This is a genomic window from Burkholderia plantarii, assembly GCF_001411805.1.
In the GTDB taxonomy this organism is placed as follows: domain Bacteria; phylum Pseudomonadota; class Gammaproteobacteria; order Burkholderiales; family Burkholderiaceae; genus Burkholderia; species Burkholderia plantarii.
Genome location: NZ_CP007212.1, coordinates 2,513,407 through 2,970,181, shown reverse-complemented (window position 1 = coordinate 2,970,181; position 456,775 = coordinate 2,513,407). Strand labels below are relative to the sequence as shown.

At 67.9% G+C, this 456,775-nt stretch carries 397 protein-coding genes, 8 tRNA genes, 1 other RNA gene and 6 pseudogenes (1 of these 412 cut by a window edge); 259 read left to right on the top strand and 153 right to left on the bottom strand.

The genetic code is table 11. The annotated features are described in order from the left end of the window. The 3 genes from mutS to bpln_RS12645 form a co-directional block, all read right to left on the bottom strand. Positions 1 to 908, bottom strand: the beginning of a protein-coding gene (gene mutS, locus bpln_RS12655; protein ID WP_055138978.1) for a DNA mismatch repair protein MutS. The gene continues 1,783 nt to the left of window position 1, outside the view; 908 of the gene's 2,691 nt are visible here — the first part of the coding sequence; the start codon lies at positions 906 to 908; the stop codon falls past the left edge of the window. Positions 909 to 1,147: 239 nt separating this feature from the next. Further along, on the bottom strand, positions 1,148 to 1,384 hold the full coding sequence (locus bpln_RS37740) for a DUF4823 domain-containing protein (protein WP_158512030.1): 237 nt from the start codon (positions 1,382 to 1,384) through the stop codon (positions 1,148 to 1,150). 478 nt (positions 1,385 to 1,862) lie between these two features. Next, on the bottom strand, positions 1,863 to 2,147 hold the full coding sequence (locus bpln_RS12645; RefSeq protein WP_055138976.1) for a hypothetical protein: 285 nt from the start codon (positions 2,145 to 2,147) through the stop codon (positions 1,863 to 1,865). A gap of 185 nt (positions 2,148 to 2,332) precedes the next feature. Between bpln_RS12645 and bpln_RS12640 the strand changes: the two genes are divergently transcribed. Continuing rightward, positions 2,333 to 3,160, top strand: a complete 828-nt coding sequence (locus tag bpln_RS12640; RefSeq protein WP_055138975.1) for a c-type cytochrome — start codon at positions 2,333 to 2,335, stop codon at positions 3,158 to 3,160. Between the two features lie 47 nt (positions 3,161 to 3,207). On the opposite strand, the gene bpln_RS12635 is transcribed toward bpln_RS12640, so the two are convergent. Further along, positions 3,208 to 4,038, bottom strand: a complete 831-nt coding sequence (locus bpln_RS12635) for an SDR family oxidoreductase (protein WP_055138974.1) — start codon at positions 4,036 to 4,038, stop codon at positions 3,208 to 3,210. Between the two features lie 111 nt (positions 4,039 to 4,149). Here bpln_RS12635 and bpln_RS12630 point away from each other — a divergent pair, with 111 nt between their 5' ends. Next, positions 4,150 to 5,076, top strand: coding sequence for a LysR family transcriptional regulator (locus bpln_RS12630; RefSeq protein ID WP_055138973.1), 927 nt, complete (start codon positions 4,150 to 4,152; stop codon positions 5,074 to 5,076). 67 nt (positions 5,077 to 5,143) lie between these two features. On the opposite strand, the gene bpln_RS12625 is transcribed toward bpln_RS12630, so the two are convergent. The 3 genes from bpln_RS12625 to bpln_RS12615 form a co-directional block, all read right to left on the bottom strand. Then, positions 5,144 to 6,187, bottom strand: a complete 1,044-nt coding sequence (locus bpln_RS12625; protein WP_055138972.1) for a hypothetical protein — start codon at positions 6,185 to 6,187, stop codon at positions 5,144 to 5,146. A gap of 270 nt (positions 6,188 to 6,457) precedes the next feature. Continuing rightward, a complete protein-coding gene (locus bpln_RS12620; protein ID WP_042626677.1) occupies positions 6,458 to 7,396 on the bottom strand; it encodes a response regulator in 939 nt (312 codons plus the stop codon). Positions 7,397 to 7,430: 34 nt separating this feature from the next. Continuing rightward, positions 7,431 to 11,123 (bottom strand): response regulator, encoded by a 3,693-nt coding sequence (locus tag bpln_RS12615; RefSeq protein WP_082465279.1) that lies wholly within the window; start codon positions 11,121 to 11,123, stop codon positions 7,431 to 7,433. A 177-nt stretch (positions 11,124 to 11,300) separates the two neighbouring features. Here bpln_RS12615 and urtA point away from each other — a divergent pair, with 177 nt between their 5' ends. The 8 genes from urtA to bpln_RS12575 all read left to right on the top strand — a co-directional run bounded on the left by urtA (position 11,301) and on the right by bpln_RS12575 (position 19,237). Further along, the gene (gene urtA / locus bpln_RS12610; protein WP_055139522.1) at positions 11,301 to 12,572 is read left to right on the top strand and encodes an urea ABC transporter substrate-binding protein; all 1,272 of its coding nucleotides are present in this window, start codon (positions 11,301 to 11,303) and stop codon (positions 12,570 to 12,572) included. A gap of 82 nt (positions 12,573 to 12,654) precedes the next feature. Next, positions 12,655 to 13,572: an urea ABC transporter permease subunit UrtB gene (gene urtB / locus bpln_RS12605; protein WP_042625436.1), complete on the top strand. Its 918-nt coding sequence runs from the start codon at positions 12,655 to 12,657 to the stop codon at positions 13,570 to 13,572. 46 nt (positions 13,573 to 13,618) lie between these two features. Further along, complete coding sequence (gene urtC / locus bpln_RS12600) at positions 13,619 to 14,836, top strand: urea ABC transporter permease subunit UrtC (protein ID WP_055138971.1); 1,218 nt, start codon at positions 13,619 to 13,621, stop codon at positions 14,834 to 14,836. Positions 14,837 to 14,838: 2 nt separating this feature from the next. Further along, complete coding sequence (urtD, locus tag bpln_RS12595; protein ID WP_042625434.1) at positions 14,839 to 15,582, top strand: urea ABC transporter ATP-binding protein UrtD; 744 nt, start codon at positions 14,839 to 14,841, stop codon at positions 15,580 to 15,582. 38 nt (positions 15,583 to 15,620) lie between these two features. Next, positions 15,621 to 16,310, top strand: coding sequence for an urea ABC transporter ATP-binding subunit UrtE (urtE, locus tag bpln_RS12590; RefSeq protein ID WP_042626674.1), 690 nt, complete (start codon positions 15,621 to 15,623; stop codon positions 16,308 to 16,310). A 118-nt stretch (positions 16,311 to 16,428) separates the two neighbouring features. After that, positions 16,429 to 17,667, top strand: coding sequence for a formamidase (gene fmdA, locus bpln_RS12585; protein ID WP_042625433.1), 1,239 nt, complete (start codon positions 16,429 to 16,431; stop codon positions 17,665 to 17,667). 47 nt (positions 17,668 to 17,714) lie between these two features. Continuing rightward, positions 17,715 to 18,089: an FmdB family zinc ribbon protein gene (locus bpln_RS12580; protein ID WP_042625432.1), complete on the top strand. Its 375-nt coding sequence runs from the start codon at positions 17,715 to 17,717 to the stop codon at positions 18,087 to 18,089. Positions 18,090 to 18,190: 101 nt separating this feature from the next. Further along, positions 18,191 to 19,237 carry an aliphatic amidase gene (locus bpln_RS12575; protein WP_042625431.1) on the top strand — a complete coding sequence of 349 codons (1,047 nt, stop codon included), beginning with the start codon at positions 18,191 to 18,193 and terminating at the stop codon, positions 19,235 to 19,237. Positions 19,238 to 19,567: 330 nt separating this feature from the next. Here the strand turns inward: bpln_RS12575 and kdgR are convergent, their stop codons facing one another. The 3 genes from kdgR to kduI all read right to left on the bottom strand — a co-directional run bounded on the left by kdgR (position 19,568) and on the right by kduI (position 22,100). Beyond that, the gene (kdgR, locus tag bpln_RS12570) at positions 19,568 to 20,401 is read right to left on the bottom strand and encodes a DNA-binding transcriptional regulator KdgR (protein WP_055138970.1); all 834 of its coding nucleotides are present in this window, start codon (positions 20,399 to 20,401) and stop codon (positions 19,568 to 19,570) included. Positions 20,402 to 20,464: 63 nt separating this feature from the next. Next, positions 20,465 to 21,226: a 2-dehydro-3-deoxy-D-gluconate 5-dehydrogenase KduD gene (kduD, locus tag bpln_RS12565; protein ID WP_042625429.1), complete on the bottom strand. Its 762-nt coding sequence runs from the start codon at positions 21,224 to 21,226 to the stop codon at positions 20,465 to 20,467. 37 nt (positions 21,227 to 21,263) lie between these two features. Then, the gene (gene kduI, locus bpln_RS12560; protein WP_055138969.1) at positions 21,264 to 22,100 is read right to left on the bottom strand and encodes a 5-dehydro-4-deoxy-D-glucuronate isomerase; all 837 of its coding nucleotides are present in this window, start codon (positions 22,098 to 22,100) and stop codon (positions 21,264 to 21,266) included. Positions 22,101 to 22,374: 274 nt separating this feature from the next. Here kduI and kdgT point away from each other — a divergent pair, with 274 nt between their 5' ends. After that, positions 22,375 to 23,403, top strand: coding sequence for a 2-keto-3-deoxygluconate transporter (kdgT, locus tag bpln_RS12555; RefSeq protein WP_042626673.1), 1,029 nt, complete (start codon positions 22,375 to 22,377; stop codon positions 23,401 to 23,403). 370 nt (positions 23,404 to 23,773) lie between these two features. After that, entirely contained in the window at positions 23,774 to 24,394 is a 621-nt protein-coding gene (locus bpln_RS12550) for an HAD family hydrolase (protein ID WP_055138968.1), read from the top strand. 128 nt (positions 24,395 to 24,522) lie between these two features. On the opposite strand, the gene bpln_RS12545 is transcribed toward bpln_RS12550, so the two are convergent. Further along, positions 24,523 to 25,344 carry an inositol monophosphatase family protein gene (locus tag bpln_RS12545; RefSeq protein ID WP_042625426.1) on the bottom strand — a complete coding sequence of 274 codons (822 nt, stop codon included), beginning with the start codon at positions 25,342 to 25,344 and terminating at the stop codon, positions 24,523 to 24,525. Here bpln_RS12545 and bpln_RS35515 point away from each other — a divergent pair. The 3 genes from bpln_RS35515 to cysE all read left to right on the top strand — a co-directional run bounded on the left by bpln_RS35515 (position 25,339) and on the right by cysE (position 27,522). Next, a complete protein-coding gene (locus bpln_RS35515) occupies positions 25,339 to 25,665 on the top strand; it encodes a hypothetical protein (RefSeq protein WP_148654013.1) in 327 nt (108 codons plus the stop codon). The two genes, bpln_RS12545 and bpln_RS35515, sit on opposite strands and share 6 nt — an antisense overlap. Before the next feature lie 41 nt (positions 25,666 to 25,706). Continuing rightward, positions 25,707 to 26,564: an RNA methyltransferase gene (locus bpln_RS12540; RefSeq protein WP_082465278.1), complete on the top strand. Its 858-nt coding sequence runs from the start codon at positions 25,707 to 25,709 to the stop codon at positions 26,562 to 26,564. 193 nt (positions 26,565 to 26,757) lie between these two features. After that, positions 26,758 to 27,522 carry a serine O-acetyltransferase gene (gene cysE, locus bpln_RS38175; RefSeq protein WP_042625424.1) on the top strand — a complete coding sequence of 255 codons (765 nt, stop codon included), beginning with the start codon at positions 26,758 to 26,760 and terminating at the stop codon, positions 27,520 to 27,522. Positions 27,523 to 27,713: 191 nt separating this feature from the next. Here the strand turns inward: cysE and bpln_RS12530 are convergent, their stop codons facing one another. The 4 genes from bpln_RS12530 to bpln_RS12515 all read right to left on the bottom strand — a co-directional run bounded on the left by bpln_RS12530 (position 27,714) and on the right by bpln_RS12515 (position 30,472). After that, the gene (locus tag bpln_RS12530; protein ID WP_055138966.1) at positions 27,714 to 28,517 is read right to left on the bottom strand and encodes a UDP-2,3-diacylglucosamine diphosphatase; all 804 of its coding nucleotides are present in this window, start codon (positions 28,515 to 28,517) and stop codon (positions 27,714 to 27,716) included. A 22-nt stretch (positions 28,518 to 28,539) separates the two neighbouring features. After that, complete coding sequence (locus bpln_RS12525; RefSeq protein WP_042625422.1) at positions 28,540 to 29,031, bottom strand: peptidylprolyl isomerase; 492 nt, start codon at positions 29,029 to 29,031, stop codon at positions 28,540 to 28,542. An 86-nt stretch (positions 29,032 to 29,117) separates the two neighbouring features. Continuing rightward, positions 29,118 to 29,693, bottom strand: a complete 576-nt coding sequence (locus bpln_RS12520) for a peptidylprolyl isomerase (RefSeq protein ID WP_042625421.1) — start codon at positions 29,691 to 29,693, stop codon at positions 29,118 to 29,120. Between the two features lie 62 nt (positions 29,694 to 29,755). Beyond that, a complete protein-coding gene (locus bpln_RS12515) occupies positions 29,756 to 30,472 on the bottom strand; it encodes a tetratricopeptide repeat protein (protein WP_055138965.1) in 717 nt (238 codons plus the stop codon). Between the two features lie 228 nt (positions 30,473 to 30,700). On the opposite strand from bpln_RS12515, the gene cysS reads away from it, so the two are divergent. The 6 genes from cysS (at position 30,701) to bpln_RS12485 (ending at position 37,488) form a co-directional block, all read left to right on the top strand. Further along, on the top strand, positions 30,701 to 32,095 hold the full coding sequence (gene cysS, locus bpln_RS12510) for a cysteine--tRNA ligase (RefSeq protein ID WP_055138964.1): 1,395 nt from the start codon (positions 30,701 to 30,703) through the stop codon (positions 32,093 to 32,095). Between the two features lie 47 nt (positions 32,096 to 32,142). Continuing rightward, positions 32,143 to 33,054 carry a DNA-3-methyladenine glycosylase family protein gene (locus bpln_RS12505; protein ID WP_042625418.1) on the top strand — a complete coding sequence of 304 codons (912 nt, stop codon included), beginning with the start codon at positions 32,143 to 32,145 and terminating at the stop codon, positions 33,052 to 33,054. Between the two features lie 104 nt (positions 33,055 to 33,158). Next, complete coding sequence (locus bpln_RS12500; RefSeq protein WP_042625417.1) at positions 33,159 to 34,130, top strand: acetyl-CoA carboxylase carboxyltransferase subunit alpha; 972 nt, start codon at positions 33,159 to 33,161, stop codon at positions 34,128 to 34,130. Positions 34,131 to 34,173: 43 nt separating this feature from the next. Then, entirely contained in the window at positions 34,174 to 35,619 is a 1,446-nt protein-coding gene (gene tilS / locus bpln_RS12495; RefSeq protein ID WP_055138963.1) for a tRNA lysidine(34) synthetase TilS, read from the top strand. A gap of 351 nt (positions 35,620 to 35,970) precedes the next feature. Then, a complete protein-coding gene (locus tag bpln_RS12490) occupies positions 35,971 to 37,221 on the top strand; it encodes an aspartate kinase (RefSeq protein WP_042625416.1) in 1,251 nt (416 codons plus the stop codon). A 173-nt stretch (positions 37,222 to 37,394) separates the two neighbouring features. Beyond that, positions 37,395 to 37,488 (top strand) — tRNA-Ser (locus tag bpln_RS12485). 197 nt (positions 37,489 to 37,685) lie between these two features. Here the strand turns inward: bpln_RS12485 and bpln_RS36685 are convergent. Beyond that, positions 37,686 to 38,720 (bottom strand): hypothetical protein, encoded by a 1,035-nt coding sequence (locus bpln_RS36685; RefSeq protein ID WP_158512028.1) that lies wholly within the window; start codon positions 38,718 to 38,720, stop codon positions 37,686 to 37,688. Between the two features lie 1,204 nt (positions 38,721 to 39,924). On the opposite strand from bpln_RS36685, the gene bpln_RS12475 reads away from it, so the two are divergent. From bpln_RS12475 to bpln_RS12455, 5 genes are all read left to right on the top strand, one after another. Then, positions 39,925 to 40,818: a transporter substrate-binding domain-containing protein gene (locus bpln_RS12475; protein WP_244486964.1), complete on the top strand. Its 894-nt coding sequence runs from the start codon at positions 39,925 to 39,927 to the stop codon at positions 40,816 to 40,818. Positions 40,819 to 40,929: 111 nt separating this feature from the next. Further along, the gene (locus bpln_RS12470) at positions 40,930 to 42,465 is read left to right on the top strand and encodes an amino acid ABC transporter permease/ATP-binding protein (protein ID WP_055138960.1); all 1,536 of its coding nucleotides are present in this window, start codon (positions 40,930 to 40,932) and stop codon (positions 42,463 to 42,465) included. 75 nt (positions 42,466 to 42,540) lie between these two features. Then, positions 42,541 to 43,311 (top strand): maleate cis-trans isomerase family protein, encoded by a 771-nt coding sequence (locus tag bpln_RS12465; RefSeq protein ID WP_055138959.1) that lies wholly within the window; start codon positions 42,541 to 42,543, stop codon positions 43,309 to 43,311. 5 nt (positions 43,312 to 43,316) lie between these two features. Further along, a complete protein-coding gene (locus bpln_RS12460; protein WP_244131921.1) occupies positions 43,317 to 44,456 on the top strand; it encodes a M20 family metallopeptidase in 1,140 nt (379 codons plus the stop codon). A 97-nt stretch (positions 44,457 to 44,553) separates the two neighbouring features. Then, positions 44,554 to 45,426, top strand: a complete 873-nt coding sequence (locus bpln_RS12455) for a LysR substrate-binding domain-containing protein (protein WP_042625411.1) — start codon at positions 44,554 to 44,556, stop codon at positions 45,424 to 45,426. Positions 45,427 to 45,462: 36 nt separating this feature from the next. Here the strand turns inward: bpln_RS12455 and bpln_RS12450 are convergent, their stop codons facing one another. From bpln_RS12450 to bpln_RS12440, 3 genes are all read right to left on the bottom strand, one after another. Beyond that, entirely contained in the window at positions 45,463 to 46,563 is a 1,101-nt protein-coding gene (locus bpln_RS12450) for a porin (RefSeq protein ID WP_055138957.1), read from the bottom strand. Positions 46,564 to 46,742: 179 nt separating this feature from the next. Next, positions 46,743 to 48,044, bottom strand: a complete 1,302-nt coding sequence (locus bpln_RS12445; protein ID WP_055138956.1) for a dicarboxylate/amino acid:cation symporter — start codon at positions 48,042 to 48,044, stop codon at positions 46,743 to 46,745. A 204-nt stretch (positions 48,045 to 48,248) separates the two neighbouring features. Next, positions 48,249 to 49,112 (bottom strand): amidohydrolase family protein, encoded by an 864-nt coding sequence (locus tag bpln_RS12440; protein WP_055138955.1) that lies wholly within the window; start codon positions 49,110 to 49,112, stop codon positions 48,249 to 48,251. A 162-nt stretch (positions 49,113 to 49,274) separates the two neighbouring features. Here bpln_RS12440 and bpln_RS12435 point away from each other — a divergent pair, with 162 nt between their 5' ends. Continuing rightward, positions 49,275 to 50,213, top strand: coding sequence for a LysR family transcriptional regulator (locus bpln_RS12435; protein ID WP_042625407.1), 939 nt, complete (start codon positions 49,275 to 49,277; stop codon positions 50,211 to 50,213). A 50-nt stretch (positions 50,214 to 50,263) separates the two neighbouring features. Here bpln_RS12435 and bpln_RS12430 read toward each other — a convergent pair whose 3' ends face one another. Continuing rightward, complete coding sequence (locus tag bpln_RS12430) at positions 50,264 to 50,728, bottom strand: GNAT family N-acetyltransferase (protein ID WP_055138954.1); 465 nt, start codon at positions 50,726 to 50,728, stop codon at positions 50,264 to 50,266. Between the two features lie 170 nt (positions 50,729 to 50,898). Then, positions 50,899 to 51,807, bottom strand: a complete 909-nt coding sequence (locus bpln_RS12425; RefSeq protein WP_080937203.1) for an AraC family transcriptional regulator — start codon at positions 51,805 to 51,807, stop codon at positions 50,899 to 50,901. A 102-nt stretch (positions 51,808 to 51,909) separates the two neighbouring features. On the opposite strand from bpln_RS12425, the gene bpln_RS12420 reads away from it, so the two are divergent. The 12 genes from bpln_RS12420 (at position 51,910) to bpln_RS12365 (ending at position 65,896) form a co-directional block, all read left to right on the top strand. Then, positions 51,910 to 52,311 carry a hypothetical protein gene (locus bpln_RS12420; protein ID WP_055138953.1) on the top strand — a complete coding sequence of 134 codons (402 nt, stop codon included), beginning with the start codon at positions 51,910 to 51,912 and terminating at the stop codon, positions 52,309 to 52,311. Positions 52,312 to 52,659: 348 nt separating this feature from the next. Beyond that, positions 52,660 to 53,685: a porin gene (locus tag bpln_RS12415; protein WP_055138952.1), complete on the top strand. Its 1,026-nt coding sequence runs from the start codon at positions 52,660 to 52,662 to the stop codon at positions 53,683 to 53,685. 205 nt (positions 53,686 to 53,890) lie between these two features. Further along, positions 53,891 to 54,616 carry a GntR family transcriptional regulator gene (locus tag bpln_RS12410; RefSeq protein WP_042625403.1) on the top strand — a complete coding sequence of 242 codons (726 nt, stop codon included), beginning with the start codon at positions 53,891 to 53,893 and terminating at the stop codon, positions 54,614 to 54,616. Next, positions 54,616 to 55,668, top strand: coding sequence for an ADP-ribosylglycohydrolase family protein (locus bpln_RS12405; RefSeq protein WP_042625402.1), 1,053 nt, complete (start codon positions 54,616 to 54,618; stop codon positions 55,666 to 55,668). The genes bpln_RS12410 and bpln_RS12405 overlap by 1 nt, the downstream gene beginning before the upstream one ends. Positions 55,669 to 55,700: 32 nt before the next feature. After that, on the top strand, positions 55,701 to 57,149 hold the full coding sequence (locus bpln_RS12400) for a purine-cytosine permease family protein (protein ID WP_055138951.1): 1,449 nt from the start codon (positions 55,701 to 55,703) through the stop codon (positions 57,147 to 57,149). Further along, entirely contained in the window at positions 57,146 to 58,075 is a 930-nt protein-coding gene (locus bpln_RS12395; RefSeq protein WP_055138950.1) for a PfkB family carbohydrate kinase, read from the top strand. The genes bpln_RS12400 and bpln_RS12395 overlap by 4 nt, the downstream gene beginning before the upstream one ends. 489 nt (positions 58,076 to 58,564) lie before the next feature. Continuing rightward, positions 58,565 to 58,909 carry a hypothetical protein gene (locus tag bpln_RS12390; protein WP_055138949.1) on the top strand — a complete coding sequence of 115 codons (345 nt, stop codon included), beginning with the start codon at positions 58,565 to 58,567 and terminating at the stop codon, positions 58,907 to 58,909. A 314-nt stretch (positions 58,910 to 59,223) separates the two neighbouring features. Further along, on the top strand, positions 59,224 to 61,140 hold the full coding sequence (locus bpln_RS12385) for an extracellular solute-binding protein (protein ID WP_055138948.1): 1,917 nt from the start codon (positions 59,224 to 59,226) through the stop codon (positions 61,138 to 61,140). 85 nt (positions 61,141 to 61,225) lie between these two features. Next, a complete protein-coding gene (locus tag bpln_RS12380) occupies positions 61,226 to 62,266 on the top strand; it encodes a microcin C ABC transporter permease YejB (RefSeq protein ID WP_042625397.1) in 1,041 nt (346 codons plus the stop codon). 1 nt (position 62,267) lies between these two features. Further along, positions 62,268 to 63,365 carry an ABC transporter permease gene (locus bpln_RS12375; protein ID WP_055138947.1) on the top strand — a complete coding sequence of 366 codons (1,098 nt, stop codon included), beginning with the start codon at positions 62,268 to 62,270 and terminating at the stop codon, positions 63,363 to 63,365. Beyond that, positions 63,362 to 65,098 (top strand): ABC transporter ATP-binding protein, encoded by a 1,737-nt coding sequence (locus bpln_RS12370; protein ID WP_244131922.1) that lies wholly within the window; start codon positions 63,362 to 63,364, stop codon positions 65,096 to 65,098. Before bpln_RS12375 ends, bpln_RS12370 begins: the two co-directional genes overlap by 4 nt. 114 nt (positions 65,099 to 65,212) lie before the next feature. Continuing rightward, positions 65,213 to 65,896 carry a C40 family peptidase gene (locus tag bpln_RS12365; RefSeq protein ID WP_042625395.1) on the top strand — a complete coding sequence of 228 codons (684 nt, stop codon included), beginning with the start codon at positions 65,213 to 65,215 and terminating at the stop codon, positions 65,894 to 65,896. A 451-nt stretch (positions 65,897 to 66,347) separates the two neighbouring features. Here bpln_RS12365 and bpln_RS12360 read toward each other — a convergent pair whose 3' ends face one another. Then, on the bottom strand, positions 66,348 to 67,280 hold the full coding sequence (locus bpln_RS12360) for a patatin-like phospholipase family protein (RefSeq protein WP_042625394.1): 933 nt from the start codon (positions 67,278 to 67,280) through the stop codon (positions 66,348 to 66,350). 683 nt (positions 67,281 to 67,963) lie between these two features. Here bpln_RS12360 and bpln_RS12355 point away from each other — a divergent pair. From bpln_RS12355 to bpln_RS12315, 9 genes are all read left to right on the top strand, one after another. Beyond that, positions 67,964 to 69,589 (top strand): c-type cytochrome, encoded by a 1,626-nt coding sequence (locus bpln_RS12355; protein ID WP_055138946.1) that lies wholly within the window; start codon positions 67,964 to 67,966, stop codon positions 69,587 to 69,589. After that, positions 69,586 to 70,278 carry a TorD/DmsD family molecular chaperone gene (locus tag bpln_RS12350; protein WP_055138945.1) on the top strand — a complete coding sequence of 231 codons (693 nt, stop codon included), beginning with the start codon at positions 69,586 to 69,588 and terminating at the stop codon, positions 70,276 to 70,278. Before bpln_RS12355 ends, bpln_RS12350 begins: the two co-directional genes overlap by 4 nt. Then, positions 70,262 to 72,727, top strand: a complete 2,466-nt coding sequence (torA, locus tag bpln_RS12345; RefSeq protein WP_055138944.1) for a trimethylamine-N-oxide reductase TorA — start codon at positions 70,262 to 70,264, stop codon at positions 72,725 to 72,727. The genes bpln_RS12350 and torA overlap by 17 nt, the downstream gene beginning before the upstream one ends. Positions 72,728 to 72,971: 244 nt before the next feature. After that, positions 72,972 to 74,372, top strand: a complete 1,401-nt coding sequence (gene gltX / locus bpln_RS12340) for a glutamate--tRNA ligase (protein WP_055138943.1) — start codon at positions 72,972 to 72,974, stop codon at positions 74,370 to 74,372. Positions 74,373 to 74,545: 173 nt separating this feature from the next. Next, positions 74,546 to 74,621 (top strand) — tRNA-Ala (locus bpln_RS12335). A 176-nt stretch (positions 74,622 to 74,797) separates the two neighbouring features. Then, positions 74,798 to 74,873 (top strand) — tRNA-Ala (locus bpln_RS12330). Between the two features lie 160 nt (positions 74,874 to 75,033). Beyond that, positions 75,034 to 75,109: transfer RNA gene (locus bpln_RS12325), tRNA-Glu, on the top strand. A gap of 74 nt (positions 75,110 to 75,183) precedes the next feature. Further along, positions 75,184 to 75,260 (top strand) — tRNA-Asp (locus tag bpln_RS12320). A gap of 387 nt (positions 75,261 to 75,647) precedes the next feature. Further along, positions 75,648 to 76,115 carry a GNAT family N-acetyltransferase gene (locus bpln_RS12315; protein ID WP_055138942.1) on the top strand — a complete coding sequence of 156 codons (468 nt, stop codon included), beginning with the start codon at positions 75,648 to 75,650 and terminating at the stop codon, positions 76,113 to 76,115. Positions 76,116 to 76,143: 28 nt separating this feature from the next. Here bpln_RS12315 and bpln_RS12310 read toward each other — a convergent pair whose 3' ends face one another. Continuing rightward, the gene (locus tag bpln_RS12310) at positions 76,144 to 77,049 is read right to left on the bottom strand and encodes an AraC family transcriptional regulator (protein ID WP_055138941.1); all 906 of its coding nucleotides are present in this window, start codon (positions 77,047 to 77,049) and stop codon (positions 76,144 to 76,146) included. 279 nt (positions 77,050 to 77,328) lie between these two features. Here bpln_RS12310 and bpln_RS12305 point away from each other — a divergent pair, with 279 nt between their 5' ends. Then, positions 77,329 to 77,733: a gamma-glutamylcyclotransferase family protein gene (locus bpln_RS12305; protein ID WP_042625387.1), complete on the top strand. Its 405-nt coding sequence runs from the start codon at positions 77,329 to 77,331 to the stop codon at positions 77,731 to 77,733. Between the two features lie 93 nt (positions 77,734 to 77,826). Here bpln_RS12305 and bpln_RS12300 read toward each other — a convergent pair whose 3' ends face one another. Then, complete coding sequence (locus bpln_RS12300; protein WP_055138940.1) at positions 77,827 to 78,603, bottom strand: haloacid dehalogenase type II; 777 nt, start codon at positions 78,601 to 78,603, stop codon at positions 77,827 to 77,829. A 155-nt stretch (positions 78,604 to 78,758) separates the two neighbouring features. Between bpln_RS12300 and bpln_RS12295 the strand changes: the two genes are divergently transcribed. After that, complete coding sequence (locus bpln_RS12295; RefSeq protein ID WP_055138939.1) at positions 78,759 to 79,661, top strand: LysR family transcriptional regulator; 903 nt, start codon at positions 78,759 to 78,761, stop codon at positions 79,659 to 79,661. A 125-nt stretch (positions 79,662 to 79,786) separates the two neighbouring features. Then, a complete protein-coding gene (locus tag bpln_RS12290) occupies positions 79,787 to 80,224 on the top strand; it encodes a universal stress protein (RefSeq protein WP_042625384.1) in 438 nt (145 codons plus the stop codon). 292 nt (positions 80,225 to 80,516) lie between these two features. Here the strand turns inward: bpln_RS12290 and aceA are convergent, their stop codons facing one another. The 3 genes from aceA to bpln_RS12275 all read right to left on the bottom strand — a co-directional run bounded on the left by aceA (position 80,517) and on the right by bpln_RS12275 (position 84,549). After that, on the bottom strand, positions 80,517 to 81,824 hold the full coding sequence (aceA, locus tag bpln_RS12285; RefSeq protein WP_042625383.1) for an isocitrate lyase: 1,308 nt from the start codon (positions 81,822 to 81,824) through the stop codon (positions 80,517 to 80,519). 402 nt (positions 81,825 to 82,226) lie between these two features. Next, a complete protein-coding gene (locus bpln_RS12280; protein ID WP_055138938.1) occupies positions 82,227 to 83,819 on the bottom strand; it encodes a DEAD/DEAH box helicase in 1,593 nt (530 codons plus the stop codon). Positions 83,820 to 84,279: 460 nt separating this feature from the next. Then, complete coding sequence (locus bpln_RS12275) at positions 84,280 to 84,549, bottom strand: acyl-CoA-binding protein (protein ID WP_042625381.1); 270 nt, start codon at positions 84,547 to 84,549, stop codon at positions 84,280 to 84,282. Positions 84,550 to 84,695: 146 nt separating this feature from the next. On the opposite strand from bpln_RS12275, the gene tsaB reads away from it, so the two are divergent. Genes tsaB through bpln_RS12255 form a run of 4 tightly spaced genes read left to right on the top strand, consistent with a single transcriptional unit; the run spans position 84,696 to position 88,108 of the window. Then, the gene (gene tsaB / locus bpln_RS12270; protein WP_055138937.1) at positions 84,696 to 85,514 is read left to right on the top strand and encodes a tRNA (adenosine(37)-N6)-threonylcarbamoyltransferase complex dimerization subunit type 1 TsaB; all 819 of its coding nucleotides are present in this window, start codon (positions 84,696 to 84,698) and stop codon (positions 85,512 to 85,514) included. Further along, positions 85,511 to 86,008, top strand: a complete 498-nt coding sequence (gene rimI, locus bpln_RS12265; protein WP_055138936.1) for a ribosomal protein S18-alanine N-acetyltransferase — start codon at positions 85,511 to 85,513, stop codon at positions 86,006 to 86,008. Before tsaB ends, rimI begins: the two co-directional genes overlap by 4 nt. Further along, complete coding sequence (locus bpln_RS12260; protein ID WP_055138935.1) at positions 85,995 to 87,152, top strand: uracil-DNA glycosylase; 1,158 nt, start codon at positions 85,995 to 85,997, stop codon at positions 87,150 to 87,152. The genes rimI and bpln_RS12260 overlap by 14 nt, the downstream gene beginning before the upstream one ends. After that, positions 87,149 to 88,108 carry a DUF1853 family protein gene (locus bpln_RS12255; RefSeq protein WP_055138934.1) on the top strand — a complete coding sequence of 320 codons (960 nt, stop codon included), beginning with the start codon at positions 87,149 to 87,151 and terminating at the stop codon, positions 88,106 to 88,108. Before bpln_RS12260 ends, bpln_RS12255 begins: the two co-directional genes overlap by 4 nt. Positions 88,109 to 88,349: 241 nt before the next feature. Here bpln_RS12255 and thiD read toward each other — a convergent pair whose 3' ends face one another. Both thiD and lplT read right to left on the bottom strand, forming a co-directional pair. Beyond that, on the bottom strand, positions 88,350 to 89,159 hold the full coding sequence (gene thiD / locus bpln_RS12250) for a bifunctional hydroxymethylpyrimidine kinase/phosphomethylpyrimidine kinase (protein WP_042625376.1): 810 nt from the start codon (positions 89,157 to 89,159) through the stop codon (positions 88,350 to 88,352). A 145-nt stretch (positions 89,160 to 89,304) separates the two neighbouring features. Next, positions 89,305 to 90,612, bottom strand: coding sequence for a lysophospholipid transporter LplT (gene lplT / locus bpln_RS12245; RefSeq protein WP_042625375.1), 1,308 nt, complete (start codon positions 90,610 to 90,612; stop codon positions 89,305 to 89,307). Positions 90,613 to 90,824: 212 nt separating this feature from the next. Between lplT and alr the strand changes: the two genes are divergently transcribed. The 3 genes from alr (at position 90,825) to bpln_RS12230 (ending at position 93,683) form a co-directional block, all read left to right on the top strand. Then, positions 90,825 to 91,895: an alanine racemase gene (gene alr, locus bpln_RS12240; RefSeq protein WP_042625374.1), complete on the top strand. Its 1,071-nt coding sequence runs from the start codon at positions 90,825 to 90,827 to the stop codon at positions 91,893 to 91,895. Positions 91,896 to 91,905: 10 nt separating this feature from the next. Then, entirely contained in the window at positions 91,906 to 93,282 is a 1,377-nt protein-coding gene (gene radA, locus bpln_RS12235) for a DNA repair protein RadA (protein ID WP_042625373.1), read from the top strand. A 137-nt stretch (positions 93,283 to 93,419) separates the two neighbouring features. Next, positions 93,420 to 93,683 carry a DUF2866 domain-containing protein gene (locus tag bpln_RS12230; RefSeq protein WP_042625372.1) on the top strand — a complete coding sequence of 88 codons (264 nt, stop codon included), beginning with the start codon at positions 93,420 to 93,422 and terminating at the stop codon, positions 93,681 to 93,683. 245 nt (positions 93,684 to 93,928) lie between these two features. On the opposite strand, the gene bpln_RS12225 is transcribed toward bpln_RS12230, so the two are convergent. Then, positions 93,929 to 95,863: an ATP-binding cassette domain-containing protein gene (locus bpln_RS12225; protein ID WP_055138933.1), complete on the bottom strand. Its 1,935-nt coding sequence runs from the start codon at positions 95,861 to 95,863 to the stop codon at positions 93,929 to 93,931. A gap of 229 nt (positions 95,864 to 96,092) precedes the next feature. Here bpln_RS12225 and bpln_RS12220 point away from each other — a divergent pair, with 229 nt between their 5' ends. Next, positions 96,093 to 96,572, top strand: coding sequence for a glutathione peroxidase (locus tag bpln_RS12220; protein WP_055138932.1), 480 nt, complete (start codon positions 96,093 to 96,095; stop codon positions 96,570 to 96,572). 36 nt (positions 96,573 to 96,608) lie between these two features. Here bpln_RS12220 and cls read toward each other — a convergent pair whose 3' ends face one another. From cls to dapC, 6 genes are all read right to left on the bottom strand, one after another. Beyond that, positions 96,609 to 98,048 carry a cardiolipin synthase gene (cls, locus tag bpln_RS12215; protein WP_055139520.1) on the bottom strand — a complete coding sequence of 480 codons (1,440 nt, stop codon included), beginning with the start codon at positions 98,046 to 98,048 and terminating at the stop codon, positions 96,609 to 96,611. A 203-nt stretch (positions 98,049 to 98,251) separates the two neighbouring features. After that, positions 98,252 to 99,187 carry a 50S ribosomal protein L3 N(5)-glutamine methyltransferase gene (gene prmB, locus bpln_RS12210; protein ID WP_042625369.1) on the bottom strand — a complete coding sequence of 312 codons (936 nt, stop codon included), beginning with the start codon at positions 99,185 to 99,187 and terminating at the stop codon, positions 98,252 to 98,254. 10 nt (positions 99,188 to 99,197) lie between these two features. Then, the gene (gene dapE / locus bpln_RS12205; RefSeq protein ID WP_042625368.1) at positions 99,198 to 100,337 is read right to left on the bottom strand and encodes a succinyl-diaminopimelate desuccinylase; all 1,140 of its coding nucleotides are present in this window, start codon (positions 100,335 to 100,337) and stop codon (positions 99,198 to 99,200) included. 165 nt (positions 100,338 to 100,502) lie between these two features. After that, on the bottom strand, positions 100,503 to 100,859 hold the full coding sequence (locus bpln_RS12200) for an ArsC family reductase (protein WP_042625367.1): 357 nt from the start codon (positions 100,857 to 100,859) through the stop codon (positions 100,503 to 100,505). Beyond that, entirely contained in the window at positions 100,859 to 101,686 is an 828-nt protein-coding gene (dapD, locus tag bpln_RS12195; RefSeq protein ID WP_042625366.1) for a 2,3,4,5-tetrahydropyridine-2,6-dicarboxylate N-succinyltransferase, read from the bottom strand. The genes bpln_RS12200 and dapD overlap by 1 nt, the downstream gene beginning before the upstream one ends. 47 nt (positions 101,687 to 101,733) lie before the next feature. Next, positions 101,734 to 102,951, bottom strand: a complete 1,218-nt coding sequence (dapC, locus tag bpln_RS12190) for a succinyldiaminopimelate transaminase (RefSeq protein WP_055138931.1) — start codon at positions 102,949 to 102,951, stop codon at positions 101,734 to 101,736. A gap of 233 nt (positions 102,952 to 103,184) precedes the next feature. Here dapC and bpln_RS12185 point away from each other — a divergent pair, with 233 nt between their 5' ends. The 5 genes from bpln_RS12185 (at position 103,185) to def (ending at position 112,054) form a co-directional block, all read left to right on the top strand. Then, positions 103,185 to 104,117, top strand: coding sequence for a DMT family transporter (locus tag bpln_RS12185; RefSeq protein ID WP_055138930.1), 933 nt, complete (start codon positions 103,185 to 103,187; stop codon positions 104,115 to 104,117). A 130-nt stretch (positions 104,118 to 104,247) separates the two neighbouring features. Further along, entirely contained in the window at positions 104,248 to 107,766 is a 3,519-nt protein-coding gene (smc, locus tag bpln_RS12180; RefSeq protein ID WP_042625363.1) for a chromosome segregation protein SMC, read from the top strand. Positions 107,767 to 107,823: 57 nt separating this feature from the next. Continuing rightward, positions 107,824 to 109,155, top strand: a complete 1,332-nt coding sequence (locus bpln_RS12175) for a cell division protein ZipA C-terminal FtsZ-binding domain-containing protein (RefSeq protein WP_055138929.1) — start codon at positions 107,824 to 107,826, stop codon at positions 109,153 to 109,155. A 134-nt stretch (positions 109,156 to 109,289) separates the two neighbouring features. Beyond that, entirely contained in the window at positions 109,290 to 111,524 is a 2,235-nt protein-coding gene (ligA, locus tag bpln_RS12170; protein WP_055138928.1) for an NAD-dependent DNA ligase LigA, read from the top strand. Then, complete coding sequence (def, locus tag bpln_RS12165; protein ID WP_055138927.1) at positions 111,521 to 112,054, top strand: peptide deformylase; 534 nt, start codon at positions 111,521 to 111,523, stop codon at positions 112,052 to 112,054. Before ligA ends, def begins: the two co-directional genes overlap by 4 nt. Positions 112,055 to 112,180: 126 nt before the next feature. On the opposite strand, the gene bpln_RS33995 is transcribed toward def, so the two are convergent. The 3 genes from bpln_RS33995 to map all read right to left on the bottom strand — a co-directional run bounded on the left by bpln_RS33995 (position 112,181) and on the right by map (position 117,895). Then, positions 112,181 to 114,088, bottom strand: coding sequence for a pseudouridine synthase (locus tag bpln_RS33995; protein ID WP_432705487.1), 1,908 nt, complete (start codon positions 114,086 to 114,088; stop codon positions 112,181 to 112,183). A gap of 248 nt (positions 114,089 to 114,336) precedes the next feature. Next, on the bottom strand, positions 114,337 to 116,913 hold the full coding sequence (locus bpln_RS12150) for a [protein-PII] uridylyltransferase (protein ID WP_042625357.1): 2,577 nt from the start codon (positions 116,911 to 116,913) through the stop codon (positions 114,337 to 114,339). 172 nt (positions 116,914 to 117,085) lie between these two features. Then, positions 117,086 to 117,895: a type I methionyl aminopeptidase gene (gene map, locus bpln_RS12145; protein WP_042625356.1), complete on the bottom strand. Its 810-nt coding sequence runs from the start codon at positions 117,893 to 117,895 to the stop codon at positions 117,086 to 117,088. A gap of 447 nt (positions 117,896 to 118,342) precedes the next feature. On the opposite strand from map, the gene rpsB reads away from it, so the two are divergent. The 16 genes from rpsB to bpln_RS12065 all read left to right on the top strand — a co-directional run bounded on the left by rpsB (position 118,343) and on the right by bpln_RS12065 (position 134,030). Next, positions 118,343 to 119,083: a 30S ribosomal protein S2 gene (gene rpsB / locus bpln_RS12140; protein WP_042625355.1), complete on the top strand. Its 741-nt coding sequence runs from the start codon at positions 118,343 to 118,345 to the stop codon at positions 119,081 to 119,083. A 173-nt stretch (positions 119,084 to 119,256) separates the two neighbouring features. Beyond that, on the top strand, positions 119,257 to 120,138 hold the full coding sequence (gene tsf / locus bpln_RS12135; RefSeq protein ID WP_042626667.1) for a translation elongation factor Ts: 882 nt from the start codon (positions 119,257 to 119,259) through the stop codon (positions 120,136 to 120,138). A gap of 167 nt (positions 120,139 to 120,305) precedes the next feature. Further along, positions 120,306 to 121,019, top strand: a complete 714-nt coding sequence (gene pyrH / locus bpln_RS12130; RefSeq protein ID WP_042625354.1) for a UMP kinase — start codon at positions 120,306 to 120,308, stop codon at positions 121,017 to 121,019. Between the two features lie 86 nt (positions 121,020 to 121,105). Then, a complete protein-coding gene (frr, locus tag bpln_RS12125) occupies positions 121,106 to 121,666 on the top strand; it encodes a ribosome recycling factor (RefSeq protein ID WP_042625353.1) in 561 nt (186 codons plus the stop codon). Between the two features lie 55 nt (positions 121,667 to 121,721). Continuing rightward, positions 121,722 to 122,504 (top strand): polyprenyl diphosphate synthase, encoded by a 783-nt coding sequence (gene uppS, locus bpln_RS12120; protein ID WP_042625352.1) that lies wholly within the window; start codon positions 121,722 to 121,724, stop codon positions 122,502 to 122,504. Continuing rightward, a complete protein-coding gene (locus tag bpln_RS12115) occupies positions 122,498 to 123,331 on the top strand; it encodes a phosphatidate cytidylyltransferase (protein ID WP_055138925.1) in 834 nt (277 codons plus the stop codon). The genes uppS and bpln_RS12115 overlap by 7 nt, the downstream gene beginning before the upstream one ends. 16 nt (positions 123,332 to 123,347) lie before the next feature. After that, positions 123,348 to 124,544 carry a 1-deoxy-D-xylulose-5-phosphate reductoisomerase gene (locus bpln_RS12110; RefSeq protein WP_042625350.1) on the top strand — a complete coding sequence of 399 codons (1,197 nt, stop codon included), beginning with the start codon at positions 123,348 to 123,350 and terminating at the stop codon, positions 124,542 to 124,544. A gap of 13 nt (positions 124,545 to 124,557) precedes the next feature. Then, complete coding sequence (rseP, locus tag bpln_RS12105; protein WP_042625349.1) at positions 124,558 to 125,940, top strand: RIP metalloprotease RseP; 1,383 nt, start codon at positions 124,558 to 124,560, stop codon at positions 125,938 to 125,940. Between the two features lie 67 nt (positions 125,941 to 126,007). Next, entirely contained in the window at positions 126,008 to 128,314 is a 2,307-nt protein-coding gene (gene bamA / locus bpln_RS12100; protein ID WP_042625348.1) for an outer membrane protein assembly factor BamA, read from the top strand. Positions 128,315 to 128,381: 67 nt separating this feature from the next. Continuing rightward, entirely contained in the window at positions 128,382 to 128,885 is a 504-nt protein-coding gene (locus bpln_RS12095) for an OmpH/Skp family outer membrane protein (RefSeq protein ID WP_042625347.1), read from the top strand. Between the two features lie 16 nt (positions 128,886 to 128,901). After that, positions 128,902 to 129,987: a UDP-3-O-(3-hydroxymyristoyl)glucosamine N-acyltransferase gene (gene lpxD / locus bpln_RS12090; RefSeq protein WP_055138924.1), complete on the top strand. Its 1,086-nt coding sequence runs from the start codon at positions 128,902 to 128,904 to the stop codon at positions 129,985 to 129,987. Positions 129,988 to 130,110: 123 nt separating this feature from the next. Further along, positions 130,111 to 130,578, top strand: coding sequence for a 3-hydroxyacyl-ACP dehydratase FabZ (fabZ, locus tag bpln_RS12085; protein WP_042625345.1), 468 nt, complete (start codon positions 130,111 to 130,113; stop codon positions 130,576 to 130,578). A gap of 51 nt (positions 130,579 to 130,629) precedes the next feature. Further along, positions 130,630 to 131,418 carry an acyl-ACP--UDP-N-acetylglucosamine O-acyltransferase gene (gene lpxA, locus bpln_RS12080; RefSeq protein ID WP_055138923.1) on the top strand — a complete coding sequence of 263 codons (789 nt, stop codon included), beginning with the start codon at positions 130,630 to 130,632 and terminating at the stop codon, positions 131,416 to 131,418. A gap of 4 nt (positions 131,419 to 131,422) precedes the next feature. Then, entirely contained in the window at positions 131,423 to 132,592 is a 1,170-nt protein-coding gene (gene lpxB, locus bpln_RS12075; RefSeq protein ID WP_055138922.1) for a lipid-A-disaccharide synthase, read from the top strand. Then, on the top strand, positions 132,589 to 133,236 hold the full coding sequence (gene rnhB / locus bpln_RS12070) for a ribonuclease HII (RefSeq protein WP_042625342.1): 648 nt from the start codon (positions 132,589 to 132,591) through the stop codon (positions 133,234 to 133,236). The genes lpxB and rnhB overlap by 4 nt, the downstream gene beginning before the upstream one ends. A gap of 11 nt (positions 133,237 to 133,247) precedes the next feature. After that, a complete protein-coding gene (locus tag bpln_RS12065) occupies positions 133,248 to 134,030 on the top strand; it encodes a TrmH family RNA methyltransferase (protein ID WP_055138921.1) in 783 nt (260 codons plus the stop codon). Between the two features lie 94 nt (positions 134,031 to 134,124). On the opposite strand, the gene ppsR is transcribed toward bpln_RS12065, so the two are convergent. Beyond that, positions 134,125 to 134,940 (bottom strand): posphoenolpyruvate synthetase regulatory kinase/phosphorylase PpsR, encoded by an 816-nt coding sequence (gene ppsR, locus bpln_RS12060; RefSeq protein ID WP_042625340.1) that lies wholly within the window; start codon positions 134,938 to 134,940, stop codon positions 134,125 to 134,127. A gap of 469 nt (positions 134,941 to 135,409) precedes the next feature. Here ppsR and ppsA point away from each other — a divergent pair, with 469 nt between their 5' ends. The 3 genes from ppsA to bpln_RS12045 all read left to right on the top strand — a co-directional run bounded on the left by ppsA (position 135,410) and on the right by bpln_RS12045 (position 139,368). After that, positions 135,410 to 137,812: a phosphoenolpyruvate synthase gene (ppsA, locus tag bpln_RS12055; protein ID WP_042625339.1), complete on the top strand. Its 2,403-nt coding sequence runs from the start codon at positions 135,410 to 135,412 to the stop codon at positions 137,810 to 137,812. 140 nt (positions 137,813 to 137,952) lie between these two features. Continuing rightward, positions 137,953 to 138,387, top strand: a complete 435-nt coding sequence (locus bpln_RS12050; RefSeq protein ID WP_055138920.1) for an NfeD family protein — start codon at positions 137,953 to 137,955, stop codon at positions 138,385 to 138,387. Between the two features lie 48 nt (positions 138,388 to 138,435). Continuing rightward, positions 138,436 to 139,368: an SPFH domain-containing protein gene (locus tag bpln_RS12045; protein ID WP_055138919.1), complete on the top strand. Its 933-nt coding sequence runs from the start codon at positions 138,436 to 138,438 to the stop codon at positions 139,366 to 139,368. A 119-nt stretch (positions 139,369 to 139,487) separates the two neighbouring features. Here bpln_RS12045 and smpB read toward each other — a convergent pair whose 3' ends face one another. Beyond that, positions 139,488 to 139,943, bottom strand: a complete 456-nt coding sequence (smpB, locus tag bpln_RS12040; RefSeq protein ID WP_042625336.1) for an SsrA-binding protein SmpB — start codon at positions 139,941 to 139,943, stop codon at positions 139,488 to 139,490. A gap of 94 nt (positions 139,944 to 140,037) precedes the next feature. Between smpB and bpln_RS12035 the strand changes: the two genes are divergently transcribed. Together bpln_RS12035 and bpln_RS12030 are read left to right on the top strand one after the other, a co-directional pair. After that, the gene (locus bpln_RS12035) at positions 140,038 to 140,475 is read left to right on the top strand and encodes a type II toxin-antitoxin system RatA family toxin (protein WP_042625335.1); all 438 of its coding nucleotides are present in this window, start codon (positions 140,038 to 140,040) and stop codon (positions 140,473 to 140,475) included. 2 nt (positions 140,476 to 140,477) lie between these two features. Then, positions 140,478 to 140,801: an RnfH family protein gene (locus tag bpln_RS12030; RefSeq protein WP_042625334.1), complete on the top strand. Its 324-nt coding sequence runs from the start codon at positions 140,478 to 140,480 to the stop codon at positions 140,799 to 140,801. 208 nt (positions 140,802 to 141,009) lie between these two features. Here the strand turns inward: bpln_RS12030 and bpln_RS12025 are convergent, their stop codons facing one another. Then, on the bottom strand, positions 141,010 to 142,002 hold the full coding sequence (locus bpln_RS12025) for a DMT family transporter (protein ID WP_055138918.1): 993 nt from the start codon (positions 142,000 to 142,002) through the stop codon (positions 141,010 to 141,012). A gap of 357 nt (positions 142,003 to 142,359) precedes the next feature. On the opposite strand from bpln_RS12025, the gene guaB reads away from it, so the two are divergent. The 4 genes from guaB to bpln_RS12005 all read left to right on the top strand — a co-directional run bounded on the left by guaB (position 142,360) and on the right by bpln_RS12005 (position 147,835). Continuing rightward, positions 142,360 to 143,820, top strand: coding sequence for an IMP dehydrogenase (gene guaB, locus bpln_RS12020; RefSeq protein ID WP_042625332.1), 1,461 nt, complete (start codon positions 142,360 to 142,362; stop codon positions 143,818 to 143,820). A 6-nt stretch (positions 143,821 to 143,826) separates the two neighbouring features. Further along, positions 143,827 to 144,495 (top strand): hypothetical protein, encoded by a 669-nt coding sequence (locus tag bpln_RS12015; protein ID WP_055138917.1) that lies wholly within the window; start codon positions 143,827 to 143,829, stop codon positions 144,493 to 144,495. Positions 144,496 to 144,647: 152 nt separating this feature from the next. Beyond that, positions 144,648 to 146,267 carry a glutamine-hydrolyzing GMP synthase gene (guaA, locus tag bpln_RS12010; protein WP_042625330.1) on the top strand — a complete coding sequence of 540 codons (1,620 nt, stop codon included), beginning with the start codon at positions 144,648 to 144,650 and terminating at the stop codon, positions 146,265 to 146,267. 311 nt (positions 146,268 to 146,578) lie between these two features. Further along, positions 146,579 to 147,835, top strand: a complete 1,257-nt coding sequence (locus bpln_RS12005) for a tyrosine-type recombinase/integrase (protein WP_055138916.1) — start codon at positions 146,579 to 146,581, stop codon at positions 147,833 to 147,835. Positions 147,836 to 147,859: 24 nt separating this feature from the next. Here bpln_RS12005 and bpln_RS33985 read toward each other — a convergent pair whose 3' ends face one another. The 3 genes from bpln_RS33985 to bpln_RS11990 form a co-directional block, all read right to left on the bottom strand. Next, positions 147,860 to 148,219 carry a helix-turn-helix transcriptional regulator gene (locus bpln_RS33985; RefSeq protein ID WP_082465274.1) on the bottom strand — a complete coding sequence of 120 codons (360 nt, stop codon included), beginning with the start codon at positions 148,217 to 148,219 and terminating at the stop codon, positions 147,860 to 147,862. Between the two features lie 73 nt (positions 148,220 to 148,292). Beyond that, positions 148,293 to 149,111 (bottom strand): hypothetical protein, encoded by an 819-nt coding sequence (locus bpln_RS11995; RefSeq protein WP_055138914.1) that lies wholly within the window; start codon positions 149,109 to 149,111, stop codon positions 148,293 to 148,295. Between the two features lie 81 nt (positions 149,112 to 149,192). After that, a complete protein-coding gene (locus bpln_RS11990) occupies positions 149,193 to 150,686 on the bottom strand; it encodes a glyoxalase superfamily protein (RefSeq protein WP_055138913.1) in 1,494 nt (497 codons plus the stop codon). A 327-nt stretch (positions 150,687 to 151,013) separates the two neighbouring features. Between bpln_RS11990 and bpln_RS11985 the strand changes: the two genes are divergently transcribed. Next, entirely contained in the window at positions 151,014 to 152,330 is a 1,317-nt protein-coding gene (locus bpln_RS11985) for a DUF5623 domain-containing protein (protein ID WP_055138912.1), read from the top strand. Between the two features lie 12 nt (positions 152,331 to 152,342). Next, a complete protein-coding gene (locus bpln_RS11980; RefSeq protein ID WP_055138911.1) occupies positions 152,343 to 154,727 on the top strand; it encodes a type I restriction enzyme HsdR N-terminal domain-containing protein in 2,385 nt (794 codons plus the stop codon). Between the two features lie 78 nt (positions 154,728 to 154,805). On the opposite strand, the gene bpln_RS11975 is transcribed toward bpln_RS11980, so the two are convergent. From bpln_RS11975 to bpln_RS33980, 4 genes are read right to left on the bottom strand one after another with little or no spacing between them, the layout of a single operon-like run. Beyond that, entirely contained in the window at positions 154,806 to 155,468 is a 663-nt protein-coding gene (locus bpln_RS11975; RefSeq protein ID WP_055138910.1) for a hypothetical protein, read from the bottom strand. Positions 155,469 to 155,508: 40 nt separating this feature from the next. Continuing rightward, positions 155,509 to 156,528 carry a DUF4917 family protein gene (locus tag bpln_RS11970; protein WP_055138909.1) on the bottom strand — a complete coding sequence of 340 codons (1,020 nt, stop codon included), beginning with the start codon at positions 156,526 to 156,528 and terminating at the stop codon, positions 155,509 to 155,511. Positions 156,529 to 156,546: 18 nt separating this feature from the next. Continuing rightward, positions 156,547 to 157,539, bottom strand: coding sequence for a hypothetical protein (locus tag bpln_RS35495; protein WP_148654009.1), 993 nt, complete (start codon positions 157,537 to 157,539; stop codon positions 156,547 to 156,549). A 24-nt stretch (positions 157,540 to 157,563) separates the two neighbouring features. After that, positions 157,564 to 158,223: a CPBP family intramembrane glutamic endopeptidase gene (locus bpln_RS33980; protein ID WP_158512027.1), complete on the bottom strand. Its 660-nt coding sequence runs from the start codon at positions 158,221 to 158,223 to the stop codon at positions 157,564 to 157,566. Between the two features lie 598 nt (positions 158,224 to 158,821). Between bpln_RS33980 and bpln_RS11965 the strand changes: the two genes are divergently transcribed. From bpln_RS11965 to bpln_RS11955, 3 genes are all read left to right on the top strand, one after another. Then, complete coding sequence (locus bpln_RS11965) at positions 158,822 to 159,646, top strand: DUF932 domain-containing protein (protein ID WP_055138908.1); 825 nt, start codon at positions 158,822 to 158,824, stop codon at positions 159,644 to 159,646. Positions 159,647 to 159,725: 79 nt separating this feature from the next. After that, positions 159,726 to 161,780, top strand: coding sequence for a ParB/RepB/Spo0J family partition protein (locus bpln_RS11960; protein ID WP_055138907.1), 2,055 nt, complete (start codon positions 159,726 to 159,728; stop codon positions 161,778 to 161,780). Between the two features lie 761 nt (positions 161,781 to 162,541). Then, entirely contained in the window at positions 162,542 to 162,859 is a 318-nt protein-coding gene (locus bpln_RS11955; RefSeq protein WP_055138906.1) for a DUF736 domain-containing protein, read from the top strand. Positions 162,860 to 162,908: 49 nt separating this feature from the next. Here the strand turns inward: bpln_RS11955 and bpln_RS11950 are convergent, their stop codons facing one another. Next, positions 162,909 to 163,199: a helix-turn-helix domain-containing protein gene (locus bpln_RS11950; protein ID WP_027806971.1), complete on the bottom strand. Its 291-nt coding sequence runs from the start codon at positions 163,197 to 163,199 to the stop codon at positions 162,909 to 162,911. A 298-nt stretch (positions 163,200 to 163,497) separates the two neighbouring features. Between bpln_RS11950 and bpln_RS11945 the strand changes: the two genes are divergently transcribed. From bpln_RS11945 to bpln_RS11905, 9 genes are all read left to right on the top strand, one after another. After that, on the top strand, positions 163,498 to 163,848 hold the full coding sequence (locus bpln_RS11945) for a DUF2958 domain-containing protein (protein ID WP_027806972.1): 351 nt from the start codon (positions 163,498 to 163,500) through the stop codon (positions 163,846 to 163,848). 317 nt (positions 163,849 to 164,165) lie between these two features. After that, on the top strand, positions 164,166 to 164,921 hold the full coding sequence (locus bpln_RS11940) for a DUF2285 domain-containing protein (RefSeq protein WP_055138905.1): 756 nt from the start codon (positions 164,166 to 164,168) through the stop codon (positions 164,919 to 164,921). A gap of 125 nt (positions 164,922 to 165,046) precedes the next feature. After that, positions 165,047 to 165,328, top strand: a complete 282-nt coding sequence (locus bpln_RS11935) for a helix-turn-helix transcriptional regulator (RefSeq protein WP_027806974.1) — start codon at positions 165,047 to 165,049, stop codon at positions 165,326 to 165,328. A 14-nt stretch (positions 165,329 to 165,342) separates the two neighbouring features. Beyond that, complete coding sequence (locus bpln_RS11930; protein WP_027806975.1) at positions 165,343 to 166,188, top strand: replication initiator protein A; 846 nt, start codon at positions 165,343 to 165,345, stop codon at positions 166,186 to 166,188. 241 nt (positions 166,189 to 166,429) lie between these two features. After that, on the top strand, positions 166,430 to 167,068 hold the full coding sequence (gene parA, locus bpln_RS11925) for a ParA family partition ATPase (RefSeq protein WP_055138904.1): 639 nt from the start codon (positions 166,430 to 166,432) through the stop codon (positions 167,066 to 167,068). Next, on the top strand, positions 167,065 to 167,316 hold the full coding sequence (locus tag bpln_RS11920; protein ID WP_034196465.1) for a hypothetical protein: 252 nt from the start codon (positions 167,065 to 167,067) through the stop codon (positions 167,314 to 167,316). The genes parA and bpln_RS11920 overlap by 4 nt, the downstream gene beginning before the upstream one ends. Next, the gene (locus bpln_RS11915) at positions 167,313 to 167,846 is read left to right on the top strand and encodes a DUF2840 domain-containing protein (RefSeq protein ID WP_055138903.1); all 534 of its coding nucleotides are present in this window, start codon (positions 167,313 to 167,315) and stop codon (positions 167,844 to 167,846) included. Before bpln_RS11920 ends, bpln_RS11915 begins: the two co-directional genes overlap by 4 nt. Then, positions 167,843 to 168,430, top strand: coding sequence for a S26 family signal peptidase (locus bpln_RS11910; RefSeq protein WP_027806979.1), 588 nt, complete (start codon positions 167,843 to 167,845; stop codon positions 168,428 to 168,430). The genes bpln_RS11915 and bpln_RS11910 overlap by 4 nt, the downstream gene beginning before the upstream one ends. 436 nt (positions 168,431 to 168,866) lie before the next feature. Further along, positions 168,867 to 170,828, top strand: coding sequence for a relaxase/mobilization nuclease and DUF3363 domain-containing protein (locus bpln_RS11905; protein WP_055138902.1), 1,962 nt, complete (start codon positions 168,867 to 168,869; stop codon positions 170,826 to 170,828). Between the two features lie 40 nt (positions 170,829 to 170,868). Here the strand turns inward: bpln_RS11905 and bpln_RS11900 are convergent, their stop codons facing one another. Continuing rightward, entirely contained in the window at positions 170,869 to 171,303 is a 435-nt protein-coding gene (locus tag bpln_RS11900; RefSeq protein WP_027806981.1) for a winged helix-turn-helix transcriptional regulator, read from the bottom strand. A 109-nt stretch (positions 171,304 to 171,412) separates the two neighbouring features. Here bpln_RS11900 and bpln_RS11895 point away from each other — a divergent pair, with 109 nt between their 5' ends. The 19 genes and pseudogenes from bpln_RS11895 to bpln_RS11820 all read left to right on the top strand — a co-directional run bounded on the left by bpln_RS11895 (position 171,413) and on the right by bpln_RS11820 (position 187,897). After that, positions 171,413 to 172,030, top strand: a complete 618-nt coding sequence (locus bpln_RS11895; RefSeq protein WP_055138901.1) for an FMN-dependent NADH-azoreductase — start codon at positions 171,413 to 171,415, stop codon at positions 172,028 to 172,030. Between the two features lie 4 nt (positions 172,031 to 172,034). Continuing rightward, on the top strand, positions 172,035 to 172,688 hold the full coding sequence (locus bpln_RS11890; protein WP_027806983.1) for an SDR family oxidoreductase: 654 nt from the start codon (positions 172,035 to 172,037) through the stop codon (positions 172,686 to 172,688). A gap of 29 nt (positions 172,689 to 172,717) precedes the next feature. After that, positions 172,718 to 173,629: an oxidoreductase gene (locus bpln_RS33960; protein WP_082465272.1), complete on the top strand. Its 912-nt coding sequence runs from the start codon at positions 172,718 to 172,720 to the stop codon at positions 173,627 to 173,629. Positions 173,630 to 173,658: 29 nt separating this feature from the next. Then, complete coding sequence (locus bpln_RS33955; protein WP_244131923.1) at positions 173,659 to 174,294, top strand: DsbA family oxidoreductase; 636 nt, start codon at positions 173,659 to 173,661, stop codon at positions 174,292 to 174,294. A 51-nt stretch (positions 174,295 to 174,345) separates the two neighbouring features. Then, positions 174,346 to 175,281: a LysR family transcriptional regulator gene (locus tag bpln_RS33950; RefSeq protein WP_080289154.1), complete on the top strand. Its 936-nt coding sequence runs from the start codon at positions 174,346 to 174,348 to the stop codon at positions 175,279 to 175,281. Positions 175,282 to 175,401: 120 nt separating this feature from the next. Further along, positions 175,402 to 175,521: pseudogene (locus bpln_RS38380) on the top strand (entry exclusion lipoprotein TrbK); the annotation flags it as partial. A 238-nt stretch (positions 175,522 to 175,759) separates the two neighbouring features. Next, on the top strand, positions 175,760 to 177,763 hold the full coding sequence (locus bpln_RS11880) for a conjugal transfer protein TraG (RefSeq protein ID WP_055138900.1): 2,004 nt from the start codon (positions 175,760 to 175,762) through the stop codon (positions 177,761 to 177,763). Then, positions 177,760 to 178,224 (top strand): CopG family transcriptional regulator, encoded by a 465-nt coding sequence (locus bpln_RS11875; protein WP_027806987.1) that lies wholly within the window; start codon positions 177,760 to 177,762, stop codon positions 178,222 to 178,224. Before bpln_RS11880 ends, bpln_RS11875 begins: the two co-directional genes overlap by 4 nt. Further along, entirely contained in the window at positions 178,221 to 179,225 is a 1,005-nt protein-coding gene (gene trbB / locus bpln_RS11870) for a P-type conjugative transfer ATPase TrbB (RefSeq protein WP_055138899.1), read from the top strand. The genes bpln_RS11875 and trbB overlap by 4 nt, the downstream gene beginning before the upstream one ends. Further along, a complete protein-coding gene (locus tag bpln_RS11865; RefSeq protein ID WP_027806989.1) occupies positions 179,222 to 179,590 on the top strand; it encodes a TrbC/VirB2 family type IV secretion system protein in 369 nt (122 codons plus the stop codon). The genes trbB and bpln_RS11865 overlap by 4 nt, the downstream gene beginning before the upstream one ends. Next, entirely contained in the window at positions 179,587 to 179,856 is a 270-nt protein-coding gene (locus tag bpln_RS11860; RefSeq protein WP_027806990.1) for a VirB3 family type IV secretion system protein, read from the top strand. Before bpln_RS11865 ends, bpln_RS11860 begins: the two co-directional genes overlap by 4 nt. A gap of 20 nt (positions 179,857 to 179,876) precedes the next feature. Further along, positions 179,877 to 182,303 (top strand): conjugal transfer protein TrbE, encoded by a 2,427-nt coding sequence (trbE, locus tag bpln_RS11855; RefSeq protein WP_027806991.1) that lies wholly within the window; start codon positions 179,877 to 179,879, stop codon positions 182,301 to 182,303. Continuing rightward, positions 182,300 to 183,028 (top strand): P-type conjugative transfer protein TrbJ, encoded by a 729-nt coding sequence (trbJ, locus tag bpln_RS11850; RefSeq protein ID WP_055138898.1) that lies wholly within the window; start codon positions 182,300 to 182,302, stop codon positions 183,026 to 183,028. The genes trbE and trbJ overlap by 4 nt, the downstream gene beginning before the upstream one ends. Before the next feature lie 5 nt (positions 183,029 to 183,033). Beyond that, positions 183,034 to 183,324 (top strand): hypothetical protein, encoded by a 291-nt coding sequence (locus bpln_RS11845; RefSeq protein WP_027806993.1) that lies wholly within the window; start codon positions 183,034 to 183,036, stop codon positions 183,322 to 183,324. After that, positions 183,321 to 184,676, top strand: coding sequence for a P-type conjugative transfer protein TrbL (trbL, locus tag bpln_RS11840; RefSeq protein WP_055138897.1), 1,356 nt, complete (start codon positions 183,321 to 183,323; stop codon positions 184,674 to 184,676). The genes bpln_RS11845 and trbL overlap by 4 nt, the downstream gene beginning before the upstream one ends. Positions 184,677 to 184,688: 12 nt before the next feature. After that, positions 184,689 to 185,396: a conjugal transfer protein TrbF gene (gene trbF, locus bpln_RS11835; RefSeq protein ID WP_027806995.1), complete on the top strand. Its 708-nt coding sequence runs from the start codon at positions 184,689 to 184,691 to the stop codon at positions 185,394 to 185,396. Further along, positions 185,393 to 186,400 carry a P-type conjugative transfer protein TrbG gene (trbG, locus tag bpln_RS11830; RefSeq protein WP_051656996.1) on the top strand — a complete coding sequence of 336 codons (1,008 nt, stop codon included), beginning with the start codon at positions 185,393 to 185,395 and terminating at the stop codon, positions 186,398 to 186,400. Before trbF ends, trbG begins: the two co-directional genes overlap by 4 nt. Next, positions 186,387 to 187,679 carry a TraB/TrbI/VirB10 family type IV secretion system protein gene (locus bpln_RS11825; RefSeq protein ID WP_148654008.1) on the top strand — a complete coding sequence of 431 codons (1,293 nt, stop codon included), beginning with the start codon at positions 186,387 to 186,389 and terminating at the stop codon, positions 187,677 to 187,679. Before trbG ends, bpln_RS11825 begins: the two co-directional genes overlap by 14 nt. Next, the gene (locus bpln_RS11820) at positions 187,676 to 187,897 is read left to right on the top strand and encodes a DUF2274 domain-containing protein (protein ID WP_027806998.1); all 222 of its coding nucleotides are present in this window, start codon (positions 187,676 to 187,678) and stop codon (positions 187,895 to 187,897) included. Before bpln_RS11825 ends, bpln_RS11820 begins: the two co-directional genes overlap by 4 nt. Positions 187,898 to 188,136: 239 nt before the next feature. On the opposite strand, the gene bpln_RS11815 is transcribed toward bpln_RS11820, so the two are convergent. From bpln_RS11815 to bpln_RS11785, 7 genes are read right to left on the bottom strand one after another with little or no spacing between them, the layout of a single operon-like run. Further along, positions 188,137 to 188,637: a hypothetical protein gene (locus bpln_RS11815; RefSeq protein ID WP_208453461.1), complete on the bottom strand. Its 501-nt coding sequence runs from the start codon at positions 188,635 to 188,637 to the stop codon at positions 188,137 to 188,139. A gap of 31 nt (positions 188,638 to 188,668) precedes the next feature. Next, complete coding sequence (locus tag bpln_RS11810) at positions 188,669 to 190,252, bottom strand: hypothetical protein (RefSeq protein ID WP_148654007.1); 1,584 nt, start codon at positions 190,250 to 190,252, stop codon at positions 188,669 to 188,671. Positions 190,253 to 190,266: 14 nt separating this feature from the next. After that, positions 190,267 to 193,230 carry a TrlF family AAA-like ATPase gene (locus tag bpln_RS11805; RefSeq protein WP_027807003.1) on the bottom strand — a complete coding sequence of 988 codons (2,964 nt, stop codon included), beginning with the start codon at positions 193,228 to 193,230 and terminating at the stop codon, positions 190,267 to 190,269. Beyond that, positions 193,227 to 194,279, bottom strand: a complete 1,053-nt coding sequence (locus bpln_RS11800) for a hypothetical protein (protein WP_063900147.1) — start codon at positions 194,277 to 194,279, stop codon at positions 193,227 to 193,229. Before bpln_RS11800 ends, bpln_RS11805 begins: the two co-directional genes overlap by 4 nt. A gap of 2 nt (positions 194,280 to 194,281) precedes the next feature. Beyond that, entirely contained in the window at positions 194,282 to 194,704 is a 423-nt protein-coding gene (locus tag bpln_RS37715) for an AAA family ATPase (protein ID WP_244131924.1), read from the bottom strand. A 50-nt stretch (positions 194,705 to 194,754) separates the two neighbouring features. Then, on the bottom strand, positions 194,755 to 195,777 hold the full coding sequence (locus bpln_RS11790) for a nucleotidyl transferase AbiEii/AbiGii toxin family protein (protein ID WP_027807005.1): 1,023 nt from the start codon (positions 195,775 to 195,777) through the stop codon (positions 194,755 to 194,757). After that, complete coding sequence (locus bpln_RS11785; protein WP_027807006.1) at positions 195,770 to 196,366, bottom strand: DUF6088 family protein; 597 nt, start codon at positions 196,364 to 196,366, stop codon at positions 195,770 to 195,772. Before bpln_RS11785 ends, bpln_RS11790 begins: the two co-directional genes overlap by 8 nt. Before the next feature lie 903 nt (positions 196,367 to 197,269). Here bpln_RS11785 and bpln_RS11780 point away from each other — a divergent pair. The 4 genes and pseudogenes from bpln_RS11780 to bpln_RS11770 form a co-directional block, all read left to right on the top strand. Next, a pseudogene (locus bpln_RS11780) lies at positions 197,270 to 197,766 on the top strand (tyrosine-type recombinase/integrase); the annotation flags it as partial. A gap of 255 nt (positions 197,767 to 198,021) precedes the next feature. Further along, a pseudogene (locus bpln_RS35485) lies at positions 198,022 to 198,136 on the top strand (nucleotide-binding protein); the annotation flags it as partial. A 50-nt stretch (positions 198,137 to 198,186) separates the two neighbouring features. Continuing rightward, positions 198,187 to 198,990, top strand: coding sequence for a nucleotidyl transferase AbiEii/AbiGii toxin family protein (locus bpln_RS11775; protein WP_055138893.1), 804 nt, complete (start codon positions 198,187 to 198,189; stop codon positions 198,988 to 198,990). 10 nt (positions 198,991 to 199,000) lie between these two features. Further along, positions 199,001 to 200,368 carry an AbiJ-related protein gene (locus bpln_RS11770; RefSeq protein WP_055138892.1) on the top strand — a complete coding sequence of 456 codons (1,368 nt, stop codon included), beginning with the start codon at positions 199,001 to 199,003 and terminating at the stop codon, positions 200,366 to 200,368. Positions 200,369 to 200,449: 81 nt separating this feature from the next. Here the strand turns inward: bpln_RS11770 and bpln_RS11765 are convergent, their stop codons facing one another. Then, positions 200,450 to 201,061, bottom strand: coding sequence for a TetR/AcrR family transcriptional regulator (locus bpln_RS11765; RefSeq protein ID WP_055138891.1), 612 nt, complete (start codon positions 201,059 to 201,061; stop codon positions 200,450 to 200,452). Between the two features lie 84 nt (positions 201,062 to 201,145). On the opposite strand from bpln_RS11765, the gene bpln_RS11760 reads away from it, so the two are divergent. The 7 genes and pseudogenes from bpln_RS11760 to bpln_RS38275 form a co-directional block, all read left to right on the top strand. Next, positions 201,146 to 202,153, top strand: coding sequence for an SDR family NAD(P)-dependent oxidoreductase (locus bpln_RS11760; protein ID WP_055138890.1), 1,008 nt, complete (start codon positions 201,146 to 201,148; stop codon positions 202,151 to 202,153). A gap of 159 nt (positions 202,154 to 202,312) precedes the next feature. After that, the gene (locus bpln_RS11755; protein ID WP_055138889.1) at positions 202,313 to 203,059 is read left to right on the top strand and encodes an SDR family oxidoreductase; all 747 of its coding nucleotides are present in this window, start codon (positions 202,313 to 202,315) and stop codon (positions 203,057 to 203,059) included. 14 nt (positions 203,060 to 203,073) lie between these two features. Further along, on the top strand, positions 203,074 to 203,604 hold the full coding sequence (locus bpln_RS11750; protein WP_055138888.1) for a cupin domain-containing protein: 531 nt from the start codon (positions 203,074 to 203,076) through the stop codon (positions 203,602 to 203,604). A gap of 16 nt (positions 203,605 to 203,620) precedes the next feature. Next, complete coding sequence (locus tag bpln_RS11745; RefSeq protein ID WP_208459452.1) at positions 203,621 to 203,842, top strand: SDR family oxidoreductase; 222 nt, start codon at positions 203,621 to 203,623, stop codon at positions 203,840 to 203,842. A gap of 48 nt (positions 203,843 to 203,890) precedes the next feature. Further along, complete coding sequence (locus bpln_RS11740) at positions 203,891 to 204,097, top strand: hypothetical protein (RefSeq protein ID WP_055138886.1); 207 nt, start codon at positions 203,891 to 203,893, stop codon at positions 204,095 to 204,097. 11 nt (positions 204,098 to 204,108) lie between these two features. Continuing rightward, entirely contained in the window at positions 204,109 to 204,855 is a 747-nt protein-coding gene (locus bpln_RS11735) for an SDR family NAD(P)-dependent oxidoreductase (RefSeq protein WP_055138885.1), read from the top strand. 55 nt (positions 204,856 to 204,910) lie between these two features. Continuing rightward, a pseudogene (locus bpln_RS38275) lies at positions 204,911 to 205,045 on the top strand (LysR family transcriptional regulator); the annotation flags it as partial. A 100-nt stretch (positions 205,046 to 205,145) separates the two neighbouring features. Here bpln_RS38275 and bpln_RS11730 read toward each other — a convergent pair. Genes bpln_RS11730 through bpln_RS11715 form a run of 4 tightly spaced genes read right to left on the bottom strand, consistent with a single transcriptional unit; the run spans position 205,146 to position 208,253 of the window. Beyond that, the gene (locus tag bpln_RS11730) at positions 205,146 to 205,778 is read right to left on the bottom strand and encodes a glutathione S-transferase family protein (protein ID WP_042625329.1); all 633 of its coding nucleotides are present in this window, start codon (positions 205,776 to 205,778) and stop codon (positions 205,146 to 205,148) included. A 38-nt stretch (positions 205,779 to 205,816) separates the two neighbouring features. Then, positions 205,817 to 206,563, bottom strand: coding sequence for an SDR family NAD(P)-dependent oxidoreductase (locus bpln_RS11725; RefSeq protein ID WP_055139518.1), 747 nt, complete (start codon positions 206,561 to 206,563; stop codon positions 205,817 to 205,819). A gap of 32 nt (positions 206,564 to 206,595) precedes the next feature. Then, positions 206,596 to 207,456 carry an alpha/beta fold hydrolase gene (locus bpln_RS11720; RefSeq protein WP_055138884.1) on the bottom strand — a complete coding sequence of 287 codons (861 nt, stop codon included), beginning with the start codon at positions 207,454 to 207,456 and terminating at the stop codon, positions 206,596 to 206,598. 47 nt (positions 207,457 to 207,503) lie between these two features. Then, positions 207,504 to 208,253 carry an SDR family NAD(P)-dependent oxidoreductase gene (locus bpln_RS11715; RefSeq protein ID WP_042625327.1) on the bottom strand — a complete coding sequence of 250 codons (750 nt, stop codon included), beginning with the start codon at positions 208,251 to 208,253 and terminating at the stop codon, positions 207,504 to 207,506. Between the two features lie 159 nt (positions 208,254 to 208,412). Between bpln_RS11715 and bpln_RS11710 the strand changes: the two genes are divergently transcribed. Beyond that, on the top strand, positions 208,413 to 209,327 hold the full coding sequence (locus bpln_RS11710; RefSeq protein ID WP_042625326.1) for a LysR family transcriptional regulator: 915 nt from the start codon (positions 208,413 to 208,415) through the stop codon (positions 209,325 to 209,327). A 362-nt stretch (positions 209,328 to 209,689) separates the two neighbouring features. After that, positions 209,690 to 210,460: a DUF72 domain-containing protein gene (locus tag bpln_RS11705; RefSeq protein ID WP_055138883.1), complete on the top strand. Its 771-nt coding sequence runs from the start codon at positions 209,690 to 209,692 to the stop codon at positions 210,458 to 210,460. 217 nt (positions 210,461 to 210,677) lie between these two features. Here bpln_RS11705 and bpln_RS11700 read toward each other — a convergent pair whose 3' ends face one another. Next, on the bottom strand, positions 210,678 to 211,760 hold the full coding sequence (locus tag bpln_RS11700; protein ID WP_055138882.1) for an alkene reductase: 1,083 nt from the start codon (positions 211,758 to 211,760) through the stop codon (positions 210,678 to 210,680). Positions 211,761 to 212,100: 340 nt separating this feature from the next. On the opposite strand from bpln_RS11700, the gene bpln_RS11695 reads away from it, so the two are divergent. The 3 genes from bpln_RS11695 to bpln_RS11685 all read left to right on the top strand — a co-directional run bounded on the left by bpln_RS11695 (position 212,101) and on the right by bpln_RS11685 (position 215,064). Next, entirely contained in the window at positions 212,101 to 213,546 is a 1,446-nt protein-coding gene (locus bpln_RS11695; RefSeq protein ID WP_055138881.1) for a purine-cytosine permease family protein, read from the top strand. A 63-nt stretch (positions 213,547 to 213,609) separates the two neighbouring features. Then, entirely contained in the window at positions 213,610 to 214,191 is a 582-nt protein-coding gene (locus bpln_RS11690) for a TetR/AcrR family transcriptional regulator (protein ID WP_042625322.1), read from the top strand. Between the two features lie 135 nt (positions 214,192 to 214,326). Then, complete coding sequence (locus tag bpln_RS11685) at positions 214,327 to 215,064, top strand: SDR family NAD(P)-dependent oxidoreductase (RefSeq protein WP_148654006.1); 738 nt, start codon at positions 214,327 to 214,329, stop codon at positions 215,062 to 215,064. Positions 215,065 to 215,203: 139 nt separating this feature from the next. Here the strand turns inward: bpln_RS11685 and zwf are convergent, their stop codons facing one another. Together zwf and bpln_RS11675 are read right to left on the bottom strand one after the other, a co-directional pair. Next, entirely contained in the window at positions 215,204 to 216,679 is a 1,476-nt protein-coding gene (gene zwf / locus bpln_RS11680; RefSeq protein ID WP_042625321.1) for a glucose-6-phosphate dehydrogenase, read from the bottom strand. Positions 216,680 to 217,207: 528 nt separating this feature from the next. Continuing rightward, positions 217,208 to 217,792, bottom strand: coding sequence for a helix-turn-helix domain-containing protein (locus bpln_RS11675; RefSeq protein ID WP_042625320.1), 585 nt, complete (start codon positions 217,790 to 217,792; stop codon positions 217,208 to 217,210). Positions 217,793 to 217,897: 105 nt separating this feature from the next. Here bpln_RS11675 and bpln_RS11670 point away from each other — a divergent pair, with 105 nt between their 5' ends. From bpln_RS11670 to bpln_RS37705, 6 genes and pseudogenes are all read left to right on the top strand, one after another. After that, a complete protein-coding gene (locus bpln_RS11670; RefSeq protein ID WP_055138880.1) occupies positions 217,898 to 218,686 on the top strand; it encodes an aldolase in 789 nt (262 codons plus the stop codon). 163 nt (positions 218,687 to 218,849) lie between these two features. Beyond that, on the top strand, positions 218,850 to 219,428 hold the full coding sequence (locus bpln_RS11665; protein WP_042625318.1) for a TetR/AcrR family transcriptional regulator: 579 nt from the start codon (positions 218,850 to 218,852) through the stop codon (positions 219,426 to 219,428). A gap of 156 nt (positions 219,429 to 219,584) precedes the next feature. Then, positions 219,585 to 220,460, top strand: coding sequence for an SDR family NAD(P)-dependent oxidoreductase (locus bpln_RS11660; RefSeq protein WP_055139517.1), 876 nt, complete (start codon positions 219,585 to 219,587; stop codon positions 220,458 to 220,460). A 44-nt stretch (positions 220,461 to 220,504) separates the two neighbouring features. Next, positions 220,505 to 221,398, top strand: coding sequence for an SDR family oxidoreductase (locus bpln_RS11655; RefSeq protein WP_162492377.1), 894 nt, complete (start codon positions 220,505 to 220,507; stop codon positions 221,396 to 221,398). Positions 221,399 to 221,422: 24 nt separating this feature from the next. Then, positions 221,423 to 221,602: pseudogene (locus bpln_RS38270) on the top strand (FAD-dependent monooxygenase); the annotation flags it as partial. A 738-nt stretch (positions 221,603 to 222,340) separates the two neighbouring features. Continuing rightward, positions 222,341 to 222,847: a DUF1993 domain-containing protein gene (locus bpln_RS37705; protein WP_042625317.1), complete on the top strand. Its 507-nt coding sequence runs from the start codon at positions 222,341 to 222,343 to the stop codon at positions 222,845 to 222,847. Between the two features lie 200 nt (positions 222,848 to 223,047). On the opposite strand, the gene bpln_RS11645 is transcribed toward bpln_RS37705, so the two are convergent. After that, positions 223,048 to 223,263: a hypothetical protein gene (locus bpln_RS11645; protein ID WP_226993555.1), complete on the bottom strand. Its 216-nt coding sequence runs from the start codon at positions 223,261 to 223,263 to the stop codon at positions 223,048 to 223,050. Positions 223,264 to 223,375: 112 nt separating this feature from the next. Between bpln_RS11645 and bpln_RS11640 the strand changes: the two genes are divergently transcribed. The 10 genes from bpln_RS11640 to bpln_RS11595 all read left to right on the top strand — a co-directional run bounded on the left by bpln_RS11640 (position 223,376) and on the right by bpln_RS11595 (position 232,241). Next, the gene (locus bpln_RS11640; protein WP_042625316.1) at positions 223,376 to 223,777 is read left to right on the top strand and encodes a DnaJ family domain-containing protein; all 402 of its coding nucleotides are present in this window, start codon (positions 223,376 to 223,378) and stop codon (positions 223,775 to 223,777) included. Between the two features lie 101 nt (positions 223,778 to 223,878). Continuing rightward, positions 223,879 to 224,415, top strand: a complete 537-nt coding sequence (tadA, locus tag bpln_RS11635; protein WP_244131936.1) for a tRNA adenosine(34) deaminase TadA — start codon at positions 223,879 to 223,881, stop codon at positions 224,413 to 224,415. 70 nt (positions 224,416 to 224,485) lie between these two features. Then, positions 224,486 to 225,427: a muramoyltetrapeptide carboxypeptidase gene (gene ldcA, locus bpln_RS11630; protein WP_042625315.1), complete on the top strand. Its 942-nt coding sequence runs from the start codon at positions 224,486 to 224,488 to the stop codon at positions 225,425 to 225,427. A gap of 317 nt (positions 225,428 to 225,744) precedes the next feature. Beyond that, entirely contained in the window at positions 225,745 to 226,440 is a 696-nt protein-coding gene (locus bpln_RS11625) for a GntR family transcriptional regulator (protein ID WP_042626661.1), read from the top strand. Positions 226,441 to 226,591: 151 nt separating this feature from the next. Next, positions 226,592 to 228,085 (top strand): NCS1 family nucleobase:cation symporter-1, encoded by a 1,494-nt coding sequence (locus bpln_RS11620; protein WP_055138879.1) that lies wholly within the window; start codon positions 226,592 to 226,594, stop codon positions 228,083 to 228,085. Between the two features lie 14 nt (positions 228,086 to 228,099). Continuing rightward, a complete protein-coding gene (locus bpln_RS11615; RefSeq protein ID WP_055138878.1) occupies positions 228,100 to 228,975 on the top strand; it encodes an aspartate/glutamate racemase family protein in 876 nt (291 codons plus the stop codon). A 159-nt stretch (positions 228,976 to 229,134) separates the two neighbouring features. Beyond that, positions 229,135 to 230,088: an allantoinase PuuE gene (gene puuE / locus bpln_RS11610; protein ID WP_042625312.1), complete on the top strand. Its 954-nt coding sequence runs from the start codon at positions 229,135 to 229,137 to the stop codon at positions 230,086 to 230,088. After that, positions 230,085 to 230,606 (top strand): 2-oxo-4-hydroxy-4-carboxy-5-ureidoimidazoline decarboxylase, encoded by a 522-nt coding sequence (gene uraD / locus bpln_RS11605; RefSeq protein WP_042625311.1) that lies wholly within the window; start codon positions 230,085 to 230,087, stop codon positions 230,604 to 230,606. The genes puuE and uraD overlap by 4 nt, the downstream gene beginning before the upstream one ends. A 112-nt stretch (positions 230,607 to 230,718) precedes the next feature. Continuing rightward, positions 230,719 to 231,732, top strand: a complete 1,014-nt coding sequence (alc, locus tag bpln_RS11600) for an allantoicase (protein WP_055138877.1) — start codon at positions 230,719 to 230,721, stop codon at positions 231,730 to 231,732. Continuing rightward, positions 231,729 to 232,241 (top strand): ureidoglycolate lyase, encoded by a 513-nt coding sequence (locus tag bpln_RS11595; RefSeq protein WP_042625309.1) that lies wholly within the window; start codon positions 231,729 to 231,731, stop codon positions 232,239 to 232,241. Before alc ends, bpln_RS11595 begins: the two co-directional genes overlap by 4 nt. Positions 232,242 to 232,331: 90 nt before the next feature. Here bpln_RS11595 and bpln_RS11590 read toward each other — a convergent pair whose 3' ends face one another. The 3 genes from bpln_RS11590 to uraH form a co-directional block, all read right to left on the bottom strand. After that, a complete protein-coding gene (locus bpln_RS11590) occupies positions 232,332 to 235,529 on the bottom strand; it encodes an EAL domain-containing protein (RefSeq protein ID WP_055138876.1) in 3,198 nt (1,065 codons plus the stop codon). Between the two features lie 453 nt (positions 235,530 to 235,982). After that, positions 235,983 to 237,176, bottom strand: coding sequence for a urate hydroxylase PuuD (locus tag bpln_RS11585; protein WP_042625307.1), 1,194 nt, complete (start codon positions 237,174 to 237,176; stop codon positions 235,983 to 235,985). A gap of 71 nt (positions 237,177 to 237,247) precedes the next feature. Then, entirely contained in the window at positions 237,248 to 237,601 is a 354-nt protein-coding gene (gene uraH / locus bpln_RS11580) for a hydroxyisourate hydrolase (protein ID WP_042625306.1), read from the bottom strand. A gap of 486 nt (positions 237,602 to 238,087) precedes the next feature. Here uraH and bpln_RS11575 point away from each other — a divergent pair, with 486 nt between their 5' ends. After that, positions 238,088 to 239,515, top strand: coding sequence for an 8-oxoguanine deaminase (locus bpln_RS11575; RefSeq protein WP_055138875.1), 1,428 nt, complete (start codon positions 238,088 to 238,090; stop codon positions 239,513 to 239,515). An 87-nt stretch (positions 239,516 to 239,602) separates the two neighbouring features. On the opposite strand, the gene bpln_RS11570 is transcribed toward bpln_RS11575, so the two are convergent. The 6 genes from bpln_RS11570 to bpln_RS11545 form a co-directional block, all read right to left on the bottom strand. Continuing rightward, positions 239,603 to 240,532: a LysR substrate-binding domain-containing protein gene (locus bpln_RS11570; protein WP_042625304.1), complete on the bottom strand. Its 930-nt coding sequence runs from the start codon at positions 240,530 to 240,532 to the stop codon at positions 239,603 to 239,605. A 213-nt stretch (positions 240,533 to 240,745) separates the two neighbouring features. Further along, positions 240,746 to 240,955 (bottom strand): dodecin, encoded by a 210-nt coding sequence (locus bpln_RS11565; protein WP_042625303.1) that lies wholly within the window; start codon positions 240,953 to 240,955, stop codon positions 240,746 to 240,748. Positions 240,956 to 241,344: 389 nt separating this feature from the next. Continuing rightward, positions 241,345 to 241,782, bottom strand: coding sequence for a hypothetical protein (locus bpln_RS11560; protein ID WP_141755165.1), 438 nt, complete (start codon positions 241,780 to 241,782; stop codon positions 241,345 to 241,347). A 412-nt stretch (positions 241,783 to 242,194) separates the two neighbouring features. Next, the gene (mscL, locus tag bpln_RS11555; RefSeq protein WP_042625301.1) at positions 242,195 to 242,647 is read right to left on the bottom strand and encodes a large conductance mechanosensitive channel protein MscL; all 453 of its coding nucleotides are present in this window, start codon (positions 242,645 to 242,647) and stop codon (positions 242,195 to 242,197) included. Between the two features lie 243 nt (positions 242,648 to 242,890). Further along, positions 242,891 to 244,144 carry a tetratricopeptide repeat protein gene (locus bpln_RS11550; protein WP_055138873.1) on the bottom strand — a complete coding sequence of 418 codons (1,254 nt, stop codon included), beginning with the start codon at positions 244,142 to 244,144 and terminating at the stop codon, positions 242,891 to 242,893. Positions 244,145 to 244,233: 89 nt separating this feature from the next. Continuing rightward, entirely contained in the window at positions 244,234 to 244,914 is a 681-nt protein-coding gene (locus tag bpln_RS11545; protein ID WP_042626660.1) for a PspA/IM30 family protein, read from the bottom strand. Between the two features lie 641 nt (positions 244,915 to 245,555). On the opposite strand from bpln_RS11545, the gene bpln_RS11540 reads away from it, so the two are divergent. Beyond that, complete coding sequence (locus bpln_RS11540; protein ID WP_042625299.1) at positions 245,556 to 248,066, top strand: penicillin-binding protein 1A; 2,511 nt, start codon at positions 245,556 to 245,558, stop codon at positions 248,064 to 248,066. An 87-nt stretch (positions 248,067 to 248,153) separates the two neighbouring features. Here the strand turns inward: bpln_RS11540 and bpln_RS11535 are convergent, their stop codons facing one another. From bpln_RS11535 to mfd, 4 genes are all read right to left on the bottom strand, one after another. Further along, entirely contained in the window at positions 248,154 to 248,555 is a 402-nt protein-coding gene (locus bpln_RS11535) for a DUF3574 domain-containing protein (RefSeq protein WP_055138872.1), read from the bottom strand. A gap of 554 nt (positions 248,556 to 249,109) precedes the next feature. After that, a complete protein-coding gene (locus bpln_RS11530; protein WP_042625298.1) occupies positions 249,110 to 250,138 on the bottom strand; it encodes a pyridoxal-phosphate dependent enzyme in 1,029 nt (342 codons plus the stop codon). A 49-nt stretch (positions 250,139 to 250,187) separates the two neighbouring features. Beyond that, complete coding sequence (argE, locus tag bpln_RS11525) at positions 250,188 to 251,402, bottom strand: acetylornithine deacetylase (protein ID WP_055138871.1); 1,215 nt, start codon at positions 251,400 to 251,402, stop codon at positions 250,188 to 250,190. 254 nt (positions 251,403 to 251,656) lie between these two features. Further along, positions 251,657 to 255,130, bottom strand: a complete 3,474-nt coding sequence (mfd, locus tag bpln_RS11520; protein ID WP_055138870.1) for a transcription-repair coupling factor — start codon at positions 255,128 to 255,130, stop codon at positions 251,657 to 251,659. Between the two features lie 114 nt (positions 255,131 to 255,244). Here mfd and ispD point away from each other — a divergent pair, with 114 nt between their 5' ends. Further along, positions 255,245 to 255,955, top strand: a complete 711-nt coding sequence (gene ispD, locus bpln_RS11515; protein ID WP_042625295.1) for a 2-C-methyl-D-erythritol 4-phosphate cytidylyltransferase — start codon at positions 255,245 to 255,247, stop codon at positions 255,953 to 255,955. Between the two features lie 28 nt (positions 255,956 to 255,983). Further along, positions 255,984 to 256,469: a 2-C-methyl-D-erythritol 2,4-cyclodiphosphate synthase gene (gene ispF, locus bpln_RS11510; protein WP_055138869.1), complete on the top strand. Its 486-nt coding sequence runs from the start codon at positions 255,984 to 255,986 to the stop codon at positions 256,467 to 256,469. Positions 256,470 to 256,635: 166 nt separating this feature from the next. Here the strand turns inward: ispF and bpln_RS11505 are convergent, their stop codons facing one another. The 3 genes from bpln_RS11505 to ompR form a co-directional block, all read right to left on the bottom strand. Further along, complete coding sequence (locus bpln_RS11505; protein ID WP_055138868.1) at positions 256,636 to 257,184, bottom strand: redoxin domain-containing protein; 549 nt, start codon at positions 257,182 to 257,184, stop codon at positions 256,636 to 256,638. Between the two features lie 151 nt (positions 257,185 to 257,335). After that, positions 257,336 to 258,700 (bottom strand): ATP-binding protein, encoded by a 1,365-nt coding sequence (locus tag bpln_RS11500; protein ID WP_042625292.1) that lies wholly within the window; start codon positions 258,698 to 258,700, stop codon positions 257,336 to 257,338. Between the two features lie 85 nt (positions 258,701 to 258,785). Next, positions 258,786 to 259,520, bottom strand: coding sequence for an osmolarity response regulator transcription factor OmpR (ompR, locus tag bpln_RS11495; protein WP_015875381.1), 735 nt, complete (start codon positions 259,518 to 259,520; stop codon positions 258,786 to 258,788). 259 nt (positions 259,521 to 259,779) lie between these two features. Here ompR and bpln_RS11490 point away from each other — a divergent pair, with 259 nt between their 5' ends. The 3 genes from bpln_RS11490 to bpln_RS11480 all read left to right on the top strand — a co-directional run bounded on the left by bpln_RS11490 (position 259,780) and on the right by bpln_RS11480 (position 263,179). After that, complete coding sequence (locus tag bpln_RS11490) at positions 259,780 to 260,076, top strand: hypothetical protein (RefSeq protein ID WP_042625291.1); 297 nt, start codon at positions 259,780 to 259,782, stop codon at positions 260,074 to 260,076. Positions 260,077 to 260,434: 358 nt separating this feature from the next. Then, entirely contained in the window at positions 260,435 to 261,907 is a 1,473-nt protein-coding gene (locus bpln_RS11485) for a DUF1800 domain-containing protein (protein WP_148654004.1), read from the top strand. Positions 261,908 to 261,964: 57 nt separating this feature from the next. Continuing rightward, on the top strand, positions 261,965 to 263,179 hold the full coding sequence (locus bpln_RS11480) for a DUF1501 domain-containing protein (protein ID WP_042625289.1): 1,215 nt from the start codon (positions 261,965 to 261,967) through the stop codon (positions 263,177 to 263,179). Between the two features lie 86 nt (positions 263,180 to 263,265). Here bpln_RS11480 and hpnD read toward each other — a convergent pair whose 3' ends face one another. After that, positions 263,266 to 264,099 (bottom strand): presqualene diphosphate synthase HpnD, encoded by an 834-nt coding sequence (gene hpnD / locus bpln_RS11475; protein ID WP_042625288.1) that lies wholly within the window; start codon positions 264,097 to 264,099, stop codon positions 263,266 to 263,268. A 238-nt stretch (positions 264,100 to 264,337) separates the two neighbouring features. Here hpnD and bpln_RS11470 point away from each other — a divergent pair. After that, positions 264,338 to 264,424, top strand: a tRNA-Leu gene (locus tag bpln_RS11470). 216 nt (positions 264,425 to 264,640) lie between these two features. Here the strand turns inward: bpln_RS11470 and motB are convergent. Together motB and motA are read right to left on the bottom strand one after the other, a co-directional pair. Next, positions 264,641 to 265,576, bottom strand: coding sequence for a flagellar motor protein MotB (gene motB, locus bpln_RS11465; protein WP_055138866.1), 936 nt, complete (start codon positions 265,574 to 265,576; stop codon positions 264,641 to 264,643). 12 nt (positions 265,577 to 265,588) lie between these two features. Continuing rightward, positions 265,589 to 266,458, bottom strand: coding sequence for a flagellar motor stator protein MotA (gene motA, locus bpln_RS11460; protein WP_042625286.1), 870 nt, complete (start codon positions 266,456 to 266,458; stop codon positions 265,589 to 265,591). 428 nt (positions 266,459 to 266,886) lie between these two features. Between motA and bpln_RS37350 the strand changes: the two genes are divergently transcribed. The 9 genes from bpln_RS37350 (at position 266,887) to bpln_RS11425 (ending at position 279,593) form a co-directional block, all read left to right on the top strand. After that, positions 266,887 to 267,648 carry an MCP four helix bundle domain-containing protein gene (locus bpln_RS37350; RefSeq protein ID WP_208459453.1) on the top strand — a complete coding sequence of 254 codons (762 nt, stop codon included), beginning with the start codon at positions 266,887 to 266,889 and terminating at the stop codon, positions 267,646 to 267,648. Then, positions 267,555 to 268,595 carry a methyl-accepting chemotaxis protein gene (locus tag bpln_RS37345; RefSeq protein WP_208459454.1) on the top strand — a complete coding sequence of 347 codons (1,041 nt, stop codon included), beginning with the start codon at positions 267,555 to 267,557 and terminating at the stop codon, positions 268,593 to 268,595. Before bpln_RS37350 ends, bpln_RS37345 begins: the two co-directional genes overlap by 94 nt. A 297-nt stretch (positions 268,596 to 268,892) precedes the next feature. Further along, positions 268,893 to 270,785 carry a hybrid sensor histidine kinase/response regulator gene (locus tag bpln_RS11450; protein ID WP_244486963.1) on the top strand — a complete coding sequence of 631 codons (1,893 nt, stop codon included), beginning with the start codon at positions 268,893 to 268,895 and terminating at the stop codon, positions 270,783 to 270,785. After that, positions 270,782 to 274,354 carry an ATP-binding protein gene (locus bpln_RS11445; RefSeq protein ID WP_055138865.1) on the top strand — a complete coding sequence of 1,191 codons (3,573 nt, stop codon included), beginning with the start codon at positions 270,782 to 270,784 and terminating at the stop codon, positions 274,352 to 274,354. The genes bpln_RS11450 and bpln_RS11445 overlap by 4 nt, the downstream gene beginning before the upstream one ends. Further along, positions 274,347 to 275,579, top strand: a complete 1,233-nt coding sequence (locus bpln_RS11440) for an EAL domain-containing response regulator (RefSeq protein ID WP_055138864.1) — start codon at positions 274,347 to 274,349, stop codon at positions 275,577 to 275,579. Before bpln_RS11445 ends, bpln_RS11440 begins: the two co-directional genes overlap by 8 nt. 76 nt (positions 275,580 to 275,655) lie before the next feature. Then, a complete protein-coding gene (locus tag bpln_RS11435) occupies positions 275,656 to 276,420 on the top strand; it encodes a response regulator (RefSeq protein WP_244131926.1) in 765 nt (254 codons plus the stop codon). Positions 276,421 to 276,693: 273 nt separating this feature from the next. Next, on the top strand, positions 276,694 to 277,113 hold the full coding sequence (locus bpln_RS35475) for a hypothetical protein (protein ID WP_148654003.1): 420 nt from the start codon (positions 276,694 to 276,696) through the stop codon (positions 277,111 to 277,113). A 240-nt stretch (positions 277,114 to 277,353) separates the two neighbouring features. Then, a complete protein-coding gene (locus bpln_RS11430) occupies positions 277,354 to 278,394 on the top strand; it encodes a hypothetical protein (protein ID WP_209444925.1) in 1,041 nt (346 codons plus the stop codon). Between the two features lie 311 nt (positions 278,395 to 278,705). Next, on the top strand, positions 278,706 to 279,593 hold the full coding sequence (locus tag bpln_RS11425) for an alpha/beta hydrolase family protein (protein ID WP_042625282.1): 888 nt from the start codon (positions 278,706 to 278,708) through the stop codon (positions 279,591 to 279,593). A gap of 71 nt (positions 279,594 to 279,664) precedes the next feature. On the opposite strand, the gene bpln_RS11420 is transcribed toward bpln_RS11425, so the two are convergent. The 5 genes from bpln_RS11420 to bpln_RS11400 form a co-directional block, all read right to left on the bottom strand. After that, positions 279,665 to 280,801: an ABC transporter permease gene (locus bpln_RS11420; protein ID WP_244131927.1), complete on the bottom strand. Its 1,137-nt coding sequence runs from the start codon at positions 280,799 to 280,801 to the stop codon at positions 279,665 to 279,667. Positions 280,802 to 280,803: 2 nt separating this feature from the next. Further along, positions 280,804 to 281,790: an ABC transporter permease gene (locus bpln_RS11415; protein WP_052498334.1), complete on the bottom strand. Its 987-nt coding sequence runs from the start codon at positions 281,788 to 281,790 to the stop codon at positions 280,804 to 280,806. Between the two features lie 105 nt (positions 281,791 to 281,895). Then, positions 281,896 to 283,569, bottom strand: coding sequence for a sugar ABC transporter ATP-binding protein (locus tag bpln_RS11410; protein WP_055138862.1), 1,674 nt, complete (start codon positions 283,567 to 283,569; stop codon positions 281,896 to 281,898). Positions 283,570 to 283,615: 46 nt separating this feature from the next. Continuing rightward, positions 283,616 to 284,647 (bottom strand): ABC transporter substrate-binding protein, encoded by a 1,032-nt coding sequence (locus bpln_RS11405; protein ID WP_042625280.1) that lies wholly within the window; start codon positions 284,645 to 284,647, stop codon positions 283,616 to 283,618. Between the two features lie 244 nt (positions 284,648 to 284,891). Continuing rightward, complete coding sequence (locus bpln_RS11400; RefSeq protein WP_055138861.1) at positions 284,892 to 286,019, bottom strand: LacI family DNA-binding transcriptional regulator; 1,128 nt, start codon at positions 286,017 to 286,019, stop codon at positions 284,892 to 284,894. A gap of 312 nt (positions 286,020 to 286,331) precedes the next feature. Here bpln_RS11400 and bpln_RS11395 point away from each other — a divergent pair, with 312 nt between their 5' ends. Further along, complete coding sequence (locus bpln_RS11395) at positions 286,332 to 287,327, top strand: aldose 1-epimerase (protein ID WP_244131928.1); 996 nt, start codon at positions 286,332 to 286,334, stop codon at positions 287,325 to 287,327. A gap of 270 nt (positions 287,328 to 287,597) precedes the next feature. Here the strand turns inward: bpln_RS11395 and bpln_RS11390 are convergent, their stop codons facing one another. The 5 genes from bpln_RS11390 to bpln_RS11375 form a co-directional block, all read right to left on the bottom strand. Continuing rightward, positions 287,598 to 287,795 carry a CsbD family protein gene (locus bpln_RS11390; protein WP_015875389.1) on the bottom strand — a complete coding sequence of 66 codons (198 nt, stop codon included), beginning with the start codon at positions 287,793 to 287,795 and terminating at the stop codon, positions 287,598 to 287,600. A 99-nt stretch (positions 287,796 to 287,894) separates the two neighbouring features. Next, the gene (locus bpln_RS11385; protein WP_042625278.1) at positions 287,895 to 288,254 is read right to left on the bottom strand and encodes a BON domain-containing protein; all 360 of its coding nucleotides are present in this window, start codon (positions 288,252 to 288,254) and stop codon (positions 287,895 to 287,897) included. 60 nt (positions 288,255 to 288,314) lie between these two features. Beyond that, complete coding sequence (locus bpln_RS37135; protein ID WP_167352306.1) at positions 288,315 to 288,479, bottom strand: hypothetical protein; 165 nt, start codon at positions 288,477 to 288,479, stop codon at positions 288,315 to 288,317. A gap of 695 nt (positions 288,480 to 289,174) precedes the next feature. After that, positions 289,175 to 289,624 carry a MarR family winged helix-turn-helix transcriptional regulator gene (locus bpln_RS11380; protein ID WP_042625277.1) on the bottom strand — a complete coding sequence of 150 codons (450 nt, stop codon included), beginning with the start codon at positions 289,622 to 289,624 and terminating at the stop codon, positions 289,175 to 289,177. A 54-nt stretch (positions 289,625 to 289,678) separates the two neighbouring features. Further along, positions 289,679 to 290,833 carry a glycerate kinase gene (locus bpln_RS11375; RefSeq protein WP_055138860.1) on the bottom strand — a complete coding sequence of 385 codons (1,155 nt, stop codon included), beginning with the start codon at positions 290,831 to 290,833 and terminating at the stop codon, positions 289,679 to 289,681. A gap of 481 nt (positions 290,834 to 291,314) precedes the next feature. Between bpln_RS11375 and tig the strand changes: the two genes are divergently transcribed. The 6 genes from tig to bpln_RS11345 all read left to right on the top strand — a co-directional run bounded on the left by tig (position 291,315) and on the right by bpln_RS11345 (position 298,122). Next, complete coding sequence (gene tig / locus bpln_RS11370) at positions 291,315 to 292,661, top strand: trigger factor (RefSeq protein ID WP_042625275.1); 1,347 nt, start codon at positions 291,315 to 291,317, stop codon at positions 292,659 to 292,661. A gap of 132 nt (positions 292,662 to 292,793) precedes the next feature. Then, positions 292,794 to 293,447: an ATP-dependent Clp endopeptidase proteolytic subunit ClpP gene (gene clpP, locus bpln_RS11365; protein WP_015875394.1), complete on the top strand. Its 654-nt coding sequence runs from the start codon at positions 292,794 to 292,796 to the stop codon at positions 293,445 to 293,447. 155 nt (positions 293,448 to 293,602) lie between these two features. Next, the gene (gene clpX, locus bpln_RS11360; protein ID WP_042625274.1) at positions 293,603 to 294,874 is read left to right on the top strand and encodes an ATP-dependent Clp protease ATP-binding subunit ClpX; all 1,272 of its coding nucleotides are present in this window, start codon (positions 293,603 to 293,605) and stop codon (positions 294,872 to 294,874) included. Between the two features lie 198 nt (positions 294,875 to 295,072). Next, a complete protein-coding gene (gene lon / locus bpln_RS11355) occupies positions 295,073 to 297,490 on the top strand; it encodes an endopeptidase La (RefSeq protein WP_042626652.1) in 2,418 nt (805 codons plus the stop codon). A 214-nt stretch (positions 297,491 to 297,704) separates the two neighbouring features. Next, entirely contained in the window at positions 297,705 to 297,977 is a 273-nt protein-coding gene (locus tag bpln_RS11350; RefSeq protein ID WP_015875397.1) for an HU family DNA-binding protein, read from the top strand. Between the two features lie 69 nt (positions 297,978 to 298,046). Continuing rightward, positions 298,047 to 298,122 (top strand) — tRNA-Val (locus tag bpln_RS11345). Positions 298,123 to 298,272: 150 nt separating this feature from the next. Here the strand turns inward: bpln_RS11345 and bpln_RS11340 are convergent. From bpln_RS11340 to bpln_RS11320, 5 genes are all read right to left on the bottom strand, one after another. Then, positions 298,273 to 298,944 (bottom strand): alpha/beta hydrolase, encoded by a 672-nt coding sequence (locus bpln_RS11340; RefSeq protein ID WP_055138859.1) that lies wholly within the window; start codon positions 298,942 to 298,944, stop codon positions 298,273 to 298,275. A 144-nt stretch (positions 298,945 to 299,088) separates the two neighbouring features. After that, a complete protein-coding gene (locus bpln_RS11335; RefSeq protein WP_055138858.1) occupies positions 299,089 to 300,288 on the bottom strand; it encodes an aminotransferase class V-fold PLP-dependent enzyme in 1,200 nt (399 codons plus the stop codon). After that, the gene (locus bpln_RS11330) at positions 300,285 to 300,797 is read right to left on the bottom strand and encodes a RidA family protein (protein ID WP_055138857.1); all 513 of its coding nucleotides are present in this window, start codon (positions 300,795 to 300,797) and stop codon (positions 300,285 to 300,287) included. Before bpln_RS11330 ends, bpln_RS11335 begins: the two co-directional genes overlap by 4 nt. A gap of 62 nt (positions 300,798 to 300,859) precedes the next feature. Then, entirely contained in the window at positions 300,860 to 301,879 is a 1,020-nt protein-coding gene (gene gcvA, locus bpln_RS11325) for a transcriptional regulator GcvA (protein WP_082465268.1), read from the bottom strand. A gap of 206 nt (positions 301,880 to 302,085) precedes the next feature. After that, positions 302,086 to 303,018 (bottom strand): LysR family transcriptional regulator, encoded by a 933-nt coding sequence (locus bpln_RS11320; protein ID WP_055138856.1) that lies wholly within the window; start codon positions 303,016 to 303,018, stop codon positions 302,086 to 302,088. A gap of 274 nt (positions 303,019 to 303,292) precedes the next feature. Here bpln_RS11320 and bpln_RS11315 point away from each other — a divergent pair. After that, positions 303,293 to 303,369: transfer RNA gene (locus bpln_RS11315), tRNA-Asp, on the top strand. Between the two features lie 315 nt (positions 303,370 to 303,684). On the opposite strand, the gene bpln_RS11310 is transcribed toward bpln_RS11315, so the two are convergent. The 4 genes from bpln_RS11310 to bpln_RS11295 form a co-directional block, all read right to left on the bottom strand. After that, entirely contained in the window at positions 303,685 to 305,316 is a 1,632-nt protein-coding gene (locus bpln_RS11310) for a methyl-accepting chemotaxis protein (protein WP_055138855.1), read from the bottom strand. Positions 305,317 to 306,043: 727 nt separating this feature from the next. Next, positions 306,044 to 307,603 (bottom strand): methyl-accepting chemotaxis protein, encoded by a 1,560-nt coding sequence (locus tag bpln_RS11305; protein WP_055138854.1) that lies wholly within the window; start codon positions 307,601 to 307,603, stop codon positions 306,044 to 306,046. A gap of 67 nt (positions 307,604 to 307,670) precedes the next feature. Next, positions 307,671 to 308,870, bottom strand: coding sequence for an EAL and HDOD domain-containing protein (locus bpln_RS11300; protein ID WP_042625267.1), 1,200 nt, complete (start codon positions 308,868 to 308,870; stop codon positions 307,671 to 307,673). A gap of 253 nt (positions 308,871 to 309,123) precedes the next feature. Beyond that, a complete protein-coding gene (locus bpln_RS11295) occupies positions 309,124 to 310,848 on the bottom strand; it encodes a methyl-accepting chemotaxis protein (RefSeq protein WP_055139513.1) in 1,725 nt (574 codons plus the stop codon). A gap of 642 nt (positions 310,849 to 311,490) precedes the next feature. Between bpln_RS11295 and bpln_RS11290 the strand changes: the two genes are divergently transcribed. Next, on the top strand, positions 311,491 to 313,434 hold the full coding sequence (locus bpln_RS11290) for a SurA N-terminal domain-containing protein (protein WP_055138853.1): 1,944 nt from the start codon (positions 311,491 to 311,493) through the stop codon (positions 313,432 to 313,434). Positions 313,435 to 313,570: 136 nt separating this feature from the next. On the opposite strand, the gene bpln_RS11285 is transcribed toward bpln_RS11290, so the two are convergent. Beyond that, positions 313,571 to 314,272: an arylesterase gene (locus bpln_RS11285; protein WP_055139512.1), complete on the bottom strand. Its 702-nt coding sequence runs from the start codon at positions 314,270 to 314,272 to the stop codon at positions 313,571 to 313,573. On the opposite strand from bpln_RS11285, the gene bpln_RS11280 reads away from it, so the two are divergent. Continuing rightward, positions 314,256 to 314,981, top strand: coding sequence for an ABC transporter ATP-binding protein (locus tag bpln_RS11280; RefSeq protein WP_055138852.1), 726 nt, complete (start codon positions 314,256 to 314,258; stop codon positions 314,979 to 314,981). The two genes, bpln_RS11285 and bpln_RS11280, sit on opposite strands and share 17 nt — an antisense overlap. A 136-nt stretch (positions 314,982 to 315,117) precedes the next feature. Here bpln_RS11280 and pgi read toward each other — a convergent pair whose 3' ends face one another. The 3 genes from pgi to bpln_RS11265 form a co-directional block, all read right to left on the bottom strand. Then, the gene (gene pgi / locus bpln_RS11275) at positions 315,118 to 316,740 is read right to left on the bottom strand and encodes a glucose-6-phosphate isomerase (RefSeq protein ID WP_055138851.1); all 1,623 of its coding nucleotides are present in this window, start codon (positions 316,738 to 316,740) and stop codon (positions 315,118 to 315,120) included. Between the two features lie 129 nt (positions 316,741 to 316,869). Continuing rightward, entirely contained in the window at positions 316,870 to 318,474 is a 1,605-nt protein-coding gene (locus bpln_RS11270; RefSeq protein ID WP_123863526.1) for an NAD(P)H-hydrate dehydratase, read from the bottom strand. A 55-nt stretch (positions 318,475 to 318,529) separates the two neighbouring features. Then, positions 318,530 to 319,834 (bottom strand): FAD-dependent oxidoreductase, encoded by a 1,305-nt coding sequence (locus tag bpln_RS11265; protein WP_055138850.1) that lies wholly within the window; start codon positions 319,832 to 319,834, stop codon positions 318,530 to 318,532. Positions 319,835 to 320,155: 321 nt separating this feature from the next. Between bpln_RS11265 and purL the strand changes: the two genes are divergently transcribed. From purL to bpln_RS11245, 4 genes are all read left to right on the top strand, one after another. Further along, positions 320,156 to 324,223 carry a phosphoribosylformylglycinamidine synthase gene (purL, locus tag bpln_RS11260; RefSeq protein WP_055138849.1) on the top strand — a complete coding sequence of 1,356 codons (4,068 nt, stop codon included), beginning with the start codon at positions 320,156 to 320,158 and terminating at the stop codon, positions 324,221 to 324,223. A 188-nt stretch (positions 324,224 to 324,411) separates the two neighbouring features. Next, positions 324,412 to 326,271: a dihydroxy-acid dehydratase gene (gene ilvD / locus bpln_RS11255; protein ID WP_055138848.1), complete on the top strand. Its 1,860-nt coding sequence runs from the start codon at positions 324,412 to 324,414 to the stop codon at positions 326,269 to 326,271. Positions 326,272 to 326,532: 261 nt separating this feature from the next. Continuing rightward, complete coding sequence (locus bpln_RS11250) at positions 326,533 to 326,991, top strand: SRPBCC family protein (protein ID WP_244131929.1); 459 nt, start codon at positions 326,533 to 326,535, stop codon at positions 326,989 to 326,991. Between the two features lie 98 nt (positions 326,992 to 327,089). Beyond that, on the top strand, positions 327,090 to 327,662 hold the full coding sequence (locus bpln_RS11245; RefSeq protein ID WP_055138846.1) for a GNAT family N-acetyltransferase: 573 nt from the start codon (positions 327,090 to 327,092) through the stop codon (positions 327,660 to 327,662). A 116-nt stretch (positions 327,663 to 327,778) separates the two neighbouring features. Here bpln_RS11245 and bpln_RS11240 read toward each other — a convergent pair whose 3' ends face one another. The 5 genes from bpln_RS11240 to bpln_RS11220 all read right to left on the bottom strand — a co-directional run bounded on the left by bpln_RS11240 (position 327,779) and on the right by bpln_RS11220 (position 331,579). Continuing rightward, on the bottom strand, positions 327,779 to 328,558 hold the full coding sequence (locus bpln_RS11240) for a peptidylprolyl isomerase (protein WP_042625259.1): 780 nt from the start codon (positions 328,556 to 328,558) through the stop codon (positions 327,779 to 327,781). Between the two features lie 25 nt (positions 328,559 to 328,583). After that, on the bottom strand, positions 328,584 to 328,892 hold the full coding sequence (locus bpln_RS11235) for a BolA family protein (protein ID WP_042625258.1): 309 nt from the start codon (positions 328,890 to 328,892) through the stop codon (positions 328,584 to 328,586). 2 nt (positions 328,893 to 328,894) lie between these two features. Then, positions 328,895 to 329,425 (bottom strand): septation protein A, encoded by a 531-nt coding sequence (locus bpln_RS11230; RefSeq protein ID WP_042625257.1) that lies wholly within the window; start codon positions 329,423 to 329,425, stop codon positions 328,895 to 328,897. A 122-nt stretch (positions 329,426 to 329,547) separates the two neighbouring features. Continuing rightward, positions 329,548 to 329,976, bottom strand: coding sequence for a peptide-methionine (R)-S-oxide reductase MsrB (msrB, locus tag bpln_RS11225; RefSeq protein WP_042625256.1), 429 nt, complete (start codon positions 329,974 to 329,976; stop codon positions 329,548 to 329,550). A gap of 37 nt (positions 329,977 to 330,013) precedes the next feature. Then, positions 330,014 to 331,579 (bottom strand): protein adenylyltransferase SelO, encoded by a 1,566-nt coding sequence (locus bpln_RS11220; protein WP_055138845.1) that lies wholly within the window; start codon positions 331,577 to 331,579, stop codon positions 330,014 to 330,016. 152 nt (positions 331,580 to 331,731) lie between these two features. On the opposite strand from bpln_RS11220, the gene bpln_RS11215 reads away from it, so the two are divergent. The 6 genes from bpln_RS11215 (at position 331,732) to bpln_RS11190 (ending at position 339,534) form a co-directional block, all read left to right on the top strand. Continuing rightward, positions 331,732 to 333,435, top strand: coding sequence for a 3-(methylthio)propionyl-CoA ligase (locus tag bpln_RS11215; RefSeq protein ID WP_226993645.1), 1,704 nt, complete (start codon positions 331,732 to 331,734; stop codon positions 333,433 to 333,435). A gap of 235 nt (positions 333,436 to 333,670) precedes the next feature. Beyond that, a complete protein-coding gene (locus bpln_RS11210; RefSeq protein WP_055139511.1) occupies positions 333,671 to 335,755 on the top strand; it encodes a 3-hydroxyacyl-CoA dehydrogenase NAD-binding domain-containing protein in 2,085 nt (694 codons plus the stop codon). 17 nt (positions 335,756 to 335,772) lie between these two features. Continuing rightward, positions 335,773 to 336,399, top strand: coding sequence for a bifunctional nicotinamidase/pyrazinamidase (gene pncA, locus bpln_RS11205; RefSeq protein ID WP_055138844.1), 627 nt, complete (start codon positions 335,773 to 335,775; stop codon positions 336,397 to 336,399). Between the two features lie 55 nt (positions 336,400 to 336,454). Beyond that, positions 336,455 to 337,633 (top strand): acetyl-CoA C-acyltransferase, encoded by a 1,179-nt coding sequence (locus bpln_RS11200; RefSeq protein ID WP_042625252.1) that lies wholly within the window; start codon positions 336,455 to 336,457, stop codon positions 337,631 to 337,633. A gap of 266 nt (positions 337,634 to 337,899) precedes the next feature. Beyond that, positions 337,900 to 338,382, top strand: a complete 483-nt coding sequence (locus bpln_RS11195; protein WP_042625251.1) for a PaaI family thioesterase — start codon at positions 337,900 to 337,902, stop codon at positions 338,380 to 338,382. Positions 338,383 to 338,574: 192 nt separating this feature from the next. Next, entirely contained in the window at positions 338,575 to 339,534 is a 960-nt protein-coding gene (locus bpln_RS11190) for an alpha/beta hydrolase (protein WP_055138843.1), read from the top strand. Between the two features lie 224 nt (positions 339,535 to 339,758). Here bpln_RS11190 and bpln_RS11185 read toward each other — a convergent pair whose 3' ends face one another. After that, positions 339,759 to 340,604 (bottom strand): NRDE family protein, encoded by an 846-nt coding sequence (locus bpln_RS11185; RefSeq protein ID WP_055138842.1) that lies wholly within the window; start codon positions 340,602 to 340,604, stop codon positions 339,759 to 339,761. An 88-nt stretch (positions 340,605 to 340,692) separates the two neighbouring features. Continuing rightward, positions 340,693 to 341,724 carry a CAF17-like 4Fe-4S cluster assembly/insertion protein YgfZ gene (ygfZ, locus tag bpln_RS11180; protein ID WP_055138841.1) on the bottom strand — a complete coding sequence of 344 codons (1,032 nt, stop codon included), beginning with the start codon at positions 341,722 to 341,724 and terminating at the stop codon, positions 340,693 to 340,695. 78 nt (positions 341,725 to 341,802) lie between these two features. Here ygfZ and mltG point away from each other — a divergent pair, with 78 nt between their 5' ends. The 9 genes from mltG to bpln_RS11135 all read left to right on the top strand — a co-directional run bounded on the left by mltG (position 341,803) and on the right by bpln_RS11135 (position 350,472). After that, entirely contained in the window at positions 341,803 to 342,819 is a 1,017-nt protein-coding gene (gene mltG / locus bpln_RS11175) for an endolytic transglycosylase MltG (protein ID WP_055138840.1), read from the top strand. Then, the gene (gene tmk, locus bpln_RS11170) at positions 342,819 to 343,439 is read left to right on the top strand and encodes a dTMP kinase (protein WP_042625246.1); all 621 of its coding nucleotides are present in this window, start codon (positions 342,819 to 342,821) and stop codon (positions 343,437 to 343,439) included. The genes mltG and tmk overlap by 1 nt, the downstream gene beginning before the upstream one ends. Positions 343,440 to 343,494: 55 nt before the next feature. After that, positions 343,495 to 344,523 carry a DNA polymerase III subunit delta' gene (locus bpln_RS11165; RefSeq protein ID WP_042625245.1) on the top strand — a complete coding sequence of 343 codons (1,029 nt, stop codon included), beginning with the start codon at positions 343,495 to 343,497 and terminating at the stop codon, positions 344,521 to 344,523. Positions 344,524 to 344,565: 42 nt separating this feature from the next. Beyond that, positions 344,566 to 345,345: a TatD family hydrolase gene (locus tag bpln_RS11160; RefSeq protein ID WP_042625244.1), complete on the top strand. Its 780-nt coding sequence runs from the start codon at positions 344,566 to 344,568 to the stop codon at positions 345,343 to 345,345. Positions 345,346 to 345,388: 43 nt separating this feature from the next. Further along, positions 345,389 to 346,120 (top strand): ankyrin repeat domain-containing protein, encoded by a 732-nt coding sequence (locus bpln_RS11155; RefSeq protein WP_055138839.1) that lies wholly within the window; start codon positions 345,389 to 345,391, stop codon positions 346,118 to 346,120. A gap of 79 nt (positions 346,121 to 346,199) precedes the next feature. Next, positions 346,200 to 346,556 (top strand): Rap1a/Tai family immunity protein, encoded by a 357-nt coding sequence (locus tag bpln_RS11150; RefSeq protein WP_042625242.1) that lies wholly within the window; start codon positions 346,200 to 346,202, stop codon positions 346,554 to 346,556. 194 nt (positions 346,557 to 346,750) lie between these two features. Then, positions 346,751 to 347,932, top strand: coding sequence for a mechanosensitive ion channel family protein (locus bpln_RS11145; RefSeq protein ID WP_042625241.1), 1,182 nt, complete (start codon positions 346,751 to 346,753; stop codon positions 347,930 to 347,932). A 77-nt stretch (positions 347,933 to 348,009) separates the two neighbouring features. Further along, positions 348,010 to 349,185, top strand: coding sequence for an AAA family ATPase (locus bpln_RS11140; protein WP_148654061.1), 1,176 nt, complete (start codon positions 348,010 to 348,012; stop codon positions 349,183 to 349,185). A 222-nt stretch (positions 349,186 to 349,407) separates the two neighbouring features. Next, positions 349,408 to 350,472, top strand: coding sequence for a glycosyltransferase family 4 protein (locus bpln_RS11135; protein ID WP_042625240.1), 1,065 nt, complete (start codon positions 349,408 to 349,410; stop codon positions 350,470 to 350,472). A gap of 126 nt (positions 350,473 to 350,598) precedes the next feature. Here bpln_RS11135 and bpln_RS11130 read toward each other — a convergent pair whose 3' ends face one another. The 4 genes from bpln_RS11130 to bpln_RS11120 all read right to left on the bottom strand — a co-directional run bounded on the left by bpln_RS11130 (position 350,599) and on the right by bpln_RS11120 (position 352,520). Then, on the bottom strand, positions 350,599 to 351,186 hold the full coding sequence (locus bpln_RS11130; protein WP_042625239.1) for a BPSL1445 family SYLF domain-containing lipoprotein: 588 nt from the start codon (positions 351,184 to 351,186) through the stop codon (positions 350,599 to 350,601). Between the two features lie 64 nt (positions 351,187 to 351,250). Next, the gene (locus bpln_RS35470) at positions 351,251 to 351,538 is read right to left on the bottom strand and encodes a hypothetical protein (RefSeq protein WP_148653999.1); all 288 of its coding nucleotides are present in this window, start codon (positions 351,536 to 351,538) and stop codon (positions 351,251 to 351,253) included. Between the two features lie 13 nt (positions 351,539 to 351,551). Beyond that, positions 351,552 to 352,001, bottom strand: coding sequence for a hypothetical protein (locus bpln_RS11125; RefSeq protein WP_055138838.1), 450 nt, complete (start codon positions 351,999 to 352,001; stop codon positions 351,552 to 351,554). A gap of 234 nt (positions 352,002 to 352,235) precedes the next feature. Then, positions 352,236 to 352,520, bottom strand: a complete 285-nt coding sequence (locus bpln_RS11120) for a PsiF family protein (RefSeq protein WP_042625237.1) — start codon at positions 352,518 to 352,520, stop codon at positions 352,236 to 352,238. Between the two features lie 225 nt (positions 352,521 to 352,745). Between bpln_RS11120 and bpln_RS11115 the strand changes: the two genes are divergently transcribed. After that, entirely contained in the window at positions 352,746 to 353,789 is a 1,044-nt protein-coding gene (locus bpln_RS11115) for an asparaginase (protein ID WP_123863621.1), read from the top strand. 315 nt (positions 353,790 to 354,104) lie between these two features. Here the strand turns inward: bpln_RS11115 and bpln_RS11110 are convergent, their stop codons facing one another. The 3 genes from bpln_RS11110 to gcl are packed head-to-tail and all read right to left on the bottom strand — an operon-like array spanning position 354,105 to position 357,641. Continuing rightward, a complete protein-coding gene (locus tag bpln_RS11110) occupies positions 354,105 to 354,992 on the bottom strand; it encodes a 2-hydroxy-3-oxopropionate reductase (RefSeq protein ID WP_042625235.1) in 888 nt (295 codons plus the stop codon). A gap of 39 nt (positions 354,993 to 355,031) precedes the next feature. Beyond that, positions 355,032 to 355,829 carry a hydroxypyruvate isomerase gene (gene hyi, locus bpln_RS11105; RefSeq protein WP_055138837.1) on the bottom strand — a complete coding sequence of 266 codons (798 nt, stop codon included), beginning with the start codon at positions 355,827 to 355,829 and terminating at the stop codon, positions 355,032 to 355,034. Between the two features lie 36 nt (positions 355,830 to 355,865). Continuing rightward, a complete protein-coding gene (gcl, locus tag bpln_RS11100) occupies positions 355,866 to 357,641 on the bottom strand; it encodes a glyoxylate carboligase (protein ID WP_042625233.1) in 1,776 nt (591 codons plus the stop codon). 163 nt (positions 357,642 to 357,804) lie between these two features. On the opposite strand from gcl, the gene bpln_RS11095 reads away from it, so the two are divergent. From bpln_RS11095 to bpln_RS11060, 8 genes are all read left to right on the top strand, one after another. Continuing rightward, entirely contained in the window at positions 357,805 to 358,716 is a 912-nt protein-coding gene (locus tag bpln_RS11095; protein WP_042625232.1) for a LysR family transcriptional regulator, read from the top strand. 187 nt (positions 358,717 to 358,903) lie between these two features. Next, the gene (rpsF, locus tag bpln_RS11090; protein WP_042625231.1) at positions 358,904 to 359,278 is read left to right on the top strand and encodes a 30S ribosomal protein S6; all 375 of its coding nucleotides are present in this window, start codon (positions 358,904 to 358,906) and stop codon (positions 359,276 to 359,278) included. A 38-nt stretch (positions 359,279 to 359,316) separates the two neighbouring features. After that, complete coding sequence (gene priB / locus bpln_RS11085; RefSeq protein WP_042625230.1) at positions 359,317 to 359,616, top strand: primosomal replication protein N; 300 nt, start codon at positions 359,317 to 359,319, stop codon at positions 359,614 to 359,616. A 3-nt stretch (positions 359,617 to 359,619) separates the two neighbouring features. Beyond that, positions 359,620 to 359,895, top strand: a complete 276-nt coding sequence (gene rpsR, locus bpln_RS11080; protein WP_006486248.1) for a 30S ribosomal protein S18 — start codon at positions 359,620 to 359,622, stop codon at positions 359,893 to 359,895. Between the two features lie 27 nt (positions 359,896 to 359,922). After that, entirely contained in the window at positions 359,923 to 360,375 is a 453-nt protein-coding gene (gene rplI, locus bpln_RS11075) for a 50S ribosomal protein L9 (RefSeq protein ID WP_042625229.1), read from the top strand. 194 nt (positions 360,376 to 360,569) lie between these two features. After that, positions 360,570 to 361,952, top strand: coding sequence for a replicative DNA helicase (locus bpln_RS11070; RefSeq protein WP_042625228.1), 1,383 nt, complete (start codon positions 360,570 to 360,572; stop codon positions 361,950 to 361,952). A gap of 136 nt (positions 361,953 to 362,088) precedes the next feature. After that, on the top strand, positions 362,089 to 362,715 hold the full coding sequence (locus bpln_RS11065; RefSeq protein WP_042625227.1) for a DUF47 domain-containing protein: 627 nt from the start codon (positions 362,089 to 362,091) through the stop codon (positions 362,713 to 362,715). A gap of 10 nt (positions 362,716 to 362,725) precedes the next feature. After that, positions 362,726 to 363,736, top strand: coding sequence for an inorganic phosphate transporter (locus tag bpln_RS11060; RefSeq protein ID WP_042625226.1), 1,011 nt, complete (start codon positions 362,726 to 362,728; stop codon positions 363,734 to 363,736). A 150-nt stretch (positions 363,737 to 363,886) separates the two neighbouring features. Here the strand turns inward: bpln_RS11060 and bpln_RS11055 are convergent, their stop codons facing one another. The 12 genes and pseudogenes from bpln_RS11055 to bpln_RS11005 all read right to left on the bottom strand — a co-directional run bounded on the left by bpln_RS11055 (position 363,887) and on the right by bpln_RS11005 (position 377,110). Beyond that, complete coding sequence (locus bpln_RS11055) at positions 363,887 to 365,089, bottom strand: C40 family peptidase (protein ID WP_055138836.1); 1,203 nt, start codon at positions 365,087 to 365,089, stop codon at positions 363,887 to 363,889. A gap of 287 nt (positions 365,090 to 365,376) precedes the next feature. Further along, positions 365,377 to 366,356 (bottom strand): annotated as a pseudogene (locus bpln_RS33925) (transposase domain-containing protein). A 120-nt stretch (positions 366,357 to 366,476) separates the two neighbouring features. After that, positions 366,477 to 368,300 carry a PhoH family protein gene (locus bpln_RS11050; protein ID WP_055138835.1) on the bottom strand — a complete coding sequence of 608 codons (1,824 nt, stop codon included), beginning with the start codon at positions 368,298 to 368,300 and terminating at the stop codon, positions 366,477 to 366,479. Positions 368,301 to 368,623: 323 nt separating this feature from the next. Continuing rightward, positions 368,624 to 369,085 (bottom strand): peroxiredoxin, encoded by a 462-nt coding sequence (locus bpln_RS11045; protein WP_055138834.1) that lies wholly within the window; start codon positions 369,083 to 369,085, stop codon positions 368,624 to 368,626. A gap of 75 nt (positions 369,086 to 369,160) precedes the next feature. Next, positions 369,161 to 370,057: a polysaccharide deacetylase family protein gene (locus tag bpln_RS11040; RefSeq protein WP_042625222.1), complete on the bottom strand. Its 897-nt coding sequence runs from the start codon at positions 370,055 to 370,057 to the stop codon at positions 369,161 to 369,163. Positions 370,058 to 370,061: 4 nt separating this feature from the next. Next, positions 370,062 to 371,117 (bottom strand): bifunctional UDP-4-keto-pentose/UDP-xylose synthase, encoded by a 1,056-nt coding sequence (locus tag bpln_RS11035; RefSeq protein ID WP_052498333.1) that lies wholly within the window; start codon positions 371,115 to 371,117, stop codon positions 370,062 to 370,064. Then, the gene (locus bpln_RS11030) at positions 371,114 to 372,070 is read right to left on the bottom strand and encodes a formyltransferase (protein ID WP_042625221.1); all 957 of its coding nucleotides are present in this window, start codon (positions 372,068 to 372,070) and stop codon (positions 371,114 to 371,116) included. Before bpln_RS11030 ends, bpln_RS11035 begins: the two co-directional genes overlap by 4 nt. Next, on the bottom strand, positions 372,067 to 373,083 hold the full coding sequence (locus bpln_RS11025) for a glycosyltransferase (RefSeq protein WP_042625220.1): 1,017 nt from the start codon (positions 373,081 to 373,083) through the stop codon (positions 372,067 to 372,069). The genes bpln_RS11030 and bpln_RS11025 overlap by 4 nt, the downstream gene beginning before the upstream one ends. A gap of 6 nt (positions 373,084 to 373,089) precedes the next feature. Then, the gene (locus tag bpln_RS11020) at positions 373,090 to 374,241 is read right to left on the bottom strand and encodes a DegT/DnrJ/EryC1/StrS family aminotransferase (protein ID WP_042625219.1); all 1,152 of its coding nucleotides are present in this window, start codon (positions 374,239 to 374,241) and stop codon (positions 373,090 to 373,092) included. Positions 374,242 to 374,411: 170 nt separating this feature from the next. Further along, positions 374,412 to 374,783, bottom strand: coding sequence for an EamA family transporter (locus tag bpln_RS11015; RefSeq protein WP_042625218.1), 372 nt, complete (start codon positions 374,781 to 374,783; stop codon positions 374,412 to 374,414). A gap of 13 nt (positions 374,784 to 374,796) precedes the next feature. Then, the gene (locus bpln_RS11010) at positions 374,797 to 376,491 is read right to left on the bottom strand and encodes a glycosyltransferase family 39 protein (RefSeq protein ID WP_055138833.1); all 1,695 of its coding nucleotides are present in this window, start codon (positions 376,489 to 376,491) and stop codon (positions 374,797 to 374,799) included. A gap of 238 nt (positions 376,492 to 376,729) precedes the next feature. Next, the gene (locus bpln_RS11005; RefSeq protein WP_042626644.1) at positions 376,730 to 377,110 is read right to left on the bottom strand and encodes an Mth938-like domain-containing protein; all 381 of its coding nucleotides are present in this window, start codon (positions 377,108 to 377,110) and stop codon (positions 376,730 to 376,732) included. 335 nt (positions 377,111 to 377,445) lie between these two features. On the opposite strand from bpln_RS11005, the gene bpln_RS11000 reads away from it, so the two are divergent. The 7 genes from bpln_RS11000 to bpln_RS10970 all read left to right on the top strand — a co-directional run bounded on the left by bpln_RS11000 (position 377,446) and on the right by bpln_RS10970 (position 385,143). Next, positions 377,446 to 378,684 carry a pyridoxal phosphate-dependent aminotransferase gene (locus tag bpln_RS11000; protein ID WP_042626643.1) on the top strand — a complete coding sequence of 413 codons (1,239 nt, stop codon included), beginning with the start codon at positions 377,446 to 377,448 and terminating at the stop codon, positions 378,682 to 378,684. Between the two features lie 53 nt (positions 378,685 to 378,737). Beyond that, entirely contained in the window at positions 378,738 to 380,063 is a 1,326-nt protein-coding gene (locus bpln_RS10995) for a homoserine dehydrogenase (protein WP_042625216.1), read from the top strand. A gap of 7 nt (positions 380,064 to 380,070) precedes the next feature. Next, complete coding sequence (gene thrC / locus bpln_RS10990) at positions 380,071 to 381,522, top strand: threonine synthase (RefSeq protein WP_042625215.1); 1,452 nt, start codon at positions 380,071 to 380,073, stop codon at positions 381,520 to 381,522. A gap of 272 nt (positions 381,523 to 381,794) precedes the next feature. Next, positions 381,795 to 383,078 carry a molybdopterin molybdotransferase MoeA gene (locus bpln_RS10985; RefSeq protein ID WP_055138832.1) on the top strand — a complete coding sequence of 428 codons (1,284 nt, stop codon included), beginning with the start codon at positions 381,795 to 381,797 and terminating at the stop codon, positions 383,076 to 383,078. A 19-nt stretch (positions 383,079 to 383,097) separates the two neighbouring features. Then, positions 383,098 to 383,355 (top strand): molybdopterin converting factor subunit 1, encoded by a 258-nt coding sequence (moaD, locus tag bpln_RS10980; RefSeq protein WP_042625213.1) that lies wholly within the window; start codon positions 383,098 to 383,100, stop codon positions 383,353 to 383,355. A 9-nt stretch (positions 383,356 to 383,364) separates the two neighbouring features. Beyond that, complete coding sequence (moaE, locus tag bpln_RS10975) at positions 383,365 to 383,847, top strand: molybdopterin synthase catalytic subunit MoaE (protein WP_055138831.1); 483 nt, start codon at positions 383,365 to 383,367, stop codon at positions 383,845 to 383,847. Positions 383,848 to 383,937: 90 nt separating this feature from the next. Then, positions 383,938 to 385,143 carry a J domain-containing protein gene (locus tag bpln_RS10970; RefSeq protein WP_055138830.1) on the top strand — a complete coding sequence of 402 codons (1,206 nt, stop codon included), beginning with the start codon at positions 383,938 to 383,940 and terminating at the stop codon, positions 385,141 to 385,143. 60 nt (positions 385,144 to 385,203) lie between these two features. Here bpln_RS10970 and bpln_RS10965 read toward each other — a convergent pair whose 3' ends face one another. Continuing rightward, positions 385,204 to 385,770 carry a group III truncated hemoglobin gene (locus bpln_RS10965; RefSeq protein WP_148654060.1) on the bottom strand — a complete coding sequence of 189 codons (567 nt, stop codon included), beginning with the start codon at positions 385,768 to 385,770 and terminating at the stop codon, positions 385,204 to 385,206. 188 nt (positions 385,771 to 385,958) lie between these two features. Here bpln_RS10965 and bpln_RS10960 point away from each other — a divergent pair, with 188 nt between their 5' ends. Next, positions 385,959 to 386,429, top strand: a complete 471-nt coding sequence (locus bpln_RS10960; protein WP_042625210.1) for an Rrf2 family transcriptional regulator — start codon at positions 385,959 to 385,961, stop codon at positions 386,427 to 386,429. A 337-nt stretch (positions 386,430 to 386,766) separates the two neighbouring features. Then, positions 386,767 to 389,364, top strand: a complete 2,598-nt coding sequence (clpB, locus tag bpln_RS10955; protein ID WP_042625209.1) for an ATP-dependent chaperone ClpB — start codon at positions 386,767 to 386,769, stop codon at positions 389,362 to 389,364. A gap of 98 nt (positions 389,365 to 389,462) precedes the next feature. Here clpB and bpln_RS10950 read toward each other — a convergent pair whose 3' ends face one another. The 3 genes from bpln_RS10950 to bpln_RS10940 form a co-directional block, all read right to left on the bottom strand. Next, positions 389,463 to 389,885, bottom strand: coding sequence for a YidB family protein (locus bpln_RS10950; RefSeq protein ID WP_055138829.1), 423 nt, complete (start codon positions 389,883 to 389,885; stop codon positions 389,463 to 389,465). Between the two features lie 110 nt (positions 389,886 to 389,995). Further along, positions 389,996 to 390,628: a ComEA family DNA-binding protein gene (locus tag bpln_RS10945; RefSeq protein WP_055139508.1), complete on the bottom strand. Its 633-nt coding sequence runs from the start codon at positions 390,626 to 390,628 to the stop codon at positions 389,996 to 389,998. 547 nt (positions 390,629 to 391,175) lie between these two features. Then, positions 391,176 to 393,119 (bottom strand): sigma-54-dependent Fis family transcriptional regulator, encoded by a 1,944-nt coding sequence (locus bpln_RS10940; RefSeq protein ID WP_055138828.1) that lies wholly within the window; start codon positions 393,117 to 393,119, stop codon positions 391,176 to 391,178. 445 nt (positions 393,120 to 393,564) lie between these two features. Here bpln_RS10940 and bpln_RS10935 point away from each other — a divergent pair, with 445 nt between their 5' ends. The 4 genes from bpln_RS10935 to bpln_RS10920 all read left to right on the top strand — a co-directional run bounded on the left by bpln_RS10935 (position 393,565) and on the right by bpln_RS10920 (position 397,929). Then, positions 393,565 to 394,620, top strand: a complete 1,056-nt coding sequence (locus bpln_RS10935) for an ATP-NAD kinase family protein (protein ID WP_055138827.1) — start codon at positions 393,565 to 393,567, stop codon at positions 394,618 to 394,620. Between the two features lie 130 nt (positions 394,621 to 394,750). Then, positions 394,751 to 395,734 carry a thiamine pyrophosphate-dependent dehydrogenase E1 component subunit alpha gene (locus tag bpln_RS10930; RefSeq protein WP_042625205.1) on the top strand — a complete coding sequence of 328 codons (984 nt, stop codon included), beginning with the start codon at positions 394,751 to 394,753 and terminating at the stop codon, positions 395,732 to 395,734. A gap of 58 nt (positions 395,735 to 395,792) precedes the next feature. Then, positions 395,793 to 396,803, top strand: coding sequence for an alpha-ketoacid dehydrogenase subunit beta (locus bpln_RS10925; RefSeq protein WP_055138826.1), 1,011 nt, complete (start codon positions 395,793 to 395,795; stop codon positions 396,801 to 396,803). 4 nt (positions 396,804 to 396,807) lie between these two features. After that, entirely contained in the window at positions 396,808 to 397,929 is a 1,122-nt protein-coding gene (locus bpln_RS10920) for an acetoin dehydrogenase dihydrolipoyllysine-residue acetyltransferase subunit (protein ID WP_055138825.1), read from the top strand. Positions 397,930 to 397,969: 40 nt separating this feature from the next. Here bpln_RS10920 and bpln_RS10915 read toward each other — a convergent pair whose 3' ends face one another. From bpln_RS10915 to trxA, 8 genes are all read right to left on the bottom strand, one after another. Continuing rightward, entirely contained in the window at positions 397,970 to 399,325 is a 1,356-nt protein-coding gene (locus bpln_RS10915) for an MATE family efflux transporter (protein ID WP_042625202.1), read from the bottom strand. Positions 399,326 to 399,327: 2 nt separating this feature from the next. Next, the gene (locus tag bpln_RS10910) at positions 399,328 to 401,160 is read right to left on the bottom strand and encodes an ArnT family glycosyltransferase (protein ID WP_148653997.1); all 1,833 of its coding nucleotides are present in this window, start codon (positions 401,158 to 401,160) and stop codon (positions 399,328 to 399,330) included. A 112-nt stretch (positions 401,161 to 401,272) separates the two neighbouring features. Next, positions 401,273 to 401,533: a type B 50S ribosomal protein L31 gene (locus bpln_RS10905; protein WP_055138823.1), complete on the bottom strand. Its 261-nt coding sequence runs from the start codon at positions 401,531 to 401,533 to the stop codon at positions 401,273 to 401,275. Positions 401,534 to 401,699: 166 nt separating this feature from the next. Further along, complete coding sequence (locus tag bpln_RS10900) at positions 401,700 to 402,545, bottom strand: M90 family metallopeptidase (RefSeq protein ID WP_042625200.1); 846 nt, start codon at positions 402,543 to 402,545, stop codon at positions 401,700 to 401,702. A gap of 38 nt (positions 402,546 to 402,583) precedes the next feature. Further along, positions 402,584 to 404,143: an MFS transporter gene (locus bpln_RS10895; RefSeq protein WP_055138822.1), complete on the bottom strand. Its 1,560-nt coding sequence runs from the start codon at positions 404,141 to 404,143 to the stop codon at positions 402,584 to 402,586. Beyond that, the gene (locus tag bpln_RS10890; protein WP_055138821.1) at positions 404,140 to 404,640 is read right to left on the bottom strand and encodes a MerR family transcriptional regulator; all 501 of its coding nucleotides are present in this window, start codon (positions 404,638 to 404,640) and stop codon (positions 404,140 to 404,142) included. The genes bpln_RS10895 and bpln_RS10890 overlap by 4 nt, the downstream gene beginning before the upstream one ends. Positions 404,641 to 404,802: 162 nt before the next feature. Continuing rightward, on the bottom strand, positions 404,803 to 406,065 hold the full coding sequence (gene rho / locus bpln_RS10885; protein ID WP_006402347.1) for a transcription termination factor Rho: 1,263 nt from the start codon (positions 406,063 to 406,065) through the stop codon (positions 404,803 to 404,805). Between the two features lie 202 nt (positions 406,066 to 406,267). After that, positions 406,268 to 406,594, bottom strand: a complete 327-nt coding sequence (gene trxA / locus bpln_RS10880; RefSeq protein WP_042625197.1) for a thioredoxin TrxA — start codon at positions 406,592 to 406,594, stop codon at positions 406,268 to 406,270. Between the two features lie 396 nt (positions 406,595 to 406,990). On the opposite strand from trxA, the gene ffs reads away from it, so the two are divergent. The 10 genes from ffs (at position 406,991) to bpln_RS10835 (ending at position 416,802) form a co-directional block, all read left to right on the top strand. Beyond that, an RNA gene (gene ffs, locus bpln_RS33355) (signal recognition particle sRNA small type) lies at positions 406,991 to 407,089 on the top strand. 268 nt (positions 407,090 to 407,357) lie between these two features. Continuing rightward, the gene (locus bpln_RS10875) at positions 407,358 to 409,982 is read left to right on the top strand and encodes a DNA polymerase III subunit gamma/tau (protein WP_055138820.1); all 2,625 of its coding nucleotides are present in this window, start codon (positions 407,358 to 407,360) and stop codon (positions 409,980 to 409,982) included. Between the two features lie 84 nt (positions 409,983 to 410,066). After that, positions 410,067 to 410,393 (top strand): YbaB/EbfC family nucleoid-associated protein, encoded by a 327-nt coding sequence (locus tag bpln_RS10870; RefSeq protein ID WP_013698260.1) that lies wholly within the window; start codon positions 410,067 to 410,069, stop codon positions 410,391 to 410,393. 42 nt (positions 410,394 to 410,435) lie between these two features. Further along, positions 410,436 to 411,032: a recombination mediator RecR gene (recR, locus tag bpln_RS10865; protein WP_042625195.1), complete on the top strand. Its 597-nt coding sequence runs from the start codon at positions 410,436 to 410,438 to the stop codon at positions 411,030 to 411,032. A gap of 46 nt (positions 411,033 to 411,078) precedes the next feature. After that, positions 411,079 to 412,284: a CaiB/BaiF CoA transferase family protein gene (locus bpln_RS10860; RefSeq protein WP_055138819.1), complete on the top strand. Its 1,206-nt coding sequence runs from the start codon at positions 411,079 to 411,081 to the stop codon at positions 412,282 to 412,284. A 71-nt stretch (positions 412,285 to 412,355) separates the two neighbouring features. After that, positions 412,356 to 413,117, top strand: a complete 762-nt coding sequence (gene surE, locus bpln_RS10855) for a 5'/3'-nucleotidase SurE (RefSeq protein ID WP_042625193.1) — start codon at positions 412,356 to 412,358, stop codon at positions 413,115 to 413,117. After that, entirely contained in the window at positions 413,114 to 413,992 is an 879-nt protein-coding gene (locus bpln_RS10850; RefSeq protein WP_055138818.1) for a protein-L-isoaspartate(D-aspartate) O-methyltransferase, read from the top strand. Before surE ends, bpln_RS10850 begins: the two co-directional genes overlap by 4 nt. 11 nt (positions 413,993 to 414,003) lie before the next feature. Further along, positions 414,004 to 414,906, top strand: coding sequence for a peptidoglycan DD-metalloendopeptidase family protein (locus tag bpln_RS10845; RefSeq protein WP_175937919.1), 903 nt, complete (start codon positions 414,004 to 414,006; stop codon positions 414,904 to 414,906). An 11-nt stretch (positions 414,907 to 414,917) separates the two neighbouring features. Then, positions 414,918 to 416,012: an RNA polymerase sigma factor RpoS gene (gene rpoS / locus bpln_RS10840; RefSeq protein WP_042625190.1), complete on the top strand. Its 1,095-nt coding sequence runs from the start codon at positions 414,918 to 414,920 to the stop codon at positions 416,010 to 416,012. Positions 416,013 to 416,019: 7 nt separating this feature from the next. Continuing rightward, positions 416,020 to 416,802 (top strand): 3'-5' exonuclease, encoded by a 783-nt coding sequence (locus tag bpln_RS10835; RefSeq protein WP_042625189.1) that lies wholly within the window; start codon positions 416,020 to 416,022, stop codon positions 416,800 to 416,802. A 78-nt stretch (positions 416,803 to 416,880) separates the two neighbouring features. On the opposite strand, the gene bpln_RS10830 is transcribed toward bpln_RS10835, so the two are convergent. Then, a complete protein-coding gene (locus bpln_RS10830) occupies positions 416,881 to 417,738 on the bottom strand; it encodes an endonuclease/exonuclease/phosphatase family protein (protein WP_055138816.1) in 858 nt (285 codons plus the stop codon). A 72-nt stretch (positions 417,739 to 417,810) separates the two neighbouring features. Between bpln_RS10830 and rlmD the strand changes: the two genes are divergently transcribed. Continuing rightward, positions 417,811 to 419,205, top strand: coding sequence for a 23S rRNA (uracil(1939)-C(5))-methyltransferase RlmD (gene rlmD, locus bpln_RS10825; RefSeq protein WP_055138815.1), 1,395 nt, complete (start codon positions 417,811 to 417,813; stop codon positions 419,203 to 419,205). A gap of 116 nt (positions 419,206 to 419,321) precedes the next feature. On the opposite strand, the gene bpln_RS10820 is transcribed toward rlmD, so the two are convergent. After that, positions 419,322 to 420,017 (bottom strand): Bax inhibitor-1/YccA family protein, encoded by a 696-nt coding sequence (locus bpln_RS10820; RefSeq protein ID WP_042625186.1) that lies wholly within the window; start codon positions 420,015 to 420,017, stop codon positions 419,322 to 419,324. A 282-nt stretch (positions 420,018 to 420,299) separates the two neighbouring features. Here bpln_RS10820 and ndk point away from each other — a divergent pair, with 282 nt between their 5' ends. The 17 genes from ndk to bpln_RS10735 all read left to right on the top strand — a co-directional run bounded on the left by ndk (position 420,300) and on the right by bpln_RS10735 (position 439,046). Beyond that, a complete protein-coding gene (gene ndk / locus bpln_RS10815) occupies positions 420,300 to 420,725 on the top strand; it encodes a nucleoside-diphosphate kinase (protein WP_042625185.1) in 426 nt (141 codons plus the stop codon). A gap of 40 nt (positions 420,726 to 420,765) precedes the next feature. Continuing rightward, positions 420,766 to 421,902: a dual-specificity RNA methyltransferase RlmN gene (gene rlmN / locus bpln_RS10810; RefSeq protein WP_055138814.1), complete on the top strand. Its 1,137-nt coding sequence runs from the start codon at positions 420,766 to 420,768 to the stop codon at positions 421,900 to 421,902. Between the two features lie 144 nt (positions 421,903 to 422,046). Then, positions 422,047 to 423,072 carry a helix-turn-helix domain-containing protein gene (locus bpln_RS10805; protein WP_042625183.1) on the top strand — a complete coding sequence of 342 codons (1,026 nt, stop codon included), beginning with the start codon at positions 422,047 to 422,049 and terminating at the stop codon, positions 423,070 to 423,072. A gap of 88 nt (positions 423,073 to 423,160) precedes the next feature. Then, a complete protein-coding gene (gene ispG, locus bpln_RS10800; protein WP_042626640.1) occupies positions 423,161 to 424,465 on the top strand; it encodes a flavodoxin-dependent (E)-4-hydroxy-3-methylbut-2-enyl-diphosphate synthase in 1,305 nt (434 codons plus the stop codon). Between the two features lie 15 nt (positions 424,466 to 424,480). Next, positions 424,481 to 425,821 (top strand): histidine--tRNA ligase, encoded by a 1,341-nt coding sequence (gene hisS / locus bpln_RS10795; protein WP_042625182.1) that lies wholly within the window; start codon positions 424,481 to 424,483, stop codon positions 425,819 to 425,821. A gap of 52 nt (positions 425,822 to 425,873) precedes the next feature. After that, a complete protein-coding gene (locus bpln_RS10790) occupies positions 425,874 to 426,503 on the top strand; it encodes a tetratricopeptide repeat protein (protein ID WP_042625181.1) in 630 nt (209 codons plus the stop codon). A 44-nt stretch (positions 426,504 to 426,547) separates the two neighbouring features. Beyond that, complete coding sequence (gene bamB, locus bpln_RS10785; RefSeq protein ID WP_042625180.1) at positions 426,548 to 427,693, top strand: outer membrane protein assembly factor BamB; 1,146 nt, start codon at positions 426,548 to 426,550, stop codon at positions 427,691 to 427,693. Between the two features lie 269 nt (positions 427,694 to 427,962). Then, positions 427,963 to 429,309 (top strand): ribosome biogenesis GTPase Der, encoded by a 1,347-nt coding sequence (gene der, locus bpln_RS10780; protein WP_042625179.1) that lies wholly within the window; start codon positions 427,963 to 427,965, stop codon positions 429,307 to 429,309. Between the two features lie 120 nt (positions 429,310 to 429,429). Beyond that, a complete protein-coding gene (hfq, locus tag bpln_RS10775; protein WP_026051467.1) occupies positions 429,430 to 429,672 on the top strand; it encodes an RNA chaperone Hfq in 243 nt (80 codons plus the stop codon). Between the two features lie 72 nt (positions 429,673 to 429,744). Then, positions 429,745 to 430,926: a GTPase HflX gene (gene hflX, locus bpln_RS10770; protein ID WP_175937920.1), complete on the top strand. Its 1,182-nt coding sequence runs from the start codon at positions 429,745 to 429,747 to the stop codon at positions 430,924 to 430,926. A gap of 48 nt (positions 430,927 to 430,974) precedes the next feature. Next, positions 430,975 to 432,384 (top strand): FtsH protease activity modulator HflK, encoded by a 1,410-nt coding sequence (gene hflK / locus bpln_RS10765; protein ID WP_055138812.1) that lies wholly within the window; start codon positions 430,975 to 430,977, stop codon positions 432,382 to 432,384. Positions 432,385 to 432,399: 15 nt separating this feature from the next. Continuing rightward, positions 432,400 to 433,302, top strand: a complete 903-nt coding sequence (gene hflC / locus bpln_RS10760; protein ID WP_055138811.1) for a protease modulator HflC — start codon at positions 432,400 to 432,402, stop codon at positions 433,300 to 433,302. A 41-nt stretch (positions 433,303 to 433,343) separates the two neighbouring features. Next, entirely contained in the window at positions 433,344 to 433,535 is a 192-nt protein-coding gene (locus tag bpln_RS10755; RefSeq protein WP_042625175.1) for a DUF2065 domain-containing protein, read from the top strand. A gap of 168 nt (positions 433,536 to 433,703) precedes the next feature. Then, complete coding sequence (locus bpln_RS10750) at positions 433,704 to 434,852, top strand: ATP phosphoribosyltransferase regulatory subunit (protein ID WP_042625174.1); 1,149 nt, start codon at positions 433,704 to 433,706, stop codon at positions 434,850 to 434,852. 136 nt (positions 434,853 to 434,988) lie between these two features. Continuing rightward, positions 434,989 to 436,335: an adenylosuccinate synthase gene (locus bpln_RS10745; protein WP_042625173.1), complete on the top strand. Its 1,347-nt coding sequence runs from the start codon at positions 434,989 to 434,991 to the stop codon at positions 436,333 to 436,335. A gap of 7 nt (positions 436,336 to 436,342) precedes the next feature. After that, complete coding sequence (locus bpln_RS10740) at positions 436,343 to 436,939, top strand: phosphoribosyltransferase (RefSeq protein WP_042625172.1); 597 nt, start codon at positions 436,343 to 436,345, stop codon at positions 436,937 to 436,939. Positions 436,940 to 437,153: 214 nt separating this feature from the next. Next, positions 437,154 to 439,046: a potassium transporter Kup gene (locus bpln_RS10735; protein WP_055138810.1), complete on the top strand. Its 1,893-nt coding sequence runs from the start codon at positions 437,154 to 437,156 to the stop codon at positions 439,044 to 439,046. A gap of 181 nt (positions 439,047 to 439,227) precedes the next feature. On the opposite strand, the gene bpln_RS10730 is transcribed toward bpln_RS10735, so the two are convergent. Then, a complete protein-coding gene (locus bpln_RS10730; protein WP_042625170.1) occupies positions 439,228 to 441,558 on the bottom strand; it encodes a Tex family protein in 2,331 nt (776 codons plus the stop codon). A gap of 141 nt (positions 441,559 to 441,699) precedes the next feature. Between bpln_RS10730 and bpln_RS10725 the strand changes: the two genes are divergently transcribed. The 3 genes from bpln_RS10725 to bpln_RS10715 all read left to right on the top strand — a co-directional run bounded on the left by bpln_RS10725 (position 441,700) and on the right by bpln_RS10715 (position 445,101). Next, the gene (locus bpln_RS10725) at positions 441,700 to 442,434 is read left to right on the top strand and encodes a hypothetical protein (RefSeq protein ID WP_055138809.1); all 735 of its coding nucleotides are present in this window, start codon (positions 441,700 to 441,702) and stop codon (positions 442,432 to 442,434) included. Positions 442,435 to 442,556: 122 nt separating this feature from the next. Further along, positions 442,557 to 442,772: an HP1242/YdcH family protein gene (locus tag bpln_RS10720; RefSeq protein WP_015875506.1), complete on the top strand. Its 216-nt coding sequence runs from the start codon at positions 442,557 to 442,559 to the stop codon at positions 442,770 to 442,772. 58 nt (positions 442,773 to 442,830) lie between these two features. Next, entirely contained in the window at positions 442,831 to 445,101 is a 2,271-nt protein-coding gene (locus tag bpln_RS10715; RefSeq protein WP_055138808.1) for a DNA repair helicase YoaA, read from the top strand. 132 nt (positions 445,102 to 445,233) lie between these two features. Here the strand turns inward: bpln_RS10715 and bpln_RS10710 are convergent, their stop codons facing one another. Beyond that, a complete protein-coding gene (locus tag bpln_RS10710; RefSeq protein WP_042625167.1) occupies positions 445,234 to 446,061 on the bottom strand; it encodes an outer membrane protein assembly factor BamD in 828 nt (275 codons plus the stop codon). A gap of 51 nt (positions 446,062 to 446,112) precedes the next feature. On the opposite strand from bpln_RS10710, the gene bpln_RS10705 reads away from it, so the two are divergent. The 6 genes from bpln_RS10705 (at position 446,113) to phaR (ending at position 453,430) form a co-directional block, all read left to right on the top strand. Continuing rightward, positions 446,113 to 447,324, top strand: a complete 1,212-nt coding sequence (locus bpln_RS10705; RefSeq protein ID WP_055138807.1) for an RluA family pseudouridine synthase — start codon at positions 446,113 to 446,115, stop codon at positions 447,322 to 447,324. Further along, on the top strand, positions 447,325 to 448,206 hold the full coding sequence (pgeF, locus tag bpln_RS10700) for a peptidoglycan editing factor PgeF (protein WP_055138806.1): 882 nt from the start codon (positions 447,325 to 447,327) through the stop codon (positions 448,204 to 448,206). Between the two features lie 459 nt (positions 448,207 to 448,665). After that, a complete protein-coding gene (gene phaC, locus bpln_RS10695) occupies positions 448,666 to 450,579 on the top strand; it encodes a class I poly(R)-hydroxyalkanoic acid synthase (RefSeq protein WP_082465266.1) in 1,914 nt (637 codons plus the stop codon). A 112-nt stretch (positions 450,580 to 450,691) separates the two neighbouring features. Continuing rightward, positions 450,692 to 451,873, top strand: coding sequence for an acetyl-CoA C-acetyltransferase (locus tag bpln_RS10690; RefSeq protein WP_055138804.1), 1,182 nt, complete (start codon positions 450,692 to 450,694; stop codon positions 451,871 to 451,873). A 100-nt stretch (positions 451,874 to 451,973) separates the two neighbouring features. Continuing rightward, entirely contained in the window at positions 451,974 to 452,714 is a 741-nt protein-coding gene (locus tag bpln_RS10685; RefSeq protein WP_042625162.1) for a 3-ketoacyl-ACP reductase, read from the top strand. A gap of 143 nt (positions 452,715 to 452,857) precedes the next feature. Continuing rightward, the gene (gene phaR, locus bpln_RS10680; RefSeq protein ID WP_042625161.1) at positions 452,858 to 453,430 is read left to right on the top strand and encodes a polyhydroxyalkanoate synthesis repressor PhaR; all 573 of its coding nucleotides are present in this window, start codon (positions 452,858 to 452,860) and stop codon (positions 453,428 to 453,430) included. 180 nt (positions 453,431 to 453,610) lie between these two features. Here the strand turns inward: phaR and bpln_RS10675 are convergent, their stop codons facing one another. Further along, positions 453,611 to 454,684: a response regulator transcription factor gene (locus tag bpln_RS10675; RefSeq protein WP_042625160.1), complete on the bottom strand. Its 1,074-nt coding sequence runs from the start codon at positions 454,682 to 454,684 to the stop codon at positions 453,611 to 453,613. Between the two features lie 391 nt (positions 454,685 to 455,075). After that, positions 455,076 to 456,530 carry a hypothetical protein gene (locus bpln_RS10670; protein ID WP_055138803.1) on the bottom strand — a complete coding sequence of 485 codons (1,455 nt, stop codon included), beginning with the start codon at positions 456,528 to 456,530 and terminating at the stop codon, positions 455,076 to 455,078. Between the last annotated feature and the right edge of the window lie 245 nt (positions 456,531 to 456,775).

Sequence of the window (456,775 nt, the reverse complement as noted above, 5' to 3'; positions counted from 1 at the left end):
GAGTAGAGCGTGGGCGACTCGGTGCCGCGCAGCGTTTCGGTCAGTTCGAGATTGCGGCGCGTGGCTGGATCGAGGCCGATGTATTCCGATTCCGTCTCGACCTTGAGGCTGCGCACGTGGCGCAGTTGCTGGCCCTGGGTGGACGCCGCGTAGAGCAGCAGCGCGCCGGCCGAGCCGCAGGCGCTCGTCAGCGAGTGCGCGCCGAAGCCTTCGAGGCTGGCCACGTCAAGCTGGCTGCAGAGCCGCTGGGTGCCCGAGGCGACGTCGAAATGCCAGACCGGCACGCGCGTGACCGCGCCGGCGCCGGGCGGCACCGTCTCGATCGCGCCGTCGGCCGCGAGGATTTCGGCCGGGCGGATCCGTTCGAGCGCCGCACCGAGTTCGTCCGGCGCGATCTCGGCGAGCCGCAGCGCGCCGCTCGCGAGGTTCAGCCAGGCCAGGCCGATGTTGCTGACCACGCCGCGCTTGTTGTGGCCGAGGCTCAGCGCGAGCAGGAACACGTCGGCCTTGTCGGACAGCAGCGCCGCGTCGGTCAGCGTGCCGGGCGTGACGACGCGCACCACCTTGCGCTCGACCGGGCCTTTCGAGGTGGCCGGATCGCCGATCTGTTCGCAGATCGCCACCGATTCGCCGAACTTCACGAGCTTCGCCAGATATTGCTCGACCGCGTGATGCGGCACGCCCGCCATCCGGATCGGATTGCCGCCCGAGGCGCCGCGCTGCGTCAGCGTCAGGTCGAGCAGTCGCGCGGCCTTTTCTGCGTCGTCGTAGAACAGCTCGTAGAAGTCGCCCATCCGGTAAAAGACGAGCGTGTCCGGGTGCTCGCTTTTGATGCGCAGGTACTGCTGCATCATTGGCGTGTGGTTCGCTGTCGAGATATCGGCTGGTGCGGCGGATGAGGCGGTCATGAGCTTCCGGAAAGAGAGTGCTTTGCGTGGCGAGTTTACCAGTGCGGCGGCGGGGCGGTGCGGCGACTGGCCGTGTGGGCGAGGGGACGCTTGTCGCGGGGCGGACGCGCATTTTCGCGCATCACCCGTTCCGGCGGGTGGCGCAGGACACTGCGCGGATTCGTGGCCCGGGATGTTTGGCGGGCCCCGGTGACGCCCTTCGTCGGCCCTCCGGGGTGGGGCGACCGGGCACGGTGTGCCTATCGGGCGTCCAGGCTGTCGATGTACTTGCCGATCGGCTCGCGCAGCAGGCTGTCGGGCGACGCGCTCGTGAAGGAGACGATCCGGCTGCGGCCGGTCAACTCGACGTTACTTACGACGATGCCGCTCGGCACGTCGATCATCGCCAGCGAGATCGACATGCGGCTCGGGCGGCCGGACCACTCGGTGGCGCGCGCTTCCCGATGCGAGATCGCGGATGCGTCGGCAATCGTCACGGCGCGAACCGTGGCGCGCGAACGCGGCGGCAATCGCCTGCGTCGTCGTCCGGCCGGATCTCGAATACACCTTCGACTCGTAGGCGCCGTCGGCAGGCAGTGCGACGTACACGCTCGAACTGGCGGAGAGATGAGTTGGGATCGCGCCCGCGCCGGCCAGGTCGTGATTCTGACAGGACGTGGTGCAGGCGGAGAGTGCTGCGCAAAGCGCGACGATGGCCTTTTCATGGTTCTCCCGATTGCCTTCGTTTTCGACAACCAGGCACGTTATCGGCGCTTGCGATGCCTGAGGCGGATCGATGCCGCCGAAGCCGGGTCGCGCCGGCAGCGCACGGATTCGTCCAGGCTTGCGCCTTCCCCGGGATGGGCCGCGAGACTCGCGCGAAAGGGATCGTAGCCCGCTTGCCACCGGCTGCATGGCCGTCCCCTCCTTGGAATCATCCGTCGACATCACGGCCACCAGCGACCGGATAACCCGTCACCGCGCAGTCGAGCGCGAGCCCGGGGCGCATGTTGCCGAAGGCCAGCTCGACCACGGCCGGTCCGGGCACTGCGAGCCATCGCGCTCCGCCGCTTCGATGATGCCGCGCGCGGCGCGGTCATTTTTCGAAGAACCGGGATTGAGGTAGTCGGGCTTCGCGAGCAGGGTAGCGCTCGCGCGATGGGCGCAGATCAGGCGATCGAGGCGCATCAGGGGCGCGTTGCCAATCGCATCGATGGCGGAATCGAGGATTTTTTCATGACGGCGGCCGTTCAGGTTCACGGGATCCGGGGGGAACGCCTTGCCAGCCTTCGGCGCGGCGATATCGGATAATCCAGACTTCGCGATCGAGGCGCCGGCCGCATCGACGCGCTGACATGGTCGGCCAGCGGCGTACCCGAGGAGGTCTGCCGCCGGCAACCCGGTGCCCTCGCAAGTCGCGAGCGCCCACCCACGGAGACCCTCGAGTGCTGAAACGCGCCTTGCTTTCGCTCTGGCTGCTGCTGCTCTGCGCGCTCGCCCACAGCGCGCCCGCTCAACCCGCGATCACGATCGCGACCGGCGGCAAGCTGCTGAGGTTCACCGCCCAGGCCCTGCTGGCGCGCCGCGACGTGGCGGACATCCACGTCGCCCGCGACGTTTCCTACAGCAAGCCGATGACCTACCGCGCGGTACCGCTGGCCGACCTGATCGACGGCACATCGCTGCCGCCCGACACCGTGATCGAGACGCGCGCCACCGACGGTTTCGCCGCGCAGCTGCCGATGGATCTGGTCCGCAACCGCGATCCCGCGCGCGCCGTGGCGTACCTCGCGGTGGAGGATCCGGCCCGGCCGTGGCCGAAGCTGCCGGGCAAGCCGGTGAGTGCCGGGCCGTTCTATCTGGTCTGGGTGGGTGCGCAGGCGGCGTCGGTGCGCAGCGAGCAGTGGCCGTATCAGGTCGCGCAGTTCGCCGTCGAACGTTCGCCGGCCGCGCGCTGGCCCGCGCTCGCCGTCGATCCGACGCTGCCGGCCACCGATCCGGTCCGCGCCGGGCAGCACCTGTTCATCGCGCAGTGCCTGGCCTGCCATCGCTTCAACGGCGCGGGCAGCTCGAACATCGGCCCCGATCTCGGCAGGCCGGCCAATCCGGTCGATTACTTCCAGCGCGCCGCGCTGCATCGCTACATCCGCAATCCCGCCTCGCTGCGCGACTGGCCCGGCCGCGCCATGCCGGCCTTCTCGCCGGACCAGTTGAGCGATCGCGAGATCGATCTGATCATCACCTATCTCGGCTACATGGCGCATCGGCAATGAAGCCGGGCGCGTGACGCGCGTGGCACGTCACGCCGCGGGCATCCGGATCAGGCGTGCGCATCGGCCGAAAACGCCACCGCCTTCTGCGCTTCGAGCGCATGCAGGCGTTTTGCCAGCGCGTTGCTGATCGAACGGTAAGCAGTGCCGCCGAGCGCGAGCCGCAGCGGCGGCTCGGGCGCGTCGGCCGCCGCGATCATCGCGGCCACGGTCCGGCCGGCATCGCCGCGGATCGCGAAGGTGCCGGACGCGATCGCGCGCCGCACTTCGCCGGCCGGCGTGGCGTCGTAGGCAGGCATCGGCGCGGCGTGATCGAGCCCGGCGCCGAACTGCGTGCTGGTCGGCCCCGGCTCGACGATCACGAAGTCGATGCCGAACGGCGCCACCTCCTGCGCCACCGATTCGACGAAACCCTCGATGCCCCATTTCGTTGCGTGATAGAGGCTGAAGTTCGGGTAGGCGATCTGCCCGCCTTCGGACGACACCTGCACGATCCGCCCGCCGCCCTGACGGCGCAGGTGAGGCAGCGCGGCGCGGATCAGCTGGATCGAACCGACCAGATTGGTGGCGATCTGCCGGTCGATCTGCGCGTCGGTCAGTTCCTCGGCCGCGCCGAACAGGCCGTAGCCGGCGTTGCTCACGACCACGTCGATGCGCTCGTTCGCGTCGAATGCGGCGTCGATGCCGGCCCGCACCGCGCCGACGTCGGTGAGGTCGAGCGTCAGCACCTGCAGGCGCTCGCCGTGCTGCCGTTTCAGATCGTTGAGCGGCCCCTCGCGCCGCAGCGTGGCCACGACCCGGTCGCCGCGTTGCAGCAGGCTTTCGGTCAGCAGCCGGCCGAGGCCCGTCGAGGTGCCGGTGATGAACCAGGTCTTCGTCATGATGCGGATCTCCCTGAAATGAATGGCACGGCTTCAGTCTAGGCATCGATGATTGGTCGGAGAAGCCGCTATAGTGCGGATGACCTCGTGAAAAATCCCCACCAATACCCCATGTCCAAGCCGACCCTCGCCGATCTCGGCGCGTTCTCCGCGGTGGCGGCGCACCGGAGCTTTCGGCGTGCCGCCGACGCGCTGGGCGTCTCGCGTTCCTCGCTGAGCCACGCGGTGCTGGCGCTGGAGCAGCGGCTCGGCGTGCGCCTGCTGAACCGCACCACCCGCAGCGTCGCGCCGACCGAGGCGGGCGAGGCCCTGCTCGCGCGGCTCACGCCGGTGCTGCGCGATCTGGACGAGGCACTCGACGCGGTGGCCGAGGCGCGCGGCGAGCCGAGCGGCACGCTCCGGATCAACGCGAACGAAAACGCGGCGCGGCTGCTGATGAAAGCGGTGGTGCCGCGTTTCCTGGCGCGTTTTCCCGGCATGGCGCTCGACCTCGTCGCGGACGGGCGTTTCGTCGACATCGTGGAGCAGGGGTTCGATGCCGGCGTGCGGCTCGGCGAGGCGATTCCGCGCGACATGGTGGCGGTGCGCATCGGCGACGATCTGCGCTTCGTGGTGGTGGCGGCGCCGTCGTATCTGGCGGCGCGCGGGGCGCCCGTCACGCCCGAGGATCTGCCGCTGCACGCCTGCATCCGCCAGCGGCTGCCGAGCGGCAAGCGCTACCGCTGGGAGTTCCAGAAGCGCGGGCAGGAGATGGCGATCGACGTGCCGGGCGTGCTCACGCTCGACCACAACGGCCTGATGGTGGAGGCCGCGGCCGACGGGCTCGGGCTCGCCTACGTGCCGGAGCCGTCGGCGCGCGCGGCGCTCGACGACGGGCGGCTCGTGACCGTGCTCGATGACTGGTGCCCGTTGATTCCCGGGCTGCATCTGTATTACCCGGGGCATCGGCACGTGCCGGCAGGGCTGCGGGCGTTCATCGACGTGCTCAGGGAGGTGAACGGCGAGGCGGCCGGCAAGTTGGCGGGGACGAGCGCCTGAGGCATGCGCCCGCGCCACGCCGGCCAGCCGCCGACGCGGCCGCCGGTGGCCCGGCATCAACCCTGCCTCAACCTTGCGCCTCGCTGCGCGCGGTCAGATCACGGCGCGCTTCGTCCGTGATCCAGCCGATCCGGCGCAGCAGGCCGGCCGCGGCGGCGGGCGGCCACGGTTCGGCGTGGAAGCGTTCGCAGATCCGCGCGAAATCGTGAGTGCGGAGGTAGTGCAGCCCGAACAGTTGTTTCGCTAGCGCGCCGAGCACGTCGCTGCGCCGCGCTTCGGGCATGCCGTCGGTGCGCTGGAGCAGGGCGGGGATGTCGTCGACGTCGAGCACGTCGTTCGCGGACGCGGCGACGCGCGCGGCTTCGGCGCCCTCCATGTCGGCGAGCCGGGCCTGGCAGGCGTCGCGCTGAACCGGGGCCCAGTCGTTGGTCTGGCGGAACAGCTCGGTCAGCAATTCGAAATGCGCCGGGCATTGCCGCGCCGCGGCCAGCAGCGTGTCGAAGCTGGCCTGCCGCTCGCGCATCGGCACCATCTCGAGCCGCGCGGCAAGCTGGGCCAGCGCGCCGCCTTGCTGGCGCGCCGGGACGAGCCGCGCCAGCTGCGCGACCGCCGCGTCGATCGCGGCGAAGCTGCGCGCCTTCGCGGGCGCCTCCGCGAGCGACCGGGCCACGGCCTCGCCGTGGAAGAGGTGCGCGTAGCGCCGGCTGACGAACTGCATCTGCTGCGCGTCGAGATCCATGTCGTGGATCAGCTCGACCGGCATGCTGTCGAGCGACGGGCCGGCTTGCCGTGTGTTGTGTAACATGTCGTTCGATGTATCGGCCACGTCAAGCGCGCGCGGGGCAGGCTGGACGTCGTCCGTGATCGCGAGGCTCGCGAAGTGCGCTATCGCATGCGCTTCGGCGCCGTCGAGCTCGGGCGTTTGCCCGGCTGCCGTCGAGCGTGCCGCGCCGTGCGAGGCACGGGGCGGCAGGTCGCTCGGCAGCGCGTTGCTGGCGGCGGTCGCGGGCGCGGCGGCTGGCGGCTCGGCCTGGGTCGGGTGGTGCGTGGCGTCGCTCCGGTCGAGGCCGGTCGGGTCAATGCGGCCGGTGCGCGGGAGAGTCGGTTTCATGGGCTCGGCTGTGACGAGAGGGGCGAAGGCTGCGGGATCGGTGCTCCGTGTCGGACCCGTCCCCGCAGCATCTGCGTGCCGAACATAAAGCGTCTCGCGGCCGGCCACTGCCAAGACACGAATCGGAGCGCGGGAAACGGAAGCCCGGCGCGGGAAATCATGTTGCATTGCATGACGCCGTGCGTGGCGCGTTGTCGGCTGATTTCTCGATTCGGCATCGGTGCGGCGATGGATGCCGATGCAGCACGAGCGCGCCGTCGCGCGCGGCGTCTATCCGCGTCCCACGGCCTTCACCGCCAGCGCCGCGGCCGCCGAGCGCGTCTCCACGTGCAGCTTGCGGAACAGGTGTTCGAGATGCTTGTTGACGGTGCGCGGCGCCATGTCGAGGATGTCGCCGATATCGCGATTGGTCTTGCCGCGCGAGACCCACAGCAGCACCTCGGCCTCGCGCGTGGTCAACCCGAAGCGGTCGAGCAGCGTCACCACCAGCGCGCCGTCGTCGGAGGCCTCCAGCACCACCACCCATTCGCCCTGCGTCGGCGCGCCCGTCACGCGGGCCGAGCGCCGCACGCCGCCGTCGATCGTCTCGTGGACGGCGTCCTCGGGGCAGCCTTGCTCCCGCCATTGCACGAACCACTGCCGCAGCCGGGCGGGCAGCGCGGCGCGCGCGAGCGGGGTCGCCGCCGGTTCATCGCTTGCCAGGCTGATGGAGCGATCCGCATCGTCGCCATAGCCCGCCAGCCGCACCGCCGCCTGCGGGCTCTGCCAGCGGATCGCGCCGCCGCCGTCGACGATCACGGCCGCGCGCGCCTCGAGCCCGAGCACGGCATCGGCGTAGCGCTGGGCGCGCGAGCGCTGCACGTGCGAGGCGATCCGCGCGCACACTTCCTCGGGCCGCACCGGCTTGGTCACGTAGTCGATGCCGCCCACCCGGAAGCCCTGCACGACATGTTCGCTCTCGGCCAGCGCGGTCATGAAGATCACCGGCAGATGCTCGTGGCGCGGTTCGAGCTTCAGACGGCGGCAGGTCTCGAAGCCGTCGAGCCCGGGCATCATCGCGTCGAGCAGCACGACGTCGGGCGTCACGCGCGCGAGGCACTTCAGCGCGTCGTCGCCGCTCAGCGCGACGAGCACGGCGTAGCCGTCCGCGCGCAGCGTGTCGGACAGCAGCGCGAGGTTGTCGGGCGTATCGTCGACGATCAGCACCACGGGACGATTGCCGAGCGCGCCGGGCAGCGCGGCCTCAGTCGCCGGCGCCGGGCGCAATGCGGTCAAGCTCATGCTCGAAGTCCTTCAGCTGGAAAAGTTCGGCGTGTTCGCGCAGCGACGCGAGCGGCGCGGCGAACCCGGGGTGATGCGGCGCGGCCGCGTCGAGCGCCTCGATGAGGCCCTGCACGTAGCCGACGTCGAGCAGCGTCTTCAGCTGCGCGTGCAGCGAACGCGGCAGGGCGGCTGGCGCCGATCCGCCTTGCGCCGCGGGCGGCGGCCCGGCTGCGTCATGGCGGGCGGCGGCGAGGCGGGATGGTGCCACCGCGAGCGCGGTCGTCGCGTGCCGGGGCAGGTCCGATGCGTTCGACGCGGCCTCGTCGGGCAAGGCCGCCGGCATCACGGCGGCCGTCGGGAGCGGGGCGAGCGGCACGACGGCATCGCCCGCATCGCCGGCGTCCGCAACCCGCCCCGCCGTCTCCATCGACGCCTCGCTCGCCGTCACCCACGTCACGCGCAGCAGCGCCGCCAGCTTGTCGAGCAGCACCGGCACCTGCACCGGCTTCACGAGGTAGTCGTCGCAGCCGATCGCGATCGCGCGTTCGCGGTCGTCGGCGAACGCGTTCGCCGACAGCAGCATGATCGGCGCGTCCGAGATGCGGCGTTCGCGGATCAGCCGGCTGGTCTCGTAGCCGTCCATCTCCGGCATCGAGATGTCCATCAGGATCGCGTCGGCGGCGCGCGTGCCGAGCCAGCGCAGCGCGTCCGGCCCGTTGTCGGCCTCGGCGATCTCGAAGCCGAGCGGCGCGAGCATCTGCACGACGATGGCGCGCTGGTCGGGCAGGTCGTCGACGATCAGCAGCGTGCGTCGCGGCCCGCGATAGCCGCGGATCTCGGCCGGCCCGGTGCGCGCGGGCGCGGCGGCATGCACGGCGGGCGCGTAGACCTTGACGATGAAGCGCGTGCCGTGTCCGACCACGCTCTCCACCTCGAGGCTGCCGCCAAGCGCGTGCGTGAGCAGCCGGCAGATGGTGAGCCCGAGCCCGGCGCCATGGTCGTGCCGGCTCGCGGCCTCGCCGCGCTCGAACGGCAGGAACAGCCGCTCCATCGCGTCGGCCGGGATGCCGGGGCCGGTATCGACGACCTCGAAGGTCAGCGTGTCGAGCGCGTGGCCGACGCGCAGCGTCACGCCGCCGGCGCGCGTGAAGCGGATCGCGTTGCCGATCAGGTTGGTGAGGATCTGGCTCAGGCATTTCTGGTCCGACTTGACGGTGGCGGGCAGCCGCCCCGAGGGCTGCACGACGAACTCGAGCGTCTTCTCCACGGCCTGCGGGCGCAGCATCGAAGTCATCTGCGCGAGGAACTCGGGCAGCGCGATGCGCGTGACGTTCAACTGCAGCTTGCCGGCCTCGATGCGCGCCACGTCGAGCAGCCCGTCGACGAGCGCGAGCAGGTGCTCGCCGCTGCGGTGGATGGTGCGGATCGCGTTGAGGCGCGCGGGCGCGATCTCGTCCTGGGCGAGCAGCAGCAGTTGCGCATAGCCGAGGATGCTGTTGAGCGGCGTGCGCAGCTCGTGGCTGAGCCCCGTCACGTAGCGGCTCTTGGCACTGTTGGCGGCCTCGGCCGCGGCGCGCGCGTGCTTGAGCGCGGCATCGGTCTTGCGGTGCGCCTCGATCTCGTGCATCAGCAGCTCGGTCTGGCGCTGCGATTCCTCCTGCGTGACGCGCCGGTTCTCGCGTTCGAGCACGAGCCACCAGGCGGCGATGCCGCCGATCAGCGAGAGCGCGACGAACACCTTCACGTAGCTGTTGGCCACCTCGCGCCAGGCGGGCGAGCCGGGCGCGGCGAGCGAATCGGCGCTCTGCGACCAGATCAGGTAGAGCACGGTGGCGAGCAGCAGCATGGTGGCGAGCACGAGGCTCGCATAGTGGATCAGCCGCACGCCGGTCGCGCCGAGCCGCGCGCGCGGGAACAGCCGGTGCAGCGCGCGGTCGAGCTGCGCGGCGATCCGCGCGTGCGGCTTGCAGCGGTCGTTGCAGCGCGAATCGAGCGAGCAGCAGAGCGAGCAGATGGTGCCGCCGTAGGCGGGGCAATAGGCGGTGTCGTCGTGCTCGAATTCGTTCTCGCAGATCGCGCAGCGGCGCAGCGCACCGGCCACGCCGGGCTCGGCCTGGCGCGCGAGGTAGTAGCGCCCGCGCGTGGCGATCGCGATGGCCGGCGCGCAGACGAACGCGACGCCGAGCGCGATGAACGGCGACAGCGCGCGCGCCAGCTCGCCGAACGCGCCGCCGTGCGCGAGCATCGCCACCACGGTGGCGATCCCCATCGCGCCGACGCCCACCGGATTGATGTCGTACAGATGCGCGCGCTTGAACTCGATGTCGCGCGGGCTGTAGCCGAGCGGCTTGTTGACGACGAGATCGGCGAACAGCGCGCCGACCCAGGCGATCGCGACGTTCGCGTACATCGACAGCACCTTGCCGATCGCCTCGAACACGCCCATCTCCACCAGCAGCAGCGCGATCAGCACGTTGAACACGAGCCAGACCACGCGGCCCGGGTGGCTGTGCGTGAGCCGCGCGAAGAAGTTCGACCACGCGAGCGAGCCGGCGTAGGCGTTGGTCACGTTGATCTTCAGTTGCGAGACCAGCACGAACAGCGTCATCACCGGCAGCGCCCAGGCGGCGAGCCCGAGCGGATCGAACAGCAGGTGATAGGCGACCAGGTACATCTGGGTGGGCTGTGCGGCATGCGCCGGATCGATCTCGTGCTGGATCGCGACGAACGCGAGGAACGCGCCGCCCAGCATCTTCAGCGCGCCGGGCACGATCCAGCCGGGCCCGGCCGCGAGCAGCGCGATCCACCAGCGCCGCCGGTTGCGCGCGGTGAGCGGCGGCAGGAAACGCAGGTAGTCCACCTGCTCGCCGACCTGCACGATCAGCGCGAACACCACGGTGGCGGCCTGCCCGAACGCGATCGCGTTGAATGCGTGGCCGTCGCGCGCGAAGCCCGAGAAGGTGGTCCATTCGCGCAGCAGCGACGGCTGATGCCAGAGCACGGCGCCGTAGGGCAGCACGAACAGCACCAGCCACAGCGGCTGGGTCCAGCTCTGCAGCCGGTTGATCAGCGTGATGCCGAACATCACGATCGGGATCACCACCAGCGAACTGATCACGTAGGCGAGGCCGATCGAGATCGGAAACACCAGTTGCAGCGCGAGCGACATGATGGCCGCCTCGAGCGCGAAGAAGATGAACGTGAAGCTCGCGTAGAGCAGCGAGGTGACGGTCGAGCCGATGTAGCCGAAGCCGGCGCCGCGCGTGAGCAGATCCATGTCGACGCCGTGGCGCGCCGCGTAATAGCTGATCGGCAGGCTCGTCAGCCAGATCAGCAGCGAGACGGCGGCGATCGCGCAGACCGCGTTGGTGAAGCCGTAGTCGACCACGAGGCTGCCGCCGATCGCCTCCAGCACCAGGAACGAGACGGCGCCGATCGCGGTGTTGGCGACGCGGAACTCGGACCAGCGGCGAAACGAACTCGGCGTGTAGCGCAGCGCGTAATCCTCGAGCGTCTCGTCGCCGACCCAGGCGTTGTAGTCGCGGCGCACCTTGACGATGCGCTGCGTGCTGGGCGGCGCATCCGGCGCGTGCGGCGCGTGCGGCGTGGAAGGGGCTTCCGAAGCGGCTCGGGAAGCGGCGTCTGACGCGGCGGACGGGGGCATCGGTGCCATCTCGGGTGATCCAGATTGGTGCGCGCGGGGCGGGCGGGATGCGTCATGCAAATTACATTCCAGGCGCGCGCCGGGCCATACGTCAATCGACGTATTCCGGTCGTTTATTTGGCTTCCTACATTTCGCCTCACGCGCCGGCCCCGTCCGCCGGCCACCGACACGACAAGGAGAACGTGATGCCCGTAGACGATCGATTCGATGACGACGGCGCGCCGTCGTCGCTGCGCCGGCGCCTGATCGGCGGCCTCGCCGCCGCGCCGCTGATGGCGCTGGGCCTGCCGCGCGCGTCGTTCGCGCAGACCCCGCCCACGGCGAAGGTCAATACCACCAGGCTGGCGGTGACCGACACCACGGTGACGGTTGGCCAGTTGCACTCGGCCACCGGCACCATGGCGATCTCGGAGACGGGCTCGATCCAGGCCGAGCGCCTCGCGATCGAACAGATCAACGCGATGGGCGGCGTGCTCGGCCGCAAGATCCAGATCATCCAGGAGGACGGCGCCTCCGACTGGCCGACCTTCGCCGAGAAGTCGCGCAAGCTGCTCGAGAACGACCACGTGGCGGCCGTGTTCGGCTGCTGGACCTCGGCCTCGCGCAAGGCGGTGCTGCCGATCTTCGAGAAGGACAACGGGCTGCTCTACTACCCGACCTTCTACGAAGGGCTGGAGCAGTCGAAGAACGTGTTCTACACGGGCCAGGAGGCGACTCAGCAGATCCTCTGGGCGCTCGACTGGGCCTCGAACACGAAGAAGGCGAAGACCTTCTTCCTGGTCGGCTCCGACTACATCTGGCCGCGCACCTCGAACAAGATCGCGCGCCGCCACATCGAGCAACACCTGCACGCGAAGGTGGTGGGCGAGGAGTACTACCCGCTCGGTACCACCGATTTCTACTCGCTGATGAACAAGATCAAGCTGGCGCGCCCGGACTGCATCTTCGCGACCGTGGTGGGCGGCTCGAACGTGGCGTTCTACAAGCAGCTGAAGGCGGCCGGGATCACGCCGGCCAAGCAGTTCCTGCTGACGCTGTCGGTCACCGAGGACGAGGTGCTCGGCATCGGCGGCGAGAATTTCGCCGGCTTCTATTCGTCGATGAAGTATTTCGAGTCGCTCGCCAACGACACCAACCAGAGCTTCGTGAAGGCGTTCAAGGCGCGCTACGGCCAGAAGGCCGTGATCGGCGACGTCACGCAGGCCGCCTATCTCGGCCCGTGGATCTGGAAGGCCGCCTGCGAGCGCGCCGGCAGCTTCGACGTGGACAAGGTGGTGGCCGCCTCGGCCGGCATCGAGCTGAAGAACGCGCCGCAGGGCTACGCGAAGGTGGACGCGAACCATCACCTCTGGAGCCGCTCGCTGATCGGCGAGGGGCAGCCGGACGGGCAGTTCAAGGTGGTCGCGCAGTCGAACGAGCCGATCCAGCCGAACCCGTTCCCGAAGGGCTACATGTAAGCGCGCGCCGGCATCGCTTCGCGATGCGAAGCGATGCGCCGCCGCGCGTGTTCCCCCCGTCATCCGCCCGAGGAGGCTAGCGATGTCCGCCACCGACATTTTCAATATCACGCTGATGCAGGGCTTCGCCGGCCTGAGCCTGTTCAGCGTCCTGCTGCTGATGGGCCTCGGCCTGGCCGTGATCTTCGGCCAGATGGGCGTGATCAACATGGCGCACGGCGAGTTCATGACGATCGGCGCCTATACCGTCTACCTGTTCTCGTGGTTCGCGCAGAACGTCTGGCACGCGCTCACGCCGGTCTATTTCTTCGTCGCGATCGTGGCCGCGTTCGGCCTCGCGTTCGCGGCGGGCTGGCTCGCCGAATGGGCGCTGATCCGCCATCTGTACCGGCGTCCGCTCGACACGCTGCTCGCCACCTGGGGCCTGAGCCTCGGCATGCAGCAGGTGTTCCGCTCGACCTTCGGGCCGAAGGAGGTCAGCCCGGCGCTGCCGGACTGGCTGATGGGCTCGTGGGAGCCGTCGCAGGGGCTCGACATCCCCGTCAGCGGCATGTTCGTGATGGGGCTCGCGCTGGTGATGACGGGCGGCCTGCTGCTCGCGCTGTATCGCTCGCGCTGGGGGCTGCGGGTGCGGGCCACGGTCGCGAACCGGCCGATGGCGAACGCCGCCGGCATCAACACGCGGCTCACCGACCGCATGACGTTCGCGATCGGCTGCGGCGTGGCCGGCGTGGCCGGTGCCGCGTTCACGGCGATCGGCTCGACCGGGCCGACCAGCGGCTCGCTCTACATCGTCGACTCGTTCCTGGTGGTCACGTTCGGCGGCGCGGCGAGCCTGCTCGGCACCGTGGCCTCGGCGTTCGGCATCGCGCAGATGCAGTCGGTCAGCGAGTTCTTCCTGTCGGGCTCGACGGCGCGCGTGCTGACGCTGCTGACCGTCGTGATCATCCTGATGCTGCGCCCGCAGGGGCTGTTCGCCTCGAAGGTGCGCCGCGCCTGAGGCGCGCCGTGCCGGCACTCGTTCAATCGTTTCTACGGAGAGGACCATGGAACCCATCCAATCCGCCGCGGGCGGGGGCGCCGCGCCCGCCGGCGTGCGTTCGCCGGGCGGCTGGCGCGCGCTGGCTCGGCGCGCCGAGCATTCCGGCTATGCCGGCATCGCGCTGCTCGCGCTCGTGATCGTCGTGGTGTTTCCGCTCGCGCTCGATCCGTTCCGGCTCGGCATGATGGGCAAGTACCTGACCTATGCGTTCGTCGCGATCGGGCTCGTGATCGCGTGGGGCTACGGTGGCGTGCTGAGCCTCGGGCAGGGCGTGTTCTTCGGCCTGGGCGGCTACGCGATGGCGATGTTCCTGAAGCTGGAGGCGTCCGATCCGGTCTCGACGAAGACCCAGACCACGCCCGGCATCCCCGACTTCATGGACTGGAACCAGCTCACGGCGCTGCCGTTCTGGTGGAAGCCGTTCCACTCGCTGCCGTTCGCGATCCTGGCGGTGCTGGTGGTGCCCACCGCGCTCGCGTTCGTGATCGGCTTCGCGATGTTCAAGCGGCGCGTGGGCGGTGTCTACTTCGCGATCATCACGCAGGCGGTGGCGCTGATCCTGTCGGTGCTGATCATCGGCCAGCAGGGCTTCACGGGCGGCGTGAACGGCATCACCGACCTGCGCACGCTGCTCGGCTGGAGCATCCAGTCGAACCAGGCGAAATACGTGCTGTATTTCGTCAACGCGGCGCTCTTGATCGCGGCCATGCTGGCCTGCCGCTGGATCCAGCGCGGCAAGCTCGGCACGCTGCTGCTGGCGATGCGCGACAAGGAGGACCGGGTGCGCTTCTCGGGCTACGACGTCGCGATGTTCAAGGTGTTCGCGTTCTGCGTCGCGGCGCTGCTCGCGGCGGTGGGCGGCGCGATGTTCACGCTGCAGGTGGGCTTCATGTCGCCGTCGTTCGTCGGCATCGTGCCGTCGATCGAGATGGTGATCTACGCGGCGGTGGGCGGGCGCATGTCGGTGGCGGGCGCGGTGCTCGGCACGATCCTCGTCAACCTCGGCAAGACCTGGTTCTCGGAGAGCCTGCCGAACCTCTGGCTGTTCCTGATGGCGGCGATGTTCATCGGCGTGGTGATGGCGTTCCCGAACGGTCTGGCGGGGCTTTATGAGGCCCACTTGCGCGGGCGTCTGCGTCGCTGGCTGGCGGGCGCGGACAACGCGGCGGACAAAGGCGCGGCCGCGCCCGACGCGACCGCTCCGATCGAACGGGAGGCATGACGATGAGCAATACCGACTTCCTGCTCGCGGTCGAGGACCTGACCGTCTCGTTCGACGGCTTCAAGGCGATCGACGCGCTGAACCTCTACCTCGAGCGCGGCGAGCTGCGCGTGGTGATCGGCCCGAACGGCGCCGGCAAGACCACGCTGCTCGACCTGATCTGCGGCCGCACCCGCGAAACCGCCGGCAGCATCAAGTTCCGCAACGAGGAGATCACGCGCCTCGCCGAATTCCGGCGCGTGCGCAAGGGCATCGGCCGCAAGTTCCAGACGCCGTCGATCTACGAGAACCTCTCGGTCGCGCAGAACCTGGAAGTGTCGTTCCCGCGCGGGCGCGGCGTGTTCGGCGCGCTGGCGTTCCGGCTCGACAGCGAGGTGATCGACCGCGTGCGGGCGGTGGCCGACGAGATCGGGCTCGGCGCCGCGCTCGATCTCGAGGCGGGGCTGCTCTCGCACGGCCAGAAGCAGTGGCTCGAGATCGGCATGCTGCTGATGCAGGACCCGGAGCTGCTGATGCTCGACGAGCCGATCGCCGGCATGAGCGTGAAGGAGCGCGAGATCACCGCCGAGCTGCTGGCGCGCATCTGCCGGCAGCGCTCGATGATCGTGATCGAGCACGACATGGCGTTCGTCGAGCGCATCGCGCACAAGGTCACGGTGATGCACCAGGGAAGGATTCTCGCCGAGGGGCCGATGGCGAAGGTGCAGGCCGACCCGCGCGTGATCGACGTCTATCTCGGCCATTGAACCGGCACGCCGGTTCGGCCACGCTGGAGGAAACCAACATGCTCGAAGTCGACGATCTCGTCGTCAGTTATGGCCAGAGCGAGGTGCTGCACGGCATCGGCTTCTCGGTCGCGAACCGTGAAAGCGTCGCGGTGATGGGGCGCAACGGCATGGGCAAGACCACGCTGTTCAAGGCGCTGATCGGCATGCTGCCGGCCAGCCGCGGCACCGTGAAGGTCGGCGGCGCCGACGTCTCGAGGGACGAGAGCTACCGGCGCGTCGCCAAGGGCATCGGCTACGTGCCACAGGGCCGGCAGATCTTCGCCTCGCTGACGGTGGAGGAGAACATCCGCACCGGCCTCGAGAACGCGAAATCGCAGCACGTGCCCGACGATCTCTACGCGCTGTTCCCGGTGCTGTTCGACATGCGCCGGCGGCGCGGCGGCAACCTGTCCGGCGGCCAGCAGCAGCAGCTCGCGATCGCGCGCGCGCTCGCCACCGATCCGAAGGTGCTGCTGCTCGACGAACCCACCGAGGGCATCCAGCCCTCGGTGATCAAGGACATCGCGAAGGCGCTGAACCAGATCCGCGCCACGCGCGACATCGCGATCGTGGTGTCCGAGCAGGTGCTGAGCTTCGCGCTGGAGGTGGCCGACCGCCTGTTCGTGATCGAGGGCGGCCGCTTCGTCCACCAGAGTACGCGCGAGGCCGGCGACACGGGGCGGATTCGCGAGTACCTGTCCGTCTGAGGCCGCGCGGCCGGCGCGGAGCGCTTGATGCCGCGCGCCGGACTCCGGCGGCTTTGCACCCGCTTTCCAACCGATTTCCAACCGCTTGACTGCACCCGACAACCGAGGAGCGTGCGAGATGCCCGACACCCTGATCCAGGTCGACCTGAACCAGTCCGCCTACGAGAACGCGCAAGTCCACAACCGCTGGCACCCCGACATTCCGATGGCGTGCTGGGTGAACCCCGGCGACGACTTCGTGCTCGAGACCTACGACTGGACCGGCGGCTTCATCAAGAACGACGACAGCGCCGACGACGTGCGCGACATCGACCTGTCGATCGTCCATTTCCTGTCCGGCCCGGTGGGCGTGAAGGGCGCCGAGCCCGGCGACCTGCTGGTGGTGGACCTGCTCGACATCGGCGCGAAGGCCGACAGCCAGTGGGGCTTCAACGGCTTCTTCTCGAAGACCAACGGCGGCGGCTTCCTGACCGACCATTTCCCGTCCGCGCAGAAATCGATCTGGGATTTCCACGGCCTCTACACGAGTTCGCGCCACATCCCGGGCGTGAACTTCGCCGGGCTGATCCATCCCGGGCTGATCGGCTGCCTGCCCGATCCGAAGCTGCTCGAGACCTGGAACGCGCGCGAGACCGGGTTGATCGCGACCGACCCGGCACGCGTGCCGCCGCTCGCGAACCCGCCGTTCGCGGCCACCGCGCACCTGGGCAGCCTCGCCGGCGACGCGAAGGCAAAGGCCGCGGCCGAGGGCGCGCGCACCGTGCCGCCGCGCGAGCACGGCGGCAATTGCGACATCAAGGATCTGTCGCGCGGCTCGAAGGTGTTCTTCCCGGTCTACGTGGACGGCGCGGGGCTGTCGGTGGGCGACCTGCACTTCAGCCAGGGCGACGGCGAGATCACGTTCTGCGGCGCGATCGAGATGGCGGGCTGGGTCCACATGCGCGTGAACCTGATCAAGGGCGGCATGGCGAAGTACGGGATCCGCAACCCGGTGTTTCAGCCGAGCCCGATCACGCCGGCCTACAACGACTACCTGATCTTCGAGGGCATCTCGGTGGACGAGTCGGGCGGCCAGCATTACCTCGACGTCACCGTGGCCTACCGGCAGGCCTGCCTGAACGCGATCGAGTATCTGAAGAAGTTCGGCTACTCGGGCGCGCAGGCCTACTCGCTGCTCGGCTGCGCGCCGGTGCAGGGGCACATCAGCGGCGTGGTCGACATCCCGAACGCCTGCGCCACGCTGTGGCTGCCCACCGGCATCTTCGACTTCGACATCCGTCCGAACGCCGAGGGGCCGATCCGCCACGTGACGGGCGAGGTCGACCTGCCGATCTCCCACGACCTCGCGAAAGCCTGAGCGCGCGAGCGCGGTCCATCCGCACCGGCCAAGCCGAAGGAGCCAGCATGCCGATCTACGACTTCCATTGCGACACCTGCGGGCCGTTCGCGGCCCTGCGCCCGATCGCCGAGCGCGACCGGCCCGCGCTGTGCCCCGCCTGCGGCACGGCCGCCGCGCGGTTGGTGAGCGCGCCGTCGCTCGCGCTGATGTCGGGCGAGCGGCGCATCGCGCATGCCACCAACGAGCGTGCCGCGCATGCGCCGCGCCAGTCGGGCCAGCCAGGCGCGGCGCGGCATGGCGCCGGCTGCGGCTGCTGTTCGGGCCGGCGCGTGTCGCTGGCCGGCGCGAGCGGGGGCAGCGGGCCGAGCGGTGGCCCGGGCGGCGCGGCGGGCGGCGGCCTGAAGCGGCCTGCCGGGCGCCCCTGGATGATCAGCCACTGAAGCGAAACCCGGCCGCGCCGGCGCATGCCGGACGCGGCCGGCCGAAGGCGCGGCGCCAGCCATCGGCGTCGCGCGAAGCGAACCGAGCAACGGAGCACAGCATGCGACATGGAGATATTTCGAGCAGCCGCGACAGCGTGGGCGTGGCGGTGGTCAACTACCGGATGCCGCGTCTGCACACGCGCGCCGAGGTCCTCGACAACGCGCGCGCGATCGGCGAGATGCTGATCGGCATGAAACGCGGGCTGCCCGGGATGGATCTCGTGATCTTCCCCGAGTATTCGACGCACGGCATCATGTACGACGAAGCCGAGATGCTCGAGACCGCCTCGACCGTTCCCGGCGCCGAGACCGAGGTGTTCTCGGCGGCCTGCCGGCAGGCCAACGTCTGGGGCGTGTTCTCGATCACCGGCGAGCGCCACGAGCAGCACCCGGCCAAGGCGCCGTACAACACGCTGATCCTGATCGACAACCACGGCGAGATCGTCCAGAAGTACCGCAAGATCATGCCGTGGACGCCGGTGGAAGGCTGGTATCCGGGCGACCGCACCTACGTGACCGACGGCCCGAAGGGCATGAAGATCAGCCTGATCATCTGCGACGACGGCAACTACCCCGAGATCTGGCGCGACTGCGCGATGCGCGGCGCCGAGCTGATCGTGCGCTGCCAGGGCTACATGTACCCGGCCAAGGAGCAGCAGGTGCTGGTGTCGAAGGCGATGGCGTGGATGAACAATACCTACGTGGCGGTGGCCAACGCGGCCGGCTTCGACGGCGTCTATTCCTACTTCGGCCATTCCGCGATCATCGGCTTCGACGGCCGCACGCTCGGCGAATGCGGCGAGGAGGAGATGGGCATCCAGTACGCCGAGCTGTCGCTGCCGCTGATCCGCGACGCGCGGCGCAACATGCAGTCGCAGAACCACCTCTACAAGCTGCTGCATCGCGGCTACACCGGCACGATCCATTCGGGCGACGGCGTGCATGGCGTGGCCGAGTGTCCGTTCGCGTTCTATCGCGACTGGGTGGCCGATCCGCAGAAGACGCGCGCGGCCGTCGAGGCGCTCACGCGGCCGATGCCGGGCACGCCGGAATGCCCGGTCGAGGGAATTCCGCACACGCCGGGCGAAGCGCAGCGCGCGGGCTGAAGCCGGGCGGGCGGTGCTGGCGCGGACTTTCGCGCTGGCGTTCCCGGCGCTGAAGTTCGCCGGCATCGCCCATCTGCCGTGGCTCGCCGTGCGGATGGGGCGCGCGCCGGCTGTTGCGCGGCCTGTTGCGCGGCCGCCGCGCCGTGCGGATCGCGAACCGCGCGAGCGCGACGATGACGGCCGTGATGGCGACGCGTCGAGGTGTTGCGTTGCCGAAGGCACGCCATCGTGGCTTGCCTTGCCGCTTCGCGGCCCGGCGTGATCGCTCCGGCGCCGGGCGCGATCGCGCGGCGCCGCCCGGTTTCGCGCGGGGCCGGCGCCGTTCGCGCTTCAGGCCCCGGTGCCGCGATAGCCGAGCCGGGCCGAGACGGCCCGCCCGGCCTGCTTCAACAGCGCAACGTAATGCGCCTTCGTGTCGGCGCCGCAGCGCATGGTCGGAAACGAGATCGACAGCCCCGCGATCACGCGGCCGAAGCGGTCGAACACCGGCACCGCGAGGCACACGAGCCCGTCTTCCTGCTCCTCGTTGTCCTCGCCGTAGCCCTGCTCGCGCACGTGCGGAAGAATGCTCCATACCGCCTCGGCCGAGGCCAGCGTCTTCTGCGTCGATTTCCTGAACTCGATCCGCGAGAGCGCCTCGCGCGCCTCCTCGGGCGCCATCCAGGCCAGCAGCACCTTGCCGATCGCGGTGCTGTAGAGCGGGTTGGTGCGGCCGATCCGCGAGTGCATGCGCAGCCCGTAGTCGGCGTCGATCTTGTGGATGTAGATGATATGGTCTTCGTCGAACGCGCCGAGGTGCAGCGCCTCGCGCGTGAGCCGGCCGATGCGGCGCATCTCGACGTCGGCCTCGCGCACCAGGTCCACGTTCTCGAGCGCCTGCGAGCCGAGTTCGAACAGCCGGATCGTCAGGCGATAGCGCTCGGTCTCGTCCTCCTGCGCGACGAAGCCGAGCGTCTTCAGCGTCTGCAGGAACCGGTGGACGGTGGTCTTCGACATGCCGAGCCGGTGCGACAGCTCGCTGATGCCGATCGGCCCGTGCGCGCCGAGCGCTTCGAGCACGGCGAACACCTTGCCCGCGGCCGAGGCCGATTCCGCTTTCTCGGCGCCGCCTTCGGCCTGCGCCTGCGGCGCGTCTTCCTTGCGCCGCCTGAGCATCGCTTCCATGTGCAAAACGTCCGTCGATGTGGATTCAGGCGTGAGCATAGCGCGTCCCGGCATGGAGTTGAATCAGCGGGCGAGCCAGCCGCCGTCGACGGCGAGCGTGTGCCCGTGGACGTAGTCGGAGGCCGACGAGGCGAGGAACACCACCGGCCCGGCCAGATCCTCGGGCTCGCCCCAGCGCGCGGCCGGGATCCGTCCGACGATTTCCTCGCTGCGCTGCGCGTCGTGACGCAGCTGCGTGGTGTTGTTGGTCGCCATGTAGCCGGGCGCGATCGCGTTGACGTTGATGCGCCGCGCGGCCCATTCGTTGGCGAGCAGCCGCGTGAGGCCCAGCACGCCGCTCTTCGAGGCCGTGTAGGACGGCACGCGGATGCCGCCCTGGAACGACAGCATCGAGGCCACGTTGATGATCTTGCCCGGGCTGTCCTGCCTGACGAACTGCTTCGCCGCCGCCTGCGCGAGGAAGAACACGGTCTTCAGATTGGTGTCGATCACGGCATCCCAGTCGTCCTCGGTGAACGCGAGCGCGTCGTTGCGGCGGATGATGCCGGCGTTGTTGACGAGGATGTCGATGCGCCCGTGGGCCTCGCAGGCCGCGTTGACGATGTCGTCGATCGGCCGCGTGGTCGACAGGTCCGCGCGCAGGTCGAGGAAGCGGCGGCCGAGCGCCTCGACGCGCGCCTGGGTTTCGGCCGGCGCGCCGCGATTGACGCCGACGATGTCGCAGCCGGCCGCCGCGAGCGCGAACGCCATCCCGGCGCCGAGCCCCGTGTTGCAGCCGGTGACGATCGCGACCTTGCCGGTCAGGTCGAAAAGTGGAGCGGACATGCAGATTCCTCTCGATAACCAGGGATGGGGACGCGGCTCAGCGCAGATCGGCGACGGCGACGTGGTCCATGTCCTTGAACACCTGGTTCTCGCCGACCATGCCCCAGATGAACGTGTAGGCCCGCGTGCCCACGCCCGAATGGATCGACCAGCTCGGCGAGATCACGGCCTGCTCGTTGTGCACGAGGATGTGGCGCGTCTCCTGCGGCTCGCCGAGCATGTGGAACACCGCCGCGTCGTCCTGCATGCCGAAGTAGAAGTACACCTCCATGCGCCGCTCGTGCGTGTGGCACGGCATGGTGTTCCAGAGGTTGCCGGGTTCGAGCTTGGTCATGCCCATCGACAGCTGGCAGGTCTGCACGACCTCCGGGACGATGAACTTGTAGATGGTGCGGCGGTTGCTGGTGGATGGATCGCCGAGCGTCTCGGGCGAGGCCTGCCCGAGCGTGATCACGCGCGTCGGGTAGGCCGTGTGGGCCGGCGCGCAGTTCAAGTAGAACCGGGCCGGCTGCGCGGCGTCGTCGCTGCCGAACGTGACCGACCGCGCGCCCTGGCCGACGTAGATCGCCTCCTCGAAGCGCACCGCGTGGCGCTGGCCGTCCACCTCCACCCAGCCGTCGCCGCCGATGTTGATCGCGCCGAGTTCGCGGCGTTCGAGCAGGTAGCCGACGCCGATCGCGCTGCCGAGCGAGGCCGGCACCTCGACCGCGTGCGTGGCCGGCCAGACGCCGCCCACGATGATCCGGTCGATATGGCTGTAGGTCAGCTTCAGGGCGTCCGGCTCGAACACCTGCTCGATCAGGAAATGGCGCCGCAGCCCGGCGGTGTCGAGGGTTTTCGCGTGCTCGCTGTGAATGGCCTGCCTGACTTCCATCTGCTGTCTCCGTGGGGATCGGTGCGGCGGGGCATGGCGCGCCCGCTCGATGCGTTGATGTTCCGCATTAGATCACAGGATGAAAATAATCGGAACGTCGTTCCGATTATTTTTTCGCTCCAGCCAGAGCCGTCCACGGCCGCGTCGTCGTGCCGACGGAAATTACAGGGTTAACCGCGATGTAAGGTGTTATGAGAATGGAATAACGTTCCGAAATCGCCGAGGAGACGGCGGGAACGATAACGGACGCGCGCGTCCACGCATGGAGAAGCCTGTGAATATCAAAAGAGTGATCGACCGCGTGCCGGGCGGGTTGATGCTGGTGCCGATGGTGCTGGGCGCCTGCGTGCATACCTTCGCGCCCGACGCGGGCAAGTATTTCGGCTCGTTTACGAACGGGCTGATCTCGGGCACGGTGCCGATCCTCGCGGTCTGGTTCTTCTGCATGGGCGCGACCATCGACCTGCGCGCCACCGGCGTGGTGCTGCGCAAGTCGGGCACGCTGGTGATCACCAAGACGCTGGTGGCGTGGCTCGTGACGCTGATCTGCGCGCAGTTCATTCCCGACGACGGGATCAAGAGCGGGGTGCTGGCCGGGCTGTCGCTGCTCGCGATCGTGGCCTCGATGGACATGACCAACGGCGGGCTCTACGCGGCCGTGATGCAGCAGTACGGCACGCGCGAGGAAGCCGGCGCGTTCGTGCTGATGTCGCTCGAATCGGGGCCGCTCGTCAGCATGACGATCCTCGGCGCCACCGGGGTGGCGGTGTTCGAGCCGAGGCTGTTCGTGGGCGCCGTGCTGCCGTTCCTGATCGGCTTCGCGCTCGGCAACCTGGACCGCGAACTGCGCGACCTGTTCGGCCGCTGCGTCCATCCGCTGATCCCGTTCTTCGGCTTCGCGCTTGGCAACGGCATCGACCTGCACGTGATCGCCCGCAGCGGGATTCCGGGCCTGCTGCTCGGCCTTGCCGTGATCGTCGTGACGGGCGTGCCGCTGATCCTCGCCGACCGCCTGATCGGCGGCGGCAACGGCACGGCCGGGCTGGCGGCCTCCTCCACGGCGGGCGCCGCGGTCGCGAACCCGGCCATCATCGGCGAGATGGTGCCGAAGCTGAAGCCGCTCGTGCCGGCCGCGACGGCCACCGTCGCGACGGCCTGCCTGATCACGGCGATCCTCGTGCCGATCATCACGGCGATGTGGTCGCGCCGCTTCGCGAAGGCGGGCGCGGCGGTCGCCGGCGACACGAACCCGGCGGCGGGGCTGCCGGAGGTGAGGGTTCACGGGCATCAGGGGCATATCTGATTCGTTGATGCGACTCGCGCCGCGCGCCGAGGGGATCGGCGCGTCGGCAACGGGAAGCGGCGCCGCGTTGCAGCGGTCGCCGCTTTCTTTTTTCAGGCGATGGAGTGTCGTAGGCGAGGGGAGTCGGCACGATTTCGCGCGACTGTTTCGAAGCGAGACGTGCAAGCGCGGTGGCGATGCGCGGCGGCGGTCGTGGCCGTTCATTCGATGAGGCCGTTCGCGGCCGAGGTATCGTGGCCGGCGCGTGATGGCCGCCGACATGCACCGGTCTTGCGCCGGAATTCGGGCGCCATCGATGCGTGATTCGCGCGAGGCCGCGCAAATTTGCTATCTTCCGGGCTCGCCCGTTTCCTTCCCGGCAGAACCCGCCATGACCGACCGCATCGTCGCCGCTTTCGATTTCGACGGCACCATCACCACCTCCGACAGCTTCCGCCATTTCGTGCAGCAGGCCGTGGGCATGCGCCGTTTCGCCTGGGCGGGGCTGCGCGCGTTGCCGTGGATCGTCGCGATGAAGGCGGGCTGGATCTCGCGCGGCGCTGCGAAGGCGAGGTTCGCCTGGTTCGCGTTCGGGCCGATCGGGGAGCGCGAACTCGACGCGCTCGCGACGCGCTTCGTGGCCACCGAACTGCCGAGCCTGGTGCGCCCCGAGATGCTGGCGCGCGTGCGCGAGCATCAGGCGCGGGGGCATGTGGTGGTGCTGGTCAGCGCGTCGCCGTCGATCTATCTGGAGAAATGGGCGGCGCCGCTCGGCTTCGAGGCGGTGCTGGCGACGCGGCTGCGGTTCGAGCACGGCGTGTTCACCGGCCGGTTCGACGGCGAGAACTGCTGGGGGCCGCAGAAGGTCGCGCGGCTGAACGCTTGGTGGGGCTTGCAGCCGCCCGCGACGCTCTATGCCTACGGCGACAGCCGCGGTGACAAGGAGATGGCCGAGCGCGCCGATCGGGCCTGGATTCGCGGCAAGGGGCCGATGGCGGCGATCGACGTCTGAACGGCGCGATCACGGCTCGCGCTCGACGCGCTTGCCCGTCGACGCAAACGGCCCGCCTCGTTGCCGAAGCGGGCCGTTGGTCCATCTGGTGCCATGCCGCGCCTCGTGCGGGCGCGGCACGCGGGCCGTTACTGCTGCTGCGCGGCCTGCGCGGCGTCGCCGCCGATGCGCGAATAGCGGTTCAGGATCGGGATCATCTGCGCGTAGATCTTCGGGTTCGCCGCGACGATCTCGTGGCGGTGCAGGAAGTCGGCGTCGCCGTGATAGTTGCCGACGAGGCCGCCCGCCTCGGTGATCAGCAGGCTGCCCGCGGCCATGTCCCAGGCGTGGATGCCCTGCTCGAAGAACGCGTCGAGCCGGCCCGCCGCGACGTTCGCGAGGTCCAGCGCCGCCGCGCCCGGGCGGCGCAGCCCGGTACACGATTGCGTCATCTCCACGAACAGCTTCATGTAGTTATCGAGGCCGTCCTTCTCGCGGAACGGGAAACCGGTGCCGACCAGCGCGTCCGACAGGCGGTCGCGGCGGCCGACGCGGATGCGGCGGTCGTTCAGGAACGCGCCGCGGCCGCGCGTGGCCGTGAACAGGTCGTTGTTGTTCGGATCGTAGACGACGGCCTGCTGCACCACGCCGCGATGCGCGAGCGCGATCGACACGCAGTAGTACGGGAAGCCGTGGATGAAGTTGGTGGTGCCGTCGAGCGGATCGATGATCCAGACGTATTCGGATTCGTTGTCCGACTTGCCCGATTCCTCGGCGAGGATCGCGTGGTCGGGATAGGCCGTCTTCAGCGTCTCGATGATCGCCTCTTCGGAGGCCTTGTCGACTTCCGTCACGAAATCGTTCTGCTGTTTCTTGCGGATCTCGATCATGTCGAGGTCGAGCGACGCGCGGTTGATGATCTGTCCGGCGCGGCGCGCAGCCTTGACAGCGATGTTGAGCATGGGATGCATGAGCTGAATCCTGAAGCCGGCGGCACGGGCCGCCACGAGGTGGATCGAACCGGCGAAGCGGCGCCCGGCAAGGCGGGGCGGACGTTTCGTCGACGGAAGACGCGAATTGGCAAAGAGCGGGGCGCTGGCCGCACGGGCGGCCGATGTATCGGCCGGCCAATCGGGAGCGGATGGGCCTATCCGAAAGCCGGCGAGCGCGAAACCGGCATTTTACCCGAGTCGGACCTTTTTCCGAAATCGCGCGGCCGCGGGCCGATACGCGCGGGCACGGCGCGGTTCGCCGGCATGGGATCGACGGCGATCGGGTGTGATCGGGTGTGATCGGGGGGCTGGCCGTTCGGCCGGGTGGGATTGGCGCGGCGTTGGCGATACCATACCGGCAATTCTTTCAGTCGGACCGAATCACGTTGGAAAACTCGCACACCCCGCCGGCGGCGCCCGCCGGCCCCTCGTCCGCAACGTTTCCTGCCGCGGGCGGCTTCGCGTCGGCGCGCTTCGTGCTGGTCGAGCCGAGCCATCCCGGCAACGTCGGCGCGGCGGCGCGCGCGCTGAAGACGATGGGCTTCTCGCGGCTCGTGCTGGTCGCGCCGCGCGTGGCCGGCGTGCTGGCCGATCCCGAGGCGATCGCGATGGCGAGCGGCGCCGACGACGTGCTCGCCGCCACGCAGATCGTGCCGACGCTGGCCGACGCGCTGGCGGGCGTGCAGTGGTCGGTCGCGCTGACCGCGCGCAGCCGCGAGTACGGGCCGCCGCGCCTCGCGCCGCGCGCGGCCGCCGAGACGGCGCGCGCGCAGCTCGCCAGCGGCGAGATCGCGTTCGTGTTCGGCAACGAGCGCGTCGGGCTGTCGAACGAACACGTCGATCGCTGCAGCGCGATCGCACATATCCCGGCGAACCCCGAATACAGCTCGCTGAACCTGTCGCAGGCGATCCAGGTGCTGGCCTACGAGCTGCGCGTCGCGCTGCTGGCGGGCCAGCCCGGCGAGATGCACGACGGCGCGGCCGGCACGCTCGCGCGGGCCGACGAGATCGAGGGGATGTTCGCGCATCTGGAGCAGGCGCTCGTCGCGCTCGATTTCCTCGATCCGCGCAACCCGAAGAAGCTGATGCCGCGGCTGCGGCGGCTGTTCTCGCGCGCGGGGCTCGAGCGCGAGGAGGTCAACATCCTGCGCGGCATCGCCAAGCACATCGTGCTGAAGACGGGCGGCGACGAGCGCTGAGCCGAAGCCCGCGAGCGGGCCGACGGGCCTCCCGCGCCGCACGAATACCCCCGGCGCCGTTGGGGACAACGCGGCGTGTCCAGCACGCCCGCGCGAGTCCCCCTACAATCGCTGCACGTGATAAGCAAATAGCGATTGCGTATAAGGGCCGCGCGGCGCGCGGCGACGATTTCCCTCCCGGTCGAGACACGCCATGTTCACGAGACTTCGAGAAGACATCGCGACGATTCGCGAGCGCGATCCCGCTGCTCGCAGCGCCTGGGAGGTGCTGACCTGTTACCCGGGCATCCACGCGTTGATCTTCCACCGCGTCGCGCACGCCTGCTGGCGGCGCGAGCGGCGCTGGCTCGGGCGCTTCATCTCGCAGGTCGGGCGCTTCATGACCGGCATCGAGATCCATCCCGGCGCCACGCTCGGGCGGCGCGTGTTCATCGATCACGGCATGGGCGTGGTGATCGGCGAGACCGCGATCGTCGGCGACGACTGCACGATCTACCAGGGCGTGACGCTCGGCGGCACCTCGCTCACGCGCGGCGCGAAGCGCCATCCCACGCTCGAGCGCGGCGTGATCGTCGGTGCGGGCGCGAAGGTGCTCGGCGGCTTCACGGTGGGCGAGGGAGCCAAGATCGGTTCGAACGCGGTGGTCGTCAAGCCGGTGCCGGCGGGCGGCACGGCGGTCGGCAATCCCGCGCGCGTGGTGCTGCCGGCCGAGGCGAAGCCCGCGCCGGCTCGGACCACGTTCAGCGCCTACGGCATCACCCCGAACGCCGACGATCCGATGTCGCTGGCGATCCATGGCCTCGTCGATCACGCGGCCAGGGAAGCGCAGCGCGTCGACGAGATCGTCGCGGCGCTGGAGCGGCTCGGCGAGCGGTTCGAGGCCCTGCAGGCCGACGGCCGGCTCGATCTGCGACGACTGTCCGCCGTGCTCGACGGCCGCGTCGGCGAGCCGCGCTGAGCGGCGCCGGGCCGGTCGGTCAGCGCCAGTGATCGCCGCTGCCCCTGCCGACCGGCGCTGACGGTTGAACGGCCGATCAGCCGCCGCGCCGCGGCAACCCTGTTCACGATTTGGACGATGAGAAAAGAGACCGGTGCTCCGGCCGGCCTCGCGCGTTCGCGCCCGCACGAGCGCCCGCGAGTGAGCCCGGCTCAGTAGCCGAGCGGCAGCGCCTGCATGCCGTCCGCGTCGATCCTCAGATAGCCGCCGCGCGGCGTGCCGTGATCGAGATCCCAGTCGGGCAGCACCCAGCGCGCGCCCTCGGGTTCGACATGCCGCGCCGGGCGATGCGTGTGGCCGTGGATCATCGTGTCGGCGCCGCTGCGCTCGAACAGCTCGGCGATGCCGCGCCGTGTGACGTCGTAGCGCGGCAGCATCGGCCGCTCGCGGCCGGCCTCGCTCTTCGCGCGCATGCGCTCGGCGAGCGCGCGACGCCAGCCGAGCGGGCGCGCGAGGAACAGCCACTGCGCGGCGCGATTGCGCGCGAAGCCGCGAAACCATTGATAACCGCGATCGGCCGTGCATTGCGCGTCGCCGTGCGCGAGCACGATGCGCCTGCCGAACGCGAGCACCACCGACGGGTCCGGCACCAGCATCGCGCCCGCGGCCTTCATGAAGCGCCGGCCGAGCAGGAAGTCGCGATTGCCGTGCATCACGTAGAGCGCGATGCCGCGCTCCGAAAAGGTGTGCAGCAGTGCGGCGATGCGCTGCGCGAACGGATCGACCGCGAGGATGTCGTCGCCGATCCAGTATTCGAACAGGTCGCCGAGGATGAACACCGAGTCGGCGCTGTCGGCCGTGACGCGCACGAAGTGCTCGAACGCGGCGACCGTGCGGGGGATCGCCTCGCTCAGGTGCAGATCGGAGATGAACAGAAACGGGCGTGCCGCGTGCGCGAGCCCATGCTCGCCCGGCACGCCCCCGGAGACGCTTCGCGGCGGTGCTTCCTGCAGCATCGGAATGCGTCCCCGTAACGCGTCAGACCACCACGGCCTTTTCGATCACGACGTCGTCGTTCGGCACGTCCTGATGGAAGCCCTTGCTGCCCGTCTTGACGCCCTTGATCTTGTCCACCACGTCCTGGCCTTCGACGACCTTGCCGAACACGGCGTAGCCCCAGCCTTGCGGCGTCGGCGACGAGTGGTTCAGGAAGTCGTTGTCGTTGACGTTGATGAAGAATTGCGCGGTCGCCGAGTGCGGATCGTTGGTGCGCGCCATCGCGACCGTGTAGTTGTCGTTCTTCAGGCCGTTGTTCGCCTCGTTGTCGATCGGCGCTTCGGTGGGCTTCTGCTTCATGCCCGGCTCGAAACCGCCGCCCTGGATCATGAAGCCGTTGATGACGCGATGGAACACCGTGCCGTCGTAGTGGCCGGCCTTCACGTAATTGAGGAAGTTCTCCACCGTCTTCGGTGCCTTGGCGTCGTCGAGTTCGAGCTTGATCACGCCGTGGTTCGTATGCAGTTCAACCATGATGGTTCCTTCTTTAGAGGTGGGTGAAACGGCACGCGGCCGGTCGGGACGACGCGGCCGCGTGAAAGGGCGCAGCGCGCCCGGGCTTACTTGCTGACGATGCTCGCCGATTCGATCACGACCGGCTTCTGCGGGACGTCGCGCATCGGGCCGCGCACCGTGGTGGGCGTCGCCTCGATCTTCTTCACGACGTCCATGCCCGAGACGACCTTGCCGAACACCGCGTAGCCGTTGCCGTCCGGGTTCGGATAGTCGAGGCCGGCGTTATCGACCGTGTTGATGAAGAACTGCGCCGTTGCGGAGTTCGGATCACTGGTGCGCGCCATGGCAATGGTGCCCGTCAGGTTCTTCAGGCCGTTGCGGCTTTCGAGCGGGATCGGCGCGCGCGTCGGCTTCTCGTCGAAATTCTCCTTGTAGCCGCCGCCCTGGATCATGAAGCCCGGGATCACGCGGTGGAAGATCGTGCCGCTGTACTGGCCGGCCTTCACGTAGTCAAGGAAGTTCGCCACCGTCTTCGGCGCCTTCTCGGGATACAGCTCGATGCGGATGTCGCCCTGCGTGGTCTTCAGCTGCACGACCGGATGCGCGGCGGCCGTTTGCGCGTAGGCGGGCGCGGTCGCGACGAAGGCGGCGCTGCCGAGCGCCAACAACAGACGTTTCATGACGATCCTCTGGGTGAGTGAATGGGTTGGGACGACGCGGCGCGGCGCGCTGGGTACCCGCGTCAGTTCGACGGCGCCACGTAGGGCGGCGCCGCGAGCGAGCCGCCCGAGACGCCGAACTGGAACGACGGCGACAGCGGCAGCGTGGTGGTGGACACGTTCGAGGCGGCCTGGTCGGTCAGCGCGCGGGTCCGGCTCGCCGGCGCGGCGGCCGCGGCACGCTTGCCGGCCGGCGGCGAGACGATGCGCTGCAGGTCGGCGAGCCGCTGCGCGGTCGCGCCGCTCGCGTGGCCGAGCGACTGCGCGCGCTTGTACGATTCCGCCGCGAGCCGCAGGTACAGGTCGCCGAGATTCTCGTAGGCGAGGCCGTAGTCAGGGTTCGCCTTGGTTGCCGTGACGAGCGCGGCGCGCGCCTCGTCATAGCGGCCGTGTTTCGCGTACAGCGCGGCGAGATTGTTGTACGGCTCGGGCAACTCGGGATAGGCCTGCGTGATCGCGACGAACTGCTCGATCGCGTCGTCGTCGCGGTTCAGCCGGGCCAGCACGGTGCCGCGCTTGAACTGCGCCTGCACGTCGTGCGGGTTTGCCGCGATGCGTGAGTCGAGCTGCGACAGCGCCGCCGACCAGTTGCGGCTGGTGATCGACGCGTCGATCTCCGGCGTGCCGTCGGCGGTGGCGGGTGCCTTCTGTGCAAAGGCCGGAAGCGCCAACGCGAGACCGAGGACGGCGGTCGCAACGAGGGTCGCAGCGCTCGGCGCGCGGCCGCGGGAAGATTTCATAGGCTCAAATCGCAATGTTATACTCCGAGCCATTCTAGCAAATCGTCCGCGCATTCCGGCGAGCTGCGGACTGTCTTTTGCCTCTCGCGCCGTTACCGCTTCGCCCGTCGTTCGACCGACGCCTCGTTTACCGACGGCGGCGCTTCCGATCGCGGCGGACGCACCGAGCGGGTTCTCATGCAGGCGCCCGTCGCCAGGGCGGCATCCTTCGGCTCTCGTTTCATCTCTATGGAATCACTGCGCATCTACAACACGCTCGCGCGTGACAAGCAAGTCTTCGTGCCACGGCATCCCGGCGAAGTCCGGATGTACGTCTGCGGCATCACCGTATACGACTACTGTCACATCGGGCATGCGCGAATGATGGTTGTGTTCGACGTCGTGCAGCGCTGGCTGCGCACGCTCGGCTATCGCGTCACGTATGTGCGCAACATCACCGACATCGATGACAAGATCATCCGCCGCGCGGTCGAGAACGGCGAGACGATCGCCTCGCTGACCTCGCGCTTCATCGCGGCGATGCACGAGGATCTCGATGCGCTCGGCGTCGAGCGGCCCGAGCACGAGCCGCGCGCGACCGATTTCATCCCGCAGATGCTCGGCATGATCGAGACGCTCGAGGCAAACGGTTACGCGTACCAGGCGAGCGACGGCGACGTCAACTACGCCGTGCGCAAGTTCGCGAACTACGGGCGCCTGTCGGGCAAGTCGCTCGACGATCTGCGCGCGGGCGAGCGCGTGGCCGCCAACGATGCGAAGCAGGACCCGCTCGATTTCGTGCTGTGGAAAAGCGCGAAGCCCGACGAGCCGGCCGACACGAGTTGGGATTCGAAGTACGGGCGCGGCCGCCCCGGCTGGCACATCGAGTGCTCGGCGATGGGCTGCACGCTGCTCGGTCATCACTTCGACATCCACGGCGGCGGCCAGGATCTGCAATTCCCGCATCACGAGAACGAGATCGCGCAAAGCGAAGGCGCAACCGGCGAAACGTTTGTCAATTACTGGATGCACAACGGCTTCGTGCAGGTGGACAGCGAGAAGATGTCGAAATCGCTCGGCAATTTCTTCACGATCCGCGAGGTGCTGGAGCGCTACGACGCCGAGGTGATGCGCTTCTTCATCGTGCGCACCCACTACCGCTCGCCGCTCAATTACAGCGAGGTGCATCTCGATGATGCGCGCGCCTCGCTCACGCGGCTCTACACGGCGCTCAAGGACGTGACGCCCGATGCCGCTCCGCTCGATCGCGACGAGCCCTACGCGCAGCGTTTCGCGGCGGCGATGAACGACGACTTCAACACGGCGCTGGCCGTGTCGGTCTTGTTCGAACTCGCGGGTGAGGTGAACCGCGCGCGCGAGCCGGCGCTCGCGCGCCAGCTGAAGCAACTCGGCGCGCTGCTCGGCCTGCTCGGCCGCGAGCCGCGCGCCTATCTGCAACAGGCCGCGGGCGCCGCTTCGGGCGCGCTCGACGCCGACGCGATCGAGACGCAGATCGCCGCGCGCGTGGCCGCCAAGCAGGCGAGGAATTATGCCGAAGCGGACCGGATCCGGGCAGCGCTGCTCGAAGCCGGCGTCGCGCTTGAAGACAAACCGGGCGGGTTGACCGAATGGCGTCGCGTTTGATCGCACGTCGTCCGTTCCGCTGATCGACTCGTCAGGCAGGAGGCAGGATGGCAACGGGCAGGAAAGTGCCGGCAAAGCGGGCGGCGCGCACGACGACGGGTTCGTCGGCGGCCGCGAAGCGCGCGCCGGCCGGGAAGGTCGCCGCGAAGCGCGGGGCCGGTCCCGCCGCAGGCGCCAACGGCGTTGCGCACAAGCTGATCGCACGCGGCGCGGCGAAGCCCGTGCGCGCCGACGCGGCCGAGCGTCGCGAGCTCGCGGTCGACGCCGCCGACAGCGGCGCGCGGCGTGCGCGCGCCGCCGAAGCGGCCGTGCCGGTGCAGCTTGCCGACGTGGACGTGGTGGTCCGTCCGCCATATTGGGACAAGGCGTGCGCCGACCTCGTCAAGCGCGACCGGATCCTCAAGAAGCTGATTCCGAAGTTCGGCCCCGCGCATCTCGTCAAGCGCGGCGATCCGTTCGTCACGCTCGCGCGCTCGGTGGTCGGCCAGCAGATCTCGGTTGCCTCGGCGCAGGCCGTGTGGGCCGCGATCGAAGCCGTCTGCCCGAAGCTCGCGCCGCAGCAGGTGATCCGGCTCGGCCAGGAGAAGCTCGCCGCCTGCGGCCTGTCGAAGCGCAAGTCCGACTACATCCTCGATCTCGCCCAGCATTTCGTGTCGGGCGCGCTGCACGTCGACAAATGGACCTCGATGGACGACGAGGCGGTGATCGCCGAACTCACGCAGATCCGCGGCATTGGCCGCTGGACCGCCGAGATGTTCCTGATCTTCAACCTGTCGCGCCCGGACGTGCTGCCGCTCGACGATCTCGGCCTGATCCGCGCGATCAGCGTCAACTACTTCAGCGGCGAGCCCGTCACGCGCAGCGAGGCGCGCGAGGTCGCGGCGAACTGGGAGCCGTGGCGAACCGTCGCGACCTGGTACATGTGGCGCAGCCTCGACCCCGAATCCGCCGATGCGTAATTCGCTTTGACTATTGTTTTTTTGAGTCGATAGTTTTGGCCCGGTTTTGACGTGGGTGAGCGCGGTTAGAATACGCGCTGCCGCACGACCTAGGACTCTCATACATGAAGACCACGTTTCTGGATTTCGAACAGCCGATCGCCGAACTGGAAGGCAAGATCGAGGAACTGCGATTCGTGCAGGACGATTCGGCCGTCGACATTTCGGAAGAAATCGAGCGCCTGTCGAAGAAGAGCCAGCAACTGACGAAGGACCTCTACGCGAACCTCTCGCCGTGGCAGGTCTCGCAGATCGCGCGCCACCCGCAGCGCCCGTACACGCTCGATTACGTGAACGAGCTGTTTACCGATTTCCACGAGCTGCATGGCGACCGCGCGTTCGCCGACGATCAATCGATCATCGGTGGTCTCGCGCGCTTTAGCGGCAACCCGTGCATGGTGATCGGCCACCAGAAGGGCCGCGACACCAAGGAGCGCGCCGCGCGCAACTTCGGCATGCCGCGCCCCGAGGGCTACCGCAAGGCCGAGCGCCTGATGCGCCTGGCCGAGAAGTTCGGCCTGCCGATCTTCACGTTCGTCGACACGCCGGGCGCGTACCCGGGCATCGGCGCCGAGGAGCGCGGCCAGTCGGAAGCGATCGGCCGCAATCTCTACGTGATGGCCGAGCTGAAGACGCCGATCATCACCACCATCATCGGCGAAGGCGGTTCGGGCGGCGCGCTCGCGATCGCCGTGGCCGACAGCGTGCTGATGCTGCAGTTCTCCACCTACTCGGTGATCTCGCCCGAAGGCTGCGCCTCGATCCTCTGGAAGAGCGCGGCGAAGGCGCCCGAGGCCGCCGAGGCGCTGGGCCTGACCGCGCACCGCCTGAAGGCGCTTGGCCTGATCGACAAGATCGTCAACGAGCCGCTCGGCGGCGCGCACCGCGATCCGAAGGGCATGGCCGCGCTGCTGCGCCGCGCGCTTGCCGATACGCTGCGCCAGTTCCAGGGCATGAGCATCGATGCGCTGCGCGAGCGCCGCGTCGAGCGCCTGCTCGCCTACGGAAAGTTCAAGGAAACGACGCCGGGCGTCTGAGCGCCGCCGTCGTTTGCGCAAGCCGCGCGCAAGCGTGCCGCCGATGATTCCCTCGAATGACAATGCCGCGAACCGCGTCGTACTCGACGCGGTTCGCGTCGCTTTGGGCGCGCTGCCCGAGGCCGCCACGATCGCGATCGCGTACAGCGGCGGGCTCGACTCGTCGGTGCTGCTCGACGCGACGGTGCGCGTGGCCGGCGCCGCGCGCTGCGTCGCGCTGCACGTCCACCACGGGTTGAGCCCGAACGCCGACGCCTGGCTCGCGCATGCCGAGGCAAGTGCCGCCGCGCTCGGCGTGTCGTTCGACGCGCAGCGCGTCGAGGTGCCGCGCGAGAGCGGGCTCGGCGTCGAGGCGAGCGCGCGCGAGGTCCGCTACCGCGCGCTCGACGCGCTGGGCGAGCGCCACGGCGCGCAGGCGCTGTGGATCGCGCAGCACGCCGACGATCAGGCCGAAACGGTGCTGCTGCAACTGCTGCGCGGCGCGGGGCTGGCCGGCATCGCCGCGATGGCGCCGCGCTATCTGCCCGACGGGGCGACGATCGTGCGCATGCGCCCGCTGCTGTCGCTGTTGCGCGCGCAACTGGAACGCTATGCCGAGGCGCGCGCGCTGCGCTGGATCGACGACGAATCGAACGCCGACACGCGCTATGCGCGCAATGCGCTGCGCGCGCAGGTGCTTCCCGAACTCGCCGTCCATTTCCCCGGATTCCGCGACGCGCTGGCGCGCACCGCCCAGCACGCGGCGGCCGCGCAGCGGCTGCTCGACGGGCTCGCGGCCGACGATCTCGCCGGCGTGGCGCGCGACGACGGCCGCGTGCTGTCACGCGAGCGCCTGCTCGGCTTCGACGACGAACGCGGCGCGAACCTGCTGCGCCACTGGATGCGCACGCTCGGCCTGCCCGGCGCCTCGGCCGCGCGGCTCGCCGAGATGATCAAGCAGTTGCGCGCCACGCAGGTCTCGCATGCCTTGCGCATCGATCACGCCGGGCAGTGCCTGCGACTCTACCGCGACGACGTGTATTGGGAAGCCGGCGACAGCGCCGATCCGGCCGACGACGGCAGCGCGCGCGCGCGTCCGATCGCGCGGCTCGAGTGGGCGGGGCAGGAGATCTGGCATCTGCCGGCGTGGCGCGGCAGCTTCGTGTTCTGGCCGGTCGATGACGCAGACGAAGCGGCGGCCGGCTCCGGCGCCGAGGATCGGATCGCCGAGGCCGTGCTGGCCGGCGCACCGCTCGTGGTGCGCGCGCGGGCCGGTGGCGAACGGATGCGGATGGCGTCGGGCGGGCCGTCGCGCACGCTCAAGAACCTGTTCCAGGAGCGTGGCGTGCCGGCATGGCAGCGCGACGTGCCGCTGCTGCATGCCGGCGAGACGCTGCTGTTCGTGCCGCGGCTCGGCGTCAATCGCGCGCCCGAGGCGGGCGGGGCGGCGGCGGGCGGTGCCGGCCCGTACCGCCGCATCGAATGGCGGCCCGACCTGCTGATCGCCTGACTGCCGATCGGTGATCAGAAAAAGGGCCGGGTTGATCGACGAAATCACGAGAAATCGCCGATTTGAATAACAAAAAGTACCAGACCAATCCCGGCAACTTGTCAAGCGAACCTCGATAGAGTACGCTCGGACGTTTGCTCGGCTCGATTTTTTGAGCGTTTTGTGCAGGTTTTCCGCGTGACGTACCCGGTTTGCGCGGCCTGATCCGCCTACCGGGCAAATCCGCCACGCCAGCACACTGTTTTCCCCGTCGCCTTTCCCGTCGTCCCCTGCCACAAGCCGCGAGACCGAACGGTGGCGCGGCTTCCGGCGCAGTGTACCCGCGCGGTCAATTTCCAGTTCAGAACGACAATGGCACTCATCGTACATAAATACGGCGGCACTTCGATGGGCTCGGTCGAGCGCATCAAGAACGTCGCGAAACGCGTCGCGAAATGGCATCAGGCCGGCCACCAGATGGTGGTCGTGCCGTCGGCGATGTCCGGCGAAACGAACCGCCTGCTCGGTCTCGCGAAAGAAATCTCGAGCCGGCCCGATCCGCGCGAACTCGACATGATCGCGTCGACGGGCGAGCAGGTCAGTGTCGGTCTGCTGTCGATCGCGTTGCAGGAGATCGGCATCCCGGCCGTCAGCTACGCGGGTTGGCAGGTGCCGATCAAGACCGACAATGCGTATACGAAGGCGCGCATCCAGTCGATCGACGACGAGCGCGTGAAGCGCGACCTCGCGGCGGGCAAGGTCGTGATGATCACCGGCTTCCAGGGCGTGGATCCGGCCGGCAACATCACGACGCTCGGCCGCGGCGGCTCGGACACCTCGGCGGTGGCGGTGGCCGCGGCGCTTCAGGCCGAGGAATGCCTGATCTATACCGACGTCGACGGCGTCTACACGACCGACCCGCGCGTGGTGGACGGCGCGCGCCGCCTCGACCGCGTGACCTTCGAGGAGATGCTGGAAATGGCCAGCCTCGGCTCGAAGGTGCTGCAGATCCGCTCGGTCGAATTCGCCGGCAAGTACCGCGTGAAGACGCGCGTGCTGTCGAGCCTGACCGATCCTCTCATCGCCCTCGACGAAGAAATGAAGTCGGGCACCCTGATTACTTTTGAAGAAGACGAGACCATGGAAAAGGCAGTCATTTCCGGCATCGCATTTCAGCGCGACGAAGCGCGCATCGTGGTGATGGGCGTGCCCGACAAGCCCGGTATCGCCTACCAGATCCTCGGCCCGGTGGCCGACGCGAACATCGACGTCGACATGATCATCCAGAACCAGAGCGTGGCCGGCAAGACCGACTTCACTTTCACGGTCGGCCGTGGCGACTACCAGCGCGCGATGGAGATCCTGACCAGCCAGGTCAAGGGCCACGTCAACGCCGAGCAGGTGCTTGGCGATCCGAAGGTGTCGAAGGTGTCGGTGGTCGGCGTCGGCATGCGCTCGCACGTCGGCGTGGCGAGCACGGCGTTCCGCACGCTGTCGGAAGAGGGCATCAACATCCAGATGATCTCGACCTCCGAAATCAAGATCTCGATCCTGATCGACGAGAAGTACATGGAGCTCGCCGTGCGCGCGCTGCACAAGGCGTTCGAACTCGATCAGGCGTAAGCGGGCGAACGCGCGGCGCCGACATCCGTCGTTCGATGACGGCGCCGTGAATCACCGCCGGATTCGGGCCGTGGTGGCACGAAAAAAGCGTGCCGAAACATTTGACCTTCGTGCCGTGGCCATATAGAATCTTGTTCTCGTCGCGCTGCCTCCCTGGCGCGAGCGAAAGTTTGGGAGACGTGGCCGAGAGGTCGAAGGCACTCCCCTGCTAAGGGAGCATCTGGGCCAAAACCTGGATCGAGGGTTCGAATCCCTCCGTCTCCGCCAAAAGCGGTGACAAAGCCCCGCAAGTTCTCGGACTTGCGGGGCTTTTTCTTTTGCGGTTCTTTTTCGGCGTTGCTGGCTGGACTCGGATATCTGCGGCTTCAGGTGGATTAGCTGGCGTCGATGTGTCGGCGCGGCCGATGCGCTTCATGCGTGGCAACGTCCCGACTGCGAGCGGGCCATCCGTCGCCTCGCATCGCTCATTTCGCGAACTGCTCCGGGATGTCGGTAAGGCGACGCTGCGAGATCTGCTCGGTCCATTCGGTGCTGGCAGGCAGCTTGTCGTCTCGCGCGGACATCGAGTCGCGCTGCCGCAATTCGTCGGCGAGATCGGCGTAGGCGTTGATATCGAAATCATCCGAGGCGATCGCGGTGGGGCGGGCTTTGACGCCATGGCTGATCGTGGAGCGGGAGGGGCGGCGAGCCGGCTTGCCGCTGTCGATGGTCGCGCCTGCTCGAGCGGATTCACGAGCGAGATCGACAGCGTGTGAAGACGCGTGGCGGCGGGAATCGGCGCGAGCCGGCTCGGTGCCGGCTCGTGCTTGATCGCGCAACGAATCGTCGTGCAAGCGTGCGCCCGTGTCGGCATGCTTGGCGATCGGCGTGCGGCGCGGATTCGCCGTAGCGTCGGCAAGATCACGCCGAGGTGCGACGTGGGTATCGACCTGCGGCGGCGTATTCGATGCCGGGCTACGAGAACCCGAGCCGTCGGCGGCATCCCGCGAGGCGTGGATCACCGTCGTGCCTTCCGGATGCGACGGCACATAATCGATCACGATCCAGCCGAGCAGCATGGCCGCTCCCACGATGCCGATCCTGCCCGCGATTCGTCGGAACGAACGTGAGTGGCATCGCGCGGCGCGATACCGCGGTGCCTTGAATAGGCCAAATGGGCGAGCCGTTCGAGGGAAGGGTTCCGTCGCCACGCGCGCGGCCTCCCGGGGCTTGATTTCGTCCGGTGCCTGCGCGGCCGGGATCGCATGAGCTGCCGCGGCAATCGTGGCTGAAACAAAAGGGCCGTCTTGTTCGCTATCCCAACGGTACAAGGCGAGGAACGCGTCGACGTCGAGGCAGGCGGTGCGCACGATCGCCGCGTAGAGCGAACGGATGCCCGTGCGCGACTCCGCCTCGGGCGGCAGCAGCGCCCATTCGTGACCGTAGGAGGATGGCGCGGACGAGCGCGACGGCGGCATCGTGAACCGGCCTTCCACCTCGATAAATGCAATGCTGGACATGGATTCCTCGCGGTCGCCGCGTAACGGGAGCGTCGGTGGAAAGCGTCGGCACCGAGGCGTGCCGCAGCGCGATTCGGCCAGTCATTCGTCGGGCCGAACGCGCGGCAGCGGGAGACGGGCTCGGTGAGACGTGAGGCACCGGCCTTCGCGGCGTCGGGACGGCGTGCCGTCGTCACCGGGCCCCCGATACCGAAACGGGAAGCCGTCATCGCGTGTGAGGATGCCGATTCCGATCGCGCGCTGGCAATCGGAACATTTCGATGAACTTGCGATTTCCGCACAGCCATTGACGGTGGCATCCGGTTGCGCCGAGGCGCAAGGAAGCGATGCGCGAGGAGGAGTGAGTCGCCGCCGGTGAGGATCACCGGCGGCGGCAGGAATAAAAAAGTAGCGTGCGTGGTCGAAGTTGCACGCTACGAGACCGCCTGCTTCCGAGCATCGAGAGCATATAGGGTCCAGGCGGGACGCGAGAGAGAGGCTCGCGCCGAGAGAGCACGCGCATACGCGCGAAAAGCCGTCAGTAAAAAACAGGTGGTCGCCTCGCGCCATGCCGATGGCCATGGGCGCGGCGGCATGCAGGAATCGCTATGCCGCCGGTAATGCATATATGCCGCCGAGAAAGCAAAAACGAATCACGACACATCGGGCGAACCGCTCGCGCATTTCGTGATGCGCGGTCTCGCCATAATCAGTGCAGCAATATTCATGTTCCCGATCACGGGGCTTTTTCGAATCGATTTATTTCTATTCGAATGGATGCCGTGCATATTGCACCGGTATTCATTGCTTCAATTAATCTACCGCTACCCGCGGTTTTATTGCCGGATCGTGACAGCTTGCGGGCCGCTCGTGGCGCCGGCGCGAGTTATTGGTGCTCGTGCCGGGTCGTGCGTCGATTCCCGTTGCACCAGGGTCCCGACCCGTCTCGGGACCTGTAAGGATTCGACGTCTTGCCGATTTCGTGATCGATGCCCGACCTCGGGCCGCATTCCTAGATGGTACGGGCGACTGCCAGGAAAATAAAAGCTGGATTTTCTTACTGCGATGTCACTATTTCTGACATCGTGATACCGTTCGTCTCTTTTTTATTTTGATATGAATTTCAATAAAGAATGATGGTGGCGCATTAAGTTTTTCTAATGGTCGGATAGTTTTCCTCGCTTGTGTCGCAACTTTCTATCGTCAATCATGCCGATCCGGCTGAATGGCCCGGCAATGGCGGGCCGGGGTGGGCGCAATCGTGCCGCGGACCGGGGCGCCGCTTCCCCGCAAAGATTCTGATGAAGAACGAGGAGTCCAAGTGAAGGCTGTTTTCAAAGCTGTATGCATTCTGCTTTTGACGATTACCGTGGCGCATGCGCAGAGCCTGGCCGGCAAGACCTTGCGGGTCGGCAGCGATATCACGTCTCCGCCGTATATCTATTTCAATGACGCGAAACAGCCGGCCGGTTTCGATGCGGACCTGATGAACGCATTGGCCATGGCCGGTGGTTTCAAGCTGCAGTTTCTCGATACGCGTTTCGAAAGCCTGATTCTCGGCATCGAGGCGGACAAGTTCGACGTGATCGCCTCGTCGATGTTCGTCAATCCGGCACGCGCCAAACAGATCGACTTCATTCCCTACGCCACCGCGGGGCTCGGCTTCATCGTGCCGGCCCATGGCACGTTCAGCCCCGCGACGGCGACGGCGCTGTGCGGCAAGCGGGTCGGCATCATCAAGGGCGCGGCCTACATCGACACGATCCGCAAGGCCTGCGCGGCCGACGGCAAGAGCGTCGACATCCACGAATTCCCGACCTCGGCGGAAGGCACCCAGGCCGTGATGTCGGGCAACGTCGACGCCCAGGCCGACGACGTCGCGGTGCTGAAGGTCGCGGTCGGCAAGACCGGCGGCCGCCTGAAGATCAGCACGCCGGAAATCCTCTATCCGGTGGTGCTCGGCCTCGGCGTGTCGAAGCAGCATCCCGAGATCAAGGCGGCGCTCGAGGCCGCGCTCGCGAAGATCCGCGCCAACGGCGTCTACGACAAGCTGGTGCGGCGCTACAGCATGGGCGTGCCGACCGAGGCGCAATACCAGGCCGCCATCGGCGCGCAGTAACGCGATGTCGCGGGAGGTGCGCGCCGCGAGGACAGTCGGCCCGACGGCGGCGCGCCGGCGCTGCGCCGTGGTCCTCAGGATCGTCCGTGGCAGGGCGCGGGGAGGGCGGGCGTGACCGAGATCGACTGGCGCTACGTGCTGGGCCTGTTCGCGGACGGCGATTTCTGGCGTGCCGCCGGCACGGTGGTGGTGCTGTCGGTATTGACCTGGTGCCTCGGGATCGGCTTCGGGCTCGGCCTCGCGCTCGGCAAGGCCGCGCGTTTCGCGCCGCTGCGGCTCGGCGCGCGCGCCTACGTCTGGTTCTTCCGCAGCCTGCCGCTGCTGGTGCTGCTGATCTTCGTCTACAACCTGCCGCAACTGGTGCCGGCGGCCTCGGGCGTGCTGTCCGATCCGTTCCGCGCCGGCCTCGTCGCGCTGGTCGCGAGCGAATCGGCCTATCTCGCGGAAATCCTGCGCGGCGGCCTGCTCGGCGTGCCGGCCGGGCAGCACGAGGCCGGCCGCGCGCTCGGCATCGGCTTCGTCGGGCGGCTGCGGCTGATCGTGGTGCCGCAGGCCTTTCGCCTCGCGCTGCCGAGCCTCGCCAACGAGTTCATCACGATCGTCAAGCTGACCTCGCTGGTCTCGGTCATCTCGCTGGCCGAGATTCTGCTCGTCGGGCAGCGCCTCTATACGCAGAATTTCAAGGTGCTCGACACGCTGGTCGTGGTGGCGGCGTTCTACGTGGGAATCGTGACGGTATTCAACGCGCTGGTCGGCGCGCTGGAGCGCCGGCTCGACGTCACGCGCGCGCGCGACCGGGCCGAGCCGCCGCCGGACGCGCCGCGCGCGACGCGGCCCGATGCGCCGCCGCGCCGCGCGCTCGCGCCCGACAGCCCGGTGCTGATCGAGCTGGAAGGCGTCTCGAAGCGGCTCGGCGCGCGCCGCGTGCTCGACGACGTGTCGCTGCGGGTCCGGCAGGGCGAGGTGGTGTCGATCATCGGGCCGTCGGGCTCGGGCAAGACCACGCTGTTTCGCACCTTCAACGGCCTGCAGGACATCGACGCGGGTCGCATCTCGTTCGACGGCCGGCCGTGGATCGACGCGACGGGGCCTGGCGAGGCGGGCCCCGGCCCGGGCCGCAATCGCATCGCGCCGGATTTCCGCCGCCGCATCACCGGGATCGGCATGCTGTTCCAGAGCTTCAACCTGTTCCCGCATCTGAGCGTGCTGCAGAACGTGACGCTGGCGGTGCGCCATCACGGCCGCGCGCGCGGCGCCGCGGCGCGCGAGCTGGGCATGGCGGCACTCGCGCGCGTCGAGATGCAGGCGCAAGCGCACAAGTATCCGCACCAGTTGTCGGGAGGCCAGCAGCAGCGCGTGGCGATCGCGCGCGCGCTGGCGATGGCGCCGCGCGTGATGCTGTTCGACGAGCCGACCTCGGCGCTCGATCCGGAACTCGTCAACGAGGTGCTGCGCACCATCGAGGCGCTCGCCGAGAGCGGCATGACGATGGTGATCGTCACGCACGAAATGCGCTTCGCACGGCGCATCTCGGATCGCATCGTGTTCATGGAGGACGGCCGGGTGGTGGCCGACGAGGCGCCGGCGACGCTGTTCGGCGGTGGCCATGCACGCGTGGCGGCGTTCCTGCGGGAGTCCGCGCAGTAGTCGTCGGAGCCGTAATCGGAGCACTTCGCGGCGCCGGCCGCGGCGCTCGTCGGAATTGGAAAAGGAAGGTGCAGGATGGAAGCAATCGAGCCCGTGATCCACGACCCCGACGTCAGGCTCGGCGAACCGTATGGCGCCGTGGCCCGCATCGGCCTGATCGTGCTGTCGACCGACCCCGTCATCGAGCGCGACTTCCATCGCCTCGTGCCGGACGACCGGGTGGGCGTGTTCTCGACGCGCATCCCGCTGGAGACCCCGAACAGCGACCACACGTTCCTCGCGCTGGCCGACGAGCTGGAGGGCGCGGCGCGGCTGCTGATCCCCGATTCCCGGCTCGACGTGGTGGTGTTCGGCTGCACCTCGGCCTCCACGCTGATCGGGCCGCAGCGCGTGGCGGAACGGGTGCAGCGCGGCCGGCCGGGCATACCCGTCACCAACCCGGCCACGGCCGCGCTGGCGGCGCTGGCGGCGCTGAACGCGCGGCGCGTCGCGCTCGTCACGCCCTACACGGCGGCGATGACGCGCAACGTGATGCGCTTTCTCGCCGACGGCGGCATCGAGCCGACCTCGGTGCGCGTCGCCGGCTACGATACCGATCACGCGATCGGCTCGCTGCCGGAGGCGTTCTTCGTCGAGGCCGCGCTCGCGTCGCGGCTCGACGGCGCCGACGCGATCTTCATTTCCTGCACCGGCACCCGGGCGCTGAACGTGATCGACGAGATCGAGGCGCGCACCGGGCTGCCGGTGGTGGTCAGCAACCAGGCGGCTTTCTGGCACGCCCTGCGCCTCGCCGGCTGGCGCGCCCCGCTTACGGGCCACGGCCGTCTGCTCAGCGAACCCAGGTGACAATCATGAGCGCAACCATGAGCGAGACCGTCGAACTGACCCGCGCGCTGATCGCGCAGGACACCATCGATCCGCCCGGCAACGAGCATCGCGCGGCGCGCGTGGTCGCCGAGGCGCTGCGCGCGGCCGGCATCGAGCCGCTGATCGAGGAGATCGCGCCGGGCCGCACCAACCTGGTCGCGCGGATCCGCGGCGCCGGCCAGCGTGCCGCGCTGGCGTTCTCGGCGCATTTCGACACGATCGGCGTGGCGCGCGAGCAGTGGCGCGTCGATCCGTTCGCCGGCGAGATTCGCGACGGACGCCTGTACGGCCGCGGCGCCGCCGACATGAAGGGCGGGATGGCGGCGATGACGGTGGCCGCGCTGAACCTGTGCCGGGCCGGCTGGCGGCCGCAGGGCGACCTGCTGCTGACGTTCTCGGCGGCCGAGAACTCGAACTGCCTCGGCGCGCGCCGCCTGCTCGACGGCGGCCACTTTCATGGCGTCGGCGCGCTGCTGATCTCGGAGCCCACCGGCAATCGCGCGTTCGTCACGGAGAAGGGCGCGCTGTGGCTGCGCGCGAGCGCGCGCGGCGACTACGGACACAACGCGTTCTCGGAGGACCGCACGGGCGACCGCGGCAACGCGATCGTGCGGCTCGCGCGCTATCTCGACCGCGCGCACGACCTGCAGCTCGCGGCGCCCGCGCATCGCCACGTCGGCGCGCCCACCATCAACGTCGGCACGATCCGCGGCGGGCTGGCGACGCCGCTGGTCCCCCCCGAGGCGTCGGCCGACATCGACGTGCGGCTGGTGCCGGGCCAGTCGCCCGAATCGGTGATGGCGGCGTTTCGCGCGATCGCCGGGCCGCACGTCGCGATCGAGCTGCTCGATTTCAAGCCGCCGGTGGACACGCCCGACGATCATCCGTTCGTGGCGCAGTGCGTCGCGGCCTGCCGGGCGCAGGGCGTGGCCGAGCCGGGGCCGGCCGGCGTCGCCTACTATTCCGACGGCGCCGTGATCGCGCCCGCGCTGGGGCTGCCGATGGTGATCATCGGCCCGGGCGAGGTGGGCATGAGCGGCGCGATCGACGAATATGTCGAGCTCGACAAGCTGGAAGCGTCGGTGCGCATCTTCGAGCGCGTGGCCCGCGCGCACCTGGAATGAGCGCGCGGCTCGCAGCCGCGCCCGGCGCGCCGGCCCGGCGCCGGGCGTGCCGATTATCCCGATCGTTTCGACCGTTGCCGAATGGAGCCGCCCGGCCATGATCCTGCCGCCGCTGAACGCCCTGCGTGCCTTCGAGGCCACCGCGCGCCTGAAGAGCCTGTCGCGCGCGGGCGAGGAACTGCACGTGACGCACGCCGCCGTGAGCGGCCAGATCAAGAAGCTCGAGACCTGGCTCGGCCGGCGCCTGTTCGAGCGCACCGGGCGCGGCGCCGTGCTGACCTCGGCCGGCGAGCAGTATTTCCATACGATCCAGCCGGCGCTGACGGCGATCTCGGCGGTGTCGCAGTCGCTGAGCATCAACCGCCACCGCAAGGGCATCTCGGTGGCCTGCATTCCGTCGGTCGCCGCGCGCTGGCTGATTCCGGCGCTGCCGCGTTTCACCGCGCTCTATCCCGACATCGCGATCGAGGTGTCGTATTCGCGCGCGCACGAGCTGTTCGATCCCGAGCGGCACGACGTGCTGATCACGCACCAGCACATCCCGTCGAAGAACATCGCCCACGCGATGCTGTTCTCGCGCACCAACAAGCCGGTGGCGAGCCCGCAGTATCTGGCGCAAAAGCGCTGCGACGCGCAGTTGAACCACGCCACGCTGCTGCACGACGAGTTCGTCTCGGCCTGGGAGGCCTGGTTCGAGGAAGCCGGCCTGCATCCCGAGGGGCTGGTCCACGGCCCCGTGTACCAGGACTTCAACCTGCTCGCGACGGCCGTGATCGCCGGGCACGGCGTGGCGCTGTGCCCCGTCGAGGTGTTCCGCCGCGAGCTCGCGCGCGGCGAGCTGGTGTTGCTCTCGGAGGTGTCCACGCTCGACGATCACGGCTACTACCTCGTCTACGATCGGGAAAGCAGCCACGCCACGCAGGCGTTCTGCAAGTGGTTCATCGCGATCTGCGCCGAGGATCGCGACTGAGCCGCCACCGCCGGAACCTGCGTCTGGAACCCGCGGCTAGAACGTGTGCTGCATGCCCACGCCGCAGGTGCTGCCCGACGGGTTGCCCGAGAGCCGGTCATACGAGTAGACGACGTAGACCTGCGAGCGCTTCGACAGCGTGTAGTCGTAGGCGACGCTGGCGGTGTTGCGCGTGTCGCTGGCCGAGCGCGGCGCGCCGTGGCGCGTGCGCGCCCACTCGGCGAGGATCCGCGCGGCGGGCGACAGTGGCACGGTGAGGCCGAGTTCGTAGGTGTGCGAGCCGGTTTCGACGCCGGCGTTGCTGGTGATCTGCGCGGCGCCGTAGAGCTTCACGAATTTCGCGTCGTAGGCCGCGCCGGCGAGATAGAGCGTCTGCCCCGTCATCGGCGCGACCGCCGCGGTGCGGTCGCGCTGCGCCGAGAACACCGCCGTCCACGGCCCGCGCACGTAGGTCAGGTGCAGGCCGACGTCGTCCTTGCCCTGGTGTCCCGTGGTGCTGCTCACGCTGTAGATCGCGGTGCCGGTCAGGCCGCCGTAGCTCGGCGTGACGTATTCGACGGCGTTCTGCCAGACCGTGTCGCCGATCTGCGTGTTGTTGTAGCTCGCCGTGTAGGACTGCACGATCAGCGGCGAGAACACCACCGACGAGCCGAACGGGTTGACGAGCTGCTGGTTCAGGTAGGTGGGATTGGTCTGCTCGCCGAGCTTCAGCGTGCCGAAGCCGCCCGTCAGGCCGACGTAGGCGTTGCGCGAGAACAGGCCGTCGGTGGTGTTGCGGCCCATCTGGCCGGTGTTCGGCCGGAAGAAGCTCTCGAGGCTGAAGACGGCCGCGTAGCCGCCGCCCAGATCCTCGCGGCCGCGGATGCCCCAGAACGAGGTGGTCAGGCCGCCGCCGCCCTCCTGCACGGTGCTGGCGCGCGCGGTGCTCAGCTTCGCGCTGTCGACGTAGATGCCGATCAGGCCGTACATCTGCACGGTCGAGGTGCTCAGCTGCGCGGCCCCGGCGTTGATCTGCGAGGGATCGGCGTGGACCGCGCCGGCGCTGCCCGCGAGCCAGACGACGGTGGCGGCGCAGGCGGCGCGGGCAGGCGTGAAGCGCCGGGCGCGGCGCGCGCGGGGCGAGGGGGTGCGTTGCATGACTGTCTCCAGACCGTTGTTATGGAACTGCGGTGATCGCGCCGCGTCGTCGCCGTGCTGGCGACGGACGCAGGCGTTCCCGCCGCGCGTGCCGTGGCATGCGCGGGCAGGAAGGCGCCCGCCGTGAGCGGGGCGCCGGGGGCGAGGGAAAGGGAGGGCGGGTGTCGGGCGGGCCGGGCTCAGCCGCCGCGGCGGCGCGACATTTCCTCGTTCAGCCGGCCGCGGTCGAGTTCGTGCTCCCAGGCCGAGACGACCAGCGTGGCCACGCCGTTGCCGATGGTGTTGGCGATCGCGAGGCCGGTGCCCATGAAGCGATGGATGCCGAGGATCAGCACCATCCCCGAGACCGGAATGATCGGGAACACCAGCAGCGTGGAGGTCAGCATCACGAAGGCCGCGCCGGCCACGCCGCTCGCGCCCTTCGAGGTCAGCATCGCGACGCCCACCAGCGTGAGCTGCTGGGACAGCGTGAGATCGACGTTGAAGGCCTGGGCGATGAACAGCACGGCCATCGTCAGGTAGATGTTGGTGCCGTCGAGGTTGAACGAATAGCCGGCCGGGATCACGAGGCCCACCACCGATTTCGAGCAGCCGAGCCGTTCGAGCTTCTCGAGCATCTGCGGCAGCGCCGCCTCCGACGAGCTGGTGCCGAGCACGATCAGGATCTCCTCGCGGATGTAGCTCATGAAGCGCAGGATGCTGAAGCCGAGCAGCCGCGCGATCGCGCCGAGCACCACCACCACGAAGATCACCAGCGTGGCGTAGAACGCGCCGATCAGCTTGAGCAGCGGCACCACCGCGCCGATCCCGTAGGTGCCGATGGTGAACGCGATCGAGCCGAACGCGCCGATCGCCGCCACCTTCATGATGATGTGGACGATGCCGAAGCAGGTCTGCGCGAACTGGTCGATCATCGTCACGAGCGGCCGGCCGCGCTCACCCGCGGCGGCCAGCGCCGCGCCGAACAGCACCGAGATCAGCAGGATCTGCAGCACGTTGCCGGTGGTGAACGCACTCGTCATCGTTTCGGGGATGATGTGCATCAGGAACTCGACCGTGTCCTGCGCGTGCGCGGCGGTGGCGTAGCCGGCCAGCGCCTTGGTGTCGAGCGTCGCCGGATCGAGGTTGAAGCCGCGCCCCGGGTGGAACAGGTGGCCGGCCACGAGGCCAATCACGAGCGAGATGGTGGAGACCACCTCGAAGTAGAGCAGCGCCTTGCCGCCCACGCGCCCGACCTTCTTCATGTCGCCCATGCCGGCGATGCCGGCCACCACGGTGCAGAAGATGATCGGGCCGATCACCATCTTGATCAGCTTGATGAACGCGTCGCCGAGCGGCTTCATCTTGACGGCCAGCGACGGCGCCAGATGGCCGAGCAGCACGCCGAGCACGATCGCCACCAGCACGTGGACGTAGAGCTTGCGGTGGAACGGCGTCTTCGCCTGTGGCCGCGGTGGGGTGATGACTGTGCTGTCGCTCATGACGCCGCTCGCGCGAGGATGAGGGGGGCGTTGGGGTGCATCGTCGTCTCCTGATCGGGTGGATCGCGCGGCCGGCGGCTTGCGCGCCGCCGGCCGGCGAGGCGGCCGCCTGGTCCGGCGGCTCGTGTGGATTGTCGCAATTCGTCGGAGGGCGCCCCGGCATGGCGGCTTGGGAGCCGCCATGCCGGGCCTGCCGCTCGCGGTTCAGAAACCGTAGAGGCGCGCCGGGTTCGTCACCAGCAGTTGCTCGCGCAGGCCGGCGTCGGGGCAGAAGCGGAACAGCAGGTCGACGAGTTCGCCGTCGTTCGGCATGTCCTTGCCGATGTTCGGATGCGGCCAGTCGGTGCCCCACAGCACGCGATCCGGCGCGGCCTCGATCAGCGCGCTCGCGAACGGCGCGGCGTCGTCGAACGGACGCTTGCCGGCCGAGACGCGTTCCGAGCCGCACACCTTGACCCAGGCGAGCGGGTTGCGCATCAGCTCGAGCAACTGCCGGAACGGTGCCTGGTCGAGGCCGGCCTCGGCGCGCACGCGGCCCATGTGGTCGATCACGAACGGCACCTCGATGCGCGCGATGCGCTCGGCATACTGCACGATGTCCTGCGCGTCGAGGTGCAGCACCACGTGCCAGCCGAGCTGCTGGATGCGGCCGAGCACGCGGTCGAACACGTCGAGGTCGGGTGCGCCGCCCAGATGCGCGACGAAGTTGAAGCGCACGCCGCGCACGCCGTTGGCGTCGAGCTCGGCCAGCTGCGCGTCGGTCACGTCGCCGTCCACGATCGCCACGCCGCGATAACGGCCCTGGCCGCGCGCGATCGCGTCGAGCATCGCGCGGTTGTCGGTGCCGTGGCAGCTCGCCTGCACGATCACGCCGCGTTCGAGGCCGAGATGGTCGTGCAGCGCCACCAGCTGGTCGAACGGCGCGTCGGGCGGCGTGTAGCTGCGGTCGTCGGCATACGGGAAGGTGACGGCCGGGCCGAACACGTGGCAGTGCGCGTCGCAGGCGCCGGCGGGCAGCGCGTGGGCCGGCTTGACGGGATGGGGATCGGGGGGCAGGCAGGATTTCATCAGACGGCGTCTCGTGGCTTCGGTATGGTGAGCCGGCCCGCGCGTGGCGCGGGGCCGATCATGGCGGACGAATCCGGCAGTCAAATTGTGATGGCGCGGGTACCTGGCTACAATCGCCATACCCAACTATCTGCTATGTGAATTTCACATACCAAGGCCGCCATGGATCTCAAGCAGTTCGAGGCCTTCGTCCACGTCGCCGAACTCGGCAGCTTCACGCGCGCGGCGATCACGCTCGACACCAACCAGCCCGCGCTGAGCCGGCTGGTGCGCCAGCTCGAGGTGGAACTGCGCCATACGCTGCTTGAACGCAACGGCCGCGGCGTGACGCCGACGCCGGCCGGGCAGCGCATGCTCGAACACGCCAAGGGCATCCTGCAGCAGGTGCAGCGCGCGCGGCAGGATCTCGACGCGCTGCGCGGCGAGTCGGGCGGGCAGTTCGCGATCGGCATCACGCCGAGCTTCGCGAAGGTCGCCACGCACGGGCTGGTACACGGCTTTCGCGCGGCGTTTCCGGGCGCCACGATCTCGGTGGCGCAGGGCCTGTCCACGCACCTGATCGAATGGCTGATGATGGGGCGCATCGACGTCGCCGTGCTCTACGACACGTTCGACACGCCGCTCGTCGAGAAGCGCACGGTGTTCACGGAGGAACTGTTCCTGATCGGCCCGGGCGGCGACGGGGAGGCCGGAGCGGGCGTGGCGGGAGGCTCGGGCGGCGCGACGCCGGCGGCCGTGCCGCTGCGCGAGATCACGCGCTACCCGCTCGTGATTCCGGGGCGCATGCATGCGATCCGGCGCATGGTCGAGGCGGCGGCGGCCGAGCAGGGCGTGCGCCTGCGCATCGAGCTGGAGGTGGACGCGGTCGCCTCGATCCTCGATCTGGTCGACGAGGGGATCGGCTACGCGGTGCTGCCGCGCCGCGCGCTCGCGAGCGACCCGCTGCGCCGCCGCTTCCGCTCGCAGCGCATCACCGAGCCGTCGCTGTTCACGCGCCTCGCGATCGCCACGAGCACGAAGCACACGCTGTCGCAACTGGCGGTGCAGGCGATCGCGATGCTCGAGGCGCGCATCCTGCCGTTGTATGGCGAGGCGATTTGAGGCGAGGGCGGGACGGCGGCGCATGACCTCGCCCCGACCCGCGCACCGGCTCAGCGTGCGGCCAGATCGAGATGGAGGAACTGGTTGAAGTCGCTCGCCGTGTAGCCGCCGAAGCATTCGCCGCTGACGAAGCCATGGCGCCGGTACATCGCCACGGCCGGGTCGAACGCCTCGCCCGAGCCGGTTTCGAGGCTCACGCGTGAGTAACCGCGCTCGCGGGCGAGCGCGAGCAGATGCCCGAGCAGCCGCGAGCCCGCGCCGCGCCGCAGATGCTCGGCTGCGGTGCGCATCGACTTGATCTCGCCGTGCGTCGGCGAGAGTTCGCGCAGCGCGCCGCAGCCGAGCAGCGCCTCGCCGTCCCATGCCGTGAAGAATGCGATGTCGGGCCGCTGCAGGCCGGACAGGTCGAGCGCGAACACGCTGCCCGGCGGCGAGTCCGCCTGCATGCCCTGCAGGTGCAGGCGCAGCAGGGCCGTCACCTGCGGATGGTCGAAGTCGCCCGGTTTGATGATCATGAAGGGATTCCGTCGAGTGGAGGGATGGGCGAGGCATGCATGAGGCGTGCATGAAGCGTGCATGAAGCAGGCCCGGCCCCGCGCCAGCATCGCATTCGATACCGCTCGAAAAATATCGGTTTGCTTTCCGTTTTCGACGCGCCGCGCGTGGTCCGGCCACCGCCGCCGGCTCAGCGCTCGCGCCGCGCGAAGTAATGCGCCGGCGAATCGCCGAACGCGCGCCGGAACATCGCGATGAAGTTGCTCGGCGTGGCGTAGCCGAGCGCGTCGGACACGTTCGCCACGCTCTCGCCGTTCGCGAGGCGTTCGAGCGCGAGCGTCAGGCGCGCCTGCTGCCGCCATTGCGCGAAGCTGGTGCCGGTCTCGGCGAGGAACAGCCGGCTCAGCGTGCGCGCCGACAGCCCGCCCCAGTCGGCCCACTGCTCCAGCGTGCGGCTGTCGTGCGGCTGGGCGAGGATGCGCTTCGTGATCCTCACGAGGCGCCGGTCGGCCGGCATCGGCAGATGCAGCGGCTCGTGCGGCGCGCGCCGCATCTCGTCGAGCAGCACGCGGCCGATGCGCGTCTCCTCGGCCGTCAGCGCGTCGCGTTCGCTCCAGGTCACGGCGCGCCGCACCAGCGCGCCCATCAGCTCGGTGATCGCGATCACGCAGGGCCGCTGCGGCAGCGCGCGGCTCGCGGCCGGCGAGATCACCACGCTCCAGCCGCTCAGCACGCCGCTGATCGCCACCTTGTGCGGCACGCCGGGCGGAATCCAGCCCGCGCGATTGGGCGGCAGCAGCCACGAGCCGTGCGGCGTGCGGACATGCGCGCAGCCGCTCTCGATGCAGAACACCTGGCCGCGCCGATGCTCGTGCCAGTCGATCTCGTGCGTGCCGAGCCGGTAAGCGTCGCCGTGCCGTTCCCCGCCGCGCAGCGCGATCAGCGCGGGACCGTCCTCGCGCTCGCTCGGCTCGGGCAGCGTGGCGAGCGGCGCGGGGCGGCCCGCGAAAGCAGCGGCAGCCCCCGCGGCCGCGCGCGGGCGGGATCGGGAACGGGCGGGCGAGGTGAGCGAGGCGAGCGCGGAGCGGGATGACGTCATGGCCGGAATTCATTATTTTTTGACCAAACAACATTATCAGCTTGCGTCGTGCCCGGCCAACAATATCGAGCGTACCCCGCCCCGATCCGAAGGAGTTTCGCGATGCTGAGCCAACCCACGCCGTCCGTGTTCGACGTGACCGAATTTCCGTTCGTCGTCGTGCGCAACGAGGCGATCGTCAGCGGCTACGCGCCGCGCTGGATCGACAACATGCAGATGCTGCTGCGCATCGGCACGCCGTTCGTGATGATCTTCCCGGTGGGGCGCCCCGAGGAAACGCACGAGGACCGCAAGCAGCGCGGCCTCTGGCTCAAGGAGAACCGCGATGCGCTGGCCGCGGTGTGTCGCGCGCTGATCACGATCGAGCCCGACGCGAGCGAGCGCGCGGCCGCGCAGGCCACCGCGCCCGGCATCGAGAAGGCGTTCGGCGTACCCGTCGACGTGGTCGCCTCGCCCGACGAGGCGCGGCAGGTGGCGCTGCGGCGCATGACCGAGACGGTCTGACGATCTGAACGGGCGCCTCGCGCCCGTCACGCGGCCGGCGATCTTCCGGCCGGCCGCCGCTTCATCCGTCTGCCTGCCCCGCCTCGGGCAGGCGTAAAACCCCGCCGCCGTACCCGCGATACCCGCGCCGACAGCCCCGCTGCGTCTGTATTCCCCCGTCCCGTTCCTCCCCGCCGAAGCCGATCTCCAGCCGTCGCGCCACGTCTCGTCCTAAGGTTTTCCCTAGGCGCATCGGCCTTGACTTGTGCAAATTGGAACCTTAATTTTGCGCCTGTTCCTACATGTACTTTTTAAGGGAACAGGTGGGTCGCCAGGCGGCCTCCATCCAATCGGCCACGAGGATTCACGATGTCCCTGCGTCTGCCGCGTGTCACGTTAGCGCTCGCCTTCGGTGCGTTGCCGCTCGTCGCCCACGCCGATTCGAGCGTCACGTTGTACGGCATCGTCGACGAGTTCTTCCAGTACGTGAACACCGGCAGCGGCTACACGGCCGGCATCGGCTCGTCGGGCCAGTGGGCGAGCCGCATCGGCCTGCGCGGCCACGAGGATCTGGGCGCCGGCAATTACGTCGGCTTCGACCTGCAGAACGGCTTCAATCCGAACGACGGCAGCTTCGCCACGCCGGGCTCGATGTTCAACCGGCAGGCCTGGGTCGGCATCGGCGGCAACTGGGGCGAGGCGCGCATCGGCCGTCAGAACTCGCCGCTGTTCAACGACCAGGGCGGGCTCGACGCGTTCGGCGCGTCCACCCAGGCCTCGGGCTTCAGCAACATGATGACGTTCGTGGTGCGCACCAGCAACACGCTGTCGTACACCTCGCCGACGCTGGCCGGCCTGCAGTTCAGCGCCTACGTCGGCTTCGGCGACGCGGGCGGGCTGCGCTCGGGCGGCTCGAGCTACCAGGCCGACGTGACCTACGCGCACGGCCCGTTCTCGGCGGTGGCCGCCGCGCAGGCGGTGCGCAGCGCCGACAGCGGCACGCTCGACCGCACCGCCGAGGTGGGCGCCGGCTACCAGATCGGCAAGACCACCGTCTATCTCGGCTGGAGCGGCGCGAAGTGGGCCGACCTCGGCCTCGACGTGAACATCTACGGCGTGTCGGCGCTCTACCAGCTCACGCTCGCGCAGGCGCTGTCGTTCGGCGGCACCTACCTGCACGACGAGACCGGGCAGGGCGCCAACGCGAAGCAGCTCGCCGCGCTCTACACCTGCACGCTGTCGAAGCGCACCTCGGTGTACGGCACCGTGTCGTTCCTGCAGAACCGCGGCACCGCCTCGTACCGGCTCGCCGGCTCGGCCAACGCGGGCCTGCCGCTCGCCTATCCGGGCTCGGACGCGCGCGGCTTCCAGCTCGGCATCGTGCATCGCTTCTGATGCGCGGCGCCCGCACCCGGGGCAGGACCCGAACCCGTCGCGCCACGCGCCAGCCCATCGCCCGAACCTGATGTCCCTCATCCGATCCACGCCCGGACGCCACCTGTCGGCAAACCTGTGCATACTTGTACCTTTTGCGACGCGCGGCGCGCGTGCCGGTACGGGCCGGCGCGGCCGCGCAGCGATGGCTGACAGGAGACAGAAGATGGTTCGCAAACCGGCCAGGGCGTCCGACGTCGGGCGTTCGAAGGCACACATGGTCGCGGCGGCGCTCGAGCGCGACATCCTGAGCGGACGGCTGCCGCACGGCGGCCAGCTGGAAAGCGAGAGCGAGCTGGTGGAGCGCTTCGCGGTGAGCCGCAACACGGTCCGCAAGGGCCTCGATCTGCTGACGACGAGCGGCCTCATCACGCGGCGCGGCGGCATCGGCTCGTTCGTCACGTTCCACGGGCAGACCATCGACGGTTCGCTCGGCTGGAGCACGGCGCTCGAACGCGCGGGCGGCAGCACGCAAACCAGACTGCTGCAGCTCGCGATCGTCGACGACGAGGCGCTCGCGCACGAACTCGGCCTTGCCTCGCCGCGCTTCGTCGCGATCGACCGGATGCGGCTGATGGGCGAGGGCGCCGCGATCTCGCTCGAACGCAGCCGCCTGCCGTTCTCGGACGAACTCGCCGCGCTGCCGCTCGAAGGGCTGGTGGGCGGCTCGCTGTACCGGACGCTCGCGCAGCACGGCATCGTCGCCGACCACGGCGAGCAGTGGGCCGAGGTGGTGGCGCTCGAGGCCGACGACGCGAAGCGGCTCAAGCGCCGCGCCGGCACGCCGTTCCTGCGCTCGCGGCGCCTCACGCGCGATCGCGACGACCGGATCATGGAGTACGTCGTGAGCCTGCTCGATCCCGCTCACTTTGCCCTGCACCTGGAATTCTGATGTCGAACCCCCGCACCGATTCTCCTTCCACGACCGCCGACGCCGCCCGCTTCGACCGCGCGCGCGGCGCGTTCTACGGCCTCGCGCTCGGCGACGCGTTCGGCATGCCCACCCAGTCGCTGAGCCGCGAGGCGATCCGCGCGCGGTTCGGCCGCATCACGCGGCTGGTCGATGCCGGCCCGGACCAGCCGATCGCGCCGAACCTGCGCGCCGGCTCGATCACCGACGACACCGAGCAGGCCGTGCTGGTCGCGCAGTTGCTGGTGGACGGCCACGGCACGATCGCGCCGCTCGAATTCGCGCGCCGGCTGATCGCCTGGGAAGCGGACATGAAGGCGCGCGGCTCGCTCGACCTGCTCGGGCCGTCCACGCGGCGCGCCACCCAAGCGATCGTCGACGGCGAGGACGTGACGCGCGCGGGCCGCTTCGGCACCACCAACGGCGCGGCGATGCGCGTGACGCCGGTGGGCATCGCCACGCCGCTCGACGCGCCCGAGGCGTTCGTCGACGCGGTGGTCGGCTCGTGCCTCGTCACGCACAACACCACGCTCGGCATCGCCAGCGCGGCGGCGGTGGCGGCCGCGGTGTCGGCCGGCATCGACGGCGCGCCGCTCGCCGAGGCGCTCGAGGCCGGCGCCGTGTTCGCCGAACTCGGCGAGCGGCGCGGCTACTGGGTGGCCGGCGCGCGGATCGGCGCGCGGATCCGCTGGGCCGCCGAACTGGCCGCGCGACACACGGGCGAGGCGCTCGCGGACCGGCTCGTCGACGTGGTCGGCACCTCGGTCGCCTCGCAGGAGTCGGTGGTGGCGGCCTTCGCGCTCGCGCACGACGCCGCGCGCCGCGCCACCGACGTCGCCGACTCGCTCGCCACCGCCGCGAGCCTCGGCGGCGACACCGACACCATTGCCGCGATGCTCGGCGCGATGCTCGGCGCCTGCGCCGGCTACCACGCGCTGCCGCGCGAACCCGTCGAGACCGTGCGCCGCGTCAGCGCGCTCGATCTCGATGCCCTGACCCGGCAGTTGCTCGCGTTGCGCACCGCGCGCGGCTAGGCGACCGCCCAACCCGCCCCAGGAGACTGTAGATGGCATCGACCCGCCCACCCGCCCACGCCGGCAAGATCGAGGCGCGCGGCATCGAACCCGTGCCCGACGACGAATGCCGCGGCCATCCGCTGCAACTGTTCTGGGTCTGGTTCGCCGCGAACATCAGCATCCTGGGGCTGCCGCTCGGCGCGACGCTGGTGGCGTTCCAGCATCTCGCGATCTGGCAGGCGGCGCTGGTGGCGGTGCTCGGCGCGGCGGGCTCGTTCGCGCTGGTCGGCGTGATCTCGATCGCGGGGCGGCGCGGCCATGCGCCGAGCCTGACGCTCTCGCGCGCCGTGTTCGGCATGCGCGGCAACATCGGCCCGACCATCGTCTCGCTGCTCTCGCGGCTCGGTTGGGAGACCGTCAACACCACCACCGGCGCCTACGTGCTGCTCTCGCTCGGCTCGATCGTGTTCGGCAGCCCGGCCGACGCGAAGGCCGCGCCGCTGCTCACGCTCGCGTCCATCGCGATCTTCGTGGCGGCCACGCTGGTGGTCTCGGGGCTCGGCCACGCCACGCTGCTGGTGATCCAGAAGTGGTCGACCTGGATCTTCGGCGCGCTGAACCTGGTGGTGGCCGCGTTCCTCGCCGAATCGATCGACTGGCAGGCCGTGTTCGCCGCGGCACCGGCGCCGGCCGGCGCGGTGATCATCGGGATCGGCACGATCGCGGCCGGCACCGGCATCGGCTGGGCCAACGCCGGCGCGGACATGTCGCGCTACCAGGCGCGCGACGTGAGGGGCGGCGCGCTGGTGGCCTCGGCCGCGTTCGGCGCCGGCATCCCGCTGGTGCTGCTCGTCACGCTCGGCGCGCTGCTGTCGGTGGGCAACGACCGGCTCGCCTCGGCCACCGATCCGATCGCCGCGATTCGCGATCTGCTGCCGCACTGGATGGCGATCCCGTACCTGATCGCCGCGTTCGGCGGCCTGCTGCTGTCGAATTATCTGTCGGTCTACTCGGCCGGGCTCACCACGCTGACGCTCGGCCTCAAGGTGCGGCGCGTGCAGGCGGTGGTGGTGGACATCGTCGCGATCAGCACCGGCTCGGTCTACTTCATGCTGATCGAGGGCAGCTTCTACGGCCCGTTCATCGGCTTCATCTCGCTGCTCGCGGTGCCGATCACGGCCTGGGTCGGGATCTTCATCGTCGACCTGTCCGGGCGCGAGACCTACGACGCCGCCGCGCTGCTCGACGTGAGCCCGCGCAGCGCCTACTGGTATCGCGGCGGCGTGGAATGGCGCGCGTTCGGTGCCTGGGCGATCGCGATCGTGCTCGGCTTGTGCTTCCTGTCGATCGGCGCGCACGGCTTCCACGGGCCGTTCGCCGACACCTGGCTCGGCCGCAACGGGCTTGGCTGGATCGTCACGTTCGTGGTCGGCGGCGGCCTATATGCGCTGCTCGGCGGCGCGCGGCGCGCGCGCGGCCTGCGCGAGGGCAGGGCATGAGCGCGCCGCCCCGTCTGATCCATACCGGGCAGGTGCTGGTGGACCTGATCATGCGCGTCGGCGCGCTGCCGCCGCCGGGCGGCGACGTGCTGGCCGACGACGCGCGTTTCGAGGTGGGCGGCGGCTTCAACGTGATGGCCGCCGCGCGGCGCAGCGGCATGACGGTGGTCTACGCGGGCGGCCACGGCAGCGGCCGGTTTGGCGAGATGGTGCGCGCCACGCTGACGGCCGAGGGCGTGACGCTGGCCGCGCCATGCGTTGCCGGACACGACACCGGCATCTGCGTGGCGCTCGTCGACGCCACCGCCGAGCGCACCTTCGTCACGCATCTGGGTGCCGAGGCGCGGCTGGAGCGCGGCGTGCTCGACGCGCTCGCCGCGACGCCGCACGATATCGTCTACGTGAGCGGCTACAGCCTTTGCGTTTCCGACAAGGCGGCGGTGCTGGCGGACTGGCTGGAAGCGCTGCCGGGCGGCACGCGCGTGGCCTTCGATCCGGGGCCGCTCGCCGCCACGATCGAGCCGGCGCTGCTCGCGCGCGTGATGCGATGCACGCGGATCTGGACCGGCAACCGCGAGGAAGCGCTGCGCGACGCGCAGTGCGGGACGGCCGAGGCGGCGCTCGCCGCGATCGCGGCACGGCTGCCGGCCGATGCGCTGACGCTGGTGCGCGACGGCGAGCGTGGCTGCCTGCTGGCGTGCGAGGGGCAGGTCATGCGCGTGAACGGCTTCGCGGTGACGGCCATCGACAGCAATGGCGCCGGCGACGCGCATACCGGCGTGCTGCTCGCCGCGCTCGCCGAAGGCACCGCGCCGGCCGCCGCCGCGCGCCGCGCGAACGCGGCCGCGGCGCTCGCGGTCACGCGCTTCGGGCCGGCCACGGCGCCGTCGCGCGCCGAGATCGACGCGCTCGTGGCCGGCGCCTGAGCCGACATCCGGGCTGGCTCCGGGCTGGCGTCGCGACCCGTCGAGCGAGCCGTCGAGTGGCGGGCAAGCGCGCCCAGGGCGGTTCGTCGGCGGCCGTCGCGGTCGCGACGCGCCGTGTCGCGGGCGGATCCCGATGCCGGCCGTCCCGCCGGTCGCGCCGCTTCGAACGATCGGCCCGCCCGCGCCCGACGCGCCGCTTCATCGTCCGCACGCGACTCAATTCCCCGTATTGATACGTTTGCGAGCGCAGCTTCACGACACCGCCGCTACAATACGCGCGCCGCAAGGCAAACGGTCGGCAAACGATCCAGGCATACGCCCCCGCATGCGTCGGGATCCGCCTCCCTCGCGCTCGTCAAATGTAACAAGACGTTAGCCGGACGGATGCCGCGCGACGCCACGCATCAGTTCTTACAAAGTGGAAATATGCGTGGGGGGTGCGAGTCGTTATAGTCGAATCACCCAATCAAACCACCGTAAGGGGACTTCATGAAAAGCTTGCGTATTGCCTCGCTCGTGACTGGTCTGGCTGCGTTGTTCGTGTCCGGCGCCGCAATGGCGGGCGTCCATGTCGGCATCAATCTTGGCGCGCCGGCCTACGTTGCGCCGGCACCGGTCTATGCGCCGCCGCCGCCCGTCGTCTATCAACCGGTACCGGTCTATGCGCCGCCGCCCGCCATCGTGATCGGCTGGCATGGCGATCGTTACTGGGACGGCCGCCGCTACTGGGGCCGCGATGAATGGTATCGCCGCCACGGCGGCTGGCATGGCGGCGGCCCGGGTTGGCATGGCGGCCCGGGCTGGCACGGCGATCACGGCGGCTGGCGTCACTGAAGCCGGCATGCCGTCCGCGGTCGCGACGCGGGCCGGCAACTGATCCACCAATGCCGGGGCCGCGCGGGCGGATGTCTGCCGCGCTTCACGCTTCATCAGGAAACCGCCCGGGTTCGGGCGGTTTTCTTTTGCACGTCGCGATCGTGCAGGCCGACGGGTGCGAAGCCGTCGGTGCGGCGCGCGTCGCGACGGCGGCCGCCATCGCGCGGTCGTTTGCGCCCGGCGGCGCGTGGCGTCGCCGCCATCGCCCGCTGGCACGGCGGACTCGGTAGAATGCCCGGCATCGTCATTGACCATCGAGCGATTCCGCCTTCATGCCGATTCCGCCGTTCCGGGCCGCCGCGCCTCGTCGTGTTTCCGATGTCCGTGCGCCGGATGGCCGGCGCTCCGCCGCATGGCGCTTGCCGCTCATGCTGCTGGCGCTGCTGTGGGGCGCCGCCGCAGCGCTTCCCGCCCACGCGGTCTACGCGATCGCGCAATACGGCGAGCCGAAATACCCGCCCGGCTTCCGGCACTTCGACTACGTGAACCCCGATGCGCCGAAGGGGGGCACGCTGGTGCTCGCGAACCCGAACCGGCTCACGACCTTCGACAAGTTCAATCCGTTCACGCTGCGTGGCAACCCGGCGCCCGGCCTCGACGCGATCTTCGAAAGCCTGACCACCGGCAGCGCCGACGAGCCGGCCAGCGCCTACGGCCTGCTCGCCGACGACATCGCGATCGCCCCCGATCATCTCTCGGTCACGTTCCACCTGAACCCGCGCGCGCGCTTCTCGAACGGCGACCCGGTCACGGCGGCCGACGTCAAGTATTCGTTCGACACGCTGAAGAGCCCGCGGGCGGCGCCGCAGTACGCCGCCTATTTCTCCGAGATCGCGCGCGTGGTGGCGGTCGATCCGGCCACGGTGCGCTTCGAGTTCACGCGCACCGACCGCGAGCTGCCGCTGATCGCGGGCGCGGTGCCGGTGTTCTCGCGCAAGTGGGGGGTGAAGCCGGACGGCACGCGCGTGCCGTTCGACCAGCTCGCGTTCCAGCCGCCGATCGGCAGCGGCCCCTACCTGATCGACCACTACGACAGCGGACGCACCATCACCTACCGGCGCGACCCGCACTACTGGGGCGCCGCGCTGCCGGTACGGGTCGGCACCAACAACTTCGATCGCATCGTCTACAAGCTCTACGGCGACAGCGTCGCGCGGCTCGAGGCCTTCAAGGCCGGCGAGTACGACGTGCTGGTCGAATACATCGCGCGCAACTGGGTGCGCCGCGACGTGGGCAAGCGCTTCGACGACGGCGAACTGATCAAGCACGAGTTCCGCCAGCACAACGGCGCGGGCATGCAGGGCTTCCTGATGAACCTGCGCCGGCCGCTGTTCCAGGACGTGCGCGTGCGCGAGGCGCTCGATCTCGCGTTCGATTTCGAATGGCTGAACCGGCAGCTGTTCTACGGCGGCTACACGCGCCTGAACAGCTACTTCGCCGACACCGAGCTGCAGGCGCGCGGCACGCCGGACGAGGGCGAACTCGCGATCCTCGGGCCGCTGCGCGGGCAGCTCGACCCGGCCGTGTTCGGCCCGATGCCCGAGCAGCCCGATACGAACCCGCCTGGCTCGCTGCGCGCCAACCTGCTCAAGGCGCGCGCGCTGCTGGCCGAGGCCGGCTGGACCTACCGCGACGGCGCGCTGCGCAACGCGAAGGGCGAGCCGTTCCGCTTCGAGATCCTCGACGATTCGGGCGGCGGGATGGAGCCGGTGGTCACCGCCTATCAGCGCAATCTCGCCAAGCTCGGCATCGAGGCTCGCTTTCGCACCGCCGATTTCGCGCTGCTGCAAAAGCGCCTCGACGCGTTCGACTACGACATGACGACGGTGCGCTACCCGGGCGTGCAGGTGCCCGGCGCCGAGCAGGCCACGCGCTTCGCGAGCCGCTACGCGGACCAGCCCGGTTCGAGCAACCTGATCGGGCTGAAGTCGCCGGCCGTCGACGCGATCCTGAAGACGCTGGTGCAGGCGCAGACGCGCGAGCAACTGCTCGACGCCACCCATGCGCTCGACCGCGTGCTGATGCACGGCTATTACGTGGTGCCGCAGTGGTACAGCGCGATGCACCGCGTCGCCTACAAGCACACGCTCGCCTACCCGGCCACGCTGCCGCTGTACTATTCGGCCGATGACTGGGTGGCGTCGATGTGGTGGGCGAAACCCGACGCGGCGGCGCGCCCGGCACCTTGAGCGCATCGCCGCATTCCGCACGCGGCGGCCGGGCCGGCCGCCGTTTCTCCAACCGCGCCGCGCGCGCCGCATGCCGACCTCGCCTATGTGGAGCTACATCCTCAAACGCCTGCTGCTGATGATCCCGACCCTGCTCGGCGTGCTGACGATCACGTTCGCGGTGATCCAGTTCGTGCCGGGCGGCCCGGTGGAACAGGCGGTGCAGGAACTGCGCAAGGGCGCCGAGCAGGGCCGCGCGCCGTTCGGGCTGCGCAACTACTCGGGCGTGGACGCCCAGCAGCTCGCGCAGCTCAAGACGCTGTACGGCTTCGACAAGCCGCCGCTCGCGCGCTACGGGCTGATGCTCGAACGCTTCGCGCGCTTCGACCTGGGCCAGAGCTATTTCCACCACCAGAGCGTCTGGTCGCTGGTGGTCTCGAAGCTGCCGGTGTCGATCAGCATCGGCGTCTGGACCTTCCTGCTGACCTACCTGATCTCGATCCCGCTCGGCATCGCGAAGGCCGTCTACAACGGCTCGTCGTTCGATCTCGTGACGAGCCTGGTGGTGCTGGTCGGCTACGCGATCCCGGGCTTCGTGCTCGGCGTGCTGCTGCTGGTGCTGTTCGGCGGCGGCTCGTTCTGGCAGCTGTTCCCGCTGCGCGGCCTGACCTCGGACAACTTCGCGCAGCTGAGCCTGCTCGGCAAGCTCACCGACTACCTCTGGCATCTGGTGCTGCCGATCACGGCCTCGGTGGTGGGCAGCTTCGCCGTGATCACCATGCTGACCAAGAACGCGTTCCTCGACGAGATCCGCAAGCAGTACGTGCTGACCGCGCGCGCCAAGGGGCTCAGCGAGCGTCGCGTGCTGTGGAAGCACGTGTTCCGCAACGCGCTGCTGCCGCTCGTGGTCGGCTTCCCGGGCGCGTTCGTCGCCGCGTTCTTCACCGGCAGCCTGCTGATCGAGACGCTGTTCTCGCTCGACGGGCTGGGCCTGCTGTCCTACGAATCGGTGGTGCGCCGCGACTACCCGGTGGTGCTCGGCACGCTCTACCTGTTCACGCTGATCGGCCTCGTCACGAAGCTGGTCTCCGACCTCTGCTACGTCTGGGTCGACCCGCGAATTCAATTCGACCAACTGGAGCGCTGACGTGAGCCGAGCCGCCGTTTCCTCCCGGATCGACGCCGCTCGCGCGCGCGTCTCGCCGTCGCCCGCGCGCCGCGTCTGGCGGCGTTTTCGCGGCCAGCGCCTCGGCTACTGGAGCTTCCTGGTGTTCGTGGTGGCGTTCGCCGTCGCGCTGGCCGCGCCGCTCTGGTCGAACGACCGGCCGCTGGTGGTGCGCTACGACGGGCACTACTATTTCCCGATCGTGAAGGATTACGCCGAGACCACTTTCGGCGGCGACTTCCCGACCCCGGCCGACTACCTCGATCCCTACGTGCGCGGCAAGCTCGAGGCGCCCGGCAACTTCGTGCTGTATCCGCCGAACCGCTATTCGGCCACCACGCTCAACTATTTCTCGGCGCTGCCGAACCCGGCGCCGCCGTCGCGCGACAACTGGCTCGGCACCGACGCGCAAGGCCGCGACCTGCTCGCGCGGCTGGTCTACGGCTTCGCCGTGTCGGTGGAGTTCGCGCTGGTGCTGACGCTGATCGGCACCGTGCTCGGCATCGCGGCCGGCGCGGTGCAGGGTTTCTACGGCGGGCGCATCGACATCGTCGGGCAGCGCCTGATCGAGATCTGGAGCTCGATGCCCGAGCTGTACCTGCTGATCATCTTCGCGTCGATCTTCGAGCCGAGCTTCGTGCTGCTGATCGTGCTGCTGTCGCTGTTCGGCTGGCTCGGCCTGGCCGACTACGTGCGCGCCGAGTTCCTGCGCAACCGCACCCAGGACTACGTGCGCGCCGCGCGCGCGATGGGTCTCTCCAACTGGCAGATCATCTGGCGCCACGTGCTGCCCAACAGCCTCACGCCCGTCATCACGTTCCTGCCGTTCCGCATGAGCGGCTCGATCCTCGCGCTGACCAGCCTCGACTTCCTCGGGCTCGGCGTGCCGCCGCCTACACCGAGCCTCGGCGAGCTGCTCGCGCAGGGCAAGGCGAACCTCGACGCGTGGTGGATCTCGCTCGCGACGTTCGCGGTGCTGGTCTTTACGCTGCTGCTGCTGACCTTCATGGGCGACGCGCTGCGCAACGCGCTCGATTCGCGCATTGCCGACACGTCGCGCGCGGCGGGAGGCGTGCGATGACGCCGCCGCCGAACTCGTCGGCCAATCCGCCGACCCAGCCGCCGACCCAGCCGCCTCGCTCGGCGGGGCGTGCTCCGGACGATGCCGTGTCGTCGACGGCGGGTGGTCCCGCGTCCCCCCCTGACGCCGCGCCGCTGCTATCGATCGAGCACCTGCGCGTCGCGTTCGGCGAGACGCTGGCCGTCGACGACGTCTCGCTGACGATCGGCCGCGGCGAACGCGTGGCGCTGGTCGGCGAATCGGGTTCGGGCAAGAGCGTCACGGCGCTCGCGATCCTGCGGCTGCTGCGCGACGCGGAGCAGGGCGGCACGATCCGCTTCGACGGCGCCGAACTCGGCGCGAAGAGCGAGCGCGCGATGCGCGGCCTGCGCGGTGCCGAGATCGCGATGATCTTCCAGGAGCCGATGAGCGCGCTGAACCCGCTCTACACGATCGGCGACCAGATCATGGAGACCATCGTGCTGCACGACGGCGTCTCGAAGCGCGAGGCGCGGGCGCGCGCGATTGCGCTGTTGGGCCGTACCGGCATCGCCGAGGCCGAACGCCGCGTCGACAGCTATCCGCACCAGCTCTCGGGCGGCCAGCGCCAGCGCGCGATGATCGCGATGGCGCTGGCCTGCCGGCCGCGCCTGCTGGTCGCCGACGAGCCCACCACGGCGCTCGACGTGACGATCCGCGCCCAGATCGTCGAGTTGCTGCTCGACCTGCAGCGCGACGCCGGGCACGGCCGCGGCATGGCGATCCTGTTGATCACGCACGACCTGAACCTGGTGCGGCGTTTCGCGCAGCGCGTTGCCGTGATGGAGAAGGGGCGCCTGGTCGAGAGCGGGCCGGTCGAACGGATCTTCAGCGAGCCCGACCATCCCTATACGCGCCGGCTGCTCGACAGCCGGCCGCGGCGCACGGCCGCGCCGGTGCTGCCGATCGCGCCGGTGGTGCTCGACGCGCGCGAGGTGACCGTGACTTACCGGCAAAAGCTGCCCGGCATCGGCGGCTGGTTCCGCCGCGGGCAGTTCACCGCGGTCGAGCGCGCCAGCGTCTCGGTGCGGCAGGGCGAGACGCTCGGCGTGGTCGGAGAATCGGGCTCGGGCAAATCGACGCTGGCGATGGCGCTGCTGGGCCTGCAGCGGATCGCCGGCGGCAGCATCGAATTCGACGGCCGGCCGCTCGGGAGCTGGCGCGGCGCCGAGGCGCGCACGCTGCGTTCGCGGCTGCAGGTGGTGTTCCAGGACCCGTTCGGCTCGCTGTCGCCGCGCCACACCATCGAGCGCATCGTCGGCGAGGGGCTTGAGCTGCACCGGCCCGAACTGTCGGCAGAGGCGCGCCGCGAGCGCGTGATCGCGGTGCTGCGCGAGGTCGGGCTCGACCGCACGGTGCTGCATCGCTATCCGCACGAGTTCTCGGGCGGCCAGCGGCAACGTGTCGCGATTGCGCGCGCGCTGGTGCTGGAGCCGCGCGTGCTGGTGCTCGACGAGCCCACCAGCGCGCTCGACGTGTCGATCCAGCAGCAGGTGCTGAAGCTGCTCGCCGGCCTGCAGCGCAAGTACAACCTCGGTTACGTGTTCATCAGCCACGACCTCGAGGTGATCGGCGCGATGGCGCACCGGGTGGCGGTGATGCAGGGCGGAGTGATCGTCGAGACCGGCGACGTGGAGAAAATTTTCACGGCACCGTCACACGCGTATACGCGCAACTTGCTCAAGGCGCTTGAGGGGCGGAACCTGCCCCAATGATGTGCAGAATTTGATTGAATTTTTCAATTCATTTTGACAAATAAATACCGTCTGGCTAGTATCGACCGAAATTTCCGCCAATCAGCTGATTTTTAAGCACAAATTTACCGACCGATGCAGCACCGAACTATCACTCAGGTTTGCAGGCGCGCCGTCGCCGGGTTGTTTTTTGGCGTTCTGATCGCAGCGGCTCCCGGCGCGTTCGCCGACGAAGCCGGCAGCTTTAACCAGAACGTCGTATTCTCGACACAATCCGGATCGAATGTTTCCCCCCAGAATGCCCAGTCGAGCGCCCCGAGCGAAGGCGGCGCGCGTTCGTTCCTGTCCGGCATGGCCGGCAAGGCGGGCGACGTCGTGGTCGGCGCGCTGAACATGATCGGGGTCCGTTATCGCTGGGGCGGCAACTCGCCCGATTCGGGGCTCGATTGCAGCGGCTTCGTGCGCTACGTGTTCCAGGACACGCTCGGCATGTCGCTGCCGCGCCGCGCCGAGGAAATGAGCCGCGTCGGCGAGAAGGTCCGCATGAGCGAGCTGAAGCCGGGCGATCTCGTGTTCTTCAACACGATGCGCCGCACCTTCTCGCACGTCGGCATCTACATCGGCGACAACAAATTCGTGCACTCGCCGTCCACCGGCAGCACGATCCGCGTCGACGATCTCGAAAGCAGCTATTGGGAAAAGCGTTTCACCGGCGCGCGCCGGCTCGAGTCGGAGTTCCCGACCAAGCCCGACGACCTGCGCCAGCGCGTGAGCGCGACGATCGGCGGCAACCCTGCCGATTTCAATCCCGGCAACTGAGCGCGGACGGGCCCCGGCCCGCTTGACGCCGCGCCGCGTCACGTTCAGGCAGCAATCGGTCGAATCACCCCGGTTTCCGCAAGGAGGCCGGGGTTTTTCTTTGGCGCGGCGAGGTACGGGAATCGGCGCAGCGATGGCTTGGCCGGTTGGGCGGCGAGGCGAGGGGGCGGGGTGAGCCGTATGTCGGGCTGGCGGATGCGCCATTGCGGGCTGGCCGGGCGGCTGGCTGGCGCGTTCGATTCACCGTGACGCGGTGGCGAACTACAGCATGATTACGGCCGGCGCATGATTCGTCGTCCGTGCCGCTACCATGGGGCCGCCTTGCACGGGCTCGCTTCAGCCCGCCCGGGGGGCGCCCGAGCCGGCCTTGAGCCGGCTTCTTCTCGACCCGCTTCTCAACCCGCTTCTCAACCCGCCTCAAGTCCGCCTTCCCGATACGTTGCTTCCCGCTTCAGGCCGCGGCGCGCGCGGCCGCCGCCGCGAGCCTGCCCTGCAACTCCGACATGATCTTCGCGCCCGCTTCCTCGCCAGCCAGGATCGCCGCGTTGCGCTGCGTGAAATCGCTCGCGCTCATCTCGGCCAGGTTCGGGCGAATCACCACGTCGGCGTACTTGTCGAGTTCGTAGGCCTTGATGGTCTGGCCCATGATCGTGAAGGTCTGCAGCAGCAGTTCGATCGGGTTCTGCGTCGGCGCGCCCTCGGGGCGGGCCGAGATGTCCACGGCGATCACGAAATCGGCGCCCATCTTGCGCGCGAACGCGGCCGGCACCGGGCTCACGAGGCCGCCGTCCACGTATTCGCGCGTGCCGATCCGCACCGGCTCGAACACCGACGGCACGCTGCTCGACGCGCGTACCGCGAGGCCCGTGTTGCCGCGCTGGAACAGGATCGGCTGGCCGTTCTGCAGGTCGGTGGCGACGATGCCGAGCGGTTTGGCCATCTTCTCGATCGGCCGGTTGTTCAGCGTCTTGTTGATGTAGTTCTGCAGCGCCACGCCCATCAGCAGTCCGCGCGAGCGCCACGGCAGCGCCCAGTCGCTGATCGAGGCCTCGTCCATGGTCAGCGCGAGCTTGTTGATCTCGAACGCGTTCATGCCCGAGGCGTAGAGCGCGCCCACCACCGAGCCCGCGCTGGTGCCGGCCACGATGTCGATCGGGATGTTGCGCGCCTCGAGCGCCTTCAGCACGCCGATGTGCGCGAAGCCGCGCGCGGCGCCGCCGCCGAGCGCGATGCCGATCTTCAGCGGCCGGCGCGTGGCGGCGGCCACGGGCGGCGCGGTCCTGCCGGCGTCCGGCTTGCCGCCGAACGAGGTGCAGGCGGCCAGCGAAGCGGACATCGCGGCGAGTGAAAAATGGCGGCGGGACAGGCGAGGGGACGACGACATCGACGAATTCTCCGGCAGGCGATCATCGCGCGGAACGGGCGCGACCGACAGCGAGGCGGCACGGCGCTCGGCGGCCGGCGCGGCCTCGCGCGCGGCACATCCGCCGCGGCGCGCACATCATAAAGCAAGCGCGATGGCGTCGGCGAAAAGGCCGTGACGCGCGTCCGGCCGGTGGCCCGGGATGCCGCGACGGTGAGCCGGTTTGCGCGGTGCGGCCCGGCAGGCAGCGGCGTTCGGCTGCCCGCGCATTCGCCATCCACGCGTTTCGACGCGCGAAATCGCCAGCCGTCATTTCCGGCCGCCTGGGCATCGATAAAGATCGGTGTCCGGGTCGATGCACGTCGTGCGACGACATCGAGCGTCGAGCATCGACGAGGCGATCCCGTCGCATGCCGTGGCAACGGCGCCCATCGAAGCGATGACCGACTCGACCGCGCGGCCCGATCGCGCTTGTCGTCCGTCATGTCCTCCTGGCGCGTCTGCGGCGACCCGCCCGCGCCTTGTGGTGAGTCAAGGGCGGCCGGCCGCCAGTCACTAAGCTGACAGCTGTCGGCGATCTCGCATGCCAGCCTCCCGGTGCGCCGGGAGACGAGTCGAGTCGCGCGACGCGAGCGCGTCGCTGCGCCATCCCGAAGGCGGCGCGACGACAACGCCGCGCGGCGGGTCCCTGCAAGGAGGTCACGATGAAGCAGGCGGGAGGCAGAAAACGGCTGGGCAGGCTCGTCGGCATGCTCGTGGTGGGCGCGTTCGTGCTGTTCTGGGTGCTGACCTCGCCGGTCACATGGCGCATCACGCGGCCGCATCGCGACGTCGTCGGCGCCGCGCCGGCCGATCCGCGCAACGGCAGGACGCTGTTCCTGGCCGGCGATTGCGCGACCTGCCACGCGTCGCCGGATCGCCGCGACGACACGCTGCTCGGCGGCGGCCGCACGCTGGGCACCGCATTCGGCACGTTCCGCATGCCCAACATCTCGCCCGATACGAAGGACGGCATCGGTGCCTGGACGCTCGACCAGTTCATCACCGCGATGCGCGAAGGGGTGCTCCCGGACAAGGGCAATGCCTATCCGGCGTTTCCGTATACCTCGTACCAGCGCATGACGGCCGACGATCTGCGCGACCTGTTCGCTTATCTGAAGACGCTGCCGCCGGTGCCGGGGCGCCAGCCGGACCATGACCTGCGTTTTCCGTTCTCGATCCGTCGCGGCATCGGCCTGTGGCGGCTCGCGTTCCTGTCGGGCCGGCCGCTGCCCGTCGAGGCCGGCAAGAGCGTGCAATGGCTGCGCGGCCGGTATCTCGTCGAAGGGCCGGGCCACTGCGCCGAGTGCCATTCGCCGCGCAACGCGATCGGCGTGATTCCCGCCGGCCGCCGCTTCTCGGGCGGCCCGAACGCGGAAGGCACGGGCTACGTGCCGAACATCACGCCGGACGGCACCGGCATCGATTACTGGCTGGCCGACGACATCGCGCGCTACCTGAAGGAGGGCGTGACGCCGATCGGCATCCGCGCCGGCGGCGACATGCGGCAAGTGATCCACAACACCTCGCGGCTCACCGACGCCGACCGGCTCGCCATGGCGACCTACCTGAAGACGGTGCCGGCGGTCGACGCGCCGAACCCGAACCTGCCCGCACCGAACCACACCGACCAGGTCGTGTTCCTGCCGCCGGCGACCACCGCGAGCGCGGCGGCTTCGAAGCTCGACGCGCTGGCCGCGCCGGCCGCCGAGCTGGCGAAGGCGAGCCCGCTGTACGTGGTCGCCACCAAGCGCTTCTATCTGGCCCGGCCGAAGGGCGGCGCGACGGCGCCTGAAGACGGCAAGCTGCTCGCTGCGGCCGAACTGGCCGTGCTGGAGCGCGATGGCGACTGGCTGAAGGTGCGGCTGCACGGCTGGCAGCAGGCCGGCTCGGAAAGCGCGATCTACGCGCGGCAGGGCCAGCGGATCATGCAGGCGGTGGTGTCGGCCGCGGCCGCGGCGCGGGTCGTGCATGGCAGGACGGTGCGCGATGCGCAGACCGGCCAGAACTGGATGCCGGGCGACCTGACGATGTGGGTGACGCGCGACGCCCTGGCAGCAAACCTCCAGACGCTCTGGCATTACAGCGACGACCTGATGAGCCACACCTGCTCGGTCTGCCATGCGCGGCCCGACAGCGGGGATTTCCTCGCGAACCAGTGGGTCGGCACGCTCGGGGCGATGCGGCGCTTCACGTCGCTCGACGACGATCAGTACCGTCTGCTGCTCGCGTGGCTGCAGAACCATTCGAAGGACGTCGGCCCCGACGCCGCCGGAAGCGCGGCGCGATGACGAGCGAGGCAGACGCATTCCGCGCGTTCGTGCTGGCCTGGGTCGCCGGGCTGCTGGCCGCGCCGCCCGACGCGCAAGCCGTGGCGCGCTACCGCGAGCCCGAGGCCGCGGCGCTGTTCGATGCGCTCGCGCTCGAACTCGACTGCGCGCCGGCAATCGCCGCGATGCGTACCGTCCTGATCAGCGATGCCGCGCCGCGCGCGGTGGCGCTCGACCTGTCGGTCGCCTACACGCGCCTGTTCGAGGGCGTACATGGCACCGTGGCCGTGCCGCTCTGCGAGAGCGCCTACACGGGCACGCGCTGGGTCGATCAGGCCGCGCACGAGATCGCCGCGCTGCTGCGGCGCGTCGGCCTGAACGTGCGCGGCGGCGAGCCGCCCGACCATCTGTGCGTCGAGCTGGCGCTGTGCGCTTGCCTGCTGCGCGACGGCGCCGCCGACGAACTCGCGCGGCTGGAGGCGCGGCTGTGCCGCTGGGTGCCGCGCTTCGTGGCGCACTGCCGCGCCGCCGATCCGGACGGCTTCCACGGCGCCGTGGCTTCGGTGCTGGGCGCGCTGTTCGCCGCCTCGCCGGCCCGCGGCAGCGGGCCGGACGGCGCGGCCGGGCACGTCGGCGACGTCGCGCAGGCCGGCACGCGCGCGTGCCGCTCATTCGAAAACGGAGGGCATCACCATGCCGAAGGAACCTGATTCGCCGCTCGCCGCCGCCCTGTCGCGGCGCGCATTCGTCAAGGCGGCATTCGCCACCGGCCTGTATGGCGCGGCGGCCGGCTTCGGCCTGCTGGAGTCGCGCGCGCGGGCCGCCCCGGACGACACGCGCGAGATCCTGACCGGCTCGCACTGGGGCGCCTTTCGCGCGAGCGTGAGGAACGGCCTCATCACCGGCGTGAAACCGTGGGAGGGCGATCCGCACCCGTCGCACCAGTTGCCGGGCGTGATCGACTCGATCTATTCGCCGACCCGGATCCGCTATCCGATGGTCCGCCGCGCGTGGCTCGAGCACGGACCGGGCGCCGACGTTGCGGGCCGGGGGCGCGGCGACTTCGTGCGCGTCGGCTGGGATCAGGCGCTCGACCTCGTCGCGAACGAATTGCGGCGCGTGCGCGGCAAGTACGGCGCGGGCGGCATCTACGCCGGCTCCTACGGCTGGCAATGCACGGGCAAGCTGCAGCCGCCGCGCACGCTGCTCGCGCGCATGATGACCGTCAACGGCGGTTTCGTCGGCTACAGCGGCGATTATTCGACGGGCGCGGCGCAGGTCATCCTGCCCTACGTGGTGGGCTCGATCGACGTCTACGAGCAGCCGACCGTCTGGCCCGTGGTCCTCGAGCACACCGAGCTGATGGTGTTCTGGGGCGCCAATCCGGTCTCGACCAACCAGATCGGCTGGCTGGTGCCCGACCACGCCGCCTATCCGGCCATGGAGGCGCTGCGCCGGAAAGGCACGCGCGTGATCTGCATCGATCCCGTGCGCAGCGAGACCTGCCGCTACTTCGATGCCGAGTGGATCGCGCCGCGCCCGCAGACCGACGTCGCGATGATGCTGGGCATCGCCCATACGCTGTACGTCGAGCAACGTTACGACAAGGCGTTCCTCGCGCGCTACACGACCGGCTTCGAACGCTTCGAGCCGTACCTGACCGGCAAGTTGGACCATGTGCCGAAGGACGCCGAGTGGGCGTCGCGCATCTGCGGGATTCCGGCCGACACGATTCGCGGCCTCGCGCGCCAGTTCGCCGCGAAGCGCACCATGCTTGCCGGCGGCTGGTCGATCCAGCGCCAGCATCACGGCGAGCAGGCGCACTGGATGCTCGTCACGCTTGCCAGCATGCTCGGCCAGATCGGCCTGCCCGGCGGCGGCTACGGCTTCACCTATCACTACGCGAACGGCGGCAGCCCGGCGGCGAAGAGCCCGGTGCTGCCCGGCATCGACGCGGGCACCACGCGTGCCGTGTTCAAGGACGCCGCCGCGCGCAAGATCCCCGTCTCGCGCGTGGTGGAAATGCTGAACAACCCGGGCAGGCCGTTCGACTTCAACGGCACGCGCGCGGTCTACCCGGATGTCCATCTGGCCTACTGGGCTGGCGGTGATCCGTTCGCGCACCATCAGGACCGCAACGCGATGATCGCCGCGTGGCGCAAGCTCGACACCTTCATCGTCCACGATTTCCAGTGGACGCCGACGGCGCGCCACGCCGACATCGTGCTGCCCGCCGCGACGCCCTACGAGCGCGACGACATCGAGCAGATCGGCGATTATTCGACCACCCACATCCTCGCGCTGCATCGGGTCATCGAGCCGCTCTACGAGGCGCGCAGCGATTACGCGATCTTCGCCGCGATCTGCGAGCGGCTCGGTACCGGCAAGGCGTTCACCGAGGGGCGCGGCGAGATGGACTGGATTCGCGTGTTCTACGAGGCAGCCCGCGTGCAGGCGCGCGGCATGTCGATGGAGATGCCGGTGTTCGAGGCGTTCTGGAACAGCAACCAGGCGCTGGCATTCCCGATCGAGGCCGATGCCCGGCGTTTCATTCGCCACCAGGCGTTCCGCGACGATCCGCTGCTCAACGCGCTCGGCACCGCCTCGGGAAAGATCGAGATCTACAGTTCGACCATCGAGCGGATGCACTACGACGACTGCCCCCCGCATCCGACCTGGATGGAGCCGATCGAGCGGCTCGACGGGCCGGGCGCGAAGTTCCCGCTGCACGTCGTGAGCCCGCATCCGCACAGCCGGCTGCACTCGCAGCTGTGCGGCACGGTGCTGCGCAAGACCTATACGATCCGCGATCGCGAGCCGTGCCTGATGCACCCCGAGGACGCCGCGGCGCGGGGCATCGCCGACGGCGACGTGATCCGCGTGTTCAACGATCGCGGCCAGATCCTGGTGGGCGTGAAGGTGACCGACGCGATCCGCCGCGGCTGCCTGATGATCCACGAGGGCGGCTGGTTCGATCCCGTCGAGCCGGGGCGGCCCGGTAGCCTGTGCCGTTACGGCGACGTCAACAACCTGACGGTCGGCATCGGCACGTCGCGGCTCGCGCAGGGCACCTGCGCCCACACGGCGATCGCCGACGCGGAGAAGTTCCACGGCGAGCCGCCGGCGCTCGACGTGTTCCGCGCGCCGGCGGGCGCATGATGAGGCCGGCATCGCGCCCGAGGCGGCCTTGGGTCGCGTGCCCGATCCCGTGTCCGGTTCTGCATGCGACCTGGCCTGCGTCCGTTGTCCGACCCCTCGACCGCATCGGGAATCACGTGGCCGGCGGGTATAATTTATCGCTTTCCGTTCCGGTGCCGGCGGTGTCGCGCAGTCGCTCGCGTCGCGCGCCGTTACCGAACCGTCATTCATCGGGCCGCCGCGAGCGGCCATCGAGTTATCGTCCATGACACGTCAAGTCCGTACCCGTTTCGCGCCGAGCCCGACCGGCTTCATCCACCTCGGCAACATCCGTTCCGCCCTTTATCCGTGGGCCTTCGCCCGCAGCACCAACGGCGTGTTCGTGCTGCGCATCGAGGACACGGACGTGGAGCGTTCGTCGGACGCCTCGGTCGACGCGATCCTCGAGGGCATGAAGTGGCTCGACCTCGATTTCGACGAAGGCCCGTTCTATCAAATGCAGCGCATGGACCGTTACCGCGAGGTGCTCGCGCAGATGGTCGAGAAGGGGCTCGCGTACCCGTGCTACATGTCCACCGAGGAACTCGACGCGCTGCGCGAGCGCCAGCGCGAGGCCGGCGAGAAGCCGCGTTACGACGGCACCTGGCGCCCGGAGGAGGGCAAGGTGCTGCCGCAGCCGCCCGCGGGCGTGCAGCCGGTGCTGCGTTTCCGTAATCCGCTGACGGGTTCGGTGGTCTGGGACGACGCCGTGAAGGGCCGTGTCGAAATCTCGAACGAGGAACTCGACGATCTCGTGATCGCACGCCCGGACGGCACGCCCACCTACAACTTCTGCGTCGTCGTCGACGATCTCGACATGGACATCACGCACGTGATCCGCGGCGACGATCACGTCAACAACACGCCACGCCAGATCAACATCCTGCGCGCGCTCGGCGGCGAGGTGCCGGTCTACGCGCACCTGCCCACCGTGCTCAACGAGCAGGGCGAGAAGATGAGCAAGCGCCACGGCGCGATGAGCGTGATGGGCTACCGCGACTCGGGTTATCTGCCCGAGGCCGTGCTCAACTATCTCGCGCGGCTCGGCTGGTCGCACGGCGACGCCGAGATCTTCTCGCGCGAGCAGTTCGTGGCGTGGTTCGATCTCGAGCATCTCGGCAAGTCGCCCGCGCAGTACGACCTGGCCAAGCTGAACTGGCTCAACAACCATTACATCAAGGAAGCCGACAACGCGCGCCTCGCGGCGCTCGCCAAGCCGTTCTTCGCGGCGCTCGGCATCGACGACACGGCGCTCGAAGGCGGCCCGGATCTGGCCGCCGTGATCGGCCTGATGAAGGATCGCGCCTCGACCATCAAGGAGATCGCCGAGGCAGCGACGATGTTCTATCGCATGCCGGCGCCCGACGCGGACGAACTCGCGCAGCGCGTGACCGATGCCGTGAAGCCGGCGCTCGCCGCGCTCGTCGAGGCACTGAAGACGGCCGAGTGGACCAGGGAAGGCATCGCGGCCGCGCTGAAGGCGACGCTCGCCGCGCACGGGCTCAAGATGCCGGCGCTGGCGATGCCGGTGCGGCTGCTGGTTGCGGGCACCACGCATACGCCGTCGATCGACGCCGTGCTCGCGCTGTTCGAGCGTGACGTGGTGCTTTCGCGTCTGAGCGCATGAGCGTCCAAGCGTCTGGTCGGCAGGCGCCGGGAGGGCGGCGCGCGGCCGATGAAAGCGGCCGTGCGCCTTGCACCCCGGGGCCTGCCGACGCTTCGCAAAAAGTTTGCGGGTTTAAGAAAAGGGGTATTTACAAGTCGCGAAAAGCCCTCTAAAATCGCATTTCTGTTCTGCAAGGGGGTATAGCTCAGCTGGGAGAGCGCTTGCATGGCATGCAAGAGGTCAGCGGTTCGATCCCGCTTACCTCCACCATCAGAACGGTCTCGGCGATTTTGGCATTTTTCGCTTGAGCGGGCAGCGTGAATTAGGTTTAAAAAATATTTCACGAGGCACGAGAAGTAGGTAAAAATTTTGGTCTTTGCTGAAGTTGATAAGCAGCAGAGTCCAGCAGCCAGGTAAATTTGAAAAAATTTTGCCTGGTGCGAAAGGGGGGTATAGCTCAGCTGGGAGAGCGCTTGCATGGCATGCAAGAGGTCAGCGGTTCGATCCCGCTTACCTCCACCATCAAAACGGTCTCAGCAGTGTTGGCAGTCGATGTTTGAGCAGATGGTGAAGTTTTTTAAAAAAATACTTCACAAGACGCGAAAAACAGGTAAGAATCTTGGTCTTTGCTGAGTGCGACAAGCAGCAAATTCCAGCAGCAAGACAAATCTGAAAAGATTTTGTCCCCTTCGTCTAGAGGCCTAGGACATCACCCTTTCACGGTGAGTACAGGGGTTCGAATCCCCTAGGGGACGCCAAGATTTCGGCGTCGTTCGAGATTCGGGCGATGTAGCGGTGGAGCCGAATGGCCCGCCGGTTAGCAAGGAAAGCTGGAGCGGTAGTTCAGTTGGTTAGAATACCGGCCTGTCACGCCGGGGGTCGCGGGTTCGAGTCCCGTCCGCTCCGCCAGATTTGAAAAATGCCCGCGTAAGCGGGTATTTTTTCGTCCATATGCGGAGCGGAGGAAGCCGCCTGCGCGGCTTCCGGCGGAAGTCGAAGGGTTGCGCATGCTTGCGCAACCGCGGCCCGCGGAACGTGGGCGAGTCCCGTCCGCTCCGCCAGATTTGAAAAATGCCCGCGCAAGCGGGTATTTTTTCGTCCGTCCTGCCCGAACCGAAGCCCGTTCACGCTCGCCCGAGCGTGCTGTTTGCCCGATTGCACCGACGCTGGGCCCTGCCATCAATCATGCCGCGTTGATGCATCGTATTGCCCGGGTGGTGAATGCGTGCAATTTGCCATTGCATCGGCGGCCCGCTGCGCTATCGTGACGGGGATCCGAGGATCTCCGTCGACGCCATGCTCGATCCCACCGAAGTCCGATTGCTGTTCCAGTTACGCCCGGCCGAGCCGGCCGATTTCGAATTTGCCGAGGCGCTGACGCACGGCAACATGGGCAGCTACTATCTGCGCCACGGCCTGCAATGGCGTGCCGACCTGTTCTACCTGAGCTGGTGCGAATCGGAGAACTTCATCCTCGAACGCGACGGCGAGCGGATCGGCGTGATGCGGCTGACCGAGGAACGCGACTCGCTGCATATCCGCGACGTGCAGATCCGCGAAGGCCATCGCGGGCTTGGGGCAGGCGGCTATCTGCTCGACACCGCGCATCGCTGGGCACAGGCGCGCGGCCTGCGCGAGACGCAGCTGCGCGTGTTCGTCGACAATCCTGCCGCGCGGCTCTACCTGCGCCTGGGCTACCGGCTCGCCGGGCCGCGACTCGCGCAACTGGGCTCGATCCGCCACATGGTGCGGCCGGTCGATTGACGCGGCAGCCGGCGGCCTGCTGCCGGGCTCAGCGCAATGCGGCTTCGTCGCTCGTTGCCGGCCCTGCGGCGGCGGAGGAGGACGAGGCGGCGGGCTCACCCGAAGCGGAGTCGGTCGGCTCGGCGGGATCGGCCGTCGCGGCGCCCGCATCGCCGAGCATGAACGCGCGAGGACTCTTGCCGAACGCGCGCCGGAACATCGCCGAGAACGCGCTCTGGCTCTGGTAGCCGAGTTCGTGCGCGACATGCGACATCGGCCGCCCCTGGTTCAGCAACGGAATCGCGCGCGCGAGCAGCGCCTGCTGCTGCCATTGCGTGAAGCTCACGCCAAGCTCCTGGCGAAACAGCCGCGCGATGGTCCGCGTGCTCGCGCCGACGCCGGCGGCCCAATGGTCGAGCGACTCGGCCTGCGCCGGATGCGCGAGCACCGCCTCGCAGAGCGCGCGCAGGCGCTTCTCGGTCGGCATCGGCACCGCGAGCGGCAACGGCTCGCTGCGCGTGAGCTCGTCGAGGATCAGCGGCGTGAGCAGCCGTTCGCGCGTCTGCGCGAGCGTGCGCACGTCGAGCGCCACGATCAGCTCGCGCAGCAGGCCCGACACTTCCACCACGCGGCAGGCGTCGAGGCCGCCCGGGATCGTCGATTCGTCGATGTAGAGCGTGCGCAGGAACGCATCCTCGACCACCACGATCTCATGCGCGGTGTGCGGTGGAATCCAGATCGCGCGCGAGGGCGGTACCATCCAGGTCGTGCCGGCCGTCGCCACCCGCAGCACGCCGCGCGAGGCGTAGGCGAGCTGCCCCCACGCATGCGTGTGCTGTGGGATGCGCGTGCTCGATGCCATCGGCCGCGAGCGCACGCGCAGCGGGTGTTCGGACGTCGGCGAGAACTCGGGCGGGATGTCGATCGTGATCGACGTGGCGGCGGACGGTTTCATCGTGAGCGGCGCGGCTGGACGAACCAACATTGTAGGGCGGTCGGCCAAAAGGCATGCGCCGGCGCCGTTTGCTTCGATAATGAGCGGCCAGCGCGGGCGCCGGCGCAGGTGTGCAGCGCCGATCATGTCGCCCCGGGGCGGCCGTCGCGGCGAAGGCGGGAGGTGGCCCGGAACGGAACCGGCGGCGATGCCGGTCGATTCGCGACGGGTGGCGCGGTCCGTGCTCGCGCGTCAGCTGGTTTCACCATCAAAACGACACCATCGCAGAAGGACATCACGATGCGCTACGTATTCGTCTACGGCACGCTGCGTGCCGGCGAGATCAACGATATCGGCCGCGCGGCGGCACGCCATGGCATCACCCCGCCGCAGCTGCTCGGCCCGGGCGTGCTGAAGGGGCGGCTCTACGACTTCGGCGCCTATCCGGGGATGGTGGCGGCCGACGGCGACGACGTCGTGCAGGGCGACATCTATGCGATCGACGAGCGGCTGGTGCCGGTGCTCGACGAAATCGAGGAGGTCTACCCCGGCGTCGAAGGCCTGTTCGTCGCGCGGCAGACCCACGTCGAGCTGGCCGGGCGGCACTACGATTGTCTGTACTACCCGGTTGACGAGCGGTCGGTCGCGAACCGCCCCCGCATCGCGTCGGGCGACTGGGTCGGCTACCGGCTCGCGCGCATCTGAATCGCGGACGGCGCCGGATCTTGCCGCGCCGCGCGTATCACGGCGCGTGCCCGGTGAGCGCCCACTCCGCCGCGAAGGCCACCGGGCGCAAGCTCAGTCCGGCGCGCCGGAGCGCGACACCGGACTTCCCGCGGCACCCATGAACGCAAGCAGATCGTCCATCCTCGCGCCGGTGCCGGCGGGTGCGATGCCGAGCTCCTCGGCCGGCGCGCCGGTGCGGTTGAGCCAGAACACGGTATAGCCGTACCAGCCGGCGCCGGCCGCGTCCCAGCCGTTCGACGACACGAACACGAGCTCGCTCGCGCTCGCGTCGAACGCCTCGGTGCCGAGCCGGTACGCGGCGGCGGCGGGCTTGTAGGCGCGCACCGTCTCGACCGACAGCACCTGCTCGAACAGCCCCGCCATGCCCGCGCTCTTGACGGCGATGTCGAGCATCCGCGCATCGCCGTTCGAGAGGATCGCGAGGCGTGGAGCGCCGGGCATCTCGCGCAGCCGACGCAGCGCCGGCACCGTGTCGGGATGTGTCGACAGGCACGCGTATTCGTCCATCAGCCGTTTCTCGGCCGCCGCCGCGAGCGGCAGGCCGAGCGCGCGGCAGGCATGGCGCAGCGCGTCGCGGGTGATGTCCCAGAACGGCAGGTAGTGCGTGCCGGCCGGGTCGGCCAGCGTGCGCAGCTGCGTGTATTCGATCTGCTTGCGCCGCCATAGTCGGGACAGCGCCTCGCCGTGGCCGGCAAACAGCTGCTCCGCGGCGGCGTGTACCGAGTGGACGTCGAACAGCGTGCCGTAGGCATCGAACAGGATGGCTTTCGGAAACGCCGCGGGGGTGGCGTGGACGGTGGCGCTATCGGGCGTGGTGGCGGGTGACATGGGCGGCACTCGGGACGAACGGGTTGAGGCGATTCTATTCGTGATGTGTCGTCGCTGGAAATGTGTTCTACATCACTTGATCTTTTACTTTCACCAACCTAATCTGGCCGGCATCGTGTTTTTGGCGACCGGCGTGCCGGCGTCGCCCAGTTGTCATGGATCGCTTCAAGCAAATCGAGACCTTCATCGCGGTCGCCTTGAAAGGCAGCCTGTCCGCCGCCGCGCACGCGGAGGGCGTCGCGCCCGCGATCATCGGGCGCCGCCTCGACGCGCTCGAGGAGCGGCTCGGCGTGAAGCTGCTGGTGCGCACCACGCGCAAGCTGACGCTGACCTTCGAGGGCTCGGCGTTTCTCGAGGACTGCCAGCGCATCGTCAACGACATGCAGAACGCCGAAGCCAGCGTGTCGGCGGGCGGCGTGAAGGCGAGCGGGCACCTGCGCGTGTCGGGGCCGGCGGGCTTCGGCCGCCGCCACGTCGCGCCGCTCGTGCCGGCGTTCACGGCCGCGCATCCCGACGTGTCGATCACGCTCGACCTGTCGGACCGGATGGTCGATCTCGTCAACGAGGGTTTCGACTGCGCGGTGCGGTTGGGCGAGCTGCCCGACTCGTCGCTGGTGTCGCTGAAGCTCGGCGAGAACCGGCGCGTGTGCGTGGCCTCGCCGGCCTATCTCGCGCGCGCGGGCACGCCCGCCACGCTCGACGATCTCGCGGGTCACCAGTGCCTTGCGCTTGCCGCCAACGCGAACCAGCAGCGCGGCTGGACCTTCCAGCATGAGGGCGGGACCGTCTCGATCCGCGTCAATGGCACCATGGAATGCTCGGACGGCGCGGTGCTGCACGAATGGTGCCTCGACGGCTACGGGCTCGCCTGGCGCTCGTGGTGGGAGGTGGGCGCGGATATCCGGGCAGGGCGCCTCGTCAGCGTGCTCGACGCGTTCGCCGCACCGCCGATCGGCATCCACGCCGTGTTTCCGCAGCGCCGCCATCTGCCGCTGCGTGTGCGGCTGTTCCTCGATTTCCTCAAGCACACCTACGATCAGCCCGATTACTGGGGCTGAAGCCGGCGCGCGGTCTTGCGCGTTTCCGATATCAGGGCGAACCCTTTGCCGCGCCGGCATGCGCCGTTTCGCGCACTAGAATCGAGCGAAGCAACGCAGCCGCGGCGGCATGAAGGGAGGACGCCATGTTCAAGCACATCCTGGTGCCGACCGACGGGTCGGAACTCTCGCGCAAGGCGATCGACGGCGCGATCGATCTCGCCGGGACCGTAGGCGCACGCGTGACGGCCTACGCGTGCCTGCCCCAATACCCATATTCGCCGTTCGCGTCCGAGGCGATCATCGAGCCGCCGGCCGATTTCCGCGTGCGCAGCGAACGCGAGGCGCGCGTCCATCTCGACGAGGTCATGGATGCCGCGCGCCGCGCCGGCGTGGCCTGCGACAGCTGCACGAGCCTGCATCCGTCGCCGTATCTCGGCATCATCGAGGCGGCCGAGCGCGGCGGCTGCGACGTGATCTTCATGGCTTCGCACGGCCGGCGCGGGCTCGGCAGCCTGCTGATCGGCAGCGAGACGCAGCGCGTGCTCACGCACACGAAAATTCCGGTGATCGTCTATCGCTGAAGGGGTGTCGCGCCGTGGCCGGCGCGGCGAGAGGGAAAAATTGCGCGCCAGGGCCGGCGCGTGGATTCAATGGCCTTCGGACGCCGTCGGCGCCGAAATGCCGGACGCGTGCGTTGCGCGCCCGGCTTGTGTCGCGAGTTGGCGGTATCAATCACCGCGCTCGTTCTTTTCGTGCTTGCCGCTCCCTGAATGCTCCCTGAAGGGCGCCCCGTCGAACCGGCCGAGGTGAGCCCCGCGACCGCGACGCGCGGATTCCCGCGTCGCGGCCGTGCCTGTCGTGCCGCCCGATGCTTCAGGCCACCTTCTTGCCGTCAAAGAACTGTTCGTCCTCGGTCGAGCCGTGCAGCGCCGTGGTCGACGCTTCGCGCTCGACGGTCTGCGTGACCGCGTCGAAGTAACCGGTGCCCACCTCGCGCTGGTGCTTGACGGCGGTGAAGCCCTTCTCGGCCGCCGCGAACTCGGCCTGCTGCAACTCGACGAACGCGCTCATCTGGGTGCGCGCGTAGCCGTGCGCGAGGTTGAACATCGAGTAGTTCAACGAATGGAAGCCGGCCAGCGTGATGAACTGGAACTTGTAGCCCATCGCGCCGAGTTCCTTCTGGAACTTCGCGATGGTCGCGTCGTCGAGGTTCTTCTTCCAGTTGAACGACGGCGAGCAGTTGTAGGAAAGCAGCTTGTCCGGGAACTGCCGGTGGATCGCCTCGGCGAAGCGCTTCGCGTATTCGAGGTCGGGCTTGCCGGTTTCGCACCAGACGAGGTCGGCGTAGGGCGCGTAGGCGAGGCCGCGCGAGATCGCCTGATCGATGCCGGGCTTGGTGCGGAAGAAGCCTTCGACGGTGCGCTCGCCGGTCAGGAACGGCTGGTCGTTGTCGTCGATGTCGGAGGTGATGAGGTCGGCCGCCTCGGCGTCGGTACGCGCGATCAGCACGGCCGGCACGCCCATCACGTCGGCCGCGAGCCGCGCGGCCGTCAGCTTCGCGATGTTCTCGCGGGTCGGCACCAGCACCTTGCCGCCCATGTGGCCGCACTTCTTCACGGAGGCGAGCTGATCCTCGAAATGCACGCCCGAGGCGCCGGCCTCGATCATCGCCTTCATCAGCTCGAACGCGTTCAGCACGCCGCCGAATCCGGCTTCCGCGTCGGCCACGATCGGCGCGAAGTAGTCGACGTAGCCTTCGTCACCGGGGTTCCTGCCCTCGGACCACTGGATCTGGTCGGCGCGCGTCAGCGTGTTGTTGATGCGCTTGACGACGAGCGGCACCGAGTTGGCCGGGTACAGCGACTGGTCCGGATACATCTCGCCGGCCACGTTGGCGTCGCCTGCGACCTGCCAGCCCGACAGGTAGATCGCCTTGAGGCCCGCCTTGACCTGCTGCATCGCCTGGTTGCCGGTCAGCGCGCCGAGCGCATTGACGAACGGCTCGGTATTGATCAGCTTCCAGAGCTTTTCGGCACCGTGCTTCGCGATGCTGTGCTCGACGGCGAGCGAGCCGCGCAGGCGGACCACGTCGTCGGCCGTGTAACTGCGCTTGATGCCCTTCCAGCGCGGATCCTTGTCCCACTGTTGTTGCAGTTCCTTCGCCTGTTGCTGACGCGACATGATGAGCTCCTTGATGGATTGAACGTGAATCGATGAATGAAGCGAATCGGCGAATCACGAACCGTGGGGAGCCGGGCGCCCGGCGCCGCGTTTCGTGAACTCTTGTAGAAGAGTCTAGGGAAGCGGCGGGCGGTGCGACAGCGTGTTTCAGGCATTATTCTAAAATAATTAATCGATATAAATCATTGGGTTGTGAGTTGTTTTTCGTGATGAGAAACGTGGTTTTCCATCTCGCAATCGTGCTCCTTGTGCCACGCAACACAATTTTTTACGACGCAAAAAATTTTTCCGCATCGTGAAATGTCGGCGGCGGACGAAAAAAAAACCGATGCCGAAGCACCGGTTCTTCGTGGATCGCCAGCCGCGCGCGGCTGGCGATCCTTGCGCGATCAGGCAGCCGGATCAGGCAGCCGAGCCGCGGCGCGGGCCGCGCGGCGCGTCGCTGCGACGGCCGCCGTAGCCGCTTTCGCGATTGCCGCCGCCGCTGGCCGACTTGTTGCCCCAGCCGTTGCCATTGCCGCCGCCGCCGAAGCTGCGGTTGCCGTCGCGATTGCCACCGCCGTAGCCGCCTTCACGGCTGCCGCCCGGCTTGCCGCTGCCGCTGCCGAAGCGACGGCCGGCGCCGTTGCCGCCACCCGGACGGCCACGGCCCGGGCCGCCACGCGGCGGCGCCTTGCGCGGCTCGAAGCCTTCGATCACGTTGACCGGCAGGGGGGTGCGCACGAAACGCTCGATGCGCTTCAACGCGCCCTGTTCGGCGTGATGCACGAGGCTCACCGCGATGCCCGAGCGGCCGGCGCGGCCGGTACGGCCGATCCGGTGGACGTAGTCTTCCGCGAACTTCGGCAGGTCGTAGTTGAACACGTGCGTGATGCCCGGGATGTCGATGCCGCGCGCGGCGACGTCGGTGGCCACCAGCACGCGCACGCGGCGCTCGCGCAGCGCACGGATCGTGCGGTTGCGCGCGCCCTGCGGCAGGTCGCCGTGCAGCGCGGCCGATTCGAAGCCGGCGTCGGCCAGACGGCCGGCCAGCTGGTCGGCGTCGATCTTGGTGGCGGTGAAGATGATCGCCTGATCGAGCGCGTCGTCGCGCAGCAGATGGTCGAGCAGACGATCCTTGTGATCGCGGTCGTCGACGTAATGCACGGTCTGCGCGATGTTGGTGCGCGCTTCGAGCTTCTGGACGATCTCGATGCGTTCCGGCTCCCTCAGCAGGCGGCTCGTCAGCGAACCGATCTTGCCGTCGAGCGTGGCCGAGAACAGCATGGTCTGGCGCGTCGCGGGCGTGGCGGCGACGATCGTCTCGATGTCGTCGATGAAGCCCATGTCGAGCATGCGGTCGGCTTCGTCGAGCACCAGCATCTTCAGTTCGGACAGGTCGATGCGGCCGCGCTCGAGGTGGTCGAGCAGGCGGCCCGGCGTGGCGACCAAAATTTCCGGGTTCTTCGCGAGCAGCATCAGCTGCTGGCCATAGGCCACGCCGCCGAGGATGCTGACCGTGCGCAGGCGGCGCAGGTGCTTGCCGTAGGTCGAAGCGGCCGTGGTGACCTGCATCGCGAGTTCACGGGTGGGCGTGAGCACCAGCAGGCCGGGGCGCGCCACCGGCTGCGGACGGCGCTGGCGGCGGTCAGCCGATTGCGGCTCGCGCGGGGTGCGCGGCTGCTGGGCCAGGGTCTTTTGCAGCTGGGCGAAGCGCTCGATGGCGGGCAGCATGAACGCGGCGGTCTTGCCCGAACCGGTCGGGCTCGACACCAGCAGGTCGCGACCCGCGATGCCGGCGGGGATCGCGCGCTGCTGCACCGGCGTCGGCTTCACGTAGCCGGCGGCCTGCAGCGCGGAGACGATCTCCGGCGACAGCCCGAGCGACGCGAAGGACGGTTCGTCACTGGCCGGCTGCGCGTCGGCAGCGGCTTGCTGCTCGGGAGCGGCGGCGGACAAACCGAGTGCCTCGTCGGCAATCGCGTTGAGCGGGCTTTGGGGTTGGCTCGAAGTCATATCAATCCTTGAAACACGGTGGGTGAAACGTCGGCGCCAATCGTGCATGCCCAAGTCGACGGATGCATCGAGCAAATCGGGAACGTGACAGACGTCCGCGTTCTGGAAACGCGGACTCACTCACGGGTGCTGTTAGAAGCTGTTTCGGATGCGGCGCGTACCGACCATCGGTCACGCTTGCCGCCAGCCTGATACTTGAAGGGCGCGAATACCCAGAGAGGCAGGAGGGGACAGGTTCTAAACTGGATTGGAGCGAAACGTACTAGACGTCAGGCGGTGGGGCCTGCTGGCCGGCCGGTGCGGTGACGCAAACGGCATTGTAGCGGGATTTGCTGCGCCGCGCCACTTTTTGTCGCATCGTTTTGCGGAAATGCCGGCGAAATGGCGACGGGTTCGACACGTTTCGTAACGTTTCGGATGGCCGTTTCGGCCGGGCGCCGCGCGCGGCGCCCCCGGCGGATCAGGACGCGGTGCCGTTCTTCAGCGATTCGACCAGTTCGACGTACTGCTGCTGCGCGGTTTCCTGCGGGGTGCCCTTGAGGGCCGCCCAGGCGTCGTACTTGTACTTGCCGACGATGTCGGCGAAGCCGGGCTTGTCGCCGTGCGCGTCGCCTTCGGTGCCCTGCTTGAAGAGCGCGTAGAGGCGCAGCAGCGTCAGGTTGCCCGGGCGCTCGGACAGTTGCTTGACGTCTTCCTGCGCTTGGTTGAACTGGGCGGTGATGTCGCTCATCGGGTGTCTCCGAGGGGTTTTCAGGTCGGCAGATGGTAGCAAGCGCCGCCGCCGGGCGGGTCGAGCGTTTCTTCCAAACCGCGCCGGCGCCGCGCGCGCGGTGCCGGCCGCCGGAAAGATCCGGTACGGCGAGGTGCCGCATTACAATGTCGGCCATGACGCAAAACGTGCTCCTCGCCATCGACACCTCGACCGAATTCTGCTCGGTCGCCCTCATCGCCGCGTCCGCCGGGGCGGACGCTTCCTCCGCCGCGCCGCGCGTCTGGTTCCGCCACGACGAGACGGGTGCCGTCTCCAGCACGCGCGTGCTGCCCGCCGTGCGCGAGCTGCTCGACGAAGCCGGCTGCACGCTGGCCGATTGCATCGCGATCGCGTTCGGCGCCGGCCCCGGCTCGTTCACCGGTTTGCGCACCGCCACCGGCGTCGCGCAGGGGCTCGCGTTCGGCCGCGACCTGCCGGTGGTGCCGGTCGGCACGCTGCTGGCCTGCGCCGAGCATGCGCGGCTCAACGCGCTCGCCGCCGGCCGCGAGCCGCCCGCGCGCGTGCTCGCCGCGCTCGACGCGCGCATGGACGAAGCCTACTGGGCCGACTACGCGTGGGATGACGCCGCCGCCGACTGGCAGGTGTTGCAGCCGGCCTCGCTCGACGCGCCGGCGGCGCTGGTGGTGCCGGACGCCGCGTTCGTGCTGGCCGGCAATGCCGCCGCCGCGTTCGGTGAGCGGCTGCCGGCCGCCGCGCGCGCCGCGTTCGTCGACGCCGCCGCGCTGCCGCACGCCGTGCCGCTCGCCCACGTCGCGATGCGCGCGTTTCGCGCCGGCCGCACCGTGCCGGCCGACCAGGCGGCCCCCGAGTACGTCCGCAACAAGGTCGCGCAGACCACCGCCGAGCGGCTCGCCGCGCGCGCGCTTGCCAAGGGTGCCGAGAAGGCCGGGGGGACGGCGAAGGACAAGGGGAGCGGCCGATGAGCGGCGTGCTGATGACCGACCGTTATCTCGCGCCGATGACCGACGCCGACCTCGACGAGGTGGTCGCGATCGAGAAGGTCGCCTACGAATTTCCGTGGTCGCGCGGCAACTTCGAGGATTCGCTGCGCAACGGCTATTTCGGCGTCTGCATGCGGCACGTGACGGGGACGCTGATCGGCTACTGCGTGCTGATGCCGGTGGTCGACGAGATGCATCTGCTGAACCTGTGCGTGGCGCCCGCCGCGCAGCGCGCCGGCTGCGGGCTCGCGCTGCTGCGCGAGGCGGTGCGACTCACGCGGGTCGAGCGGCTGGTGGGCGTGCTGCTCGAGGTGCGGCCTTCGAACCCGCGCGCGATCGAGCTGTACGAGCGCTTCGGCTTCGAGATCATTGGCCGCCGCAAGAACTACTACCCGGCGAAGCATCGGATGCGCGAGGACGCGATCGTGATGCGGCTGTCGCTGAATTCGCAAGGAGGCGCGCATGAGCTGGCTTGACTCGGCACTCGATGAAATGGGCCTGGGGCCGCTTTGGGTGCGGCGTGGCGCTGCCGCCGGCGCGCCGGCGGCCGAGGGCGGGGTGGCGCTGGCCGACCACGACGCGCATGCCGCGGCCGGCCCGGTGTCGGGCGCCGCGCTCGCGCACACGGCGGACGCCGTCGGGCAGCGGCCGATGCCGGATGCCGGCATGGCGCGGCCGGTCGCGCCGGCAGGTCGCGGCGTGGCCGAGGCGCCGGTGCCGCCGGCCGGCATGGTGGCGCGTGAGGCCTCGCCGCCGCGCGGCGCGCCGGCGAACGCCGGGACGCGTGCCGCCTCAGTCGACGCAGTGGTCGAGACGGATCCCGCGCCGGTGCAAGCTGCACGCGAACCGGCTGCCGGGCGCGCCGGCGCACCGGCGTCGGCCGCACGCGAGCATGAGGCCCGCCCCGACACGGCCGCTCCCGTCGACGCGGCGAACGACATGCCGCCCGACGACGATCCGTCGTGGTTCGACCTGGTGCCCGTGTCCGATGCCGGCCACGAGTTCGAGCCGATGGAGCCGGTCGTCGCGCGCTCGCCCGTGGCCGGGCTCGGCTGGGACGAACTGGAGGCGCGCGTCGCCGGATGCCAGCGCTGCCGGCTTTGCGAGAAGCGCACCCAGACCGTGTTCGGCGTCGGGGACCGCGAGGCCGACTGGATGCTGATCGGCGAGGCGCCCGGCGAGAACGAGGACAAGCAGGGCGAGCCGTTCGTCGGCCAGGCCGGCAAGCTGCTCGACAGCATGCTGCATGCGCTGTCGCTCAAGCGCGGCGAGAACGTCTACATCGCGAACGTGATCAAGTGCCGCCCACCCGGCAACCGCAATCCCGAGCCCGACGAAGTGGCGCGCTGCGAGCCCTACCTGCAGCGTCAGGTCGAGCTCGTGAAGCCGAAGCTGATCGTCGCGATGGGCCGCTTCGCCGCGCAGACGCTGCTGAAGTCCACCGGGAGCATCGCCTCGATGCGCGGCCGCATCCATCATTACGAAGGCGTGCCGGTGGTGGTGTCCTACCATCCGGCCTACCTGCTGCGCAGCCTGCCCGACAAGGCGAAGGCGTGGGCCGATCTGTGCCTCGCGCGCGATACCTTCGGCGGCAAGGGGAACCCGGCGGGCGACGCATGACGGCCGTCGCGCAGTCCGTACCGTGGGGCGGGCTGCGCGACACGGCGGTGCGCGATCTCGGCTGGCTGCTGGCCAGCGCCGACCTGCTGGCCGCCTCGGCCGAGGCGCCGCTCGCACGCCCCTGGCGCGGCCCCGGCGAGGCGGCGCGGATCGCCGCGTGGCTGGCCGCGCTCGATGCCGATCCGGCGCCGCTGGCCGCCGTCCTCGACGCGGCACGGCCGACCCGGCTCGGCCGCTACGCCGAGACGCTGCTCGAATTCTTCGCCGCGCAGGCGCCGGCCTGGACGCTGGTCGCCGCGAACCTGCCGGTGCGCGTGAGCGGCCGCACGCTTGGCGAATGCGACTTCCTGCTGGTCGCGCCCGACGGCGAGCGCCTGCACTGGGAACTCGCCGTCAAATGCTATCTGTGCGCCGCGCCGGACGGCACGGCCGCGCTGCGCGACTACGTCGGCCCGAATCTCGCCGATCGCTTCGACCTCAAATATCGCCGGCTCGTCGATCACCAGCTGCGCCTGAGCGCGCGCGACGAGTTCGCGTTCGCCGGCCAGCCAGGGCCATGGGCCGCGCGCATGCTCGTGAAGGGCTGGCTGTTCTATCGCGATGGTGCCGCCGTGAGGGTGCCCGCCGCGCTCGATCCCGCGCATTCGCGAGGCTTCTGGATCCCGCGTGGCGACTGGCCGGATCTGGCGGCGCGGCAGCCGGCCGGCACGCGCTGGGTGGTGCTGCCGCGGCTCGCGTGGCTCGCGCCGCGGCGCTTCGTCGAAGGCGAGGGCGGCGCGCTCGACCCGCTCGACGCGGCGGCGCTGTTCGAGGCGGTGCTGGCGCGCGCGGCGCCATTGCTGGTGGCGGCCGTCAGGCGCGGCGAGGACGGCGCCTGGCACGAGACGCTGCGCGGTTTCATCGTCGATGACGATTGGCCGGTGCGTGCGCTCGCGTTCGCGGCGCCGGGGCGCTGATGAGCTCAAGGTGGCGTCGCCGTCGCGGCCGCCTCGGGCATCGGGCGATGGGCCATCGGACGGGATGGAGATAACCCGGACGGACGGTGCGAGCCTTGCCGGTCGCCATGGATTCCGCTCACCCGCCGCAGCGCGGTAAAGCTCGATCCCGCCTGACGCCGGGTTCGCCGCCGGCCCGGTAGCGGCCGCGTCGACCGACCCCGCCCGCCGCGGCGGCGCGGTACAGCACCTCACGCGCCGCTCACCACCACCGATGAAAATGATGGACCGGCCCGATGCCGTGTCCGACCTCGAGCCGCGTACTTGCGGCGATCGCCTCGGCCAGATAGCGTTTCGCGTCGGCCACGGCCGTCGCCAGATCGGCGCGCTGCGGCCGCAGCGCCGCGATCGCGGCCGACAGCGTGCAGCCGGTGCCGTGCGTATGCGTGACGGCGATCCGCTCGCCGCCGATGCGCAGTTCGCCGTCGGCGCGGATCAGCCAGTCGGGGCAGTCGGCGGCGCCCGCCAGATGGCCGCCCTTCATCAGCACGGCGCGCGCGCCGCGCGCGACGAGCGCGCGCCCCTGTTCGACCATCTCGGCCTCGTTCGCCGCCTCGTCGCAGCCGAGCAGGGCGGCCGCCTCGGGCAGGTTCGGCGTGACCAGGTCCGCACGCGGCAGCAGCGTGTCGCGCAGCGCGGCCACCGCGTCGGGCGCGAGCAGCGCGTGCCGGCTTTTCGAAATCATCACCGTGTCGAGCACGACGAACGGCGGCGCGTACCGCTCGAGCGCCGCCGCCACCGCGTCGACGATCGAGGCGTTGGCCAGCATGCCGATCTTCACGGCGTCGATCCGGATGTCGTCGAACACGGCGTCGAGCTGGGCGCGCACGAAACCGGCCTCGGGCGCATGCACGGCCGTGACGCCGCGCGTGTTCTGCGCGGTCAGCGCGGTGATCACGCTCGCGCCGTAGGCGCCGAGCGCGGAGAAGGCCTTCAGGTCGGCCTGGATGCCGGCGCCGCCGCCCGAGTCGGAGCCGGCGATGGTCAGCGCATTGGGAATGGATCGGGTCATCGTGCAGGGGCCGGCCGCGCGGGCCGGCGTATCGGAAACGCACAAGGCCGGACGGGGTCCGGACGGGCCGATCGAGCCGGGCAGCGGCGGATCGGGGCGGCCCGGCGCGCGGCCTCGCCGCCCGGCCGGGGCTGGGTGCCGCGCCTCAGTGGCGGGTTTCGCCGATCAGCGCGACGGAATCGAATTGCCGCTGGTTGGCGAGGTGGCGGCGCATCACGAGCCACATCGTCAGGCACACGAAGGTGCCGAACAGCACGATCACGATGCCGACCGGCACGTCGAGCCAGACCAGCATCGCGTAGAGACACAGCATCACGAGCACCGACAGGTTCTCGTTGAAGTTCTGCACGGCGATCGAGTGGCCGGCCGACAGCAGCACGTGGCCGCGGTGCTGCAGCAGCGCGTTCATCGGCACCACGAAGAAGCCGGACAGCGCGCCGACGATCATCAGGAACACGTAGGCGACCACCAGGTAGCAGGGGATCCGGATGTGCCAGACGTGCAGCACCCATTTGGCCGGCAGCAGGTCGCGCGTATAGAACGCCATCAGCATCACGGCGATGCCCATCATGATGCCGACCGGCAGCACCTTCAGCGATTTCTTGAGCGGGATCTTGCTGGCCGCGGCCATCGCGCCGCCGGCCACGCCGAGCGCCACCACCGCCTGCAGGATCGCGCCCTCGGACAGCGACATGCCGAGCGAGACCTCGGCCCACTTCAGCACGATGAACTGCAGCGTCGCGCCGGCGCCCCAGAACAGCGTGGTGACCGCCAGCGAGATCTGGCCGAGCTTGTCGCGCCACAGCACCACGAAACAGTCGGCGAAATCGGTGACGAGGCGCAGCACGCCGTGCTGCTGGCGCGGATAGCGCGCGCCGGTATCGGGGATGCGCAGGTTGAACAGCGCCGCCACCACGTAGATCGCCATGATCACCAGCATCGCGGCTTCGGCCGGCGTGTTGACCCAGGGCGGGGTGTACTTGATGACGTGCGAGGCGAGGTGCGGGCTGATCAGCGCGCCGCCGAGCACCGTGCCGAGGATGATCGAGCCGACCGTGGTGCCCTCGATCCAGCCGTTGGCGGCCACCAGCCGGTCGGGCGGCAGCAGCTCGGTGAGGATCCCGTACTTGGCCGGCGAATAGGCGGCCGCGCCGAAGCCGACGATGCCGTAGGCGATCAGCGGATGCGCGCCGAGCAGCATGATCAGGCAGCCGACCACCTTGATCGAGTTGGTGATGAACATCACCCGCCCCTTCGGACGCGAATCGGCGAAGGCGCCCACGAAAGCGGCCAGGACGACGTAGGACAGGACGAAGAACAGCTTGAGCAGCGGAATCATCCAGTTCGGCGCATGCAGATCTTTCAGCAGGGCGATGGCGGCGATGAGAAGCGCACTGTCGGCCAGCGAAGAGAAAAACTGCGCGGCCATGATGGAGTAAAAACCTTTTTTCATCTGAAGCGATGCTTTCCTCGCTGCGGCTCGGCCGCAGGGGCCGTGCAATCGGACTGATCCCGTGCAAAATAGGTTGTGCGCACGGCTTTATATCACGAAAATACGTCAAATCCGACTAGCAAGAATCCCCGATCGCTCCTTGCTGCTCGCGGCACCGAGCCCACGAGGTGCGGTAAGCTGCTGATTCGCCTGCGTCTTTATGACATTTCCTTATGCCGCGCCCGATTTCCGCCACGATTCACACCGCCGCACTCGTTAACAATCTTGCGGCCGCCCGCCGTTTCGCCCCCCGATCGAAGGTCTGGGCGGTCGTCAAGGCCAACGCATACGGGCACGGCCTCGCACGCGCGTTCCCCGGGCTGCGCGGCACCGACGGCTTCGGCCTGCTCGACGTGGACGAGGCGGTGCGCCTGCGCGAACTGGGCTGGGCTGGGCCGATCCTGCTGCTCGAGGGCTTCTTCCGCTCGACCGACGTGGACGTGATCGACCGCTACAGCCTCACCACCGCGGTGCATAACGACGACCAGCTGCGGATGCTCGAGACGGCGCGCCTGTCGAAGCCGGTCAACATCCTCCTGAAGATGAACAGCGGCATGAACCGGCTCGGCTATTCGGTCGACAAGTACCGCGCGGCCTGGGAGCGCGCGCGGACCTGTCCCGGGATCGGCCAGATCACGCTGATGACGCATTTCGCCGATGCCGACGGCGAGCGCGGCGTGGCCGCGCAGATGGCCGCGTTCGAGCGCGGCGCCGAAGGCATCGCCGGCGCGCGCAGCCTGGCGAACTCGGCCGCCGTGATGTGGCACGCCGAAACCCACCACGACTGGGTGCGCCCCGGCATCCTGCTGTACGGCGCGTCGCCCTCGGGGCGCGCGGCCGACATCGCCGACGCGGGCCTGCAGCCGGCCATGACGCTCGCCTCCGAGCTGATCGCGGTGCAGTCGATCAAGCCGGGCGACGCGGTCGGCTACGGCGGCGCGTTCGTCGCCACGCAGGCGATGCGGATCGGCGTGGTGGCCTGCGGCTACGCCGACGGCTATCCGCGGATCGCGCCGGAAGGCACGCCGGTGCTGGTCGACGGCGTGCGCACGCGGATCGTCGGACGCGTCTCGATGGACATGATCACGGTCGACCTGACGCCGGTGCCGCAGGCCGGGATCGGCGCGCGCGTCGAGCTCTGGGGCCGCACGCTGCCGGTCGACGACGTGGCCGCGCACTGCGCGACGGTGGGCTACGAGCTGATGTGCGCGGTCGCCCCGCGCGTGCCGGTTCGCGCGGAATAAGGACGGGTTCGTGGCAAAACAGAAAACGGTTTACGTCTGTACCGAATGCGGCGGCCAGTCGCCGAAATGGCAGGGCCAGTGCCCGTCCTGCCATGCCTGGAACACGCTGGTCGAATCGGCCGCCGAAACACCGTCCACGCACCGCTTCCAGGCGCTCGCCAAGAGCGCGCCGGTGCAGCGCCTGGCCGACATCGACGCGGCCGACGTGCCGCGCTTCACGACCGGCATCGGCGAATTCGACCGCGTGCTCGGCGGCGGACTGGTGGCGGGCGGCGTGGTGCTGATCGGCGGCGATCCCGGCATCGGCAAGTCCACGCTGCTGCTGCAGTCGCTCGCGCAGCTCGCGAGCGAGCGGCGCGCGCTCTATATCAGCGGCGAGGAATCGGCCGCGCAGATCGCGCTGCGCGCGCAGCGGCTCGCGCTGCTCGACCACGGCGGCGACGCGGCCGACCTCAAGCTGCTGGCCGAGATCCAGCTCGAGAAGATCCAGGCCACGATCGACGCGGAGCGCCCCGACGTGGCCGTGATCGATTCGATCCAGACGGTCTATTCGGATGCGCTGTCGTCGGCGCCGGGCTCGGTCGCGCAGGTGCGCGAATGCGCGGCGCAGCTCACGCGCATCGCCAAGCAGTCGGGCACCGCGATCATCATGGTCGGCCACGTCACGAAGGAGGGCGCGCTGGCCGGTCCGCGCGTGCTCGAGCACATCGTCGACACGGTGCTCTACTTCGAGGGCGACACGCATTCGTCGTACCGGCTGGTGCGCGCGATCAAGAACCGCTTCGGCGCGGTCAACGAACTCGGCGTGTTCGCGATGACCGAACGCGGGCTGCGCGGCGTGGCGAACCCGTCGGCGCTGTTCCTCTCGCAGCACGAGGAGGTGGTGCCGGGCTCCTGCGTGCTGGTCACGCAGGAGGGCTCGCGGCCGCTGCTGGTGGAGGTGCAGGCGCTCGTCGACACCGCCAACGTGCCGAATCCGCGCCGCCTCGCGGTGGGGCTCGAGCAGAACCGGCTGGCCATGCTGCTGGCCGTGCTGCACCGCCACGCGGGCATCGCCTGCTTCGACCAGGACGTGTTCCTGAACGCGGTGGGCGGCGTCAAGATCACCGAGCCGGCGGCCGATCTGGCCGTGCTGCTGGCGATTCATTCGTCGATGCGTAACAAAGCGTTGCCGAAGGGCCTGGTCGTGTTCGGCGAAGTCGGGCTGGCCGGTGAGATCCGGCCGTCGCCGCGCGGCCAGGAGCGCCTGCGCGAGGCCGCCAAGCTGGGCTTCACGACGGCCCTGATTCCCAAGGCCAATGCGCCCAAGCAGCCGATCGAGGGGCTCACCGTGATGGCCGTGGAGCGCATCGAGCAGGCCATCGACCGCGTGCGCGGCCTTGAATGACGCCGCGCGGCGCCCGCCGCGCGGTAACTCCATGTAACGTTTCCGTCCGCCGCTGTAACTCGTCGCGTCGCGGTTTTCCCCTATGCTTGGCCGCATCGTATCTCGCCGGTGTGGCCGGTAGGAAAGGAAACCCCACCTTGAAACAGTCACGGCAAGCTGTCGGTCAGCATCTCTACAACCTGCGCGGCTGCCGCGTGTCGGAGCCGATCCGGCCGCCGTTCGGCCGGGGCTGCCGGATCGTGGAGTGGGTCGATGACGAAGGGCGGATCGCGCGACGCGTGGTGGCGGAGCACGTGACCGAGGCCGAGGTGGTGGCGACGATACGCCGGCCGCTCGACGGGCGCCGCTACCTGATGCACGACGACGAGCAGATGCCGCGCGAAACGCTGCCGCGCCGCTGAGATGTGGGCGGTGCCGCGCCGGATGCTTCGTCGGCCGGTCATTGCGGAGCGCGGGGCGCGGCATCGGCCGAGCGCCATCGGCGGCCAAGCCCGTCGTGCCGGTGGATGTAGCGGGCAGGGCACCCGGCCGTCGCGCCAGCTCAAACGCCATGGCGCGAGCGCGCCGCTTCAGTATCGAGCCGCGAGTGAGTTCGGAAAGCCGGTTCCGGAACTCGTCTCCGAAAGCCGGCCGCGCGGCACTTCCCTCAGCCGATCTGTTCCAGCTGTTCCTGAAGATCGAGCCAATCGAGTTCGAGCGTCTCGAGCCGGCTCGTCACCTCGCCGAGCCGGCGGATCGCCTCGGTCAGTTCGGTCTTTTTCTCGGCCGCGTAGCTGCCGGCGTCGGCGACGAACGCGTCGAGCCGAGCCTTCTCGGCGTTGAGCGTCTCCATCTCCTTTTCGAGCTTCGTCAGCTTCGTCTGCAGCGGCTTCTTGAGCTGCGACAGGCGTTGCCGCTCCTGCGCTTCCTGCCGCTTCAGATCCTTGCGGTTGGCCGCCGCGCCGGCGCCCGTGCCGCCGTCGCCGGCCTCGCCGCGCGCCGCGGCGCGCTGCTCGGCCGCGTGCTGGAGCAGCCAGTCGCGGTAGTCGTCGAGGTCGCCGTCGAACGGCTGCAGCCGGTGGTTCGCGACCAGCATGAACTGGTCGGTGGTGGCGCGCAGCAGGTGCCGGTCGTGCGAGACGACGATCAGCGTGCCGTCGAACTGCGCGAGCGCCATGGTCAGTGCGTCGCGCGTCTCGAGGTCGAGGTGGTTGGTCGGCTCGTCGAGCAGCAGCAGGTTCGGCTTGCGCCAGATGATCAGCGCCAGCGCGAGGCGCGCCTTCTCGCCGCCCGAGAACGGTGCGATCGGCGCGGACGCCATGTCGCCCGAGAAATTGAAGCCGCCAAGGAAGTCGCGCAGTTCCTGCTCGCGCGTGTCGGGCGCGAGCCGCGCCAGATGCGCGAGCGGCGAATCGTCGGGCCGCAGCGTTTCAAGCTGATGCTGCGCGAAATAGCCGATCGTCAGGCCCTTGCCGCCGCGCACGTCGCCCGCCAGCGGCTCGAGCGTGCCGGCCAGCGTCTTGATCAGCGTCGACTTGCCCTGGCCGTTCGCGCCGAGCAGGCCGATGCGCTGGCCGTTCTGGATCGACAGCGCCACGCGTTCGACGATCGGCAGCGCCTGGCCGGCGTCGTCGCGATAGCCGCACACCACGTCTTCCATCACCAGCATCGGGTTCGGCGCCGAATCGGGCGTGCGGAACTCGAACGTGAACGCCGAGGCCGCGTGCGACGGCGCGATCCGCTCCATCCGCTCGAGCGCCTTGACGCGGCTCTGCGCCTGCTTGGCCTTCGAGGCCTTGGCCTTGAAGCGGTTGATGAAGCTCTGCAGGTGCTCGATGGTTTTCTGCTGCTTCTCGTAGGCGCTCTGCTGCAGTGCCAGCTGCTGCGCGCGCAGCACCTCGAACTGCGAGTAGTTGCCGCCGTAGCGCTTCACCTGGCGGTTCTCCAGATGCAGCGTGACGTTGCAGATCGCGTCCAGGAACTCGCGGTCGTGCGAGATCACGATCAGCGTGCCGGCGTAGCGGTGCAGCCAGTCTTCCAGCCAGACGATCGCGTCGAGATCCAGGTGGTTGGTCGGTTCGTCGAGCAGCAGCAGGTCGGAGCGGCACATCAGCGCCTGCGCGAGGTTCAGGCGCATGCGCCAGCCGCCCGAGAAGTTCGCGACCTGCTCGCGCGTCTGCGCGAGCGTGAAGCCGAGCCCGAGCAGCAGCGCCTCGGCGCGCGCGGGCGCGGTGTAGCCGTCGGCGTCGGCGAACGCGGCGTGGGCCTCGGCCTCGGCGGCGCCGTCGTGGGCGGCGGCGGCCGCGGCGATGCGGGCCTCGATGGCGCGCAACTGGGCGTCGCCGTCGAGCGTGTAGTCGAGCGCGCTGCGATCGACGGCGGGCGTCTCCTGCGAGACGTGCGCGATCTGCCACGACGGCGGGATCGAGAAGTCGCCGGCGTCGGCGTGCAGCTCGTCGCGCAGCACCGAGAACAAGGTCGACTTGCCCGCGCCGTTCGCGCCGACGAGGCCGGCCTTCTCGCCGGGGTTGAGCGCGAACGTGGCGCCCTCGAACAGCGGCTTGGTACCGCGGGCGAGGCTGAACTGATTGAAACGGATCACGACGGGAGCAGGGAAGAGGCGGGAAAGACCGCTATTCTAGACCGGCCGCCCGCCGCGGGCGATCCTCCGTTCGGACGGCCGGCGCGCGCGGCCGGTTTCGCATAGACTGCGGGACGGGCGGCGGTCGGCTTCGCGGCGCGGCGAGCCTCGCGCCTCGGCCTCGCCGGCCGCCGCATTTCGATACGCCGCGCAGGTTCCCATTCGCCCCTATCCGTCAGGAGACACACCGATGTCGACACTCTATTCATTCAGCGCGAACGCGCTCGGCGGCGGCGAGGTCTCGCTCGACGCCTATCGCGGCCAGGTGCTCTTGATCGTCAACACCGCGAGCGAATGCGGGTTCACGCCGCAGTACGCGGGCCTGCAGCAACTGCACGAGCGCTTCGGCGCGCGCGGGCTCGCCGTGCTCGGCTTCCCGTGCAACCAGTTCGGCGGCCAGGAGCCTGGCGACGCCGCGCAGATCGGCGCGTTCTGCGAGCAGCGCTTCGGCGTCACGTTCCCGTTGTTCGAGAAGATCGACGTGAAGGGCGAGCATGCGCATCCGCTGTTCCGCTATCTGACCGACGAGGCGCCGGGCCTGCTCGGCACCAAGATGATCAAGTGGAACTTCACGAAATTCCTGGTCGACCGTAGCGGCGACGTCGTCAAGCGCTACGCGCCGCAGACCAAGCCCGACGAGATCGCCGAGGACATCGAAAAGCTGCTGTGAGCGCGGCCGGCGGCGCGGCGCCGGGGCCGGTCTCGGTCAGAGGATCGGCGAGAACAGCCGCGCGACGTGCATCAGCATGCGCCGCCAGGCGCCCGCGCGCTCGATCTCGCCGCGATCGACCTCGTCGGCGCAGGCGAAGTCGGCCGTGAGCATCGCGTCGACGTCGGCCGCGAAGCCGGCGTCCACGGTCAGCACCATGATCTCGAAGTTGAGGCGGAACGAACGGTTGTCGAGGTTCGCGCTGCCGATCGCGGCGGCCGTGCCGTCGATCAGCACCACCTTCTGGTGGAGGAAGCCGGGCCGGTATCGGAAGATCCGCACGCCGGCGTCCACCAGGTCGCGCGCGTAGAGCTTCGAGGCCTCGAACACCACGTAGTGATCGCGCCGGATCGGGATCAGGATCCGCACGTCCACGCCGCGCATCACCGCGAGCTTGAGCGCCGCGATCACGGCCTCGTCCGGCACCAGGTAGGGCGTGGTGATCCAGACCCGCTCGCGGGCGGCGTGGATCACCTCGACGAAGAACAGCGAGCCGGTTTCCTGCTTGTCGGCCGGCCCCATCGGCACCACCAGGCAGTGCATGTCCTCGTCGGGCACCGCGCGCGGCGGCGGCGGCGCGGCCGGCAGCGACTGGGTGGCCCAGTGCCAGTCCTCCGCGAACACGTACTGGATGTTGGCCACCACCGGCCCGCGCAGCTCGATGTGCGTGTCGCGCCACGGCGAGAGCGGCGGGTTCGCGCCGAGATACTCGACGCCCACGTTGTGACCACCCACGAACGCGCATTCGCCGTCCACCACCACGATCTTGCGGTGATTGCGGAAGTTGAGCTGGAAGCGGTTGACGAACTGCTTGTTGGTGGCGAACGGATGGACCTCGACGCCGCCCGCGCGCAGCCGGTTCACGTAGGCGTGCGGCAGGTCGAAGCTGCCGATGCTGTCGTACAGCAGGTAGCAGCGCACGCCGCGCGCGGCGCAGGCGAGCAGCGCGTCGCGCAGCATCTCGCCGAGCGTGTCGTCGCGCACGATGAAGAACTGCACGATCACGTAATGGCGCGCGGCCTCGATCGCCGTGAGGATCGCCGAGAACGTCGCCTCGCCGTTCACCAGCAGCCGCACCACGTTGCCGCCCACGAACGGCATGCCGCCGAGGTGGGTCAGCGCGCGCACCGGCGCGAGGCCGAGCGTGTCGGCCGGCGTGCCGAGCGAGCTGCCGTGCGTGTCCCAGCCCGAGGGCCGCGAGCGCGTGCGCAGCGCGGCCGTCTCGTGGCGGCGCGCGTCCACGTAGCCGGAGAACTTGCTGCGGCCGAGGAACAGGTAGGGAATCAGCGTCAGGTACGGCATCGCGGTCAGCGAGACGGCCCAGGCGATCGCACCCTGCGAGGTGCGGGTGTTGAGGATCGCGTGGCACGCCGCGATCAGCCCGAGAATGTGGGCGAGCGCGACGAGAGTGCCGAGATGGAGCCAGTCGAGTTGCATCGAGGCGTGGAAGTCCGATGGTTCGCGGCGGGCCGCGGGATGCGGCCGCCGGTCCTGCATCTTATCGAACCGGGGCGGCCGGCGCGAGTTGCGCGGACCGCGAGGCCCGCGCCGGGCGCCCGAGGCAGCCGGCGCGAGCGGTTTTCGCCCGGCTCCGGTGCGGCCGGTGCCCGAATTCGGCCGCGTGGCTGCCCGGCCCGCCCTTACGCCGAATGCGGCAGGTCGGCGGCGTGGATCAGGAACACGCAGTCGTCGCCGGCGCTGGTCGGCAGCCAGATCAGGTCGAGCCCGCCGAACGCGGCCTCGACGTGCGGCCGCTCGTTGCCGATCTCGACCACCAGCACGCCGTCGTCCTTCAGCCACTTCTTCGCGTCGCGCAGGATCCGGCGCACCACGTCCATGCCGTCGTCGCCGCCCGCCAGCGCCATTTCGGGCTCGTGGCGGTACTCGTCCGGCAGCGCGGCCATCGAATCGGCGTTCACGTAGGGCGGATTGCTCAGGATCACGTCGTAGCGCAGCTCCGGCTCGGCGAGCCGTTCGACGGGCAGCGGCGCGTAGAGGTCGCCGTGGTGCAGCGCGATGCGGTGGTCGAGCCCGTAGTCGGTCACGTTGATCTCGGCGACGGCGAGCGCGTCCTCGGACAGGTCGACCGCGTCGACGTCGGCGTTCGGGAACGCCTCGGCCGCGAGCACCGCGAGGCAGCCCGAGCCGGTGCAGAGCTCGAGCACGGCGCCGACGTGCTCGGGGTCGGCCACGTAGGGCTGCAGGCCGTCGTCGAGCAGCTCGCCGATGAACGAGCGCGGCACGATCACGCGTTCGTCGACATAGAAGCGGTGGCCGTGCATCCACGCCTCGTTGGTCAGGTAGGCGGCCGGCAGGCGCTCGCTGGTGCGGCGCTCGATGCGCTGCAGTACCGCGTCGATCTCGTCGGCCAGCAGGCGCGCGTCGAGGAACGGTTCGAGCGTGTCGAGCGGCAGGTGCAGCGTGTGCAGCACCAGGTAGACGGCTTCGTCGTAGGCGTTGTCCGAGCCGTGGCCGAACGCGAGCTGCGCGGCCGAGAAGCGCGTGACCGCGTAGCGGATCAGGTCGCGGATGGTCTGGAACGGCGTGGTGGGCATGGTGGGCGCGAGGGTCGTCATGGCGGCTCCGTCAGGCGATCAGTTGTTCGAGCACGCGGCGGTACACGTTCTTGAGCGGGTCGACGAAGCGCACCTCGATGTGCTCGTCGATCTTGTGGATCGAGCCGTTCGGCGGGCCGAACTCGATCACCTGCGGGCAGATCCGCGCGATGAAGCGGCCGTCGGAGGTGCCGCCGGTGGTCGACAGCTCGGTGGTCACGCCGGTCTCGGCGAGGATCGCCTGCTCCAGCGCGCCCGACAGTTCGCCGCGCGGCGTCAGGAACGGCAGCCCGCTGACCGACCAGGTGAGGTCGTACTCGAAGCCGTGCCGGTCGAGGATCGCGTGGACGCGCGCCTGCAGCCCCTCGACCGTGCTCGCGGTCGAGAAGCGGAAGTTGAACAGCAGCGTGACGTGGCCCGGGATCACGTTGGTCGCACCGGTGCCGCCGTGCAGGTTCGAGACCTGCCAGGTGGTGGGCGGGAAATACTCGTTGCCGTCGTCCCAGCGTTCGGCGGCCAGCTCGGCCAGCGCCGGCGCGAGCAGGTGGATCGGGTTCTTCGCCAGGTGCGGATAGGCGATGTGACCCTGCACGCCCTTCACGACGAGCTCGCCCGACATCGAGCCGCGCCGGCCGTTCTTGACCATGTCGCCGAGCGTGGCCGACGAGGTCGGCTCGCCGACGATGCAGTAGTCGAGCCGCTCGCCGCGCGCGGTCAGCGCCTCGATCACCTTGACGGTGCCGTCGGTGGCGGGGCCTTCCTCGTCGCTCGTGATCAGCATCGCGATCGAGCCGCGGTGGTTCGGGTGCGCGGCGACGAATTCCTCGCTCGCCACCACGAAGCCGGCCAGCGAGGTCTTCATGTCGGCCGCGCCGCGGCCGTAGAGCTTGCCGTCGCGATGCGCGGGGATGAAGGGCGGCGAGGTCCACTGTTCGAGCGGGCCGGTCGGCACCACGTCGGTGTGGCCCGCGAACGCGAGCAGCTTGCCGTCGCGCGCGTCGGTGCCGCGCTTGACGGCCCACAGGTTCGTCACGCCGTTCGACGCGAGGGTCTCGCAGTCGAAGCCGATCGCGGCGAGGCGCTCGATCATGATCTGCTGGCAGTGCTGGTCGTCGGGCGTCACGGACGGACGGGCGATCAGCTGTTCGGTAAGGGCAAGGGTGGCGGACATGGTTCGGACCACTTTCGATGAAAAATGCCGGCGCGACGGCCGGCAGGTCGGGTTGGCGCGCGGGCGGCGCGCCGGCGGCGGGGCGGAGCCGACGGACCGCGGCGTCGTGAAACGCCGCGGCGCATGCCCCGGCCGGGTCTGATGCGGATGGCCGCGACGCGCGCGTTACGCGGCGAACAGCGCCGCGTACTGGTCGGCCACGAAGCCGACCGTCTTCACGCGGCCGTCGACGACGATCACCGGGCGCTTGATCACCGACGGCTTGTCGAGCATCAGCGCGATCGCGCCGGCCTCGCTGTCGGCGGCGGCCTTGACGTCGTCCGGCAGCCCACGCCAGGTGGTGCCGCGACGGTTGACGAGCACTTCCAGCGGCACGTCCTTCAGCCAGCCCTTCACGACGGCCTCGGTGAGCCCGTCCTTCCTGAAGTCATGGAAGTCGAACGCGACGTCGTGATCGTCGAGCCAGGTGCGGGCCTTCTTCACCGTGTCGCAGTTCGGGATGCCATAGACGACGGTCGTCATCAGTCGCCCCGCAGCAGTTCGTTCAGGCCGACCTTGGCGCGCGTCTTGGCGTCGACCTTCTTGACGATCACGGCGCAGTACAGGCTGTGCGAGCCGTCCTTCGACGGCAGGTTGCCCGCCACCACCACCGAGCCGGCGGGAATCCGGCCGTAGCTGATCTCGCCCGTCTCGCGGTCGTAGATCTTGGTGCTCTGGCCGAGGTAGACGCCCATCGAGATCACCGAGTTTTCCTCGACGATCACGCCTTCCACGACTTCCGAGCGCGCGCCGATGAAGCAGTTGTCCTCGATGATGACGGGGTTCGCCTGCAGCGGTTCCAGCACGCCGCCGATGCCGACGCCGCCCGACAGGTGGACGTTCTTGCCGATCTGCGCGCACGAGCCGACGGTGGCCCAGGTGTCGACCATCGTGCCTTCGTCGACGTAGGCGCCGATGTTGGTGTACGACGGCATCAGCACCACGTTCTTCGCGATGAACGAGCCGCGCCGCGCCACCGCCGGCGGCACCACCCGGAAGCCGCCCGCGGCGAAGTCCTCGGCCGTGTAGCCGGCGAACTTCGAGGGCACCTTGTCGTAGAACTGCGAATAGCCGCCGGCCGGCATCGGCGCGTTGTCTTCCAGTCGGAACGACAGCAGCACGGCCTTCTTCAGCCATTGATGGACGATCCAGTCGCCGCCTTGCTTCTCGGCCACGCGCAGCGCGCCGCGATCGAGCTGCTCGATCGCGTGGGCGACGGCTTCGCGGACTTCGGCGGGGGCCGCCTTCGGCGACAGGTCGGCGCGGTTTTCCCACGCGTTATCGATGATTTGCTGAAGTTGTTGCGACATGGTTGATTGCTTCGCTGGAAGTTGGGAGGAGAGGGAAACGGACGGATTCAGCGGGCGAGGCCGCGGCAGAAATCGACGATGCGCCGCGCGCCCTCGACGCATTCGGCGGTGCCGGCGACCAGCGCGATGCGCACGAAATCGCGGCCCGGATTGGTGCCGTGCGCGTCGCGCGCGAGGAACGAGCCGGGCAGAACCGTCACATTATAGTCGGCGTAGAGACGCCGGGCGAACTCGGTGTCGCTCAGGCCGGTGCGCGCCACGTTGGCCCACAGATAGAACGCGGCGTCGGGCAGCGCGACGTCGAGCACCTCGGCCAGCATCGGCGTGACGGTATTGAATTTCCGCGCGTACAGCGCGCGGTTTTCCTGTACGTGGGCTTCGTCCTCCCAGGCCACCACGCTCGCGCGCTGCCAGACCGGCGAAAGCGCCGCGCCGTGGTAGGTGCGGTAGAGCAGGAAGCGCTTGAGGATTGCCGCGTCGCCGGCCACGAAGCCCGAGCGCATGCCCGGCACGTTCGAGCGCTTGGACAGGCTCGACAGCATCACCAGCCGCTCGAAGCCGCGGCCGAGCCGGCGCGCCGCGTCGAGGCCGCCGAGCGGCGGGGCCGCCTCGTCGAAATAGATTTCCGAATAGCACTCGTCGGAGGCGATCACGAAGCCGTGGCGGTCCGACAGCGCGAACAGCTCGCGCCAGTCGTCGAGCGTGAGCACGGCGCCCGTCGGATTCCCCGGCGAGCAGACGAACAGCAGCTGGGTGCGTGCCCAGATGTCGTCGGGGACCGTCGAGAAATCGGGTGCGAAATTGCGTGCCGGGTCGCTGTTGACGAACCACGGCTCGGCGCCGGCCAGCAGCGCCGCGCCCTCGTAGATTTGATAGAACGGATTGGGACAGAGTACGATCGCGGACTTGCCGTCCGCGCGCGGCGTCGCGTCGATCACGGCCTGGGCCAGCGAGAACAGCGCCTCGCGCGAGCCCGATACCGGCAGCACTTCGTTCGCCGCGTCGACCGCCGGCAGTCCGTAGCGGCGCTCGACCCAGCGCGCGATCGCGGCGCGCAGCGGCTCCGAGCCGGCCGTGGCCGGATACGACGCGAGCCCGTCGAGCGCGCCGATCACGGCCTCGCGGATCAGGGCCGGCGTCGGGTGCTTGGGCTCGCCGATGCCGAAACTGATCGCGGGGAACGCGGCGGACGGCGTGACGTCCTTGAACAGCGCGCGGAGCTTTTCGAACGGATAGGGCTGGAGCGTATCGAGTCGTGGATTCACGGGCTTGGGGTCGGGGCGGTGGAAGGCCGTCGGGGACGGATCGAATCGCGGCCGGGCCGAACGGGCCGCCGGGCCCGGCCCGTCGGCGCGGCGCGCCGGGCTTCGGCGGCCGGTATCTCGATGCGCCCGGCACGCCGGGCCGGTAACCGGGCGATTATAGCGTGCCGACATCGCGGCGAGGAGCTGGCGGGCGCACTGCAACGTGGAAGGTCGGACATGTCGGAACAGTGGAAATGACGGGCAATCAACGGTCGGCGCTGCCGACCCTCGCGATCCTGGTTGGCGCCTCGGTGTGGGGCGTCGTCTGGTACCCGCTGCGGCTGCTGGCCGGGCAGGGGCTCACGGGCACCGCGGCCGGCGCGCTGACCTGCCTCTGCTCGTGCCTGTTCGTGGTGGTCTGGCGCCGCCGCTCGCTGCGCACGCTGCGCTGGCACTGGCTGCTGCTCGCGCTCGGCGTGGCCTCCGGCATCACCAATCTCGGCTTCGTCTGGGGCACGATCCACGGCCAGGTGCTGCGCGTGATGCTGCTGTTCTATCTGACCCCGGCCTGGACCGCGATCTACGCGCATTTCCTGCTGCGCGACCGGCTCACCTGGGCCACCGCCGCGCTCGCGGCGCTGTCGATCTCGGGCGCGATGCTGATGCTCTGGTCGCCGGGGCTCGGCCTGCCGCTGCCGTCGAGCCCGGCCGAATGGGCCGGGCTTGCCGCCGGCCTCAGTTTCGCGATGGGCAACGTGCTGTCGGTGCGCATCTCGCGCGACCTGCCCGAGTTGCGGCCCGAGATGCGCACCGCCACGCTGTTCGCGGGCGGCGCCGCGTTCAGCTTCGCCGCGATGTTCGTCGAGGGCTTGCCGCCGCTGCCGGCGCCGCACGCGCTCGGCGCGGCGCTCGGCATCGCCGCCGCGATCGGGGTGGCCACCGCGCTCAACAACGTGCTGGTTCAATACGGGCTTGCCCGGGTACCGGCCAACCGCGCCTCGATCATCATGCTGTTCGAGATCGTCGTGACCGCGCTGTCGGCATGGCTGTTCGCGGGCGAGCTGCCGGGCGCGCGCGAGTGGGCGGGCGGCGCCTGCATCGTGGTCGCCACCCTGCTGTCGAGCCGTGTCCACAAGGCCCCGGCCCGTGACGCGGACGGCCGGGACGGCGCGCGCGCGATGGTATGATTGACCCGCTTCACGAGGCCCGCGGCACCGCGGCGCGGCCTGGTGGTCCGATTTTCTTCGGAACGGGCGGCGCGCGCGATGTGCCGCCGGTTGCCGTCCGTTTCAATCAACACTCAATACCGATACCGACGTGCGACTGAGCTCGATCAAACTCGCAGGCTTCAAATCCTTTGTCGATCCCACGCATTTTCAGGTTCCGGGCCAGCTCGTCGGCGTGGTCGGCCCGAACGGCTGCGGCAAGTCCAACATCATCGACGCCGTGCGCTGGGTGCTCGGCGAATCGCGCGCCTCGGAACTGCGCGGCGAGTCGATGCAAGACGTCATCTTCAACGGCTCGACGGCGCGCAAGCCCGGCAGCCGCGCCAGCGTCGAGCTGATCTTCGACAACTCCGACGGCCGCGCGGCCGGCCAGTGGGGCCAGTACGGCGAGATCGCCGTCAAGCGCGTGCTGACGCGCGACGGCACCTCCAGCTACTACATCAACAACCTGCCGGCGCGGCGCCGCGACATCCAGGACATCTTCCTCGGCACGGGCCTCGGGCCGCGCGCCTACGCGATCATCGGGCAAGGCATGATCGCGCGCATCATCGAGGCCAAGCCCGAGGAGCTGCGCGTGTTCCTGGAGGAAGCCGCGGGCGTGTCGAAGTACAAGGAGCGCCGCCGCGAGACCGAGAACCGCCTGCACGACACGCGCGAGAACCTGACGCGCGTGGAGGACATCGTGCGCGAACTCGGCGCGAACCTCGAAAAACTGGAAGCGCAGGCCGTGGTGGCCACCAGGTACAAGGAACTGCTCGCCGACGGCGAGGAGAAGCAGCGCCTGCTGTGGCTGCTGCGCAAGAACGAGGCGCAGGGCGAGCAGCAGAAGCAGCAGCGCGCCATCGAACAGGCCCAGATCGACCTGGAGGCGCAGACCGCGAAGCTGCGCGAGGTCGAGGCCCAGCTCGAAACGCTGCGGGTGGCGAACTATGCCGCCAGCGACGCGATGCAGGGCGCGCAGGGCTCGCTCTACGAGGCCAACGCCGAGGTCAGCCGGCTCGAGGCCGAGATCAGGTTCATCGTCGAGTCGCGCAACCGCGTGCAGGCACAGATCGCCGCGCTCACGGCGCAGCGCGAGCAGTGGCAGGCGCAGACGCAGAAGGCGCAGGACGATCTGGAAGAGGCCGAGGAAGCGCGCGCGATCGCCGACGAGAAGGCCGCGATGGCCGAGGACGACGCGGCTGCCAAGCATGACGCGCTGCCGGCGCTCGAAGCGCGCTGGCGCGATGCGCAGGCGCAGCTCAACGACGAGCGCGGGCGGATCTCGCAGACCGAACAGGCGCTGAAGCTCGAAGCCGCGCACCAGCGCAACGCCGACCAGCAATTGATGCAACTGCAGCAGCGCCACGAGCGGCTGAAGTCGGAGGCGGGCGGGCTCGACGCGCCCGACGAGGCGCAGCTCGAGGAACTGCGCATGCAGCTCGCCGAGCAGGAGGAAGTCCTGCACGACGCGCAGGCGCGCCTCGCCGACGCGCAGGAAGCGCTGCCGCGCCTCGACGCCGAGCGCCGTGCCGCGCAGGAGCGCGTGCAGGCCGAAAGCGCGCAGATCCATCAGTTGGAAGCGCGCCTCGCCGCGCTGCGGCAGCTGCAGGACAACGTCCAGACCGAAGGCAAGGTCCAGCCCTGGCTCGACAGGCACGAGCTCGGCGCGCTGCCGCGGCTCTGGAAGAAGCTGCATGTCGAGGCCGGCTGGGAAACCGCGCTCGAGGCGGTGCTGCGCGAGCGGCTCGCCGCGCTCGAAGTCTCGAACCTGGACTGGGTCAAGGCGTTCGCCACCGACGCGCCGCCCGCCAAGCTCGCGTTCTTCTCGCCGCCGCCGGCGGGCGAGCCGCTCGCGGCGCCGGCCGGCCTGCGGCCGCTGCTGTCGCTGGTGCGGATCGACGACGCCGGCCTGCGCGCCGTGCTCAACGACTGGCTCGGCTCGGTGTTCATCGCCGACGATCTCGGCCAGGCGCTGGCCGCGCGCGCGCAGCTGCCGGCCGGGGGCGCCTACGTGGTGAAGGCCGGCCACGTGGTCACGCGCTCGGGCGTGCAGCTCTACGCGGCCGATTCCGAGCAGGCCGGCATGCTCGCGCGCCAGCAGGAAATCGAGAACCTCGGCCGCCAGGTGCGCGCGCAGGCGCTGCTGGCCGACGAGGCGAAGACGGCCGCGGTGCGTGCCGAGGCGGCCCACACGCAGGCGGCCACCGCGCTCGGCGAGCTGCGCGGCGCGGCCGATCGCGCGACGCAGCGCGTCCACGCGCTGCAGATGGACGTGCTGAAGCTGGCCCAGGCCCATGAGCGCTACACGCAGCGCAGCACGCAGATCCGCGAGGAACTCGAGGAGATCGGCGCGCAGATCGACGAGCAGCGCGCGCTGCGCGCCGAGTCCGAGGCGAACTTCGAGCGGCACGACGGCGAGCTCGCCGAGCTGCAGGCGAAGTTCGAGGACAACCAGCTCGCGTTCGAGGCACTCGACGAGCAGCTGAGCACCGCGCGCCAGCACGCGCGCGATCTCGAGCGCGCCGCCAACGACGCGCGGTTCGCGGCCCGCAACTCGGCGACCCGCATCGACGAATTGAAGCGCACGATCCAGATCGCGCACGATCAGATCGAGCGCGTCGCCGCCTCGCTCGAGGACGCGCGCGCCGAGCTCGAAACCATCAACGAGCAGACCGCGCACACCGGCCTGCAGGACGCACTGGAAATCCGCGCGGCGAAGGAGGCGGCGCTGGGTGCCGCGCGCCTCGAGCTCGACGACCTGACCGCGAAGCTGCGCGCGGCCGACGAGCAGCGCCTCGTGGCCGAGCGCTCGCTGCAGCCGCTGCGCGACCGCATCACCGAGCTGCAACTGAAGGAGCAGGCCGCGCGCCTGTCGGCCGAGCAGTTCGGCGAGCAGCTTGCCGCAGCCGGCGTGGACGAGGCGGCGCTGCTGCCGAAGCTGACGCCGGACCTGAAGCCGTCCTACCTGCAGGGCGAGGTCACGCGCCTGAACAACGCGATCACGGCGCTCGGCCCGGTCAACATGGCCGCGCTCGACGAGCTGGCCGCCGCCAGCGAGCGCAAGGTGTTCCTCGACGCGCAGTCGGCGGACCTGCTGAGCGCGATCACCACGCTCGAAGACGCGATCCACAAGATCGACCAGGAAACGCGCACGCTGCTGCAGGGCACCTTCGACGAGGTCAATCACCACTTCAGCGACCTGTTCCCGAAGCTGTTCGGCGGCGGCCAGGCCAGGCTGATCATGACCGGCGACGAGATCCTCGACGCCGGCGTGCAGGTGATGGCGCAGCCGCCCGGCAAGAAGAACGCGACGATCCACCTGCTGTCGGGCGGCGAGAAGGCGCTGACCGCCACCGCGCTCGTGTTCGCGATGTTCCAGCTCAATCCGGCGCCGTTCTGTCTGCTCGACGAAGTGGACGCGCCGCTCGACGACGCGAACACCGAGCGCTTCGCGAACCTGGTGCGCGCGATGTCCGACAAGACGCAGTTCCTGTTCATCTCGCACAACAAGATCGCGATGGAGATGGCGCAGCAGCTGATCGGCGTGACGATGCAGGAGCAGGGCGTGTCGCGGATCGTGGCGGTCGACATGGAAACGGCCGCCGGTTTTGCACAGAATTTGAATTGATGGGCGCGGGCCGCCCAGGCGCGGCGCGCTCGAAGCAGCATTCCTGATGGAGCATGCATGGACGAGTTGACACTCGGGTTGGTCGGTACGGGCGTGGTCGTGATCGGCGGCATCTGGATTTACAACATGTGGCAGGCCGCGAAGGTGCGCCGCCGGATGCCGCGGCCGATGCCGGCCGACGCGGCCGACACGCTGGCGCGCCAGGAGCGCGACGACGACGCGCCGTTCATCGAGCCGGTGCGGCAGCCCGCGCGCCGCGAGGCGGCTGCGGTCGAGCCCGTGGTGCCGCCGGCCGCCGCCGCGCCGGGCATCCGCGACACGCGCGTCGAGCCGACTTTCGGCGCCGCGCCCGCGGTGCCGGCCCCGATCGATACGCCGGCAGACCTGCAGGCCGACGAGACGCTGACGGCCGGTGCCACCGACGAAGCGGCCGAAGCGGACCGGATCGCCGCCGAGGGCGAGGGCGGCGCGGCGGACCGCGCACACGCCGCGACCGAACCGTCGGCCGATGCCGGCGAGGCGATCGCGGAGCCGGTGCTGCCGGCCGCGACCACGATCTCGGCCGCGCCGCCCGCCATCGTCGATCGCCGCATCGACTGCATCGTGCCGATCCGGCTCGGCGCGCCGCTGGTCGGCGAGCGCATCGTGCCGGCCGCGCAGCGGCTGCGCCGCGCCGGCAGCAAACCCGTCCACATCGAGGGCAAGCCCGAGGGCGGCAGCGGCTGGGAGCTGCTGCAGAACGGCGTGCGCTACGAGGAGCTGCGCGCGGCCGCGCAGCTCGCGAACCGCAACGGTCCGTTGAACGAGCTCGAATACTCGGAATTCGTCTCGGGCGTCAGCCAGTTCGCCGACGCGATCGACGGCGCACCCGAATTCCCCGACATGCTCGAGACCGTCTCGATGGCGCGCGAGCTCGACGGGTTCGCCGCGCAGTGCGACGCGCAACTGTCGATCAACGTGATGTCGGACGGCGCGCCGTGGTCGGCGAACTACGTGCAGGCGGTGGCCTCGCAGGACGGCCTGCTGCTGTCGCGCGACGGCACGCGCTTCGTCAAGCTCGACGCGAAGCAGAACCCGGTGTTCATGCTGCAGTTCGGCGACACCAACTTCCTGCGCGACGACCTGACCTACAAGGGCGGCAACATGATCACGCTGGTGCTCGACGTGCCGGTGGCCGACGAGGACATCCTGCCGTTCAAGCTGATGTGCGATTACGCGAAATCGCTGTCGGACCGGATCGGTGCGCGCGTGGTCGACGATTCGCGCCGGCCGCTGCCCGAATCGACGCTGGTCGCGATCGAGCAGCAACTGATGAAGCTCTACGCCAAGCTCGAGGAAGCCGGGATTCCGGCCGGCTCGCCGGTCACGCGGCGGCTGTTCAGCCAGTGAACCGCCAGTGAACGCCGGCGGGCGGCCCGATTCCGGTTGAAAATCGCGGGTTTCTCCCATCCGGCAGGCGCGCCAAAGCGCGCGCCGCCTGAGATAATCATCCCCTGATTGTCATCCGCAAGAGTGCTGCCAGCATGGCCCGAACCACCCCAGCCGAACCTCCCGCCAGCCAGCCGTCCGAACGCGCGGCGTGGCTGCGCCAGGAACTCGAGCGCGCGAACCACGCGTATTACGTGCTCGACCAGCCCGACCTGCTCGATGCCGAGTACGACCGGCTGTTCCGCGAACTGCAGCAGATCGAGGCCGAGCATCCCGACTTCATCACGCCCGATTCGCCGACCCAGCGCGTCGGCGGCGAGGCCGCCGACGGTTTCACGCCGGTGCTGCACGACGCACCGATGCTGTCGCTCAACAACGGCTTCTCCGACGAGGACATCGCCGCGTTCGACAAGCGCGTGGCCGACGCGCTCGACAAGCCGGTCGATCTCGCCGGCACCGTCGAGCCGGTCGAATATGCCTGCGAGCTGAAGTTCGACGGGCTCGCGATCTCGCTGCGCTACGTGCATGGCAAGTTCACGCAGGCCGCCACGCGCGGTGACGGCACCACCGGCGAGGACGTGACCGAGAACGTCCGCACCATCAAGTCGATCCCGCTCACGCTGAAGGGGAAAAACCCGCCCGCGCTGCTCGACGTGCGCGGCGAGGTGCTGATGTACAAGCGCGATTTCGCGCGCCTCAACGAGCGCCAGCGCGCGGCCGAGCAGCGCGAGTTCGCCAATCCGCGCAACGCGGCGGCCGGCAGCCTGCGCCAGCTCGATTCGAAGGTCACCGCGCAGCGCCCGTTGTCGTTCTTCGCCTACGGCATCGGCGTACTCGACGGCGCGCCGATGCCCGACACGCACAGCGGCCTGCTCGACTGGTACGAATCGCTCGGCCTGCCGGTCAATCGCGAGCGCGCCGTGGTGCAGGGTGCCGAGGGGCTGCTCGAATTCTTCCGGAAGGTCGGCGAAAAGCGCGATGCGCTGCCGTATGACATCGACGGCGTGGTCTACAAGGTCAACCGGCGCGCCGAGCAGGACCGGCTCGGCTTCGTCTCGCGCGCGCCGCGCTTCGCGCTCGCGCACAAGTTCCCGGCCCAGGAGGCGCACACGACGCTCGTCGCGATCGAGGTGCAGGTGGGCCGCACCGGCGCGATCACGCCGGTCGCGCGGCTCGACCCGGTGTTCGTGGGTGGCGCGACCGTCACCAACGCGACGCTGCACAACGAGGATGAAGTGCTGCGCAAGGACATCCGGATCGGCGACACGGTGATCGTGCGACGCGCCGGCGACGTGATCCCCGAGGTGGTCGGCCGCGACGGCCCGCATGCGATGCAGGTGCGCGTGCGCTTTCGCGGGGTGCGGCCGGTTTCGCGACGCAACCGGCAGCGCGCGGCAGGCAAGCCGATGACGTGGAAGCCGCGCCTGCTGAAATCGGGAGACCGCAGCGGCATCCGCCTGCGGCAGGGCTGCCTGCGGCCGAGCCTGTTCGAGCTCGTCGAGCAGGAACCGTTCAGGATGCCGACCGAATGCCCGGTCTGCGGCTCGAAGATCGAGCGGCTGCCCGACGAGGCGATCGCGCGCTGTACGGGCGGCCTGTTCTGCCCCGCGCAGCGCAAGCAGGCGCTCTGGCATTTCGCGCAGCGCCGCGCGCTCGACATCGACGGGCTCGGCGAGAAGATCATCGACCAGCTGGTCGAGCAGAACCTCGTGCGCACGCCGGCCGACCTGTTCCATCTCGGCTTCGCGACGCTCGCCGCGCTCGACCGCTTCGCCGACAAGTCCGCGCAGAACCTGCTTGATTCGCTGGAAAAGGCGCGCCACACCACGCTCGCGCGCTTCATCTACGCGCTCGGCATCCGCCACGTCGGCGAATCGACCGCGAAGGATCTGGCCAGGCACTTCGGCTCGCTGCAGCCGATCATGGACGCCTCGATCGAGGCACTGCTCGAAGTCAACGACGTCGGCCCCGTGGTGGCCGAATCGCTGCACCAGTTCTTCGCCGAGGAACACAATCTGACCGTGATCGCGGAGTTGCGCGAGAAGGTGGACTGGCCCGAGGGACCGCCCGCGCCGCGCGAGCCGCAGGGCGTGCTGGCCGGCAAGACCGTGGTGCTGACGGGCACGCTGCCCACGCTCTCGCGCGACGACGCGAAGGCGCTGCTCGAGGCGGCCGGCGCGAAGGTGACGGGCTCGGTCTCGAAGAAGACCGATTACGTGGTGGCCGGCGCCGAGGCGGGCAGCAAGCTCGCGAAGGCCGAAGAACTCGGCATCCCGGTGCTCGACGAGGACGGGATGCATCAACTGCTGAAGGGGGAATCACCGTCATGATCCGCGAGATCCTCAAGATGGGCGATCCGCGCCTGCTCGAAGTGGCGAAGCCGGTCGAGGCGTTCGACACGCCGGCGCTGCACGAGTTGGTTGCCGACATGTTCGAGACCATGCATCACGCGAACGGCGCCGGCCTTGCCGCGCCGCAGATCGGCGTCGGGCTGCAGCTGATCATCTTCGGCTTCGGCAACAACGCGCGTTATCCCGACGCGCCGCCCGTGCCGGAGACGGTGCTGATCAACCCGGCGGTCGAATACCTGCCGCCGGACATGGAAGAGGGCTGGGAGGGCTGCCTGTCGGTGCCGGGCATGCGCGGCGTGGTGAGCCGCTACCGCAAGGTGCATTACACGGGCTTCGACCAGTACGGCAAGCGCATCGACCGCGTCGCCGAGGATTTCCACGCACGCGTGGTCCAGCACGAATACGATCACCTGATCGGCAAGCTGTACCCGATGCGGATCACCGATTTCTCGAAGTTCGGTTTTACGGAAGTGCTGTTCCCGGGGCTTGATCCGAATTTGGACGACTGAATCGGGACGACTGAACGGGCGACATGCGCCGCGAGCGGGTGGGAGGTACTGGCGGCGCGGCGTGAGCGCCGCGCGCGCTGGAGTTACCGGCGGGCCGCGCGTCGGTGCGCGGCGCCGCCGTCAGGATCAGAACGCCTCGTCGGCCGACAGGTAGCGCCACTGGCCTTGCGGCAGCGCGCCGAGCATCACGTGGCCCATGCGCACGCGCTTCAGGCCGACCACCTCGAGCCCGACCAGCTCGCACATGCGGCGGATCTGCCGCTTCTTGCCTTCGCGCAGCACGAAACGCAGCTGTTCGCTGTTCTGCCAGCTCACCATCGCGGGTTTCAGCGGCGCGCCGTCGAGTTCGAGGCCGTGGCGCAGCTTCGCGAGCGATTCGGCGGGGAAATGCTGGTCGATATCGATCACGTGCTCGCCGAAGCGCACGCGCACCAGATATTCCTTGTCGATGTCGGAATGCTCGCCGATCAGCTGCTTGGCGACGCGGCCGTCCTGCGTCAGCACCAGCAGGCCGGTCGAATCGATGTCGAGGCGCCCGGCCGGCGCCAGCGTGCGCAGATGCAGCGGCGACAGGCGCAGCGGCGAGCGGTCGCCGCTCCAGTGATTGTCGCGCGTGATCAGCGTCACGGCCGGCTCGTAGCCGTCCTCGGCCTGACCCGACACGTAGCCGACCGGCTTGTGCAGCAGGATCGTGACCTGCGCGGCCTGGGCGGCGATCGCCTGATCGTCGATCTCGATCTTCTGGTCCGGGCGGACCTTGGTGCCGAGCGTGTCGATCCGCTCGCCGTCGACGAGCACCCAGCCCTTCTCGATCCACTCGTCCGCCTCGCGTCGCGAGCAGAGGCCGAGTTCCGACATCCGTTTCGACAGACGCATCATGCCCGCCTCGTCGTCGGAGTCGAACGACGGGCGTGCCTTGACGGGTTGCGCGACCTTCAGGGGCGAAGGCGCGGGGCGCTCGGCGGTGTCGCGCGGCTTGCGGGCCGGGCGGTCGGTGTCGCGGGTGGGGCGGGATTCGCTGCGGAACGGGCGATCGCCATCTCGCGGCGGCCGTGCGCCGGTGCGGGCCGGGCGGTCGCCATCACGAGCGGGCCGACCTTCGCTGCGGAAGGGGCGGTCGCCGTCGCGCGGAGGACGGTCGCCGGCGCGGGTCGGGCGGTCGCCATCACGAGCGGGCCGGCCCTCGCTGCGGAAGGGGCGATCGCCGTCACGCGGCGGGCGGGCGCCGGTACGGAAGGGGCGGTCGCCATCACGAGCGGGCCGACCTTCACTTCGGAACGGTCGATCACCATCGCGCGGAGGACGGCCTTCGCTGCGGAAGGGGCGGTCGCCGTCGCGCGGAGGACGGCCTTCGGCACGGAACGGTCGATCGCCATCACGCGGAGGACGGCCTTCGGCACGGAACGGTCGATCGCCATCGCGCGGAGGACGGCCTTCGCTGCGGAAGGGGCGGTCGCCGTCGCGCGGAGGACGGCCTTCGCTGCGGAAGGGGCGGTCGCCGTCGCGCGGAGGACGGCCTTCGCTGCGGAAGGGGCGGTCGCCATCGCGCGGAGGACGGCCTTCGGCACGCAACGGTCGATCACCATCGCGCGGAGGACGGCCTTCGGCACGGAACGGCCGATCGCCGTCGCGCGGCGGGCGCCCTTCGGCACGGAACGGTCGATCGCCATCGCGCGGAGGACGGCCTTCGGCACGGAACGGCCGGTCGCCATCGCGCGGAGGCCGACCTTCGCCGCGGAACGGCCGATTGCCGTCGCGCGGAGGACGGCCTTCGGCACGGAACGGTCGATCGCCATCGCGCGGAGGACGGCCTTCGGCACGGAACGGCCGGTCGCCATCGCGCGGAGGCCGACCTTCGCCGCGGAACGGCCGATTGCCGTCGCGCGGGGGGCGGCCTTCGGCACGGAACGGGCGGTCACCATCGCGCGCGGGGCGGCCTTCGCTACGGAACGGCCGATCCCCATCACGCGGCGGACGCACACTGGCACGCGCCGGCCGCTCGCCATCACGAGCGGGCCGACCTTCGGCACGCAACGGCCGGTCGCCGTCACGCGGCGCGCGCGGCTTCACGGCGCCGGCGCCCGCCGGCTTGGCCGCACGCGGCGCCCCGCCTTTCGCGGCCGGCTTCGACTTCGGCTTCATCGCGCCCTCGGGTGGGGCGGCGGGACGCGTCGGCTTGCGCGCGACGAGGCTGCCTGAGCGAACCGGGGCGCGGGACGGCGATGCCGGACGAGGATTCTTGATGGTTAGTTTGGTGCGCATAAACGCTGTCTTTCTTTCACTCAGGCTGCGATCGCGCGCAGCAGCTCGGTTTCGACCTGGATCTGGAGCCGGTTGTCGGACAAGCCGGCACCGTCGAGCAGGAACACGTCCTCGACGCGTTCGCCGAGCGTGTTGATCCGCGCCGCGTGGACGCCGACCCGGTGCTCGGCCAGCACGCGCGCGATCGAATAAAGAAGGCCCGGCCGGTCGTTGGCGGACACGGACAGGATGTAGTACTGACCACGCTCGTCCGCGCGCAGGTCGACGCGGGGCGTGATTGGGAAGCTGCGCGACAGCCGCGAGAGCCGGCCCTTGGAAGGCTCCGGCAACGGTGCCGCGCTGGTCAGCCGGTCGGCGAGCTGCTGCTCGACGAGGTTGGCGATGTCACGGTACTGCACGTCGCGCTCGGTCTGCGTGACGATGAAGTTGTCGAGCGCGTAGCCGTGCTTGGTGGTGCTCACGCGCGCGTCGAGCACCGACAGCCCGTTGCGGTCGAAGTACGCGCAGATGCCCGCGAACAGGTCCGAACGGTCCCTGACGTAGACGAGCACCTGCAGCGCGTCGCCGACGGGCGAGGGCCGCGCCCGCACGATCGCGGTGTCGGCCTGCACGTGGCGGTACAGCACGCGCGTCTGCCAGGCGATGTCGGCCGCGTCGTGACGCAGGAAGTAGCCGACGTCGAGCTGGCTCCAGAGCGGGCGGTGCGCGTCCTCGGGCACGGTCTCGAGCCGCAGCAGCGCGAGCGCCTCGTCGCGGCGCGTGCGCAGCTCCGAGTGCGCGTCGGGCTGCGCGCCGCCGAGCACCGCGCTGGTGGCGCGATACAGGTCCTCCAGCAGTTTGCCCTTCCAGGTGTTCCAGACCTTCGGGCTGGTGCCGCGGATGTCGGCCACCGTCAGCAGGTAGAGCGCGGTCAGCCAGCGCTCGTTGCCGACCTTGGCCGCGAAGCGCTTGACCACCTCGGGGTCGCTGATGTCCTGTTTCTGCGCGACCTGGCTCATGGTCAGGTGATGCTCGACGAGCCAGACCACGAGCGCCGCGTCGTCGCCGGTGATGCCGTGCTCGCGGCAGAAACGTCGCGCATCGGCCATGCCGAGGGTGGAGTGGTCGCCGCCGCGGCCCTTGGCGATGTCATGGAACAGCGCCGCCACGTAGAGCACCCAGGGCCGCTCGAAGTTCGCGATCAGCTGGCTGCAGAACGGGTACTCGTGCGCGTGCTCGGCCACCGCGAAGCGGCGGATGTTGCGCAACACCATCAGGATGTGCTGATCGACGGTGTAGACGTGGTAGAGGTCGTGCTGCATCTGCCCGACGATGCGCCGGAAGTTCAGCAGGTAGCGGCCCAGCACGCTGGTCTGGTTCAGCAGCCGGAACGCGTGCGTGACGCCCTCGGTCTGCTGCAGGATCTTCATGAACGTCGCGCGATTGCGCGGGTCGCGCCGCCAGGCGCCGTTCATCACGTCGCGCGAGTTGTAGAGCGCACGCAGCGTGCGCGCCGACAGCCCCTTCACGCCGCGCGTCGTCTCGTAGAGCAGGAACGCTTCGAGCACGGCGTCGGGATGCCGCTCGAACACGTCGTCGGTGGCGATCTCGAGCATGCCCTGCTTCTCGACGAAGCGGCCCGGCGAGAGCACGCGCGTCACGCCGCTGGTGGCCGGGAATAGCTGCGCCTCGATGTTCTGGATCAGGATCGTCGCGAGCTGGGTGACCGCCTTCGCGGCCCAGTAGTAGCGGCGCATCAGCTGTTCGCTGGCGCGCTTGGCCGGCGTCGGCACGTAGCCGAAGCTCTCGGCCGCCTGGGTCTGCAGGTCGAACACGAGGATGTCCTGGCGGCGCCCGGTGATCACGTGCAGCCGCGCGCGCAGCGCCTTCAGGAAGCCCTCGTTGCGGCGCAGCTCGCGTGCTTCGCGCGCGGTGATCAGCCCGCGCGTGTCGAGTTCGCGCCAGCTGGTGCCGAAATCGGCGGCGCGGGCGACCCATAGAATCGTCTGCAGGTCGCGCAACCCGCCCGGGCTTTCCTTCACGTTCGGTTCGAGGCTGTACGGCGTGTCCTGGAATTTGGCCTGACGCTGGCGCAGCTCCAGCACCTTGGCCTGGAAGAACGCGCGCGGGTCGAGCGCCTCGCGATAGCGGGCCACGGCGCGCCGGAACAGCGTCACGCTGCCGGTCACGCGGCGCGCCTCCAGCAGCGAGGTCTGCACCGTCACGTCCTGCGCCGATTCGGCGATGCATTCGTCCACGGTGCGCACGCTGCTGCCGATCTCGAGACCGAGATCCCAGGCCATGCCGATGAAGCGCTCGATGCGCGCGTCGAACTCGCCGTTGTGCGCGTCGGGCAGCAACACCAGGATGTCGACGTCCGAATGCGGCGCCAGCTCGCCGCGCCCGAAGCCGCCGACGGCGACCAGCGCGAGCGAGCCGGGCAGTTCGCACTGGTCCCAGATCTGGCGCAGCGCGTCGTCGGTGGCGCGCGACAGCGCGCGCATCAGCGCCTCGACGCGGGTCGCCGCGCGAAAGCGCGCGATCAGCTCGGCCTTGACGGCACGGAATTCGGCCTTGCGCGAGGACACTGCGGTGTCGGAGACGGCGGGGACGCTCATGGTGGCGATGGCGAACGAAGCAGGTGAGGCGATGAAATGGCCGCGGTTGACACGGGTGAGGCGGACGAAACCGGTGAAGCGGGCGAAACTGATCGGTGACGCAGGTCGGGCCTGCGATGCCGGGCGCCAGTCGCGGAGCGCGGTGCCGGGGCCGACGGCAGGGCGGCCCGCCTCAGGCGACGGCCGCGTCGAGCGCCGGGCGCGCCGGCGTGCCGGCCGATACCGTCAGCACCTCGTAGCCGGTCGGCGTGACCAGCACGGTGTGTTCCCATTGCGCCGAGAGGCTGCGGTCGCGCGTCTTGACGGTCCACTGGTCCGGCATGGTGCGGATGTCGCGCTTGCCGGCGTTAATCATCGGCTCGATCGTGAAGATCATGCCCGGCACGATCTCGATGCCGGTGCCGGGGCGGCCGTAGTGGACCACCTGCGGATCCTCGTGGAACACCGTGCCGATGCCGTGCCCGCAATACTCGCGCACCACGCTGTAGCCGCGGCTTTCCGCGTGCCTCTGGATGGCGTGGCCGATGTCGCCGAGATGCGCGCCGGGCCGGACCTGCTCGATGCCGAGCCACATGCATTCGTAGGTGGTCTGGATCAGCCGCCTGGCCATGATCGAGCCTTCGCCGATCAGGAACATCCGGCTCGTGTCGCCGAAATAGCCGTTCTTGATCACGGTGATGTCGATGTTGAGCGCGTCGCCGTTCTTCAGTACCTTGTCGCCGGGAATGCCGTGGCAGATCACGTCGTTGACCGAGGTGCAGATCGCCTTCGGGTAGGGCGGATAGCCGGGCGGCTGGTAGTTGAGCGGCGCCGGCACGGTGCCCTGCACGTTGGTCATGTACTCGTGGCAGAGCCGGTCGATCTCGCCCGTCGTGGTGCCCGCGACGACGAACGGCGTGATGTAGTCGAGCACCTCGCTCGCGAGCCGGCACGCGACGCGCATCTGCTCGATATCGTGATCGTTCTTGATCGTGATGGACATGATTCGTGACCTGGAATGCCTGTAATCTCGGGATTATCGCACCGAATCGGGGTGGTCGCAGCCGTTGCGTGGCTTGTCCGGCATGGGTTTCGGGCCACATTCGGGCTGTTCGGGCGATGGCGTTTCCCGGGTCGGTCCCCAGGTGTCGTCCTGTTTCGTCCGCCGTGCGCCCCCGGGTTTGCCCGAATGGCAGCCGGCGCGGCAAAGCGATGGGTGACTTGAGAGCCGTCATTCTGGCGTGCTATACTCTCTGGCTAAGTCTGGATCCCCTTTTGATATCGGCTTGATATTGGCCTCAGCCGCGTCCGAACCGGGTTCCAGTCTTGCCGGCACGAGCATCCCGCCCGTGCCGAATCGCAAGCCGGCGCACCCTTGGGTGTCGCGTGCATAGGTTCGCCGCGATACGGCAGCCGGCTTAAGACCCAACCCTAGCGGAGATTCACGCTCATGGCAGTCACGATGCGCCAAATGCTGGAAGCCGGTGTCCACTTCGGTCACCAGACGCGCTTCTGGAACCCGAAGATGGCACCGTTCATTTTCGGTCACCGCAACAAGATTCACATCATCAACCTCGAAAAGACGCTGCCGATGTTCAACGACGCACAGAAGTACGTGCGTCAGCTGTCGGCAAATCGGGGCACGATCCTGTTCGTCGGCACCAAGCGCCAGTCGCGCGACACGATCGCTCAGGAAGCACAGCGCGCCGGCATGCCGTTTGTGAACGCACGCTGGCTCGGCGGCATGCTGACCAACTTCAAGACGCTGAAGGTATCGATCAAGCGCCTGAAGGACATGGAAGCGGCCGTCGAATCGGGCGAAACCGAGAAGATGAGCAAGAAGGAAGCGCTGCTGTTCGAACGCGAGATCGCCAAGCTGCAGAAGTCGATCGGCGGCGTGAAGGACATGGGCGGCATTCCGGACGCGATCTTCGTGGTCGACGTCGGCTACCACAAGATTGCCATCACGGAAGCGAACAAGCTGGGCGTGCCCGTCATCGCCGTGGTCGATACGAACCACTCGCCGGAAGGCGTGGACTACGTGATCCCGGGTAACGACGATTCGAGCAAGGCTGTTGCGCTGTACGCCGAAGGCGTGGCCGACGCGATCCTCGAAGGCCGTGCGAACGCGGTCAACGAAGTGGTCCAGGCGGTGCGCGGCGACGACGAGTACGTCGAAGAGAACGCGTAACCGGTCCCGAGCCGGCACAAGAAGGGGGCTCTCAACAAGCCCCCTTTTTTTAAGCCGCGTTCCCGGGCAGCGTGTCGGGCGCCGCGAGGCGCGCCGGCGCGAAACGTCGGAAACGAATCCCCGCCGTCCGGGTCGAAGGGCGGCGTTGTGAATACAGATCCTAGGAGCGAATGATGGCGGCAATTACCGCAAGCATGGTGGCAGAACTGCGCGCGAAGACCGATGCACCGATGATGGAGTGCAAGAAGGCGCTGACCGAAGCCGATGGCGACATGGGCAAGGCCGAAGAGCTGCTGCGCGTGAAGCTCGGCAACAAGGCGAGCAAGGCGGCATCGCGCGTGACGGCCGAAGGCGTCGTCGCGTCGTTCGTCGGCGGCGGCGCGGGCGCGCTCGTCGAGCTGAACTGCGAAACCGACTTCGTCGCCAAGAACGACGATTTCCTCGCCTTTTCGAAGACCGTCGCCGAACTGATCGCGACGCAGAACCCGGCCGACGTGGCCGCGCTGTCGGCGCTGTCGCTCGACGGCAAGACGGTCGACGAAGTGCGTCTGGCACTGGTCGGCAAGATCGGCGAAAACATCTCGATCCGCCGTTTCGTGCGCTTCGAGACCGCCAACCAGATCGCCTCGTACCTGCACGGTGCCCGTATCGGCGTGCTGGTCGAGTACACCGGCGCGGACGAACAGGTCGGCAAGGACGTCGCGATGCACGTCGCGGCCATGAAGCCGGTCTCGCTGTCGTCGGACGAAGTGCCGGCCGACCTGATCGAGAAGGAACGCCGCGTGGCCGAGCAGAAGGCCGCCGAGTCGGGCAAGCCGGCCGAGATCGTCGCCAAGATGGTCGACGGCAGCGTCCAGAAGTTCCTGAAGGAAGTCTCGCTGCTGAACCAGCCGTTCGTGAAGAACGACAAGCAGACGATCGAGCAGATGCTGAAGGCCGCCAATGCTGCGGTGCAAAAATTCGCCCTGTTCGTGGTCGGCGAAGGCATCGAGAAGCGCCAGGACGACTTCGCGGCCGAAGTGGCGGCGCAGGTCGCGGCGGCCAAGCAGCAGTAAGTCGCATGCAGTAATGTTGGACCCGCGGCGGGCGCTCGCTCCGCCGCGGTTCGGCAGCGCCGCACGCCGCGGCCTTCGCGGGCCGCGGAATTTGGCGGCGCTTGCCCGAATCAGTATTTCGCCCCTACAGTTCGTGGTTGTCATCCTCTCGTCGCCTGGAAGCTCCTATGCCCAATGCCTATAAACGCGTCCTCCTCAAACTTTCCGGCGAAGCGCTGATGGGCGACGATGCCTTCGGCATCAACCGCGCGACGATCGAACGGATGGTGGCGGACATTGCCGAAGTCGTCCGCCTCGGCACGCAACTGGCCGTGGTGATCGGCGGCGGCAATATTTTCCGCGGCGTGGCGGGCGGCGCGGCCGGCATGGACCGCGCGACGGCGGACTATATGGGGATGCTGGCGACGATGATGAACGCGCTGGCGCTGCAGGACGCGATGCGCCACGCCGGCATCGAGGCGCGCGTGCAGTCGGCGCTGCGCATGGACCAGGTGGTCGAGCCGTACATCCGGCCCCGCGCGATCCGTCAGCTCGAGGAAGGGCGCGTGGTGATCTTCGCGGCCGGTACCGGCAACCCGTTCTTCACGACCGACACGGCCGCCGCGCTGCGCGGCTCGGAAGTGGGCGCGGAAGTCGTGCTGAAGGCCACCAAGGTCGATGGCGTCTACACGGCCGATCCGAAGAAGGATCCGTCGGCCACGCGTTACGCGTCGATCAGTTTCGACGAGGCGATCGGCCGCAATCTGCAGGTGATGGACGCGACGGCGTTCGCGCTGTGCCGCGATCAGAAGCTGCCGATTCGCGTGTTCTCGATCAACAAGCCCGGTGCGCTCAAGCGCATCGTGCAGGGCGAGGACGAGGGTACGCTCGTCCACGTGTAAACTCACGCCGATTCAGGCCCGGCATGACGCCGCCGGCGGGATGCGGGCCCGTGTCGTTTTGAAGATTCGAAGGTTCGGAGGTTGAAATGAGTCTCGCTGATGTGAAGAAGGGCGTCGAGCAAAAGATGCAGCGCTCGATCGAAGCGTTCAAGAACGATCTGGCCAAGATCCGCACCGGTCGCGCACACACGGGCATGCTCGATCACGTGCAGGTCGACTACTACGGCTCGATGGTGCCGATCTCGCAGGTCGCGAACCTGACGCTCGTCGATGCGCGCACGATCGGCGTGCAGCCGTGGGAGAAGCCGATGGTCGCGAAGGTCGAGAAGGCCATCCGCGAGTCGGATCTGGGCCTGAACCCGTCTACCTCGGGCGACCTGATCCGCGTGCCGATGCCCGCGCTGACCGAAGAGCGCCGCCGCGAACTGGCCAAGGTGGTCAAGAGCGAAGGCGAGACGGCCAAGGTGGCCGTGCGCAACCTGCGCCGCGACGCCAACGAGCAGCTGAAGAAGCTCGTCAAGGACAAGGAAATCTCGGAAGACGACGAGCGTCGCGCCGGCGACGAAGTCCAGAAGCTGACGGACAAGCACGTCGCCGAAATCGACAAGCTGGTGCAGGCGAAGGACGCCGAGATCATGACGGTGTGACGCGGCTTTTCGCGCGCTCGTTGCACTTTTTCCCGCAGTTACAGTCTCAGCGGCCATGACTTATACCAGCTCTACCGTTCGCGTGCCCGACGTTGCCGCCGTGCCACGTCACATCGCGATCATCATGGACGGCAACGGCAGGTGGGCGACCGAGCGTCGCCTGCCGCGCGTTGCGGGGCACACGCGCGGCGTCGATGCGGTCCGGTCGGTCGTGGAAGGGTGCGCGCGCGCGGGTGTCGAATACCTGACGCTGTTCGCATTCAGTTCCGAGAACTGGCGGCGGCCCACCGACGAAGTCTCGTTCCTGATGCGGCTGTTCATCACCGCGCTCGAACGCGAGGTCGGCAAGCTGCACGCGAACGGCATCCGGCTGCGCGTGGTGGGCGATCTCGAGCGTTTCGAGCCGCGCATCCGCGAGCTGATCCGACGCGCGGAAACCAAGACCGCGCGCAACACGCGGCTCACGCTGACGATCGCCGCGAACTACGGCGGCCGCTGGGACATCCTGCAGGCCACCAGGAAGCTGATCGCCGAGGCGGTGCGCGAGGGACGTGAAATTCCCGTCGACGAAGCCGCGTTCGAGCCGCATCTGGCGATGGCCTATGCGCCTGAACCGGATCTGTTCATCCGCACGGGCGGCGAGCAGCGCGTGAGCAACTTCCTGCTCTGGCAGCTCGCCTACACCGAGTTCTATTTCACGGGCAAGTTCTGGCCCGATTTCGACGCGACCGCGCTCGCCGATGCGATGGCGTCCTACACCGACCGCGAGCGCCGCTTCGGGCGGACCAGCGCGCAACTCGAACCTCAATCGCAGGACGTCGACTCCCTTTCATGCTGAAGACCCGTGTCATCACGGCGGTCGTGCTGCTGGCGGTGCTGTTGCCGGTCACGCTGTTCGCGCCGCTCGCGGCGTTTGGCGCGCTGATCGCGCTCGTGCTCGTATTCGCGGCCTGGGAATGGGCGCGCCTGCTCAAGTTCGGCCCGACCGGCTCGGTGGCCTACGCGGTCGTCGCGGCGCTCGCGCTCGGCGCCAGCATGCGGCTCGGGGCCGGACCGGACGCCGGTTTCGGACCGTCGCGGCCGCTCGTCCAGGCCGCGGCGATATTCTGGCTGCTGGCCGGGCCGTTCGCGCTCTGGCGCAAGCCGGTACTGGCCGAGCGCGTCTGGAAGCCGTTCCTGCTCGCGGCCGGGCTGGTGGTGTTCGCGGCCTGCTGGCATGCGGTGGTGGCCGCGCGCGCGGTCGGCATCGCGTTCGTGCTGTCGATGCTGCTGGTGGTGTGGCTCGCCGATATCGGCGCATACTTCGCGGGCAAGGCGCTCGGCCGGCACAAGCTGGCGCCGTCGATCAGTCCCGGCAAGACCTGGGAGGGCGCGCTGGGCGGCTGGCTCGCCGTAATGATCGTGGCCGGCCTCGCGATCGCACTCGGCGCGTTCGAGCCGACCCTGTATTCGGCGCTCGCGCAGCGCTTCGGCGCGGCGGGCGCGCTCGCCGCGCTGACGCTGCTGGTGGCCTACAGCGTGGTCGGCGACCTGTTCGAATCGTTGCTCAAGCGTCAGGCCGGCGTGAAGGATTCGAGCGGCCTGCTGCCGGGCCACGGCGGCGTGCTCGACCGCGTCGACGCGCTGCTGCCGGTGCTGCCGCTCGCGGTGCTGCTGCTCGGTTAAACACTAGACCCTCACTATGCAAAAACGCCTGACAATCCTCGGTTCGACGGGTTCGATCGGAGACAGCACGCTCGACGTCGTCGCGCGGCACCCGGACCGCTTCTCGGTTTATGCACTAACCGCGCATCGCAACGGCGACAAGCTGGTCGCGCAGTGTCTGACGTTCACGCCCGAAGTGGCCGTGGTCGGCGACGCCGCCACCGCCGCGCAAGTCGAGGCGAAGCTGCGCGCCGCCGGCAGCCGCACCCAGGTGGCCTACGGGCCGGACGCGCTCGTCGAGGTCGCGAAGGCCGACGACTGCGACACCGTGGTGGCCGCGATCGTCGGCGCGGCGGGCCTGCCGTCGAGCCTCGCCGCCGCGCGCGCGGGCAAGCGGATCCTGCTCGCCAACAAGGAATCGCTGGTGATGTCGGGCTCGATCTTCATGGACGCGGTGCGCGACCATGGCGCGATCCTGCTGCCGGTGGACAGCGAGCACAACGCGATCTTCCAGTGCATGCCGCGCGATATCGCCGAGCATGGCGGGATCGAGAAGATCATCGTGACGGCCTCGGGCGGCCCGTTCCGCACCCGCGAGCCGGCCACGCTCGTCGACGTGACGCCGGAGCAGGCCTGCAAGCACCCGAACTGGTCGATGGGCCGCAAGATCTCGGTCGATTCGGCCACCATGATGAACAAGGGCCTCGAGGTGATCGAGGCGCACTGGATCTTCGGACTGCCGAGCAGCCGCATCGACGTGCTGATCCACCCGCAGAGCGTGATCCATTCGCTGGTCTCGTACAAGGACGGCTCGGTGCTCGCGCAGCTCGGCAACCCCGACATGCGCACGCCGATCGCGCACGCGCTGGCATTTCCCGAGCGCGTCGACGCCGGCGTCGCGCAGCTCGACCTGGCGCAGATCGCCACGCTCACGTTCGAGCAGCCCGACCTCGAGCGCTTCCCGTGCCTCGCGCTGGCGATCCAGGCGCTCGACGCGGGCGGCGTGGCGAGCACGGTGCTCAACGCGGCGAACGAACTGGCGGTGGATGCGTTCCTCGAACGCCGGATCGGCTTCATGGACATCGCGCACACGGTGGACGCGGTGCTCAACAGTCTGACGAATCGCGAGGCCTCCGGCCTCGACGACGTGCTCGCGGCCGATGCCGAGGCGCGTCGCGCGGCAGCCGCGGTGATCGCGGGCCTGCCAGTTCCGCGCGCGGAGCGCGCAGCCTGAGCGAGAGGGGCGCATGAACGTGCTGATCGAGCTGGTAGCGTTTGCAGTGGCGATCGGCGTGCTGGTCGTCGTCCACGAATACGGGCATTACAGCGTCGCGCGACTGTGCGGCGTGAAGGTGCTGCGCTTCTCGATCGGCTTCGGCACGCCGCTGCTGCGGCGCACGAGCCGGCGCACCGGCACCGAGTGGACGCTCGCCGCGCTGCCGCTCGGCGGCTACGTGAAGATGCTCGACGAGCGCGATCCCGGCCCCGAGGGCATCGCCGCGGCCGACCTGCCGCGCGCGTTCAACCGGCAATCGGTCTGGAAGCGGATCGCGATCGTGGCGGCCGGGCCGATCGCCAACTTCCTGCTCGCGATCCTGCTGTTCTCGACGATCTTCGCCACCGGCGTGACCGAGCCGGCCGCGATCGTGGCCGCGCCGGCCGCCGACACGGCCGCGGCGCGCGCCGGCTTCGACGGCGGCGAGACCATCGTGTCGGTGCGCGACGCGCGCGGCGGCGCGCCCGAGCCGGTGCGCTCGTGGGCCGACCTGCGCTGGAAGCTGCTCGGAGCGAGTTTCGATCACCGGCAGGTGATCCTGGCCGCCCGCTCGGGCGGCGCGACCTACGATTTCCCGGTCGACCTGCGCCGCCTCGGCGAGCAGACGGCCGACGACGACTACATGACGCAGCTCGGCTTCGAGCCGGGCGGCGGCTCGCTGTCGATCTCGGCCGTCACGCCGGGCAGCGCCTCGGAGCAGGCCGGCCTGATTCCGGGCGACCGGATCGTCGCGCTCGACGGCAAGCCGGTATCCGGCTCCACGCGCTTCATCGACGCCATCAAGTCGCATGCGGGCCGTCCGCTCGCGCTGCGTATTTCGCGGTCGGGCGTCGAGCATACGCTGACCATCGTCCCGCATGCCGAGCGCGATACCGCGCCGGGCGCGGGCGGCGCGCAGATCGGCCGGATCGGCGCGGCGCTGGCGATGCATACGCCGTCGGTCGAGGTGCGCTACGGCGCGCTCGAAAGCATCCAGCTCGGCGTGCGCCGCACCTGGGGCATTTCGGTTTATTCGCTGAAGATGTTCGGGCGCATGCTTACCGGCGAGGCCTCGCTGAAGAACCTGTCCGGCCCGGTGACGATCGCCGATTACGCCGGCAAGAGCGCACGGCTTGGTTTATCGGCGTTTCTGTCGTTTCTCGCGCTCGTCAGTATCAGTCTCGGCGTGCTGAACTTGCTGCCAATTCCGGTTTTGGACGGGGGGCATCTGTTATATTATCTGGTTGAAGCCGCGACCGGGAGGGCCGTTTCGGACCGCTGGCAACTGATTCTGCAAAGAGCGGGGTTGATCTGCATCGTCGCGCTGTCGGCGATCGCGCTATTCAACGATCTGTCTCGTTTAATCCATTCTTGAAGCGTCGGGCGATGGCTGCGAGGGCCGTCGCCGGATCTGATGCAAGCTTAAATACTGGGGATGCACGTTGTTCAAACCTCATCGCTTCGTACCCAAGACTGTAGCCGCCACGGCGCTCGCCGTGCATGGTCTCGCAGCCCACGCGACGGCACCGTTCGTCGTGCAGGATATCAAGATCGAGGGCTTGCAGCGTGTCGAAGCCGGTTCCGTGTTCGCCTACCTGCCGATCAAGCAGGGTGACACGTTCACGGACGACAAGGCATCCGAAGCAATCCGCGCGCTCTATGCGACGGGCTTCTTCAACGACGTGAAGGTCGCGACGCAGGGCAGCGTCGTGATCGTGCAGGTGCAGGAGCGTCCGGCGATCTCGGCGATCGACTTCACCGGCATCAAGGAATTCGACAAGGACAACCTCAACAAGGCGCTGAAGGCGGTGGGGCTGTCGCAGGGCCGCTACTACGACAAGTCGCTGGTGGACAAGGCCGAGCAGGAGCTCAAGCGCCAGTACCTGACGCGCGGCTACTACGCCGCCGAGGTCACCACCACCATCACGCCGGTCGACGCGAACCGCGTGTCGATCCTGTTCTCGGTGGCCGAGGGCCCGAGCGCGAAGATCCGCCAGATCAACTTCATCGGCAACAAGACGTTCAGCACCAGCACGCTGCGCAACGAGATGCAGCTGTCCACGCCGAACTGGTTCTCCTGGTACACGAAGAACGACCTCTACTCGAAGGAAAAGCTCACGGGCGACCTCGAGAACGTGCGTTCGTACTACCTGAACCGCGGCTACCTCGAGTTCAACATCGATTCGACCCAGGTGTCGATCTCGCCGGACAAGAAGGACATGTACCTGACGGTCACGCTGCACGAAGGCGAGCCGTACACGATCTCGAGCGTGAACCTGGCGGGCAACCTGCTCGATCGCAAGGCCGAGCTGCAGAAGCTCGTCAAGATCAAGGCCGGCGACCGCTTCTCGGCCGAAAAGCTGCAGCAGACCACCAAGGCGATCGTCGACAAGCTCGGCGAGTATGGCTACGCATTTGCGACCGTCAACGCCCAGCCGAACATCGACCAGGCCACGCATAAGGTCGGCATGACGCTGGTGGTCGATCCGGGCCGCCGCGTCTACGTGCGCCGCATCAACGTGGTCGGCAACTCGCGTACGCGCGACGAGGTGGTGCGCCGCGAAATGCGCCAGCTCGAAAGCTCGTGGTTCGATTCGGGCCGCCTCGCGCTGTCGAAGGACCGCGTGAATCGTCTCGGCTACTTCACCGACGTCGACGTGACGACCGTGCCGGTCGAGGGCACGAGCGACCAGGTCGACGTGAACGTGAAGGTGACCGAGAAGCCGACCGGCGCGATCACGCTCGGCGCGGGCTTCTCCTCGACCGACAAGGTGGTGCTGTCGGCCGGTATCTCGCAGGACAACGTGTTCGGCTCCGGCACCAGCCTGTCGGTGAACGTGAACACGGCGCGCAGCTACCGCACGCTGACGGTCACGCAGGTCGACCCGTACTTCACGGTGGACGGCATCAAGCGGATCACCGACGTGTTCTACCGCACCTACCAGCCGCTGTACTATTCGACCAACTCGAGCTTCCGGATCATCACGGCCGGCGGCGACCTGAAGTTCGGCATCCCGTTCTCGGAAACGGACACGGTGTTCTTCGGCGTCGGCTTCGAGCAGAACCGCCTCGACATCGACGACGACACGCCGGCGAGCTACAAGGCCTACGTGCAGCAGTTCGGCCGCGTCTCGAACACGGTGCCGCTGACGATCGGCTGGTCACGCGACGCGCGTGACAGCGCGCTGATCCCGAGCCGCGGCTACTTCACCCAGGCGAACGCCGAATACGGCGCGCCGGTGGACAAGATCCAGTACTACAAGATGGACGTGCAGGCGCAGTACTACTACTCGTTCGCGCGCGGCTTCATCCTGGGCCTGAATCTGCAGGGCGGATACGGCAACGGTATCGGCAACTCGTACCCGATCTTCAAGAACTACTACGCGGGCGGTATCGGCTCGGTGCGTGGCTACGAACCGAGCTCGCTCGGCCCGCGCGACGCCACCACCAACGACCCGATCGGCGGTTCGAAGATGGTGGTCGGCAACATCGAGCTGACGTTCCCGCTGCCGGGCACGGGCTACGACCGCACGCTGCGCGTGTTTACGTTCCTCGACGGCGGTAACGTCTGGGGCAACGTGCCGGGCGGCAACAGCACCGGCGCGAACGGCCTGCGCTACGGCTACGGCGTGGGTCTCGCGTGGATCTCGCCGATCGGCCCGCTCAAGCTGAGCCTCGGTTTCCCGCTGCAGAAGCACGAAGGCGACCAGTACCAGAAATTCCAGTTCCAGATCGGCACGGCGTTCTGATCGGAACCGCAACACCAAACGCATCGAGAGGGTAATTTTGCTAACCGGTAAGTATTCGAAACGGGTGATGTGCGCGCTGGCGCTGACCGCCGCGCTCGGCGCGACGGCCGCGCAGGCGCAGGACGTCGCGCGGATCGCGGCGGTCAATTCCGACCGGATCCTCCGCGAGTCGGCGCCGGCCAAGGCCGCGCAGACCAAGCTCGAAGCCGAGTTCGCGAAGCGCGACAAGGATCTGCAGGACATGGCGGCACGCCTGAAGACCCTGTCCGACTCGCTCGACAAGAACGGCCAGTCGATGTCGGCCGCCGATCGCGCGCAGAAGCAGCGCGATCTCTCGCAGCTCGACACCGACTTCCAGCGCAAGCAGCGCGAGTTTCGCGAAGACCTGAACCAGCGCCGCAACGAGGAACTCGCGGCGGTGCTGGACAAGGCCAACAAGGTGATCAAGCAGATCGCCGAGCAGCAGAACTACGACCTGATCGTGCAGGAGGCGGTCTACGTCAGCCCGCGCATCGACATCACCGACAAGGTGTTGAAGGCGCTCGCGTCGCCTTCCGGTTCGCTGAACTGACGGGAGCCGAATACGCATGGCATTGACGCTCGAGGCACTCGCCAAACGTTTCGGTGGGGACATCGCCGGGGATCCGCAGTGCGTGGTGGGCGGCCTCGCGCCGCTTGACCAGGCCGGCCCGCAGCAGCTCGCGTTCCTCGCCAATCCGAAGTATCTGGCGCAGGTCGAGACGACACGCGCCGGCGCGGTGCTGATCGCGCCGCGTGATCTCGAGAAGCTCGGCGCGGCCGCCGAAGGCCGCAACTTCATCGTCACGCCCAATCCCTACGCCTATTTCGCGCGCGTCGCGCAGATGTTCATCGACCTGGCCGCCCCGCAGCGGCCGGCCGGCGTGCATCCGAGCGCGAACGTCGACGCTTCGGCGCAGGTCGCGGCGAGCGCCGTGATCGGCCCGAACGTGACGGTCGAGGCGGGCGCCGTGATCGGCGAACAGGTGCGACTCGACGCGAACGTGTTCGTCGGCGCCGGCACGCGGATCGGCAGCGGCTCGCATCTTTACCCGAACGTGGTCGTCTATCACGGCTGCGAACTCGGCGAGCGCGCGATCGTCCACTCGGGCGCCGTGATCGGCTCGGACGGGTTCGGCTTCGCGCCCGACTTCACCGGCGACGGCGCGGCGCGCACCGGCAGCTGGGTCAAGATCCCGCAGGTCGGCGGCGTGAAGATCGGCCCCGATGTCGAGATCGGCGCGAACACCACGATCGATCGCGGCGCGATGGCCGACACGGTCATCGAGGCGTGCGTGAAGATCGACAACCTCGTGCAGATCGCGCACAACTGCCGGATCGGCGCCTACACCGTGATCGCGGGCTGCGCGGGCATCGCCGGCAGCACCACGATCGGCCGCCACTGCATGATCGGCGGCGCGGTCGGAATCGCCGGGCATCTGACGCTCGGCGACTACGTGATCATCACGGCGCAATCGGGCGTATCGAAATCGCTGCCCAAGGCAGGCATGTACACGAGCGCGTTTCCGGCCGTCGAGCACGGCGACTGGAACCGCAGTGCGGCGCTCGTGCGCAATCTCGACAAGCTTCGCGACCGGATTCGTGCGCTCGAGACCTCGCTCGCCGCGCGCGACGCGGGCTCCGCGCAGGACTGACCGTCACGAGGGCGCGGCGGTGCGGCCGGACCGGCCGCCGCCGCAATCACGAGGGCCGCTCGCCGCGGCCCGTACCAGCATTTGCAGTCACCACCGCGCAGCGATTGCGTGAGACGAACCATCATGAACACCGAACAAATCAACTTCGACATTCACAAGATCCTCACGCTGCTGCCGCACCGTTACCCGTTCCTGCTCGTCGATCGCGTGCTCGAACTGACGCCGCACGAAAGCATCAAAGCCCTGAAGAACGTCACGATCAACGAACCGTTCTTCACCGGCCACTTCCCGCAGCGTCCGGTGATGCCGGGCGTGCTGATCATCGAGGCGCTGGCGCAGGCTGCCGCGCTGCTGACGTTCGCCGAGGAAGAGCCGAAGAATCCCGGCAACACGCTTTACTACTTCGTCGGCATCGACGGCGCGCGCTTCAAGCGCGTGGTCGAGCCGGGCGACCAGCTGATCCTCAACGTGAAGTTCGAGCGCTACATTCGCGGCATCTGGAAGTTCAAGGCCACGGCCGAGGTCGAAGGCAAGGTGGCCGCCGAGGCCGAGCTGATGTGTACGGTGAAGTCGGCCGACGCCGCGCCCTGAGCGGCGCGCGGCATTTCCGACTCCGCACTGACTACTGAGAGGCAACCGCGCATGACCAGGATTCATCCCACGGCGATCATCGAGCCGGGCGCGCAGATCGACGAGACCGTCGAGATCGGCCCGTATGCGATCGTCGGTCCGCACGTGACGATCGGCGCGCGCACCACGATCGGCTCGCACAGCGTGATCGAGGGACACACGACGCTCGGCGAGGACAACCGCATCGGCCACTACGCGTCGGTGGGCGGCCGCCCGCAGGACATGAAGTACAAGGACGAGCCGACCCGGCTCGTGATCGGCCACCGCAACACGATCCGCGAATTCACCACGATCCACACCGGCACCGTGCAGGACGCCGGCGTGACCACGCTCGGCGACGACAACTGGATCATGGCCTACGTCCACGTCGGCCACGACTGCCGCGTCGGCAACCACGTGATCCTGTCGAGCAACGCGCAGATGGCCGGCCACGTCGAAATCGGCGACTGGGCGATCGTGGGCGGCATGTCCGGCGTCCACCAGTTCGTGCGGATCGGCGCGCATTCGATGCTGGGCGGCGCCTCGGCGCTGGTGCAGGACGTGCCGCCGTTCGTGATCTCGGCCGGCAACAAGGCGGTGCCGCATGGCATCAACGTCGAGGGCCTGCGCCGCCGCGGCTTCGCGCCCGAGTCGATCGCCGCGCTGCGCAACGCGTACCGGATCGTCTACAAGAGCGGCAACACGCTCGACGAGGCGAAGGCCGAGCTGCGCGACATGATCGCGACGGGCGGCGAGCACCTGGCCGAAGTGGCGGCGTTCGTCGATTTCATCGATGCGTCGCAGCGCGGCATCATCCGCTGACGCGATGGCGCTCCAACCGAAACCGTTGCGAATCGCGCTCGCGGCCGGCGAGCCGTCGGGCGACCTGCTTGCCGCGTCGCTGCTGGGCGGCCTGCACGCGCGGCTGCCGGCGGCGTCGCATTACTACGGGATCGGCGGCCCGCGCATGATCTCGGCCGGCTTCGAATCGCATTGGCCGATGGACCGTCTGACGGTGCGCGGCTACGTCGAGGCACTCAAGGAAATCCCGGCGATCCTGAAGATTCGCGGCGAACTGAAGCGCCAGTTGCTGGCCGAGCCGCCCGACGCGTTCATCGGCGTCGATGCGCCCGACTTCAATTTCGGCGTCGAGCAGTCGCTGCGCGAGGCCGGCATTCCGACCATCCACTTCGTCTGTCCGTCGATCTGGGCATGGCGCGGCGGGCGCATCAAGAAGATCGTGAAGTCGGTCGACCACATGCTGTGCCTGTTCCCGTTCGAACCGGCGCTGCTCGAGAAATCGGGCGTGGCCTCGACCTACGTCGGCCATCCGCTCGCCGACGAGATCCCGCTCGAACCCGACACGCACGGCGCGCGCATCGCGCTCGGGCTGCCCGAGCGCGGCCCCGTGATCGCGGTGCTGCCGGGCAGCCGGCGTTCGGAGATCGCGCTGATCGGGCCGACCTTCTTCGCGGCGATGGCGCTGATGCACCAGCGCGAGCCCGGCGTGCGCTTCGTGATGCCGGCCGCGACGCCGGCGCTGCGCGCGCTGCTGCAGCCGCTCGTCGACGCGCATCCGCAGCTGCCGCTGACGCTGACCGACGGCCGCTCGCAGGTGGCGATGACGGCCGCCGACGCGATCCTCGTCAAGAGCGGGACCGTGACGCTCGAAGCCGCGCTGCTGAAGAAACCGATGGTGATCTCGTACAAGGTGCCCTGGCTGACCGGGCAGATCATGCGCCGGCAGGGCTACCAGCCCTACGTCGGGCTGCCGAACATCCTGGCCGGGCGCTTCGTGGTGCCGGAGTTGCTGCAGCACTTCGCGACGCCGCAGGCGCTGGCCGACGCGACGCTCACGCAGCTGCGCGACGACGCGAACCGCCGCACGCTGACCGAAATCTTCACCGAGATGCACCTGACGCTGCGCCAGAACACGGCCGCGCGCGCGGCCGAGGCGGTCGAGCGCGTGATCGCGAGCCGGAAGCCGCGCGCATGAAGGCTGTCCGCACCAAACGCACCGCCGCGTCGCTCGCCGCCGAGCAGGCCGGCTTCAGCTTTGACGCACCGGGCGAGATCGTCTGCGGCGTCGACGAGGCGGGCCGCGGGCCGCTCGCGGGGCCGGTGGTCGCGGCCGCCGTGATCCTCGATCCGGCGCGGCCGATCGTCGGCCTCGACGATTCGAAGGCGCTGAGCGTGAAGAAGCGCGAGCAGCTCTACATCGAGATCATCGAGCGCGCGCAGGCCTATTGCGTGGCCTCGGCCAGCGTCGAGGAAATCGACACGCTGAACATCCTGCACGCCACCATGCTCGCCATGAAGCGCGCGGTGGAGGGGCTCGCGGTGCTGCCGACGCTCGCGAAGATCGACGGCAACCGCTGCCCGACGCTCGCGGTCCGCAGCGAGGCGATCATTGGCGGCGACGCGCTGGTGCCGAGCATCTCGGCCGCCTCGATCCTCGCCAAGGTCACGCGCGACCGGATGCTGGTCGACCTGCACGCGAGCTTCCCGCTCTACGGCTTCGACGTCCATTCCGGCTATGGCACGCCGAAACACCTCGCGGCGCTGCGCGAACACGGGCCGTGCGAGCATCACCGCCGCTCGTTCGCGCCGGTACGCGCCGCGCTCGATCTCACCCGATAGCAGACGGCGCGATGAAGTCGATCACCTCGCGCGACAACCCGCTCTACAAGCGCCTGAAGGCGCTGGCGGGTTCGACGCAACAGCAACGCCGCGGCGCCCAGGCGCTGCTCGAAGGCCTGCATCTGGCATCGGCCTATCTCGACGCGAACGGCCAGCCCGAACTCTGCGTCGTTACCGACGGCGCGCTCGCGCACGACGAGACGCACGCGATCGTCGCGCGCATCGAACCGCAGCGCGTGGTGTCGCTGCCCGACGCGCTGTTCGGGCAACTGTCGGGCGTCGTCAACGGCGTCGGCATGCTGCTGCTGGTCGCGCGGCCCGCCGCGCCGCTGCCCGAGCGCGTGACGGGCACGGCCGTGGTGCTCGACGGCGTGCAGGATGCCGGCAACGTCGGCTCGATCCTGCGCAGCGCGGCCGCGGCCGGCATCGCGCAGGTGTTCTGCGTGAGCGGCACGGCCTATGCGTGGTCGTCGAAGGTGCTGCGCTCGGGAATGGGCGCGCACTTCCTGCTGAGCATCCATGAGGACGTCGACGCGGCTGACCTGATCGCGCGGCTCGGCGTGCCGGTCGCGCTGACCGATTCGCACGGCGCCCGCGCGATCGACGACTGCGACCTGAGTGGCCCGGTGGCCTGGGTGTTCGGCAACGAGGGGGCGGGCGTGTCGGCGCCGTGGCGCGAGGCGGCGGGGCTGCGCGTGACGATTCCGCAGCCGGGCGGCATGGAATCGCTGAACGTGGCGGCGGCCGCCGCTGTCTGCCTGTTCGAGCAGTGCCGGCAGCAGCGCAGGCGCTGAGCCCGGCGGTTCGGTCGACAAAAAACGGCGGATGCCCCTGGGGCACCCGCTGTTCTTTCATGCATGTCCGTTGTGTCGCGCCGGGCCGCCGCGCTCAGTACGACTGCCGGTCGAGCTTGATTTCCTGCAGGATCGTGGTGGCGATCTCCTCGATCGACTTGTGCGTCGACGACAGCCAGTTGATCCCTTCACGCCGCATCATCGCCTCGGCCTCGTTGATCTCGAAGCGGCAGTTCTCGGGCGACGCATACTTGCTGCCGGGGCGCCGCTCGTTGCGGATCTCGGAGAGCCGCTGCGCATCGATCGACAGCCCGAACAGCTTGTCGCGATGCTGGGCGAGTTCGCCCGGCAGCTTGCCGCGCTCGAAGTCCTCGGGAATCAGCGGATAGTTCGCGGCCTTCACGCCGTACTGCATCGCGAGGTAGAGGCTGGTCGGGGTCTTGCCGCTGCGAGACACGCCCACCAGGATCACTTCGGCCTCGGCGAGATTGCGGTCGGACTGACCGTCGTCGTGCGCGAGCGAGAAGTTGATGGCCTCGATCCGCGTCTTGTATTCATCGGTGTCCGCGTTCTGGTGGCCGCGGCCCATCGCGTGCGTCGACTTCAGCTGCAGTTCCTGCTCGAGCGGCTCGACGAAGCGCTGGAACATGTCGAGGATCAGCGCGTTGGAGCGCTTGACGATGTCGTTCGACTCGCCGTCCACCAGCGTCGTGAACACGATCGGGCGGCGGCCGTCGAGCTGTGCCGCGTCGTTGATCTTCTGCACCGTCAGGTACGCCTTGTCGTGCGAATCGACGAACGGCACGCGCACGAGCCGGAACTTCTGGTCGAACTGGGACAGGATCGAGTGCGCGAAGGTTTCGGCGGTGATCCCGGTGCCGTCGGAGACGATGAAAACGGTTGGAAGCATGAATGGCGAGCGTGCGCGATGGCGGCCTGGACGGCCGGAAGCGGCCATTCTAGCAGGGCCGGCGCGCACCGTTTCCGGCCCGCGCGGGCGGAGCCGACGCGCCTTGCACGCGTGGCGCGCGGATCGCGAGCGGCCGCGTCCGCCGCCGCTCGCGATCCCGTTCGAGCGCGCGCTCGGGCCGCATTCGCACATCGCACGGCCGGCACGGTAGAATAGCGACCAACCTGTTGGATAAGCCGTTGCGGAAAAGACATCACGATCCCGTCTTTTTTACCGTCGCTGGCTTGTGTTCCCGGCAAATTGGGCGATTTGTCTGCTTGTTCGCCTTTCTGCCGGGATTTTTACACGCCGCGTCGCCTCGCGAATGCTTATCCAACAGGTCGCGCGATGCACGCCCCCGTTTTTGCAAGCGGCCGTGCATCAAGCCCAATCGCGCGATCGTGAATTTTTTTCACACTTAGGGGCTTGTATGACTAACGCAGCAAACGTCGCAAAGGACCAGGCGTATGTAATCCCGTTCGAGCAGTTGCGGATGAATGATGTCGAGATCGTGGGGGGCAAGAACGCCTCCCTCGGCGAGATGATCAGCCAGCTTTCCGAGGCCGGCGTGCGCGTTCCCACCGGGTTCGCCACGACGGCGCTCGCGTTCCGCGACTTCCTCGCTCACAACGACCTCACCGACCGCATCGCGAAACGCCTCGAGTCGCTCGATATCGACGACGTGAAGGCGCTCGCCGTCGCCGGCGCCGAGATCCGCAAGTGGATCGTCGAGGCGCCGTTGCAGCCGCGTCTCGAGGCCGAGATCCGCGAACAGTTCAAGGTGCTCTGCCAGAGCTCGCCGGAGGAACTGTCGTTCGCGGTCCGTTCGTCGGCCACGGCCGAGGATCTGCCCGATGCCTCGTTCGCCGGCCAGCAGGAGTCCTACCTGAACGTGGTCGGCATCGACGACGTGCTCGACCGCATGAAGCACGTGTTCGCGTCGCTCTACAACGACCGCGCGATCTCGTACCGCGTCCACAAGGGCTTCACGCACGCCGAGGTCGCGCTGTCGGCCGGCGTGCAGCGCATGGTGCGCTCCGACGTCGGCGCGGCCGGCGTGATGTTCACGATCGATACCGAGTCCGGCTTCAAGGATGCCGTGTTCGTCACGTCGAGCTACGGCCTTGGCGAAACCGTGGTGCAGGGCGCCGTGAACCCGGACGAGTTCTACGTGTTCAAGACCACGCTCGCCCAGGACAAGTACCCGATCATCCGCCGCTCGATCGGCTCGAAGCTGATCAAGATGGAGTTTACGCAGCCGGGCGAGCCGGGCCGCGTGAAGACGGTCGACGTCACGCACGAGCAGCGCAACCGCTACTCGATCACCGACGCCGACGTGATCGAGCTGGCCAAGTACGCCGTGATCATCGAGAAGCACTACCAGCGCCCGATGGACATCGAGTGGGGCAAGGACGGCCGCGACGGCAAGATCTTCATCCTCCAGGCACGCCCGGAAACCGTGAAGAGCCAGGCCAGCGGCAAGGTCGAGCAGCGCTTCAAGCTGAAGGGCCAGTCGCAGGTGCTCGCGACCGGCCGCGCGATCGGCCAGAAGATCGGCGCCGGCCCGGTGCGCGTGATCCAGGATCCGTCGGAAATGGAGCGCGTGCAGCCCGGTGACGTGCTGGTGGCCGACATGACCGACCCGAACTGGGAGCCGGTGATGAAGCGCGCCTCGGCGATCGTCACGAACCGCGGCGGCCGTACCTGCCACGCGGCGATCATCGCACGCGAACTCGGCGTGCCGGCCGTGGTCGGCTGCGGCGACGCGACCGACGTGCTGAAGGACGGCGCGCTCGTCACCGTGTCGTGCGCGGAAGGCGACGAAGGCAAGATCTACGACGGCCTGCTCGAGACCGAAGTGACGGAAGTGCAGCGCGGCGACCTGCCGACCATTCCGGTCAAGATCATGATGAACGTCGGCAACCCGCAGCTCGCGTTCGACTTCTCGCAGCTGCCGAACGGCGGCGTCGGCCTCGCGCGGCTCGAGTTCATCATCAACAACAACATCGGCGTCCACCCGAAGGCGATCCTCGAGTATCCGAACATCGATTCGGACCTGAAGAAGGCCGTCGAGAGCGTCGCGCGCGGCCACGCCTCGCCGCGTGCGTTCTACGTCGACAAGCTGACCGAAGGCATCGCGACGATCGGCGCGGCGTTCTATCCGAAGCCCGTGATCGTGCGCCTGTCCGACTTCAAGTCGAACGAGTACAAGAAGCTGATCGGCGGCTCGCGCTACGAGCCGGACGAGGAAAACCCGATGCTCGGCTTCCGCGGCGCGTCGCGCTACATCGCCGACGACTTCGCGCAGGCCTTCGAGATGGAGTGCATGGCGTTGAAGCGCGTGCGCGACGAGATGGGCCTGACCAACGTCGAGATCATGGTGCCGTTCGTGCGGACCGTGAAGCAGGCCGAGCGCGTGGTGGGCCTGCTCGCCAAGTACGGCCTCAAGCGCGGCGAGAACGGCCTGCGCTTGATCATGATGTGCGAGGTACCGTCCAACGCGATCCTGGCCGAACAGTTCCTCGAGCACTTCGACGGCTTCTCGATCGGCTCGAACGACCTGACGCAGCTCACGCTCGGCCTCGACCGCGACTCGGGCATGGAACTGCTCGCCGTCGATTTCGACGAGCGCGATCCGGCCGTGAAGTTCATGCTCAAGCGCGCGATCGACACCTGTCGGCGCCTCGGCAAGTACGTCGGCATCTGCGGCCAGGGCCCGTCCGATCATCCGGACTTCGCGCAATGGCTGACTGAAGAGGGCATCGAGTCGATCTCGCTGAACCCGGACACGGTCATCGAGACCTGGCAGGCGCTCGCGAAGACGCAGAAGTAAGCCGTGTTCGCGAGGCCGGCTCCGGCGGGCGGCGTTTTGCCGTTGCATGCCGGAACCGGCCGCCGGAGCCCCGATTCGTGCACGGCTCTGTGCTATAAACACCCCGGTGGCTACCGGGGTGTTTTCGTTTGGAGGTCGGGATGTTGTCAGGCCAACTGATCTGGTGGATCGGCGTCGGCGTGCTGGTGGTGGCCGAGCTGATGACGGGCACGTTCTACCTGCTGATGATCGCGCTCGGCTTCGTCGCCGGCGGCCTCGTCCACCTGGCCGGCGGCGCGCCGCATGCGCAGGTGGCCGCCGCCGCGCTGGTCGCGCTGGTGCTGCTGGTGGCGCTGCGTCGCTCGCGCTTCGGGCGCCGCCAGAAGCGCGACGCGTCGGCCAATCCCGACGTCAATCTCGACATCGGCGCGGCGCTCGACGTGGCGCGCTGGCATGAGCGGCGCGCGCGCGTGCCGTATCGCGGCGCCGACTGGGACGTCGAACTCGCCGAGGGCGAGCGCGACGACGCGTTGCACTACGAAGTGCGCGCCGTACGGGGAAACTGTCTGATCGTCGTCGCGAGGCAGCGGGGCTGAGCGCCCGGCGCGCCACTTCGATCCGTCAATTACAGGGAGGCTGGTTTCATGAATGCGCTGATTTTCTGGGTGGTGCTGCTCATCATCGTGTTCGTGGTGCTGTCGAAGACGGTGAAGATCGTCCCGCAGCAGCACGCCTGGGTGCTCGAACGCTTCGGGCGCTATCACGCGACACTCTCGCCGGGGCTCAACGTGGTGCTGCCGTTCATCGACCGGATCGCCTACCGCCATGTGCTGAAGGAGATCCCGCTCGACGTGCCGAGCCAGGTCTGCATCACGCGCGACAACACGCAACTGCAGGTGGACGGCGTGCTGTATTTCCAGGTCACCGACCCGATGAAGGCCTCCTACGGCTCCAGCAACTTCGTGCTGGCGATCACGCAGCTCTCGCAGACCATGCTGCGCTCGGTGATCGGCAAGCTCGAGCTCGACAAGACCTTCGAGGAGCGCGACTTCATCAACCACAGCATCGTGTCGGCGCTCGACGTCGCCGCTTCGAACTGGGGCGTGAAGGTGCTGCGCTACGAGATCAAGGATCTCACGCCGCCCAAGGAGATCCTGCACGCGATGCAGGCGCAGATCACCGCCGAGCGCGAGAAGCGCGCGCTGGTGGCGGCCTCGGAAGGACGCCGGCAGGAGCAAATCAATCTTGCCTCGGGGGCGCGCGAGGCGGCGATCCAGAAATCCGAGGGCGAGCGGCAGGCCGCCATCAACCAGGCGCAGGGCGAGGCCGCGGCGATCCTCGCGGTGGCCGAGGCCAACGCGCAGGCGATCCAGAAGATCGCGCAGGCGATCCAGTCGCAGGGCGGCATGGAGGCGGTGAACCTGAAGGTGGCCGAGCAGTACGTGAGCGCGTTCGCGAACCTGGCCAAGCAGGGCAACACGCTGATCGTGCCGTCGAATTTGTCTGACCTGAGCACATCGATTGCTTCGGCGCTGACGATCGTCAACCGCGGCGCGCCGGGGACCGCGAAGGGCTGACGCCCGGCGGCGCCGACAAGCGCAGCAAAGGAAACGGCCCGCGTGATGCGGGCCGTTGCCGTTTCAGGAGGCGGTGGTCGGGGCGGGAGAGCCGCCGCCGGAACGGCCCGCGATCCGTTTCAGGCGGAGCCCGCGCCCGCGCGCATGATCCGCGCCTTTTCGCGCTCCCAGTCGCGCTTCTTCTCGGTTTCGCGCTTGTCGTGCAGCTTCTTGCCCTTGGCGAGGCCGATTTCGCACTTGACGCGTCCGCCCTTGTAGTGGAAGTTCAGCGGCACCAGCGTGTAGCCGCGCTGCTCGACCTTGCCGATCAGCTTCTTGATCTCGTCACGATGCAGCAGTAGCTTGCGCGTGCGGACCGGATCGGGCTGGATGTGCGTCGAAGCTTCCGGGAGCGGGCTGATGTGCGTGCCGATCAGGAAGATCTCGGCGTTCTTGACGATCACGTAGCCTTCCCTGATCTGGCCACGGCCCGCGCGCAGCGCCTTGACCTCCCATCCTTCGAGCACGAGCCCTGCTTCGTAGCGTTCCTCGATGTGATAGTCGAAGAAGGCCTTTCTGTTGTCTATGATGCTCATGAAAGGAAATGGCCAACTCGTTTAAAATCACGATTTTAGCAAAGCGGGGCGCGGTTGGCCCGGCTCGGCCCCCACTCTTGATGCCGCGAGATTTATGGCAGATGTCCAGAAAACCGTATTGATCCGCCATTCGGCGGAACAGATGTTCGACCTCGTCACCGACGTGGCCGACTACCCGAACTTCCTGCCGTGGTGCGGCGGCATCGAAATCCGCCGCCAGGACGAGACCGGCATGGAGGCGCGGATCGACATCAACTTCAAGGGTATCCGGCAGCACTTCGCGACCCGCAACACGCAGGAGCGGCCGCACCGCATCGACATGGAGTTCGCCGACGGCCCGTTCAAGAAGTTCACGGGCTACTGGCGCTTCACGCCGCTGCGCGCCGATGCCTGCAAGATCGAGTTCTCGCTGCACTACGAATTCACCAACGTGATCCTCGAGAAGATCATCGGCCCGGTGTTCAGCCACATCGCGAACACCTTCGTCGATTCTTTCGTCAAGCGCGCCGACCAGCGCTACGGGAAGGGCTGACGATGTTGGCCGTGCAGGTGTGCTACGCGCTGCCCGCGCAGCAGACGCTGATCGATCTGGCGGTGCCGGAGAACACCACCGTGCGCGAGGCGATCGAGGCGAGCGGGATCGTGGCCCGGCATCCCGAGATCGACGTGAGCGTCGCGAAGACGGGCGTGTTCGGCAAGCTCGCGCCGCTCGACACCGTGCTGCGCGACGGCGACCGCGTCGAGATCTACCGGCCGCTGGTGGTCGATCCGAAGGCGGCGCGCCAGCGCCGCGTGGACAAGACGCGCCGCGAAGGGTCCGTGGAAGGCCGCAAATGGCAGCACAAGGATTCGCGCTGAGGCGTTGTTGTTCGTCGCCGCGGACCTGGCGGCCCCGGCGTTCCCGCGCTTTTCGGGGCGGGATTGCCGATGCTGGCGGCGCGCTGCTGTCACGTGACGGCGCCGCGTGGCGCTGCGCTGCGCGGCCGTTCCCGCTCGCCATCCCGTTCCGTTTCCCCATCCGCTCGTCGATGCAGCGGCGCCCCGGCTTGCCCGGCCGGCGCCCGGCTCAGCGTGCCGGCCGCCCGAGCGCGGCCTCCTGTTCGAGATCGGGGCTGCCGGGGCCGGCCGGTGGCGGCGCGGCCTTGCCGTGCCGGCGCACGGCGCCGTAGACGCCCGCCAGCAGCAGCAACAGCGCGCCGGCTTCCAGCGGCCGCGGCAGCCGCGCCTCGAACGCGAAGCCGTAGAGCATCGCGAACACCGTCTCGAACACGATCAGCTGGCCTGTCAGCGTCAGCGGCAGGCGCCTGGACGCCGCATTCCACAGACAGTTGCCGAGCCACGACGCGCCGATCGCGAGGCCAAGATTGAGCAGCCAGAAGGCCGGCCAGCGGCCCGGCGCCGGCATCGCGACGCTGCCGGCCGGCAGCACCGCGAGCGCGAGCCAGCCGAGCGCGCCGACCAGCCCGGTGACGACGCCCCACAGCACCGACCATTCGTTGCCGTCGAAGCGATGGTGGCGGCGCAGGTAGCGCGCGTTGGCGACCGCGTACCAGGTCCAGCTCGCGAGCGCGCCGGCCGCGCAGCCCACGCCGGCGAGCTTGTCGAACGTGGAGGTGGCGCGCGCGGCGCTCGAGGTGAACAGGTCGACATTGATGCAGGCGATGCCGGCCGCCACCAGCACGAGCGGCAGCGCGAGGCGGCGCAGCGGCACCGCGTCGGCGTCGCGCAGCCCCGTGAGCGTGACCGTGACGGGCAGCACGCCGACGATCAGCGAGCTCGGCGCGATGCCGATCAGGTGCACGGCCGTGGCCAGCAGCATGTAGTAGCCGAGATTGCCGACGATCGCGAGCTGCACGAGCGCGACCAGATCCTCGCGCGTGAGCCGCGTCAGCAGCGAGCGCGCGGCCGGCAGCGCGACCAGCGCCGAAACCAGCCCGTACATCGTGTAGCGGCCCGCGCTCAGCGCCAGCGGCGAGACCTCGGCGAGCAGCCGCGGGACCAGAAATACCATGCCCCAGAGGGCTCCGGCGAGGATGCCGTAGATGACGCCGCGCTGCATGACGGGTTTCCTTGCGTTCAGGCGAGAGTTCGAGGCAGCGCATCGTAGCGGGGCCGGGCCCGCCCGTCTTGTCGAATCCTGCACTCGGCGAGGTTTTCGCGGGATGCCTGCTTCAATCGGCCGGTGCGTTCGCGAGACGGCTGAGCCTGGCCGATGTGGGGGCAGGGCGGCGTCCGGGACGGTCGGCCGACGCCCGATGTTCGGATCCGAACATCGCGGCGCGGCGGCGAAATCCGGACGAACGCCTGACGAAGCTCAAAGCGAACGGCCAGCGGGAAAGCCGCTAAGCCGTTGTTCGTGTTGTGAAAATCTGCCGCGCATCGCGTATAATTCGGCTTTGCGCCCATAGGATCTGCCATGCGTCTCATCCAAAAAGCACTCACGTTCGATGACGTGCTCCTCGTCCCGGCGTTCTCCGACGTCCTGCCGCGCGACACCAGCCTCAAGACCCAACTCACCCGCAACATCGCCCTGAACATGCCGCTCGTGTCCGCCGCCATGGACACGGTGACGGAAGGCCGTCTCGCGATCGCGATGGCGCAGCAGGGTGGCGTGGGGATCGTCCACAAGAACCTGACGCCCGCCGAGCAGGCGCGCGAGGTCGCGAAGGTCAAGCGCTTCGAATCGGGTGTGGTGCGCGACCCGATCACGGTGCCGCCGACGATGAAGGTGCGCGACGTGATCGCGCTGTCGCGCCAGCATGGCATTTCCGGGTTCCCGGTCGTCGAGGGCGCGCAGCTGGTCGGCATCGTGACGAACCGCGACTTGCGCTTCGAAAGCCGCCTCGACGACGTGGTGCAGTCGATCATGACGCCGCGCGAGCGCCTCGTGACGGTCAAGGAAGGCACGCCGCTCGCCGAGGCCAAGGCGCTGATGCACAGCCACCGCCTCGAGCGCGTGCTGGTGGTGAACGACGCGTTCGAGCTGCGCGGCCTGATGACGGTGAAGGACATCACCAAGCAGACCGAGCACCCGGACGCCTGCAAGGACGAGCATGGCAAGCTGCGCGTGGGCGCGGCCGTGGGCGTGGGCGCCGACAACGAGGAGCGCGTCGAGCTGCTGGTGCAGGCCGGCGTCGACGTGATCGTCGTCGATACCGCGCACGGCCACAGCAAGGGCGTGCTCGAGCGCGTGCGCTGGGTCAAGCAGAACTTCCCGCGGGTCGAGGTGATCGGCGGCAACATCGCCACCGCCGCCGCCGCGAAGGCGCTGGTCGAGTACGGCGCGGACGCCGTCAAGGTCGGCATCGGCCCGGGTTCGATCTGCACGACGCGGATCGTGGCCGGCGTGGGCGTGCCGCAGATCAGCGCGATCGCCAACGTGTCCGAGGCGCTGCGCGGCACCGGCGTGCCCTGCATCGCCGACGGCGGCGTGCGCTTCTCGGGCGACGTGTCGAAGGCGCTGGCCGCCGGCGCGAATGCCGTGATGATGGGCAGCATGCTGGCCGGCACCGAGGAAGCGCCGGGCGACGTGTTCCTGTACCAGGGCCGCCAGTACAAGTCGTACCGCGGCATGGGTTCGGTGGGCGCGATGAAGGACGGCGCCGCCGACCGCTACTTCCAGGACAACTCCGCGAACATCGACAAGCTCGTGCCGGAAGGGATCGAAGGGCGCGTCGCGTACAAGGGTTCGGTCAACGCGATCCTGTTCCAGCTCGTCGGCGGCGTGCGCGCGAGCATGGGCTACTGCGGCTGCCGCACCATCGGGGAGCTGCACGAGAAGGCCGAGTTCGTCCAGATCACCGCGGCCGGCATGCGCGAATCGCACGTTCACGACGTGCAGATCACCAAGGAAGCTCCCAACTACCACGTGGACTGATCGCCAATGAAACCACTGCTGCGCGTCGTACTCGTCATCGATGCCCTGCTGCTGCTCGCAGGGGGTGTGCTGTTCGTGCTGACGCCCTGGAAGGGGCTGTACGACGCGCTGCAACTGGTACCGGTCGATCCAGCGATGGTCGGCCAGGCGTTCGGCATCGCGCTGCTCGGGCTGGCCTGGCTCGCGTTCCATGCCTCGTTCAACGGTGATTTGACCGCCGGCGTCGCGCGCGCGGTCGGCCACGTGAACTGGCTGATCGGCGTGCTGATGGTGGTCTGGCTGATCGGCCTGCACCGGCCCGAGCTGACCGCGTTCGGGCAGCTCGTGTCGGTGGCGACCGCCGTCGTGCTGTTCGTGATCGGGCTGGGCGGCGTGCGGCTGGCCTCGGCGGTGCGCCGGCGCGAGCGCGTGCTGGTGGCCGGCGCCAAGGCGCAGCAGGTTGTGACGCGGCGCGATACGGCTGCCGATGCCGTGCCGGCGCCGACGCCCGCGCCGGTCGTGGTGCCGCCGCAGCCGCATCCGGCCGCGACGCGTGTCGAGCCCGGCATTGGCGCGGCCGGCACGTCGACCGCGGCCGGGCGTGCGGAGCCGGCGGGAACCGGTGCGCCGTCGTATGCGCCGCCCGCCACGCCGGGTTCCGCCACCGATCCGACGCGGCCGCCTCCGCGCGGCTGAGCGGGGCTCGTGCCTCGTCGGCCTGCGCGTTTGCGGGTGCCGAGCGCTCAACGGATGCTCATCGGGCCTCGTGCCCGGACCGTTTTCCGATTCAGATGCAGCGCCGCGTGCGCTGCTTTTCTTACTTGTTTGTATTCATCCCGTAGCCTGCCATGCACGACAAAATCCTGATTCTCGACTTCGGTTCGCAAGTCACCCAACTGATTGCGCGGCGGGTTCGCGAAGCGCACGTCTACTGCGAAATCCATCCGAACGACGTCAGTGACGATTTCGTCCGCGAGTTCGCGCCGAAGGGCGTGATCCTGTCGGGTAGCCACGCGAGCACCTACGAGGATCACCAGCTGCGCGCGCCGCAGGCCGTCTGGGATCTCGGCGTGCCGGTGCTCGGCATCTGCTACGGGATGCAGACCATGGCCGTGCAGCTTGGCGGCAAGGTGGAGTGGAGCGATCACCGCGAATTCGGCTATGCCGAAGTGCGCGCGCACGGCCACACGCGCCTGCTCGACGGAATCGAGGATTTTCGCACCGAGGAAGGCCACGGCATGCTGAAGGTGTGGATGAGCCACGGCGACAAGGTGGGCGAGCTGCCGCCCGGCTTCAAGCTGATGGCGTCGACGCCGAGCTGCCCGATCGCCGCGATGGCCGATGAAGAGCGCGGCTACTACGCCGTGCAGTTCCACCCGGAAGTGACGCATACCTTGAAGGGCCGCCAGCTGCTCGAGCGCTTCGTGCTCGAGATCGCCGCCGCGAAGCCGGACTGGGTGATGCGCGACCATATCGAGGAAGCCGTCGCGCTGATTCGCGAGCAGGTGGGCAGCGAGGAAGTGATCCTCGGCCTGTCGGGCGGCGTCGATTCGAGCGTGGCCGCCGCGCTGATCCATCGTGCGATCGGCGACCAGCTGACTTGCGTGTTCGTGGATCACGGCCTGCTTCGCCTGAACGAAGGGCAGATGGTGCTCGACATGTTCGCGGGGCGGCTGCATGCGAAGGTGGTCCATGTGGATGCGTCGGAGCAGTTCCTCGGCCATCTCGCCGGCGTGACCGATCCGGAGGCGAAGCGCAAGATCATCGGGCGTGAATTCGTCGAAGTGTTCCAGGCCGAGGCGAAGAAGCTCAGCAACGCGAAGTGGCTCGCGCAGGGCACGATCTATCCGGACGTGATCGAATCGGGCGGCGCGAAGACGAAGAAGGCCACGACGATCAAGAGCCACCACAACGTGGGCGGGCTGCCGGAGACGCTGGGATTGAAGCTGCTCGAGCCGCTGCGTGACTTGTTCAAGGACGAGGTGCGCGAGCTGGGCGTCGCGCTCGGGCTGCCAGCGGAGATGGTGTATCGCCATCCGTTCCCGGGGCCGGGTTTGGGCGTGCGGATCCTGGGAGAAGTGAAGCGCGATTACGCGGAGCTGCTGCGTCGCGCCGATGCGATCTTCATCGAGGAACTGCGCGGCACGATCGCCAACGAGCAGGATGTGGCGGCGGGGATCTGCGATGCGTCGCAGGTCGGGAAGTCGTGGTACGACCTTACCAGCCAGGCGTTTGCGGTGTTCCTGCCGGTGAAGTCGGTGGGGGTGATGGGAGATGGGCGGACCTACGACTATGTGACCGCGCTGCGCGCGGTGCAGACCACCGATTTCATGACGGCGCATTGGGCGCATCTGCCGTATGCGCTGCTGGGGCGGGTTTCGAATCGCATCATTAATGAAGTGCGCGGGATCAATCGGGTGGTGTATGACGTGTCGGGGAAGCCGCCGGCTACGATCGAGTGGGAGTGATTCGGCGTCCTTCGAGGGCTATCGCCAGCTATCGATAAATCGTCGTAACGTGTTGATTTTTATAAAAATACGTCGCGGCATCTATCGGTGACTATCGCCGGCCAGCAAAACAAGTTGGCGGTAGATCTGACGGTAAAAATCGAGGTCGGATTAAGACATTCTCGTTCACTATCCAGACTTTTACCGTCTTTGACGGTAAAAATCTTCTCGGGAAAGCTTGTTTTACGCGGCTTTCCGGGCATCAGCAGGTCTCCTGGTACCTGACGGTAAAACCTGACGGTAAAGCCGTCAAACGACCGGAGGAAACCTCGATGCTTACTGACACTGCACTGCGTAATTTGAAGCCTAAGTCCAAGATTTATAAGGCTTCTGACCGGGACGGGATGTACGTGACGGTATCGCCCAGCGGTACTGTTACCTTCCGCTACGACTACCGTTTCAACGGCCGCCGTGAAACGCTGACCATCGGGCGCTATGGCCCTGACGGTATTTCACTGGCAATGGCGCGCGAACTGCTGCTGGACGCGCGAAAGGCCATTCTCAAGGGCACATCGCCCGCGCTAGAAAAGCAGCGCGAGAAACGCCGTGTGACCGACATCAAGACCTTCGGCACGGCGATGGAGACCTATTTGGCCCATACACGATGGGCCGACAGCACTCGCGCCGCGCGTCAGCACATTATTGATCGGGACATCCTTCCGACTTTTCGGAATCGTCTGCTGACTGAAATTCAGCCTGAAGACCTGCGGGCCTTTTGCAACAAGGTCAAGGAACGCGGAGCACCGTCCACCGCGGTGCAGATTCGGGACATCGTGAAGCAGGTCTATGTCTACGCCATCGCTCACGGGGAAAAGGTGGACAACCCTGCTGACAGCGTGGGGCCATCCACGATCGCCACCTTCGTGCCCAAGGATCGCGCCTTGTCTCCGCTGGAGATCCGGCTGTTCGTGCAACAGATGGAATCGGTGGCGACCTATCCGACGATCAAGCTGGCGCTGCGCCTGATCTTGCTGACGCTGGTACGCAAGAGCGAATTGATCCAGGCTACTTGGGATGAGGTCGATTTCGAGAACAAAACCTGGACGATTCCGAAGCAGCGGATGAAAGGGCGCAATCCGCATGTGGTCTACCTGTCTCGCCAGGCGCTCGACATCTTCGTCACGCTTCACGCTTGCGCGGCCGGCTCACGGTTCGTTTTCCCATCTCGTTACGACGCACAGCGGTATATGTCCAATGCAACCTTGAATCGAGTCACAGGACTTGTGGCGGAGGCGGCACAAGCCAAGGGGCTGCCGCTGCAACCGTTCACCGTCCATGACCTGCGCCGCACCGGCTCGACGCTGTTGAACGAAATCGGTTTTAACCGCGACTGGATCGAGAAGTGTTTGGCACACGAGGAGGGACGTTCCTCGCGCTCGGTCTACAACAAGGCCGAATATGCCGAGCAGCGGCGCCACATGCTGCAAGAGTGGGCCAACATGATTGACGCTTGGGGCGGCGGGCAGACTTACGTGCCGAAGCTGATGCCGGAGAACGTGGTGGTGCCGGCGTTGAGCGCGATGGCTTGATTGGACGAGATCCGCTTTCCAGCTTCATTCCACGCTCGAACCCGCCCGAACAGGGCGGGTTTTTCGTAGGTGGACATCCGGCTTCGAGACGCTGCCACGACGAGCTTGCTTGCGTTGCTCGACCCATGCCTCTACTTCGGCCAAGTCCCACACGACGCAGCGCGGCGTCAGGTTAAAGCGGCGCGGGAATTCACCGCGGCGCTCCATTTCGTAGATCGTTGTTTCCGCCAGGGGGACGATCTGCCGCAATTCCTGGCGTCGGATGGTGCGCCGGAAGGGAAGGGGGCTGCGTTTCGGGAATTGCGGCAGTTCGTCGTAGGCTTCCGTCCCCGGCAAGGGGAGCGCATTTGATGTTTGCGATAGCTGTTCCACGTCGGACTCCATGAGTACGCTGCATGGAGACATGGTGAAGTTCAGTACCTATCGGGACAACTTGCTGCGGCGTAGTGCAGCGCACTCAACGACCATTGCTCAGGCGACGAAGCAAGGTGCGGCCAGTGATAAGTCCAAGGTGCAGCCGGAACGTGCTGTGATCTTCATCGGACAGGCCGGGATGCGACCCATCGGTGTGAAGCATCTTGAAAAGTCCATTCAAGTAGTTCTTCCCGTCGCTGGTCCACTCGTTCCTGTTGACCGACAGAAATCCGCGCTCCGCCAGCCAGGCGCGCCGATTTTCGCTGGAAGCGAGCACGGCGGCCTTCTGGGGATCAATGTGCAAGGCGATGTCGCTTAGCAAGCCTTCCAGGAACGTGCGTATCTGACTGTTTGCCGCCGCCCAGTCGCCGCGCGCGTGCGCGTCGATGGCTTGGTCGAGATGCCCCAATGGCACAGTAAACCCGAACTGCTTCAACAGTTGGTGAACTTCATCATCGGCCTCAGGAAGATCCACTTCGCCAGGCAACGCCGCGCGCAGAAATGGTGTTCGGGCGTCCTCATCCCAGGACACAACGTAGCCGTCGAGCGCCAGCCCTCGCAGAAGACGCTCCTGCTCGGTCTTCGCATACTGCGGCACGGCCACTCCAACGGCTTCGCGTACCGCAGCTTCAGCCAGAGTCACGGGGCCGTCTAAGGTGCTGACAATCTGCGTTGCGCGTTGGTTGACGAGACGTGCCAGTACGGCGCTTTTCGCAGTCACGCTCTTTGCCGGCCCCTGGGGAATTTCGTCGTCCAGCCCCAACCGCACCACGAGTTGATCGAACTTCGCCTGCGTCAACATTTCCGCAAGGAACTCCACCGCAGCGTTGATGGTGGGGCGAGTAAATGGATGAGCTTTCATTGCCGCCTATGTCCTTTCGTTGTTGTAGGGGCGGCAACGGTGTGCATCACCGCTGCCGGCTCCTTGTTATGCAGCCACGCTCTACACCTGCGCCGCTTTGCGTGAGGCCAGGTAGTCGTCTACGTTGTGCCGACGCAGGGCCTTCTTGGCTTGTGCAGGTGTCACCGTGCGGGCGGCCAGCAATGCGTCCAACTGCTCCTGCCATCGCACGGCGCGATGTGCCTCCATGTGTTCCGCCAGCCTGTCGATGTCGTCATCCTTGGGGGCTGGTGACGACCCGCCGACAAAGGCGTCGCAAATCGTCACTGTCCCCGTTTTGGCGGACACGTCGGCAGCGCACAGGACTGCCGTGATGACATCAAGTGCATTGGGCTTATCGATCAGAGCGGGCAGGCTGCTCATCCATGCGCCAGCAACCTCGGTCGAGAAGGAACGAATCAAGAAGCACACCTCATGCGCATGCCGAGCGATTGCGTCACCGGCGCCGTGATGGGAGGACTCGATCACCATACGACGATAGCCATGCGCATAGGCGCTTTCGATGGATGGGAAGACCGGAAGCCCCTCGAAATGCGGTGACAACGGGAAATCGTCTTTCCCGTAGCCAGGGCGAAACGTCGGTTGGATGCGAACGGCTGGCCCTGCGTGCTCGGTCAGAGGCAGAACGGCCTCCAGCAATGCCTTGCGCTGTGTATCGCCAGGCGTAATGCCGAGCACAATGATCCCGTAGGGACGCTTTGCCACCGCAAGCCTCAGTGCATCTTCGAGTAGCTGCGGCAGACGCTGACTCGTCGTGAAGTGCTGCGCAGCCGACGGCGCTGCTCGACGCTGCACAAACGGCTGTACCACTTGCAGATCGCCTGATTCGGTGACGATCCCGAGCACGTCAACGGGATCGCTGTCGAGACCTTCATCGTCGGGCCGCAGCAGCAGGTCGATGTCGCTGTGCAGATTCTCGGGCAGCGGCGTCTCTGCCAAGACCACGACGCGCAGCGAGGACGAATAGGCAAGATTGGCCGCCGTGTTCAGCCGGTCCTTGTTGTCGCTCCACGATTCCTGCGTCAACGGCACGGGGCCGACCACGACCAGCGTGCCGCTAGGCAGTCGGTCCATGCCGCGGGAGAACAGGCCGTGTTCGCCCAAGTCGATGGCCGCGTCCGAAGAACGGCCGGCGTTCTCCGCATAGAGCAGTGCGCCGTCGGTGGCGGCCTCGTACTTGGCGATGGCCGCGTCAATGGCCTTTTGAGAGGTCGTCACGTACACGCCGGGCACGGGGCCGTCGGGCCAGACCTTCAAAACGCTGGCGGCCGATGGCTCCAGTGTTTGGAGCATTTCATCCACCGGCAGGATCAGGCCATGCTGTTTCGCAATGCGCTTGGCGAGCCGATCAGCCGAATTGCTGTCCCATTGCGCAGCCGATACGCGAGCGGGGAACGCATTCACTTCGGGCCAGTTACGCAAGCCAGGAATGGCTGCGATCAGGTCGAGTGCCTGACCGTGCTTGAGGGGGAGGTTGTGGCGTTCGAGGCAGGCGCGCAAGCGCTCCGCGAACACCTTGAGCTGCTGGGTGTCCATATTGATCTCCGTCGGGCGTCGAGCCGGTGCACGCTTTGCGGGCCGCCCAAGGGATCAAACATGGATTGGGTAGGGCTCTGGAATGCTCCGTCTTCGTCGTACCCCAAAGGGCGCGTGCGGCAGGTGACGGCAACCATTGGTTAGCATAGCACGCTATTCCGGCTTGTGAGATACTGTCGGCAAGGCTTCGGGCAGGAGCCTGCCACCCGTCATAGCAAAGCTGTTGACAGCACTGCCGGCAAACTCCCTCTCTTCCTGCGCATGTCATGTTCAGGTTCGAGAAGCGGCAGACGGGTGACGTTTCGCCATGAACCGGGAGAACTTGTCATGTCGAGTGAAGCCATTCGGCCGTCCACGATGGACGGCATCAAACGCCTCGCTAAATCGCTCAAGTTCGAGCGGGGCATCCAGCACACGCAAGCCTTGGATGCCGCCGCGCAGGCAGCGGGATTCCAGAACTTCCGCCATGCGGGCAATGTGCTGCGCGCTGCCCCCAAGACGGAGCGTATTCGCCCCGGCCACCGTGTATTCCTGACTTCCTACTGGAAGGACCGCGATGGTGGCGGGACCGGACGCGAAACGCTGAGCATCTGGCTGTCCGTCCCGTGGGGCGATCTCATCACGGGGCTCCAGTTGCAGAACCATCGCGCACTGGCGGATTTCCGTGCCGAGGGGCCTGACCATCTGGCGCGCGAGCACCTGCAAAGTTCGCAGTCGGCGGCTCGGCGTGCGGTCTGTGCAGCCGCACGTGCACTGCATTTCATGGATGCGACGAAGCTGCGTCCGTCCAAGAGCCACAGCCGCGCCTTTCCTAGTGGGCGGTCGAGCAATGCGGTTCCTGGCCGTGACCACTACAGCATCTGGTATGACCGCCAAACGAAGCGCTATCTCTTTGCGGACGAGCCCTATGAGAAGGCCGTTGAAGGCAAGGGGCAGGAGCGCGAGACCTGGGCGAAGGAACATGGCTTCATCATCGTCAAGCCTGAGTGGACGGGCATGTACGCGCCCGATGTCGGTTCCCGTCTCTACCTGATCGCGGACGAAACGAAGGGCATCCCGCTGGAACCCCTCGCGGTGGCGCTGGACAAGCTGCCTTCACCCGTTGTCGAAGCCGCATGGGACGGAGAATCCGCACCAATGACACCGTTCTTCGTGAGCCCCGGCACTATCGCCAAGGCTGCTGCTGCGAAGGACAAGGCGAAGACGCCGCGTGAGCAAAATGGCCAGCGCAATTCGATTGGCTATGTCCAGACCTTCGTTGGTCCGCAGCGCCGTCCGAAGGGCAGGATGCCGATTGAGGCGCACGCGCATGTCGGTCGCCTGCTGAAGTCGGTGCTCAAGGACACCTACCACCGCAAGGGTGTCTACAACCGCGTCAATGCGATTCGCAGTGAACTCGACGAGTGGACGCAGCGCGAGTACAACCATGCTGAACTACCGAACGAGCAGTTTTTCGATTTGTACTACCACGAGTCTGGATCGACGTTTTCACGAACACTCGCCGAAGCCGACCGCGAGCGCCACGTGCAGAGTCTGGCGCAAGCAAAGAAACTCTTGATCGAGCACTATCCTGATTGCCCGCCGCTGCGATCAGTACTGAAAAAAATGGATGCCGCAGTCAAGTCATTGCGGGATTGGGCCTAAGGAATCGCCGCTATGCCTCACGCAAAACAAGACCAGCAAGTGTTGTCTTCCGTTCGTCCTGAGGCCGAGCTAGAGAGTCGGTTGGCGGCAGCGCTGTCCACTGCTTTTCCCAATATTCCTCGCGAGCAACTGACCGAACAACGGCGGTTCACAGTACGCCTAGGTCGCGAAACGCATGAATTCGATAGCGCAGCCGAATGGGAGAAGACCGGGCGAGCGGATGTGATCATCTTTCATGGTGAGCGAGCGCTCGCCGTGGTGGAGCTTAAGCGCGAGGATCTCGAACTCACGCATGCGGACTATCAGCAAGCGCAAAGCTACGCAAACCAACTGACTCCACGGCCTCCCCTTGTAGTTGTCACGAATGGACAGACAACCCTTATCTACGACGCCAATACAGGCCAACCGTGGTCCGGCGAGCAAGACGCCGCGACTGAGGTAGCCCGTTTGCTTACCAATGCTGCCAAGTTGGCGTCGTCGGAGATGCGGTGGGCGACTGAAGCTTTGATGGGGCGGGAAATTGGTGTCTGGGTGCCTATCGTGCGATCGGCAACAGCTAGGCTGCTGGACGAGATGACTAATCCACCTGGTCAGTCCGATCGCCCCTTCGCCCAACTTCTGCTGTTTCCTCGTCTCTCTACTTTTGCCGCAAAGAAGTCAGCGTTGGCTGGTACGACATTCACCTTCGTCGAAGGTGCGGCGCAGAGCGGAAAGAGCAGTTGTCTGCGTGAGCTTGCTTTACGCAATCGCGATAGCGAAGACTTGGCCATCTTGTTGTTGCGGGGATCAGGGCCTGGGCTATTTCAGTCATTGGCGAATCTATTCGCTACTGAGCTTGAGTGGAATCTCACTGCCAACGATGCTCGCCAGTGGTTGCGAAGGATGTCGACCGGGCCAACAGGGCCGGCCCTCTTGCTTGCAATCGACGATGTGGAGCCGGGCACGCGGATGGCTGAGGATTTGGAGGAGTTGGCAAGCCTACGGCCGGGCGAGAAACTCAACGTTATCTTAACCACCGACCGTGCAGAGCAGCTAACCAAGGCCTCAAACGGCCGTACCCAGACGGCGATGGGAACCCAAGCAGAGGTGATCGAGATCGGTCCCTTGGGCCTAGAAGAGTTTCAGGCAGCGCAACGCAATCTCGCCAAGCACAAGATTTACTTCCAGCAGGGCGCGGAGTACACAGAGGATTACCGTGCGCCGTGGGTACTTCGCACGATTTACGACGATGCTGCCCGTGATCCGCGACATCAAGACCCGGATAGCACCTTGCTTCTTCCGCCGGCGCTCGGCCTAGAACTCATGAACGCGGCGCGCCGGAGCTATGCGGAGCAAGATGATCTGCTTCGCGGTTACCGCGTGCTTGCGCGTTGCAGTCTTGCAGATGCGGGTGCCCGTTCGGCTGAACTTGCTTTGGCGGCAGCAAGTGGCTTTGTTGTGCGACAGGATGCGCTTTCCGACGAAGCCCGCCATGTGGTAGCCGAACTCAAATCCAAGGGCGCCGTCCGCACCTATCGTCACGCGGGCAGGGAAGATGTTGTGGTGCCTACCATTCCTGCTGCATTTCTCTTAGAGTTTGCCGACGCCGTCGGTGATGAACTCGCGCGGCGCGCCGAAATAAATCCAGAGGAGGCCGGTACTTGGCTTGGTCACCGCTTGGCTGGGGTCTATCTCGGGGATTTGGTCGGTGCACAGGCGATTTGCAGCATGGCGGAGAAGACGGGTGGATTCAGCTCTGGAATCATCAGCGGCCTTCTCGCCATTGAGCCTACGGAGGAACCCGTCGAAGATGCACTGGTTGCTATGGCCGCGCCGGATGGCCGGTTGATTTACCTGAAGATTGAAGATGGGAAGGCTTGGCTGTCGAATCGGCACGGTGACGTCAGTGGCGAACCCGTTGATCTCGGAGCGGAGCGCTCGCGCACGTATGGCAACACGACGGCTTGGATGATCCTTGGACAATTTGCCCGGCTCCCAACGGCAAGGGTAGATGACGACAGTCAGCGCATGGACGCTTGGGTGCTGCTGAACATCGGCCAGTGCCCGTTCCTCTTGCTACGGGCAAACGAAGAAGGGCTGGGCCATCTTGAACACGACCTAGGCGACCACGGTCGAGTTCTTTGTCACGATCAAAGCCCCATCGAGGCCGCGACGCAGGCAATGGCCGATCTTCTTTCGCGTCCTTGGACGCATGTGGACACCTGGGTGGACGCTGCGATCGAAACCGGGTCTCTACCACTCCTACATCGTTTAATAATTGCATTGCGTACAGTGCGGCTGCGCAACATCCCCGATCTTTCCGACTGGGCCAATGATGTACTCAGAGATCGTGTGCTTCCTGAGCACACTGCTGCTCTTCGAGCACTAGCTGATGGTGAAGACGAGGGCGTAGCTTGACCTTAAGCATGCCAACGCTCCAAGCCGTCCCGTCGTTCGGCCTGCGGGCTGTACTCCGCATCTTGTACCGAGCCGTGCTTAAGCGAGCTTGATCTCCTGCAGGTACCACCGATATGCATACTCGATCAAATCACGTGTCAGTTCGAGCAGTCCTCCCCATGGCAGTCCATCGAAAGGATCGCCGTGCGCAAGTGAATTGCGAATTCCAACCAGCGTGATAGTTTTGGGTATGCCGTTCTTCTTTGCTGCATTGCGAGAGGCTTTGCTTTCATAAAGCCGCGAAATCACGGAGCCGCCATATAACCTCGTGAAGGCAAGCGACTCGTCCGTGAGTCCATCCTTTTCAACCATGTGTTCGAGCAATTGAGCAAGCGGTGGAGTGCGCTCGCTGTGGTTTTGCTTACCAGGTTTACGCGCCTCCTGCTGGATGAAGAACCCTCCATAGCGATCCTTTAGCGCCAACTCCAGCGCGGTCAAGGCAACCAGTTCCCCCGCTTTTACCAGGTCAAAGTCGATCCATGCGAGGAGATAGAGCCGTTGTGCGCGACGAAATTTGCTCCCCACAACTTCCGGTATCGCGGGATGTAGCCGACGTGCTTCAAGAAACCTCTGCCAATCGCCGAAACGGCAAAAAGAGAGGAGGGCGCCAGGGTTGCCGGGTAAGGGCCATGGCATGAGAAAAGGGCCATCCGGCCGTTCGGTTTCGAACAATGAGCTATCGAAGAAGTCTGATTTATCCATCGAAGTGGCGCAGCTCGGTAGTATCGGTTAGCACTTTGCGTCAGCCGAATCTTGGTAACACCAGCGGCATCGCATGAATCCAGCATCCGGGACTTTCACTATCAAAGAAATCCACATGGACCGGCCCTAAATCATCTTGAATGACTTGGTGTGCATAGTTGCAATAAACCTGATCGCCACGAAAAACGGAGACCGCCACCCGTTGGATACCAGTTCCACGCATCCGTCGTAACAGATGTCTGTCATGCTCCCCGAGTCCCCAACCGAATAACGTCAATGTGAATCGTTGAGACGTGAGCACCTCGCGGTACACCGTAGATAGGTAGTAGCTATTCTGGATAGATGAAACTTTTTGCGGCATCGTTCCTTCGCTGACAAATAGCGGTACAACTCGTTCGCTTCGCCACTCCGCAAGAATTGCCTCCAGCAAGCCTTCTCCGGCATTGTGAATCTTGAACTCCTGTTCCACCACAGTTCGGCACAGAGCCAAGCTTCCATGTGGGTAGAAGACCAAGGTGTTCGTCCGCTCCCTATAAGGCTCACGAAATCTCTGCCAAGCATCATCGAACATGCCCCCAACGAAGCAATCCTTGAATAAGTGGCCATCTTGAACATTGAGTCCATAGGTCATTGTCCAGTAGACCAGCAAGTCATAGTTCAACGATAGAACGGTATCGAATTCTTTGAGAAACTGGTACATGCTGGGTAAGCGATCAGTCACTAGATCATACGCAGGATGTACGCCGCGAACAGCCTCAATCAAGCACTCCCTAACATTTAGATAGGCTTGATGGGTGCGATGGTCTGGTATCTGTAGTGACCTGTTAACGTTGGACGCCTGCCAAACCAGTCGCAGGATCAGCTCAAAATCAGATGTTCCGAAAGAATGAAAGAGTTGCTGCACGTCCACTGCTATCAAGCCCGCTCGTTGGGCATGGTCTAGCAATGAGCCGTAGCCAAAGCTTGGCGAAACGGCAATGCTCGCTCCATTGCCCAGCAGAATCGTGCCTCGATAGTAATTAGGTGCAATGTCTCTCCACGGTACTATGGGATGTGGCATATGATCTTTGCGTCTGAGTCATGTAGAAGGTTGGTCTGTCGACGGTGCTTCAAAGAAGTAGCGGATCTTGCCGGAAAAGGCCTGCGCAGATGATCTGACTTCACCGCGGTCATCCGGTTCCAAGCGAAGTAGCACGTGTTTCAGAGTCGGATTACCGGCTGCGAGCCAGTCGCCGATTGTACGAGCGCGCTGACTTTCAACATCACCAGAAGCCAACAGAACCTGCCAAGTCTCCTTGCCCAGAAAGGTAGGAAGATAGTTGCTCATCTGGCAGTATGCGCCTGCTGCTAGATCCGCCAATGCGGCGACATCCTCAGACCAGTACGGTGCCGTTGGTGATTCCGTTGTCCCGAACAAGTGATCCGCAGCATTTCTCCAGCCCGTCAAGCCAAAAGTCAGATAGGTGGCCAACTTTGCGAAGCCTTCGCGTTTCTCATGACTGTCCAGTGTCTCGTCGTGATCGCTTATCCACACTGAAGGTTGGTTTTCTTGGCGTAAACCTGAAAGAATTAGCGCAACAAAACTTGCCAACCGTAGCATTTTCTCGACGGTTCCGTGTTTGGTTTGCGGAGGGAAGCAGTCGGGAAACACATTTATGGCCGATTCTGAGCCACCATCGATGAAGCTTTCCACTCGCCGGTCAACTAAGACAGTAATGAGATTTCCACTGAGTTTGCCTGCGGCTTCAAGAAAGGCTGGCAAAGCCCGCCAGCGAACGGGTTCGTTTAGTTTCTTAAAGGAGATGCGCCGTCCGTCAGGAAGCCACTGTTCTCGGAATTCTCGCAATAGTGGTAGCCACTCGTTCAGCGCTAGATCAGTGGTGACTAAAAACGAATAGGCTTCGTGCGTTGCTTCCTTATGCTGACCGGAATAGTCGCTAGCAACGATCATGGTTCCATCTGTTACGGAAGCCAATATGCCCGGAAATTTCGTCTCGGTAACGCTAAGCGAATCACTCAAGCTAAATAGGTAACCAGCGCCTTCGTCAATTACGGGTTTCCAAATTTTCATTTTTATTTGGCAGTTTTATTTGGGTTAAGTTTGAATGTGTGCGACCACTTGATCGCAAGCCAATGCGAAGGCGATAGCGTAGGCGTGCAATCCGATTGGAAGTGCAAGGCCATTGGAGCGAATTCGTACCTGCGCAAACACAAGGCCGAGCGCGAACAGTGCTAAGAAGGTTGTTGGGTGCTGATAGATTGCGCGGTGTTGATAGGAGAAGAAGCTCGCTGTACCTATGGCAGCAATCAACGCAGTCCAGCCATTTGCCTTGAAGGGGAACAGTGAAAGCAGAAAATGGCGGAAAGCGACTTCTTCCACGACAGGCGGAAGCAATAGCAGGCAGGCCACCATCACTGCTACCTGCACTGGTGTTTTGAAGTCGTAAAGGTATGTCATGCTGACTTCACGTGGTTGCCCAAGCAACAGCGCTGCGCCGTAAGTCGTCAGATAGATGGTGGATACGGCCAGAATGCCGTGTATCAAATGCTGGCGTCGAATGTCACCAATGAAACGGATGTCGGGATAGCACCAACGCTTGTGAGCAAGAAAAAATGCGAGAAGCAACAAGGCGGACGGACCGTAGACCACCGCTATTGTATAGCGCGCCGTGTCTTGTAAGCTGAACTGGCTGACGATCCATGGCAGCATCAGGCGATATACGCAGTAGGCTAATGGCCCGAACAGCAATGCCAAGCTCCATCGAGTAGCAAAGGGTTCCCCTAAACCTAAGATATTCCTGCATCGTTGCGCGTCCAGTCGCATTGTAGTTCTGCCCCCATCATCCCGATTCGTTCGTACATCCAGCAAGGATAATCGAGTCGGGCGTCCCCCGGCTTTGCAGGGTCGCGCTGTCGTGCTTTGCATCGAGCCTCGTTGCGCGAGTCTCGCCCCTTCGGGCTTCCATCGCTGACGCCTACGGCCCGGATTCCAAGATCCGGGCCTGCGCGCTTCGCTTGCGTGCGATCGGCACACAGGACGGCCGTTGCCTCTCCAGCCATCTTCCCTGACTTCATCCCCTTGTCCGCGACTGTAGCCCGCGGCCGTGTGCCGTCAAGGCGCGCAGGGCCGTGTCCTCGGCTGCGCCTGCGGGCCGCACCAACCCTGCGCTTTTCTCCTTGACGGCACACGGCCGCGGGCTCCTGACCGTCGCGGGCGATGAACTCAGGAAAGACGGTGGCAACGAGGCCAACCGGGTTCCTCGTGCCGACCGCACCGGAAGTCCAAGGCGGGCTCCGAATCTTGGAATCCGGTTGCGGTGAACAGCAAACCCTTCCTTGTCAGGAGAAATGTTATGCAACTCGCTTCCCGTTTCGCTTCGCGCTCGCCGATACTGCGTTCGGAATATCCCTTGTCCGACGATCAAATCTGCGCCGTAGCGCCTTCAATCTTCGCGGATGCCCCGCACGAAAGCCGTTCCGAGCGTTACAGCTACATCCCCACCGCTACGGTGCTGCAAGAGCTGCGCGGCGAAGGCTTCGAGCCTTTCATGGTGTGCCAGACCCGCGTGCGGCAGGACGACCGCCGCGACTACACCAAGCACATGATCCGGCTGCGCCACGCCAGCCAGATCAACGGACGCGAAGCCAACGAAATCATTCTGCTGAACTCCCATGACGGGACGAGCAGCTATCAGATGCTCGCCGGCATGTTCCGGTTCGTGTGCAGCAATGGCCTTGTCTGCGGCGACACCGTGGCGGACGTGCGCGTACCCCACAAGGGCGACGTGGCCGGGCACGTCATCGAAGGCGCTTACGAAGTCCTGCACGGCTTCGACCGCGCGCAGGCATCCCGCGATGCCATGCAGTCGATCACGCTGGACAGCGGCGAGGCGGAAGTATTCGCCCGCGCTGCGCTGGCGTTGAAATACGACGAGGCAACGCCCGCACCCATCACGGAATCGCAAATCCTGATGCCGCGCCGTCACGACGACAGCCGCCGCGACCTGTGGAGCGTGTTCAACCGCACCCAAGAAAACCTCATCAAAGGCGGCCTGTCCGCCTGCGCCGCGAATGGTCGCCGCCAGACCACGCGCCCGGTGCAGGGCATCGACAACGGCATTCGCCTCAATCGCGCCCTGTGGCTGCTGGCCGATGGCCTGCGCCAGTTGAAAGCCTGATTCCCCACGCGGCAGGGGCAGGCAGCAGCCCTTGCCGCTTCTCTCGCTGCTGCATCCCTAACCGCAAGGAGTTGTCACCATGAACGCCGTTACCAAAACCGAAGCCATCGCCCTCGAAACCGCCGCGCCTCTGGAAGTGGCCGACCCGACCAAGAACCTGATTCTGGTTCCGCTGTCGCAGTTGTTGCCGAGCCGTTCCAAGCGCAACGTCCGCACGACCCCGCGCCAGTCCATCCCCGAACTGGCCGCGAGCATTGCCCGCGTCGGCCTGCTGCAAAACCTCATCGTCATCCTGTCCACCGATGGCGAACAGTACGAAGTCGTCGCAGGCGACCGCCGCCTGACTGCGTTGAAGCTGCTGGCGAAGAAAAAGCGCATCGCCGCCGACTACGAAGTGCCGTGCCTGCTGGTGGCCGATGCGTCCGCCCGTACCGTCAGCCTCGCCGAGAACGTGCAGCGCGAGAACATGCACCCGGCCGACCAGTTCGCGGCCTTCGCCGCGCTGGTCAAGGAAGGCCGTCCCATCGAGGACATTGCCGCCGACTTCGGCGTGTCCCCGCTGGTCGTGCAGCGCCGTCTCAAGCTCGCCAACGTCTCGCCGCGCCTGCTGGCCGACTACCGCAGCGGCAATCCGGGCGCGGTGACGCTGGAGCAGTTGATGGCCCTGACCATCACCGACGACCACGCCGAACAGGAAGCCGCGTACTACGGTGCGCCGGAATGGCAGCGCGGCGCGTCCGCGTTGCGCGACCGCCTGACCGAGCGCGAAATCACTGCCAGGCATCCGCTGGTGCGTTTCGTCGGGCTGGACGCCTACACGCAGGCAGGCGGCGGCATCCGCCGCGATCTGTTCGCGGAAGGCGATGCCGGCACCTACCTGACCGATGCCGCGCTGCTGGAAACGCTGGTGCGCGGCAAGCTGGACGAGCAGGCCGAGGACGTGCGCGCCGAGGGTTGGGCGTGGGTGGACGCCGTGCCGCACATGAGCCTCGCCGAACGGCAGGAGTTCCAGAATGCGACGCGCCATCGCCGCGAGCCGACGAGCCGCGAAGCCCGTCGCATCGCGTCCCTGCAAACCCGCCTCGACAAGCTCGATGCCGAACTGGAAGAAGCCTACGATGCCGAGGACGAGGACAAGACCGTGGCGCTGGAACCACGCCGCGAGCAGGTGGCCGAAGAACTGCAAGCCATCGAAGAAGGCTTGCGCGACTATGCCCCGGACATGCGCGCCGTGGCCGGTGCCATCGTCACGCTCGACCGCGAAGGCGAAGCGGTGATTCATCGCGGCCTGCTGCGCGAGGCCGAGGCGAAGGCGCTGCGGACACTGGAAAAGCTGCGGCAGGATTTCAGCGTGGGCGACGGTGCGAACGACGAGGAAGACCACGACGCCGAAGCACCCAAGCCCGCGAGCCTGTCCGACCGGCTCGCTCAGCGATTGAGCGCCCACCGCACGGCGGCGCTGCAAATCGAAGTCGCACGGCATCCGCACGTTGCGCTGGCCGCGCTGGTGCATGGCATGGTGCAGACCGTATTGCAGGCCGACGCCTGCGGCGACGGCTTGCCGCTCGGCGTGAGCCTGAAGGTGCAAGACCGGCTGGAAGGCATGGCCCCGGACGTGCCGGAATCACCCGCTGCTGTGGCGCTGTGCGAGTTGCAGGAAGTCGTGGGTGAAGCCTTGCCGCAGGACAGCGCCGACCTGTTCGCCGCGTTGCAGGCGAAATCGCAAGACGAGCTGGTGCGCCTGCTGGCCGTGTGCATGGCTTCCACGGTGGACGTGGTGACGCCACGCGCCTCGCAGCAGCAACCCGGCGCAGAACTGGCGCAGGCCGTAGGGCTGGACATGGCCGCATGGTGGAAGCCGACCGCCGAGGGCTATTTCCGCCACATCGCCAAGCCCGCGATTCTGGACGCTGTGAACCAGTACGCCCCGGAACACGTTACCCGCCTGTCGAAGTTGAAGAAGGGCGACATTGCCAGCGAAGCAGAGCGGTTGGCGGATGGCACTGGCTGGATGCCCGCTGTGTTCCAGATCGACCACCGCACCGAGCCGGAAGGCGTGTCGATGGTGGCGGACGAGGCCGACGCGCCGGACGATGCCGCCGAGGTGGAGGAAACGCACGCGCTGGCTGTGTAAGACCGCAGCATGACCCCGGCGCATCGCGCCGGAGTTTTCTACCCGATCCGGGCGCGGCAGGTCCGCCGCGCCCGGTTTCAACGTCCACCCCAAAACCGCCGCGTCGCCGCCTTTGACCAGGCGGCGACGCGGCGGGCGCGCAATAGCCTTGCGCGCGGCACAGCGAATCGGTTCCCGCTGACGCGGGCACGGTTTTGATAGTGCCCCGCCGCAAAGGGGCGGGGCTCATGGGGCTAAGCCCTGGTTTGCTGCGGCAGGTTGTGCCAAAGCGTGCTGTCCTCGACGCTGGCAGTTCGCCGCCTGGTCGTCACGAAGGACGGTTCACCGACACGCCGCCCGCCTTGCTATGGAGCTTCCACGCCACCCCTCAACTATGAGGGCCGCCTGCTGGCGGCAAGGGCGTTCTTGCCTTGTCGCTGGCGGTTGTCCTTGCCCGCATCAGGGCGCAAGCCGGTGCAGCCGTCATGCGGGGGATACCGGGGCAGCCATATCTCCTTTCGGGAGCGGGCGGCCAATGCGTCCTTGGCTTGTCGTGAATCCTGGCGAGGGCGCGGCTTCGCCTCGGGCTTCATGGCCGCAACCTTCCAGCGAAAACAATTTCCCCGCCGCTGCGCGGCTTCCTCGCGGGACAAATTGTTTTCGCTTCAAGGTTCTCCACTGCGTTGCGACCGCCAGCGGTGCGGCCAGCCCGTCCCCCCGCCGGCCGGTTCACAACAAGGACGCACCGGCGCGACCTTGTTCAACCCGAAAGGAGAAACATCATGGCTAACATCGGCACCTTCACCGCAGAGAAAGACGGCTTCACCGGCACGCTCCGTACCCTGATGCTCAGCGTCAAGGTCAAGCTGGTTCCCAACGACAAGGGCGACAGCGAGAACGCCCCCGACTTCCGCGTGCAGGCGGCCGGCCACGACATCGGCGCGGCGTGGAAGAAAGTCAGCAAGGCCGAACGGCCCTACGTGTCCGTGACCCTCGACGATCCTTCGTTCCCGGCAACGGTCTACGCCCGTCTGATCGAGAACGAAGACGGCACGCACGACCTGATCTGGTCGCGCAGCAAGCCACAGCAGACGGACTAACGCCGCCCACCGCGCCCCATCTCTTGCGACGGGGCGCTACCCGAGACGTTTATGAGTCGGACGCCGTGAGTTGGCGTTCCGTTTCAGCCATCACTACAGTCGTACTGCATCCGAGCGCGCCGGCGATCTTGAAGATGATCGCCAGCGTGGGCATGTGCTCGCCGCGCTCGACCTTACCCATATGGGAACGCTCGATGCCGGCCAGGTTAGCCAGCGACTCCTGCGCAATCCCGCGTTCCGTTCGCAGTGCGCGCACCGCCGCACCGAAGGCTTGCGCCAGTTCGGCATCGAAGGTGGTGGCGCCGGCAGGCCGGCCTGGCTGGATGGATCGCTTCTGCATGGACAGAAGCGTCCAATCGAGGGACAATTAAAACCACGTTATCTTTAACTCACTGGCAGATATTTGGTCTGCCCGTGTGCTTTTACTGAAATCCGTATCGGCGGATTTCGAGAGAACCGGTGAATCACATCCGTGTCTTTTCTGGCCTGCACAATTCCGGTTGTGCGTTTCCGTGCCTTTACGGATTCGATGCCTTATGCCTTCGTATTTCCGCGCAAAAGCCGATATCCGCTTCGATGCATGCGCGTCTTGGCGCCAAAGCGGTTCCCCACATCGTCGGTTCTAGAGATTCCCTGCTATGACACAGCCGCTCGTCACTGCCGAACAACGTGCGCAACTGCTCGCCGTCGGTGCAGCGCGCGCAGCCGGTCAAAGCATTGACCCGCTGCCGGCAGTACGCCTGTTCACGCCGGACGCACACGCGACCTGGCTGCTGGCCGCGATCGATCCGGCCGATGGCGATACTGCTTGGGGGTTGATCGATCTCGGGATCGGGATGCCGGCGCTCGGGACGGTCAGGCTGTCTGACCTGGCCGGGATCGTCGGGCCGCTACAACGACCCGTCCTACGCGATCTGTATTTCCACGCGGTACGGCCGCTATCGGAGTACGTCGTGCTCGCAGAGCGCGATGGCTCAATCTCCGACTGACCGGGGGCGTATTGTGTCTTTTTTGGTCTAACGTCAGACGAATACGGTCTTGAACCATATTCTTGCGCCAGACGGGTGCGACCGTGACCGAAAGGACCATGATGTACAGAGCGACTTGCGGCAGGGTGTCCGACGCTGCGCACCATTTTTGTGCTGCGCAGCCGTCGCACTGGGATGACGCGCAAGGCTTCGGAGCTAATTGGTCCTCGTTACCGCTTGAGTTTGTGCCTTCGTTGTCGGCGATTTGATGTTGCTGATGCCGTAGCTCGCACGTTCGACGTTCATGGCGACGTCCCTGTTAAACGGGAGGTTGCGTCATGGCCGATCGGAGCTCTGAAGCCTGGTATCCCACCGCTGCGTACCTGTATGTGTTGCATCTCGACGGCCCTACGTTGGCTTGGGAGTACCTGCGCCGCCATCCCGATTACCGGCGCGACTGGCTGCGCGGTCGCCGGCAACTGGCGGTGGCTCACGCCTGGGGCTTGCGCATGCTGGAAGACCCGACACTCGATGCACGCGACGCGCATCCAGATTGGTTTCCCGATCCTGTCGATGTGCTCCAACTCTACCCGGATGCCGACCCGCCACCGGACGCCGACGCTTTCGCGTTCTGGCGCATCCCTGGCCACAAGTATCTTGTCTACGATGGCAAGCGCCTTTTGTTGACGGCAGCCTGGCCCGGATGCCGCGTGCGGTTAACACTGGCGCCGGGCGTGGCCGATGGCATGGCCTACCTCTATGCCATTCGTGCGGGCGCTGCGTCCGCTAAAAGCTATCGCGCGATTACGACCGAGCTGGACATGCTGGCAACGGCGGAGGCGACCATCCCTGCGGGAGTGGCTCGCACGCGGCCCAAACCCGCCGCACTGCTGGAACTGCACACCTTGCAGGCGCTTGACGCGGCTCTCGCGGGCGCGTCCTTGCGCGAGACAGCCGAAGGGCTGTTCGGCGCCGAGGCCGTGGCTTCCGGCTGGTACGCGGACGGCGGCCTACGCTCGCGCGTGCGTCGCCTGGTGCGGCGCGGTCAATCGCTGATGCGCGGCGGCTACCGCCGCCTGATACAGCTCGATTGACCAAGGGAGGGTCGTTTTGCCAGCGCTGCAAAACGACCCTCCGCGCAACGCATCGCTATCTTGAGACTGACTCCATCCGGCTGCGCTGGTGCTGCCGGCGTTCTTGCCAGATGGAGGTTCATCCGATGCGTCCTGCTCCCTTGCGGCCTTCTGCCGCACTCATCGCCGCGCCTGCGCAACCCCAACGCTACCTCACCAACGACGAAGCCGCCGAATACCTGCGGCTGTCGCCGCGCACGCTCGAAAAGCAGCGCGTGATCGGCAACGGGCCGAAGTTCCGCAAGTTCGGCCGCCGCGTGATGTACGCAGCAGCCGATCTCGATGCTTGGGCCGACCAGCGCAGCTACGAAACCACGTCCGATCCCGAATACGCCGAACACCATTCGGCCGACAGCCGTGCGCGCTGACCGAAGGCGCTCCCATGGCCATCGCCTTGTCCAGCCTATCGCGAGAGCGAGAACAGCTCGACCTGTTCCGCGCCTTGCCGGGCGACATGGCGCCGCGCGACGCCCAGGACTTGATGGCCTTTCCGTTCTTCTCGCTGGCGAAGTCACGGCGCACGGCGCCGATCGACTTTCGCAGCGGCGACGTCACGATCCGCGTGGAAGGTACGCAGGAGCACGGTATAGCGACTATATGGGACGCGGACGTGCTGATTTGGGCTGCCTCGCAGATCGTGGAAGCGCGCGACGCGGGCTTGCGCCCGTCGCGACTGATGCAGGCCACGCCCTACGAGATCCTGCGCTTCATCGGGCGCGGTGTGTCGCTGCGCGACTACCAGCGCCTCAAGGCCGCGCTCGACCGGCTGCAATCGACAACGGTGGCGACTTCCATCCGCGAGACGACCAGGCGGCGGCTGCATCGCTTCTCGTGGATCAACGAATGGAAGGAACTGGCCGACGCTCGCGGCACGCCGCTGGGCATCGAGCTGATCCTGCCGGACTGGTTCTATGCCGGCGTGCTCGACGCCGCCTTGGTGCTGACCATCGATCCGGCGTATTTCCGGCTCACTGGCGGCATCGAGCGGTGGCTGTATCGGCTGGTACGCAAGCATGGCGGCAGACAGCCGGGCGGCTGGCAATTCGACTTCCGGCACCTGCACAAGAAGTCGGGCAGCACGGCGAAGCCCTACGACTTCGCCTGCGATCTGCGCGCGCTGGTCGCGCGGCAGTCACTACCGGGCTACGTGCTCGGCATCGAGCGGATGCCAGACAGCAACGCCGAACTGCTGACCTTCCGGCCCGTGCCGTTCACGGCACGGGGATAACTCGGGGACAACGTGTGGACGGCCTCGTGCTATCAGGCGTGCTGGGTGTCGTGCTATCAGGCGTGTCCCCATCGTGCTATCAGGCGTGCGAAATCGCCGCAAAGCCAATAACGACGCGGGTTTCGGCGCTCGCTAACTTATCTAACTTAAAAGCTCTAACTGGTAGTAAGTGCGCTCCGTTTCGGTGGGCAACCCCGAAACGACAGGGCGAATCCGGTGTTTCCGGAGGGAGGGCCGCGCCATGATCGTCGCGCTGCTCAATCAGAAAGGTGGCGTCGGCAAGACCACGCTCGCTACCCACATCGCCGGCGAACTGGCAATGCGTGGATCGCACGTCATCCTGCTCGATGCTGACCCGCAAGGCTCGGCATTGGACTGGACGCAGCGACGCGCCCAGCAGGGCTTGCCACGGCTATTCAGCGCCGTGGGCCTCGCCCGCGAGACGCTGCACCAGGAAGCGCCGGAGCTTGCCCGTCGCGCCGATCACGTCGTCATCGACGGTCCGCCGCGCATCGCCGCCTTGGCGCGCTCTGCGCTGCTGGCGGCCGAGCGCGTGCTGATTCCCGTGCAGCCCAGCCCCTACGACCTGTGGGCCTCTGCCGAGATGGTGGCGCTGATCCGTGAAGCGCAGGTGTTCAGGCCTGCGTTGCGCGCGGCCTTCGTCGTCAATCGGCGCGTCAGCACCACCGTCATCGGCCGCGAGGCGCGCAGCGCGCTCGCCGACCAGCCGCTGCCCGCGCTGCGCGCGGACGTGCATCAGCGCATCGTGTTCGCCGACAGCGTGACCGCTGGCCGGCTCGCACGCGAGACGGCACCCGACAGCGCCGCCGCGCGCGAGATCGCCGCGTTGACCGACGAACTGCTGCGGTGGCCGACATGAGCCAGCGCAACGGCAAGCGCGTCGGCATCGGCGCGCGTCCGCCCGCGAACCCGCACGCCGAGGCGTGGGTTCGGCAGGGAGACGCCGATGCGCTCAACAAGGGCGACCTCTACACCGCGCGCCTGACCCTCGACGTCACGCCCGCGATGCGGGCGCGCATCAAGGTATCGGCCTTCATGCAAGGCGTGACCGTCGCCGAACTGCTGCGCGTATTGCTGGAACGCGAGTTCCCGGAGAAGACCTCATGAACGCATCTGCTCTGGCGGCCACGACTGCGCCGTCGCCATCGCTCGCGGTGCTCGCCGGTCAAGCCGGCATTGCGCCGCTGACGCGCGTTTCGCTCGCCTACGTTGAGCAGCGCATCGACGTGTATCTGCGCTTCGGCGAGCCGACCCGTACTATCCGGCTCGACCGCTGGCGTCGCGTTGCGGTGTTCCTGCCGGGCGCGCTGTTATGCCGCATCCGCTGGCAGGCGAACGACTACGGCACAATCCGCTGGCAGCTCATGGTGATGCAGGCTTGCGCGTCGCTGGACGCGGCGCAGCGCATCCCCGGCGTGCTGCCCGGCGCGCGCCTGCTGCTGCACGCCGAAGGCGAACCCGCCGTGCGCGCCGTGCTGGCGCAGCTCGACGCCATCGAGGCGCAGGGCATCGCGCCCGCGGACGTATCGCCGGCGTACTGGCGCACGCTCGGCAACCGGCTCGCTGCACGCTTGCCGGTTCCCGCGTACACCGCCGAGCGGCACGCCGCCTGGCTGGCCGGGAGGGCGCTGCCATGATAACCATTTCCCCATCCGGCACCGCGTCGCATCCTCGCTCGCACAGACGCGCTCGTACCGGCGTGGCAACACTGGCCGCTTGCGGCTTCGCTGCGCTGGCCTGGGCGTCCTTTGTGTCACCGCTGCCGCGCCTGACCTACAACCCGTCCGACAGCGTGGCGGTCGGCTGGTATCGCATCGACCCGCTCGACCATCGGGCCGGCTCGTTGCCACGTCCATTGACCGTGGACAGCATCGTGCTCGTCCCCTTGCCGGCCGAGGCCGCCGCACTTGCTGCGCAGCGCGGCTATCTGCCGACGCGCGTACCGCTGCTCAAGCGCATCGGTGCGGTCTCGCCGCAGGAGGTGTGCATCGCGGGCGGAATCGTCCGCATCGACGACGTGCCTTCGGCCACCGTGCTGAGTGTCGACCGGCTGGGCCGTCCGCTGCCATCGTGGCCGCAGTGCCGCCGCCTCGAACCGGGCGAACTGTTCCTGTTGAGCGTGACCAATCCTGCGTCGTTCGACAGCAGGTATTTCGGGCCGGTCGATGCATCCACCGTGATCGGTGTTGCGCATCCGGTCTGGCTGGAGACGCGTCAGTGATGGCCGCTGATTCGCTGCGCTTCATCGTGCCAGCCGGTGTGTCGTTCTGCTGGCCGTCGCGGTGTCATCGCGCGTGTCCTGCGAGTGCATCAGCACTGCACGTCGAGCGACATCCGGCGACGCTTTCCTCCGTGCAGGCATATCGCCTTGAACGCGCGCGGCCGAGGGCCGTGGCCGCGTTCCCCGGCGTGCTGGCTGCGAGTAGCGCAGCGCCTCCGGGCCGCCGATGCCCGGAGCGACAGCGCAGGGCAAAGGCGGAAGGCAAGATAAAAGGTCGCGGCACATGGCCGCTTGGAAACCTTGTCTGCACATGGGGGTGGCGCGGCACGCGCCAGAGAGCGGCAGCGTGCCGCGAAGGTGCGCAACGCTGCATCGGCGTTGGCGAAGCAGCGTGCTTCGTCCGCCGGACTACGACCGCCTTGGATGGAGCCGCTCCATGAGCAACCGTGACGATGACCATTTCCGCGTCCGGCCTGGTGCGCCGAAACAGCGCGGCGATGCCTACATCAACAAAGTACTGCGGCATGCCAACAAGGCCGGCACGAAGCTCGGCAAGACAGCCGGCAGGGTTGGTCAGCGGCCCGGTTCCCGATTAGGGCGCGGCCACGTTGCGGCTCGCTTCGCAGGGCAGGGACTTAGGGCGAATGCGCGGCGCGTCACGATCAAGGCCCGCCTGGTGAATCTGGCGAAGGCCGGGCCGCGCTCGACTGCCGCGCACCTGCGCTACATCGAGCGCGAAGGTGTCGATCGCCACGGCGGGCCGAGTCACGCCTACGGGGCGACGACCGACGATGCTGACATTGAAGCGTTCAAGGAGCACGGCGAAGGGGACCGCCACCAGTTCCGGTTCATCGTCTCGCCAGAGGATGCCGAACAGCTTGACGACCTGCGCACCTACACCCGACACCTGATGGCGCGTATGGAGGCCGACCTGGGCACGCGGCTGGAATGGGTCGCGGTCGATCACTGGAACACGGACAACCCGCACACGCACGTCGTCCTGCGCGGCAAGGATGACACCGGCAAAGACCTCATTATTTCCCGCGACTACATCGCCGAGGGAATGCGCCGGCGGGCGTCGGAGCTGGCGACAGAATGGCTGGGACCACGCACCGAGCTGGAGATGCAGCGCGCCATGCGGCGCGAAGTCGATCAGGAGCGGTGGACGGGCCTGGATCGCACCTTGCGGCGCGAGGCCGGCGACGATGGCCTGGTGCGGGTCCAAAACTTCGCCGAACCCCGACTGCAACGCCAGCGGCAAGTGCTGATCGGTCGCTTGCAATGCTTGCAGCGCATGGGCTTGGCGACTGAGCAGCAGCCTGGCGCATGGGTCGTTCATACCGAAGCCGAACCGACCCTGCGGGCGATGGGTGAGCGCGGCGACATCATCCGCACCATGCAACGGGCAATGAGCGGCAAGTCCCGCGAGCTGGCCGTGTTCGAGCCGGGCAACGACGGCCGCACGATTATCGGCCGGGTGGCCGGCAAGGGGCTGGCCGACGAGCTGTACGACAAGGCATACCTGATCGTCGATGGCACGGACGGCAAGGCGCACTACGTTGCGCTGCCGCCGCAGTCGGAACTGGAGCAGTACCCGACCGGCGCCGTGGTCGAAGTGAAAGGCGCGGCGGACGTGCGTACTGCAGACCGCAACATCGCCGCGCTGGCCGTCGATGGCGTGTATCGCACCGATCATCACCTGGCCGTAGCTCAAGGCCAAGCCAGGCCCGCTCGCGACCCGCGCGAAGTGGTGGCCGCCCATGTGCGCCGTCTCGAGGCCCTGCGCCGCGCCGGTATCGTGGAGCGCGAGGCCGAAGGTGTCTGGCGCGTCCCCGACGATCTGGCCGAGCGTGGCCGCCAGTACGACGCGCAGCGGCTCGGTGGCGGTGTGGGTGTGGATTTGAAATCGCACCTGTCTATCGAGCGGCAGGCGTGCGTGATCGGCGCCACCTGGCTCGACCAACAGTTGATCGGCGGCGGCAAGGGGTTGAGTGACCTAGGCTTTGGGGCCGAGGTCAAGGAGGCGTTGCGCCAACGCGCGGACTTCCTGGTCGAACAGGGGTTGGCCGAGCATCGCGGGCAGCGTGTTGTCCTCACTCGCAATCTGCTGACGACACTTCGAGGGCGCGAACTGGCGAAGGCTACGAAGGACATTGCCACCGAAACAGGGCTGGAGTACCGGCCTGCAGCCGACGGGCAGCGCTTGGTCGGCATCTACCGGCGTAGTGTCATGCTCGCCAGCGGGCGCTACGCGATGCTCGACGACGGTAGGAGCTTCTCGCTGGTGCCGTGGAAGCCAGTGATCGAACAGCGCCTAGGCCAACAGCTCGCCGCTATGGTGCTCCGCGATGGTGTGTCGTGGGAAGTCGGGCACCAACGCGGGCCTTCAGTAGGATGACGCCGCTATATTCGCACAAGCCTAACAGCTTGGGGCTCGCTCATCGACGCTGGTAGACAACCCCTTGAATCAAGACCTGATCGGGCTCCGGTTCCTCGTCAAAACGCTTATGCGCCTCGGCAATGGCGAGTTGGTTGTCGTTCGCCCAGTGGACCAGCGCCATGACAGGCGTCAACAGCGTTCTTCCCAAGTCAGTGAGGTCGTAATCGACGCGCGGGGGAATCGTCGGGTACATCGTGCGCGTGACCAGTCCGTCGCGTTCCAGTCCGCGCAAAGTCAGCGTCAGCATGCGCTGGGAAATGCCGTCGATGCCACGTTTCAATTCGTTGAAGCGCCGCGTGCCATTCGCCAGCATAGCGACGATGTAGAGGCTCCATTTGTCGCCGATGCGATCCAGGATTTCACGGGTCGCTAGACAGCCGCCGGTGTCAGGTGCAGGCATATCGGTAGGCGTCTCGATGTGACTAGGTGACATGCGTGTGCCTTCTTGTGGGGAAGCCGAAGGGACCATACCATCCTTTGTATAGATTGGTAAGTCAGAACCAACGAATTACTTGGTTCTTATTTTATACCTAGGATCCGTCATGAGCCACACCCTACTTGTTACTTCCAGTCCGCGCGGGGCCGACAGTCTTTCCACCCGCTTCGCCACCGAAATCGCCGAAGGCATCCAGGCCCGCTCGGGTGGCCCGCTGACCGTGCGCGACCTCGCCGCGAATCCGCCGCCGCACATCACGCCGGCCTACATCCAGGGCCGGATCACGTCGCCCGAAGACCGCACACCGGAACAGGTCGAGGCGGTGAAGGTCGCGCAAGAGTTGGTCGATGAGTTGAAGGTCGCCGATGTGATCGTGCTCGGTTCGGGCATGATCAACTTCGGTCCGTCCTCGCAGCTCAAGGCGTGGTTCGATCATGTCACCTGGCCGCGCGTCACCTTCGGCTACGGCGATACTGGGCCGAAGGGGCTGCTGACCGACAAGAAGGTCTATCTCGTTACCGCTACCGGCGGCGTGTTCTCGGAAGGTGCCTGGGCACCGTTCGACTTTCAGACCAACTATCTGCTGCATCTGCTCGGCTTCATCGGCCTGACCGACGTTGAAGTGGTGCGTGTCGAAGGCACGGTTTTGGGCCCCGATGCGGCGAAGGCCGCAATCGCCAACACCGAAACGGCCATCAAAGCCTTGTTGGCGAAGGCTGCGTGACATCATGACCCGGAAAAAAACCATCGCGCTGTTCGGTGCGACCGGGCCGACCGGAAGGCACATCATCGAGGAAGCCTTGAAGCATGGCTACAACCTGTCGGTCTATACGCGCGACGCAAAGAAACTCGCATCGTTCGCGGGAAGGGTAGAAATCGTTGTCGGTGATCTGCAAGACCGGAGCGCCATTGCGAAGTGCGTCCAAGGTGCTGATGCGGTCATTAGCGCCCTTGGTCCCAACAGTCTCAAGGTGCAGGGCGATAAGCCGATCAAGCACGGTTTAACCCACATCATCGCCGCGATGAAGCACGCAGGCGTGCGCCGTCTTATCCAGATTTCTACGGCTGCCTATCGCGATCCCAAGGATGGCTTTGCCTTCAAACCCCATGCGTTCGCGCTGTTGTTCAAGGTGATCGCGCGCAAGGGGTATGAGGACATCAAGGCGACTGGCGAACTGGTCGCCAATTCGGACCTGGACTGGACATTGGTGCGCATCCCGAACCTCAAGGATGGTCCCGCCGATGGCGGCGTGGACATGGGTTGGTATGGAAAGGCCAAACTCAGCATGAAGCTTTCAAGAGGCAATCTTGCGAAGTTCCTGGTTGACCAGGTGACCGACAGGAAGTTCGTGCGTGCGGCGCCAGGCATCGCTAACCATTGACCCAGGAACGTTTCGACAAGGTTCACGCCATGAGCGGATTCACCAATACCGATGTGCCCGATCAATCGGGAAAGACCTTTCTCGTCACCGGCGCCAACACCGGCATAGGCTTTGAAATAGCGAGCACGTTGGCGGCGCGGCGAGCAAGGGTACTTCTCGCGTGCCGTGACGAGGTCAAGGCACAAGCCGCTATTCGCAGGATTCGTCTGAAGACACCTGAAGCGAATCTCGCATTCCTGCCGCTTGACCTCGCAGACCTGGCGAGTGTGCGGAACGCAGCAAAACTGGCCGAACGGGAGCCACGCATCGACGTGCTCATCAATAATGCGGGCGTGCAAGGGCCGAAGCTGAAGCACACGGCGCAAGGCTTCGAACTGACGTTCGGCGTGAATCATCTTGGATGCTTTGCGCTTACCGCGTTCATGTTGCCCAAGCTCACGGAAACTTCCGGGTCGCGCATCGTTGTCACAAGCAGCGGTCTGCACAGGGGCGCGAAGATCGAGTGGGACGACCTTAATGCGGTGAAGGACTACAAGTGGATGCCTCGCTATGCAGCCAGCAAGCTTGCGAATCTACTTTTTATCTTTGAGCTGGATCGGCGACTGCGAATAGCGGGTATACCTGTTACGGCAGTGGCCTGCCATCCGGGCCTTGCTGGAACCAGCCTTGCGCGCGACAGCTGGTGGGGCAACGTCGTAATGTCACTGATCGGCCTGTTTTTCAACACGCCGGCTCAGGGCGCGTGGGGTGCATTGCAAGCGGCGACAGGACAAATAAAGTCCGGCGGCTATTACGGGCCAACGAAAACTTCCGAATTGCGCGGCCCCTCTGGCGAATGCACTCCGTCTCAGGACGCGCGAAATCCAGAACTCGCAAAACGACTTTGGGACATATCGGTTCAACTGACCGGAATCGATGCTGAACTATCCTCAAATTCATAGCGCGAAAGTCAGATTACGAGAGGATGGTTATGCAAATAGATCTCTATACTGAAATCACATGTCCGTGGTGCATCGTCGGACATCACCGGCTCGATAAAGTGCTGGCGGAGCGTTTTCCCGATCTGGTCGTTGATATCCGGCAGCATCCCGTCCTGCTTCTGCCCGATGCGCCCGCAAGTGGCCTCTATATTCCCGACTTGCTGCGTTCGCGCTACGGCATCACCGATCCGAAGGTCGCCTTCGCTCGCCCTGAGGGAGAGGCTCGCGCTTCGGGTTTCGACTTGGATCTTAGTCGCCAGCTCTGGGCCTATCCGACCAAGGCGGCTCATGCCGTGATTCTGGCAGCCGCTGGGCGTAAGACGCAGCATAGGCTCGCAGTTGCAATCACCGATGCCTACTTCATCGCGGCCAAGAACATCTCCGATGCGGATGTGCTGGCCGACATCGCTGCCGACTACGGTTTTGACCGCGAGCAGGCGCGTGCTATCGCACTTGATCCTGAACAGCACCGCCGCGTCGAGGAGGAAGCGGTCAAGTCGGCGGATACTGGTGTCCGTTCGGTTCCCCACTTTGTCTTTGGGGGAAGCGTTGCCATCAATGGGGGACGCAACGAAGACGAGATTGCTTCGGCAATACAAGCGGCTTCTGGCGCAATCTCTCTCTAACGCGGTTTCCCTCGTTCTAGTGATGTAGGGACGCGGCAAAATCTTATCTGCATGGAATTACGTCACCTGCGCTGTTTCCTTGCTGTTGCCGAGGAACTCCACTTTGCTCATGCGGCGGAGCGGTTGCATATTGAGCAATCGCCATTGTCACGCGCCATAAAGGAATTGGAAGAAGATTTGGGCGTTCAGCTTTTTGTTCGCACCACTCGAAGTACTCGACTCACTCGAGCGGGAAAGTTGTTTTTGGAGTATGTCCCCCGCATATTTACATCCATACAACAGGCAAGAGATAGCGTAAAAGCAGCGGTGAATGGATACCACGGCCAGTTGCGCGTCGCTCTGTCGGACGGGGTGACGCCTTCGCGCCTATCCGCTTTCTTGGCGGTTTGCCGCCAAGAGGAACCCGAAGTGGAAATACGGCTTTCACAGGTCTCGTTGGCACAGCAGATAAAAGGGCTTCACGATGACCTGTACGATGTGGGTTTCGCTCAATCCTACGAGGTGGGCGATGGCATAACCACCGTCCCTGTGTGGAGAGACCCACTCATGGTAATGGTGCCGGCGCGGCACCCGTTGTTGGCTTACAAGCGAATTCCACTTTTAGAAGTATTGCGCTATCCGTTGGTACTAGGCGACCCGCAAGCATGTGAAGGATATGTACGCCAAGTCGATAAGATTCTGCGGCAGGTGGATCGGGAGCCACTGATTGCCGAAAGGGTAGCCTCATACGAATTGATGCTAGCACTGGTGTCGGCGGGCTTTGCCTTGGGATTGGCGGGCGCTTCGCAAATCGCGACCTTCGCTGACCCAAACGTAGTGGCTCGGCCTCTGGCTGGTCGATCCCCCATGCTATCGACCTACTTGTTGCGTCTTGAAGCCGAACCATCTGAGACAATGACACGCTTCATCAAGCGAGTGCATATCATCAACGCGACCAACTGCAGTACGCCATCTTCTAGCGAAAAATCGGAGAAAATCGAGCCATGAAGAAGATCCCGCTTTTCCTTGTCGCGATGTTGGTGGCTTGAGGAAAATACGGACTAGGAGAGGTAGCGTCCTCATCTGGGCTAGCCAGGACGGTGGAGTCGCTTATAGGCTAACCCATAGCGATTGAAAGAGCTGCGCCAGAAATGCAAGCCGGATCGTGCCATATTGGGCGATGAGCTCTGCAACCGCGTGGCCGAGGTGACTAGTCGCCGCTTCATGGGTAACGGCAAAACGCCGTAAGCCAACCGAAGTTCTCATCGCACGCGCTGCGCCACGAATTTTCAGATTTTTCTCTCGACACGTTGCAATGTGCCTATGGTCGCTGTGTTTTCTTTTCACTCGACCTTACGCGAGATCTTGCTTTTTCCTAGACGGTTATCCCGATAACGGTCTTTGACCGGCACTGACCACAGCACCGATGCTCCTCGCTGCGCGGCGCGTTTTCGCTGCGTGAAGCAGGAGAAGGTCGGAGGCCAGCATGAACGGGACCAGTGTGCTGTTCGGCCAGATGCTGACGGTGTTCGGCATCGTGGTTGCGGGAACTTGGGGTGCTACCCAATGGACCGCCGCACACCTGGGCTACCAGCTACGCCTTGGCTCGCCCTGGTTCGACTGTCTTGGCATCCCGTTCTATCACCCGTGGCGACTGTTCGAGTGGTGGTACTGGTACGACGCCTATGCGCCGCGCCTGTTCCTCAAGGGCGGTGTCATCGCCGCTGCAAGTGGCGTTACCGCTGCGGGCGTCGCCATCGGCATGTCGGTATGGCGTGCCCGGCAATCGCGCCTCGTCACCACCTACGGCTCTGCACGCTGGGCCGACGCCCGCGACATCCGCAAGGCTGGCCTCACGCAACCGGCGGGCGTGTTTCTCGGCCTGCACGACGGCCAGTACCTACGGCATGAAGGTCCGGAACACGTCCTGACCTTCGCGCCCACGCGCTCCGGCAAAGGTGTGGGCCTCGTGATTCCCACGCTGTTGAGCTGGCCGGCGTCCGCCGTCATTCATGACATCAAGGGCGAGAACTGGGCGATCACTGCGGGTTGGCGCGCACGTTTCTCGCATTGCCTGCTATTCAATCCGACCGATCCGAAGTCGGCCGCGTACAACCCACTGCTCGAAGTCCGGCGCGGCGCGCATGAAGTGCGCGACGTGCAGAACATCGCGGATATCCTGGTCGATCCCGAGGGCGCGCTCGAACGCCGCAATCATTGGGAGAAGACGTCGCATGCGCTGCTGGTTGGCGCGATCCTGCATGTGCTCTACGCAGGCGAGGACAAGACGCTGCGCGGTGTCGCCAACTTCCTGTCCGATCCGGCATGTCCGTTCGAGTTGACGTTGCACCGAATGATGACGACGAAGCACCTGGGCGATGTGCCGCATCCCGTTGTCGCATCGGCTGCGCGCGAAGTGCTCAACAAGAGCGACAACGAGCGTTCGGGCGTGCTGTCCACGGCCATGTCGTTCCTCGGCCTGTACCGCGACCCCACCGTGGCCGAAGTTACCTCGCGATGCGACTGGCGCATCGCCGACCTGATTGCGTCCGAGCATCCCGTCTCGCTGTATCTGGTTGTGCCGCCGTCCGACATCAGCCGAACCAAGCCGCTGGTGCGCCTAATCCTCAACCAGATCGGCCGGCGTCTGACCGAATCACTCGACGGCAGCGACGGCATTGCACGCCGTCACAAGCTGCTGCTGATGCTCGACGAGTTTCCTGCGCTGGGTCGGCTCGACTTCTTCGAGACGGCACTGGCGTTCATGGCGGGCTACGGCATCCGTAGTTTTCTCATCGCGCAGTCACTCAACCAGATCGACAAAGCCTACGGCCAGAACCACTCGATCCTCGACAACTGTCATGTACGCGTGACGTTCGCCACCAACGACGAACGCACGGCAAAGCGTATTTCCGAAACGCTTGGCACCGCGACCGAGCTGCGAGCACAGCGCAATTACGCTGGCCACCGGCTCGCACCGTGGCTCGGGCATCTGATGGTCTCACGGCAGGAAACCGCACGGCCGCTGCTGACGCCGGGTGAGGTGATGCAGCTCCCGACCGATGACGCCGTGGTGATGGTGTCCAGCGTCGCGCCGATTAAGGCGAAGAAGCTGCGCTACTACACCGACGCCAATTTCAAGCGCCGTGTGCTGCCACCGCCCGCGCTCGCCATCGGGCGCTACGCCGATGCGCCGCCGATCCGCCCCGACGACTGGAGCCGGCTGGCGATTCCCACTGTACCGGCAGCGCCGATCGCCGCTGGCCTGATTGGCGCTGACACAGGCACGGCCGACGACGGCGGGCCGCGCAGGCAGCCGGAGTTATCCGAAGTCTCCGAATACAGCCCCGAGCAGCCGCCAGCCGACAGCGACCTTGCGCTGCTCGATGACGACGATCTGCCGTTGCCGCTCCCTCGCCAGTTCGACCCGGCCATGCAACGCACGGCCCGGCTGGCGTCCCTGGACCACGACGACGGACTCCAACTATGAGCCAGTACCGCCTCAACCTGTTCATCCCGCCCGAGCACGCCCGGCGTCTCGATGAGCTGGCGACGAAGAAAGGCGTATCGAAGTCGTCGATCGTCGCCGCGGCGCTCGCGTCCTGGCTTTCGCCTGATGCGGGCGACCAGCGCGAGGCGGCCATTGCCAAACGGCTCGACCGACTCTCGCGCCAGTTCGAGAAACTGGAGCGAGACCAGAACATCGAGATCGAGACGCTGGCGCTGTTCGTCCGCTACTTCCTCACGGTCAGCGCGCCGGTTCCCGAAGCACATCAGGATGCCGCTCGCGCGCAGGGCAAAGTGCGGTTCGAGCAGTTTGTCGAACAACTCGGCCGCCACCTGATGCGCGGGCGCAGTCTGGTGCGTGAGGTGGTGGAAGAGCTGAATCCCGACACCGCACGGCAGAACGACGCAGCAGCCCAGGTCGAAGCGCAGGAGCGTGCCTCATGAGCGCGCAGCTGCAGTCTTTTGCCACCACGTCGCTCGATCGGCGCATCCGCATGTTGCGCACGGCGATGGGGCCGCTGATCGCCGCCGCGCTCGAAGACCCGGACGTGGTGGAAATCATGCTCAATCCCGACCGTACGCTCTGGATTGATCGACTCTCGTCCGGCCGCGCGCCGATGGGCGCCGAGCTGGCCGAGGAAGACGGCGAACGCATCATCCGCCTGGTCGCCGCGCATGTCGGCGCAGAGGTACATCGCGGCCAGCCACTGCTGACGGCCGAATTACCGGAAACTGGCGAGCGATTCGAGGGCATCCTGCCGCCCGCAGCTCCTGGGCCGGCCTTCGCGCTGCGCAAGCGCGTGGTCGGCGTCATTCCGCTGGATCGCTACGTCGCCGACGGCATGATGACCGCCGAACAGGCTGCATTCTTGCGTGATGCGGTGCGCGAGCGGCTGAATATCCTCGTCGCCGGCGGCACCAGCACCGGCAAAACCACGCTCGCCAATGCCTTGCTCGCAGAGATTGCCGCCACCGGCGATCGCGTGCTGGTACTCGAAGACACCATCGAACTGCAATGCACGGCGCACGACCACGTACCTCTGCGCACGCGCGCGGGCGTCGTGTCGATGACTGAGCTGGTGCGCGCCACGATGCGCCTGCGGCCCGACCGCGTGATCGTCGGCGAGGTGCGCGGTGGCGAAGCGCTGGATCTCATCAAGGTGTGGGGCACCGGCCACCCTGGCGGCATTGCCACGATCCATGCCGGCTCCGCTTTGGGTGCGCTGCTGCGTCTCGAACAACTGATCCTCGAAGTTGCCGTGAATCCGCCGCGCGCGCTGATTGCCGAGGCGGTCAACGTCGTCATCCACATCGCCGGCCGTGGCCGGCGTCGTCGCATCGAGCGCATCGCCCGCGTGACCGGCTTCGATGCCGCCGGCTACCAGCTTTGCGACGCCTTGCCGCCGCCATCCCCATCCGTGCTTCCCTCTGGAGAACCCTCATGAGTCACGCCCACGTTTTGCGCTTTTCCGTAAATCCGCTTGCACGCCTTCGCAGCCTGGTCCAGCCCACGCGTCTGGGGCTGACGCTGTCTGTCGTGATGATCGCGCTGACCGGCACGGCCAAGGCCGCAGGCTCGAACATGCCGTGGGAAGCGCCGCTGCAATCCATTCTCGATTCGATCCAGGGGCCGGTCGCCAAGATCGTCGCGGTCATCATCATCATCGTGACCGGCCTCACGCTCGCGTTTGGCGACACCAGCGGCGGCTTCCGGCGCCTTATCCAGATTGTGTTCGGGCTGTCGATCGCCTTCGCCGCATCGAGCTTCTTCCTGTCGTTCTTCAGCTTCTCCGGCGGAGCTGTCGTATGAGCACGACGACCGACCTGCCGGGCTTCGAGGTGCCACTACATCGGTCGCTCACCGAACCGATCCTGATGGGCGGTGCGCCGCGCACCGTGGCGATTGCCAACGGCACGCTGGCCGCCGCCATCGGGCTGGGCCTGCAACTGTGGATTCCCGGCCTCGCGCTGTGGCTGATCGGCCATTCGCTCGCGGTGTGGGGCGCGAAGGTCGATCCGCAGTTCATGCAGGTCTTCGCGCGACACCTGAAACACAAGTCACTGCTGGACGTGTGAGGACCGGGGGAGACATTCGCATGTTGTACCTCGCCGAATACCGCCAGCGTCCCGCCATGCTCGCCGACTGGCTCCCGTGGGCCGGCCTCATCGCGCCCGGCGTGGTGCTGAACAAGGATGGCAGCTTCCAGCGCACGGCACGCTTTCGCGGGCCGGACCTCGACAGTGCCACACAGGGCGAACTGATCGCCACGACCGCGCGCCTGAACAACGCGCTGCGCCGCCTGGGATCGGGCTGGGCCCTATTCATCGACGCCGAGCGCCGACCTGCCGCCGACTATCCGCGCTCGGATTTTCCCGAGGCTCTGTCATGGCTCGTGGACGAGGAGCGCCGCGCCGCGTTCGAGCTGGCCGGCAGTCACTTCGAGAGTGGCTATCACCTGACGATGGTGTACCTGCCGCCGGAGGAATCCCGCGCACGCGCCGCAAAGCTTCTGTACGAGAACACGCCCACGTCCGGCGTGGACTGGCGAGAACGACTCGCGGCTTTCGTTGCCGAAACCGACCGTGTATTTGACCTGCTCGACGGCGTGATGCCGGAGATCGCCTGGCTGGACGACAGCGAGACGCTGACGTACCTGCACGCGGCCATCTCGACGCGGCGTTACCGCATCAATGTGCCGGAGGTGCCGTTTCATCTCGACGCGCTGCTGGCCGACTCGGCATTGATCGGCGGTCTTGCTCCCATGCTCGGGAATCAGCACCTGCGCGTCGTGACCGTGCGCGGCTTTCCGACCTCGACCTGGCCCGGTCTGCTCGATGACCTCAACCGCCTGGGTTTCGCCTATCGCTGGTCCACGCGCTTTCTGTGTCTGGACAAGGCCGAAGCCGAGAAGGAATTGACGCGGCTGCGCCGACAATGGTTCGCCAAGCGCAAGAACGTCATCGCACTGCTGCGCGAAACGATCTTCCAGCAGGAATCGCCGCTCGTCGATACCGACGCGAGCAACAAGGCGATGGATGCCGATGCCGCCCTGCAGGAACTCGGCAGCGATCAGGTGGCGTTTGGTTACGTGACGGCGACCGTGACAGTCATGGACGCGGATGCCGCAGTGGCCGACGAAAAACTGCGCAGGGTGGAGCGCACGATCCAGAGCCGGGGCTTCGTCACAATCCACGAAACCCTCAATGCGGTTGAAGCGTGGCTGTCGTCTCTTCCAGGGCACGCCTACGCCAATGTGCGTCAGCCGAGCATTTCCACATTGAACCTTGCGCACCTGATGCCGCTGTCGGCGGTATGGGCTGGGCCGGAGAAGAACAAGCACCTCGACGGTCCGCCGCTGATCGTCACGCGCACGGACGGCGATACGCCGTTCCGGCTGGTAACGCACATCGGCGACGTAGGCCATACGCTCGTGGTCGGCCCGACCGGCATGGGGAAATCGGTCCTACTTGCCACGCTGGCGATGCAGTTCCGGCGGTATCGCGGCTCGCACATCTTCGCCTTCGACATGGGGCGCTCAATGCGCGCCACGATCCACGGCCTTGGCGGGGAGCATTACGACCTCGGCTCCGATGGCACGATCGCGTTTCAGCCGCTCGCGCGCATCGACCGTGAGAGCTATCGCACCTGGGCGGCCGAATGGATTGAAGGCCGTCTATTGCATGAAGGCATTGCCGTCGGCCCCGATGAGAAGGCCGCCGTATGGTCGGCACTCGGCAGTCTCGCCGGTGCGCCCATCGAACAGCGCACGCTGACGGGTCTGTCCGTTCTGCTCCAGTCCAATGCGCTGCGCCAGGCGCTCGCGCCTTACGTGCTCGGTGGCGCGCACGGCCAACTGCTCGATGCCGACCATGACCGGCTCGGCAGCGCCGACGTGCAGGGCTTCGAGATGGAGGAACTGATGCCGAGCAAGGCGGCGGTGCTCGCCGTGCTCGGCTACCTGTTCGCGCGGTTCGACGAGCGGTTCGACGGTGCGCCGACGCTGCTGATCCTCGACGAGTCCTGGCTGTTCCTCGATGACCCGGTGTTCGCCGCACGCATCCGCCAGTGGCTCAAAACGTTACGCAAGAAGAACGTCAGCGTGATCTTCGCCACGCAGTCGCTCGCCGACATCAAGGATTCGAGCATCGCGCCCGCGATCATCGAGAGTTGCGCGAGCCGCATCTTCCTGCCGAACCCACAGGCGACCGAGCCGCAGATTCGCACTATCTACGAAGGCTTTGGCCTCAACAGCCGGCAGATCGAGATCGTCGCCACCGCCGAACCCAAGCGCGACTACTACTACCAGTCGCGTCTCGGCAATCGCCTGTTCGACCTCGACCTGGGGCCGGCCACGCTGGCATTCGTCGGCGCGTCCTCGCCGCAAGACCAGCGCGACATCGACCGCGTGCTGCTGAACGCCGGCACGCCCGGCTTCGCAGGTGCCTGGCTGCGTCATAGCGGTCTCGACTGGGCTGCGGACCTCATGCCTTCGTTCCTCACGCCATCGGAGATTCAGTCATGAAGAAGACCGGGCTAGCCGTCGTCACGGCCTTGTTGCTGTCAGTGTCGTCCACGAGCTTCGCACAGTGGGCGGTGTTCGACGCGGCCAACTTCTCGCAGAACCTGCTGACCGCTGCCCGCGAACTGCAACAGATCGACAACCAGATCCAGCAGTTGCAAAACGAATCGACGATGTTGGTCAATCAGGGCCGCAATCTCACGAGCCTGAACTTCAATTCGCTGTCGCAGTTGCTGTCCACGCTGGCGACGACGAACCAGTTGATTTCGCAGGCGCAGGGACTGACGTTCAACGTCGCGCAGTCGCAGGCAACATTCAACCGTCTGTATCCGTCGTCCTATGGCGCGAGCACGAGCAGCGCGCAGATGGTGCAGGACGCGCAGACGCGCTGGCAGACCTCAGTGCAGGCATTGCAGACCTCGACGCAGATGCAGTCGCAGGCCGCGCAAAACCTGCTGTCCGACCAGGGCGTACTGAGCAGCCTGGTAACGCAGAGTCAGGGCGCGGTCGGTGCCTTACAGGCGAGCCAGGCGACCAATCAGTTGCTCGCGCTGATCGCACGTCAGGCGATGCAGTCGCAGCAGCTCACCGTGTCGCAGCAGCGCGCCACGGCACTGGACCAGGCGCGTGCCGCGGCCGACGAGGCGCAGGCCCAGCAGGTCCGTACCCGCTTTATCGGCAGCGGCCCGCAATACACGCCGCAGTCGGTGAGCTTCTACGGGAACTGACGGCCATGCGCGGCGCACTGGTCCTGTCCATACTCGCCGTGCTGACCGCTTGCGGTAGGCATGAGCCGGTGTTGACGGTCGATGCACTCGCGCGCGATCCGCAGCAGCTTTACGCGCTACGTCATCGTTGTGTCGTTGCACACCCATCCACAGATAACGCCACATGCCGCCTGATGGACTCGGCGTATGCGCGGCGTTTCTTCCTCGGACTGGGCGGCGCCAACGAGTACCAGACGCTCGCCGAGCTGCCGCCGATCCCGGCGAGCTTCGAGGCGTCGCAAGGAGATCGGCCGTGAACGATCTGTCTGTCATCGACCAGTTCCTGGCCGTCTTCTCACAGTACATCGGCTCGGGATTTGGCCTTCTGCACGGCGAAGTCGCATACCTCTCGGCCACGCTGATTGTCATCGACATGACGCTCGCGGGCCTGTTCTGGGCGATGGGCGGCGAGGAAGTGCTGGCCAAGCTGATCCGCAAGACGCTCTATGTCGGTGCCTTCGCCTACATCATCGGCAACTTCAACTCGCTCGCGGGCATCGTGTTCCGCTCGTTCGTGGGCCTCGGCCTGCTCGCTACGGGTTCATCGTTGAGCATCGGCAATTTCCTGCAACCGGGACGCCTGGCCGCCGTCGGTGTTCAAGCCGGCCAGCCGATTCTGCAACAGGTCGGCACCATGTCCAACGGCATCACGGCGGTCTTCAGCAACATCGACATGATCGTGATTCTGCTGCTCGCCTGGGTCGTCGTCGTCATCAGCTTCTTCATCCTGGCCGTGCAGCTTTTCGTGACGCTGGTGGAGTTCAAGCTGACCACGCTCGCGGGCTTCGTGCTGGTGCCGTTCGCGCTCTGGAACAAGACCGCGTTTCTCGCCGAGAAGGTACTCGGCAACGTGGTGTCTTCCGGCATCAAGGTGTTGGTGCTCGCCGTAATCGTCGGCATTGGTTCGACGATCTGCGGGCAGTTCCAGACGCCGGCCGGCGCCGATCCCTCGCTGAATCACGCGCTCGCCATCATGCTCGCCTCGCTCACGATGCTGGGACTTGGCATCTTCGGACCGGGTATTGCGACCGGCCTGGTCTCCGGTGCACCGCAACTTGGCGCTGGCGCTGCCGCTGGCACAGCGCTCGGCGTCGCGGGTCTCGCTGTCGCTGGCGGCGCGGCCGTGGCGACGGGCGGCGCGGCAGTTGCCGCTGGCGCACGCCTCGCGGCGCGCGGTGCGGTCGGCACCGCACGCGCAGCCAGCGGTGCCGCATCGGCTTATCGAGCCGGTGCAACCGCGTCCGGTGCGACGGGCGCGCGTGCTTTCGGCGCTGGCGTTGCCAACGTCGCGCGCAGCGGCGCACAGGCCGCGGGGGAGCAGGTCGCGGCAGGTGCCCGTGCCGTGCGCGACCGCGTAGCACCTGCTGCCGGCACAAGCACAGGCACATCGTCCACGTCACCCGAAGCCGCAGACAAGACATCCACGTCGTCAGCGACTGCCGATAACGCACCGCCGATATCCACTGGCAAGCCGCCCGACTGGGCGCAGCGCCTGCAACGCCGCCAGCACATCGCGCATGGCGCTTCGACGGCGGCGCATGTCGTGCGCTCGGCCGATCACGGCGGCGGCGGGGCCGCGCCGGACATCAACGATTCCTCGAACGAGTAAGGGAGGCGAACCATGCGCTTCACACGACCCGGTGTGCGCTACAGCGAATCACCTGCGCCTGCCACGCCTTATCAGGCCGCCGCGCAGGTATGGGACGAACGCCTCGGCAGCGCGCGCGTGCAGGCGAAGAACTGGCGGTTGATGGCCTTCGGCTGCCTGGGCCTCGCGCTGCTGATGGCCGCGGGCCTTGTATGGCAATCCGGCCAGTCGCGCGTCACGCCCTACGTGGTCGAGGTGGATCACGCCGGACAGGTCCGCGCGGTCGGTGCAGCCGTCACACCGTACAGACCAACCGATGCACAGATCGCGTACCACCTGGCGCGCTTTATTACCGACGTGCGTTCGCTGTCGATTGACCCGGTGGTCGTGCGCCAGAACTGGCTCGAAGCCTATGGCTACACCACTGATCGGGGCGCGGCGACGTTGAACGACTACGCCCGCGCGCACGACCCATTCGCTCATGTCGGGCAGGACTCCGCCTCGGTGGACGTAACCAGCGTGGTGCGCGTCAGCGATGCCTCGTTCCAGGTGCGCTGGACCGAACAGCACTTCAACGGCGGCACACCCACTGGCACTGAGCAGTGGACGGCGATGCTCACGCTCGTCATGCAAACCCCGCGCACCGAACAACAGGTGCGCCGCAATCCCCTTGGTATCTACATCAATGGACTGTCCTGGAGCCGTGACCTGGACGCGCCGGAAGGAGCGAAGAAGCCATGAAACCGTCGATCACCACGATTGCCTTCCTCTGCCTCCTGGGCAGCCTCGCCGGCTGCGCCACACAAGGCAAGCCGCCGCCCGCGATCTCTCTGGACGAGTCGGTCAAGGCACAGCCGCTGCCCGAGCCACCCAAGCCGGTCACGATTGTGGAAGTGCCGAAACCCTTGCCGTTGCCGGACCAGATGAAGCCGTTGCCGGGTGCCGCTGATGCAAAGGCGGCATCGGAGCCGACTGACGCGAAGGCCCGTGTCGAACGGGCCAATGCCGAGGCCAGTGTGGTGCCGACACGCGAGGGCTACATCAACGCGATCCAGGTCTGGCCGTTCTCCGATGGCGCGCTGTATCAGGTCTATACCAGCCCTGGCCGCGTGACGGTCATCAGCTTGCAGCCGGCCGAAGAACTGGTGACGGTCGCCGCTGGCGATACCGTGCAGTGGATCGTGGGCGATACCGCGAGCGGCAGCGGCACGAGTCGGCGCGTGGCCGTCATGGTCAAGCCTGTGCGCGCGGGCATCAAAACAAACCTCGTCATCACCACAAACCGGCGCACCTATCTGCTCGAACTCACGTCCACCGAGAAGGCATGGATGGCATCGGTATCGTGGGAGTATCCGAAGGACCAGATGCTGGCCTTGCAGGCCCAGGCACAGGCCGCCGATGCGGTCGCGCCTGCGGCCGATGGCCTGTCGCTCGACCAGTTGCATTTCCGCTATGCGATCACGGGCGACAGCCCGCCGTGGAAACCTGTGCGTGCGTTCGACGACGGGCAGCATGTCTATATCCAGTTTCCCGCCGGCATCGCACAGGGCGAATTGCCGCCGCTGTTCGTGGTCGGGCCGGATGGCAAGGGCGAACTGGTGAACTACCGTTTCCATGCGCCTTACGACATCGTGGATCGCCTGTTCGGTGCGGCCGAGCTGCGCCTGGGCGGTGACAAGGCTGCTGTGGTACGCATCGAGCGTACTGATGGCATCGATGCGGGAGCCGGTCATGGGCACGACTGACCACGAGGCCCAGCTCGCGCCGAAGGTGGCCCCGGAGGGTGTCGCGTTACGCGCTGCACCGCACGCGGTCACGCGGCTCAATCGCCGCACGCTGGCCGTCTCGGCCGCGCTGCTCGCGGTCGCCGTGGCCGGCGCGTCGATGTGGGCGCTGCAATCAAAGCGCCGGAGCGGTTTGGGCGACCAGACGAACCTCTACAACGTCGATCGGATCGCAAAGGCCGACGACCTCGACCAGTTGCCGGCTGACTACTCGAAGGTGCCGGCGAAACCCGGGCCGGCGTCGCCGGCCAGCGTGCCGCAGCTTGGGCCGCCGTTGCCCGGCGACTGGGGCGCGGCGTCGGCCATGCCGCCTCTGCCGGGTGGCAACGTCAATCCGGGGCCATCGGCCGAAAACATCGACCGGCAGCGCCTGGCCGATGAGATTGCACGGTCGGCAGTGTTCTTCCGCACCAGCAGCGATACCGGCAAGCCCGGCGCGGCTTTCGAGTCGGCGGGCGCTATGCCGACAATGAATGCTGGGGCCGGCGCATTCAATCCAATGGGGGGCGGGCCGGCATCCACGGCCGCGCAGCCCAACGATCCGACGGCGATCCAGAATCGGCAGGACCAGAAGGAAGCATTCATGGGCAAGGACGGCGATGCCGCGATCAGTAACACGGGCAGCTTGCAGGCGCCGGCCTCGCCGTACACGGTGATGGCCGGCACGATCATTCCGGCCGCGCTGGTGACGGGCATCAATTCCGACCTGCCGGGAGAGATCATCGCCGAGGTCACGCAGCCCGTGTATGACTCTGCAACCGGCCACTATCTGCTGATTCCACAGGGTTCGCGCCTGATCGGCCGTTACGACAGCCAGGTGGCGTTCGGGCAGCAACGAGTGCTACTGGTATGGCTGCGCCTGGTGTTGCCTGATGCCTCGTCGATCGCGCTCGACAAGTTGCCCGGCATCGACCCAGCCGGTTATGCCGGCCTGGAGGACGGTGTGGACTGGCATTGGGGCCGCATTCTGACGGGGGCCGTGCTGTCCACGATGCTCGGCGTCGGCTCCGAGCTGGCCGTCTCGAATCAGGGCAGCGCCAACGGCAATACGGTTATCGCGTTGCGGGATAGCTCGCAGGACACGGCCAATCAGGTCGGCCAGGAAATCACGCGCCGCGACCTGAGCATCCAGCCGACGCTGACGGTACGACCGGGGTTTCAGGTCAACGTGATGGTGAACAAGGATCTGGTGCTGCGGCCGTACCAGCCGCTCTTTGTTCAGCGGAGATCGATGCAATGAGCACAACACGCAAGCTGCGGCTAGGGCCGTTGCCCGATACCCAGATCGTCAAACTGACTTTTACGTGCTCGGCCAGTCTCAAGGCCGACCTCGACCGTTACGCCGCGCTGCACGCGCAAACCCATGGCGAGGCGGTTGATGCCCTGACGCTGATTCCCCACATGCTGCAGGCGTTCATGGCAGGGGATAGGGCATTTAAAAGGAGAGGTCAGCACTAGGACTACATTGTATCCGCCGGCCCGGTCGCGATCGGCGCTCAGAACTTCCACTTGGGTCATGGCTCAAATTCCATGACGGGCGCCGGAGGCCTCTCCTCCAGTCTTCAACCCGTCATGGCAAAGCCGTCCGTCCTCTCACTCTAAAAGAGGCGTTGCGAGGTCTCCCGCAGAAGGGGCGGCTGAGACCAAAGGCTCGGCCGCAGGGGAAGGCGTTCCCCTCGAAGTAACATAGGTAAGAGTTACGCGGCCAACTGTCCGTGCCGTTCAAGGAGCCGCATCAGAACGGCATTCGCGTGCGTGAAGTTCGAGCGCTGACCCTGAAGCTGGTAAGCCCATTTGGCGCCATGGAAGAGATTGTTGCGGAAGCGCCAGACAATCATCAGCACCGTCAGGAGCCGGTCGCGTGGGTCGTCGTTGCTTCCGTCGAGCACCGACTGGACCACAGCGGGCTGGTCGGCGGGCCGCAGGTGGAGATGCTCAAAGTGGTGGGTGAGGGCGCCGTTGGCGAAATAGCGCTCCCGGAAATAGGCCAACTCTGCCGCGTACTCGTCCGCATCAAGCGTGCCGGCATCACGCAATTCGTCGACCTTTGTGCAGATCAGGTCGGCTCGCGCGAAGTTGCCCATCACCTGCGCCTCGAAGAGACTCCACAGGAAGGTGAAATTGAAGATTGCGGTGCGATCCGCATCGGGCAGCGCCTGAAATCCTGGGGCCTTCGCCAACAGCCACTGCATACTCATTCTGTGCCTTCTCCTAGGCGGCTACCGCCAATCACTCCACGTCCTCAGATGTATTGGATGCTTCCGAGGTGTCTCCCTGTGGCGTCAATGTGATGTTCCTCGGGTCGATGAGGAGCTTCAGATCGCAAGCGGCCGCTTGGTCCATTCCGTATTCTTCAAGGTCGTCCACCTTGGGCCGAACGTCGAGGGCTTCGAAGCCCGTCGACCGATATCCCCATTCCGGATCGTCGGTTTTCTCGAAGAAGACCTTGGCGCTAAAGGTTATGCTCGTGTCGGCAAACGACGTGCTGTTGAAATACAGCCCTTCTGGCAGTGATGACGAATCTTCGATCTCAAGGTTCTGGAACTCGAAACGGGCCAGCGATTTCGGCTTGAGCAGGATGTCCACGGCCATGCGTGCTTCATTGGACTGCCAGAACGCATCGAACTTGAATTTGGCGGTAGAGCGGATGCCTGCGTTGGCGAGCAGGCGCAGCCAACCATCCATAAACTCAGAGATAACAGGCAACTCCTCAAGGTACGGTCCGGTGACGGGCTGATTGACCGGGAAGGTAATCGTTGGAATCCGGTCGTTCCCGGCGATCGTCAGCGTCGCTCGCCCGGTTGCCATGAGCGTGAGCGCGCGAAGCAGCTCCGCCCACTCCTCCATGGTGTGCTCCATGTCATCGATCGAACCGACGCTTTCGAACTTAAGCGCCGGCGGTGTCAGCCGGATGATGAAGTCTGAAGTGCGGACGAGAAGTTCTGCGCCCTGCGGCTCGGCCATTGGCGGGCCAATGAACATTTCGCCGTCGAATCGCGCCGCTTGCCCGAAGCCGGGGCCACGGACCGAAATCTCGCATGAACCCAGTGTAGGCGGCGTAAGACGTAACTCCTCGAGGTCGTCGAACAGCATGCCTTGGTAGGGAAGACGTATGCCGAACCTGCTGTCGAATACCCGAAGCCGGTGCGGCTTCAAGGGCGCGAGACCAAGCAACAGGTTGCTCAAATGCTCCGGGCCCTCGATCTCGATGAGCGCCTCGGCCTCAAATTGGCCATTCTCATAGCCAAGTTCAGCGAGCTGCCGTTGCTTCTCGATGGTATAGGCGCCCGGGTCTTCACCACAGGCCGTACTCAGGGCCGCCAACAAGCCGGTGGGAGTCGGCTCGAAGCGCACCCCGACTTTCTCATAATCGTAGCTGATGTCGGTGTGGTTGATGTCGTGGGCCTTGCGGGCCTCCGCCGTTCGCAATCGCCTGAGAACGCGCGCAAGCTCACTGCCGATGAGGTGGACAAGATAACCGGACTGAAGTTCGCCATCAGCTCGCAGGCGAAACACGACGATGAGCGCCGGCCGAGGGTCCTTGGCCAAGCGGTCGATGGCGGACAGGCTGAGGCGGATTCGATTTCCGGCGCGGCCAAGCGTCGATTTCAACTGGACCCGGGTGGCATTGGTCGGACGTTGATCGAGAGGGGTAGTCTGGCCGGCCGGCGCCATCGGGAACTCTACGATGAAATCCCAACCCATCACATCGACGACGCTTTTGTTGCAATAGAGGCCCGCGCGCTCGCAGAGCACTTCGAAGTGGCGTTCGCCGATGCGGCCAATGCGATCGGGATCTAGTTCGCTTTCCATCTCGTCGAGCGCCCTCATCGATCGAGGCGGACACGAAGTCGTCGCGCGCGCTCTTTGAAGGCGCGGTCGCCACCTTCGAGGATGTCGCACACATGCTTCCGCATCTCCGCGTTTTCGAGGCCACCGGCCAGATACCGGATGGGCGGCAGCTTGCCGGGCGTATGGGTGCCGGAAAACGCGACGATGACCTGATCGGCGTCCGTGTTGACGACGAGATTCGCGTTGTGCGTCACCATAATGACCTGACGCACGTTCTTTGCGGCGATGAACAGTTCGACCAGCTCGTCGAAGATCGACTTCGGATCGAGGTTTTCCTCCGGCTGGTCAATGATCAACGGGCGGTCATCGCTGTCGTCCAGGGCAAGATAGAGCAGCAGCAGAACGATGCCGCGCGTGCCCGGCGAGAGCTTGCGAATGTCGACGGCTTCGTAGTCGATGCTGTAGCTGATTTGGATATGGCCGGTGCCGTAGAGCCACTTGGCGAAGCGTCTCAGCCAGGAGCGATAATCCGCTTGCTGTGATCGCGGCACCTCGGAGAGATCGAGCAGCTCGGCCTGATGGGCCTGGCGAAATCCCGCCATCGCTTCGGCAACGGCTGTTGGATCGCCGGATTCCCAAGCCGGCTTCAGCAGCGCGTTAGCCCAGGCCTCCAGCGTGCCTACGCCTTTGAAAGGGCCGGTGCGCCGCTTGTCGAACAAGTCTTCGCCCTCCGTCGCCCAGCGGTGCACGTCCGCATGGCGAGACACCGAGAACGACAATTTCCGCAGCGTCCCGGGCGCCTGCGCGAGCCGGTCCATGAGGGGGCGGTACAGCGTATGCAACACTTGCTCTTCAGCGACGATCGACTCGAAGACCCGCAAATAGGCCTTTTCTCGATCGGACTGGAGCTGGGTGGTCCGCGCTGCGGCACCTTCACAATCGGCCAGCGAGTCCTTCAGGCGTTTCAGCGCGGCGTTCTCGTCTCCGATCTTGGTGGTTATCGTCCGCAAGCGGTTCGCGGTGTCGGTGTCGATGTTGATAAGCCGCTGAATGCGGCCAATCTCGGCCTCAAGTTGGCCCAGCGACAATTGTTTCAGCTCGGCATCGTCGGCCACATAGGGCTCCTGATCGGTTGCCTTGCGGGGAAGCGCCTTACCTCGCCACCCGGCCGTCGCCTTCTCGGCCTTGGCCAGCCGCTCGGTCAATGTGCCGTCGACATTGCCGGCGTAGGTCTGCCGGAACACGTCCCATGCCTTGTCGTCGAGATGCGCGCCGACAAAGTTCTGCTTGGTCGTTCGTAGGGCCATCGGCGCGCGATTGGTTCGGAAATCCGATACGTCGTTCTGCAGGGAGCGCAGCGCCTGGCTCTCCTGCGACCAGAGCCGAATCTGCGTCCGGACATAATCGGCCGCTTCCGTGAGCGCGTTCAGCCGCGCGACCCGCTCCGCGCTGCCTGCGGTCACCAACTTGTCTCGGCTCTTGATATAGCCGGCGATCAACGCCTCTTTCTGGGTGATCTGCGATTTGAGGCCGGTGATCTGGCTTTGCTTCTCGCGCTCGAGCCCGATTTGATCGGAGAGTGCCTCAATGGCCTCCTCGTCGCGGTCGCGATTGTCGTGCAACACCGTCGTCCGCAGCTCCAGCAGCTCACCGAAATCCGTCGCGCCATCGCGTTCCAGCGTGTTGTGCGCTTCAAAAATGACCCGCTCGATCTCGCTCAGCAGTTCATCCTTCAAGCCGTCGGCCGAGCAAAGCTCTTCGACGAACTTCTGGGAGAGGTAGCGCGCTCGCGGGTAGAGCGACGGATCAAAGGAATCGTCGAGCAAGCGGCGAACCGAAGGATCGCCGGTCTCCCAGTTCAGCCGGACGCCTACGCCATCAAGATGCTCGCGGGCTCGTACAATGAAGGACGCATTGCTCAAGCGGCCTTCCGTGGCGTCACATCCCGCCGCGATCGCATCCGCAAGCGCGGTTTTTCCGGAGCCCCGCGCGCCGATGATGGCGACCAAACCGGCATTGAGCGCGAGCTTCGGCGTCTGGACCCATTCCGCGCCCGACAATTCTACCTCTGAGATGACGCGTGCGGGCGTCGCCCGAAACGGGGGGTGGGGGCCGACATAGGCCCGGCCGGCAGGATCGATGTAGGCTTGACGTAGCGCATCGAATTCCAGTGCGCCTTTGATCCACGAGTAGCGATCGCCGTTGGGCTTGGCGACGGTCGCTTGCTCATGCGCATCGCTGCCGTGCAGGCAGGGTTTGCGGCCGTCATATCGTTCGCGAAGCACGTCCTCTCCGACGCCGCTTTTCCGGCCCAGCCAGAAATCCCGCTGCGCTGGGCTGCTGGCAAAGATGACGTGCGCGAACTTCTCGATCTCCTGACGCAGGGTGGCGTCATTGGAGTCGCGGATGCCGGACGTGCCATCGGTTTCGGCGCCGGCGACTGCGATCAGAATATTCTCTTTCGCCCAATCGCTTCTGCCGTACTCCTCGCGCAACTTTCCAAAGTTGACCTTGAACTGTGAAGCGCCATGGCGGAAGGCGGCCCGCTCATCGGTCAACTCCGGCTTGGATTTCCGCCCTAGCTTGGCGAGATCCTCCCGGGTGCAGGCGAAGTTGTCGCCGAAGGCCTCAAATCGCAGCCGGCTCAGAAAGCGCTCCACCTCCGAGACATGCTTTGGATCGTCAGGGCAGACGAGAAGGTGGATGTTGGTCCATCTTTCCTTCACCGTGGCGACATCGAGCCGAAGCTCTACATTGGGGAAGACGAGCGCAACCTCCGGGAGGCGGCCGTTTTCCTTCATCTCCCGCACGACTTGCTGATAGGTATCGGTGCGATAATAGTCGGTCACAGCTATGGCGCGGATGACGGGTGTCGCTTGCTCTAGGCTGGTGAGGTAGTCGCCCCAGGCGTTCGGGCCTTTAAACTGGTTGTTGAACAAGGTGCCGGGCGCATGAATGTGCGGCTCCCAACGATGCCATTCCGAACCGCGATTGCTCATACATCCCCCTGATTGTTTTCCTTCTGGTTGTCTTGTGGAGCCGCGTTCGCCGTGGCCGGCGGCGGCTCGGCGGGGAAGTCGACCCCGGAGACGAACAGTTTCACGGTGTCTCCTTCGACGAAGATGCTGTCGGCATCATTGGTGATGGAGCCGGTGGCCGCGTCCCGGCTTCCCCTGATCCGCCCATGCGCTGTGTCGAAGGAAATGGACTCGCAGATCACGTAGCCGTAGCGAACGAAGTCCGAGCCGTAGAGGCCGTCCGCGCCCTTCGGGTAGCTCGCGAACTTCACCACGTTGTATTCAGGCTTCAGAAGGCTGACGAAGGCCTTCTCGGCGTCGGCGACGATCCGCTTCTGGTCATAGGCGCCGCTGAAATCCTCGTTCTCGAAGTCATGCTGCGGTTCGAAGGTCGTCATGATCAACGGCTGGACGTTGAACAGAAACAGATAGATTTCGTCCGTCACCCGGGCGCCAGGATAGCGTTGGGGCTCGTTGCCGAGAATCTCCATGCGGGCCTTGTGCCCGTTGCTGATGAGGCGGTCGAAGCTGTCTCCAACCTTGGCAATGCCGACATAGAGCAAATCGTAGGTGGCGGCCTCACCGTGCCGGTCGAAACGCTCGATGCCAGTGCGGCCGCGTGACCGATCCCATATCAGCTTCTCAGTCGTGAACCATTCCAGCACGTTCGAGCCGGGTTCGCCGATCGCCCCATCCCATATCCGTATGTTCTTCTCACCACCCTCGACCCAGAAGGATTCCGCCTCCGACTCCTGGACGGCTGGCAGGTCGCGAATGTGGATCTCGACGGGGTCCCGGAAGTCATCGCCGATCGCGAAATCGAAAGTCACGACATAGGTGTCGGGATCGATCAAAAGGTTCAGATATTTCGCCTCGGCGCGGCCGCCGATCATGTAGAAATCGCTCTGCCTGAGGAGTGCCTCGACCTCTGGGTCATTTTGAAGCCAGACAGCTTCCTGATTGGAGATCGGCGGATAGACCGTTTCCAGAAAGGTGACTTTGGATTTCGTACTTGTGGCGCCCATGCTCATAGTCAGAGGCCGTAGTACAGGCGGCGCAGGTATGTCCTGGCCGTCACGAGGACGATATGCAGGCGGAAGGTGCTGTGATCCTCGTCCGATACCGCTGTGCCCGAACCGATTTGATCCTCCAGACCCAGGCACAGGACCATCTGATTGGAGCGGGCTTGGCTATGGCCTTCGAGAAGTTCAACGGCGGCGATCAGGGTCGAGCGTGTGAAGGGCTGCGCTCGCATCAGCGCGCCACCCGGATATCCTGCGTTGCGAAAGTCGGACTCCTCAACGGGAGGTGTTCGATTCAGGCGATCTGGCCCAAGCGCGAGATCGAGTGCTTCGCAGATCGTGCTCTTGCTGACGTTGTTGCCGCCGATCAAGAGCGTATGTCCAGAGAAGTGAAGTTCCGCTTTCTTGATGCCCCGGAAGTTCTCTATCTGCAATCTTGAAACACGCATGGCTCCCCCCAATAACCTTTGTTTTATCGTTGTCGCTACACGGCAGCCTTGTTTACCTTGGTTTCAAGATCGGCACATGCTTCCAACAGCTCGTCGAAGGATATGGCATTGCCTACCATCACTTCGTCCGCCAGCATTGCGGCGTAGTCCTTGGCAAGCGCCGTCTTGGCTTCGCCTTCGGGGACGATTTTCAGATGCCCTGTGGTCGCAGGCAGGTAGTCGACCACTTGGCCGTCGGTGTCTTTCTCGATGAAGAAATAGGACTTGTGGTGGGCGACGGTGGTTGCCACCGTGCGATCGGCCATGACGGCCGTGAAATGCGGGCTTCGGGCTATCGCAGCCAAGTCATGCCAATGGCGCGCGTAGCGTTCGCTGCGGATGCGGCCTTGGGCGCAGAACACGTGCGCAGCGGTGGCCTTCTCCCAAAAGGTACGCGCGACGCTCATGACCAGCGGCGAGGCAGTGGGGAACGACACCTCAGGCAAGTGTTCGGCGATGTCGCAAGTCACCTGGAATACCTGATGCGGCTCGCCGGTGGCGCGCGCCCCGAACTCCAGTGTGACGACGGGCGCCACGTAACCAGTTCCTTGCTTCAGGGCAGGGTAGTGGAGAAGCAGTTTGTCGTTCTCCTGCCCGCAGAGTTCAAGCCGAGCATCCAGACTCTCGCACGTCAAGGCTGCTTGTAGCACCGGCTGCACGTTTTGCGTGATCCAGTCGGGCAGCCGGTGTCGCACGGCTTGTGTCCATTTGCTGGCCTGGCTGCGGCTGGCCGGCAGGTCGCCGCCTGCGCCGATCAAGTCCGGGATCAGCTTGCGGATGTCGTAGGTCAGATCGATGTCTTCGGAGAAGCGGTCGATGACCTTGTAAACCTTGGACAGCGACGTGCCGCCCTTGAAGGTCAGATCGGCCGCGAGCGGCGACTCGAACAGGGTGCGCAGCGTCCATACCACCCACACGTCCTTTTCGAGCAGGTGGGCGGGGCGACCGGTTTCGGCTCGCCCGTATTCCAGCGCTTCGCGTTGATCTTCTTTGCTCAGGTTGAAGAAATATTCAGCCACGCGCGGCTTCCTCGCCGATGGCTTGTGCCATCCAACCGGGCAGTGTCGCACGTACCGCAGCCAGTGCTTGCCATTCGGCGCGGGGCAGGGTGCGGCGTAGCGAGGCCAGCGAGGGGCCGGCATGCGTCGGGCCGATCCAAGCCAGCGCGCGCACGGCTGCGCCGGCCGGCCGCGCGCCCAGCGCCAGCATCCAGCGCGGCGCGTGCTTTACCAGCACTTCGGAACGGCCGAGCTTGAGCTTGCGGGTGCGGCCGGATGTCAGATAGACCTCGCGGATGGGTACTTGCTGCGTCAGGCCCAAGGCATTGGCCGCGCTGGCACCGTGCGGCACGACGATTTCACCGCTTTGCTCGGCCAGTGCCTGGACGACCTTCTCGGGCGCGGGGGCGCGCGAGCCGAACCGGCTGGGAACTGGGGCAGAGTAGGCGCCCCGCGCCACGCGCAGCAGCTTGCCGGCCTGGGCCAGTCGAGAGAACGCCTGATCCACCGCCGACCGGCTTCCCAAGTGCAGAAACTCCTTGGGCGACAGAACTCCCCCCTCGGGAAGCGAGCGGGCGTGTTGCAGGATGGTTTCGGGCAGTGTGTTCATGGGGCACCTCTCGGACAGAGAAATGATACACCAGTTTCTGACATCTTGGCAGCAGCACACTCCTACCTGTATGTCCGCGTATTCGGCGGGCGGTCGAGGAAAAAACAGGGAGGGCAACAGGTGTGCTTCCTGCCCCAGTGCTTGACGCGTTGAGGGGACCGTCTCAAGCGTTCTTTGGCAAAGTTGTCGCTGTCGTGGTCTGGCTACGACTGGAGAAACAATTCCAAATCAAAGGCGCTTTGTGACAGACGGTTCGCCGCAATGGCCATGATTCGCTGCGCAGTAAAAATGGCTATCCGACCGAGCAACCAGTAAGGCTGCCCATCGTGGAGCATGTCGGAGTGCATCGACTTGAGGGAGCTGAAGTGCAGTCTCAAGTTATGTATGATGGGTGCTGATTGATGATAAGCAGTTATCCCGCAAACCCGCGCCAGAAAAGGGTTCGCATTTCTGACGGTAAAAGCGACGGTAAAGGCTTTTTTCGATCACAGCCAAACCCTTTAACCATGCGGGTTTGGGAGATCCGTTGATGATCGAGTGGGAGTGAATTGACGTCCTTCGAGGACTATCGTCAGCTATCGAAAAACCGTCATAACGTATTGATTTTCAAGAAAATACGTCGCGGCATCTATCGGTGGCTATCGCCGGCCATCAAAACAAGTTGGCGGTAGAGTTGACGGTATAAATCGAGGCCAGATCAAGACATTCTCGTTCACTATCCAGACTTTTACCGTCTTTGACGGTAAAAGTCTTCTCGGGAAAGCTCGTTTTACGCGGCTTTCCGGGCATCAACAGGTCTCCTGATCCCTGACGGTAAAACCTGACGGTAAAGCCGTCAATATACCGGAGGAAACCTCGATGCTCACCGACGCCGCGCTACGCAATCTCAAGCCTAAGTCCTAGATCGATAAGGCTTCTGACCGGGACGGGATGTACGCGACGGTATCGACCAGCGGTACCGTTACCTTCCGCTACGATTACCGTCTCAATGGTCGCCGCGAAACGCTGACATCGGGCGCTATGGCCCTGACGGTATTTCGCTGGCGATGGCGCGTGAACTACTCCTGGACGCACGCAAAGCCGTTCTCAAAGGCATCTCGCCCGCGCTTGAAAAGCAGCGCGAGAAACGCCGCGTGACCGACATCAAGACCTTCGGCGCGGCGATGGACACATTTTGGGCTCATGCCCGATGGGCCGACAGCACCCGCGCTGCACGCAAGCACATCATTGACCGGGACATCTTGCCGGTTTTCCGCAATCGCCTGCTGACCGAAATCCAGCCTGAAGACCTGCGGATTTTGTGTAACAAGGTAAAGGAGCGCGGGGCACCGGCTACGGCGGTGCAGATTCGGGACATCGTGAAGCAGGTCTATGTGCACGCTATCGCTCATGGGGAAAGGTGGACACGGGGATAACTCGGGGACAAGGTGTGGATGGCCTCGTGCTATCAGGCGAGCTGGGTGTCGTGCTATCAGGCGTGTCCCCATCGTGCTATCAGGCGTGCGAAATCTCCGCAAAGCTAATAACGACGCGGGTTTCGGCGCCCTCTAACTTATCTAACATAAAAGCTCTAACTGGTAGTAAGTGCGCTCCGTTTCGGTGGACAACCCCGAAACGACAGGGCGAAGCCGGTGTTTCCGGAGGGGGGGCGCGCCATGATCGTCGCGCTGCAATCAGAAAAGTGGCGTCGGCAAGACCACGCTCGCTACCCACATCGCCGGCGAACTGGCGATGCGTGGCTCGCACGTCATACTGCTCGATGCTGACCCGCACAGGAACCGCAGTCGGCGGCCGAGTACGACGACCGCACGACTGCGGCCGTGAAGTCCGTGCTGATCGAAATAGGGCAGATCCTCGGCAGCTTCAAAGGTAAGTTCGCCATCGTCGGCGGCGCGGTTCCCTGGCTGCTGCTGGCCAGCGAGGACATGCCCCACGTCGTGACGCTCGACGTGGACGTCGGGCTGGACGCAGAAGCACTCGGCGATGGCGAGTACGCCACCTTGATCGGTGCGCTTCAAGGCCATGGATATGCCCAGCGCGAGGGGCTTCGGCGTTTCCAACTGGTTCGCCAGGTTCCCGCGCGAGATGGCGGGGAGGCAATCGATGTCGTGGTCGATTTCTTGATGCCCCGCGACGCCGAGATCGTCAAGAACGATCCGCCACTGATCAGCGACTTTGCCGTGCAGCGGGCGGATGGCGCCGATCTGGCGATGCGCTTCTATCAACTCGTGGCGGTGACAGGGGCGATGCCAGACGGAGGGACAAACCGTGTGGAGATCGCGGTATGTTCCATCCCGGCTCTGCTGGCGATGAAGGGCCACGCACTGGCGGGCCGTTACAAGCAGAAGGATGCCTACGACATCTACTACTGCGTGCGTAACTACCCCGAGGGGATCGACGCGTTGGCGCAGGAATGTCAGCAGCTTCTGGTGCATCCAAGCGGTGAACGTGGGTTCCGCTACATCGCCGAGAAGTTCGACACCTTCGAGGGATACGGGCCGACCTGTGTGAGGCGCTTCGTCGAAGACACGCATGCGCTGGGGGAGCGTACGCCCGAGCAGTGGCAGCAGGATGCCTTCGGTCAGATCGACGCGCTGCTGCGCGCCATGACGCTGCGAGCTTGAATCGTACCCAATGGACTACGCGCGACTTCGCTCGCTGTTGGCTCCGCTCATCATGGCGTTAAAGGACGCCGGCACGCATACCATGCTGCCGACGTTTTGCGAGGAATTGGGGTTGCCCATGCCCGCCACTGACGGGTCCAAGCGTGACCGCATGACCGCCAGCTTCGAGGCTACCGCCGACGCTGACCTGCCTGCGGTTGCACGCAAGCTGTTGGTTCGCCATCCCCCCAATGCCACGACGCGCAACCAGATTCAGGACATTCTCTGGAGTGACAGCGGGTGTCCGCCGATCCCGAAGCGGTATCGGCGCGAGGTCGCTCGAAGACTCAACAGCGAAGAGCTGTATGGGGATGCTCGAAGGTTCGACGACATTCTGGAGCGGTTGTGGATCTTGGATGCCGATGATTGGCTTAATTTGCTGGGCGGCAAGCCCAGCGGGTTGCGCGCGGACATTCAGCAGCACGTCCATCGGAATCCGGAGGACTGGCCGGCTGAAACGCTGTTCGACCAGTTGGGTGCCTATGACGCTTCCGATCGGCGTTTTGCGCTGTTTCTAGAGGGGCTGGCTTCGGCCGACGTGCGACCCGACGAGGCAGCGCAACGCCACTTCGTTGCTTGCGTCAACGAGTCTCTGCGCAATTGCGGTGTCGAACTGCGCGAGACGGATTCGGAGGGAGGTTACCCGGTCTTCTCGATGGTCTCGTTGTACGCGGCGGTCAAGGGTCGGCCGAAGAATCTCATCTTCGCCTCACCCGACAAGCCTGACCTACGTTTCCGCGACGCGCTGAACAACGACGTCGAGATCGTCACCAATGCCGATAAGGTGCTTGTCTATGACCGTCCCATCGGCAACGACGGACTGCGCTGGAATGACCTGCAGCAGTGGTGGGGCGATACAGAGCGGATTGCCGATGCCACGCAGGCCAAGCGCTCGCTGTACGCACGTCTCAGGGCCAGCTTGCCCCGCAATTCCCCGCCGCAGTCCTTGTTGTTCGATGCCTTCTTCGAGGGATTCCGCGGTGCCGTGCCGAACCTGCCCGCACTGCTGCCCGAAGTATGGCTTCACTGGGACCCACGCACGGTCAAGGAGCGGGGACCGGACGCGCTGCTGCGCTTTCGCATGGACTTCCTGTTGCTGCTACCACAGGGCGTGCGGGTCGTCATCGAAGTGGACGGGAAGCACCACTACGCGGACGGCGCCGGGTGCGCCGACGTGCAACGCTATGCGCAGATGGCCAAAGGCGACCGCGAACTCAAGCTTGCGGGATATGAAGTCTTTCGTTTTGGGGTAGCGGAACTGCAGGCACCTACAGTCAAGGCGGATGTGAAGGCCTTCTTTGACGCGCTGTTCAAGCGCTACGGTGTTCCGACGAACTGACAACACGACCTCGTGCTAACACAGGCAATTCCTTGGAGAGCAGCCTGAATGCCTTGAGCATCAACCTCCTGGCGTCACATTTCAACGCCGTGGCAGGACGAGTAAATCCGCCGCTTCCTCTGCATCATTCATAAGCGTTTTGCGAAGCGCGCCCAACTGCGCACGCATCGTCAGACCTCGGGCAAGGTCGACGGTCTGGCTCGCCCGCACAGAGACGGGAAAGTCGGATGGGATTTCTCCCGCGCTGATCCCGTCGCAGAAACGGCGTTCCACGAGCGCCACGCCGGCAGATGCGGCGTCCTTCAGGAACTGCCTGACCTCAGCGTCGTCCACGAGAGGCGCGACGCACACGAGTAGACATCCTGGCGCCGATCCTTCCTCGGTCGCAGCTTCCACGGCGTGTCTCAGGAAGCTGGCCAGCGAGTCGCGAAGAGTCCGCGGCGAGAAGAGCGCCTTCGCAGCGCGAGCGCCTTTCGCCTCCGCATACGCCCTGAGCGCACGCAAGAATATTGCCCGCTTGTCCCCGAAGACGGCATACAGGCTAGGCCGACCCACGCCCATCCCGGCGACGAGGTCATCGATCGTCACACCGTCGTAACCCTTCGACCAGAACACCTGAATCGCTTTTTCCAGCGCCCCCTTCTCGTCGAAGCTGCGCGGCCGTCCGCGTGGCTTAGCGTTATTTTGAATCATATAGTTCAAAAATCATTGACAGTAATTTGCTGCGGTCATTATTATACCAAACAGTTCTAAATTCAAGGCAGAAGGAAAGTACGCATGGAACATTCGATCGCCCTCGTTACCGGTGCGACCTCCGGGCTCGGTCAGGCGGCGGCCCGCCTTCTTGCCGAAGGGGGCTGGTGCGAGGTCATCATCACTGGGCGCAGCCTGGCTCAGGTCCAGGAAACCGCCGAACAACTCGCGGCGGAGACCAAACGAAAGGTCTTCACGCCCTTGGAGCTGGACCTGGACAAGCCGCGCAGCGTTCAGTCCGCGCTCGCCGAGCTTGTCAAGCGAGGTCGGCCGCTCGATTTCCTGCTGCTCAATGCGGGGATGGTTCCTGGCAAGGCGCGGGTGATCACTGAGGCGGGCATCGAGGCTTCTCAGGCCCCGCTGATCGGCCATCATCAACTGACTATCGGGTTGCTCCGCGCGAAGCTGCTGAGCGCCAATGCGCGGATCGTTATCGCCAGCGCAGAGCCCGCTCGGGGCGGCGTGCCCATGTTCAAGTACACCGACGCGGCCGCCTTCGCGGACAAATACTTCGGGGGTGACCAAACCACCGCTGTCGAGGCCCTGATTCGCAACGCGCCGCACGTGAAGTACTCGCCGAACAATGCGTATGCCGATGCGAAGCTCATTGTCGCTTGGTGGGTCGCGGCGCTGGCGCGCCGGCTTCCCTCCGGCATGGCCGTGTACGCTGTCTCGCCCGGTGCGTCGAATGCCACCAAGGTAGCGCGAAACGCCGGACCGTTGTTGAAGTATCTGATGATTCCGATCGTGAACCTCATCCCCGGCATGAATCAGACGCCGGAGACCGCGGCCCGTCGCTACCTCCAGGCGTCGGAGTTTGGAACCGACGCCTCAGGGCAATTCTACGCGTCGGCTCAAGGGAAGTTCTCCGGCCCAATGGAGGTGCAGCGCCAGCCACACCTCCACGATGGCGCCAACCAGGAAGCTGCTTGGCAGGCCGTCGTCAATGTTTCCGGCATCGACTTGCCTCATCCAGATTGGTTGAGGGAAGTGTCCGGAAGGAGCCCCGATCGCGGTGAAATTGTCGCGTGATTCGTTCGGCAGGTGATTGTCGGGCTGCGGGATTGTCCACGAGTTCCTGCGGCATTTGAAATGAATCGTTCAAAGCTAAGTCTACTGCGCTCCGCACCTTATTTTATAACAAAATAGTTCAATATTAACCGGGCAACTTAGCGTCGCGAAGGAGAAAGCATGAAAAAGTATGACGGAAAACGGGCAGTGATCATCGGTGGCACCAGCGGCATGGGGCTCGCAACGGCGAAGATGCTGCTTGAAGAAGGGGCGCGCGTTCTCGTGACGGGTCGCTCCCAGGCTGGCTTGGAATCGGCGGAGCAAGAACTTGGCGGCAGTGCCATCGTGGTTTCGAGCGACGCGCGTTCGTTGACTGACATCGACGCTCTCGCTACTCGGGTGAAGGGCGAATTCGGCACCTTCGACCTGCTTTTCGTCAACGCGGGTTTCAGTATTCCAACGCCTCTCGATAGCGTGACGGAGGCCATCTACGACGAAATGTTCAACCTCAACGCCAAGGGACCGTTTTTCGCGGTCCAGAAGCTCGCCCCGTTGATCAATCGTGGAGGCTCAGTTGTCCTAACGACATCCGTCGCCAACGTCAAGGGACTGCCGGGCCAAGCCACATACGGGGGCGCCAAGGCTGCGCTGCGGTCGTTCGCCCGAGTGCTCGCCACCGAGCTGCTTCCGCGGGAAATCCGCGTGAACGCAGTGTCGCCTGGCCCCATCGACACGCCGATCCTCGACAAAGTGTTTCCCGATAAGAATGCGGCCGCCCAAGTCAGAGAGAAGACGATCGGCATGATCCCGATGAAGCGCTTCGGGACCTCGGAGGAGATCGCGAAGGCCGTCCTCTTCCTCGCGTTCGACGCGACCTTCACGACCGGCCTTGAGATTCCGGTCGATGGCGGCTGGTCGCAAATCTGAGGAGTCCGGTTTAAATGAAGATGAGAAGAATCGTAAGTGCCGAGAGCAAAGCTGGCGTCGTCATGCAAGTGAGCGATGTTCTCGATACCGATACCGCCGATAGAGTCACCAATATTTGGGGATTCGACAAGATTCCCCAACTGCCGCTTACGCCTGATCAAGTTCTCGGTGAATACAAGCGGCTTGGGATTTTTGGGCCAAAGGACTCCGTTCGAGTCGATCTCCAAATCGTTCCCCCCGAGAAAGCGGGCGCGACCGATCTCGGTGCCTTGATGGCCAAAATCGACTTCGGCACCGGGGGAGGCATGACCCAAGGCGAGCACGGTGGCTCAATGCACCGGACCGATACCATCGACCTGGCGGTGGTGCTAAAGGGCGAAGTGGATATCGCCTATCCGGGAGAAGACGGTCAAGTGCACACGACCACTGCCAAAGAGGGCGACTTCTTCGTGCAGAACGGCGCCTTTCACGAATTCCACAACCGCTCGGACGACCCTTGCGTAATCCTCATGTTCGTCTTCGGAGCCGAGAGGAAGGAGGCCTGAGCCACAAGGAATCAACGTGCTGAACCCTGGCGCGGTCGATACGCCCATGTTCGGAGAGCTGTTCCCTTTCGGAGAAGGCACGGCCGAAGCCACAAAGCAAATCACAGCGATGACGCCCTTGGGACGCCTGGCGTATGCCGATGAAGTCGCCTGTGCGGCTTTGTTCCTCGCTTCGGACCTCAGCAGCTACGTCGCCGCCATCGACCCTCTCGTCGATGGCCGCCTGACTGCCGTTTAGCTCGAAGGATTCAGCGCAGCGCCGATTATTATTTCTGAGGAGGCACTGATGACACATACAGCGAACCATTCGATCCCAGAGCAGGGGAAATTTCGCCGTGCCCTCGCGACTGCCTGGGCCCTCCTGCAAGCCATGGAATCCACCGGCTTCGACTACACGCTCGATCGCATCGAGCGCTTGGAACAGGAGGTGGGGCGACTGAAGGAGGAATTGCGCCAAAGCCGGGACCCGGCGGCAGTTGATACGCACAAGTGAAGAGGTAACAAATGTCCTTATTGAAAAACAAGATCGCCGTCGTCACGGGGGGCAGCAGCGGCATCGGCCTCGCGACCGCCAAGAGGTTTGCCGAAGAGGGCGCCTATGTATTTATCGCCGGCCGCCGTCAGGCCGAGCTTGACAGGGCCGTAGCGGAGATCGGCAAGAACGTCACCGGCGTAAAGACCGACATCTCAAAGCTCGATGACCTCGGCCGTTTCTACGAGGCCGTTGCTAAGAAGGGCAAGATCGATGTGATTTTCGCGGGCGCGGCCTTCGTCGAAAAGATGATGACTGCCACGGTGACACCCGAGCATTTCGACAAGACGTTCGACACGAACGCCCGCGGCACTTATTTCACTGTTCAAAAGGCACTGCCTTACCTGAATGATGGTGCTTCCATCATTCTCGTGGCGTCCGCAGGGAAGAACAAAGGGCTTCCGGGCCGCAGCACCTACAGCGCCACCAAGGCAGCGCTTCGGTCGTTGGTTCGGACGTGGACCAGCGAATTCAAGGAACGGGGGATCAGGACAAACGTGTTGAGCCCTGGCGCGGTCGACACGCCGATGTTCGACAACCAGTTCCCATCCAAAGAAGGCGCGGCCGAAGCGAGAAACCAAATCACTGCGATGACGCCTCTGGCACGCTTGGCGCGACCCGAGGAGATCGCTGCCGCAGCTCTATTCCTCGCCTCGGACCAAAGCAGTTACGTCGCCGGTATAGACCTTCCGGTCGACGGCGGCCTGACGGCTGTTTGAGAGAAAAGGACTTTGGGCGGATGTGCGTTGAGCATGCCCGGAGCGCGCGATACCGATATTAAAACGATCAACTGACGAGGCGCCCCAGTGGCCTTGGTATTCGCTTGAGGATATACGTCATCTTCGATGTTTCCTAGCGGTCGCAGGGGAGCTTCACTTTGCGCGGGCCGCCGAGCGATTGCATATCGAGTAGTCGCCTACTGTCTCGCGCCATCGTGACAGCCAGCCGGCGCCCGCTTCGGCTAGGCGCTTCCACTGTAACGCTTCGGGATACGCGAAACGGGTTGTGTTCAAACGGCTGCGCTGCCACGATGCGAGACGGTGTCGTACCAGCGGCGAAGGGCTCCGAGTTCCTCCGGGATCGACAAGTCGATCGCCTTGGCGGCGAAGTCCACCGTGACGAGCAGCGTGATGTCCGCCACCGAGAAGTTTTCACCAGCGGCGAAGGGAAACTCGGTCAGCCGCGCGTTCATGTCCGCGAACAGATTCTTCACGCGCCGCGTGCTGCGCTCGATCAGGGCAGGGATCTGCTCGTAGTCGTGCGGTCCCGCGATCGCTCGGCCCTTCAGGCCGGGCGCCTTATTACGGATCGCTTCCATCACGGAGGCGAAACCCTCCTGTTCGATGCGACGGTCCCACATCGAGACCACGGCCCGCTCCGCCGGCGTGGTGCCAAAGAGCGAGGGCGTCGAGTACAAATCATCGAGGTAGCGGCTGATGACGGGCACTTCGCCGATGGCCGTTCCGTCGTCCAGCACCAGCGTGGGTACGACGCGGCGCGGATTGATGGCACGGTAGGCTTCGCCATGTTGTTCGCCCTTGCCCAGGTCGACGGGGACCAGGTTCAGAGCGAGGCCCTTTTCGGCGAGCAGGATGCGCACGCGGCGCGAATTGGGTGACGAGCTGGAGTGATAGAGCTTCATTTGAATTTCCTTAGGAGGATTGAATGGGTGAGGGCGGGTCAGAGCTTGGAGCCGCCATCCACGCGCAGCGTGTCGCCGGTGATCCAGCGTGCGTGGTCCGAGGCCAGGAACGTGACGGCACTGGCGATGTCTTCGGGCTGGGCCAGGCGTTGCAGGGCCTGCATGCCGAGGGTCGCCTCGCGGCCGGCGTCCGTCTTGGTGAAGCTCGACATCTCGGTCTCCACCACACCGGGCGCCACCGCGTTGACGCGGATGCCACGCGGGCCGAGCGCCGCGGCCCAGTGCTTTACCAGCGTATCGACCGCACCCTTGGTGGCCGAGTATGCAGAGAGCGTGCCGACCGAGGCGTGCGCCGCCAGCGAGGACAGCAGGACGATACTGCTGCCCTTGCACAGTGCAGGCAGTAGTTGCTGCACGAGGAAGAACGGTGCACGCACGTTGACCGCGAAGAGCGCGTCAAAATCCTCGACGGTTGTGTCCTCGATCGACGCGGCCTTGGCGATGCCGGCATTGGCCACCAGAACATCGAGCCGTCCGCCGATGATGGTGCGAACGCGTTCGGCGAGCCGGTGCGGGCCGTCCGGCGTGCGCAGGTCGGCTGCGACCGTCTCGGCTTTGCCGCCGGCGCGGCGGATCTCGTCGACCACGGCGGTTGCCTCCTTTTCGCTGCTGCCGTAGTGAACCAGGACTTGCGCCCCGGCCGCGGCCAGCGTTAGGGCGGTGGCCCGGCCGATACCGCGCGAAGCACCGGTGACGAGCGCAGTCTTGCCTGTGAGTGCGTTCATGACGTCCATCTCCAAAGAGGTTGCGAGGTCGCTCAAGCGCTGGCCGTGTCGGCAGGGCTTTCGTTCAGGAACTGGGTGGCGTGCGCGACGAAGCGCTCCGGGTACTGATAAATCGAGCCGTGGTTGGAGTCCGGATAGATCACCAGCTCCGCGTTCGGCAGGTGCTGCTGCAGCGTGACGGAGTGCGTCGTCGGGATGATCACGTCGTTGCTACCCTGGACGATCAGCGTGGGCTGCCGAATCGACTTCAGATAGACCAGCGCGTCCTGGTCAGGCGCAATCCATTTGCCGATGGCAGCGCCCTGTGCGGCCAGGGTCTGTGCGCTCACTTCCGGGTCGCGATCCTTGCGACGCCACTTGCGTTCAAGGAAGGCGATGCCGGCTTTCTGACTGGCCTCGGACGGCGCGAAGTGCACCGACAGCCAGAGATGTTCGGGCGGCTCGTACCGGTCCGCGAAGATCTCGGCCGAGCGGCTGGCCGTCATGTCGTTGCCGCGATGGCCGGTGCCGACGAGGATGAGCTTGCGCACGAGATCCCCGCCCTGAAGTGCAATCTCCTGTGCAACAAAGCCGCCGATCGAGATGCCCAGCACATCGACCTGGTGGAGGCCGAGCGCGCGGATGAAGGCAATCGCGTTGGCGCCCATTTCCGGGAAGCTGGCCGGTGTCTCGCCGGACGAACTGGACACGCCGGCGTTGTTAAACAGGATCACCTCGCGCGTCTGAGCGAGGCCGTCGGTCACGGCTGGATCCCAGTAGTCCATCGTTCCGGCGTAGTGCTGGTTGAAAACGATCGGCACGCCGCCCGACTTGCCAAACCGGCGATAGGCGAAACGGATGCCGTCAGCTTCGACCAACTGGGTCGGGGCAGTATGGTGAGTCAAGGTGTTCATGGTGATGTTCCCGATGGAAAAGCAGCGCCGGCTCGGCGCTGCCTGGATCAGCCGGCGGTCTTGCCGCCGTCAACCGTGACGATCTGGCCGGTCACGAAGGCCGCGGCGTCCGAGGCCAGGAAGCGCACGGCCGCTGCGATCTCGGCCGGTTTGCCGACACGGCCCAGCGGCACGCCCGAAGCGAGCGCGGCCTTGTTCTCCGGCGTGCCGGTGAAACGGTCCAGCATGCCGGTGTCGGTCGGACCGGGGGCCACGGCGTTGACGCGAACGCCCGAGGCCGCCACTTCGAGTGCCGCGGACTTGGTCATGCCTTCGACAGCATGCTTGCTGCCGGCATACACCGACGCGTAGGCCGCGCCTTCGTGGCCATAGGTCGACGAGATGTTGATGATGCTGCCGCCACCCTGGGCAGTCATCACGCGCAGTTCATGCTTCATGCTCAGCAGCGTGCCGAGCACGTTGGTGTCGAAAGTGGCGGCGTAGCTGTCGGCGGTCTGGTTGACGATCAAGCCGGGCTGGCCTTCGGTGCCGGCGTTGTTGACGGCCACGTCCAGGCGACCGAAGCGGGCGACGGTCTGGTCCACCAGATCCCGAACCTCCTGGTCGTGCCGGACATCGGCCTGGATGAAGTTGGCTTCGGCGCCCAGTTGACGGAGTTCTGACTCGAGCGCCTTGCCTTCTGCCGGCCGGCGGCCGGAGATGACGAGACGGGCGCCGCTGCTTGCAAAAGCCAAGGCGGTGGCGCGACCGATGCCGGTCAGCGCGCCAGTGATGAGAATAACGGGATGGTGGGTCATGGTATGCTCCTAGAGGTATGACTGTTGACACATGGGCGATGGGATACTTCGGTTCGGATGCTGCTTATCTCGCCGCCTTGAGTGAGAATTTAGGGGGTTCTACCTCGGAGTAAAAAGACTTTGTAAGCTGGTGGGTATGCTTGAAAAGCATGGGGAAACATGGAGCTAAGACATCTGCGTTACTTCATCGCCGTGGCCGAGTCGGGTAGCCTGACGGTGGCGGCCGAGCGGCGGCTGCATACCTCCCAGCCCTCGCTGAGCCGGCAGATCCGCGATCTGGAAGATCAAGTGGGCGTGGAACTGTTGAGCCGCAGCGCGCGCGGCGTCGAACTGACGCCGGCGGGGAAAGCCTTCATCGACCATGCGCGATTGGCCCTGAGTCAGGTTGATGCGGCGGTCGAGGCCGCGCGCCAGGCGGCGCAGCCGAGCAAGCAGCGTTTTGCATTGGGCTTCTTGACCGGGCAGGAGATGACCTGGCTGCCGAAGGCGCTGAACTTGCTGCGCGACGAGCTGCCGAACATCGACGTGACGGTCTCTAGCGACTACTCACCGGACCTGGCGGATGCGTTGGCGCGCGGCCGGTTGGACCTGGCCTTTCTGCGCGCAGAACCAGGCTTCGATCTGGACTACACAACGGTCGGGCGAGAGCCGCTGGTCGTGCTGATGCCGAGCGATCACGCATTGACTTCGCAAGAGAGCATCCGACCGCAACAACTCGTGGGCCAGCCCTTTGTGGCCATGGCCAATAAGGCACGCGTGCTGCGTTCTGTGGTGGACGCATACCTGCAGCGCGAAGGCGTGACGCTGACGGCCACGCAGGGCGTGGACAACCCAGCGATGGTGATGTCGCTCGTGGCTTCGACGCGCGGGCTGACGCTGATTCCTGACTATGTCGAGAATCTGCTGCCGTGGTCCGTGGCGAGCCGACCCTTGGCGGGAGAGGTGCCGACGATCGACCTCGTTGTCGGTCACAGCCGCTCCAACGCCTCTCCGATTCTCAAGCTCTTCTTATCCCGGTTGAGCGAGCTGGCGCCAGCGGCCGCTAAACAAGCAATGCAGCCGAGCATGTCATAGGGACTTGTGCCTGCCGTTCTCGGCGCAGGACCTGTGGTAGAACCGGCTTTTCTTCGTGACGTCCTTTCTCCGTTGGAAGCCATTCCCTCGAGTTTCAACCGGTCCGGAAATTGCCAAACAGGTCACCTCGACAAGCAGCGTGGCCGCCATCACGCCAACGTTCGCGGTACACGATCCACGAACGCGACGTGATTGCCGGTTCGCAATCGCCGCGGCCATGCGAGCGCGCATTGCGCCCGATCGCATCGGCGCTCTCGCACCGCCCGCGGCCGCGCCCGATGCGGCCGACGGGATCGGCAGGCGAAGCCCGGCGTGCTAGGCTGACGGCACCACCTCGTCCGGTCGATGCACGCCGAAACTTCATGACCTCCAGCACGTCCCCCGAGCGTCATTCCCAAGCCCGCCCGATCCATACCGGGTGCGCCGGATGGGCACTGTCATCGCGCGTAGCCGGTCGATTTCCCACCGACGGCAGCCATCTCGAGCGTTATGCGCGAGTTTTCTCCTCGGTGGAAATCAATTCGTCGTTTTACCGCCCTCATCAGCCGAAGACTTACGCGCGCTGGGCTGCGAGCACGCCCGACGCGTTCCGGTTCTCGGTCAAGCTGCCACGACGGATTTCGCATGAACTGAGATTACGCGACGCCGATGCGGCCTTGATCGAATTCCTGGACCAGGTCGAGTCGCTGAAAGAGAAGCTGGGATGTCTGCTGCTTCAACTGCCGCCCAGCCTGGCCCTGGACGAGGGCGCGGCCCGCCGCTTCTTTTCGCTGCTGCGCAGCGCCACGGAAACGCCCGTCGTCTGCGAACCACGCCACGCGACGTGGTTTTCCGAGGCGGGCGCGGCCACCCTGAGAGAGGCCGGGATCGGCTGCGTGCGGGCCGATCCGCCACCCGTCGCCGATGCGCAGCCGATCGGCGATCCGCGTATTTCCTACTTTCGCCTGCATGGCTCGCCGCGGATCTATGAATCGGCATACGATGCGCCGTTCATCGACGCGTTGGCGGCGCGGTTGACCGAAGCCCGCCGCGCCGGCTCCGAGGCCTGGTGCATCTTCGACAATACCGCGCGCGGCGAGGCGATTCCCAACGCGCTGATGCTGACGGCAAAGCTGCAAACGGCGCATCGCTGAAACGGGCCGTTTCATCCGCATCTCACATCGCTGCCTCAATTCCACCCCGTCCCCAGCGGCAGCACCATTGCCTGGTGCAGACCGCCTTCGACCCGCCAGCGCTCGAACCCGGCCTGCTCCGCCACGAGCCGTAGTCCAGGCGTTGCCTCGTTCATCGCCAGTTCGGGGCCGGCCGCCCGCGCCGTCCGGTGGCGGCCGGCCGCGTCGCCGGAGGCCGTCAGCCCGCTTCCGCGTAATCGACATAACCGCGCGCGCCGCCTTGATAGAACGTCGGCGGATGCGCCGCCGCCAGCGCCAGCCCGTGCTCGAAGCGCCGCACCAGATCGGGATTGCCGATGAACGGCTTGCCGAACGAGACGAGATCGGCGCCGCCGCTCCCGATCAACCGTGCCGCCGCATCCCGGTCGAAGTTGCCGTTCGCGATCAGCGTGCCGTCGTAGCGCCGGCGGACGTAGCCGATCGTGTCCTGCAGCGCGGCGATCGGCGTGCCGCTCAAGTCCTCCAGCGCGCGCACGACCTGCACGTAGGCGAGCGGCAGCCGGTTGAACGTCTGCAGCAGCCGGCCGTAGGTCGCGACGGTTTCGTCGGTCTGCCGGAAGCCGCCCATCTCGAAGGCCGGCGCGATCTTCACGCCCACGCGCCCCGGCCCCCATTCGGCGATCAGCGCGTCGAGCACCTCGATCACGATCCGGCCGCGCCGTTCGGCGCTGCCGCCATAGGCGTCGTCGCGCCGGTTCAGCGTGCTGTTGAGGAATTCGGGCAGCAGGTAGGTGGTCGCGCAGTGCAGCTCGACGCCGTCGAAGCCGGCCGCGCGCGCGTGGCGCGCGGCGGCGCCGTAGTCGGCGACGGTCCGGCCGATCTCGGCCACCGTCATCGCGCGCGGCGTGACGGTGTCCTTGAAGCCGTCCGGCGTGAACGCGCGCAGCCCGGGGTTGATCGCGGACGGCGCGAGCGGCGCGGCGCCGCCGAAGAAGTCGGGATGCGAGACGGCACCCGAGTGCGCGAGCTGCGCGAAGATCCGCCCGCCCGCGGCGTGGACCGCGTCGGTCACGCGGCGCCAGCCGTCGGCCTGCGCCGCGCTGAACAGGCCCGGCACGTTGACGAAGCCGATCGCCTCGCGGCTGATCCAGGTGGCCTCGGTCACGATCAGCCCGGCGCTCGCGCGCTGCCGGTAATACGACACTTGCAGGTCGTTCGGCACGTGGCCGGGATCGGTCGTGCGCCCGCGCGTCATCGACGCCATCACGATGCGGTTGGACAGGCGGCTCGGGCCGAGCGGGAAGGGTTCGAAAAGCGTCATGTGGTCGGATCCGGAAGAAAGGGATCCGGCGAATCTAACGGGACGCGGCGCGCGGCGGAACGCGGAGAAAACGACTATCAGTCATGCGATTTCCGGATGCATCGCCGGCGCGCGGCCGGCGGTTGACTATTCAAATTTGGCCGGTTCAGATGCAAGACGCGCGGAGCCCGATCACATGCTGATCCGTGGGTGGCCGATGCGCGACGCGCACCGGGGCATTTCCATCGGGTCACTCGATTTCCGCCGGGATGTCTAGACAAATAGATTCGACCGCGCAGCGCCGCCGGACGGAGACGGGCGCCGCCGCGCGGCCACCCCAACCGGAACTGGAGCGTTTCCCGTGACGAACGAGAACAACGACGAGAGAGCGGGCCGCGCAGGCGGCGAACTGATCGAATCGCGGACGATCGACTTTATCCCCGACGCGGAGCGTCACGGCCGGCTCGGCAGCCAGTTCACGCTGTGGCTGTCGGCGAACCTGCAGATCACGGCGATCGTCACCGGCGCGCTGGCGGTGGTCCTCGGCGGCGACGTGTTCTGGTCGCTGGTCGCGCTGCTGCTCGGCCAGCTGGTGGGCGGCGCGGTGATGGCGCTGCACGGCGCGCAGGGCCCGCAGCTGGGCCTGCCGCAGATGATCTCGAGCCGCGTGCAGTTCGGCGTCCACGGCGCGACGATCCCGATCGTGCTGGTCTGCCTGATGTACGTCGGCTTCTCGGCGAGCGGCTCGGTGCTCGCGGGCTCGGCGCTCGCGCAGCTGCTCGGCGTGGGCGACGTGGCCGGCATCGCGATCTTCTCGGCCTGCATCGTGGCCCTGACGATTCTCGGCTATCGCACGATCCATCTGATCGGCCGCGTCGCGAGCGTGATCGGCGTGATCGCGTTCGCGTTCATGTTCGCGCGGCTGTTCTCGCAGCATGACGTCGGCCTGCTGCTCGCCAACCGCCATTTTTCGATCGCGAGCTTCCTGCTGTCGATGTCGCTGTCGGCGTCGTGGCAGATCGCGTTCGGCCCGTATGTGGCCGACTATTCGCGCTACCTGCCGCGTACCACCCCGTCGCTCGGCACCTTCCTCGCGGTCGGGCTCGGCTCGGTGCTCGGCGCGCAGGCGGCGATGGTGTTCGGCGTGTTCGCGGCGGCGCTCGCGGGCAAGCAGTTCGCGCATCACGAGGTCGCGTTCATCGTCGGACTCGGTTCGTCGGGCGCTGCGGCGGCGCTGCTGTATTTCAGCATCGCGTTCGGCAAGCTCACGGTGACGACGCTCAACGCCTACGGCAGCTTCATGTCGATAGCCACGATCGTCAGCGGCTTCGGCGGCCAGCGCACGATCCCGCATCGCGCCCGGCTCGCGGCGATCCTCGCGATGGTGGCGCTCTCGACGGTGCTCGCGATCGCGGGCCGCGATTCGTTCCTGAAGGAATTCACGGCGTTCATCCTGTTCCTGCTCGCGTTCTTCACCCCGTGGAGCGCGATCAACCTGGTCGACTATTACGGCTTCACGCGCTCGCGCTACGACGTGCCCGCGCTGTCGGACCCGGATGGCCGCTACGGCCGCTGGAACCGCACCACGATCGCCGTCTACGCGATCGGCATCGCCGTGCAGCTGCCGTTCCTCTCGACGAGCTTCTACACCGGCCCGTTCGTCGACGCGCTCGGCGGCACCGACATCTCGTGGATCCTCGGCCTCGTGGTCCCGGCGCTGCTTTACTATGCCTGCGCACGTGCCTCGACCCGCCGGATCCCCGCGCGCCCGATCCTGCCCGCCGAGCTGCCGGGCGGCCGCGAGTGAGCCGGGGCACGGGGCTGCCGGAGGTTGTTGACTGATCAATCCATAATCGATATCCTGCGCCTCATGGTCAGACCCAGGGAATTCGATCGCGACGAGGTACTGGACCGCGCGTTGCGCGTGTTCTGGGAGAAGGGCTACGCGGCGACGTCGACGGACGATCTGCTCGGTGCGATGAACATCGGCCGGCAGAGCCTCTACAACACGTTCGGCGACAAGCGCGGGCTCTACCTCGAGGCGCTGCAGCGTTATTCGCTGAACAGCGTGTCCACGCACATCGCGCGCCTGCGCGGCGCGGCTTCGCCACTGGCCGGCATCGAGGCGTTGCTGTCCGGCCTGATCGAGGACGGTTGCAGCGGCCAGGCGCTCGGCTGCATGGGCGTGAACGCGATCTGCGAGTTCGGCACGAGCGACGCCGGGTTGCGCGCGCTGGGCGAGCGCGTGGCGCCGGTGCTCGAGCGCGCGCTGGCCGAGGCGATCGACGACGGTCAGCGACGCGGCGAGATCGATCCGGCGCTCGATGCGCGCGCGGCGGCCGGTTTCGTGCAGATCGCCATGCAGGGCCTGCAGGTGGCGGCGCGGGCCGGCACCGCGGCCGAAGCACTGCATGGCATCGCGGGTTTCACGGTCGAGCGGCTGAGGGCCTGAGGGCATGAAAAGCACGAGGGCGGCCGTTCCCGGTCCGCCGGGACGCTCGCGTCTCGCTGCTTGAAAACGTACCGGCCAGGGTGGCCGGTTTTTTATCGTCAGTTTTTGACTGATCAATCCATAAAGGAAAACGACATGACTCCGGATTCATTGCCGCAACGCCGGGCCATCGTGTTTGGCGGTTCGCGCGGCATCGGCGCGGCGATCGCGCGCCGGCTCGCGCGGCACGGCGCCGACGTCGCGCTGACCTACGTATCGGCGCCCGATCGGGCCGCCGAGGTGGCGGCCGACATCGAGGCGCTCGGGCGCCGCGCGCTCGCGATCCGTGCCGACAGCGCGCATGCCGACGCCATTCGTGCGGCGGCCGATCAGGCGGCCGCGCATTTCGGCGGGCTCGACATCGCGGTGGTCAACGCGGGCATCCTGAGGCTCGGCGACGTCGCCGCGTTCGGTGTCGAGGACCTCGACGCGATGCTGGCCGTCAACGTGCGCGGCGTGTTCCTCGCGATCCAGGCGGCCGTCGCGCATCTGCCGCGTGGCGGACGGATCGTGACGATCGGCAGCAACACGGCGGTGCGCAGCAACTATCCCGGTTCGAGCGTCTATTCGATGACGAAGGCGGCGGTGGCGGTGATGGTGAAGGGCGTGGCCGTCGATCTCGCGCCGCGCGGCATCACCATCAACAACGTGCAGCCGGGGCCGACCGTGACCGACATGACGGCCGAGCACATCGAGGCGGTGCGTCCGCTGATCCCGCTGCAGCGCGCGGCCGAAGCGGACGAGATCGCGGCGCTGGTCGCGTGGCTCGCGAGCGCCGAATCGGGCTACATGACGGGATCGAGCCTGACGATCGACGGCGGCATGGCGCTGTGAGCGGAAGGCGCGGCGGGCGGCGCGGCGATGATGGCCGCGCGCCGCCCGCAGCTGGAAGTGCCGCGACGCGGCGGGCTGACGAAACCCGCGTCGCGGGCGAGGGCGGCCGGCACCGGCCCGCCGCCGTGCGGGGCGTGGCTTACGCCTCCTCGGCCCAGGCCATGTTGTCGCGCGCGAGCAGCGCCGACGACGCGGCCGGCCCGAAGGTGCCCGCCGTGTAGAGGCGCGGCCGGTCGCCGGGCTGGTGCCAGCCGTCGAGGATCGGCTCGATCCAGGTCCAGGCCGCTTCCAGCTCGTCGCGGCGCATGAAGTGCGTGAGGCGGCCGCGGATCACGTCGATCAGCAGCCGCTCGTAGGCTTCGGCGCGCCGCTCGGGGATCGCCTGCTGCAGGTCGAGGTTGAGGCTGACGGGCACCATGTTCATGCCGCTGCCGGGTTCCTTCGCGAGCATCTGCAGCTGGATCGATTCCTCGGGCTGCAGTTGGATCACGAGCCGGTTGCTGTAATGGCGCGGGCCGTTCGGGATGATCGAGAACGGCAGGTCGGCGAACTCGATGACGATCTCCGACTGGCGCTTCTGCAGCCGCTTGCCGGTGCGCAGGAAGAACGGCACGTTGGCCCAGCGCCAGTTGTTGATGTGCGCGCGTAGCGCGACGAAGGTCTCCGCGCGGCTGTCGGCCGGCACGTTGTCCTCTTCCAGGTAGCCCTTCACGGGCTGGCCGTCCACGGCGCCGGCCGAGTACTGGCCGCGCACCGTGTCGCGCGCGATGTCGGCGGGCGTCATCGGCCGCAGCGAGCGCAGCACCTTCAGCTTTTCGTCGCGCACCGCGTCGGGGTCGAGCGAGACGGGCGGCTCCATCGCGACGATGCAGAGCAGCTGCAGCAGGTGGTTCTGCACCATGTCGCGCAGCGCGCCGGTGTGATCGTAGAAGCCCGCGCGGCTGCCCACGCCGACCGTCTCGGCCACCGTGATCTGCACGCTGCGGATGTACGGCGCCTGCCACAGCGGCCCGAAGATCGGGTTGCCGAAGCGCAGCACCATCAGGTTCTGCACCGTTTCCTTGCCGAGATAATGGTCGATCCGGTAGATCTGCGATTCGGAGAAGTGCTTGCCCACCGCGTTGTTGATCGCCTGCGCCGAGGCCAGGTCGTGGCCGAGCGGCTTTTCAAGCACCACGCGCGAATGCGCGTCGACGAGATCGGCCGACGAGAGGTTGTCGCAGATCGTCGTGAACAGCTCGGGCGAGGTGGACAGGTAGAACACGCGGATCGCCTCGCGGCGCGACGCCTCGGCGAGCCGCCGGTAGTCGGCCGGCTCGTTGACGTCGATCAGCGTGTACTGGAACAGATCGAGGAAGCGGTCCCAGGCCTGCGCGTCGAACGCTTTCGCATCGATGAACGGCCGCGACTGTTCCTCCATGAACTTGCGGTAGCCGTCGATGCCCCAGTCGCGGCGGCCGACCGCGATGATGCGCGTCTCGGGCGGCAGGTTGCGGTGCAGGTGCGCCATGTAGAGCGCGGGCAGCAGCTTGCGGGCGGCGAGGTCGCCGCCGCCGCCGAAGATGATCATGTCGACGGGCTGTTCGGATGCGGTCGGGTTGGGCTGGTTCGTCATGGGTGGTTCGCGGGTCAAGATCGATGAGCGTTGAACGGAAGGCGGTGTGGCATGCCGCAGTGCGGCGGAAAGTCCTAGTTTGCACGGTTTTGCATGACTCCGTGCGGTCCGGCTTCGCTTTCGCGCGTCGGGAAGGGGCCGGCGCGCCCGCGAGCGGCCGGCGCGCGGCGTGTTGCGCGGCTCGCGACTAAACATGGCGCGGCATCGGGCGGCGGGCGGGGGCGGTGCCGGGTCGAGGCCGGCCGGGGAGTGTCGGCGATGCCGGCGCCGAGACTGATGCCGGCCGGGCGTGCCGGCCCCCCGGGTGCCATGATGCGATGCCGCGATGTCATGCCGACGGGCCGCATGAGGGCACGGCGGCATGCCACGACGCGGCGACGACGGCGCAACGGACGCGGGGCGGTGTCCCGCCGCCCGGCCGCGCACCGGCGATCCTATCGATCAGGACTGCGAATGATGAAGGTCGACATGATTGCGCCGGCGCGCCTCGACGCGGGCATCGCGCCGCCGCGCGCGGCGCGATCTCGCTCAGGACGTCGCCGCGCCGGCGGCCGGTTCGTCGCCGCTGATCACGAGCAGCACCTGCGCCGTCTTCGCGCCGAGCGAGCGGATCCGGTGCGGCACCTGCGCGTTGAAGTAGACCGCGTCGCCGGTCGCGAGCGTGACCTTCTGCGACGCGAAATCGATCTCGATCCTGCCGCTGTGGACGAACAGGAACTCCTCGCCCGCATGTTCCTTGAATTCGGACGAGGCGAAATCGTGCGCCGGACGGATCATGAACGGCAGCAGCCGCTTGCGCCCGGCCTCGGCCGCGATCACCTCGTAGCCGCCCTGCGCGTCGTCGGGCGCGCTGCCCATGCGCAGCCGCTCGCCGGCCCGCACGATGGTGATCGCCTTCTCGTCGCCGTCGGCCGAGAACAGCTGCCCGACCTCGACATGCAGCGCCTGCGCGAGCTGCATCGCGACCGCCACCGACGGCGTGCTGAGGCCGCGCTCGACCTTCGACAGATAGCTTTTCGTCAGGCCCGCGCGTTCGGCCAGGTCCTGCAGGCTCAGGCCGAGCTGTTTCCTCAGCAGCTTCAGACGAATCGCCCCCAAGGCGTCCCCCTTCATTGATTTATCGTTGAATGACACATCGTGTCATATACTACCCGACGTGTACTCATGATCGCGATGTCGGTCGCCTCGATATCCGCCGATCCACCTGGAGATGCCGAAATGGCCGAAACGCTGAGTCTGTCGAAGTCCGAGCTGGTTGCCCGTTCGCAGGCACAACTGGACACCACGCTGTCGGTGCGCAACTGGACGACGCGCCAGAAGCTGGCCCTGACGTGCCGCATTCTATTCGACGGCGGCCACGATTCGGGCCTCGCCGGCCAGATCACGGCGCGCGCCGAGGATCCCGACACCTACTACACCCAGCCGTTCGGCCATGGCTTCGACGAGATCACCGAGACGAACCTGCTGGTGGTCGACCAGGACCTGAAGACGGTGGACGGCCGCGGCATGCCGAATTCGGCGAACCGCTTCCACACCTGGGTCTATCGCGCGCGTCCCGACGTGAACTGCATCATCCACACGCATCCGCTGCACGTCTCCGCGCTGTCGATGCTGGAGGTGCCGCTGGCGGTCTCGCACATGGACACCTGTCCGCTCTACGACGACTGCGCGTTCCTCGAAAAATGGCCTGGCGTGCCGGTGGGCAACGAGGAGGGCGAGATTATCTCGGCCGCGCTCGGCGGCAAGCGCGCGGTACTGCTCGCGCATCACGGCATGCTGGTGACCGGCAAGACCGTCGAGGAAGCGTGCTCGCTCGCGCTGCTGATGGAGCGCGCCGCGCGCATGCAGCTCGCCGCGATGGCGGCCGGCCCGATCCGCCCGATCCCCGAGGCGCTCGCCACCGAGGCGCACGACTGGATCTCGACGCCGAAGCGCCATGCCGTCGCGTTCGACTATTACGCGCGCCGCGCGCTGCGCACCCATCACGACTGCCTGGCCGCCGACTGATTGCAGCGGTCGTGGCCGGAGACGGCTGGACACGCCGTGCCATTGCCGACGCGGGCAGCCCCGAGCATCGAGGCGGCCCGCGTCGGCTTGGTATTTTTCGCTTGCGCGGGCGATCCGTTCTCCAATATGATTGAGCACTTACTCATTTAAATGGGCGCCGGCCTTGGCACGTCCCCGCAGTTCCGACAAGCACGAAGCGATTCTCGACGCGGCCGCCGCGGCGCTCGCGCAGCACGGCGCGGCCGCCACCACGGCCCGCATCGCGCGGCTCGCCGGGGTGGCAGAGGGCACCGTGTTCACCTACTTCGAGACGAAGGACGCGCTGTTGAACGCGCTCTACCTGCATCTGAAGGACGGACTGCGCGCCGCGCTGATGACCGGCTTCCCCCATGAGGCCAGCGCCGAGCAGCGCGCGCGCCATGCCTGGAACGGTTACGTGTCGTGGGGCGTGTCGAATCCGGACGGACGCAGCGCGATGCGCCAGCTCGACGTCGGCGGCCGCATCGAGCCGGCGAGCCGCGCGGCCGGTTCGGCCGGCTTCGGCGCGATCCGCGACGTATTCCGCGAGCGCCTGTCGGGCACGAGCGGGCTCGACACGGATCAGGCGCTGACGTTCTGCGGCGCGCTGTTTGCGTCGATGGCGGAGGCGACCATGGATTTCATCGCGAACACGCCCGAACTCGAGGCGCAGTATCGCGAGGCGGGGTTTCGGTCGATCTGGGCGGCGTTGCAGGCGCATTGAGCGGCTGGATGGCAAGGCGATGGCGGCGGGAAGCGGCGCGAATCCGCCGCGCCGGGCGGCCATCGCGATGACGGGCGCGACGCGGGAAGCCTCCATTTTCCTGTGTCACGCAAATTAATGAGTGAGTAATCATTCATTTCATGAAAGGAGCAAATGATGTCGAAAGTCTGGCTGGTGACGGGGGCCGCGCGCGGCCTCGGGCGCGCGATCGCGCAGGCGGTGCTGGAAGCGGGGGACAGTCTGGTGGCGGGCGCGCGCGACCCGGCGCGGCTCGCGGACCTGGCGGCAAGCCACGGCGAGCGGCTGCGCGCGGTCGAACTCGACGTGACCGATGAAGCGGCGGCCGCGCGGGCGGTGGCGGTCGCGCGCGAGGCGTTCGGCCGTCTCGATGTGCTCGTGAACAACGCCGGCTACGGCCATACCGCGCCGTTCGAGCAGACCGCGCCCGACGCGTTTCGCGCCCAGATCGAGACCAACCTGTTCGGTGTGATCAACCTGACGCGCGCCGTGTTGCCGGTCATGCGCGAACAGCGCGCTGGGCATATCTTCCAGGTCTCGTCGGTCGGCGGGCGCACCGCCACGGCGGGACTGTCGGCGTACCAGGCGGCGAAGTGGGCGGTGGGCGGCTTCAGCGACGTGGTGGGCATGGAGGTCGCGCCGTTCGGCGTGCGCGTCTGCACGCTCGAGCCCGGCGGCATGCGCACCGATTGGGCGGCGCAAGCGAGGCAGGGCATCGACACGATGCTGCCCGAGTACGAACCGTCGGTCGGGCGCATTCTCGCATTGCTGAATACCTACGGCGGCCACGAAGTGAGCGACCCGGCGCGGATCGCGGCGCTGATCGTCGAGCTGTCGCGGCGCGACGACGTGCCGAAGCGCCTGCTGCTCGGTGGCGACGCGCTCTACGTCTGCGAGCAGGCCGAGGCGCAGCGTGCCGACGAGGCGGCGCGCTGGCGCTCGACCACGCTGTCGACGCATTTTCCCGACGCGAAGCTGCCGGACGGACTCGACGAGTTGAAGGGGCTTCAGTGAGCTGGGGCGTGCGGGACATGCCCGACCAGCGCGGGTAGCTTGCCGTGGTGACGGGCGCGACGGGCGGCATCGGCTACGAAGCCGCGCTCGCGCTGGCCGGCGCGGGGGCCCGGGTGGTGCTGGCGGGCCGCAACGACGCGAAGGGCGCCGCCGCGCTGCAGGCGATCCGCGCCGCGCATCCCCAGGCGGCGGTCGACTACGCGCAGGTGGACCTGGCGAGCCTCGCCTCGGTGCGGCGGTTCGCTGCCGGGTTGACGGCGCGCCACCCGCGCATCGATCTGCTGATCGACAACGCCGGCGTGATGACGCCGCCCGTGCGGCACGAGACGGAGGACGGCTTCGAGCTGCAGTTCGGCACGAACCATCTGTCCCATTTCGCGCTGACCGGACTGTTGCTGCCGGCGCTGCGCCGCGCGCCGGCGCCGCGCGTGACGATCGTCAGCAGCAGCGCGCACCGCCTGCTCGCGGCGATCCACTTCGACGACCTGCAGTGGACGCGCCGCTACCATCCGTGGCGCGCCTACGCGCAGTCGAAGCTGGCGATCCTGATGTTCGGGTTCGAGCTGCAGCGCCGCAGCGACGCGCTCGGCTGGGGCCTGCGCGTGACGGCCGCGCACCCGGGCTTCGCGCGCACCGGCCTGCAGAGCGCCGGCCCGAATCTGGGCGGGTCGCGGCGTGGCGTGCTCGGCGAGGCCGTGATGCGGATCCTCACGCCGCTGATGTCGCAGTCGGCGGCCGAGGGCGCGATGCCGACGCTGTTCGCCGCCGTGTCGCCCGAGGCGCGGCCGGGCGGCTACTACGGGCCGCAGCGGCGCTTCGAGCTGGTCGGGCCGGTGGGGCCCGCGAAGATCGGCGAGGCCGCGCGCGACGAGGCGGTGGCCGCGCGGCTGTGGACCGAGTGCGAAGCGCTGACGGGCGTGCATTGGCCGACGCGGTGAGCGGCGACATAGCGAGATGGCGAGATGGCGAGATGGCGAGATGGCTGGTCCGCCGCGCTGACCGCGCTGCCGACACGGGCCGAGCCCGGCTGCGAGCCGTGGCCGCTCCATCACGTGCCGGCGCGGCGGTGCTGGATGCCGGCCGCCGGCGTGACGCTGCTCGGCGAGGCGGCACACAGCATGCCGCCGTTTACGGGCCGCGGCGTCAATCTCGCGATGCTCGACGCGCTCGAATTCGCGCACTGCCTGAGCGCGGGCCGCTTCGACACGCTCGATGCGGCCATCCCGGCTTACGAGACGGCGATGCTGGCGCGAACGAGCGGCGCCATCGAGGAAACGCCGGTCGCGCGGGATCTGATGTGCGCGCCGGACGCGCCCGCGGGCATCGTGGCCGATTGCAAGGGAACGAGCCGTGAAGGCAGGAAGCGGGCAGGAAGCGGGCGGCCGAACGCGTGCGCGGCCACGTGCCCGATCCGGGACGGGCGAAGGCGCCGCGGGCGACGAGCGGGCAACGGGTCGGCGAACGGGTCGGCGAACGGTTCCGAGCGTGGCGGGCGCCCGGCCCCGCATGCGCCGTGCGCGACGCAAGGTGGCGGATGCGTGCCGGTTCCGGCAAACGCCATCCGGCTCGCGAGGGGGATATCCGCCCGCATGGTTCGCCAGGTTCGCCGACCTTGGAGCTCGCATCGCGCTCCGGCCCGCCGCGAGCCCGGTGCAAATCCGATGCAAATCCGGTGCGCGGTCGGCCTGCCGTGGACGGCGTTTCGCGCCGCGCCGGGCGCCGATCACGATGCTTCATCGTTGCGCCGTTCAGCGTGCCGGCTCGCTGATTCCTTCTCTATCCGCATCGATGCGCGCGCCTCAGCGGCGTTCGCCGAATCCCATTATGCTGTCGGCCGAACGCCGCGAAGCCGGCGGATTCTTCCCATCCCAGGAGCCCTCATGTCTGTTTCCTTCTATGACGTTTCGATCCCCGTGCTGGTCCGCGGCCTGCGCAATCTCTCGAAGATCCTCGAGATCGGCGAGGCCCATGCGCGCGAGAAAGGCATCGATCCCGACACGCTGACCACGGCGCGCCTGTTCGACGACATGCTGCCGCTCACGGGCCAGGTGCAACTGGCGAGCGACGCGGCCAAGGGTTGCGTGGCGCGGCTGGCCGGCGTCGCGGTCCCCTCGTTCGAAGACACCGAGAAGACCTTCGCCGAACTGCAGGCGCGCATCGCGAAGACGATTGCGTTCGCGGAATCGATCGGCGCCGACCAGTTCGCCGACGGCGCGACGCGCGTGGTCACGCTGCCGCTGCGCAGCGGTCCGCGCGAATTCTCGGGCCAGGTCTATCTGACGGAATTCGTGCTGCCGAACTTCTATTTCCACGTGACGACGGCCTACGGCATCCTGCGCCACAATGGCGTGCCGCTCGGCAAGCTCGACTACCTGGGCCTGCGCTGATCGCCGGCCGCCGCGTCGCGCTCTCCGGCGTACCGGGGGAGCAGCGGGGCGGCGGTTCGAACGGCCGCCGCGCGCCGCGCGCGAAACCGGCTGCCGCCGAGCACTGCGCATGCCGCGCCGGGTCCCGTGAATCAGCCCCATGCATCGGGGCGCCATATGTCAATTTGACACGCAACCTCATTCGCGTCCGTCCAACCGGATCAAAAATGCACCGTGGTGCCGCAGGCGCCGCCAACCCAGCCGTTGGTGCCAGCACCGTTGCAGAACACGCCGCAACCGCCCAGCGCAAGCGCTAGCGCGACGCACGCCAGCAGGAAGACGCGCCGCATGATCGTTTGCCTCACTGTCATCGCTCCCTTGAAAGGCGCCGCCGACGCGGACATCGGCACGCGCGTTCGCGCTTCCCGGACCAGCATAGCGGCTTTCGGTCATGCACCATGACCTGAGTCGAGCATTTGCTCGACAGGGCTGGCACTTGCCCGATCCCCTGTTAGAATCACTAGGACGTATTGCCCCTGACTTGTCCGAATGAGACTGCTTGATGCCCTGGTCGAACAACGCATCGCCGCTGCTGCGGCGCGTGGCGAGTTCGACGATCTGCCGGGAGCCGGCGCACCGATGGAACTGGACGACGATCTGCTCGTCCCGGCCGAGGTGCGGATGGCGAACCGGATCCTGAAGAACGCGGGCTTCGTGCCGCCCGCGGTCGAGCAATTGCGGGCGCTGCGCAATCTGCAGGATGAAATGCGCGCGGTCAGCGATCGCGCCACCCGTTGCCGTCCGCAGGCGAAGATGCTTGCGCTCGACATGGCCCTCGAATCCCTGCGTGGCGGCCCGCTCGTCGTGCCCCGCGAATACTGCCGCCGCATTGCTGAACGCCTGTCCGAGCGCGTGCTCGATGACGGTGCCGGTGAAGCGGGGGTCGCATGAACGCCGAATCCGTCGCGTCGCTGCTCCCGTCCGCGTTGCCCGATCCCACCGCCTGCGCGGCGCCGCCGCCTGATCCGGCCGCCGAACGCGACCGCCGCTTCATGCGGCTCGCGCTGGCCGCGGCCGAGGAGGCGCGGGCCGCCGGCGAGGTGCCGGTGGGCGCCGTGCTGGTGCGCGGCGACGAGGTGATCGCGCGCGGCTTCAACCATCCCATCAGCGGCCACGACCCGTCCGCGCATGCCGAGATGGCCGCCCTGCGTGCGGCCGCGCAGACGCTCGGCAACTACCGGCTGCCCGGCTGCGAACTCTACGTCACGCTCGAGCCGTGCCTGATGTGCTCCGGAGCGATCATGCATGCGCGGATCGCGCGCGTGGTGTACGGCGCGGCCGATCCGAAGACGGGCGCTTGCGGCGGCGTGGTCGACGCGTTCGCGAATCCGCAGCTGAACCATCACACGAGCGTGACGGGCGGCGTGCTGGCCGACGAATGCGGCGACACGCTGCGCGCGTTCTTCGCCGAACGCCGCCGTGCCTCGCGCGAGGCACGGCGCGCACAAGCCGCGGCGGCGGCGCAGGCCGCGTCCGCCGGCCCGTGCGGCGGCGCCGAGCCCGATGCGCCCGCGTCCGGCGCAGACTGAACCAGTCGCGGCGGCGCGGCTCTAATCGGGCAATCCCAGCCGGGCTGACCCCTTTTATCTCCGCGAGCCGATGACGAATCCTTCTTCCCTGCCACGCACGATCCGCCTGCTGGCGCCGTCCGGCTACCCGCACGATCCGCTCGCGGTGCAGCGCGCGCTCGAACGCCTCAGCAACGCGCAGCACGTGCTGCAGAACCTGACCGCGGTCGAGCGGCGCTACCTGCGGTTCGCCGGCACCGACGGCGAACGCGCGGCCGACCTGAACCATCTCGCCGATCCGTCGCAGCCGCTGCCCGACATCGGGCTCGCGGTGCGCGGCGGCTACGGCGCCGCGCGCATCCTGCACGGGCTCGACTACCGCGGGCTCGAAAGCCGCCTGCGCGACCAGCCGATCGCGCTGTGCGGCCACAGCGATTTCACGGCGATCCAGCTCGCGCTGCTCGCGAAGTCGCGCGTGAAGACGTTCGGCGGCCCGATGCTGTCGGCCGATTTCGGCGCCGAGACGCCGAGCGAATTCACCATGACGCAGTTCTGGTCGACGCTCACGCAACCGTCCACGACGATCGTGGCCGAGGTGCCGCAGCAGCAGTCGGCGGACGTGGCGGGCACGCTCTGGGGCGGTAACCTCGCGATCCTCGCGTCGCTGGTCGGCACGCCCTACATGCCGCAGATCGAGGGCGGCATCCTGTTCATCGAGGACGTCAACGAGCAGCCCTTCCGCATCGAGCGGATGATCTACACGCTGCATTTCGCCGGCATCCTGGCGCGCCAGCAGGCGCTGGTGCTGGGCCAGTTCACCGGTGCGCGCGCGTTCGACTACGACAACGGCTACGACATGCAGTCCGTGATCGACCAGATGCGCGAGGTGATCGGCATCCCGATCATCACGGGCCTGCAGTTCGGCCATGTGCCGGACATGCTGACGCTGCCGGTGGGCGGCCAGGCGCGGCTCGTCGCGAACGAACACGGCTTCCGCCTGACCCTGTCGGACTATCCGGTGCTGGCCGGCTGAGTTTCGGCCGGCGGTTGCGGAACGAGGCGGGCGACCGCCTTTTTTTGTGTCCAAATAAGCAACTAACGGTCTGCCTCGACTGGCGTCGCCAAACGCCGTTTGCACCAATCCGGCGCCAGTTTGTTGACAAAAAAGAACCCATGATTTCATCGCAATGCTTGAGCAGCCGGGGGCAATGCCGCCACTGCATTCGCCTGGCGCGTATTCGCACCCGATCCGGGCCAGGACATGCCCGGATGCGGTGCAACATGGACCGGATAAATTGTTGACAATATTTATGTCCACCCTAGGATGCTGAACATAACGAGATGGCAGACATGACGAAGAAGGCAACCGCCGTACCCGTGAGCGCGCCGGAGGCGATCGCCGAGCGAATCCGCGCGGCGATCCTCGAGCACCGGCTCGCGCCGGGCGCGAAGCTGACCGAAGCGCAGCTCTGCGAAGTGTTCGGCGTGAAGCGCGGCACCATCCGGCAGGCGCTCGCGCTGCTCGCGACCGACCGGCTCGTCGACCTGGAGCCGAACCGCGGCGCGTTCGTGGCGAGCCCGACGCTGCAGGACGTCCACGAGGTGTTCGAGATGCGCCGCATCATCGAGCAGGCGGTGGTCGAGCGCCTCGCGACGGGGCCGGGCGCGAAGCGCCTGCGCGGCGTGACGGCGATCATCGAGCGCGAGCGCGGCGCGTTCGAGCGGCGCGATTTCGCGGCCTGCGTGCGCCTGTCGGGCGAGTTCCACACGGCGCTCGCCGCGCTGACCGGCAACACCGTGCTCTGCGATTGCCTGAACGGGCTGGTCGCGCGCTCGACGCTGATGTCCTCGCTCTACGAATCGCACGGCCGCGGTTCCTGCTCGTTCGACGAGCACGCGCGGATCGCGCAGGCGCTGGAGGCGGGCGACGCGCGCGAGGCCGCGCAACGGATGGCGCATCACCTGCAACTGGTGGAACTGAGAATGCTGGACCGGCCCGCACCGGGCGCGGTCGACCTGCGCGACGTGTTCGGCGGCACGGGCTGACGTCCCGCGCGCCGCGCCCGCGCCGAACGGACGGATTGACCGGATGCTGGCGGCAGCCTCGCGCTGCCGCACGCGGGCGCGGCCCGACACGAGGCGGGCCGCGATTTCAACGACGATCGCGCGGCCCGACCGCGGCAGGCAAGGAGATGTCATGGCTCAGTTCAGCATTGCGCCGGAAAGCCCTCCCTATCATCCGGACCCGACGAACCGCGCGGACCCCGGCGCCGGCGGCCCCGGTGTGCCGGGCCGCTACAGCGAGCGGCTCTACAACGACGATCTCGCGCCGCTCGCGCGACAGGGCTGGGGCGCCTACAACATCTTCGCGTTCTGGATGTCGGACGTCCACAGCGTGGGCGGCTACGTGTTCGCGGGCAGCCTGTTCGCGCTCGGCCTGACGAGCTGGCAGGTGCTGGTGTCGCTGCTGGTCGGGATCGGCATCGTCAACCTGCTCTGCAACCTGATCGCCCGGCCGAGCCAGCAGCTCGGCGTGCCGTATCCGGTGGCCTGCCGCGCCACCTTCGGCGTGCTCGGCGCGAACGTGCCGGCCGTGATCCGCGGGCTGATCGCGGTGGCCTGGTACGGCATCCAGACCTATCTCGCCTCGAGCGCGCTGGTGGTGGTGGTGCTGAAGTTCGTGCCGCAGTGGATGCCCTACGCGGACGTCCATCAGCACGGCCTGCTCGGGCTGTCCGCGCTCGGCTGGGCCGGCTTCATGCTGCTCTGGGTGCTGCAGGCGCTGGTGTTCTGGAACGGCATGGAGACCATCAAGAAGTTCATCGACTTCGCGGGGCCGGCCGTCTACGTGGTGATGTTCGTGCTGGCCGGCTACATGGTCTGGCGCGCCGGCTGGCGCAACATCGGCATCAACCTGGGCGGCGTGCGCTACCACGGCGCCGAGGTGATCCCGGTGATGCTCACGGCGATCGCGCTGGTGGTCTCGTACTTCTCCGGGCCGATGCTCAATTTCGGCGATTTCTCGCGCTATTGCGCCAGCTTCCGCGCCGTGCGGCGCGGCAATTTCTGGGGCCTGCCGGTCAATTTCCTGGCCTTCTCGCTGGTCACCGTCATCACCACCGCCGCCACGCTGCCGGTGTTCGGCGAACTGCTGACCGACCCGGTCGCCACCGTCGCGCGCATCGATCATCCGACCGCCGTGATCCTCGGCGCGCTCACCTTCACGGTCGCCACCATCGGCATCAACATCGTCGCGAACTTCGTGTCGCCGGCCTTCGATTTCTCGAACGTCGCGCCGCGGCGCATCAGCTGGCGCGCGGGCGGCATGCTGGCCGCAGTCGCCTCGGTGTTCATCACGCCGTGGAACCTGTTCAACAACCCGGCGGTGATCCACGACACGCTCGACGTGCTCGGCAGCTTCATCGGGCCGCTGTACGGCGTGCTGATCGTCGATTTCTACCTGGTCAAGCGCGGCCGGCTGCTGCGTGACGACCTCTACACGCTGTCGGAGACGGGCGCCTACTGGTATCGCGGCGGCGTGAACCGGCGCGCGGTGCTGGCGCTGCTGCCGGCCGCCGCGCTGGCCGTGGCGTGCGTGATGGTGCCGGCGCTCGCCGGCCTCGCGAACTTCTCGTGGTTCGTCGGCGCGCTGCTGGGCGGCCTGTTCTACCGGATCGTGGCGCGGCCCTGAGCGAGGACGGGACCATGAAGATCAAGCTGATCAACCCGAACACCACGCAGCGCATGACCGACGTGATGGGGCGCTGCGCGCGCGAGGTGGCGAACGCGGGGACGGCGGTGGTGGCGGTGAGCCCGCCGTCGGGGCCGCCCTCGATCGAGAGCCGTTACGACGACGCGCTCGCCGTGCCCGGGCTGCTCGCCGAGATCGCGGCCGGCGAGCGCGACGGCTTCGACGGCTACGTGATCGCCTGCTTCGGAGACCCCGGCCTTTACGCGGCGCGCGAGCTCGCGCGCGGCCCGGTGATCGGCATCGCCGAGGCCGCGATGCACGCGGCGAGCGTGCTCGCGCCCGGCTTCTCGGTGGTGACGACGCTCGCGCGCACGCGCGGCATGGCCTGGGAGCTGGCCGAACGCTACGGCATGCGCCGCTTCTGCCGCAACGTGCGCGCCACCGACGTGCCGGTGCTGGAACTCGACCGGCCCGGCTCGCCGACGCGGGGCCGGATCGTCGACGAGTGCCGCCGCGCGCTCGACGAGGACGGCGCCGGGGCGATCGTGCTCGGCTGCGCGGGGATGGTCGGGTTCGCGCGCGAGATCGAGCAGACCATCGGCGCGCCGGTGGTGGAGGGCGTGACGGCGGCCGTCAAGTGGGTGGAGGCGCTGGTCGCGCTGCGGCTCGCCACGGCCAAGCGCGGCGACTACGCGCGACCGCTCGCGAAACGCTACGACGGCGAACTCGCGCGCTTCGGCCCCGGTGCCGACGGCCTGCCGGGCGGCGCGACGGCGATCGAACCGACGACCGGGACGGGCGCGCAAGCGACCACGCAAGCGACCGCGAAAATCACCACCGCGACCGCCGCCGAACCGGCCCCGCCGCCGGTGCATATACACCCGGTGTGACACGCACTATCGGCCCGGCTGTATGGGCGCCCCGAACCCTTTTCGCTACACTGGCCCAACCCTCGCATCGGCGCCGTCCGGCGCGCCGCCAGCCTCACCGCCGCCGCTGCCGCCGCCGATGCGAGCCCCATTGATACGGGTCCACCTTCGCATCCAACCATGTCCCACGATTCCCACTATCCGCGCGACCTGATCGGCTACGGCCGGCATCCGGTGCAGGCGAACTGGCCGGGCCGCGCGCGCGTCGCCGTGCAGTTCGTGCTCAATTACGAGGAAGGCGGCGAGAACTGCGTGCTGCACGGCGACCCGGCCTCCGAGCAGTTCCTGTCCGAGATCGTCGGCGCGGCGGCCTATCCGGCGCGCCACATGAGCATGGAATCGATCTACGAATACGGCTCGCGCGCGGGCGTCTGGCGGATCCTGCGCGAGTTCGAGAAGCGTGCGCTGCCGCTCACGGTGTTCGGCGTCGGCATGGCGATCGAGCGGCATCCCGAGCTCGCGCGCGCGTTCGTCGAACTGGGCCACGAGATCGCCTGCCACGGCTGGCGCTGGATCCACTATCAGGACGCCACGCCCGAGCGCGAGGCCGAGCACATGCGGCTCGGCATGGAGGCGATCGAGCGCGTCACGGGCCTGCGTCCGCTCGGCTGGTACACGGGCCGCGACAGCCCGAACACGCACCGCCTGGTGGCCGAACACGGCGGCTTCCTGTACGACTCCGACTACTACGGCGACGACCTGCCGTTCTGGATGGACGTGGCCGTCACGGGCGGCGCGAGCGTGCCGCAACTGATCGTGCCGTACACGCTCGACACCAACGACATGCGTTTCGCGACGCCGCAGGGCTTCAACACCGCCGATCACTTCTTCCAGTACCTGCGCGACGCGTTCGACGTGCTCTACGAAGAGGGCGACGAGGCGCCGAAGATGCTGTCGATCGGCATGCACTGCCGGCTACTCGGCCGGCCGGGGCGGTTCCGCGCGCTGCAGCGCTTCCTCGATCACCTCGAGCGGCACGACCGCGTGTGGGTCACGCGCCGCGTCGACATCGCGCGCCACTGGCGCGAGCACCATCCGTATTCCACCAATCACCAAGGCGAAGGGGCGGCATGAAGGCGATGCACTACACGTTGGCAGAACTGAACGACATGGCGAACGAGGCATTCGTCGCCGCGCTGTCGGGCATCTTCGAGCATTCGCCGTGGGTCGCCGAGGCGGCCGCGGCCGGGCGGCCCTATGCCAGCGTCGACGCGCTGCACGCGGCGATGTCGGCGCTCGTCGAGCAGGCCGGCGAGGCGCGCCGGCTCGCACTCGTGAACGCCCACCCGGAGCTGGCCGGCAAGGCCGCCGTGCGCGGCGAGCTGACCGCCGAATCGACGCGCGAACAGAGCGGCGCCGGGCTCGACCAGTGCTCGCAGGCCGAGTTCGACCGGTTGCAGCAACTCAATCTCGCCTATCGCGAGAAGTTCGGTTTCCCGTTCATCCTCGCCGTGCGCGGCTACGACCGGCACGGCATCATCGCGAACTTCGAGGCGCGCGTGGCCAACACGCGCGACGAGGAATTGCGCGAGAGCCTGGCGCAGATCTACCGGATCGCGCGCTTCCGGCTCGACGACCTGATCGGCGCCTGAGCGGCGCCTCCCTCCGGCGCGCGACGGCCTTCGGCGTCGTCGCGGCGCCCGCCGTGGCCGCGCGAACGCGGAGGCGGCGCTTTCCACGAACCCAGTACACAAGGATTTCATCATGGCCATTCCGCTGCTCGATCCCAACGCTCCCGAATTCACGCGCCGCTACGTGAATCTCGCCGATCCGCGTCTCGGGGCGCAGGCGCTCGAGGCGAGCGACGACTTCTTCGCGCCGAAGGAGCGCATGCTGAATCCGGAGCCGGCCGTCTTCATCGCCGGCAAGTACGACGATCACGGCAAGTGGATGGACGGCTGGGAAACGCGCCGCAAGCGCACCACCGGCTACGACTGGTGCGTGGTCAAGCTCGCGCGGCCCGGCGTGATCAAGGGACTCGACCTCGACACCAGCCACTTCACCGGCAACTTCCCGCCGGCCGCCTCGGTCGAGGCCTGCCACGTCGCCGAGGGCGCGCCTAACCAGGACACGCGCTGGGTCGAGATCGTGCCGTCGACGACGCTGCAGGGCAATCACCACCACTACGTCGAAGTGGCCGACGCCGCGCCGTACACGCACCTGCGCCTCAACCTGTATCCGGACGGCGGCATCGCGCGGCTGCGCGTGTACGGCCAGCCGCAGCTCGACTGGAGCGACGCGGGCCGCGGCGAGCTGTTCGACCTGGCCGCGATGGAGAACGGCGGCTATCTGGTGGCCGCCAACAACCAGCACTTCGGCCTCGCCTCGACGATCCTGCTGCCGGGCCGCGGCGTGAACATGGGCGACGGCTGGGAGACGCGGCGCCGCCGCGAGCCCGGCAACGACTGGGCGATCGTCGCGCTGGCGCAGCCGGGCGTGATCCGCAAAATCGAGGTCGACACCGCGCACTTCAAGGGCAACTATCCGGACCGCTGCTCGATCCAGGCCGCCTATGTGCGCGGCGGCACCGACAGTTCGCTCGTCACGCAGGCGATGTTCTGGCCCGAGCTGCTCGGCGAGCAGAAGCTGCAGATGGACAAGCAGCATCATTTCGAGTCGGAGCTGGCCGCGCTCGGCGCCGTCACGCACGTGCGGCTCAACATCATCCCGGACGGCGGCGTGTCGCGTCTGCGCATCTGGGGCACGCTCGAGCAATGAAGACGCTTGCCATCGAGGCGCTGACGCGCGCCGCGTTCGCGCCGTTCGGCGACGTGATCGAGACCGCCGGCGCCAGGCAGATCCCGATCAACCTCGGCACCACGATCCGCTTCCACGATCTCGCCAGGATCGACGTCGCCGACGGCGGCGGCCAGCCGCTCGTCAACCTGTTTCGCGGTCAGCCGCGCGCGCTGCCGTTCGAGGTGACGATGCTCGAACGCCATCCGCTCGGCAGCCAGGCGTTCCTGCCGCTTGACGCGCGGCCCTATCTGGTGGTGGTCGCGCCGGCCGGCGAACTCGATCCCGCCAAGATTCGCGCGTTCGTCACGCGCGGCTGGCAGGGCGTGAACTACGCGAAGGGCGTCTGGCACCATCCGCTGATCGCGCTCGGCGAAACGAGCGATTTCATCGTCGTCGATCGCGGCGGCGAGGGCGTGAACCTGAACGAGGCGACGCTCGACGAATCGCTCTGGCTCACCGACGCGGCCCTGCATCACGCGACGGCCTGATTGTCCCCGTAACGGCCGTTTCGTCCCTGGCCTCGCGAACCGCGGTTCGCGGGGCTTTTTTTCATGTCGGTCGTTTTCGGTATCGCCCGCTCAGACCGCTTCGCTGACGCGCGGCGCGGCGCGCGTCTTGAGCCATTGTTCGAGCGCCTCGTTCGACATCGGCCGGGCGTAGTAGAAGCCCTGCAGTTCGTCGCAGCCGATGCGCTTGAGCGCGTTCGCCTCGTGCGCCTGCTCGACGCCCTCGGCCACCACGCGCAGGCCCAGCTCGTGACCGAGTTCGACGATGGCGCGGATCACGGCGAGATCGGCGAGCGCCTCGAGCCGGCCGTTCACGAACGCGCGGTCGATCTTGAGCCGGTCGAGCGGGAAGCGGTGCAGGTAGCTGAGGCTCGAATAACCGGTGCCGAAATCGTCGAGCGAGAGCTTCACGCCGAGCGCGCGGATCTCGTTGACGGTGTCCAGGTAGTGATCGACGCTTTCCATCAGCACGGTCTCGGTGATTTCGAGTTCGAGGCTGTCCGGCCTGACGTCGTGGGTCATGAGGCTGTCGCGCAGCTTGTCGACCAGTTGCGCGTCGTCGCGCAGTTGCACCACCGAGAGGTTGATCGACACGCGGATCTCGGGCAGGCCCGCGGCGCGCCAGCGCGCGATCTGGCGGCAGGCCTCGTCGATCACCCAGGCGCCGATCGGCACGATCAGGCGCGTTTCCTCCGCGATCGGGATGAACTGCGAGGGCGGCACCATGCCCAGATGCGGATGCTGCCAGCGCAGCAGCGCCTCCACGCTCAGCAGCTGGCCCGTCTCGGCCTGCACGCAGGGCTGGTATTCGAGCCACAGCTCGCGGCGCTCCACCGAGGTGCGCAGATGGGTTTCGAGTTCGAGGCGGTGGCGCGCGCTTTCGGCCATCTCGGGCGAGAAGAACTTGACGAGATTGCGGCCGCCCGACTTCGCGCGGTACATCGCGGCATCGGCGTTCTGCATCAGCGTCTCGATGTCCTCGCCGTGCTCCGGATACAGCGCGATGCCGATGCTGCACGCCACCTGCAGCGTCATGCCGCCGATCTGGTGCGGCTCCCGCATGGGCGGCAGCAGCCGTTCCTCGATCAGGTGCGCCACGTCGGCCGCGCTGCCGGCGCCGCCCAGCAGGACCGTGAATTCGTCGCCGCCGAGCCGGCTCACGGTGTCGCCCGCGCGCACCGACTGCAGCAGCCGCTGCGAAACCGAGCGCAGCAGCCCGTCGCCGGCATGATGGCCGAACGTGTCGTTGATGTCCTTGAAGCGATCGAGATCGATGAACAGCACCGCCACCCGGCTGTCGCCCTGCCGCGCCTGATCGATCGCGGCGCCGAGCCGCCGGGTGAACAGCGCGCGGTTCGGCAGCTCGGTGAGGACGTCATGCTCGGCGAGGAAGCGGATGCGCGCCTCGCTCTTCTTGCGGTCGGTGATGTCGATCAGCGTGCAGATGTAGTGCGAGACCGCGCCGTGCTTGTCCCGCACCGCGCTGATCATGAGCCAGGCCGGATAGTCGCCGCCCGCGCGCCGGCGCACCACGGCTTCGCCGTTCCAGACGCTGGAGATGTCCACCAGCGCCGTGAGCCGCGGCATCAGCGGCTGGTCGCCGCCGCTCGCCACGATGAACTCGGGCGGCGTGCCGCCGATCTGCTCGGCGCGATAGCCGGTGGCGCGATAGAACGAGGCGTTCGCGGTCAGCAGGCGGCGCTCGCTGTCGAGGATCAGGATCGCCTCCGACGACGCCTCGAACACCTTCGCCCACAATTCGAGGCGCTGCTCCATCAGCTTGATCTGGTTGATCGGCGTGAACGCGGTGAGCACCGCGTCGCGGCCCTGGAATTCGAGGCGGCGCGCCGAGAGCATGGCCCAGGTGGGCTCCTCGCTCGCCATCCAGCGCACCTCGAACTGGTCGACGGCGTTGCGGTCGGAGAGCTGCTGGAAGAAGCGCGCGCGCACCGCCGAATCGAGCCCCGAGGCCCACGGGTCCGAGGTGCAGCCGTTGAGCCAGTAGAGCGCCGGATGATTGGCGTGCAGCACCTCGTGGCCGGGCACGGCCGTGACCATCATCGGCACCGGCGTGGCCTCCACCAGCGCGTGCTGCGCCTGCGCGGCGCGCGCGCTGGCGGCGAGTTCCTTCTGCACGTCGCGCTCGTGATCGAGCTGCGCGAGCATCTCGTTGAAGCCGTTGACGAGCTGGCCGATCTCGTCCTGGCTGTGCCACGCGGCGCGCTGGCGGTGGTCGCCGGTGCGGCGCACGGTGTCCATCACGCGCGCGAGCTGGCGCAGCGGCCGCGAGATCTGCTGCGCCACCAGGTACACCATCGACAGAATTCCGCAGAGCAGGAACAGCGCGGTGCCGAGATGCAGCCACATGCGCGAGAACAGCGCGCTCACGCGCGAGCGCAGCAGCGTGTCGAGCTCGGCGCCGGTGGCGCGCCAGGCGTCGGCCGCGCGGGCCACCAGCGCCTGCTGGGCCGCGTCGGCGGCCGCGCGCGAGATGGCGTCGGTGCCGCTGGCGGCCACCGCCAGGCGCGCGGCGTCGCGGTAGGTTTCGATCGCCGCGAGCAACTGCCCGACCGGCGCGGCGAGCACGCGCTGCACGCCGGCGTTGGCCGCGCCGGCCTCGGCGAAATCGGAGCGCAGCCCCTGCGCGACGGCGTCGAGCTGGCCTTCGAGCACGAGATAGCGGGTGCTCAGTTCGCGCCGGACCCGGGGGTTGTCGGCGCCTTCGTGCAGGCGCTGGCCGATGCCGTCCACCGCGTCGAGTAGCGCGGGGTAGCGCAGCACCGACAGCGACATCGAGTAATAGCTGTCGAGATCGGGATCGAGGATCAGGTTCGACTGGTTGCCGACTCGCGTGATCAGGTCGCGGCAGGCCGTGAACGCGTCGCGCACGGCCCCGGCGCGATTGGCCTGCGGCGCGCGGGCGAGCGCGTCGAGCGCGGCGCGCACGCGCGCGTTCAGTTCGCTGCTTTGCAGCCCCGCGCCGTACTGCTGCTCGGCGGCGGACAGCGCGGTTTCGGTGCGCGCGATCTCGCGCGTGCCGAGGCGTCCGTCGGCGCCGAGCGTGGCGACTTCGACGAGCGCCTCGCGCACGGTGGCCAGGTAGGCGCTGCCGACGATCTCCTTCTGCGAGAAATCGATCGACATGGTTTTCTCGTGGATCAGGATGCTGCTGATGTAGACCACCGCGCTCAGGTCGAGCAGGTAGATCAGCAGCAGCTTGCGGCCGACCCGCAAGCGCCCGAGCAGCCGGAAGAACAGATTGTGTTGCATCGCACGCGCCAGGATGACACCGAGGGTTGAGGCCGTGTTCCCGACCGGGAACCGGCGTGTCCGGAAGCGTCGCCGCGGAGGCCGCGTGCGCTCGCTCCCTGACTAACGGCAGCGGCACCTGCGTGCTTTAGCGCGAGCGTGCGGAATCGGCGCGGCGGCGCGTGGATGCGTCGGCATGGTGCGTGCGCACCGCCGTGGCGCGATGCGGGAAGCAGAAAAGCGCGCCGCGGCGACATGCGGCGTGGTTGCACCGGGCCGTTCCTGGTGGCGCCCGGTGGCACCTCGCGAATGCCCGGTGAGGCCGGGTAACACCCGGCAGTCCGTGCGAGCAAGCGGCGGCCCCGGCGCCCGCGGCGCGCCCGCCTCGCGATGCCGGCGCCCTGAAAACGAAACGGGCTCGCAGCATCGCGAGCCCGTCTCGTCATGTCCGGTCACATCCGGTCGAACGCGCGCCTACTTCGCCGCGCCCGCCTCGAACCAGGCGGCCACTTTCATGCGCTCGTCATCGGTCATGTGCGTGACGTTGCCGATCGGCATCGCCTTCAACTGCACCGCCTGCTGGTAGATGCGCTGCGCGTTCTGCGCGATTTCCTCGGGCGTGTCGAACATCACGCCGGCCGGCGCGCTGCCCATCATCGTCGGCTTCGCCGAGTGGCAGGCCACGCAGCGCTGTTCGAGTACCGGCTGGATGTCCTTGATCGCGAGCTTCGGCAGGTTCGCCGCCTGCGCCTGCGCCGCCATCGGGCGCGGCGCGGTCCAGACCAGCGCGAGCAGCATCAGGGCCACGCCGCCGAGCGGCAGGTACCAGAGCTGCTGGCCGCGGTGGCGCATCACGAAGAACTGGCGGATCAACGCGCCGGCCAGCATGATGATCACGAGCACGACCCAGTTGTAGCGGTTGGTGTACGTCATCGCGTAGTGGTTCGACAGCATCGCGAACACCACCGGCAGCGTGAAATAGGTGTTGTGGACCGAACGCTGCTTGCCGCGCTTGCCGTAGATCGGGTCCGGCGTCTCGCCCTTGAGCATCTTGTCGACCATCTTGCGCTGGCCCGGGATGATCACGAAGAACACGTTGGCCGACATGATGGTCGCCAGCATCGCGCCGACGATCAGGTAGGCCGCGCGCCCCGAGAAGACGTGGCAGGCGAGGTAGGCGGCGAGCACCACGTAGAGGCCGACGAACACGCCGAGCAGCCGGTCGCGATTGCCGAGCAGGCGGCATGCGCAGTCGTAGACGATCCAGCCGGCCATCAGGAAGCCGAGCGCGGACGACACCGCCACCACCGGCCCCATGTCGAGCACGTTGCGATCGATCAGGTAGGTGTTCGGCGCGAGAAGGTAGAGCACGAAGAACAGCCCGAAGCCCGACATCCAGGTGGTGTAGGACGGCCACTTCGACCAGTGCAGGTCGTCCGGCATGGCGGGCGGCGCGACCGTGTACTTCTGCATGTTGTAGAAGCCGCCGCCGTGGACGTGCCACAGCTCGCCGAACACGCCGCGCTGGCGCTGGTTCGGATCCTTCGGCGGGGTCAGGCTGTTGTCGAGGGCGACGAAGTAGAACGATTCACCGATCCAGGCGATCGCGGCGATGACGTGCAACCAGCGAATCGCGAGATTCAGCCAGTCGTTGATGAAGCCTTCCATGAAACTCCTCCAGACAAACTCGGGGCATTGTTGTCGCGTCCTCGTCGGACGGGCGGCGGGCCGATACGCTGTCAGCTGCCGCGATAGGTGCTGTACGACCACGGCGAGACCAGCAGCGGCACGTGGTAGTGCGAGCCCGCGTCGGCCACGCCGAAGCGCAGCACGACGCGATCGACGAAACGCGGCTCGGGCAGCGCGACGCCGAGCGCGGAGAAATAGTCGCCGGCGTGGAAGACGAGCTCGTATTCGCCGGCGGCGAGCGCGTCGCCCTCGAGCAGCGGCGCGTCACAGCGGCCGTCGTCGTTGGTCGTCGCCTGTTTCAGCAAGCGGCGTGCCTCGCCGTCGATGGCATGGAGTTCGATCCGGATGCCGGCACCCGGCCGGCCGTGGGCGGTGTCGAGTACGTGGGTAGTCAGCTTTCCCATTCGCTTGTGTCCTTGTGTGAATGCGAAGAGTCACGGCGCCTCGATCCCGGTGTTGCGACGGCGGATCGAGGCTCCACGGCTGTGGCTACATACCCGTCGGCGGATCGAAGCGCGCGCCGAGCCGTCATTCTAAGAAAGCTTGCGGCGCGATCCGACGCGCGATAGCGAAGATAAGCCCGCATGCATGAGTGGTGCCACCGATCCGTGCCCAAGGCATGCCGGACAACTTATCCGACCATATTGCCGGTGTGAAGACGAGCATGTGACCGGCGCGCTTGCCAGCCGGCCGCGGCTGCGCGATGCTCGGCCGGTTCGCGCGCGGCTGCGGCCGCGCGGCGGACCCCGAAGACGGCGGGGACGCCGGGTAACCGGGCCAGGGGCGTTCGAACGGACGCGGCGGCGCGGTCGATGCGCCACGTCACGGTTCGAACGCCACGCTCGCCGCCGCTCAGCCGCGCGGCATCACCGAACGGAGCACGAACCGCCATGCCTGACGAATCAAACCTGCGCCAAGCCGCATCCGTCTTTCCCCTTCCGGCCGACCCGGCCGCGCGCGGCCGAACGCTGCTGGTGCGCCACGCCGAGGTGCTGGTCACGATGGACGCGCAGCGTCGCGAGCTGCGCGACGCGGGCCTCTACATCGAGGACAACCGGATCGTCGCGGTCGGCCCGAGCGACACGCTGCCCGACACGGCCGACGAGATCCTCGACCTGCGCGGCCATCTGCTGCTGCCGGGCCTCGTGAACACGCATCACCACATGTACCAGAGCCTCACGCGCGCGGTTCCGGCCGCGCAGAACGCCGAACTGTTCGACTGGCTCACCGGCCTGTACCGGATCTGGCAGCACCTGACGCCCGAGATGATCGAGGTGTCGACGCTGACCGCGATGGCCGAACTGCTGCTGTCGGGCTGCACCACCTCGAGCGATCATCTCTACCTCTATCCGAACGGCGTGCGCCTCGATCACAGCATCGAGGCCGCGCGCCGGATCGGCATGCGCTTCCACGCGAGCCGCGGCAGCATGAGCGTGGGGCAGCGCGACGGCGGCCTGCCGCCCGATGCGCTGGTCGAGCGCGAGGCCGTGATCCTCGCCGACACGCAGCGCTTGATCGAGACCTACCACGACGCCGGACGCTACGCGATGCTGCGGGTGGCGGTCGCGCCGTGCTCGCCGTTCTCGGTGAGCCGCGAGCTGATGCGCGACTCGGCGCGGCTCGCGCGCGCCCATGGCGTTTCGCTGCATACGCATCTGGCCGAGAACGTGCGCGACGTGGCCTATAGCCGGGAGCGCTTCGGCATGACGCCGGCGCAGTACGCCGAGGATCTCGGCTGGGTCGGCCCCGACGTCTGGCATGCGCACTGCGTGCAGCTCGACGAGGCCGGCATCGCGCTGTTCGCGCGGACCGGCACCGGCGTCGCGCATTGCCCGTGCTCGAACATGCGGCTCGCCTCGGGGATCGCGCCGGTCCGGCGCATGCGGCTCGCGGGCGTGCCGGTGGGGCTCGGCGTGGACGGCTCGGCCTCCAACGACGGCGCGCAGATGGTTGCCGAGGCGCGCCAGGCGCTGCTGCTGCAGCGGGTCGGCTTCGGGCCCGACGCGATGACGGCGCGCGAGGCGCTCGAGATCGCGACGCTGGGCGGCGCGCGGGTGCTGAACCGCGACGACATCGGCGCGCTCGCGCCGGGGATGGCCGCCGATTTCATCGCGTTCGATCTGGCCCAGCCCGGCTTCGCCGGCGCGCTGCACGATCCGGTCGCGGCGCTGGTGTTCTGCGCGCCGTCGCAGGTGGCGTGGAGCGTCGTGAACGGGCGCGTGGTGGTGCGGGAAGGGCAGCTCGCGAGCCTCGACACCGGGCCGCTCGTCGAGCGCCACAACGCGCTCGCGCGGCAACTCGCCGAGGCGGCGCGCTGAACGTGGCGAGATTGCCGAGATTGCTGGACACGCTAGATGCGCTGAACGTGCGCCATGGCGGCCAGCGGGGCCGCCGTGGCGGGCGTCTCAGGCGTCGATCAGCGTGCGGGTGGCCTCGGCCACCAGGCTGCGCAGCCAGCGCACCTCGTCCGAGTAATGGCAGCGTTCGTGCCAGAGCTGGTAGTACTGCATCGGCGGGAAGTCGAGCGGCGCCGGCACCACCGACAGCGGCAGGAACTTCGCGTAGTGGTCGGCGAACAGCCGCGTGGTGGTGAAGATCAGGTCCGACTTCACCAGCACGTAGGGCGCGAGATTGAAGTACGGCAGCGTCACCACCACGTGGCGCTTGAGCCGCTCGCGCGCCAGATGCACGTCGATCGCGCCGCGCTGGCCGACCGAATACGGCGTGGGCGCGAGGTGCGGGGCGTTCAGGTACTGGTCGAGCGTGAGGCCGCCGCGCTTGGCGAACGGATGCGCGTTGCTCATCAGGCAGACGATCTTGTCGACGAACAGGTTCGACAGATGCAGCTGCTCGGGCGGCTCGGGCCAGTTGCCGACCACGATGTCGAGTTTGCCGTCCTCGAGCGCGAGTTCGTAGTCGAAGGCCGGGCCGAGCGAATGGAATTCGAGCGTCGCGTTTGGCGCCGCCTGCCGGAAGCGCTCCACCACGGTGGGCACGAACAGCACGTTCAGGTAGTCGGGGCAGCCGATCCGGTAGCAGCGGATCGAGGTGGCGGGATCGAAGTTGTGCTGCTGGAACTTGATGCGCTCGATTTCGCGCAAGGCGTTCTGTACGGGTTCGAGCAGGCGCAGCCCGTATTCGGTGGGCACCATGCCCGACTTGCCGCGCACCAGCAGCGGATCGCCGGTGATGTCGCGCAGGCGCCGCAGCGCGGCGCTGATCGCGGGCTGCGACTGATTCAGCTTGACCGCCGCGCGCGTCACGCTGCGTTCCATCAGCAGCGTATGCAGGACGCGCAGCAGGTAAGTGTCGATCGCCTCGCGTTGTTGACTCATTTTCTCTCCAGGTTATATATGTCTCGGCTGATATCGGAATCGGCTGAGTATATTGTTTTTAATATGGACAGAAATGACCGTCAAGGCGGCGTAAACCACAGTCGGGCAGCGGTTTCGGGGCGATCCGCAGCGCGGCGGGGGCGGGGAGAGAGGGGAGGAGAGACACGCCTCGCGGCGCGAGGCGTGGCGTTCGCGGCGGGGAGCCGCCGAGGATCAGTCGTCGAGGCGCAGGCCGACCTTCAACGTCACCTGCCAGTGGGCGACCTTGCCGCCCTCGACATGGCCACGTGTTTCGATGACTTCGAACCACTCCAGGTTATGCAGCGTCTTCGCTGCCTTCGCGATGGCGACGCGGACCGCGTCGTCGCTCGATGCCTGCGACGAGCCGGTCAGTTCGATCTGCTTGTAGACGTGGTCACTCATGATGCCTCCGGGACGATGGATGGAACGATGCGGCGGCCGGCACGCTGCCGGCGCGCTGCCCGTCAAGGAGTGATCCACGCGCGGGGGAACAAGTTCAATCGGATGTGGCCGCCGGATGAAGGCGGGAGGTCGCGGCGCGCGGCAGCAGCAACGACCGCGCCTGAACGGGGCGACGCGGGCGGCCGGCGCTCGCCGCCAGCGTCGCCGCGCAACCGACGGGCGGGGCGCGACGTCGATGCCTGCCGGCACCGCCGCCATCGACGACGGCATCGGCGAACATCGATGCAGCCGGCATGGCGCGGCGATAAGAGGCGGCGCGAGGTGGCGCGAGGCGGCGCGAGCGCATGGGTTGAAGGGCCGCCGTTCGCGGCCCGTTCAACGCGCGCGGCTCAGAGTGATCGCGGCGTGGTATCGCCGGCGTTCTGCCGGCCCGCGCTGCGCTCGCCGGCAATCGTGCCGCCGAACTCGGGCAGAATTCGCGCCCGCGCGCTGCTCGCGAACACGAGGAAGCCGAAGCCGTTCGCCTCGTACCAGTAGCCGCCGTTCTCGAGCCCGTCGAGCGGCTGTTCGAGCGCGTTGGTGATCGATTCGATGCAGCGCTTGCGCAGATCGGCGATCGCCGGATACGGCGGATGCGCGCCGCGCACGGTGCAGAGCAGCACGTCCAGCCCGGGCAGCACGTGCGCATACAGCACCGGCTCGTCCTGCGCACGGGCCCGCGCGATCTTGGTATCGAGCTGGGCGAAGGGCTTCGCGTGGCGCAGCACGGCGAGGAACGATTCCTGGCCGTCCGATGGCGCGCGTCGGCGTTTTTTCGGAAAGGACATAAACACTCGCGTCAAAAACGATTGCAAGATTTGTGGCTTTGTCATGCGACCCACCCCCAAACCGGCTAGCGCGCCCGCATGTCGATCTTTTATAGCATACGAAAATGCCGTCTTCACTAACTGTCCGGCCACGCCGCGGAGGGCCGAACGCGTGAATGTCCACGATCGTCATGTCTGCGCTGATGCGCCTTGTGTAATGTCGTTGCTTTTTCATGATAGACCGGCGCACGCGGCGCGTGCAGGCCCGATTCATAAAAAAGCCGTGTTTTTGGGGGCGCGGGGATGAGTGTTTTCCCGTGGGCGAGCCGTGGTCCGATCGATCGCGCCGCACAAAAAACGCCCGCAAAAAAGCCCGCGCGAGGCGGGCCCGGGACCGGCGCGTGGCGGGCCGGTCCGATCGCGGCGGGGCTGCTCAGCCGCGGTTCTTCAGCGAATCGCGGATCTCGCGCAGCAGCATCACGTCCTCGGGCGGCGGCGGCGGTTCGGCCGGCGCGGCCGGTGCGGCTTCGACCGGACGGCGCAGCCGGTTGATGAAACGCACCATCAGAAAGATGATGAACGCGAGGATGATGAAGTTGATCAGCACGGTGATGAACGAACCGTAGCCGAACAGGGCGACGCCGGCGGCCTGCAGATCCTTGTACGAGTCGGGGTTGCCCTTGAACGTCGCGGGGATCGGCCCGAGCTGGATGAACTTGTTCGAGAAATCGAGGCCCCCGGTGATCACGCCGATCACCGGCATGATGAGGTCCTTGACGATGGAATCAACAATCTTCGAAAACGCGCCGCCGATGATCACGCCGACGGCCAGATCCATCACGTTGCCCTTGACGGCGAACTCCTTGAACTCCTTCATGATGCTCATAAGCAGGTTTCTCCAGGGAAGGGAAGGGAAATGCGCGGCAGGCCGGCCCGCACGATTGATCGCGCGCCTGATAGCGAGGGCGATCGGACACTCATAACTCGTCCAGCAGATGCTAACAAACTCGGCGCCGGACGGTGCGCCAGGAAAAACGGGCCGTCGCCGGCCCGTTTCGCGTGAGGTCAGAAGCCGCCGCACCGCCCGGGCGCCGCCTCGGTGAGGCGGGCCGGCGGGCCGGCCCGGCGTTCAGCTGTTGTTCCAGTCGTCGTCGCTGCTGCCCATGTCGACGCCGCCGTCGTTGCCGCCGCTGTCCCAGCTGTCGCCCTGACCGAAGTCGAAGCCAGCGTCGTTCCCGCCGCCGTTGCCGTCGTTGCGGCCGAAGTCGTCAGGCTGGCGGCGGCGTTGGTCGTCGACGATCACGTCGCGCTCGACCACGCGCTCGCGGCCGCCCGACATCGCCTCGCCGAGCAGCACGCCGGTCAGCAGGCCGCCCATGCCGCTGCCGAAGCCGCCGCCCTGCTGCACGATCACGGGCGGCTGCTGTTGCGGATAGGGCGGGTAGGGCGGATACGGCGGCTGCTGTTGCGGGTACTGGGACGGGTACGGCGGCTGGGGCTGCGCGCCCGTCAATCGATCGGCCTCCTGAGCAAACACCGATCCCGTGCCGGCCGCCGGCGCGGCCGGGGCGGCATTCGGATCGGGACGACCCTCGACGCGCGCCTTCAGGCTCGCGAAGCGGTGCTCGAGATCCTCGAGCTGGTACGGCGGCACCGGGTTCTTGCCGGTCGACAGCGTTTCGACGAGCGTGCGCGCGTCGGTTTCCACGCCTTCGATGTCGCTCGTCAGCGCGGCGGCGCCGGGCGCCGTCGACAGCCGCGCGTCGAGCTTGAGCGGACGCACTTCGTTCAACAGTTCGGTGGCGCGTTTCAGTTGCGCGCGGCGTTCGTCGTCGGCCTGCTTGTCCTCGCCCGAGCGAGCGCGCCGCAGCGTCCAGCGCAGCACCAGCGCGATCACCACCACCAGCAGCAGGAGGCCGATCCACATGCCGATCGACGGGCCGTGGCGCGCCGGGGTGGCCGGCGCGAACGGCGCCGCCGACTGCGTCGAGGCCTGCTGCTGGGCGGCGGGCTGCAGCGCGCCGCCGGAGGTGGCCGAGCGGCGCTCGCCGGCGCGGTTCGCGTCGGCGCGCACGCGCGATTCGGTCTGCGCGAAGGCGGACGGGTTGGTGAAATGGATCGACGGGTCGAGCGACTTCGCGCGTTCGATCTGCGCGAGCGCGTCGGCCGAACGGCCCTCGCGATCGAGCACCTGGCCGTACAGGTAATGTGCGCGCGCGCTGTCCGGATGCGCTTCGATGACCTGCGAGAGCTGCGCGTCGGCGCGTTGCCAGTTGTGCTGGTTGACCGACTGTTCGACCTGCGCCAGCGACGGCACGGCCGCGAACACGCTCGCCGAGACGGCGAGCAGCGAAATGGCGGCGGCGGCAACGAATTTGTTCATCAGTGTTCAGGCGGCGAGCCTGCCTCCTTCGACGGTGCCGCGCGGCGGCCTGGATGCGGCATGGCCGCCGCGCGGTGCCGGTGCATGGATTACTGCGCCGGCGTGTTCAGTTGCTTCTTCAGCGCTTCGAGGCGATCGTCGACCGACGGGCCGCGGTTCAGCGCCGCGAGCTTGTCGTCGAGCGCCTTGCCGCTGTTGGTGTCGGCCGAGTTCAGGCGCGCGTCCGAGCGCGCGTTCGACAGCGCGACCTTGTCCTCGAGCTTCTGGAAGTCGGCCGACAGATCCTTGCCGCCGATGCCGCCCAGCGCGGTGGCCGCGACGTCCTTGGCCTGCGCGATTTCCTGCTTGGCCTGCAGGATGTTCGAGCGCGTGCTCAGGTCGTTGCGGCGCTGGCGCATGTCGGCGATCTGCGCCTTCAGCTTGTCGACCGACGGTTCGAGCGCGTCGAGTTCGTGGGCGAGCGCGTCGCGCTCGACCTCGGCGTTCGATTGCGCGGTCAGCGCTTCGCGCGCGAGCGACTCGTCGCCCGACTGCAGCGCGCGTTTGGCGCCGTCTTCATACTTCTTCGCCTTGTCGGCGGCGGCGTCGCGCTTGCTGCGCTGGGTCGCGACCTGGGCCTCGATCTCGATCAGCGAGTTCTCGGCCTTGGCAAGGCTGTCGTCGAGCTCCCGCACGATCTGCCGTGCGTCGCGCGACGGGTCCTGCACCGAATCGGCCGCGTCGTTCAGCAGGCCTTTGAGCGTGCGCGAGATAGAGTCGAAAAGCGACATGAAACCCTCCATGGATGAATGTCGAGGTGATCGGCGACCACCTCGGTGGCACGGCGCGGCGCGCCCGTGATGCCGGCGGATATTACACCACCGGATCGCTTAAACGCCGCTTAAACAGGGGCGGCGGCGGATCCCGGCGGCGCGCGCGTGCGTGTCGGCGAACCGCGTTGCAACCGCATTGCAGGCCACTTCACGGCCTGCTTTCGCACGCGATTCGCGCGGCCCCTACATGCGGGCGCCGCGCGCGGTTTTCCAGAGGCGAAAACAGACGGATACAAAGCTTTCCTCGTTGAAAGCTTGCGTGGCTGGGCGCGCCGTTGCTCTCTCGATGATAGTCGGCGCGCGTGACGGTGGCGCGCCGGCGGGTGGCGCGTCGGCGATGCGCCTGGATGGCCGTCCGCGAGCGCGCCGCGCGTGCCCCGCGATGGGGCAGGCGGCGGAAATTTTTACAAAAAATCGCGTGGGGCGCCGGACGATTTCATTAAAATGCGCTGTCGCGTCGCGGGAACGGATCACCGCGTGCCGTGATCAGGCGATGTGCTACGCTCCATGCGCATCGCGTCAAGCCCTAACACGAACGTCCACACGCACACGCGCGCTACGCGCGCCCACGGTGTCGCCGCCGCGCCCGCCATTCCGACATGCCGATCATCAAACGCCCGTCCGACTCCGAACCCAACTACAAGTTGCGCCGCTCGCCTTCCGGTGCGTTTTACGCGGACGAATCCGACCGCCACGGCGGTGACGACCATCGCCGCGATCGCGACGACGACCGCGGTGGCCGGCGCTCGATCGGCGCGCGCATCGCGCTGTGGTTCGCCGGCCTGATCGCGGTGGCCGGCGTGGTCGGCGCGCTGATCGTCGGCTACGCGCTAGTGGTGATGGCGCCGCAACTGCCGTCGCTCGACGCGCTGACGAACTACCAGCCGAAGGTGCCGCTGCGCGTCTACACGGCCGATCACGTGCTGATCGGCGAGTTTGGCGAGGAGCGCCGCAGCCTGGTGCGCTTCCAGGACATTCCCGACGTGATGAAGAAGGCGGTGCTCGCGATCGAGGACTACCGCTTCTACGAACACGGCGGCGTCGACTTCGTCGGCATCCTGCGCGCCGGCGTGGCCGACCTGCTGCACGGCGGCGCGCGGCAGGGCGCGAGCACGATCACGATGCAGGTCGCGCGCAACTTCTTCCTGTCGAGCGAGAAGACCTACACGCGCAAGATCTACGAAATGCTGCTCGCCTACAAGATCGAGCGCGCGCTGACGAAGGACCAGATCCTCGAGCTGTACATGAACCAGATCTATCTGGGGCAGCGCGCCTATGGCTTCGCGGCCGCCGCGCGCGTGTACTTCGGCAAGGATCTGAAGGACATCACGCTGGCCGAGGCGGCCATGCTCGCGGGCCTGCCGAAGGCGCCGTCGGCCTACAACCCGGTGGTCAATCCGAAGCGCGCCAAGGTGCGCCAGGAGTACATCCTGAGGCGCATGTTCGAGCTCGGCTACATCACGCAGCCGCAGTACGACGCGGCCGTGAAGGAAGAGATCCACACGCGCACGCCGGGCAACCAGTACGCCGTGCATGCCGAGTACATCGCCGAGATGGTGCGGCAGATGATGTACGCGCAGTACAAGGACGAGACCTACACACGCGGCCTGAGCGTGACCACCACGATCAACTCGGCGGACCAGGAAGCGGCCTATCAGGCGGTGCGGCGCGGGATCCTCGACTACGAGCGCCGCCACGGCTATCGCGGGCCGGAAGGCTTCATCGCGCTGCCGGCCGCCGGCGACGCGCGCGACGAGGCGATCGACGACGCGCTCGCCGATCACCCCGACAACGGCGACCTGCAGTCGGCGGTAGTGGTCGGCGCGGCGCCGTCGGCGGTGGAAGTGCAGTTCGTGGGCGGCGCGACCGCGAAGATCGGCGCGGCCAACCTGCGCTTCGTGGCGGCCGCGCTGAGCCCGCGCGCGCCCGACGCGCTGCGCATCAAGCCCGGCTCGATCGTGCGCGTGATGAAGGACACGCGCGACAGCTGGCAGTTCAGCCAGCTGCCGCAGGTGCAGGGCGCGCTGGTCGCGCTTACGCCGCAGGACGGCGCGATCCGTTCGCTGATCGGCGGCTTCGACTTCAACCAGAGCAAGTTCAACCACGTCACGCAGGCGTGGCGCCAGCCCGGTTCGAGCTTCAAGCCGTTCATCTATTCGGCCTCGCTGGAAAAGGGCCTCGGGCCGGCCACCATCATCAACGACGCGCCGCTGTACTTCCCGCCGAGCACGCCGGGTGGCACCGCGTGGGAGCCGAAGGACGACGACCAGCCGGAAGGCCCGATGACGATGCGCGATGCGCTGCGCAAGTCGAAGAACCTCGTGTCGATCCGGATCCTCGCCTCGATCGGCACCAAGTACGCGCAGGATTACGTGACCCAGCGCTTCGGCTTCGATCCGGCGAAGACGCCACCGTACCTGCCGATGGCGCTCGGCGCCGGGCTCGTCACGCCGCTGCAGCTGGCGGGCGCGTATTCGGTGTTCGCCAACGGCGGCTATCGCGTCGATCCGTACCTGATCGCGGAAGTCGACGACGCGCACGGCCAGCCGCTGCAGAAGGCGCAGCCGGCGATCGCGGGCAGCAACGCGCAGCGCACCATCGAGGCGCGCAACGCCTACGTGATGAACAGCCTGCTGCACACGGTGGCCACGGCCGGCACCGGCGCCGGCTCGAACGTGCTGGGCCGCTCGGACCTGCAGGGCAAGACCGGTACCACCAACGAAGCGAAGGACGGCTGGTTCGCCGGCTACCAGCAGTCGCTGGTGGCGGTGGCCTGGATGGGCTTCGACCAGCCGAAGAGCCTCGGCAGCCGCGAGTTCGGCGCGCAGCTCGGCCTGCCGATCTGGATCAACTACATGCGCACCGCGCTGCGCGGCGTGCCCGAGCAGTCGATGCCGATGCCCGACGGCCTGACCACGATCGACGGCGAGCTGTACTTCGCCGATCGCACGCCGGGCAACGGCTTCATCGCGAACGTCGACATGGGCGACGCGGCGAACCCGATCAACGCCAACGACGCGCTCGGTTCGGCCGGCGCGGCGGGCCTGACGCCGCCGCCCGTGACGCCGCAGGAGAAGCAGCAGATCATGGACATGTTCGACAAGCCCTGATCCCGGCAGGTGGGTGACGCGATGCGCGACGACGGCGCGGCGGATTTCGCCGCGCCGTCTTACTTTGCGGCGCTTGCCGAGGCCGCCTCAGAACGAGGCGCAGACGCGCGTGACGAGCAGCCCGACCGCCTGCTGATGGAAGCGCTGCTGCCAGGCGGCGCGGATCTCGTCGATCGCGCGCTGCGTGGCCGGCGTTGGCGGCGCGACCACGCGAATCACGAACGAGGCCTCGCGCACGATCGCGCCGGTGTCGCGATCGCGCCATTGGCCCTGCGTGTCCCACAGCGTCAGGCCGTCGGGAAAGCGCGGCGTGACGATCTCGGCGACGAAGGCCTGGCGCTCGGCGTCGGTCACCGCGCTGCGGCCCTCGATATCGCGGCCGAACAGCAGATCGGCCTGCTCGGCGGGCTGGCTGCCGGCGCCCGCGCAGTCCGGCGGCGCGGCAGCGGACGGCGTGGCCGGCAGCGGCGCGCAGCCGGCCAGCCCCACAGGGTCGCGCCGAGGCCCGCGAGGGCGCCGCGCAGCGCAGCGACAGGGCGCCGTGGCCGGCGCGGCGAGCGGGATGGCAGCAGCGGGTGCTGGATCGGTGTGGCGGGCATCGCGTGACTCCTTTCTTCGACGAAGGCTCGATGGCGAATCGGACCGGCCGCTGCAAGGAAAGTGGCGGCGGCGCCGGCGGTGACGACCCCGGCATGGCCGGTGCATCTCCGGTGCGAACCCGGTGCCGCCGCCGTCCCCGGTCCGGACGGTCGCGCGACGCGCGAGTTGTCCACAGTTTATGTTGAAAGGCTTGTTGATAAGCTCGGGGAATGCGCCGCAAACCCTTGAACGGGCAAGGCTTTTGGCCGTGGGGCGCGGCGTGGGCAGCAGCGTGCTCGCGGCCGGCTCCGCGCACCATCGCGGCGGGTCGCTGCCCGATTCGAGGCGCCGTCGCGAAAGCCCGTGCAATCAAGCATTTGCATGGCTTGTCAGGCGCTTGTCCACAGGCTCTTCAACATAATCTGGGGATATCGTCGCGGGCGCGCCGCGCGCGTTTCGCGGGTTCAGCGCACGCGGCGCGCGCCGGCCGGCGTGGCGAGGTGAGCCGCGAACGCGGCCGGATCGAGGTTCGAGCCCGGCAGCAGCACGCCCACCCGCCGGCCCTGCAGCGTCTCGCGCAGCGGGCCGAGCAGCGCCGCCATCGGTGCCGCGCAGGCGGGCTCGACGGCCACCTTCAGGGTGGTGTGCAGATAGCGCATCGCCGCGCGCAGCGCGTCGTCGTCGACGCAAACGAGACGCTCGAGGTGCCGCCGGCACAGTTCGTAGCCGTATTCCTCGGTGTGGGTGACGGCCAGCGCGCCGGCGATGGTGTGCGCCGCGCGCAACTCGACCGGCCGGTTGGCCGCGAAGCTGCGGCTCATCACGTCGGCGCCCTCGGGCTCGACGCCGTACACGCGAATCCGCGGGCTCGCGAGCCGCAGCGCCGTCGCGATGCCGGCGGCCAGCCCGCCGCCGCCGACCGGCACGATCACGGCGTCGAGGTCGGGCGCCTGGGTGGCCCATTCGTAGCCGAGCGTGGCGGTGCCGAGGATCGTGCGGTAGCCGTTGAACGCATGCACGAACTGCCGCCCTTCCTCGATCTCGATGCGCCGCGCCAGGTCGAACGCATCCGCCTGCCCGGCCGCCATCACGACTTCGGCGCCGTACTGCCGGCACAGCGCGAGCGGTGCGGCGTCGGCCGTGTCGAGCAGCACCACCTTCGCGCCGATGCCGAGCCGCATCGCCGCGTAGGCGAGCGCCGCCGCGTGATTGCCCGACGACACGCAGGTCACGCCGCTGCGCCGCTGCGACTCGCCGAGCGCGAGCAGGTTCGCGAACGCGCCGCGCACCTTGAAGCTGCCGCTCGCCTGCAGCAGCTCGAACTTCAGGTTGACGTGGGTGGCCTCGAGCGAGGGCAGCCCGGCGCGCTCGAACACCGGCGTGCGCGAAACCCAGGGCGTGAGCGCGAAGTGCTCGGCGGCGATGTCGTCGAGCGTGGGGATCGGCTCGCCGTTGATGGACGAATGGACGGGGGGCGGTGAGAGGGTCGACATGGCGGAGAGCGGGGGGCTCGCCGCGCAGGCGAACCGCCCCCGGCTGGTGTCAGGCGAGCGTCATGCTGTAGATGAACTTGCGCAGGAAGCGCTCGCAGGCGTCGAGCTGCGCGAGCTCGACGTACTCGTTGGCCTTGTGCGCCTGCTCGATGTCGCCCGGCCCGCAAACCACGCTCGGAATGCCGGCGTTCGCGAACAGCCCCGCCTCGGTGCCGTAGGCGACCTTGCGCTGCGAGCGGTCGGCCGTCAGGGCGCGCACCAGTTCGGTGATCGCGGCCTGCTCGTCGGCGTCGAGGCCCGGCGCGGCGGCGATCTTCGAGATCTCGATGGCCGCGTCCGGATGCTCGCGGCGCATCTTCGGCAGCAGCGTGTCGCGCGCGTAGGCGTCGATGCGCGCGAAGATCGTGTCGGGATCGAGCGTCGGCAGGTTGCGGAATTCGAACGAGAAGCGGCACTCGGCCGGCACCGTGTTGATCGCGTTGCCGCCTTCGATCAGGCTCGTCTGCGCGGTCGTGAACGGCACGTCGTAGAGCTCGTCGAACGGCCCGTTGGCGCGGAACTCGTCGGCGATGTCGCGGATGTGGCAGATCAGCCGCGCCGCGTATTCGATCGCGTTGAGCCCCTTCGGCGTCAGCGACGAATGGGCGGCGTGGCCGCGCACGCAGCAGCGATAGGTGTTGATGCCCTTGTGCGCGATGATCGGGCGCATGCTGGTGGGCTCGCCGACGATGCAGCCGCCCGGCTGCAGGCCGCGTCGCTTCAGCTCGGCGAGCATCAGCGGCGCGCCCGCGCAGCCGATTTCCTCGTCGTAGGACAGCGCGAGGTGGATCGGCCGGGCCAGCTTCGCCGCCTGCATCTCCGGCACCAGCGCGAGCGCCGCGCCGATGAAGCCCTTCATGTCGCAGGTGCCGCGCCCATAGAGCCGGCCGTCGCGGATGGTCGGCGTGAACGGGTCGCTGTCCCATTGCTGGCCGTCCACCGGCACCACGTCGGTGTGCCCCGACAGCACCACGCCGCCGTCGGTGGCGCCGTCGTGCGCGGGAATCGTCGCGAACAGGTTGGCCCAGCCGTCGCGCCTGTCGTGCGTCAGCGTCGATTCGATGCCGCGCGCGGCAAGCGCGTCGCGCACGGTCTCGATGAGACCCAGGTTCGGCACGCGGCTGGTGGTGTCCATCGCGACGAGGTCGCGGACCCACGGCAGGCTGACGGGCGATTCGACGGTGGGGAGGGCGTGGGTGGACGGCGCGGCGTCGACGGGGGACATGGTGAAACTCCGGATGGCGATGCGAAAATCATACTCAAAAACGTGCCGGCCCGCGCTCGCGCGGCGCCTTGCGGTGCAGTACGGGGTGTTTTTCCCCGGTCCGGCGGCGCGGGAGCGGCGGAAGGCGGCGTGGCGGCGACGGACGGGCCGCCGTGGCGTCCGCCGCCCGTCCCGCGCCGGGCATCGGCGTCCGGGTGTGCCGCCGCCCGGAGGGCCGACGTGTCCCGTTCGCCGCGCTTCGGCGCACCCGTTCTTCAGCGCGCCGGCGCGGCCGCGCGCCCCGTGGAGGGCTGCCCCAGCGCGCGCAGCGTTTCCTTGACCGTCGACACGCGGATCGCCAGGTCCGGCGTGCGCGTCTCGATGCGCAGCTTGTCCTGGCCGGCCAGCTTCACGTGACGGTGCTTCTGCACCATCTCGATGATGCGCATCGGATCGATCGGCGGGTTCGGCACGAACTGCATGCCGATCGCGGCCTCGCTCGCGTCGATCTTGCTGATGCCGAGCGGCCTGGCCGCGAGCCGCAGCCGGTGCGTCTCGACCAGCGCGTGGGCCTGCGGCGGCAGCTTGCCGAAGCGGTCGATCAGTTCCTCCTGGATCGCGTCGATCGCGTCGCCGTCCTCGCAGTTCGCGAGCCGCTTGTAGAGCGAAAGCCGTTCCTGCACGTCGCCGCAATAGTCGGCGGGCAGGATCGCCGGCGTGTGCAGGTTGATCTCGGTGGTGGCCGCGAGCGGCGCGAGCAGGTCCGGCTCGCGGCCGTTCTTGAGCGCCTTCACCGCGTCGTTGAGCATCTCGGTGTAGAGCTGGAAGCCGATCTCGTGGATCTCGCCCGACTGCTTGTCGCCGAGCACCTCGCCGGTGCCGCGGATCTCGAGGTCGTGCATCGCGAGGTAGAAGCCCGAGCCGAGTTCCTCCATCTGCTGGATCGCCTCGAGCCGCCGCTGCGCCTGCTTGGTGAGCGCCTGCGGGTCATGCACCAGCAGGTAGGCGTAGGCCTGGTGGTGCGAGCGCCCGACGCGCCCGCGCAGCTGGTGCAGCTGCGCGAGGCCGAACTTGTCGGCGCGATGCATGATGATGGTGTTCGCGCTCGGCACGTCGATGCCGGTCTCGATGATGGTCGTGCAAAGCAGCACGTTGGCGCGCTGGCCGACGAACTCGCGCATCACGCGTTCGAGTTCGCGCTCGTGCATCTGGCCGTGCGCGATCGAGATGCGCGCCTCGGGCACCAGCGCTTCCAGCATCGTCTTGCGGTTCTCGATCGTCTCGACCTCGTTGTGCAGGAAGTACACCTGGCCCCCGCGCTTGAGCTCGCGCAGCATCGCCTCGCGGATCACGCTTTCCTCCTCGCGTCGCACGAAGGTCTTGATCGCGAGCCGCTTCTGCGGCGCGGTGGCGATCACCGAGAAGTCGCGCAGGCCTTCCAGCGCCATGCCGAGCGTGCGCGGGATCGGCGTGGCGGTCAGCGTCAGCACGTCCACCTCGGCGCGCAGCGCCTTCAGCGCCTCCTTCTGGCGCACCCCGAAGCGGTGTTCCTCGTCGATGATGACGAGCCCGAGCCGCTTGAACTGCACGTCCGAGGACAGCAGCTTGTGGGTGCCGATCACGATGTCGACGCTGCCTTCGTTGATCTGCTGGATCGCCGCGTTGACTTCCTTGGTCGACTTGAAGCGCGACAGCTCGGCCACCCGCACCGGCCAGTCGGCGAAGCGGTCGATGAAGGTCTGCGTGTGCTGCTCGGCGAGCAGCGTGGTGGGCGAGAGCAGCGCCACCTGCTTGCCGCCCATCACGGCGATGAACGCGGCGCGCAGCGCCACCTCGGTCTTGCCGAAGCCGACGTCGCCGCACACCAGACGGTCCATCGGCTTGCCGCTCGTCATGTCGCCGATCACGGCCGCGATCGCGGCGGCCTGGTCGGGCGTTTCCTCGAAGCCGAAGCTCTCGGCGAACTTCACGTAGTCGCGCGGTTCGAGCGCGAACGCATGGCCCTCGCGCGCGGCGCGCCGCGCGTAGAGGTTCAGCAGCTCGGCCGCGGTGTCGCGGATCTGCTGGGCGGCACGGCGCTTGGCGCGCTCCCACTGGCCCGAGCCGAGCTGGTGCAGCGGCGCGCTGTCGGGATCGGCGCCGCTGTAGCGCGAGATCACGTGCAGCTGCGCGACCGGCACGTAGAGCTTGCTGTCGCCCGCGTACTCGAGATGCAGGAACTCGGTCTCGCCCTCGCCGAGGTCCATCGAGACGAGCCCCATGTAGCGGCCGATGCCGTGCTGCGTGTGGACCACCGGATCGCCCACCTTCAGCTCCGAGAGGTCGCGCACCATCGCGTCGACGTTGCTGGCCTGCTCCTGGCGGCGGCGTCCCGAGCGGCGCCCGGTCGAGCCGTACAGTTCGGTCTCGGTGACGATCGCGTAGCCTTCGCCCGGCACCGCGAAGCCGCTCGTGAGCGGCGCCACGCCGAGCGCGAAGCGTTCGCCGCCGGCCAGCCACGACGCGTAGCTGTCGTTGCCGGCCGGCTTCAGGCCATTTTCGGCGAACAACTGCGCGAGCGTTTCGCGGCGGCCCGCCGATTCGACCGTGAACAGCACGCGGTTCGGGGTCGTCTGCAGATAGCGGCGGAAGGTGGCCACCGGGTCGTCGGCCTGCCGTTCGAGCGCGAGCGGCGGCAGCGTGGTGGCCCAGCCGCCGGCGGCCTGCGCGGGCAGCACCAGGCGCGCGAACGGCTTGGCGAGCGTGTAGAAATCGTCGTCGCTGAGGAACAGCCGCTGCGGTTCGAGGATCGGCCGCTCGCGGTCGTGCGAGAGGAACATGTAGCGCTGTTTCGTGTCGGCCGTGAAGCGGCGGATCGCCGTGTCGAGGTCGCCCGTGAATACCAGCTGCGCGTGCTCGGGCAGATAGTGGAACAGCGTGGCCGTGTCGTCGAAGAACAGCGGCAGGTAGTACTCGATGCCGGCCGACGGCACGCCGTTGCCGATGTCGCGATAGATCGGCGCGCGGCTCGGGTCGCCCTCGAAGGTCTCGCGCCAGCGGCTGCGGAACGCGGTGCGCGCGGCCTCGTCGAACGGGAATTCGCGGCCCGGCAGCAGGCGCACGTCGCGCACCGGGTAGAGGCTGCGCTGGGTGTCCGGGTCGAACGCACGGATGGAATCGATCTGGTCGTCGAACAGGTCGATCCGGTAGGGCAGCGGCGAGCCCATCGGGAACAGGTCGATCAGCGAGCCGCGCACGCAGTATTCGCCGGGGCGCACCACCTGGCTCACGTGCTCGTAGCCGGCCAGCGTCAGCTGCGCCTTGAACTTCGACTCGTCGAGCCGCTCGCCCTGCGTGAACGCGAACGTGTAGGCGGCCAGGAACGAGGCGGGCGGCATCCGGTAGAGCGCCGAGGTGGCCGGCACGAGCAGGATGTCGCAGCGGCCTTCGCCGAGATCGTGCAGCGTGGCCAGCCGTTCCGAGACCAGGTCCTGGTGCGGCGAGAAGGTGTCGTAGGGCAGCGTTTCCCAGTCGGGCAGCAGCCGCACGCGAGCCTCGGGCGCGAAGAAGCCGATTTCCTGCGACAGCCGCTGTGCGTCGGCCGGGTTCGCGCAGATCACCGCGAGAAGCGGCACCTGGGCCTTGTGCGCGGCAAGATAGCGGGCGATCGCGAGGGCGTCGGCGGAACCTGGCGCGCCGTCGAAGGCGAAGCGCTGGCCCGCTTTGACGAGGGCGACGGGGGACGGCGGAAAGCTGGCGTTTTCTGGCATGGACGGGGCGGGATGGCAAGCGCCGTGACCGGCGGCGAGCGGCACGGCGGCCGAGGCGAAAGACCTATTATAAAATCCGTCTCTCGATTTCCCTATTTCCGGCGCTCCGCTCCCGTGACTCCCCGACTTTTCGCCCTGATTCCCTGCGCCGGCACCGGCAGCCGCTCCGGCTCGGCCCTGCCCAAGCAGTACCGCACGCTGGCCGGACGCGCGCTGCTGCACTACACGCTCGCCGCGTTCGACGCGCTCAGCGAGTTCGCGCAGACGCTGGTGGTGATCTCGCCCGACGACACCCACTTCGACGCGCGCCGCTTCGCCGGCCTGCGCTTCGCGGTCAGCCGCTGCGGCGGCGCCTCGCGCCAGGCCTCGGTGCTCAACGGCCTGCTGGAGCTGGCCGGATTCGGCGCGACCGACGCCGACTGGGTGCTGGTCCACGACGCGGCGCGCCCCGGCATCACGCCGGCGCTGATCCGCACGCTGATCGCGACGCTGAAGGACGACCCGGTGGGCGGCATCGTCGCGCTGCCGGTGGCCGATACGTTGAAGCGCGTGCCGGCGGGCGGCGACGAGATCGCCCGCACCGAGGCACGCGACGGCCTCTGGCAGGCCCAGACGCCGCAGATGTTCCGGATCGGCATGCTGCGCGAGGCGATCCTCGCCGCGCAGCGCGACGGCCACGACCTGACCGACGAAGCCAGCGCGATCGAGTGGGCCGGCCACGCGCCGCGCGTGGTGCAGGGCAACCTGCGCAACTTCAAGGTCACCTATCCCGAGGATTTCGAGCTGGCCGAGGCATTCCTGTCGCGGCCCGCGAGCGCCTCCTGAACCCCTTTCACCACGAACCAGACACCGCATGGACATCAGAATCGGACAAGGCTACGACGTACACCAGTTGGTTCCCGGCCGGCCGCTCATCATCGGCGGCGTGACGATCCCCTACGAACGCGGCCTGCTCGGCCACTCGGACGCCGACGTGCTGCTGCACGCGCTGACCGACGCGCTGTTCGGCGCCGCCGCGCTCGGCGACATCGGCCGCCACTTCTCGGACACCGACCCGCAGTTCAAGGGTGCCGACAGCCGCGTGCTGCTGCGCGAATGCGCGAGGCGCGTGGCCGCCGCCGGCTTCACGATCGGCAACGTCGACACCACCGTGATCGCGCAGGCGCCGAAGCTCGCGCCGCACATCGACGCGATGCGCGCCAACATCGCCGAGGACCTCGGCCTGCCGCTCGATCGCGTCAACGTGAAGGCGAAGACCAACGAAAAGCTCGGCTATCTCGGCCGTGGCGAGGGCATCGAGGCGCAGGCCGCCGCGCTGCTGGTGCGCGGCGCGGCGTAGGCCGCCATGTCGGGCATGCGGGACGAGGCGCCCGCATGCCGCTGCCGAAACACGACGCCCCGCGAATCGCTCGCGGGGCGTCGTCGTTGGGGGCCTGCCGTAACGGGGTGATGGATCGGGGGGATCGGGGTGATGGATCGACGGCCGGCGCGGGTGGCGATGATGCCTACGGCGCCGGATCGCCGGCGGCCGACACGGGCGGGCAGGGTTCGCCGGTTTGCAGCGCCTCGAGCGTGCGCAGGATCTCCGCGGGATTGCGGCCCACGTCGAGGCTGTTGACCGAGACGTGCCGGATCGTGTTGTCGGCATCGACGATGAAGGTCGCGCGCAGCGCGACGCCGGCATCGTGGTCGCGAATCCCGAGCTGGTCGATCAGTTCGCCCTTCACGTCGCCGAACGCATGATGATTGAGCCGGTCGAGGCCCGGATGCGCGCGGCGCCACGCGAGCTTCACGAGTTCGTTGTCGGCGCTGCCGCCGAGCAGCACGGCGTCGCGCTGCTCGAACGCGGCGCGCAGCCGACCGAATTCAACGATCTCGGCGGCGCAGACCGGCGAGAAATCCTTCGGATAGAAATAGAACACCTTCCACTTGCCCGGGAACGAGGCTTCGGTGATCGTCTCGAAGGCCGACTGGCCGTTTTCCTCGGGATGGTTGAAGCCCGGCTTCGCGGCCGTGACGGTGAAGGTGTCGAGCAGGTCGCCGACGGTTTTCATGCGCGCTCCTTCCGGTGAGGGGGAGTCGGGCTGCCGGCGCGGCGGCAGCGGGAATCACGACTATAGATCGTTCGCGCCGGCATTTCAGGGGGCGCCATCAAGGGCGGGCGCAGCGCCCGTTCAGCGGCGGCCTGGCTCGGGCCGGCGCGTATCAGGCCGGGGCGCGGGCGGCCTTGCCGGTCGGGAAGTCGAGCGACACTTCGAGGCCCGGCTCCGGCGCGCGGTTGCGCAGCTTCAGCGTGCCGCGATAGCGGCCCACCAGCCGCAGCACGATCGCCATGCCGAGGCCGGTGCCGTCGGCGTTGCTGCGCGCGGTGTCGACGCGATAGAACGGCCGCATCACGAGCGGCAGCTGGTCGTCGGGGATGCCGGGGCCCTCGTCGCGCACCACCACCTCGACGCGCGCATGCGAGGCGCGCGTCTCGATCGTGATGCGGGCGATGCCGTCGGCCTGGCTCAAGCCGTACTTGCGCGCGTTCTCGACCAGGTTGCCGATCACGCGGCGCATGTCGGTCTCGTCGGCCTCCACCACGGCGGCCGGCGCGAGCCGCGTGGTGATCCGCACGCCGTCCTCGTGGGCGAGGCGCGCGCCCACGTCGTGCGCGATCAGCGACAGGTCCACCGGCTCCAGCGTGCGCTGCTGGAGCGGCCGCGCGTAGTCGATGAAGGCGGCGATGATGCGGTCCATCTGCTCGATGTCGTCCACCATCGCGTCCTTGGTGGCCTGGTCGGACGGGCTCATCTCGGTCTCGAGCCGCAGCCGCGCGAGCGGCGTGCGCAGGTCGTGCGAGATGCCGGCCAGCATCAGCGCGCGATCGGCGTCGAGCTGCTCGAGGTCGCGCACCATCTGGTTGAAGCTGCGGTTGGTGTCGGCCGCCACGCCCATGCCGCGCTCGGGCAGCGGCTCGGGCATCTGCCCCGCGCCGACCTTGCGCGCCGCGTGCGCGAGCCGCGAGAACGGCTGGTTCACGAGGCTCGTGATGAACGCCGAGCCGAGCAGCGACAGCGCCAGCGCGAACAGCCCCCAGCCGGCCCATTGCAGGCCCGTGACGGTGTCGAGCTGGTCGCGGTCGAGCGCGACCCAGTAATCGTCGTCGTCGATCTTGAAGCTGATCCAGACGCCCGGGATGTCGTTGACCGACTGCGCGATCACGGTGTCGTCGCCGAGCCGGCTGCGGATGTCGTGTTCGATCAGACGATTGAGGGATTCGTCGGGCTGCAGCTTGAACTTGTCGGTGGTCTCGCGCGGATAGACGCGCACGCCTTCGTTGCTCTCCAGATCCTGCAGCAACGCGCGGCGCAGGTCGGGATCGGAATAGAGCAGGGCGGTGCGCGTGAGCTTGACCACGGCGACGAGCTGCAGCGCCACGCGCTGCGCGCGCGGCTCGCGCTCGATCACGCGGAAGCTCTGAAACCACGCGGCGAGGCTCACCGCGATCAGCAGCGCGATCAGCAGGAAGGTGCGCCAGAACAACCCGCCGAAAACGAGCGTCAGGAGGCGCCGGTCAATACGCATAGGAGCGGACTGTCTCGGTGGCTGGGCGAAGGGAAGCCCGCGGGCGCGCGGCTCGCGCGCGCCCGCGCGCGCCCGCGCGGCGGCATCAGGCGGCGCCGTCGGGAATGAAGACGTAGCCGAGGCCCCAGACGGTCTGGATGAAGCGCGGGCTGCCCGGATCGGGTTCGATCAGCTTGCGCAGCCGCGAGATCTGCACGTCGAGGCTGCGATCGAACACTTCGTATTCGCGCCCGCGCGCCAGTTCCATCAGCTTCTCGCGCGACAGCGGCTGGCGCGGGTGACGCGCGAACACCTTCAGCACCGAGAATTCGCCGGTGGTCAGCGGAATTTCCTGGCCCGACTTGGTCAGCGTGCGCGTGGCGAGATTCAGCGAGAACTCGCCGAACTCGAATACCTCGGTGGTCTCCGACGGCGCGCCCGGCAGCTCGGCCGGCGCCTGGCGGCGCAGCACCGCGTGGATGCGCGCGACCAGCTCGCGCGGATTGAACGGCTTCGGCAGGTAATCGTCCGCGCCCATTTCGAGGCCGACGATGCGATCGACGTCCTCGCCCTTGGCCGTGAGCATGATGATCGGCGTGCGATCGTTGCTGCCGCGCAGCCGGCGGCAGATCGACAGGCCGTCCTCGCCGGGTAGCATCAGGTCGAGCACGAGCAGGTCGAAGCGCTCGCGGACCCAGAGCTTGTTCATGGCGGTCGCGTTCTCCGCGACGTAGACATTGAAGCCCTGCTCGCCCAGGTAGCGACGCAGCAGATCGCGCAGGCGGGGATCGTCGTCCACGACGAGAATTTTCGAGGGATTTTTGGTTTCCATGGGCGGCATCTTATCGCGATTACGAAGGGGCGCACGGGCGCGGGATTTTACGAGTAACAGTCGGTTACAAAATTTACCCGTGCTGCGATGTTGAGTAAAGCCACTCGTTAGACACTCCTTTACTTGACGCGGAAATTCAGTGGATACTCCACCCACCCGATTTTTCGTAGTTCGTTCGCCCGATATTCGCCGGGTTCGTTCAAGTACCAGAGGTAAACGGTTGCCGCGTGAGGAAGGGAACAAATCGACCAGAGAAGCGAGCACGGTGATGCGATCGAGCCGGATCGCATGGGCACTGGCGTTCGCGTTCGCCGGCCTCTTTGCATCGAACCTTGCCTGCGCGCAACGCCCCGAGCGCAACGCGCCGTCGCATCGGGCACCGCGCCCGCACGTACCGACGCCGCCGCGTGATTCGCAGCTCGACCGCTTCGACGATCCGACCGGGCGTTCCGCCGTGTCTCCCGATCTCGACGAGCGCCGCCGTGACGGCCACATGACCCCCGAGGAACGGCATCTGCTCCGGCAGCATATCGAAGACGCGGTGCGGGAACTCTACAAGCGCTGATTTCAACGGACGCGTTCGTGTCGTGGCGTGAATCGTCACTGCGTTGTCGTCGGATTGTTCTTCCTTCGTCGTCCCCGATTTCAATCGATTACCTGCGCGTGACATCGCGCGGTGCCTGCCTGCGCCGATTCGCTTACCGTTTCCCATCTGGATCGGCATGCCGCGTTGCCGACGCCGCGGGTTCGCCATGACGGCGCGGTTACGTTTGCGACGCTTCGGTTACACATGCATGGCGCCGACCCGCGCACCCTGCGTCAACGATCTCGCCGGCCGGGCCGTTGAGCAACGAGTGGCGTGCTGCCGATACCGGTAGCGCGGCCGGAACGTCGATCGCCGATCGACTGGGGAGGGACACTCGATGCATCGATCCGGAACCGTTGCGAATCCCGCCGGCGCGCTCGCTGGTGCTCGCCCGCCTGCCGCGATGCTCGTGCCGCTCGATGCGGACGACGCGCGTTTCCTGCTTGGCCGCACCGGCTTCTCGCCGACGCCGGCCGAGCTGGCGCCCTATGTCGGCATGACGCGCGCGGCGGCCGTCGACGCCCTGCTGGCCGGCGCGCGGCAGGCGCCGATGACGCCGCTGCCCGACTGGGCCGACGCGCCGCTGCCGCCGCGCGCGGTGCGCAACGCCTGGACCCCCGAGCAGCGCCGCGACGACCAGCGCCTGCAGGCCCAGCGCTACGACGCGCTGCGCGCCTGGTGGCTCGGCGAGATGCTGGCCACGCCGTCGCCGCTCGCCGAGCGCATGACGCTGTTCTGGCATCGCCATTTCACCTCGGGGCAGGACAAGGTGCCGTATCCGCGCACCATGGCTGCGCAGCATCGGCTGCTGCGCGCGCAGGCGCTCGGCAACTTCGGCACGATGCTGCACGCGGTCGCGATCGACCCGGCGATGCTGCAGTATCTCGACGGCGCGAGCAATCGCAAGGGGCGCCCCAACGAGAACTTCGCGCGCGAGGTGATGGAGCTGTTCACGCTCGGCGAAGGCCACTACACGCAGCACGACGTGGCCGACGCGGCCCGCGCGCTGACCGGCTGGGGGCTCGACGCCGATACGCTCGAAACCGTCTGGCATCCGAACCTTCACGATGACGGCATCAAGACCGTGCTCGGCGAAACCGGTCCGCTCGATACCGGTCGCGTGCTCGACATCCTGCTCGCGCAGCCCGATACGGCCCGCTTCGTCGCCGCGAAGCTGTGGCGCGAGTTCGTGTCCGACACGCCGGAGCCGGCCGCGCTCGACACCGTCGCCGCGCGCTTTCGCGACAGCGGCTACGAGATCGGCGCGGCGCTCGCGGCGCTGTTCGCCACCGACGCGTTCTGGAGCGACGCGGTGCGCGGCGTGCATGTGAAGGCGCCGACCGAATTCGTGGTGGGCACGGTCCGCATGTTCGAGCTCGACTACGGCGACGCGGCGCAGTTCGTGCCGGTGCTGAACGCGCTCGGCGAGCGATTGTTCGCGCCGCCGAACGTGAAGGGCTGGCCGGGCGGCCCGCTCTGGATCAACAGCGCGACCTTGCTCGCGCGCAAGCAGTTCGTGGAGCGCATGTTTCGCTCGACCGCCGCCGGCTATCATGCGAAGCCGCCCGCGGCGGGCAAGGCGGCCATGCCGGCCGCCGCGCCGCTCGCGCACGGCGCGATGCGCTTCGATCTCGACGGCTGGCTCGCGCGGTTCGGCACGACGCCGCAGGCACGGCCGACGCTGTCGGCCGAGTTGCAGCTGCAGCACGCGGTGCTGCCGGTCTCGCCGGTCGCCGCGATCGAGGCCGACGCGAACGGCGCCGCGTATCTGCGCGCGCTGCTGATGGACCCGGTCTATCAGTTGAGCTGAGCGGGACCGGGCGAGGGGCGGGAAGCGAACGAAGCAGACGCTGACGAGGGTGGCACGATGAAACGACGCGATTTCCTGACCTTGGCCGGCGCAGCGGGTGCCGCCGGCGTCTCGCTGTGGATGCCGCGGCCGGCGTTTGCCGGTGGCCCGTCGGCGAGCGCCGATGACAGGCGGCTGCTGATCCTCGTCGAGCTGAAGGGCGGCAACGACGGCCTGAACACCGTGGTGCCCTATGCCGATCCGCTCTATCGCACGCTGCGGCCCACGCTCGGGCTGCGCCGCGAGACGCTGCTCACGCTCGACGAACACGCGGCGCTGCATCCGTCGCTCGCGGCGCTAATGCCGCTCTGGCGCGCGCAGGAGCTGGCCGTCGTGCAGGGCGTCTCGTATCCGCAGCCGAATCTCTCGCACTTCCGCTCGATCGAGATCTGGGACACGGCTTCGCGCGCCGACGAATATCTCGGCGAGGGATGGCTCACGCGCGCGTTCGAGCAGGCGCCGGTGCCGCCAGGCTTCGCCGCCGACGGCATCGTGCTCGGCAGCGCCGAGATGGGGCCGCTCGCCAACGGCGCGCGCGCGATCGTGCTCGTCAATCCCGCGCAGTTCCTCGGCGCGTCGCGGCTCGCCCATCCGGTGTCGCTGCGCGAACGCAACCCCGCGCTCGCGCACCTGATCGACGTCGAGAACGAGATCGTCAACGCGGCGGCGCGGCTGCGGCCGCGCGACGGCGGGTTCGCGTTCGCCACCGCGTTTCCCGCCGGGCCGTTCGGCACCGCCGTGAAGACCGCGATGCAGGTGCTGGCGTCGTGCGAGACGCCGCAGCGCCAGCCTTCACCAGGCCGTGGCGTGGCCGTGATGCGGCTCACGCTGAACGGCTTCGACACGCACCAGAATCAGGCGGGCCAGCAGGCCGCGCTGCTCGCGCAGCTTGCCGACGGGCTCGCGGCGATGCGTTCGGCGCTCGTCGAGCTGGGGCGCTGGGACGACACGCTGGTGATGACCTATGCGGAGTTCGGGCGACGCGTGCGCGAGAACGCGAGCGGCGGCACCGATCACGGCACCGCGGCCCCGCATTTCGTGGCGGGCGGGCGCGTGCGCGGCGGGCTGTACGGCGAGCGGCCGGCGCTCGCGCGGCTCGACGGCAACGGCAACCTGCCGGTGGCCGTCGATTTCCGGCAGCTCTATGCGACCGTGCTGGGGCCGTGGTGGGGGATCGACGCGGCGTCGGTGCTGCGCGGCCGGTTCGCGCCGCTGCCGCTGCTGCGCGCCTGAGTCCGGCGGCCGTTGATTGCGGCGGGCGGTTGCGTCGTTGATGCGGCCGGAACGGCCGACGAGGGCTGCCGGTTTCGCATCGGGTATCAGCGCCGCCGGGCCGCGCGCCATGCCACCCAGAGCTTGCGGACCGGCGTCAGCGCGATGCGCTGGTGCAGCACCTGAAAGTCATCGCGCTCGATCTCGTCGAGCGTCGCGAGCGCGAGCGCGCCGAGCGCGCGCAGCGTGCGTTGCGCGCGGCGTTCGGCCGGCGGAATCGCGTCGAGCGCCTCGTGCAGCGCCGCGCGCGCGCGCGTGGCCTGGAAGCGCATCAGCTCGGTGAACGCGGGGCTGTAGCGGCGATGCATGAGGTCCGCGGCCGTGACTTCGTAGCGCTGCAGCTCGTCGATCGGCAGATAGACGCGGCCGTGGCGCGCGTCGTGGCCGACGTCCTCGACGAGGCGCGCGAGCGTGAGCGCGTTGCCGAGCGCGGTGGCCCAGTCCGGCGCCGCATCGGGCGTGCCCGCGCCGACCTGGGCGACGAGCCGCGCGAAGGCCCCGCCGACGCGCTCGACGTAGCGGCGCAGGTTCGCGAAATCCAGGTAGCGTGCCTGCTCGAGATCCATCGCGAAGCCGTCGGCGAGCGTCTGCAGCGCGGCGCCGTCGCTTGCGATCGCAGCGGCGTGCTTCGCGAGCGCCAGCGACACCGGATGCGACGGCTGGCCAGCGGCGAGCGCGGCCAGCTCGTTGCGCCACCAGGCGAGCTTGGTCTGGCCGATGGTCGGGTCGCTCGTCTCGCGCACCGTGTCGTCGAGTTCGCGGTGCAGCGCGAACAGCGCGGTCAGCGCCGCCTGGCTGGCGAACGGCGCCTGGCGGAGCGCGTAGTAGACGCTGGAGCCGGGCGGGGCGGCCTTTTGCTGGCAGTATTCGTCGAAATTCACGGACGGGCGGCTACGAGTGGACGGATCGGGCGCGCAAGGCGGACCGGATGCCGCGTGGGGTGGCGAGTGCGCCGCGATTCTAGCACCGTCGCCCGATCGGTGCGGCGCCTAGAGACAAGCGTGGGGAGATCGGTTAGAATCTCGCGCTTCGCGCTTTCCGGCGGCCGCCCGACTCCACGTCGGCGGTGTGCTCGCGGGACGCCGGGCCGATCGCGGCCGCGTTCCCGAACATCGATGTGCGTGAGTGGCGAAATTGGTAGACGCACCAGGTTTAGGTCCTGACGCCCGCAAGGGTGTGCCGGTTCGAGTCCGGCCTCACGCACCATCCCCCCTTCAGCATTTCGTCGCGTGACGAATATCCCAGCAAAAACCGGCGCCTGACAGCGGCGAACCGGGTGCATGGCCCGCCGTGATTCCCCGGCGGGCCGTTGAATTCATGAATCGCGGCACCCGATTCCCTTCATCCGGTTTCCCGGGCGTGGGCGCGCCACGCCGCGGCGCGCCTCCCGAAACACCACGTCCGTCCGCATCCGGGAACCGGTTATCGGTGCGTCGCCGCGGCAACCAGCCGGGACGCCGATGCCGATGACTCGGCCGCCTCCGAGAAGAACGCCCGCTCGGCTTCCTTGTTCAGCACGAGGATGCTGATGCGCCGGTTCACCTCCGCGTCGGCGACGCCGCGCTCGAGGGGGAGCACGTCGGCGAGCCCGCGCACCTGCAGCAGCTTGTCCTCGCGCAGCTGGCCCGCCACCAGCGCGCGCCGCGCCGCGTTGGCGCGCTCCGACGACAGTTCCCAATTCGAATAGCCGGCGATGCCGCCGGAATACGGAACGGCATCGGTGTGGCCGGCCAGCGACACGCGGTTGTCGACCTGGTTCAGCACGCCGCCGATCTGGGACAGGATGTCGTAGGCGTAGTCCACGAGCCGGGCACTGCCGGTGGCGAACATGGGGCGGCTGCGCGAATCGACGATCTCGATGCGCAGCCCTTCCCGCGTCGTCGACAGCCGGATCTGATTCTTGAACGCCTTCAGCTTCGGGTTCTCGTCGACGAGCGCCGTCAATTGCTGCTTGAGCAGCGCCAGCCGGGCGTCGTTCGCGGCGTCGGCGGGTGAAGGACGGCCCGGCGCGGCCTGCGGTGTCGCGTTGCCATTGCCGCCATGCGTATCGGACAGATCGTGGCCGCCGCCGTCGATCACGCTGGAGCGCGCCACGCCGCTGTCGGCGTGCGCGCCGAGCAGGGCGGACAGCGGCGTATTGAAATAATTCTCGATGCCTTGCCGGTCGTATTTCGAGGTCGAGCCGAGCAGCCACATCAACAGGAAAAACGCCATCATTGCCGTCACGAAATCCGCGTAGGCGATCTTCCATGCGCCGCCGTGATGCCCCTCGTGCGCATCGCGCTTCACGCGCCGCACGATGGTCGTGCCGCCGCCCATCTTGCGTGCCGCCTGCTCGGCTGCCTTGTCGGTTGCCATCCGGTGTTCTCCTCAGGCCGCCTTGACCGTCTTCGTGGCACGCACCGCCTCGTCCAGCTCCTGGAAGCTCGGCCGATCGGACGTGAACAGGACCTTGCGGCCGAACTCCACGGCCACCGCAGGCGCGTAGCCGCTCAACGACGCGAGCAGTACGGCCTTGACGCACTGGAACGGCTTGGCGGAACTGCGGCCCTTGGCGTTGAGCAGATCCGCGAGCGGCCCCACGAAGCCGTAGGCCAGCAGGATGCCGAGGAACGTCCCGACCAGCGCGCCGGCGATCATCTTGCCGAGTTCGGCCGGCGGCGCGCCGACCGAACCCATGGTGTGGACCACGCCCATCACCGCCGCGACGATGCCGAATGCGGGCAGGCCGTCCGCCATCTTCTGGATCGCGGACGGCGCGACCGACATTTCGGCGTGGTGCGTGCCGAGTTCCTCGTCCATCAGGTCCTGCATCTCCAGGGGATTGACGTTGCCGGTGGACATCATCCGCAGGTAGTCGACGATGAAGTCGAGCAGATGGTGATCGGCGAGCACGCGCGAATACTTCTGGAACAGGGCGCTGCCGGACGGGTTTTCGATGTCGGATTCCAGCGACAGCATGCCTTCGCGGCGAGCCTTCTGCAGCACCTCGTAGAGCAGCGCGATCAGTTCCAGATACTGCGTTTTCGTGTAGCCGCTGGACTTGAAGCACGACGGCAGTGCCTTCAGCGTCTTGCCCAGCGTGTCGCGCGGATTGCTGACCACGAAGGCGCCCGCCGCGGCGCCGAAGATGCACAGCAGCTCGAACGGCTGGATCAGGGCGGGGAGGTGGCCCCCCACGCCGATGAAACTGCCGAGTACCGAGCCGATCACGACGATCCAGCCGATTGCCACGAACATATGGACTCCTACAAAATTGAGTGCCTGGATTGACGATTGAGTCGACATGGCCGACGTTCTCCCCGCGGCGCATCGCATGCTTCGATCCGCGACGGCGCAACGGCCCGGGTTGAAAAACGGCGCTGCCTTCAATTGGATGTCGGCATTACGCCGCGTTGCTGAAGGGGCCGGTGCCGTTGCGACTGATTCCCGTTATCGGTCGCCGGCGCCTCGCTCGCGCTCTGCGGCGGCCGGCCCGTTCCGACTGTAGGGCAGCGCGCCCGATTGCGCATCGTCGGGTTCGCCCTGATGAAAAGCGGCTTCAGCAACGGCCGGGCACCCCGTTAACTCCGAATGACGGCGCCTGCACGGCCGCGAGTTCGGATGCCACGGGCAGCTCGAAGCGGCGGCTTGCGCCAAATCTTGGCGACGACAGGAAGAGTGAAAGCGTGATTCTCAACAGACTTGACGTAGGCGTGCGGCTTGGCGTGGGTTTCGGCATCGTGCTGCTGCTGATGTGCGTGATGGCCGCGATGGGGGCGTATCAGATTTCACGCGTGTTCGCGGGCACCAACGAGATCGGGGCAAACTGGTTGCCGTGCGTGGAGACGCTCGCGAATATCCGGGCGGGCGCCAACTCGGTGCGGCGGCTCTCGCTGCGCCTGACCATTTCCGCGGACCCGGCCGTGCGCGCGGACGAGCTGAAGCGGCGCGAGGCCGCCGTCGCCGCCGTGAACCGGAACTTGCCGGTCTACGAGAAGATGGTGTCGTCCGCCCGGGAGCGGGAGCTCTACAACGCCATCCAACAAGGCTGGACCGATTTTCTGGCGCTGGACCAGCAGGTCGTGGCGGCCAGCGGCGACGGCAACGGCAGCCAGGAAGAGGCGCGTACGCTGGCCAACGGGAAGGTGTCGTCCACGTTTTCCTCCTTGCTGGCGGCGATCGAGCAGGACATCCAGCTCAATCACCAGGGCGCGGTCGATGAAGTCGACGCGGCGCGGAGCCAGTATCGCGAGGCCCTGTTCCTGGCGGGAGCGCTCGGTCTCGTCTCGCTGCTGGTGGGCGCCGTCGTGGCCTTCGCGATCAGCCGCTCCATCACGATCCGCTGCGGCGCTCGATGGCGGTCGCCGAAAAGGTGGCCGGCGGCGAACTGGACGTACACATCGAAGTCCAGGGCAGCGACGGAGCCGCGCGGCTGCAACTGGCGATGAAGCGCATGACCGAGAGCCTGCGCACCGTGGTGGCGCGCGTGATGGCCAGCGCCGACGGCATCTCCCTCGGCTCGTCGGAGATCGCGGCGGGCAATATCGACCTGAGCCAGCGGACCGAGGAACAGGCCGCGTCCCTCGAGGAGACGGCCGCGAGCATGGACCAGATCACGGCGACGGTGAAGCAGAACACCGATAACGCCCGCCAGGGCAACGTGCTTGCCCGCAGCGCGTCGGAGGTGGCAGGCAAGGGCGGCGAGGTGGTGGCGCGCGTGGTCGACACGATGCAGGGGATCACGCAGAGTTCGCGGCAGGTCGCCGAGATCATCACGGTGATCGAGGGCATCGCGTTCCAGACCAACATCCTCGCGCTGAACGCGGCGGTGGAGGCGGCGCGTGCCGGCGAACAGGGCCGCGGCTTCGCGGTCGTGGCCGGCGAAGTGCGCACGCTGGCGCAGCGCAGCGCCAGCGCGGCCCGCGAAATCAAGGAACTGATCGGCACCTCGGTCGAACGCGTGGCGCAGGGCTCGGAACTGGTGGCCCAGGCCGGCGGCACGATGCAGGAAGTCGTGCTGGCGGTGGGCAAGGTGACCGACCTGATGGGGGAAATCACCAGCGCGTCGGAGGAGCAGCAAAAGGGTATCGAGCAGATCAATCAGGCCGTCGCGCAGATGGATCAGGTGACCCAGCAGAACGCGGCCCTGGTCGAGGAGGCCGCCGCCGCCGCCCAGTCGCTCGATAGCCAGGGGCGCGAACTGCGCGAAGCCGTGTCGTTCTTCCGGTCGGGGCGAACGGGGCAGGGCGCACCGGCAGCGGTGCGGGCCGGATCGTCCGGTGCGACGGGTCTGCCGCGCTCCGGCGTGCGCAACGCGGTCGCGCGGCCTGCGCGCCCAGCGCGTCCGGCGCTGGCCGCGGCGGCGGCCGAGGAGGGGGGCTGGGCCACGTTCTGAGCGATGGCGCGGCGAGTGGATCGCGCGACGCACCGAATGTGATTGATACGCATCGGTATTGTTTCTCCCTCCATTGATTTTGACTTTGATCAAGCCGCAGACGGTGCTCGCGGTATCGGGATCCCGGTGCGGCAGCGGCATTCGTAAAACATTGTTTCGCAACCGTGATTCGGATGAAAACCCCAGTGGAGGCATTCGCTCTCGCTGTTTAATCTGAACGGGTTTTCGAGGCCGGTACCAAGATGCGCGGCTTCCAGGCGCTGCCATGCGCCGGTTGATTCGAAAAAACGGATTGGCATGGAAACGTCTGCAATGCCAATCAATCGGGGAGCGGCCGTCAGTCGTTGGTATTCGCCGGGTTCGACATTGCGCGGACCCGGTGCCAATCGTCGGACGGCGCGCGTGATGCGAGGAGAAGCGTTCGTGATCGTGGATCGGGAGGATGGCACCCGCGACGAGGAAGTCGGCGGTGTCGATACGATCGGGGATGGTGCGGCGGCGATGGAGTCGAAGCGCCTGGTGGCACTGGAAGCCCTTCAAATACTTAATACATTACCCGAGGAAACCTATGACAGGATCGTGCGGCGCGTCAGCCAGTTTTTCTCGGTTCCGATCTGCCTGATCTCGTTCGTCGGCCGCGATGCGCAGTGGTTCAAGGCCAAGATCGGACTGGACATTCAATCCGCGCCGCGCGAATCGTCTTTTTCCCAGGCCGCGCTCGAAGCCGATGGCGTTTATGTCGTCGAGGATGCCTGTCGGTCGGCGCGTTTCGCCGCGCATCCGTCGGTTCGCGGCGCGCCCGGAGTCCGTTTTTACGCGGGCATGGCGCTCGCCGTGGAGCATGGCCGGAAAATCGGCATCCTGTGTGTCGCGGACACGCGGCCGCGCGTGTTCGACGACGCGGCGCGGGAGGCCTTGAAGGATTTCGCCGCCTTCGTGGTCGATGAACTGCATCTGCGCCTGCGCAGTCGCCGTCTCGAGGCCGAGTTGGCCGCGAAGCGGGAGGCGGAAGCGGCCGCGCTGCTCGCGCAGAAGCAGCGTGCCGATTTTCTCGCGATGGTCACGCACGAAGTGCGCACGCCGCTTGCCGCCGTCGCGGGCATCGCTTCGCTGATGTGCCACGGCGGCGGCGCGCTGCCCGATGCGCTCGATGCGGCGGCGCTGCTGGAATCGACCGAACATCTGACGCGCCTGCTCAACGAGGTGCTCGATCTGGCGAAGCTCGAGTCCACCGGCTTCACGTTCCGCCGCGAGCCGTTCGACTTGCGCCGGGAGTTGCGTTGCGTACACGAGGTCGCCAGGCCGCAAACCGCGGCCAAGGGCGTCGCGCTGGTGCTGCGCATCGATCCCGCCGTGCCGCCGGCGGTGCTCGGCGATCGGACGCGCCTCTCGCAGATCATGCTGAATCTGCTGTCGAACGCCCTGAAATTCACCGAGCGGGGCGAGATCGAGGTGACGGCGGCCGTGCAGCCGGGGCGCGATGGCGGCTCCGACATCGCGATAGTCATTCGCGACACCGGTATCGGCATGGGACCGGACGCGACGCGTGCGCTGTTTTCCGAATTCGTCCAGGCCGGCCCGGCGATCCGGTCCGGCTACGGCGGCACCGGGCTCGGTCTGGCCATCTGCCGGCGGCTGATTCACGGCATGGGCGGTACCATCGATGTCGAAAGCGAGCCGGGGGTCGGCACGCGGATCCGCTTCACCGTGCCGTGCGCGATTGCTCCCGGCCTCGAGGCCGCCGACGGGCCGTCGCCCGTGGCGAAGGCCGCGTTGCGGCGCGGCGACTATCTGGTGCTCGTGGCGGACGACGACACGGTCGGCAGGAAGATCGTGAGCGCGATGCTCGGCCGCCTTGGCTACCGTGTGGAAGCGTGCGCGAGCGGTCGCGCGGCGCTGGCCGCGCTGCGCGAACGGCCGTTCGACGTGGCGATCGTGGACCTGCAGATGCCGGATCTCGATGGCGTGTCGCTGGCGCGCGAGCTTCGCATGCAGTCTGAATTCGGCGCGACGGTGCCGCTGATCGCGCTGACGGGGCAGTCGAAGCCCGACGATGCGCTCGTCGAGCGCCTGTTCGACGGCTATCTCGTCAAGCCCGCCAGCACATCGGAACTGGACGAGGCGATCACGGAGATCCTGTCGCGGCGTGACTACGCGATGTCATGCATGGATTCGGAGCCAATCGCATGACGACATCGACGAGCGTGGCCGTCAAACCGGTGGTCGCGCGGCCCTACCGGCGCCGTATCGGGTGGCTCGGCACGACGGCGCTGGCCATGGGCGGCAGCAACCAGAGCCTGTTCCTGATCGCCGCGCTGTTCGCCGGCCAGGGCGAGATCCCGGGGCAGGGCAGCGCGGCCGTGCCGCTCCTGATCCTCGGCCTGCTGCTCGGTTACGCCGCGCTGCCGGGCTGGATCGAACTGGTGATGATGTCGCCGACGCGCGTCGGCGGCATCGCGGCCGCATGCACCGAGGCGTTCAGGCCGTATGGCCGGATCCTGTCGCCGCTCGTCGCCACTTGCTACTGGTGGGGATGGGTGCCCACCTGCGGGCTCACGGCGATCCTGTCCGCCACGGCGATTCACGAGTGGTATCTCCCCGGCGTGCCGATCGAGGCGCTGGCGTGCGGACTCGTTGGCCTGTTCACGGCGGTCAACCTGCTCGGCATCGCATGGGTGACGCGGCTGGCGATACCGATCGCCACCTGCTCGGCGGCGCTCGCGCTGGTCTCGGGGCTGGCGCCCGTGCTGAGCGGCGCGGCCGACTGGCAGCGCGCCACCGACTTCCATCTGACGACGCCGTTTGCCGGCTGGTTCGGCGGCCTCACGTCGCTGATGGCGGGCCTGTACCTGATCGGCTTCGCGGCGCCGGCGTTCGAGGCGGCGGCCTGCCATGTCGGCGAAACGAAGCAGCCCGCCACGAACGTGCCGCGCGCGATGAAGGCGAGCGCCGCGCTCGCCTCGATCTATTTCATTGGATTGCCGCTCGTCTGGCTCGGCACGCTCGGCGCGCAGCCGCTCGGCGGCGATCTCGGGCAGGTGCTGGGGCCGACCTTCGCGCCGGTGTTCGGCGCGTTCGCGAAACCGGCGGCGCTCTGGTTCATGATGTTCAACATGTTCCATGGCACGATCCAGCCGCTTGCCGGCGCGGCGCGTACCCTCTCGCAGATCGCGGACGACGGCTTCGCGCCGCGCTGGCTCGCCGTGCGCAGCCGGCGTGACGTCCCGGTCCACGCCACGCTCGCGACGGCCGGTTTCTCGATCGCGTTCCTGCTGATCGGCGATCCGATCTGGCTTGTCGCCGCCGCGAACTTCACCTACCTGATCGGCATCGCCGCGCCGAGCATCGCGGTGTGGCTGTTGCGAAGAAGCGCACCCGACGCGCCGCGGCCGTACCGGGCGCCGCGCCATACGATCGGTCTCGGCCTGGCGGCGGCGGTGGTCTGGCTGCTGGCCACCGTGCTGGGATTCGAGCAGTTCGGCTTGCCGACCGTGGTGTTCGGCCTGGCCATGGCGTATTCCGGTGCCGCGGTGCATGCGTGGCGGCGCTGGGAGGACCGGCGCCGCGCCGGCCTGCCCGGACTGGCGCATACCCTGCATTTCCAGCTGACGGGCGCCATGCTGATCGTCCTGGCGCTGGACGGCGCGGGCTACATTCTTGCTGTCTCACGCCTGCCGGCCGGCCAAATCGAGCTTCGCACCGCGCTCGAGGACATCTTCGTGCTGGTGGCGCTGCTGACGATCACGGTCGGGCTCGTGCTGCCCGGGATGATCGCGCACGCCGCGGAGGAGATCGGCGCGGCGGCGCGGCAACTCGCGGCCGGGACGTTGCGGGATTTTTCGAAGGCGATGGGGGCCCTGGGACGCGGCGACCTCGACGCGGCGCACGCGCAGATCGACATTCGCCGGGTGCAGGTTCGTGCCCGCAACGAGCTCGGCGAGATGGCCGTGAGCTTCGAGGCCCTGCAGAAAGAGGTGGCTTCGGCGGCGCTCGGTCTCGGCGACGCGCGTGAAGGGCTGCGCAACGCGCGCGAGCGCCTGACGGTCGCGAATCGCTCGTTGCGGCAGCGCGTTGCCGAGCAACTGCAACTCGCCGGCGAGCTGATGGCCGCGAAGGACAGCGCCGAAGTCGCCAATGCCGCCAAGAACCAGTTCATGGCGCGCATGAGCCATGAATTGCGGACCCCGCTCAACGGCGTGCTGGGGCCGGCCGACCTGTTGCTCGACGTCCCGCGCGACGGCGCCGAGCGTGAACTGCTGCAGGGCATTCGCGAGTCGGGCGTCGCGCTGCGGACCGTGATCGAACAGATTCTGGACATCGCGCAGATCGAGGCCGATGCCTTGACCCTCCACCGCCGGCCGGTCGCGCCGCTCGAACTGATCCGGTGCGCGAGCGATCCGTTCCGGCGCGACGCGCGGGACAAGGGCCTCGAGTTCGTCGTTCAATGCGCCGGCGAGGATCGCCTGGTGTGGACGGACGCGGACCGGCTGGCACAAATCGTTGCCAACCTGCTGTCGAACGCGGTGAAGTTCACCTCGCGCGGCGCCGTCGAATTGCGCGCGACGCTCGAATCGCGGGGCGCTGCCGCGGCCTCGCTCATCGTGAGCGTGCGCGATACGGGCCGAGGCATCGCCGCGCAGAATCAGGAGAGCGTGTTCGCGTCGTTCGCGCAAGCCGACGAAACGCGAACGCGCGACAGCGACGGAGCCGGCGTCGGCCTGTTCCTCGCGCGCGAACTGGTCAGGCGGCTCGGTGGCGATCTCGCGCTCGACAGCGCGCCCGCCCGCGGCTCGCTGTTCACCGTCACGCTGCCGCTTGCCGTGGTCGGCGCGGACCACGACGCGGCGGCCGTGCCGATGCCGCGCGGCGCGGACGCGTCGCGGCCCGGGCCGGCGGCCGGCTCCGCCGCGATGCCGGCGATCCTGCTGGCGGAAGACAACCCGACCAACCGCGCCGTGGCGCTCGCGATGCTGGGCCGGCTGGGGCTCGCCGCACAGGTGGCGAGCGATGGCGAAGCGGCCGTCAGGCTGCATGAACAGGGGCGTTTCGACCTGGTGCTGATGGACTGTCACATGCCCCGCATGGACGGGTTGGCCGCGGCGGCGTCGATCCGCACGACGGAGCGCTCGCGCGGCACGCCGCCGGTGCCGATCGTCGCGATCACGGCCGATCTGACCTCGGCCAATCTCGTTCAGTGCCGCTCGGTCGGCATCGACGGCATCATCGCGAAGCCGTTCACGTTCGCCGAGTTCGCCGCGTCGATCGAGGCGCATCTGCCCCGGTTGGCGCGCCCCGCCGCGATGCCGGCGAGCCGCCCGCCTGCCGTGCCCGCCGCGTCGGCGGCGCCCGGCGAGGAGCCGGACGGGGCCGACGCGGCGCGGCGCGATCATGCCGCGCAGGCGGCGATCGACGCGCGCTGCATCGCGGCCCTGCACGAACTGGCCGACGACGACCAGCCCGATCTCGCCCGCGACATCGTATCGACGTATCTCGCCAATGCCGGGCCGCAGGTCGCGGCCCTGGCCGACGCGCTCGAGCGCCACGCGTTCCGGGAGGTCGCGAAACTCGCGCACACGCTCAAGTCGAGCAGCGCCTATGTGGGCGCGCTGGGATTCGCCGCGTTGATGGCGGATGCCGAGCGCCGTGCCGAGGCCGGCATGACGGACGCGCCACGGCTCGCGGCACGGATCGTGGCCGTGTACGCGCTGGTTCGGCGGCATCTGTCGGCACTGCTTGTCGAGGGCAACATCGATGGTTGAGCGTACCGCAGCCGGGATCGGCCTCGTCCTGATCGTCGAGGACGACGTCGTGCAGCGCAGGGTGCTGCAAGCGATGCTGGCCAGGCTCGGGCGGCCGTGCCTGACGGCCGCGAGCCTGCGCGAGGCGCGTGCCTGTCTCGCCGACCAACGCGTCACCACCGTGCTGCTCGACCTGAGGCTCGACGGCGAGGCGGGCCTGGACCTGCTGGACAGTCTCGGCGAAGGCTCCCGCTCCTGCTCGCTGGTTCTCATGAGCGGATGCGATCAGCGCACGCGCGCCGCCACCGTGAAGCTGGCGCAGGCCTGCGGCGTGCGGGTGGCCGGCGCGCTCGGCAAGCCGATCCGGGACGACGAGCTTGCGGCGCTGCTGCGGATGTCGCCTGACGGCGCGCCGCGGCGGCCCGCGGAGGACCTGCCGCGCGTCACGGCCGACGACATCCGGCTGGCGATCGCGGCGGGGCATATCAAGCCGCAGTTCCAGCCGAAGATCGCCCTCGCGACCGGCGCGCCGGTCGGTGTCGAGGCGCTGGCCCGCTGGCATTCGCCGCTGCTCGGCACCATCGCGCCGGACGTGTTCGTCCCGGTCGCGGAAGCGGGGGGCGAGACGTTCGCGCTGACCGAGTTGATGCTGACGGAGTCGCTTGCCGCCTGTGCCCGCTGGAGCCGGCGCCATCCCGATCTGACGGTGGCGGTAAACGTGCCGCCGTCCGTGATCGGTCCGGCACTCGCGGCCGCCGTCACGCACCAGCTGAAGCGGCACGGCCTGCCGCCCTCGTCGCTGGTGCTCAAGATCACGGAAAACCGGCTGGTCAGCGATTCCCTGGAAACCGCGGAACGGCTCGCGCGGTTGCGGATCGACGGCGTGCAACTCTCGATCGACGACTTCGGCACCGGCTATTCCTCGCTGGTGTCCCTGCTGCGGATTCCCTTCAATGAAATCAAGCTCGACCGCCTGTTCGTCTCGAATGCGCTGCGCGATCCGGATGCCGACCGCATCCTGCGTGCGGTGATCGCGATGAGCCACGAAATGGGCTTGCGCTGCGTGGCCGAGGGCATCGACTCGGTCGAGATCCGGGATCGCCTCGCGCGTTACGGCTGCGCCGTGGGACAAGGCTGGTTGTGGTCGAAGGCGATGAGCGAGGCGCAACTGACGGCCTGGCTCGATTCGATGGAGCCGCGCGCGGCATGTCCGGTGGACGCCGCGCCGTGCGAACGGAAGCATTGATACAGCGACGAGGGAGCGGAGGATGGTCAGGGAAAAGTCGAATCAAGCAGTGGCCGCTGCATTGCCGGACGTGTCGATGGAAACCGTCGAACTCGTCGATCGGGCCTGCCGCGCGGCGGGTCTCGGGGCGTGGGTGGATCTGGTGATCGCCGCTCGCGGCGGCACGCTGTTCAAGCTGACGTTCGCCGGCCGGCGGCCGGTGGACTTCATCAAGGAGTTCGCGGCGCTGCTCAGGCGGCATGGCCTCGGGCTGTGCGCCGACTCCGCGCTGGACGTCTACATGGGCGTGCCTGACGCCTTGAAGCCCGTCGTCGCCACCGGCAGGGGCGTGCCGGCCGTGAAGCTCGACGATCTCGGCAAACTGCATGAGGCGGACGATCGAACCGTCGCGATCTCGGGGGCGAGCCGTTCGGCCGGGATCCGCTACGAACGGCGCGGTTCGCCGCTGGAGCTCGAGGGCGTCAACGTGCTCGTGCTCGACGACGACGAGGTGTCGCGCAAGGTGATTTCGGCGATGCTCAAGCGCGCCGGATCGCAGGTGTCGGTGTTCGGCGAGGCCGAGGCCGCATTCGCGCTGCTCAAGCAGGCGCCGCCCGACATCGTCGTGCTCGACGTCGTGCTGGGCGGCGCGCTCGACGGATTCGAATTCTGCCGTGTGATGCGCACCAGCGAGCAATGCGCGCAGGTGCCGGCGATCTTCGTCACCGGGCAGGCGGGATCGCAGTCGCGCGCGCGGGCCGGTGACGTGCGCGCCTCGGCGTTTCTGGAGAAGCCGATACAGGGCGGCCTGCTTTGCGCCGCGATCACGGGGCTTGCGCGGCGCATGACGGCCACGCAGTGAACTGGGGGGCCGGCGAAGCGCCGCCGCCCTCCGTCGCGTGTCGGGTTCCCCGATGCTTCGGCTTGGGGATTCGAACCCGGCCGGCCTCGCTTCACGAGGACGATGCCACGCCGCTTTCTCGCGCCCCGGCGACGGGGTCGCGGCCCCGCCGTCTCGCATCATGGCGCGCGGCGTTGACCGCCTCCGATATCGTGCCCGATGTCGCACCCGATGTCGCGCTCCAGGACCGGCGTGAGATTGCGTGCGTTCTGCACCGCGTGCTCGAACCCATCCGTGCGTGACGCCGGCGGCATCGCCGTGCCGATGAAGGACGACGGCACGCCCCGCGCTCTGGTCGAACGCGAGCGCGGGGCGGCTTGTCGAATGGCACCGTCACGGGGGCGCTGCCCGATGCGGCGGCGAAGCCTGAAGTGTGATGTCGCGCCCGCCGCGCGAAGCTTGAAGTCGCTCCGGCATGCTCTCGCAGCATCGTTTGGAGCGGTCATGAATCACTTCCTTGTTGCACGTCGCAGCGCAATCGCCATGTTGAGCTCGGAAATCAACGCGCTCGACGTCGTGAACGCCACGCTGCCTGCCCAGATGCCGGCCCGGGCTGCCGAATGCCGGCGCCTGATCATCGCGCTGCGCGCCGGCCGCATCGACGATTTCGTCCTGCCGGCCGAAATTCCCGTCCAGTTGACGATACTCGATTGACGGCGCGCCTGATGCCGCGGCGCCGCGATTTCTTCCGCGCCGATTCGCTCCCGCCGGACATGGGCCCTGCGTTCATGACGCGCGGCGCCATCGTTCGAGAAGCGCCGACAGGATCGAAAGCCTTCGTTTTTCCGGGCCGAATTGCGTGTTCCCCGCTCGCCGGAACTCCGATCCGCGCCACAGTATCTGCCCAATACGCATACCGTCGCCGAGCGACCCGTTATCGGAAGAGACACGACAATGGTTCATATCAAAGGATTGGCTGTCCGGACGCCGGATGCCGATGATCAGACCGCCGTGCCGCCCGCCGGCGAAGCCCCCGAGACGTGCCCCTCGCCGCGGCAGACCTCGAGCGGACCCTTGTCGGGCCTCTCGGTCCGTGCGTTGCCGCCGAGGGCCAGGCAAGCCATCGAAGCGACGCCCGCCGACGACTCGTCGGCATCGCGGCTCGAACGCCTGCAGCAGTCGTTCAGGAGCGGCGTGGACCGGCTCTACGGCCTCGACAGCGCGCGCGAGGACGTGCAGGAGCATCTCGAGGATCACCTCTCGCCCGATGCGCCCTACGACAACAGCGACGTCACCATCGACCGCATCAACAACCGCCTGGGACTTTCGAATCCGGACCTGCCGGCAAGCCCGCTCGCGACGTTCAAGCCGGACCCGTCCGCCCATCCCACCGATCAGGCGTTCCACGCGTTCCTGACGTCACGGGAAGGGGAGCGCGGCAAGCGTTTCGATACGCGCGGCAAGGACGACCGCATCCGCCGGGCCTGCAAGCTGGGCGTGGACTTTTCCGCCGAACGGGGAGGCACGGTGCATTTCCTGCTGGGCGGCATCCAGAAGGCGATGGACAACGTCGTCGACAAGCGCAACTTCAACAAGCACGGCGGCAAGGATTTCACGGCGTCCGAGCTTCGCTACGTCTATCGCAACCGGGAACGCCTGCGGGACAGCGTGCGGTTCTACGACAGCAGTTTGCGGACGACCGACGCCCCGTGGGAAAGCGATCCCGATCAGTGGGCGCGATATCGTCCCCACGAGACGACTCACTCGTGGCCCCGCATGCCCAATGCGAGGCCGGCTCCGGAGCCGGCCTCGGAGACGGCTTCACCGCGCTCGCCGGCGAGCGCGCAGCCCGTGACGCCGGCCGGCCAGCCTCCGTTGGCGCTCGATCTCGGCGCGTTGTCGATGCGGCTGTCGGGGCTGAGGTGGCCGTCCGAGGCGACCGACGATGAAGGCGATACCGGCAGCACGCGGTCCGAATCCGAACCGGACAATTGAGCCGGCGGCCTCCGCGCTTCCCGGCAGGCGCGTGACGCGCGTCCTCCCGTTCCCTTTCCTGGCCTCACGATCCACCCCGGACGCGGGGCGTCGGCCCGCGTGCTCGACGCAGGCGCGCCGACCCGGGACAGCGCGTGCCCGGCGGCGACGTTGCGGGTAATATCTCGACGCCGAATCCGCAACACCGGAGCCGCGCCGACACGCTGCCTTGCCGACCGTTTCACCCCGCAACCGGGTGGTCCGGCCGGCCGCGGCGCCCATCTCGCGGAACCACCATCGACAGCACCACGCCACGCTACGCCGAGCCACCCATGACCGCCGCCATTCGCCTGTTACGAGCCTCGTTGCCGCTCCTGATCCCGTGCCTCTCCCAGGCCCACGCCGAGCCGCTCAGGGCGGATCTGCACGAGTCCGTCACCACGCTCGACGTGGCGGTCAAGGATTTCTACGGCAGGGAGGAGACCGGCAAGCTCGCCGTCACGCAGTTCACGCCCGACGGCGACGGCCCGTTCCCGATCCTGATCCTCAATCACGGACGCAGCGGCACGGATCGGGGCACGCCGCCGCGCTTTCGCTACACGCGGCAGGCCGCCTTTTTCGTCAAACGGGGTTTCGCGGTGTTCGAGCCGACGCGCATCGGTTACGGCCGTTTCGGCACGCAGTTCGATCCCGAATACAGCGGCAAGTGCAGCCAGAAGGACTACCGGCCGATGATCGACGCGGCCCGCATCGAGGAGCGCGCGGTGCTGGACTATGCGAGGCGGCAGCCGCGCGTCGATCCGCGCCGGATCGTGATCGTCGGGCAATCGGTCGGCGGCTTCGTCACGACGGGCGTGGCGGCCGAGAACCCCGACGGCGTGGTGGCCGCGGTCAACTTCGCCGGCGGCTCGGGGGGCGATCCCGTCGAGCATCCCGGCGTGCCGTGTCAGGGCGAGCGGCTGGAGGCGATGTACGAGCGTTTCGGCACGACGGCGCGCGTGCCGATGCTGTGGATCTATACCGAGAACGACCAGTACTTCGGCCCGACCTACAGCCGCGCCTGGCATGCCGCGTTCGTCCATGCCGGCGGCAACGCGGACTACCGGCTGCTGCCGCCGTTCGGCGACAACGGGCACCTGCTGTTTGCGCGCGGTCCCGACATCTGGGAGCCCGTCGTCGCCGCGTTCCTCGACCAGCAGGGCTTCCCCGCGCGACAGTAGCGGCGCGGCCGGCGGATGGCCGGCGCGCAGGCAACGGCTGCCCGACATGCCGCGCCGCGCCCTCGGCCCCCTCAGCGCCTGCGCGAACTCGTCAGCACCGTCTGCACGATCACGGCGATCAGCAGGAACACGCCGCTCGCGAGGTTCTGGTAATACGGGCTCAGCGTGCCGACCTGGTTGATCACGTTCTGGATCACGCCGAGCAGCAGCACGCCGGCGAGCGGCCCCGCCATGGTGCCGACGCCGCCCGTGAGCAGCACGCCGCCGATCACCGCCGCGGCGATCGACTGCAGTTCGTAGCCGGTGCCCGCGGCCGACAGGCCCGAGTCGAGATGCGACGCGAGCAGCGCGCCGGCCAGCCCCGCGAGCGCGCCGCTCGCGCCGTAGGTGAGGATCTTCACGCGCTCCACGCGCACGCCGAGCATGCGCGCGGCTTCCTCGTTGCCGCCGATCGCGAAGATCGCCGCGCCGTAGGGCGTCGCGTTCAGCACCAGCGCGCCGAGCGCGTAGGCAGCCACCAGCAGCCAGATCGTGTTGTTGATGCCGAGGATCGAGCCGTTGGCGATCTGCGCGAAGAAGCCGGGATTCCCGATCAGCAGGTCCTGGCTCGCGAGCACGAGCGCGACGCCCTTCAGGCCCAGCAGCGCGGCGAGCGTGACGATGAACGGCGCCATCCGCGCCCGCGCGATCAGCACGCCGTTCGCGAGGCCGATCACGAGGCCCGCGATGATCGGCGCGAGCAGCGCCGCGCCCCATCCGTAGGGTGCCGCGTAGGCCGCGATCACGGTGCCGAGGCCGACCATCGAGCCGACCGACAGGTCGAATCCGCCCATGATGATCACCAGGCTCTGGCCGATCGCGATCAGGCCGAGGAACGAGCCCGCCGAGACGATGTCGGCGAGATTGGCGAACCGAAGGAAGTCTGGAAAGATCGCGCCGGCCACCGCGCAGACGAGGATCAGGATGCCGATCGCGCCGCGCGACTGGATCAGCCCGACGATCCGGTTGCGGCGCTCGGCACGCGCGCGCGGCGGCGGGGCCGAAGGCGGCGTGCCGGACGCGCCGCTCCGGCGCGCGCCGTTGGTCGGACCGATCGAACCGGCGTCGGCCGCCACCTGACGCGCGGCGAGCGGCTCGCCATGAGGCGCGCCGTCACCGTGCCGGTTCGCGGCGATGCCGGCCGCGCCGAGCTTCGTGTTCGCGCGCATTCTCAGCCTCCCTGCCGTTGCAGATACAGCGCGACGACGATGAACACGGCCTTCAGGATCTGCGCATAGGTGAAGCTGACGTTGTTCATGATGAAGCTCGCATCGAGCACCTGCAGCAGCAGCACGCCGAACACCGTGCCGACCACCGAGATCCGCCCGCCCGAGAGCGGCGTGCCGCCGATCACCGAGGCGGCGATCGCGTCGAGTTCGAAATTGACGCCGACGTAGTTCGGATCGGACGCGCCGAGCCGCGCCGACGCGAACACGCCGGCCAGCCCCGCGAGCCCGCCGCTCGCGGCATAGACGAGGAACAGCGTGCCGCGCACCGGGATGCCGGCCAGATAGGCGGCGCCGCGGCTCGCGCCGATCAGGATCGTGTAGCGGCCGAAGGTGGTGCGGCGCACCACCAGCATGGTCAGCAGCGCGAGCCCGAGCGCGATCGCCATCACCACCGGCAGCGGGCCGAGCGCGCCGGTGCCGAGCAGGTCGAACGCGTCCGACGGCGGCAGGCTCACGCGCGAGCCGCCGACGAGCGCCTGCGCGAGGCCGCGCGCGGCCACCAGCAGCGCGAGGCCGGAGATCAGCGGATCGATCCGCACGATCGACACCAGCGCGCCGTTGAAGAGACCCACCACCAGCCCGGCCGCGATGCCGGCCGCGATCGCGGTGCCGGTGCCGTAGTCGAGGCAGACGGCCAGCGTGGCGCTGGCGAGCGCCATCACCGAGCCGACCGACAGGTCGATGCCGCGCGTGGCGATCGCGAGGTTCTGGCCCAGCGCGATCAGGATCACGGGCGCGGCCTCGAACAGCAGGCTGCGCGCGGCGAGCGGATTGGAGAAGCCGGGCGTGATCGCGAGATTGAGCGCGACCAGCAGGGCCAGCGCGACGTAGACGCTGTTGTCGCGCGCCCAGAGCAACGCGGCGCGGCCGGGGATCGCGCGCGCCGCATCGGCGGGCGGGCGCGGCACGGGGGTGTTCGAAAGGTTCAAGCTGTCCTCGCGGAATCGGTCGGGCGGCCGTGCCGCGGGGCACGGCCGGACGGCAGGGGGGCGGCCGGCCGGGATGTCGCGCACGCGCGGCCCGCGGCGGGCCGGTCAGTGTTCGCGCGGCGCATCGGCGGCTCCGGATGCGGGGGGCGTGTCGTCGTCGGGCGCGTTGCCGTCGGGCATGCCGTCGAGCTCGTCGAGATCGTCGCGGCGCGCATCGTCGCCGCCGCGCGCGAGGATCGCGAGCACGTCGTCGGAGCTCGCGCCGCGCGTCGCCAGCGTGCCGGTCGTCACGCCCTCGTTGAGCACCACGAGCCGGTCCGTCAGCTCGAGCAGCTCCTCCATCTCGGAGGACGTGACGACGACGGCAAGCCCGTCGTCGGCGAGCCCCCGCACGACGCGATGCACTTCCTCCTTCGCGCCGACGTCGATGCCGCGCGTCGGGTCGTCGAGCAGCAGCACGCCCGGATGGGTGGACAGGCAGCGCGCGATCAGCACCTTCTGCTGGTTGCCGCCCGAGAGCGTCGAGATCGGCGCGCCGGGGCCGGCCGTCTTGATGCCGAGCTGCTCGATGTAGCGCGCGACCAGCGCGTCCTGGCGGCGCGCCGAGATGAAGCCGAAGCGCGACAGGCGCGGCAGCACCGAGGCCACCAGGTTATCGCGCATCGACAGGCGCGGGAAGATGCCCTCGGAGCGGCGGTCCTCGGACAGGAACGCGAGCCCGCGCTCGATCGAACGCGCGGGCGCCGGATCGCGCAGCGCGGCGCCGCCGATCCGCACCTCGCCGCCTTCGGCCTTCTGCGCGCCGAACACGGTCTTGAAGGTCTCGGTGCGGCCCGAGCCGAGCAGCCCGGCCAGCCCGACGATCTCCTTCGGCGCGATGCGCAGCGACACGTCGCGCACGCGCGTGCGCCAGCGCAGCGCGTCGACCTGCAGCGCCGGCGCGGCATCGGCGGCGGCGCCGGTCTCGCGCTGGCCGCCATGGCCGCCGAGCCCCTTGCCCTCGCGGCCCAGCATCGCGGCGATCAGCGCCGCGCGCGGCAGCTCGTCGGGCGTGCCGGTCTTCACGATCGCGCCGTCGCGCATCACCGTGAAGCGGTCGCAGAGCCGGTAGCACTCGGACAGCCGGTGGCTCACGAACAGCAGCGCGATGCCGTCGGCGCGCAGCCGCTCGACCACCCGGAACAGCACCTCGACCTCGGCGCCCGACAGCGCGGACGTCGGCTCGTCCAGGATCAGCACGCGCGCGCCCAGCGACACGCCGCGCGCGATCGACACCATCTGCTGCTCGCCGAGCCCGAGCGCGCTCAGCTTCGCGGCCGGATCGACGGACAGCCCGTAGCGCCGCACGATCTCGCCCGCCATCGCGTTCATCCGGCGCCGGTCGATCAGCCATCCGAAGCGTCGCGGCTCGTGGCCGATGAAGATGTTCTCGGCCACGCTGCGCTCGGGAATCAGGTTGATCTCCTGATACACCGCGGACACCCCGAGCCGCTGCGCGGCGCGCGGCGAATCGAACGCCACCGGCTGTCCGTCGAGATGCACGACGCCCTCGTCGAGCGGGTGGAAGCCGGTGAGGATCTTGATCAGCGTGGACTTGCCGGCGCCGTTCTCGCCGATCAGGCCATGCACCTCGCCGGCGCGCAGCGTCAGCGAAACGTCGCGCAGCGCGCGCACCACGCCGAACGTCTTCGAGGCGTGACGGGTTTCGAGCACGACCCGGCCGGGCGCGCCACGCGCGGCCGGACCGGAGTCGGGCAGGGCCTGCATCGGATCGTTCATGCGTGAACCTGCAAGTCGGTTGCGGGACGGGAACCCGAAGGCGCGCTCAATAGACCGAGCCGGCGTCGAGCGACTGCTTCGCGTTGCGCTTGTCGTACAGCGCGTCCTTCATGATCTGCTTCTGCGGCACCGGCTTGCCGGCGAACCAGTCGGAAAGCGACTGCATCGCGAGCGGGCCGAAGCGCGGGTTGGTTTCGACGTCGGCCGCCACCACGCCGGCCGAGATGTCGCGCACCACGTCCTTGGTGCCGTCGATCGAGACGATCGTCACGCCCTTGAGCTTGCCGGCCTGGCGCAGCGCGGTGATCGCGCCGAGCGTCATCACGTCGGCGTGCGTGTAGACGGCGTTGACGTCCGGATGCGAGAGCAGGATCTGCTCCATCACCTTCTGCGCCTCGGTGGTGGACCAGTTCGCGGTCTGCGCGGCGGCGATCTTCATGTTCGGATACGCCTTCAGGCCCTCGGCGAAGCCGTCGGTGCGCTGGCTCTCCACGGTGTTGCCGTAGCCGCCCTGGATCTCGGCGATCACGGCCTTGCCGCCCGTCGCGTCGGCGAGCGCCTTCGCGGCGCGCTTGCCCTGGTCAAAGAAGTCGGAGCCGAGGAACGTGATGAAGTCCTCGCAGAACGTGCCGGCCGTCTGGCGGTCGATCGTCACGACCGGGATGCCCCGGGCCCTGGCCTGCGCGAACGCCGGCTGCAGGCCGGTGGAGTTGTTCGGCGCGACGATCAGGGCCTGCGCGCCCTGGTTGATCATGCTTTCGATGTCGGAGACCTGCTTGGCCGGGTTGTTGTTCGCGTTGGTGTAGAGCAGCCGCTTGACGCCCGCCGCCTTCGCCGCCGCGCGCACCGAGGCGGTCTCGGTGGCGCGGAACGGATTCTGTTCGTTTTCCGATTGCGAGAAACCTACCACCAGGTCGGCCAGCTTGACGCCGCCCGGTTTCGGGTTGGTGCAGGCTTCGGACGAAGCGTTGCCGACCTTCTGCGCGGCGGTGTCCTGCGCGAGCGCGGCGGTGGACCACGCGCCGGCGAGGCAGAGCGCGAGCGTGGCGAGGTTGCGATTGAGCGATGCTGTTGACATGCCTGTCTCCAATTATTGTTGACCCAACACGTTGCACGACCGGACGGCGATGCCGGCGCTTGCCGCAATGGCCCGACCGCGTCCGCGAAGCGGCCCGTAGCGCCGTCTGCGGACCGAGGGCGCGGCGCCGGCCGGCGTGCCGGGAGGCGAACGAACCTCGCGGCGGCCGGGCCCGCGCCGCACACCGCGGCCGCCGCGCCCGAAAACGAGGCGGTGGCCGCGCTGCTTCAATTAATATTAACAGTCATGAATTGAAAATATTACCTCGGGTATCCCCGGGGTCGGCGGCTGCGCCAGCGGCGGCCGGTTCGGTCGTCGCGCGTGGGGCGGCCGGCGCGCACACCGAGCCGCGTTCGATCAGTGGTCCGTCGAGCTTGATGGTCCGGTGCCGCAGCGGCGCGCCGGCCATCCGGTTCTCGTGTTCCTGAAGCAGCGTTTCCACGGCCCAGCGTCCGAGCTCGTAGTTCGGCAGCACCACCGTGGTGAGCGGCGGGTGCGTGTGGCGCGCGATTTCCTGATCGTCGTAGCCCATCACCGAGACGTCCTCGGGCACGCGCAGGCCGAGCTGCTTGAGCGCCTCGATCGCGCCGATCGCGGTCAGGTCGTTGGCGCAGAAGATCGCGCTCGGCGGATTCGGCTCGCGCATCAGCGACAGCGTGTGCTCGAAGCCCTTGCCCGAGCTCCAGTCGCCGTCGCGCACCAGGTTCGGATCGAACAGCAGGTCGGCGGTGGCGAGCGCCTGGCGGTAGCCCTTGAGGCGGTCCTTCGCGGCGTCCTGCCAGGTTTCACCGTTGATGAAGCCGATCCGCCGGTGCCCGGCGGCGGTCAGGTACTCGGTGGCGGTGTGGCCGCCCGCGACCTCGGCCGGCACCACCGACGAGAGCGGCTGGTCGCCGCAATAGCAGTTCAGCAGCACGGTCGGCACCTTCAGCAGCGCGGCCGGTACGCCGACCTTGCGCGTGTAGACGGTCGCGTAGATCACGCCGAGCAGGTTCGGGCTCGACAGCGCCTGCTGCAGCACGCGCTGCTCGATCTCGGCATTGCCGTGGGTCGAGTACACGGCGAGCAGGCAGCCGTTGTTCCAGGCGGCGTCGCGCGCGCCGTCGACGCTGACTACCGGGTGCGGACTGGTGGAGATCTCGTCGGCGATGTAGACGATCTGGTTGCGTTCGCCGGGCGCGGCCGGCGCGCTCGCGCGCGTCGGTAGCTGGTAGCCGAGTTCCTCGGCGACCTTCAGCACCTTGTTGCGGGTGTCGTCCGAGAACTTCGCGCCTACCGCGCCGTTCAGCACGAGCGACACGGTGGATTGCGACACGCCGGTGATCTTGGCGATGTCGGTCATGGTCGGGCGGCGCTGGGTCGATTTTTTCATGCGGTGCGAGAGAGCGGAAAGCGTGGTGCGTCGTTGGTTTGGACCAACCTAGCACTAATATTACCCGCCGGCAATCGGCGATCTCCTCGATGGCGGGGCGCAATACGGCTTCGCGTTCAGGCGTTTTGAATGGATTATTACTAATAAATTGACCTTGGCGCGCGGAGTATGCGACGCTGGCGGCAGGCGGACTCGCGGTCCGGCCATTCGCAGGTCGGCCATTGGCGGTCGTTCCGTTCCCGGCCCCGCTGGGTGTCGGGTCCGGCGCGCGGTCCGCCCGTGTCCCGTTTCGTTTTCATGGAGCCCATCGCCTTGAGCCGCCGGCCGACTTCGTTGCCCTCGTCATCGTCCGTTGCCGCGGACCTCGATCCCGCGATCCTCGACGATCCCTCGCTGGTGGTGCTGCGCGCCGGCGCGCGGCGCGTGGTGCTCGCGCCGGCATTTGGCGGGGCGGTCGCGGCGTTCTACGACGCGGCGTCGTCGGGGCCGGTTCACTGGTTCCGCCCGACCGGGCGCGCCGCGCTCGACGGGGGCGACCCGCTGCAGATGGCGAGCTTTCCGCTGCTGCCGTATTGCAACCGGATCCGCGAGGGGCGGTTCCGTTTCGACGGCCGCGAATGGCATCTGCCGATGGGCAGCGGGCCGCTGCGGCACGCGCTGCATGGCCACGCCTGGCGGCTGCCGTGGGAGATCGTCGCGCGCGATGGTTCGTCGGCGGAGCTGCGGTTCGGCTGGACGCCGCCGGCGGGTGCAGGCAGCGCGGGCGAGCCGGGCTGGCCGTTTCGCTACGAGGCGCGGCAGCGCTTCGAGCTCGGCGAGGCGGGACTCGTGCTGCGCCTGAGCGCGCGCAACCTCGACAGCCGGCCGATGCCGTTCGGCTTCGGCCTGCATCCCTATTACCCGCGCACGGCGCGCACGCGGATCGAGACGCGCGTGCGGGCGATGTGGCACAGCGACGGCGAACTGCTGCCGACCTCGCTCGGCGCGCATCCGGCCGTGGACGCGCTGGCGGCCGGCCTCGTGCTCGACGCGGTCGCGCTCGACAACAATTTCACGGGCTGGAGCCGCGAAGCGGTGATTCACTGGCCCGAGTCGCGGCGCCGGCTGACGATGCGCGCCGACGCGCCGCTCGATTATTTCGTGCTGTATTCGCCGGCCGGGGAGCCGTTCTTCTGTGCGGAGCCGGTCAGCAACACCACCGACTGGCTGAACCTCGACCTGCCGGCCGGCGAGCGCGGCGGCGGTCTGCTCGCGCCCGGGGAATCGGTGGCGGCGACGGTGACGTGGCTGCCGGCGTGGGACGACTGAACGGGCGGTGCTTCGCGCCCGCCCGAGGCGCGACGGAACGAACGGCGGGCAGGGGGCAGGGCGAAAAAAAAACGCGGCGCACCGCTTGAGCGACGCACCGCGTGTCACACGTATTGCACATGCTTCGTCCATCAGAAGATGTGCGCGATCAGGTAAATCACCACCAGCAGCCCGATCGGCACGCCCAGCAACCATGCGATCAGATATTTGCCCATTGGACCTCCTTTGCCCGCGACGCGAGCCGGGAAGATCGCGGCGCGGCGGCGTTCGTTATAGCGTCCGGTCGAAGTCGTTCAACTGCTTTTCCACTTCGTCGCGTGCAATGCCGTAACGCTCCTGGATACGGCCGGCCAGGTATTCGCGGTTGCCGTCGAGTACCGCCAGATCGTCGTCGGTCAGCTTGCCCCACTTGGCCTTGAGCTTGCCGGCCAGCTGCTTCCACTGGCCCTTGATCCTGTCTTCGTTCATGGTGTCCTCCGGATGGTCCGTGACGAGGGGGCGGCGCGCGGCGCCGCCGGGTAACGCGAGCTGCCTGCGCGGACGCGCTGTCCGCGCGGCGTGCCGTTATCAGCTCTTCGCCTTCAGCGCCGAGTCGTCAACCTGCTTGACGCCCTTGATCGCCTTGGTGACCGCCACCGCCTTGTGGACAGCGGTCTTCGACGGCAGCACGCCGGTCAGCGTCACCACGCCGTCCACCGTCTTCACGTCGATGTCGGTGCTCTTCACACCCTTGGTGGTGGCGAGTTCAGCCTTCACCTTGGTCGTGATCCACGTATCGGACACCGGCTGGTCCGACTTCATTGCGGCACCGTTGTCGTCGGTGGTCGACGCCTGGGCGTAGGCGGCGGGCACCAGCGCCGTACCGAGCATCAGGGCGGCACTCGCGGCCAGCAGCGACTTCAGGGCGATCTTGTTCGTCTTGTTCATGGTGTCGTTCTCCGTAATAAATGGTGTCGTCAATGACTGGGTAAGTCGGGTTGCGGTGCGTCAGGCGCGCGGCGGATCCGGTATGGGCGTCACGGGTGGCAGGCCCGGCGGCGGGACCGGGATGTCCGGTTGCGGCTGGCCTGGCAGATCGTGGCCTGGCAACGGATCGCCCGGCGGCGGCTTTGGCTCGATCGGCGTCGGATCGGGCGTTTGATGCAGTTTCATGACCTGTCTCCTTCGTAGGAGAGTCGCAGTTCGTTCAGATTACGGATTCGGCGCCCGCGCCAACAGGCTCAAATGCATGGGGCTTTCTAGTGCGTTTGCGCCGGTTCGAGTGGTCACGTTTTGTTACTTTTGACACGCCGCGATACGATTTTCGAAACGCCGGAAACGCCCGTCCTGTCTGGTTGAGCGGGAAACGACCCAATCGTTCGATCAAGTTGCGTGCGCAACGATCAGCGAAGTCATGCACCGGGGCGGATGGACCTGGTGAGGGCGTACCGGTTCCAGGGGGAATCGAGCGTCGAGTCGGGCGGCGGTCGGTCGCGGCGAGTCGCGTCGAGTCGCGACGGAGCGGCTGGCTCGCGCGGTCAGGTGCGGGGCCGGTTCGACGGGATCGCGGGGGCTTCGATGCCAATGCATCGATCGGAAGGCACTGCCGGCGGCTGGCGCAGCGGGAGGAGGGGGAGGCCGGGAACCGGAGCCGGTCGACGTCCGGGCGCTGGAAGCTGGATAGTGCGGGCGCCCGGCGCGCAATGCGCGGCTGTCCTGCAAGGCGGCGCGGGGCGAATTGAACCGTCTGGTGAATCGGGCCGTCCGTCAGCCGGCCGCTCGCGCATGTATCGCGGCTCGCGGCGGATCGGGGCGAAGGCAGGTCCGCCGAAGCGAAGCGCCCGATCGCGGGTTCGGCACCCGCGCGCTTATTCGATCCGCTCGCGCGTGTACGCGATCAGCTTGTCGAGCGCGCGCTCCAGCGCCGCACGCTCGCTGTCGCTGAGCCGTTCGGCCAGATCGCCGTTCCAGCGCCGCGCGAGCGTCATGATCTTGCGGTTCAGCGCGGCGCCGTCGCGCGTCAGCGCGACCACCACGATGCGGCCGTCCTCGTCGCTGGCGGCCCGCGACAGCAGGCCCTGATGGATCAGCGCTTCGGCGGCGCGGCTCGCCTGGCTCTTGTCGAGGTGCGTGCGGCGCGCGAGTTCCATGATCGAGAACGGCCCGAACGCGCCGACCGCGTTGATCACGCGTGCCTCCGGCAGCGTGATGCCGAGCTTGTCGCGATAAAGCTCGCCGAGCGCGCGGTCGGTGAGCTTGTTCATGGTGTGCAGGCGGTGGGTCAGAAACTGGTCGAGTCCGGCTTGGCTGCCTTTCATGGCGGTTCCTGAAGTAGGGCGGCGGCCCGATTGTTCCCGTATCGCCGCGTGCGGTCAACGGGGCGATAAACGGCCGAAGCGCAGCCGGGCCAGCTGTTCGGCCTCGTTGGCGAGCAGCCGCGCGGCATCGCGGATCGCGACCTCGAGCGTAATCGGTCCCGGCGCCGGCGAAAAGCAGCCGTCAAAATGTTCTGATAATTGGGGCAGCGCGGCGGCGTCGACGGCGCCCGACAGCAGGCTCGCCGGCACACCCGCCGCGGCCGCGTGCCGGCACGCGATGAACGGCGCCTTGCCGTGCAGGGTCTGGCCGTCCGAGCGGCCCTCGCCCGTGATCAGCCAGTGCGCGCCGTCGAGCGCCGCGTCGAGGCCGGTCTGGCGCGCCACCACTTCCGCGCCCGGCTCGAAGCGCGCGCCGAGCAGATGCAGTGCGAAGCCGAGGCCGCCGGCCGCGCCGGCGCCGGGCTGGTCGCGCACCTGGCGGCCGAGCGCCGCCTCGGCCAGTTCGGCGTAGCGCGCGAGCGCGGCGTCGAGCGTCGCGACCTGCTCGGGGCGCACGCCCTTCTGCGGGCCGAAGATCGCGGTGGCGCCATGCTCGCCCGTCAGCGGGTTGTCGACGTCGGACATCGCGACGAACTGCGTTTCGGCCAGCCGCGGATCGAGCCCCGACGCGTCGAGGCGCGCGATCTCGCCGAGTCGGGCCGGCACCGGCTCGAACTCGCGGCCGTCGGCGTCGAGCGCGCGCAGGCCGAGCGCGGCCAGCAGGCCGGCGCCCGCGTCGTTGGTGCTGCTGCCGCCGAGCGCGACGAAGAAGGTGCGCACGCCCTCGTCGAGCAGTTGCCGGATCGCCTCGCCCATGCCGCGCGTGCCGCGTGCCTCGACCGGCACGGCCATGCCGACCGGGTCGGTGATGCCGACGATCTCCGCCGTCTCGACGATCGCGGTGCGCGCGTCGACCAGGCCGGTCGCCGCCTCGCGCGGCGCGAGCGCCGCGCCCGCCACGCTCAGCGTGCGGCGCGTGCCGCCGTGCGCGAGCATCGCGTCGAGCGTGCCTTCGCCGCCGTCGGCCATCGGGCAGCCGCGCACGACCGCGTCGGGGCGCGCGCGCATGACCCCGGCCGCGATCGCGTCGGTCACCTGCTGCGCGGACAACGATCCCTTGAACGAATCGGGCGCGATGACGATGACGGGCGCGGACGGGAAGGGCTGCATGGTGTCTCCGGTGGTTATTGGGTTGGGTTCGCGGCGCGGGCCGGAGCCGGCCGGCGCGCAGGCCCGGCGCGTGCGCGACGGCGGGCGAGATGCGAGCTTAACAGGCCCGTGGCGCGTGGCGAATAGGCAATGCGGTATGGCCGGAATCGCGGCGCGCCGTGAACGAGGCGGCTGGAGATGAGCGGGCGCATGCGGGGTTGCATGAGGGGCCGGGCGCCGGGTTCGGCGCGCAGGCAGGCGAACGCCGGGTGCGAGCCGTTTGACGATGCCGCTCGATCTGGCGGTATGGCGACAATAGTTTGCTAGAATAGCCGATTCTTCCGGCCAAAGCCGTGCTTTTCAAGCCGCAGGCGCCGCGCTCCGCAACCGGCGGTGCTCGCGTCGAACGTATGGGAACGGCGGCGCGCGACGCACCGGCGTCGTGAGGCAGGCGCGGCAAGGAAAACCGATTCGCTCGAATAATTTTAGGACGATTGAAGCCATGGCTAACGTTGTTGAAAACCTCGGCAAGCTCGAACGCCGTGTGACGATTTCCCTGCCGAAGGAAGTCGTGCAGAAGGAGATCGACGCCCGTATCCAGAAACTCGCGAAGAACGTGCGCATGCCGGGTTTCCGCCCGGGCAAGGTGCCGCTCAAGATGGTCGCGCAACAATACGCGGGCCAGGTCGAGGCAGAAGTGCTGAGCGACAAGATCGGCCAGGAATTCTTCGAAGTCAGCCGCGCGGAAAACCTCCGCGTGGCGGGCCAACCGAGCTTCGCGCCGAAGCAGGACGCGGCGGACGACGCTTACGCGTTCGACGCGACGTTCGAGGTTTACCCGGAGGTCAAGATCGGTGATCTGGCCACGGCTGAAGTCGAGCGCTCGACCACCACCATCAGCGAAGCCGAAATCGACCGCACGCTCGACATCCTGCGCAAGCAGCGCGTGCATTTCCACGCGCGCGGCGAAGGCGGCGAGCACGGCGACGGCGGCGCGGAGCAGGCTGCCCAGAACGGCGACCGCGTGACGGTGGACTTCGTCGGCAAGATCGACGACGTCGCGTTCCAGGGCGGCACGGCCGAAGATTTCCCGTTCGTGCTCGGCGAAGGCCGGATGCTGCCGGAATTCGAACAGGCTGCTCTGGGCCTGAAGGTCGGCGAGGCACGCGAATTCGATCTGACGTTCCCCGAGGACTATCACGGCAAGGACGTCGCGGGCAAGACCGCGAAGTTCACGGTCACGATGAAGAAGGTCGAATGGCCGCACTTGCCGGAAATCGACGCCGAATTCGCGAAGACGCTCGGCATCGAAGACGGCGATCTGGCCAAGATGCGCGGCGAGATCAAGGAAAACCTCGAGCGTGAAGCGAAGCGCCGCACGCAGTCGCTGGTGAAGAACCAGGTGATGGACGCGGTCCTGAAGATTTCCGAACTCGACGTGCCGAACGCGCTCGTCGCGCAGGATCAGGAGCGCCTCGTCGAAATGGCGCGCCAGGATCTCGCGCAGCGCGGCGTGCCGAACGCGGCCACCGCGCCGATTCCGGTCGAGATGTTCAAGGAGCAGGCCGAGCGCCGCGTCAAGCTGGGCCTCGTGATCGCCGAGCTGGTGAAGGCCAACGGCCTCGAGGCGAAGCCCGAGCAGATCCGCGCCGAAGTCGACGAGTTCGCGAAGAGCTACGAGGACCCGAAGGAAGTTGTCCGCTGGTATTATTCGAACCAGCAGCGCCTGGCCGAAATGGAAGCGTTCGTCGTTGAGAGCAACGTCGTCGACTTCGTGCTCGGCAAGGCGAAGGTGACGGACAAGGAAGTGAGCTTCGAGGCACTGGCGAGCGCATCGGCGCAGGCTTAAGCGTCGTTTCAGCGGCGTGCCGGCTGTCGGAGCGACGGCCCGCACGCCGTTTTTGCGTCGGTGTCCAGGCGGCCGGCGGATTCGCGCTGGCGCTTCCCCCGTTCAACATTCATTTCGGACAAGGCTCATTGCATGATCAATCGCGCTGAATTGCTGGACACGCTGGCTTCCCATGCACCGCAGGATTTCGAGACGAAGGCGCTCGGGCTGGTGCCGATCGTCGTCGAGACGAGCGGTCGCGGCGAGCGTTCCTACGACATCTACTCGCGCCTGCTGAAGGAGCGGATCGTGTTCATGGTCGGCGAGGTGAACGACCAGACCGCGAACCTCGTGGTGGCCCAGTTGCTGTTCCTCGAGAGCGAGAATCCGGACAAGGACATCAGCCTCTACATCAACAGCCCGGGCGGCTCGGTCTCCGCGGGCCTCGCGATCTACGACACGATGCAGTTCATCAAGCCCGACGTGTCGACGCTCTGCATGGGCCTCGCGGCCAGCATGGGCGCGTTCCTGCTGTCGTCGGGCGCGAAGGGCAAGCGCTACGCGCTGCCGAACGCGCGCGTGATGATTCACCAGCCGCTCGGCGGCGCGCGCGGCCAGGCCTCGGACATCGAGATCCAGGCGCGCGAGATCCTGTATCTGCGCGAGCGCCTGAACAAGATCCTGGCCGAGAATACGGGGCAGGACGTCGAGCGCATCGCACGCGACACGGATCGTGATAATTTCATGTCCAGCGACGATGCGAAGGCGTATGGCCTGATCGATCACGTATCGGCGAAGCGTCCGTAATGAAGCAAACGGGGTGCCGCCCCAATAGGGGCGGTGCCCGCGCCCCGAGCATCTGCGGCAAGACCAGCGCGGCCGGCCAATACCCATGTCGATGTCATGGGCGGCCGGTCAGACGGCGTATCATGTAACTCGTGTGTCCGGAGGCTCATACATCCATGGCGGACAAAAAAGGTTCGAACAGCGAAAAGCTGTTGTATTGCTCGTTTTGCGGGAAAAGCCAGCATGAGGTGAAGAAACTCATCGCCGGCCCGTCGGTGTTCATCTGCGATGAATGCATCGACCTCTGCAACGAGATCATTCGCGACGAAGCAGCCGCCTCTGGGGTCGAAGCCAGTCTGTCGAAATCAGACTTGCCGAGCCCGCAGGAAATCCGCGAAATTCTCGATCAATATGTGATCGGCCAAGAGCGCGCGAAGAAGATCCTGGCGGTGGCCGTCTACAACCACTACAAGCGTCTCAAGCATCTCGACAAGAAGGACGAGGTCGAGCTGTCGAAGAGCAACATCCTGCTGATCGGCCCGACCGGCTCCGGCAAGACGCTGCTCGCGCAGACGCTGGCACGGCTGCTGAACGTGCCGTTCGTGATCGCCGACGCGACCACGCTGACGGAAGCCGGCTATGTCGGCGAGGACGTCGAGAACATCATTCAGAAGCTGCTGCAGAACTGCAACTACGAAGTCGAGAAGGCGCAGCGCGGCATCGTCTACATCGATGAGATCGACAAGATCAGCCGCAAGTCGGACAACCCGTCGATCACGCGCGACGTGTCGGGCGAGGGCGTGCAGCAGGCGCTGCTCAAGCTCGTCGAGGGCACGATGGCGTCGGTGCCGCCGCAGGGCGGGCGCAAGCATCCGAACCAGGATTTCATCCAGGTCGACACCACCAACATCCTTTTCATCTGCGGCGGCGCGTTCGACGGGCTCGAGAAGGTCATCACGGATCGCACCGAGAAGACCGGCATCGGCTTCGGCGCGACGGTGAAGAGCAAGCAGGAACGCGATTCGGGCGAGGTGCTGCGCGAGGTCGAGCCGGAAGACCTGATCAAATTCGGGTTGATTCCCGAGCTGATCGGCCGGCTACCGGTGGTCGCCACGCTTGGCAAGCTCGACGAAATCGCGCTGATGAAGATCCTGGTCGAGCCGAAGAACGCGCTCGTCAAGCAGTACCAGAAGCTGTTCGCGATGGAGCGCGTCGAACTCGAACTGCGTCCGGATGCATTGCAGGCGGTGGCCCGCAAGGCGATCCGCCGCAAGACCGGCGCGCGCGGGCTGCGTTCGATCATCGAACAGGCGTTGCTCGAGGTGATGTACGAATTGCCGACGCTGAAGGGCGTGAGCAAGGTGATCATCGACGACAACGTGATCGACGGCGACGGCAAGCCACTGCTGATCTACGAAGACGCCCCGAAAGTGGCGGGTTCGAATTGAGCGGCTTGACTGTCTGAAGGAGCAAAAAAGCCGTTCATGGCGTCATGAGCGGCTTTTTTCGTTTAGTCTTGTGGGTAACACTGACTTCCCGTTTCACGGCGAATTTTTTACCGGATATTTCCCACGCGCTGAAGGCTTGCAATCTGCTGTGCCGGCCTCAATTACCGAACAATTGATTCCACTCATGGGGAAATGAAAATGTCAGGCACCCAACTTCTCCCGCCGGAACGCATTACGCTCCCGTTGCTGCCGCTGCGGGATGTCGTCGTTTTCCCGCATATGGTGATCCCGCTCTTCGTGGGGCGGCCGAAATCGATCAAGGCGCTCGAAGCCGCGATGGAAGGCGGCAAGCACATCATGCTCGTCGCGCAGAAGACCGCCGCGAAGGACGAGCCGACCGAAAAGGACATGTACGAGGTTGGCTGTATTGCCAACATCCTGCAGATGCTGAAGCTGCCGGACGGCACCGTGAAGGTGCTGGTCGAGGGCCTGCAGCGCGCCCAGGCGCTGTCGATCGAGGAACAGGAAACCCAGTTCTCGTGCGAAGTGCTGCCGCTCGAACCCGACCACGCCGACAGCGCCGAGACGGAAGCGCTGCGCCGCGCGATCGTGTCGCAGTTCGACCAGTACGTGAAGCTGAACAAGAAGATCCCGCCGGAGATCCTGACCTCGCTGTCGGGCATCGACGAGGCCGGGCGTCTGGCCGACACGATCGCGGCGCACCTGCCGCTCAAGCTCGACCAGAAGCAGCACATCCTCGAAATGTTCCCGGTGATCGAGCGGCTCGAGCATCTGCTCGCGCAGCTCGAAGCCGAGATCGACATCCTGCAGGTGGAAAAGCGCATCCGCGGGCGCGTCAAGCGCCAGATGGAGAAGAGCCAGCGCGAGTACTACCTGAACGAACAGGTCAAGGCGATCCAGAAGGAACTGGGCGAGGGCGAGGAAGGTGCCGATCTCGAGGAACTCGAGAAGCGCATCAACGCCGCGCGCATGCCGAAGGAAGCCAAGAAGAAGGCCGACGCCGAGCTCAAGAAGCTCAAGCTGATGTCGCCGATGTCGGCCGAGGCCACCGTCGTGCGCAACTACATCGACACGCTGATCGGCCTGCCGTGGCGCAAGAAGAGCAAGGTCAACAACGACCTGTCGAACGCCGAGCAGGTGCTCGACGAGGACCACTACGGCCTCGAGAAGGTCAAGGAACGGATCCTCGAGTATCTCGCGGTGCAACAGCGCGTCGACAAGGTCAAGGCGCCGATCCTGTGCCTCGTCGGGCCCCCGGGCGTCGGCAAGACCTCGCTCGGCCAGTCGATCGCCCGTGCGACGAACCGCAAGTTCGTGCGCATGGCGCTGGGTGGCGTGCGGGACGAGGCCGAGATCCGCGGCCACCGTCGTACCTATATCGGGTCGATGCCGGGCAAGATCCTGCAGAGCCTGACCAAGGTCGGCGTGCGCAATCCGCTCTTCCTGCTCGACGAAGTCGACAAGATGGGCATGGATTTCCGCGGCGATCCGTCGTCGGCGCTGCTCGAAGTGCTCGATCCGGAGCAGAACCACACGTTCGCCGATCACTACGTCGAGGTTGATTTCGACCTGTCCGACGTGATGTTCGTGGCCACCTCGAACTCGCTGAACATCCCGCCGCCGCTGCTCGACCGGATGGAAGTGATCCGCCTGTCGGGTTACACGGAGGACGAGAAGGTCAGCATCGCCCAGCGTTATCTGCTGCCGAAGCAGAAGAAGAACAACGGGCTCAAGGACGGCGAGATCGCGGTAGCGGAGGAAGCGATCCGCGACATCATCCGTTACTACACGCGTGAAGCCGGCGTGCGCTCGCTCGAACGCGAAGTGTCGAAGATCTGCCGCAAGGTGGTGAAGATGCTGCTGCTGAAGAAGGCGGCGAGCCCGGTGAAGGTCGACGCGGGCAACCTCGACACGTTCCTCGGCGTGCGCAAGTACGACTTCGGTCTGGCCGCCAAGGAGAACCAGGTCGGCCAGGTCACGGGTCTCGCGTGGACGGAAGTCGGCGGCGACCTGCTGACGATCGAAGCCGCCGTGATGCCGGGCAAGGGCAACGTGATCCGCACCGGTTCGCTCGGCGACGTGATGAAGGAATCGGTCGAGGCCGCGCGTTCGGTGGTGCGTTCGCGCTCGCGTCGTCTCGGCGTGAAGGACGAGGCGTTCGAGAAGCAGGACATCCACATCCACGTGCCGGAAGGCGCGACGCCGAAGGATGGTCCGTCCGCCGGTATCGCGATGACGACGGCGCTGGTGTCGGTGCTGACCGGCATCCCGGTGCGCGCCAACGTCGCGATGACGGGTGAAATCACGCTGCGCGGCGAAGTGCTGCCGATCGGCGGGCTGAAGGAGAAACTGCTCGCGGCGCATCGCGGCGGCATCAAGCTCGTGCTGATTCCGGAAGAGAACGTGAAGGATCTCACCGACATTCCGGACAACGTGAAGAACGCGATCGAGATCGTGCCGGTCCGCTGGATCGACAAGGTGCTCGAACTGGCGCTCGAACGCGTGCCCGACGCCCTGCCCGAAGAGGAAGCCAAGGCGGCGGCACCGGTTGCCGAAGCCGCCAAGGACGCCTCGACGGAAGTCGTCAAGCACTGATCCGAACCCGTTTCGGAACCGAACCCCGCGGCTTGTCCGCGGGGTTTTTTTTTACACGTCGGCGTAGGATTTCGCCGAGCATTGCGTTGCCTCATCCGTATCACTTGACACGACCGTTTCGGCTTCATTTAATGATCGACCCGGCGTGAACCGGGCGACGGCCGGCACGGGGCGGCTGTCCTGAGACTGAACCACTCACGGAAGGGGACGGCAGATGAACAAGACGGATTTGATCGACCACATTGCACGCGAAGCGGATTTATCGAAGGCATCGGCGGGACGTGCGCTCGACGCGCTGATCGGCGGTGTGATGCAGGCGCTCGAAAGCGGCGGCAGCGTGACGCTGGCGGGCTTCGGCACGTTCGAGGTCGGCGAACGGATCGCGCGCAATGGGCGCAATCCGCAAACCGGCGAAACGATCCGGATCGAGGCAGCACGCGTCGCGAAATTCAGGGCTGGCAAAGCGCTGAAGGATGCATTAAACTAGCCGGCTCGCTGCCTGATGAGTGTCACGTCACTGGACGGGACCGCGCATCAGGCAGGCGGCACGCGAAGCGGGTGCTTAGCTCAGTTGGTAGAGCGGCGCCCTTACAAGGCGTAGGTCGGGAGTTCGAGCCTCTCAGCACCCACCATTCCGCTTCGCAGGGCGCACGGAATTCGACTCCGAAGCCTGAACGAAATGCTGAAACCCGCATGGCCGGTGGCCCTGCGGGTTTTTTCTTGCCTGCTTTCCGCGAGGGATGTCTCGATCGGCGCCTTGTTCGGCGCCAGGGTCCGTGTCGTCAGACGAGCCGCTCCAGCAGCCACGCACGCAGCGCGACGACCTCTTCCATGCAGGTCGAGTGCGGCATCGGATAGGCGTGCCAGTCCACCTTGCAACCCCGATCGAGCGCGAAATCGCGGGCGGCTTCGCCGAGCTGCGGCGGCAGCACGTCGTCGAAGCTGCCGTGCGCGGCGAAGATCGGCGTGTCGCGGTTCGCCGTCTGGAAATCGCGTGCGATCAGCGCCGGCGACGGCAGGTAGCCGGACAGCACGATCAGGCCGGCCAGCGCGTCCGGATGCGTGAGACCCACCGTCCACGTCATCGCGCCGCCCTGCGAGAAGCCGGCCACGAAGATTCGCGAGGTCGGGATGCCGCGACGGTTCTGCGCCTCGATCAGCGCGCGGATGGTCGCGCGCGATGCCTCGATGCCCGCTTCGTCGACGTCGCGGTTCAGGCCGCCGTTGAACGACAGGATGTCGTACCAGGCACGCATCACGTAGCCGTTGTTCGCGGTGACGGGCATTTCCGGCGCGTTCGGGAACACGAAGCGCACGCCGGGCGCGTCGGCCAGGCGCAGTTCGGGGATCAGCGGCACGAAGTCGTTGGCATCGGCGCCGAGGCCGTGCATGAGGATCACCGCATAGCGGGGATCGGCGGCGGTTTCGATTTCGAGAGTGTCGACGGGGCGCATGGTCGTTCCGTGGCGTAGGGAGAGGGCGGTGCCGCCATTACGCGGCACCGCGCGAGAGCCTAACGCTAACACCGGCGCGGCGCCACCGTGAAGCGCGCCGTTGTCGTCCCCGTCGTCATCCCCGGTCGCTGCCGCGCCGGCTCGTCACACGCGCCGGATCGCGTCGAGTCCGGCCAGCAGCGTGTCGATCTCGCCCTCGGTGGTCAGGTAGCTGACCGAGGCGCGCGCGACTTCGCGCAGGCCGCGCGCCTCCATGTCGAGCGGCGTGTAGTCGAGCCCGTTGCTGGCGATCGAAATCCGCTTTTCCGCGAGCCGGCGCCGCACCTCGGCCGGCTCGATGCCGGCCACGTCGAACGACACCAGTCCGGAGCGTTCGCCGCCGAGGTCCAGCACGCTCACGCCGGGCAGCGCCGCGAGCCGCTCGCGCAGCGTCGTGGCGACCGCGTCGATGCTCGCGCGGATCACGTCGATGCCGAGCGTCAGCGCCTCGTCGAGCGCGTTCGCGAGACCGCAGCGCAGCGCATAGGCCGTGTCGCCGGTCTCGAAGCGCGCGGCGTCGCGGCGCAGCACCGGGTTGCCGTCGGCATCGAACGGCGCGGACCAGACGTCGACGAACGACGGCGTCATGCGCGACAGGAAATCCTGCCGGATGTAGAGCAGGCCGGTGCCGCGCGGCCCGCGCAGCGCCTTGCGGCCGGTGCCGACCAGCACGTCGGCGCCCAGCTCGGCGACGTCGATCGGCAACTGGCCGACCGTCTGCGCCGCGTCGACGAAATACGGGATGCCGTGGCGGCGCGCGATGCGCCCGATCGCGGCGGCCGGGTTGATCAGGCCGCCGTTGGCCGGCATCCAGGTCAGCACGATCAGCCGCACGCGCTCGTCGATCAGCGCGGCCAGCGCCTCGGGGTCGGCCGCGCCCGTCGCGTCGCACGGAATCGTCTCGATCGACACGCCGTCGCGCTGCGCCGCGATGCGCAGCGTGGCGAGATTGCTGCCCCATTCCTGGCGGGCGACGAGAATCCGGTCGCCGGCGCGCCAGCGGCCCAGCGCATCGAACGCGAGGCCCCAGCCGTGCGTGCTGCTGGTGGTCAGCGCGATTTCGGCGGGCTGCGCGTTGAGCAGGCGCGCGGCGAGCCCGCGGGCGCGCTCGCTCTGCTCGACGCCGGCCGCGCCGGCTTCCATCGGCCCCATCGCGGCTTCGCGCGCAAGCTGCGTCTGGACGGCCTCCAGCGTGCGGGCCGACGGCAGCGAGGCGCCGCCGTGGTTGAAGTGGGTGGTGTGGGCGACGCCCGGCGTGGCGGCGCGCAGGGCATCGACGGCGGCGGGGGACAGGGCGGAAGTCATGAGCGGTCCTTGTGACGGTCGTTCGGTTCGGGTGACGAGGGCGCGGCGAGCGCGACGACGGCGTCCACCTCGATCGCGACCCCGGCGGGCAGCGACGCGACGCCGACCGCGCTGCGAACATGGCGGCCAGCCTCGCCGAATACGTCGACGACGAGATCGGAGGCGCCGTTGGCGACGAGCGGATGGCGATCGAAATCGGGTGTACACGCAACGAATACGTTCAGGCGCACGATGCGGGTGACGCGCGCCAACTGGTCGTCGGTGGCGGCGGCGATCTGGGCGATCACGCCGAGCGCGGCCAGCCGCGCCGCCTCGACGCCGTCGTCGATCGACAGCGCGTCGCCGAGCCGCCCGAGGCAGGCAGGCTGGCCATCGCGGCGCGAGATCTGTCCGGCGACATGCAGCAGGTCGCCGTATCGCACGAACGGCAGGTAGTTCGCGACGGCGGGCGGCGCGGACGGGAGCGTGAGGCCGAGGGCCGCGACGCGGCCGGAGATCGTTGAAGTCATGAGGGCTTGGCGTTAGTGATTCGGGATCTCCGATGCTAGTCGTCGCGCCGTCTGGCGACCAATCAATCTTTGCCGGCGACGCATGAGCCGGATTCATGGGTCGCGCCGGCGGTTGCGACCACGTCCTGCCTCGTGGTGCCGGCGAGGCTGTCGGGCGCATCGAGTGCGTCGAATGAATCGCGCGCGGCGGCGGCGACGAGCCAGTCGATAAACGCCGCCGCGGCCTCGCCCGGCCGGCGCCGCGGCATGACGAGCCACCAGCCGATCTCGGCATGGTCCAGCACGAGGCCGGGCAGCGGCCGCACCAGCGCGCCCGTCGCCAGCTGGCGCGCGATCAGCCGATGGCGGCCGATGGCGATGCCTTGCCCCGCGATCGCGGCTTCCACGACGATGTTGTAGTCGTGCAGCTGGACCCGCTTCGTGTTGCCGAGGTCGAGGCCCGCGTGCGCGGCCCATGCGTCCCATTCGAAGGTGTACTGCGAGTACGAGCTCAGCAGCGGGAAGCGCAGCAGCTCGCGCGGTGTTCGGGGCGGCATTCGAGGCGGCGGCCCGCTCGCGAGCAGCGACGGCGCGCAGACGGGCGCGAGCCGCTCCGGCATCAGTTTGCGTGCCTCGACATCGGGCCAGCCGCCGCGGCCGTAGCGGATCGCGAGATCGACCTCGCCGGCGCCGAGATCGGCGAGCGCGATCGACGAATGCAACTGCAGGTCGATCTGCGGATGGGCGGCCGAGAAGGTCGCGAGGCGCGGCGCGAGCCAGTGCGTCGCGAACGACGCCAGGACGCCGACGCTGAGCGTGGTCCGCCCCGGCGCGCGGCCGCGCAATTCCTCGGTGCCGAGCCGCAGCAGCGCGAACGCCTGGTGGACCCTCGCGTAATAGGCGTGGCCCTCGGACGTCAGCTCGACGCCCCGCGCGCGCCGGTCGAACAGCACCACGCCAAGATCCGTCTCCAGCTTGTGGATCTGGTGGCTGACGGCGCCCTGCGTGACGAACAGTTCCTGGGCGGCCAGGCTGAAGCTGAGCCGCCGCGCGGCGGCTTCGAACGCGCGCAGGGACAGCAGGGGCGGCAAGGGGCGGGGCATGCGTCGCGTCTCGAGGCGGGCGGAAAGCTTCGACCATAGCGAGGTTCCGCCTCGTCGGCAATCGCGTTCGTGGTGCGTGGCGCGCGGCAGGGGCTGCGGCTTGCCTGATCCGGGGTGGCGGCGCGGCTGCGAGCGCGGGCATTGCGAGCGGTGGCGATGCGTTGCGCGGTAGCCGGGGGCTGCGCCGTCGTGCCGCCAGCATCAGCTCAACGAGCGAGACCGCCCTTGGGCTGCCGCCCCAGATGCGAGAGCGATTCGCGCAGGCGCGGCACGGCGAAGTCGATGAAGCTGCGCAACTTCAGCGGCATCAGGTTGCGCGATACGTGGATCACGTGGACGGGCACCGGCTCGACCTCGTACTCGGACAGTACGATGTCGAGCAGGCCGGCGCGCACCGCGTGATCGACGTCGTGCTCGAGCAGCAGCGTCGCGCCGATGCCCTGCACGGCCGCGTCGGCGGCGGAGTCGGGGGCCGAGACGTGCAGGCGCGGGTCGACCGTGAGGCTCGTCAGGCCATCGGTGCCCGGTGTGCGAAACCGCCATGGCGACAGGTAGGGGCTGTTGAAGACCACGCAGGGCAGCCGCGCGAGATCGTCGGGCGTGCGCGGCACACCGTGGCGCGCCAGCAGCGCGGGGCTCGCGCAGACGACGGCGCGCAGCGCGCCGACGCGCGTCGCCACGAGGCTGCTGTCGGGCAGCCGGCCGATCCGGATCGCGGCGTCGGCATGCGCGTCGATCAGATCGACGTTGCGGTCCGACTGCAGCAGCCGGACCTTGATCTCGGGGAACTGCGCGAGGAACGCGTTGACGACGGGCAGCACGTGCTGCCGGCCGAACTGCACGGGCGTGGCGATCACCAGCTCGCCGCGCGGCATGGTGAATTCGCCGCTGGCCTCGCGCTCCTGTTCGTGGACCTGATCGAGGATACGGCGTGCGGCCGCCACGTAGGCGAGGCCGGCGTCGGTCAGCGTCAGCTTGCGCGTGGTGCGGATCAGCAGACGCGTGCCGAGCCGGATCTCGAGATCGCTCACCTTGCGCGTGAGCGTGGAAACGGGGATGTGCAGGTCGCGCGCCGCCGCCGAGAGGCTGCCTTTCTCGACGGCGGACAGCAGCATCGACATGGCTTCGAGTCGATCCAAGATCGTGGGTCCGTCAACGGGGAACACGGAGCGGATTGTAATCGCGCGGGGGAGGGCGATGTGCGGTGCGCCGTCGATGCCGGCGCCGGTTTTCCGGAGGACGTCGCGCGGGCGGGCAAGCCGGGGCCGCATCGTTCATTCGATCGGACACAATGTGGTTGCGCGGTGCCGGTATTCAGGGCACAATCTCGCTCCGTCGCGGGTTTTGGCCCCGACGCAGCGACCGGAGCCGATGACGTTCATGGGCGGGTGGTTCGCTGGTGGTACCGACCCGGGAGCGGTAGTTCAGTTGGTTAGAATACCGGCCTGTCACGCCGGGGGTCGCGGGTTCGAGTCCCGTCCGCTCCGCCAGATTAGAAAAATACCCGCGCAAGCGGGTATTTTTTCGTCCATATGCGGCGTGGAGGAAGCCGCCTGCGCGGCTTCCGGCGGGAATCGAAGGGTTGCGCATGCTTGCGCAACCGCGGCCCGCGGAACGTGGGCGAGTCCCGTCCGCTCCGCCAGATTTGAAAAAATGCCCGCGCAAGCGGGTATTTTTTCGTCCATATGCGGCGTGGAGGAAGCCGCCTGCGCGGCTTCCGGCGGGAGTCGAAGGGTTGCGCATGCTTGCGCAACCGCGGCCCGCGGAACGTGGGCGAGTCCCGTCCGCTCCGCCAGGCTTGAAAGTCAATTCGCTTGCAGCGACAGCGCGGACAAGGGCCGACGCGCGGCGCCGGTTCCCTGCCAGGCGTCGTTCCCGCCATGCGCTCCGATCCTGAAGAAGGCCACCGCGTCACGGAGTGTGGCGGCCTGTTCCGCCATGGCCTGTGCGGCGGCCGAGGCTTGCTCCACCAGCGCCGCGTTTTGCTGGGTCACCGCGTCCATCTGGCTGACCGCCGTGTTGACCTGCTCGATGCCCGTGCCCTGCTCGTCGGACGCCGAGGCGATCTCGCCCATGATGTCGGTCACCTGACGGACCGACTTGACGATCTCGGACATGGTGGCGCCCGCCCGATTGACCTGCTCGCCGCCGGTTGCCACGCGATCGACCGAGCTTTCGATGAGGTCCTTGATTTCCTTGGCGGCGCTGGCGCTGCGCTGAGCGAGCGTGCGCACCTCGCCCGCCACGACGGCGAACCCTCGTCCCTGTTCGCCCGCGCGCGCCGCTTCCACCGCGGCGTTGAGCGCGAGGATATTGGTCTGGAACGCGATGCCCTCGATCACCGTGATGATTTGCGACACCTTGCCGGAGCTTTCCGAGATCGACTTCATCGATTCGACGACCTGCTCCACGACCGTGCCACCACGCGCCGCCACGTCGCACGCATTGGTGGCGAGCATGTTGGCCTGCTTCGCGCTGTCGGTGTTCTGCCGGACGGTCGACGTCAACTGCTCCATGCTCGCGGCGGTTTCCTGCAGCGACGCGGCTTGCTCCTCGGTTCGTTGGGACAGGTCCAGATTGCCTTGGGCGATTTCCCCCGCGGCCGACTTGATCGATTCGGCGGACGATTGGATGCCCGCGACGATGCCCCTGAGCTGCTGCCGCATGGCCTCCAGTGACGCCATCAGGCTGGTTTGATCCTTGTCGCGAACCGGTGCGGGCACCGAGAGATCGCCCTGCGCGATGCGGCTGGCCACGTTCGCGGCGGCGGACGGCTCGCCTCCCAGCGACCGGATGATGCCGCGGGTAATGACGATGCCCAGCACGATGGCGAGGGCAATCGTGACGAGGCCGGCGGCCGCCAAAGTGACCATGGTCGAGGAGGTCATCGCCGCCACCTGTCCGGAGCGCTGATCGAGCAGGGCCTGTTCGGCGCTGCCGACGTCGGCAGCCACCGTCCGGTAGCGATCCATGTACTGCTTGTCCTTGCCCTGCTTGAAGTCATCCGTGAGCACGCTGAGCGGCTGCGTTCCAGCATTGACCTCGCGCCTGAGCGCGATCAGCTTTTCGGCGATGCTCCCCACCTTGTTGCGCAGCTGCAGCAGTTCGTCCAGACGTTGTTGCTGGGCGGCGTTGTCCGACGTGAGCGCATGTATGACCTCGTACGATTTGGCGAACTGGCCCTGGCCGGCCAGATAGGGATCGAGGAATTTGTCGTCCCCGGCAATCACGTAGCCGCGTACTCCCGTCTCCATGTTGACCATGTTGGCCAACATCTCGTCGTTCGCGCGAAGCACGCGGTAGCTATGGATGTTCCATCCATTGGCATCGTTCAGGCCGAGGAAATTGATGATCGAGATCGCGCTGCCGATCAGCGATATCAGTATCACGATTCCGAACGAGCCGGCGAGCTTCTGGCCTACAGTGAGATTCTTCATGGTTTTCCCCGTAATCATGGTTGTGCTTCTAATCACGGCATTTGTTTCAGTTGCTGAAGCAATGCGGGCGTGACGGGGCAGGAGGAATCTTCCTTTCAGGCGATCGCCGGTAGCGGTTTTCGCCATGAACTGGTGCGTGGCGTCGGGAGATATGGATGCGCAAACGGTGTCTCGGGCGTGAACGACTTTTTTCGCACGCGCAGGCGGCGCCTGATCATATGCACAGCTAAATGATTGCGGACCGGCAGGGCATTCCACTCGGCGGACCTTGACTGAGACAAATTGACGCAAGCGTCGAGCACGCGCAATACGCAACCGATCGGCCACCGACGTGGCGGACTTGCCGCTTTCGGGGTGGGGGATCGACGTGTTGTCGCGGCCGGTCAGCCGTTATGTTGCATCACGCTACCTGCGTCGCCGCCAACGGCTTCATCGAGCAAGCGCGGTTCACGACCATGCCGCTCGGCCGTGTTCGCGTCTGCGCCCGCTTGGTGCCCGACGCATTCGAGCCGCGATCTTGGCCGACCCAAGTCGCCGCGGCCGTGCCAACGGCTCGCAGCGGATCCGACCAGTCGGGCAGGTGGGGCGAGTGCGGCAAGCGGGGAGGGCGCCGCGCACGCGATGCCGCGACGCGTCCGGCGCTCCGAGGCCGCCGCACGGCAATCCGGCGGCCCGAAGCGATGCGGGCAAACGGGAAGGAAAGCGGCCGTTGCCGCATCCAGGCTGATCAGTCCGGCAACGTGAACAACCGCACGGCTTCATCGAGGACGTTGGCCTGGCTCGCAAGGCTCTCCGCCGTGGTCGCGCCTTCTTCCACGAGCGCGGCGTTCTGTTGCGTCGCGCCGTCAAGTTGCGTCACGGAGTTGTTGATGCTGTCGATGCCTTGAGATTGCTCGATGCTGGCGGTGACGATCGACTGCACGATCGAATACACCTGCTGCATGTTTGATTCGATTTCCACCATGCGGCCCGCGGTGCCGGCCACGCTCTCGCCCGCCGCAAACGCAGCCGTGGCGCTGGTGTCGGCGATTCCCTTGATTTCCCGCGCGGCCGTCGCGCAGCGCTGCGCCAGATTCCGCACCTCGCTCGCCACCACGGCGAAGCCCTTGCCCGCTTCACCGGCGCGGGCGGCTTCCACGGCGGCGTTGAGCGCAAGTATGTTGGTCTGAAACGCGATGCTGTCGATGGTCGTGACGATTGCCCGGATCTGGTCCGATGAATTGGAAATACCACGCATCGTGGACTCGGTGAGCTGGATGGCCTCGCAGCCGCCGCGCGTCGCGGCTTGGGCGCCGCCGACGATGGCGTTGGCCTGCGTCGCCGCCTGCGAATTGCTCTTTACGGTGGCAGTCAGCTGCTCGAGCGACGCCGCCGTTTCCTGCAAGGATGCAGCCTGCACTTCCGTGCGCCGCGACAGGTCGATGTTGCCTTTGGCGACCTCATCCGACACCGACTTCATCTGGTCGATCTGCATGCGCACGTCGGACACGATCGCCACCAGGCTCACGCGTAGCTGCGCGAGGGCCCGCAGCGATCCGCTCGTACAGGCTCCCGCGGCGACGGGCACATCGACGGTGAGATCGCCGGCGGCGATCCGGCCGCCGATCTGTTCCAGCTCGGCGAGACGACGCTGGGCGCGCCTGGCCACCAGGAGTGCCGGCAGACAGGTGCCGACGGCGGACGCCGCGAGCGCCAGACAGACCAGCGTCGATCCCGGGAGCCGGTCTGCCACGGCGAGCAGCGACCCGATGGCCGTCATGCCGGCCACGCCGGCTACCGAGACATGCGCGGGAAGTCCGGCGCCACGCCAGAGATCGAAAACGTGCAGCGGGCCTTTTCGCACCACCTGCCCGCGGCGCAGGCGCAACCCGTGCGCACCGGTGCCGTTCAGCCGATCGTAGAGCGCTTCCGCTTCCCGGACCTCGTCGCGGCCCGGTTTGGTTCGAACGCTCAGGTAGCCCACCATCTCGCCGCGTCGCACGATCGGCGTGACATTGGCCCGGACCCAATAGTGGTCGCCGTTTTTCCGGCGGTTCTTCACGAGCGCCGTCCATGAGCGCCTGGCCTTGATGGTCGCCCACATATCCTCGAACGCCTGGGGCGGCATGTCGGGGTGACGAATGAGGTTATGCGGCTGGCCAATGAGTTCCTCTCGGGAAAATCCCGACACCTCGACGAAAGCCGGATTGCAGTATTCGATTCGACTCGAGAGATCCGTCGCCGAAACCAGCATGCTTGTCTCGGGATAGTCGTATTCGACGCCCGTGACTGGAAGATTGTTTCGCATCCCATCCTCGTTTATTTTTCGAACCGCTTGTCGAGAAACGATATGCCTGGATTGGCGCGCATTCGCGTCACGACGGGATCGTCGTCACGGCGCGCGGAGCCGGCGTGCTCGGCTGGCCGGAGGAAAACGGGCGTTCGAGCGCCGTCACGGCCAGCAGCAGTTCTCCATACCAGCCTTCCTGTACGGTGAGCGCCCGCTTGATCTCGTGGTCGAACGAGATCAGGCGCCAGAAGTCTGCGGCCGTGGCGCCCTGGCGGATGTGAAGAAGCGACAGGAGGCCCACCAGGCGACCTTTGCTGAGTTGATGAGGCGTGGCGCCCGACGCGGCCAGTCGATCCCCGATCTGCTCGGCGCGCGATCGGGCCAGGTCCGTGAGCGGGTCGAACATCGGCGCCGAATCGCGCCGATACAGCAGCAGCGCACACCAACTCATGAGCGTATCGGTTCCCGCCAGCGCGATGGCGTGGCTGATGGACGATATCCTCACGCGTGACCGGTTGGTGGCGGCGCAGTTATTCGCGATGTGAATCAACTCGACGCACAGTTCCGGGCTGCGCTCGATCTTGATCGACAGGGCGCTCAGGCTCTCCTCGTCGAGAATCGACTGCAGTACCTCGGCGATCACCGCGAAATCCGTCGGCAGTTTATTGGCCGAGATGATCTGGGGCCGGCAGAAATAAAATCCTTGCAACAGCGAACATCCCGAATCCACCGCGTGATTGCGGTCGGCTTCGGTCTCGATCTTTTCCGCAAGGGCAAGCGCGCCGTGGCCGATTACCGTATCGATCATCCAGCCGCGCCGCTGCGGGTCGATGAAAGGCCAGTCGATTTTGACGATATCGATCAGCGGCAGGATATTCACCACGTCGGGAGACAACTCCCGCACGTCGTCGAGCGCCAGACGAAAGCCCGCTTCCTTCAACTGCAGGCAGCGGCGTATCAAATGGCGATCCAACTGGCAGGTTTCGAGAATTTCGAGCACGAAGCGATGCGGCGGGAGCGCATGGACGATCGTCGACATCAGGAATTCGGTCGAGCAATTGAGGAAGAAACTGCCGACCGGCGACACCTGATGCAGTCCGACGTGGCCGATCGCTGCCTCCAGCACCGCCATCGTCGCGGACTCGTCGTCGGCGATCGCCGTCACGACGCCGGAGCGGTCACGGAACAGGAGTTCGTGACCAAAGAGCCTGCCGTTGCATTCCACTATCGCCTGCTTGGCGAAGATCGCCAGATCGTTTGCGCTTCGTGAGCTGATGCCCTGCATTTGTGTCATCTCCGATGTCGCCGCCCGGTTGTCGGCGCTCCCGCGCCGCGATCGAAGCCAGGCAGTCGTGGCCGACGCCGGGTTCGCCGGGTACTGTCGGCCGTCCTGCCGGGTCTTCGGCCGGCATTGGGCAATGTGAGAACAGGTCGTGCGAACCCGCTGCGGCTCGCCGACGTGAAATCCAGGCACGCCGCGCCGCCCCCGCCATCGGCGCGCCTCCCAGCCTTGTTATCGGCAGCAGCGGTGGCGGCATTCAGAATTTCTGCCAATCCGAATTCGACACGTAGGCTGGCGACTTCGCCGCCGCCAGCGCGGGCGCCGCGCTTCGAGCGAGCGCCGCGGCGGCGTTGCCCCTGGCCGCGAGTGCGCGGCGCGGTGCGTGCGCACTCGCTCGCGGGCTTTCGTCAGGCCCGCTGGCCCGGCTCGCGGAGATGCGGAACACCGAGATCAGATCTTTCAGGCTCGAAGATTGAGAAGACATCGACTGCGCGGCCGCCGCGGCCTCTTCCACGAGCGCCGCGTTTTGCTGCGTCACCTCATCCATTTGCGTGACCGCCTGATTCACCTGCTCGATACCCTTGCGCTGCTCCTGCGAGGCGGCCGAGATCTCCTCCATGAGATCGTTGACCCGCGCCACGGCAGCGACCACGTCCTTCATGGTGGCCCCGGCCTCGGCAACCAGCGTTTCGCCCTTGCTCACGCCGTCGGCCGACTCCGTGATCAGGTCCTTGATCTCCTTGGCCGCGGCGGCGCTGCGCTGGGCAAGCGTGCGCACCTCTGCCGCCACCACCGCGAATCCCCGGCCTTGCTCGCCGGCGCGCGCGGCCTCCACGGCCGCGTTGAGCGCAAGGATGTTGGTCTGGAACGCGATGCCTTCGATGGCCGTGATGATGGACGACATGCGGCCCGCTCTCTCGCTGATTTCCTGCATCGTGTCCACGACCCGGCTCACTACCGTGCCGCCGTGCTCGGCCACTTCCGATGCGCTCTTCGCCACCGTGCTGCCCTGCTGCGCGTTGTCCGCGTTCTGCTTCACCGCCGCGGTCAGCTGCTCCATGCTCGCGGCGGTTTCCTCCAGTGACGCGGCCTGCTCCTCGGTTCGTTGACTGAGGTCGACGTTTCCGGCCGCGATCTCCGAGGACGCGGTCGCGATGCTGTCGGCGCTCTGCTGGATGTCGCCCACCATCCGCGCGAGCCGCGCGTTCATCTCCTTGAGTGCGGCGAGCAGCATGGCCGTCTCGTCCTTGCCGTTCACGTCGATGTCCGAGGTGAGATCGCCTTGCGCGACGTTCTGCGCGACGGCGACAGCCCGGGTGAGTGGCCGGGTGATGGAGCGCGTGATCAGGATCGCAATGGCGATGCCGGCGGCCACCGCCACCGCCACCAGTATCACCGTGCTTAGAACCGCCGAATGGTAGGAAGTCAGTGCGAACGTGCTGGCTGAATCACTACGTTCCCTATTGGCTTGTACCGCCGCGTCCACCACCTTCACGAAGCTCGCGAACTCGTTTGCACTTTCCCTGGTCGCCAGCGTCCGCATCTCGAGCGCATCGGTTTTGCCCGCTACGACGGCCTCCAGCAAGCGCCGATCGTTCTTGAGGAAGGTCGCCCACCCGGCCTCGATGTCCTGGATCAGCCGCGTGTCGTCGGACGATTTCCCCAACGACTTGTAGCGTGCAAACAGGCTTTCGTATTGCCGCAGCGCCACGTCGTGCGCCTCCCGCTGCATGTCGCGGCCCTGCTGGTCGGATTCGAGCAGGCCTCGCAGGGTCGTGCGTCGAACGGTATTGGCCATCGACCGGACATCGCTGAGCGCCTGGACCGTCGGCAGGATCGCACCGGAGATCTCGTCCGTTTTCTGATACACCTTGCCGATCTGCCAGATCGCCATCGCGCCGATCACACACACCAGCACGACTGAAATGGCGAAACCGATCGCAAGCCGGCTGCCAATCTTCAGATTAGTGAGAAAGGACATGGTGTTCTCCACATGAAAGAGAAAGACTTAGAAAGACAAATGTAATTACGACGCTCACGTGGCTTGCTGAAGGTCGTTACGTGTTTGTCCCGATCCGAGAGGAGAGGGCGGCGGCCGGCCGGCGGCGCGATGACCGGTGTGGTTCGCCGTGCGACGCCGGTGGCCAGAGCCGGGCGTCGCGGGCATGTACGCCGGACGCCGTGATGTCCGGACGCCTCGCCACCTCGTCCGCCGAATGGTCCCGAGCGGTGACCGGCCTGCCGCCTCGGCCGTCAACCCGGCCACGCGGGGCAGCCCGGTTCGCGCCGTGGCCGGCCAAACGCGAACGCGTTGCGCCCCGTGCCGCCGGATCGGGAACACGGCTCGCGCGGGCGGTTTCTCGTCCGCGTCCCGGCCCGGCAGCCGTCACGCGCGCCTGATCGACGGTGGCGCCCCATCCTGCTCGCGGCGCCGCCGGGCGCGCCTGCCGCGCGGCCCCCGCGCCGGGCATCCCTGTCGTGGAATCGCAGGACGAGGCGTCCTGCCCACCGGCGCCCCTCACCGCGCATCCGAATCGAAGGTCCGTCCGTCGCGGCCCGTTTCGCCTATTTTTCACTCCGCTGATGTAATATCAGCCGTTTTGTCCAGCCACTTTCGCTCCGCATGCTCGATTTCTTCCGCAATCACCAGCGCTTGATGATGTTCCTCCTGCTCCTGATCGTGCTGCCGGGGCTCGGGTTCGTCGGGGTTCAGGGTTTCCGCGACTTCTTCGATGACAGCGCGAACGTGGCATCGGTCGACGGGCGCAAGATCACGCGCGCCGAATTCGACGGCGCCTACCGCCAGCAGATCGACCAGGCGCGCCAGGCACTCGGCGCCAAGTACGACGCCAAGGTGATCGACACGCCGGAGCGCCGCCAGCAGCTGCTCGACGCCATGATCGAGCAGCGCGCGCTGACCGACGAGGTGCGCCGCCTGCACCTGACGGCCTCCGACGCCGCGGTGCGCGAGGCGCTGCTCAGCAACCCGTTGGTCGCCGCGATGCGCAAGCCGGACGGCTCGATCGACGCCGAGCGCTACACGCAGCTGCTCGCGATGCAGGGCATGACGCCGGACCAGTATCAGGAAAGCATTCGCTACCAGCTCACGCAGCAGCAGTTGCCGAGCAATCTGATCGACAGCGCGTTCACGCCGAAGAGCGTCGCGCAGGGCCTGACCGATCTCGCGCAGCAGCAGCGTGAAATCCAGGCGCTGGTGCTGAAGCCGGCCGACTACGCCGCGAAGGTGCAACCGACCGACGCGCAGATCTCGGCTTACTACGACGCGCACAAGCAGGCGTTCGCGACGCCCGAGACGGCCACCATCCAGTACCTCGTGTTCACGCCGGTCACGGCCGCGGCCTCGACCACGCCGCCCACCGACGCGGACATTCGCAAGTACTACGACGAGAACACCGCGCGCTATCGCACCGAAGCGCAGGTACGCGTGAGCCACATCTTCATCGCGGCCGCGCGCGGCGCGAGCGCGGCCGACAAGGCCGCCGCGAAGGCCAAGGCCGACCAGCTGCTGGCCGACGTGACCGCGCATCCGGACCAGTTCGCGCAGATCGCCGAGAAGAACTCGCAGGACGCGCCGTCGGCGGCCAAGGGCGGCGATCTCGGCTACGTCACGCGCGGCTCGACGGCGGGCGGCCCGGCGTTCGACGACGCGGCCTTCGCGCTGAAGCCGGGCGAGGTCAGCAAGGTGGTCGAGTCGGATCTCGGCTATCACATCCTGAAGGCGACCGACGTGAAGCCGGCCGTCGTCAAGCCGTTCGACGAGGTCAAGGATTCGATCGCGGCGGAACTGAAGCAGCAGTACGCGGCCAAGGCGTTCTCGGACAACTCGGAAGGCTTCACGTCGAGCGTCTATGAAAAGGCCAAGAGCCTGCAGCCGACCGCCGACAAGTACAAGCTGACGATCCAGACCGCCACCGTCACGCCGCAGCCGAATCCGGCGCTGGCACCCGACAGCCCGCTCAACAACGCGAAGTTCCTGAGCGCCGTGTTTGCGGCCGACTCGGTGAAGAACGGCAACAACACGCAGGCGATCGACGTCGGCAACAACACGCTGATCGCCGCGCACGTGATGAGCGACAAGCCGGCCGCGGTGCCGCCGCTCGACACGATCAAGGACGCCGTGCGCCAGAAGTTCATCGCCGACGAGAGCGCGAAGCTCGCCAAGCAGGACGGCACGGCGCGGCTCGCGGCGCTGCAGAAGTCGAAGGCGACCGACGGCTTCCTGCCGGCCGAGAAGATCTCGCGCACGCAGACGCTCGGCCTGCCGCCGGACGCGGTCGCGGCCGTCTACAAGGTCGATCCGAAGTCGCTGCCGGCCTATGTCGGCGTCGATCTCGGTACGAACGGCGGCTATGCGATCTTCCGCGTGAACGCGATCGTCGCGCCGGCGCCGTCCGATCCGCAGCAGCTCGCGGCGGTCCAGCAGCAGCTCGCGCGGGACTATGCGCAAAGCGAGAGCGAGGCGTTCATGAAGTCGCTGCGCGAGCGCGCCAAGGTCAAGCTGTACGGCTCGGTGGCCGACAGCAGCCGCAACAGCGACGACAACTGATCGGCCCGCCACGCCGCCGCGTGGCGCGGCCCGCAACGACCAGCAACCACCTGCAATGCAAACAGCCCCACTCGATGCCGAGCGGGGCTGTTTGTTTATGCGGCCCGTCGCGCCGCGCGGTGCGTTCGATGGGGGCTCAGCGCGAGCCGGCGCCAAGCAGCGGCCGCACCACCGGCCAGACGTTGTCGAGCAGCTTCGGCTGCGCCTGCCGGGTCGGATGGTTCTGGTCCTCCTGGAACAGATCCGGGCGGTTCTCGATGCCGGCCAGCAGGAACGGCACGAGCGGCAGGCGCAGCTCCTTCGCGAGCGCGCCGTACATCGCGTGGAACTTCTGCGTGTAGTCGAGGCCGTAGTTCGGCGGCACGTACATGCCGATCAGCACGACCTTCGCGTTCGCCTGCCGTGCCGCGGCCACGATCGCGCGCAGGTTCTGCTCGGTGGTGGCGAGCGGCACGCCGCGCAGCGCGTCGTTCGCGCCGAGCTCGACGATCACGATCGCGGGCTTGAGCCGCGCGAGCAGGGCGGGCAGGCGGGCGCGCCCGTCGCTGGTGGTGTCGCCGCTGACGCTTGCGTTCGCAACGCTATAATCGATTCGCTGCTCGGCGATGCGTGCCCGCATCAGGGCGACCCAGCCGGTATCGCGGGGCAGGCCGTATTCGGCCGAGAGGCTGTCGCCGAGCACGACGATGGCCGGTTTGGCGGCGACGCCCACGGCGCTCGCCGCCGGCTGCGGGCCGGCCGCGCGGGCCGGCGGCGCGCCGAGCCAGGCGGTGGCGGCCAGCGCGATCACGACGGCGCGCGCGCCGTTTTTCCAGAAACGAATGTGCTTCATGCTCATCAAGATGACGGATCCGATCATTGAAGTTCGACAAGTCTCGAAGCGCGTCGCCGATGCGGCCGGCGAACTGACGATTCTCGACGGCATCGACCTGGCCGTGCAGGCGGGCAGCAGCGTCGCGATCGTCGGCGCGTCCGGCTCGGGCAAGTCGACGCTGCTGGGCCTGCTCGCCGGGTTGGACAGCGCGACCGACGGCACGGTTCGCCTGCTCGGCCGCGAACTGAACGGGCTCGGCGAGGACGAACGCGCGGCGCTGCGCAGCGGCGCGGTCGGTTTCGTGTTCCAGTCGTTCCAGCTGATGCCGCACCTGACGGCGCTCGAGAACGTGATGCTGCCGCTCGAACTGCGCGGCGGCATCACGGCGCGCGAGGCCGCCGCGCGCGCGCGGCGCCTGCTCGAGCGTGTCGGCCTCGGCGCGCGCACCGGCCACTATCCAAAACTGCTGTCGGGCGGCGAGCAGCAGCGCGTCGCGCTCGCGCGCGCGTTCGTCACCGACCCGGCCGTGCTGTTCGCCGACGAGCCGACCGGCAGCCTCGACGCCGCCACCGGCCACGCCGTGATCGACCTGATGTTCGAGCTGAACCGCGCGCAGGGCGCCACGCTGGTGCTGGTCACGCACGACGCGGCGCTCGCACGCCGCTGCGACGCCACCATCACGCTCGACGGCGGGCGCATCGTGGCCGACCAGGCCGAGCGCAGCGCGAGCTGAGCGCGGCCCATCCCGCTTGACGCCTGAAGCCTCATGACTCGCGCCGGCGGCGAACGGCGCCAGCCGGCCACGCAACCCAACACACGGCGACGAAACACAACGGCCGGTAACCCGGCCGTTGTTCCATGCGCGCCGCTCAGCGCTTGAGCGCCGCGCGCGCCCGCGCGATCAGCGCCGAGGTCGACGAATCGTGCTTGCCCGCGTCCACGCTCGCGGCGGTCAGGTCGGCCTCGACCACCTTGCCGAGAATCTTGCCGAGTTCCACGCCCCACTGGTCGAACGGGTTGATGTTCCAGACCGAGGCCTGCACCAGCACCTTGTGTTCGTAGAGCGCGATCAGCGCGCCAAGCGAGCGCGCCGTGAGCGCCTCGACCAGGATCGTCGAGGTCGGCCGGTTGCCGGGGAACGTCAGGTGCGGTGCGAGTTCGGGCTTGTTCGGGCCGGCGATCTTGCGCGCTTCCTCGAGCGTGCGGCCGAGCATCAGCGCCTCGCTCTGCGCGAAGCAGTTCGCGAGCAGCTTCGGATGATGGCTCGCCAGCGCGTGCTCGGGCGTGAGCACCGCGATGAAGTCGATCGGCACGATCGTCGGCCCCTGGTGCAGCATCTGGAAGAACGCGTGCTGGCCGTTGGTGCCGGGCTCGCCCCAGGTCACGGCCGAGGTCGGGTAGTCGACGAACGCGCCGTCGAGCCGCGCCGACTTGCCGTTGCTCTCCATTTCGAGCTGCTGCAGGTACGAGGGCAGGAAGTGCAGGGCCTCGGAATACGGCGCCACCAGGTAGCTCTGCGAGCCGAAGAAGTTGCGATACCAGATGCCGATCAGGCCGAGCAGCACCGGCAGGTTCGATTCGAGCGGCGCCTCGCGGAAATGCGTGTCCATCTCGTTCGCGCCGGCCAGCAACTCGTCGAACTGCTGCGGCCCGATCGCGATCATGATCGACAGGCCCACCGCCGACCACAGCGAATACCGGCCGCCGACCCAGTCCCACATTTCGAACACGTTGCGGGCGTCGATGCCGAACTTCACGACTTCCTCGGGGTTCGCCGAGACGCCCACGAAATGCTTCGCGAGCGCGCTCTCGGGGCAGCCGTGCGCGGTCAGCCAGTCGCGCGCCGAGCGCGCATTGGTCATGGTCTCGAGCGTCGTGAAGGTCTTCGACACGACGATCACGAGCGTTTCCTCGGGGTTGCAGAACTCGAGCGCGCGCGACAGGTCGGCGCCGTCCACGTTCGAGACGAACGCGCAGGACAGCTCGCGCGTGGCGAGATGGTCGAGCGCATGGACCACCATCTTCGGCCCGAGATCGGAGCCGCCGATGCCGATGTTGATCACGTGGCGGATCCGCTTGCCGGTGTAGCCGGTCCAGCGGCCGTCGCGCACCTGCTCGGCGAAGGCGGCCATCTTTTCGCGTTCGGCCAGCACCTGCGCGTGGAACGGCGCGTCGGGCGCGCTCGCGCGCAGCGCGGTGTGCAGCGCGGCGCGGCCTTCGGTCGGATTCACCACCTCGCCGGCGAACATCGCGTCGCGGCGCGCCTCGACGCCGGCCTCGCGCGCGAGTTGCACGAGCAGCGCCAGCGTGGCGTCGGTGATGCGGTTCTTCGAGAAGTCGATCGCGAGGCCGCCGCCGCCGAACGTGAAGCGTTCGGCGCGCGTCGGGGCCGGGTCGTTGCCGGCGGCGAACCAGTCGCGCAGCTGCGCGTCGCGGATCTCGTCGTAGTGCGATTGCAGGGCAGGCCAAGCGGGGAGCGAATTCAGCGTCATATCGGTTCTGGCGAAACTAGCGTGACTCGGGGGCGAGGACGGTGTCGCGACCGGCGCCGGGCGCCGGCGGACCGCGGAAACCGCGCGCGAGATGTCTCGGATCGGGCGCGGAGATTCAGTATAGCGGCGTCAAATGGCGGACGACATGACGCGCGAATAAAAGTGCCGGTTCACGAGGCGACGCACCGCGCCGGCCAGTTCGCCGGCGGCGAGGCCGGCCGGGCCGTCGCCGAGCGCGGTCAGGCAGTCGGCCGCGAGGCCGTGCAGGTAGACGCCGCCAAGCGCGGCCTCGTAGGCGGGGATGCGCTGTGCGAGAAACGCGGCGATCAGGCCGCCGAGCACATCGCCGGTGCCGCCGGTGGCGAGCGCCGCGTTACCGGTCGGATTGACGGCGACGCGCCCGTCGGGATGGGCAATCATCGTGCCCGAACCCTTCAGCACGGCGATCGCCGCGAAGCGCGTGGCCAGCCCGCGCGCGGCGGCGAGCCGGTCGGCCTGGACCGCCCGCGTGTCGCTGCCGAGCAGGCGCGCCGCTTCGAGCGGATGCGGAGTCAGGATCGACACGGCGCCGCGCGCGGCGCGCGCCACGAGCGCCGAGGCGAGGCCGGCGTCGCCGGCGACGAGGTTCAGCGCGTCGGCGTCCACCACGACCGGCAGGTCGAGCGCGAGCATCGCGCGCAGCGTGTCGCGCGAACGCTGGCGCGTACCGAGCCCGCAGCCGATGCCGATCGCGCTGAGCCCGTCGGTCGGCAGCGTCTGCGCCGGATGCAGCATCAGTTCGGGGAACGGCGGATCGTAGGGCGGCGCGTCCTCGCCGATGAAACCGACGTGGACCTTGCCGGCGCCCGCGTGCAGCGCGGCGCGCGCGGCCAGGATCGGCGCGCCGCACATGCCGGTGTCGCCGCCGACGATCGCGACGCTGCCGAAGCTGCCCTTGTGCGAGGCCGACGCGCGCGCCGGCCACTGCGGCGCGAACAGCGCGGCGGCGTTCAGCGTGGCCGAGGCATGCGCCGCTGCGTCGAGCGTCTCGATGGTGATCTCGCCGGCGTGGTCGCGGCCGTCGCCGAGATAGAGGCCCGGCTTCGCGGCGAGGAACGACAGCGTGTGGGTGGCGAGGACCGCCGGGCCGTCGCCGACGCGCGCGCCGCTGTCGGCGTCGATGCCGCTCGGCATATCGAGCGCGAGTACGCGGCCATGGGTGCGGGCGCGTGCGGAGAGCGCCGCCGCGAGCGTCGCGAACGGGCCGTCGAGCGCTCGCGCGAGGCCGATCCCGAACAGCCCGTCGACGAGCCAGCCGTAGCCGTCGAACGCGGCCGGCGGCCCGGCCGAGATCGGCACGCCGGCCTCGCGCGCGAGCGCGAGCGCCCAGCGCGCGTCCTCGGGCTTCGGTTCGATCGGCAGGCAGACCTCCACCTGTATGCCGAGCCGCAGCAGTTCGGCGGCGGCCACCAGCGCGTCGCCGCCGTTGTTGCCGGGGCCGGCGGCGAGCCAGACCGGGCGCGCGTCCGGTTCGGCGCGCGCGGCGAGCCAGCGCGCGGCGGCGGCGCCGGCCCGCGCCATCAGCGTGTGCGGCGGCAGTGCGTGGGGTGGCTGGAGCGCAGCGGCTTCGGCCGCGCGCAGGTCGGCGACGGTGGCGAGCGGCAGCGGCTGGTGCGCGAGCGGCGCGGCGAACGGATCGGCGGGCGGCCCGGACGGGGAGGGCGAGGCGGCGGTGAGCGTGGCGAGTGGCGTCATGGCGGAGGGCCGCCGGGGCGCGGCGGCCGGGTCGATGCGCCGCCCGCGGGCGGCGTCAGGTGGCGAAGCGATCCACGTGGAGCGCGGCGAGCGTATCGGCCGGCACGTGATGCGCGCTGCCGCCGACGTAATCGGTCACCACTTTAGCAGAGCCGCAGGCGAGGCCCCAGCCGGCCGGCCCGTGGCCGAGATTGACGAACACGCGCGGATGGCGGGTCGGGCCGACCACCGGCAGGCCGTCCGGCGAGAGCAGCCGCAGGCCCTGCCACGGCAGCGCGGCCGAGATCTTCGCCGCGCCGGGAATCCAGTCGTGAGTGGCCTGGCCGAGCAGCGCGAGCGCGCTTTCGCCGAGCGCCTCGGGCAGCGGCTGCGCCGTGTCCTTGTCGCTTTGCAGCACCGGCGCGCCGCAGATGCGCACGCGCTGGTGCATGCGCGTCATGGTGATGCGCTTGATCGAATCGACCACCGTCAGGTGTGGCGCGTGTTCTTCGTAGGCGAGCGGCGCGGTCAGCGCGTTGACGCGCACCGGGCGCAGCGGCGGCGTCACGCCGAGCCGTTCGAGCAGCGGCACGCTGCCGGTGCCGGCGGCGATCACGACCGCGTCGGCCGAGATCACGTCCACTTCCTTGCCGCGCGCGCCGAGCCGGTCGCCGGGCTCGGGCGCGAGATCGACGGCGGCGCGGTTCGCCTCGACGCGGATCGCCGTGACGGCGCGGCCGAAGCGGAACTGCACGCCGTGCTCGTCGAGCGTCTGCTTGACGAGCTTCGTGAACAGGGGACAGTTCGCGGTGCGCTCGTATTCGAGCAGCACGCCGCCCGCGAACGGCGGATCGGTCGGCACCGAATGTTCGAGCGCCGCGCATTCGCGGGCCGACAGGAGCTGGTGCGGCACCTCGTTGGCGCGCAGCAGGTCGAGCGCGGGCTGGGCCTGCGCCCATTCCTGGCGGTCGCGGATCACGTGCAGCACGCCGGCGCGCTGCTCGAACTCGAGCGCGAAGCGCCGCTCGATGTCGGCGATCGCCTCGCGCGACAGGTCGACGAGCGGCTTCAGGCGCGCGTACTGCGCGGTGAACGCTTCGGGCTCGCGCAGCTTCGCGAGCTCGCGCGTGAACTGGCGCAGCGCGCGGTTCAGGCCCGGCTTGTAGACCACGCCGCTCTTGAGCGCGCGCCGGTGATGCATGAAGGTCGGGCCGAACCAGACATCGAGCGGGGTCGGCAGCACGAGGCCGCCATGGCCGTAGGTCGCGCCCTGGGCGACGGTTGCGTGGCGCTCGACCACGCAGACGCGGTGGCCGGCGGCACGCAACTGGTAGGCGGTGGCGACGCCGCCGATACCGCCGCCAATGACGATGACATCCATGGTGTGCTTCGATGACGGGCCGCGCGGCGCGGCCCGGGTCTGGTCGTTCGTGACGGGCCGAGTGGCGCCCGGTGGACCGCGAATGATAGCGCCAAACCGGGCCGGCGCGGATTCCGGGCGTCGCGCCGGGGTGCCCGCGATCGACGCCGGCGGCCGGATGCGGGCCGCCGCGGCCGGGCGCGGCGCGGGCTTGCCGGCGTCGACGGCACCCGCGAGCGCTGCGTCCGGCGCCTTCGGCGGTCGCACTTCCGGGTATAATTACGGCCTTCCTTTCGCCCCAATGTCGCCGTTTCGCGCGACTCATCGATGTCCGTCCAGCCCATGGCTCACTTCTCGTGTTTTCCCGGCGCCGCCGCCCTGTCCGATTTCCGCCAGACCCGCCTGCTCGACGTGCTCAAGCAGATCGACGGCGACATCGTCGCGGTGCGTGGTCAGTATCTGCACTTCGTCAACGCGTCCGACGCGCTGTCGGCCGATGACGCGGCGCGCATCGACGCGCTGATGCACTACGGCGCGCCGTTCGAGCCGGCCGCCGAGAAGGGCGCGACCGAGACCTTCATCGTGCTGCCGCGGCTCGGCACCGTCTCGCCGTGGGCCAGCAAGGCGACCGACATCGCGCTGCACTGCGGGCTCGCTTCGGTGCGCCGCATCGAGCGCGGCGTCGAGTTCACGGTCACGCTCAAGGCGGGCCTGCTTGGCCTAGGCGGCAAGAAGGCGCTGTCGGCCGAGGCGCGCGCGGCGGTGGCCGCGGCGCTGCACGACCGCATGACGGAAAGCGTGGTGGCCGCGCGCGAGGACGCGCACCACCTGTTCGACGAACTGCCGGCCCGGCCGCTCGGCCGCGTCGACGTGCTGGCCCACGGCCGCGCCGCGCTCGAGACGGCCAACGTCGAGCTGGGCCTCGCGCTCGCGGACGACGAGATCGACTACCTGGTGGACGCGTTCACAAAGCTGGAACGCAACCCGACCGACGTCGAGCTGATGATGTTCGCGCAGGCCAACAGCGAGCACTGCCGCCACAAGATCTTCAATGCCGACTGGACCATCGACGGCGCGAAGCAGGACATGTCGCTGTTCGCGATGATCCGCAACACCGAGAAGCTGAGCCCGCAGGGCACCATCGTCGCGTACTCGGACAATTCCTCGATCATGCGCGGCGCGCCGGCCGAGCGCTGGTTCCCGCGCGGCGCCGGCGCCGACGGCAAGCCGGCCGAGCAGTACGGCCGCCACGTCGAGCTGACCCACACGCTGATGAAGGTCGAGACGCACAACCACCCGACCGCGATCTCGCCGTTCGCCGGCGCCGCGACGGGCGCGGGCGGCGAGATCCGCGACGAAGGCGCGACCGGCCGCGGCGCGCGGCCGAAGGCCGGCCTGACCGGCTTCACGGTCTCGAACCTCGACCTGCCCGGCGCGCGCGAGGCCTGGGAAAACGCGCGCGACGCCGCGCGGCCGGTTGGCGAGCGCAATCCGACCGACGCCCACGGGCCGTATGGCCGCCCCGAGCGGATCGCCTCGCCGCTGCAGATCATGATCGACGGCCCGCTCGGCGGCGCCGCGTTCAACAACGAATTCGGCCGGCCGAACCTGGGCGGCTACTTCCGCGTCTACGAGCAGAACGTCGGCGGCCAGGTGCGCGGCTATCACAAGCCGATCATGATCGCGGGCGGCATCGGCAACGTGTCCGACGCCCATACCCACAAGCACGACCTGCCGGCCGGCACGCTGCTGATCCAGATCGGCGGCCCCGGCATGCGGATCGGCATGGGCGGCGGCGCGGCCAGCTCGATGGCGACCGGCGCGAACACGGCCGAACTCGACTTCGACTCCGTGCAGCGCGGCAACCCCGAGATCGAGCGGCGCGCGCAGGAAGTCATCAACGGCTGCTGGCAGCTCGGCGAGGCCAACCCGATCCTGTCGATCCACGACGTCGGCGCGGGCGGCCTGTCGAACGCGTTTCCCGAACTCGTCGACGGCGCCGACAAGGGCGCGCGCTTCGAGTTGCGCAAGATCCAGCTCGAGGAAAGCGGGCTGTCGCCGCGCGAGATCTGGTCGAACGAATCGCAGGAGCGCTACGTCCTCGCGATCGCGCCGGCCGACCTGCCGCGCTTCGAGGCGATCTGCACGCGCGAGCGCTGCCCGTTCGCCGTGATCGGCGTGGCCACCGAGGCACGCGAGCTGAAGCTCGTCGACGAACTGGCCGAGGGCGACGACGCGTTCCCGGTCGACATGCCGATGGACGTGCTGCTCGGCAAGCCGCCGAAGATGCACCGCGAGGTGACGCGCGTGGCGGTCGAGCGCGTGCCGGTGGACGTCACGAACGTGGCGCTGGCCGAGGCCGCCGTCAGCGTGCTGAAGCACCCGACCGTCGCCAGCAAGTCGTTCCTGATCACGATTGGCGACCGCTCGGTGGGCGGCACCTCGGTGCGCGACCAGATGGTCGGCCCGTGGCAGGTGCCGGTGGCCGACTGCGCGATCACCGCGCTCGACTACGCCGGCTTCGGCGGCGAGGCGATGACGATGGCCGAGCGCACGCCGCTCGCCGTGATCGACGCGCCGGCCTCGGGCCGCATGGCGGTCGGCGAGGCGATCACCAACATTGCCGCGGCGCCGATCGCCGCGCTCGACAAGCTCAAGCTCTCGGCGAACTGGATGGCCGCCTGCGGCACCGCCGGCGAGGACGCCGCGCTGTACGACACGGTTCGCGCGATCGGCATGGAGCTGTGCCCGGCGCTCGGCATCGGCATCCCGGTCGGCAAGGATTCGCTGTCGATGAAGACCAAGTGGAGCGACGCGGGCGTGGCCAAGGAAGTGGTCGCGCCGGTCTCGCTGATCATCTCGGCGTTCGCGCCGGTCGAGGACGTGCGCCGCCACCTGACGCCGCAGCTGCGCCGCGTGGCCGACGCCGGCGACAGCGTGCTGATCCTGATCGACCTCGGCCGCGGCAGGAACCGCCTCGGCGGCAGCATTCTCGCGCAGGTCACGCAGCAGGTCGGCGACACGGTGCCCGACGTCGACGACGCGCAGGACCTCAAGCGCTTCTTCGGCGCGATCCAGACGCTGAACGCGCAGGGCCGGCTGCTGGCCTACCACGACCGTTCGGACGGCGGCCTGTGGGCGACCGTCTGCGAAATGGCGTTCGCGGGCCACGCCGGCGTGTCGCTGAACGTCGACATGCTGACGCTCGACGCCAACGAACCCGACTACGGCGACGCCAAGGACTGGGCCCGGCAGACCAGCGGCCGCCGCGAGGACCGCACGATCCGCGCGCTCTTCAGCGAGGAGCTCGGCGCCGTGGTGCAGGTGCGCGCGGCCGATCGCGACGCCGTGCTCGGCCTGCTGCGCGAGCACGGGCTGTCGACCTGCTCGCACGTGATCGGCAGCGTCAACGATCGCGACGTGGTCGAGGTGTTCCGCGACGCGAAGAAAATCTACGAAGCGCCGCGCGCCGAGCTGCATCGCGCCTGGGCCGAGGTCAGCTGGCGCATCGCGTGCCTGCGCGACAACCCGGCCTGCGCCGACGCCGAATACGACACGCTGCTCGACGCGGCCGATCCGGGCCTGCAGCCGGTGCTGACGTTCGACGCGGCCGACGACGTCGCCGCGCCGTTCATCGCCACCGGCGCGCGTCCGCGCGTGGCCATCCTGCGCGAGCAGGGCGTGAACTCGCATCTCGAGACCGCCTATGCGTTCGATCGCGCCGGCTTCGACGCGCACGACGTCCACATGAGCGACCTGCTGGCCGGCCGCGCCGATCTGGCCGATTTCGCCGGCGCGGTGGCCTGTGGCGGCTTCTCGTATGGCGATGTGCTCGGCGCCGGCGAGGGCTGGGCCAAGACGATCCGCTTCAACGCGCAGCTGGCCGAGATGTTCTCGACCTTCTTCGCGCGCGAGGACACGTTCGCGCTCGGTATCTGCAACGGCTGCCAGATGATGTCGAGCCTCGCCTCGATGATTCCCGGCGCCGACGCGTGGCCGAAGTTCACGCGCAACAAGTCCGAGCAGTTCGAGGCGCGCTTCTCGCTGGTCGAGGTGCAGCCTTCGCCGTCGATCTTCTTCGCCGGCATGGAAGGCTCGCGGATCCCGGTGGCGGTCGCGCACGGCGAAGGCTTCGCCGACTTCTCGCAGCAGGGCGACGCGAGCCGCGTCACCGTGGCGATGCGCTTCGTCGATCATCGCGGCCAGGCCACCGAGCGCTATCCGTTCAACCCGAACGGCTCGCCCGCCGGGATCACCTCGGTGACCACCGCCGACGGCCGTTTCACCGTGCTGATGCCGCACATGGAGCGCGTGCATCGCACGGTGCAGATGAGCTGGCATCCGGAAGGCTGGAGCGACGAAGGCCCCTGGATGCGCGTGTTCCGCAACGCGCGCCGCTGGCTCGGCTAAGCCGCGCCGCATGCCCCGCCGCGGCGCGCATACCATCGCGCGCTGCGGCATAATCGGCTGGTTTGCATCGGCGGGCGCTCAAGAGGCGCCTGTTGTGGTGCGTATCGGCGCGTCTGGCCGGCCCCGCAAGCCGTTCGACGGCGAGACCGCCGCTGGTTTTCGTCAATCTTATTTTCGCGACCACAACAATGCCCGCATACCGTTCCAAAACCTCCACCGCCGGCCGCAACATGGCGGGGGCGCGTTCGCTCTGGCGTGCCACCGGCATGAAGGACGAGGATTTCTCCAAGCCCATCATCGCCGTCGTCAATTCGTTCACCCAGTTCGTGCCCGGCCACGTCCACCTGAAGGACCTGGGGCAGCTCGTCGCGCGCGAGATCGAGGCCGCTGGCGGCGTCGCCAAGGAGTTCAACACGATCGCCGTCGACGACGGCATCGCGATGGGCCACGACGGCATGCTCTATTCGCTGCCGAGCCGCGACATCATCGCCGACTCGGTCGAGTACATGGTGAACGCGCACTGCGCCGACGCGATGGTCTGCATCTCGAATTGCGACAAGATCACGCCGGGGATGCTGATGGCCGCGATGCGCCTGAACATCCCGGTGATCTTCGTCTCGGGCGGCCCGATGGAAGCGGGCAAGGCGCAACTGGCCGTGCCCGGCACCAACACCATCCAGATCAAGAAGCTCGACCTGATCGACGCGATGGTGATGGCCGCCGACAGCAAGGTCAGCGACGCCGACGTGGCCGAGGTCGAACGCTCGGCCTGCCCGACCTGCGGCTCGTGCTCGGGCATGTTCACCGCGAACTCGATGAACTGCCTGACCGAGGCGCTCGGGCTCTCGCTGCCCGGCAACGGCACGATCGTCGCGACGCACGCGGACCGCGAGCTGCTGTTCAAGCGCGCCGGCCGCCGCATCGTCGAACTCGCGCGCCAGTACTACGAGCACGAAGACGACAAGGTGCTGCCGCGCTCGGTCGGCTTCAAGGCGTTCGAGAACGCGATGACGCTCGACATCGCGATGGGCGGCTCGACCAACACGATCCTGCACCTGCTCGCGATCGCGCAGGAAGCCGAAATCGATTTCTCGATGTCGGACATCGACCGCCTGTCGCGCAGCGTGCCGCAGCTCTGCAAGGTCGCGCCGAACACCAACAAGTACCACATCGAGGACGTGCATCGCGCGGGCGGGATCATGGCGATCCTCGGCGAGCTCGGGCGCGCCGGCAAGCTGCACACCGACGTGCCGACCGTGCATGCGCCGACGCTCGGCGCCGCGCTCGACCAGTGGGACATCGTGCGCACCGGCGACGAGGCGGTCCACACGTTCTACATGGCCGGCCCGGGCGGGATTCCGACCCAGGTCGCGTTCAGCCAGAACGCGCGCTGGCCGAGCCTCGACCTCGATCGCGCCGAGGGCTGCATCCGCTCGTATGAGCACGCGTTCAGCAAGGAAGGCGGCCTCGCCGTGCTGACCGGCAACATCGCGAAGGACGGCTGCGTCGTGAAGACGGCCGGCGTGGATGATTCGATCCTCGTGTTCGAAGGTCCGGCGCACGTGGTCGAGTCGCAGGACGAGGCGGTCGAGCACATCCTCGCCGACGAGGTGAAGGCCGGCGACGTGGTGATCGTGCGCTACGAAGGGCCGAAGGGCGGGCCGGGCATGCAGGAGATGCTGTATCCGACCAGCTACATCAAGTCGAAGGGGCTCGGCAAGTCGTGCGCGCTCCTTACCGATGGGCGCTTCTCGGGCGGCACCTCGGGGCTGTCGATCGGCCACTGCTCGCCGGAAGCGGCCGCGGGCGGCGCGATCGGCCTGGTGCGCAACGGCGACGTGATCCGCATCGACATCCCGAACCGCACCATCGACGTGCTGGTGTCCGACGAGGAACTGGCCAGGCGCCGCGCCGAGCAGGACGCGAAGGGCTGGAAGCCGGCCCAGCCGCGCCCGCGCAAGGTATCGGCGGCGCTGAAGGCCTACGCGAAGCTGGTGATGTCGGCCGACAAGGGCGCCGTGCGCGATCTGTCGCTGCTCGACGACTGAGGCCGGCCGGTTGGCTGGTTGGCGGCGGCAGGCGATCGGGGTGGAGGCGACCGGCGCTCCGCCCGCTGCCCGCCGTTCGCTGAAGCATACCGCCCGCCCGGGCGGTATTTTTTTGTCGACGCGCGAAGCGGCGGCAAGCTGCGCCGGCCGCCGGCCGACCGCCTCGATCGATTGACGCGCCACCCTGGCCGGGCGGTAGACTGGCGCCCAACGACGACAATCGCGACGGTTCCCGCCATGGTCACGCGCCTGATTTTCCCCATGCCCGCCAGCTCGGCCGAGGTGTTCGAGGCCTTCCACAACCACGACACGCGCCTGCGCTGGGACACGCTGCTCGGTGAGGCGACGGTGGAGGGCGGCCAGCGCTATCCGCGGGTGGGCGCCGTGTCGGTCAACGTCGGGCGTGGCTGGCGGCGCCTGTTCGTGCTGCGCACGCGCTTCGTCTCCTACCATCCGCCGCATCTGGCCGCCGCCACGATCGACGCGCCGGCCGGCATCTTCCGGCAATGGAGCGCCTCGATCCGCCATCGCGACCGCGGCGACGGCGGCTCGGAGCTGGTCTACACGTTCACGCTGCGCCTGCGCCCGCGATGGCTCGACCGGCTGTTCGGGGCGACGATGGACCGGATCTTCGCGGCGCAAACGCGGCGGCGCTTCGAGGCGCTCGCGGCGTTTCTGCGCGAGCGCGCCGATGACGGCACGGCACGCGGCTCGCCCTGAGCCCGTGGCGAGTCGACGGCCGCCAGCGAGGCCGAGCGTGACGAATGGAGCGGAGCGCGCTATCGTCGCGTCATCGTATTGCCGCGACCAACCCGCCCATGGATTCCGTTTCCCGCCCGCCGCCGGCCTTGCCCGACACCGAGCGCCTGTCGCTGCGGCACGCCGGCCGCCACGACGCGGCGGCGCTGCTGGCCTATTACCTCGCCAACCGCGCCCATCTCCAGCCCTGGGAGCCGTCGCGTCCCGCGTCGTTCTACACGCCGCAGTCGGTCGAGACGCGGCTCGACGCGGTGGCAGCGCAGGCCGCGGCCGGGCAGGCCGTGCATCTGCTGTTGTACGAGAAGGCCGACGGTCGGCTGATCGGCGAGTGCGGCCTGACGAACATCGTGCGCGGGCCGTTCCAGGCCTGCCACCTCGGGTTCTCGATCGCGGGCGATCGCGAGGGGCGGGGGCTGATGCGCGAATGCCTGACCGGGGTCATCCGGTACGCGTTCGGCGAACTCGGGCTGCATCGCCTGATGGCGAACCATCGTCCCGAAAACACGCGCAGCGCGCGACTGCTCGAAGCGCTGGGTTTCGAGCGAGAAGGCATCGCGCGCGCCTATCTGAAGATCGACGGCGCGTGGGCCGACCATGTCCTGCGGTCGTTGATCAACCCGGCCGACGTATGACGGGTGCGCGTCGGCGCGCCGCGTGATCCCTGCCGCCCCAATGAAAAATGCCGCTCCGAAGAGCGGCATTTTTCGTCAAGCTCGGCCTGAACCGGCCGCCGCGGCAAGCCCGATCCTTACTGGATCTTCGCCTGCGCGCGCAGCTTTTCCTCGAACGCCTGCAGCTTCTGCTGCACCAGCTGTTGCGAGATCTGCGCCTTGACCTGCTCGAGCGGCGGCGGGGCCACCGGGCGCACGTCATCGACGCGGATGATGTGCCAGCCGAACTGCGTCTTGACCGGCGTATCGGTCATTTGGCCCTTCTGCAGGTGCGTCGCCGCGTTCGCGAATTCCGGCACGAACGACTTCGGATCGGCCCAGTCCAGGTCGCCGCCGTTCTTCGCCGAGCCCGGATCCTTCGAATACTGCTTGGCCAGATCCTCGAACTTCGCGCCGCCCTTGATCTTCGCGATCAGGTCCTTGGCCTGCTGCTCGTTGTCGACGAGGATGTGGTGCAGGTGATATTCGTTGCCGGCGGCCGATTTCGTCAGCTCGTCGTAGCGCGCCTTGATGTCGGCGTCGCTCGGCGTGTTCTTCTTCACGAAGTCCTCGATCAGCGCGCGCAGCACCACCGTCTGCTGCGCGATCGCGACCTGCTGTTTCACCTCGGGGCGGTTCGGCACGCCTTCCTTCACCGCTTCCTGCATCAGGATCTCGCGATTGACGAGCTCCTGGCTCACCATCTTGCGCAGTTGGTCGCTGTCCTGCTGGCCCTGCTGGACGAGCTGCGCCACCATCGCGTCGACGCGCGACTTCGGGATCGGCGTGCCGTTGACGACGGCAACGTTCTGGGCAAATGCCGGTGCGGCGACCAATGCGGCAGCCGCGACCCACAGACGGGGGGATTTCAGGATCATCGGGAATTCCTAGCGAAACGAAACTTTATTGGGAAGACACATTGAATTCATCGGGCGTGTAAGCCACGATCGCGAGCGCGTGAATACCGCGCTGCATCGCATCGGCGAGCGCATCATACACCAGCCGATGGCGGGCCACGCGCGACTTGCCGGCAAACGCGGCGGACACGATCGTCACCGTATAATGCCCGCCCGCCGAGGCACCGGCATGACCGGCGTGCTGCGCGCTATCGTCGCTGACGTGCAGTGCGTCGGGCGCGAGCGCGGCGGCGAGGCGTGCCTCGATCAGCGCGATGCGCGCGTCGGGCGCCGCGTTCAGGAAATCGTCGGACATCGTCATTCGTCTTTGAGGTATTTCGCGAGCCAGAGGCTCTGCAGGATGATGAACACGAACATCGCGCCGGTGGTGCCGAACAGCTTGAAGTTCACCCACTGCGACGGCGTGTAGTGATTGACGACGTAGAGGTTCGCCACGCCGAGCACGACGAAGAACAGCCCCCACGCCACGTTGAGCTTGTCCCAGATCGCGATGGGCAGCGACAGCTGCTTGCCCATCATCTTCGCGATCAGGTTCTTGCCGAACAGATAGCGCGCGCCGATCAGCACCACCGCGAACAGCCAGTACAGCACGGTGGGCTTCCACTGGATGAATTTCTCGTCGTGCAGCACCAGCGTGGCGCCGCCGAACACGACGATCACGCCGAGGCTGACCCACAGCATGGTGTCGACCTTCTTGTGGCGCCAGGCCACCCAGGCGACCTGCAGCAGCGTGGCGACGATCGCGACCGCCGTCGCGGTGAAGATGCCCCAGAGCTTGAAGGCGGCGAAAAACAGGATGATCGGAAACAGATCGAACAGAAATTTCATGGTGATCGGGGCTGCGTGGCACGCGCCGGGGCTGGGGCTCCCGGGCCGCCATCGTTACGGGGCCCCGCCGCGCGGGCCGGGGCGACCTCGTGCGGCGGGCGTCGGCCGGTGCTGGGCTGGGCTCAGCGGCCGGCGTCAGGCTCGAAGTGTAACGCAGCCGAATTGATGCAGTAGCGCAGACCGGTTTTGTCGCGCGGGCCGTCCTCGAATACGTGGCCCAGATGCGCGCCGCAATGGTTGCAACGCACCTCGACGCGCACCATGCCGTGCGTGCGGTCGATCTTCTCGTCGATCACCTCGCCGTCGAGCGGCTTGAAGTAGCTGGGCCAGCCGCAGCCCGAGTGGTACTTCGCGCCCGACTCGAACAGCGGCGTGTCGCAGACCACGCAGTGGTAGATGCCGGCGTCCTCGGTGTCGGTGTATTCGCCGGTGAAGGCGCGCTCGGTGGCCGCGTGCTGCGTGACCTCGTACTGCATCGGCGTGAGCCGTTCGCGCAGTTCGGCGTCATCGGCCTGGTACGGATAGCTGCGATCGTCCTGATCGTGGGGCATGGCGGGGTTCTCCTTGGGAATGCGGCGCGTTCGTTCGTTACGACGAGCAACTGACTTCCAGCGTGCTCGCCCAGTCGGGCGGCAGCGCGGCGTAGGCCTCGTGTTCGGGCTGTTCGTCGAACGGCCGGCGCAGGATGCGCGCAAGCCGTTCGAGTTCGGAAAAGTCCTTCTCGGCCGCGCGCCGGATCGCGGTCTCGGCCAGGTGGTTGCGCAGCACGTATTTCGGGTTCACGCGGTTCATCGCCTCGGCGCGCGCGGCGTCGTCGCGCGGCTCGGCGGCCAGGCGCTCGCGATATTGCGCGGCCCAGCCGTCGAACGCCTCGCGGTCGATGAACAGGTCGCGCACCGGCGCGTCCGCGCTCGCGTCGTGCTTCGACAGGCGCGCCAGGTTGCGGAACGTCAGCGTGAAGTCGGCACGGCTGCCGTTCATGATTTCCAGCAGCCGGTTCGCGAGCGCGGCGTCGCCTTCCAGCTCGAGCGCGAAGCCGAGCTTGGCGCGCATCGCGCCTTCGAGCGCCGGGCCGAACGTTTCGGGGAAGCGCGCGAGCACGGCCTGGGCGTCTTCCACGGCGCGCTCGGTGCGCGGATCGTCGTCGAGTTCGGTGCGTTGCCGGCCGATCAGCGGCAGCAGCGCCTGCGCGAGGCAGAAGCAGTTCCAGTGCGCGATGCGCGGCTGCATGCGGTACGCGTAGCGGCCCTGCGTATCGGTGTGGTTGCAGATGTGCGAGGCGTCGAAGCCGTCGAGGAAGCCGAACGGGCCGTAGTCGAGCGTGAGGCCGAGGATCGACATGTTGTCGGTGTTCATTACGCCGTGGCAGAAGCCCACCGCCTGCCACTGGGCGACCATCCGCGCGGTGCGCTGCATCACGGCCTCGAGCAGCGCGAGGTACGGATCTTCCGCGTCGCGGCAGGCCGGATAGAAGCGCGCGATCACGTGATCGGCGAGCTGCTGGAGCAGGTCGGGCCGGTCGTTGGCGAAGAAGTGCTCGAAATGGCCGAAGCGCACGAAGCTGTCGGCCACGCGCGTGACCACCGCCGCCGTTTCGATCTCCTCGCGCGTGACGGGCTGGTCCGAGCCGACCAGGGCCAGCGCGCGCGTGGTCGGGATGCCGAGGTGATGCATCGCCTCCGAGCAGAGGAATTCGCGGATCGACGAGCGCAGCACCGCGCGGCCGTCGCCCATGCGCGAATACGGCGTGCGCCCCGCGCCCTTGAGCTGCAATTCGACGCGGCGGCCCGCGTGTTCGAGCTCGCCGATCGTCAGTGCGCGGCCGTCGCCGAGCTGGCCCGCCCAGACGCCGAACTGGTGGCCCGAATAGACGGCCGCGTAGGGCAGCGCGTCGGCCGGCCACTCGCGCGTGGGGTTGCCGCAGAACAGCTCGGCGAAGCCGGGCAGCGTCCGGATCGACGGATCGAGGCCGAGCTCGCGCGCGAGTTCGTCCGAGCAGCCGATCACGTAGGGCGCGGGCAGCGGCGCCGCGGGCAACCGGGTCAGGAACGCCGGGCCGAGCCGGACGAACGCGTCGTCGCGCGGCGCGGCGAGCGAGGCGGCCAGGTCGGGAAGGGCGGGAACAGCGAAAGCGGCGGGAAAGGAGGCGGCCAAGGCGGGTTCGTTTCCTGAAAACAACGAGTTGAACAACGGGACACAAGCCGATATTGTAAATCCGCGCCGCACGGGCCGCTTGCGGTTGCGGACCCGACCCAGGTCGGGCCTCGAGACAATCCAACCGGGAGAGCTGGACGATGAGCATGACGATGAATTCGCCGTTGCTGGGCCAGATGATGGAGGTACCGCTGCTCGTGTCGTCGCTGATCACGCATGCGGCGCGGCATGCCGGCGACGTGGAGATCGTGTCGCGCCGGATCGAGGGCGACATCCACCGCTATACCTACCGCGACTGCGAGCGGCGCGCGAAGCAGCTCGCGCAGGCGCTCACGCGGGCCGGCGTCGGCGCGGGCGAGCGCGTCGGCACGCTCGCCTGGAACGGCTACCGGCACCTGGAGGCATATTTCGGCATCGCCGGGATGGGGGCCGTCGGTCATACGATCAATCCGCGCCTGTTTCTCGAGCAGCTCGTCTATATCGTCAACCATGCGGACGATCGTTTCATCCTGTTCGATCTCAACTTCGCGCCGCTGATCGACCAGCTCGCGCCGCAGTGCCCGAACGTGCGCGGCTGGATCGCGCTGACCGACGCGGCGCACCTGCCCGCGGCCGCCACGCCGCTGATCGCGTATGAAACGCTGCTCGACGCCGAGGACGGCGACTACGACTGGCCGCTGCTCGACGAGCGCCAGGCCTCGTCGCTCTGCTACACGTCGGGCACCACCGGCCATCCGAAGGGTGCGCTCTACTCGCACCGCTCGACGGTGCTGCACGCCTACGCGGCCGCGCTGCCCGACGCGATGGCGCTGTCGATGCTCGACGCGGTGCTGCCGGTCGTGCCGATGTTCCACGTCAACGCCTGGGGGCTGCCCTACGCGGTGCCGCTCACCGGCGCGAAGCTGGTGCTGCCCGGCAAGGATCTCGACGGCAAGTCGCTCTACGAGCTGATGGAGGCCGAGCGCGTGACCTGCTCGGCCGGCGTGCCGACCGTGTGGCTCGGCCTGCTCAACTACATGCGCGAGGCCGGCGTGCGCTTCTCGACGCTCGAGCGCACCGTGATCGGCGGCTCCGCATGCCCGCCCAGCATGCTGCGCGCGTTCGAGGACGATTACGGCGTGCAGGTGATCCACGCCTGGGGCATGACCGAGCTGTCGCCGCTCGGCACGCTGGCGCGGCCCACCTGGGCGCAGATGCAGCGGCCCGAGGCCGAGCGCCGCCAGTCGCTCGAAAAACAGGGCCGCGTGATCTGCGGCATCGACATGCGCATCGTCGGCGAGGACGGCGGCGAGCTGCCGTGGGACGGCGTCGCGTTCGGCGAGCTGCAGGTGCGCGGACCATGGGTGATCGACCGCTATTTCCAGGGCGAGGGCTCGCCGCTCGCCGACGGCTGGTTCCCGACCGGCGACGTCGCCACCATCGATCGCGACGGCTTCCTGCAGATCACCGATCGCAGCAAGGACGTGATCAAGTCGGGCGGCGAATGGATCAGCTCGATCGATCTGGAAAACGTCGCCGTCGCGCATCCGGGCGTGGCCGAGGCGGCCTGCATCGCCTGCGCGCATCCGAAATGGACGGAACGGCCCTTGCTCGTGGTGGTGCGCCGGCCTGGCAGCGAGGTGACGCGCGAGGCGCTGCTCGCGTTCTACGAAGGCAAGGTTGCGAAGTGGTGGGTGCCCGACGACGTGGTGTTCGTCGAGGCGCTGCCGCACACGGCCACCGGCAAGCTGCAGAAGCTCAAGCTGCGCGAGATGTTCCGCGAGCATGTATTGCCGACCATCGTTGCCGGCGACTGTCCGCTCGAAGGCGCGCCGCTGCGGCCGGCGGGACTGGCGGGACCGGTCGGGCCAGCCTGAGGGCGAGGGGCGCCGCCGCGATACTGCGCGGCGCCGAACCGCGCCGGGCCGGCCGGCACCGCCCGGTTCGCCGCGCCCCGTTTTTTCGGGTCGATGTGAATTGAACGGTCGTTCTTTTTTAGGTATGCTGCCCCGGTTCGATTGCGTGCGACGCACTCGTCGTGCGAACACAATGACCGACAACGCTGACGACGCGCCGCCGCCCCGGCTCGCGCAACCGCATGGAGGCAGACAGATGGCAGTGGCTTACACGATTCGCGACGGCGTGGCCGTCCTCACGCTCGACAATCCGCCCGTCAACGGGCTCGGCTATTCGACGCGCGCCGCGCTGATGGCGGGGCTCGATCGCGCGCTGGCCGACGCCTCGGTCACGGCGATCGTGCTGACGGGTGCCGGCCGCGCGTTCTCGGGCGGCGCCGACATCACCGAATTCAACACGCCGAAGGCGTTGCAGGAACCGAACCTGCACACGCTGATCGCGGCGGTCGAGGCGAGCCCGAAGCCGGTGGTCGCGGCGGTGCATGCCGTGGTGATGGGCGGCGGGCTGGAACTCGCGCTCGGCGCGCATTACCGGATCGCGGCACCCGGCACGCAGGTGGCGCTGCCCGAGGTGAGGATCGGGTTGCTGCCCGGCGCCGGCGGCACCCAGCGGCTGCCGCGCGCGGTGGGGCTGGAGACGGCGCTGAACATGATCGTCTCGGGCGCGTCGGTGCCCGCCGAGCAGCTGGCCGCGAGCGGCCTGTTCGACGAGATCGTCGAGGGCGACCTGCTTGACGCCGCGGTGGCGTTCGGCCGGCGCGTGGGCGCGCGGTCCGGGCCGCATCCGCGCGTGCGCGACCGCGCGATCGCGCATCCGAACGCGGCCGGCTTCATCCAGTTCGCGCGCAACAGCGCGAAGGCGGCCGCGTCGAACTATCCGGCGCCGCACAAATGCATCGACGCGATCGAGTCGGGGGTGTTGAACGGCTTCGACCAGGGGCTCGCCGACGAGCGCGAGGGCTTCGTCGCGCTGGTGCAGACGCCCGAGAGCCGCGCGCTGCGCCATGCGTTCTTCGCCGAGCGCGCCGCGAGCAAGATCCCCGACGTGCCGGCCGACACGCCGGTGCGCGAGATCCGCCAGGTCGCCGTGATCGGCGCGGGCACCATGGGCGGCGGCATCGCGATGAACTTCGTCAACGCCGGGCTGCCGGTGGTGCTGCTCGAAACGAAGCAGGAGGCGCTCGACCGCGGCCTCGCGACGATCCGCAAGAACTACGAGGCACAGGTCAGGAAGGGCAAGCTGACGGCCGAAAAGCTCGAAGCGCGGCTCGCGCTGATCACGCCGACGCTGTCCTACGATGGCCTGAAATCGGCCGACCTGATCATCGAGGCCGTGTTCGAGGAACTCGGCGTGAAGGAGCAGGTGTTCCGCCGGCTCGACGAGGTGGCGAAGCCGGGCGCGATCCTGGCGTCGAACACCTCGACGCTCGACGTCGACCGCATCGCCGCGTTCACGCAGCGCCCGCAGGACGTGGTCGGCATGCACTTCTTCAGTCCCGCGAACGTGATGAAGCTGCTGGAAGTGGTGCGCGGCGCGAAGACCGCGAAGGACGTGCTCGCCACCGTGATGCAGGTCGCCAGGAAGATCCGCAAGACGGCGGTGGTGTCGGGTGTCTGCGACGGCTTCATCGGCAACCGGATGGTCGAGCAGTACCTCCGCCAGGCGCTGTTCATGCTCGAGGAAGGCGCGCTGCCGGCGCAGGTCGATCGCGCGATCGAGGCGTTCGGCTTCGCGATGGGGCCGTTCCGCATGAGCGACCTGGCCGGCAACGACATCGGCTGGGCGATCCGCAAGCGCCGCTACGTCGAGCAGCCCGACCTGCATTATTCGAAGATCGCCGACCGCCTCTGCGAGCTGGGCCGCTTCGGCCAGAAGACGGGCGGCGGCTGGTACGACTACCAACCGGGCGAGCGGCGCGCGAAGCCGTCGAAGCTGGTCGACGAGATGGTGCTGGCCTATTCGAAGGAAGCCGGCATCGAGCGGCGCGCGATCGGCGACGACGAGATCGTCGAGCGGCTCGTCTACGCGCTCGTCAACGAGGGCGCGAAGATCCTCGAGGAAGGCATCGCGTCGAAGGCTTCCGACATCGACATGGTCTACCTGACCGGCTACGGCTTCCCGCTTTGGCGCGGCGGCCCGATGCTGCATGCCGACCTGGTCGGGCTCTACAACGTCGAGCGCGCGATGCGGCGCCATGCGGCCGGCGCGAACGGCGACGCGTGGCGGATCGCGCCGTCGATCGTCGAGCTGGCGGCGAGCGGCAAGAGTTTCAACGGCTGACGCGCGGAGAACAGACGATGATGCGTACCGACGACGTGCTGCTCGTGATCGACGTGCAGAACGATTTCATGCCGGGCGGCGCGCTCGCGGTGGCCGACGGCGACGCGGTGGTGCCGGTGATCAACCGGCTCGCGCGGCGCTTCGACCAGGTGGTGGTCACGCAGGACTGGCATCCGCGCACGCATGTTTCGTTCGCCGCCAACCACGCGGGCCGCGAGCCGTTCTCGATGCTGACGCTGCCCTACGGCGAGCAGGTGCTGTGGCCGGTGCATTGCGTGCAGGACACCGACGGCGCCGCGCTGCATCGCGATCTCGACGTCCCGCACGCGCGGCTCGTGATCCGCAAGGGGCTCGACGCGGCCGTCGACAGCTATTCGGCCTTCGTCGAAGCCGACCGCGCGACTTCCACCGGCCTTGCCGCCTATCTGCAGGCGCTTGGCGCGAAGCGCGTCTGGTGCTGCGGGCTCGCCACCGACTATTGCGTCGCGTGGTCCGCGCTCGATGCGCGCGCGGCCGGCTTCGAGGCCGCCGTGATCGACGACGCGTGCCGCGCGATCGACCTGGACGGCTCGCTCGCGCGCGCCTGGCAGGCGCTTCACGGCGCGGGCGTCGCCCGCGTGCATGCGGACGCGGCGCCGCTCTGAGCGGCATGGCGCGCGCCGCGTTCCGTCCACAAGCAATTCGAACCAGGAGACTGGCATGACCGAAGCCGTAATCGTATCCACCGCCCGCACCGCGCTCGCCAAATCGTGGCGCGGTTCGCTCAACATGACGCACGGCGCGACGCTCGGCGGCCACGTGGTCGCCGCGGCCGTGGCGCGCGCAAGGCTCGACCCGGCCCGCGTCGAGGACGTGCTGATGGGCTGCGCGAACCCCGAGGGCGCGACGGGCGCCAACATCGCGCGGCAGGTCGCGCTGCGCGCCGGCCTGCCGGTGTCGGTGCCGGGCATGACGATCAACCGCTTCTGCTCGTCGGGGCTGCAGACCATCGCGCTCGCGGCGCAGCGCGTGATCGCGGGCGAGGGCGACGTGTTCGTGGCAGGCGGCGTGGAATCGATCTCGTGCGTGCAGAACGAGATGAACCACCACATGCTGCAGGAAGGCTGGCTGATGGAGCACAAGCCGGAGATCTACTGGAGCATGCTGCAGACCGCCGAGAACGTCACGAAGCGCTACGGCATCGGCAGGGAGCGCCAGGACGAATACGGCGTGCAATCGCAGCAGCGCGCCGCCGCCGCGCAGGCGGCCGGCCGGTTCGACGACGAGATCGTGCCGATCACGGTGCTGGCCGGCGTGGCCGACAAGGCGAGCGGGCGGCTCTCGACGCGCGAGGTCACGCTCGCGGCCGACGAGGGGATTCGTCCCGACACCACGCTCGAGGGCGTCTCGAAGATCCGTTCGGCGCTGCCGGGCGGGGTGATCACGGCCGGCAACGCGAGCCAGTTCTCGGACGGCGCCTCGGCCTGCGTGGTGATGAACGCGAAGCTGGCCGAGCGCGAGGGGCTGCAGCCGCTCGGCATCTTCCGCGGCTTCGCGGTGGCCGGCTGCGAGCCCGACGAGATGGGCATCGGCCCCGTGTTCGCGGTGCCGAAGCTGCTGAAGCAGGCCGGCCTGACGGTGGACGACATCGATCTGTGGGAGCTGAACGAGGCGTTCGCGGTGCAGGTGCTCTACTGCCGCGACACGCTCGGCATCCCGAACGAGCGGCTCAACGTGAACGGCGGCGCGATCGCGGTGGGCCATCCCTACGGCGTGTCGGGCGCGCGGCTCGCCGGCCACGCGCTGATCGAAGGCAGGCGGCGCGGCGCGAAGCTCGTGGTGGTGACGATGTGCATCGGCGGCGGGCAGGGCGCGGCGGGGCTGTTCGAGATCGCTTGAGGAGCGCCCCGGTCGGTGACGATCCGTTCGGGGGCGGCGCGCGACGCTTCGCTTCGCGGCGGCGGCAAGTTTGGTAGGCTTCGCCTCTGGACCCGCCGGGCGCCGCGCGCTTGGCCCTGGTCGCCCCTCGGACCCGTTACGCAAGAAGGCATCATGATTCGTCAGATCGTCAGGTGGAAGTCGAAGGAACCGACAATGCGCGTTGCCGGTCACGCCCAGCCCTCGTCGCTGTCCTTACCCTCGTCCCGGCCGGCACGGTGAGCGCCATGACGACCACCGGCACCCCGCGCCAGACGCCGCCCACCATCGAAAGCCCGTTCGTCGACATGCTCGGCGTGCGGCTTGTCTCGGCCAGGGACGGCGCGAGCGAGATCGCGCTGTCGCTCGACGAACAGCACCTGAACACCTGGAGCATCGCGCACGGCGGCGTGACGATGACGCTGGCCGACGTGGCGCTCGCGATGGCCGCGCGCAGCCTGACCGACGACGGCGTCGGCGTGGTCACGGTGGAGATGAAGGTCAACTTCATGCAGCCCGGGCGCGGCGAGTTGCGCGCCTATGGCCGCGTGATGCACCGCTCGACCACCATGGCCTACTGCGAGGGCGAGGTGCGCGACAGCGCGGGCAATTTCGTCGCCAAGGCGCTCGGCACCTTCAAGTACATGAAGCGGCTCGCGGTGGGCCGCGACGTCGCGCGCCAGCGCACGCGCACCGATCCGGGCGCGACGCCGGGGCCGAGCGACGTCTGAGTCGCGGCCGTCGCGATCGTCATTCTGTTCCCGGCTGGGCGGAGTGGCGACATCGTCGCGTGATCGCGGAGCGTCCGGTGCGATGCGCGGGCGCCGCGTCCCGCACCGCCGGCATTTCGATATCATCCGGCTCGCGCGGCGCCGCGCGCGCGATGGCATCATTGCCCGCTGTCGCCACTGCCCATCCCACCAATGCCGCTCAATCCCGTCATTGCGCAGGTGCTCGAGATGATCGAGCGCGCCCGGCGCCCGTCCTACGAATCCCAGACGCCGCAGGCCGCGCGCGCCGCCTACGAACGCAGCGCGCCGATCCTCGAGATCGCGTCCGCGCCGATGGCCGAGGTCGAAGACCTGCGCGTGCCGGTGCGCGACGGCACGACGATCGGCGCGCGGCTTTATCTGCCGGTCGCGCCGAGCCTCGCCGAGCCGCTGGCGACGCTCGTCTACTATCACGGCGGCGGTTTCATGATCGGCAGCCTCGACACGCACGACGCGCTGTGCCGGATGTTCGCGCGCGACGCGCACTGCGCGGTGCTGGCGGTGGACTACCGGCTCGCGCCCGAGGCGACGTTCCCGACCGCGCACGACGATGCCGAGGACGCGCTGGTGTGGCTGCATGCCCACGCGAGCGAGTTCGGCCTCGACGCGGCGCGCTTCGCGGTGGGCGGCGACAGCGCGGGCGGCACGCTAGCCGCGGCCGTGGCGGTACTCGCGCACGATCGCGGCATCGCGCTCGCACTGCAGCTGCTGATCTATCCCGGTGTGACCGCGCACCAGCAGACCGCCTCGCACGCGCGGCTCGCCAGCGGCTATCTGTTGACGGCCAACACGATCCAGTGGTTCTTCTCGCACTACGTGCCCGATGCGGCCGATCGCGAGGACTGGCGGTTCGCGCCGCTCGACGGCCAACGCGGCGCGCCGTCGTTCGCGGGCGTCGCGCCGGCCTGGATCGCCGTGGCCGAATACGATCCGCTCTCGGACGAGGGCGTCGCCTACGCGGACAAGCTGCGCGCGGCCGGTAACGCCGTCACGCTGATGCGCTACGCGGGCATGATCCACGAGTTCTTCAAGATGGGCGGCTACGTGCCCGAGGTCCGGCAGGCCCATGCCGATGCGGCGAGTGCGTTGCGCGAGGCGTTCGACGCGGTGTGAACGGGGGGCGGGGGAATGGGCGGATGGGCAGCGTGGCTGGCGGGCGGCGTGACGTCGGGCGACGTGATCGGTCCGGTCACATCGCCCGCGGTCGCGCCGGCGAACGGCACGGCATTGACGCGCGCCGCACTTGATTCGGCCGGATCGATACGCGCAAGGCGAACGCCACGCGCGCACGGCTTCCGGCGCGCCTTGAACCGGGGCGCGCCGGCCCATCCGCTCGCCTAGCGCGTGCCGCCCAGCGCGACGTCGAAGTTCATCGCGCGCTCGAACGCGCCGGGCCGCACGATCCGGTGCGAGCCGTCGTCGTCGCAGCGCTCCTTGATCTCGACCGACAGCCGCGAGCCTTCCTTCCGCGTCACGCGCAGCGCGGTGGTGCCGCGCGTGCCGTATTCCGGCGTCTCGATGAACGCGGCCGACAGCGCGCGCTCGCGTTCGAGCGGGATGCCGGTGCGCGGCAGCGCGTCGTCGTCGGCCGTGCGCGTGTCGCGCATGATCTCGATCAGCGCGTCGAGCGACGGCGCGGCCTCGTAGGTCAGCAGCGTGCCGAGTTCGCTGCGCTTGTGGACGAGCTTCGGCCAAGGTGTGTCGAGCCGCGCGTTCGACAGCCCGTGGATGCCGGCCTCGATCAGCAGCGGCGCGTCGAGCGCGGTGTCGGGCTCGGCCGGCCGGTTGCAGAACCAGGCGAGCTCGCGCCGCCGGCAATCGCCGACCAGCAGGTTGAAGCCGTTGTAGAGCGCGGCCGTGCCGGCGATTTGCTGCAGGTAGTCGAGCGGCGCGAGGTTGCGTCCGCCGAGGAAGTCGGACACGAGCCGGCCGCGCGTGGGCGCGCCGGCGCGGATGTCGAACGGCGCGCGGTAGTTGGTGAGCGCGGCGAAGCGGCCGTCGCGCGACACGCCGAGCCAGGTGCCGCCGCCTTCGAGGTCGCGGCCGGCCAGCACGCCGGGCAGATCTTCCCACCAGGTCAGCGGCGCACTGGTGCGGCGCAGGAATTCGTCACGGTTCGCGGTGAGCGTCAGCACCGGGCCCTCGTCGGCCTCGGGCTGCCAGTCGAATACGATCAGGCACATCGGGAGATTCCCTCGCTGGGATCGGGGTGCGCGAAGCCGGCACCCGCGCGCGGCGCGCCAGCTTCGCGCGCCACGATAGCACGGGTGCTCAGACTTCGGTGGGCAATGCGTAGGGCAGCGGCAGGAACGCGAGCGGCGCGCCGTCGGCGCTGCCGAGGTGGACGCTGCCGCCTTCCTGCGCGGCGAGCTTGACCTCGGCCAGCAGGTCGACGCCGCCGCCCGGCGCGGCCGCCGCGTTGACGACCAGCCCGCACGGCTGGCCCGGGTCCGCGCTGTGGAACAGCTCGACGCCGGCCCGCACCTCGGCGGTGTCGCCGTCGACGTGCGCGAGCGCGGTGCGACGCTTGATGGTGCCGCGATACTGGCTGCGCGCGACGATCTCCTGGCCCGGATAGCAGCCCTTGCGGAAATTGACGGCGCCGATCACGTCGTAGTTGACCATCTGCGGCACGAATTGCTCGACCACCGGCTGCGTGATGCGCGGCTCGGCAGCGCGGATCTCGAGCCAGTTCCAGACCGCCGGCGACACGCGCGCGAGCTTCGCGTCGAGTTCGGCCGCGCGCGCCTCGGCGTCCGCGCGGCGCGCGATCCACAGATAGCGCGGCTGGCCGGCCGCGTCGGGCAGCCGGATCAGCGTGCCGGCCGGGCCGTCGAGCTTGGTATGCACGCCGTCGGGCAGCGCGTCGAACAGGCCCGATAGCGCCTCGCGGACGTCGCCCGCGAAACCGAGCGCGACCGATTCGGCACCCGCGTCGCCGAGCTTGGCCTTGGCACGCAGCACGAACATCGACAGGCGCTTCTGCACGGCGGGCTGGAGTTCCTTCGACAGCAGCAGCTGCACGCCGCCGGACGTGCGCCAGACCAGGAACGAGGCGAGCAGCCGGCCTTTCGGCGAGCAGTAACCGGCCAGTTTCACGCTGGCCGCGTCGAGATGCTCGATGTCGTTGGTCAGCTGGCTATGCAGGAAGGTCGCCGCGTCGTCGCCGGCCACGTCGATCAGGCCGAGTTGGGGCAGGGGCGTATAGGCGCCGTGCGTCTGGACGGCCTCGAATTCGGCATCCTGCGGACGCGCGAATTCGGGCGGGGCGGGCGGTGCGCCGTTGGCAATCGGTGAGTTCATGGAACTGGGGAGCAGTCAATCCTGACTTTGGCGGAGACAAGCAAGTATTATATTGATCTTGTCCCGGTCTCGTTCCGCATGTCCCTACTCTCGAAATGCGCCGCGCTCGCGGCGGCGGCCGTCGTTCTGGCCGCTGCGCTTGCGGGCAGTGGCTATTACTGGTCGACCCGGCCGCTCACTCTCGCCACGCCGACCCTCGATGTCACGATCAAGCCCCACAGCAGCGTCAGGAGCGTGGCCCAGCAGCTGGTGCGCGGCGGCGTGCCGTTGCAGCCGGTGCTGTTCGAGGCGATGACGCGCGCGCTCGGCCTGTCGGGCCGGCTCAAGTCGGGCAACTACGAATTCAAGTCCGGCGTGACGTCATACGACGTGTTGCAGAAGCTCGCGCGCGGGGACGTGAACGAATATGTCGCCACGGTCATCGAAGGCTGGACCTTCAAGCGCATGCGCGCCGAACTCGACGCCAGTCCGGCCCTCGTCCACGACACGGCGCGGCTGAGCGACACCGAACTGCTGCGCGCGATCGGCGCGCCGGCGGCGGCGGTCGCGCGCAGCAGCGGCGAGGGGCTGTTCTTCCCCGATACCTATCTGTTCGACAAGGGGACGAGCGATCTCAACGTCTACCGTCGCGCCTACCGGCTGATGCAGGAGCGCGTCGAGGAAGCATGGAGCATGCGCGCACCGGGGCTGCCTTATCGTTCACCTTACGAAATGCTGACGGCGGCGTCGCTGATCGAGAAGGAAACCGGCCACGCGGCCGACCGCGCCTACGTGTCGGCCGTGTTCGCCAACCGGCTGCGCATCGGCATGCCGCTGCAGACCGACCCGTCGGTGATCTACGGCCTCGGCGACGCCTACGACGGACACCTGCGCAAGCGGGATTTGCAGATGGACACTCCTTACAATACCTACACGCGCCGTGGCCTGCCGCCGACGCCGATCGCCCTGCCGGGCGTGGCATCGTTGCAGGCCGCCGTGAACCCCGCCCCGACCGCGGCACTCTACTTCGTTGCGAAGGGCGACGGGACCAGCGTGTTCTCGGACACGCTGGGGGATCACAACAAGGCCGTGGACAAATACATTCGAGGTCAATGATGGCGCGTGGAAAATTCATCACGTTCGAAGGGATCGACGGCGCGGGCAAGACGACGCACCTCGCCCGGTTCTGCGAACATCTGCGCGCGAAGGTCGCGCCCACCGGCCGGCAGGTCGTGCAGACTCGCGAGCCGGGCGGCACGGCGCTGGGCGAGGCGCTGCGCGCGGTGCTGCTGGAGCAGCCGATGGACCTCGAGACCGAGGCGCTGCTGATGTTCGCGAGCCGCCGCGAGCATCTCGCCCGCGTGATCGAGCCGGCCGTCACGCGCGGCGACTGGGTGGTCTCGGACCGCTTCACCGACGCGACGTTCGCCTACCAGGGCGGCGGCCGCGGGCTGCCGCGCGACAAGCTCGAGGCGCTCGAACGCTGGGTGCAGGGCGGCTTCCAGCCCGACCTGACGATCCTGTTCGACGTGCCGCCCGAGGTGGCGAGCGAGCGGCGCGGCGCGGTGCGCGCGCCCGACAAGTTCGAGAGCGAGAGCGAGGCGTTCTTCCTGCGCACGCGCGCCGAATACCTGCGCCGCGCCGAGGAAGCGCCGTACCGCTTCCTGATCGTCGACGCGACGCAGTCGATCGCGCAGATCCAGCGGCAGCTCGAAGGCGTGCTGGCCGCGCTCTGATGCCGCCCGCCGGCGCCCCTACGACCCGCTCATCCGACCAAAGGCCGACATACCGATGATCTATCCGTGGCAAACCGACGACTGGGACCGGCTGCAGGCGCTGCGCGCGCACTGGCCGCATGCGCTGCTGCTGCACGGCCAGGCCGGCATCGGCAAGCTGCGCTTCGCCCAGCACCTGGCGCAGGGCCTGCTCTGCGAGTCGCCGCGGGGCAACGGCGAGCCGTGCGGCAGCTGCCCGGCCTGCACCTGGTTCGGGCAGGGCAACCATCCCGACTACCGGATCGTGCTGCCCGAGGCGCTGGCCGGCGAGGCGCCGGGCGCCGTGGCCGAGGAACCGAAGGCCGATGCCGACGAGGGCGGCAAGAAAACCCGCACGCCGAGCAAGGAGATCAAGATCGAGCAGGTGCGTGGCTTGCTCGACTTCGTCGGGGTCGGCTCGCATCGCGGCGGCGCGCGCGTGGTGGTGCTGTACCCGGCCGAGGCGCTCAACGTGGCGGCCGCCAACGCGCTGCTGAAGACGCTCGAGGAGCCGCCCGCGGGCGTGGTGTTCCTGCTGGTCTCGGCGCGGCTCGACCGGCTGCTGCCGACCATCATCAGCCGCTGCCGGCAATGGCCGATGACGGTGCCCTCGCACGCGGCGGCGGTGGCCTGGCTCGCCGCCGAGCGCGTGGACGACGCGGCCGCGCTGCTGGCCGAAGCCGGCGGCGCGCCGCTCGCCGCGCTCGCGCTGGCGAGCGACGAGCACCGGCCGCTGCGCGACTGGACGCTCGCGCAGCTGGCGGCCGGCGCGCGCTGCGACCCGTTCGCCTGCGGGGAGTCGCTGCAGAAGCTGCCGATGCCGCTCGTGCTCGGCTGGCTGCAGCGCTGGCTCTACGACCTGCTGGCCGAGCGCAGCGCCGGCCGGCCGCGCTATTTCCCGGCGCAGCGCGACGCGCTCGCGCGCTGCGCGGCCGCGCTCGACGCCGACGCGTTCACGCGCTTCATGAAGACCGTCACGCGGCAGCGCATGGTGGAGAACCATCCGCTCAACGCGCGGCTCGTGTTCGAGGAGCTGTTCCTCGGCTACCGCGCGCTCTACGCCTGAAGCCGGCCGCCGGCCCACCCCGAACCCAGACAGGAAGCGCAGATGTTCGTCGATTCCCATTGCCACATCAATTTCGAAGGCCTCGCCGAGCGCCTGCCCGAGGTGCTCGCCAACATGCGCGAGCAGCAGGTCACGCACGCGCTTTGCGTGTCGGTCGACCTGGAGACGCTGCCGGCGGTGCTCGACATCGCCGAGCGCCATGACAACGTGTTCGCCTCGGTGGGCGTGCATCCGGACCACGAGGACGTGAAGGAGCCGACGCTCGCCGAACTCGTCGAACTGGCCGCGCATCCGAAGGTGGTCGCGATCGGCGAGACCGGGCTCGACTACTACCGGCTCGGCGAGCGCACGCTTGCCGACATGGAGTGGCAGCGCGAGCGGTTTCGCACCCACATCCGCGCCGCGCGCGAGACCATGAAGCCGCTCATCATCCACACCCGTGCCTCCGCCGACGACACGCTGCGGCTGATGGCCGAGGAGGGCGCCTCGCTGCCGGGCGGCGTGATGCACTGCTTCACCGAGCCGTGGCCGGTGGCCGAGGCCGCGCTGGCGCAGAACTTCCACATCTCGCTGTCGGGCATCGTCACGTTCAAGAAGGCCGAGGAGGTGCAGGACGTGGCGCGGCGCGTGCCGCTCGAGCGGCTGCTGATCGAGACCGACTCGCCGTACCTCGCGCCGGTGCCGTATCGCGGCAAGCCGAATGAACCTGCTTACGTCAGTTATGTCGGACGCTTTATCGCGGCACAGCGCGGCATCAGCGACGAAGCGCTGGCCGCCGCGACCTCGCAGAACTTTTTCCGGCTGTTCGGCATCGCCGCCTGACGCGGTGCCGGCCCGGAACCACCCAGGGAAGGAGCCAAAATCAATGAAAACGATCCACGGTGCATCCACGATTCGCCCCGGCGCCGCGCTGCGCGCGCTCGTCATCGCCGCCGGCGTGGCCGCGGGCCTCGCCGCGCCGCTCGCGCAGGCCGAGTCGCGCGACGCGATCGTCAAGGCCGTCAAGTTCGACGACATCGACGACATCGCGAAGCAGCTGAAGCATGGGCTCGACCCGAACCTGACCGACGAGCGCGGCAACCCGCTGCTCGTGATCGCCGCGCGCGAGAAGTCCGACAAGGTCGCCGAGGCGCTCGCCGCGGCGCCGAACGTCGATCTGGAAAAGACCGATCCGGCCGGCGAGAACGCCCTGATGATGGCCTCGCTCAACGGCGACCTGCCGCTCGTCAAATACCTGGTGGACAAGGGCGCCGAGGTCAGCAAGAAGGGCTGGACGGCGCTGCACTACGCGGCCACCAACGGCCACGACGACGTGGTCAGCTACCTGCTCGACAAGTCCGCCTACATCGACGCGGGCTCGCCGAACGGCACCACGCCGCTGATGATGGCCGCGCGCGGCAACCACGACACCACCGTCACGCTGCTGCTCGACCAGGGCGCCGATCCGGCCATCAAGAACCAGGTCGGCGTGACCGCGCTCGAGTTCGCGAAGCACTATCAGGCGCCCGACGCGGTCGCGATTTTGTCGAAGCGCACGGTGCCGATCGGCGATGCGCGGCCCGCGAATGCGGGCAATGGTCAAAACAGTGCAAAATAGCGGTTTTGGGCGCGGCGCTTGCCGCGCCGTTTTTGTCGTGCCGGCCTGACGCCGCCGACCTGACATAAAGGAACATCCAATGTTGCGGGCTCTGTTTTTTACCGCCGCGTTCGTCGTGCCGCTCTCGGCGCACGCCTTCACGGCCGGTGATCTCGACAAGCTCTGCGCGAAGACCGACGTGAAGTCTCGCGCGTCGTGCGGCGCGTACATCGAGGGCGCCGCCGACGGCGTCTACAACACGATCGACGCGATCGGCGGCACCACCGGGCCGCGCGTCGGCCAGTATTTCTGCCTGCCGCCCGACATCAAGGCGCAGCAGATGACGGACGCGATCCGCAAATACGTCGCCGAGAACCCGAAGATCGTCGACTACAACGCCAGCACGGCGGTGTCGCTCGGGCTCGGCAAGGCGTTTCCGTGCCGCAACGTGAACTGAGCGGCGGGTGCGGGGCTGCGGCCGTCTGAGCGCGCCTGCGCCTTCCCGGGCTTTCCGTGCCGCAACGGCCGGCGTGCCGCCCGCACGCGGCCGCTTCGCCCCGGCGTGAGCGGGCCGGCCTTGGGCCCGCCGCGCCATCCGACCACCCCGCGCGGGAACCCCGGTTCCCGCCCTGACGATGCAGCCACCGCGCGATGACGACGATGCTCGATCAACTCGCGGCCATCGCCGATGCGCCGCTCCATTCCTGGCCGGGTACGCTGCTGGTCGCCGTGCTGCTGCTGGCCACCGTGACCGGCATCCACTGGCTCGGCGCGCGCGTGGTGATCCCGCTTGCGCGACCCTATCCGTTCATGAGCGTGATCGTGCGCTACATCGACCGGCCCGCGCTGGCGGTGCTGGCCTTCCTCGCGCTCGAATTCCTCTCGCTGCAGGTCGCCGACGAGCTGTCACACTCGGGCGGCCTGCGCACGCTGTCGGCGGTCGGGCTGATCGTCTCGCTGACCTGGCTGCTGATGCGGCTGGCCGCGGCGACCGGCGAGGCGATCGTGCTGGCCCATCCGGTCGATACGCCGAACAACCTGGAGGCGCGCCGGATCCACACCCAGGCGCGCGTGCTGGCGCGCTCGGTGATGGTGGTGATCGTGATCATCGGCACCGGCGCCGCGCTCATGACGTTCCCGAACGTGCGCCAGATCGGCGCCAGCCTGCTGGCCTCGGCGGGCGTGGCCGGGCTGGTCGCCGGTATCGCCGCGCGGCCGGTGCTCGGCAACCTGATCGCGGGCCTGCAGATCGGCCTGTCGCAGCCGATCCGGCTCGACGACGTGGTGGTGATCCAGGGCGAGTGGGGTCGCATCGAGGAGATCACCGGCACCTACGTGTCGGTGCGGCTCTGGGACCAGCGGCGGCTGGTGGTGCCGCTGCAGTGGTTCATCGAGAACCCGTTCCAGAACTGGACGCGCAACAGCGCCGAGATCATCGGCACCGTGTTCCTGTTCGTCGACTACCGCACGCCGCTCGCGCCGCTGCGCGACGAGCTGGCGAGGATCGTCACCTCGGCGCCCGAATGGGACGGCCGCGTGCAGGTGCTGCAGGTGACCGACGCGACCGAGCGCTCGATCCAGCTGCGCGCGCTGGTCAGCTCGCCGGACTCGTCGCTGTCGTGGGATCTGCGCTGCCGCGTGCGCGAAGGGCTGATCGCGTTCCTGCAGACGCATTACCCGGACAGCCTGCCGCGCGGCCGCATGGAGCTTGCCACGCCGGGCAGCGGCGACACGCCGAACCTGCCGTCGTGGCTGCCGGGCGAGCCCGCGTCGAGCACCGCCGCGAACACGCCGGCCGATCCAACCGCCACCGAGACGGTGTCGGTGCGCTGACGGCCGCGCCAGCCCGCCTCCCCAGCCAGCCTCCCTGCCGCGAGCGCCCCATGCCGATGCCCGATTCCTCCGCGCCGCTGCCGCCGCTGAGCGCGCTCGCGATCGCCAACTACCGCTCGCTGCGCGACTTCATCGTGCCGCTGGCCGGGCTCAACGTCGTGACCGGGCCGAACGGCAGCGGCAAGTCGAGCGTCTACCGCGCGTTGCGGCTGCTGGCCGACACCGCGCAGGGCCGCGCAATCCCGTCGCTGGCGCGCGAGGGCGGGCTGGCCTCGACGCTGTGGGCCGGCCCCGAGCGCTTCTCGCGCGCGATGCTGGCGGGCGAGGCGCCCGTCGAGCCGCTGGTGCGCAAGGAGCCGGTGTCGCTGCGGCTCGGTTTTGCCTGCGCCGATTTCGGCTATGCGATCGATCTCGGCATGCCGATCGTCAACGAGACCACGCTGTTCGGCCGCGACCCGGTGATCAAGCGCGAGTGCGTCTGGAGCGGCACGCTGCTGCGGCCGTCCGCGCTGCTCGTCGATCGCCACGGCGCGCAGATCCGCACGCGCGACGCGACGGGCGGCTGGCGCACCGTGCCGCAGCCGGTCGCGTCGTTCGACAGCATGCTGACCGAGTTCGTCGATCCGGCCGGTGCGCCCGAGATGATCGCGCTGCGCGAGCGGATCCGCTCGTGGCGCTTCTACGACCATTTCCGCACCGATGCCGACGCGCCCGCGCGGCGCGCGCAGATCGGCACCCACACGCCGGTGCTGGCCGACGACGGCGCCGACCTGGCCGCCGCGCTGCAGACGATCCGCGAGATCGGCGACGCCGAGGCGCTCGACGCGACCATCGACGACGCGTTCCCCGGCGCGCGGCTCGCGGTGGACGACGCGGCCGGGCGCGGCCGTTTCGAGGTGGCGATGCGCCAGCCCGGGCTGCTGCGCCCGCTCGGCGCGGCCGAACTGTCGGACGGCACGCTACGCTACCTGCTGCTCGCCGCCGCGCTGCTCACGCCGCGCCCGCCGGCCCTGCTGGTGCTGAACGAACCCGAGACGAGCCTGCATCCGGACCTGCTGCCGGCGCTCGGCCGGCTGATCGCGCTGGCCGCGGCGCGCTCGCAGGTGATCGTGGTCTCGCACGCGGCACGGCTCGTCGCCACGCTCGAACGCGAGGCGGGCAGCCTGTCGCTGGTGCTGGACAAGCGGCTCGGCGAGACCCGCGTCGACGACGAGGCGCTCGACCGGCCCGCCTGGAAATGGCCGTCGCGTTGAGCGCCCGGTGACGGCACCGGGGTCGCCGGGCGCCGGGCCGGCGAGTTCGCGTGGGCTCGGACCCCGAGGGGTGGAAAAAATGACCGGCGCGAATGTATCCGTGCTGTAACAAGGCCCAGAAAATGCAATCCCGCTGCCGCCCGCGATGGCGATCGCGAATAATGTCGGGAGACGGTGCCCCGCTGTTGCGGCACCGCCGACGGGCATCCCGGAGATAAAACGATGAAGATTGCTCAGATCGCGCCATTGACCGAATCCGTGCCGCCGAAGCTCTACGGCGGCACCGAACGCGTCGTCTCCTACATCACGGAGGCACTGGTCGAACTCGGCCACGACGTGACGCTGTTCGCGAGCGGGGACTCGCACACCAGCGCGAAGCTGGATGCGGTATGGCCGCGCGCGATGCGGCTCGACGTGTCGATCCGCGACCGCGTGGCGCCGCACATGCTGCTGATGGAGCGCGTCGCGCGCCGCGCGAGCGAATTCGACGTGCTGCATTTCCACATGGACTATTACTCGTTCTCGGTGTTCAAGCGCCAGCCGGTGCCGTTCCTCACGACGCTGCACGGGCGCCTCGACCTGCTCGAACAGCAGCCCATCTTCGACCTGTTCGACACCGCGCCGGTGGTCTCGATCTCGAACGCGCAGCGTCAGCCACTGCCGCGCGCGAACTGGCTGAAGACGGTGCAGCACGGCCTGCCCGACACGCTCTACACGCCGCAGCCGGTGGAACCGCGCTACCTCGCGTTCCTGGGCCGGATCTCGCCCGAGAAGCGCGTGGACCGCGCGATCCGGATCGCCGAGCGCTGCGGCCTGCCGATCCGCATCGCCGCGAAGATCGACGCGGCCGACGAGGAATACTTCGAACGCAAGATCAAGCCGCTGTTCGCGCTGCCGCACGTCGAGTACATCGGCGAGATCGCCGACGGCGACAAGGCCGGGTTCCTGTCCGGCGCGCATGCGCTGCTGTTCCCGATCGACTGGCCCGAGCCGTTCGGGCTCGTGATGATCGAGGCGATGGCCTGCGGCACGCCGGTGATCGGCTTCAACCGCGGCGCGGTGCCCGAGGTGATCGAGGAAGGGCTGACGGGCTTCATCGTCGAGGACGAGATCGGCGCGGTGGCCGCCGTGAACCGCCTGCCGCTGCTGTCGCGCACGCGCGTGCGGCAGCGTTTCGAGGAGCGCTTCACGTCGCGCCGCATGGCGCAGCAGTACGTGGACGTTTATCAGGCGCTGATCCGCGCGCAGAAGCGTTCGCGCTTCAAGGTGATCGATTCGGCCTCCTGACCCGGCGTTTCCGTCCGGCGTTCCGAACCCGATGCCGGACAAAAAAATGGCGCCCTTCGCGGGCGCCTTTTTTCGTGCATCACGGCGGCGGGGCTTCGAAGTCCGGAGCGGCCCCGCCGCCCGCGATCACAGATCCAGCTTCGTCACCTTGGTGCCGTTGATCGACACGTCGCCCATCAGGCCGGCGTTGGTCAGCACCACCACTTCGACCGGCGCCGTCGCGGTGTTCGAGTCGACCGCGCCGTTGGCGCCCATCTTGACCAGCGCGACCGAGGCGTCGGCACCGGCGGCCCAGCCGTTCGAGGCGCGGAATTTGTCGAGCGAATCCTGCGTCATGAACAGGAAGATGACGGCCTTCGACTGCGCGCCGGCCTGCAGGCCCACCGACAGCGACGAGGTGTTGAAGTACCCGATGGTGCTGCCGCCCACGCGCAGCGCGCCGTTACCCGTTTGCGCGCCGACGATGAAGCCGGCCTGCAGCACTTCCGGGAACACCAGCATGCCGCGCGACTTCGCCGCCAGTTCGCGCGAGCCGGGCACCGTGGAATAGAGGCGCGAGAGCGTGGCGTTCACGCTGGCGTCGATGGCCTGGCGCTTCGATGCGTTGGTCGAGGCGGTCGCGGGCTTGTCGGGCGTGGTGGTGCAGCCGGCGAGCGCGAGGCTCCCGACGATGAGCGCGGCGGCGGCTTTCAACACGAGATTGCGTTTTTGCATCGTTTTTCTCCATCAGGTGTGGTTTCGCGGGTTGTCCCGCCAAAACAGGGCAATGCATCCCGAGTTATATCACAGCGATCCGTATCTTTTTTTCTCCTTCTCGTAAAAAAAGCGTCAAATCGTTAAGATTGGTTAAACCTTTGTTTTTGAGACTGAATTCCTGAATTTTCGGGGCCGGGAAGGAACGGAGATCGGGCGCGAAAATCGGCTGGAATCGACCTGAAGCGAGCTGGAAAACGCGCCGGAAAGCGATCGTGAGGCGGTCCGTTTCGATGCCTGTCCCGGCGCTCGGCCAGGCTGGCAACGCGAACACGGCGGCATCCGCATCGGACGCGCCCCGGCGCAATTCCATGCGGCGCGTCGGATCAGGCGGCGGCGGGCGGATCGACGGGCGGCACCGGGGCATGCCGCAGCGCGCGCCGCAGCAGCCCGATCGCCGCGCCGAACGCGAACAGCAGCGCGGCGGGCGCGGCCCAGTAGCCGATCAGCGCGTGGAGCAGATAGACCGCGAGCGTGCGCTGGCGCAGCGCGTATTCGGCCTCGGCCTCGCGCTGGCGCGGCGCGTTGGCGTCCAGCACCGCGTCGGGGCAGCCGGCCGTGCGCGCGGCCTCGGGCGTGCCGCGGCATCGCGCGGCGACACCGGCGGCCTGCTGCGCGTCGCTGAACTGCCAGCTGCGCAGTTCGCGCTGCAGGTCGGCGCGGTTGTAGGCGGATTCGTCCCGGACCTCGCGGACCGCGACGGTCGCGACCGGGATGGCCCAGCAGGCCACGACCAGCAGCCAGCGGCGTAACCAGCGACGGCGTCTCGTTGTCATTGCTGCCTCCGTTCTCGTGCGGGGCGATGCTTGCGGCGCGGGCACGGCCGGCCGTCGGGTGACGGCGGGCGGATCGGTTTCATGCGCGCGGCTCAACCATCATAGGAGAAAACGCGGCGCGGCACGGGACGGATTGGCGCGGCGCAAAGGCGCCGAGCGAGGCGGCCGCCAGGCCGCCATGAAAAATGCCGCGCCCGCGTGAGCGGGGCGCGGCATCGAGCGGGCGCGGGAGCGTCAGGCCGCGGGCTGGTTCGACAGGCAACTCTTCATGAACGCCTTGCGCTCATCGCCTTTCTTGCCGGCCGCCTGCGTGTTGCAGGCTTTCATCTTGTCCTGCTGGGACATCTTCGGCTTCGCGGACAGACAGTCCTTCATGAAGGCCTTGCGCTCGTCGCCCGACTTGCCGGCCGCCTGCGCGTTGCAAGCCTTCATCTTGTCCTGCTGGCTGTTGGCGGCAAACGCGGGCGAAGCCAGCATGCCGCCGACGAGCAGCGCGGCCATCAGCGATCGGATTTTCATTGGACACTCCCGTTGGGTAATTGGCGTTCTCGTGACACCGGACGTCGCGCGCGGCTGCGCGGAACGCGAGGCCATTATGGCAAATCATCCCGAAAATACCAGAGCGGGCAAACGCGCGGCGCGGCGCCGGCGGGCACGCGGCCCGCCGGCGCCGGAGGCCGCGGCGGCGGTCGCTTCCGGCGCCGGGCGCGAAGGATCGCCGAAGCGCGCCGGACAGCGATTACAATCGCGGCCATGACCTATTCGACTCCCCACCCGAACTCCGCCGGCACCGCGCCGGCGCTGCCGCGCATCGCGGTCCTCGCCACCGGCGGCACGATCGCCGGCGCCGCTGCCGACGCCACCAACACGGCCGGCTACCAGGCCGGCGCGCTCGGCATCGCCTCGCTGCTCGACGCGGTGCCGGCGCTCGCGCGCGTCGCGCGGATCGAAGGCGAGCAGATCGCCAGCATCGACAGCAAGGATCTCGAGCCGGCGCTCTGGAGCGCGCTCGCCGCGCGCATCGACGCGCTCGCGGCCGACGACGGGATCGACGGCATCGTGATCACGCACGGCACCGACACGCTGGAAGAAACCGCGTGCCTGCTGCACCTGACCGTCAAGACCTGCAAGCCGGTGGTGCTGACGGCCGCGATGCGGCCGGCCACGGCGCTGTCCCCGGACGGCCCGCTGAACCTGCTCAACGCGGTGACCGTCGCCGCGCATCGCGCCGCGCACGGTCAGGGCGTGCTGGTCGCGTTCAACAACAAGATCCACAGCGCGCGCGACGTCGTGAAGACCAGCACCTATGCCGTCGACGCGTTCCAGTCGCCGGAGCTGGGCGTGCTGGGCTGGGTGCAGGACGGCCGCGTCGAGTTCGCGCGCGGCGTCACGCGCCCACATACGGCGGCCACGCGTTTCACGATCGGCACCGACTGGCCGGCCGTGGAGGTCGTCACGAGCTACGCGGGCGTATCGCGGCTCGGCGTCGATGCGCTGGTGGCGGCCGGCGTGAAGGGCATCGTGGTGGCCGGCACCGGCAACGGCTCGATCCACGCGCGGCTGCAGGAGGCGCTCGTCGAGGCCGCGCGCCGCGGCGTGGCGGTGGTGCGCGCCTCGCGCGTCGGCTCGGGGCACGTGATGCGTAACGGCGCGGCCAACGACGACGCGCTGCGCTTCGTCAGCGCCGGCTCGTTGAACCCGTTCAAGGCGCGCGTGCTGCTGATGCTCGCGCTCGCGGCCGGCGTGAGCGATCCGGCTGAACTGCAGACGGTGTTCGATACCTACTGAGGCGCGGCGCCCGACATCGACGATCGACGCATACGAAAAACGGACCGAAGGTCCGTTTTTTCATGGCCGCATCGATCGAAGCGACCCGCTCGAAGGGCAGGGCAATGATGAGGATCGCTGATGAATCCGACAAGCGGACACCCGACGACGACGTCTGACCGACCAAGGCTTCCCCGACGCCGCCGGGTGCCGCTGCGGACCCCACCAGCCGCTCTCAGCCCAGAGCGGCCTTCAACCGCCCGCCGGACCCGAAGATCCGGCGGGCGCCCCACCGTGCGGCGCGCCGCGTGCGCGGCCGGCGCGCCGTGCCCGCATTCACTTCGGCTCGGCGATCTCGAGGTTCGACATGATCTCGAGCGCGCGGACGATGCCCGAGTGATCCCAGGCCTTGCCGCCGTGCGCGGCGCACACGCTGAACAGCTGCTGCGCGCTCGCGGTATGGGGCAGCGCGAGGCCGAGGCGGCGCGCGCCGTCGAGCGCGAGGTTCAGGTCCTTCTGGTGCAGCTCGATGCGAAAGCCCGGCTCGAACGTGCGCTTGGTCATCCGCTCGCCGTGCAGCTCGAGAATCCGCGACGACGCGAAGCCGCCCATCAGCGCGCGCCGCACGCGCTCCGGATCGGCGCCCGAGCGGGCCGCGAACAGCAGTGCCTCGGCCACCGCCTCCAGGTTCAGCGCGACGATGATCTGGTTCGCCACCTTGGTGGTCTGGCCGGCGCCGTTGTCGCCCACCAGCGAGATGTTCCTGCCCATCAGCTCGAACAGCGGCCGGGCCCGTTCGAACGCCTGCTCGGGGCCGCCCACCATGATCGTCAGCGTCGCGTCGCGCGCGCCGACCTCGCCGCCCGATACCGGCGCATCGAGATAGTCGCAGCCGAGCGCGTTGATCTGCCTGGCGAACTCCTGCGTGTCGAGCGGCGAGATCGAGCTCATGTCGATCACCAGCTTGCCGGCCGTCAGGCCCTTCGCGACGCCGTCGTCGGCGAACAGCACGCTGCGCACGTCGGGCGTGTCCGGCACCATCGAGATGATGATCTCGGCGCTGTCGGCCACCGCCGTCGAGTTCGCGACCACCCGGGCCTGCCCGCGCAGGTCGTCCGGCACCGGGAAGGCGCCGTTGACGACCAGCGAGTGGCCGCCCTTCAGCAGGTTGCGCGCCATGTGCGAGCCCATGATGCCAAGGCCGATGAAACCGATCGTTGCCATGTCAGAGTGTCTCCGTAGGAATATGAGGAAAGGGGGGCGTCAGGCGTGCTCGGCGCTGCGCTGCTTCGCTTCGCGCAGCCAGCCGAGCCCGTCGCGGGTGGTCGTGCGCGGCTTGTACTCGCAGCCGACGTAGCCGTCGTAGCCGAGCTCGTCGAGCAGGTCGAACAGGCAGGCGTAGCGGATCTCGCCGGTGCCGGGCTCGTGGCGGCCCGGGTTGTCGGCGAGCTGGACGTGCGCGATCGCCGGCAGGTTCGCGCGCAGCGTCGCCGCGAGTTCGCCCTCCATGCGCTGCATGTGATAGATGTCGTACTGCAGGAACAGGTTGTCGGACCCCACCGCGCGGATCACGTCGAGCGCTTCGGCCGAGCGGTTCAGCGCGAAGCCGGGGATGTCGTGGTGATTGCACGGCTCGACCAGCAGCCGGATGCCTTCGCGCTTCAAGGCCTCGGCGGCGAAGCGCAGGTTCTCGACGATCGTCACGTGGGTGGTGTCGCGCGGCACGCTGGCCGACGCGATGCCGACCAGGCAGTTCAGCTGCGGCACGCCGAGCGCCTTCGCGTAGTCGATCGCGCGGCCCACGCCGTCCTGGAACTCGGCGCGCCGGTCGGGCAGGCAGGCGATGCCGCGCTCGCCCTGATCCCAGTTGCCGGCCGGCAGGTTGTGCAGCACCAGCTTCAGGCGATGGGCGGCGAGCCGCTCGGCCAGTTCCTCTTTCGCGTAGGGGTACGGGAACAGGAACTCGACGGCGTCGAAGCCCGCGTCGGCGGCGGCCTTGAACCGCTCGAGGAACGGCACTTCGTTGAACAGCATCGTCAGGTTCGCGGCGAATTTCGGCATGGCGGGTGTCTCCGGTCGGTCAGAAGGAAGCAAGGGTCAATCGAGCAGCGAGATCGCGGTCGGCGCGTGTTCGGGCCGCTCGGCGAGCGGTTCGAACTCGTTGATCGCGTCGATCTCGGCACCCATCGCGATGTTGGTCACGCGTTCGAGGATCACCTCCACCACCACCGGCACGCTGAACTCGGCGATCAGTTGCTTGGCCTGCTCGAAGGCGGGCGCGATCTGTTCCGGCCTGGTCACGCGCAGCGCCTTGCAGCCGAGCCCCTCGGCCACGGCGACGTGATCCACGCCGTAGCTGCCGAGCTCGGGGGCGTTGACGTTCTCGAACGCGAGCTGCACGCAATAGTCCATGTCGAACGCGCGCTGCGCCTGGCGGATCAGGCCCAGATACGAGTTGTTCACCACCACGTGGACGTAGGGCAGCTTGAACTGCGCGCCCACCGCGAGCTCCTCGATCATGAACTGGAAGTCGTAGTCGCCCGACAGCGCGACGATCGGTCGGCCCGGGTCCGCGGCGCGCACGCCGAGCGCGGCCGGAATGGTCCAGCCGAGCGGGCCGGCCTGCCCGCAGTTGATCCAGTTGCGCGCCTTGTAGACGTGCAGGAACTGCGCGCCGGCGATCTGCGACAGGCCGATCGTGCTGACGTAGCAGGTGTTGCGGCCGAACGCCTTGTTCATTTCCTCGTAGACGCGCTGCGGCTTGACCGGCACGTCGTCGAAATGGGTCTTGCGCTGCAGTGTCTGCTTGCGCTGCCGGCAGTCGGCCGCCCAGGCGCCGCGGTCCTTGAGGCGGCCGGCGGCCTTCCATTCGCGGGCCACCGCCACGAACAGCTCGAGCGCGGCCTTCGCGTCCGACACGATGCCGAGGTCGGGGCCGAACACGCGGCCGATCTGGGTCGGCTCGATGTCGACGTGTACGAACCTGCGGCCCTTCGTGTAGACCTCGACGCTGCCGGTGTGGCGATTGGCCCAGCGGTTGCCGATGCCGAGCACGAAGTCCGAGGCGAGCAGCGTGGCGTTGCCGTAGCGGTGCGAGGTCTGCAGCCCGACCATGCCGGCCATCAGCGGGTGATCGTCGGGAATCGCGCCCCACGACATCAGCGTCGGGATCACCGGCACGCCGAGCGTTTCCGCGAACTCGACCAGCAGGTCCTCGGCCGCCGCGTTCAGCACGCCGCCGCCCGACACGATCAGCGGCCGCTCGGCGTCGTTGAGCATCGTGAGCGCGGCCTCGATCTGGGCGCGCGTGGCGGCCGGCTTGTAGGCCGGCAGCGGCGCGTAGGTATCGATGTCGAACTCGATTTCGGCCAGCTGCACGTCGATCGGCAGGTCGATCAGCACCGGGCCGGGGCGGCCCGAGCGCATCAGGTGGAAGGCCTGCTGGAACACGCGCGGCACGAGGGCCGGCTCGCGCACCGTGACGGCCCACTTGGTGACCGGCTTGGCGATCGATTCGATGTCGACGGCCTGGAAGTCCTCCTTGTAGAGCCGCGCGCGCGGCGCCTGGCCCGTGATCGCGAGGATCGGGATCGAATCTGCCCAGGCCGAATAGAGGCCGGTGATCATGTCGGTGCCGGCCGGCCCCGAGGTGCCGATGCAGACGCCGATGTTGCCCGGCGCGGCGCGCGTGTAGCCCTCGGCCATGTGCGAGGCGCCCTCGACGTGGCGCGCCAGCACGTGGCCGATCGCGCCTGACTTGCGCAGCGCGGAGTAGAACGGATTGATTGCGGCGCCCGGCACGCCGAAGGCGGTCTGGATGCCTTCCTTCTCGAGCACCAGCACCGCGGCGTCGACGGCTCTCATCTTGGCCATGAATGTCTCCTTGGGAATCACGGATCACGTTGTCGTCGCCACTTTAGGTGGACGTGAAAGCTTTGATAAGATCGGCGCTCGTCGCTTATTTCGAAACTAAAAGTATCGAATGCCGTCCGGACAGGCTGTCCGGCGCATCGATCGGGGCACCGGGAGGCCGCCGATGGACCGCTTCAAGCAGATCGAGACGTTCGTGCGCGTGGCCGACGCGGGCAGCCTGGCGGCGGCCGCGCTCGAGGAGGGGGTGTCGCCCGTCGTGCTGGGGCGGCGCATCGACGCGCTGGAGAAGCGGCTCGGCGTGAAGCTGATGTATCGCTCGACGCGGCGGCTGGTGGTGAGCGAGGAGGGCGCCGCGTTCCTCGAACGCTGCCGCGGGCTGCTCGGCGACTGGGACCAGGCCGAAAACGAGCTCGCGGCCGGGCGCCGCGCCGTGAACGGGCACCTGATCGTGTCGGCGCCGGCCGCGTTCGGCCGCAAGCACGTCGCGCCGCTCGCGCCGGCCTTCGTCGCCGACAAGCCGGACCTGCAGCTGTCGTTCAACCTGACCGACCGCGTCGTCGATCTGGTCCGCGAGGGCTACGACCTGTCGATCCGGATCGGCGGCGTGGTCGATCCGAACTTCGTCGCGGTGAAGCTCGCGAACAATCGCCGCGTGGTGTGCGGCACGCCCGACTATTTCCGCCGGCACGGCCGGCCGCAATCGCTCGACGACCTGCCGAAGCACAATTGCCTCGCCTTCAATCTGCAAGGGGGACAGAACCGCGGCTGGTATTTCCGGCGCAACGGCAAGCTCGTGACGATCCGCGTGGCCGGCAACCTCGACTGCAACGACGGCGAGTTGCTGCACCGCTGGGTCTCGGAAGGGCTCGGGCTCGGCTGGCGCTCGACCTGGGAGATCGCGCGTCAGCTGGAGACGGGCGAACTCGAGACGGTGCTCGACGACTACGCGCTGCCGGACTACGACATCCTCGCCGTCTACCCGCAGCAGCGCTACGTACCGGCACGCGTGCGCTACTTCATCGATTACCTGCGCGAAGCCTACGCGCGGCCGGGCTACTGGAGCGGCCCGGGCTGACGCCGCGGCGGGCCGGGCCGCCCCGGTCGATCGCGCCCCGCGGTCAAGTCGTTGAAAACACGGCTGATTCAGCGGGCGGACGATGCGAACCCGTTGCACGAGCCTGTCGTTCGGGTTAGAATCTTCGGCTTCTCACTTGCCACACCGGTTCCGACGCCCGGGTGGCTTTAATCCACAAGGAGTGTGTATGCGTCATTACGAAATCGTATTCATCGTGCATCCCGATCAGAGCGAGCAAGTGCCCGCGATGATCGAGCGTTACAAGTCCACGATCACCACGCGCGCTGGCCAGATCCACCGCGTCGAGGACTGGGGCCGTCGTCAACTGGCCTACATGATCGAGAAACTCGCTAAGGCTCACTACGTCTGCATGAACATCGAGTGCGACCAGGCGACGCTCGACGAACTCGAACACGCGTTCAAGTTCAACGACGCCGTGCTGCGTCACCTCATCGTCAAGATGAAGAAGGCCGAGACCGGCCCGTCGCCGATGATGAAGGAAGTTCAGCGCGAAGAAGCCAAGAAGGCAGCTGCAGCGCAGCCGGCCGAAGCGCAGGCTTAAGACCGGATCGGTCAAGCCATCAGGGTACGCATCACTTCGTGAACAGGCTGCAACTGACGGCGAGCGTCGTCGAGCGACAACCGGTGCGGTACACGCCGGCAGGCGTTCCGATCGCGAGTTGCACGCTGCAGCACCGCACGGAGGTCGTCGAGGCAGGCATCCGCCGACAGGTCGAAATGACGATCGAGGCGATGGCCGCCGGCGAGGCGAGCGGCAGGCTGGAGCGCTGCGAGATGGGCGTCGAGACGCTCTTCACCGGCTTCCTGGCGAAAAAAAGCCGCAACGCGCGCACCCTGGTGTTTCACATCACAGCATTGCAGGACATAGGAAAGGACTGAATCATGCCCCGTCCCACTGGCAAGAAATTCGACAAGCGTCGTCAGCAACAAAACCCGCTCTTCAAGCGCAAGAAGTTCTGCCGTTTCACGGCAGCCGGTGTCGAGCAGATCGACTACAAGGACACCGAAACGCTGAAGGACTTCATCGGCGAGAACGGCAAGATCACGCCGGCGCGTCTGACGGGTACCAAGGCGCATTACCAGCGTCAGCTCGACACGGCCATCAAGCGCGCGCGTTTCCTCGCGCTGCTGCCGTACACCGACCAGCACAAGGCGTAAGCCGGCGACGCAATAAGGAGAATTCGAATGCAAATCATTCTGTTGGAAAAAGTCGCGAACCTGGGCAACCTGGGTGACATCGTCAAGGTCAAGGACGGCTACGCACGCAACTTCCTGATCCCGAACCGCAAGGCTCGCCGCGCGACGAAGGACGCGATCGCCGAATTCGAAGTCCGCCGCGCGGAACTCGAGAAGGTCGCCGCCGAGAAGCTGTCGGCCGCCCAGGCAGTCGGCGAGAAGCTGAACGGCCAGTCGTTCGAAATCACGCAGAAGTCGGGCGTGGACGGCCGTCTGTTCGGCTCGGTCACGAACGCGGACATCGCGGAAGTGCTGAAGAAGGCCGGCTACGAAGTCGAGAAGGCGCAGGTTCGCCTGTCGGAAGGCCCGCTGAAGATGATCGGCGAGCACGGCGTGCAGGTCGCGCTGCACACGGACGTCGTGGTCGACGTGACGGTGAACGTGATCGGCGATCACGCTTAACGTACACTGACGCAAGCAGGTCCGGTTCGGGCGGCTCCGCCGTCCGGGCCACGAGGCAGGGCACGGGAAACCGGCCCTGCCTTTTTCGTTTTCGCTTCGCTCGTGATCCGATCGGGATCCCGCGGCGACCCGATGGCGGCGGCGGCCCGTTGGCGGCTGGCGCATCCCGGCCCATTTCGCGATAATCCCAAGCCATGAACGTGCCGCACGACCCCCAAATCGAATCGCTGAAAGTCCCGCCGCACTCGGTCGAGGCCGAGCAATCGGTGCTGGGCGGCCTCCTGCTCGACAACAGCGCATGGGACCGCATCGCCGACTTTCTGTCGCAGCAGGATTTCTACCGCTACGATCACCGGCTGATCTACGAGCACATCGGGCGGCTGATCGCCTCGACGCGGCCGGCCGACGTGGTGACCGTGTACGAGGCGCTCGTCACCTCGGGCAAGGCCGACGACGTGGGCGGGCTGGCCTACCTGAACGCGCTCGCGCAGAACACGCCGAGCGCCGCGAACATACGCCGCTACGCCGAAATCGTGCGCGATCGCGCGGTGCTGCGCCGGCTCGTGTCGGTGGCCGACGAGATCGCGGCCGACGCGTTCAATCCGCAGGGCAAGGAAGTGCGCCAGCTGCTGGACGAGGCCGAATCGAAGGTGTTCTCGATCGCCGAGGAGGGCGCGCGCGGCACCCAGGGCTTTCTCGACATCGGGCCGCTGCTCACGCAGGTGGTCGAGCGGATCGATACGCTGTATCACACCGCGAACCCGAGCGATGTCACGGGCACCCCGACCGGCTTCGTCGATCTCGACCGGATGACCTCGGGGATGCATGGCGGCGAGCTGATCATCGTGGCCGGCCGACCGTCAATGGGGAAGACCGCGTTCTCGATGAACATCGGTGAATACGTCGCCGTCGAATATGGCCTGCCGGTCGCCGTGTTCTCGATGGAAATGCCGGGCACCCAACTCGTGATGCGGATGCTCGGCTCGGTGGGCCGGCTCGACCAGCACCGCATGCGTACCGGGCGCCTGACCGACGAGGACTGGCCGAAACTGACGCACGCGGTGCAGAAGATGAGCGAGGCGCAGCTGTTCATCGACGAGACGGGCGGCCTGAACCCGATGGAACTGCGCTCGCGCGCGCGCCGGCTCGCGCGGCAGTGCGGCAAGCTCGGCCTGATCATCGTCGACTACCTGCAGCTGATGACGGGTTCGTCGCAGGGCGAGAATCGCGCCACCGAAATCTCCGAAATCTCGCGTTCGCTGAAGAGCCTCGCCAAGGAGCTCGACGTGCCGGTGATCGCGCTCTCGCAGCTGAACCGCGGCCTGGAGCAGCGGCCGAACAAGCGCCCGGTGATGTCGGACCTGCGCGAATCGGGCGCTATCGAACAGGATGCCGACGTGATCCTGTTCATCTACCGCGACGAGGTCTACAACCCCGACAGCCCCGACAAGGGCACCGCCGAGATCATCATCGGCAAGCAGCGTAACGGCCCGATCGGGCCGGTGCGCCTGACTTTCACGGGGCAATTCACGAAGTTCGACAACTTCGCCGGCGCACAGACTTTCTATGGCGAGTGAAGTCCGCTTGTAAAGCCCGCGTCACAAAATGTTGTATCTGATCGCGGTGCGGCGTGCTTCGCTGCGACCGAGGTTCCTGGAGACGGTACAATGACGCCGCTTTTGTGACAGTCATTTGACAATTTCCGGAAACTTCATGTTCGGCAGATTTATGCCCACCGAGGGCAAGTTCTTCGAAATCTTCAATTCGCACGCGAATTTCATCGTGGCCGGCGGCCGCGAGCTCGAATTGCTGATCGACAATCTCGCGGACGCCGAGATCCACAAGCAGAAGGTCCAGTCGGCCGAGAAATCGGCGGACAAGCTCACCCACGAAACGCTGGACCTGCTGCACAAGACCTTCATCACGCCGATTGACCGTGACGACATCCACAAGCTGATCACGACGATGGACGACGTCCTCGACCTGATGGAAGACGTCGCCACGGCCGTGCTGCTCTACGACGTGCAGGCCGTGACCGCTGAGGCGAGCCAGCTCGCGCGGATCGTCACGCAGACCGCGCAGTACCTGCAGCAGGCGGTGGCGCTGCTGTCGGACATGAAGCAGTCCGCGCGCATCCTCAAGGCCTGCGAGGAGATCGACCGCTGGGAGTCGGAGGCGGACCGCGTGCTGCGTTCGGCCATCTCGAAGCTGTTCCGCGAGGAGAACGACGTCAAGACGCTGATCAAGCTGAAGGCGGTCTACGAACTGCTCGAGGAAATCACCGACAAGTGCGAGGACGTGGCGAACATCATCGAAGGCATCGTGCTGGAAAACGCCTGAGCCGACGACGATGCATTCGATACAACTCGCCATCTGGGCCGTCGCGACGCTCGTGATCGTCGCGCTCGTGTTCGACTTCATGAACGGCTTCCACGACGCGGCGAACTCGATCGCCACGGTGGTCTCCACCGGCGTGCTGAAGCCGCAGCAGGCGGTCGCGTTCGCGGCCGTGTTCAACGTCATCGCCTATTTCGTATTCCACCTGAAGGTCGCGCAGACCGTCGGCAAGGGCACCATCGATCCCGCGATCGTCGACCACTACGTGGTGTTCGGCGCGCTCGTCGGCGCGATCGGCTGGAACGTCATCACCTGGTATTACGGGATTCCGTCGAGTTCGTCGCATGCGCTGATCGGCGGGCTGGTCGGCGCGGCCGTCGCGAAGTCGGGCTGGGGCTCGCTGAACCTCGACGGGCTGATGAAGACGGTCGCCTTCATCTTCATCTCGCCGCTGCTGGGCTTCGTGCTCGGCTCGCTGTTCATGCTCGTGGTGTCGTGGTTCTATTTCCGCACGCCACCGAGCAAGGTGGACCGGCGTTTCCGCAAGCTGCAACTGGTTTCGGCCGGGCTCTACAGCCTCGGGCACGGCGGCAACGACGCGCAGAAGACGATCGGCATGATCTGGATGCTGCTGATCGCGACCGGCTATGCGTCCGCCGGCGCCGACGCGCCGCCCGTCTGGGTGATCGGCGCCTGCTACCTGTCGATGGGGCTCGGCACGCTGTTCGGCGGCTGGCGGATCGTGCGCACCATGGGGCAGAAGATCACCAAGCTCAAGCCGGTCGGCGGTTTCTGCGCCGAACTGGGCGGCGCGATCACGCTGTTCTCGGCGTCGTGGCTCGGCATTCCCGTGTCGACCACGCATACCATTACGGGCGCGATCGTCGGCGTGGGCGCGACGCGCAAGCTGTCGGCCGTGCGCTGGGGCGTGGCCGGCAACATCGTCTGGGCCTGGGTGCTGACGATCCCGGCCTCGGCGCTGATTGCCGCGGCGGGTTGGTGGGTGGGGCACCGGGTGTTTTGATGCGTGATGTCGGCGGCGTCGCGCCGCCGGATTCAGCGAGAACGTAAAGCAGCGCCGCGTGCCGATATGGCCGCGGCGTTTTGCTTTTCTGGGCCAGGTCAGGGTGAGTGCGTCGCGGCCCGCCGTTCGGCGCTGAACGCGGGGTCGAACTCAGTAACTGCCGTTCGCGAAACGGGCGATCGGATCGTCGCCGTTGCCGGAGGCGGGCGGCGGTGCCGTCGAGGCGCGAATGATCCGCACGCCGTCGGGCGAGGCCATCTGCGCCTGTCGTGCGGCCGCGCGTGCCGTGGGTGGGGGCGGCTCGAACGCGTCGGCGGCGGCGTCGATCGCGTCGGGTTCGGCGGTCGCGTTCGCCACCGGCGTGGTGTCGGGTGCGGCGGCATAGGCGCTTCCGCGCGGGGCGGCCGCTGTCCCGGCGTTCGCGCTCGCGGAAGCGGACGGCATGACCGGTGCGGCCGGGTTCGTTGCGACGGCGGTCGTCGCGCCTGCCGCGCGAGCCTGACGCTGCGCGGCCGACAGCGCGGCGGGCGGCGGCTCGAACGCGTCGCCGTCCGCCGCGCCGTTCGGAACCGGTGGCGACATGCCATTGGTGGCGACGGCGGTGCCGGGCTCCGTTGCCGGCGCGGCCACGATCGCGGCCGGCGCCGGCACGGCGGCAGGTGTCGTCTCGAGCCGCGCGGCCGCGTAGGCCGGCACGGCGGCGGGCGCCGCGCGCGGCGTCGAGGACAACGCCGGCGGCGGTGAGGCCGGCACCGGCTCGGGCGCGCGATTGTCGGCTTCGTAGGTCGGTGTGTCGAACGGCGTCGGCGTATGGCGCGGCGGCGCGACGCGCCGGATGCCGTCGAAGTGCTTGGCCCAGTAAGGGTTGGTCAGATAGTCGAGCCGCACCGTGCCGCCCGTCGAGGGCGCGTTGACGAAGCGCAGCTTGCCGACGTAGATCCCGACGTGTGAGTGCGGCCGTCCGGTGGTGTTGAAGAACACGAGATCGCCGGGGGCGATCTCGTCGGGCTCGACCGATACGCCGCGCGTGCTCATCTCGGCGGTGGTGCGCGGCAGCGAGACGTTGGCGGCGCGCGACACGATGTAGCGCACGAGGCCGCTGCAGTCGAAGCCGGCGTCGGGCGTGTTGCCACCCCAGCGGTAGGGGATGCCGACGAGGCTCATCGCCTGGATCGGGATTTCCTCGCGGCCGATGCTGTGATCGACGAAGTTGGGGAAGCCGGGCGGCGGCGCGAAGGCACGCGGCGTGGTGATGCGTGGGCTCCCCGACGAGCGTGCCGACTGCTGCTGCGGTGCGGTCGAGCACGCGGCAAGCAGGGAAACGACGACGATCGACAGCCAGATTCGCAGCATCGGGAGGAGGGGCGGGCGCCAGCGAGGCGTCCGCCGCATGACGACGGGTAATGCGGATGGTAGTCGGTCCGGCGTGGCTTCGGCAAGAACTCTTCAGGCGGGACTTGAGAAGTTGCCTGAATTTTGAGCAGCTAAAAGAAGTTTTTGCGCAAAAACTCTGGCCCTGAATAGCCTCGAATTTTAATGGGGATTGATCATTGGCGACCGTGTGCTGGCATTCGGACGCGAGCGGCGGCTTTCGACCGTGGATTCAAACAAAAACAGCGCCCCCGAAGGGCTATTGCCGTTCAGTTAAGGTTCTTTTTGAGGAACCGGACGGCGTAACGAACAGGACGGGACTTGACGGCCCGATCGCATTTGCGGTCGGGCCGTTTGTCGTCGAGGAGCCGTTCAAGGTGCTCGCGCGGGCGTTTAAGCAAGGCGGGCGGCTTAGCCAATGCCGGCGTGCGAGCCGCCCGCATCATCTCGTGCTGGACGAGGTGAAATGATCGGACGAAGCTCAATTCGGCGGGCTCCCGTCGAGCGTTCGAATCGCGCGTGCGCTCTCCCATTGCCGTAGGTCAGGACATTTCCGCCGCGATTGCGGCGAGACCCGCATGCGCACCATGGCGTCATCGGGCCGCCCCGACATCGCCTCCCAACGCGGATTCGATTTGGCCGGAATCAGGAAATGACGATGGCGTTGGTCCGATCTCAGGCCCCACGGAATTTCGGCGCGCGGGAAGCCCTTGTCGAACATGGCCAGCGAGTGGACCGGGATGTACTCAAGCAGGGGCTTGGCACGCAGCGACGAGATGAGCCGGAATCGAGCCCAGGGTCACGGCCCGCACCTGAGGGTAGCCTGGCCACTTTGCCGCTGGCATGGACTTGGGCGCCGAAATGTTCGCGAATCGGCGGGTTCTCCGGGATGCGCAAGGTGGTGCCGTCCATGGCCCACCGGCTCAATCCCTTGAAGGCGCGACGCGCGGCGTCCTGCTGGCGCCAGGCCCGCGCGGTTCGTCTGAACAGCCACGCCATCGGCGCGTCGCCCAGCCGCGGTCGCGCTTGTGCGGCTGTCGACGACTTCGCTGATCGACCCGTGGCGGTAGATCGCCGGAGCGATCACGAGCCAGACCACTTGCTCGGCGGGCAGGCGACGACGGCGAATGCCGGCCGTGCCGGTCGCCTCGATTGCCGGTGCGACCCATTCCTGAGGCCGGTGCGCGCCCGGACGGCTCAGGTCCGCGGGAGGGGTATCGAATACGAGACTCAGGGGATCGCTCGTCATGGCGATCCACGTTGGCAGCGCGTCGCTCCGTTTACGACGCACACGCCAAACAAAAATGCCGTTCAGTTGCTTAACTGAACGGCATCACCCCCGAAGAGGCGCTTCTTTCCAACCGCAGATTTACAGGATATCCGACGCGTAATCGGCCAGCCGCGAGCGCTCGCCGCGAGCCAGCGTCACGTGCCCGCTGTGCCCCCAGCCCTTGAACCGGTCGACCACGTAGGTCAGGCCCGAGCTGCCTTCGGTCAGGTACGGCGTGTCGATCTGCGCGATATTTCCGAGGCAGACGATCTTCGTGCCGGGGCCGGCGCGCGTGACGAGCGTCTTCATCTGCTTCGGCGTCAGGTTCTGCGCCTCATCGATGATCACGTACTTGTCGACGAAGGTGCGCCCGCGCATGAAGTTCATGCTCTTGACCTTGAGCCGCGAGCGGATCAGCTCCTGGGTGGCGGCGCGCCCCCATTCGCCGGCCGCGTCGTCGGTCTTCTGCAGCACTTCGAGGTTGTCGTCGAAGGCGCCCATCCACGGCTGCATCTTCTCTTCCTCGGTACCCGGCAGGAAGCCGATGTCCTCGCCGACCGGCACCGTCGCGCGCGTGACGATGATCTCGTTGTAGCGCTTGTCGTCGAGCACCTGCGCGAGGCCGGCCGCGAGCGCGACCAGCGTCTTGCCGGTGCCGGCCTGGCCGAGCAGCGTGACGAAGTCGATCTCGGGATTCATCAGCAGGTTCAGCGCGAAGTTCTGCTCGCGGTTGCGCGCCGTGATGCCCCACACGTTGTTCTTGTTGTGGCTGTAGTCGCGCAGCGTCTGCAGCAGCGCGGTCTTGCCGTTCAGCTCGCGCACGATCGCGTGGAAGGTCGGCTCGCCGTTGTGCGGCTCGAGGTAGACGAACTCGTTGACGAGCATCGAGGCCACCAGCGGGCCGGTCACGCGATAGTACGTGGTGCCCGTCTTGGTGTCCTGCCAGCTTTCCATGCCCTTGGCATGCCTGGTCCAGAAATCCTGCGGCAGCTCGCGCACGCCCGAGTAAAGGAGATCCTTGTCCTCGAGCACCTGATCGTTGAAGTAGTCTTCCGCCGGCAGGCCGAGCGCGTGCGCCTTGATGCGCATGTTGATGTCTTTCGACACCAGCACGACGAGACGGTCGGTGCGCTCGCGCTGCAGCGCGCGCACCACGCCGAGGATCTGGTTGTCGGCCTTGCCCTGCGGCAGGCCTTCCACCGGCTCGATGTCGGTCAGCGTGGTCTGGAAGTAGAGCCGGCCGAGCGCCTCGCGGCTGCCCAGGCGCGACAGCGCGATGCCGGCCGAGATCGGGCCGGCGTCGGCCACCAGCCCGTCGAGCGTGCGGCTGACCTGACGCGCGTTGCGCGCCACTTCCGACATGCCCTTCTTGTGGTTGTCGAGTTCCTCGAGCGTCATCATCGGCAGATAGACGTCGTGTTCCTCGAAACGGAACAGGCTGCTCGGATCGTGCATCAGCACGTTCGTGTCGAGCACGAACAGCTTTTGCAGTTCGACGGCGGGAGCCTTCTTGCGTCCGCGCGTGGTACGCGTGGCGTCGCCAGCGGCCGCGGCCGGCGCGGCGGCGGTTGTCGCGGGCGCTTCGGCGCGTGCCTCGGGCGGCGCGGCCGGCGCGGGCGCCGGAGCCGGCACCGGCGTCAGCAGCGCGGCGGTCTGCCGGGACTTGCGCGATCGCGTGCCGGTGGTCGCGGCTGGCTCGGCCATGGCCGGCGCGACCGCGTGCAGCGCGGCGGGGGCATTGGCGGCGGGAGCCATCGGGGCGGCGACGTTGGCGGGCGAGGTGTATTCGGCTACGGGCGCGGCGGCGGTGGCCGTGTCCCCATCGGTGGCGCGCTTGGTGTTGCGGCTCGGGCGCGCTTTCGCCTTGTATTCGTCGGGCGGCAGCAGGCTGCCGAGCTTGCTGGGGGGAGTAGGCAAAGGCATGGTGTCCCTCGGGAGGAATCGTGTCGCTTGGAATGCGCCGCGGTTCGCATCCTGTCACGCGCTCGCGTGCAGTTTGCGCGCGGTGGCGCACATGGGTGTCAAAACGCCGGTTCGCCTAGTTTTCGATCAGCTCCTTGACGGACGGACGCGGCGCGGGCCGCGAAAGACCATGAAAAAAGCCGCTGCCCCCGAACAGGGGCAAGCGGCTCGGCTTCCTGCTGCGTACTGCGCCTCACGGGCCTAAGCGCCTCGTGCGGTGCGCCTGCGCAGCGGCGAAAAAGATGGGGCTGACGGGCATTCATTGCGGCCCAATATAACCCGCCTCAAAGCGCTTGTACAGCACCGAGCACCTCGTCGACGTGCCCCGGCACCTTGATGCCGCGCCACTCCTGACGCAGCACGCCGTCACCGTCGATCAGGAAGGTCGAGCGCTCGATTCCACGCACTTCCTTGCCATACATTTTCTTCAATTTCATGACGCCGAACATCGCGCAGAGCGTTTCGTCGGGGTCCGAAACGAGCGGGAACGGCAGCTCGAGCTTGGCCTTGAAGTTGTCGTGCGAGCGCAGGCTGTCGCGCGAGACGCCGACGATCTCGGCGCCGGCCTTCCTGAATTTCGGGTACAGATCGCGGAACTGCAGCCCTTCGGTGGTGCAACCGGGCGTGTTGTCCTTGGGATAGAAATACAGCACGAGCTTCTTGCCGTTCAGCGAGGACAGCGTGAACTCGCCACCTGTCGCCGGCGCGGTGAAATCGGGAACTTGGCGGTCGATTTCGACGGACACGGGATTTCTCCTGTTGTTATCGGCGGCACGACGCTGGGGCCGTGCCGGGCATGACGGGGAACCGCGGCAAACCGCTCAGCCGGGCTGGACGATCAGTTCGCCGGAGCGACCGGGAATTTCGCCCCACGTAACAGGGTACGATGGCAGCGTGTCGAAATCCAGCGCGGCATGATAGTCGCCCATGGTCGCGAACGTGTGGCCCTGCGCGCGCCAGCCGGCGAGCAGCTGCTCGAACACCGGCGCGAGCTTCTGGCCTTCGAGCTCGGCGTGCAACGTGAACACCTGGTCGTGCGGATTGCCTTCGGTGCGCGCGAGCAGGTGCTCGGCCACGTTCGATTCGTCCACGCCGTCGATGCCGAGCACCTCGTCGAGCGTCGGCAGCGTGGTCGGCAACTGCACGTGGCCGAGCGTGCGGCCCGCCACCACCGGCCGGTACGGCCCGTGGCCGCGTCCGTCGGACGCGTAGCGCATGCCCCAGGCGTCGATCTGCTCGAACGCGGCGTCGTTCATCTGCCAGCCGGCCGCGCCGTGCGTCGCGGGCGGCGCGCCGAAGATCTCGATGAAGCGCGCATGGCTCTTGCCCATCTCGCGCGCGGTCCAGTCACGCTCGCGCGTGCGCACGTTGTCCTGCCAGTAGACGTGATCCCAGGTGTGGATGCCGCATTCGAAGCCCGCCTCGTGGATCGCGCGCATCTCGGCCGCCGCGCGGCGGCCGATGTCCGGCCCCGGCAGCAGCACGCCGTACATCAGCTGGCGGATGCCGTAGTGCTCGACCACCGAGGTGCGCGAGACCTTCTTCAGGAAGCCCGGCCGCAGCACGCGGCGCATCGCCCAGCCGGTGTGATCGGGGCCGAGGCTGAACAGGAAGGTCGCGCGCGCGGCGTGGCGATCGAAGATCCGCGCGAGGTTCGGCACGCCCTCGCGCGTGCCGCGCAGCGTGTCGACGTCGATCTTGAGGACGATGCGGGCCAACGCGTCAGCCTTGCTGCTCGACCAGCGCGCGCGCGTCGGCCACGTGGCCGCGATACGCCTCGAAGATGTTGCGCAGCGCGTCGTCGAATGTCGACTCCGGTGCCCAGCCGAGCTCCTGCATCGTGTTGTCGATCTTCGGCACGCGGTTCTGCACGTCCTGGTAGCCGTTGCCGTAGTAGGCGCCCGCAGTGGTCTCGACCAGCTGCACCTTCTTCGCCGAATCGGCGTACTCGGGGAATTCGGCGGCCAGTTCGAGCATCTTGTGCGCGAGCTCGCGCACCGAGTAGTTGTTGCTCGGGTTGCCGATGTTGTAGATCTTGCCGGTGGCCACGCCGTCGCGGTTCTCGATGATCTTCATCAGCGCGCTGATGCCGTCGTCGACATAGGTGAACGCGCGCTTCTGCGAGCCGCCGTCGACGAGGCTGATGTTCTCGCCGCGCACGATGTGGCCAAGGAACTGCGTGACCACGCGCGAGCTGCCTTCCTTCGGCGTGTAGATCGAGTCGAGGCCCGGGCCGATCCAGTTGAACGGGCGGAACAGCGTGAAGTTCAGGCCTTCCATGCCGTAGCCCCAGATCACGCGGTCCATCAGCTGCTTCGAGCAGGCGTAGATCCAGCGCGGCTTGTTGATCGGGCCGTAGGTCAGCGCCGACGCGTCCGGGTCGAACTGCTCGTCCGAGCACATGCCGTAGACCTCGGAGGTCGACGGAAACACCAGGTGCTTGCCGTACTTCACGGCCGAACGCACGATCGGCAGGTTCGCCTCGAAATCGAGTTCGAACACGCGCAGCGGCTGCTGCACGTAGGTGGCGGGCGTGGCGATCGCGACCAGCGGCAGGATCACGTCGCACTTCTTGACGTGATACTCCACCCATTCCTTGTTGATCGTGATGTCGCCTTCGAAGAAATGCATCCGCTCGTGATTGACGAGATCGCCAAGCCGGTCGGTCTGCATGTCCATCCCGAACACTTCCCAATCGGTGGTTTCAAGAATGCGTTTGGACAGGTGATGGCCGATGAAGCCGTTCACACCCAGGATCAGGACTTTTTTTGCTTTCATGACTGGCGGGAAGAATCAATGAACTGCGCGAATTGAGCGGGAGAGACGACCGGGCCGGAATCCGGGCCGCCGTTGCGCGCTTCGCGCAACTCGAGGATGGTGACGGCGCGACTGTCGCCGCACACGCCGAATAGCGCATTATCGCGCACCTGCAGGCCCGCGGGCAAATCCCGCGCCGCCTGCGCGGCGGCCGAGCCGGGCGCGGCCAGGCGCGCGCGCGCGATCACGAAGCGCGTGCCGTTGAGCTCGGTAAACGCGCCCGGATAGGGCGGGGCGACCGCGCGAATCAGGTTGTAGACCTCGGCGGCCGGTTTCGACCAGTCGATGCGGCCGTCCTCGGGCTTGCGCCCGCCGAAGTAGCTGCCCTGCGAAAGGTCGTTCGGCAGGTGCGCGGCCTCGCCCGCGAGCAACGCGGGCAGCACGCGCCAGAGCGTCTGCTCGGCGGCCACCGTGACCTTGTCGAACACCTGCGCGGCGGTGTCGTCGGGCAGGATCGGCACCGCCGTCTGGCCGACGATCGCGCCGGCGTCGGGCTTCGCGGCCATCTCGTGCAGCGTCGCGCCGGTCTCGGTCTCGCCGTTGAGCACGGCCCAGTTGGTCGGCACCCGGCCGCGATACTTCGGCAGCAGCGAGCCGTGCAGGTTGTAGGCGCCGCGCGCGGCCAGCGCGAGCAGCGCCACCGGCAGCATGTGCCGGTAGTAGAACGAGAAGATGAAGTCGGGCCGCGCGGCCGAGACGGCCTCGCGCAGCTCGGCGCCGGCCGGATCGGCCGGCGTGATCACCGCGATCCCGTGCTCGCGCGCCACCGCGGCGACGCTGCCGAACCAGATGTTCTCGGTCGGGCTGTCCTCGTGCGTGACGACCAGCGCGACCTCCACGCCGCGTGCGAGCAGCACCTGCAGGCAGCGCACGCCGACGTTGTGATAGCCGAATACGACCGCGCGCGGCTTCATCGCGAAGCCTCCGCGGCGCCGCCGGCGGCGCCCGGCAGCGGCAGGTGGGCACGCTCCGGGCGCTCCTCGAGCACGGTCTGGATCAGGTAGCGCGGCCGCGCGCGCACCTGCTGGTAGATTCGTCCGATGTATTCGCCGAGCAGGCCGAGCGCGAAGATGATCACGCCGAGCAGGAAGAACGTGATCGCGAACAGCGTGAACACGCCCTGGACTTCGGCGCCGACGATGAAGCGGCGGATCAGCAGCAGCAGGAACAGCGCGGCCGAGCCGATCGACAGGATCACGCCGACGAACGACAGCCACTGCAGCGGCACCACCGAGAAGCCGGTCACGAGGTCGAAGTTGAGCCGGATCAGGCTGTAGAGCGAATACTTCGATTCGCCGGCGAAGCGTTCCTCGTGCGCGACCTCGATTTCGGTCGGGTTCTGCGCGAACGTGTAGGCCAGCGCCGGGATGAAGGTGTTGACCTCGCCGCAGCGGTTGATGGTGTCGATGATCTGGCGGCTGTAGGCGCGCAACATGCAGCCCTGGTCGGTCATCTTGATGCGCGTGATGCGCTCGCGCAGCCGGTTCATCGCGGCCGAGGCCTTGCGGCGGAACAGGCTGTCCTGCCGCTGCTTGCGGATCGTGCCGACGTAGTCGTAGCCCTCGCGCATCTTCGCGACCAGCTTGCCGATCTCCTCGGGGGGGTTCTGCAGGTCGGCGTCGAGCGTGATGACGATCTGCCCGCGCGACTGCTCGAAGCCGGCGAGGATCGCCATGTGCTGGCCGTAGTTGCCGTTGAGCAGCACCACGCGCGTGGCGTCGGGGCGGACGCGGAACTGCTCGCCGAGCAGGGCGGCCGAGCGGTCGCGGCTGCCGTCGTTGATGAAGATCACTTCGTACGACGCATCGAGCGCGTCGAGCGCCGGATAGAGTCGGGCGAAGAGCGCGGCGAGCCCGTCTTCCTCGTTGTACACGGGGATGACGATCGAGACTTCCGGGTTCGTGGCGCGTGGTTCAGGGTGAGTCATTTCCGCTTATTTTCCGTATCGTTCGCAAATCTGGTTGACGGCGTCGACCACGCGCTTCACGTCGTCCCCGCTCATTTGCGTGAACAGCGGCAGCGTGACGGTCGAGGCGCCGAAGCGCTCGGCGTGCGGGAACATCCCCTCGTGGAAGCCGCGCGCGCGGTACAGCGTAAACAGATGGATCGCCGGGTAATGCACGCCCGAGCCGATCCCGTGTTCCTTCAGCTGCGCCATGAATTCCGGACGGCTCAGCGTGAGCCGTTCGAGCGGCAGCGTGATCTGGAACATGTGCCAGTTGCTGTTCGCGAAGTCGGCCATCGGCAGCCCGACGCCGAGCGCCGCCGCGGGCCCGCCGGCGAACGCCTCGAAGTAGGCGCGGGCGAGCGCGCGGCGCTGCTCCGTGAAGCGCTCGAGCTTCTCGAGCTGGCCGAGGCCGACGCGGGCCGCGACATCGGTGAGATTGTACTTGCCGCCGAGCAGGTCGCAGTCCATCCCGTCGAAGCCGGTGCGCGTGATGCCCTGCAGCCGGTATTTCTGCGCCAGCAGCGCCTCGTCCTCGTCGTTGAGCACCAGCGCGCCGCCCTCGATCGAGGTGATGTTCTTGTTGGCGTGGAAGCTGAACGAGACCAGATCGCCGAGCGCGCCGATCCGCTTGCCGTTCCACGACGCGCCGAACGCCTGCGCGGCATCCTCGATCACGCGCAGGCGGTGCTCGCGCGCAATCGCGTAGAGGCGGTCCATGTCGACCGGCAGGCCGCTCAGATAGACCGGGATCACGGCCTTGGTGCGCGGCGTGATCGCGCGTTCGAGCGCGTCGAGATCGAGGTTGCGCGTGGCCGGATCGATGTCGACGAACACCGGCGTGGCGCCCGTTTCGAGGATCACGTTGCTGGTGGAGACCCAGCTCGCGGGCGTGGTGATCACCTCGTCGCCGGGGCCGACCCCGGCGATGCGCAGGCCGATCTCGAGCGTCGCGGTGCCGGAATTGAAGGTACGTACCGGGCGGCCGCCGCAGTATTCGGACAGCGCGGCCTCGAAGCGCTGGTTCTGCGGGCCGGTGGTGATCCAGCCCGAGCGCAGCACCTCGACGACGCCCTGGATGGTTTCCTCGTCGATCTCGGGTTTGACGAACGGCAAAAACGGAACGGATGTCTGGCTCATGGCGGCTGGCTGGGTAGGTGTCGAATGGGGCGGGATCACGGCCGATCCGCCATGCGCATTAGACACTGGTTCGCGAGATTACAACGTCTCTTTTTGTTGGGGGAAGGGGGCGGCGCCGGCAATCGCGCCGCGATCCGACGCGGCGCAATGGCAGGGGCCGGCGCCGGGACTCAACTGCGCGCCAGCACCAGCACCCCGACCAGGATGATGCCGATGCCGATCAGGCGCTGCACCGACAGCACCTCGCCGAACAGGTACCAGGCCGCGAACGCGTTCACGACGTAGCCGAGCGAGAGCATCGGATAGGCGATCGAGACGTCCACGCGCGACAGCCCGACGATCCAGACCACCACGCTCAGCACGTAGCAGCCGAGCCCGCCGATGATCGGCAGCTGGGTCGCGATCTTGAGGCCGACCGGGATGATGTTGGCGCGCGAGAACTCGAAATGGCCGACGGCGTTGACGCCGGCCTTCAGCAGCAGTTGCGCGCAGGCGTTGAGCAGCACGCCGGTGACGATGCAGACGAGGGAAACGGGATTCATGGCAGCGGGGTCCTCAGGGTTGCGGCTTGGCCGTCGGCTTCTCGACGATCACGCGGCGCGTGTCGCGCGCGATCACCGTCATCGGCAGGCCCTGCGCGGCCAGCGCGGCGTAGCGCTCGGGGCGCATCACCGCGAGCGCGGCCGGCTCGGCGCGCCAGCGGCGCTCCCATTCCTCGATGGTCGGCACCCACTTTTCAGGCTGCCGCGAGATGCCGAACGCGAGTTCATCCTGGTAGGCCACCAGCGTGGTGGTGTGGCCGACATAGAACGGCAGCGTGTGGTCGAGCATCTCGACCGAGTAGAACGGCGTGTCGGGCGGCAGCTTCGCGAATGCGGCGCGCACTGCCGGCGCGAGCGGCGCGCCCGAGCTGTAGCGGCCGAACGCGTCGTGGCCGGTGCCGCCGATGGTGCCGAGCAGCAGCCAGCCGGCGCCGAACACCAGCGCGGTCGCGGCGATGCCGCCCCGGGCGCGGCGGTTCACCCACAGCGCGACCAGCGTGAGCACGAACGCGACCGCGAGCGCCGCATAGACCCAGTGCTGGAAGCTGACGTAGAGCGCGTTCGGGGTGCGCGCGTCGCCGAGGTGGCCGAGCGCGATCGAGCCGCCGGCGGCCGCGATCAGGAACACCAGGTAGCCGAGCAGGTGGCGGCGATAATGCTCGCGCGCGACGAGCGGCAGGTAGGCGCCCAGCACCAGCGCGAGCGACGGCGCGATCGGCAGCACGTACGACACCAGCTTCGAGTGCGAGGCGCTGAAGAACAGGAAGATGAAGCCGCTCCAGACCAGCAGCACCGTCATCGGCGCGAAGCCGTTCGGCTGGCGCGGCATCCGCCATGCGTGGCGCACGCTCTGCACGGCGATCGACAGCCACGGCAGGAAGCCCACCAGCAGCACGCCGACGAAGTAGTAGACCGGGCCGGGCCGGTTCTGGTCGGGCGTCAGGTAGCGTCGGAACTGCTGGACCACGAAGAAGAAGTTGAAGAACTCGGGATTGCGCTGCTGGACCAGCACGAACCATGGCGCGGCGACGGCGAAGAAGATCACGACGCCGCTCACCAAGTGCAGGCGCCGCCAGAGCGCCCAGTCGCGCGCGATCAGCGTATAGAGCACCAGCACCGCGCCGGGCAGGATCACGCCGATCAGCCCCTTGGACAGTACCGCGAGCGCCATCGCGGCCCAGCACAGCCACATCCAGCCGCGCGTGGCGCGCACCGGCAGGCCCGGGCGCTGCGCCAGCAGCAGCGCGCAGAGCGTGACGGCCATCCAGAACGACAGGCCCATGTCGAGCGTGTTGAAGTGGCCCATCAGGTTCCAGTACGGCGAGGTGGCGAGCACCACCGCCGCGCAGAAGCCGGCCAGCGGATTGAACACGCGCGCGCCGGTATAGCCGACCAGCAGCACGCCCGCGAAGCTCGCGAGCGCGGTATAGAGCCGCGCCTGCCATTCACCGATCCCGAACCAGGCGAACGTCAGCGCGTTCAGCCAGGTCTGCAGCGGTGGTTTTTCGAAATACTTGTAGCCGTTGTAGCGCGGCGTGATCCAGTCGCCGGTCACGAACATCTCGCGCGCCATTTCGGCGTAGCGGCCCTCGTCGCTCGGGATCAGGTGGCGCAGCCCGAGCGGGCCGAACCAGATCGCGGCGAACGCGAGCAGGATCAGGATAAATGCGGCACGGTTGAGCGGTAGCCTCGATGGCGTATCGTTCATGAGTCGGTCAGCCTGTCAGACAACGGAAATCGGAATCGGGAAGGGCGGCGCGGCCCGAAGGCCATGCGGCAACAAGTAGCAGCCACCCGCGGGTATGGCGGCCGCGCCGCCGGATTTGTAACGCATCGCGCGTTAACGTTCGCTTAATGACGGTTCGCTCAATGATGCTGGATCAAGGTGAATCATCGGCAACGGTACGGTTCGGGCGGATGGGCGGGCGACGATCGATGCCGGCGGCTCAGTCGGCGCGCTCGATCAGCAGCACCGCGGCCACCTTGCGGCCCTCGGCCATCAGGATGTTGTAGGTGCGGCAGGCGGCCTGGAAGTCCATCGTCTCGACGCCGATCCGGCGCGCCGTCAGGGCGGCCGTCAGGCGCGGGTGCGGGAAGCGCAGCTTCGCGCCGCTGCCGAAGATCACCACTTCCGGGGCCGGATCGAGCAGCATCGCGAAATGGTCGGGCGTGAGCGCCTCGAACGACGCGACGGGCCAGGGCGCCACCGGCGCGCCCGGCAGCACGATCACGCTGTGTTCGTGGCGCGCCAGGTTGATGTCGACGTAATCGGGGCCGTAGCCGGTGACGGTGTTGAGCGCGTCGCTCGGGTCCTGATGTAATTTCAAATCGTTGTCCGCGGTGTCGGGAAAGCCGCTCCGGCCCAGGTGCCCGGCCTGCCTGCCGGGGCGCCCCGGCGGCGGTCGCCACGGCCGGGTGGGCCCGGCCCGCGACGGGCCGGCATCGGCCGGCGGGCCGGAATGGTGCATTGCGAAAGCGGGTGAAAATCCGCTAAATTATAGCTTTTCCGCCGCCCCCGGGCGGCATTTGCGTCGCGCGTCGCCACAAGCCGCGTCCGGCCTCGCTCCCGACCGTCTCCTAGACAGCGCGCACCGACCGGCCGCTCTCCAGTTTCGACTCCCATCCTCCAGCTTCGCAGGCCTTGCCCAGGAACGTGCCCGCCGTGAAACCGATCCAGAAATCCAACAAGCTGCTCAACGTGTGCTACGACATTCGCGGCCCGGTGCTCGAGCATGCGAAGCGCCTCGAGGAAGAGGGGCACAAGATCATCAAGCTGAACATCGGCAACCTGGCGCCGTTCGGTTTCGAGGCCCCCGACGAGATCATCCAGGACATGATCCGCAACCTGCCGGCGTCCTCGGGCTACTCGGATTCGAAGGGCGTGTTCTCGGCGCGCAAGGCGGTGATGCACTACACGCAGCAAAAGGGCGTGAAGGGCGTCGAGCTCGACGACATATACATCGGCAACGGCGCCTCGGAACTGATCGTGATGGCCACCCAGGCGCTGCTGAACGATGGCGACGAGGTGCTGCTGCCGGCGCCCGACTATCCGCTCTGGACCGCGGCCGTGAGCCTGTCGGGCGGCACGCCCGTCCACTACGTCTGCGACGAGTCGAACCGCTGGATGCCGGACCCCGACGACATCCGCCGCAAGATCACGCCGAACACCAAGGCGCTCGTCGTGATCAACCCGAACAATCCTACCGGCGCGCTCTATTCGGACGAACTGCTGCGCGAGCTGATCGCGATCGCGCGCGAGCACGGCCTCGTGATCTTCGCCGACGAGGTCTACGACAAGATTCTCTACGACGGCAAGACCCACACGGCGCTCGCCTCGCTGACCGAAGACGTGATCTCGGTCACCTTCAACAGCCTCTCGAAGAGCTACCGTTCGTGCGGCTACCGCGCCGGCTGGATGTTCGTGGCCGGCCTGACGGGCGAGAACCGCCGCCGCGCGAAGGATTACCTGGAAGGGCTCGGGATCCTCTCGTCGATGCGCCTGTGCGCCAACGTGCCGGGCCAGTTCGCGATCCAGACCGCGCTCGGCGGCTACCAGAGCATCAACGAGCTGCTGGTGCCGGGCGGGCGCCTGTACCGCCAGCGCGAGCTCGCCTACGACATGCTGACCGCGATCCCCGGCGTCACCTGCGTGAAGCCCGACGCCGCGCTCTACATGTTCCCGCGGCTCGACCCGAAGCTCTACCCGATCCAGAACGACCAGCAGTTCATTCTCGACCTGCTGCTCAAGGAGCGCGTGCTGCTGGTGCAGGGCACCGGCTTCAACTGGCCGACGCCCGACCATTTCCGCGTGGTGTTCCTGCCGAACGTCGACGACCTGGCCGATTCGATCAACCGGATCGCGCGCTTCCTCGACGGCTACCGCAAACAGCACGCGGCCTGAGCCGCCCGCCATCGCCTTCATTCCCACTTCAAATACTCCAGACGACACGCAGCATGGAACCGATCAAAGTCGCCCTGTTGGGCTTCGGCACCGTCGGCGGCGGCACCTTCGAGGTGCTGCGCCGCAACCAGGAAGAAATCAAACGGCGCGCCGGCCGGGGCATCGTGGTCACGCGCATCGCGGTCCGCAACCCGGCGAAGGCGCAGGCCGCGCTCGGCGAGCTCGCCGGCATCGACCTCACCACCGATTTCCACGCGGCCGTGGACGATCCGTCGATCTCGATCGTCGCCGAGATGATCGGCGGCACCGGCATCGCGCGCGAGCTGGTGCTGCGCGCGATCGCCAACGGCAAGCACGTGGTGACCGCCAACAAGGCGCTGCTCGCCGTGCATGGCAGCGAGATCTTCGCGGCCGCGCGCGAGAAGGGCGTGATGGTGGCGTTCGAGGCGGCCGTGGCGGGCGGCATCCCGATCATCAAGGCGCTGCGCGAGGGCCTCACGGCCAACCGGATCCAGTACATCGCCGGCATCATCAACGGCACCACCAACTACATCCTGTCCGAGATGCGCGAACGCGGCCTCGACTTCGCGACGGCGCTGGCCGGCGCGCAGGCGCTCGGCTACGCCGAGGCGGACCCGACCTTCGACATCGAGGGCGTGGACGCCGCGCACAAGGCGACCATCATGAGCGCGATCGCGTTCGGCGTGCCGGTGCAGTTCGAGCGCGCCTACGTGGAGGGCATCAGCAAGCTGGCCGCCACCGACATCCGCTATGCCGAGGAGCTCGGCTATCGCATCAAGCTGCTCGGCATCACGCGTCGCGCCGAGGCCGGCATCGAGCTGCGGGTCCATCCGACGCTGGTGCCCGAGAAGCGCCTGCTCGCCAACGTCGAGGGCGCGATGAACGCGGTGGTGGTGCATGGCGACGCGGTCGGCACGACGCTCTATTACGGCAAGGGCGCGGGCGCCGAACCCACCGCCTCGGCGGTGGTGGCCGACCTGGTGGACGTCACGCGGCTGCACACGGCCGATCCCGAGCACCGCGTGCCGCATCTGGCGTTCCAGCCGGAAAGCCTGTCGAACACGCCGATCCTGCCGATCGAGGACGTCACGAGCGGCTATTACCTGCGCCTGCGCGTGTCCGACGAAACCGGGGTGCTGGCCGACATCACGCGCATCCTCGCCGATTCGGGCATCTCGATCGACGCGCTGCTGCAGAAGGAGTCGGACCAGATCGACTGCGGCGCCGACGAAACCGACATCATCCTGATCACGCACGTGACGGTCGAGCGCAACGTGAACGCCGCGATCGCGCGTATCGAAGCGCTCTCCACGGTGCGCTCGCAGGTCACGAAGCTGCGCATGGAAGCGCTCAACTGAGGACGACATGAATTACATTTCGACGCGCGGCGCCGGCATCGGCGAGCGCCACACGTTTTCGGACATCCTGCTCGGCGGCCTCGCGAAGGACGGCGGGCTCTACCTGCCCGCCGAGTACCCGCGCGTGAGCGCCGACGAGCTGGCGCGCTGGCGCGCGCTGCCGTATGCCGATCTCGCCTTCGAGGTGCTCTCGAAGTTCAGCGACGACATCCCCGCCGACGAACTGCGCGCGCTCACGCGCCGTACCTACCGCGCCGAGGTCTACGCCAACACGCGGCACGGCGAGAACGCGGCCGACATCACGCCGCTCAAGCCGCTCGGCACCGAGGGCGGCGCGCCGGTCTCGCTGCTCGAACTGTCCAACGGGCCGACGCTCGCGTTCAAGGACATGGCGATGCAGTTGCTCGGCAACCTGTTCGAGGCCACGCTCGCCAGGCACGGCGAGACGCTGAACATCCTCGGCGCGACCTCGGGCGACACCGGCAGCGCGGCTGAATACGCGATGCGCGGCAAGGTCGGCGTGCGGGTGTTCATGCTCTCGCCGCACGGCAAGATGAGCGCGTTCCAGCGCGCGCAGATGTACAGCTTGCAGGATCCGAACATCTTCAACCTCGCCGTCGAAGGCGTGTTCGACGACGCGCAGGACATCGTCAAGGCGGTCTCGAACGATCACGCGTTCAAGGCGCGGCACAAGATCGGCACGGTCAACTCGATCAACTGGGCGCGCGTGGTCGCGCAGGTCGTCTACTACTTCAAGGGTTACTTCGCGGCCACCACCAGCAACGACCAGCGCGTCTCGTTCACGGTGCCGTCGGGCAACTTCGGCAACGTCTGCGCCGGCCACATCGCGCGCATGATGGGCCTGCCGATCGAGAAGCTGGTGGTGGCCACCAACGAGAACGACGTGCTCGACGAGTTCTTCCGCACTGGCCGCTACCGCGTGCGCGGCGCCGCGCAGACGTACCACACGAGCAGCCCGAGCATGGACATCTCGAAGGCGTCGAACTTCGAGCGCTTCGTGTTCGACCTGCTCGGCCGCGATCCGGCGCGCGTGCTGCAGCTGTTCCGCGACGTCGAGGAGAAGGGCGGCTTCGACCTGGCGGCGAGCGGCGATTTCGCGCGCGTGGCCGAGTTCGGCTTCGTGTCGGGACGCAGCACGCACGACGACCGCCTCGCGACGATCCGCGATGTCCATCGGCGTTACGCGACGATGATCGACACGCACACCGCCGACGGCGTGAAGGTCGCGCGCGAACACCTGCAGCCGGGCGTGCCGATGGTCGTGCTCGAGACGGCGCAGCCGGTCAAGTTCGGTGAGACGATCCGCGAGGCGCTCGGCCGCGAGGCGGAGCGGCCGGCCGCGTTCGAGGGCATCGAGGCGCTGCCGCAGCGTTTCGAGGTCGTGAAGGCCGACGTGCAGCAGGTGAAGGACTTCATCGTCGCGCATACGGGCGACTGAGTCCGCGGCAGCGGCGGGCGGCGCGGGCGATCCGGTCCGCGCCGCCCGCCGTTCGCCGCGCCGGATCACGGCCGCGACGGGGGAAGCCTCCCGTCGCGGCCGTGTCGTTTCCCGGGCCGCATGAACTGCACAAACCGCGCACGCACGGCGCGCCATGCCGGCAAACCTCCGGGAGCGCACGCGGGCCGCCGTGCCCGGCAGCCGATCGCCCGTGTCCGCGGTCCGCTCGCTACAATAGCGGTTTCGCCGCTCTGCCCACGCTCCCACCGAGAATGTCCACCCCCGCTCCCCAGGCGCCGCGCGCGCCGATGCTGTCGACCGCCGAGGCGCTTGCCGCGCTGCTCGGCGCCGCCGTGCCGCTCGCGGACACCGAAATCGTGCCCACGCTCGAGGCGCTCGGCCGGGTGCTGGCCGCCGACGTGGTGTCGCCGCTCGACGTGCCGCCGATGGCGATCAGCGCGATGGACGGCTACGCGGTGCGCGTCGCCGACCTGACGCAGGGCGAGCGCCGGCTGCCCGTCTCGCAGCGGATTCCCGCCGGCCATGCGGCCGAGCCGCTGGCGGCCGGCACCGCGGCGCGCATCTTCACCGGCGCGTCGGTGCCGCCCGGCGCCGACGCCGTGGTGATGCAGGAGCAGGCCGCGGCCGCGGGCGCGGTGGTCGACATCCTGCACACGCCGAAGGCCGGCGAATGGATCACGGCACAGGGCGCCGACATCCGGCGCGGCACGGTGATCCTGCCGGCCGGCACGCGGCTCGCGCCGCAGGCGCTCGGCCTGGCCGCCTCGGTCGGCAGCGCGCATCTGACGGTGCGGCGCCGCGTGAAGGTGGCGGTGTTCTTCACCGGCGACGAACTGACGATGCCGGGCGAGCCGCTCGCACCCGGCGCGATCTACAACTCGAACCGCTTCACGCTGCGCGGCCTGCTCGAACGCTTCGGCTGCGAGGTGACCGATTTCGGCATCGTGCCCGATTCGCTCGACGCGACGCGCGCCACGCTGCGCGAAGCCGCGCGCGATCACGACCTGATCGTGACGAGCGGCGGCGTGTCGGTGGGCGACGAGGATCACGTGAAGCCGGCCGTCGAGGCCGAGGGGCGGCTCACGCTCTGGCAGATCGCGATGAAGCCGGGCAAGCCGCTCGCCCACGGCGCCGTGCGGCGCGTGGCGCGGGACGGCGCGGACGGCGCCGCGAACCAGGGCGAGGGCGCCGGCGAGGCGCAGTTCATCGGCCTGCCGGGCAACCCGGTGTCGAGCTTCGTCACGTTTTTGCTGTTCGTGCGGCCGTTCCTGCTGCGCCTCGCGGGCGCCACCCAGGTTGCGCCGCGCGCGCTGTCGCTGCGCGCCGATTTCACGCTCGCCAGAGGCGACCGGCGCAACGAATTCCTGCGCGCGCGCGTGAACGAGGCGGGCGGCCTCGAGCTCTATCCGAACCAGAGTTCCGCGGTGCTGACCTCGACCGTCTGGGGCGACGGGCTGATCGACAATCCGCCGAACCAGTCGATCAGCGCCGGCGAGACGGTCCGTTTCCTTCCCTTTTCCGAGTTGCTCGGCTGAGGCCGGGTACGCAAGACCGATGAAGATCGAACTGAAATTCTTTGCGAGCGTGCGCGAGGCGCTTGGCGTGGCGAACGAATCCGTGACGGTGCCGGACGGCATCGCGACCGTGGGCGACGTGCGCGCCTGGCTGCGCGCGCGCGGCGGCGCCTGGGCCGAGACGCTGGCCGACGGCCGCGCGCTGCGGATGGCCTGCAACCACGTGATGACCGACGCCGACACGCGTCTCACCGACGGCTGCGAAGTCGCGTTTTTCCCGCCCGTGACGGGCGGCTGAGGAGGCGCGATGGCCACGATCCGGGTGCAGACCGATGATTTCGAGGTGGGCGCGGAGCTGGCCGCGCTGCGCGCGCGCAATCCGCGCATCGGCGCGGTGGCGTGCTTCGTCGGCACGGTGCGCGACCTCAACGAAGGCGACACGGTCGCCGCGCTCGAGCTCGAGCATTACCCGGGCATGACCGAGAAAGCGCTCGAGGCGATCGCGGCCGACGCGATCGCGCGCTGGCCCGGCATCGACGTCGCGATCGTGCATCGCGTCGGCCGCCTGCTGCCGCTCGACCAGATCGTGTTCGTGGCGACGGTGTCCGCCCATCGCGGCGAGGCGTTCGCGTCCTGCGAGTTCGTGATGGACTACCTGAAGACGCAGGCGCCGTTCTGGAAGAAGGAAACCACGCCGGCCGGCGAGCGCTGGGTCGACGCGCGCAGCAGCGACGACGCCGCGCTCGCGCGCTGGGGCCTCATCTCCGGCAACGCGCGAGAGGCGGGCTGAGCGGCGCGCTTCGCCGCTTCGCTTCATTCTCCGTTCAGCGGCCAAGCCGCTCCGCCGCCTCGACATCCCGCAGCCACCGCGTTTTCACCCATGACCGATTCCTCCTCCGGCGCCATCCGGCTGGTGCCGTTGCCCGACGCCGCCGGGCTGTCCCCCTCGCAACGCACCTTCAACGCGCTGACCAGGCAGGTGGCCGCGCGGCGCGAGCGGCTGCGCGCGTGGGAAGCCGTCTGGCCGGCGTTCCAGCAGCGCTACGTCGACGAATGGGTGCCGCTCGCGCGCGCGGCGACCGGGCACGAGGCCGAACTGGTGCGCCGGCTCGACGTCGCGTTCGACATGAAGGGGCTGACGAAGGCCGAGCGCGCGCTGGTGTCCGAGCTGGTCGTGGCGTTCGCGCGCCCGCTGCTCGGCGGCGACGCGGCCGACGGCCTGCGCGAGATCCATGCGCGCCATCACCGGTCGGCGCACGGCGGCGAGGCGGCCGGCGAGGCGAAGCCGCGCGCGCGTGACCGCAAGCGCGCCGGTTCGGCCGGCGGGGGGGCCGATGACGAGGCGCGGCGGCGTGCCGAGGCACCGGACGAGGCGCCGGATGAAGAATCGGACGAAGCGATGATGCGCCGTATCCAGGCAGAGCTCGACGCGCAGGAAGCGCGCGCGGCGGCCGACGCCGAAGCCCGCGACGCGGGGCGCAGCGAGCGCCGGCGCACATCGAAGCGCAAGTCGGCCGACGCGGCGGCAGCGGACGATCCCGCCGCGCAGGACACGCGGGAGAACTCCGACGAGGCCGAGCGCGCCGCGGCCGAGGCCGTGCCCGAACTGCCGCCGGTGCAGATCAGCCGCTCGCTGCGCGAGCTGTACCGGCGCCTTGCCAGCGCGCTGCATCCCGACCGCGAACCCGATCCCGACGAGCGCGCGCGCAAGACCGACCTGATGCAGCGGCTCAACCGCGCTTATGACAAGCAGGATCTGCTGCAACTGCTGGAACTCGAACGCGACCTGAACCGGGCCGGCACGGACCGGCTGGCGGGCGCCGGCGACGAGCTGTTGCAGCACTACAACGGCATCCTGAAGGCGCAGCTCGGCGCGCTCGACCGCGAACTGCATCGCGTCGAGGCCGACTTTCGTCACGGCTACGGGATCGGCGCGTCGGCCGTGCTGGCGCCGGACACGGCGCTACGCACGCTGGGCGGCGACATCGCCGCGCTGCGGCGGGCGGTGGCGGAACTCGAACGCGACCTGCTGGCGTTTCGCGACATCGGCTCGCTGAAGGAGTGGTTGCGCGGGTTCGAAGCCTGAGCGCGCGCCACGCTGGCGGCACGGGGCGGTCCGCACGGCGGTCGGCGGTGCCCGGTGCCTTTACGCGTCGTCGTGGTTGTCGTCGTTGACGCCGCGGCCGATGATCTTCGCCGGGAACGGCTCGCCGCGCGGCCGCACCGGATGCGCGTCGTCGCCGCGCGGGCGTTTCGGCGCGATCGCGTCGAGCAGCGCCCGCTGCTCGTCCGGAATCCGGTAGTCCCAGCCGAAGTGGCTCAGTTGCAGGCTCTGCGCGATCCGCAGCGCCGGTTCCATGAAGCGCACTGCCGCGGCCGGTTCATAGCGCGCCGCCACGGTCTGCAGGAACAGCGTCAGCCAGCGGTTGAAGTGGGCGGGCTCGAGACCGTCGAGCGGCTGGTGCTTGGCCTGCACGTTGCCGCGATAGTCCTTGGTGCCGAGCACGAGGCTCGACCAGAACGTCACCATCTTCGGCAGGTGCTGGTCCCAGCGGCCGTCCAGCTTCGCGCCGAACACGGGGCCGAGCAGCGGGTCGGCGCGCACGCGGTCGTAGAACGCGTCGACGAGCGCGGCGATGTTCTCGACGGTCGGTTCGGCGGCGCGCGGCGTCGCATCGGTTCGCGTATTCGGGGCCGGATCGCTGGCCGGCATGGCAGAGGTCGTCATCATCGAGAAGGTGCGTCGGCCGACCACACCGGCGATTTTGTCGCACAATGTCGCAGGGCCATCCACTAATAAAAGTGCTTCCAGGGCGCATATTATCCGCGATCCTGATCGGCAAGGTCTCGCGTGCGGGTCGCGTGAGCCTGCCGGGGCATTCCAACGACACGATTTCGCTCATGAGACTGACCGATTACACCGACTATTCGCTGCGCGTGATGCTGTTTCTGGCGGTGCGCGGCGAGGGTTTGTCGACGATCCAGGAGATTTCGGACGCCTACGGCATCTCCAAGAATCACCTGATGAAGGTCGTGCAGCGGCTCGGCGAGCTGGGCTGGGTGGAGACGGTGCGCGGGCGCAACGGCGGCCTGCGGATGAACCCGGCCTCGGCGTCGCTGACGGTCGGCGAGGTGGTGCGGGCAAGCGAAAGCGACTTCGCGCTGGTCGGCTGCTTCGGCGGCGAGGGCGAGGCGATCGCGCACCGCCCCTGCGTGATCGAGCCGCACTGCCGGCTGAAGGGCGTGCTGGCCGCCGCGCGCGACGCGTTTTTCGCCGAACTCGACCGCCACACGATCGCCGACCTGTCGCGTCAGGGCGCGCAGCTTGCCGCCGCGCTCGGCATCGTGCCGATCGTGATCGAGCCGGTCTGAGCGGCGCGAGCCGCCGCGATCGGCGTTCTCGCCACCGATCGCGACAGCGTCACTCCCGCCACCGCGAAGCCCGCCGCGAAACGTTCCGGGCATCGCACCAGCACCCGCCGCCGCGCTCCTTTCGCCGGCGCTTTCCCGCCGCCGGCCCCCGGTCCGGACGCCGCCCGCGTCCCTGCGCGCCGCCTGCCTTGCCGTTGTCGCGCGCCTCGCCGATCATGCTTCGCGAAGCGTCGCCACCCGCGCCGGCCGGACCACGGCACACATCTTGCCTTGCGACCGCTTGAAAGCCCGATAACCATCCTCATGTTGGTGCTATTCGAAAATTGGAGGTCTCTTCATGAGAATCGACAAGCTCACCACCAAGTTCCAGGAAGCCCTCGCCGACGCGCAGAGTCTCGCCGCGGGCCGCGACAATCAATACATCGAACCCGTTCACGTGCTGGCCGCGCTGATCGGCCAGCAGGACGGCTCGGCGCGCTCGCTGATGTCGCGCACGGGCGTCCACGTGCAGGCGCTGCAGGGCGCGCTGAACGAGGCGATCTCGCGGCTGCCGCAGGTGACCGGCACGGGCGGCGACATCCAGATCGGCCGCGAACTGGCCGGCCTGCTGAACCAGGCCGACAAGGAAGCGCAGAAGCTCAATGACAGCTTCATCGCGAGCGAGATGTTCCTGCTCGCGGTGTCCGACGACCGCGGCGACGCGGGCAAGCTCGCGCGCCAGCACGGCCTCACGCGCAAGTCGCTCGAAGCGGCGATCGCGGCCGTGCGCGGCGGCTCGCAGGTGCATAGCGCCGACGCCGAAAGCCAGCGCGAGGCGCTCAAGAAGTACACGGTCGACCTGACCGAGCGCGCGCGGTCGGGCAAGCTCGATCCGGTGATCGGCCGCGACGACGAGATCCGCCGTTCGATCCAGATCCTGCAGCGCCGCACCAAGAACAATCCGGTGCTGATCGGCGAGCCGGGCGTGGGCAAGACCGCGATCGTCGAAGGGCTCGCGCAGCGCATCGTCAACGGCGAGGTGCCCGAGACGCTGAAGAACAAGCGCGTGCTGTCGCTCGACATGGCCGCGCTGCTGGCCGGCGCGAAGTATCGCGGCGAGTTCGAGGAGCGCCTGAAGGCGGTGCTCGGCGATGTCGCGAAGGACGAAGGCCGCACCATCGTGTTCATCGACGAGATCCACACGATGGTCGGCGCGGGCAAGGCCGAGGGCGCGATGGACGCCGGCAACATGCTCAAGCCCGCGCTGTCGCGCGGCGAGCTGCACTGCATCGGCGCGACCACGCTCGACGAGTACCGCAAGTACATCGAGAAGGACGCCGCGCTGGAGCGCCGCTTCCAGAAGGTGATCGTCGACGAGCCGAGCGTCGAGGCCACCATCGCGATCCTGCGCGGCCTGCAGGAGAAGTACGAGCTGCACCACGGCGTGGACATCACCGACCCGGCGATCGTCGCGGCCGCCGAACTCTCGCACCGCTACATCACCGACCGCTTCCTGCCCGACAAGGCGATCGACCTGATCGACGAGGCGGCCTCGAAGATCAAGATGGAAATCGATTCGAAGCCCGAATCGATGGACCGGCTCGACCGGCGCCTGATCCAGCTGAAGATCGAGCGCGAGGCCGTGAAGAAGGAGCAGGACGAGGCATCGCAGAAGCGTCTGCAGCTGATCGAGGAAGAGATCGAGCGGCTCGGCCGCGAGTACGCGGACCTGGAAGAGATCTGGACCGCCGAGAAGGCCGCCGTGCAGGGCAGCGCGCAACTGAAGGAAGACATCGACAGGGTGCGCGCCGACATCGCGCGCCTGCAGCGCGAAGGCAAGCTCGAGAAGGTGGCCGAGCTGCAATACGGCAAGCTGCCGCAACTCGAGGCGCAGCTGAAGCAGGTCACGCAGGCCGAGGAGCAGAAGGAGCTGAGCCCGTCGCGGCCGCGCCTGCTGCGCACCCAGGTGGGCGCCGAGGAGATCGCGGAAGTCGTGTCGCGCGCGACCGGCATCCCGGTGTCGCGGATGATGCAGGGCGAGCGCGAGAAGCTGCTGCACATCGAGGAGAAGCTGCACGAGCGCGTGATCGGCCAGGAAGAGGCGATCGACGCGGTGGCCGACGCGATCCGCCGCTCGCGCGCGGGGCTGTCCGATCCGAACCGTCCGTATGGCTCGTTCCTGTTCCTCGGCCCGACGGGCGTGGGCAAGACCGAGGTCTGCAAGGCGCTGGCCGGGTTCCTGTTCGATTCGGAGGATCACCTGATCCGCATCGACATGAGCGAGTTCATGGAGAAGCACAGCGTGGCGCGGTTGATCGGTGCGCCGCCGGGCTACGTCGGCTACGAGGAAGGCGGCTATCTGACCGAGGCCGTGCGCCGCAAGCCGTACAGCGTGATCCTGCTCGATGAGGTCGAGAAGGCGCACCCGGACGTGTTCAACGTGCTGCTGCAGGTGCTCGACGATGGCCGCATGACGGACGGGCAGGGCCGCACGGTCGACTTCAAGAACACCGTGATCGTGATGACCTCGAACCTCGGTTCGCAGGTGATCCAGTCGATGGCCGGCTCGCCGCAGGAGGCGGTGAAGGACGCCGTGTGGGAAGAGGTCAAGCTGCACTTCCGGCCCGAGTTCCTGAACCGGATCGACGACGTCGTGGTGTTCCATGCGCTCGATCGCGCCAACATCCAGGCGATCGCGAAGATCCAGCTCGCGCGCCTGCATGACCGGCTCGCCAAGCTCGACATGCAGCTCGACGTGTCCGACGCGGCGCTCGACCAGATCGGCAAGGTCGGCTACGACCCGCTGTTCGGCGCGCGGCCGCTGAAGCGCGCGATCCAGCAGGAGATCGAGAATCCGGTCGCGAAGCTGATCCTCGCCGGGCGCTTCGGGCCGAAGGACGTGATCCCGGTGGACGTGCGGGACGGCAAGTTCGTGTTCGACCGCGTCGTTCACTGAAGCCGGCGCGCGGCTGCCGTGCCGATGAAAAACCCCGCCTCGGCGGGGTTTTTCTTGTTCCGGAGCGGGGCGGTCCGGGGGCCTTCAGCCTTGCAGCCTTACGCCGACTTGCCGAACAGCCCGGTCAGCTGCGACAGCGTGCCGAGCAGGTTCGACGTGTCGACCTGGCCGCCGGCCGGCACCTCGCCGTTCGGCGTGGCGTGGTTCACCGCGTGCGGCAGCACCTGCGCGAGGATGCTCGAGGCCTGTGCCGGATCGAGGCCGACCTTGCTCGCGATCGCCGCGACCGCGTCGGAGCCGAGCACGTTCTGCAGCGTGTCGGGCGAGATTGGCTGGTTCTCGCCGTTGCCCACCCACGAGCCGATGATCTCGCCCGCGCCGCCCTGGCGGAATTTTTCGATCAGGCCGTTCAGGCCGCCGGGCTGGTTGTTGATGAATTCGAGCGCCACGGCGAGCAGGGCGTTCTGGTTGCCGCCGTTTTCGCCGCCAAGCACGCCACCCACGATGTCGAGCAGACCCATGATGATTCTCCAATGAATGATGCCGGTTTCCCGGGCCGGCGCCGCGTGGCGACGCCGGCCGATGAAGGTGCCCGCCGCGCGAGCCGTGTCGCGGCGGGCGGCCGTGCCGCTCAGGTGCCCGAGGTTCCCGTCGCGGCCGATGCGGCCTGATTCTTCTTCGATTTCCTCGAACCCTTCGCCTTCGGTGCCGAACCCGCAGCCGGCACGCTTGCCGTGGCGGCAGGCGTCGAGGCTGCCGACGCGCCGGCGGCGGCGGTAGCCTTGTCCTGCTTCTTCGCGCGCTTGCTGCGGGCCGGTTTGGTGGCCGTGTCGGCGGCCGATGCCGGGGCCGGCGCGGCGGTGGTCGGCGCCGTCGGTGCTGCCGGCGTTGCCGCGCCCGGAGCCGGCGCCGGCGTGCCGGTGCTGGTGCCGGCCTGCGTCCCGGTCGAGCGCGTGCCGGCCGTCGGGGCCGCCTTCGCGCCGGTCGGCGGTGCCGTCGAGCCGCCGATCGTCAGGCCCGCCGCCTCGAGGTTCGTGACCGATTTCTGGCCGAGCCCCTTCACGCGGTTCGCGAGATCGTCCGCGCTCTTGAACGGGCCGTTTTTCGTCCGCTCGTCGACGATCGCCTTCGATTTCACCGGTCCCAGGCCCTTTACCGATTCGAGCGCCGCCTGATCGGCGGTGTTGACCTCCACGGCGGCCGCGAACGTCGCCGTGAGCGACATCGACAGCGCGACGAACAGCATCAGCAACGTCTTCAGCATGTTCTGCATGACAGGAACTCCCCAGTTGAGCGGTCGAACCGCTGTTGGAACAGACGATCACGCGAGGCGGGCCGCCGTCGGGCCGCGAATCAGCACGGGACAAACGCATGTCCTTTTTGAGACGGCGTGGGCAGTGTTGCGCATTGCGGCGTGGACTGTAAAGGGGGCGCGCGGCCGGGGACGGCCGTTTTACGATGTTTGACGCTGGGGTGGGGCATGTCCGGGACGGTCCGCGGCGGGGCCGGCGCGAAGTGGGCAGGGCGGTTCGGATCGATCGACCAGGCCGGGCGGTTGCAGGGACGGGTTTGCGCGGGGCGGCGTGGCGCGTGTGACGGCGGCACGCCGGTGCGGCGGGCGGCTTGGGCGATGCCGATTCGCTCGCGGCTTGAAAGGCCGGTTCGGAAGCCGGGTCGATCACCGGCTCGAAAACCGGTTGGCGGCTCGACTCCGGCGCGCGCCGGATGCGGGTCCGAGTGGCGACCCGGGCGTCGATCGGCGTCGATCAGGCATATCCGGTGTCGGATCCCCGGCCCGTCGCGGCGGCGTCTCAGCGGCGGTGCGGCGGCACGATTCCGAGCCGGGCGATCCGTCGATACAGCGTCGCGCGCGAGATGCCGAGCGCCGCGGCCGCCGCCTCCGGGCGCCAGCGGTGCGCGCTCAGCGCGGCGACGACACGCGCGCGCTCGTCGTCCGCGCCCCGGCCCGCGTCGTCGGCCGGCGCCGCCAGCGCGGCGGCGAGATCGGCCGGCAGATGGCGCGGCTCGACGCGCGTGCCGTCGCAGACGGCGCAGGCATAGCGCAGCGCGTGCCGCAGCTGCCTCAGGTTGCCGGGCCAGGCGAAACGGCCGAGCGCGTCGGCCAGCGCCGGATCGAGCGTCAGCACGTGGCCCGTGGCCTGCGCCTCCTCGGCGAACACGGCGCGGATCAGGTCGTCCAGATCCGCGCGTTCGCGCAGCGGCGGCAGCGTGAACTGCGCGCCGCCGAGCCGGTAGTACAGATCCTCGCGAAACGCCTGCCGCGCGACCAACCCGGCGAGATCGCGATGGGTCGCGCAGATCAGGTCGAAATCGACGCGTACCGGCGCGTCGCCGCCGAGCGGCATCACCTCGCCGTCGGCCAGCACGCGCAGCAGGCGCGTCTGCAGCGCGAGCGGCATGTCGCCGATCTCGTCGAGGAACAGCGTGCCGCCGTCGGCCTGCGCGATCCGGCCGCGCGCGCCGTGCCGCCGGGCGCCGGTGAACGCGCCGGCGACATGACCGAACAGCTCGCTCTCGATCAGCGCCTCGGGCAGCGCGCCGCAATTGACGGCGACGAACGGGCGGTTGCGGCGCGGCCCGGCGTCGTGCAGCGCCCGCGCGAACACCTCCTTGCCCGCGCCGGTCTCGCCAAGCACGAGGATCGGCAGCCGCTTGCCGGCCAGCCGCGCGGCCAGTTCGGCCTGGCGCGCCACGCGCGCGTCGCGGCTCGTCAGATAGGGCGCGAGCGCGCCCAGACGCCGCGCAGCGCCGGCCCGGCGTGCGGAGTCGCCGATGCCGTTGATGCTGCCACCACCGGAGTCGCGCGCGGCGCGGCGCAGCGGCGCCCGCACGCGTGCATGCAGCAGCGCGCCCGTTGCACGCACGCGCAGGCCGGTGATGGCCTCGACGCGCCCCGCGTCGCGCAGCGGCAGCCCCTGCATGTCGAACACCTCGTCGAGGTGGCGCGGCGCGTTCAGCTCCGGCAGCGCTTCCCGCGCGTGGCGGTTCGCGGCCACGATGTTGCCGCACTCGTCGAACGCGATCAGCCAGTCGGGCCGCGCTTCCACGTAGTCGCGCCCGGCATGGCCGAACAGCACCCAGTGCGAGGCCGTCCGGTTCAGGAAATAGCCGTCCTCGATCAGCACCGCGCTTTGTCGGACGAGTTGGTAGACGAGCCGCTGGCTGTCGTGCCGGTCCGGCGACATCACGGCCGAGGCGTCGAGCACGCCGATCAGTTCGCCGCCCGGCGCGAAGATCGGCGCCGCGCTGCAGGTCAGCGTCGTGAACGCCGCGCGGAAGTGGTCGCTCTTGTGGACCGTGATCGGCGCGAGGTCGGTCAGCACGCTGGCCACGCCGCAGGTGCCTTCCTCGCGTTCGGACCAGCACGAGCCGATGTGCAGCCCGGCCTGGCGGAAAGCGGCACGCCGCTCGCGGTCGATCCGGTAGTCGATCGTCACGCCGTGCGCGTCGGTCAGCATCACGCAGTAGTCGGCCACGCGGACCATCTCGTGCAGGCGCGTCAGGCATTCGCCGGAGGCGCGCAGGAACGCGTCCTCGCGTTCGCGCACCTCGCGCAGTTCGCTCGCGGTCAACACGCGTGGCCCGATCGACGAGCCGGGATCGAGCCGGTAATCCTCGAGCGAGCGGCGCCACGACGAGGTGAGCCGGTTCGAATCGGCGGGCGCGGGCAGGCGGCCGTCGAGCGTGCCGAACACGCGTTCGGCATGACGGTTCCGGGCAACGGCGTAAGGCATCGGGGCGCTCCGGCTTGGGCGGGATGGCGTGCCTCTTGTAGCACATCGCGCGGTGCCGATCACCCTGCGGCGCAGCACGGCGACGCGCTGAGACGAACGTCTCATGCCGGACGCGACCGCGTGCGCCGCAGCATGCGCTACCCGCATCGCGGCGTGGCGGGCCCGGGGCGCGGCGCCGCGCCCGTCGCGCTGCGGCGCGGCGAAATGGATGCGGAGGCCGCGGCGTCTCGCACGCGGCGAGACGGAATCGCGAGACGCGGGCCGCCTGCCGGCCTCGCCGCACTGCCGGAAAGATCGCGCGCCGTGCCGTTACGACAAGGGTTCGCGCCGAATCGAGCCGATCTGGCATGTGCCTTGCAGAAGAGGCGGCGGCGTCGTTGCACCCGCGGCGGCGACCACGATACCGAACCGGCTGGCGTACACGCGGCCGACAGGAGACACGCCAGTGACCGCGCCCGTAACCGTCGGCGTGATCGCGAACCCGGCCTCGGGACGCGACATCCGCCGCCTGACCACGCATGCCTCGGTGTTCCCGACGGCCGAGAAGGCCAACATGATCGTGCGCCTGCTGGCGGGGCTCGGTGCGCTCGGCGTCGAGCGCGTCGTGACGCTGCGCGACCGCGCCGGCATCTCGGCGCTGCTGCTGCGCGCGCTCGACACGCACGCGGCGCTCGCCACGCGCGAGCGTTGGCCCGAGGTGGTGTTCGCCGATCTGCCGCCCACCGACAGCACGGCCGACACGCACGCGGGCGTGGCCTGGATGCGCAAGCTCGGGGTCGCGCTGATCGCGGTGCTGGGCGGCGACGGCACGCATCGCGCGGTCGCCGCGCATGCCGGCGCGACGCCGCTGCTGGCGCTTTCGACCGGCACCAACAACGCGTTCCCCGAGGCGCGCGAGGCGACCGTGGCCGGCATCGCCGGCGCGCTGGTCGCCACCGGCGCGGTGCCGCCCGAGGCCGCGCTCAAGCGCAACAAGCGGCTGTTGGTGCGCTGCGTGGCGGGGCCGGCGCGCGGGCGCGAGGAGATCGCGCTGGTCGACGTCTGCGCGGCGCGCCAGCGCTTCGTCGGCGCGCGCGCGATTTCCGAACCCGCCGATCTCGAGGCGCTGTTCCTGACCTTCGCCGAACCGCACGGCATCGGCCTGTCCGCACTCGGCGGCGCGTTCGCGCCGCTCTCGCGCGAGGCGCCCTACGGACTCGCGATGCGGTTTGCCGACGACGCGGCGCAGGGCGGCGTGGCGGTGCTCGCCGCGCTGGCGCCGGGCCGCGTCGAGCGCGTGCTGCTGCACGCCTGCGAGCGGATCGAGCCCGGCGTCTGGATGCCGATCACGGCCGGGGCCGGCACGCTCGCGTTCGACGGCGAACGCGAGATCGAACTCGCGCGCGGCGACCGCTACGAGGTCGCGCTCGACTGGCACGGCCCCGTCACGGTCGACGTCGAGGCGACGCTGCGCGAGGCCGCGTCACGGCAACTGCTGCGCGCGTTCCCCATGCCGCCTTGATCCGCGCGCGCGGGCATCGCGACGATCGGTGCGCTGGCCCGCCTCCGCTTGTGTCGGCACCCCGCGAAGCGTCGATGCACGCCACGCTTCGTTTTTCCTTAGCAATCTTGAAGGCAACAAGGAGACAACCATGACCGTATCGAACCCGCTGGGCCGCGATGCCTTGCTCGAGGCCTACCGTCTGATGCGCACGATCCGCGAATTCGAGGAGCGGCTGCACGTCGAGTTCGCGACCGGCGAGATTCCCGGCTTCGTCCACCTTTACGCGGGCGAGGAGGCGTCCGCGGTCGGCACCATGCTGCACCTGTCCGACGTCGACTACGTGGCCACCACCCACCGCGGCCACGGCCACTGCATCGCCAAGGGCGTCGACGTGAGCGCGATGATGGCCGAGATCTACGGCCGCACCACCGGCTGCTGCCGCGGCAAGGGCGGCTCGATGCACATCGCCGACCTCTCGAAGGGCATGCTCGGCGCGAACGGCATCGTCGGCGCGGGCGGCCCGCTGGTCTGCGGCGCGGCGCTGGCCGCGAAGCAGTGCAAGACGGGCGGCGTCGGCGTGTGCTTCTTCGGCGACGGCGCCTCGAACCAGGGCGTGATCTTCGAATCGATGAACCTCGCCTCGGTCTGGCGGCTACCGGTGATCTTCGTGGCCGAAAACAACGGCTATGCCGAGGCCACCTCGGTCAACTGGTCGGTGGCCACCGACAACATCGCCGACCGCGCGGCCGGCTTCGGCATGCCCGGCGTGATCGTGGACGGCTTCGACTTCTTCGCGGTCCACGAGGCGCTCGGCGAGGCGATCGCGCGGGCGCGCGCCGGCGGCGGCCCGACGCTCGTCGAGGTCAAGTTCTCGCGTTACTTCGGCCATTTCGAGGGCGACGCGCAGACCTACCGCGCGCCCGGCGAGGTGCAGAAGCTGCGCGACGAGAAGGATTGCTTGACGCGCTTCGAGGCGCGCGTGGTGCGCGCCGAGATGGTCGAGGCGGCCGCGCTGCGCGCGATCGACGCCGACGTGAAGCGGCTCATCGACGAATCGGTGGCCGCCGCCAAGGCCGCGCCGCTGCCTTCGGCGGAGGACCTGCTGACCGACGTCTACGTGTCGTACCCGTAGGCGGACACGCTCGACCGGCGGAACCGGCAGTCACGACGACATCGATCAGGAGACGGACATGGCAAGGAAAATCACTTATTCGCAGGCGATCAACGAAGCGCTGAGCCAGGAGATGGCACGCGACGAAAGCGTGATCGTGATGGGCGAGGACAACGCGGGCGGCGCGGGCGCGCCGGGCGAGGACGACGCCTGGGGCGGCGTGCTCGGCGTGACCAAGGGCCTGTTTCACAAGTATCCGGGGCGCGTGCTCGACACGCCGCTGTCCGAGGGCGGCTACATCGGCGCGGCGGTGGGCGCGGCCGCCTGCGGGCTGCGGCCGGTGGCCGAGCTGATGTTCATCGATTTCATGGGCGTGTGCTTCGACCAGATCTTCAACCAGGCCGCCAAGTTCCGTTACATGTTCGGCGGCAAGGCCGTCACGCCGGTGGTGATCCGCGCCATGACGGGCGCCGGCCTGCGCGCGGCGGCCCAGCACTCGCAGATGCTGACTTCGCTGTTCACCCACATCCCCGGCCTCAAGGTGGTGTGCCCGGCCACGCCCTACGACGCCAAGGGGCTGCTGATCCAGGCGATCCGCGACGACGATCCGGTGATCTTCTGCGAGCACAAGCTGCTCTATTCGCGCGACGGCGAGGTGCCCGAGGAATCCTATGCGATCCCGTTCGGCGAGGCCGGCATCGCGCGCGACGGCGACGACGCGACCATCGTCACCTACGGGCGGATGGTCCACACGGCGCTCGACGCGGCGCAGCGGCTCGCGAAGGACGGCGTGCAGGCGGAGGTGATCGACCTGCGCACCACCTCGCCGCTCGACGAGGCGACGATCCTCGAAAGCGCCGAGCGCACCGGCCGCGTGGTGGTGGTGGACGAGGCGCACCCGCGCTGCTCGATCGCCACCGACATCGCGGCGCTGGTGGCGAGCCGCGCGTTCGACGCGCTGAAGGCGCCGGTCGAGCTGGTGACCGCGCCGCACACGCCGGTGCCGTTCGCCGGCGTGCTCGAAGACCTGTACATCCCGTCCGCCGACGCGATCGCGCGGGCCGTGCTGAATACCACCCGGAGGAAGTGAGGCGATGACGATCCACATGATCACGATGCCCAAGTGGGGGCTGTCGATGGAGCAGGGGCAGGTGAACGGCTGGCTGAAGGCGCTCGGCGAGCGCGTGAGCAAGGGCGACGAGCTGCTCGACGTGGAGACCGACAAGATCGCATCGGGCGTCGAATGCGCGTTCGACGGCGTCCTGCGCCGACAGATCGCGCGGGCGGGCGACACGCTGCCGGTGGGCGCGCTGCTCGGCGTGGTGGCGGCCGAGGCGGCCGGCGAGGCCGAGATCGACGCGGCCGTCGAGGCGTTCCTGCGCGATTTCACGCCCGGCGCGGCGGCCGACGACGAGTCCGGCCCGCAGCCCGGGAAGGCCGTCATCGGCGGGCGCACGGTGCGTTTCCTGAAGCTCGGCGAGGGTGCCGGCGACGCGACGCCGGCCGTGCTGATCCACGGTTTCGGCGGCGACCTGAACAACTGGTTGTTCAACCACGCCGAGCTCGCGAAACGACGCCCCGTGTTCGCGCTCGACCTGCCCGGGCACGGGGAATCGGGCAAGGCCGTAGAGACCGGCGAACTCGACGAGCTGGCCGCGAGCGTGCTGGCGTTCCTCGACGATCGCGGTCTCTCGCGCGCGCATCTGGTCGGCCATTCGTTGGGCGGGGCGGTGGCGATGACGCTGGCCGGGCGCGCGCCCGGGCGCGTCGCCTCGCTGGTGCTGATCGCGAGCGCCGGGCTCGGCGAGGAGATCGACCGCGAGTACATCGACGGCTTCGTGGCCGGCAACAGCCGCAACACGCTCAAGCCGCATCTCGGCAAGCTGTTCGCCGATCCGTCGCTGGTCACGCGCCAGCTCGTCGAGGATCTCGTCAGGTACAAGCGGCTCGAGGGCGTGCAGGCCGCGCTCGCGAAGATCGCCGAGGCCGCGTTCGACGGCGCCACGCAGCGCCGCCGCTTCGCCGCGAGCCTGCCGGCGCTGGCGCCGCGCACGCTGGTGATCTGGGGCGAGCGCGACCGGGTGATCCCGGCGCATCACGCGCGCGCGCTGCCCGCCGGGATTCGCGCCGAGATCCTGCCGGGCAGCGGCCACATGGTGCAGATGGAGGCGGCCGGCGACGTGAACCGGCTGGTCGACGCGTTCCTCGGCGGCTGAGGAGCGGGTATGGCGGCGGGCGGCACGGACGGCGCCTGGCTTATGGCGCGTGCCGCAGCCAGCGCAGGCTGATGTGGTTCAGGTAGGTGACGAGCGCCGCGCCCGCGATCAGCAGGCTCGCGAAGTTCGCGAACCAGAAGCCGCGCGCGCCGGTCAACGCGGCCGGTGCCCAGCCGCCGATGTCGAAGCCGAGCAGGTAGCCGCCGCCCACTCCGACGCCCCACAGCGCGACGGCGTAGATCACGGTCGGCACCACGGCGACCTTGTAGGCGCGCAGCACGAACGCGGTGGTCACCTGGATCGCGTCGACGCAGTGGTAGAACGCGACGATCGTCACGAGCGGCAGCGCGGCCGCGACCACCGCCGGGTTCGGCGTGTAGGCGCCGATGATCAGGTGGCGCAGCGCGAGCACCACGCAGGCATAGCCGAGCGCGGTGAGCGCCGCGAACGTCACGCCGTGCCGCGCCAGCAGCCGTGCCTCGTCGGGGCGGCCGGCGCCGAGCGCGCGCGCGACCAGCGTCGAGGCCGCGATGCCGATCGACAGCGGCGTCATGTAGAGCACCGCGCCGAGATTGCCGGCGATCTGGTGGCCGGCCAGCACGGTGGTGCCGAAGTGCGAGATGAACAGCGCCATGAACGTGTACGACGTGACCTCGATCAGGTACGACAGGCCCATCGGCAGTCCGAGCTTGAGCAGCGCCTTCTGGCGCTGCCAGGTCGGCGTGCAGAAGCGCGCGAAGATGCCGAGAGGCGCGAACACGTCGAGCCGCGCCACCAGCGTGAAGCCGATCAGCGCGAGCGCCCAGTTGATCAGCGTGCTGGCGAGGCCGCAGCCGGGGCCGCCCAGCGCCGGCACGCCGAGCCCGCCGAAGATGAACCAGATGTTGAGCGGGATCTTCAGCGCGAGCGCGCCGAGCTGCAGGAACATCGCGAGCCGCGGCTTGCCGGCCGCGTTGGTCAGCGCGTTGTAGATGCGGAACATCAGGCTCGCGGGCAGCCCGAACGCGAGGATCCGCAGGTAGTCGACGGTGCGGTCGTGCAGTTCGGCCGGCGTGTGTGCGGCGCGCAGCAGCAGTTCGGGGAAGTGCAGCAGCAGGAAGCCGGGCACGGCGAGCATCACGGCGAGCCACATCGCCTGGCGCACTTCTTCGCCGATTTCCTGGAAGCGGCGCGCGCCGTAGAGCTGGCCCGCGATCGGCTGCAGCGCCGAGAGGATGCCGGTCAAGCCGATGAACACCGACACGTAGATCGACGAACCCAGCCCGAGTGCGGCCAGGTCGAGCGCCGAATAGCGGCCCACCATCGCGGTGTCGATCACGCCGAACGCGATGATGGCGAGCTGGCCGATCAGCACCGGCCACGCGAGGCCGGCGATGCGGCGGACGTCGGCGAGCATGGTCAGCCGCGCGCGCCGCGGCCGTGCGCGTGGCGGCGCACCGGCGAACGCGGCCGCTCGATGCGCTCGTAGAGGCGGAAGCGCTCGTCGCGGTCGGCCGCGCGGCGGCCTTCCCAGACCAGTCGCCAGACGTATTCGGACATCGCGCTCGGGTCGCCGTAGTCGGCGGCGTCCTGGCGCAGGATCACGTCGCAGTTGTCGGTGAACGAGAAGTGCATGTCGCCGAAATAGGCGAAGGTCGCGATCTGCGCATCGCCGAGCCGCACCGGCGAGATGCATTCGTAGTCGGCCGGCAGGTGCGCGGCGATTTGCACCGCGACGTCGCGATAGGTCCGGCTGTAGTTCACGAACGGCAGCCACAGCGTCATCAGCAGCACCCACATCAGCGTGGTGCCGGCGCCCGACAGCACCACGCTGCGCCACAGCACCTTCGGCTGCCGCGAGATGCGCCAGCGCACCAGCACGAACCAGCAGCCGGTGACGATCAGCGCGCAGGCGAACGCGAGCGCGTTGAAATGCGGCACGTAGCCCGGCACGAGGCGGCCGAGGTTGCGCGCGAGCGGATGCGGGAAGCCAGTGACCGAGGCGAGCCAGACCAGCCAGACGAAGCTGCCGAGGATCGTGAAGCTGAGCACCGCGAACCAGTCGATCGCGTTGATCGCGCCGCGCTTGAGCGTGGGCAGCGCGAAGGTCGCGAGCACCGCGAGCGGCGGCAGCAGCAGCATGTAGACGCGGTTGGTCTGCTGGCTTTGCAGGATCACCAGCGCGACCAGCGGCGCGGCGACGGCGAGCGGAATCGCGATGTGCGGCCGGCGCCGCCAGCCCTTCCAGCTGATCCACGCCCAGATCGCGAGCGGCCAGGCCGGCCAGGTGAACAGCGGCAGGTTCTTCGCCGCGTACTTGAGCACGGCCGTGGGCGGCCCCGAGAAGCGCATCAGGCTGCCGTGCATCCACTGGTCGAGGAACCAGGACGCGTCGTCGGGGTAGAGCCGCAACGCGGCGAGGGGCCACAGCGCGAACAGCACGATCGCGATCGGCAGGCCGACCAGCGCCAGATGGCGATGGCGCACCTCGGGCGTGACGGCGATCAGCACCACGGTGCCGACGATCAGCGCGCCCGTCAGCACCGGATTGCCCGACAACAGCAGCAGGCCCACCGCCGCGCCCCACCAGGCGGCGCCGTGCAGCGGCTTGTCGGTCATCCGCACCAGGCCGTAGACCAGCATCGCGATCCAGGCGAACTGCGCGAGCTGCGGGGTGGTTTCGTGGCCGCGCTCGGCCAGGCCGAAGCAGGCGAGCAGCACCAGCAGCGCGCCGTCGGCGAGCGTGCGGCCGTAGTCGCGCGGCTCGGGTTCGCCGCCGAACGCGTACTTGAACGGCTGCACCTCGGCGCGGCGGCCGAGCAGGTAGGCGGTGAACCAGACGAACGCGCAGGCGACGCAGAACAGCACGCCGGTGGAGAGGCGCGACGCGTTGCTCGCGTCGAGCCACGGGCTGAACGCGCGGATGCCGAGCGCGCCGAGCCAGTAGCCGAGCGGGCCGTCGGAGGTGACGAACTTGCCGACCAGGTTCGGCAGCAGCCAGTCGTGCGCCGAGCCGCCCGCCATGGTCCACATCACGCCGAAGCCGGCCGCGTCCTCGTTTTTCCACGGGTCGCGCCCGAACAGGCCGAACGCCGCGTAGACGAGACAGAGCGTGAGCAGCAGCCAGCGCGGCAGCGCGCGCGTGGCGGAGGCGGTAAGGCGAACGACGGGCTTCATGCAGATGACTGACTTGGTATGAGGAGGCGCTTGGCCGGCGTCGGCGGGCACGGCCGACTTGCGAGCATCCGGCATTGTAGACGCTGCGCGCGGGCGGTGCCGCGAGCGCGCAGACGAAAAAAGGGCAGCCTTGGCTGCCCTTTTCGTTCGATCCGGCGATGCCGCCAGCCGGTGTCGCGTGGCGAGCTTACGCCGCCTTGCCGTTGGCGCGCGCGCCGAACTTGTTCTTGAACTTCTCGACACGGCCGGCCGTGTCCATGATCTTCTGCTGGCCCGTGTAGAACGAGTGCGACTCCGACGACACTTCGATCTTGGCGAGCGGATAGGTCTTGCCGTCGAGGTCGATCGTTTCACGCGTCTGGATCGTCGAGCGCGTGATGAACTTGAAGCCGTTCGACATGTCCTGGAAGACGACTTCGCGATAATTCGGATGGATGCCCGGTTTCATGATGTTTCCTGTAATGGAGCGGTAGCCAACCCGCCGCGCGAATCCGTCAAACCGGACGCCGCGCCGTTGCGAGCCACTTGCCTTAGGTCGAAAAACGGCGATTATGCCAGAAAATCAGTTGCTTGACGATTTTTTGGCGTACCCGGCGCCGCCTGCGCGATTCGGCTCAGCGGGCCGCCAGGCCGTCGAGCGCGCCGGTGCCGGCCGGGTCCTGCCGGTAATAGTGCGCGAGCAACCGGTAGAGCTCCGGAAACTCGGCCTCGAACGGGCCCGGGCGCACGAACAGCGCCTCGCTGCAGATCGCGAAGAACTCCGACGGATGGTTGGCCGCGTAGGGCTCGATCAGCGAATTGCGCTCGAAGCGCGCCCAGGCGCGATCCGGCACCGCGTCGACGCGGTCGCAGAAGCGGTCATAGGCATGATCGAACACGTCTTCCCAGCGCGTCGCGTCCAGATGCGGCGCGTGCAGCCGGCGGAACAACGGCGGATGGCCGTCCGCCTCGCCGTTGATCATGTCGATCTTGTGCGCGAACTCGTGGATCACGACGTTGTACACGTCGCTGCCGTCGGCCATCTGCACGTCCTCCCACGACAGGATCACCGGGCCGCCGCCCGGCAGGGCCTGGCCGACCGCGTCCTGGGTGAACTCGTGGACCACGCCGGCCTCGTCCTCGACGGTGTGGGGAATCAGGAATTCGCCCGGATAGACGATCACGCCGCCCCAGCCGCGATAGAGGTCGAGCCCGAGGTTCAGCACCGGCAGGCAGGCCTGCGCGGCGATGTTGACCGTCATCGCGTCGGTCAGCTCGAGGCCGTGGGTGGTCGAGAAGGATTTTTCGGCGAGCAGGCAGCTGGCCATCTCGCGCAGCCGGGCCAGCTCGGCCGCGGGCCGCGCCGAGAGGAACGGCAGTTTCGCGAGCGTGGCGTCCCACAGCGCGTCGGGAATCGGGAACGCGCGCAGCGCGCGGTCGCGGCGGCGCGTGTCGAGCCACCGGGAGAGTCGGGAGAACATCGATACGGGGCGGGCGTGACGAGACAGCGCACGGTACCTCAATCGATGGATTTTTGCCAGGCGGCGAACAGGCCGCCGCACAGCGCGACGCCGGCGATGAACAGGAAGCCGTCGAGCGAGGTCAGGAACGCCGCCTGGCGCCCGATCGTCTCGCTGATCGACACCAGCGCGAGCGTGTGCGCGTCGCCCGCCGCGTGGCCGCCGCCGGCGTAGCCGCGTACGAGCGCCTCGACGGTCTGCGCGAAGGCGGGGTTGAACACGCTCGCCTGCTCGAACAGCCGTTCGCGGTGCAGCGCGTCGCGATGCTGCTCGATGATGATCACCGAGGCGGTCGCGAACGACAGCGTCAGCTGGCGCACGATGTTTTTCAGGCGGTAGCTGTGCGTGTAGTCGTCGATCGTGAATGCGCGGAACGTCAGGTTCGCGACCGGCATCACGATGAACAGCAGCAACAGGCCGCGCATCAGCAGCGGCGCGATCAGCTCGGCCTCGCCGACCCCGGGCGACATCCGCGCCATCGTGAACGCGGCGCCGGCCGCGAGCGCGAAGCCCGGCACGATGAACCATTTCTTGTGCGTGACGTGTTTCGCGTAGCGCAGATAGACGAACAGCGCGGTGGACGCGATCAGCGAGGTGGCGCCCGTCAGCCGCCCGGCGTTCTCGACCGGATAGCCGAGTCCCGCCTCGAGGAGGCGCGAGGTCAGGTAGCTGAACGAAGTGGTGATGTAGTAATAGAACACGTACAGCAGCAGGCCGACCTGGAACGTGCGCAGCCGCAGCGCCGACATGCGTACCAGCGGCGCGGGCTGGTTCCACTGATGGCGCGCGAACAGCGCCAGCGCCGCGAAGCCGGCCACCGTCAGCAGGATCAGCAGCGGAGACGACAGGAACAGCTGGTAGCGCACCTGCTGCATCACGATCTGCAGCGAGCCCTGCGCGAACGCGAAGATCACGTATGGCCAGATCTGGCTCGGGGTGCGCTCGGCGGGCGGCGCGTGGCCGGAATCGGGCAGCGTGACATAGGCCAGCAGCGAGCTCGCGAGCGCCATCGGCACCGTGCAGGCGAACACCGCGCGCCAGGTGAAGCGCGCGATCAGTTCGCCGCCGACGATCGGCGCGAGCGAGGTGCCGAGCAGCAGCATGACGAGGAACGCACGCAGCGCGGGCGCGCGCTTCGGCGCCGGATAGGTGATCTGGATCAGGATGCGGCAGGCGCCCATCATCGGGCCGATGAAATAGCCCTGGAAGCCGCGCGCGAACGCGAGTTCGAGCGAGGTGTCGGCGAGCGTGGCGGCGATCGCGCCGAGCGCGTAGAGCAGCATGCAGCCGCTCACGTAGCGGCGATGGCCGACGCGGTCGATCCACCATTGTTGCTGGAGGATGCCGAGCACGGCCGTGATCGCATAGGCGCTCGAGGCCCAGACGAGTTCGTCGGGCGAGGCGTTGATGCCGCCGGCGATGTAGCTGGCGAAGAACGAGAACAGCGCGTTGTCGAAGTAGTCGAGGCCGGTGACGAACGCGAGCGCCCAGCGAAACAGCTCGCCGCGCGATGCCGCGAGGTTGCCCGGCGGCGCCTGGGTGGGGGCGAGGCTGCTCATGGCCGTGACCTGCGGCTGCGGGCCTGCTTCGCGGCTGCCCGGCGGCGTGCGACCAGCGCGTCGGGGTCCTCGCCGGCCAGGCGCCGCTCGACGTAATCGATGTCGTGCAGCAGTTCGGCGCGGATCGTCTCGACCTCGTGCAGCTCGCGGCGCGCGGCGGCGATCCGTTCGTCGAGCGTCGCCACCTGCTGCGCGAGGTTCGCGTGGATCTCGCGCAGCGAATCGTCCGAGAAGCGCCGCTGCCCGTCGCCGGCCGCCTCGCTCGGCCGCTTCAGCATCTCGGTGATGCCGTGCAGCGAGAAGCCGAGCGCGCGCAGCCGCAGGATCCTAGCGAAGCGCTCGAGGTCGGTCTCGGCGTAGAGCCGGTAGCGGCCTTCGCTGCGGCTCGGCGTGACCAGCCCGCGCTCCTCGTAGTACTTCAGCGTTCGCGGCGTGACGCCGAGGCGTTCGGCGGCGTCGCGCACGGTCAGCAGGGAGGGGGCAAAGGAGCGGGTCATGGTGATCTGGGCGCAAGCGCGCACGGCGAATGACAGGATGCCATCGATTATAGATCAACGTGTACGTTCACGTACAGGTTGGAGCCTGAAAAAGCCGCCTCGCGGGCGGCTTCCTGGGGCTTGCTCCGGCTTCGCGCCGGTTCGGCCTGGCGCCGAGCGGGCTCAGCCGCCGCGGCGCATCAGGTCGAAGAACTCGGAGTTGCTCTTGGTCTGACGAATCTTGTCGAGCAGGAATTCCATTGCCTCGACTTCGTCCATGTCGTGGATGAACTTGCGCAGCACCCAGATCTTCTGAAGGATGTCGGGCTTGATCAGCATTTCCTCGCGTCGCGTGCCCGACTTGTTCAGGTTGATCGACGGGTAGACGCGCTTTTCCGCGAGACGGCGCTCGAGGTGGACTTCCATGTTGCCGGTGCCCTTGAACTCTTCGTAGATCACGTCGTCCATGCGGCTGCCGGTTTCGATCAGCGCGGTACCGATGATGGTCAGCGAGCCGCCTTCCTCGATATTGCGCGCCGCGCCGAAGAAGCGCTTCGGGCGCTGCAGCGCGTTGGCGTCGACACCGCCCGTGAGCACCTTGCCCGAGGCCGGGATCACGGTGTTGTAGGCGCGCGCGAGACGCGTGATCGAGTCGAGCAGGATCACCACGTCGTGCTTCATTTCCACCAGGCGCTTGGCCTTCTCGATCACCATTTCGGCGACCTGCACGTGGCGCGTGGCCGGTTCGTCGAAGGTCGAGGCGATCACTTCGCCCGCCACCGAACGCTGCATTTCGGTCACTTCTTCCGGGCGCTCGTCGATCAGCAGCACGAACAGGATCACGTCCGGGTGGTTCTGCTTGATGGCGTGCGCGATGTGCTGGAGCATCACGGTCTTGCCCGACTTCGGCGAGGCGACCAGCAGGCCGCGCTGGCCCTTGCCGATCGGCGCGATCATGTCGATGATGCGGCCCGTCACGTTTTCTTCGCCGCGCATCTCGCGTTCGAGCGAGAGCGGCTTGTTCGGATGCAGCGGCGTGAGGTTCTCGAACATGATCTTGTGTTTCGAGGCCTCGGGCGGCTGCCCGTTGACTTTGTCGACCTTGACGAGCGCGAAGTAGCGCTCGCCGTCCTTCGGCGTGCGGACTTCACCTTCGATCGTGTCGCCGGTATGCAGGTTGAAGCGGCGGATCTGCGACGGGCTGATATAGATGTCGTCCGTGCTCGCGAGGTACGACATTTCAGGCGAGCGCAGGAAACCGAAGCCGTCCGGCAGGACTTCGAGCGTGCCGTCGCCGAAGATCGTCTCTCCCGTCTTGGCGCGCTTTTTTAGAATGGCGAACATCAGCTCCTGCTTGCGCAGGCGGTTCGCGTTTTCGATCTCCAGGCCATTGGCCATTTCGATCAATTCGGACACGTGCAGAGACTTGAGCTCGGATAAATGCATACGGAGAACCCGCCAGGGAGGAGAGATGCTACGAAAGAAATAGGGAGGAGGGCGAGCGGAAACGCTCTGAGACTTTTGCGTCGGATGGCGACGTCGATTTAAATTCTAGCACACGCCGATTCGGCCTTGCCTTGCCGTAACTCGGCTGCACAACGCGCCTGTTGCCAGCCGGCAACAGGCGCGTTGTGAGGAAAATCCGTTTTTACAGGTGGCTGTCGAGGAACGCGGTCAATTGCGATTTGGACAGGGCGCCGACCTTTTGAGCGGCGAGTACGCCGTTCTTGAACAGAATCAGCGTCGGGATGCCGCGCACACCATATCGTGCCGGCGTCGCCGTATTTTCGTCGACGTTGATCTTGGCGATCTGCAGCTTGTCGCCGTATTCCTTCGAGATTTCGTCGAGGATCGGGGCGATCATCTTGCAGGGGCCGCACCATTCCGCCCAGAAATCGAGCAGGACGGGCTTGTCGGATCGGACGACGTCCTGTTCGAACGACGTGTCGCTGATGTGTTTGATCTGTTCGCTCATTTGGTCAATACCTCATTCGTTTCGGGGACTGCCTGCGGGTGCCGGTCAGGTGCGCCGGCCTCCGGTTCAGGCAGGTCCGCCCCGCAGGGAACGGCGGCCATGAAGCGCTGAAAACCGTGGCTCGCGGGTCACTCGGGCGTCATATTAGCCTAAATCGCTATCTGCCGTGGGCGGCGATAGTATCCGCTTCGCGAGTAGGGGTTCGGACCGCTACGGGCGACGGCAGGAACGTGGGGATGGCGCTCGCGAATGCAAGTCCGGGCGGGCCGGCGGCCTGCATATTTGACGCCTCGCTCGGGCTGGCCGTTTCTGATTGGTATCTCGGCGCGCGTCGGCGGCGACCGTCATGCGATAAATCGGTCGCGTTCGCGACGAAGCGATGTTAGAATTCGCCGTGACGGGCCTCCTCGCATGGTGGGCCGGTGAACCTGGTCAGGTCGGGAACGAAGCAGCCACAGCCGTTTTCCGCCAGTGCCGAGGGTCAGGCTCGTCACCTTCCCCCTTTTTTCCTTTTCCCGATTCGATCGTCCAGCCAGTTTCATTGGCCCGTTCGTGTTGCGCTGTGCCCTGCGTTGTCGTCCGTTGGGCCGGGTATCTTCATCCGCCCGACGGCTCCGCCGATTTACCCAGCCGTCTCATGCTCCATTCGATGCCCGTTCCGCTGCCCGCGTCGCGCCGCTCGTCGCGTCCACACCGTGCCCGGCCGGCTTGCGCCGCGCGTCAGGCTGTCGGCGGCAACCGGTGTTACTGATACAATTTCCCGATGACCTATCAAGTTCTCGCACGCAAGTGGCGTCCGAAGGATTTCGCTTCGCTCGTCGGCCAGGAGCACGTTGTCAGGGCGCTCACGCATGCGCTCGACGGCGGGCGTTTGCATCACGCCTATCTGTTTACGGGCACGCGCGGCGTCGGCAAGACCACGCTGTCGCGGATCTTCGCCAAGGCGCTCAATTGCGAGACCGGCGTCACCTCGCAGCCGTGCGGCGTTTGCCGCGCCTGCCGTGAGATCGACGAGGGCCGTTTCGTCGACTACGTCGAAATGGACGCGGCGAGCAATCGCGGCGTCGACGAAATGGCCGCGCTGCTCGAGCGCGCCGTCTACGCGCCCGTCGATGCGCGCTTCAAGGTCTACATGATCGACGAAGTCCACATGCTGACGAACCACGCGTTCAACGCGATGTTGAAGACGCTGGAAGAGCCGCCGCCGCACGTCAAGTTCATCCTGGCCACCACCGATCCGCAGAAGATTCCCGTCACCGTCCTGTCGCGCTGCCTGCAGTTCAACCTGAAGCAGATGCCGGCCGGCCATATCGTGATGCATCTCGAACGCATCCTCGGCGAGGAACGCGTCGCGTTCGAACCGCAGGCGCTGCGGCTGCTCGCGCGCGCCGCGCAGGGCAGCATGCGCGACGCGCTGTCGTTGACCGACCAGGCGATCGCCTATTCGGCCAACGAGGTGACCGAGGCAGCCGTGTCGGGCATGCTCGGCGCACTCGACCAGACCTACATGGTCCGGCTGCTCGACGCGATCGCGTCGTCCGACGGCCCCGAGATCCTCGCGATCGCCGACGAGATGGCCTTGCGCAGCCTGTCGTTCTCGACCGCGCTGCAGGATCTGGCCGGCCTGCTGCACCGCATCGCCTGGGCGCAGTTCGCACCGGCCTCGGTGCTCGACGAGTGGCCGGAGGCGGCCGACCTGCGCCGCTTCGCCGACATGCTGAGCCCCGAGCAGGTGCAGCTCTATTACCAGATCGCGACGGTCGGCCGGGGTGAACTCGGTCTCGCGCCAGATGAATACGCCGGCTTCACGATGACACTGCTGCGGATGCTCGCGTTCGCGCCTGCCGCGGGCGGTGGCGCGCCGGTGCCGGGTGCGTCGCCCGCCGTGGCCGTGGGCGGCCGTCGTGCCGCCGCACCGGTGGAAGCGACGAGCGCCGCCTCGCGTGCGAGCGGTGCCGCTGCCGGTGCGACGCCGTCGGTGCCGGCGGCTGCCGCGGCATCGAAGCGGATGCCGGCTCCGATGCCGCCGGCCGTGGTCGAGCCGGTGCCCGAGCCCGTTGCCGCGAAGCCGGCTGTGGAGCCGGTCGCGTATCAAGATGTCGTTGTATCGACCGTGTCGGCCGAAGCGCCGGCGAGCGCCGATACAGAGAAGCCTGCTGAATCGGGTGAGGCGCCCGCCGAGGCTGCCGCTGCACCAGCGAGCGAAGCGGTGCCGATCGTGGCGGACGAGGCCGCCGAGTCGCGGGTTGAATCACCCGATGTCGCGCCGACGACCGGGGCTGCGCCGACCGCCGAACCGGTGGCCGAGCCCGAGCCGGCGTCGCTCGCCGAAACGCCGCCCCCCGTCGAAGCGGCCGAAGCAGCCGACACGTTGCTCGCCGACGTGGCAGCGCGGTCTCCGGCGACGGAATTGCCCGAAGAAGCGGTTTCGACGGCATCCGGGCCGGCGCCGGTTGCCGCCGCGGTGTCGCGTCCGGAATCCGTCGAACCCGCCGCCGCGCGACCGGCTCCGGCCGAGCCGGCCGAACCTGTTGCAGCACCGGCCGAGCGTCCCGCCCCGTTGCGCGGCGCAGGCGCCGCCGCCGCGCTCGACGTATTGCGCAACGCCGGCATGCGAGTCTCGTCCGATCGCGGCCGTGCCGCGCCGGCCGCGAAGCCGGCAGCGGCGGCCAAGCCCGCCGCGCCGCGCGTGAACGTGCCGCCGCCGCGCCCGCGGGCGGTGCAGCCCTCGTCCCGACCGGCCGCCGGGTCCGATCCGTCGGCGCCGCCGCCGTGGGACGACATGCCGCCTGACGATTACCTGCCGATCTCGGCCGATGACAACTACGGCCCGCCGCCCGACGACGGCTACCTGCCCGTATTCGACAGCGGTCCCGACGATGTGCGCGTCGCGCTGCAGCCGGCGCCCGCGCCGGTCGACACGCGTCCGCTGCCGCCCGCCATCGCGCTCGACGCGATCGGCTATGCCGGCGAGTGGCCGCAGCTGGCCGCGAGCCTGCCGCTCAAGGGTGTCGCGTACCAGCTCGCGTTCAACAGCGAACTGACCTCCGCCGAGGGCGGCGTGCTGAAGCTGGCCGTGCCGGTGCCGCAGTACGCGGAGGCGGCCCAGGTTGTCAAGCTGAAGGCGGCGCTCGCCGAGGCGCTCGGCAAGCCGGTCGAGGTGGCCGTCGAGGTCGGTCCCGCGCGCCGCACGGCGGCCGCGCTCGACGCGGTCGAGCGCGCGAAGCGCCAGCGCGAGGCCGAGCAGGAAATCGGCGCCGATCCATTTGTCCAGCAATTGATTCGCGATTTCGGCGCGCGCATCGTCGAGGGCTCGGTGCGGCCCGTCGCGAGCGACGCCGCGGCGGTCGGGCCGGCCGGCCAAGGCGGCGCGCCGACGCTGCACTGAGCGCGCCGCGCGCATCCCATTCCCTAATTCCGGAACCGGCGCTAAGATCGCGCCGGTCTCACACGAACACCAAGGAGCACGTCCATGATGAAAGGCCAACTCGCCGGGCTGATGAAGCAGGCTCAGCAGATGCAGGAAAACATGAAGAAGATGCAGGAGCAGCTCGCCCTCATCGAAGTCGAAGGCCAGTCGGGCGCCGGGCTCGTGAAGGTCACGATGACCTGCAAGAACGAGGTGCGGCGCGTGGCGATCGACCCGAGCCTGCTCGCGGACGACAAGGACATGCTCGAGGATCTGGTCGCGGCGGCGTTCAACGACGCAGTGCGCAAGGCGGAAGCCACCTCGCAGGAAAAGATGAGCGGCATGACCTCCGGGCTGCCGCTGCCCCCGGGCTTCAAGCTGCCGTTCTGACGCGGCACCGAAGCTGATCCACGACTCGCACGCCGGTTCCGTATGAAGCAGCCGTCCGCCCTGTCCGCCCTCGTCGAAGCGCTGCGCGTGCTGCCCGGCGTCGGCCCGAAATCCGCCCAGCGGATGGCGTACCACCTGATGCAGCACGATCGGGAGGGCGCCGAGCGGCTCGGGCAGTCGCTGCTGTTTGCCACCGACCATCTGAAGCACTGCGAGAAGTGCAACACCTTCACCGAGGCGCAGATCTGCGAGGTCTGCAGCGACACCGAGCGCGATCCTAGCCTGCTCTGCGTGGTCGAGACGCCAGCCGACCAGATCATGCTCGAACAGACGCTGACCTACCGCGGCCTCTATTTCGTGCTGATGGGGCGGCTCAGTCCGCTCGACGGCATCGGTCCGAAGGAAATCCATTTCGACCGGCTCGTGCGGCGCGCCTCGGACGGCATCGTGAAGGAGGTCGTGCTCGCGACCAACTTCACGAACGAGGGCGAGGCGACCGCCCATTACCTCGGCCAGACCCTGAAGGCGCGCGGCCTGTCGGTCACGCGGCTCGCGCGCGGCGTGCCGGTGGGCGGCGAACTCGAATACGTCGACGCGGGCACCATCGCGCGCGCGATGCTCGACCGCCGCACCATGTGATCGCAACGCGGCTGCGTTCGCGAGCCGCTCCGGAGATACCCAGCAGATGAGCGCAAAACCGGGCCCGCTCGCGGGCGTCAAGGTGCTCGAATTCGGCACGCTGATCGCGGGGCCGTTCGCGGCGCGCCTGTTCGCCGAGTTCGGCGCCGAAGTGATCAAGATCGAGGACCCGAACGGCGGCGATCCGCTGCGCAAGTGGCGCAAGCTCTATCCGGAGGCGGGCGGCACCTCGCTCTGGTGGTCGGTGCAGGCGCGCAACAAGAAGTCGGTCACGCTGAACCTGAAGACCGACGAGGGCCGGCGCATCGCGCAGCAGCTCGCCGCCGAGGCCGACATCGTGATCGAGAATTTCCGGCCCGGCCTGCTCGAGAAGCTTGGCCTCGGCTACGACGTGTTGTCCGCCGGCAATCCCGGCCTCGTGATGGTGCGGCTGTCCGGCTATGGCCAGAGCGGCCCGTACCGCGACCGGCCCGGCTTCGGCGCGATCGCCGAGTCGATGGGCGGGCTACGCCATATCACCGGCTATCCGGAACTGCCGCCGCCGCGCATCGGCATCTCGATCGGCGATTCGATCGCGGCGCTGCACGGCGTGATCGGCGCGATGATGGCGCTGCACCATCGCAACATGAACGGCGGCAACGGGCAGGTGGTCGACGTCGCGCTCTACGAGGCCGTGTTCAACATGATGGAGAGCGTGGTGCCCGAGTACGGCGTGTACGGCATGGTGCGCGAGCGCACCGGCGCGTCGCTGCCCGGCATCGTGCCGTCGAACACCTACGCCTGCGTGGACGGCAGCATCGTGATCGGCGGCAACAGCGATCCGATCTTCAAGCGCCTGATGCAGGCGATCGAGCGGCCGGATCTGGCCGACGATCCCGCGCTCGCCCACAACGACGGCCGCGTGCCGCGCACCGCCGAGATCGACGCGGCGATCGCCGCCTGGCTCGCGCCGCGTACCATCGAGGCCGCGCTCGCGGTGCTGAACGCGGCCGACGTGCCGGCCGGGCCCATCTACAGCGTCGCCGACATGTTCACCGATCCGCAGTTCGTCGCGCGCCAGATGATCGGGCGGTTCCGGCTGCCCGACGGGCAGGAGATCGCGCTGCCCGCGGTCACGCCGAAACTGTCGGAGACGCCGGGCGATACGCGCTGGCTCGGCCCCGAACTCGGCGAGCACACCGACGAGGTGCTGGGCGCGCTCGGCTACGACGCGCAGGCGATCGCGGCGCTGCGCGACAGGCGCGTGATCTGAGCCCCGGCGGCGGCGCCGAAGGCGCCCGGACTGTCGTTCGCGCGCCATCTTTCCTCGGTTACAATCGCCGGATGCGAATCCTACTCAGCAACGACGACGGTTATCTGGCGCCCGGCCTCGCCGCGCTCTACGAAGCGCTGCGGCCGTTTGCCGACGTGACCGTGATGGCGCCCGAGCAGAACTGCAGCGGGGCATCGAATTCCCTGACGCTATCGCGGCCGTTGTCGCTGCACCGCTCGGCGGCGAGCGGCTTTCACTACGTGAACGGCACGCCGACCGATTCGGTCCACCTCGCGCTGACGGGCATGCTCGACGAGCGGCCGGACCTCGTCGTGTCGGGAATCAACAACGGCCAGAACATGGGCGACGACACGCTCTATTCCGGCACCGTCGCCGCCGCCACCGAAGGCATCATGTTCGGCATCCCGGCGATCGCGTTTTCGCTCGTCGACAAGGACTGGGTCGAGCTCGAATCGGCCGCGCGCGTGGCCGCCGACATCGTCCGGCATTTCCTCGCGCAGCCGATGCCGGGCCAGCCGTTCCTGAACGTCAACATCCCGAACCTGCCCTACGCGGCGCTCAAGGGCTGGCAGGTCACGCGGCTCGGCAAGCGCCACCCGTCGCAACCGGTGATCCGCCAGACCAATCCGCGCGGCGAGCCGATCTACTGGATTGGCGCATCGGGCGCCGCGCTCGACGCGAGTGACGGTACCGACTTCCATGCCACGGCGAACGGCTACGTGTCGATCACGCCGCTGCAGCTCGATCTCACCGATACGCAGAAACTGGCGGTGACGCGCGACTGGGCGCGTGCGCGGAGCGACGCTTCATGAGCGGCGAGCGCGCCAAGCGGTTCCCGCTTGCGCTCGAGGACCTGAAGCGCGCGCCGCGCAAGACCGCCGTCCGCGCCACCGAGCGCCATCCGGCTTCGCCCGCGCGGCCGACGCTCGGCGCCTCGGTCGCGGGCTCGCCGGCCCGGCCGGCGGGGTTCGCCCGCGCGGCCGCGCACGGCCCGGCCGGTGCCGCGAATCCCGCGGGCAAACCCGCACTGGCCGGCGCGCTCGCGCTGACGTCGGAACGGGTTCGCGAGCGCATGGTCGAACGCCTGCGAGCGAACGGTGTGACCGATACGCGCGTGCTCGGCGCGATGGCGGCCGTGCCGCGCCACCTGTTCGTCGATCCCGGGCTCGCTGCCCAGGCCTACGAGGACGCGGCGCTGCCGATCGGTCATCAGCAGACCATCTCGAAGCCGTCGGTGGTGGCGCGCATGATCGAACTCGCGCTGGCGGGCCGCTCGCCCGAGCGCGTGCTCGAGATCGGCACCGGCTGCGGTTACCAGGCGGCCGTACTGAGCCACATCGCGCGCGATGTCTATTCGATCGAGCGCGTCAAGCCATTGTTCGAGCGTGCGAAACGCAACCTCCGGCCGTTGCGCGTTCCGAACATCCGGCTGCATTACGGCGACGGCCGCCTCGGCCTGCCGTCGGCCGCGCCGTTCGATGCGATCGTGATCGCCGCGGCGGGGCTCGACGTGCCGCAGGCGCTCGTTGAGCAACTGGCCGTGGGTGGCCGCCTGATTGCGCCGGTCGGTGCGCAGAGCGGCGACTCGCAGGTGCTGACGCTCGTCGAGCGGGTCGGGCCGACGCAATGGCGGGAGTCCCGGCTTGATCGCGTTTTCTTTGTCCCTTTAAAATCCGGAGTGATTTGACACAGATGATTATGTTGCGCGCGATGCAAAACAATCGATCGACTATTCCGCTGACGTCCGGCCAGCGAATCGGCCAGCGCGCGATTTGTGCAGCCGCACTCTTGCTCGTCGCCGCCTGCGCGTCGCGACTCGACCAGGCGCCCGTCGTGGACCGCTCCGGCACACTCGGCACCACCGCGTCGGTGTCCGCCGCGCCGGTGGCGGCGCCGGTACCGCTCGGCCCGCCGCCGCCCGGCTACTACCGTGTGAAACCGGGCGACACGCTGTATCGCATCGCTCTGGAGAACGGCCAGAACTACCGCGACATCGCCGCGTGGAACAATCTCGCGAACCCGAACCAGATCGAGGTCGATCAGCTGCTGCGCGTGGCGCCGCCGAACGGCGCGGTCGCCTCGGTGTCGCCGGGCGCCGTGCCGCCGCTGTCGAGCGGCCCCGCGATGCCGCCGATCTACGGCGCCAATGGTGCCAACACCGGTGCGGCCACGGCGCCGCCCGCCGCGGTTCCGGCGCCGGGACCGGCCGCGGGCGACAACACCGCCGGCCCGAGCAGCGTGACGTTCGCGTGGCCGGTGCGCGGCCCGATCCTCAATTCTTTCGACGATTCGAAGAACAAGGGCCTCAATATCGGCGGGGCCGCCGGCACGCCCGTGAAGGCCGCTGCCGATGGTCGCGTCGTCTACGCCGGCAACGGTCTGCGCGGTTACGGTAACCTCATTATCGTCAAGCATGACGCAACCTATCTCACGGCGTATGCACACAACCGCGCTTTGATGGTAAAAGAAGGAGATTCCGTCACGAAAGGCCAGAAGATCGCCGAGATGGGCAATAGCGATTCCGACCGCGTGATGTTGCATTTCGAGGTCCGCCGGCAGGGTAAACCTGTCGATCCGCTGAAGTATCTGCCGCCTCAATAGACGAGACGACCATGCCGAAATCGAAGCGCCACGAGCCGCAAGCCGAGTCTGAGAAGATCAGTCGTGCCACGCAAGCATCGATGGGGCGCACTGGCGCTTCGAAGGACGACGATGACGATACCGCCGAGAACGAGCGCGAGTATGAAGCGCGCGAATCCGGTGCGGAGGAGTCCGACGGCGAGCGGGAAGGGCGCGGCGGCGGCGAGAGCGCGCCCGAGCCCGACGATTTCCGCGCGATGATGCAGGCGGAGCTGACCGCCGACACGATCCAGCACTACCTGAACCGCATCAGCGTCAAGCCGCTCCTGACCGTCGAGGAAGAGCAGCGCTATTCGCGGCTCGCGAAGGCGGGCGAGTTCGAGGCGCGGCAGATGATGATCGAACGCAATCTGCGGCTCGTGGTCAGCATCGCGAAGGGCTACCTGAACCGCGGCGTGCCGCTGCTCGACTTGATCGAGGAAGGCAACCTCGGCCTGATGCATGCGATCGAGAAGTTCGATCCCACGCGCGGCTTCCGCTTTTCGACCTACGCGACCTGGTGGATCCGCCAGAGCATCGAGCGCGCGATCATGAACCAGGCGCGCACCGTGCGGCTGCCGGTGCACGTGATCCGCGAACTAAACCAGGTGCTGCGCGCCAAGCGCCATCTGGAGAAGAACTCGATGTCGACGGGCGAGGCGGCCGAGCGCCGCGAAGCCGGCATCGACGACATCGCCTATCTCACCGGCAAGACGGCCGAGGAGGTCACCGACATCCTCGCGCTGAACGAGCACACGGCCTCGCTCGACGCGCCGCTCGACCTCGATCCGGCGAGCAGCCTGCTCGATCTGCTGCCCGACGACCAGAGCCAGTCGCCCGACGCCGAGGTCCAGCACCGCGAGCTCGAGACGCTGACGCGCGCCTGGCTGTCGCGTCTGTCCGACAAGCACCGCCACGTGATCGAGCGGCGCTTCGGGCTCAACAACATCGAACCTGCGACGCTCGAGGAACTGGCCGACGAGATGGGCCTGACCCGCGAGCGCGTCCGGCAGATCCAGCAGGAAGCGCTGGTCCGCCTGAAGCGGTTCTTCGCCTCCAATGGCGTTCGCAAGGACGCCGTTCTGTAACCGATTGATGACTCCGATTCTGGTATTTGACATCGAGACGATTCCCGATGTCGACGGCATTCGCCGTCTTGAAGACTTGCCGTCCGACCTATCCGACGCGGAAGTGGCCGAACATGCGTTCGAAGCGCGCCGCGAGAAGACCGGCGGCGATTTCCTGCCGCACCATCTGCAGCGCGTGGCCGCGATTTCCTGCGTGTTCCGCGACAAGAGCGGGTTCCGCGTGCGCTCGCTCGGCACCGCGCAGGACGGCGAGGCCGCGCTGATTCAGTCGTTCTACCGCACCATCGAGAAATACACGCCGCAGCTCGTCTCGTGGAACGGCGGCGGCTTCGACCTGCCGGTGCTCCACTACCGCGCGCTGGTGCATGGCATCCCGGCGCCGCGCTACTGGGACATGGGCGAGGACGACCGCGAGTTCAAGTGGAACAACTACCTGTCGCGCTATCACAGTCGGCATACCGACCTGATGGACCTGCTCGCGCTGTACCAGCCGCGCGCGAGCGCGCCACTCGACGCGCTGGCCAAGCTGTGCGGCTTTCCGGGCAAGCTCGGGATGGACGGCGGCCAGGTCTGGGCGGCCTATCGCGACGGCCAGATCGACGACATCCGCCATTACTGCGAGACCGACGTCGTCAACACCTACCTGCTGTACTGCCGCTTCCAGATGATGCGCGGCGGGCTCACGCCGCCCGAGTACGCGGACGAGATACGGCTCGTGAAGGAAGCGCTCGCGGCCGAACCGGCGCCGCACTGGGCCGAGTACCTGGCGGCGTTTCCGAAGCAGGCATGAGGCGCGCGTAGTTGGGCCGCCCGGCTCGCGCATTTGCTCACGCTTCGGCCACGTTTCGACCGCGCTGGGGCGACCCGGTCAGTCGCGCAGCTCGAGCAGGATCGGCTGGTGATCGGAGGCGCGCGTCGCGCCGTCGATCTCGCAGCGCACGATCCGCTCCGCGAGCGTGTCGGTCACGAACACGAAATCGCAGGTCATCGCGCCGTCCTTCCATTGCACCGTGTCGTAGACACCCGCCGTGGGCGGCGGCGTCGCGCCCGGATGCGCATGCGTCCAGGCATCGACGAAGGCGGGCGCGTCGGCGATCGGGGCCGTGATCCGCCGGTAGGCGTCGTCGCGATACGCGCTGTTGAAGTCGCCGCAGGCGATCGCGTCGAGCGCGCGCGCCGGCTCCGCGAACGGCTCGTCCGGCGTTTCCGCCGGCGCCGGGCGGCGCGCGTGGCCGGCCGCCTCGCGATGCTGCGCGCGCAGCGCGTCCACCTGCGCGAGGCGCTGCGCGGCCGAGTAGAACTCCAGATGCGTCGTGACGATCCGCAGCGGCCCGCCCGCGCCGGACAGGTTGACCTCGAGCGCGTTGCGCGGCATCGACGGCGTGCCGGCTTCGGCCGGCCACGGCAGCGTATGGCGCAGCACGCGCCCGACCGGCAGCCGGGTCGCGATCGCGTTGCCGAACTGGCGCCGCGCGGTGCCGCCGGCGGCGGGCGGCAGGTCCACCGCGATCGCCTCGATCACCGTGTAGTCCGGCAGCAGCGCGGCCAGTTCGGCGAACTGGTCCGGCCCGGGGCCGCCGGGCAGCGCTTCGAAGCCGCGCGTGAGTTCCTGCACGCAGAACACGTCGAAATCGGCGAGGGCGCGCGCCTCGGCGACCGTGCGCGACAGGTCGACCCGACCGCTCGCGTCCCGACCCCATTGAATGTTCCAGTCGATCAAGCGCATATCAATCTCCGATGACGAACGTCCATTCGTCTACAATCTCGCCTTCCCCCAAACGATCGTCAGGAAAAGCTGGTGTCCGAAGCCGTCCCCACTCCCGCGCGCAAATCCCGCAACGCGCCCGTCGCGCACGTCAGTGCGCCCATCGAGATCGAATCGCTCGACATGGATGCACGCGGCGTCGGCCGCCTCGTGAACGAGGACGGCGAGTCTGGCAAGGTGATCTTCGTCGAGGGCGCGCTGCCGGGCGAGCGCGTCACCTATTCGAGCTATCGCCGCAAGCCCAGCTACGAGCAGGCTACCGTGGTCGACATCCTGCGCCCGAGCGTGATGCGCGCGCAGCCGAAGTGCGAATTCTTCGGCACTTGCGGCGGCTGCTCGATGCAGCATCTCGACGTGCGCGCCCAGGTGGCGATCAAGCAGCGCGTGCTCGAGGACAATCTATGGCATTTGTCGAAGCTGCGCGCGGAAACGATGTTCTCGCCGATCCACGGCCCGGCCTGGGGCTACCGCTACCGCGCGCGGCTGACCGTGCGCAACGTCGCGAAGAAGGGCGGCGTGCTGGTGGGGTTCCATGAGAAGAAGAGCAGTTACGTGGCCGACATGACGAGCTGCGAGGTGCTGCCGCCGCATGTTTCTGCCATGCTCGTGCCGCTGCGTGGGCTTGTCGAGGGGCTGTCGATCCGGGATCGGATGCCGCAGATCGAGCTGGCGGTCGGCGCGAGCGTGACGGCGCTCGTGCTGCGCGTGCTCGAACCGATCAACGCCGCCGACGAAGCGCTGCTGCGCGCGTTCGCCGATGCGCATCAGGTGCAGTTCTGGCTGCAGCCGAAGGGGCCGGATTCGGTTTTCCCGTTCTATCCGCTCGACCAGTCGCTCGACTACACGCTGCCGGAATTCAATATCCGCATGCCGTTCAAGCCGACCGACTTCACCCAGGTCAATCACCAGATCAACCGCGTGCTGGTGGGCCGCGCGCTGCGCCTGCTCGCGCCGCAGCGCGGCGACCGCGTGCTCGACCTGTTCTGCGGGATCGGTAACTTCACGCTGCCGCTCGCGCGGCTGTCGCGCGAGGTGGTCGGCATCGAGGGCAGCGAGGCGCTGACCACGCGCGCGCTCGAGAACGCGAAGGAAAACGGCGTCGACGCGCATACCTCGTTCGCCTGCCGCAACCTGTTCGAGGTCACGGCCGATGACCTGCGCGCGCTCGGCGCGTTCGACAGGTTCCTCGTCGATCCGCCGCGCGAAGGCGCGCTCGCGGTGTCGAAGGCGCTCGCGGAGATCGCGCAGAGCGGCGACGGCCCGCTGCCGAAGCGTATCGTCTACGTCTCGTGCAATCCGGCCACGCTCGCGCGTGACGCGGGCCTGCTGGTCCATGAGGCCGGCTACCGGCTGCGCGGCGCGGGCGTGGTGAACATGTTCCCGAATACGTCGCACGTCGAATCGATCGCGGTGTTCGAGCGCGTTTGAGCTGCCGGGCCGCGACGCGCCGGTGCGGCATCGACCGCGCATAAAAAAACCGGCCCGATGATCGGGCCGGTTTTTCGTGGCGAGTCCGAACGATACCGCTGCCCGGACTCTCGCGTTCAGTTGCGGTTGCCGCCGAAGATGCCGAGCAGCGCCAGCAGGTTCGTGAACACGTTGTACAGGTCGAGATAGATCGCGAGCGTGGCGGTGATGTAGTTCGTCTCGCCGCCGTTCACGACGCGCTGCACGTCGAACAGCATGTAGGCCGAGAAGATCACGATGGCGAGCACCGACACCGTCAGCATCAGCGCCGGCAGGTGCAGGAACATGTTCGCGACCATCGCCAGCAGCAGCACGATCACGCCGACGAACAGCCATTTGCCGAGGCCCGAGAAATCGCGCTTGCTGACCGTGGCGATGGTGGCCATCGCCGCGAAGATCACGCCGGTGCCACCGAACGCGAGCATGATCAGCGACGGGCCGTTCGAGAAGCCGAGGATGAAGCTCAGCAGCCGCGACAGCATCAGGCCCATGAAGAACGTGAAGCCGAGCAGCACGAACACGCCGGCGCTGCTGTTCTTGGTGCGCTCGATTGCGAACATGAAGCCGAACGCGATCGCGAAGAACGCGAGCAGGCTCATCATCGGGCTCGTCGCCGCGAACAGAGAGAAACCGGTCGCGACCCCGACCCACGCGCCGAGCACGGTCGGGATCATCGAGAGCGCGAGCAGCCAGTAGGTGTTCCGCAGCACGCGGTTGCGGGTTTCGGCCGTCAGCGTGCCGCCGCGGCCGAAGTTGTACGGATAGTCGTTCATGGTTTCTCCTAACATGGAACGTGACAGCGATCGGAAACCGGACGCATCGCGATGCGCTGCAGCAATCCGGACGCCGCACTGCATCAGATCGGTTTGCCGCCCCAAGGTTTCAAGAGGGCTCGACAATCGATCGACGGGCCGATGCAGGCACGACGCGCAATCATCAGCATACTCGGTTTCCACCTTTCTGAGATGTAAGGGTTCAATCGCAATGATACACGGGAACGTGTTACAATAGCGGATTCATTTGAAAACGTAACTTGTTAATTTCTTGGAGTTTTTATGGCAATCGAGCGCACCCTGTCGATCATCAAGCCGGATGCAGTGGCAAAGAACGTGATCGGTCAGATCTACAGCCGTTTCGAAGGCGCTGGCCTGAAGGTCGTCGCGGCTCGTATGGCGCACCTGTCGCGCGGTGAAGCGGAGCAGTTCTACGCGGTTCACGCGGCGCGTCCGTTCTTCAAGGATCTGGTCGACTTCATGATCTCGGGTCCGGTGATGATCCAGGTTCTGGAAGGCGAGAACGCGATCCTGAAGAACCGCGACCTGATGGGCGCGACGGATCCGAAGAAGGCGGAAGCCGGCACGATTCGCGCCGACTTCGCTGACAGCATCGATGCCAACGCGGTTCACGGTTCGGACGCGCCGGAAACGGCAGCCGTCGAAATCGGTTTCTTCTTCGCCGGCCTGAACGTCTACTCGCGCTAAGCGGGTAGCGGGTCCGGCGCGTGCGGCAAGGCAGGGCACCATGACGAGCGATACCACCGTCAATCTCCTCGACTTCGACGCCGAAGGCCTCGTCGCGTATTGCGGCAGCCTCGGCGAGAAGCCGTTTCGCGCCAAGCAGTTGCAGCGCTGGATCCACCAATACAATGCCGCCGATTTCGACGGCATGACCGATCTCGCCAAGTCGTTGCGGGAAAAGTTGAAAGGGCGTGCCGTGATCGGCATGCCCGAGATCGCGAGCGACCATGTCTCGTCGGACGGCACGCGCAAGTGGCTGATCGACGTCGGCAACGGCAACGCGGTCGAGACCGTCTTCATTCCGGAAGAGGCGCGCGGCACGCTGTGCGTGTCGTCGCAGGCCGGATGCGCGGTCAACTGCCGATTCTGTTCGACCGGCAAGCAGGGCTTCTCGCGCAATCTGTCCACGGCTGAAATCATCGGACAGTTGCGGATGGCCGAATTCGCTTTGCGCGAATCGCTCGGGCGCGCGCCCGGGCCGAACGGCAAGGCCGAGCGCGTCGTCACGAACGTCGTGATGATGGGCATGGGCGAGCCGCTCCTCAATTACAGCGCGGTGGTGCCGGCCATGCGGTTGATGCTCGACGACAACGCCTACGGGCTGTCGCGGCGCCGCGTGACGCTGTCGACCTCCGGCGTCGTGCCGATGATGGACCGCCTCGGCGCGGAGCTGCCGGTTGCGCTGGCGGTGTCTCTGCACGCACCGAACGATACGTTGCGTGACATGCTCGTGCCGCTCAACAAGAAGTACCCGCTGCGGGAGCTGATGGCCGCGTGCCAGCGCTATCTGACCGTCGCGCCGCGGGATTTCATTACATTCGAATACTGCATGCTCGACGGTGTCAACGACACCGACGAGCATGCGCGCGAGCTGCTCGCGGTGACGCGCGACGTGCCGTGCAAATTCAATTTGATCCCGTTCAATCCGTTCCCTGAATCTGGGCTGCTGCGCTCGAAGAACGAGCGCATCAAGCAGTTCTCGCAGATCCTGATCGAGGCGGGTGTCGTGACGACCGTGCGCAAGACGCGCGGCGACGACATCGATGCTGCCTGCGGTCAGCTCGCGGGCGCCGTGAAGGACCGCACGCGCCTCCAGCAGCGGACGGGAAGCGGGAAAATCATCGAAGTCCGGGCCGTCTGACGGGGAGGTCCGGGCTTGTGGCGGGTAGACGCGACAAGCGATCCGGGGCGGGTCGGGCCGTCCCTGTTTAACGGTTGCGCTGCGGCGCCGGGCCCTGTTCCGGCGCCGTTGCACAAGTGAAGAAGAATCGACGCGAGGATTAGGATGAGCGAGCCGCAACCGCCAAGAGGCGCAGAGACGAATGCCGAGCAAAAGCCGGCATCGGCGGGGTTGGAGTCGTTGGTGGCCGTGGGCGCGCGCCTCGCGCAGCTTCGGGAAGCGAAGGGGTGGTCGGTGGCCGACGTGTCGGCGCGCCTGAAGGTGGCGGCGCCGAAACTGCGAGCGCTGGAAACCGGCGACATCAGCCAGATGCCGGGCTCGACGTTCGCGGTCGGCGTGGTGCGCAGCTACGCGAAGATGCTCGGCGTCGATCCGGAGCCGTTCGCGCAGGCGCTGCGGCGCGAGAAAGGCGTTCACGAGGTCGATCTGTCGATGCCGGCCTCGTCCGGCACCGACCTGCCGCGCGGCCGCGTGTCGATCCCGCTCGGCGCGCCGACGCACCGCCGCTCGTGGCTGTGGGGCGTGCTGGCCGTGGTGGTGGCGGTGATCGCGGTCGCCATGTGGCATTCGGGTGGCGATTCGGCGAACTGGCTCGCGAAATTCAAGTCGAACGCCGGCATGGCGGGGTCGGCTTCGCAGCCGGCCTCAAGCGCTGATTCGGCCGCCGCCTCCGATAGTGCGGCGATCGCGGTCGGCGGGTCGACCGTGACGGGCAACGTCGCCTCCGACGCGGCCACGAGCGAGGTCGGTGCGGCGCCGGCGGCAGCTGCGGCGCCGGCCCAGCCGGCATCGGTCGTCCCCACGGCACCGGCAGCGCCGGCGAGCGTCACCGCGCCGGCTGCGGCCTCGTCGGCTGATGGCGCGAGCGTGGTCGCGGCCGCCGGCCAGTCGGTGCTCGGCATCACGGTCAAGTCGGACTGCTGGGTCAGCGTGCGCGACAAGAGCGGCAAGGAACTCGTGTCGGCGCTCGTGAAGGCGGGCGAGACGCGCCAGATCACGGGCGAGACGCCGTTGCGCGTGACGATCGGCAATCGGGCCGGGCTCGATTCGGTCACGTTCGACGGAAAAACCGTGGATCCGGCAAAATATTCGGCAGGTCGGGGTAACGTCGCGCGCTTCGCGCTGCCCTGACGGCAAGCGCCGTGGCTGACCGGGCACGGCGCTTTTTCAATTCGTGTGCCGCCCGCGGGCGGCGCTTCCGGCGCAAATGGATCCAACGATGCAATCCGAAGCTCAATCCCCACGCAGCAGTCAGATTTGTTCAACCGAACCGGTGTTCGGCGGCTCCCTGCCGCGCCGCCGTTCGCACGCGGTGGATGTCCGGTGGGGCGGGAACCTGGTGACGATCGGCGGCGACGCGCCCGTGCGCGTGCAGTCGATGACGAATACTGACACCGCCGATGCGATCGGCACCGCGATCCAGATCAAGGATTTGGCGAACGCGGGCTCCGAATTGGTGCGTATTACGGTTAATACTCCGGAGGCAGCCGCAGCGGTTCCCGCGATCCGCGAGCAGCTCGACCGGATGGGTGTCGCGGTGCCGCTCGTCGGCGACTTCCATTACAACGGCCATCTGCTGCTGCGCGACTACCCCGCGTGCGCGGAATCGCTGTCGAAGTACCGGATCAATCCGGGCAACGTCGGCCAGGGCGCGAAGCGCGACACGCAGTTCGCGCAGATGATCGAACTGGCCGCGAAGTACGACAAGCCGGTTCGGATCGGCGTGAACTGGGGCAGTCTCGACCAGGATCTGCTGGCGCGCATGATGGACGAGAACGCCGCGCGCAGCACGCCGTGGGAAGCGCAGAGCGTGATGTACGAGGCGCTGATCCAGTCGGCGATCGGCTCGGCCGAGCGCGCGGTGGAGGTCGGCCTCGGGCGCGACCGCATCATCCTGTCGTGCAAGGTCAGCGGCGTGCAGGACCTGATCGCCGTCTACCGCGAGCTGGCACGCCGCTGCGGGTTCGCGCTGCACCTCGGCCTGACCGAGGCGGGCATGGGCTCGAAGGGCATCGTCGCCTCGACGGCGGCGCTCGGCGTGCTGCTGCAGGAAGGCATCGGCGACACGATCCGCATCTCGCTGACGCCGGAGCCGGGCGCGCCGCGCACCGGCGAGGTCGTGGTCGGCCAGGAAATCCTGCAGACGATGGGTTTGCGCTCGTTCGCGCCGATGGTGATCGCCTGCCCGGGCTGCGGCCGGACGACGAGCACGCTGTTCCAGGAGCTCGCGATGCAGATCCAGACCTATCTGCGCGAGCAGATGCCGCAATGGCGCAAGACTTACCCCGGCGTCGAGAAGATGAACGTCGCCGTGATGGGCTGTATCGTCAACGGCCCGGGAGAGTCGAAGCACGCGAACATCGGCATCAGCCTGCCGGGCTCGGGTGAAAACCCGGCCGCGCCGGTCTTCATCGACGGCGAAAAGGTCAGGACGCTGCGCGGCGAACGCATCGCCGAGGAATTCCAGCAGATCGTGAGCGACTACGTCGCCCGTAACTACGGCCAGGCAACGGCCGAGCAATAAATCAACCGAAATCCGATGACCGAAACCAAGCGAAAGCTCGAAAAGCTGACAGGCGTGAAGGGCATGAACGACATCCTCCCGCAGGATGCCGCACTGTGGGAATTCTTCGAGGCGACCGCCAAGTCGCTGCTGCGCGCCTACGGTTACCAGAACATCCGTACGCCGATCGTCGAGCATACGCAGTTGTTTACACGCGGCATCGGTGAAGTGACCGACATCGTCGAGAAGGAGATGTACAGCTTCACCGACTCGCTGAACGGCGAGAACCTGACGATGCGCCCGGAGAACACCGCGGCCGTGGTGCGGGCCTCGATCGAGCACAACCTGCTGTACGACGGCCCGAAGCGGCTGTGGTACATCGGCCCGATGTTCCGTCATGAGCGTCCGCAGCGCGGCCGCTATCGCCAGTTCCACCAGGTCGGCGTCGAGGCGCTCGGTTTCGCCGGCCCCGACACGGACGCGGAAATCATCATGATGTGCCAGCGGCTGTGGGACGACCTCGGCCTGACCGGCATCAAGCTCGAGATCAACTCGCTCGGCCTCGCCGAGGAGCGCGCCGCGCACCGCGTCGAGCTGATCAAGTATCTCGAGCAGTTCGCCGACCAGCTCGACGAGGACGCGAAGCGTCGCCTGTATACGAATCCGTTGCGCGTGCTCGACACCAAGAACCCGGCGCTGCAGGAGATCGCCCAGAACGCGCCGAAGCTGATCGATTTCCTCGGCGAGACGTCGCGTGCGCACTTCGAGGGCCTGCAGCGCCTGCTGAAGGCCAACAACGTGCCGTTCACGATCAATCCGCGGCTCGTGCGCGGCCTCGATTACTACAATCTGACCGTGTTCGAATGGGTGACCGACAAGCTCGGCGCGCAGGGCACCGTGGCGGCCGGCGGCCGTTACGATCCGCTGATCGAGCAGCTCGGCGGCAAGCCGACGGCGGCCTGCGGGTGGGCGATGGGCATCGAGCGGATTCTCGAACTGCTGAAGGAAGAGCAACTCGTGCCGGAGCAGGACGGCGTCGACGTCTACATCGTCCACCAGGGCGACGCGGCGCGCGAGCAGGCGTTCATCATCGGCGAACGTCTGCGCGATACCGGTCTCGACGTGATCTTCCACTGCAGCGCGGACGGCGCGACCGCGAGTTTCAAGTCGCAGATGAAGCGCGCGGACGCGAGCGGCGCCGCTTATGCCGTGATCCTTGGCGAGGACGAGGTGACGAACGGCACGGTCGGTGTGAAGGCGCTGCGCGGTGCGGGCGCCGACGGCGAAAAGAGCGAGCAGCAGACCGTAACGGTCGAGAACTTGACCGAATTTCTAATCAATGCGATGGTTGCATCCGCCGAAGACGGCGACGACTGATTGCGGCGCCTGGCGCTCGACAACAAGCTGGACAGTAAGGAATCGCTAGCCGATGAGCTACCACGACGAACAAGAATCGATTGAAAGCGTAAAAGCATGGTGGGCCCGCTGGGGTGACCTGACGACCTGGATCCTGACCGCCGTGCTCGTCGTGGCAGCCGCCTGGAACGGCTGGAACTACTGGCAGCGCCATCAGGCGGCCCAGGCCTCCGGCTTGTACGAGGCCGTGCAGCAGGCCGTCAGCTCCGGCGACAAGGCGAAGATCGCCCGCGCCGCGTCGGACATGGAGGACAAGTACGGCCGCACCGCGTATGCGCAGATGACCGCGCTCGCGGCCGCGAAGGGGCTGTACATGGCCGGCGACACGGCCGGCGCGAAAGCGCAGCTGCAGTGGACGATCGACCACGCGCAGGATGACGCCTACAAGCAGATCGCGAAGCTGCGCCTGGCCTCGCTGCTGCTCGACGAGAAAGCCTACGACGCGGGCCTCGCACTACTGAACGGCACGCCGGACGACGGTTTCAAGGGCCTCGTTGCTGATCGCCGCGGCGATCTGCTCGCCGCGCAGGGCAAGCGCGGTGACGCGCGCACCGCGTACCAGCTCGCGCTCGATTCGCTGCCGAAGGGAGACGCGTCCGTGCGTCAGCTCGTGCAGTTCAAGCTCGACGCGCTCGGCAGCTGAGCCGCCACGCTTTCGTTCCCCAACCTTATTAGCTTCGCTCACCGATGAATTTGCTGAAACGTAACGCTGCTCCGATTGCCTGCGCGGTTGCCATCCTCGCGCTGACGGCGTGCTCGTCCACGAAGGACGCGCGCCGCGTGCCGACGCCGCTCACCGAAATCAAGCCAGTGCTGAATGTGCAGCAGACGTGGAAGACGAGCGTCGGCAAGGGCGGTCGCTACTTGTTCTCGCCGGTCGCGGTCGGCGACGCGGTGTTCGTCGCCGCGGCGAACGGCTCGGTCGAGAAGATCGACGCGAAGACGGGCCAGACGGTCTGGCGTACGAAGCTGCATTCTGACCTGTCGGCCGGCGTCGGCAGCGACGGCAACCTGACCGCGGTCGGCGCGCTCAAGGGCGGCGTGTTCGTGCTCGGCGCGGACGGCAAGCAGCTCTGGAAGACCACGGTGCAGGGCGAGATCTTCTCGCCACCGCTGGTCGGCAACGGTCTCGTGATCGTGCGCACGATCGACGGCCAGGTGATTGCGTTCGCCGCGCAGACGGGTGAGCAGAAGTGGGTCTACCGCAGCCGCGCGGTGCCGCTGAACCTGCGCGTGTCGGCCGGCATGACGTTCGCCGGCGATGCCGCAGTGCTGGCCGGTTTCCCGGGCGGTGGCCTGGTCGCGATCAATCTTCAGACGGGTGAGCCGTACTGGCAGACGCCCGTGTCCTACCCGAAGGGCGTGACCGAAGTCGAACGGATCAACGACGTGAGCGGGCCGCCGACGCTGGTCGGTGCGGAAACCTGCGCGGTCACGTTCCAGGGCCAGATCGGCTGCTTCGACGCGAATTCGGGCCGTCCGGTCTGGGAGAAGGCGTTCTCGAGTCGCAGCGGCATTGCGCAGGACGACACCGTGGTGGCAGGCGGCGACGACTGGTCGGTGGTCACGGCCTACGACGTCGCGAGCGGTAACCAGCTCTGGCGCAACGACAAGCTCAAAAGCCGCGACGTCGGCGTGCCCTATCTGCTCGGCCACGCGGTCGTGATGGGCGACTACAAGGGTTTCGTCCACTTCCTGTCGCGCGACGACGGCTCGTTCGTGGCGCGCATGAAGACGGATGGCAGCGCGATCACGGCAGCGCCGGTGCTGGCCGGCGACACGCTCGTCGTGCAGACGCACGACGGCGAAGTGTACGGCTTCCGCCCGCGCTGACCGATCGGCAGGAATGGCGCGGCCCGGCACCGGCGGTGCGGGCCGCGCGTGTTTTTTTATGCGGCGCTTGCCGCCGGCGCCCCCGAGCGGGCGGGTCCGGCGCGCTGCCTTAGCGGAATGCCGCATTCACGAGGCGCACGATGCGTGCGCCAGGCGCCCGTCGCGGCGTGGAATTCGTGCTAATTTTCATTCAACGCAGCCGCCCGTCGCCGCGAGATTTCGCGCGGCAGGCTTCCCGCTCCTGCGTAACACCGTATAGACGACATCAGATGAAACCGGTCATTGCCCTCGTCGGGCGCCCCAATGTGGGGAAATCCACGCTGTTCAACCGGCTTACGCGCTCGCGCGACGCGCTGGTCGCGGACCTGCCGGGCTTGACCCGCGATCGCCATTACGGCGAGGGGCGCACCGGCGCGCGTCCGTACCTCGTCGTCGACACGGGCGGTTTCGAGCCGGTCGCGAAGGACGGCATCCTGCACGAGATGGCGCGCCAGACGCGCCAGGCCGTGGAAGAGGCCGACGTCGTGGTGTTCATCGTCGACGGCCGCAACGGGCTCGCGCCGCAGGACAAGTCGATCGCCGACTACCTGCGCAAGACCGGCCGGCCGATCTTCCTCGTCGTCAACAAGGCCGAGGGGATGAAGTACACGGCGGTCGCATCCGATTTCTACGAACTCGGCCTCGGCGACCCGCGCGCGATCTCGGCCGCGCACGGCGACGGCGTGACCGACATGATCAACGAGGCGCTCGAAGTCGCCTACGCGGGCCAGCCCGAGGAGACCGAGGACGCGGCGCAGTCGCGCGGCGTGAAGATCGCGATCGTCGGGCGCCCGAACGTCGGCAAATCGACGCTCGTCAATACGCTGATCGGCGAGGACCGCGTGATCGCGTTCGACATGCCGGGCACCACGCGCGATTCGATCTACGTCGATTTCGAGCGCAACGGCAAGCCCTATACGCTGATCGACACGGCCGGCCTGCGCCGGCGCGGCAAGGTGTTCGAGGCCATCGAGAAGTTCTCGGTGGTGAAGACGCTGCAGTCGATCTCGGACGCGAACGTCGTGATCCTGCTGCTCGACGCGCAGCAGGACATCTCCGACCAGGACGCGCACATCGCCGGCTTCGTGGTCGAGCAGGGTCGCGCGCTGGTGGTGGGCGTGAACAAGTGGGACGGGCTCGACTCGCATGCGCGCGAGCGCACCAAGGCCGACCTGACGCGCAAGCTCAAATTCCTCGAGTTCGCCAAGTTCCACTTCATCTCCGCCGCCGAGAAGACCGGCATCGGCCCGCTGCTGCGCTCGGTCGACGACGCCTACGCGGCCGCGATGAAGAAGCTGCCGACGCCGAAGCTCACGCGCGCGCTGATCGAGGCCGTCGAGTTCCAGCAGCCGCGTCGCCGCGGCCCGGTGCGTCCGAAGCTGCGCTACGCGCACCAGGGCGGCCAGAATCCGCCGATTATCGTGATTCACGGCAATGCGCTCGATGCCGTGACGGAAACCTATAAACGCTACCTCGAGAACCGCTTCCGGGAAACTTTCGCGTTGACCGGCACTCCATTGCGAATAGAGTTCCGGTCCACGACGAATCCTTATACGGACAAGGGTCGCGGGGAATAAGCCGAACGGCCGGGCCCCGAAGCGGGGCGGCAAAATCGGCTATAGTGTAGCGATTGACGGCGGATCTCTTTTTCTTCGCCGACAATCTAGTTCAACCTGCAAAAAAAGATGGAGTACGCCATGAGCAACAAAGGGCAATTGTTACAAGACCCGTTTTTGAACGCACTGCGTAAGGAACATGTGCCGGTGTCGATCTACCTCGTCAACGGCATCAAGCTGCAAGGGAACATCGAATCGTTCGACCAGTACGTCGTGTTGCTCCGTAACACGGTTACCCAGATGGTCTACAAGCACGCCATCTCGACGGTCGTGCCGGCCCGTCCGGTGAATTTCCACCCGGATGCGGAAGGCGCGTCCTCCTAACCCGATTGCCGCGGCTGGCGTCCGTCGCCGCCGGCGATCCACGCCAGCCGCCTTATCTTGACACCCGCCAATTTGACCAACGCCGCATTAGTCGGCATCGATTTCGGCAAGACCGACTTCGAAGCCAGCCTTGAAGAACTGAGCCTGCTTGCTTCCAGCGCGGGCGCCCATCCCGCAGTCACCCTCACCGGACGACGATCGAGCCCCGACGCCGCGATGTTCATCGGCAGCGGCAAGGCCGAGGAGCTGCGCCTCGCGTGTGATGCGAACGACATCGACATCGTCATCTTCAATCATCCGCTCGCGCCCGCGCAGCAGCGCAATCTCGAGCGCACGCTGAACCGGCGCGTTGTCGATCGCACCAGCCTGATCCTCGACATCTTCGCGCAGCGCGCGCGTAGCCACGAAGGCAAGCTGCAGGTCGAGCTCGCGCAGTTGCAGTACCTGTCGACGCGGCTGATCCGCGCCTGGACCCACCTCGAGCGCCAGAAGGGCGGTATCGGCCTGCGCGGCCCCGGCGAAACGCAGCTCGAAACCGACCGCCGGCTGATCGGCGAGCGCATCAAGATGCTGAAGTCGCGGCTCGACAAGCTGCGCCGCCAGCACAATACGCAGCGTCGCCAGCGCGAACGCAACCGCACGATGTCGGTGTCGCTGGTCGGCTATACGAACGCGGGCAAATCGACGCTGTTCAATGCGCTGACGAAGGCGCAGGCCTATGCGGCCGACCAACTGTTCGCGACGCTCGACACGACTTCGCGGCGCGTCTATCTCGGCGACGAGGTGGGCCAGATCGTGGTGTCCGACACGGTTGGCTTCATCCGCGAACTGCCTCACCAGCTGGTCGCCGCGTTTCGCGCGACGCTGGAGGAGACGATCCACGCGGATCTGCTGCTGCACGTGGTCGATGCGTCGAGCGCGGTGCGGCTCGAGCAGATCGAACAGGTCAACGACGTGCTGCACGAGATCGGCGCGGACGCGATCCGGCAGGTGCTCGTCTTCAACAAGATCGATGCGGTGCCCGAGCTCGCGGCCCGCGGCGACGCGGTCGAGCGTGACGAGTATGGTAATATTTCGCGCGTCTTTTTGAGCGCGCGCAGCGGCCAGGGGCTCGACGCGCTGCGTGGTGCCATTGCCGAAATCGCGACCAGCGACCAGCCGCTCTCCGGCGCGATGTTGCTGCCCGAACCGACGCGCGACGGCGGGTTGGCCGAACCGCACGACGACCACACGGTTTCCGAACACGGGGACTAGCCGGCTGCTGGCCGGACAGTCGACGCCCAATCTGGTGAACAAACTCAGGTGAACGATTACAACGAGCGGAGTACCTGGCTGCGCAAGCGTCCGATGCTGTCGATCAACGATCCTCGCTGGGGTCGCGGCGGCGGCAATGGCGACAAGCCCCGCGGCAACGAGCCGAAGCGCCCGCAGTCCGACGGTGACGGTCCGCCCGATCTCGATGAAATGTGGCGTAACTTCAACCGCCGCCTGTCCGGCCTGTTCGGCGGCAAGGGCGGTGGCGGCGGCAATCGCGGCATGCGCCCCGACAACGGGCGCGCGGCGCGGATCGGCGTGGGCATTGTCATCGGCGTGCTGGTCGCGGTGTATGCGGGCAGCGGCATCTTCATCGTGCCCGACGGCCAGACCGGCGTCGTGCTGCAGTTCGGCGAATATCGCGGGACGGTGGATCAGGGCGTGCATTGGCGCCTGCCGTATCCGTTCGAATCGCACGAAGTGGTCGACACCTCGCAACTGCACGCCACCGAGATCGGCCGCAACAACGTGGTGCGCGCGGCGAACGTGAAGGATGCCTCGATGCTCACGCGCGACGGCGACATCGTCGACGTGCGCTTCATCGTCCAGTACCGGATTCGTTCCGCCACCGACTATCTGTTCCGCACCGTCGATCCCGAACTCACCGTGCGTCAGTCCGCGCAGGCTGCGATTCGCCGCATCATCGGCGCGCAGGCGGCGAGCGACGTGATCGGCTCGGACCGCGACGCGCTGCGCGACACGCTCGTGCAGGCGATCCAGCATGACCTCGACCGCGACCAGACCGGCCTCGTGGTGACGAGCGTCGTGCTCCAGTCCGCGCAGCTGCCCGAGCAGGTGCAGGCCGCCACCGACGAAGTGGCGAAGGCCCGCCAGCAGAGCGAGGCCGCGAAGAACGCCGCGCAGGCCTACGCCGACGACTTGCTGCCGCGTGCGCGCGGTGACGCGGCCAAGCTGATCGACGACGCGAAGGCCTACGCGGACCGCGTCGTCACGCAGGCGCAGGGTGACGCGGATCGCTACAAGCAGGTCTACGCGCAATACGAGAAAGCGCCCGCCGTCGTGCGCGAGCGGATGTATCTCGACACCATGCAGGAAATCTACTCGAAGGCGACCAAGGTCTACATCGGCAACAAGGCCGGCAACAGCCTCGTCTACCTGCCGCTCGACAAGATCGTCGAGCAGCAGCGCCAGCGCGCGGCCGATGCCGCCGCCGCGAGTTCGGCCGCACCGGCTGGTGCTGCGCCGGCGAACGGCGCGGCCGGCACGGCCGGCGGTAACGCGCAGGCGTCCGGCGCGAATCCGGCCGCCGCGTCGGCGGGTCCGTCGGCCGCCACGGCCGCGAGCCCGGCCAGTGCCGCCAGCGATGCACCGGGTGGCGATGCGCTGCGCTCGCGCGATGCGCTGCGCAGCCGGTCGCGCGAAGACGATCTGCAGTAACGGGGAACGCCAGACATGAATCGAATCGTTGCGCTCGTCATCGCGCTCGTCATCGTCGCGTTCGTCGCGTCGTCCACCGTGTTCGTCGTCGATCCGAGCCATGCCGCGATCGTCTCCGCGCGCGGCGACGGCGAGCCGACCGTGTTCGGTCCCGGCCTGCACGCCAAGCTTCCGCCGCCGCTGCAGACGGCCGTGCTGGTCGATACGCGGATCCAGACGCTCGACTGGGCCGATCCGCAGAACTGCACGACCTCCGACAAGCAGGACGTGCTGGTCAGCCCGGCCGTGCGCTACCGGATCGCCGATCCGCTGAAGTACTACGGCAAGACCGACGGCGGCGTGCGTGATGCCGTCGACCCGCTGCTCACCTCGCTGAAGGGCGCGCTCGCGCAGTCGTTCGCGAGCCGTACGCTGGCCGCGGCGATCGGCGCGCAGCAGGCCATCGCCGACGATGCGAAGCGCACGCTGCAGGCAGCGGCCACGCCGTATGGCGTCGAGATCGTCGACGTCGCGCTGCTGCGTATCGACCTGCCGGCCGCCGCGACCGAGGCCGCCTATCGCCGCATGACGGTGGCCGAGCGCGAACGCGCCGACACCGAACGCGCCGAGGGCGCGGCTGCGGCCGAGCGCATCAAGGCCGAGGCGGCGCGCCAGCAGCAGCAGATTCTCGCGGACGCCTATCAGTCGGCGCAGTCGATCAAGGGCGAGGGCGATGCCAAGGCCGCGCAGATCGCCGGCGACGCGTTCGGCCGCGATCCGCAGTTCTACCAGTTCTACGCGAGCCTGCAGGCGTACCGGAACACGTTCCATGCCAACGACGTGATCGTCGTCGATCCGGACAGCGAGTTCTTCCGCTTCATGCGCGGCCCGATGGGCGGCACGGCCGCCGCGCCGGCGCCCGCTCCCCGCAAACACTGACGTACAAGGGGTGCCGCCGCGCGCGGTGCCGTCGATACCGCATGGATCTGGCCGGTTCGCTGTTGCTCGCTCTCGCGCTGATGCTGATCGTCGAAGGCGCGTTCCCGTTCGTGTTTCCGGTCGCCTGGCGCGACACGTTTCGTAGAATAGCGGAGCGGCCGCCGCATCATATCCGGATCGGCGGCCTGATCGTGATGGTGCTCGGCCTCGTGCTGCTCGTCTTCGCGACCTGATGCCGGCCGCCGGTCCGGCCCGCGATCCGCGCCGATCGGCCCCGTTTTATCTCGATTTGCCCGTGCCGGCGCCTTCGTGGTGCCGGATGCCGTGCGGGTGTCCGAACCATCCGATTCCAATCCGGCGTGCGCCCGCGCGCCGCTGTTTTCTGTCGTAGGACCGTAACGATGTCGACCTGGTTACTTCCCGAGAATATCGCCGACGTGCTGCCTTCGGAAGCGCGCAAGATCGAGGAGCTGCGCCGCAGGCTGCTCGACCGCTTCCGTTCGTATGGCTATGAAATGGTGATGCCGCCGCTGCTCGAGTATCTCGAGTCGCTGCTGACGAGCGGCGGCAACGACCTGCGCCTGCGTACCTTCAACCTCGTCGACCAGCTGTCGGGCCGCACGCTCGGCCTGCGCGCCGACATCACGCCGCAGGTCGCGCGCATCGACGCGCATCTGCTGAACCGTCAGGGCGTGACGCGGCTCTGCTACGCCGGCAACGTGCTGCACACGCGTCCGCGCGGCCTGCACGCGACGCGCGAGCAGATCCAGATCGGCGCCGAACTCTATGGCCACGCGAGCCTCGAGGCCGACCTCGAGGTGCAGCAGCTGATGCTCGACGCGCTGCGCCTCGCGGGGCTCGGCAAGGTGCGCCTCGATCTGTGCCACGCCGGCGTGCTCGGCGCGCTGTTCGCGCGCGACGCGGTGGCCGCCGCGCGCGGCGAGGCGCTCTACGACGCGCTCGCCGGCAAGGACGTGCCGCTGCTGCACGAATTGACCGACGACCTCGGGCCGGACACGCGCGCCGCGCTGCGCGCGCTGCCGCATCTGTACGGCGATGCCGCCGTGCTCGACGAGGCGCGCCGCGTGCTGCCGGCGCTGCCCGAGATCACGCGTGCGTTCGACGATCTCGCGCAGCTCGCCGCGCATGCGCAGGGCGCCGACGTGTCGATCGACCTGGCGGACCTGCGCGGTTACGCCTATCACAGCGGCGCGATGTTCTCGGCCTACGTCGACGGCGTGCCGAACGCGGTCGCCAACGGCGGCCGCTACGATCACGTGGGCCAGGCCTACGGCCGCGCGCGGCCGGCTACCGGTTTCTCGCTCGACCTGCGCGAGATCGCGCGGATCTCGCCGGTCGAGGCGCGCGGCACCGCGATCCTCGCGCCGTGGCGCCAGGACGACGCGCTGCGCGTGGCGGTGGCGGCGCTGCGCGATGCGGGCGAGGTGGTGATCCAGGCACTGCCGGGGCACGACCATGTGCTCGACGAATTCGCCTGCGATCGCGCGCTTGTCGAACGCGGCGGCGCATGGGTGGTCGAGACGCGCTGAAGCGCGTCGGCCGCAAGGCGGCGCGGATGCTTAGGGTGCCATATCGTTGACGCGAAGCCGTTGACGCGAAACGGAAAAATTCGGAACCCGCGCCGAACCTATGTAGAATACGTTTTTAACCAGCTAACGAATCAACATGTCTGCCAGCGCAGTGAATGTGACTCCCGGGCGCAACGTCGTCGTCGTGGGAACCCAGTGGGGAGATGAAGGCAAGGGCAAGATCGTCGACTGGCTGACGGACCACGCGCAAGGCGTCGTTCGTTTCCAAGGCGGTCACAACGCGGGTCACACGCTCATCATCGGCGGCAAGAAAACCATCTTGCGCCTCATTCCTTCCGGCATCATGCGCGCGGGCGTGGCCTGCTACATCGGCAACGGCGTCGTGCTGTCGCCCGAAGCGCTGTTCAAGGAAATCGGCGAACTCGAAGACGCCGGGCTCGACGTCCAGTCGCGGCTGTTCATTTCCGAAGCCACTACGCTGATCCTCCCGTATCACGTCGCGATCGACCAGGCGCGCGAAGCTCGCCGCGGCGCCGGCAAGATCGGCACGACCGGTCGCGGCATCGGCCCGGCCTACGAGGACAAGGTCGGCCGCCGCGCGCTGCGCGTGCAGGACCTGTTCGACGCGAAGACCTTCGCCGACCGCCTGCGCGACAACCTCGATTTCCACAACTTCGTGCTGACCCAGTATCTCGGCGGCGCGGCCGTCGATTTCCAGGCGACGCTCGACACCATGCTCGGCTACGTCGACCGTCTCAAGCCGATGGTCACCGATGTCTCGCGGCGCCTGTACGACGCGAACAATGCCGGCCAGAACCTGCTGTTCGAAGGCGCGCAGGGCACGCTGCTCGACATCGACCACGGCACCTATCCGTTCGTCACGTCGAGCAACTGCGTGGCCGGTGCGGCCGCGGCCGGCGCCGGCGTCGGTCCGCAGAAGCTCAACTACATCCTCGGCATCACCAAGGCCTACTGCACGCGCGTCGGCGCGGGCCCGTTCCCGAGCGAACTGTACGACGCGGACAATCCCGCGCGCCAAAGCCCGGTCGGCGTCACGCTCGCCAACGTCGGCAAGGAATTCGGTTCGGTCACGGGCCGCCCGCGCCGCACCGGCTGGCTCGACGCCGCCGCGCTACGCCGCTCGATCCAGATCAACGGCGTGTCGGGCCTCTGCATGACGAAGCTCGACGTGCTCGACGGCCTCGACGAAGTACAGCTCTGCGTCGGCTACAAGATCGACGGCAAGGACGTGGACCTGCTGCCGCGCGGCGCGGCCGACGTCGCACGCTGCGAGCCCGTGTACGAGACGTTCGGCGGCTGGAAGGAAAGCACGGTCGGCATCAATACGTGGGACGCGCTGCCCGCCAACGCGCGGGACTACCTGACGCGCGTGCAGGAAGTGGCCGGCGTGCCGATCGACATGGTCTCGACCGGCCCCGATCGCGACGAAACGATCCTGCTGCGCCATCCGTTCAAGGTCTGATAGCACGATGACGCAAGCCAATCACGGCGCGCCGATCGCGATGGCCGATCCGCGCAACGACGAACGAAACCTCTGGGTCGGCTGGGACGAGTATCACCGGCTCGTCGAACTGCTCGCGCTCGCGGTGCATGAATCGGGCTGGAAGTTCGACCAGATCCTGTGCCTCGCGCGCGGCGGCCTGCGCGTGGGCGATCAGCTGTCGCGGATCTACGATCTGCCGCTCGCGATCCTCGCGACGAGTTCGTACCGCGAGGCGGCCGGCACGGAGCAGGGCGACCTCGACATCGCGCAGTACATCACGATGACGCGCGGCAACCTCTCGGGCAACGTGTTGCTCGTCGACGACCTGGTCGATTCGGGCGTCACGCTCGCACGCGTGCAGCAGCACCTGAAGGAGCGTTATCCGTCCGTCACGGCGGTGCGCTCGGCCGTGCTCTGGTACAAGGCGTGTTCGAAGGTGAAGCCCGACTACCACGTCCAGTATCTGGCGACGAACCCGTGGATCCATCAGCCGTTCGAGGAATGGGACACGCTGCGGCCGCACAACCTGACAGCCTGGACCAAGCGCGGTCACGCCCAGCGTAACGACGACACGGCGCAGTAAGGCCGCCCGAGGCGATACGCAAGCGAAGACATCGGCGCCCGCGGGCGCCGATTGCATTTCCGGCCGGCGCGCGCAAGCGGCTGGCCTAAACGGGGCCGCATGCTACACTGGCCGCGCCGCGTGGCATGACGGCAACACTGCCGGATGGCATGATCACGGGGCCAGTTAGAATAGCGCTCGTTTTTCCGACCCCAGAACGGAACGTTACGCTTCCATGACCGACACGAACCACTCGAGCACACGCCACACCTCCTTGCAGGCTCTCGCCGTCGCGGCGATCGGTGTGGTGTTCGGCGATATCGGCACCAGTCCGCTGTATTCGCTGAAAGAGGCGTTCAGTCCCGCCCACGGCATTCCGCTCACGCAGAGCTCGATCCTCGGGGTGATCTCGCTGCTGTTCTGGGCGATCATGCTGGTGGTCGGCGTCAAATACCTGATGTTCGTGATGCGCGCCGACAACAACGGCGAGGGCGGCGTGCTCGCGCTGATGGCGCTGTCGCTGCGCTCGGTGGAATCGCGCCGGCACCTGACGCGAATCCTGATGGCGCTGGGCATCTTCGGCGCCTGCATGTTCTACGGCGACGCGGTGATCACGCCGGCCATCTCGGTGATGTCGGCCGTCGAGGGCCTCGAGATCGCGACGCCGCAACTCACGCATCTGGTGCTGCCGATCACGGTGGTGATCCTGATCGCGCTGTTCTGGATCCAGCGCCACGGCACCTCGATGGTCGGCAAGCTGTTCGGCCCGATCATGGTGATCTGGTTCCTGACGCTGGCCGCGCTCGGCATCTACCACATCGCGCGCGTGCCGCTCGTGATCGCGGCGATCAATCCGTATTACGCGTTTTCGTTCATGGCCGACCATGTGCTGCAGGCCTACGTGGTGCTCGGCTCGGTAGTGCTGGTGCTGACGGGCGCGGAAGCGCTGTACGCCGACATGGGCCACTTCGGCGCGCGCCCGATCCGGCTCGCCGGCTACGTGCTCGTGATCCCGTCGCTGGTGCTGAACTACTTCGGCCAGGGCGCGCTGCTGATGCAGAACCCGAAGGCGATCGAGAACCCGTTCTTCCTGCTGGCGCCCGACTGGGCGCTGCTGCCGCTCGTGATCCTGTCGACGGTGGCCACCGTGATCGCCTCGCAGGCGGTGATCTCGGGCGCGTATTCGCTGACGAGCCAGGCGATCCAGCTCGGCTACGTGCCGCGCATGAAGGTGCTGCACACCTCCGATCTCGCGATCGGACAGATCTACGTGCCGGTGGTCAACTGGCTGTTGCTGTTCGTGATCCTCTGCATCGTGATCGGCTTCCGGTCGTCCGACAATCTGGCGGCCGCCTACGGCATCGCCGTGACCGCGACGATGGTGATCACCACGGTGCTGGCCTGCGTCGTGATGATCAACGTCTGGAAGTGGAACCGGATGCTGGTCGGGCTCATCATCGGCGTGTTCCTGATCATCGATCTCGGCTTCTTCGGCGCGAACCTGCTGAAGGTCGCGCAGGGCGGCTGGCTGCCGCTCGGCATCGGCGCGCTGCTGTTCTTCCTGCTGACCACCTGGTTCAAGGGCCGCCATATCGTGAAGGAACGCACCGCGGCCGACGGCATTCCGCTGATGCCGTTCCTGCAGGGGCTGCTCGCGCATCCGCCGCATCGCGTGTCGGGCACCGCGATCTATCTGACCGGCAACGACCGGCTGGTGCCGGTCGGCCTGCTGCACAACCTCAAGCACAACAAGGTGCTGCACGAGCGCACGCTGTTCCTGACGTTCGTCACGCGCGACATTCCCTATGTGCGCGACGACGAGCGCGTGAGCGTGCGCGAGGCGGGCGGCGGCCTCTACATCGTGCGGGCCGAGTACGGTTTCAACGAGACGCCCGACGTGAAGGCCGTGCTCGAGGTCATCGGCCGCAAGCACGACATGTCGTTCGAGCTGATGGACACCTCGTTCTTCCTGGCACGCGAGACGGTGGTGCCGACCCATCTGCCCGGCATGTCGATCTGGCGCGAGCGCGTGTTCGCGTGGATGCACCAGAACGCCGCGAAACCGACCGACTTCTTCGCGATTCCGGCGAACCGCGTGGTCGAGCTGGGCACCAAGATCGAGATCTGAGGCCGGGGCCGCGGTTTGCCGCGGGTTCGGTCCCGGCATCAGGAAAAGCCGCGCGTCGCGCGGCTTTTTTCATGGGCGGGCGCCGGCCGTTCGGCCATGCATCACGCGGCGAGCGGCACGAAAAAAGCCCGCATCGACGATCGATGCGGGCTCGGCACCCAGCCGCCGCGGCGTGCCGCCGTCAGCGCTTGAGCTTGGCGAACGCGGCGGCCATCGCGCCGGCCGGTTCCGGGTCGCGCGAACGTTGCGGCCGTCCGGCACCGCCGCGCGGCGCGCCGCGATCGGCGCCGGAGCCCGCGCCGCGGCCGGTGCCGGCGGCGCTCGCGTCATCGGCGAGGCGCATCGTCAGCGCGATCCGCTGGCGCTTGACGTCGACCTCGATCACCTTGACCTTGACGACCTGGCCGGCCTTCACGACCTCGTGCGGGTCCTTGATGAACTTCGTCGACAGCGCCGAGACGTGGACCAGCCCGTCCTGATGGACGCCGATGTCGACGAACGCGCCGAACGCGGCCACGTTCGTCACGACGCCTTCGAGCACCATCCCCGGCAGCAGGTCGGAGACCTTCTCGACGCCTTCGCGGAACGTCGCGGTCTTGAATTCGGGGCGCGGATCGCGGCCCGGCTTCTCGAGCTCGGCGAGGATGTCGCGCACGGTCGGCAGGCCGAAGCGGTCGTCGACGAATTCGGTCGGCGAGAGGCCCGACAGCGCGTCGCGGTTGCCGAGCACGTCGTCGATGCGCTTGCTGATCTTCGCGAGCATCCGCTCGACGACCGGATACGCTTCCGGGTGGACCGACGAGCGGTCGAGCGGATTCTCGCCGCCGTTGATGCGCAGGAAGCCGGCTGCCTGCTCGAAGGTCTTGTCGCCGAGGCGCGGCACGCGGCGCAGGTGCTCGCGCGACGGGAACGGGCCGTTCGCGTCGCGGTAGTCGACGATATTGCGCGCGAGCGTGGCGTTGAGGCCCGACACGCGCGCGAGCAGGGGCGCCGAGGCGGTGTTCGCGTCCACCCCGACCGCGTTCACGCAGTCCTCGACCACTGCGTCGAGCGAACGCGCGAGTTCGCGCTGGTTCACGTCGTGCTGGTACTGGCCGACGCCGATCGCCTTCGGCTCGATCTTGACGAGTTCGGCGAGCGGGTCCTGCAGGCGCCGCGCGATCGACACCGCACCGCGCAGCGAGACGTCGAGTTCGGGGAATTCCTTCGCGGCCAGTTCCGAGGCCGAATAGACCGACGCGCCGGCTTCCGACACGACGATCTTCTGCAGCTTCAACTCGGGGTGCTTGGCGATCAGTTCGCTCGCCAGCTTGTCGGTCTCGCGCGAGGCCGTGCCGTTGCCGATGCTGATCAGCTCGGCCTGCGTCTGCGCGGCGATGCGCGCGAGCCTGGCGAGCGAGCCGTCCCAGTCGCGGCGCGGTTCGTGCGGATAGATCGTGTCGGTGGCGAGCACCTTGCCGGTGCGATCGACCACCGCGACCTTCACGCCGGTGCGCAGGCCGGGGTCGAGACCGATCACGGCCTTCGGGCCGGCCGGCGCGGCCAGCAGCAGGTCCTTCAGGTTGCGCGCGAACACGCGGATCGCCTCGCTCTCGGCGTCCTCGCGCAGCTGCGTGAGCAGCTCGGTTTCCAGATGCGGCTGCACCTTCACGCGCCAGCACCAGCGGCAGACGTCGGACAGCCACTTGTCGGCCGGGCGGCCCTGGTTCGCGATGCCGAAATGGCGCGCGATCATCGCCTCGCCCGGGTGCGGAACCTGCGCGTCGAGTTCCTCGCCGAGGCCGAGCCTGACCGTCAGCACGCCGGCATTGCGGCCGCGGAACAGCGCGAGCGCGCGGTGCGACGGTACCGTCTTCAGCGTTTCCGAGTAGTCGTAGTAGTCGCGGAACTTCTCGCCTTCCTCGCTTTCCTTGCCCTCGATCACGGCCGAGGACACGACCCCCTGGGCGTGCAGATAGTCGCGCAGCTTGCCGAGCAGCTCGGCCGTCTCGCCGAACTGTTCGGAGAGGATGTCGCGCGCGCCGTCGAGCGCGGCCTTCAGGTCGGCCACGCCTTTCTCGGCGTCCACGTAGGCGGCGGCCTCGGTCAGCGGATCGAGCAGCGGGTTGGCGAGCAGCGCCTGCGCGAGCGGCTCGAGGCCGGCCTCGCGGGCGATCTGGGCACGCGTGCGGCGCTTCGGCTTGTACGGCAGGTACAGATCCTCGAGGACCTGCTTGCTGTCGGCGGCCTCGATGGCCGCGCGCAGTTCGTCGGTCAGCTTGCCCTGTTCCTCGATGCTGGCGAGGATCGTCGCGCGGCGGTCCTCGAGCTCGCGCAGATACAGCAGGCGCTCTTCGAGCTGGCGCAGTTGCGTGTCGTCCAGATTGCCCGTCACTTCCTTGCGGTAGCGGGCGATGAACGGAACGGTGGAGCCTTCGTCGAGAAGTTGCACGGCTGCCGCGACCTGGCGCGGCTGGACCGCGAGTTCGGTGGCGATGCGCTGAACGATCTTGAGTGCTACGGTTTCCGTCATGGGATGTGAGTGCGTCTACGGCCTTCTGGAACGCCCGTGGCCGGCGAACCGGGCCGGGCGGGTGAATGGAGCGGGGCATTTTGCCATAAATGCGCGGGGCCCCCGCCGCGACGGCCGCCACGCGGTGTTAGAATTCGCCCCATGTCCCGCTGCTTTCCTATGACGTTGCCAATCTCCCGTTCAACCGTTGCCGCGCTGGCCCTCGTGCTCGGCGCCGCGTCGTCCGTGGCCGCCGCGCAGGCGTCCGCGGCCGATTCGGCGGCCACCGCCGACGCCGCCGAATCGACGCAGGACCACGATTTTGATGCCCGCCAAAAAGTGCTCAATCAACGCACGGCGGAAAACAATTATCGTTATGCCGTGGCCGAACATGATTGCTACAGCCGGTTCTTCGTCAACGCCTGCCTGACCAAGGCGCGCGACGCGATGCGGGAGGAGCGTTCGGGCATCAGCCAGCAGCAGCTCGCGCTCGATGACGAGCAGCGCGCCGTGCGCGCCAAGCGCCGCGACGAGCAGATCGCGCTGAAGGCGGCCCGGCAGCAGGCCGAGGCGCCGCAGCGCGCGGCGACCGACGCCGCGAACGCGGCGGCCTATGAGGACAAGCAGCGCCAGAACGCGCTGAAGCAGGCGCAGCGCGGGGCGGAGGGGCCGCAGCACGCGGCGAACCAGCAGGCCTACGACCAGAAGCAGGCCGATTTCCAGCGCAAGCTCGACGACGCGCATGCGCAGGCGGCCGAGAAGGCGCAGGAGCGCGCGCAGAACGTCGCGCGCTATGAGGACAAGCAGCGCGAGGCCGCGCAGCACCAGGCCGACGTCGCCGAGCGCCAGCGCCAGGCGGCCCAGAAGGCCAAGGAAAAGCAGCAACAACAGCAGTAGGGCGTGCCGCGCACGTCGTCACGCCAGACGCGAGGGGGGATTTCGTTCCAACGCAATCCCGGCAAAGCGTGAACGGTAATGCAGGCCGTTGCGTCGCGCCGGTTCTTTTGAAGGAGGCGAGCATGCAAACCCGTCAAGCGGACCTGAGGCAGGACCTGCGCAACCGGCTGGTGTCGTTGCAGGAGCAGCACAGTCAGTTGGCCCGCGAGATCGAGCAGAAGGAAGGCCGATCCGATATCGACGACCTGGCGCTCCATCGGCTGAAGAAGGAAAAGCTGCTGGCCAAGGACAAAATCATCATGCTGCAGTCGCAGCTCGAACCGGATCAGCACGCCTGATCGTGGGCCTGGCAAGCGCCGGGGCCGGGTCGGGCACCGGACATAGGAACCGCTTGCCTTGAATTCTCCGTTAGAAGCCACCGCCGACGCGCGGCGCGACGAACCGTCCGCCGCGCCGTCGCGCACGTCGACGCCGAACGGCCTGGCGATGCCGAGCCGCGCGCGCGTGACCGAACTCGACGCGATCTTCGGTGAAGGTGGCCTGTTCTCGCGCGCGCTCGACGGCTACCGTCCGCGCGCCTCCCAGATCGACATGGCGCGCGCCGTCGCCGCCGCGATGGAGGCGTCCGCGCGCAAACTGCCCGAGCCCGAAATTTTCGACAATCGCAAGCGCCCGGCACGCAAGCTGCGGGGCGACGCCGCGACCGGCGAGGACGCGCGCGGCGCGGCCGCGGCCAGCGAGGCCGATGACGGCGCCGACAACACGCTGATCGTCGAGGCCGGCACCGGCACCGGCAAGACCTACGCCTATCTGGTGCCGGCCATGCTGTGGGGCGGCAAGGTGATCGTCTCGACCGGCACCAAGCACCTGCAGGACCAGCTGTTCCAGCGCGACGTGCCGACCGTGCGCGACGCGCTCGCGGTGCCCGTCACGGTCGCGATGCTGAAGGGCCGCGCCAACTACCTCTGCCACTACTACCTGCAGCGCACGGCCGACAACGGCCGCCTGCCGACGCGGCAGGACACCGCCTACCTGCAGGAGATCGTGCGCTTCGCGAAGATCACGCGCAGCGGCGACAAGGCCGAGCTGGCGAGCGTGCCGGAGACCTCGCCGGTCTGGTCGATGGTCACCTCGACGCGCGACAACTGCCTCGGCCAGGAGTGCCCGCACTACAAGGAATGCTTCGTGATGCAGGCCCGTCGCGAGGCGCAGCAGGCCGATGTGGTGGTGGTCAACCATCATCTGTTCTTCGCCGACATCATGCTGCGCGACACCGGCATGGCCGAACTGCTGCCGAGCGCCAACACCATCATCTTCGACGAGGCTCACCAGCTGCCTGAGACGGCCACGCTGTTCTTCGGCGAGACGCTCTCGACCACGCAGATCCTCGAACTCGCGCGCGACGCCGTGGTGGAAGGGCTCGCGCACGCGCGCGACGCGGTGGAATGGGTCAAGCTCGGCGGTGCGCTCGAACGCGCGGCACGCGACGTGCGGCTTGCGTTCGCGGACAGCGGCATCGTGCGGATGTCGCTCGCGCAGCTCGGCGACGATCATCCGCTGTTCGGCGCGCTCGACGACGTCGACGCGGCGCTCGACGCGCTCGCCACGGCGCTGGCCAGCCAGTCGGAGCGGGCCGAGTCGATCGGCGCCTGCCTGCGCCGCGCGCGCGAGCTGCAGGGCATCCTGGCCGGCTGGGTCGCGCCGGAGGCGGCCGCGGCGCAGGCGGCGAGAGAGGCGAACGCGGCGGCGAAGGCGCCCGAGGGCGAGTCCGGCGCGAAGCCGCAGGATGACCCGGGGGAGAAGGTGCGCTGGGTCGAGGTGTTCTCGCAGACCGTGCAACTGCACGAGACGCCGCTGTCGGTCGCGCCGATCTTCGCGAAGCAGCGCGCCGGCGTGCCGCGCGCGTGGATCTTCACGTCGGCGACGCTGTCGGTGCGCGGCGACTTCACGCATTACGCGGCGCAGATGGGCCTCAGCTCGCGCCGCTCGATGACGCTGCCGAGCCCGTTCGATTATCCCGAGCAGGGGCTGCTCTACGTGCCGCGCGACCTGCCGCAGCCGTCGTCGCCGGCCTTCACCGACGCGGTGTTCGACGCGGCGCTGCCGGCCATCGAGGCCTCGGGCGGCGGCGTGTTCATGCTCTGTACGACGCTGCGCGCGGTCGACCGGATCGCCGCGAAGCTGCGCGAGACGATCGAAGCGCGCGGCTGGAAGCTGCCGCTGCTGGTGCAGGGCGACGCGAGCCGCACCGAGCTGCTCGACCGCTTCCGCGCCTACGGCAATGCGATCCTGGTCGGCAGCCAGAGCTTCTGGGAAGGGGTGGATGTGCGCGGCGACGCGCTGTCGCTGGTCGTGATCGACAAGCTGCCGTTCGCGCCGCCCGACGATCCGGTGCTGGCCGCGCGGCTCGACGCGCTGACCAAGAAAGGCCTGAGCCCGTTCGCGGTCCACCAGCTGCCGCAGGCGGTGATCACGCTGAAGCAGGGCGCGGGCCGGCTGATCCGCGCCGAGACCGATCGCGGCGTACTGATGATCTGCGACACGCGGCTCGTCGACAAGCCATATGGGCGCCGCATCTGGCAGAGTCTGCCGCCGTTCAAGCGCACGCGAGAGATCGAGGTGGTGAGAGAGTTCTTCGAGGAGGGCGGGCGCGGCATCCGCGCCTGACGGCTCGACGGGGCGGTCACGGCGGTCGATCGCGTCACGCCCAGTAAAAAACCCGGCCGTGGCCGGGTTTTTTCATGCGCCCGAGAGATCGGGCAGCGCACGCGGCGGTGTCGCCGCGTGCCGTAGCGGACCTCAGAATTGCCACCACGCCCGCTTCTGCGCACCCGGACGGGCATGGCCCGTGATGTACGGGCTGTCCGGGAACGTGCCGGCCAGCACGCGCTTGGTGTCGTCGGCGAGCTGCGGCTCGTTCAGGCGCGTGTAAGACAGCATCATGATGTGCAGCGCGTCCTCGATCGCCGGCGCGTTCTTGTACTGCGTGATCGCGAGCTGCGCGCGGTTGATGGCGGCCACGTAGGCGCCGCGGCGGTAGTAGTAGTCGGCTGCGTGGACCTCGTGCGAGGCGAGCGCGTTGACGATGTAGCGCATCCGCGCGGCCGCGTCCGGCGCGTACTTGCTCTTCGGATAGCGGTCCACCACGATCTTGAACGCGTCATACGATTCGCGCAGCGCCTGCGGATCGCGCTCGCTCATGTCCTGGCCGGAGAAGCGACCGAACAGGCCGAGATCGTCGTTGAAGTGGATCATCCCCTTCAGGTAGTACGCATAGGCGATGTCGGGGTGATCCGGATGCAGCTGGATGAAGCGGTCGACGGCTTGATCGGCCGCCGTCAGTTCGTTGTCCTTCCAGTTGCAATACGCGACGTTGATCTGCGCCTGCTGGGCAAAATGGCCGAACGGGTCGCGGCCTTGCAGCGCTTCGAAATACTTCGCGCACTTGCCCCAATCGCGGCCGGTCAGGGCATCCTGAGCCTCTGAGTATAATTTGTTGTTCGACCAGGTCGCCGTTTCATCGGTTTTCTGCGGCAAGCCGTGGCAACCGGCGATCAGTGCGGCGGCTGCAGCCAGCGTAGCCCACGCGGCTAGCGGTTTTGCCACACGTTTGGTCGAATTCATCATGGTGAATAGGGCTCGCATGTCCTAGCTTTCAGTCTCGGTGACCCAGTCTAAATGACCCGTTCAAGTTCATCCCGTGCCCGGTCGGGCACGGCAAATAGCGCAGATTATAGCCCAAGCTCCACCCCGCCCGACGCTTCGGGGACCGATTCGCTCGACGACGACCTGTCCGGCGACGCGCTTGCCGCGCCGGCCTCCGACGCCGCCGCCGACGAGGCGCCGCGCGTCGTCGCCGTGCCGCCCGCGCTGGCCGGCGAGCGGCTCGACAAGGCGCTCGCGCAACTGTTTCCGGAATTCTCGCGCAGCCGGCTGCAAAGCTGGATCGAGGCGCAGCGCGTGCGCGTGGACGGCGAACCCGCCAGGATCCGCCAGCCCGTGCCGCTCGGCGCGACGATCGAGCTCGCGCCCGACCTGTTGCCCGAGCAGCTCGCGTTCACGCCCGAGCCGGTGCCGCTGTCGATCGTCTACGAGGACGACGCGCTGGTCGTGATCAACAAGCCGGCCGGCCTAGTCGTGCATCCGGCCGCCGGCAACTGGAGCGGCACGCTGCTCAACGGCCTGCTGCACCGTTACGGCGAGGCGGCCGCCGGCCTGCCGCGCGCCGGCATCGTGCATCGGCTCGACAAGGAAACCTCGGGGCTGATGGTGGTGGCGCGCACGCTCGCCGCGCAGACCGATCTGGTCCGGCAACTGCAGGCACGCACCGTGAAGCGCCGCTACTTCGCGCTGGTGTGGGGGCGCATGCCGGCCGACGGCACGATCGACGCGCCGATCGGCCGCGATCCGCGCGAGCGCACGCGCATGGCCGTCGTGACGGGCGCCTCCGGCAAGCCGGCGCGCACGCACTTTCGTACCGTCGATTCGGTGCTGTGGCAGAACCAGCCCGTCTCGGCGATCCAGTGCGATCTCGAGACCGGCCGCACGCATCAGATCCGCGTGCATTGCGCGCACATCGGCCATCCGCTGCTCGGCGACCCGGTCTACGGCCGGGCGCGCGGCAAGCGCTCGGTGGCCGCGCTGCCGGGCGAGTTCTCGCGCCAGGCGCTGCACGCATGGCGCCTCGGACTCGTGCATCCGGTCACGGGCCGCACCATGCAGTGGCGCTGCGCGGTGCCGGACGACATCGCCGCGCTCGCGGCCGCGCTCGGCTTCGGCGCCGAGGAGGCCGGCTTCGATGACGACGATGACGACGATGACGACTACGACGGCGAGATCTTCTACGATGAGATGCCGCATGACGACCCGGACGATCACGACGAGGACTGAATGGCGAACCCCCTGCTGCCCGAGCTGAGCTGGAACGATTGCCTGCGGCCCGACTGGCGCGTGGCGCCGCGCGTGCGCGCGCTGGTGTCGACGCGCAACGGCGGCGTGAGCGCCGCGCCCTACGGCCGCTGGTCGGCGGCCGGCGGCGACGCGCCGGGCGGCCTGAACCTCGGCCGTCACACCGGCGACGAGCCGGCCGCCGTCAAGGCTAACCGCGCGCGCCTGCTCGCGTTGACGGGCCAGCCGCGCGCGGCCTGGCTCGAACAGGTCCACGGCACCGAAGTCGTGCGCGCCGACGCGGTGCTGGCCCGGGCGGCCGAATGGTCCGCCGACCCGACTGCCGATCCGGTTGCCGACGCGGCCGTGGTGCGCGCCGACGCGAGCGTGACCGACGTGCCCGGTGCGGTCTGCGTGGTGATGGTGGCCGACTGCATGCCGGTGCTGTTCTGCGATCCGGACGGCCGTGCGGTCGGGGCCGCGCACGCGGGCTGGCGCGGGCTCGTGGCCGGCATCGTCGAGGAGGCGGCACGGCAGGTGGCGGCGCTGGCCGGCATCGAGGCGAGCCGGCTGCGGGTGTACCTGGGGCCGGCGATCGGGCCGGCCGCGTTCGAGGTCGGCGCCGACGTGGAAGCCGCGTTCGCCGAGGCCGCCACGCCCGCCGAGCGCGAGGCGAGCACACGCGCGTTCGTCGCCATCGACGCCGCGCCCGGCAAATACCACGCCGATCTCTACGCGCTCGCGCGGCTGCGCGCGGCGCGGCTCGGCATCACGGAGGTGGCGGGCGGCGGCGCCTGCACGGTCACCGAGCGCGAGCGTTATTACTCGTACCGCCGCGATCGCGTGACGGGCCGGATGGCCGCGATGATATGGATCGACGCGTGAGGTGAATTGCGCGGCGCACCGGCGCCGTTTCGGATTGCTGGATGTCGGCGCGGTTCGTTGCAGGGCATGACCCGAATCGAGGCGCGCCGCAGCGAATCGTGCATGGCGAGGCGGGTATTTCTTGCCTGTCCAGGCAGAAATGCGAGGGTAAGTTTGCTGCGGCGCGTGACATCATTTCTGCTACGGAACCTGACGGGTCCGAACTTGCTCCAATTGGTTCGAGCGTCGTGTCCCGCCAAGGGTGACGGCACAAGTAGCGGCCGATTGCCGCATGGTCGTGGACCCGAGCGTTTTCGCCTGCCGCTTCACATGGGGAAAACGATAATGATAAAACTACTGCACTGCGGCAGAATCTGGAAGCAGTCCTCTAGCGCGTGATGCGAAGCGTGTCGCGCGGTCTCGACGGATGTTGACGCAGGATGTCCAGATGCTCCGCCAGGAATCACCGGTAACGCAGGTATGACAGCACCGAAAAATTCGTCGACTTCCTCACAAGCGGACTTCACCCCGGGGCGCCAGGCGGCCGATGCGTCCCAGCCGATGCAGCAGATGTTCGGCGCGTGGCTCGATGCCTGGAGCCGCTTCGCCGAGCCGCTGCGCGCGGCCGCGCAGCAGGCGCGGCCCGGTCCGGACGCATCCGCGGCGTTTCCCTTCCCCTTCACGATGCCGACGCTGCCCGAGTGGCCGGCCGCGGCCGGCGCGGGCATGCCGTTCGCGGGCCTGTTCGGCCAGGGCGGCGCGGCGCCGCTCTCCGGCATGGCGCTGCCGGTCGCGTCGGTGCCGCCGGCCAGGCTCCAGCAGCTGCAGGCCGACTACGCGCGCGAGAGCGCGGAGCTGTTCCGGCAGGCCACCTCGGCGCAGCTTGTCGCCCCCGAACTGAAGGACCGCCGGTTCAGCGCCGATGCCTGGAAGGCCTCGCCCGCGCATGCGTTCACGGCGGCCTGGTACCTGCTCAACGCGCGCTATTTGCATGCGCTCGCCGACGCGGTCGAGACCGACCCGAAAACGCGCGAGCGGATTCGTTTCGCGGTGCAGCAATGGACCGCCGCGACCGCGCCGAGCAACTTCCTCGCACTCAACCCGGAAGCGCAGAAGAACCTGCTCGAGACGCAGGGCGAGAGCCTTCGGCAGGGCATCAGCAACCTGTTCGCCGACCTGCAGCGCGGCAAGATCTCGCAAACCGACGAATCGCAGTTCGTGGTCGGCAGGAATCTCGCGAGCACCAAGGGCGCGGTGGTGTTCGAGAACGCGCTGATCCAGCTGATCCAGTACCAGGCCGTCACGCCGAGCGTCTACGAGCGGCCGCTGCTGATCGTGCCGCCCTGCATCAACAAGTTCTACATCCTCGATCTGCAGCCCGAGAGTTCGCTCGTCGCGCACGCGCTCGCGAGCGGCCACCAGGTGTACCTGGTGTCGTGGCGCAACGCAAACGCGTCGATCGCCGGCGCGACCTGGGACGACTACATGAACGACGGCGTGCTGGCCGCGCTCGACGTCGTGCAGCAGATCAGCGCGCGCGAGCAGGTCAACGCGCTCGGCTTCTGCGTCGGCGGCACCATGCTCGCCACCGCGCTCGCGGTGCTGGCCGCGCGCGGGCAGCACCCGGTTGCCTCGATGACGCTGCTCACCGCGATGCTCGACTTCAGCGACACCGGCGTGCTCGACGTGTTCGTCGACGAGGCGCACGTGCAGATGCGCGAGCAGACCATCGGCGGCAAGAACGGCGGCACGCCGGGGCTCATGCACGGCATCGAGTTCGCGAACACGTTCTCGTTCCTGCGGCCGAACGATCTGTTCTGGAACTACGTGGTCGACAACTACCTGAAGGGCCGCACGCCGGCGCCGTTCGACCTGCTGTACTGGAACAGCGATTCGACCAACCTGCCGGGGCCGATGTACGCGTGGTACCTGCGCCATACCTATCTCGAGAACCGGCTGCGCGAGCCCGATGCGCTGACGGTCTGCGGCGAACCGGTGGACCTCACGCGGATCGACGTGCCGACCTTCATCTACGGCTCGCGCGATGATCACATCGTGCCGTGGCAGACCGCCTACGCCTCCACTTCGCTGCTGACCGGGCCGTTGCGCTTCGTGCTCGGCGCCTCGGGCCACATCGCCGGCGTGATCAACCCGCCCGCGAAGAACAAGCGCAGCTACTGGACGTTCGACGCGCCCGACGCGAAGGAATTGCCCGAGCACGCGCAGGACTGGTTCGAGGCGGCCACCGAGCATCCGGGCAGCTGGTGGCCCGAATGGATCGACTGGCTCGACCAGTACGGCGGCCGCAAGACGAAGCCGCGCGCCACGCTCGGTTCGGCGCAGTTTCCGGTGATCGAGCCGGCGCCGGGCCGCTACGTGCTGGAACGCAATTGAAGCGGCGCGAAGAACATTGACGGATCGTGGCAGGCGGCGCACGCTCGCCGGCTGCCCTCGGGATTTTTTCAACTTGAGCGGGTCGCGCTAGGCCGGCCTGGAGGACAAGGACATGACTGACGTAGTGATCGTATCGGCCGCGCGTACCGCGGTCGGCAAGTTCGGTGGTTCGCTGGCGAAAATCGCGGCGCCCGAGCTCGGCGCGACCGTGATCCGCGCTGTGCTCGAGCGCGGCGGCGTGGCGCCGGACCAGATCAACGAAGTGATCCTGGGGCAGGTGCTGACGGCCGGCTCGGGCCAGAACCCGGCGCGCCAGTCGGTGATCAAGGCGGGGCTGCCGACGGCCGTGCCCGGCATGACCATCAACAAGGTCTGCGGCTCGGGCCTGAAGGCCGTGATGCTGGCCGCCAACGCGATCATCGCCGGCGACGCCGAGATCGTGATCGCGGGCGGCCAGGAAAACATGAGCGCGGCGCCGCACGTGCTGCCGGGCTCGCGCGACGGCTTCCGGATGGGCGACGCGAAGCTGGTCGACACGATGATCGTGGACGGCCTGTGGGACGTCTACAACCAGTACCACATGGGCATCACGGCCGAGAACGTCGCGAAGGAATATGGCATCACGCGCGAGGCGCAGGACGCGTTCGCCGCGCAGTCGCAGAACAAGGCCGAGGCCGCCCAGAAGTCGGGCCGTTTCGACGACGAGATCGTGCCGATCGAGATCCCGCAGCGCAAGGGCGAGCCGCTGCGCTTCGCCGCCGACGAGTTCGTGCGCCACGGCGTGACGGCCGAGTCGCTGGCGGGCCTGAAGCCGGCCTTCACGAAGGAAGGCACGGTGACGGCCGCCAACGCGTCGGGCCTCAACGACGGCGCGGCCGCGGTGCTGGTGATGTCGGCGAAGAAGGCCGAGGCGCTCGGCCTCACGCCGCTCGCGCGCATCAAGGCCTATGCGAACGCCGGCGTCGATCCGAAGGTGATGGGCATGGGCCCGGTGCCGGCCTCGCGCCGCTGTCTGGAACGTGCGGGCTGGTCGGTCGGCGATCTCGACCTGATGGAGATCAACGAGGCATTCGCGGCGCAGGCACTGGCCGTGCATCAACAGATGGGCTGGGACACCTCGAAGGTGAACGTCAACGGCGGCGCGATCGCGATTGGCCATCCGATCGGCGCGTCCGGCTGCCGGATCCTCGTCACGCTGCTGCACGAGATGCAGAAGCGCGATGCCAAGCGTGGCCTCGCGTCGCTCTGCATCGGCGGCGGGATGGGTGTCGCGCTGGCGGTCGAGCGCCCCTGATACGCCGCGCGGCGCGGTGGGAGCGCGCCGTGCAACGAGGCGAAACGAGACGAACGAAGCGCCGTCCGGCGCTTCGACAACGATAAATGGAGTGTTCTGTATGACTCAGCGAATTGCTTACGTAACCGGCGGCATGGGCGGCATCGGCACGAGCATCTGCCAGCGCCTGCACAAGGCGGGCTTCAAGGTGGTGGCCGGCTGCGGGCCGAATTCGCCGCGCCGCGCGAAGTGGCTCGAGGATCAGAAGGCGCTGGGTTTCGATTTCTATGCCTCCGAGGGCAACGTCGGCGACTGGGAGTCGACCAAGCAGGCATTCGACAAGGTCAAGGCCGAGGTCGGCGAGATCGAGGTGCTCGTCAACAACGCCGGCATCACGCGCGACGTGGTGTTCCGCAAGATGACGCTGGAAGACTGGCAGGCCGTGATCGACACGAACCTGACGAGCCTGTTCAACGTCACCAAGCAGGTGATCGACGGCATGGTCGAGCGCGGCTGGGGCCGTATCATCAACATCTCGTCGGTGAACGGCCAGAAGGGGCAGTTCGGCCAGACCAACTACTCGACCGCGAAGGCCGGCCTGCACGGCTTCACGATGTCGCTGGCGCAGGAAGTGGCCACCAAGGGCGTGACCGTCAACACCATCTCGCCGGGCTACATCGGCACCGACATGGTCAAAGCGATCCGCCCCGACGTGCTCGAGAAGATCGTCGCGACGATTCCGGTGCGCCGCCTCGGCTCGCCGGACGAGATCGCCTCGATCGTGTCGTGGCTCGCCTCGGAAGAATCGGGCTTCGCGACGGGCGCCGACTTCTCGCTGAACGGCGGCCTGCACATGGGCTGAGGGGCCGGGCCCGCGCGCGCGGCCAGCCGTGTGGGGCGGCCGCGCGAACGGGCCCGACGATTCCGAATGCGCTCCGCCCGGCCGCGCGCCGTCGCGCCGGCAAGCGCCGTCATCGCGCCGTAGCGGCGCTCACAAGGTGTTATATGACTACTACAAAGAAGACTGCCGAACGACTCATCAAGAAATATCCGAATCGCCGGCTGTACGACACCGAAACGAGCACGTACATCACGCTCACCGACGTCAAGCAGCTCGTGCTCGAGCAGGAGGATTTCAAGGTCGTCGACGCCAAGAGCAGCGAGGACCTCACGCGCAGCATCCTGCTGCAGATCATTCTCGAGGAGGAGAGCGGCGGCGTGCCGATGTTCTCGTCCTCGATGCTCTCGCAGATCATCCGCTTCTACGGCCATGCGATGCAGGGCATGATGGGCACCTACCTGGAGAAGAACATCCAGGCGTTCATCGACATCCAGAACAAGCTCACCGATCAGTCGAAGAATCTCTACGACACCAACACCGCGATGAACCCCGAGGTCTGGTCGCAGTTCATGAACATGCAGGCGCCGATGATGCAGGGCATGATGACGAGCTACATCGAGCAGTCGAAGAACATGTTCGTGCAGATGCAGGAGCAGATGCAGAGCCAGGCGAAATCGATGTTCAGCACGTTCCCGTTCAAGCAGCCGACGCCGTCCGACGATCCGGACAAGAAGTAAGGCGCGACTCGACGGCCGTGAACGGCATGACGCGGCCGCTCCGGACGGGGCGGCCGCGTCGTCGTTTCGGAGCCGGGTTGGCGGGCGCGGCGCGGTGGGCGATACCGAGCAACGGGTGCGCGCGATCCGGATCCAGATCCGGACCCGGGACCAGGCCCGGATCCGAGGCCGGAGTCAAGCTCAGGCGAGATCCTCGCTGTAGTCGGCGAGCGCTTCGATCTCGTGATGCCGGCGGGGGCCGCCTTGGCGCTTCAGCGCGCGCAGCTCGAGCGTGGCCTCGCAGAACGCGTCGCGCAGCCGGCGGATCTGCTCCTCGAAATCCTGTCGTTCCTTCAGCAGGTTCGCGACGTAGCGATCGACGGGCCGTGCGCCGTCGTGAAGCGTCGCGGCGCCCGTCTCGTCGGGCGGCATGGCCGGCGGCGCGAGCGTGCCGCGGGCGGCGGGCGCGCCGGGCGTGTCGAAGCGCGGCGTCGCGGCGATCAGCTCGATCGGCGTCGCGTTCGTTTCGACCACCGGCGGCACGACCGCGGGATCGATGTCGGCGATGCGGGCGGCGGTGGCGGGCGTCTCGGCCGGCCGGTCGATCAGGCAGCGATAGCCGTAGCCGTAGAGTGACAGGATTTCGCAGCCGTGCGAGCCGTCGAGCCGCAGCTTCTTGCGAATCCGGCTGACGTGGGTGGCCACCGTGCGCGTATCGATATCGCTCTGCAATTTCCAGATCCGGCCGAGCAGCGTTTCATGAGAAATCAGCTGATCGGGATGCCGGAAAAAATACGCGGCCAGTTCGAATTCCTTACGGGTCAGATTGACGGGCTCGCCATTCAAAATGATTTTCGTGCTTTTGGTATCGATCGAATAATCGCCGATCTCGATGACGTCGCCGGGCTCCGGCGCATGCCGCAGCGTGACCGTATTGATGCGCGACTGGATTTCGGCTTCACGGATCGGCCTGACCAGATAATCGTCGGCGCCGGCCTTCAGCGCGTCGGCGGCCAGGTGCCATGCGTCGCGCGCCGTCATGGCGATGACCGGCACGTGCCATTCGAAATGGTGGCGCGCCCAGGCGATCAGGTCGATGCCGGACAGGTCGGGCAGGGCGACGTCGACCATCAGCAGATCGAAGCCGTTGCGCCGCAGCGCGCTGAAAAAGGCATTGCCGGACTTGAAGAATGCTGGCTGATGTCCGCCGCTCCTCAACCACAGTTCGAGCTGCTTCGTTTGATTCGCCGGACCGCCGAGAATGGCGATTTTCATCGGTTCTCGCCTCGTGGTGGATGCTGACTCGGTGACAGATGCTTGCTGTTTTACGCAGTATCCCGTCTCGGTAATTCGGCTCCCATCGTAATTTGTAACAAAAATATACGTCGTGTTTCATCCATCGAGCCCTGAAAGGATTCGCGAAAAACTCCGGGATAACGCCAATACCGACACGCCGAGCCCGATCACGAGCGGGGCTCGCGCGAGGCGGCCGCAGGCGGGTACGCGCGTTGCGGCCACGGCGCGGGAGCGCGGCGCGCGCGGAAATGGATTGGTGCCTCTGTAACGAATCGTTGCAGTCTCGCGGCGCCGACGGCGAAGGCGTGCGGCGCGGGCGAGACAGGTGGGCGGGGTGGCGGATCGAGACCGACGCGCCGGCCGTCCGGCATCAGTCGTCCATCGTGGCGCGGCCGTCGTTCAGATGCACGCGCGCCTCGTTGTCGCGAACCAGTTCGCCGAGCAGGCTCGAACGCGCCTGCGGCGTGGCCTGACTGAGCCGCGAGGCGGTGGCCTGGACGTCGTCGAGCGCGACCCAGCCGACGATCGCCGAATCGGCAATGTGGGTCGCGTTGACTTCGGCGCCGGTCGGATCGTCGTGGCCGTCGGGGTCCTGCCCGGCCGGCAGGTGGCCGGCTTCGACGAGGGTTCGGGTGAGGTCGTAGGCCTGGTCGGACGCGTCGAGGCTGCGCGTGTCGATCACGTAGACGTAGGCGCGATCGGCGCCAGCCGACGCACCGGCCGATGCGGCCGCGCGCGCCAGCGCGCCCGACGCGACCTTCGAGGTCGAGATGCCGGCGTCGCCCGTCGCGCCTTTCGGGTCCGCGAGGCCCTGCGCTTCGAGCAGGTTCGCGTCGACGTCGAGCGGCTTGCCGCTGAAGAGGCCGCCCGCCGCGCGGATTTCGCGCGGCGTGTGGGTGGCGCCGTGATAGACGAGGCCGTGATAGCCGTACAGCATCTCGTGGTTCGGCGACACGGTGGAATGGCCCAGCTCGACGGAGATGCCGGCACGGCCCGTTTCCATGATGAAGCGCTTCAGGTCGTCGACGCTGCGGATCTCGCCGGGTTCGCGCAGCGCGTCGCCGCCGGCCGCGTCGGCGCCGATGCGCGAGCCGGGCGGCGCGGTCGGCCGCGCGCTGGTCTCGCCGAGCCGGTGCGCGGCCGCGTTGGGCAGCAGCGCATCCGCGCCGGCCGGCATGTGGACCGTGCCCGAGGCGCCGAGCAGGTCCTTCGAGAACGCGTTGAATTCGAACTCGGACGGCTGCCATTCCGAGGCGCGATCCTCGTCGTCGTCGGAGGGGATGTCGTTCGGATCATGGCGCCTGCGCCGCGTGCGCAGCGGCATGCGCATGGTGACGGCGGCGAGCGGCGCGAGCAGGCGCGCGTTCGACGAGCCGTGCGCATGGCGGCCTTCCGCGTGGACCGACTCGCCGTCGCCGTCGGCCTGGGCCGGATCGCCGTAGCCGGACGCATCGGCGAGACGGGACGCGGCGCCGGGCCTGGCGGTTGGCGTCGCGGCGAGCCTGCCGGCGGTCGAGGGGCGCGTCTGAAGGGCTGCCTGTGCCGACGCCTGGGTAGCGGACTGAATTGCCGGCCCGGCGCCGGGGCCGCCAGCCCGGTCGGGCAGGGCGGCGGTCGCGCCGCCCCGATGCTTCGCGGTCAGCGACGCGTGGCCGCCGTGCCGCGTCAGATGCGCCAGCGTCGTGAGCGGGCCACCGGCGTGCCGGATCGAGGTCGGCGCCACCGCGGCGTTGCGCGGAGGCTCCGTCGTGGAAGGCGTCGTGCCGGTCGACTCACGCGTGACCGTCGACGGCGGGGGCGTCGGCAGGCGGTTCACGGGCGGCATCCGGACTCCTTCTGAAAGCGTCGGGTCTCTCGAGCGCGCCGGCATGCAAGGGCCGGCGGCGGTTCCGGCTAGAGTGAATCACGCCCGGCGCCATGTCATGTCGATGACAGGAAGCGATGTCGCGCCATGCGAAGCGCGGCGCGGCGAGGAACCGGTCCCTCAGGGAAGACCGGGGCGGCGTGCGTGTGTGCGTGGGCGGCGGCGCCGTGCCTTGCCGCGCGGCGCGCCGCCGGCCTTCGCCCGCG

What these genes read in the sequence shown, in the direction of transcription:
- bpln_RS12450 (WP_055138957.1), bottom strand. Translation starts at nt 46,563, where the DNA reads ATGCAACGCACCCCCTCGCCCCGCGCGCGCCGCGCCCGGCGCTTCACG.
- bpln_RS11210 (WP_055139511.1), top strand. Translation starts at nt 333,671, where the DNA reads ATGGCAGTGGCTTACACGATTCGCGACGGCGTGGCCGTCCTCACGCTC.
- bpln_RS10790 (WP_042625181.1), top strand. Translation starts at nt 425,874, where the DNA reads ATGAGCTACCACGACGAACAAGAATCGATTGAAAGCGTAAAAGCATGG.
- bpln_RS12065 (WP_055138921.1), top strand. Translation starts at nt 133,248, where the DNA reads ATGAAGTCGATCACCTCGCGCGACAACCCGCTCTACAAGCGCCTGAAG.
- rpsB (WP_042625355.1), top strand. Translation starts at nt 118,343, where the DNA reads ATGGCAGTCACGATGCGCCAAATGCTGGAAGCCGGTGTCCACTTCGGT.
- tig (WP_042625275.1), top strand. Translation starts at nt 291,315, where the DNA reads ATGGCTAACGTTGTTGAAAACCTCGGCAAGCTCGAACGCCGTGTGACG.
- tadA (WP_244131936.1), top strand. Translation starts at nt 223,879, where the DNA reads ATGCGGCTCGCGCTGGCCGCGGCCGAGGAGGCGCGGGCCGCCGGCGAG.
- bpln_RS11950 (WP_027806971.1), bottom strand. Translation starts at nt 163,199, where the DNA reads ATGCAGAAGCGATCCATCCAGCCAGGCCGGCCTGCCGGCGCCACCACC.
- bpln_RS12460 (WP_244131921.1), top strand. Translation starts at nt 43,317, where the DNA reads ATGAGCGCAACCATGAGCGAGACCGTCGAACTGACCCGCGCGCTGATC.
- bpln_RS11980 (WP_055138911.1), top strand. Translation starts at nt 152,343, where the DNA reads ATGCCTCACGCAAAACAAGACCAGCAAGTGTTGTCTTCCGTTCGTCCT.
- lpxB (WP_055138922.1), top strand. Translation starts at nt 131,423, where the DNA reads ATGGCGCTCCAACCGAAACCGTTGCGAATCGCGCTCGCGGCCGGCGAG.
- bpln_RS12630 (WP_055138973.1), top strand. Translation starts at nt 4,150, where the DNA reads ATGTCCAAGCCGACCCTCGCCGATCTCGGCGCGTTCTCCGCGGTGGCG.
- msrB (WP_042625256.1), bottom strand. Translation starts at nt 329,976, where the DNA reads ATGCCCCACGATCAGGACGATCGCAGCTATCCGTACCAGGCCGATGAC.
- bpln_RS11880 (WP_055138900.1), top strand. Translation starts at nt 175,760, where the DNA reads ATGAACGGGACCAGTGTGCTGTTCGGCCAGATGCTGACGGTGTTCGGC.
- motB (WP_055138866.1), bottom strand. Translation starts at nt 265,576, where the DNA reads ATGGCAACCGACAAGGCAGCCGAGCAGGCGGCACGCAAGATGGGCGGC.
- prmB (WP_042625369.1), bottom strand. Translation starts at nt 99,187, where the DNA reads ATGACGACCCTCGCGCCCACCATGCCCACCACGCCGTTCCAGACCATC.
- bpln_RS12420 (WP_055138953.1), top strand. Translation starts at nt 51,910, where the DNA reads ATGCTGAGCCAACCCACGCCGTCCGTGTTCGACGTGACCGAATTTCCG.
- bpln_RS10735 (WP_055138810.1), top strand. Translation starts at nt 437,154, where the DNA reads ATGACCGACACGAACCACTCGAGCACACGCCACACCTCCTTGCAGGCT.
- bpln_RS11060 (WP_042625226.1), top strand. Translation starts at nt 362,726, where the DNA reads ATGCATTCGATACAACTCGCCATCTGGGCCGTCGCGACGCTCGTGATC.
- bpln_RS10670 (WP_055138803.1), bottom strand. Translation starts at nt 456,530, where the DNA reads ATGCCGCCCGTGAACCGCCTGCCGACGCCCCCGCCGTCGACGGTCACG.
- bpln_RS10830 (WP_055138816.1), bottom strand. Translation starts at nt 417,738, where the DNA reads ATGCGCTTGATCGACTGGAACATTCAATGGGGTCGGGACGCGAGCGGT.
- clpX (WP_042625274.1), top strand. Translation starts at nt 293,603, where the DNA reads ATGGCGGACAAAAAAGGTTCGAACAGCGAAAAGCTGTTGTATTGCTCG.
- bpln_RS12635 (WP_055138974.1), bottom strand. Translation starts at nt 4,038, where the DNA reads ATGACGAAGACCTGGTTCATCACCGGCACCTCGACGGGCCTCGGCCGG.
- bpln_RS10730 (WP_042625170.1), bottom strand. Translation starts at nt 441,558, where the DNA reads ATGACGGAAACCGTAGCACTCAAGATCGTTCAGCGCATCGCCACCGAA.
- bpln_RS11620 (WP_055138879.1), top strand. Translation starts at nt 226,592, where the DNA reads ATGGCTCAGTTCAGCATTGCGCCGGAAAGCCCTCCCTATCATCCGGAC.
- bpln_RS11010 (WP_055138833.1), bottom strand. Translation starts at nt 376,491, where the DNA reads ATGAACGATACGCCATCGAGGCTACCGCTCAACCGTGCCGCATTTATC.
- bpln_RS11035 (WP_052498333.1), bottom strand. Translation starts at nt 371,117, where the DNA reads ATGAAAGCAAAAAAAGTCCTGATCCTGGGTGTGAACGGCTTCATCGGC.
- bpln_RS11550 (WP_055138873.1), bottom strand. Translation starts at nt 244,144, where the DNA reads ATGAACAAATTCGTTGCCGCCGCCGCCATTTCGCTGCTCGCCGTCTCG.
- bpln_RS11785 (WP_027807006.1), bottom strand. Translation starts at nt 196,366, where the DNA reads ATGAACACACTGCCCGAAACCATCCTGCAACACGCCCGCTCGCTTCCC.
- bpln_RS11400 (WP_055138861.1), bottom strand. Translation starts at nt 286,019, where the DNA reads ATGAAAAAATCGACCCAGCGCCGCCCGACCATGACCGACATCGCCAAG.
- bpln_RS12515 (WP_055138965.1), bottom strand. Translation starts at nt 30,472, where the DNA reads ATGAAATCTTCCCGCGGCCGCGCGCCGAGCGCTGCGACCCTCGTTGCG.
- bpln_RS11615 (WP_055138878.1), top strand. Translation starts at nt 228,100, where the DNA reads ATGAAGATCAAGCTGATCAACCCGAACACCACGCAGCGCATGACCGAC.
- bpln_RS11160 (WP_042625244.1), top strand. Translation starts at nt 344,566, where the DNA reads ATGTTCGTCGATTCCCATTGCCACATCAATTTCGAAGGCCTCGCCGAG.
- bpln_RS11810 (WP_148654007.1), bottom strand. Translation starts at nt 190,252, where the DNA reads ATGGAAAGCGAACTAGATCCCGATCGCATTGGCCGCATCGGCGAACGC.
- bpln_RS11725 (WP_055139518.1), bottom strand. Translation starts at nt 206,563, where the DNA reads ATGAACGCACTCACAGGCAAGACTGCGCTCGTCACCGGTGCTTCGCGC.
- bpln_RS11390 (WP_015875389.1), bottom strand. Translation starts at nt 287,795, where the DNA reads ATGAACGAAGACAGGATCAAGGGCCAGTGGAAGCAGCTGGCCGGCAAG.
- phaR (WP_042625161.1), top strand. Translation starts at nt 452,858, where the DNA reads ATGACTACTACAAAGAAGACTGCCGAACGACTCATCAAGAAATATCCG.
- bpln_RS33960 (WP_082465272.1), top strand. Translation starts at nt 172,718, where the DNA reads ATGAGCGGATTCACCAATACCGATGTGCCCGATCAATCGGGAAAGACC.
- bpln_RS10995 (WP_042625216.1), top strand. Translation starts at nt 378,738, where the DNA reads ATGGAACCGATCAAAGTCGCCCTGTTGGGCTTCGGCACCGTCGGCGGC.
- lplT (WP_042625375.1), bottom strand. Translation starts at nt 90,612, where the DNA reads ATGAAAAAAGGTTTTTACTCCATCATGGCCGCGCAGTTTTTCTCTTCG.
- lpxA (WP_055138923.1), top strand. Translation starts at nt 130,630, where the DNA reads ATGACCAGGATTCATCCCACGGCGATCATCGAGCCGGGCGCGCAGATC.
- bpln_RS11150 (WP_042625242.1), top strand. Translation starts at nt 346,200, where the DNA reads ATGTTGCGGGCTCTGTTTTTTACCGCCGCGTTCGTCGTGCCGCTCTCG.
- bpln_RS11910 (WP_027806979.1), top strand. Translation starts at nt 167,843, where the DNA reads ATGATAACCATTTCCCCATCCGGCACCGCGTCGCATCCTCGCTCGCAC.
- bpln_RS11865 (WP_027806989.1), top strand. Translation starts at nt 179,222, where the DNA reads ATGAGTCACGCCCACGTTTTGCGCTTTTCCGTAAATCCGCTTGCACGC.
- lon (WP_042626652.1), top strand. Translation starts at nt 295,073, where the DNA reads ATGTCAGGCACCCAACTTCTCCCGCCGGAACGCATTACGCTCCCGTTG.
- clpP (WP_015875394.1), top strand. Translation starts at nt 292,794, where the DNA reads ATGATCAATCGCGCTGAATTGCTGGACACGCTGGCTTCCCATGCACCG.
- bpln_RS11765 (WP_055138891.1), bottom strand. Translation starts at nt 201,061, where the DNA reads ATGATTCAAAATAACGCTAAGCCACGCGGACGGCCGCGCAGCTTCGAC.
- bpln_RS11920 (WP_034196465.1), top strand. Translation starts at nt 167,065, where the DNA reads ATGAGCCAGCGCAACGGCAAGCGCGTCGGCATCGGCGCGCGTCCGCCC.
- ilvD (WP_055138848.1), top strand. Translation starts at nt 324,412, where the DNA reads ATGCCCGCATACCGTTCCAAAACCTCCACCGCCGGCCGCAACATGGCG.
- bpln_RS10740 (WP_042625172.1), top strand. Translation starts at nt 436,343, where the DNA reads ATGACGCAAGCCAATCACGGCGCGCCGATCGCGATGGCCGATCCGCGC.
- bpln_RS11500 (WP_042625292.1), bottom strand. Translation starts at nt 258,700, where the DNA reads ATGCGTATTGACCGGCGCCTCCTGACGCTCGTTTTCGGCGGGTTGTTC.
- bpln_RS12315 (WP_055138942.1), top strand. Translation starts at nt 75,648, where the DNA reads ATGCTCGATCCCACCGAAGTCCGATTGCTGTTCCAGTTACGCCCGGCC.
- bpln_RS12410 (WP_042625403.1), top strand. Translation starts at nt 53,891, where the DNA reads ATGGTTCGCAAACCGGCCAGGGCGTCCGACGTCGGGCGTTCGAAGGCA.
- kduD (WP_042625429.1), bottom strand. Translation starts at nt 21,226, where the DNA reads ATGTCCGCTCCACTTTTCGACCTGACCGGCAAGGTCGCGATCGTCACC.
- bpln_RS10895 (WP_055138822.1), bottom strand. Translation starts at nt 404,143, where the DNA reads ATGAGCAGCCTCGCCCCCACCCAGGCGCCGCCGGGCAACCTCGCGGCA.
- bpln_RS11845 (WP_027806993.1), top strand. Translation starts at nt 183,034, where the DNA reads ATGCGCGGCGCACTGGTCCTGTCCATACTCGCCGTGCTGACCGCTTGC.
- bpln_RS11670 (WP_055138880.1), top strand. Translation starts at nt 217,898, where the DNA reads ATGGCCGAAACGCTGAGTCTGTCGAAGTCCGAGCTGGTTGCCCGTTCG.
- bpln_RS10875 (WP_055138820.1), top strand. Translation starts at nt 407,358, where the DNA reads ATGACCTATCAAGTTCTCGCACGCAAGTGGCGTCCGAAGGATTTCGCT.
- bpln_RS11735 (WP_055138885.1), top strand. Translation starts at nt 204,109, where the DNA reads ATGTCCTTATTGAAAAACAAGATCGCCGTCGTCACGGGGGGCAGCAGC.
- bpln_RS12385 (WP_055138948.1), top strand. Translation starts at nt 59,224, where the DNA reads ATGCCGATTCCGCCGTTCCGGGCCGCCGCGCCTCGTCGTGTTTCCGAT.
- bpln_RS12365 (WP_042625395.1), top strand. Translation starts at nt 65,213, where the DNA reads ATGCAGCACCGAACTATCACTCAGGTTTGCAGGCGCGCCGTCGCCGGG.
- bpln_RS10745 (WP_042625173.1), top strand. Translation starts at nt 434,989, where the DNA reads ATGTCTGCCAGCGCAGTGAATGTGACTCCCGGGCGCAACGTCGTCGTC.
- bpln_RS11990 (WP_055138913.1), bottom strand. Translation starts at nt 150,686, where the DNA reads ATGGACACCCAGCAGCTCAAGGTGTTCGCGGAGCGCTTGCGCGCCTGC.
- bpln_RS11055 (WP_055138836.1), bottom strand. Translation starts at nt 365,089, where the DNA reads ATGCTGCGAATCTGGCTGTCGATCGTCGTCGTTTCCCTGCTTGCCGCG.
- bpln_RS11760 (WP_055138890.1), top strand. Translation starts at nt 201,146, where the DNA reads ATGGAACATTCGATCGCCCTCGTTACCGGTGCGACCTCCGGGCTCGGT.
- bpln_RS11120 (WP_042625237.1), bottom strand. Translation starts at nt 352,520, where the DNA reads ATGAAAATCCGATCGCTGATGGCCGCGCTGCTCGTCGGCGGCATGCTG.
- bpln_RS11940 (WP_055138905.1), top strand. Translation starts at nt 164,166, where the DNA reads ATGGCCGATCGGAGCTCTGAAGCCTGGTATCCCACCGCTGCGTACCTG.
- bpln_RS11215 (WP_226993645.1), top strand. Translation starts at nt 331,732, where the DNA reads ATGAATTCGCCGTTGCTGGGCCAGATGATGGAGGTACCGCTGCTCGTG.
- bpln_RS12045 (WP_055138919.1), top strand. Translation starts at nt 138,436, where the DNA reads ATGAATGCGCTGATTTTCTGGGTGGTGCTGCTCATCATCGTGTTCGTG.
- bpln_RS11860 (WP_027806990.1), top strand. Translation starts at nt 179,587, where the DNA reads ATGAGCACGACGACCGACCTGCCGGGCTTCGAGGTGCCACTACATCGG.
- bpln_RS11235 (WP_042625258.1), bottom strand. Translation starts at nt 328,892, where the DNA reads ATGTCCGACGATTTCCTGAACGCGGCGCCCGACGCGCGCATCGCGCTG.
- rnhB (WP_042625342.1), top strand. Translation starts at nt 132,589, where the DNA reads ATGAAGGCTGTCCGCACCAAACGCACCGCCGCGTCGCTCGCCGCCGAG.
- hyi (WP_055138837.1), bottom strand. Translation starts at nt 355,829, where the DNA reads ATGCCGAAATTCGCCGCGAACCTGACGATGCTGTTCAACGAAGTGCCG.
- alr (WP_042625374.1), top strand. Translation starts at nt 90,825, where the DNA reads ATGCCGCGCCCGATTTCCGCCACGATTCACACCGCCGCACTCGTTAAC.
- ispG (WP_042626640.1), top strand. Translation starts at nt 423,161, where the DNA reads ATGCAATCCGAAGCTCAATCCCCACGCAGCAGTCAGATTTGTTCAACC.
- bpln_RS37345 (WP_208459454.1), top strand. Translation starts at nt 267,555, where the DNA reads ATGGCGGTCGCCGAAAAGGTGGCCGGCGGCGAACTGGACGTACACATC.
- bpln_RS10755 (WP_042625175.1), top strand. Translation starts at nt 433,344, where the DNA reads ATGGATCTGGCCGGTTCGCTGTTGCTCGCTCTCGCGCTGATGCTGATC.
- smpB (WP_042625336.1), bottom strand. Translation starts at nt 139,943, where the DNA reads ATGAGCATCATAGACAACAGAAAGGCCTTCTTCGACTATCACATCGAG.
- bpln_RS11560 (WP_141755165.1), bottom strand. Translation starts at nt 241,782, where the DNA reads ATGTCCTTTCCGAAAAAACGCCGACGCGCGCCATCGGACGGCCAGGAA.
- bpln_RS11905 (WP_055138902.1), top strand. Translation starts at nt 168,867, where the DNA reads ATGAGCAACCGTGACGATGACCATTTCCGCGTCCGGCCTGGTGCGCCG.
- bpln_RS12435 (WP_042625407.1), top strand. Translation starts at nt 49,275, where the DNA reads ATGGATCTCAAGCAGTTCGAGGCCTTCGTCCACGTCGCCGAACTCGGC.
- bpln_RS10965 (WP_148654060.1), bottom strand. Translation starts at nt 385,770, where the DNA reads ATGCCGGCCAGCGATCCGGCCCCGAATACGCGAACCGATGCGACGCCG.
- bpln_RS35470 (WP_148653999.1), bottom strand. Translation starts at nt 351,538, where the DNA reads ATGGAATTGCGCCGGGGCGCGTCCGATGCGGATGCCGCCGTGTTCGCG.
- bpln_RS12360 (WP_042625394.1), bottom strand. Translation starts at nt 67,280, where the DNA reads ATGTCGTCGTCCCCTCGCCTGTCCCGCCGCCATTTTTCACTCGCCGCG.
- gcl (WP_042625233.1), bottom strand. Translation starts at nt 357,641, where the DNA reads ATGGCCAAGATGAGAGCCGTCGACGCCGCGGTGCTGGTGCTCGAGAAG.
- bpln_RS12350 (WP_055138945.1), top strand. Translation starts at nt 69,586, where the DNA reads ATGACGAGCGAGGCAGACGCATTCCGCGCGTTCGTGCTGGCCTGGGTC.
- bpln_RS11575 (WP_055138875.1), top strand. Translation starts at nt 238,088, where the DNA reads ATGCCTGACGAATCAAACCTGCGCCAAGCCGCATCCGTCTTTCCCCTT.
- ygfZ (WP_055138841.1), bottom strand. Translation starts at nt 341,724, where the DNA reads ATGAACTCACCGATTGCCAACGGCGCACCGCCCGCCCCGCCCGAATTC.
- bpln_RS12030 (WP_042625334.1), top strand. Translation starts at nt 140,478, where the DNA reads ATGTTGGCCGTGCAGGTGTGCTACGCGCTGCCCGCGCAGCAGACGCTG.
- thiD (WP_042625376.1), bottom strand. Translation starts at nt 89,159, where the DNA reads ATGACCCGATCCATTCCCAATGCGCTGACCATCGCCGGCTCCGACTCG.
- bpln_RS11430 (WP_209444925.1), top strand. Translation starts at nt 277,354, where the DNA reads ATGGTTCATATCAAAGGATTGGCTGTCCGGACGCCGGATGCCGATGAT.
- bpln_RS11900 (WP_027806981.1), bottom strand. Translation starts at nt 171,303, where the DNA reads ATGTCACCTAGTCACATCGAGACGCCTACCGATATGCCTGCACCTGAC.
- mltG (WP_055138840.1), top strand. Translation starts at nt 341,803, where the DNA reads ATGTCCCTACTCTCGAAATGCGCCGCGCTCGCGGCGGCGGCCGTCGTT.
- bpln_RS11935 (WP_027806974.1), top strand. Translation starts at nt 165,047, where the DNA reads ATGCGTCCTGCTCCCTTGCGGCCTTCTGCCGCACTCATCGCCGCGCCT.
- bpln_RS10850 (WP_055138818.1), top strand. Translation starts at nt 413,114, where the DNA reads ATGAGCGGCGAGCGCGCCAAGCGGTTCCCGCTTGCGCTCGAGGACCTG.
- bpln_RS11505 (WP_055138868.1), bottom strand. Translation starts at nt 257,184, where the DNA reads ATGAAAACCGTCGGCGACCTGCTCGACACCTTCACCGTCACGGCCGCG.
- bpln_RS12445 (WP_055138956.1), bottom strand. Translation starts at nt 48,044, where the DNA reads ATGAGCGACAGCACAGTCATCACCCCACCGCGGCCACAGGCGAAGACG.
- bpln_RS11425 (WP_042625282.1), top strand. Translation starts at nt 278,706, where the DNA reads ATGACCGCCGCCATTCGCCTGTTACGAGCCTCGTTGCCGCTCCTGATC.
- cysS (WP_055138964.1), top strand. Translation starts at nt 30,701, where the DNA reads ATGGAATCACTGCGCATCTACAACACGCTCGCGCGTGACAAGCAAGTC.
- pyrH (WP_042625354.1), top strand. Translation starts at nt 120,306, where the DNA reads ATGCCCAATGCCTATAAACGCGTCCTCCTCAAACTTTCCGGCGAAGCG.
- bpln_RS10910 (WP_148653997.1), bottom strand. Translation starts at nt 401,160, where the DNA reads ATGCCGGATGCTCGCAAGTCGGCCGTGCCCGCCGACGCCGGCCAAGCG.
- bpln_RS11295 (WP_055139513.1), bottom strand. Translation starts at nt 310,848, where the DNA reads ATGTCCTTTCTCACTAATCTGAAGATTGGCAGCCGGCTTGCGATCGGT.
- bpln_RS11195 (WP_042625251.1), top strand. Translation starts at nt 337,900, where the DNA reads ATGACGACCACCGGCACCCCGCGCCAGACGCCGCCCACCATCGAAAGC.
- bpln_RS12580 (WP_042625432.1), top strand. Translation starts at nt 17,715, where the DNA reads ATGCCGATCTACGACTTCCATTGCGACACCTGCGGGCCGTTCGCGGCC.
- bpln_RS11485 (WP_148654004.1), top strand. Translation starts at nt 260,435, where the DNA reads ATGCATCGATCCGGAACCGTTGCGAATCCCGCCGGCGCGCTCGCTGGT.
- gcvA (WP_082465268.1), bottom strand. Translation starts at nt 301,879, where the DNA reads ATGCCCCGCCCCTTGCCGCCCCTGCTGTCCCTGCGCGCGTTCGAAGCC.
- bpln_RS12150 (WP_042625357.1), bottom strand. Translation starts at nt 116,913, where the DNA reads ATGAGCGTCCCCGCCGTCTCCGACACCGCAGTGTCCTCGCGCAAGGCC.
- bpln_RS11965 (WP_055138908.1), top strand. Translation starts at nt 158,822, where the DNA reads ATGCAACTCGCTTCCCGTTTCGCTTCGCGCTCGCCGATACTGCGTTCG.
- bpln_RS12430 (WP_055138954.1), bottom strand. Translation starts at nt 50,728, where the DNA reads ATGATCATCAAACCGGGCGACTTCGACCATCCGCAGGTGACGGCCCTG.
- bpln_RS10835 (WP_042625189.1), top strand. Translation starts at nt 416,020, where the DNA reads ATGACTCCGATTCTGGTATTTGACATCGAGACGATTCCCGATGTCGAC.
- bpln_RS11330 (WP_055138857.1), bottom strand. Translation starts at nt 300,797, where the DNA reads ATGACTTCAACGATCTCCGGCCGCGTCGCGGCCCTCGGCCTCACGCTC.
- moaD (WP_042625213.1), top strand. Translation starts at nt 383,098, where the DNA reads ATGAAGATCGAACTGAAATTCTTTGCGAGCGTGCGCGAGGCGCTTGGC.
- trbG (WP_051656996.1), top strand. Translation starts at nt 185,393, where the DNA reads ATGAAACCGTCGATCACCACGATTGCCTTCCTCTGCCTCCTGGGCAGC.
- def (WP_055138927.1), top strand. Translation starts at nt 111,521, where the DNA reads ATGATCCGCGAGATCCTCAAGATGGGCGATCCGCGCCTGCTCGAAGTG.
- bpln_RS12275 (WP_042625381.1), bottom strand. Translation starts at nt 84,549, where the DNA reads ATGAGCGACATCACCGCCCAGTTCAACCAAGCGCAGGAAGACGTCAAG.
- bpln_RS11970 (WP_055138909.1), bottom strand. Translation starts at nt 156,528, where the DNA reads ATGCCACATCCCATAGTACCGTGGAGAGACATTGCACCTAATTACTAT.
- ligA (WP_055138928.1), top strand. Translation starts at nt 109,290, where the DNA reads ATGGCCCGAACCACCCCAGCCGAACCTCCCGCCAGCCAGCCGTCCGAA.
- rlmN (WP_055138814.1), top strand. Translation starts at nt 420,766, where the DNA reads ATGACGAGCGATACCACCGTCAATCTCCTCGACTTCGACGCCGAAGGC.
- bpln_RS11230 (WP_042625257.1), bottom strand. Translation starts at nt 329,425, where the DNA reads ATGAAATTTCTGTTCGATCTGTTTCCGATCATCCTGTTTTTCGCCGCC.
- rpsR (WP_006486248.1), top strand. Translation starts at nt 359,620, where the DNA reads ATGCCCCGTCCCACTGGCAAGAAATTCGACAAGCGTCGTCAGCAACAA.
- bpln_RS11015 (WP_042625218.1), bottom strand. Translation starts at nt 374,783, where the DNA reads ATGAATCCCGTTTCCCTCGTCTGCATCGTCACCGGCGTGCTGCTCAAC.
- puuE (WP_042625312.1), top strand. Translation starts at nt 229,135, where the DNA reads ATGTCCCACGATTCCCACTATCCGCGCGACCTGATCGGCTACGGCCGG.
- bpln_RS11440 (WP_055138864.1), top strand. Translation starts at nt 274,347, where the DNA reads ATGGTTGAGCGTACCGCAGCCGGGATCGGCCTCGTCCTGATCGTCGAG.
- bpln_RS12550 (WP_055138968.1), top strand. Translation starts at nt 23,774, where the DNA reads ATGACCGACCGCATCGTCGCCGCTTTCGATTTCGACGGCACCATCACC.
- clpB (WP_042625209.1), top strand. Translation starts at nt 386,767, where the DNA reads ATGAGAATCGACAAGCTCACCACCAAGTTCCAGGAAGCCCTCGCCGAC.
- bpln_RS11645 (WP_226993555.1), bottom strand. Translation starts at nt 223,263, where the DNA reads ATGCTGGTCCGGGAAGCGCGAACGCGCGTGCCGATGTCCGCGTCGGCG.
- bpln_RS12300 (WP_055138940.1), bottom strand. Translation starts at nt 78,603, where the DNA reads ATGTCACCCGCCACCACGCCCGATAGCGCCACCGTCCACGCCACCCCC.
- frr (WP_042625353.1), top strand. Translation starts at nt 121,106, where the DNA reads ATGAGTCTCGCTGATGTGAAGAAGGGCGTCGAGCAAAAGATGCAGCGC.
- purL (WP_055138849.1), top strand. Translation starts at nt 320,156, where the DNA reads ATGGCTCACTTCTCGTGTTTTCCCGGCGCCGCCGCCCTGTCCGATTTC.
- bpln_RS10985 (WP_055138832.1), top strand. Translation starts at nt 381,795, where the DNA reads ATGTCCACCCCCGCTCCCCAGGCGCCGCGCGCGCCGATGCTGTCGACC.
- urtA (WP_055139522.1), top strand. Translation starts at nt 11,301, where the DNA reads ATGCCCGTAGACGATCGATTCGATGACGACGGCGCGCCGTCGTCGCTG.
- bpln_RS12525 (WP_042625422.1), bottom strand. Translation starts at nt 29,031, where the DNA reads ATGGTTGAACTGCATACGAACCACGGCGTGATCAAGCTCGAACTCGAC.
- mfd (WP_055138870.1), bottom strand. Translation starts at nt 255,130, where the DNA reads ATGCCAGAAAACGCCAGCTTTCCGCCGTCCCCCGTCGCCCTCGTCAAA.
- tilS (WP_055138963.1), top strand. Translation starts at nt 34,174, where the DNA reads ATGATTCCCTCGAATGACAATGCCGCGAACCGCGTCGTACTCGACGCG.
- bpln_RS11930 (WP_027806975.1), top strand. Translation starts at nt 165,343, where the DNA reads ATGGCCATCGCCTTGTCCAGCCTATCGCGAGAGCGAGAACAGCTCGAC.
- bpln_RS11960 (WP_055138907.1), top strand. Translation starts at nt 159,726, where the DNA reads ATGAACGCCGTTACCAAAACCGAAGCCATCGCCCTCGAAACCGCCGCG.
- bpln_RS10720 (WP_015875506.1), top strand. Translation starts at nt 442,557, where the DNA reads ATGCAAACCCGTCAAGCGGACCTGAGGCAGGACCTGCGCAACCGGCTG.
- bpln_RS12575 (WP_042625431.1), top strand. Translation starts at nt 18,191, where the DNA reads ATGCGACATGGAGATATTTCGAGCAGCCGCGACAGCGTGGGCGTGGCG.
- zwf (WP_042625321.1), bottom strand. Translation starts at nt 216,679, where the DNA reads ATGACGAACCAGCCCAACCCGACCGCATCCGAACAGCCCGTCGACATG.
- bpln_RS11095 (WP_042625232.1), top strand. Translation starts at nt 357,805, where the DNA reads ATGGACCGCTTCAAGCAGATCGAGACGTTCGTGCGCGTGGCCGACGCG.
- bpln_RS11985 (WP_055138912.1), top strand. Translation starts at nt 151,014, where the DNA reads ATGTCGAGTGAAGCCATTCGGCCGTCCACGATGGACGGCATCAAACGC.
- bpln_RS11915 (WP_055138903.1), top strand. Translation starts at nt 167,313, where the DNA reads ATGAACGCATCTGCTCTGGCGGCCACGACTGCGCCGTCGCCATCGCTC.
- uppS (WP_042625352.1), top strand. Translation starts at nt 121,722, where the DNA reads ATGACTTATACCAGCTCTACCGTTCGCGTGCCCGACGTTGCCGCCGTG.
- surE (WP_042625193.1), top strand. Translation starts at nt 412,356, where the DNA reads ATGCGAATCCTACTCAGCAACGACGACGGTTATCTGGCGCCCGGCCTC.
- bpln_RS33950 (WP_080289154.1), top strand. Translation starts at nt 174,346, where the DNA reads ATGGAATTACGTCACCTGCGCTGTTTCCTTGCTGTTGCCGAGGAACTC.
- bpln_RS11685 (WP_148654006.1), top strand. Translation starts at nt 214,327, where the DNA reads ATGACTCCGGATTCATTGCCGCAACGCCGGGCCATCGTGTTTGGCGGT.
- bpln_RS11405 (WP_042625280.1), bottom strand. Translation starts at nt 284,647, where the DNA reads ATGTCAACAGCATCGCTCAATCGCAACCTCGCCACGCTCGCGCTCTGC.
- bpln_RS12255 (WP_055138934.1), top strand. Translation starts at nt 87,149, where the DNA reads ATGACGGCCGTCGCGCAGTCCGTACCGTGGGGCGGGCTGCGCGACACG.
- urtE (WP_042626674.1), top strand. Translation starts at nt 15,621, where the DNA reads ATGCTCGAAGTCGACGATCTCGTCGTCAGTTATGGCCAGAGCGAGGTG.
- bpln_RS10750 (WP_042625174.1), top strand. Translation starts at nt 433,704, where the DNA reads ATGTCGACCTGGTTACTTCCCGAGAATATCGCCGACGTGCTGCCTTCG.
- trxA (WP_042625197.1), bottom strand. Translation starts at nt 406,594, where the DNA reads ATGAGCGAACAGATCAAACACATCAGCGACACGTCGTTCGAACAGGAC.
- bpln_RS11265 (WP_055138850.1), bottom strand. Translation starts at nt 319,834, where the DNA reads ATGGATGTCATCGTCATTGGCGGCGGTATCGGCGGCGTCGCCACCGCC.
- bpln_RS11050 (WP_055138835.1), bottom strand. Translation starts at nt 368,300, where the DNA reads ATGCCTTTGCCTACTCCCCCCAGCAAGCTCGGCAGCCTGCTGCCGCCC.
- bpln_RS12035 (WP_042625335.1), top strand. Translation starts at nt 140,038, where the DNA reads ATGGCAGATGTCCAGAAAACCGTATTGATCCGCCATTCGGCGGAACAG.
- fmdA (WP_042625433.1), top strand. Translation starts at nt 16,429, where the DNA reads ATGCCCGACACCCTGATCCAGGTCGACCTGAACCAGTCCGCCTACGAG.
- rpsF (WP_042625231.1), top strand. Translation starts at nt 358,904, where the DNA reads ATGCGTCATTACGAAATCGTATTCATCGTGCATCCCGATCAGAGCGAG.
- bpln_RS10705 (WP_055138807.1), top strand. Translation starts at nt 446,113, where the DNA reads ATGACCCGTTCAAGTTCATCCCGTGCCCGGTCGGGCACGGCAAATAGC.
- bpln_RS10710 (WP_042625167.1), bottom strand. Translation starts at nt 446,061, where the DNA reads ATGATGAATTCGACCAAACGTGTGGCAAAACCGCTAGCCGCGTGGGCT.
- bpln_RS11750 (WP_055138888.1), top strand. Translation starts at nt 203,074, where the DNA reads ATGAAGATGAGAAGAATCGTAAGTGCCGAGAGCAAAGCTGGCGTCGTC.
- aceA (WP_042625383.1), bottom strand. Translation starts at nt 81,824, where the DNA reads ATGTCGCGTCAGCAACAGGCGAAGGAACTGCAACAACAGTGGGACAAG.
- bpln_RS11715 (WP_042625327.1), bottom strand. Translation starts at nt 208,253, where the DNA reads ATGACCCACCATCCCGTTATTCTCATCACTGGCGCGCTGACCGGCATC.
- ldcA (WP_042625315.1), top strand. Translation starts at nt 224,486, where the DNA reads ATGACGAATCCTTCTTCCCTGCCACGCACGATCCGCCTGCTGGCGCCG.
- kdgR (WP_055138970.1), bottom strand. Translation starts at nt 20,401, where the DNA reads ATGGAAGCGATGCTCAGGCGGCGCAAGGAAGACGCGCCGCAGGCGCAG.
- bpln_RS11285 (WP_055139512.1), bottom strand. Translation starts at nt 314,272, where the DNA reads ATGAGCATGAAGCACATTCGTTTCTGGAAAAACGGCGCGCGCGCCGTC.
- bpln_RS11385 (WP_042625278.1), bottom strand. Translation starts at nt 288,254, where the DNA reads ATGAACAAGACGAACAAGATCGCCCTGAAGTCGCTGCTGGCCGCGAGT.
- bpln_RS37135 (WP_167352306.1), bottom strand. Translation starts at nt 288,479, where the DNA reads ATGAAACTGCATCAAACGCCCGATCCGACGCCGATCGAGCCAAAGCCG.
- bpln_RS11110 (WP_042625235.1), bottom strand. Translation starts at nt 354,992, where the DNA reads ATGGCAACGATCGGTTTCATCGGCCTTGGCATCATGGGCTCGCACATG.
- uraH (WP_042625306.1), bottom strand. Translation starts at nt 237,601, where the DNA reads ATGGGAAAGCTGACTACCCACGTACTCGACACCGCCCACGGCCGGCCG.
- bpln_RS10725 (WP_055138809.1), top strand. Translation starts at nt 441,700, where the DNA reads ATGTCCCGCTGCTTTCCTATGACGTTGCCAATCTCCCGTTCAACCGTT.
- trbF (WP_027806995.1), top strand. Translation starts at nt 184,689, where the DNA reads ATGCGCTTCACACGACCCGGTGTGCGCTACAGCGAATCACCTGCGCCT.
- bpln_RS11565 (WP_042625303.1), bottom strand. Translation starts at nt 240,955, where the DNA reads ATGAGTGACCACGTCTACAAGCAGATCGAACTGACCGGCTCGTCGCAG.
- bpln_RS11720 (WP_055138884.1), bottom strand. Translation starts at nt 207,456, where the DNA reads ATGAACACCTTGACTCACCATACTGCCCCGACCCAGTTGGTCGAAGCT.
- bpln_RS11690 (WP_042625322.1), top strand. Translation starts at nt 213,610, where the DNA reads ATGGTCAGACCCAGGGAATTCGATCGCGACGAGGTACTGGACCGCGCG.
- bpln_RS35495 (WP_148654009.1), bottom strand. Translation starts at nt 157,539, where the DNA reads ATGAAAATTTGGAAACCCGTAATTGACGAAGGCGCTGGTTACCTATTT.
- trbJ (WP_055138898.1), top strand. Translation starts at nt 182,300, where the DNA reads ATGAAGAAGACCGGGCTAGCCGTCGTCACGGCCTTGTTGCTGTCAGTG.
- bpln_RS11375 (WP_055138860.1), bottom strand. Translation starts at nt 290,833, where the DNA reads ATGCAGCCCTTCCCGTCCGCGCCCGTCATCGTCATCGCGCCCGATTCG.
- bpln_RS11380 (WP_042625277.1), bottom strand. Translation starts at nt 289,624, where the DNA reads ATGAAAGGCAGCCAAGCCGGACTCGACCAGTTTCTGACCCACCGCCTG.
- bpln_RS10925 (WP_055138826.1), top strand. Translation starts at nt 395,793, where the DNA reads ATGGCAAGGAAAATCACTTATTCGCAGGCGATCAACGAAGCGCTGAGC.
- guaB (WP_042625332.1), top strand. Translation starts at nt 142,360, where the DNA reads ATGCGTCTCATCCAAAAAGCACTCACGTTCGATGACGTGCTCCTCGTC.
- bpln_RS12390 (WP_055138949.1), top strand. Translation starts at nt 58,565, where the DNA reads ATGAAAAGCTTGCGTATTGCCTCGCTCGTGACTGGTCTGGCTGCGTTG.
- bpln_RS12380 (WP_042625397.1), top strand. Translation starts at nt 61,226, where the DNA reads ATGTGGAGCTACATCCTCAAACGCCTGCTGCTGATGATCCCGACCCTG.
- bpln_RS10675 (WP_042625160.1), bottom strand. Translation starts at nt 454,684, where the DNA reads ATGAAAATCGCCATTCTCGGCGGTCCGGCGAATCAAACGAAGCAGCTC.
- bpln_RS10950 (WP_055138829.1), bottom strand. Translation starts at nt 389,885, where the DNA reads ATGGGTCTGCTCGACATCGTGGGTGGCGTGCTTGGCGGCGAAAACGGC.
- argE (WP_055138871.1), bottom strand. Translation starts at nt 251,402, where the DNA reads ATGTCCCCCGTCGACGCCGCGCCGTCCACCCACGCCCTCCCCACCGTC.
- hflC (WP_055138811.1), top strand. Translation starts at nt 432,400, where the DNA reads ATGAATCGAATCGTTGCGCTCGTCATCGCGCTCGTCATCGTCGCGTTC.
- phaC (WP_082465266.1), top strand. Translation starts at nt 448,666, where the DNA reads ATGACAGCACCGAAAAATTCGTCGACTTCCTCACAAGCGGACTTCACC.
- bpln_RS33985 (WP_082465274.1), bottom strand. Translation starts at nt 148,219, where the DNA reads ATGGAGTCCGACGTGGAACAGCTATCGCAAACATCAAATGCGCTCCCC.
- bpln_RS11815 (WP_208453461.1), bottom strand. Translation starts at nt 188,637, where the DNA reads ATGAGTATGCAGTGGCTGTTGGCGAAGGCCCCAGGATTTCAGGCGCTG.
- bpln_RS11755 (WP_055138889.1), top strand. Translation starts at nt 202,313, where the DNA reads ATGAAAAAGTATGACGGAAAACGGGCAGTGATCATCGGTGGCACCAGC.
- bpln_RS10805 (WP_042625183.1), top strand. Translation starts at nt 422,047, where the DNA reads ATGAGCGAGCCGCAACCGCCAAGAGGCGCAGAGACGAATGCCGAGCAA.
- bpln_RS10860 (WP_055138819.1), top strand. Translation starts at nt 411,079, where the DNA reads ATGAGCGCAAAACCGGGCCCGCTCGCGGGCGTCAAGGTGCTCGAATTC.
- bpln_RS12500 (WP_042625417.1), top strand. Translation starts at nt 33,159, where the DNA reads ATGAAGACCACGTTTCTGGATTTCGAACAGCCGATCGCCGAACTGGAA.
- thrC (WP_042625215.1), top strand. Translation starts at nt 380,071, where the DNA reads ATGAATTACATTTCGACGCGCGGCGCCGGCATCGGCGAGCGCCACACG.
- bpln_RS11245 (WP_055138846.1), top strand. Translation starts at nt 327,090, where the DNA reads ATGGATTCCGTTTCCCGCCCGCCGCCGGCCTTGCCCGACACCGAGCGC.
- urtC (WP_055138971.1), top strand. Translation starts at nt 13,619, where the DNA reads ATGGAACCCATCCAATCCGCCGCGGGCGGGGGCGCCGCGCCCGCCGGC.
- bpln_RS11590 (WP_055138876.1), bottom strand. Translation starts at nt 235,529, where the DNA reads ATGCAACACAATCTGTTCTTCCGGCTGCTCGGGCGCTTGCGGGTCGGC.
- bpln_RS12025 (WP_055138918.1), bottom strand. Translation starts at nt 142,002, where the DNA reads ATGCAGCGCGGCGTCATCTACGGCATCCTCGCCGGAGCCCTCTGGGGC.
- bpln_RS12355 (WP_055138946.1), top strand. Translation starts at nt 67,964, where the DNA reads ATGAAGCAGGCGGGAGGCAGAAAACGGCTGGGCAGGCTCGTCGGCATG.
- bpln_RS12115 (WP_055138925.1), top strand. Translation starts at nt 122,498, where the DNA reads ATGCTGAAGACCCGTGTCATCACGGCGGTCGTGCTGCTGGCGGTGCTG.
- bpln_RS10690 (WP_055138804.1), top strand. Translation starts at nt 450,692, where the DNA reads ATGACTGACGTAGTGATCGTATCGGCCGCGCGTACCGCGGTCGGCAAG.
- rpoS (WP_042625190.1), top strand. Translation starts at nt 414,918, where the DNA reads ATGCCGAAATCGAAGCGCCACGAGCCGCAAGCCGAGTCTGAGAAGATC.
- bpln_RS11130 (WP_042625239.1), bottom strand. Translation starts at nt 351,186, where the DNA reads ATGCAAAAACGCAATCTCGTGTTGAAAGCCGCCGCCGCGCTCATCGTC.
- bpln_RS10870 (WP_013698260.1), top strand. Translation starts at nt 410,067, where the DNA reads ATGATGAAAGGCCAACTCGCCGGGCTGATGAAGCAGGCTCAGCAGATG.
- bpln_RS11305 (WP_055138854.1), bottom strand. Translation starts at nt 307,603, where the DNA reads ATGCGAAACAATCTTCCAGTCACGGGCGTCGAATACGACTATCCCGAG.
- moaE (WP_055138831.1), top strand. Translation starts at nt 383,365, where the DNA reads ATGGCCACGATCCGGGTGCAGACCGATGATTTCGAGGTGGGCGCGGAG.
- bpln_RS11125 (WP_055138838.1), bottom strand. Translation starts at nt 352,001, where the DNA reads ATGACAACGAGACGCCGTCGCTGGTTACGCCGCTGGCTGCTGGTCGTG.
- bpln_RS11995 (WP_055138914.1), bottom strand. Translation starts at nt 149,111, where the DNA reads ATGAAAGCTCATCCATTTACTCGCCCCACCATCAACGCTGCGGTGGAG.
- bpln_RS37705 (WP_042625317.1), top strand. Translation starts at nt 222,341, where the DNA reads ATGTCTGTTTCCTTCTATGACGTTTCGATCCCCGTGCTGGTCCGCGGC.
- bpln_RS11190 (WP_055138843.1), top strand. Translation starts at nt 338,575, where the DNA reads ATGCCGCTCAATCCCGTCATTGCGCAGGTGCTCGAGATGATCGAGCGC.
- bpln_RS12490 (WP_042625416.1), top strand. Translation starts at nt 35,971, where the DNA reads ATGGCACTCATCGTACATAAATACGGCGGCACTTCGATGGGCTCGGTC.
- bpln_RS12530 (WP_055138966.1), bottom strand. Translation starts at nt 28,517, where the DNA reads ATGCTGCAGGAAGCACCGCCGCGAAGCGTCTCCGGGGGCGTGCCGGGC.
- dapE (WP_042625368.1), bottom strand. Translation starts at nt 100,337, where the DNA reads ATGTCCGCCACCCTTGCCCTTACCGAACAGCTGATCGCCCGTCCGTCC.
- bpln_RS36685 (WP_158512028.1), bottom strand. Translation starts at nt 38,720, where the DNA reads ATGTCCAGCATTGCATTTATCGAGGTGGAAGGCCGGTTCACGATGCCG.
- bpln_RS11310 (WP_055138855.1), bottom strand. Translation starts at nt 305,316, where the DNA reads ATGAAGAATCTCACTGTAGGCCAGAAGCTCGCCGGCTCGTTCGGAATC.
- bpln_RS12505 (WP_042625418.1), top strand. Translation starts at nt 32,143, where the DNA reads ATGGCAACGGGCAGGAAAGTGCCGGCAAAGCGGGCGGCGCGCACGACG.
- gltX (WP_055138943.1), top strand. Translation starts at nt 72,972, where the DNA reads ATGACACGTCAAGTCCGTACCCGTTTCGCGCCGAGCCCGACCGGCTTC.
- bpln_RS11770 (WP_055138892.1), top strand. Translation starts at nt 199,001, where the DNA reads ATGGACTACGCGCGACTTCGCTCGCTGTTGGCTCCGCTCATCATGGCG.
- dapD (WP_042625366.1), bottom strand. Translation starts at nt 101,686, where the DNA reads ATGTCGCAACAACTTCAGCAAATCATCGATAACGCGTGGGAAAACCGC.
- map (WP_042625356.1), bottom strand. Translation starts at nt 117,895, where the DNA reads ATGTCCATCACGATCAAGAACGATCACGATATCGAGCAGATGCGCGTC.
- cysE (WP_042625424.1), top strand. Translation starts at nt 26,758, where the DNA reads ATGTTCACGAGACTTCGAGAAGACATCGCGACGATTCGCGAGCGCGAT.
- bpln_RS11070 (WP_042625228.1), top strand. Translation starts at nt 360,570, where the DNA reads ATGAACGTGCCGCACGACCCCCAAATCGAATCGCTGAAAGTCCCGCCG.
- bpln_RS12310 (WP_055138941.1), bottom strand. Translation starts at nt 77,049, where the DNA reads ATGAAACCGTCCGCCGCCACGTCGATCACGATCGACATCCCGCCCGAG.
- tsf (WP_042626667.1), top strand. Translation starts at nt 119,257, where the DNA reads ATGGCGGCAATTACCGCAAGCATGGTGGCAGAACTGCGCGCGAAGACC.
- bpln_RS11240 (WP_042625259.1), bottom strand. Translation starts at nt 328,558, where the DNA reads ATGATCCTGAAATCCCCCCGTCTGTGGGTCGCGGCTGCCGCATTGGTC.
- bpln_RS10900 (WP_042625200.1), bottom strand. Translation starts at nt 402,545, where the DNA reads ATGTTCTCCCGACTCTCCCGGTGGCTCGACACGCGCCGCCGCGACCGC.
- bpln_RS11530 (WP_042625298.1), bottom strand. Translation starts at nt 250,138, where the DNA reads ATGTCGACCCTCTCACCGCCCCCCGTCCATTCGTCCATCAACGGCGAG.
- hfq (WP_026051467.1), top strand. Translation starts at nt 429,430, where the DNA reads ATGAGCAACAAAGGGCAATTGTTACAAGACCCGTTTTTGAACGCACTG.
- bpln_RS11540 (WP_042625299.1), top strand. Translation starts at nt 245,556, where the DNA reads ATGCCGATCATCAAACGCCCGTCCGACTCCGAACCCAACTACAAGTTG.
- bpln_RS12395 (WP_055138950.1), top strand. Translation starts at nt 57,146, where the DNA reads ATGAGCGCGCCGCCCCGTCTGATCCATACCGGGCAGGTGCTGGTGGAC.
- bpln_RS12175 (WP_055138929.1), top strand. Translation starts at nt 107,824, where the DNA reads ATGGACGAGTTGACACTCGGGTTGGTCGGTACGGGCGTGGTCGTGATC.
- bpln_RS12465 (WP_055138959.1), top strand. Translation starts at nt 42,541, where the DNA reads ATGGAAGCAATCGAGCCCGTGATCCACGACCCCGACGTCAGGCTCGGC.
- bpln_RS12200 (WP_042625367.1), bottom strand. Translation starts at nt 100,859, where the DNA reads ATGACGACCGTCGTCTATGGCATCCCGAACTGCGACACGGTGAAGAAG.
- bpln_RS11875 (WP_027806987.1), top strand. Translation starts at nt 177,760, where the DNA reads ATGAGCCAGTACCGCCTCAACCTGTTCATCCCGCCCGAGCACGCCCGG.
- ispF (WP_055138869.1), top strand. Translation starts at nt 255,984, where the DNA reads ATGGACATCAGAATCGGACAAGGCTACGACGTACACCAGTTGGTTCCC.
- motA (WP_042625286.1), bottom strand. Translation starts at nt 266,458, where the DNA reads ATGTTCGTGGCAATCGGCTGGATCGTCGTGATCGGCTCGGTACTCGGC.
- uraD (WP_042625311.1), top strand. Translation starts at nt 230,085, where the DNA reads ATGAAGGCGATGCACTACACGTTGGCAGAACTGAACGACATGGCGAAC.
- bpln_RS11450 (WP_244486963.1), top strand. Translation starts at nt 268,893, where the DNA reads ATGGAAACGTCTGCAATGCCAATCAATCGGGGAGCGGCCGTCAGTCGT.
- bpln_RS11675 (WP_042625320.1), bottom strand. Translation starts at nt 217,792, where the DNA reads ATGAAGGGGGACGCCTTGGGGGCGATTCGTCTGAAGCTGCTGAGGAAA.
- bpln_RS11945 (WP_027806972.1), top strand. Translation starts at nt 163,498, where the DNA reads ATGACACAGCCGCTCGTCACTGCCGAACAACGTGCGCAACTGCTCGCC.
- bpln_RS12405 (WP_042625402.1), top strand. Translation starts at nt 54,616, where the DNA reads ATGTCGAACCCCCGCACCGATTCTCCTTCCACGACCGCCGACGCCGCC.
- bpln_RS11955 (WP_055138906.1), top strand. Translation starts at nt 162,542, where the DNA reads ATGGCTAACATCGGCACCTTCACCGCAGAGAAAGACGGCTTCACCGGC.
- bpln_RS11490 (WP_042625291.1), top strand. Translation starts at nt 259,780, where the DNA reads ATGCGATCGAGCCGGATCGCATGGGCACTGGCGTTCGCGTTCGCCGGC.
- bpln_RS11730 (WP_042625329.1), bottom strand. Translation starts at nt 205,778, where the DNA reads ATGAAGCTCTATCACTCCAGCTCGTCACCCAATTCGCGCCGCGTGCGC.
- bpln_RS11300 (WP_042625267.1), bottom strand. Translation starts at nt 308,870, where the DNA reads ATGCAGGGCATCAGCTCACGAAGCGCAAACGATCTGGCGATCTTCGCC.
- bpln_RS12280 (WP_055138938.1), bottom strand. Translation starts at nt 83,819, where the DNA reads ATGACTTCGAGCCAACCCCAAAGCCCGCTCAACGCGATTGCCGACGAG.
- bpln_RS11065 (WP_042625227.1), top strand. Translation starts at nt 362,089, where the DNA reads ATGTTCGGCAGATTTATGCCCACCGAGGGCAAGTTCTTCGAAATCTTC.
- bpln_RS11410 (WP_055138862.1), bottom strand. Translation starts at nt 283,569, where the DNA reads ATGAACGATCCGATGCAGGCCCTGCCCGACTCCGGTCCGGCCGCGCGT.
- bpln_RS33955 (WP_244131923.1), top strand. Translation starts at nt 173,659, where the DNA reads ATGCAAATAGATCTCTATACTGAAATCACATGTCCGTGGTGCATCGTC.
- bpln_RS12305 (WP_042625387.1), top strand. Translation starts at nt 77,329, where the DNA reads ATGCGCTACGTATTCGTCTACGGCACGCTGCGTGCCGGCGAGATCAAC.
- urtB (WP_042625436.1), top strand. Translation starts at nt 12,655, where the DNA reads ATGTCCGCCACCGACATTTTCAATATCACGCTGATGCAGGGCTTCGCC.
- bpln_RS12220 (WP_055138932.1), top strand. Translation starts at nt 96,093, where the DNA reads ATGTCGACACTCTATTCATTCAGCGCGAACGCGCTCGGCGGCGGCGAG.
- bpln_RS11340 (WP_055138859.1), bottom strand. Translation starts at nt 298,944, where the DNA reads ATGCGCCCCGTCGACACTCTCGAAATCGAAACCGCCGCCGATCCCCGC.
- bpln_RS10845 (WP_175937919.1), top strand. Translation starts at nt 414,004, where the DNA reads ATGTTGCGCGCGATGCAAAACAATCGATCGACTATTCCGCTGACGTCC.
- trbB (WP_055138899.1), top strand. Translation starts at nt 178,221, where the DNA reads ATGAGCGCGCAGCTGCAGTCTTTTGCCACCACGTCGCTCGATCGGCGC.
- bpln_RS11250 (WP_244131929.1), top strand. Translation starts at nt 326,533, where the DNA reads ATGCCCGCCAGCTCGGCCGAGGTGTTCGAGGCCTTCCACAACCACGAC.
- bpln_RS12050 (WP_055138920.1), top strand. Translation starts at nt 137,953, where the DNA reads ATGTTGTCAGGCCAACTGATCTGGTGGATCGGCGTCGGCGTGCTGGTG.
- bpln_RS11135 (WP_042625240.1), top strand. Translation starts at nt 349,408, where the DNA reads ATGAAGATTGCTCAGATCGCGCCATTGACCGAATCCGTGCCGCCGAAG.
- bpln_RS11155 (WP_055138839.1), top strand. Translation starts at nt 345,389, where the DNA reads ATGAAAACGATCCACGGTGCATCCACGATTCGCCCCGGCGCCGCGCTG.
- bpln_RS11890 (WP_027806983.1), top strand. Translation starts at nt 172,035, where the DNA reads ATGACCCGGAAAAAAACCATCGCGCTGTTCGGTGCGACCGGGCCGACC.
- ompR (WP_015875381.1), bottom strand. Translation starts at nt 259,520, where the DNA reads ATGCCGCCCATGGAAACCAAAAATCCCTCGAAAATTCTCGTCGTGGAC.
- bpln_RS11335 (WP_055138858.1), bottom strand. Translation starts at nt 300,288, where the DNA reads ATGACTTCCGCCCTGTCCCCCGCCGCCGTCGATGCCCTGCGCGCCGCC.
- bpln_RS11805 (WP_027807003.1), bottom strand. Translation starts at nt 193,230, where the DNA reads ATGAGCAATCGCGGTTCGGAATGGCATCGTTGGGAGCCGCACATTCAT.
- bpln_RS10940 (WP_055138828.1), bottom strand. Translation starts at nt 393,119, where the DNA reads ATGCCTTACGCCGTTGCCCGGAACCGTCATGCCGAACGCGTGTTCGGC.
- bpln_RS11585 (WP_042625307.1), bottom strand. Translation starts at nt 237,176, where the DNA reads ATGGAAGGCTTCATCAACGACTGGCTGAATCTCGCGATTCGCTGGTTG.
- bpln_RS10890 (WP_055138821.1), bottom strand. Translation starts at nt 404,640, where the DNA reads ATGACCCGCTCCTTTGCCCCCTCCCTGCTGACCGTGCGCGACGCCGCC.
- ppsR (WP_042625340.1), bottom strand. Translation starts at nt 134,940, where the DNA reads ATGCTTCCAACCGTTTTCATCGTCTCCGACGGCACCGGGATCACCGCC.
- bpln_RS10915 (WP_042625202.1), bottom strand. Translation starts at nt 399,325, where the DNA reads ATGCTCGCCGACGTCCGCCGCATCGCCGGCCTCGCGTGGCCGGTGCTG.
- urtD (WP_042625434.1), top strand. Translation starts at nt 14,839, where the DNA reads ATGAGCAATACCGACTTCCTGCTCGCGGTCGAGGACCTGACCGTCTCG.
- pncA (WP_055138844.1), top strand. Translation starts at nt 335,773, where the DNA reads ATGATGCGTACCGACGACGTGCTGCTCGTGATCGACGTGCAGAACGAT.
- guaA (WP_042625330.1), top strand. Translation starts at nt 144,648, where the DNA reads ATGCACGACAAAATCCTGATTCTCGACTTCGGTTCGCAAGTCACCCAA.
- bpln_RS12625 (WP_055138972.1), bottom strand. Translation starts at nt 6,187, where the DNA reads ATGAAACCGACTCTCCCGCGCACCGGCCGCATTGACCCGACCGGCCTC.
- bpln_RS12545 (WP_042625426.1), bottom strand. Translation starts at nt 25,344, where the DNA reads ATGCATCCCATGCTCAACATCGCTGTCAAGGCTGCGCGCCGCGCCGGA.
- bpln_RS10960 (WP_042625210.1), top strand. Translation starts at nt 385,959, where the DNA reads ATGAGACTGACCGATTACACCGACTATTCGCTGCGCGTGATGCTGTTT.
- bpln_RS11145 (WP_042625241.1), top strand. Translation starts at nt 346,751, where the DNA reads ATGACGACGATGCTCGATCAACTCGCGGCCATCGCCGATGCGCCGCTC.
- bpln_RS12290 (WP_042625384.1), top strand. Translation starts at nt 79,787, where the DNA reads ATGTTCAAGCACATCCTGGTGCCGACCGACGGGTCGGAACTCTCGCGC.
- bpln_RS35515 (WP_148654013.1), top strand. Translation starts at nt 25,339, where the DNA reads ATGCATGAGCTGAATCCTGAAGCCGGCGGCACGGGCCGCCACGAGGTG.
- recR (WP_042625195.1), top strand. Translation starts at nt 410,436, where the DNA reads ATGAAGCAGCCGTCCGCCCTGTCCGCCCTCGTCGAAGCGCTGCGCGTG.
- rseP (WP_042625349.1), top strand. Translation starts at nt 124,558, where the DNA reads ATGAACGTGCTGATCGAGCTGGTAGCGTTTGCAGTGGCGATCGGCGTG.
- bpln_RS12455 (WP_042625411.1), top strand. Translation starts at nt 44,554, where the DNA reads ATGATCCTGCCGCCGCTGAACGCCCTGCGTGCCTTCGAGGCCACCGCG.
- bpln_RS12400 (WP_055138951.1), top strand. Translation starts at nt 55,701, where the DNA reads ATGGCATCGACCCGCCCACCCGCCCACGCCGGCAAGATCGAGGCGCGC.
- bpln_RS10945 (WP_055139508.1), bottom strand. Translation starts at nt 390,628, where the DNA reads ATGCTGAAGACGTTGCTGATGCTGTTCGTCGCGCTGTCGATGTCGCTC.
- hisS (WP_042625182.1), top strand. Translation starts at nt 424,481, where the DNA reads ATGACCGAAACCAAGCGAAAGCTCGAAAAGCTGACAGGCGTGAAGGGC.
- bpln_RS11740 (WP_055138886.1), top strand. Translation starts at nt 203,891, where the DNA reads ATGACACATACAGCGAACCATTCGATCCCAGAGCAGGGGAAATTTCGC.
- bpln_RS12095 (WP_042625347.1), top strand. Translation starts at nt 128,382, where the DNA reads ATGTGCGCGCTGGCGCTGACCGCCGCGCTCGGCGCGACGGCCGCGCAG.
- bpln_RS11025 (WP_042625220.1), bottom strand. Translation starts at nt 373,083, where the DNA reads ATGACTCACCCTGAACCACGCGCCACGAACCCGGAAGTCTCGATCGTC.
- bpln_RS11595 (WP_042625309.1), top strand. Translation starts at nt 231,729, where the DNA reads ATGAAGACGCTTGCCATCGAGGCGCTGACGCGCGCCGCGTTCGCGCCG.
- bpln_RS10820 (WP_042625186.1), bottom strand. Translation starts at nt 420,017, where the DNA reads ATGAACGACTATCCGTACAACTTCGGCCGCGGCGGCACGCTGACGGCC.
- cls (WP_055139520.1), bottom strand. Translation starts at nt 98,048, where the DNA reads ATGCAACTCGACTGGCTCCATCTCGGCACTCTCGTCGCGCTCGCCCAC.
- parA (WP_055138904.1), top strand. Translation starts at nt 166,430, where the DNA reads ATGATCGTCGCGCTGCTCAATCAGAAAGGTGGCGTCGGCAAGACCACG.
- bpln_RS11270 (WP_123863526.1), bottom strand. Translation starts at nt 318,474, where the DNA reads ATGACGCCACTCGCCACGCTCACCGCCGCCTCGCCCTCCCCGTCCGGG.
- bpln_RS11445 (WP_055138865.1), top strand. Translation starts at nt 270,782, where the DNA reads ATGACGACATCGACGAGCGTGGCCGTCAAACCGGTGGTCGCGCGGCCC.
- bpln_RS12370 (WP_244131922.1), top strand. Translation starts at nt 63,362, where the DNA reads ATGACGCCGCCGCCGAACTCGTCGGCCAATCCGCCGACCCAGCCGCCG.
- bpln_RS11895 (WP_055138901.1), top strand. Translation starts at nt 171,413, where the DNA reads ATGAGCCACACCCTACTTGTTACTTCCAGTCCGCGCGGGGCCGACAGT.
- bpln_RS11800 (WP_063900147.1), bottom strand. Translation starts at nt 194,279, where the DNA reads ATGAGCATGGGCGCCACAAGTACGAAATCCAAAGTCACCTTTCTGGAA.
- bpln_RS10920 (WP_055138825.1), top strand. Translation starts at nt 396,808, where the DNA reads ATGACGATCCACATGATCACGATGCCCAAGTGGGGGCTGTCGATGGAG.
- bpln_RS11200 (WP_042625252.1), top strand. Translation starts at nt 336,455, where the DNA reads ATGACCGAAGCCGTAATCGTATCCACCGCCCGCACCGCGCTCGCCAAA.
- bpln_RS12295 (WP_055138939.1), top strand. Translation starts at nt 78,759, where the DNA reads ATGGATCGCTTCAAGCAAATCGAGACCTTCATCGCGGTCGCCTTGAAA.
- bpln_RS12415 (WP_055138952.1), top strand. Translation starts at nt 52,660, where the DNA reads ATGTCCCTGCGTCTGCCGCGTGTCACGTTAGCGCTCGCCTTCGGTGCG.
- bpln_RS10685 (WP_042625162.1), top strand. Translation starts at nt 451,974, where the DNA reads ATGACTCAGCGAATTGCTTACGTAACCGGCGGCATGGGCGGCATCGGC.
- bpln_RS11350 (WP_015875397.1), top strand. Translation starts at nt 297,705, where the DNA reads ATGAACAAGACGGATTTGATCGACCACATTGCACGCGAAGCGGATTTA.
- lpxD (WP_055138924.1), top strand. Translation starts at nt 128,902, where the DNA reads ATGGCATTGACGCTCGAGGCACTCGCCAAACGTTTCGGTGGGGACATC.
- bpln_RS12005 (WP_055138916.1), top strand. Translation starts at nt 146,579, where the DNA reads ATGCTTACTGACACTGCACTGCGTAATTTGAAGCCTAAGTCCAAGATT.
- bamB (WP_042625180.1), top strand. Translation starts at nt 426,548, where the DNA reads ATGAATTTGCTGAAACGTAACGCTGCTCCGATTGCCTGCGCGGTTGCC.
- bpln_RS11975 (WP_055138910.1), bottom strand. Translation starts at nt 155,468, where the DNA reads ATGGATAAATCAGACTTCTTCGATAGCTCATTGTTCGAAACCGAACGG.
- bpln_RS11825 (WP_148654008.1), top strand. Translation starts at nt 186,387, where the DNA reads ATGGGCACGACTGACCACGAGGCCCAGCTCGCGCCGAAGGTGGCCCCG.
- bpln_RS10970 (WP_055138830.1), top strand. Translation starts at nt 383,938, where the DNA reads ATGACCGATTCCTCCTCCGGCGCCATCCGGCTGGTGCCGTTGCCCGAC.
- ndk (WP_042625185.1), top strand. Translation starts at nt 420,300, where the DNA reads ATGGCAATCGAGCGCACCCTGTCGATCATCAAGCCGGATGCAGTGGCA.
- bpln_RS11700 (WP_055138882.1), bottom strand. Translation starts at nt 211,760, where the DNA reads ATGACGCTTTTCGAACCCTTCCCGCTCGGCCCGAGCCGCCTGTCCAAC.
- pgi (WP_055138851.1), bottom strand. Translation starts at nt 316,740, where the DNA reads ATGACGCTGAATTCGCTCCCCGCTTGGCCTGCCCTGCAATCGCACTAC.
- rimI (WP_055138936.1), top strand. Translation starts at nt 85,511, where the DNA reads ATGAGCGGCGTGCTGATGACCGACCGTTATCTCGCGCCGATGACCGAC.
- pgeF (WP_055138806.1), top strand. Translation starts at nt 447,325, where the DNA reads ATGGCGAACCCCCTGCTGCCCGAGCTGAGCTGGAACGATTGCCTGCGG.
- bpln_RS11640 (WP_042625316.1), top strand. Translation starts at nt 223,376, where the DNA reads ATGAGACTGCTTGATGCCCTGGTCGAACAACGCATCGCCGCTGCTGCG.
- kduI (WP_055138969.1), bottom strand. Translation starts at nt 22,100, where the DNA reads ATGGAAGTCAGGCAGGCCATTCACAGCGAGCACGCGAAAACCCTCGAC.
- bpln_RS12425 (WP_080937203.1), bottom strand. Translation starts at nt 51,807, where the DNA reads ATGACGTCATCCCGCTCCGCGCTCGCCTCGCTCACCTCGCCCGCCCGT.
- bpln_RS11480 (WP_042625289.1), top strand. Translation starts at nt 261,965, where the DNA reads ATGAAACGACGCGATTTCCTGACCTTGGCCGGCGCAGCGGGTGCCGCC.
- bpln_RS11570 (WP_042625304.1), bottom strand. Translation starts at nt 240,532, where the DNA reads ATGAGTCAACAACGCGAGGCGATCGACACTTACCTGCTGCGCGTCCTG.
- bpln_RS12185 (WP_055138930.1), top strand. Translation starts at nt 103,185, where the DNA reads ATGACGGGCAATCAACGGTCGGCGCTGCCGACCCTCGCGATCCTGGTT.
- der (WP_042625179.1), top strand. Translation starts at nt 427,963, where the DNA reads ATGAAACCGGTCATTGCCCTCGTCGGGCGCCCCAATGTGGGGAAATCC.
- bpln_RS12110 (WP_042625350.1), top strand. Translation starts at nt 123,348, where the DNA reads ATGCAAAAACGCCTGACAATCCTCGGTTCGACGGGTTCGATCGGAGAC.
- bpln_RS12440 (WP_055138955.1), bottom strand. Translation starts at nt 49,112, where the DNA reads ATGAAATCCTGCCTGCCCCCCGATCCCCATCCCGTCAAGCCGGCCCAC.
- tmk (WP_042625246.1), top strand. Translation starts at nt 342,819, where the DNA reads ATGGCGCGTGGAAAATTCATCACGTTCGAAGGGATCGACGGCGCGGGC.
- bpln_RS11705 (WP_055138883.1), top strand. Translation starts at nt 209,690, where the DNA reads ATGACCTCCAGCACGTCCCCCGAGCGTCATTCCCAAGCCCGCCCGATC.
- ppsA (WP_042625339.1), top strand. Translation starts at nt 135,410, where the DNA reads ATGACTAACGCAGCAAACGTCGCAAAGGACCAGGCGTATGTAATCCCG.
- bpln_RS11030 (WP_042625221.1), bottom strand. Translation starts at nt 372,070, where the DNA reads ATGAAGCCGCGCGCGGTCGTATTCGGCTATCACAACGTCGGCGTGCGC.
- bpln_RS11435 (WP_244131926.1), top strand. Translation starts at nt 275,656, where the DNA reads ATGGAAACCGTCGAACTCGTCGATCGGGCCTGCCGCGCGGCGGGTCTC.
- mscL (WP_042625301.1), bottom strand. Translation starts at nt 242,647, where the DNA reads ATGAGCATCATGAAGGAGTTCAAGGAGTTCGCCGTCAAGGGCAACGTG.
- bpln_RS10905 (WP_055138823.1), bottom strand. Translation starts at nt 401,533, where the DNA reads ATGAAACCGGGCATCCATCCGAATTATCGCGAAGTCGTCTTCCAGGAC.
- bpln_RS11185 (WP_055138842.1), bottom strand. Translation starts at nt 340,604, where the DNA reads ATGTGCCTGATCGTATTCGACTGGCAGCCCGAGGCCGACGAGGGCCCG.
- bpln_RS11280 (WP_055138852.1), top strand. Translation starts at nt 314,256, where the DNA reads ATGTGCTTCATGCTCATCAAGATGACGGATCCGATCATTGAAGTTCGA.
- bpln_RS12475 (WP_244486964.1), top strand. Translation starts at nt 39,925, where the DNA reads ATGGCCCGGCAATGGCGGGCCGGGGTGGGCGCAATCGTGCCGCGGACC.
- tsaB (WP_055138937.1), top strand. Translation starts at nt 84,696, where the DNA reads ATGTCGGCCATGACGCAAAACGTGCTCCTCGCCATCGACACCTCGACC.
- alc (WP_055138877.1), top strand. Translation starts at nt 230,719, where the DNA reads ATGGCCATTCCGCTGCTCGATCCCAACGCTCCCGAATTCACGCGCCGC.
- bpln_RS11625 (WP_042626661.1), top strand. Translation starts at nt 225,745, where the DNA reads ATGACGAAGAAGGCAACCGCCGTACCCGTGAGCGCGCCGGAGGCGATC.
- bpln_RS12260 (WP_055138935.1), top strand. Translation starts at nt 85,995, where the DNA reads ATGAGCTGGCTTGACTCGGCACTCGATGAAATGGGCCTGGGGCCGCTT.
- rplI (WP_042625229.1), top strand. Translation starts at nt 359,923, where the DNA reads ATGCAAATCATTCTGTTGGAAAAAGTCGCGAACCTGGGCAACCTGGGT.
- bpln_RS11660 (WP_055139517.1), top strand. Translation starts at nt 219,585, where the DNA reads ATGTCGAAAGTCTGGCTGGTGACGGGGGCCGCGCGCGGCCTCGGGCGC.
- bpln_RS11290 (WP_055138853.1), top strand. Translation starts at nt 311,491, where the DNA reads ATGCTCGATTTCTTCCGCAATCACCAGCGCTTGATGATGTTCCTCCTG.
- bpln_RS11165 (WP_042625245.1), top strand. Translation starts at nt 343,495, where the DNA reads ATGATCTATCCGTGGCAAACCGACGACTGGGACCGGCTGCAGGCGCTG.
- bpln_RS11420 (WP_244131927.1), bottom strand. Translation starts at nt 280,801, where the DNA reads ATGCGCGCGAACACGAAGCTCGGCGCGGCCGGCATCGCCGCGAACCGG.
- fabZ (WP_042625345.1), top strand. Translation starts at nt 130,111, where the DNA reads ATGAACACCGAACAAATCAACTTCGACATTCACAAGATCCTCACGCTG.
- bpln_RS10930 (WP_042625205.1), top strand. Translation starts at nt 394,751, where the DNA reads ATGACCGTATCGAACCCGCTGGGCCGCGATGCCTTGCTCGAGGCCTAC.
- bpln_RS11545 (WP_042626660.1), bottom strand. Translation starts at nt 244,914, where the DNA reads ATGTCGCTTTTCGACTCTATCTCGCGCACGCTCAAAGGCCTGCTGAAC.
- bpln_RS11820 (WP_027806998.1), top strand. Translation starts at nt 187,676, where the DNA reads ATGAGCACAACACGCAAGCTGCGGCTAGGGCCGTTGCCCGATACCCAG.
- bpln_RS11710 (WP_042625326.1), top strand. Translation starts at nt 208,413, where the DNA reads ATGGAGCTAAGACATCTGCGTTACTTCATCGCCGTGGCCGAGTCGGGT.
- rho (WP_006402347.1), bottom strand. Translation starts at nt 406,065, where the DNA reads ATGCATTTATCCGAGCTCAAGTCTCTGCACGTGTCCGAATTGATCGAA.
- trbE (WP_027806991.1), top strand. Translation starts at nt 179,877, where the DNA reads ATGTTGTACCTCGCCGAATACCGCCAGCGTCCCGCCATGCTCGCCGAC.
- bpln_RS12615 (WP_082465279.1), bottom strand. Translation starts at nt 11,123, where the DNA reads ATGGCACCGATGCCCCCGTCCGCCGCGTCAGACGCCGCTTCCCGAGCC.
- bpln_RS12520 (WP_042625421.1), bottom strand. Translation starts at nt 29,693, where the DNA reads ATGAAACGTCTGTTGTTGGCGCTCGGCAGCGCCGCCTTCGTCGCGACC.
- torA (WP_055138944.1), top strand. Translation starts at nt 70,262, where the DNA reads ATGCCGAAGGAACCTGATTCGCCGCTCGCCGCCGCCCTGTCGCGGCGC.
- bpln_RS12015 (WP_055138917.1), top strand. Translation starts at nt 143,827, where the DNA reads ATGAAACCACTGCTGCGCGTCGTACTCGTCATCGATGCCCTGCTGCTG.
- bpln_RS11020 (WP_042625219.1), bottom strand. Translation starts at nt 374,241, where the DNA reads ATGAGCCAGACATCCGTTCCGTTTTTGCCGTTCGTCAAACCCGAGATC.